Annotated in this window: 440 protein-coding genes, 34 pseudogenes and 1 riboswitch (2 of these 475 cut by a window edge); of the genes and pseudogenes, 268 read left to right on the top strand and 206 right to left on the bottom strand. The window is 72.2% G+C overall.

Annotation, left to right across the window (positions count from 1 at the left end; translation table 11 throughout):
* The 7 genes from AMETH_RS20690 to AMETH_RS20660 form a co-directional block, all read left to right on the top strand.
* Positions 1–884 carry the 3' portion of an RsmB/NOP family class I SAM-dependent RNA methyltransferase gene (locus AMETH_RS20690; protein WP_026153209.1) on the top strand. It extends 532 nt beyond the left edge of the window, so 884 of the gene's 1,416 nt are visible here — the last part of the coding sequence; its start codon lies beyond the left edge, outside the window; its stop codon occupies positions 882–884.
* A complete protein-coding gene (locus AMETH_RS20685) occupies positions 881–1,390 on the top strand; it encodes a flavoprotein (RefSeq protein ID WP_017983061.1) in 510 nt (169 codons plus the stop codon). The genes AMETH_RS20690 and AMETH_RS20685 overlap by 4 nt, the downstream gene beginning before the upstream one ends.
* 44 nt (positions 1,391–1,434) lie before the next feature.
* Positions 1,435–2,124, top strand: a complete 690-nt coding sequence (gene rpe / locus AMETH_RS20680; RefSeq protein WP_017983060.1) for a ribulose-phosphate 3-epimerase — start codon at positions 1,435–1,437, stop codon at positions 2,122–2,124.
* A gap of 23 nt (positions 2,125–2,147) precedes the next feature.
* Positions 2,148–2,783, top strand: coding sequence for a riboflavin synthase (locus AMETH_RS20675; RefSeq protein ID WP_017983059.1), 636 nt, complete (start codon positions 2,148–2,150; stop codon positions 2,781–2,783).
* Positions 2,784–2,812: 29 nt separating this feature from the next.
* On the top strand, positions 2,813–4,090 hold the full coding sequence (locus tag AMETH_RS20670) for a bifunctional 3,4-dihydroxy-2-butanone-4-phosphate synthase/GTP cyclohydrolase II (RefSeq protein ID WP_017983058.1): 1,278 nt from the start codon (positions 2,813–2,815) through the stop codon (positions 4,088–4,090).
* A gap of 100 nt (positions 4,091–4,190) precedes the next feature.
* On the top strand, positions 4,191–4,697 hold the full coding sequence (gene ribH, locus AMETH_RS20665) for a 6,7-dimethyl-8-ribityllumazine synthase (protein WP_017983057.1): 507 nt from the start codon (positions 4,191–4,193) through the stop codon (positions 4,695–4,697).
* A complete protein-coding gene (locus tag AMETH_RS20660; RefSeq protein WP_017983056.1) occupies positions 4,694–5,158 on the top strand; it encodes a PH domain-containing protein in 465 nt (154 codons plus the stop codon). The genes ribH and AMETH_RS20660 overlap by 4 nt, the downstream gene beginning before the upstream one ends.
* Positions 5,159–5,206: 48 nt before the next feature.
* On the opposite strand, the gene AMETH_RS20655 is transcribed toward AMETH_RS20660, so the two are convergent.
* The gene (locus AMETH_RS20655; RefSeq protein WP_017983055.1) at positions 5,207–5,983 is read right to left on the bottom strand and encodes an exodeoxyribonuclease III; all 777 of its coding nucleotides are present in this window, start codon (positions 5,981–5,983) and stop codon (positions 5,207–5,209) included.
* A 90-nt stretch (positions 5,984–6,073) separates the two neighbouring features.
* Between AMETH_RS20655 and uvrC the strand changes: the two genes are divergently transcribed.
* Genes uvrC through whiA form a run of 4 tightly spaced genes read left to right on the top strand, consistent with a single transcriptional unit; the run spans position 6,074 to position 10,883 of the window.
* The gene (gene uvrC / locus AMETH_RS20650) at positions 6,074–8,017 is read left to right on the top strand and encodes an excinuclease ABC subunit UvrC (protein WP_017983054.1); all 1,944 of its coding nucleotides are present in this window, start codon (positions 6,074–6,076) and stop codon (positions 8,015–8,017) included.
* 35 nt (positions 8,018–8,052) lie between these two features.
* Complete coding sequence (gene rapZ / locus AMETH_RS20645; protein WP_051079538.1) at positions 8,053–8,910, top strand: RNase adapter RapZ; 858 nt, start codon at positions 8,053–8,055, stop codon at positions 8,908–8,910.
* An 8-nt stretch (positions 8,911–8,918) separates the two neighbouring features.
* Positions 8,919–9,884, top strand: a complete 966-nt coding sequence (locus tag AMETH_RS20640) for a gluconeogenesis factor YvcK family protein (RefSeq protein WP_026153208.1) — start codon at positions 8,919–8,921, stop codon at positions 9,882–9,884.
* 9 nt (positions 9,885–9,893) lie between these two features.
* Positions 9,894–10,883: a DNA-binding protein WhiA gene (whiA, locus tag AMETH_RS20635; RefSeq protein ID WP_017983051.1), complete on the top strand. Its 990-nt coding sequence runs from the start codon at positions 9,894–9,896 to the stop codon at positions 10,881–10,883.
* Between the two features lie 494 nt (positions 10,884–11,377).
* Here whiA and AMETH_RS20630 read toward each other — a convergent pair whose 3' ends face one another.
* Positions 11,378–12,169, bottom strand: coding sequence for a serine hydrolase (locus AMETH_RS20630; RefSeq protein ID WP_017983050.1), 792 nt, complete (start codon positions 12,167–12,169; stop codon positions 11,378–11,380).
* 102 nt (positions 12,170–12,271) lie between these two features.
* On the opposite strand from AMETH_RS20630, the pseudogene AMETH_RS20625 reads away from it, so the two are divergent.
* The 4 genes and pseudogenes from AMETH_RS20625 to AMETH_RS20610 all read left to right on the top strand — a co-directional run bounded on the left by AMETH_RS20625 (position 12,272) and on the right by AMETH_RS20610 (position 15,991).
* A pseudogene (locus AMETH_RS20625) lies at positions 12,272–12,945 on the top strand (response regulator).
* Positions 12,942–14,281 (top strand): annotated as a pseudogene (locus AMETH_RS20620) (ATP-binding protein). The pseudogenes AMETH_RS20625 and AMETH_RS20620 overlap by 4 nt, the downstream one beginning before the upstream one ends.
* Positions 14,282–14,330: 49 nt before the next feature.
* On the top strand, positions 14,331–14,810 hold the full coding sequence (locus AMETH_RS20615; protein ID WP_017983048.1) for a GerMN domain-containing protein: 480 nt from the start codon (positions 14,331–14,333) through the stop codon (positions 14,808–14,810).
* Positions 14,811–14,962: 152 nt separating this feature from the next.
* Positions 14,963–15,991, top strand: coding sequence for a glucosyl-3-phosphoglycerate synthase (locus tag AMETH_RS20610; RefSeq protein ID WP_051079537.1), 1,029 nt, complete (start codon positions 14,963–14,965; stop codon positions 15,989–15,991).
* A gap of 82 nt (positions 15,992–16,073) precedes the next feature.
* Here the strand turns inward: AMETH_RS20610 and AMETH_RS20605 are convergent, their stop codons facing one another.
* Positions 16,074–16,775, bottom strand: coding sequence for a 2OG-Fe(II) oxygenase (locus AMETH_RS20605; protein ID WP_017983046.1), 702 nt, complete (start codon positions 16,773–16,775; stop codon positions 16,074–16,076).
* 43 nt (positions 16,776–16,818) lie between these two features.
* Positions 16,819–17,256: a PPOX class F420-dependent oxidoreductase gene (locus tag AMETH_RS20600; protein ID WP_017983045.1), complete on the bottom strand. Its 438-nt coding sequence runs from the start codon at positions 17,254–17,256 to the stop codon at positions 16,819–16,821.
* A 33-nt stretch (positions 17,257–17,289) separates the two neighbouring features.
* On the opposite strand from AMETH_RS20600, the gene AMETH_RS20595 reads away from it, so the two are divergent.
* From AMETH_RS20595 to AMETH_RS20580, 4 genes are all read left to right on the top strand, one after another.
* Positions 17,290–17,754, top strand: a complete 465-nt coding sequence (locus AMETH_RS20595) for a MarR family winged helix-turn-helix transcriptional regulator (protein WP_017983044.1) — start codon at positions 17,290–17,292, stop codon at positions 17,752–17,754.
* An 11-nt stretch (positions 17,755–17,765) separates the two neighbouring features.
* On the top strand, positions 17,766–19,241 hold the full coding sequence (locus AMETH_RS20590; protein ID WP_017983043.1) for a hypothetical protein: 1,476 nt from the start codon (positions 17,766–17,768) through the stop codon (positions 19,239–19,241).
* A gap of 82 nt (positions 19,242–19,323) precedes the next feature.
* Complete coding sequence (locus tag AMETH_RS20585; protein ID WP_017983042.1) at positions 19,324–20,124, top strand: hypothetical protein; 801 nt, start codon at positions 19,324–19,326, stop codon at positions 20,122–20,124.
* Between the two features lie 9 nt (positions 20,125–20,133).
* Positions 20,134–24,573 (top strand): coiled-coil domain-containing protein, encoded by a 4,440-nt coding sequence (locus tag AMETH_RS20580; RefSeq protein WP_017983041.1) that lies wholly within the window; start codon positions 20,134–20,136, stop codon positions 24,571–24,573.
* Here AMETH_RS20580 and AMETH_RS20575 read toward each other — a convergent pair.
* Entirely contained in the window at positions 24,542–25,111 is a 570-nt protein-coding gene (locus AMETH_RS20575; RefSeq protein WP_223842886.1) for a Cif family virulence factor, read from the bottom strand. The two genes, AMETH_RS20580 and AMETH_RS20575, sit on opposite strands and share 32 nt — an antisense overlap.
* Positions 25,112–25,153: 42 nt before the next feature.
* Here AMETH_RS20575 and AMETH_RS20570 point away from each other — a divergent pair, with 42 nt between their 5' ends.
* On the top strand, positions 25,154–25,501 hold the full coding sequence (locus AMETH_RS20570; protein ID WP_026153207.1) for an ArsR/SmtB family transcription factor: 348 nt from the start codon (positions 25,154–25,156) through the stop codon (positions 25,499–25,501).
* Here AMETH_RS20570 and AMETH_RS20565 read toward each other — a convergent pair.
* Complete coding sequence (locus AMETH_RS20565; protein ID WP_017983039.1) at positions 25,482–26,126, bottom strand: LysE family translocator; 645 nt, start codon at positions 26,124–26,126, stop codon at positions 25,482–25,484. The genes AMETH_RS20570 and AMETH_RS20565 overlap by 20 nt on opposite strands.
* A gap of 73 nt (positions 26,127–26,199) precedes the next feature.
* Between AMETH_RS20565 and AMETH_RS20560 the strand changes: the two genes are divergently transcribed.
* From AMETH_RS20560 to AMETH_RS20530, 7 genes are all read left to right on the top strand, one after another.
* Positions 26,200–26,703, top strand: coding sequence for a DUF6069 family protein (locus AMETH_RS20560; RefSeq protein WP_017983038.1), 504 nt, complete (start codon positions 26,200–26,202; stop codon positions 26,701–26,703).
* Positions 26,704–26,734: 31 nt separating this feature from the next.
* On the top strand, positions 26,735–27,901 hold the full coding sequence (locus tag AMETH_RS20555; RefSeq protein ID WP_017983037.1) for a winged helix DNA-binding domain-containing protein: 1,167 nt from the start codon (positions 26,735–26,737) through the stop codon (positions 27,899–27,901).
* 147 nt (positions 27,902–28,048) lie between these two features.
* The gene (gap, locus tag AMETH_RS20550; protein ID WP_026153206.1) at positions 28,049–29,053 is read left to right on the top strand and encodes a type I glyceraldehyde-3-phosphate dehydrogenase; all 1,005 of its coding nucleotides are present in this window, start codon (positions 28,049–28,051) and stop codon (positions 29,051–29,053) included.
* A 4-nt stretch (positions 29,054–29,057) separates the two neighbouring features.
* Positions 29,058–30,266: a phosphoglycerate kinase gene (locus tag AMETH_RS20545; protein WP_017983035.1), complete on the top strand. Its 1,209-nt coding sequence runs from the start codon at positions 29,058–29,060 to the stop codon at positions 30,264–30,266.
* On the top strand, positions 30,266–31,051 hold the full coding sequence (gene tpiA, locus AMETH_RS20540) for a triose-phosphate isomerase (protein ID WP_017983034.1): 786 nt from the start codon (positions 30,266–30,268) through the stop codon (positions 31,049–31,051). The genes AMETH_RS20545 and tpiA overlap by 1 nt, the downstream gene beginning before the upstream one ends.
* 75 nt (positions 31,052–31,126) lie before the next feature.
* Complete coding sequence (secG, locus tag AMETH_RS20535; protein WP_017983033.1) at positions 31,127–31,357, top strand: preprotein translocase subunit SecG; 231 nt, start codon at positions 31,127–31,129, stop codon at positions 31,355–31,357.
* Positions 31,358–31,420: 63 nt separating this feature from the next.
* Positions 31,421–31,762, top strand: a complete 342-nt coding sequence (locus tag AMETH_RS20530) for an RNA polymerase-binding protein RbpA (RefSeq protein ID WP_026153205.1) — start codon at positions 31,421–31,423, stop codon at positions 31,760–31,762.
* A gap of 169 nt (positions 31,763–31,931) precedes the next feature.
* On the opposite strand, the gene AMETH_RS20525 is transcribed toward AMETH_RS20530, so the two are convergent.
* From AMETH_RS20525 to tkt, 8 genes are all read right to left on the bottom strand, one after another.
* On the bottom strand, positions 31,932–33,125 hold the full coding sequence (locus tag AMETH_RS20525) for a sensor histidine kinase (RefSeq protein ID WP_017983031.1): 1,194 nt from the start codon (positions 33,123–33,125) through the stop codon (positions 31,932–31,934).
* A 132-nt stretch (positions 33,126–33,257) separates the two neighbouring features.
* On the bottom strand, positions 33,258–33,530 hold the full coding sequence (locus AMETH_RS20520; RefSeq protein WP_017983030.1) for a hypothetical protein: 273 nt from the start codon (positions 33,528–33,530) through the stop codon (positions 33,258–33,260).
* A gap of 82 nt (positions 33,531–33,612) precedes the next feature.
* The gene (gene pgl / locus AMETH_RS20515; protein WP_020421295.1) at positions 33,613–34,392 is read right to left on the bottom strand and encodes a 6-phosphogluconolactonase; all 780 of its coding nucleotides are present in this window, start codon (positions 34,390–34,392) and stop codon (positions 33,613–33,615) included.
* Positions 34,392–35,378: a glucose-6-phosphate dehydrogenase assembly protein OpcA gene (opcA, locus tag AMETH_RS20510; protein ID WP_017983028.1), complete on the bottom strand. Its 987-nt coding sequence runs from the start codon at positions 35,376–35,378 to the stop codon at positions 34,392–34,394. The genes pgl and opcA overlap by 1 nt, the downstream gene beginning before the upstream one ends.
* Positions 35,375–36,907, bottom strand: a complete 1,533-nt coding sequence (gene zwf, locus AMETH_RS20505) for a glucose-6-phosphate dehydrogenase (protein ID WP_026153204.1) — start codon at positions 36,905–36,907, stop codon at positions 35,375–35,377. Before zwf ends, opcA begins: the two co-directional genes overlap by 4 nt.
* Positions 36,904–38,574 (bottom strand): glucose-6-phosphate isomerase, encoded by a 1,671-nt coding sequence (locus AMETH_RS20500; protein WP_017983026.1) that lies wholly within the window; start codon positions 38,572–38,574, stop codon positions 36,904–36,906. Before AMETH_RS20500 ends, zwf begins: the two co-directional genes overlap by 4 nt.
* 4 nt (positions 38,575–38,578) lie before the next feature.
* Entirely contained in the window at positions 38,579–39,688 is a 1,110-nt protein-coding gene (gene tal / locus AMETH_RS20495; protein ID WP_017983025.1) for a transaldolase, read from the bottom strand.
* Positions 39,689–39,711: 23 nt separating this feature from the next.
* On the bottom strand, positions 39,712–41,817 hold the full coding sequence (gene tkt / locus AMETH_RS20490; RefSeq protein ID WP_017983024.1) for a transketolase: 2,106 nt from the start codon (positions 41,815–41,817) through the stop codon (positions 39,712–39,714).
* 295 nt (positions 41,818–42,112) lie between these two features.
* Here tkt and AMETH_RS20485 point away from each other — a divergent pair, with 295 nt between their 5' ends.
* The 6 genes from AMETH_RS20485 to AMETH_RS20460 all read left to right on the top strand — a co-directional run bounded on the left by AMETH_RS20485 (position 42,113) and on the right by AMETH_RS20460 (position 48,946).
* Positions 42,113–43,090, top strand: coding sequence for a heme o synthase (locus AMETH_RS20485; RefSeq protein ID WP_026153203.1), 978 nt, complete (start codon positions 42,113–42,115; stop codon positions 43,088–43,090).
* A gap of 87 nt (positions 43,091–43,177) precedes the next feature.
* Entirely contained in the window at positions 43,178–45,466 is a 2,289-nt protein-coding gene (locus AMETH_RS20480; protein WP_017983022.1) for an ATP-binding domain-containing protein, read from the top strand.
* A gap of 9 nt (positions 45,467–45,475) precedes the next feature.
* A complete protein-coding gene (locus tag AMETH_RS20475; RefSeq protein WP_017983021.1) occupies positions 45,476–46,063 on the top strand; it encodes an FKBP-type peptidyl-prolyl cis-trans isomerase in 588 nt (195 codons plus the stop codon).
* Positions 46,064–46,368: 305 nt separating this feature from the next.
* Positions 46,369–47,163, top strand: a complete 795-nt coding sequence (locus AMETH_RS20470; RefSeq protein WP_017983020.1) for an SDR family NAD(P)-dependent oxidoreductase — start codon at positions 46,369–46,371, stop codon at positions 47,161–47,163.
* An 8-nt stretch (positions 47,164–47,171) separates the two neighbouring features.
* Positions 47,172–48,149, top strand: a complete 978-nt coding sequence (locus AMETH_RS20465) for a DMT family transporter (RefSeq protein ID WP_017983019.1) — start codon at positions 47,172–47,174, stop codon at positions 48,147–48,149.
* 146 nt (positions 48,150–48,295) lie between these two features.
* The gene (locus AMETH_RS20460) at positions 48,296–48,946 is read left to right on the top strand and encodes a DUF3159 domain-containing protein (RefSeq protein ID WP_156131700.1); all 651 of its coding nucleotides are present in this window, start codon (positions 48,296–48,298) and stop codon (positions 48,944–48,946) included.
* A 279-nt stretch (positions 48,947–49,225) separates the two neighbouring features.
* Here the strand turns inward: AMETH_RS20460 and AMETH_RS20455 are convergent, their stop codons facing one another.
* Positions 49,226–49,678: a winged helix-turn-helix transcriptional regulator gene (locus AMETH_RS20455; protein ID WP_017983017.1), complete on the bottom strand. Its 453-nt coding sequence runs from the start codon at positions 49,676–49,678 to the stop codon at positions 49,226–49,228.
* Between the two features lie 89 nt (positions 49,679–49,767).
* On the opposite strand from AMETH_RS20455, the gene AMETH_RS20450 reads away from it, so the two are divergent.
* Complete coding sequence (locus AMETH_RS20450) at positions 49,768–50,361, top strand: dihydrofolate reductase family protein (protein WP_017983016.1); 594 nt, start codon at positions 49,768–49,770, stop codon at positions 50,359–50,361.
* A gap of 75 nt (positions 50,362–50,436) precedes the next feature.
* Positions 50,437–52,398, top strand: a complete 1,962-nt coding sequence (locus AMETH_RS35970) for a bifunctional phosphatase PAP2/O-acyltransferase family protein (protein WP_156131699.1) — start codon at positions 50,437–50,439, stop codon at positions 52,396–52,398.
* Position 52,399: 1 nt separating this feature from the next.
* Here the strand turns inward: AMETH_RS35970 and AMETH_RS20440 are convergent, their stop codons facing one another.
* On the bottom strand, positions 52,400–53,617 hold the full coding sequence (locus AMETH_RS20440) for a PucR family transcriptional regulator (protein ID WP_223842885.1): 1,218 nt from the start codon (positions 53,615–53,617) through the stop codon (positions 52,400–52,402).
* A gap of 136 nt (positions 53,618–53,753) precedes the next feature.
* On the opposite strand from AMETH_RS20440, the gene hpnC reads away from it, so the two are divergent.
* Genes hpnC through hpnH form a run of 7 tightly spaced genes read left to right on the top strand, consistent with a single transcriptional unit; the run spans position 53,754 to position 62,245 of the window.
* A complete protein-coding gene (gene hpnC, locus AMETH_RS37080) occupies positions 53,754–54,650 on the top strand; it encodes a squalene synthase HpnC (protein WP_081617563.1) in 897 nt (298 codons plus the stop codon).
* Positions 54,647–55,507: a presqualene diphosphate synthase HpnD gene (gene hpnD, locus AMETH_RS20430; protein WP_017983012.1), complete on the top strand. Its 861-nt coding sequence runs from the start codon at positions 54,647–54,649 to the stop codon at positions 55,505–55,507. Before hpnC ends, hpnD begins: the two co-directional genes overlap by 4 nt.
* The gene (hpnE, locus tag AMETH_RS20425) at positions 55,504–56,859 is read left to right on the top strand and encodes a hydroxysqualene dehydroxylase HpnE (RefSeq protein ID WP_017983011.1); all 1,356 of its coding nucleotides are present in this window, start codon (positions 55,504–55,506) and stop codon (positions 56,857–56,859) included. Before hpnD ends, hpnE begins: the two co-directional genes overlap by 4 nt.
* Positions 56,856–57,866 (top strand): polyprenyl synthetase family protein, encoded by a 1,011-nt coding sequence (locus AMETH_RS20420; protein ID WP_017983010.1) that lies wholly within the window; start codon positions 56,856–56,858, stop codon positions 57,864–57,866. The genes hpnE and AMETH_RS20420 overlap by 4 nt, the downstream gene beginning before the upstream one ends.
* A complete protein-coding gene (gene shc, locus AMETH_RS20415; protein ID WP_017983009.1) occupies positions 57,867–59,768 on the top strand; it encodes a squalene--hopene cyclase in 1,902 nt (633 codons plus the stop codon). It begins immediately after the preceding gene.
* Positions 59,765–61,237 (top strand): 4-hydroxy-3-methylbut-2-enyl diphosphate reductase, encoded by a 1,473-nt coding sequence (gene ispH / locus AMETH_RS20410; protein WP_017983008.1) that lies wholly within the window; start codon positions 59,765–59,767, stop codon positions 61,235–61,237. Before shc ends, ispH begins: the two co-directional genes overlap by 4 nt.
* 3 nt (positions 61,238–61,240) lie before the next feature.
* Positions 61,241–62,245, top strand: coding sequence for an adenosyl-hopene transferase HpnH (gene hpnH / locus AMETH_RS20405; protein WP_017983007.1), 1,005 nt, complete (start codon positions 61,241–61,243; stop codon positions 62,243–62,245).
* An 82-nt stretch (positions 62,246–62,327) separates the two neighbouring features.
* On the opposite strand, the gene AMETH_RS20400 is transcribed toward hpnH, so the two are convergent.
* Complete coding sequence (locus tag AMETH_RS20400; RefSeq protein ID WP_026153202.1) at positions 62,328–63,299, bottom strand: quinone oxidoreductase family protein; 972 nt, start codon at positions 63,297–63,299, stop codon at positions 62,328–62,330.
* Positions 63,300–63,377: 78 nt separating this feature from the next.
* On the opposite strand from AMETH_RS20400, the gene AMETH_RS20395 reads away from it, so the two are divergent.
* A complete protein-coding gene (locus AMETH_RS20395) occupies positions 63,378–63,683 on the top strand; it encodes a hypothetical protein (RefSeq protein ID WP_017983005.1) in 306 nt (101 codons plus the stop codon).
* Positions 63,684–63,686: 3 nt separating this feature from the next.
* On the opposite strand, the gene AMETH_RS20390 is transcribed toward AMETH_RS20395, so the two are convergent.
* From AMETH_RS20390 to mptB, 5 genes are all read right to left on the bottom strand, one after another.
* Positions 63,687–64,601: an acyl-CoA desaturase gene (locus AMETH_RS20390; protein ID WP_051079422.1), complete on the bottom strand. Its 915-nt coding sequence runs from the start codon at positions 64,599–64,601 to the stop codon at positions 63,687–63,689.
* Between the two features lie 112 nt (positions 64,602–64,713).
* On the bottom strand, positions 64,714–65,691 hold the full coding sequence (locus tag AMETH_RS20385; RefSeq protein ID WP_017983003.1) for a COX15/CtaA family protein: 978 nt from the start codon (positions 65,689–65,691) through the stop codon (positions 64,714–64,716).
* 15 nt (positions 65,692–65,706) lie between these two features.
* Entirely contained in the window at positions 65,707–66,432 is a 726-nt protein-coding gene (locus AMETH_RS20380; protein ID WP_081617708.1) for an ABC transporter permease, read from the bottom strand.
* Between the two features lie 65 nt (positions 66,433–66,497).
* On the bottom strand, positions 66,498–67,424 hold the full coding sequence (locus tag AMETH_RS20375; RefSeq protein WP_017983001.1) for an ABC transporter ATP-binding protein: 927 nt from the start codon (positions 67,422–67,424) through the stop codon (positions 66,498–66,500).
* A gap of 24 nt (positions 67,425–67,448) precedes the next feature.
* Positions 67,449–69,059, bottom strand: coding sequence for a polyprenol phosphomannose-dependent alpha 1,6 mannosyltransferase MptB (gene mptB, locus AMETH_RS20370; protein WP_017983000.1), 1,611 nt, complete (start codon positions 69,057–69,059; stop codon positions 67,449–67,451).
* 380 nt (positions 69,060–69,439) lie between these two features.
* Here mptB and AMETH_RS20365 point away from each other — a divergent pair, with 380 nt between their 5' ends.
* From AMETH_RS20365 to AMETH_RS20335, 7 genes are read left to right on the top strand one after another with little or no spacing between them, the layout of a single operon-like run.
* The gene (locus AMETH_RS20365) at positions 69,440–70,207 is read left to right on the top strand and encodes a helix-turn-helix transcriptional regulator (RefSeq protein ID WP_026153199.1); all 768 of its coding nucleotides are present in this window, start codon (positions 69,440–69,442) and stop codon (positions 70,205–70,207) included.
* Positions 70,204–71,652 carry a Fe-S cluster assembly protein SufB gene (gene sufB, locus AMETH_RS20360; RefSeq protein WP_017982998.1) on the top strand — a complete coding sequence of 483 codons (1,449 nt, stop codon included), beginning with the start codon at positions 70,204–70,206 and terminating at the stop codon, positions 71,650–71,652. The genes AMETH_RS20365 and sufB overlap by 4 nt, the downstream gene beginning before the upstream one ends.
* Position 71,653: 1 nt before the next feature.
* On the top strand, positions 71,654–72,820 hold the full coding sequence (gene sufD / locus AMETH_RS20355; protein WP_017982997.1) for a Fe-S cluster assembly protein SufD: 1,167 nt from the start codon (positions 71,654–71,656) through the stop codon (positions 72,818–72,820).
* Between the two features lie 41 nt (positions 72,821–72,861).
* The gene (gene sufC / locus AMETH_RS20350; RefSeq protein WP_017982996.1) at positions 72,862–73,632 is read left to right on the top strand and encodes a Fe-S cluster assembly ATPase SufC; all 771 of its coding nucleotides are present in this window, start codon (positions 72,862–72,864) and stop codon (positions 73,630–73,632) included.
* A 48-nt stretch (positions 73,633–73,680) separates the two neighbouring features.
* The gene (locus AMETH_RS20345; protein WP_017982995.1) at positions 73,681–74,967 is read left to right on the top strand and encodes a cysteine desulfurase; all 1,287 of its coding nucleotides are present in this window, start codon (positions 73,681–73,683) and stop codon (positions 74,965–74,967) included.
* Positions 74,968–75,411, top strand: a complete 444-nt coding sequence (gene sufU / locus AMETH_RS20340; RefSeq protein ID WP_017982994.1) for a Fe-S cluster assembly sulfur transfer protein SufU — start codon at positions 74,968–74,970, stop codon at positions 75,409–75,411. It abuts the gene before it with no gap.
* Entirely contained in the window at positions 75,408–75,800 is a 393-nt protein-coding gene (locus AMETH_RS20335; RefSeq protein ID WP_017982993.1) for a metal-sulfur cluster assembly factor, read from the top strand. Before sufU ends, AMETH_RS20335 begins: the two co-directional genes overlap by 4 nt.
* 102 nt (positions 75,801–75,902) lie before the next feature.
* On the opposite strand, the gene AMETH_RS20330 is transcribed toward AMETH_RS20335, so the two are convergent.
* On the bottom strand, positions 75,903–76,271 hold the full coding sequence (locus tag AMETH_RS20330; protein ID WP_223842884.1) for a hypothetical protein: 369 nt from the start codon (positions 76,269–76,271) through the stop codon (positions 75,903–75,905).
* Positions 76,272–76,414: 143 nt separating this feature from the next.
* A complete protein-coding gene (locus tag AMETH_RS20325; protein ID WP_017982991.1) occupies positions 76,415–78,118 on the bottom strand; it encodes a GGDEF domain-containing protein in 1,704 nt (567 codons plus the stop codon).
* 110 nt (positions 78,119–78,228) lie between these two features.
* On the opposite strand from AMETH_RS20325, the gene AMETH_RS20320 reads away from it, so the two are divergent.
* From AMETH_RS20320 to AMETH_RS20310, 3 genes are all read left to right on the top strand, one after another.
* Positions 78,229–79,791 (top strand): deoxyguanosinetriphosphate triphosphohydrolase family protein, encoded by a 1,563-nt coding sequence (locus tag AMETH_RS20320; protein ID WP_085929365.1) that lies wholly within the window; start codon positions 78,229–78,231, stop codon positions 79,789–79,791.
* A 263-nt stretch (positions 79,792–80,054) separates the two neighbouring features.
* The gene (locus AMETH_RS20315; protein ID WP_017982989.1) at positions 80,055–81,683 is read left to right on the top strand and encodes an ABC-F family ATP-binding cassette domain-containing protein; all 1,629 of its coding nucleotides are present in this window, start codon (positions 80,055–80,057) and stop codon (positions 81,681–81,683) included.
* Positions 81,684–81,860: 177 nt separating this feature from the next.
* On the top strand, positions 81,861–82,070 hold the full coding sequence (locus AMETH_RS20310) for a helix-turn-helix domain-containing protein (protein WP_017982988.1): 210 nt from the start codon (positions 81,861–81,863) through the stop codon (positions 82,068–82,070).
* Here the strand turns inward: AMETH_RS20310 and AMETH_RS20305 are convergent.
* Positions 82,057–83,364, bottom strand: a complete 1,308-nt coding sequence (locus AMETH_RS20305; RefSeq protein WP_017982987.1) for a glycosyltransferase 87 family protein — start codon at positions 83,362–83,364, stop codon at positions 82,057–82,059. The two genes, AMETH_RS20310 and AMETH_RS20305, sit on opposite strands and share 14 nt — an antisense overlap.
* A 160-nt stretch (positions 83,365–83,524) precedes the next feature.
* Between AMETH_RS20305 and AMETH_RS20300 the strand changes: the two genes are divergently transcribed.
* Positions 83,525–85,393 (top strand): ABC transporter ATP-binding protein, encoded by a 1,869-nt coding sequence (locus AMETH_RS20300; protein ID WP_026153197.1) that lies wholly within the window; start codon positions 83,525–83,527, stop codon positions 85,391–85,393.
* Here AMETH_RS20300 and AMETH_RS20295 read toward each other — a convergent pair.
* Positions 85,390–86,103: a sugar isomerase domain-containing protein gene (locus tag AMETH_RS20295; RefSeq protein WP_017982985.1), complete on the bottom strand. Its 714-nt coding sequence runs from the start codon at positions 86,101–86,103 to the stop codon at positions 85,390–85,392. The two genes, AMETH_RS20300 and AMETH_RS20295, sit on opposite strands and share 4 nt — an antisense overlap.
* Positions 86,104–86,183: 80 nt before the next feature.
* Between AMETH_RS20295 and AMETH_RS20290 the strand changes: the two genes are divergently transcribed.
* The 7 genes and pseudogenes from AMETH_RS20290 to AMETH_RS20265 all read left to right on the top strand — a co-directional run bounded on the left by AMETH_RS20290 (position 86,184) and on the right by AMETH_RS20265 (position 91,980).
* Complete coding sequence (locus AMETH_RS20290) at positions 86,184–86,858, top strand: alpha/beta hydrolase (RefSeq protein WP_017982984.1); 675 nt, start codon at positions 86,184–86,186, stop codon at positions 86,856–86,858.
* Between the two features lie 99 nt (positions 86,859–86,957).
* On the top strand, positions 86,958–88,118 hold the full coding sequence (locus tag AMETH_RS20285; RefSeq protein WP_017982983.1) for an LCP family protein: 1,161 nt from the start codon (positions 86,958–86,960) through the stop codon (positions 88,116–88,118).
* A gap of 121 nt (positions 88,119–88,239) precedes the next feature.
* Positions 88,240–88,440 (top strand): annotated as a pseudogene (locus AMETH_RS40550) (hypothetical protein); the annotation flags it as partial.
* Between the two features lie 154 nt (positions 88,441–88,594).
* Positions 88,595–88,759, top strand: a complete 165-nt coding sequence (locus AMETH_RS40545) for a hypothetical protein (RefSeq protein WP_223843293.1) — start codon at positions 88,595–88,597, stop codon at positions 88,757–88,759.
* A 56-nt stretch (positions 88,760–88,815) separates the two neighbouring features.
* Positions 88,816–89,406: a GNAT family N-acetyltransferase gene (locus tag AMETH_RS20275; protein ID WP_017982981.1), complete on the top strand. Its 591-nt coding sequence runs from the start codon at positions 88,816–88,818 to the stop codon at positions 89,404–89,406.
* Between the two features lie 295 nt (positions 89,407–89,701).
* Positions 89,702–91,528: pseudogene (locus tag AMETH_RS20270) on the top strand (EAL domain-containing protein).
* A complete protein-coding gene (locus tag AMETH_RS20265; protein WP_017982978.1) occupies positions 91,525–91,980 on the top strand; it encodes a peroxiredoxin in 456 nt (151 codons plus the stop codon). The pseudogene AMETH_RS20270 and the gene AMETH_RS20265 overlap by 4 nt, the downstream one beginning before the upstream one ends.
* 13 nt (positions 91,981–91,993) lie before the next feature.
* Here the strand turns inward: AMETH_RS20265 and AMETH_RS38110 are convergent.
* The 4 genes and pseudogenes from AMETH_RS38110 to AMETH_RS39285 all read right to left on the bottom strand — a co-directional run.
* Positions 91,994–92,092, bottom strand: a pseudogene (locus AMETH_RS38110) (integrase core domain-containing protein); the annotation flags it as partial.
* A gap of 90 nt (positions 92,093–92,182) precedes the next feature.
* Positions 92,183–93,628, bottom strand: a complete 1,446-nt coding sequence (locus AMETH_RS20260; RefSeq protein WP_017982977.1) for a cytochrome P450 — start codon at positions 93,626–93,628, stop codon at positions 92,183–92,185.
* An 85-nt stretch (positions 93,629–93,713) separates the two neighbouring features.
* Entirely contained in the window at positions 93,714–94,784 is a 1,071-nt protein-coding gene (locus AMETH_RS20255; protein ID WP_017982976.1) for a ribonucleotide-diphosphate reductase subunit beta, read from the bottom strand.
* Positions 94,781–97,564 carry a ribonucleoside-diphosphate reductase subunit alpha gene (locus AMETH_RS39285; RefSeq protein WP_026153195.1) on the bottom strand — a complete coding sequence of 928 codons (2,784 nt, stop codon included), beginning with the start codon at positions 97,562–97,564 and terminating at the stop codon, positions 94,781–94,783. The genes AMETH_RS20255 and AMETH_RS39285 overlap by 4 nt, the downstream gene beginning before the upstream one ends.
* Positions 97,565–97,841: 277 nt before the next feature.
* Between AMETH_RS39285 and AMETH_RS20245 the strand changes: the two genes are divergently transcribed.
* The 8 genes from AMETH_RS20245 to AMETH_RS20210 all read left to right on the top strand — a co-directional run bounded on the left by AMETH_RS20245 (position 97,842) and on the right by AMETH_RS20210 (position 107,139).
* On the top strand, positions 97,842–98,624 hold the full coding sequence (locus AMETH_RS20245; protein ID WP_026153194.1) for a TIGR03084 family metal-binding protein: 783 nt from the start codon (positions 97,842–97,844) through the stop codon (positions 98,622–98,624).
* Positions 98,621–100,315, top strand: coding sequence for an acyclic terpene utilization AtuA family protein (locus AMETH_RS20240; RefSeq protein ID WP_017982973.1), 1,695 nt, complete (start codon positions 98,621–98,623; stop codon positions 100,313–100,315). The genes AMETH_RS20245 and AMETH_RS20240 overlap by 4 nt, the downstream gene beginning before the upstream one ends.
* Entirely contained in the window at positions 100,312–101,460 is a 1,149-nt protein-coding gene (locus AMETH_RS20235) for an acyl-CoA dehydrogenase family protein (protein WP_017982972.1), read from the top strand. Before AMETH_RS20240 ends, AMETH_RS20235 begins: the two co-directional genes overlap by 4 nt.
* A complete protein-coding gene (locus tag AMETH_RS20230; RefSeq protein ID WP_026153193.1) occupies positions 101,457–103,055 on the top strand; it encodes an acyl-CoA carboxylase subunit beta in 1,599 nt (532 codons plus the stop codon). The genes AMETH_RS20235 and AMETH_RS20230 overlap by 4 nt, the downstream gene beginning before the upstream one ends.
* A gap of 5 nt (positions 103,056–103,060) precedes the next feature.
* Positions 103,061–105,007: an acetyl/propionyl/methylcrotonyl-CoA carboxylase subunit alpha gene (locus tag AMETH_RS20225; RefSeq protein ID WP_017982970.1), complete on the top strand. Its 1,947-nt coding sequence runs from the start codon at positions 103,061–103,063 to the stop codon at positions 105,005–105,007.
* A complete protein-coding gene (locus AMETH_RS20220; protein ID WP_017982969.1) occupies positions 105,004–106,161 on the top strand; it encodes an acyl-CoA dehydrogenase family protein in 1,158 nt (385 codons plus the stop codon). Before AMETH_RS20225 ends, AMETH_RS20220 begins: the two co-directional genes overlap by 4 nt.
* Before the next feature lie 11 nt (positions 106,162–106,172).
* Positions 106,173–106,787: a TetR/AcrR family transcriptional regulator gene (locus tag AMETH_RS20215; protein ID WP_017982968.1), complete on the top strand. Its 615-nt coding sequence runs from the start codon at positions 106,173–106,175 to the stop codon at positions 106,785–106,787.
* Between the two features lie 127 nt (positions 106,788–106,914).
* Complete coding sequence (locus AMETH_RS20210) at positions 106,915–107,139, top strand: hypothetical protein (protein ID WP_017982967.1); 225 nt, start codon at positions 106,915–106,917, stop codon at positions 107,137–107,139.
* 306 nt (positions 107,140–107,445) lie between these two features.
* Here the strand turns inward: AMETH_RS20210 and AMETH_RS20205 are convergent, their stop codons facing one another.
* Complete coding sequence (locus AMETH_RS20205; protein WP_017982966.1) at positions 107,446–107,895, bottom strand: MarR family winged helix-turn-helix transcriptional regulator; 450 nt, start codon at positions 107,893–107,895, stop codon at positions 107,446–107,448.
* Positions 107,896–108,002: 107 nt separating this feature from the next.
* Between AMETH_RS20205 and AMETH_RS40540 the strand changes: the two genes are divergently transcribed.
* Together AMETH_RS40540 and AMETH_RS40535 are read left to right on the top strand one after the other, a co-directional pair.
* Entirely contained in the window at positions 108,003–108,197 is a 195-nt protein-coding gene (locus AMETH_RS40540) for a nitroreductase family protein (RefSeq protein WP_223842883.1), read from the top strand.
* Positions 108,198–108,265: 68 nt separating this feature from the next.
* Positions 108,266–108,577: a nitroreductase family protein gene (locus AMETH_RS40535; RefSeq protein WP_223842882.1), complete on the top strand. Its 312-nt coding sequence runs from the start codon at positions 108,266–108,268 to the stop codon at positions 108,575–108,577.
* A 3-nt stretch (positions 108,578–108,580) separates the two neighbouring features.
* Here AMETH_RS40535 and AMETH_RS20195 read toward each other — a convergent pair whose 3' ends face one another.
* The 6 genes and pseudogenes from AMETH_RS20195 to AMETH_RS20175 form a co-directional block, all read right to left on the bottom strand.
* Positions 108,581–109,951 carry a purine-cytosine permease family protein gene (locus AMETH_RS20195; protein WP_017982965.1) on the bottom strand — a complete coding sequence of 457 codons (1,371 nt, stop codon included), beginning with the start codon at positions 109,949–109,951 and terminating at the stop codon, positions 108,581–108,583.
* A gap of 235 nt (positions 109,952–110,186) precedes the next feature.
* Positions 110,187–110,900, bottom strand: a complete 714-nt coding sequence (locus AMETH_RS20190) for an isopenicillin N synthase family dioxygenase (protein WP_017982964.1) — start codon at positions 110,898–110,900, stop codon at positions 110,187–110,189.
* A 76-nt stretch (positions 110,901–110,976) separates the two neighbouring features.
* A pseudogene (locus tag AMETH_RS40530) lies at positions 110,977–111,135 on the bottom strand (2-oxoglutarate and iron-dependent oxygenase domain-containing protein); the annotation flags it as partial.
* 9 nt (positions 111,136–111,144) lie between these two features.
* Positions 111,145–111,603, bottom strand: coding sequence for a nucleoside deaminase (locus AMETH_RS20185; protein ID WP_017982963.1), 459 nt, complete (start codon positions 111,601–111,603; stop codon positions 111,145–111,147).
* A 9-nt stretch (positions 111,604–111,612) separates the two neighbouring features.
* Positions 111,613–112,722 (bottom strand): epoxide hydrolase family protein, encoded by a 1,110-nt coding sequence (locus AMETH_RS20180; RefSeq protein ID WP_017982962.1) that lies wholly within the window; start codon positions 112,720–112,722, stop codon positions 111,613–111,615.
* 151 nt (positions 112,723–112,873) lie between these two features.
* On the bottom strand, positions 112,874–113,485 hold the full coding sequence (locus AMETH_RS20175) for a TetR/AcrR family transcriptional regulator (RefSeq protein ID WP_017982961.1): 612 nt from the start codon (positions 113,483–113,485) through the stop codon (positions 112,874–112,876).
* A 110-nt stretch (positions 113,486–113,595) separates the two neighbouring features.
* Between AMETH_RS20175 and AMETH_RS20170 the strand changes: the two genes are divergently transcribed.
* The 3 genes from AMETH_RS20170 to AMETH_RS20160 all read left to right on the top strand — a co-directional run bounded on the left by AMETH_RS20170 (position 113,596) and on the right by AMETH_RS20160 (position 115,786).
* Positions 113,596–114,351 carry an SDR family oxidoreductase gene (locus AMETH_RS20170; RefSeq protein WP_017982960.1) on the top strand — a complete coding sequence of 252 codons (756 nt, stop codon included), beginning with the start codon at positions 113,596–113,598 and terminating at the stop codon, positions 114,349–114,351.
* On the top strand, positions 114,348–115,133 hold the full coding sequence (locus AMETH_RS20165; protein WP_017982959.1) for an SDR family NAD(P)-dependent oxidoreductase: 786 nt from the start codon (positions 114,348–114,350) through the stop codon (positions 115,131–115,133). The genes AMETH_RS20170 and AMETH_RS20165 overlap by 4 nt, the downstream gene beginning before the upstream one ends.
* Before the next feature lie 77 nt (positions 115,134–115,210).
* The gene (locus AMETH_RS20160; protein ID WP_017982958.1) at positions 115,211–115,786 is read left to right on the top strand and encodes a TetR/AcrR family transcriptional regulator; all 576 of its coding nucleotides are present in this window, start codon (positions 115,211–115,213) and stop codon (positions 115,784–115,786) included.
* A 78-nt stretch (positions 115,787–115,864) separates the two neighbouring features.
* On the opposite strand, the gene AMETH_RS20155 is transcribed toward AMETH_RS20160, so the two are convergent.
* The 7 genes from AMETH_RS20155 to AMETH_RS20125 all read right to left on the bottom strand — a co-directional run bounded on the left by AMETH_RS20155 (position 115,865) and on the right by AMETH_RS20125 (position 122,437).
* Entirely contained in the window at positions 115,865–116,965 is a 1,101-nt protein-coding gene (locus AMETH_RS20155) for an acyl-CoA dehydrogenase family protein (protein ID WP_017982957.1), read from the bottom strand.
* Positions 116,962–118,149: an acyl-CoA dehydrogenase family protein gene (locus AMETH_RS20150; protein WP_017982956.1), complete on the bottom strand. Its 1,188-nt coding sequence runs from the start codon at positions 118,147–118,149 to the stop codon at positions 116,962–116,964. The genes AMETH_RS20155 and AMETH_RS20150 overlap by 4 nt, the downstream gene beginning before the upstream one ends.
* A complete protein-coding gene (locus AMETH_RS20145; protein ID WP_017982955.1) occupies positions 118,146–119,366 on the bottom strand; it encodes an acyl-CoA dehydrogenase family protein in 1,221 nt (406 codons plus the stop codon). The genes AMETH_RS20150 and AMETH_RS20145 overlap by 4 nt, the downstream gene beginning before the upstream one ends.
* Before the next feature lie 2 nt (positions 119,367–119,368).
* Positions 119,369–120,388 carry a phosphotransferase family protein gene (locus AMETH_RS20140; RefSeq protein WP_017982954.1) on the bottom strand — a complete coding sequence of 340 codons (1,020 nt, stop codon included), beginning with the start codon at positions 120,386–120,388 and terminating at the stop codon, positions 119,369–119,371.
* 83 nt (positions 120,389–120,471) lie between these two features.
* A complete protein-coding gene (locus AMETH_RS20135) occupies positions 120,472–120,924 on the bottom strand; it encodes a MaoC family dehydratase (protein ID WP_017982953.1) in 453 nt (150 codons plus the stop codon).
* Between the two features lie 2 nt (positions 120,925–120,926).
* Complete coding sequence (locus tag AMETH_RS20130) at positions 120,927–121,688, bottom strand: beta-ketoacyl-ACP reductase (protein WP_017982952.1); 762 nt, start codon at positions 121,686–121,688, stop codon at positions 120,927–120,929.
* A gap of 74 nt (positions 121,689–121,762) precedes the next feature.
* Positions 121,763–122,437 (bottom strand): DUF998 domain-containing protein, encoded by a 675-nt coding sequence (locus AMETH_RS20125; protein ID WP_017982951.1) that lies wholly within the window; start codon positions 122,435–122,437, stop codon positions 121,763–121,765.
* A 100-nt stretch (positions 122,438–122,537) separates the two neighbouring features.
* On the opposite strand from AMETH_RS20125, the gene AMETH_RS20120 reads away from it, so the two are divergent.
* Positions 122,538–123,515, top strand: a complete 978-nt coding sequence (locus AMETH_RS20120; RefSeq protein ID WP_017982950.1) for an aldo/keto reductase — start codon at positions 122,538–122,540, stop codon at positions 123,513–123,515.
* Positions 123,516–123,777: 262 nt separating this feature from the next.
* On the opposite strand, the gene AMETH_RS20115 is transcribed toward AMETH_RS20120, so the two are convergent.
* The 4 genes from AMETH_RS20115 to AMETH_RS20100 form a co-directional block, all read right to left on the bottom strand.
* Complete coding sequence (locus AMETH_RS20115; RefSeq protein WP_017982949.1) at positions 123,778–126,861, bottom strand: acetyl-CoA carboxylase family protein; 3,084 nt, start codon at positions 126,859–126,861, stop codon at positions 123,778–123,780.
* A gap of 4 nt (positions 126,862–126,865) precedes the next feature.
* Positions 126,866–128,137 carry a glycosyltransferase 87 family protein gene (locus AMETH_RS20110; protein ID WP_017982948.1) on the bottom strand — a complete coding sequence of 424 codons (1,272 nt, stop codon included), beginning with the start codon at positions 128,135–128,137 and terminating at the stop codon, positions 126,866–126,868.
* Between the two features lie 165 nt (positions 128,138–128,302).
* Complete coding sequence (locus AMETH_RS20105; protein ID WP_017982947.1) at positions 128,303–128,491, bottom strand: hypothetical protein; 189 nt, start codon at positions 128,489–128,491, stop codon at positions 128,303–128,305.
* 60 nt (positions 128,492–128,551) lie between these two features.
* Positions 128,552–129,343, bottom strand: a complete 792-nt coding sequence (locus tag AMETH_RS20100) for an acyl-CoA thioesterase domain-containing protein (protein ID WP_017982946.1) — start codon at positions 129,341–129,343, stop codon at positions 128,552–128,554.
* A 221-nt stretch (positions 129,344–129,564) separates the two neighbouring features.
* On the opposite strand from AMETH_RS20100, the gene AMETH_RS20095 reads away from it, so the two are divergent.
* Both AMETH_RS20095 and AMETH_RS20090 read left to right on the top strand, forming a co-directional pair.
* Positions 129,565–130,143, top strand: coding sequence for a hypothetical protein (locus tag AMETH_RS20095; protein ID WP_017982945.1), 579 nt, complete (start codon positions 129,565–129,567; stop codon positions 130,141–130,143).
* A gap of 90 nt (positions 130,144–130,233) precedes the next feature.
* Positions 130,234–130,680: a DoxX family protein gene (locus AMETH_RS20090; RefSeq protein ID WP_017982944.1), complete on the top strand. Its 447-nt coding sequence runs from the start codon at positions 130,234–130,236 to the stop codon at positions 130,678–130,680.
* Position 130,681: 1 nt separating this feature from the next.
* On the opposite strand, the gene AMETH_RS20085 is transcribed toward AMETH_RS20090, so the two are convergent.
* From AMETH_RS20085 to AMETH_RS20070, 4 genes are all read right to left on the bottom strand, one after another.
* A complete protein-coding gene (locus AMETH_RS20085; RefSeq protein ID WP_017982943.1) occupies positions 130,682–131,548 on the bottom strand; it encodes a DMT family transporter in 867 nt (288 codons plus the stop codon).
* Positions 131,549–132,290: 742 nt separating this feature from the next.
* Positions 132,291–133,277, bottom strand: coding sequence for a PHP domain-containing protein (locus tag AMETH_RS20080; RefSeq protein ID WP_017982942.1), 987 nt, complete (start codon positions 133,275–133,277; stop codon positions 132,291–132,293).
* Positions 133,278–133,314: 37 nt separating this feature from the next.
* Positions 133,315–133,824 carry a DinB family protein gene (locus tag AMETH_RS20075; protein WP_017982941.1) on the bottom strand — a complete coding sequence of 170 codons (510 nt, stop codon included), beginning with the start codon at positions 133,822–133,824 and terminating at the stop codon, positions 133,315–133,317.
* 15 nt (positions 133,825–133,839) lie between these two features.
* Complete coding sequence (locus AMETH_RS20070) at positions 133,840–135,252, bottom strand: AAA-type ATPase lid domain-containing protein (protein ID WP_017982940.1); 1,413 nt, start codon at positions 135,250–135,252, stop codon at positions 133,840–133,842.
* A gap of 175 nt (positions 135,253–135,427) precedes the next feature.
* Between AMETH_RS20070 and AMETH_RS20065 the strand changes: the two genes are divergently transcribed.
* Genes AMETH_RS20065 through AMETH_RS20050 form a run of 4 tightly spaced genes read left to right on the top strand, consistent with a single transcriptional unit; the run spans position 135,428 to position 138,648 of the window.
* Positions 135,428–136,441 (top strand): amidohydrolase family protein, encoded by a 1,014-nt coding sequence (locus AMETH_RS20065; RefSeq protein ID WP_017982939.1) that lies wholly within the window; start codon positions 135,428–135,430, stop codon positions 136,439–136,441.
* Complete coding sequence (locus AMETH_RS20060; protein ID WP_017982938.1) at positions 136,441–137,148, top strand: iron-sulfur cluster assembly protein; 708 nt, start codon at positions 136,441–136,443, stop codon at positions 137,146–137,148. Before AMETH_RS20065 ends, AMETH_RS20060 begins: the two co-directional genes overlap by 1 nt.
* A 38-nt stretch (positions 137,149–137,186) precedes the next feature.
* The gene (locus tag AMETH_RS20055; RefSeq protein ID WP_410468235.1) at positions 137,187–138,170 is read left to right on the top strand and encodes an NAD(P)-dependent alcohol dehydrogenase; all 984 of its coding nucleotides are present in this window, start codon (positions 137,187–137,189) and stop codon (positions 138,168–138,170) included.
* 58 nt (positions 138,171–138,228) lie between these two features.
* Positions 138,229–138,648, top strand: a complete 420-nt coding sequence (locus AMETH_RS20050; RefSeq protein WP_017982936.1) for a DUF5709 domain-containing protein — start codon at positions 138,229–138,231, stop codon at positions 138,646–138,648.
* Positions 138,649–138,755: 107 nt separating this feature from the next.
* Here the strand turns inward: AMETH_RS20050 and AMETH_RS20045 are convergent, their stop codons facing one another.
* Both AMETH_RS20045 and AMETH_RS20040 read right to left on the bottom strand, forming a co-directional pair.
* Positions 138,756–139,355 carry a TetR/AcrR family transcriptional regulator gene (locus AMETH_RS20045; RefSeq protein ID WP_026153187.1) on the bottom strand — a complete coding sequence of 200 codons (600 nt, stop codon included), beginning with the start codon at positions 139,353–139,355 and terminating at the stop codon, positions 138,756–138,758.
* Between the two features lie 409 nt (positions 139,356–139,764).
* Positions 139,765–140,400: a TetR family transcriptional regulator gene (locus AMETH_RS20040; RefSeq protein ID WP_017982934.1), complete on the bottom strand. Its 636-nt coding sequence runs from the start codon at positions 140,398–140,400 to the stop codon at positions 139,765–139,767.
* Positions 140,401–140,539: 139 nt separating this feature from the next.
* Between AMETH_RS20040 and AMETH_RS20035 the strand changes: the two genes are divergently transcribed.
* From AMETH_RS20035 to AMETH_RS20025, 3 genes are read left to right on the top strand one after another with little or no spacing between them, the layout of a single operon-like run.
* The gene (locus AMETH_RS20035) at positions 140,540–142,072 is read left to right on the top strand and encodes an acyl-CoA synthetase (RefSeq protein ID WP_017982933.1); all 1,533 of its coding nucleotides are present in this window, start codon (positions 140,540–140,542) and stop codon (positions 142,070–142,072) included.
* Between the two features lie 38 nt (positions 142,073–142,110).
* Complete coding sequence (locus AMETH_RS20030; RefSeq protein ID WP_017982932.1) at positions 142,111–143,103, top strand: LLM class flavin-dependent oxidoreductase; 993 nt, start codon at positions 142,111–142,113, stop codon at positions 143,101–143,103.
* Between the two features lie 52 nt (positions 143,104–143,155).
* Positions 143,156–143,911, top strand: a complete 756-nt coding sequence (locus AMETH_RS20025; protein ID WP_017982931.1) for an SDR family NAD(P)-dependent oxidoreductase — start codon at positions 143,156–143,158, stop codon at positions 143,909–143,911.
* A gap of 388 nt (positions 143,912–144,299) precedes the next feature.
* Here AMETH_RS20025 and AMETH_RS20020 read toward each other — a convergent pair whose 3' ends face one another.
* A complete protein-coding gene (locus AMETH_RS20020) occupies positions 144,300–145,106 on the bottom strand; it encodes an IclR family transcriptional regulator (RefSeq protein ID WP_017982930.1) in 807 nt (268 codons plus the stop codon).
* Positions 145,103–146,398 (bottom strand): MFS transporter, encoded by a 1,296-nt coding sequence (locus AMETH_RS20015; RefSeq protein ID WP_017982929.1) that lies wholly within the window; start codon positions 146,396–146,398, stop codon positions 145,103–145,105. Before AMETH_RS20015 ends, AMETH_RS20020 begins: the two co-directional genes overlap by 4 nt.
* 268 nt (positions 146,399–146,666) lie before the next feature.
* Here AMETH_RS20015 and AMETH_RS20010 point away from each other — a divergent pair, with 268 nt between their 5' ends.
* The 14 genes from AMETH_RS20010 to AMETH_RS19945 all read left to right on the top strand — a co-directional run bounded on the left by AMETH_RS20010 (position 146,667) and on the right by AMETH_RS19945 (position 160,508).
* Complete coding sequence (locus AMETH_RS20010) at positions 146,667–148,124, top strand: aldehyde dehydrogenase family protein (protein ID WP_017982928.1); 1,458 nt, start codon at positions 146,667–146,669, stop codon at positions 148,122–148,124.
* Complete coding sequence (locus AMETH_RS20005) at positions 148,111–149,058, top strand: LLM class F420-dependent oxidoreductase (RefSeq protein WP_017982927.1); 948 nt, start codon at positions 148,111–148,113, stop codon at positions 149,056–149,058. The genes AMETH_RS20010 and AMETH_RS20005 overlap by 14 nt, the downstream gene beginning before the upstream one ends.
* Before the next feature lie 17 nt (positions 149,059–149,075).
* Positions 149,076–150,365, top strand: coding sequence for a phenylacetate--CoA ligase family protein (locus AMETH_RS20000; RefSeq protein ID WP_017982926.1), 1,290 nt, complete (start codon positions 149,076–149,078; stop codon positions 150,363–150,365).
* An 18-nt stretch (positions 150,366–150,383) separates the two neighbouring features.
* Positions 150,384–151,484 carry a zinc-dependent alcohol dehydrogenase gene (locus AMETH_RS19995; RefSeq protein WP_017982925.1) on the top strand — a complete coding sequence of 367 codons (1,101 nt, stop codon included), beginning with the start codon at positions 150,384–150,386 and terminating at the stop codon, positions 151,482–151,484.
* 8 nt (positions 151,485–151,492) lie between these two features.
* On the top strand, positions 151,493–152,563 hold the full coding sequence (locus AMETH_RS19990; protein ID WP_017982924.1) for an amidohydrolase family protein: 1,071 nt from the start codon (positions 151,493–151,495) through the stop codon (positions 152,561–152,563).
* A 15-nt stretch (positions 152,564–152,578) separates the two neighbouring features.
* The gene (locus tag AMETH_RS19985; RefSeq protein ID WP_017982923.1) at positions 152,579–153,754 is read left to right on the top strand and encodes a GAF domain-containing sensor histidine kinase; all 1,176 of its coding nucleotides are present in this window, start codon (positions 152,579–152,581) and stop codon (positions 153,752–153,754) included.
* Positions 153,742–154,407, top strand: coding sequence for a response regulator (locus AMETH_RS19980; RefSeq protein ID WP_017982922.1), 666 nt, complete (start codon positions 153,742–153,744; stop codon positions 154,405–154,407). The genes AMETH_RS19985 and AMETH_RS19980 overlap by 13 nt, the downstream gene beginning before the upstream one ends.
* A gap of 103 nt (positions 154,408–154,510) precedes the next feature.
* Positions 154,511–155,107 (top strand): ClpP family protease, encoded by a 597-nt coding sequence (locus AMETH_RS19975; protein ID WP_051079420.1) that lies wholly within the window; start codon positions 154,511–154,513, stop codon positions 155,105–155,107.
* A gap of 263 nt (positions 155,108–155,370) precedes the next feature.
* Entirely contained in the window at positions 155,371–156,318 is a 948-nt protein-coding gene (locus tag AMETH_RS19970) for an Acg family FMN-binding oxidoreductase (protein WP_017982920.1), read from the top strand.
* Positions 156,315–157,229, top strand: coding sequence for an Acg family FMN-binding oxidoreductase (locus tag AMETH_RS19965; RefSeq protein ID WP_017982919.1), 915 nt, complete (start codon positions 156,315–156,317; stop codon positions 157,227–157,229). The genes AMETH_RS19970 and AMETH_RS19965 overlap by 4 nt, the downstream gene beginning before the upstream one ends.
* A 26-nt stretch (positions 157,230–157,255) precedes the next feature.
* The gene (locus AMETH_RS19960) at positions 157,256–157,882 is read left to right on the top strand and encodes a TIGR03085 family metal-binding protein (RefSeq protein ID WP_017982918.1); all 627 of its coding nucleotides are present in this window, start codon (positions 157,256–157,258) and stop codon (positions 157,880–157,882) included.
* Between the two features lie 89 nt (positions 157,883–157,971).
* Positions 157,972–158,997, top strand: a complete 1,026-nt coding sequence (locus tag AMETH_RS19955; RefSeq protein WP_209436794.1) for an ester cyclase — start codon at positions 157,972–157,974, stop codon at positions 158,995–158,997.
* Positions 158,998–159,088: 91 nt separating this feature from the next.
* Positions 159,089–159,511, top strand: coding sequence for an SRPBCC family protein (locus tag AMETH_RS19950; RefSeq protein WP_017982916.1), 423 nt, complete (start codon positions 159,089–159,091; stop codon positions 159,509–159,511).
* 31 nt (positions 159,512–159,542) lie between these two features.
* Positions 159,543–160,508, top strand: a complete 966-nt coding sequence (locus tag AMETH_RS19945) for a nucleoside hydrolase (RefSeq protein WP_017982915.1) — start codon at positions 159,543–159,545, stop codon at positions 160,506–160,508.
* Here AMETH_RS19945 and AMETH_RS38105 read toward each other — a convergent pair.
* Positions 160,486–160,635 carry a hypothetical protein gene (locus tag AMETH_RS38105; RefSeq protein ID WP_017982914.1) on the bottom strand — a complete coding sequence of 50 codons (150 nt, stop codon included), beginning with the start codon at positions 160,633–160,635 and terminating at the stop codon, positions 160,486–160,488. The genes AMETH_RS19945 and AMETH_RS38105 overlap by 23 nt on opposite strands.
* On the opposite strand from AMETH_RS38105, the gene AMETH_RS19940 reads away from it, so the two are divergent.
* The 7 genes from AMETH_RS19940 to AMETH_RS19920 all read left to right on the top strand — a co-directional run bounded on the left by AMETH_RS19940 (position 160,610) and on the right by AMETH_RS19920 (position 165,005).
* Positions 160,610–161,062: an ABC transporter permease gene (locus tag AMETH_RS19940; protein WP_017982913.1), complete on the top strand. Its 453-nt coding sequence runs from the start codon at positions 160,610–160,612 to the stop codon at positions 161,060–161,062. The two genes, AMETH_RS38105 and AMETH_RS19940, sit on opposite strands and share 26 nt — an antisense overlap.
* 93 nt (positions 161,063–161,155) lie before the next feature.
* On the top strand, positions 161,156–161,680 hold the full coding sequence (locus AMETH_RS40525; RefSeq protein WP_223842880.1) for an ATP-binding cassette domain-containing protein: 525 nt from the start codon (positions 161,156–161,158) through the stop codon (positions 161,678–161,680).
* Positions 161,677–162,441 (top strand): ABC transporter ATP-binding protein, encoded by a 765-nt coding sequence (locus tag AMETH_RS40520; RefSeq protein ID WP_017982911.1) that lies wholly within the window; start codon positions 161,677–161,679, stop codon positions 162,439–162,441. Before AMETH_RS40525 ends, AMETH_RS40520 begins: the two co-directional genes overlap by 4 nt.
* Positions 162,438–163,013 carry an LLM class flavin-dependent oxidoreductase gene (locus AMETH_RS40515; protein WP_223842879.1) on the top strand — a complete coding sequence of 192 codons (576 nt, stop codon included), beginning with the start codon at positions 162,438–162,440 and terminating at the stop codon, positions 163,011–163,013. The genes AMETH_RS40520 and AMETH_RS40515 overlap by 4 nt, the downstream gene beginning before the upstream one ends.
* A complete protein-coding gene (locus AMETH_RS40510; RefSeq protein ID WP_223842878.1) occupies positions 163,013–163,489 on the top strand; it encodes a hypothetical protein in 477 nt (158 codons plus the stop codon). Before AMETH_RS40515 ends, AMETH_RS40510 begins: the two co-directional genes overlap by 1 nt.
* A 160-nt stretch (positions 163,490–163,649) precedes the next feature.
* A complete protein-coding gene (locus AMETH_RS19925) occupies positions 163,650–164,519 on the top strand; it encodes an alpha/beta hydrolase (RefSeq protein ID WP_017982910.1) in 870 nt (289 codons plus the stop codon).
* Between the two features lie 45 nt (positions 164,520–164,564).
* A complete protein-coding gene (locus tag AMETH_RS19920) occupies positions 164,565–165,005 on the top strand; it encodes a DUF6314 family protein (protein ID WP_017982909.1) in 441 nt (146 codons plus the stop codon).
* Here AMETH_RS19920 and AMETH_RS19915 read toward each other — a convergent pair.
* Positions 164,987–165,628: a LysE/ArgO family amino acid transporter gene (locus AMETH_RS19915; RefSeq protein WP_051079535.1), complete on the bottom strand. Its 642-nt coding sequence runs from the start codon at positions 165,626–165,628 to the stop codon at positions 164,987–164,989. The two genes, AMETH_RS19920 and AMETH_RS19915, sit on opposite strands and share 19 nt — an antisense overlap.
* 69 nt (positions 165,629–165,697) lie before the next feature.
* On the opposite strand from AMETH_RS19915, the gene AMETH_RS19910 reads away from it, so the two are divergent.
* Positions 165,698–166,597, top strand: a complete 900-nt coding sequence (locus AMETH_RS19910; RefSeq protein ID WP_017982908.1) for a LysR family transcriptional regulator ArgP — start codon at positions 165,698–165,700, stop codon at positions 166,595–166,597.
* Between the two features lie 12 nt (positions 166,598–166,609).
* Here the strand turns inward: AMETH_RS19910 and AMETH_RS19905 are convergent, their stop codons facing one another.
* The 8 genes and pseudogenes from AMETH_RS19905 to AMETH_RS42680 all read right to left on the bottom strand — a co-directional run.
* The gene (locus tag AMETH_RS19905; protein WP_017982907.1) at positions 166,610–167,161 is read right to left on the bottom strand and encodes a maleylpyruvate isomerase family mycothiol-dependent enzyme; all 552 of its coding nucleotides are present in this window, start codon (positions 167,159–167,161) and stop codon (positions 166,610–166,612) included.
* Between the two features lie 2 nt (positions 167,162–167,163).
* Positions 167,164–167,652, bottom strand: a complete 489-nt coding sequence (locus tag AMETH_RS19900; RefSeq protein ID WP_017982906.1) for an SRPBCC family protein — start codon at positions 167,650–167,652, stop codon at positions 167,164–167,166.
* Positions 167,649–168,005, bottom strand: coding sequence for an ArsR/SmtB family transcription factor (locus AMETH_RS19895; protein WP_017982905.1), 357 nt, complete (start codon positions 168,003–168,005; stop codon positions 167,649–167,651). The genes AMETH_RS19900 and AMETH_RS19895 overlap by 4 nt, the downstream gene beginning before the upstream one ends.
* Before the next feature lie 79 nt (positions 168,006–168,084).
* Positions 168,085–171,165, bottom strand: a complete 3,081-nt coding sequence (locus AMETH_RS19890) for a DEAD/DEAH box helicase (RefSeq protein ID WP_038533262.1) — start codon at positions 171,163–171,165, stop codon at positions 168,085–168,087.
* Positions 171,166–171,437: 272 nt separating this feature from the next.
* Positions 171,438–172,457: pseudogene (locus AMETH_RS40505) on the bottom strand (enolase C-terminal domain-like protein).
* A 159-nt stretch (positions 172,458–172,616) separates the two neighbouring features.
* Entirely contained in the window at positions 172,617–172,934 is a 318-nt protein-coding gene (locus AMETH_RS38760; RefSeq protein WP_017982901.1) for an MFS transporter, read from the bottom strand.
* A 73-nt stretch (positions 172,935–173,007) separates the two neighbouring features.
* Positions 173,008–173,385: pseudogene (locus AMETH_RS42685) on the bottom strand (MFS transporter); the annotation flags it as partial.
* Between the two features lie 61 nt (positions 173,386–173,446).
* Positions 173,447–173,725 (bottom strand): annotated as a pseudogene (locus tag AMETH_RS42680) (MFS transporter); the annotation flags it as partial.
* 257 nt (positions 173,726–173,982) lie between these two features.
* On the opposite strand from AMETH_RS42680, the gene AMETH_RS35940 reads away from it, so the two are divergent.
* The 3 genes from AMETH_RS35940 to AMETH_RS19870 all read left to right on the top strand — a co-directional run bounded on the left by AMETH_RS35940 (position 173,983) and on the right by AMETH_RS19870 (position 176,088).
* Positions 173,983–174,390: a helix-turn-helix transcriptional regulator gene (locus tag AMETH_RS35940; protein WP_017982899.1), complete on the top strand. Its 408-nt coding sequence runs from the start codon at positions 173,983–173,985 to the stop codon at positions 174,388–174,390.
* A gap of 3 nt (positions 174,391–174,393) precedes the next feature.
* On the top strand, positions 174,394–174,939 hold the full coding sequence (locus AMETH_RS35935; RefSeq protein ID WP_017982898.1) for a substrate-binding domain-containing protein: 546 nt from the start codon (positions 174,394–174,396) through the stop codon (positions 174,937–174,939).
* Between the two features lie 537 nt (positions 174,940–175,476).
* Entirely contained in the window at positions 175,477–176,088 is a 612-nt protein-coding gene (locus tag AMETH_RS19870; RefSeq protein ID WP_156131698.1) for a transglycosylase SLT domain-containing protein, read from the top strand.
* A gap of 42 nt (positions 176,089–176,130) precedes the next feature.
* Here the strand turns inward: AMETH_RS19870 and AMETH_RS38100 are convergent, their stop codons facing one another.
* The 5 genes from AMETH_RS38100 to AMETH_RS19855 form a co-directional block, all read right to left on the bottom strand.
* Positions 176,131–176,430, bottom strand: coding sequence for an allophanate hydrolase-related protein (locus AMETH_RS38100; RefSeq protein WP_156131697.1), 300 nt, complete (start codon positions 176,428–176,430; stop codon positions 176,131–176,133).
* Complete coding sequence (locus AMETH_RS19865; protein WP_017982896.1) at positions 176,427–177,122, bottom strand: urea amidolyase associated protein UAAP1; 696 nt, start codon at positions 177,120–177,122, stop codon at positions 176,427–176,429. The genes AMETH_RS38100 and AMETH_RS19865 overlap by 4 nt, the downstream gene beginning before the upstream one ends.
* A complete protein-coding gene (locus AMETH_RS19860; RefSeq protein WP_267283441.1) occupies positions 177,119–178,294 on the bottom strand; it encodes an APC family permease in 1,176 nt (391 codons plus the stop codon). Before AMETH_RS19860 ends, AMETH_RS19865 begins: the two co-directional genes overlap by 4 nt.
* Entirely contained in the window at positions 178,294–178,539 is a 246-nt protein-coding gene (locus AMETH_RS40495) for a hypothetical protein (RefSeq protein WP_223843292.1), read from the bottom strand. Before AMETH_RS40495 ends, AMETH_RS19860 begins: the two co-directional genes overlap by 1 nt.
* A gap of 53 nt (positions 178,540–178,592) precedes the next feature.
* A riboswitch (guanidine-I (ykkC/yxkD leader) is annotated at positions 178,593–178,703 on the bottom strand.
* 196 nt (positions 178,704–178,899) lie between these two features.
* Complete coding sequence (locus AMETH_RS19855) at positions 178,900–179,277, bottom strand: VOC family protein (RefSeq protein ID WP_017982895.1); 378 nt, start codon at positions 179,275–179,277, stop codon at positions 178,900–178,902.
* A 63-nt stretch (positions 179,278–179,340) separates the two neighbouring features.
* On the opposite strand from AMETH_RS19855, the gene AMETH_RS19850 reads away from it, so the two are divergent.
* The gene (locus tag AMETH_RS19850; protein ID WP_017982894.1) at positions 179,341–179,934 is read left to right on the top strand and encodes a cysteine hydrolase family protein; all 594 of its coding nucleotides are present in this window, start codon (positions 179,341–179,343) and stop codon (positions 179,932–179,934) included.
* A gap of 111 nt (positions 179,935–180,045) precedes the next feature.
* Here the strand turns inward: AMETH_RS19850 and AMETH_RS37050 are convergent, their stop codons facing one another.
* From AMETH_RS37050 to AMETH_RS40485, 3 genes and pseudogenes are all read right to left on the bottom strand, one after another.
* On the bottom strand, positions 180,046–180,438 hold the full coding sequence (locus AMETH_RS37050; protein WP_026153953.1) for a hypothetical protein: 393 nt from the start codon (positions 180,436–180,438) through the stop codon (positions 180,046–180,048).
* A gap of 96 nt (positions 180,439–180,534) precedes the next feature.
* Positions 180,535–180,816 (bottom strand): annotated as a pseudogene (locus AMETH_RS40490) (DUF1206 domain-containing protein); the annotation flags it as partial.
* A 251-nt stretch (positions 180,817–181,067) separates the two neighbouring features.
* A pseudogene (locus tag AMETH_RS40485) lies at positions 181,068–181,199 on the bottom strand (DUF1206 domain-containing protein); the annotation flags it as partial.
* A 337-nt stretch (positions 181,200–181,536) separates the two neighbouring features.
* Here AMETH_RS40485 and AMETH_RS19835 point away from each other — a divergent pair.
* Positions 181,537–182,361 carry a class II glutamine amidotransferase gene (locus tag AMETH_RS19835; protein WP_017982892.1) on the top strand — a complete coding sequence of 275 codons (825 nt, stop codon included), beginning with the start codon at positions 181,537–181,539 and terminating at the stop codon, positions 182,359–182,361.
* A gap of 10 nt (positions 182,362–182,371) precedes the next feature.
* On the opposite strand, the gene AMETH_RS19830 is transcribed toward AMETH_RS19835, so the two are convergent.
* Positions 182,372–183,247 (bottom strand): LysR family transcriptional regulator, encoded by an 876-nt coding sequence (locus AMETH_RS19830; protein WP_017982891.1) that lies wholly within the window; start codon positions 183,245–183,247, stop codon positions 182,372–182,374.
* Positions 183,248–183,325: 78 nt separating this feature from the next.
* Between AMETH_RS19830 and AMETH_RS19825 the strand changes: the two genes are divergently transcribed.
* Positions 183,326–184,204, top strand: a complete 879-nt coding sequence (locus AMETH_RS19825; RefSeq protein ID WP_017982890.1) for an EamA family transporter — start codon at positions 183,326–183,328, stop codon at positions 184,202–184,204.
* Between the two features lie 16 nt (positions 184,205–184,220).
* Here AMETH_RS19825 and AMETH_RS19820 read toward each other — a convergent pair whose 3' ends face one another.
* Complete coding sequence (locus AMETH_RS19820; RefSeq protein ID WP_017982889.1) at positions 184,221–185,438, bottom strand: FAD-dependent oxidoreductase; 1,218 nt, start codon at positions 185,436–185,438, stop codon at positions 184,221–184,223.
* An 80-nt stretch (positions 185,439–185,518) separates the two neighbouring features.
* Complete coding sequence (locus AMETH_RS19815; protein WP_017982888.1) at positions 185,519–186,664, bottom strand: epoxide hydrolase family protein; 1,146 nt, start codon at positions 186,662–186,664, stop codon at positions 185,519–185,521.
* A gap of 79 nt (positions 186,665–186,743) precedes the next feature.
* On the opposite strand from AMETH_RS19815, the gene AMETH_RS19810 reads away from it, so the two are divergent.
* Positions 186,744–187,304 (top strand): CGNR zinc finger domain-containing protein, encoded by a 561-nt coding sequence (locus AMETH_RS19810; protein ID WP_026153181.1) that lies wholly within the window; start codon positions 186,744–186,746, stop codon positions 187,302–187,304.
* Between the two features lie 3 nt (positions 187,305–187,307).
* Here AMETH_RS19810 and AMETH_RS19805 read toward each other — a convergent pair whose 3' ends face one another.
* Complete coding sequence (locus AMETH_RS19805) at positions 187,308–187,940, bottom strand: LysE family translocator (RefSeq protein WP_017982886.1); 633 nt, start codon at positions 187,938–187,940, stop codon at positions 187,308–187,310.
* A gap of 155 nt (positions 187,941–188,095) precedes the next feature.
* A complete protein-coding gene (locus tag AMETH_RS19800) occupies positions 188,096–188,599 on the bottom strand; it encodes a MarR family winged helix-turn-helix transcriptional regulator (RefSeq protein ID WP_026153180.1) in 504 nt (167 codons plus the stop codon).
* A 142-nt stretch (positions 188,600–188,741) separates the two neighbouring features.
* Here AMETH_RS19800 and AMETH_RS19795 point away from each other — a divergent pair, with 142 nt between their 5' ends.
* From AMETH_RS19795 to AMETH_RS40475, 12 genes and pseudogenes are all read left to right on the top strand, one after another.
* Positions 188,742–189,788, top strand: a complete 1,047-nt coding sequence (locus AMETH_RS19795; RefSeq protein ID WP_017982884.1) for a 2,5-dihydroxypyridine 5,6-dioxygenase NicX family protein — start codon at positions 188,742–188,744, stop codon at positions 189,786–189,788.
* Positions 189,785–190,558 (top strand): maleate cis-trans isomerase family protein, encoded by a 774-nt coding sequence (locus tag AMETH_RS19790; protein ID WP_017982883.1) that lies wholly within the window; start codon positions 189,785–189,787, stop codon positions 190,556–190,558. Before AMETH_RS19795 ends, AMETH_RS19790 begins: the two co-directional genes overlap by 4 nt.
* Positions 190,555–191,826: an FAD-dependent oxidoreductase gene (locus tag AMETH_RS19785; RefSeq protein ID WP_017982882.1), complete on the top strand. Its 1,272-nt coding sequence runs from the start codon at positions 190,555–190,557 to the stop codon at positions 191,824–191,826. Before AMETH_RS19790 ends, AMETH_RS19785 begins: the two co-directional genes overlap by 4 nt.
* Before the next feature lie 39 nt (positions 191,827–191,865).
* Positions 191,866–193,260 carry an MFS transporter gene (locus AMETH_RS19780; RefSeq protein WP_017982881.1) on the top strand — a complete coding sequence of 465 codons (1,395 nt, stop codon included), beginning with the start codon at positions 191,866–191,868 and terminating at the stop codon, positions 193,258–193,260.
* 19 nt (positions 193,261–193,279) lie between these two features.
* Complete coding sequence (locus AMETH_RS19775; protein WP_017982880.1) at positions 193,280–194,143, top strand: FAD binding domain-containing protein; 864 nt, start codon at positions 193,280–193,282, stop codon at positions 194,141–194,143.
* Positions 194,140–196,542 (top strand): xanthine dehydrogenase family protein molybdopterin-binding subunit, encoded by a 2,403-nt coding sequence (locus AMETH_RS19770; protein WP_017982879.1) that lies wholly within the window; start codon positions 194,140–194,142, stop codon positions 196,540–196,542. The genes AMETH_RS19775 and AMETH_RS19770 overlap by 4 nt, the downstream gene beginning before the upstream one ends.
* Complete coding sequence (locus tag AMETH_RS19765; protein WP_017982878.1) at positions 196,539–197,036, top strand: (2Fe-2S)-binding protein; 498 nt, start codon at positions 196,539–196,541, stop codon at positions 197,034–197,036. Before AMETH_RS19770 ends, AMETH_RS19765 begins: the two co-directional genes overlap by 4 nt.
* Positions 197,033–197,692, top strand: a complete 660-nt coding sequence (locus AMETH_RS19760; protein WP_017982877.1) for an SRPBCC family protein — start codon at positions 197,033–197,035, stop codon at positions 197,690–197,692. The genes AMETH_RS19765 and AMETH_RS19760 overlap by 4 nt, the downstream gene beginning before the upstream one ends.
* Complete coding sequence (locus AMETH_RS19755) at positions 197,679–198,365, top strand: isochorismatase family protein (RefSeq protein ID WP_017982876.1); 687 nt, start codon at positions 197,679–197,681, stop codon at positions 198,363–198,365. The genes AMETH_RS19760 and AMETH_RS19755 overlap by 14 nt, the downstream gene beginning before the upstream one ends.
* 1 nt (position 198,366) lies before the next feature.
* On the top strand, positions 198,367–199,239 hold the full coding sequence (locus AMETH_RS19750; RefSeq protein ID WP_017982875.1) for an alpha/beta fold hydrolase: 873 nt from the start codon (positions 198,367–198,369) through the stop codon (positions 199,237–199,239).
* Between the two features lie 59 nt (positions 199,240–199,298).
* A pseudogene (locus AMETH_RS40480) lies at positions 199,299–199,502 on the top strand (SDR family NAD(P)-dependent oxidoreductase); the annotation flags it as partial.
* A 67-nt stretch (positions 199,503–199,569) separates the two neighbouring features.
* The gene (locus tag AMETH_RS40475) at positions 199,570–200,025 is read left to right on the top strand and encodes a Rossmann-fold NAD(P)-binding domain-containing protein (protein ID WP_017982874.1); all 456 of its coding nucleotides are present in this window, start codon (positions 199,570–199,572) and stop codon (positions 200,023–200,025) included.
* A 253-nt stretch (positions 200,026–200,278) separates the two neighbouring features.
* Here the strand turns inward: AMETH_RS40475 and AMETH_RS19740 are convergent, their stop codons facing one another.
* The 5 genes and pseudogenes from AMETH_RS19740 to AMETH_RS19725 all read right to left on the bottom strand — a co-directional run bounded on the left by AMETH_RS19740 (position 200,279) and on the right by AMETH_RS19725 (position 203,134).
* A complete protein-coding gene (locus tag AMETH_RS19740) occupies positions 200,279–200,911 on the bottom strand; it encodes a hypothetical protein (RefSeq protein ID WP_223842877.1) in 633 nt (210 codons plus the stop codon).
* A gap of 198 nt (positions 200,912–201,109) precedes the next feature.
* Positions 201,110–201,361, bottom strand: a complete 252-nt coding sequence (locus AMETH_RS42675) for a transketolase C-terminal domain-containing protein (protein WP_223843233.1) — start codon at positions 201,359–201,361, stop codon at positions 201,110–201,112.
* A gap of 85 nt (positions 201,362–201,446) precedes the next feature.
* Positions 201,447–201,737: pseudogene (locus tag AMETH_RS42670) on the bottom strand (transketolase); the annotation flags it as partial.
* Positions 201,738–201,751: 14 nt separating this feature from the next.
* On the bottom strand, positions 201,752–202,147 hold the full coding sequence (locus AMETH_RS40470) for a hypothetical protein (protein ID WP_017982871.1): 396 nt from the start codon (positions 202,145–202,147) through the stop codon (positions 201,752–201,754).
* Between the two features lie 63 nt (positions 202,148–202,210).
* The gene (locus AMETH_RS19725) at positions 202,211–203,134 is read right to left on the bottom strand and encodes a LysR family transcriptional regulator (RefSeq protein WP_017982870.1); all 924 of its coding nucleotides are present in this window, start codon (positions 203,132–203,134) and stop codon (positions 202,211–202,213) included.
* Positions 203,135–203,452: 318 nt separating this feature from the next.
* Here AMETH_RS19725 and AMETH_RS19720 point away from each other — a divergent pair, with 318 nt between their 5' ends.
* The 13 genes from AMETH_RS19720 to AMETH_RS19660 are packed head-to-tail and all read left to right on the top strand — an operon-like array spanning position 203,453 to position 218,113.
* Complete coding sequence (locus tag AMETH_RS19720; RefSeq protein ID WP_017982869.1) at positions 203,453–205,105, top strand: ABC transporter substrate-binding protein; 1,653 nt, start codon at positions 203,453–203,455, stop codon at positions 205,103–205,105.
* Between the two features lies 1 nt (position 205,106).
* On the top strand, positions 205,107–206,069 hold the full coding sequence (locus AMETH_RS19715) for an ABC transporter permease (protein WP_017982868.1): 963 nt from the start codon (positions 205,107–205,109) through the stop codon (positions 206,067–206,069).
* A complete protein-coding gene (locus tag AMETH_RS19710; RefSeq protein WP_017982867.1) occupies positions 206,066–206,917 on the top strand; it encodes an ABC transporter permease in 852 nt (283 codons plus the stop codon). The genes AMETH_RS19715 and AMETH_RS19710 overlap by 4 nt, the downstream gene beginning before the upstream one ends.
* Entirely contained in the window at positions 206,914–208,551 is a 1,638-nt protein-coding gene (locus AMETH_RS19705) for a dipeptide ABC transporter ATP-binding protein (protein WP_017982866.1), read from the top strand. The genes AMETH_RS19710 and AMETH_RS19705 overlap by 4 nt, the downstream gene beginning before the upstream one ends.
* 10 nt (positions 208,552–208,561) lie before the next feature.
* Positions 208,562–209,767, top strand: coding sequence for an LLM class flavin-dependent oxidoreductase (locus AMETH_RS19700; protein WP_017982865.1), 1,206 nt, complete (start codon positions 208,562–208,564; stop codon positions 209,765–209,767).
* On the top strand, positions 209,767–210,648 hold the full coding sequence (locus tag AMETH_RS19695) for an LLM class oxidoreductase (protein WP_017982864.1): 882 nt from the start codon (positions 209,767–209,769) through the stop codon (positions 210,646–210,648). Before AMETH_RS19700 ends, AMETH_RS19695 begins: the two co-directional genes overlap by 1 nt.
* Positions 210,645–211,838: an acyl-CoA dehydrogenase family protein gene (locus AMETH_RS19690; RefSeq protein ID WP_017982863.1), complete on the top strand. Its 1,194-nt coding sequence runs from the start codon at positions 210,645–210,647 to the stop codon at positions 211,836–211,838. The genes AMETH_RS19695 and AMETH_RS19690 overlap by 4 nt, the downstream gene beginning before the upstream one ends.
* A 10-nt stretch (positions 211,839–211,848) precedes the next feature.
* A complete protein-coding gene (locus AMETH_RS19685) occupies positions 211,849–212,868 on the top strand; it encodes an aldo/keto reductase (RefSeq protein WP_017982862.1) in 1,020 nt (339 codons plus the stop codon).
* Positions 212,865–213,878, top strand: a complete 1,014-nt coding sequence (locus AMETH_RS19680) for an aldo/keto reductase (protein WP_017982861.1) — start codon at positions 212,865–212,867, stop codon at positions 213,876–213,878. Before AMETH_RS19685 ends, AMETH_RS19680 begins: the two co-directional genes overlap by 4 nt.
* Positions 213,875–214,924 (top strand): LLM class flavin-dependent oxidoreductase, encoded by a 1,050-nt coding sequence (locus tag AMETH_RS19675; protein WP_017982860.1) that lies wholly within the window; start codon positions 213,875–213,877, stop codon positions 214,922–214,924. Before AMETH_RS19680 ends, AMETH_RS19675 begins: the two co-directional genes overlap by 4 nt.
* Positions 214,921–216,237: an NtaA/DmoA family FMN-dependent monooxygenase gene (locus tag AMETH_RS19670; RefSeq protein WP_223842876.1), complete on the top strand. Its 1,317-nt coding sequence runs from the start codon at positions 214,921–214,923 to the stop codon at positions 216,235–216,237. The genes AMETH_RS19675 and AMETH_RS19670 overlap by 4 nt, the downstream gene beginning before the upstream one ends.
* Positions 216,234–217,301: an LLM class flavin-dependent oxidoreductase gene (locus AMETH_RS19665; RefSeq protein ID WP_017982858.1), complete on the top strand. Its 1,068-nt coding sequence runs from the start codon at positions 216,234–216,236 to the stop codon at positions 217,299–217,301. The genes AMETH_RS19670 and AMETH_RS19665 overlap by 4 nt, the downstream gene beginning before the upstream one ends.
* Positions 217,298–218,113 carry a nitroreductase family protein gene (locus AMETH_RS19660; protein ID WP_017982857.1) on the top strand — a complete coding sequence of 272 codons (816 nt, stop codon included), beginning with the start codon at positions 217,298–217,300 and terminating at the stop codon, positions 218,111–218,113. The genes AMETH_RS19665 and AMETH_RS19660 overlap by 4 nt, the downstream gene beginning before the upstream one ends.
* A gap of 138 nt (positions 218,114–218,251) precedes the next feature.
* Here AMETH_RS19660 and AMETH_RS19655 read toward each other — a convergent pair whose 3' ends face one another.
* Positions 218,252–219,208, bottom strand: coding sequence for an RluA family pseudouridine synthase (locus AMETH_RS19655; RefSeq protein WP_017982855.1), 957 nt, complete (start codon positions 219,206–219,208; stop codon positions 218,252–218,254).
* 55 nt (positions 219,209–219,263) lie between these two features.
* Between AMETH_RS19655 and AMETH_RS19650 the strand changes: the two genes are divergently transcribed.
* The gene (locus AMETH_RS19650; protein ID WP_017982854.1) at positions 219,264–219,719 is read left to right on the top strand and encodes a hypothetical protein; all 456 of its coding nucleotides are present in this window, start codon (positions 219,264–219,266) and stop codon (positions 219,717–219,719) included.
* Between the two features lie 170 nt (positions 219,720–219,889).
* Entirely contained in the window at positions 219,890–220,522 is a 633-nt protein-coding gene (locus AMETH_RS19645; protein WP_017982853.1) for an SRPBCC family protein, read from the top strand.
* A 49-nt stretch (positions 220,523–220,571) separates the two neighbouring features.
* On the opposite strand, the gene AMETH_RS19640 is transcribed toward AMETH_RS19645, so the two are convergent.
* Positions 220,572–221,954, bottom strand: coding sequence for an MFS transporter (locus AMETH_RS19640; RefSeq protein WP_017982852.1), 1,383 nt, complete (start codon positions 221,952–221,954; stop codon positions 220,572–220,574).
* Between the two features lie 98 nt (positions 221,955–222,052).
* Positions 222,053–222,964, bottom strand: a complete 912-nt coding sequence (locus AMETH_RS19635; RefSeq protein ID WP_026153178.1) for a dihydrodipicolinate synthase family protein — start codon at positions 222,962–222,964, stop codon at positions 222,053–222,055.
* A gap of 129 nt (positions 222,965–223,093) precedes the next feature.
* On the opposite strand from AMETH_RS19635, the gene AMETH_RS19630 reads away from it, so the two are divergent.
* Positions 223,094–224,074 (top strand): LacI family DNA-binding transcriptional regulator, encoded by a 981-nt coding sequence (locus AMETH_RS19630; RefSeq protein ID WP_017982850.1) that lies wholly within the window; start codon positions 223,094–223,096, stop codon positions 224,072–224,074.
* A gap of 417 nt (positions 224,075–224,491) precedes the next feature.
* Entirely contained in the window at positions 224,492–224,779 is a 288-nt protein-coding gene (locus tag AMETH_RS38090) for a hypothetical protein (protein ID WP_017982848.1), read from the top strand.
* A gap of 284 nt (positions 224,780–225,063) precedes the next feature.
* Here the strand turns inward: AMETH_RS38090 and AMETH_RS19620 are convergent, their stop codons facing one another.
* Positions 225,064–226,875 carry a hypothetical protein gene (locus tag AMETH_RS19620; RefSeq protein WP_017982847.1) on the bottom strand — a complete coding sequence of 604 codons (1,812 nt, stop codon included), beginning with the start codon at positions 226,873–226,875 and terminating at the stop codon, positions 225,064–225,066.
* 363 nt (positions 226,876–227,238) lie between these two features.
* Here AMETH_RS19620 and AMETH_RS40465 point away from each other — a divergent pair, with 363 nt between their 5' ends.
* The 6 genes from AMETH_RS40465 to AMETH_RS19590 are packed head-to-tail and all read left to right on the top strand — an operon-like array spanning position 227,239 to position 234,988.
* Positions 227,239–228,492 (top strand): TerB N-terminal domain-containing protein, encoded by a 1,254-nt coding sequence (locus AMETH_RS40465; RefSeq protein WP_223842875.1) that lies wholly within the window; start codon positions 227,239–227,241, stop codon positions 228,490–228,492.
* Between the two features lie 53 nt (positions 228,493–228,545).
* Complete coding sequence (locus tag AMETH_RS40460; protein WP_223842874.1) at positions 228,546–229,505, top strand: tellurite resistance TerB family protein; 960 nt, start codon at positions 228,546–228,548, stop codon at positions 229,503–229,505.
* The gene (locus AMETH_RS19605; RefSeq protein WP_017982844.1) at positions 229,502–230,830 is read left to right on the top strand and encodes an ATP-binding protein; all 1,329 of its coding nucleotides are present in this window, start codon (positions 229,502–229,504) and stop codon (positions 230,828–230,830) included. The genes AMETH_RS40460 and AMETH_RS19605 overlap by 4 nt, the downstream gene beginning before the upstream one ends.
* Positions 230,805–233,027 carry a DEAD/DEAH box helicase gene (locus AMETH_RS19600; protein WP_038533244.1) on the top strand — a complete coding sequence of 741 codons (2,223 nt, stop codon included), beginning with the start codon at positions 230,805–230,807 and terminating at the stop codon, positions 233,025–233,027. Before AMETH_RS19605 ends, AMETH_RS19600 begins: the two co-directional genes overlap by 26 nt.
* Before the next feature lie 9 nt (positions 233,028–233,036).
* Entirely contained in the window at positions 233,037–233,741 is a 705-nt protein-coding gene (locus AMETH_RS19595) for a DUF6218 family protein (protein WP_156131695.1), read from the top strand.
* Positions 233,738–234,988 (top strand): exonuclease domain-containing protein, encoded by a 1,251-nt coding sequence (locus AMETH_RS19590; RefSeq protein ID WP_017982841.1) that lies wholly within the window; start codon positions 233,738–233,740, stop codon positions 234,986–234,988. The genes AMETH_RS19595 and AMETH_RS19590 overlap by 4 nt, the downstream gene beginning before the upstream one ends.
* A 57-nt stretch (positions 234,989–235,045) precedes the next feature.
* On the opposite strand, the gene AMETH_RS19585 is transcribed toward AMETH_RS19590, so the two are convergent.
* A complete protein-coding gene (locus AMETH_RS19585; RefSeq protein WP_156131694.1) occupies positions 235,046–236,116 on the bottom strand; it encodes a hypothetical protein in 1,071 nt (356 codons plus the stop codon).
* A 464-nt stretch (positions 236,117–236,580) separates the two neighbouring features.
* Between AMETH_RS19585 and AMETH_RS19580 the strand changes: the two genes are divergently transcribed.
* Together AMETH_RS19580 and AMETH_RS19575 are read left to right on the top strand one after the other, a co-directional pair.
* The gene (locus tag AMETH_RS19580; RefSeq protein ID WP_017982839.1) at positions 236,581–237,522 is read left to right on the top strand and encodes an acyl-ACP desaturase; all 942 of its coding nucleotides are present in this window, start codon (positions 236,581–236,583) and stop codon (positions 237,520–237,522) included.
* A gap of 162 nt (positions 237,523–237,684) precedes the next feature.
* Positions 237,685–238,542, top strand: a complete 858-nt coding sequence (locus tag AMETH_RS19575; protein ID WP_017982838.1) for a helix-turn-helix transcriptional regulator — start codon at positions 237,685–237,687, stop codon at positions 238,540–238,542.
* Positions 238,543–238,549: 7 nt separating this feature from the next.
* Here AMETH_RS19575 and AMETH_RS42940 read toward each other — a convergent pair whose 3' ends face one another.
* The gene (locus tag AMETH_RS42940; RefSeq protein WP_458645616.1) at positions 238,550–239,107 is read right to left on the bottom strand and encodes an IlvD/Edd family dehydratase; all 558 of its coding nucleotides are present in this window, start codon (positions 239,105–239,107) and stop codon (positions 238,550–238,552) included.
* Positions 239,108–239,362: 255 nt separating this feature from the next.
* Positions 239,363–240,342 (bottom strand): annotated as a pseudogene (locus AMETH_RS42935) (dihydroxy-acid dehydratase domain-containing protein); the annotation flags it as partial.
* 265 nt (positions 240,343–240,607) lie between these two features.
* Between AMETH_RS42935 and AMETH_RS19565 the strand changes: the two are divergent.
* From AMETH_RS19565 to AMETH_RS19515, 11 genes are all read left to right on the top strand, one after another.
* Positions 240,608–241,333: an SDR family NAD(P)-dependent oxidoreductase gene (locus tag AMETH_RS19565; protein WP_223842873.1), complete on the top strand. Its 726-nt coding sequence runs from the start codon at positions 240,608–240,610 to the stop codon at positions 241,331–241,333.
* A 101-nt stretch (positions 241,334–241,434) separates the two neighbouring features.
* On the top strand, positions 241,435–242,802 hold the full coding sequence (locus tag AMETH_RS19560) for a serine hydrolase domain-containing protein (protein WP_017982836.1): 1,368 nt from the start codon (positions 241,435–241,437) through the stop codon (positions 242,800–242,802).
* A 13-nt stretch (positions 242,803–242,815) separates the two neighbouring features.
* The gene (locus AMETH_RS19555; RefSeq protein ID WP_017982835.1) at positions 242,816–244,375 is read left to right on the top strand and encodes an ABC transporter substrate-binding protein; all 1,560 of its coding nucleotides are present in this window, start codon (positions 242,816–242,818) and stop codon (positions 244,373–244,375) included.
* A 10-nt stretch (positions 244,376–244,385) separates the two neighbouring features.
* Positions 244,386–245,366 carry an ABC transporter permease gene (locus tag AMETH_RS19550; RefSeq protein WP_026153175.1) on the top strand — a complete coding sequence of 327 codons (981 nt, stop codon included), beginning with the start codon at positions 244,386–244,388 and terminating at the stop codon, positions 245,364–245,366.
* A 4-nt stretch (positions 245,367–245,370) separates the two neighbouring features.
* Entirely contained in the window at positions 245,371–247,239 is a 1,869-nt protein-coding gene (locus AMETH_RS19545) for a dipeptide/oligopeptide/nickel ABC transporter permease/ATP-binding protein (RefSeq protein WP_017982833.1), read from the top strand.
* Positions 247,236–248,171, top strand: a complete 936-nt coding sequence (locus tag AMETH_RS19540; protein WP_017982832.1) for an ABC transporter ATP-binding protein — start codon at positions 247,236–247,238, stop codon at positions 248,169–248,171. Before AMETH_RS19545 ends, AMETH_RS19540 begins: the two co-directional genes overlap by 4 nt.
* Entirely contained in the window at positions 248,168–251,470 is a 3,303-nt protein-coding gene (locus AMETH_RS19535) for a serine hydrolase (RefSeq protein WP_017982831.1), read from the top strand. The genes AMETH_RS19540 and AMETH_RS19535 overlap by 4 nt, the downstream gene beginning before the upstream one ends.
* A gap of 26 nt (positions 251,471–251,496) precedes the next feature.
* Positions 251,497–252,585, top strand: coding sequence for a M20 family metallopeptidase (locus AMETH_RS19530; protein ID WP_223843232.1), 1,089 nt, complete (start codon positions 251,497–251,499; stop codon positions 252,583–252,585).
* Positions 252,582–253,421, top strand: a complete 840-nt coding sequence (locus tag AMETH_RS19525) for a GNAT family N-acetyltransferase (protein ID WP_017982829.1) — start codon at positions 252,582–252,584, stop codon at positions 253,419–253,421. The genes AMETH_RS19530 and AMETH_RS19525 overlap by 4 nt, the downstream gene beginning before the upstream one ends.
* A complete protein-coding gene (gene menC, locus AMETH_RS19520) occupies positions 253,418–254,524 on the top strand; it encodes an o-succinylbenzoate synthase (protein WP_017982828.1) in 1,107 nt (368 codons plus the stop codon). The genes AMETH_RS19525 and menC overlap by 4 nt, the downstream gene beginning before the upstream one ends.
* Before the next feature lie 25 nt (positions 254,525–254,549).
* A complete protein-coding gene (locus tag AMETH_RS19515) occupies positions 254,550–256,166 on the top strand; it encodes a PucR family transcriptional regulator (RefSeq protein ID WP_017982827.1) in 1,617 nt (538 codons plus the stop codon).
* Positions 256,167–256,208: 42 nt separating this feature from the next.
* On the opposite strand, the gene AMETH_RS19510 is transcribed toward AMETH_RS19515, so the two are convergent.
* From AMETH_RS19510 to AMETH_RS42925, 3 genes and pseudogenes are all read right to left on the bottom strand, one after another.
* A complete protein-coding gene (locus AMETH_RS19510) occupies positions 256,209–257,015 on the bottom strand; it encodes an MFS transporter (protein ID WP_267283488.1) in 807 nt (268 codons plus the stop codon).
* Between the two features lie 442 nt (positions 257,016–257,457).
* Positions 257,458–257,772: an MFS transporter gene (locus tag AMETH_RS42930; RefSeq protein ID WP_458645615.1), complete on the bottom strand. Its 315-nt coding sequence runs from the start codon at positions 257,770–257,772 to the stop codon at positions 257,458–257,460.
* Between the two features lie 9 nt (positions 257,773–257,781).
* Positions 257,782–258,473: pseudogene (locus tag AMETH_RS42925) on the bottom strand (aldehyde dehydrogenase family protein); the annotation flags it as partial.
* Between the two features lie 91 nt (positions 258,474–258,564).
* Between AMETH_RS42925 and AMETH_RS42665 the strand changes: the two are divergent.
* Positions 258,565–258,888, top strand: a pseudogene (locus tag AMETH_RS42665) (PucR family transcriptional regulator ligand-binding domain-containing protein); the annotation flags it as partial.
* A 143-nt stretch (positions 258,889–259,031) separates the two neighbouring features.
* Here AMETH_RS42665 and AMETH_RS40450 read toward each other — a convergent pair.
* Positions 259,032–259,460, bottom strand: a complete 429-nt coding sequence (locus tag AMETH_RS40450; protein ID WP_017982822.1) for a hypothetical protein — start codon at positions 259,458–259,460, stop codon at positions 259,032–259,034.
* A gap of 142 nt (positions 259,461–259,602) precedes the next feature.
* Between AMETH_RS40450 and AMETH_RS39265 the strand changes: the two genes are divergently transcribed.
* The 3 genes and pseudogenes from AMETH_RS39265 to AMETH_RS40445 form a co-directional block, all read left to right on the top strand.
* The gene (locus AMETH_RS39265; protein ID WP_017982821.1) at positions 259,603–259,764 is read left to right on the top strand and encodes a hypothetical protein; all 162 of its coding nucleotides are present in this window, start codon (positions 259,603–259,605) and stop codon (positions 259,762–259,764) included.
* A gap of 2 nt (positions 259,765–259,766) precedes the next feature.
* Complete coding sequence (locus tag AMETH_RS39260) at positions 259,767–260,042, top strand: helix-turn-helix domain-containing protein (RefSeq protein ID WP_017982820.1); 276 nt, start codon at positions 259,767–259,769, stop codon at positions 260,040–260,042.
* A gap of 49 nt (positions 260,043–260,091) precedes the next feature.
* Positions 260,092–260,234 (top strand): annotated as a pseudogene (locus AMETH_RS40445) (transposase); the annotation flags it as partial.
* Between the two features lie 121 nt (positions 260,235–260,355).
* On the opposite strand, the gene AMETH_RS38085 reads toward AMETH_RS40445, so the two are convergent.
* The 5 genes from AMETH_RS38085 to AMETH_RS37035 form a co-directional block, all read right to left on the bottom strand.
* Positions 260,356–260,700 (bottom strand): alkaline phosphatase PhoX, encoded by a 345-nt coding sequence (locus AMETH_RS38085; protein ID WP_156131845.1) that lies wholly within the window; start codon positions 260,698–260,700, stop codon positions 260,356–260,358.
* Between the two features lie 206 nt (positions 260,701–260,906).
* The gene (locus tag AMETH_RS19495) at positions 260,907–263,657 is read right to left on the bottom strand and encodes a bifunctional YncE/alkaline phosphatase family protein (RefSeq protein ID WP_017982819.1); all 2,751 of its coding nucleotides are present in this window, start codon (positions 263,655–263,657) and stop codon (positions 260,907–260,909) included.
* A 3-nt stretch (positions 263,658–263,660) separates the two neighbouring features.
* Positions 263,661–265,013 carry an ABC-2 family transporter permease gene (locus AMETH_RS19490; protein WP_017982818.1) on the bottom strand — a complete coding sequence of 451 codons (1,353 nt, stop codon included), beginning with the start codon at positions 265,011–265,013 and terminating at the stop codon, positions 263,661–263,663.
* Entirely contained in the window at positions 265,010–265,930 is a 921-nt protein-coding gene (locus tag AMETH_RS19485) for an ABC transporter ATP-binding protein (RefSeq protein WP_017982817.1), read from the bottom strand. The genes AMETH_RS19490 and AMETH_RS19485 overlap by 4 nt, the downstream gene beginning before the upstream one ends.
* Positions 265,931–266,217: 287 nt before the next feature.
* Positions 266,218–266,511, bottom strand: a complete 294-nt coding sequence (locus tag AMETH_RS37035; RefSeq protein WP_081617557.1) for a hypothetical protein — start codon at positions 266,509–266,511, stop codon at positions 266,218–266,220.
* Between the two features lie 27 nt (positions 266,512–266,538).
* Between AMETH_RS37035 and AMETH_RS19480 the strand changes: the two genes are divergently transcribed.
* On the top strand, positions 266,539–267,612 hold the full coding sequence (locus tag AMETH_RS19480; protein WP_017982815.1) for a tyrosine-type recombinase/integrase: 1,074 nt from the start codon (positions 266,539–266,541) through the stop codon (positions 267,610–267,612).
* 22 nt (positions 267,613–267,634) lie between these two features.
* On the top strand, positions 267,635–267,934 hold the full coding sequence (locus AMETH_RS19475; protein ID WP_017982814.1) for a helix-turn-helix domain-containing protein: 300 nt from the start codon (positions 267,635–267,637) through the stop codon (positions 267,932–267,934).
* Positions 267,935–268,163: 229 nt separating this feature from the next.
* Here AMETH_RS19475 and AMETH_RS37030 read toward each other — a convergent pair.
* Both AMETH_RS37030 and AMETH_RS41620 read right to left on the bottom strand, forming a co-directional pair.
* Positions 268,164–269,314: pseudogene (locus AMETH_RS37030) on the bottom strand (IS3 family transposase).
* Between the two features lie 8 nt (positions 269,315–269,322).
* A complete protein-coding gene (locus tag AMETH_RS41620; RefSeq protein ID WP_267283440.1) occupies positions 269,323–269,448 on the bottom strand; it encodes a hypothetical protein in 126 nt (41 codons plus the stop codon).
* A 28-nt stretch (positions 269,449–269,476) separates the two neighbouring features.
* Here AMETH_RS41620 and AMETH_RS38080 point away from each other — a divergent pair, with 28 nt between their 5' ends.
* Both AMETH_RS38080 and AMETH_RS19455 read left to right on the top strand, forming a co-directional pair.
* On the top strand, positions 269,477–269,617 hold the full coding sequence (locus AMETH_RS38080) for a hypothetical protein (RefSeq protein ID WP_156131693.1): 141 nt from the start codon (positions 269,477–269,479) through the stop codon (positions 269,615–269,617).
* A gap of 397 nt (positions 269,618–270,014) precedes the next feature.
* Positions 270,015–270,533 carry an AMP-binding enzyme gene (locus tag AMETH_RS19455; RefSeq protein ID WP_017982811.1) on the top strand — a complete coding sequence of 173 codons (519 nt, stop codon included), beginning with the start codon at positions 270,015–270,017 and terminating at the stop codon, positions 270,531–270,533.
* Here AMETH_RS19455 and AMETH_RS19450 read toward each other — a convergent pair.
* Both AMETH_RS19450 and AMETH_RS19445 read right to left on the bottom strand, forming a co-directional pair.
* Positions 270,500–270,859, bottom strand: a complete 360-nt coding sequence (locus tag AMETH_RS19450) for an MmcQ/YjbR family DNA-binding protein (RefSeq protein WP_017982810.1) — start codon at positions 270,857–270,859, stop codon at positions 270,500–270,502. The genes AMETH_RS19455 and AMETH_RS19450 overlap by 34 nt on opposite strands.
* A 67-nt stretch (positions 270,860–270,926) precedes the next feature.
* The gene (locus AMETH_RS19445; protein WP_017982809.1) at positions 270,927–272,006 is read right to left on the bottom strand and encodes an alcohol dehydrogenase; all 1,080 of its coding nucleotides are present in this window, start codon (positions 272,004–272,006) and stop codon (positions 270,927–270,929) included.
* 146 nt (positions 272,007–272,152) lie between these two features.
* On the opposite strand from AMETH_RS19445, the gene AMETH_RS19440 reads away from it, so the two are divergent.
* Entirely contained in the window at positions 272,153–273,535 is a 1,383-nt protein-coding gene (locus AMETH_RS19440; RefSeq protein WP_017982808.1) for an NAD-dependent succinate-semialdehyde dehydrogenase, read from the top strand.
* Between the two features lie 52 nt (positions 273,536–273,587).
* Here AMETH_RS19440 and AMETH_RS40440 read toward each other — a convergent pair whose 3' ends face one another.
* Both AMETH_RS40440 and AMETH_RS19435 read right to left on the bottom strand, forming a co-directional pair.
* Positions 273,588–273,920 carry a helix-turn-helix domain-containing protein gene (locus tag AMETH_RS40440; RefSeq protein WP_223842872.1) on the bottom strand — a complete coding sequence of 111 codons (333 nt, stop codon included), beginning with the start codon at positions 273,918–273,920 and terminating at the stop codon, positions 273,588–273,590.
* Positions 273,917–275,239, bottom strand: coding sequence for a sigma-54-dependent transcriptional regulator family protein (locus AMETH_RS19435; RefSeq protein WP_223842871.1), 1,323 nt, complete (start codon positions 275,237–275,239; stop codon positions 273,917–273,919). The genes AMETH_RS40440 and AMETH_RS19435 overlap by 4 nt, the downstream gene beginning before the upstream one ends.
* A gap of 192 nt (positions 275,240–275,431) precedes the next feature.
* Here AMETH_RS19435 and AMETH_RS19430 point away from each other — a divergent pair, with 192 nt between their 5' ends.
* From AMETH_RS19430 to AMETH_RS19420, 3 genes are all read left to right on the top strand, one after another.
* Positions 275,432–276,361 (top strand): alpha/beta hydrolase, encoded by a 930-nt coding sequence (locus AMETH_RS19430; protein ID WP_017982806.1) that lies wholly within the window; start codon positions 275,432–275,434, stop codon positions 276,359–276,361.
* 32 nt (positions 276,362–276,393) lie between these two features.
* On the top strand, positions 276,394–278,019 hold the full coding sequence (locus AMETH_RS19425) for a flavin-containing monooxygenase (RefSeq protein WP_017982805.1): 1,626 nt from the start codon (positions 276,394–276,396) through the stop codon (positions 278,017–278,019).
* Between the two features lie 138 nt (positions 278,020–278,157).
* Positions 278,158–279,633 (top strand): aldehyde dehydrogenase, encoded by a 1,476-nt coding sequence (locus tag AMETH_RS19420; RefSeq protein ID WP_017982804.1) that lies wholly within the window; start codon positions 278,158–278,160, stop codon positions 279,631–279,633.
* Positions 279,634–279,768: 135 nt separating this feature from the next.
* On the opposite strand, the gene AMETH_RS35920 is transcribed toward AMETH_RS19420, so the two are convergent.
* Positions 279,769–280,107, bottom strand: coding sequence for a hypothetical protein (locus AMETH_RS35920; RefSeq protein ID WP_017982803.1), 339 nt, complete (start codon positions 280,105–280,107; stop codon positions 279,769–279,771).
* A gap of 322 nt (positions 280,108–280,429) precedes the next feature.
* Between AMETH_RS35920 and AMETH_RS37025 the strand changes: the two genes are divergently transcribed.
* Positions 280,430–280,552 (top strand): hypothetical protein, encoded by a 123-nt coding sequence (locus AMETH_RS37025; protein ID WP_017982802.1) that lies wholly within the window; start codon positions 280,430–280,432, stop codon positions 280,550–280,552.
* Positions 280,553–280,868: 316 nt separating this feature from the next.
* Here the strand turns inward: AMETH_RS37025 and AMETH_RS19400 are convergent, their stop codons facing one another.
* Positions 280,869–281,393 carry a hypothetical protein gene (locus tag AMETH_RS19400; RefSeq protein WP_223842870.1) on the bottom strand — a complete coding sequence of 175 codons (525 nt, stop codon included), beginning with the start codon at positions 281,391–281,393 and terminating at the stop codon, positions 280,869–280,871.
* An 86-nt stretch (positions 281,394–281,479) separates the two neighbouring features.
* On the bottom strand, positions 281,480–282,592 hold the full coding sequence (locus tag AMETH_RS19395; protein WP_017982800.1) for a hypothetical protein: 1,113 nt from the start codon (positions 282,590–282,592) through the stop codon (positions 281,480–281,482).
* A gap of 528 nt (positions 282,593–283,120) precedes the next feature.
* On the opposite strand from AMETH_RS19395, the gene AMETH_RS19390 reads away from it, so the two are divergent.
* Positions 283,121–283,804 carry a hypothetical protein gene (locus AMETH_RS19390; RefSeq protein ID WP_017982799.1) on the top strand — a complete coding sequence of 228 codons (684 nt, stop codon included), beginning with the start codon at positions 283,121–283,123 and terminating at the stop codon, positions 283,802–283,804.
* Between the two features lie 1,139 nt (positions 283,805–284,943).
* Here the strand turns inward: AMETH_RS19390 and AMETH_RS19385 are convergent.
* Positions 284,944–285,375, bottom strand: a complete 432-nt coding sequence (locus AMETH_RS19385) for an Hsp20/alpha crystallin family protein (RefSeq protein WP_017982797.1) — start codon at positions 285,373–285,375, stop codon at positions 284,944–284,946.
* A gap of 155 nt (positions 285,376–285,530) precedes the next feature.
* Here AMETH_RS19385 and AMETH_RS37020 point away from each other — a divergent pair, with 155 nt between their 5' ends.
* From AMETH_RS37020 to AMETH_RS42660, 7 genes and pseudogenes are all read left to right on the top strand, one after another.
* Positions 285,531–286,043 carry a helix-turn-helix domain-containing protein gene (locus AMETH_RS37020; protein ID WP_323806955.1) on the top strand — a complete coding sequence of 171 codons (513 nt, stop codon included), beginning with the start codon at positions 285,531–285,533 and terminating at the stop codon, positions 286,041–286,043.
* Between the two features lie 40 nt (positions 286,044–286,083).
* A complete protein-coding gene (locus AMETH_RS19375) occupies positions 286,084–286,989 on the top strand; it encodes a coiled-coil domain-containing protein (RefSeq protein ID WP_017982795.1) in 906 nt (301 codons plus the stop codon).
* Positions 286,990–287,069: 80 nt separating this feature from the next.
* The gene (locus AMETH_RS38075; RefSeq protein WP_017982794.1) at positions 287,070–287,222 is read left to right on the top strand and encodes a hypothetical protein; all 153 of its coding nucleotides are present in this window, start codon (positions 287,070–287,072) and stop codon (positions 287,220–287,222) included.
* Positions 287,223–287,574: 352 nt separating this feature from the next.
* Positions 287,575–288,099 (top strand): annotated as a pseudogene (locus tag AMETH_RS40435) (MFS transporter); the annotation flags it as partial.
* A 49-nt stretch (positions 288,100–288,148) separates the two neighbouring features.
* Positions 288,149–288,751 carry an MFS transporter gene (locus tag AMETH_RS40430; RefSeq protein ID WP_223842868.1) on the top strand — a complete coding sequence of 201 codons (603 nt, stop codon included), beginning with the start codon at positions 288,149–288,151 and terminating at the stop codon, positions 288,749–288,751.
* A gap of 239 nt (positions 288,752–288,990) precedes the next feature.
* On the top strand, positions 288,991–289,218 hold the full coding sequence (locus AMETH_RS40425; RefSeq protein ID WP_267283487.1) for a hypothetical protein: 228 nt from the start codon (positions 288,991–288,993) through the stop codon (positions 289,216–289,218).
* Between the two features lie 339 nt (positions 289,219–289,557).
* Complete coding sequence (locus AMETH_RS42660) at positions 289,558–289,671, top strand: alpha/beta fold hydrolase (RefSeq protein WP_017982789.1); 114 nt, start codon at positions 289,558–289,560, stop codon at positions 289,669–289,671.
* 63 nt (positions 289,672–289,734) lie between these two features.
* Here the strand turns inward: AMETH_RS42660 and AMETH_RS19360 are convergent, their stop codons facing one another.
* From AMETH_RS19360 to AMETH_RS40420, 7 genes and pseudogenes are all read right to left on the bottom strand, one after another.
* Complete coding sequence (locus tag AMETH_RS19360; protein ID WP_017982788.1) at positions 289,735–290,889, bottom strand: aspartate aminotransferase family protein; 1,155 nt, start codon at positions 290,887–290,889, stop codon at positions 289,735–289,737.
* The gene (locus AMETH_RS19355) at positions 290,886–292,193 is read right to left on the bottom strand and encodes an MFS transporter (RefSeq protein ID WP_017982787.1); all 1,308 of its coding nucleotides are present in this window, start codon (positions 292,191–292,193) and stop codon (positions 290,886–290,888) included. The genes AMETH_RS19360 and AMETH_RS19355 overlap by 4 nt, the downstream gene beginning before the upstream one ends.
* Before the next feature lie 31 nt (positions 292,194–292,224).
* A complete protein-coding gene (locus AMETH_RS19350; protein WP_017982786.1) occupies positions 292,225–293,895 on the bottom strand; it encodes a hydantoinase B/oxoprolinase family protein in 1,671 nt (556 codons plus the stop codon).
* A complete protein-coding gene (locus tag AMETH_RS19345) occupies positions 293,892–295,922 on the bottom strand; it encodes a hydantoinase/oxoprolinase family protein (protein ID WP_017982785.1) in 2,031 nt (676 codons plus the stop codon). The genes AMETH_RS19350 and AMETH_RS19345 overlap by 4 nt, the downstream gene beginning before the upstream one ends.
* A 27-nt stretch (positions 295,923–295,949) precedes the next feature.
* The gene (locus AMETH_RS19340; RefSeq protein ID WP_017982784.1) at positions 295,950–296,678 is read right to left on the bottom strand and encodes an IclR family transcriptional regulator; all 729 of its coding nucleotides are present in this window, start codon (positions 296,676–296,678) and stop codon (positions 295,950–295,952) included.
* Between the two features lie 195 nt (positions 296,679–296,873).
* Positions 296,874–297,233 (bottom strand): annotated as a pseudogene (locus AMETH_RS39255) (RraA family protein); the annotation flags it as partial.
* A gap of 84 nt (positions 297,234–297,317) precedes the next feature.
* Positions 297,318–297,980 (bottom strand): MFS transporter, encoded by a 663-nt coding sequence (locus AMETH_RS40420; RefSeq protein WP_223842866.1) that lies wholly within the window; start codon positions 297,978–297,980, stop codon positions 297,318–297,320.
* Positions 297,981–297,998: 18 nt separating this feature from the next.
* Between AMETH_RS40420 and AMETH_RS40415 the strand changes: the two genes are divergently transcribed.
* Positions 297,999–298,358, top strand: coding sequence for a family 4 glycosyl hydrolase (locus AMETH_RS40415; protein ID WP_038532229.1), 360 nt, complete (start codon positions 297,999–298,001; stop codon positions 298,356–298,358).
* 9 nt (positions 298,359–298,367) lie between these two features.
* Here the strand turns inward: AMETH_RS40415 and AMETH_RS39245 are convergent, their stop codons facing one another.
* The 5 genes and pseudogenes from AMETH_RS39245 to AMETH_RS19305 form a co-directional block, all read right to left on the bottom strand.
* Positions 298,368–298,901: a carbohydrate kinase family protein gene (locus AMETH_RS39245; RefSeq protein ID WP_223843229.1), complete on the bottom strand. Its 534-nt coding sequence runs from the start codon at positions 298,899–298,901 to the stop codon at positions 298,368–298,370.
* 60 nt (positions 298,902–298,961) lie between these two features.
* Positions 298,962–299,229 (bottom strand): annotated as a pseudogene (locus AMETH_RS37015) (L-lactate permease); the annotation flags it as partial.
* Between the two features lie 106 nt (positions 299,230–299,335).
* Positions 299,336–300,661, bottom strand: coding sequence for a heterodisulfide reductase-related iron-sulfur binding cluster (locus AMETH_RS19315; protein ID WP_017982779.1), 1,326 nt, complete (start codon positions 300,659–300,661; stop codon positions 299,336–299,338).
* 1 nt (position 300,662) lies between these two features.
* Positions 300,663–301,919 carry an FAD-binding oxidoreductase gene (locus tag AMETH_RS19310; protein ID WP_017982778.1) on the bottom strand — a complete coding sequence of 419 codons (1,257 nt, stop codon included), beginning with the start codon at positions 301,917–301,919 and terminating at the stop codon, positions 300,663–300,665.
* Positions 301,919–303,406 carry an FAD-linked oxidase C-terminal domain-containing protein gene (locus AMETH_RS19305; protein ID WP_017982777.1) on the bottom strand — a complete coding sequence of 496 codons (1,488 nt, stop codon included), beginning with the start codon at positions 303,404–303,406 and terminating at the stop codon, positions 301,919–301,921. The genes AMETH_RS19310 and AMETH_RS19305 overlap by 1 nt, the downstream gene beginning before the upstream one ends.
* Between AMETH_RS19305 and AMETH_RS42655 the strand changes: the two are divergent.
* The 5 genes and pseudogenes from AMETH_RS42655 (at position 303,308) to AMETH_RS19280 (ending at position 308,516) form a co-directional block, all read left to right on the top strand.
* Positions 303,308–304,089, top strand: a pseudogene (locus AMETH_RS42655) (Chromate resistance protein ChrB). The gene AMETH_RS19305 and the pseudogene AMETH_RS42655 sit on opposite strands and share 99 nt — an antisense overlap.
* A 10-nt stretch (positions 304,090–304,099) precedes the next feature.
* Positions 304,100–304,693: a phosphatase PAP2 family protein gene (locus AMETH_RS19295; protein WP_017982775.1), complete on the top strand. Its 594-nt coding sequence runs from the start codon at positions 304,100–304,102 to the stop codon at positions 304,691–304,693.
* Positions 304,690–305,856, top strand: coding sequence for an MFS transporter (locus AMETH_RS19290; protein WP_017982774.1), 1,167 nt, complete (start codon positions 304,690–304,692; stop codon positions 305,854–305,856). Before AMETH_RS19295 ends, AMETH_RS19290 begins: the two co-directional genes overlap by 4 nt.
* A complete protein-coding gene (locus AMETH_RS19285) occupies positions 305,853–307,349 on the top strand; it encodes a N,N-dimethylformamidase beta subunit family domain-containing protein (RefSeq protein WP_017982773.1) in 1,497 nt (498 codons plus the stop codon). Before AMETH_RS19290 ends, AMETH_RS19285 begins: the two co-directional genes overlap by 4 nt.
* Before the next feature lie 99 nt (positions 307,350–307,448).
* Positions 307,449–308,516 carry an alpha/beta hydrolase gene (locus AMETH_RS19280; RefSeq protein WP_017982772.1) on the top strand — a complete coding sequence of 356 codons (1,068 nt, stop codon included), beginning with the start codon at positions 307,449–307,451 and terminating at the stop codon, positions 308,514–308,516.
* Between the two features lie 3 nt (positions 308,517–308,519).
* Here the strand turns inward: AMETH_RS19280 and AMETH_RS19275 are convergent, their stop codons facing one another.
* Genes AMETH_RS19275 through AMETH_RS19255 form a run of 5 tightly spaced genes read right to left on the bottom strand, consistent with a single transcriptional unit; the run spans position 308,520 to position 313,704 of the window.
* The gene (locus AMETH_RS19275) at positions 308,520–309,650 is read right to left on the bottom strand and encodes an alpha/beta hydrolase (protein WP_017982771.1); all 1,131 of its coding nucleotides are present in this window, start codon (positions 309,648–309,650) and stop codon (positions 308,520–308,522) included.
* Complete coding sequence (locus AMETH_RS19270; protein WP_017982770.1) at positions 309,647–310,306, bottom strand: response regulator transcription factor; 660 nt, start codon at positions 310,304–310,306, stop codon at positions 309,647–309,649. Before AMETH_RS19270 ends, AMETH_RS19275 begins: the two co-directional genes overlap by 4 nt.
* Positions 310,306–311,706 carry a sensor histidine kinase gene (locus tag AMETH_RS19265; RefSeq protein ID WP_017982769.1) on the bottom strand — a complete coding sequence of 467 codons (1,401 nt, stop codon included), beginning with the start codon at positions 311,704–311,706 and terminating at the stop codon, positions 310,306–310,308. The genes AMETH_RS19270 and AMETH_RS19265 overlap by 1 nt, the downstream gene beginning before the upstream one ends.
* 23 nt (positions 311,707–311,729) lie before the next feature.
* A complete protein-coding gene (locus AMETH_RS19260) occupies positions 311,730–312,440 on the bottom strand; it encodes a type 1 glutamine amidotransferase (RefSeq protein ID WP_017982768.1) in 711 nt (236 codons plus the stop codon).
* Positions 312,433–313,704: a MurT ligase domain-containing protein gene (locus AMETH_RS19255; RefSeq protein ID WP_017982767.1), complete on the bottom strand. Its 1,272-nt coding sequence runs from the start codon at positions 313,702–313,704 to the stop codon at positions 312,433–312,435. The genes AMETH_RS19260 and AMETH_RS19255 overlap by 8 nt, the downstream gene beginning before the upstream one ends.
* Before the next feature lie 200 nt (positions 313,705–313,904).
* Here AMETH_RS19255 and AMETH_RS19250 point away from each other — a divergent pair, with 200 nt between their 5' ends.
* Together AMETH_RS19250 and lysX are read left to right on the top strand one after the other, a co-directional pair.
* Positions 313,905–315,128, top strand: a complete 1,224-nt coding sequence (locus AMETH_RS19250; RefSeq protein ID WP_017982766.1) for an alpha/beta hydrolase-fold protein — start codon at positions 313,905–313,907, stop codon at positions 315,126–315,128.
* Positions 315,129–315,132: 4 nt separating this feature from the next.
* Positions 315,133–318,423, top strand: a complete 3,291-nt coding sequence (gene lysX, locus AMETH_RS19245; protein ID WP_017982765.1) for a bifunctional lysylphosphatidylglycerol synthetase/lysine--tRNA ligase LysX — start codon at positions 315,133–315,135, stop codon at positions 318,421–318,423.
* Positions 318,424–318,434: 11 nt separating this feature from the next.
* Here the strand turns inward: lysX and AMETH_RS19240 are convergent, their stop codons facing one another.
* Both AMETH_RS19240 and AMETH_RS19235 read right to left on the bottom strand, forming a co-directional pair.
* The gene (locus tag AMETH_RS19240; RefSeq protein ID WP_017982764.1) at positions 318,435–319,451 is read right to left on the bottom strand and encodes an S-adenosylmethionine:tRNA ribosyltransferase-isomerase; all 1,017 of its coding nucleotides are present in this window, start codon (positions 319,449–319,451) and stop codon (positions 318,435–318,437) included.
* Positions 319,448–320,128, bottom strand: coding sequence for an SDR family NAD(P)-dependent oxidoreductase (locus AMETH_RS19235; RefSeq protein ID WP_017982763.1), 681 nt, complete (start codon positions 320,126–320,128; stop codon positions 319,448–319,450). Before AMETH_RS19235 ends, AMETH_RS19240 begins: the two co-directional genes overlap by 4 nt.
* Before the next feature lie 364 nt (positions 320,129–320,492).
* On the opposite strand from AMETH_RS19235, the pseudogene AMETH_RS37010 reads away from it, so the two are divergent.
* A pseudogene (locus AMETH_RS37010) lies at positions 320,493–321,456 on the top strand (IS481 family transposase).
* Between the two features lie 5 nt (positions 321,457–321,461).
* Here the strand turns inward: AMETH_RS37010 and AMETH_RS19225 are convergent.
* Both AMETH_RS19225 and AMETH_RS19220 read right to left on the bottom strand, forming a co-directional pair.
* Positions 321,462–321,713 carry a roadblock/LC7 domain-containing protein gene (locus AMETH_RS19225; RefSeq protein WP_223842865.1) on the bottom strand — a complete coding sequence of 84 codons (252 nt, stop codon included), beginning with the start codon at positions 321,711–321,713 and terminating at the stop codon, positions 321,462–321,464.
* Positions 321,714–322,077: 364 nt separating this feature from the next.
* On the bottom strand, positions 322,078–323,007 hold the full coding sequence (locus AMETH_RS19220; RefSeq protein WP_026153165.1) for an AraC family transcriptional regulator: 930 nt from the start codon (positions 323,005–323,007) through the stop codon (positions 322,078–322,080).
* A 139-nt stretch (positions 323,008–323,146) separates the two neighbouring features.
* On the opposite strand from AMETH_RS19220, the gene AMETH_RS19215 reads away from it, so the two are divergent.
* Together AMETH_RS19215 and AMETH_RS19210 are read left to right on the top strand one after the other, a co-directional pair.
* Entirely contained in the window at positions 323,147–324,370 is a 1,224-nt protein-coding gene (locus tag AMETH_RS19215; RefSeq protein WP_017982758.1) for a cytochrome P450, read from the top strand.
* A 1-nt stretch (position 324,371) separates the two neighbouring features.
* Positions 324,372–325,376 carry a 2Fe-2S iron-sulfur cluster-binding protein gene (locus tag AMETH_RS19210; protein ID WP_017982757.1) on the top strand — a complete coding sequence of 335 codons (1,005 nt, stop codon included), beginning with the start codon at positions 324,372–324,374 and terminating at the stop codon, positions 325,374–325,376.
* On the opposite strand, the gene AMETH_RS19205 is transcribed toward AMETH_RS19210, so the two are convergent.
* The gene (locus AMETH_RS19205; RefSeq protein ID WP_017982756.1) at positions 325,360–325,668 is read right to left on the bottom strand and encodes a DUF1905 domain-containing protein; all 309 of its coding nucleotides are present in this window, start codon (positions 325,666–325,668) and stop codon (positions 325,360–325,362) included. The two genes, AMETH_RS19210 and AMETH_RS19205, sit on opposite strands and share 17 nt — an antisense overlap.
* 120 nt (positions 325,669–325,788) lie before the next feature.
* Here AMETH_RS19205 and AMETH_RS19200 point away from each other — a divergent pair, with 120 nt between their 5' ends.
* Entirely contained in the window at positions 325,789–326,448 is a 660-nt protein-coding gene (locus tag AMETH_RS19200; RefSeq protein WP_223842864.1) for an alpha/beta fold hydrolase, read from the top strand.
* A 1-nt stretch (position 326,449) separates the two neighbouring features.
* Here the strand turns inward: AMETH_RS19200 and AMETH_RS19195 are convergent, their stop codons facing one another.
* Complete coding sequence (locus AMETH_RS19195; protein ID WP_017982754.1) at positions 326,450–326,782, bottom strand: TfoX/Sxy family protein; 333 nt, start codon at positions 326,780–326,782, stop codon at positions 326,450–326,452.
* 9 nt (positions 326,783–326,791) lie between these two features.
* On the bottom strand, positions 326,792–327,499 hold the full coding sequence (locus AMETH_RS19190) for a LysR substrate-binding domain-containing protein (protein WP_017982753.1): 708 nt from the start codon (positions 327,497–327,499) through the stop codon (positions 326,792–326,794).
* Positions 327,500–327,913: 414 nt separating this feature from the next.
* Here AMETH_RS19190 and AMETH_RS19185 point away from each other — a divergent pair, with 414 nt between their 5' ends.
* The 4 genes and pseudogenes from AMETH_RS19185 to AMETH_RS42130 form a co-directional block, all read left to right on the top strand.
* The gene (locus AMETH_RS19185) at positions 327,914–328,345 is read left to right on the top strand and encodes an SRPBCC domain-containing protein (RefSeq protein ID WP_017982752.1); all 432 of its coding nucleotides are present in this window, start codon (positions 327,914–327,916) and stop codon (positions 328,343–328,345) included.
* Complete coding sequence (locus AMETH_RS19180) at positions 328,335–328,670, top strand: ArsR/SmtB family transcription factor (RefSeq protein WP_017982751.1); 336 nt, start codon at positions 328,335–328,337, stop codon at positions 328,668–328,670. The genes AMETH_RS19185 and AMETH_RS19180 overlap by 11 nt, the downstream gene beginning before the upstream one ends.
* 28 nt (positions 328,671–328,698) lie before the next feature.
* Positions 328,699–329,379: a DUF899 domain-containing protein gene (locus AMETH_RS19175; protein WP_026153164.1), complete on the top strand. Its 681-nt coding sequence runs from the start codon at positions 328,699–328,701 to the stop codon at positions 329,377–329,379.
* Positions 329,286–329,663: pseudogene (locus AMETH_RS42130) on the top strand (hypothetical protein); the annotation flags it as partial. The gene AMETH_RS19175 and the pseudogene AMETH_RS42130, both read left to right, overlap by 94 nt.
* 162 nt (positions 329,664–329,825) lie before the next feature.
* Here AMETH_RS42130 and AMETH_RS19165 read toward each other — a convergent pair.
* From AMETH_RS19165 to AMETH_RS19140, 6 genes are all read right to left on the bottom strand, one after another.
* Positions 329,826–330,425 (bottom strand): TMEM175 family protein, encoded by a 600-nt coding sequence (locus AMETH_RS19165; protein ID WP_017982748.1) that lies wholly within the window; start codon positions 330,423–330,425, stop codon positions 329,826–329,828.
* Positions 330,422–331,351 (bottom strand): LysR family transcriptional regulator, encoded by a 930-nt coding sequence (locus tag AMETH_RS19160; RefSeq protein WP_223842863.1) that lies wholly within the window; start codon positions 331,349–331,351, stop codon positions 330,422–330,424. Before AMETH_RS19160 ends, AMETH_RS19165 begins: the two co-directional genes overlap by 4 nt.
* Positions 331,352–331,418: 67 nt before the next feature.
* Positions 331,419–332,288, bottom strand: a complete 870-nt coding sequence (locus AMETH_RS19155) for an alpha/beta fold hydrolase (protein ID WP_017982746.1) — start codon at positions 332,286–332,288, stop codon at positions 331,419–331,421.
* A gap of 2 nt (positions 332,289–332,290) precedes the next feature.
* Positions 332,291–333,349, bottom strand: coding sequence for an amidohydrolase family protein (locus tag AMETH_RS19150; protein WP_017982745.1), 1,059 nt, complete (start codon positions 333,347–333,349; stop codon positions 332,291–332,293).
* Positions 333,346–334,446: an amidohydrolase family protein gene (locus tag AMETH_RS19145; protein WP_017982744.1), complete on the bottom strand. Its 1,101-nt coding sequence runs from the start codon at positions 334,444–334,446 to the stop codon at positions 333,346–333,348. Before AMETH_RS19145 ends, AMETH_RS19150 begins: the two co-directional genes overlap by 4 nt.
* Complete coding sequence (locus AMETH_RS19140; RefSeq protein ID WP_017982743.1) at positions 334,443–334,895, bottom strand: Rieske (2Fe-2S) protein; 453 nt, start codon at positions 334,893–334,895, stop codon at positions 334,443–334,445. The genes AMETH_RS19145 and AMETH_RS19140 overlap by 4 nt, the downstream gene beginning before the upstream one ends.
* A 278-nt stretch (positions 334,896–335,173) precedes the next feature.
* Between AMETH_RS19140 and AMETH_RS19135 the strand changes: the two genes are divergently transcribed.
* The 4 genes from AMETH_RS19135 to AMETH_RS19120 are packed head-to-tail and all read left to right on the top strand — an operon-like array spanning position 335,174 to position 338,813.
* A complete protein-coding gene (locus AMETH_RS19135; protein WP_026153163.1) occupies positions 335,174–336,244 on the top strand; it encodes an ABC transporter substrate-binding protein in 1,071 nt (356 codons plus the stop codon).
* Positions 336,245–336,258: 14 nt separating this feature from the next.
* Positions 336,259–337,089, top strand: a complete 831-nt coding sequence (locus tag AMETH_RS19130) for an ABC transporter ATP-binding protein (RefSeq protein ID WP_017982741.1) — start codon at positions 336,259–336,261, stop codon at positions 337,087–337,089.
* Positions 337,090–337,129: 40 nt separating this feature from the next.
* Positions 337,130–337,891: an ABC transporter permease gene (locus tag AMETH_RS19125; protein ID WP_017982740.1), complete on the top strand. Its 762-nt coding sequence runs from the start codon at positions 337,130–337,132 to the stop codon at positions 337,889–337,891.
* Positions 337,884–338,813 carry a PDR/VanB family oxidoreductase gene (locus AMETH_RS19120; RefSeq protein WP_017982739.1) on the top strand — a complete coding sequence of 310 codons (930 nt, stop codon included), beginning with the start codon at positions 337,884–337,886 and terminating at the stop codon, positions 338,811–338,813. The genes AMETH_RS19125 and AMETH_RS19120 overlap by 8 nt, the downstream gene beginning before the upstream one ends.
* On the opposite strand, the gene AMETH_RS19115 is transcribed toward AMETH_RS19120, so the two are convergent.
* The 3 genes from AMETH_RS19115 to AMETH_RS42650 are packed head-to-tail and all read right to left on the bottom strand — an operon-like array spanning position 338,775 to position 339,367.
* Positions 338,775–339,020, bottom strand: coding sequence for a helix-turn-helix domain-containing protein (locus tag AMETH_RS19115; RefSeq protein WP_017982738.1), 246 nt, complete (start codon positions 339,018–339,020; stop codon positions 338,775–338,777). The genes AMETH_RS19120 and AMETH_RS19115 overlap by 39 nt on opposite strands.
* The gene (locus AMETH_RS40405) at positions 339,021–339,293 is read right to left on the bottom strand and encodes a DUF2975 domain-containing protein (protein ID WP_020486707.1); all 273 of its coding nucleotides are present in this window, start codon (positions 339,291–339,293) and stop codon (positions 339,021–339,023) included.
* Entirely contained in the window at positions 339,227–339,367 is a 141-nt protein-coding gene (locus AMETH_RS42650) for a hypothetical protein (protein ID WP_410468234.1), read from the bottom strand. Before AMETH_RS42650 ends, AMETH_RS40405 begins: the two co-directional genes overlap by 67 nt.
* Positions 339,368–339,650: 283 nt before the next feature.
* Between AMETH_RS42650 and AMETH_RS19105 the strand changes: the two genes are divergently transcribed.
* The 4 genes and pseudogenes from AMETH_RS19105 (at position 339,651) to AMETH_RS42645 (ending at position 344,084) form a co-directional block, all read left to right on the top strand.
* Positions 339,651–341,012, top strand: a complete 1,362-nt coding sequence (locus tag AMETH_RS19105; protein ID WP_017982737.1) for a GntP family permease — start codon at positions 339,651–339,653, stop codon at positions 341,010–341,012.
* A gap of 16 nt (positions 341,013–341,028) precedes the next feature.
* The gene (locus AMETH_RS19100; RefSeq protein ID WP_017982736.1) at positions 341,029–342,234 is read left to right on the top strand and encodes a CaiB/BaiF CoA transferase family protein; all 1,206 of its coding nucleotides are present in this window, start codon (positions 341,029–341,031) and stop codon (positions 342,232–342,234) included.
* Positions 342,227–343,153 (top strand): hydroxymethylglutaryl-CoA lyase, encoded by a 927-nt coding sequence (locus tag AMETH_RS19095; RefSeq protein ID WP_017982735.1) that lies wholly within the window; start codon positions 342,227–342,229, stop codon positions 343,151–343,153. Before AMETH_RS19100 ends, AMETH_RS19095 begins: the two co-directional genes overlap by 8 nt.
* Before the next feature lie 35 nt (positions 343,154–343,188).
* Positions 343,189–344,084: pseudogene (locus AMETH_RS42645) on the top strand (2-hydroxyacid dehydrogenase).
* Between the two features lie 127 nt (positions 344,085–344,211).
* Here the strand turns inward: AMETH_RS42645 and AMETH_RS19085 are convergent.
* The 3 genes from AMETH_RS19085 to AMETH_RS40395 are packed head-to-tail and all read right to left on the bottom strand — an operon-like array spanning position 344,212 to position 345,929.
* Positions 344,212–345,006 carry an IclR family transcriptional regulator gene (locus tag AMETH_RS19085; RefSeq protein WP_017982734.1) on the bottom strand — a complete coding sequence of 265 codons (795 nt, stop codon included), beginning with the start codon at positions 345,004–345,006 and terminating at the stop codon, positions 344,212–344,214.
* 23 nt (positions 345,007–345,029) lie between these two features.
* Positions 345,030–345,347 (bottom strand): hypothetical protein, encoded by a 318-nt coding sequence (locus AMETH_RS40400; RefSeq protein ID WP_017982733.1) that lies wholly within the window; start codon positions 345,345–345,347, stop codon positions 345,030–345,032.
* Positions 345,348–345,359: 12 nt separating this feature from the next.
* A complete protein-coding gene (locus tag AMETH_RS40395) occupies positions 345,360–345,929 on the bottom strand; it encodes an extracellular catalytic domain type 1 short-chain-length polyhydroxyalkanoate depolymerase (RefSeq protein WP_051962083.1) in 570 nt (189 codons plus the stop codon).
* A gap of 13 nt (positions 345,930–345,942) precedes the next feature.
* Between AMETH_RS40395 and AMETH_RS40390 the strand changes: the two genes are divergently transcribed.
* From AMETH_RS40390 to AMETH_RS19065, 3 genes are all read left to right on the top strand, one after another.
* Positions 345,943–346,296 (top strand): hypothetical protein, encoded by a 354-nt coding sequence (locus AMETH_RS40390; RefSeq protein ID WP_223843291.1) that lies wholly within the window; start codon positions 345,943–345,945, stop codon positions 346,294–346,296.
* A gap of 122 nt (positions 346,297–346,418) precedes the next feature.
* On the top strand, positions 346,419–346,787 hold the full coding sequence (locus tag AMETH_RS19070; RefSeq protein ID WP_017982730.1) for an effector-associated constant component EACC1: 369 nt from the start codon (positions 346,419–346,421) through the stop codon (positions 346,785–346,787).
* On the top strand, positions 346,784–351,157 hold the full coding sequence (locus tag AMETH_RS19065; protein ID WP_017982729.1) for a caspase, EACC1-associated type: 4,374 nt from the start codon (positions 346,784–346,786) through the stop codon (positions 351,155–351,157). The genes AMETH_RS19070 and AMETH_RS19065 overlap by 4 nt, the downstream gene beginning before the upstream one ends.
* On the opposite strand, the gene AMETH_RS38750 is transcribed toward AMETH_RS19065, so the two are convergent.
* Positions 351,096–352,106, bottom strand: a complete 1,011-nt coding sequence (locus AMETH_RS38750; protein ID WP_017982728.1) for a helix-turn-helix transcriptional regulator — start codon at positions 352,104–352,106, stop codon at positions 351,096–351,098. The two genes, AMETH_RS19065 and AMETH_RS38750, sit on opposite strands and share 62 nt — an antisense overlap.
* 62 nt (positions 352,107–352,168) lie before the next feature.
* Here AMETH_RS38750 and AMETH_RS19055 point away from each other — a divergent pair.
* Positions 352,169–353,274: pseudogene (locus AMETH_RS19055) on the top strand (epoxide hydrolase family protein).
* Positions 353,275–353,327: 53 nt separating this feature from the next.
* Here AMETH_RS19055 and AMETH_RS19050 read toward each other — a convergent pair.
* The 5 genes from AMETH_RS19050 to AMETH_RS38055 are packed head-to-tail and all read right to left on the bottom strand — an operon-like array spanning position 353,328 to position 357,690.
* Positions 353,328–354,113, bottom strand: a complete 786-nt coding sequence (locus tag AMETH_RS19050; protein WP_017982727.1) for an HpcH/HpaI aldolase/citrate lyase family protein — start codon at positions 354,111–354,113, stop codon at positions 353,328–353,330.
* Positions 354,110–354,925, bottom strand: coding sequence for an HTD2 family dehydratase (locus tag AMETH_RS19045; protein ID WP_017982726.1), 816 nt, complete (start codon positions 354,923–354,925; stop codon positions 354,110–354,112). The genes AMETH_RS19050 and AMETH_RS19045 overlap by 4 nt, the downstream gene beginning before the upstream one ends.
* A 4-nt stretch (positions 354,926–354,929) precedes the next feature.
* Complete coding sequence (locus AMETH_RS19040; RefSeq protein WP_017982725.1) at positions 354,930–356,081, bottom strand: acyl-CoA dehydrogenase family protein; 1,152 nt, start codon at positions 356,079–356,081, stop codon at positions 354,930–354,932.
* Positions 356,082–356,119: 38 nt separating this feature from the next.
* Entirely contained in the window at positions 356,120–357,316 is a 1,197-nt protein-coding gene (locus tag AMETH_RS19035; RefSeq protein WP_017982724.1) for a CoA transferase, read from the bottom strand.
* A complete protein-coding gene (locus AMETH_RS38055) occupies positions 357,313–357,690 on the bottom strand; it encodes an MDR/zinc-dependent alcohol dehydrogenase-like family protein (protein ID WP_156131691.1) in 378 nt (125 codons plus the stop codon). The genes AMETH_RS19035 and AMETH_RS38055 overlap by 4 nt, the downstream gene beginning before the upstream one ends.
* 107 nt (positions 357,691–357,797) lie before the next feature.
* On the opposite strand from AMETH_RS38055, the gene AMETH_RS19025 reads away from it, so the two are divergent.
* A complete protein-coding gene (locus AMETH_RS19025) occupies positions 357,798–358,496 on the top strand; it encodes a GntR family transcriptional regulator (protein ID WP_051079415.1) in 699 nt (232 codons plus the stop codon).
* Here AMETH_RS19025 and AMETH_RS19020 read toward each other — a convergent pair.
* The 4 genes from AMETH_RS19020 to AMETH_RS19005 all read right to left on the bottom strand — a co-directional run bounded on the left by AMETH_RS19020 (position 358,489) and on the right by AMETH_RS19005 (position 362,334).
* Positions 358,489–358,731, bottom strand: coding sequence for a hypothetical protein (locus AMETH_RS19020; protein WP_017982721.1), 243 nt, complete (start codon positions 358,729–358,731; stop codon positions 358,489–358,491). The genes AMETH_RS19025 and AMETH_RS19020 overlap by 8 nt on opposite strands.
* 290 nt (positions 358,732–359,021) lie before the next feature.
* Positions 359,022–359,966, bottom strand: coding sequence for a GH12 family glycosyl hydrolase domain-containing protein (locus AMETH_RS19015; protein WP_223842860.1), 945 nt, complete (start codon positions 359,964–359,966; stop codon positions 359,022–359,024).
* Positions 359,967–360,142: 176 nt separating this feature from the next.
* A complete protein-coding gene (locus tag AMETH_RS19010; RefSeq protein ID WP_017982718.1) occupies positions 360,143–361,738 on the bottom strand; it encodes an MDR family MFS transporter in 1,596 nt (531 codons plus the stop codon).
* Complete coding sequence (locus AMETH_RS19005; protein WP_223842859.1) at positions 361,735–362,334, bottom strand: TetR/AcrR family transcriptional regulator; 600 nt, start codon at positions 362,332–362,334, stop codon at positions 361,735–361,737. The genes AMETH_RS19010 and AMETH_RS19005 overlap by 4 nt, the downstream gene beginning before the upstream one ends.
* A 198-nt stretch (positions 362,335–362,532) precedes the next feature.
* On the opposite strand from AMETH_RS19005, the gene AMETH_RS19000 reads away from it, so the two are divergent.
* Positions 362,533–362,718, top strand: a complete 186-nt coding sequence (locus AMETH_RS19000) for a hypothetical protein (protein ID WP_017982716.1) — start codon at positions 362,533–362,535, stop codon at positions 362,716–362,718.
* 57 nt (positions 362,719–362,775) lie between these two features.
* Here the strand turns inward: AMETH_RS19000 and argG are convergent, their stop codons facing one another.
* The 8 genes from argG to AMETH_RS18960 all read right to left on the bottom strand — a co-directional run bounded on the left by argG (position 362,776) and on the right by AMETH_RS18960 (position 374,645).
* Positions 362,776–364,233: an argininosuccinate synthase gene (gene argG / locus AMETH_RS18995; RefSeq protein ID WP_017982715.1), complete on the bottom strand. Its 1,458-nt coding sequence runs from the start codon at positions 364,231–364,233 to the stop codon at positions 362,776–362,778.
* Positions 364,234–364,262: 29 nt separating this feature from the next.
* Complete coding sequence (locus AMETH_RS18990; RefSeq protein ID WP_017982714.1) at positions 364,263–366,704, bottom strand: hypothetical protein; 2,442 nt, start codon at positions 366,702–366,704, stop codon at positions 364,263–364,265.
* A gap of 325 nt (positions 366,705–367,029) precedes the next feature.
* On the bottom strand, positions 367,030–367,374 hold the full coding sequence (locus AMETH_RS18985; RefSeq protein ID WP_156131690.1) for a hypothetical protein: 345 nt from the start codon (positions 367,372–367,374) through the stop codon (positions 367,030–367,032).
* A 186-nt stretch (positions 367,375–367,560) separates the two neighbouring features.
* Positions 367,561–368,712, bottom strand: a complete 1,152-nt coding sequence (locus AMETH_RS18980) for a VWA domain-containing protein (protein ID WP_017982712.1) — start codon at positions 368,710–368,712, stop codon at positions 367,561–367,563.
* Positions 368,709–370,895: a DUF5682 family protein gene (locus AMETH_RS18975; RefSeq protein WP_017982711.1), complete on the bottom strand. Its 2,187-nt coding sequence runs from the start codon at positions 370,893–370,895 to the stop codon at positions 368,709–368,711. The genes AMETH_RS18980 and AMETH_RS18975 overlap by 4 nt, the downstream gene beginning before the upstream one ends.
* The gene (locus tag AMETH_RS18970; RefSeq protein ID WP_017982710.1) at positions 370,892–371,971 is read right to left on the bottom strand and encodes an ATP-binding protein; all 1,080 of its coding nucleotides are present in this window, start codon (positions 371,969–371,971) and stop codon (positions 370,892–370,894) included. The genes AMETH_RS18975 and AMETH_RS18970 overlap by 4 nt, the downstream gene beginning before the upstream one ends.
* On the bottom strand, positions 371,968–373,377 hold the full coding sequence (locus tag AMETH_RS18965; RefSeq protein WP_017982709.1) for a DUF5691 domain-containing protein: 1,410 nt from the start codon (positions 373,375–373,377) through the stop codon (positions 371,968–371,970). Before AMETH_RS18965 ends, AMETH_RS18970 begins: the two co-directional genes overlap by 4 nt.
* Positions 373,374–374,645, bottom strand: coding sequence for an SWIM zinc finger family protein (locus AMETH_RS18960; RefSeq protein WP_223842858.1), 1,272 nt, complete (start codon positions 374,643–374,645; stop codon positions 373,374–373,376). The genes AMETH_RS18965 and AMETH_RS18960 overlap by 4 nt, the downstream gene beginning before the upstream one ends.
* A gap of 123 nt (positions 374,646–374,768) precedes the next feature.
* Here AMETH_RS18960 and AMETH_RS18955 point away from each other — a divergent pair.
* From AMETH_RS18955 to AMETH_RS18935, 5 genes and pseudogenes are all read left to right on the top strand, one after another.
* Positions 374,769–374,978 (top strand): annotated as a pseudogene (locus tag AMETH_RS18955) (aldehyde dehydrogenase family protein); the annotation flags it as partial.
* 7 nt (positions 374,979–374,985) lie between these two features.
* The gene (locus AMETH_RS41915) at positions 374,986–376,785 is read left to right on the top strand and encodes a Gfo/Idh/MocA family oxidoreductase (RefSeq protein WP_017982706.1); all 1,800 of its coding nucleotides are present in this window, start codon (positions 374,986–374,988) and stop codon (positions 376,783–376,785) included.
* A gap of 1 nt (position 376,786) precedes the next feature.
* Positions 376,787–377,647 (top strand): sugar phosphate isomerase/epimerase family protein, encoded by an 861-nt coding sequence (locus tag AMETH_RS18945; RefSeq protein ID WP_017982705.1) that lies wholly within the window; start codon positions 376,787–376,789, stop codon positions 377,645–377,647.
* Between the two features lie 14 nt (positions 377,648–377,661).
* On the top strand, positions 377,662–379,098 hold the full coding sequence (locus tag AMETH_RS18940; RefSeq protein ID WP_017982704.1) for a sugar porter family MFS transporter: 1,437 nt from the start codon (positions 377,662–377,664) through the stop codon (positions 379,096–379,098).
* Positions 379,098–379,454 (top strand): universal stress protein, encoded by a 357-nt coding sequence (locus tag AMETH_RS18935; RefSeq protein ID WP_017982703.1) that lies wholly within the window; start codon positions 379,098–379,100, stop codon positions 379,452–379,454. Before AMETH_RS18940 ends, AMETH_RS18935 begins: the two co-directional genes overlap by 1 nt.
* Positions 379,455–379,666: 212 nt before the next feature.
* Here the strand turns inward: AMETH_RS18935 and AMETH_RS18930 are convergent, their stop codons facing one another.
* Both AMETH_RS18930 and AMETH_RS35885 read right to left on the bottom strand, forming a co-directional pair.
* Complete coding sequence (locus AMETH_RS18930; RefSeq protein ID WP_026153158.1) at positions 379,667–380,284, bottom strand: antibiotic biosynthesis monooxygenase; 618 nt, start codon at positions 380,282–380,284, stop codon at positions 379,667–379,669.
* Positions 380,285–380,437: 153 nt separating this feature from the next.
* On the bottom strand, positions 380,438–382,120 hold the full coding sequence (locus AMETH_RS35885) for a Vps62-related protein (protein WP_051079414.1): 1,683 nt from the start codon (positions 382,118–382,120) through the stop codon (positions 380,438–380,440).
* Positions 382,121–382,233: 113 nt separating this feature from the next.
* On the opposite strand from AMETH_RS35885, the gene AMETH_RS18915 reads away from it, so the two are divergent.
* The 4 genes from AMETH_RS18915 to AMETH_RS18900 are packed head-to-tail and all read left to right on the top strand — an operon-like array spanning position 382,234 to position 384,221.
* Positions 382,234–382,623, top strand: coding sequence for a hypothetical protein (locus AMETH_RS18915; protein WP_017982701.1), 390 nt, complete (start codon positions 382,234–382,236; stop codon positions 382,621–382,623).
* A complete protein-coding gene (locus AMETH_RS18910) occupies positions 382,616–383,566 on the top strand; it encodes a hypothetical protein (protein ID WP_017982700.1) in 951 nt (316 codons plus the stop codon). The genes AMETH_RS18915 and AMETH_RS18910 overlap by 8 nt, the downstream gene beginning before the upstream one ends.
* Positions 383,563–383,829: a YbaB/EbfC family nucleoid-associated protein gene (locus tag AMETH_RS18905; RefSeq protein ID WP_017982699.1), complete on the top strand. Its 267-nt coding sequence runs from the start codon at positions 383,563–383,565 to the stop codon at positions 383,827–383,829. Before AMETH_RS18910 ends, AMETH_RS18905 begins: the two co-directional genes overlap by 4 nt.
* Complete coding sequence (locus AMETH_RS18900) at positions 383,826–384,221, top strand: hypothetical protein (protein ID WP_017982698.1); 396 nt, start codon at positions 383,826–383,828, stop codon at positions 384,219–384,221. The genes AMETH_RS18905 and AMETH_RS18900 overlap by 4 nt, the downstream gene beginning before the upstream one ends.
* On the opposite strand, the gene AMETH_RS18895 is transcribed toward AMETH_RS18900, so the two are convergent.
* Positions 384,212–384,658: an SRPBCC family protein gene (locus AMETH_RS18895; protein WP_017982697.1), complete on the bottom strand. Its 447-nt coding sequence runs from the start codon at positions 384,656–384,658 to the stop codon at positions 384,212–384,214. The genes AMETH_RS18900 and AMETH_RS18895 overlap by 10 nt on opposite strands.
* A gap of 195 nt (positions 384,659–384,853) precedes the next feature.
* Between AMETH_RS18895 and AMETH_RS18890 the strand changes: the two genes are divergently transcribed.
* Positions 384,854–385,240: a ferritin family protein gene (locus AMETH_RS18890; protein WP_017982696.1), complete on the top strand. Its 387-nt coding sequence runs from the start codon at positions 384,854–384,856 to the stop codon at positions 385,238–385,240.
* A gap of 17 nt (positions 385,241–385,257) precedes the next feature.
* On the opposite strand, the gene AMETH_RS18885 is transcribed toward AMETH_RS18890, so the two are convergent.
* The 3 genes from AMETH_RS18885 to AMETH_RS41910 all read right to left on the bottom strand — a co-directional run bounded on the left by AMETH_RS18885 (position 385,258) and on the right by AMETH_RS41910 (position 387,458).
* Complete coding sequence (locus AMETH_RS18885; protein ID WP_081617555.1) at positions 385,258–385,638, bottom strand: beta family protein; 381 nt, start codon at positions 385,636–385,638, stop codon at positions 385,258–385,260.
* 65 nt (positions 385,639–385,703) lie between these two features.
* Complete coding sequence (locus AMETH_RS38050) at positions 385,704–385,868, bottom strand: hypothetical protein (protein ID WP_017982694.1); 165 nt, start codon at positions 385,866–385,868, stop codon at positions 385,704–385,706.
* A 342-nt stretch (positions 385,869–386,210) separates the two neighbouring features.
* The gene (locus AMETH_RS41910) at positions 386,211–387,458 is read right to left on the bottom strand and encodes a helix-turn-helix transcriptional regulator (RefSeq protein ID WP_017982693.1); all 1,248 of its coding nucleotides are present in this window, start codon (positions 387,456–387,458) and stop codon (positions 386,211–386,213) included.
* A gap of 127 nt (positions 387,459–387,585) precedes the next feature.
* On the opposite strand from AMETH_RS41910, the gene AMETH_RS18875 reads away from it, so the two are divergent.
* Both AMETH_RS18875 and AMETH_RS18870 read left to right on the top strand, forming a co-directional pair.
* The gene (locus AMETH_RS18875; protein ID WP_017982692.1) at positions 387,586–388,671 is read left to right on the top strand and encodes an S-(hydroxymethyl)mycothiol dehydrogenase; all 1,086 of its coding nucleotides are present in this window, start codon (positions 387,586–387,588) and stop codon (positions 388,669–388,671) included.
* A complete protein-coding gene (locus AMETH_RS18870; protein ID WP_017982691.1) occupies positions 388,668–389,294 on the top strand; it encodes an MBL fold metallo-hydrolase in 627 nt (208 codons plus the stop codon). Before AMETH_RS18875 ends, AMETH_RS18870 begins: the two co-directional genes overlap by 4 nt.
* Before the next feature lie 108 nt (positions 389,295–389,402).
* Here AMETH_RS18870 and AMETH_RS18865 read toward each other — a convergent pair whose 3' ends face one another.
* The 3 genes from AMETH_RS18865 to AMETH_RS18855 all read right to left on the bottom strand — a co-directional run bounded on the left by AMETH_RS18865 (position 389,403) and on the right by AMETH_RS18855 (position 392,351).
* Positions 389,403–390,845 carry a DHA2 family efflux MFS transporter permease subunit gene (locus tag AMETH_RS18865; RefSeq protein ID WP_017982690.1) on the bottom strand — a complete coding sequence of 481 codons (1,443 nt, stop codon included), beginning with the start codon at positions 390,843–390,845 and terminating at the stop codon, positions 389,403–389,405.
* Between the two features lie 152 nt (positions 390,846–390,997).
* Positions 390,998–391,456, bottom strand: coding sequence for a MaoC family dehydratase (locus tag AMETH_RS18860; RefSeq protein ID WP_017982689.1), 459 nt, complete (start codon positions 391,454–391,456; stop codon positions 390,998–391,000).
* A 1-nt stretch (position 391,457) separates the two neighbouring features.
* Positions 391,458–392,351, bottom strand: a complete 894-nt coding sequence (locus AMETH_RS18855) for an SDR family NAD(P)-dependent oxidoreductase (RefSeq protein ID WP_017982688.1) — start codon at positions 392,349–392,351, stop codon at positions 391,458–391,460.
* A 177-nt stretch (positions 392,352–392,528) separates the two neighbouring features.
* On the opposite strand from AMETH_RS18855, the gene AMETH_RS18850 reads away from it, so the two are divergent.
* The 3 genes from AMETH_RS18850 to AMETH_RS18840 are packed head-to-tail and all read left to right on the top strand — an operon-like array spanning position 392,529 to position 395,872.
* The gene (locus AMETH_RS18850; RefSeq protein ID WP_017982687.1) at positions 392,529–394,151 is read left to right on the top strand and encodes an AMP-binding protein; all 1,623 of its coding nucleotides are present in this window, start codon (positions 392,529–392,531) and stop codon (positions 394,149–394,151) included.
* Between the two features lie 12 nt (positions 394,152–394,163).
* Positions 394,164–394,742, top strand: coding sequence for a TetR/AcrR family transcriptional regulator (locus AMETH_RS18845; RefSeq protein WP_017982686.1), 579 nt, complete (start codon positions 394,164–394,166; stop codon positions 394,740–394,742).
* Positions 394,739–395,872, top strand: coding sequence for a GDSL-type esterase/lipase family protein (locus AMETH_RS18840; RefSeq protein WP_017982685.1), 1,134 nt, complete (start codon positions 394,739–394,741; stop codon positions 395,870–395,872). Before AMETH_RS18845 ends, AMETH_RS18840 begins: the two co-directional genes overlap by 4 nt.
* On the opposite strand, the gene AMETH_RS41600 is transcribed toward AMETH_RS18840, so the two are convergent.
* From AMETH_RS41600 to AMETH_RS40365, 7 genes and pseudogenes are all read right to left on the bottom strand, one after another.
* Entirely contained in the window at positions 395,869–395,991 is a 123-nt protein-coding gene (locus tag AMETH_RS41600) for a hypothetical protein (protein ID WP_267283438.1), read from the bottom strand. The two genes, AMETH_RS18840 and AMETH_RS41600, sit on opposite strands and share 4 nt — an antisense overlap.
* Positions 395,992–396,039: 48 nt before the next feature.
* Positions 396,040–396,324, bottom strand: coding sequence for a hypothetical protein (locus AMETH_RS40385; protein ID WP_017982683.1), 285 nt, complete (start codon positions 396,322–396,324; stop codon positions 396,040–396,042).
* Positions 396,325–396,387: 63 nt separating this feature from the next.
* Positions 396,388–396,696, bottom strand: coding sequence for a serine hydrolase domain-containing protein (locus tag AMETH_RS41595; RefSeq protein ID WP_017982682.1), 309 nt, complete (start codon positions 396,694–396,696; stop codon positions 396,388–396,390).
* A 91-nt stretch (positions 396,697–396,787) separates the two neighbouring features.
* Positions 396,788–396,865: pseudogene (locus AMETH_RS41590) on the bottom strand (hypothetical protein); the annotation flags it as partial.
* 89 nt (positions 396,866–396,954) lie between these two features.
* Positions 396,955–397,302 (bottom strand): hypothetical protein, encoded by a 348-nt coding sequence (locus AMETH_RS40375; RefSeq protein WP_017982681.1) that lies wholly within the window; start codon positions 397,300–397,302, stop codon positions 396,955–396,957.
* Between the two features lie 65 nt (positions 397,303–397,367).
* Positions 397,368–397,640, bottom strand: a pseudogene (locus AMETH_RS40370) (NAD(P)/FAD-dependent oxidoreductase); the annotation flags it as partial.
* A 50-nt stretch (positions 397,641–397,690) separates the two neighbouring features.
* Entirely contained in the window at positions 397,691–397,993 is a 303-nt protein-coding gene (locus tag AMETH_RS40365) for an NAD(P)-binding protein (protein ID WP_223843227.1), read from the bottom strand.
* Positions 397,994–398,030: 37 nt separating this feature from the next.
* Here AMETH_RS40365 and AMETH_RS18825 point away from each other — a divergent pair, with 37 nt between their 5' ends.
* Together AMETH_RS18825 and AMETH_RS18820 are read left to right on the top strand one after the other, a co-directional pair.
* Positions 398,031–398,555 (top strand): TetR/AcrR family transcriptional regulator, encoded by a 525-nt coding sequence (locus AMETH_RS18825; RefSeq protein WP_017982678.1) that lies wholly within the window; start codon positions 398,031–398,033, stop codon positions 398,553–398,555.
* A 101-nt stretch (positions 398,556–398,656) separates the two neighbouring features.
* Positions 398,657–399,868 carry an acetyl-CoA C-acetyltransferase gene (locus tag AMETH_RS18820; RefSeq protein WP_017982677.1) on the top strand — a complete coding sequence of 404 codons (1,212 nt, stop codon included), beginning with the start codon at positions 398,657–398,659 and terminating at the stop codon, positions 399,866–399,868.
* Between the two features lie 92 nt (positions 399,869–399,960).
* Here AMETH_RS18820 and AMETH_RS40360 read toward each other — a convergent pair whose 3' ends face one another.
* The 8 genes and pseudogenes from AMETH_RS40360 to AMETH_RS18790 form a co-directional block, all read right to left on the bottom strand.
* A complete protein-coding gene (locus tag AMETH_RS40360; protein ID WP_017982676.1) occupies positions 399,961–400,110 on the bottom strand; it encodes a hypothetical protein in 150 nt (49 codons plus the stop codon).
* 77 nt (positions 400,111–400,187) lie between these two features.
* A pseudogene (locus AMETH_RS41585) lies at positions 400,188–400,601 on the bottom strand (oxidoreductase); the annotation flags it as partial.
* A gap of 194 nt (positions 400,602–400,795) precedes the next feature.
* Positions 400,796–400,993, bottom strand: a pseudogene (locus AMETH_RS41580) (oxidoreductase); the annotation flags it as partial.
* A gap of 65 nt (positions 400,994–401,058) precedes the next feature.
* Positions 401,059–402,030 carry an amidohydrolase family protein gene (locus AMETH_RS18810; protein WP_017982674.1) on the bottom strand — a complete coding sequence of 324 codons (972 nt, stop codon included), beginning with the start codon at positions 402,028–402,030 and terminating at the stop codon, positions 401,059–401,061.
* Positions 402,027–402,470 carry a cupin domain-containing protein gene (locus AMETH_RS18805; RefSeq protein ID WP_017982673.1) on the bottom strand — a complete coding sequence of 148 codons (444 nt, stop codon included), beginning with the start codon at positions 402,468–402,470 and terminating at the stop codon, positions 402,027–402,029. Before AMETH_RS18805 ends, AMETH_RS18810 begins: the two co-directional genes overlap by 4 nt.
* A gap of 15 nt (positions 402,471–402,485) precedes the next feature.
* Positions 402,486–403,670, bottom strand: coding sequence for an FAD binding domain-containing protein (locus AMETH_RS18800; RefSeq protein WP_017982672.1), 1,185 nt, complete (start codon positions 403,668–403,670; stop codon positions 402,486–402,488).
* On the bottom strand, positions 403,670–405,031 hold the full coding sequence (locus AMETH_RS18795) for an MFS transporter (protein ID WP_017982671.1): 1,362 nt from the start codon (positions 405,029–405,031) through the stop codon (positions 403,670–403,672). The genes AMETH_RS18800 and AMETH_RS18795 overlap by 1 nt, the downstream gene beginning before the upstream one ends.
* A 30-nt stretch (positions 405,032–405,061) precedes the next feature.
* A complete protein-coding gene (locus AMETH_RS18790; protein ID WP_017982670.1) occupies positions 405,062–406,540 on the bottom strand; it encodes an aldehyde dehydrogenase family protein in 1,479 nt (492 codons plus the stop codon).
* A gap of 118 nt (positions 406,541–406,658) precedes the next feature.
* Here AMETH_RS18790 and AMETH_RS18785 point away from each other — a divergent pair, with 118 nt between their 5' ends.
* From AMETH_RS18785 to AMETH_RS18775, 3 genes are all read left to right on the top strand, one after another.
* Positions 406,659–408,362 (top strand): helix-turn-helix domain-containing protein, encoded by a 1,704-nt coding sequence (locus AMETH_RS18785; RefSeq protein ID WP_017982669.1) that lies wholly within the window; start codon positions 406,659–406,661, stop codon positions 408,360–408,362.
* Positions 408,363–408,444: 82 nt separating this feature from the next.
* A complete protein-coding gene (locus AMETH_RS18780; RefSeq protein ID WP_017982668.1) occupies positions 408,445–409,008 on the top strand; it encodes a class F sortase in 564 nt (187 codons plus the stop codon).
* An 18-nt stretch (positions 409,009–409,026) separates the two neighbouring features.
* Complete coding sequence (locus AMETH_RS18775) at positions 409,027–409,521, top strand: hypothetical protein (RefSeq protein WP_017982667.1); 495 nt, start codon at positions 409,027–409,029, stop codon at positions 409,519–409,521.
* Positions 409,522–409,537: 16 nt separating this feature from the next.
* On the opposite strand, the gene AMETH_RS18770 is transcribed toward AMETH_RS18775, so the two are convergent.
* A complete protein-coding gene (locus tag AMETH_RS18770) occupies positions 409,538–410,752 on the bottom strand; it encodes a metal-dependent hydrolase family protein (RefSeq protein ID WP_017982666.1) in 1,215 nt (404 codons plus the stop codon).
* The gene (locus AMETH_RS18765; RefSeq protein WP_223842857.1) at positions 410,749–412,242 is read right to left on the bottom strand and encodes a peptide MFS transporter; all 1,494 of its coding nucleotides are present in this window, start codon (positions 412,240–412,242) and stop codon (positions 410,749–410,751) included. Before AMETH_RS18765 ends, AMETH_RS18770 begins: the two co-directional genes overlap by 4 nt.
* 176 nt (positions 412,243–412,418) lie before the next feature.
* Between AMETH_RS18765 and AMETH_RS18760 the strand changes: the two genes are divergently transcribed.
* The 3 genes from AMETH_RS18760 (at position 412,419) to AMETH_RS35880 (ending at position 415,954) form a co-directional block, all read left to right on the top strand.
* Complete coding sequence (locus AMETH_RS18760) at positions 412,419–413,345, top strand: Lrp/AsnC family transcriptional regulator (RefSeq protein WP_017982664.1); 927 nt, start codon at positions 412,419–412,421, stop codon at positions 413,343–413,345.
* Positions 413,346–413,634: 289 nt separating this feature from the next.
* Positions 413,635–414,333, top strand: a complete 699-nt coding sequence (locus AMETH_RS38045; RefSeq protein ID WP_156131688.1) for a hypothetical protein — start codon at positions 413,635–413,637, stop codon at positions 414,331–414,333.
* 64 nt (positions 414,334–414,397) lie between these two features.
* Complete coding sequence (locus tag AMETH_RS35880; protein ID WP_156131687.1) at positions 414,398–415,954, top strand: galactose oxidase early set domain-containing protein; 1,557 nt, start codon at positions 414,398–414,400, stop codon at positions 415,952–415,954.
* A gap of 4 nt (positions 415,955–415,958) precedes the next feature.
* Here the strand turns inward: AMETH_RS35880 and AMETH_RS35875 are convergent, their stop codons facing one another.
* Positions 415,959–416,534 (bottom strand): class I SAM-dependent methyltransferase, encoded by a 576-nt coding sequence (locus tag AMETH_RS35875; protein WP_017982663.1) that lies wholly within the window; start codon positions 416,532–416,534, stop codon positions 415,959–415,961.
* A gap of 82 nt (positions 416,535–416,616) precedes the next feature.
* On the opposite strand from AMETH_RS35875, the gene AMETH_RS18740 reads away from it, so the two are divergent.
* Positions 416,617–417,069, top strand: coding sequence for a MarR family winged helix-turn-helix transcriptional regulator (locus AMETH_RS18740; RefSeq protein WP_017982662.1), 453 nt, complete (start codon positions 416,617–416,619; stop codon positions 417,067–417,069).
* Between the two features lie 371 nt (positions 417,070–417,440).
* Here AMETH_RS18740 and glpD read toward each other — a convergent pair whose 3' ends face one another.
* The 3 genes from glpD to AMETH_RS18725 all read right to left on the bottom strand — a co-directional run bounded on the left by glpD (position 417,441) and on the right by AMETH_RS18725 (position 421,555).
* Positions 417,441–419,126, bottom strand: coding sequence for a glycerol-3-phosphate dehydrogenase (gene glpD / locus AMETH_RS18735; protein ID WP_017982661.1), 1,686 nt, complete (start codon positions 419,124–419,126; stop codon positions 417,441–417,443).
* An 83-nt stretch (positions 419,127–419,209) separates the two neighbouring features.
* The gene (glpK, locus tag AMETH_RS18730) at positions 419,210–420,721 is read right to left on the bottom strand and encodes a glycerol kinase GlpK (RefSeq protein ID WP_026153156.1); all 1,512 of its coding nucleotides are present in this window, start codon (positions 420,719–420,721) and stop codon (positions 419,210–419,212) included.
* An 18-nt stretch (positions 420,722–420,739) separates the two neighbouring features.
* A complete protein-coding gene (locus tag AMETH_RS18725) occupies positions 420,740–421,555 on the bottom strand; it encodes an MIP/aquaporin family protein (protein ID WP_017982659.1) in 816 nt (271 codons plus the stop codon).
* A 155-nt stretch (positions 421,556–421,710) separates the two neighbouring features.
* Between AMETH_RS18725 and AMETH_RS18720 the strand changes: the two genes are divergently transcribed.
* The gene (locus AMETH_RS18720) at positions 421,711–422,472 is read left to right on the top strand and encodes an IclR family transcriptional regulator (RefSeq protein ID WP_017982658.1); all 762 of its coding nucleotides are present in this window, start codon (positions 421,711–421,713) and stop codon (positions 422,470–422,472) included.
* A gap of 30 nt (positions 422,473–422,502) precedes the next feature.
* Positions 422,503–424,407: a glycerol kinase GlpK gene (gene glpK, locus AMETH_RS18715; protein ID WP_038533208.1), complete on the top strand. Its 1,905-nt coding sequence runs from the start codon at positions 422,503–422,505 to the stop codon at positions 424,405–424,407.
* 22 nt (positions 424,408–424,429) lie between these two features.
* Here the strand turns inward: glpK (AMETH_RS18715) and AMETH_RS39240 are convergent, their stop codons facing one another.
* Positions 424,430–425,899 (bottom strand): isochorismatase family protein, encoded by a 1,470-nt coding sequence (locus AMETH_RS39240; RefSeq protein WP_209436791.1) that lies wholly within the window; start codon positions 425,897–425,899, stop codon positions 424,430–424,432.
* A 175-nt stretch (positions 425,900–426,074) separates the two neighbouring features.
* Between AMETH_RS39240 and sigJ the strand changes: the two genes are divergently transcribed.
* Together sigJ and AMETH_RS18695 are read left to right on the top strand one after the other, a co-directional pair.
* The gene (gene sigJ / locus AMETH_RS18700; protein ID WP_017982656.1) at positions 426,075–426,956 is read left to right on the top strand and encodes an RNA polymerase sigma factor SigJ; all 882 of its coding nucleotides are present in this window, start codon (positions 426,075–426,077) and stop codon (positions 426,954–426,956) included.
* A gap of 48 nt (positions 426,957–427,004) precedes the next feature.
* Positions 427,005–427,349, top strand: a complete 345-nt coding sequence (locus AMETH_RS18695; RefSeq protein ID WP_017982655.1) for an MmcQ/YjbR family DNA-binding protein — start codon at positions 427,005–427,007, stop codon at positions 427,347–427,349.
* Positions 427,350–427,352: 3 nt separating this feature from the next.
* On the opposite strand, the gene AMETH_RS40355 is transcribed toward AMETH_RS18695, so the two are convergent.
* Entirely contained in the window at positions 427,353–427,490 is a 138-nt protein-coding gene (locus AMETH_RS40355; protein WP_017982654.1) for a hypothetical protein, read from the bottom strand.
* A gap of 169 nt (positions 427,491–427,659) precedes the next feature.
* A complete protein-coding gene (locus AMETH_RS40350; protein ID WP_017982653.1) occupies positions 427,660–428,178 on the bottom strand; it encodes an Lrp/AsnC family transcriptional regulator in 519 nt (172 codons plus the stop codon).
* Positions 428,179–428,291: 113 nt separating this feature from the next.
* Between AMETH_RS40350 and AMETH_RS18685 the strand changes: the two are divergent.
* The 8 genes and pseudogenes from AMETH_RS18685 (at position 428,292) to shbA (ending at position 433,690) form a co-directional block, all read left to right on the top strand.
* Positions 428,292–429,492 (top strand): annotated as a pseudogene (locus AMETH_RS18685) (M20 metallopeptidase family protein).
* Between the two features lie 116 nt (positions 429,493–429,608).
* On the top strand, positions 429,609–429,764 hold the full coding sequence (locus AMETH_RS40345) for a hypothetical protein (RefSeq protein ID WP_017982651.1): 156 nt from the start codon (positions 429,609–429,611) through the stop codon (positions 429,762–429,764).
* Positions 429,707–430,627, top strand: coding sequence for an MFS transporter (locus AMETH_RS18680; RefSeq protein WP_223843226.1), 921 nt, complete (start codon positions 429,707–429,709; stop codon positions 430,625–430,627). The genes AMETH_RS40345 and AMETH_RS18680 overlap by 58 nt, the downstream gene beginning before the upstream one ends.
* A 3-nt stretch (positions 430,628–430,630) precedes the next feature.
* Positions 430,631–431,074 carry a cyclase family protein gene (locus tag AMETH_RS40340; RefSeq protein ID WP_223842855.1) on the top strand — a complete coding sequence of 148 codons (444 nt, stop codon included), beginning with the start codon at positions 430,631–430,633 and terminating at the stop codon, positions 431,072–431,074.
* Between the two features lie 93 nt (positions 431,075–431,167).
* Positions 431,168–431,401: a hypothetical protein gene (locus tag AMETH_RS40335; RefSeq protein ID WP_223842854.1), complete on the top strand. Its 234-nt coding sequence runs from the start codon at positions 431,168–431,170 to the stop codon at positions 431,399–431,401.
* 24 nt (positions 431,402–431,425) lie between these two features.
* Positions 431,426–431,937 (top strand): annotated as a pseudogene (locus AMETH_RS18670) (sugar O-acetyltransferase).
* Between the two features lie 591 nt (positions 431,938–432,528).
* Positions 432,529–433,026, top strand: coding sequence for an RNA polymerase sigma factor (locus AMETH_RS18660; RefSeq protein WP_223842853.1), 498 nt, complete (start codon positions 432,529–432,531; stop codon positions 433,024–433,026).
* Positions 433,019–433,690 carry an RNA polymerase sigma factor ShbA gene (gene shbA, locus AMETH_RS18655; protein ID WP_017982647.1) on the top strand — a complete coding sequence of 224 codons (672 nt, stop codon included), beginning with the start codon at positions 433,019–433,021 and terminating at the stop codon, positions 433,688–433,690. Before AMETH_RS18660 ends, shbA begins: the two co-directional genes overlap by 8 nt.
* On the opposite strand, the gene AMETH_RS18650 is transcribed toward shbA, so the two are convergent.
* A complete protein-coding gene (locus tag AMETH_RS18650; protein WP_223842852.1) occupies positions 433,687–434,307 on the bottom strand; it encodes a hypothetical protein in 621 nt (206 codons plus the stop codon). The genes shbA and AMETH_RS18650 overlap by 4 nt on opposite strands.
* Positions 434,198–434,467 carry a helix-turn-helix domain-containing protein gene (locus tag AMETH_RS40330; RefSeq protein WP_223843225.1) on the bottom strand — a complete coding sequence of 90 codons (270 nt, stop codon included), beginning with the start codon at positions 434,465–434,467 and terminating at the stop codon, positions 434,198–434,200. The genes AMETH_RS18650 and AMETH_RS40330 overlap by 110 nt, the downstream gene beginning before the upstream one ends.
* A gap of 98 nt (positions 434,468–434,565) precedes the next feature.
* Between AMETH_RS40330 and AMETH_RS18645 the strand changes: the two genes are divergently transcribed.
* The 3 genes from AMETH_RS18645 (at position 434,566) to AMETH_RS18635 (ending at position 436,815) form a co-directional block, all read left to right on the top strand.
* Positions 434,566–435,357 (top strand): ArsR/SmtB family transcription factor, encoded by a 792-nt coding sequence (locus tag AMETH_RS18645; RefSeq protein WP_017982646.1) that lies wholly within the window; start codon positions 434,566–434,568, stop codon positions 435,355–435,357.
* A 103-nt stretch (positions 435,358–435,460) separates the two neighbouring features.
* Complete coding sequence (locus AMETH_RS18640) at positions 435,461–435,667, top strand: DUF6059 family protein (protein WP_223842851.1); 207 nt, start codon at positions 435,461–435,463, stop codon at positions 435,665–435,667.
* A gap of 26 nt (positions 435,668–435,693) precedes the next feature.
* A complete protein-coding gene (locus tag AMETH_RS18635; RefSeq protein ID WP_081617704.1) occupies positions 435,694–436,815 on the top strand; it encodes a sulfite oxidase in 1,122 nt (373 codons plus the stop codon).
* Between the two features lie 33 nt (positions 436,816–436,848).
* On the opposite strand, the gene AMETH_RS18630 is transcribed toward AMETH_RS18635, so the two are convergent.
* Positions 436,849–437,307 carry an XRE family transcriptional regulator gene (locus AMETH_RS18630; protein WP_017982643.1) on the bottom strand — a complete coding sequence of 153 codons (459 nt, stop codon included), beginning with the start codon at positions 437,305–437,307 and terminating at the stop codon, positions 436,849–436,851.
* A gap of 364 nt (positions 437,308–437,671) precedes the next feature.
* On the opposite strand from AMETH_RS18630, the gene AMETH_RS18625 reads away from it, so the two are divergent.
* The 13 genes from AMETH_RS18625 (at position 437,672) to AMETH_RS18565 (ending at position 444,366) form a co-directional block, all read left to right on the top strand.
* Positions 437,672–438,253, top strand: a complete 582-nt coding sequence (locus AMETH_RS18625) for a hypothetical protein (protein ID WP_017982642.1) — start codon at positions 437,672–437,674, stop codon at positions 438,251–438,253.
* Between the two features lie 5 nt (positions 438,254–438,258).
* Positions 438,259–439,263, top strand: coding sequence for an SRPBCC family protein (locus AMETH_RS18620; protein WP_017982641.1), 1,005 nt, complete (start codon positions 438,259–438,261; stop codon positions 439,261–439,263).
* On the top strand, positions 439,260–439,658 hold the full coding sequence (gvpJ, locus tag AMETH_RS18615; RefSeq protein WP_017982640.1) for a gas vesicle protein GvpJ: 399 nt from the start codon (positions 439,260–439,262) through the stop codon (positions 439,656–439,658). The genes AMETH_RS18620 and gvpJ overlap by 4 nt, the downstream gene beginning before the upstream one ends.
* On the top strand, positions 439,655–440,419 hold the full coding sequence (locus tag AMETH_RS18610) for a GvpL/GvpF family gas vesicle protein (protein WP_017982639.1): 765 nt from the start codon (positions 439,655–439,657) through the stop codon (positions 440,417–440,419). The genes gvpJ and AMETH_RS18610 overlap by 4 nt, the downstream gene beginning before the upstream one ends.
* A gap of 3 nt (positions 440,420–440,422) precedes the next feature.
* The gene (locus AMETH_RS18605; RefSeq protein ID WP_017982638.1) at positions 440,423–440,668 is read left to right on the top strand and encodes a gas vesicle protein GvpG; all 246 of its coding nucleotides are present in this window, start codon (positions 440,423–440,425) and stop codon (positions 440,666–440,668) included.
* A gap of 6 nt (positions 440,669–440,674) precedes the next feature.
* On the top strand, positions 440,675–440,977 hold the full coding sequence (locus AMETH_RS18600; protein ID WP_017982637.1) for a gas vesicle protein GvpO: 303 nt from the start codon (positions 440,675–440,677) through the stop codon (positions 440,975–440,977).
* Position 440,978: 1 nt separating this feature from the next.
* Positions 440,979–441,335 (top strand): gas vesicle protein, encoded by a 357-nt coding sequence (locus AMETH_RS18595; protein WP_017982636.1) that lies wholly within the window; start codon positions 440,979–440,981, stop codon positions 441,333–441,335.
* Positions 441,328–442,092 carry a GvpL/GvpF family gas vesicle protein gene (locus AMETH_RS18590; protein WP_017982635.1) on the top strand — a complete coding sequence of 255 codons (765 nt, stop codon included), beginning with the start codon at positions 441,328–441,330 and terminating at the stop codon, positions 442,090–442,092. The genes AMETH_RS18595 and AMETH_RS18590 overlap by 8 nt, the downstream gene beginning before the upstream one ends.
* Positions 442,089–442,280, top strand: coding sequence for a gas vesicle protein (locus AMETH_RS18585; RefSeq protein WP_017982634.1), 192 nt, complete (start codon positions 442,089–442,091; stop codon positions 442,278–442,280). The genes AMETH_RS18590 and AMETH_RS18585 overlap by 4 nt, the downstream gene beginning before the upstream one ends.
* The gene (locus AMETH_RS18580; RefSeq protein WP_017982633.1) at positions 442,273–442,563 is read left to right on the top strand and encodes a gas vesicle protein K; all 291 of its coding nucleotides are present in this window, start codon (positions 442,273–442,275) and stop codon (positions 442,561–442,563) included. Before AMETH_RS18585 ends, AMETH_RS18580 begins: the two co-directional genes overlap by 8 nt.
* Before the next feature lie 65 nt (positions 442,564–442,628).
* Complete coding sequence (locus AMETH_RS18575; RefSeq protein WP_026153151.1) at positions 442,629–442,910, top strand: GlsB/YeaQ/YmgE family stress response membrane protein; 282 nt, start codon at positions 442,629–442,631, stop codon at positions 442,908–442,910.
* 83 nt (positions 442,911–442,993) lie between these two features.
* The gene (locus AMETH_RS18570) at positions 442,994–443,824 is read left to right on the top strand and encodes a mechanosensitive ion channel family protein (RefSeq protein WP_017982631.1); all 831 of its coding nucleotides are present in this window, start codon (positions 442,994–442,996) and stop codon (positions 443,822–443,824) included.
* A gap of 170 nt (positions 443,825–443,994) precedes the next feature.
* Entirely contained in the window at positions 443,995–444,366 is a 372-nt protein-coding gene (locus AMETH_RS18565) for a sporulation protein (protein WP_017982630.1), read from the top strand.
* Positions 444,367–444,387: 21 nt separating this feature from the next.
* On the opposite strand, the gene AMETH_RS18560 is transcribed toward AMETH_RS18565, so the two are convergent.
* Complete coding sequence (locus AMETH_RS18560; RefSeq protein WP_017982629.1) at positions 444,388–445,062, bottom strand: response regulator; 675 nt, start codon at positions 445,060–445,062, stop codon at positions 444,388–444,390.
* A gap of 311 nt (positions 445,063–445,373) precedes the next feature.
* On the opposite strand from AMETH_RS18560, the gene AMETH_RS41575 reads away from it, so the two are divergent.
* Together AMETH_RS41575 and AMETH_RS18555 are read left to right on the top strand one after the other, a co-directional pair.
* Positions 445,374–445,604 (top strand): methyltransferase domain-containing protein, encoded by a 231-nt coding sequence (locus tag AMETH_RS41575; RefSeq protein ID WP_267283484.1) that lies wholly within the window; start codon positions 445,374–445,376, stop codon positions 445,602–445,604.
* Positions 445,529–446,068, top strand: a pseudogene (locus tag AMETH_RS18555) (class I SAM-dependent methyltransferase); the annotation flags it as partial. The gene AMETH_RS41575 and the pseudogene AMETH_RS18555, both read left to right, overlap by 76 nt.
* A 3-nt stretch (positions 446,069–446,071) precedes the next feature.
* Here the strand turns inward: AMETH_RS18555 and AMETH_RS18550 are convergent.
* On the bottom strand, positions 446,072–446,602 hold the full coding sequence (locus AMETH_RS18550; RefSeq protein ID WP_017982628.1) for a TetR/AcrR family transcriptional regulator: 531 nt from the start codon (positions 446,600–446,602) through the stop codon (positions 446,072–446,074).
* Between the two features lie 84 nt (positions 446,603–446,686).
* Between AMETH_RS18550 and AMETH_RS18545 the strand changes: the two genes are divergently transcribed.
* Positions 446,687–448,207, top strand: coding sequence for an MFS transporter (locus tag AMETH_RS18545; protein ID WP_017982627.1), 1,521 nt, complete (start codon positions 446,687–446,689; stop codon positions 448,205–448,207).
* On the opposite strand, the gene AMETH_RS18540 is transcribed toward AMETH_RS18545, so the two are convergent.
* Positions 448,146–449,219, bottom strand: coding sequence for a HEAT repeat domain-containing protein (locus tag AMETH_RS18540; protein WP_017982626.1), 1,074 nt, complete (start codon positions 449,217–449,219; stop codon positions 448,146–448,148). The genes AMETH_RS18545 and AMETH_RS18540 overlap by 62 nt on opposite strands.
* A 511-nt stretch (positions 449,220–449,730) precedes the next feature.
* On the opposite strand from AMETH_RS18540, the gene AMETH_RS18535 reads away from it, so the two are divergent.
* Positions 449,731–451,410 carry a DEAD/DEAH box helicase gene (locus tag AMETH_RS18535; protein ID WP_017982625.1) on the top strand — a complete coding sequence of 560 codons (1,680 nt, stop codon included), beginning with the start codon at positions 449,731–449,733 and terminating at the stop codon, positions 451,408–451,410.
* 182 nt (positions 451,411–451,592) lie between these two features.
* Here AMETH_RS18535 and AMETH_RS18530 read toward each other — a convergent pair whose 3' ends face one another.
* The 3 genes from AMETH_RS18530 to AMETH_RS18520 form a co-directional block, all read right to left on the bottom strand.
* Positions 451,593–452,111, bottom strand: coding sequence for a gamma carbonic anhydrase family protein (locus AMETH_RS18530; protein ID WP_017982624.1), 519 nt, complete (start codon positions 452,109–452,111; stop codon positions 451,593–451,595).
* A gap of 32 nt (positions 452,112–452,143) precedes the next feature.
* Positions 452,144–453,427: an SLC13 family permease gene (locus AMETH_RS18525; RefSeq protein ID WP_017982623.1), complete on the bottom strand. Its 1,284-nt coding sequence runs from the start codon at positions 453,425–453,427 to the stop codon at positions 452,144–452,146.
* Positions 453,428–453,506: 79 nt separating this feature from the next.
* Positions 453,507–454,162, bottom strand: partial view of a hydroxymethylglutaryl-CoA lyase gene (locus tag AMETH_RS18520; RefSeq protein WP_017982622.1) — the 3' portion only. It continues 202 nt past the right edge of the window; the window shows 656 of its 858 coding nt (coding positions 203–858); its start codon lies off the right edge, out of view; the stop codon is at positions 453,507–453,509.

Below are 454,162 nucleotides of genomic sequence, written 5' to 3'. Positions count from 1 at the left end.
CCGCCCACCCGCGGTGGGTGGCGCGCGCGTTCGCCGAGGCGCTCGGCGACAAGGGCGACGACCTGCAGGCGGCGCTGGAGGCCGACGACGCCCGTCCCGCTGTGCACCTGGCCGCCCGGCCCGGTGAGATCAGCGCCGACGAGCTGGCCGCCATCACCGGCGGCGACGTCGCCCCGTACTCGCCCTACGGCGTGCACCTGCCGGCGGGCGCGGGCGACCCGGGCGATTCGGAGCCGATCCGGGAGCGCCTCGCGGTGGTGCAGGACGAAGGCAGCCAGTTGTGCGCGGTCGCGCTCACCCGGGTGCCGCTGGAGGGCACCGACGAGCGCTGGCTCGACCTGTGCGCGGGCCCCGGCGGCAAGGCCGGGATGCTCGGCGCGCTCGCCGCGACCCAGGGCGCGCACGTGGACGCCGTCGAGCAGGCCCCGCACCGCGCGAAGCTCGTCGAGCAGGCGACCGAGGGCCTGCCGGTCACCGTGCACGTCGCCGACGGCCGCGACCCCGGCCTCGAACCCGGCTTCGACCGCGTCCTGGTCGACGCGCCGTGCAGCGGCCTGGGCGCCCTGCGCCGCCGCCCCGAGGCGCGCTGGCGGCGCAAGCCCTCCGACGTGCCGGACCTGACCAGGCTGCAGGGCGAGCTGCTCACCTCGGCGCTGGACCTCGCCCGGTCCGGCGGTGTGGTGGCCTACGTCGTCTGCTCGCCGCACTTGGCCGAGACCGAGGGCGTCGTCGGCGAGATCGCCCGCCGCAGCAAGGCCGAGGTGCTGGACGCGCGCGAGTTCTTCCCCGGCGTGCCCCAGCTCGGCGACGGGCCGTACGTGCAGCTGTGGCCGCACCGGCACGGCACGGACGCGATGTTCTGCGCCGTGCTGCGCAAGCCGTGACCGTCCTCGGCCTGATCGGCAGCTCGTGCGGGGGACTGGACACCCGGTTCCGCGCCGAGCTGGCCGCGCCTGCCGCCGCCCGCGGCCACCGGCTCGCGATCACGCTCACGCCGACCGCGCACCGCTGGCTGGAGGCGGCCGGAGAACTCGACCCGCTGGCCGCCCTGACCGACCTGCCGGTCCGCGCCACCTCACGGCTGCCCGGCGAACCGCGCCCGCACCCGGACCCGCCGGTGTTCCTGTTCGCGCCGGCGTCGGCCAACTCGGTCGCCAAGCTCGCGCTGGGCATCGCCGACAACCAGGCCCTCACCGTCCTGGGTGACGTGCTCGGCGACCCGTCCGTCACGATCATCGTCGGCTACCAGGTGCAGGACGCCCGGTTCCGGCACCCGGCCTGGCGGCGGCACCTGGACACCCTCGCCGAGGCCGGCGTGCGGGTGCGGCGGCTGGAGTACGGCAAGCCCTGGTCGGAGATCCTGGACCTGCTGCCGGCGTCCACAGGATGAGTGGGGCCACGGGCGCGCGGACGCACGATCTACACTCCGTAACCGTGGCCCACCGACCTCTCATCGCGCCCAGCATCCTGTCCGCCGACTTCGCCCGTCTGGGCGAGGAGATCCACGCCGTCGCCGGTGCCGGCGACACCCGGGCCGACTGGGTCCACGTGGACGTCATGGACAACCACTTCGTGCCCAACCTGACGCTGGGCCTGCCGGTCGTGCAGTCGCTGCTGAAGTCCACGGACATCCCGCTGGACTGCCACCTGATGATCGAGGACCCGGATCGCTGGGCCATCGGCTACGCCGAGGCCGGCGCCTACAACGTCACCGTGCACGTGGAGGCCGCCGCGGACCCGGTGATGCTGGCGAAGAACCTGCGCGCCGCGGGCGCCAAGGCCGGGCTGTCCATCAAGCCGGGCACGCCGCTCGAGGACCACGTCGAGACCCTCAAGCACTACGACACGCTGCTGGTGATGTCGGTCGAGCCGGGCTTCGGCGGCCAGTCGTTCATCCCGGACGTGCTGGAGAAGGTCCGCACCGCGCGCCGCCTCGTCGACACCGGCCACCTCAAGCTGGTCGTGGAGATCGACGGCGGCATCAACGCCGACACGATCGAGCAGGCCGCCGAGGCCGGCGTGGACTGCTTCGTCGCCGGCTCCGCCGTCTACGGCGCGGAAGACCCCGGCAAGGCCGTCGCGGCCCTGCGCGAACGTGCCGCCCGCGCCGGCGCGGCACACTGACACCGACAAGGAGGGGCGCGCCAGTGTTCACCGGGATCGTCGAGGAGCTGGGCGAGATCACGGCAGTCGAGCAGGTTCCCAACGCCGCGCGGCTCACCGTGCGCGGGCCGGTGGTGACCTCCGACGCCAAGCACGGCGACTCGATCGCCGTCAGCGGGGTGTGCCTGACCGTCGTGGACGTGTTCGGCGCCGAGTTCACCGTCGACGTGGTGCACGAAACGTTGCAGCGCTCCCGGCTGGCCCGGATCGCCGTCGGTGACCGGGTGAACCTGGAGCGCGCGACCGCGGTCGGGGACCGGCTCGGCGGGCACATCATGCAGGGCCACGTCGACGGCACCGGGGTGTTCCTGTCCCGCGATCCGGACGGGCTGACCCGGTTCGCGCTGCCGGCGGGGCTGTCCCGTTACGTGGTGGAGAAGGGCTCGATCGCGGTCGACGGCATCTCGCTCACCGTGGCGAGTGTGACGAACGACGAGTTCTCCGTGGCGCTGATTCCGACGACACTGGAACTGACCACCCTCGGCCGTGCCGAGCCGGGTGATCCGGTGAACCTCGAGGTCGACGTGCTCGCCAAGTACGTGGAGAAGCTCGCGACGCCCCATCTGCCCGGCCGCACGGAGCACACTGGAGCCGGGGCAGGCCCGAAGGAGGACGCGTGAGCAGCGCAGCAACACCGTGCGGGACGGGGGTGCCGGTCGACGTCGCCGGCATCGAGAAGGCGATCGCGGACATCGCCGCCGGGCGGCCGGTGGTCGTCGTCGACGACGAGGACCGCGAGAACGAGGGCGACCTCATCTTCGCCGCCGAGAAGGCGACGCCGGAGCTGCTCGCCTTCATGGTGCGCTACACCTCGGGGTACGTCTGCGTGGCGCTCACCGAGGAGGACTGCAACCGGCTGGACCTCCCGCCGATGTACCACACGAACCAGGACCAGCGCGGCACCGCGTACACGGTCACGGTGGACGCGGCCGAGGGCATCACCACCGGCATCTCCGCCTCCGACCGGGCACACACGATCCGGCTGCTCGCCGACCCGAAGTCGCAGGCCGGCGACTTCCGGCGGCCGGGGCACGTGGTCCCGCTGCGCGCCAAGGAGGGCGGCGTGCTGCGCCGCCCCGGGCACACCGAGGCCTCGGTCGACCTGGCCCGCATGGCCGGGCTGCACCCGTCGGGCGTGCTGTGCGAGATCGTCTCCCAGAAGGACGAGGGGGACATGGCGCGCCGGGACGAGCTGGAGGTGTTCGCCTCCGACCACGACCTGCAGATCATCACGATCGCCGACCTGATCGCCTACCGGCGCCGCCACGAGAAGCAGGTCGAGCGGGTCGCCGAGGCGCGCATCCCGCTCGAGGCCGGCGTGTTCCGCGCGGTCGGCTACGACAGCCTGCTGGACGGCATCGAGCACGTCGCGTTCGTGTACGGCGAGGTCGGCGACGGCGAGGACATCCTGGTGCGGGTGCACTCGGAGTGCCTCACCGGCGACGTGTTCGGCTCGCTGCGCTGCGACTGCGGCCCGCAGCTGGACACGGCGCTGCGGATCGTCGCCGACGAGGGCCGGGGTGTCGTGCTTTACATCCGCGGCCACGAGGGCCGTGGCATCGGCCTGCTGCACAAGCTGCAGGCCTATCAGCTGCAGGACCTGGGCGCGGACACGGTGGACGCGAACCTGGCGCTCGGGGTGCCCGCGGACGCCCGCGACTACGGCACGGGCGCGCAGATCCTGTGCGACCTGGGTGTGCGGTCGATGCGGCTGCTGACGAACAACCCGGCGAAGCGGATCGGCCTGGAGGGCTACGGCCTGAAGGTCACCGGCCGGGTGCCGCTGCCGATCTCGCCGAACCCGGAGAACCTGCGTTACCTGCGCACGAAGCGGGACCGGATGGGCCACGACCTGTCCAACCTGGAGGAGTTCGACCAGGTCGGCGCCGACCTGGAGGCACGGAACGGGAACGGTGCTGGGCAATGAGCGATGACGACCGCGGGGAGGAACCGCTCCAATCAGACACAGTGCGTTTTCCCACTCAGGGATTGGCGTGGACCGAGGGACGAGGGGAACGGCAAAAGCCATGAGTGGTGAAGGGCGGCCGGACGTCGAGCTCGACCTGAGCGAGTGCGAGAACTTGCGGCTGGGCATCGTGGTCACGCGGTGGCACGCGAAGATCACCGACGCCTTGCTGGAGAACGCGCTGAAGGCTGTGCGGGAGGCGAAGCTGTCGGAGGAGCCGACGGTGGTGCGTGTCGCCGGCGCGGTGGAGCTGCCGGTGGTGGCGCAGGCGCTGGCCCGCACGCACGACGCGGTGGTCGCGCTGGGCGTGGTCATTCGCGGCGGCACGCCGCACTTCGAGTACGTGTGCGACGCGGTGACGGCCGGCCTGACGCGGGTCGCGCTGGACGAGGGCACGCCCGTCGGCAACGGGGTGCTGACCTGCGACACCGAGCAGCAGGCGCTGGACCGCTCCGGCCTGCCCGGGTCGAAGGAGGACAAGGGCCGCGAGGCCACGCAGGCGGCACTGGACGCGGCGCACGTGCTGCGGTCGCTGCGGCAGCCGTGGACCGATCGGAAGTTCGTGTGAGCGCAGCCGTGGCGGAGAAGTCGGAGGCCGTGGTGTTCCGGCCGCACCGGGCGACGTGGATGTCGGCGGTGCTGGCGGTCGTGCTGCTGGCGGTGTTCGCGGTCGTGGCGATCCTGCTCCGCGGCTCGGACACCGGCGTGATCTTCCAGCGGTCCGACCAGATCGCCATGGTGTTCATCGGACTGCTGCTCGCCGGCGCGACGATGCTGTTCGCGACGCCCCGGGTGCGGGCGGACGCGTCGGGCGTGCAGGTGCGCAACGTGCTGGTGGGGCGCCGGTTCAGCTGGCTGGAGGTGCTGTCGGTGAGCTTCCCCGACGGCGCCTCGTTCGCCCGGCTGGAACTGCCGGAGGACGAGTACTACGCGATGCTCGCGATCCAGGCGGTCGACCGGGACCGCGCCGTCGAGGCGGTGCGCACGCTGCGCCGCCTGCACAAGGAAGCCTGGGCCGCGCAGGACTGACCGCCGGCAGGGCGCACATCGCCGAGACTGTGCGCCCCGCGCGGCGGGTCAGACCGTCAGGTCGACCACCACCGGGGCGTGGTCCGAGGTGCCCTTGCCCTTGCGCGCCTCCCGGTCCACGTACGCGTCGCTCACCGCGCCGGTGAACTTCGCCGATCCGAAGACCAGGTCGATCCGCATCCCGTTGTTCTTCGGGAACGCCAGCTGCCGGTAGTCCCAGTACGTGTAGGGCGTGTCGTACTTCAGGGCGCGCGGCAGGACCTCCTCCAGGCCTGCCTCGCGCAGGGCCGCCAGCGCCGCCCGCTCGGCCTCGGTCACGTGCGTCATGCCGTCGAACAGCGTGATGTCCCAGACGTCGGCGTCGGTCGGCGCGATGTTGAAGTCGCCCAGCACGGCGAACGGCCGGTCGTCCCCAGCCTCGGCCGCCACCGTCGAACGCAGCGCCGAAAGCCACCGCAGCTTGTACGCGTAGTGCGGGTGCGCCACCTCCCGCCCGTTGGGCACGTACACCGACCACACCCGCACCCCGCCGCACGTCGCGCCGATCGCGCGCGGCTCGGAGACGTCGTCGAACGTCGGCTCGCCGTCCAGGCCGCGCCGCACGTCCGCCAGCCCCACCCGGGACAGGATCGCCACGCCGTTCCACCGGCCGGTGCCGTACGCCGCGACCTCGTAGCCCGCCTCGGCCACCTCGGCGGGGAACGCCTCCGTGGTGCACTTCAGCTCCTGCAGGCACACCACGTCCGGCTGTGTGATCTCGAGCCAGGACAGCAGCTTCGGCAGCCGCGCGGTGACGGAGTTGACGTTCCAGGTGGCGATGCGCATGATCCCGAGAATCGCATACCCGCCCGGCCCCGGCGCACGCGGCGGGAGGGGTGCGTCGGACTGTCACACCCGAGCCATAGGCTGGAGGGCGTGGCTGACCCGTCCACCTACCGTCCCTCGCCGGGGAGCATCCCGGAAGAGCCCGGCGTCTACAAGTTCCGCGACGCGACCAAGCGGGTCATCTACGTCGGCAAGGCCAAGAGCCTGCGCAGCAGGCTGAACTCCTACTTCGCCGACCTGTCCGGGCTGCACCCGCGCACCCGGCAGATGGTGACCACCGCGGCCAGCGTGGAGTGGACCGTGGTCTCCACCGAGGTCGAGGCCCTCCAGCTCGAGTACAACTGGATCAAGGAGTTCGACCCACGGTTCAACGTCCGCTACCGCGACGACAAGTCGTACCCGGTGCTGGCGGTGACCCTGCACGAGGAGTTCCCGCGGCTGCACGTCTACCGCGGCCCGCGCAAGAAGGGCGTGCGGTACTTCGGCCCGTACGCGCACGCGTGGGCGATCCGCGAGACGCTCGACCTGCTGCTGCGCGTGTTCCCGGCGCGCACCTGCTCCAACGGCGTGTTCCGCCGTCACGGCCAGATCGGCCGCCCGTGCCTGCTCGGCTACATCGACAAGTGCTCCGCCCCGTGCGTCGGCCGCGTCACCCAGGAGACGCATCGCGGCATTGTTGATGACTTCTGCGACTTCCTCTCCGGGCGTACCGACGCGATGGTGCGCAAGCTGGAGCGGGACATGGCTGAGGCGGCCGAGAACCTGGAGTTCGAGAAGGCCGCCCGCCTGCGCGACGACATCGGCGCGCTGCGGCGGGCGATGGAGAAGCAGGCCGTGGTGCTCGGCGACGGCACGGACGCCGACCTGGTCGCCTTCGCCCACGACGAGCTGGAGGCCGCCGTCCAGGTCTTCCACGTGCGTGGCGGCCGGGTGCGCGGCCAGCGCGGCTGGGTGATCGACAAGGCCGACGAGATGGGCGTGCCCGAGCTGGTCGAGCAGTTCCTCACCCAGTTCTACGGCGAGCAGGTCGAGCTGGCCGAGCAGGGCACCGACCTCGGCACGCCGGTGCCGCGCGAGGTGCTGGTGCCGGAGCTGCCCGAGGACGCCGAGGCGATGACGGAGTGGCTGTCCGGGCTGCGCGGCTCCCGGGTGCAGCTGCGGGTGCCGCAGCGCGGCGACAAGCGCGCGCTCGCCGAGACGGTGGAGCGCAACGCGCAGGAGGCGTTCCAGCAGCACAAGCTGCGCCGCGCGGGCGACCTGACCGCGCGGTCGGCCGCGCTGGCCGAGCTGCAGGAGCACCTGGGCCTGGACAGCGCGCCGCTGCGCATCGAGTGCGTCGACATCAGCCACACGCAGGGCACCGACGTGGTGGCCTCGCTGGTGGTGTTCGAGGACGGCGTGGCGCGCAAGTCGGAGTACCGCCGGTTCGCGCTGCGGGAGGCCGCCACCGAGGGGGATGTCGCCGCCATCGCCGAGGTGGTGCGGCGGCGGTTCGCTCGATACCAGACCGAAACCCAGGAAGGCCTGGCGGGCGAGAAGCCGGGCATCGACCCGGAGACCGGGCGTCCGCGCAAGTTCGCCTACCCGCCGAACCTGCTCGTGGTCGACGGCGCGGGCCCGCAGGCGACGGCGGCGGCGGACGTGCTGGCGGAGATGGGCATCACCGACATCGCCGTGGTCGGCCTGGCGAAGCGGCTGGAGGAGGTGTGGCTGCCCGGCGACCCGGACCCGGTGATCCTGCCGCGCACCTCCGAGGCCCTGTACCTGCTGCAGCGGGTGCGGGACGAGGCGCACCGGTTCGCCATCACCTACCACCGGCAGAAGCGCGCCAAGCACGTTCAGGTGTCCGCTTTGGACGGTGTGCCGGGGCTGGGGCAGGCACGGCGGGCGGCGCTGATCAAGCACTTCGGCTCGGTGAAGCGGCTGAAGGAAGCAGGGGTGGACGAGATCGCGCAGGTGCCTGGCGTGGGGAAGCGCACGGCCGAGGCGATCTTCGCCGCGTTGGCCTCACTTGGGGAGTCGGAGAAGAAGTGACGGGAGAGACGATGGCCGAGGACCGGGGCACCGGCATGGAGGTCGCGGTGGTGACCGGCCTGTCCGGCGCCGGCCGCAGCACGGCCGCGAAGTGCCTGGAGGATCTGGGCTGGTTCGTGGTGGACAACCTGCCACCCGAGCTGATCGCGACCATGGTCGAGCTGGGGGCGCAGGCCCGTGGCGCGATCACGAAGGTGGCCGTCGTGATGGACGTGCGCTCGCGCGCGTTCACCGACGACCTGTCCTCGATCATCAAGGACCTCGACGCGCGTGGCTACAAGCCGCGGGTGCTGTTCCTGGAGGCCACCGACGCGGTGCTGGTGCGCCGGTTCGAGCAGGTGCGCCGCGGCCACCCGCTGCAGGGCGACGGCCGTCTGATCGACGGCATCACCGCCGAACGGCAGATGCTCGCGCCGCTGCGCGAGGAGGCCGACCTGGTGCTGGAGACCTCCGCGCTGTCGGTGCACGACCTGCGCGCGAAGATCGAGGACGCGTTCGGCACCGAGTCGGCGACGCAGACGCGGGTCACTGTGCTGTCCTTCGGCTACAAGTACGGCCTGCCGATGGACGCCGACCTGGTGATGGACGTGCGGTTCCTGCCGAACCCGTTCTGGATCCCGGAGCTGCGCGACCACACCGGGCTGGACGCGGAGGTGCGCAACTACGTGCTTTCGCAGGAGGGCGCGGAGGAGTTCCTCGACCGCTACCACCAGCTGCTGCGCCTGATCGGCGCCGGCTACCGGCGGGAGGGCAAGCGGTACCTGACGCTGGCCGTGGGCTGTACCGGCGGGAAGCACCGGAGTGTCGCGATCTCCGAGGAGCTGTCCCGGCTGCTGTCCAATGAGGACGGTATGGCGGTGAAGGTCATCCACCGGGACCTGGGACGCGAGTGACTCCGACGTTGCGCGCCGTCGCGCTGGGTGGTGGACACGGGCTGCACGCGACGCTGACCGCGTTGCGGCGGCTGACCCCGGACGTGACCGCGGTGGTCACGGTCGCCGACGACGGTGGTTCGTCGGGCAGGTTGCGGCGTGAGCTGGGTCTGTTGCCGCCGGGGGACCTGCGGCAGGCGCTGGCCGCGCTGGCGGTCGCCGAGAAGGGCGAGTCGCTGTGGGCGGAGGTGTTCCAGCACCGCTTCGGCGGCAGCGGCGCCCTCACCGGGCACGCGGTCGGTAACCTGGTGCTGGCCGGGTTGTTCGAGGTGCTGGGCGATCCGGTGGCCGCACTGGACGAGGCGCGGCGGCTGCTGGGGGTGTCCGGGCGGGTGCTGCCGATGTCGCCGGAGCCGCTGGAGATCGAGGCGGAGGTGTCCGGCCTCGACGACGACGGGACGCTGCGCCGGATCCGCGGCCAGGTCGCGGTGGCGAGCACGCCGGGCCGGGTGGAGCGGATCACGCTGCGCACGCCGCGGCGGCCGGGCGGGGTGCCCGCCGCGTGCGACGAGGCGGTGCAGGCCGTCCTGGACGCCGAGGCGGTGTTCCTGGGGCCGGGGTCGTGGTTTTCGAGCGTCATCCCGCACCTGATGGTGCCCGGGTTGCACGACGCGCTGCTGCGCACCGAGGCGACGAAGATCGTGGTCCTGAACCTCGTCCCTCAGCCGGGTGAGACGGCGGGGTTCTCACCCGAACGGCACTTGGACGTACTCTTCCAGCACGCGCCCGGGCTGCGGGTGGACGCGGTGATCGCCGACCGGGATTCGGTGCCGTCACCGGCCCGCCTGCGGGACGCGGCGGCGGGACTGGGGGCCAAGGCGCTTCTGGCGGACGTGGCGGACCCTGGTCGCGAGGGTGTGCACGATCCGGATGCGCTGGCGAGCTGTGTGCGGGAAGCTCTCGGTCTCAGCGAGACCGAGGGCCGGAAAGGGTAGGGAGGGGCCATGGCGATGACCGCCGCCGTGAAGGACGAGCTCAGCAGGCTGCAGATCACGAAGATCGGGCCGCGCCGGTCCGAAGTCGCGTCGATGCTGCGCTTCGCTGGTGGCTTGCACATCGTGGGGGGACGGGTGGTGGTGGAGGCCGAGCTCGACACGGGTTCGGTCGCTCGGCGCCTGCGCAAGGAGATCCACGAGCTGTACGGCCACCATTCGGACGTGCACGTGCTGTCCGCGGGCGGGCTGCGGAAGACGACGAGGTACATCGTCCGGGTGGTTCAGGACGGGGAGAGCCTGGCGCGGCAGACGGGCCTGATCGACCAGCGGGGCCGCCCGGTGCGGGGCCTGCCCGCCGCGGTGGTGTCCGGCGGGATCGCCGACGCCGAGGCCGCGTGGCGAGGCGCGTTCCTGGCGCACGGTTCGCTGACCGAGCCCGGCCGGTCGTCTTCGCTGGAGGTCACCTGCCCCGGCCCGGAGGCGGCGCTGGCGTTGGTGGGGGCCGCCCGGCGGATGGGCATCCAGGCCAAGTCGAGGGAGGTGCGGGGAGCCGACCGGGTGGTGGTCCGCGACGGCGACGCGATCGGCGCCCTGCTGACCAGGCTGGGCGCCCACGCGAGCGTTCTGCAGTGGGAAGAGCGCCGGATGCGCCGCGAGGTCCGGGCGACGGCCAACCGCCTGGCCAACTTCGACGACGCGAACCTGCGCCGCAGCGCGCGAGCAGCCGTCGCGGCGGCCGCCCGGGTGGAGCGAGCGCTGGACATCCTGGCCGACAGCGCACCCGAACACCTGCTCGCCGCCGGACGGTTGAGGCTGGACAACCGGCAGGCGTCGCTGGAGGAGCTGGGCCAGCTGGCCGACCCCCCGATGACGAAGGACGCGGTGGCCGGCCGGATCAGGCGCCTGCTCGCGATGGCCGACAAGCGGGCGAAGGAACTGAACATCCCCGACACCGAAAGCGCAGTAACCCCGGAGATGCTCGAAGAGGAAAGCGTTTAACGGCGCACCAGCGCCACGCTTTGACCCAACCCCAAGGTAGCTGGGTGGTCATCCCGTCGCGTGACACTGGACGATCACCTTGAGCCAGGGCCGCAACCCAGGCTCTTTCCGGCGGCCGGACATGCCAACCTCGCGGCCCTGGCTCAAGGTGATATGCACAAACCGGAAGGCGACGGGATGACCACCCAGCGACCACCTCGCCAAGGCGAGCCGAGGCACCTCTAGGTCATCCCGGAGCCTGCCCGTCCGGCGAGGACTCTTTTGATCTTTAAAGCCGCGCCTTCGCGCGGAAACAGCGCCTCACGGCGCTCGAACGGTCACCTTTCGACCACCCCCACCCCCGATGCCTGATTGTGTTTCAGTCGCCGACCAGGCTTGTCAAGGCGGGAATGCGTGCCTTGACACGCCTGGTTGGCGACTAAAGATCGGCTGTGGATCGGGGGCGGGGGAGGTCTGGTTGGGGTAGTCGGTTCTGTGTCGTTGCCGGCTTGCGGTCACCTCAACAGGTCTTCGATTGTCGTTGTTGTTTCGGTGACCTCTCGCATTGCGGTCTCCAGTGCTGTTCCGCCCGGCCGGTGGCTCAGCACGACCACGACGTATCGGTCCTCAGTTCCGACCACTCCGCTGGTGTGCGCGTCCACCCCGCCGCGGCCTGCTGCCCACCCCTGTTTGATCGCCCACGGCCTGCCCGGTAGCGCGTCCGGGATGCCGAAGTACTGGTCGACGCCGTCGGCTGCCACCTGGTGCGCGTTCCGCAGTGGGTCGAGTATCAGTTGCCGCTCGCGGGACGGCATCGCCAGCACCGCCCGGTAGATCTTGACCACGTCTTCGGCCGACAGGAGTGTGTCGCCCCAGCGGCCCGGGTCCGCGGGGGGCTCGGTGGCCGTCAGACCGAGCGAGGTCGCCGTGCGGCGGACGATGTCGGGGCCGCCGCCGGACTCCCACAGCTGGTTGGCGATCGTATCGTCGCTGTACGACAGCATTCTCGTCACTCGAGGGCTCGGCCGGTCGGGCGTCACGTGCCCGCGCTGCACCAGGTCGACGGCGATCAGCAGCTTCACCAGCGACGCCGACCGGTACCGCGTTTCGGCGCCCTCCTGGCGCACGGTGCGGTTCTGCTTGCGGTCGTAGACGAGGACGCTCCTCGCCGAGGAGTCGGCCGGCACCGGCTCGGAAGCGCCGCCGCGGAGGGCGAGCGCGGCGCCGAGGGCCAGCGCGATCACGACGACGGCGACGACGAGGACGACGATCGGGCCACGGCGGAGTGGCCCGGTCTGCACGGACATGGTGATCAGGTTCGGCCGCGGATGTCCCCGTCCCGTTGTCGTCGTGTCATGGTTTTGCTATAGAGTCGCGGGAGTTGGTGAAACGCCGCCATAATCGGCCGGGTGCCGACTCTGCTGTTGATCGAGGACGACCCGGCTGTCCGGGAAGGACTGTGCCTGGGCCTGCGCCGGCACGGCCACGACGTCGAACCGGCAGCCGACGGGAAGCCGGCCTGCGGCTGCTCAACGCCCGCCGCCCGGACTTCGTGCTGCTCGACCTGATGCTGCCCGGCATCGACGGGTTCGAGGTGTGCCGCCGCATCCGCGCCACCGGCCCGGTCCCGATCATCATGCTCACCGCCCGCGGCGACGACATCGACGTGGTCGGCGGGCTCGAAGCCGGCGCCGACGACTACATGGTCAAACCCGTGCAACCCCGCGTCCTCGACGCCCGCATCAAAGCGGTCCTCCGCCGCGGCGGCGCGGCAGGTCAGTCCCGCGAGCAACACGGCGCCCTCACCATCGACCGCGCCGCCTGCGAGGTCACCAAGAACGGCGAACCGGTCCGCCTCACCCCCACCGAACTGCGGCTGCTGCTCGAACGGTCCCGCGTGCCCGGCCGCGTTCTCAGCCGCCAGCAACTGCTGGAACTGGTGTGGGAACACGACTACCTCGGCGACTCGCGGCTCGTCGACGCGTGTGTGGAGCGGTTGCGGGCGAAACTGGAGGACCAGCCCGCGGCGCCGGTGTACGTCCGCACCGTCCGCGGCTTCGGCTACCGGTTCGGTCCACTGTGATCAGACGAATCCTGGCGCGGCTGCGAGGAATCCGGGCGCGGCTGGCGCTGATCATCAGCCTCGTCGCGGTGCTGGCGACCGTCGGCGCGACCGGCGTCAACTACGTCACCGCGCGGCGCACCGTGCTCGCCGCGACCCAGGACCAGGTGATGACCCGGCTACGCGACGCCGTGGACGCCGCCGCCCCTGCCATCACCATGCCGCCGGACCAGGACACCCTCACCGACCTCGCGCGGTCGCTGCCGGGGGTCGCGGTCGCCCGGTACGGCAAGTTGAGCGCCGGGCCCGCGGACTACGTCCCGGCCGAGCTGGCGGACCGGGTCCGCGCCGAGCAACGCCTGGTGTTCCAGCGGGTCGACTACTCCGGCATCCCGGCCCTCGTGGTCGGCATGCCCGTCCTGACCGCCGAAAAGCAGCAGATCAGCGAGTTCGCGCTCAACGGCTGGCGCACCGCGGCCGTCGCGGTGCCGCTGGCGGTCGTCCTGGCGTGGCTGGCCGCGGGCGCGGTCCTGCGACCGGTGCGGCGCCTGCGGGACGGCGCCCGCCAGCTCGCCCACGGCCGGCTGTCCACCCGCCTGCCCGAGCGCGGCGGGGACGAACTGGCCGAACTGGCGCGCACGTTCAACGAATCCGCCGCCAGCCTGGAGAAATCGGTGGGGGAGCTGCGCCGCATGGAGGCCGACGCGCGCCGGTTCGTCGCCGACGTGTGTCGCACGAGCTGCGCACCCCGCTCGCCGCGATGACCGCGGTGACCGAAGTGCTCGACGAGGAGGCGGCGCGGCTGCAGGGCGACGCGGCCACGGCCACCCGGCTGGTCAGCGAGGAAACCCGCAAACTGACCCGGCTGGTCGACGACCTCATCGAGATCTCCCGCTTCGACAACGGCCGCGCCCGCATGGACCGGCGCGAGGCCGACCTCGGCGAGCTGATCGCCGCGACCCTGCGCACCAGGCAGTGGACCGAGCGCGTCGAGGCGGATCTGCCGCCCGGGATCATCGCCGCGGTGGACGCGCGGCGCTTCGACGTGATCGTGGCGAACCTGATCGGCAATGCCCTGCGGCACGGCGCGCCGCTGGTGCGGGTGCGGCTGTCCGCGTCGGGCGCGGACGCCGTCGCCGAGGCCACCGACCACGGGCCGGGCCTGCCCGACGACGTGCTCCCGCACGTGTTCGCCCGGTTCTACAAGGCCGATACCGCGCGATCGCGGTCGGAGGGGGTGGACTCGGGTTTGTCCATCGCGGAGAAGAACGCCGGGCTCCACGGCGGCACGATCGAGGCCGGCAACACCCCGGCCGGCGGCGCCCGGTGCGTGCTGCGGCTGCCGGGGCGGTGGTGACCGTGCGCTGGACCTGGCTGCTACTCGTGCTGGTGCTCGCCGGCTGCGGGTGCGCCCGACCGATCCGGTGCCCGCGGGCGACCCGCCGGTCGGGGCCGCGCCCGGGCCGATCCTGTTCTTCCTCAAGGCGGGCAAGCTCGCGCCCGTCGTCCGGCAGACCGGTCACCTCGGCACGGTGCCCGACGCGGTCACCCTGCTCCTGGCCGGGCCGAACACGCAGGAGGCCGCCGCCGGCTACGCGACCATGCTCCCCACCGGCGCACTCGGCGTCTCGGTCGGGGCGCTGGAGCAGGGGGTCGTGACGGTGAACCTCACCGCGCCGCTGGAAACCCTGCCCGAACCGGCGAAGGAGCAGATCGTGTGCACGGTGACCGCGGTGCACGCCCAGACCGGCGCGCGGGCGGCCAACCTGCTCGTGCGGCTGATCGGGACGCCCGGCATCACTCAGGTCGACGGCTACCCCGTCGTCACCACACGGCCCGAGGCGGCAACCCCGGCACACGGCCGGTCCTGCCCGCTGCTGCGCTGAAGTTCAAACGCGACAGATGTGCAAGGTGTGTTACGACCGCCCGTTGCCGGGTAGGAACTCGTAACCTGCCGGTTTCATCCCGGAGCGGTCGGCGAAACCCGTCTGCCGAAGCATCGATCACGCCGATGTCCGGTTCGGGGAAGGGGATGCGCATGCGAGGCTTCAGGGCGAGGAAGGTGGCGGCGCCGCAGGTGTCCGCCGACGTCGGCTCCTGGCTGCCCCGGCGCAGCAGCCAGGCGGGCGACTGGCCGGTGGCGGATCTGGTCGCCGCCAAGGGGGACACGACGGTCAGCGTGGTGATCCCGGCCAGGGACGAGGAGGCGACGGTCGGCGACATCGTGCGCACGATCCGCCGCGACGTCGTCGAGCGCCACCAGCTGGTCGACGAGGTCATGGTCGTCGACTCGCGTTCGCAGGACGCGACCGCGCGGGTGGCCGCGGAAGCGGGCGCGACGGTGGTGGCGCAGGACTCGGTCCTGTCCGCCCTGCCCGGGCTGCAGGGCAAGGGGGAGGCGCTGTGGAAGGGGCTGGCGGCGTCCACCGGGGACATCGTCGTGTTCGTCGACGGCGATCTGTACGACTTCACCAGCGACTACGTCACCGGCCTGCTCGGCCCGCTGCTCACCGACGACTCCATCGCCTACGTCAAGGGCTTCTACCACCGGCCGCTGGTCGGCGCGGTGAGCACTGACGCCGATGGCGGGGGCCGCGTCACCGAGCTGGTGGCGCGCCCGCTGCTCAACCTCTACTGGCCCGAGCTGGCCGGGTTCGTGCAGCCGCTGGCCGGCGAGTACGCCGGGCGGCGCGAGGTGCTGGAGCGGGTGCCGTTCGTGGCGAACTACGGCGTCGAGGTCGGGCACCTGATCGACATCCTGGAGTCCTACGGGCTGGACGCGCTCGCGCAGGTCGACCTCGGCAAACGCACCCACCGGCACCAGAACACGCAGGCGCTGGGCCGGATGTCCGGCCAGATCATGCTGACCGTGTTCGACCGCCTGGAGCGCTACGGTCGCCTGGTGTCGGCCGAACCGCCCGCGACGATGCTCGCCCAGTTCCGCCGCGGCGAGTCCGGGCATGGTGTGGACCGCGAGCTGGTGGTCACCGACCTGGCGTGCGAGCAGCGCCCGCCGCTGGCGACGCTGCGCGCCGCGGACGGCACCGGACTGCGGGAGATCGCCTGACGCGAACGCCGAACTAGCGCCCGGGAACGTGGGACTCGCGCGGCGCTCGCGAGTCCCACGCTCAGGCTCGCGAGTTCTGCGGTCAGGTGGCGTCGTGAAAGACCAGGCCCAGGGTGTGGCGGATGCCGGTGCGGACGGTGCTCACGCCGTGCCGCACCGGTGCCGCCGACCAGCCGCGGGAGGAGCGCACCGGCCGGTCCCGCGTGGTGAAGATCAGCCCGCGGCCCTGCGGCAGCTGGGTCACCGTGCCGCGCGACTGCGCGCGCGGCCGCTGCTCGACCAGCAGGAACTCGCCGCCGGTGTGGTCGGCGCCCGGCACGTCGAGCCCGATCACCACCTGCAGCGGGAACACCAGCTCGCCGTAGAGGTCGCGGTGCAGTGCGTTCCAGTCACCGGCGCCGTAGCGCAGCAGAATCGGCGTCGGCCGGATCTGGCCCGCCCGGTGACACCGGTCCAGCCAGGTCTCCAGGTCGTCCGGCCACGGCGCGTCCCAGCCCAGCTTCGCCGCCCAGTCCCGCGCGACCGGCAGCAGGTGCGGGTAGAACGCCGCGCGCAGGCGGGCGACCGGATCCGGCAGTGGGTAGGCGAAGTAGCGGTACTGGCCGGAGCCGAACCGGAACCGCGCCATGTCGATTGTGGACCGGAAGCGGCCCACGTCGTCGTACAGCGCCGCCAGCTCCCGGCACTCCCGCTCGCTGAAGATGGGCGGGGTGAGGGCGCAGCCGGTGTCGTTCAGTTCTGCCGTGAGAGCGGGCCAGTCGAAGCCCGCGACGTCCGAGATCACCCCGCCCAGTCTGCGCGCCCGGCTCGCCGTGGGCTGGCGGAAATCAGTCGGCGAGACCGCCGTACGCGATCACCTTGGTGATGCGCGCCCGGACCAGCAGCTCGCCGGGCACGGCGTTGCGCTTGCCGAACTCGTCCGCCCGGTCCTCGCCCATGTAGCGCGCGCCGATGCGGGTCGACCAAAGCAGCATCACGTCCAGGTCCTCGTGCAGCGTCGCCTCGGCGGTGAACTGGACGAACGCGAACGGCGGCTCCTGGTCGTCCACGCACAGCGACAACCGCGGGTCCCGCCGCAGCGCCCGCCCCTTCACCGACTCCGCGCCGGTGTTGAAGATCAGCTCGTCGGCAGCGTCGCCCGGGTTGACGACGAACCAGATGGGCGTCACGTGCGGGCTGCCGTCGGCGCGCGTGACGCCCAGCTTCCCGGTGCGCGTGCCCGCGGAAGCGAACTCCAGCCACTCGTCCCTGCTCAGTGCGTGCATGGGGCGACCATAGCGACGTGGGATCATGAGGGCATGGCGAGCGACGCACCGACCGCCGACGAGGCCGTCCGCACCATGCTGCTGCTCGTGCCGCGCCTGGTCGGCCGCGCCAAGAAGCTGCCGGTGCCGGAGCGGCTGCGCGACTTCAACCTCGCCCCGCGGCACCTGTCGCTGCTGTCCTACCTGCTGTTCGACGGGCCGATGACGGTCAACGAGCTGGCCGCGCGGCTGGAGGTCGCGCCCACCACCGTCAGCCTGATGGTCGGCGACCTCAGCCGCCGCGGGATCCTCGACCGAACCGAGGACGAGAGCGACCGCCGCCGCACGATCGTCAGCATCGCCGGTACCTACCGCGCCGAGGTCGAGGGCTGGCTCGCCGCCGGCGCCCGCGCCTGGCGCACCGCCCTGGACCCGCTCACCCCCGAGCAGCGGCGCCTGGTCATCGACACGCTGCGCACCTACGAGCGTGAAGTCGAGCGAGACTGGACACCCAGGTAGTCTGGCGCGCTGTGCGTGACTCGGACCTGATCAGCGGGGGGCTGGTGGACGAGGGCCTGGCCCGGCGGCTCAAGGCGCTCGCCTGCACCGCGCCCCTGCACGACCTGGACGCGCGGAAGTCCAAGCTCGACTGGGCCGACGCGACTGTCTACCAGATGGCCGAGATCGCCCTGCACACGATCGACCTGGTCACCATCGCGATGGACTTCGACACCGGTGCCAACCACGACGACGTCGTCCGGCGCCTGCAGCCGTTCATCGCCGCACAGGCCCCGCGCCGCCCGGCCGAGGAGCACCTGCGCGTCGCCCGCTGGGTGCTGGACAATCTGATCAACGTCGGCACCACCGACCGCGGTTTCCGCCGTGTCTACGGCAGCCTCGACGCGAACGGCACCTACCGGCGCCGCGCGTTCGACTTCAAGCTGCTCGTCGAGCTGGCCGCGCCCGACGGCGAGGTGTACCTGCGCGCCAGCGACGAGGCGATCAACGTGCTGGTCGGCGCGCTGGACACCGACGTCGAGTCCGCGCAGATCGCGGCCGAGGTGAAGCTGGAGAACCTGATCAGCCGCGGCCGCCTCGCCGACGCCAAGCTCGCCGCCGAGCAGGCCCGCTACCGCACCGTCCAATACGGCGAGACGCTGCGCGCCAAGCTGGACGCCACCCGCCGCGACGTGCGCGCGGTGGACTGGGACCGCGAGATGCCCGAGCTGCTGGACTCGGCGCTGACACACATCGAGGCCCGCTTCCGCGCGGAGAACGCGATCCTGCGCAACATCACCGCCGCCCGGGACGAGGCCGAGGACGTCGACCACAAACGCCGCGCCGCCGAGCTGGTCGACATCGTCAGCGACTGCATCAGCCGCCACACCCAGCTGCAGGCCCGCCTGCAGGCCGCGGGCGCGGTGTTCCGCGCCGAGCAGGACCGCCAGCAGTTCTCCGGCCCGCCGCAGCGCGCCACGGTCGACCTGTTCGGCCAGATCCTGGTGCCCGCGCTGGAGCTGCCCATCGCCGACGCCGTCGCGCCGCTGGAGTCGTGGTTCCACGCCTCGGCGGGCCTGGTGGTGCCGACTGTGCCCGCGCTGCCGTCGCTGGTCTCGCTGCTGCTGCGGCCCGCGCCCGAGCGGGACAAGGTGGTCGGCGAGGTGCCGGAGCCGGAGCTCGTCCCGCCGGAGAGCCTCGACCACTACAGTGACGAGCAGTGGCGGCGGGCCGACGAGCTGCTGGACCTGCCGGAGGTGCCGCGGCGGCTGTCCGGCGTGCTGGCCGAGGCCCGCGAGCTCGACCCGGAGCTGCCGCGTCTGGTGGCACTGCGGGCGCTGCACTCCTACAGTCCCGAGGTGGGCGCCGCCGTCCGGCAGGGGGACGATCGGGCGCTGCTCGCCGTCGACGACGGCACGCTGCTGGAGGACCCCGAGTTCGGGGGAGCCGACCTGCTGCTCAGCACAGCGCGGCTCGAACGCGAGGAAGACGAAGAGGGGGCGGCATGAGGACTGCTTGCAGGTCCGAATCATTCAGCGCCATGCCTGCCAAGGCACTGCCTCGGCTTGCCGCGTCCGTTGAGGGGGCGGCATGACGCGTCCGGTCACGACCGGCGACGCCGAGAACGCGGCACGGCTGATCTCGTTCGGCATGCGGCCCAAGCACCTGCCCTCGCGCGACGTGGTCTACGCCGATCTCGTGCGCCGCTACAGCGAGGACAGCGCGTTCAAGCAGCTGACCAACTCGGTCGCCGCGGGGCTGGGCCTGATGGTGCTCGACGTGAGCCACCAGGCGGGCGCGGTGCTGGCCGCCACCGACGAGTCGGTGTTCGAGGTCAAGATGGACAGCTACGCGCGGCAGAGCAAGATCCGCGAGCGCCGCGACACCGAGAAGGTGCTGCACGGCCTCGTGCACCTCGCCACCGCCGCGCTGGGCTACCCGCGCCCGGACGACCTGGCCAACGACACCTACATCGGCCGCGTCAGCGTCGACCAGGTGGACGGCGTGGTGCGTGAAGCGTGCCGGATCCTCGACGAGCGGGCCGCGAAGGCCGAGGCCAACAACGACCCGTTGTCTGACTCGCCGGAGCTGGAACAGGCCTGGCGCGCCTACGCCCGTCGTCCCGAAGCGGCGGCGACCAAGGACGGCCGCCTGGCCTCGGACACCACCCGCGGCATGGTGTCCCGCGCGCTGCGGTTCCTGGCCGACCAGGGGTTCCTGGTGCAGGTCAGCGGCGAGCAGGGCGGCACCTACCGCACCACGCCGCGCTACCAGGTGCAGGTGCGGGAACTGGCCGCGGACAGCGCGTTCGAGGAGTTGCTGGCCCTCGGCGTGGTCGCGGTCTCCGACGGCGAGGGCACGCTGCGCCCGTCTATTTCGGACACTCTTTAGGGGAGATCGGTGTACGAGCTTTCGCGGGTGCGCCTGCACTCCGTCGGTCCGGCGGGCGCGCGCTACCAGAACGTGCTGCTGGACTTCAGCGGCGTCGGGCCGCTGGTCAAGGCGCCGGCGCAGGACGCGCTGTTCACCGCCGGCATCCACTCCGCCGACGGCAGCCTGCCGCGGCGGCCGTCCCCGGCGAGCGTGCTGTTCCTGGAGAACGGCGGCGGCAAGTCGGTGCTGATCAAGCTGATCTTCTCGGTCATGCTGCCCGGGCGGCGCCAGGTGGTGGGCACGACCAGCACGCGTGTGCTGGAGAAGTTCGTGATGGCCAAGGACGTCGCGCACGTCGTGCTGGAGTGGCAGCACACCGAGACCGGGCAGCGGGTCATCACCGGCAAGGTGTCGGAGTGGCGCGGGCACGTGGTGTCCAACGACCCGGCGAACCTGGTCGACTCGTGGTACTGCTTCCGGCCCACGGCCGCGCTCGGCCTGGAGTCGCTGCCGTTCACCGAGGACGGCCGCCTGCTGACCATGTCCGGGTTCGCCGAGCAGCTGGAGCGCGCGCACAAGGCCGAGCCGGAGCTGGAGCTGTTCACCACCCGCCGCCACCACGAGTGGACCGAGCGGCTGGACACCCTGGGCCTGGACACCGAGCTGTTCCGCTACCAGCGTGCGATGAACGCCGGCGAGGGCGAGGCGGCCGACGCGTTCGCCTTCACCTCCGACGAGGCGTTAGTCGAGTTCCTGCTGCGCGCGGTGATCCCCGAGGACGACCCGAAGGACCTGGCCGGGGTCGTGCAGACCTACGCGCACAACCTCGGGCAGCGCGGCGAGCTGATGTCCGAACGCGACTTTGTGGCCGGGGCGCTGGACCTGCTCACGCCACTCACCGAGGAGGAGTCGCTCGCCGCGGCGTCCCGCAAGCTCGCCGCGGTCGCGCGCGAGGAGGCCCGCGCGCTGGCCGGATCGGTGATCGCGCGGCACGAGCTGGAGGCCGAGCGCCTCGACGGACTGAAGTCCTTTGTGGACGAGACGCGGGACGCGGAGAAACTTGCCGAGGGCGACTGCCGGCGCCGCAACGCCGTCGTCACCGAGCTGCGCCGCGTGGTCGGGGAGATGCGGCTGGCCGACGCGACCGCGGAGAAGGCGCGGATCGACGAGGAGCTGGCGAAGGCCCGCGAGGCCGCGGCCGCGTGGCGCGAGACCGGCACCGTGCTCGCCCACGTGAACGCCGCGCGGAAGGCGACGGACATCCGCAAACTCGTGGGCGACCGCGAGCAGAGCGCGAAACCGGCCCTGGAAGCCAAGAACGCGGCCGCCACCGCGCTCGCCCGCGGCCTGCTCGCGCTGGCGCGGGAGGCGGAGGAGCAGGCGCAGGCCGCCGAGGCCCGCGCGGAGGCCGCCCGCACCGCCGCCGCGGCCGCGCAGGACCAGCGGGACGCGGCCACCGCCACCGCCGCCGGGCACCGCGCCGAACTGGGGCAGCTGACCCGCCGCATCGAGGAGGTGCGCGCGCGGGTGCAGCAGGCCGTCCGCGACGGGCTGCTCAGCGACGGCACCCAGGTCGCCGCCGCCGCGCAGGAGGCGCGCACCCGCGGCGAGAACGCGACCACCGAGCTGGCCGCGCGGGAGAGTGAACTCGAAGGGGTCGCCGAGGACCACGCCCAGGCTCAGGCCGCCCTGCACGCCGCGCAACAACGGGCCGCGACTGCCCGGTCCCGGGCCGCGCACGCAGGCGAGGAACTGGCGAAGGCGCACCGGCGCTCGGACCGCCTCGCCGCGCACCCGCGGCTGCTGGAGCTGCTCGGCGGCGACAACGTCCAGCTGGAGACTGACACGCCCGCGCTGCTCACCCGGCTGCGTGAGGCGCGCGCCGCCGCGGAACGTGAGCAGACCGCCCTGCGCATGGAGGAGTCGGTGGACGAGCGGGCGCTGGCGGCGCTCGGCTCCGGTGGGCTGTTGCCCGCGCCACCGGAGGTCCAGTCCGCGTTGGACGTTCTGGAGGCGGCCGGGATCACCGCGTGGTCGGGCTGGCGTTATCTGTCCACGATGGACGCCGCAGGCCGGGAGCGCGTGCTGCGGGACCTGCCGCACCTGCTCGGCGGGGTGCTCGTCAACGACGCCGCGCAGCTGGACCGCGCTCGGCAGGTGCTCGCCGACGCCAAGCTCCTGCCGAGCGTGGTGCTGCCGGTCGGCACCACGCAGGCGGTGCGGGCCGAGGGCGCGGCGCCGGGCGTGGACTTCCTGGTCCCGCCCAACCCCGCGATGTATGACGAGGAGGCGGCCGACACCGAGCGCCAGGCCATCGCCGCCCGGCACGCCCGCCGCCAGAAGCAGCTCGAAGCGCTCACCGAAGCGATCGGCGACGATGCCGCGCTGGAGTGGAAGCTCACCACGTGGCGCGAGGACTACCCGCCCGGCGCGCTGGCCACCCTCGCCGAGGAGGCCGAGGCCGCGGCCACCGAGCAGACCGAGGCCGAGGCCGCGGTGGTCGCCCAGGAGCGAGCCCTGGCCGATCTGGCCGCGCGCCGCACCCGGCTGCGGGAGGCGATCCCGGCCCTGCGTGCCGAGGCGCGCGGCAGCGAGGAACGCGCCCGCAAGCTGGCCGAGCTGGCCGAGCGGGTCGCGCTGATTCCACAGTGGACTGAGACGGTGGAGCGCGCGCAGGAGGTCGTCACGCGCGCCGAGGCCGAGGCGGAGCAGGCGGCGTCGCGCGCGGCCCGGTTGCGCGAGGAAGCCGCCGAAGAGCAGCGCACCGCCGACGGCCACCGCCGCACGGTCACCCACGCCCGCGCCGAGCTCGCCGAGGTGCCGGGCGGGGGATCGGTGTCCGAGGACGAGCCGGTGCCCGCCGACCCCGTCGACGCGCTGCGCCGGGCGTTCGCCGCGGCCAGCGACGCCTACGCCCGCGTCGAGGTCGGCAGCGACCTGCGGGCCGAGCTGGACCAGGCGGAAGGCGCCGAGTCCGCGGCGCGGGCGGCGCTGGAGGCGCTCGACCCGGCGGTGCGGGAGCAGGCGGCGCGCCTGCTGGAGACCCCGGACGGCTCGGACGCCGCGACCCGCGCGGCCGCCCTGGCGCGGGCCGGGCGCATGGTGTCCGCGCTGGAGGCCGAGCACAGCGAGGCGATCGGCCTGGTCGCGACCTGCAAGGCCGAACTGGACCAGCTGCCGAAGCAGAACGCGTCGCTGGAGACCCGGCCGCGCGACGTCGAGCACGGCCGCGGGCTGATCGACGAGGCCGTCGAGGAGGCGTCGGCCGCGGCCCGGGCGCTGGAGGAAGCGCAGGCGCGGCGCGCGGAAGCCGAGCGGACCCTGGAGGCGGCCACCGCGTCGGCGGCCGGGTTCAAGATGCTCGCCGAGTCGATGGCGCACCTCGCGCCCGACGGCGAGCCGGAGACCGTGTTCGACGGCGACGTGGAAGCCGCGCAGGCCCGCTACCGCAAGCTGAACACGACGCTGACCGACGCCGAGGCGGCCGTCGACGCCGCGGAGAAGCGGGTGCGGGCGGCTGCGGACGCGCTCGCCCAGTACGCCACCGACAAGCGGTTCGAGAAGCTGACCAGCCCGGTGCGGCAGCAGATCGTGTCGGTCCGCCGGGACAGCCTGCCCGCGCACGCGCGGGAGTGGTCGGCCGCGTTGAAGCCGCGGCTGCGCACCCTGACCGACGACCTGGCGCAGATCGACCGGCACCGGTCCGGGATCGTCGCGCGGCTGCAGGGCATGGTCGAGGGCGCGCTGCGGATGCTGCGGTCGGCGCAACGGCTGTCGCGGCTGCCGGAGGGGCTCGGCGGCTGGTCCGGGCAGGAGTTCCTGCGCATCCGGTTCGGCGACCCGGAGGAGCCGCAGCTGTCCGAGGCGCTCGGGCAGGTCGTCGACGAGGCGGCGGTCGGGAAGACCAGTGACGGCCGGGACGTCAAGCGCGACGGGATGTCGCTGGTGCTGCGTGGCGTGCGGGCCGCGGTGCCGAAGGGGTTCCGGGTGGACATCCTCAAGCCGGACTCGGTGCTGCGCACGGAACGCCAGCGGGTGTCCGAGATCCGTGACGTGTTCTCCGGCGGGCAGCAGCTCACCGCGGCGATCATCCTGTACTGCACGCTGGCCGCGCTACGGGCGAACAACCGTGGGCTCGTGCGCAACCGGCACTCCGGCGTGCTGTTCCTGGACAACCCGATCGGCCGCGCGTCCGCCGGGTACCTGCTGGAGCTGCAGCGGGTCGTCGCGGAGGCGCTCGGGGTGCAGCTGATCTACACGACGGGCCTGTTCGACGCCGGCGCGCTGTCCGAGTTCCCGCTGATCGTCAGGCTGCGCAACGACGCGGACCTCCGGGCGGGCCGCAAGTACCTCTCGGTCGACGCGACGATCCGCAACCACCTCGAGGACCTGGGCGAGCCGGACGGCACAGCACGCATCTCCGCGACGCGGCTGTTCACCAGGCCGGGGGAGCGGACCCCCACCTGACGCGAGTCCCACGCTCTCGCGCGTGAGTCCCATCGTCCCGTGCGTGAGTTCCGCGGTCTCGTGGGTGAGCCCCACGTTCTCGCGCGTGAGTTCCGCGCTCGGCGGGCGCCGTCGCCTGGCGATCCGTCAGCCCGGCTGGCCGCCTGGTAAGCAGCCAGCTCCTCCGCGTCGTCGATGCTGCCGTGGTGGTGGAACTGCGCCCAGCGGCCGTCCCGTAGCGGAAGTAGCGGCTGGTGCGGGTCCGCAGCGGCACCTCGCGGCCGTCGACGATGACCGTCACGCGCGCCGGACCGTGGAACAGCTTGTCGTGCAGCGCCGAGATGGCTTCGCCGCCGCGGAGGATGCCGCCGAGCGGGTTGTTCAGCTGGGCCAGCGCCTCCTGCGTCCAGACGCGGGCGAAGACGTCGGGGTCCCGCTGGTTGAACGCGAAGTAGAACGTTTCCAGCGCGGCGAGCGCGCCCTCGATTCCCGGTGTGGTGGCCGCTTCCAGCCGGTTGCGGGAGTCCGGGCCGAAGGTGGCCGGAAGTCGTCGCGTCATGTCCGCTCCTGGCGTCTAGAGTGTTCGATGGAGGTCGATCACATGAGTGTACGACAAGCATCGAACACAGCGCGAGCGCGCAGCTTGATCCACGTCCACCCGAAGGACGTGCCGCTGCAGGACGCGCTGACCGCCGTCGCCGATCCGGTGCGCCGCGCGATCCTGCGCGAGCTGGCGGAGCTGCCCGACTGGACCAAGGCGTGCGGCACGTTCGATCTGCCGGTCACGAAGGCCACCCGCAGCCACCACTTCGCCGTGCTGCGCGCGGCCGGCCTGATCGAACAACGCGACGAGGGCCCGCGACGGCTCAACCGCCTGCGCCGCCCCGAGTTCGACCAGGCGTTCCCGGGCCTGCTCGACCTGGTGCTGTCTAGTCCTTCCGACCGTTGAGCGCGAGCCCCGCGCCCAGCCCGATCATCACCAGCCCACCGGTGCCGCCGATCAGTTCGAGCCGCTTCGGGGAACGGGCGAACCACGCGCGGGCCGTGCCGGCGACCAGGGCCCACGCGCTGTCCGACACGACCGCGATCACCGGCAGCGCGATGCCGAGGACGATGATCTGCAGCGGCACCCGCCCGGCGGCGTGGTCGACGAACTGCGGCAGCACGGCGGCCAGGAACACGATCGACTTCGGGTTGGCGAACCCGACGACGAACCCGTCGCGCAGGACGGCCAGGGTGCGGCCACGCGGGGCGGGCGCCGCGCTCGCCAGTGCCTCGGACAGCTTCCGGCGGTGCCGCACCGCCTGTACGCCCAGGTAGACCAGGTATGCGGCCCCGGCCAGCTTGATGACGGTGAACACCGTGGCCGACGCCTGCACGATCGCGCCCAGCCCGAACGCGATCGCGACCACCTGCGTGTACACGCCGGCGGCGTTGCCGAGCACGGTGATCAGCGCGTCCCGCCGCCCCACGGTCAGCGCGCGGCTCACGGTGAACAGCACGCTCGGTCCGGGCACGACGACCATCAGGAACACCAGGGCGGCGAACGCCGCGAAATGGCTGGGCGAGACCATCGGCCGAGGGTATCGCCGCCGCCGCGCGGGTGACCAATGTTTATCCGCCCGCCGGCCCGCCAACCCCGGGACGGTGACCGGATACCCGCCCAGTGACTCGACCGAGCCCGACTACGGCCGGCTGTGGGCCGGCGGGGTGGCGACCGCGGTCGTCGCCGCGCTGGTGGCCGTCGTCGGCCTGCTGATCGCCCGCGGCCTGTTCGGCGTCGCCGTCCTGGCCCCGAAGGGCAACGGCATCTGGGGCAACGCCAACACCGTCACCTACGCGCTGTGCGCGGCGGCCGCGGCGCTGCTCGCGACCGGGCTGATGCATGTGCTCAGCCTCGGCACCTCGGCGCCTGGCCAGTTCTTCGGCTGGATCATGGTGCTGCTCACCGCGATCGCGATCGTGCTGCCGCTGACGCTGGCCGTGCAGGTGGACGCCAAGATCGCGACCGCCCTGATCAACCTCGCGATCGGCGCGGTGATCGCGCTGCTGGTGAGCACCGTGGCGGGCACGGCCCGCCGCCGTCGTCGCGAGCGTGACGCCCCCACGGCCACCCTCAAGTGGGACCAGGGCCCGCACTACTACTCCTGAAACTGTCGGTGCCCGGTGGTAGAACCGCCGGGTGAGCACGAAACTGGGGAACGACCAGCGCCGCGCCCGTCTGGTGACGCGGCACCGCCTCCACGCGCCCGCCGACGATCCCGTCGCGGTCGCGGAGAGCCTGGTCGCCCTGCACGCGACCGATCCGGCGACCGTCCACCTCTCGGTGCTGGCGCGGTCACGCGCGGGCACGGAGGACGTCGAGCGCGCCCTCTACGACGACCGCACGCTGGTTCGGATGCTCGGCATGCGCCGCACGATGTTCGTCGTGCCCGCCGCGCTTGTGCCGGTCGTCCAGGCCGCCTGCGCCGACGACATCGCCGTCAAGCAGCGCAAGCTGCTCCTCCAGCACCTGGCCACCGCGGAGCTCGACGGCGACCTGAGCGTGTGGCTCGCCGAGGTCGAGGACGGCGCGCACGCCGCGCTGAAGGCCCGCGAGCCCGCCTTCGCTCAGCAGATCGCCGACGGCGAGCCGCGCCTGCGTACCGAGATCGTCGTGGCCGCGGGCAAGCCGTACGAGTCGCGTGGCTACATCACCAACCGTGTCCTGTTCCTGCTCGCCGCGTCCGGCCGGATCGTCCGCGGCCGCCCCCGCGGCACCTGGCTGTCCACCCAGTACGCCTGGTCGACCACCGAGACCTGGCTGCCCGGGTTGGAACCGGTGGACGCCGACACCGCCCGCGTCGAGCTCGCCCGCCGCTGGCTGCGTGCCTTCGGCCCGGCCCCGGTCGCCGACCTGAAGTGGTGGACCGGCTGGACCGCGGGGCAGGTGAAGAGGGCGCTCACCGCGATCGGCCCGGCGGAGGTGGACCTCGACGGCGGCCCCGGCATCGCGCTGCCCGGCGACGACGAGCCGGTCCCGGAGCCGGAGCCGGTCGCCGCGCTGTTGCCCGCGCTGGACCCGACCCCGATGGGCTGGCAGGAGCGCGGCTGGTTCCTGGGGGAGCACCAGCCGCTGCTGTTCGACCGCACCGGCAACATCGGCCCGACCGTGTGGTGGGAGGGCCGGGTCGTCGGCGGGTGGGGGCAGCGCCCGGACGGGGAGATCGCGATCCGTCTGTTGGAGGACATCGGGGCCGACGGAACGGCGGCCGTGGAGGCCGCCGCCGAACGGTTGCACGGCCGTCTCGCCGGGATCGCCGTCATACCGAAATTCCGCACTCCCGTCGAGCGAGATCTGTCATCTTGATCGTCATCTTGATCGATTCCCCACGGTGGTGCACATCTCGTTAGGGTGTGCGAGTAGACGCAGGCCAGCCCAGCTAGGGTTGGCCTGAGCCCGAAGATGTGTGCCCGGTTCCGCGGAGCCGGGACGGACCCGAGGAGAGAAGCAGCAGTGACGGTTCGCGTAGGTGTGAACGGCTTCGGTCGGATCGGCCGCAACTTCTTCCGCGCCGTGCAGGCCGCGGGCCATGACATCGAGGTGGTCGCGTTCAACGACCTCGGCGATGTCGCGACCATGGCGCAGCTGCTCAAGTACGACAGCGTCCTGGGCCGCTACCCCGAAGAGGTCAAGGTCAGCGACGACGGCATCGTCGTCGGCGGCAAGACCATCAAGGCGCTCGCCGAGCGCGACCCGGCCAACCTGCCCTGGGGCGACCTGGGCGTGGACGTCGTCGTCGAGTCCACCGGCTTCTTCACCAACGCCGACGCCGCCAAGGCCCACATCGCCGGTGGCGCCAAGAAGGTCATCATCTCCGCGCCCGCCAAGGGCGAGGACCTGACCGTCGTGCTGGGCGTCAACGACAACCTCTACGACGGTTCGCAGACGATCATCTCGAACGCGTCCTGCACCACCAACTGCCTCGGCCCGCTCGCCAAGGTCCTCCACGAGGCCTTCGGCATCGAGAAGGGCCTGATGACCACCATCCACGCCTACACGCAGGACCAGAACCTGCAGGACGGCCCGCACAAGGACCCGCGCCGCGCCCGCGCCGCCGCCCTGAACGTCGTGCCGACCTCCACCGGCGCCGCCAAGGCCATCGGCCTCGTGCTGCCCGAGCTGAACGGCAAGCTGGACGGCTACTCGCTGCGCGTCCCGGTGCCCACCGGCTCGATCACCGACCTCACCGTCGACCTGGCCAAGAAGGCCAGCGTCGAGGAGATCAACGCCGCGTACAAGGCCGCCGCCGAGGGCCCGCTGGCCGGCATCCTGCGCTACAGCGAGGACCCGATCGTCTCCAGCGACATCGTCAACGACCCGGCCTCGTGCATCTTCGACGCCCCGCTGACCAAGGTCATCGACAACCAGGTGAAGGTCTTCGGCTGGTACGACAACGAGTGGGGCTACTCGAACCGCCTCGCGGACCTGGTCAAGCTCGTCGGCTCGAAGCTCTCCTGAGGCCATGACAGTCAAGACTCTCGAAGACCTGCTGTCCGAGGGTGTCTCCGGGCGGCGCGTTCTGGTCCGGTCGGACCTGAACGTGCCGCTCGACGGCTCGGTCATCACCGACGACGGCCGGGTCCGCGCCGCGCTGCCCACGATCCGGCGCCTGGCTGAGGCCGGCGCGAAGGTGATCGTGGCGGCCCACCTCGGCCGCCCGAAGGGCACCCCCGAGGCCAAGTACTCGCTGCGCCCGGTCGCCGACCGGCTCGGCGAACTGCTCGGCAAGGAGGTCCGCCTGGCTGGTGACGTGGTCGGCGAGCAGGCCCGCGCGGTCGTCGCCGGCCTGGCCGACGGCGACGTCGCCCTGCTGGAGAACGTGCGGTTCGACCCGCGCGAGACCAGCAAGGTGGAGGACGAGCGGGCCGAGCTGGCCCGCGACCTCGCGGCACTGACCGCTGAGGGCGGCGCCTTCGTCTCCGACGGTTTCGGCGTGGTGCACCGCAAGCAGGCCTCGGTCTACGACGTGGCCCGCGCGCTGCCCGCCTACGCCGGCGGCCTGGTGCTCGCCGAGCTGGAGGTGCTGAGCAAGCTGACCGGCGACCCCCAGCGGCCCTACGTGGTCGTGCTCGGCGGGTCGAAGGTGTCGGACAAGCTCGCCGTGATCGAGGCGCTGCTGCCGAAGGTCGACCGGCTGCTCATCGGCGGCGGCATGGCCTTCACGTTCCTGTCGGCCCAGGGCCACAGCGTCGGCTCCTCCCTGCTGGAGCAGGACTACGTGGAGACCGCGCGCAAGCTGCTGGCCGAGCACGCCGACAAGATCGTCGTGCCCTCCGACGTGGTGGTGGCGGACAAGTTCGCGGCCGACGCGGCCACCGACACCGTCGCGGCGGAGAAGATCCCGGACGGCTGGATGGGCCTGGACATCGGCCCGCGGACCACCGAGCACTTCGCGGCCGAGGTCGCGGCGGCGAAGACGGTGTTCTGGAACGGCCCGGCCGGCGTGTTCGAGATGGCCCCGTTCGCGGCGGGCACCAAGGGCGTCGCGCAGGCGATCGCGGACTCGGACGCGTTCAGCGTGGTCGGCGGCGGCGACTCGGCGGCCGCGGTGCGCGTGCTGGGCCTGCCGGAGGAGAAGTTCTCGCACATCTCGACCGGTGGTGGCGCTTCCCTGGAGTACCTCGAGGGCAAGGAGCTGCCGGGCGTCGCGGTGCTGGAAGGTGGTGCCTGATGGCGCGCAAGCCGTTCATCGCCGGCAACTGGAAGATGAACCTCAACCACCTCGAGGCCATCGCGCTGGTGCAGAAGATCGCCTTCTCGCTGCCGGAGAAGTACTACGCGAAGGTGGACGTCGCGGTGCTCCCGCCGTTCACCGACATCCGCAGCATCCAGACCCTGGTCGACGGGGACAAGCTGCTGCTGACCTACGGCGCGCAGGACCTCTCGCCGCACGACTCCGGCGCCTACACCGGTGACGTGTCCGGTCCCATGCTCGCCAAGCTCGGGTGCTCCTACGTGACGGTCGGGCACTCCGAGCGGCGCGAGTACCACCACGAGGACGACGAGCTGGTCGGCAAGAAGGTGCGGGCGGCGCTCAAGCACGGCATCAAGCCGATCCTGTGCGTGGGGGAGAAGCTGGAGGTGCGGGAGGCCGGCGGCCACGTCGACCACTGCCACCAGCAGCTGCTCGCCGCGCTCAAGGGGCTCAAGGCGGAGCAGGTCAAGGACGTCGTGGTGGCGTACGAGCCGGTGTGGGCCATCGGCACCGGCAAGGTCGCGACGGCGACCGACGCCGAGGAGGTCTGCCAGGCGCTGCGCGGCGCGCTGGCCGACAAGTACGGCGCCGAGGTGGCCGACGAGGTCCGCGTGCTGTACGGCGGGTCGGTCAAATCGGGCAACATCGCCGAGCTGATCGCGTGCGACAACATCGACGGCGCGCTGGTCGGCGGGGCGAGCCTGCAGGCCGACGAGTTCACCAAGCTCTGTGCGCTGGCTGCCGGTGGGCCGCTGCCGTAACCAGGGGGTCGGCGAGTAGTCTGGCAACCTCAGACCGTCACACGATCAGGCAACTGCCGAACACCAGAGGATGAGATGAAGCTGTTCCTGCAAATCCTGCTGATCGCGTCCAGCGTGCTGCTCGTGATCGCCGTGCTGCTGCACCGCGGGCGCGGTGGCGGGTTGTCCTCGCTGTTCGGGGGTGGCATGCAGTCGAGCCTCGCGGGGTCGAGTGTGGCCGAGAAGAACCTCGACCGCATCACCCTGCTGCTGGGTGCCATCTGGCTGATCAGCATCGTGGGCCTGGGCCTGCTGCTGAAGGTGTGACGGACACTGAACGCACGGGCGTGCCTATGGGGGGTGCGCCGCCTATCCACACTGTGAGGATTCATGGTTGGCGGTAACGCAATCAGAGGCACCAGGGTCGGTGCCGGTCCGTCCGGCGAGTCGGAGCGCGGCGAGGCCGCTCCCCGCCGCCGGGTGTCGTACTGGTGTGCCAACGGGCACGAGTCCAAGCCGTCGTTCGCCATGGACGCGGAGGTGCCGGACGAGTGGGACTGCCCGCGTTGCGGGCTGCCCGCCGGCCAGGACGAGAAGAACCCGCCGGCCGCACCGCGGACCGAGCCCTACAAGACCCACCTGGCGTACGTGAAGGAGCGACGCAGCGACGCCGACGGTGAGGCCATCCTCGCCGAGGCGCTCGAGCGCCTGCGTCAGCGCCGTCAAATCTGAGGAGCGCTGTTCTCCAGGCGGACCCTGCCTCTCGCCGGCCCAGCCCGGCGGGCAGGGTCCGTTCGCGTTTCAGCACCGCGGAGGTCGCGCCAAACAGGCAGCCGGCCACCAAAGCCGTCAACCCTCCCGAACCACCCCTCTCCCCAACCTTCTTTGGCGGTCGCGAAACTCAAACCCCAAGGGGATACCGAGCACGAACCCGAAACCCCCCATCCTCGGTGGAGCAGGTCTCCAAACTTCCGCCCAGCAACCGGGCCCGCTCGGCCAGCCCAGTCAACCCGTACCCGCCAGAAGGCAGCTCGGCCACAGCCTCACGCGGCGGCCGCTCGTTGCACACCTCCACGCTCAACGCCCCGTCCTCGCCACGCACGAGGACCGTCGCGGTGGCCCCAGGCGCGTGTTTGCGCACGTTGGTCAGCGCCTCCTGGACCGTCCGGTACGCCGCGGCCGACACCTTCGGCGGCACCTCCTCCGGCACCTCGTCCATGGTCAGCCGCGCCGCGACCGCGCTGTTGTGCACCAGGCGCCCGAGCTCGGCGATGCCCGGTTGCGGACCTTCATCGACCAGCCCGGACCGGAGCACCCCCACCAGCGACCGCAGTTCCTCCAGCGTGCGGGTGGACAACTGCCGGATCACCTCGGCGGTCTGCCGGGCCGACGGCGACTCCTGGGCGGTGAGCACCCCTGCCTGCATCGCGATCAGGGTGATGTCGTGGGAGACCACGTCGTGCATCTCGCGCGCGAGCCGGGCCCGTTCCTCCGCGCGCACGGCGTCCGCGGTGAGCTTGCGTTCCCGGTCCCGGCTGACGGCCAGCTCACCCAGCTTCTGCGACAGCTGCGCGCGGGCGCCGATCAGCAGCCCGATCGCGATCGGCATCCCGGCCACCAGGACGCCATAGATCCCGTCGAGCACGTGCTCGCGCCAGCTCAGCTGCGCGAAGTCGCTCAGCGGCCACTGCACGAACCGGCACATCCACACCAGCGCGGCGCCGACCCACACCTGCCAGTGGGTCTGCTTGCGGGTGGCGAGCATGCCCAGCGCGATCATCGCGGCCAGCTGCGACCACCCGGTGAGGAACCCGGGCACGGTCAGCAGCACCACGCCGAACGGCATCCAGCGGCGCCCGGCCAGCGCCAGGCAGGCGAGCCCGGACAGGTAGATCGAGTACGGCGGCGCCTTCTCGGGGATGACGAGCCAGACGTCGAGCACGGCGATGAGGATCGCGGTGGCGTCGATCGCCAGCGGCGCCCACACCACGCGGCGAGCCAGCCCCGCCCGGCGCGAGCCGCGGTGCGCCCGGTCGGCGGCCCCCGCGCCTGGGCCGCCGACCGAAATCCCGATGGAGAGTCCCTCGGTGCTCATGGTTTGGACCTCACTCGTCTTGTGGACTGCCTATGAGAGTCCGAGATCACCCGATCGGGACGCGAGTGGGCGCAACAATGTGCGGATGCTAACGGGGACGTGTGAGGTGGCTGTGATTCTTCCGCCCGACGCTCAGCAATAGGACGGGAACTGGTCGCCCGACCGCCAGCTGCTGACAGCGCGGTAGGCGGTCCACAGCGTGGCGTCGATGTCGCTGTAGGACAGGCCCGACGCGTCGTCCCGCTGGTTGAACAGCATTGCCCAGCTCGCCCCATGGTAGTTGCGCACCAGCAGGGTGTAGGTGCCGGGCAGCGAGCCGTCGTGCCAGGTGTCGCGCCCGGTGCCGCCGCTGACCAGGCGGACCAGCCAGCCCAGCAGGTGGGAAGACGCGGAAGGCGGCACCACCGAGTTGACGGTGGTGCCGCCTTGTCACTGCCGGGCAACTCCTGGAACCCAAGGGGCGCGAGGGGCCTTCCTGCCACCCGGCTCAGGCCGTGGGCGGCTGGTACACGTTCGACAGCTTGCTCGCCGCCGTGCGGTCCAGCAGCCACAGCGTCCGCCGCTGGCCGCGGGCGCCCGCCACGGGCACCTGCACCTCGCCCGCGCCGGACAGGGCCAGCGCGACGGCGTCGGCCTTCGCCTCACCCGTCGTCATCAGCCAGACGTCGTGCGAACGCCGGATCGCGGGCAGCGTCAGCGACACCCGGGTCGGCGGCGGCTTCGGGCAGTTGCGCACCGCCACCACCGACCGCTCCGTCTCGTACACCGCCGGCGACTCGGGGAACACCGACGCGGTGTGGCCCTCGCCGCCGAGACCCAGCAGGCAGATGTCGAACTGCGGCACGTCGCCGTGGTCCTCCGGCCGCGCGTTGTCCGCCAGCACCTGCGCGTACGCCGCCGCGGCCGCGTCCACGTCGTCGCCGAACTCGCCGTCCGACGCCGCCATCGCGTGCACCCGCTTCGGGTCGACGGGCACGTGGTCGAGCAGCGCCTCGCGGGCCTGCTTCTCGTTGCGCTCGTCGTCGTCCGCGGGCACGAACCGCTCGTCGCCCCAGTAGAGGTCCAGCCGTGACCAGTCCACCGCGTCCCGGGCGGGGGAGCGGCGCAGCTGCTCCAGCACCGCGATCCCGGTGCCGCCGCCGGTCAGCACGAGCGACGCCGAACCCTTCGCGGCCTGCAGGTCCACCAGCCGCGTCACCAGCCGGGCCGCCGCGGCAGCAGCCAGCAGCTCGCCGTTGGCGTAGACCACCACTTCGGAAGAAGCCATCACGCGCTCGCCTTCGCCGACTTCGCCGGCTTCTTCGCGGGCGCCTTCTTCTTGGCCGCACCCACCGAACCCGAGGCCAGCTTGTCCAGGCCCTGCAGCGACGCCTCGAACACCTCGTCCGGGTCGAGCCGCCGCAGCTCCTCGATCAGGCAGTCCTTGGTGTTGCGCCGGTGCAGCGCGATCCGCCGCGTCGGCTGGCCCGGCTGCATGAGCGTGCCGACCTTGCCGTCCGGCCGGTGCAGCGCGATCGCGCCCGAGCGGCGCTCCAGCTCCACCGACACGATGCCCTGCGCCGTGGTCGTCTTGACCCGGCGCACCGGCACCTTCAGGTACTCGGCGAGCCAGCCCGCGAGCAGCTCCGTCGACGGCGAGTCGGCCTCACCGGTCACCGTGGCGCCGGTGACCTTCTCGTACGGCGGCAGGTCCAGCGCCGCGACCAGCTGGGCGCGCCAGTTGGTCAGCCGCGTCCACGCCAGGTCCGTGTCGCCCGGCACGTACGCCTTCCGGCGCGCCGCCAGAGCCCTTATCGGGTTGCGCTCCGCCGCCGAGTCGGTGATCCGGCGCTGCGCCAGCTCCCCGATCGGGTCCTGCGCCGGCACCTTCGGGCCGGAGCTGGGCCACCACGCCACGATCGGCGCGTCGGGCAGCAGCAGCGGGATCACCGCGCTCTGGCCCTGCGACGCCAGCGGCCCGTACAGCCGCAGGATGATGACCTCGCTCGCGCCGGCGTCGCCGCCGACTCGGATCTGCGCGTCGATCCGGGCTGCGGCCGTGCGCGACCCGCGGGCCAGCACGATCACCCGGCACGGGTGCTCGCGGCTGGCCTCGTTGGCCGCGTCGATGTGTTCCTCCAGGTGCTCGCCGTCGTCGTCGACGATCACCAGCGTCAGCACCCGGCCCAGCGCGACGGCGCCACCGCGCTCGCGCAACTCGACCATCTTGCGGTTGACCTGCGAGGTCGTGGTCGAAGGCAGGTCGATGATCACGGGCGCCTCCAGTTCCGGCCACTGCGCTCCAGGACCTCGTCCGCCGACGGCGGACCCCAGGTGCCCGGGGGATAGGGCTCGGGCGTGCCGTTCTTCGCCCAGAACTCCAGGATCGGGTCGAGGATCTCCCAGGAGAGCTCGACCTCCTCGTTGACCGGGAACAGCGACGGCTCGCCGAGCAGCACGTCCAGGATCAGCCGCTCGTAGGCCTCCGGCGAGGACTCGGTGAACGCGTGCCCGTAGCCGAAGTCCATCGTGACGTCGCGGACCTCCATCGTGGTGCCCGGCACCTTCGAGCCGAACCGCAGCGTCACGCCCTCGTCCGGCTGCACCCGGATCACCAGGGCGTTCTGCCCCAGCTCCTCGGTCGAGGTGTAGTCGAACGGCAGGTGCGGCGCCCGCTTGAACACGACGGCGATCTCGGTGACACGGCGGCCCAGCCGCTTGCCGGTGCGCAGGTAGAACGGCACCCCCGCCCAGCGGCGGTTCTGCACCTCCAGCGACACCGCGGCATAGGTCTCGGTGGTCGAGTCCTTCGCGAACCCGGCCTCCTGCAGCAGGCCGGGCACCTTCTTGCCGCCCTGCCAGCCGCCGGTGTACTGGCCGCGCGCCGTGGTCTCGGCGAACGGCTGCATCGGCTTGGTGGCCCGCAGGACCTTGATCTTCTCCGCCCGCAGCGCGCGCGGCTCGAACGACAGCGGCTCCTCCATCGCGGTGAACGCGAGCAGCTGGAGGAGGTGGTTCTGGATCACGTCCCGCGCCGCGCCGATGCCGTCGTAGTACCCGGCGCGACCACCGAGGCCGATGTCCTCGGCCATGGTGATCTGCACGTGGTCGACGTAGTTGGCGTTCCAGATCGGCTCGAACAGCTGGTTCGCGAAGCGCAGCGCGAGGATGTTCTGGACGGTCTCCTTGCCGAGGTAGTGGTCGATGCGGAACACCGACTCCTCGGGGAAGACGTCGTTGACGATCGCGTTGAGCTCCTTGGCGCTGGCCAGGTCGTGGCCGAACGGCTTCTCGATCACCACGCGGCGCCACGACTCGTCGTCGGACTGCGCCAGGCCCGAACGGGCCAGCTGCTTGGTCACCACCGGGAACGCGCTGGGCGGGATCGACAGGTAGAACGCGGTGTTGCCACCGGTGCCGCGCTCGGCGTCCAGCTCGCGCACGGTCTGCGCGAGCCGGTCGAACGCGTCGTCATCGTCGAACGTGCCCTGCACGAACCGGATGCCCTCGGCGAGCCGGTTCCACACCGACTCGCGGAACGGGGTCCGGGCGTGCTCGGCGACCGCGTCGTGCACGAGCTGCCCGAAGTCCTCGTTCTCCCAGTCCCGCCGCGCGAAGCCGACCAGCGAGAACCCGGCGGGCAGCAGCCCGCGGTTGGCCAGGTCGTAGATCGCCGGCATCAGCTTCTTGCGGGAGAGGTCACCGGTGACGCCGAAGATCACCAGGCTGGAGGGCCCGGCGATCCTCGGCAGCCGCTTGTCGCGAGGATCCCTGAGTGGGTTGTTCCACGCCTTATTGCTCACTCGGCCTCCTGTACCGCGCGCATGAGCTCAGCCAGGCCCGCGGCCCGGTCGGTCAGGTGCAGACGCAGCACCGGACGGCCGCGCTCGGTCAGCACCTGGCCGTCGCCGAGCGCCTGCGCGTGCTGCAGCTGGCCCAGGGTGTAGGGCCGGTCCGGCACGTCGAGGTCGTCCTCGTTCGCGCCGGTGATCTGCAGGAAGATGCCGTTCTGGTGACCGCCCTTGTGGTACTGGCCGGTCGAGTGCAGGAACCGCGGCCCCCACCCGAAGGTGGTCTGCAGCCCGGTCCGCTTCGCCAGCTCGGGACGCAGCAGCGCCGCCGAGGCGTCGTCGAGGCGGTCCAGATAGGCCTGCACCGCGAGGTAGCCGCCCTCCGGCGCGGTCGCCAGGAACTCCCGCAGCACGTCGGACAGCGAGCCGTCGCCCGAGACGCCCTCCCGTCGCCCACCGCCACCCTCAACGGTGGCGCTGCGCGCCGCTGCCAGTTCCCGGGGGGCGAAGATCTCCACCGCATCGTCCACCGTGGTCGGCGTCTCGCCGCCGGTCAGCTTCGACGGGTCGTCCAGCAGCGAACGGGCGGCCTTCTTCGCGGCCTCCACGTCCGGCTGGTCGAACGGGTTGATCTTCAGCAGCCGCCCGGCGATCGCGGTGGCGAACTCCCACAGCAGGAACTGCGCGCCCAGCGAGCCGGTGGTGGCCACCTTGGCGGCGCCGGTCACCGGGCCGATCGCGACCGGGGTCGCGTCGGCGCCCGCGTCGGCGAAGCCGGGCGCGGCCGGGCCGTCCACGGCGACCGGCAGCAGGCCGGTGCCGAGCTTGCCGGTGGACTCGGCGATCAGCTGCTCCGCCCAGTCGGCGAAGCCGGTGATGCCGGAGCCGGTGTCGGCCAGCACGACCTTCTCCGCGCCCGCGTTGTGCGCGGCGGCCCACGCGGCGGCCAGCTTGACCGCCGGGTTGTCGGCGCTGTCGTTGCCGAGGACCTGCGCGGCGGCCGCGGCCTGGTCGAGCAGCCGGGCGATGTCCGCCCCGGCCAGCCCGGCGGGCACCAGCCCGAACGCGGTGAGCGCCGAGTAGCGCCCGCCCACGTGCGGGTCGGCGAGGAACACCTTGCGGTACCCCTCCTTCTCGGCCAGCTCCGACAGCGGCGAGCCGGGGTCGGTGACCACGACGATCCGCCGCGCGGCGTCGATCCCGTTGTCCGCGAACGCCTTCGCGAAGATCCGGCGGTGGCTGTCGGTCTCCACCGTGCCGCCGGACTTCGACGACACCACCAGCACCGTGCGCTGGAGGTCGCCGGCGAGCGCGTCGGCGACCTGGCCCGGGTCGGTGGTGTCCAGCACGGTCAGCGCGACGTTCTCGGTCGCCGCGATGACCTCCGGCGCGAGCGACGAGCCGCCCATGCCAGCCAGGACGATCCGGTCGACGCCCTCGCCGCGCAGCTCCTCACGCAGCGCCTCGATCTCGCCGATCAGCGGGCGCGACGACTTGTGCAGCGTGGTCCAGGACAGCCGGATCGAAGCCTCGGACTCGGCGTCGGGGCCCCACAGAGTGGGGTCCTGCGCCGCGACCTTCGACGCGACCTGGTCGGATACGAGCTCGTCGACCAGCGGAGCCGCCTGCGCGGCCAGCTCCTCGTCGCTGATCGTGACGGTCAGCTCTTCCCCCACCACGGCGTCAGCCCTTCGCCTTCTCGAGCTGCCCGGTGACGGTCTCCAGCAGCTCGGCCCAGGACTTGTCGAACTTCTCCACGCCCTCGTCCTCCAGCGTGCGGAAGACGTCCGGGATGTCGATGCCCACCGCGGCGAGCTTGTCGAACACCTCCTGCGCCTGCGCGCCGGTGCCGGTGACCTTGTCGCCCTCGACCTTGGCGTGGTCGGCGGCGGCCAGCAGCGTCTTCTCCGGCATGGTGTTGACCGTGCCCGCCACTACGAGCTGGTCCACGTAGCGGGTGTCCGAATAGGACGGGTCCTTCACGCCAGTGGAGGCCCACAGCGGGCGCTGCGGCCGCGCGCCCGCGGCGGCCAGCGCCTGCCAGCGGTCGGTGGCGAACAGCTCCTCGTACGCGGCGTAGGCCAGGCGGGCGTTGGCGATCGCGGCCTCGCCGCGCAGCGCCTTGGCCTCGTCGGTGCCGATCGCGTCCAGCCGCTTGTCGATCTCACTGTCCACACGGGACACGAAGAACGAGGCGACCGACTCGATCGTGGCGAGGTCGTGGCCGTTGGCCTTGGCCTGCTCCAGCCCGGCGAAGTAGGCCTCGATCACCGCGCGGTAGCGCTCGACCGAGAAGATCAGCGTGACGTTGACGCTGATGCCCTCGGCCAGGGTCTTGGTGATCGCGGGCAGGCCCTCCTCAGTGGCCGGGATCTTGACGAGGATGTTCGGCCGGTCGACGGTCTTCCACAGGTCCTGCGCCTCGGCGGCCGTCTTGTCGGCGTCGCGGGCCAGGCGCGGGTCGACCTCGATCGACACGCGGCCGTCCACCCCGTTCGTGCGGGTGTAGATGTCGCGGAACAGGTCCGCGGCGTTGCGCACGTCGGTGGTGGTCAGCTCGCGGACGGCGGCGTGCACGTCCGCGCCGCGAGCGGCCAGCTCGCGGACCTGGGCGTCGTAGGACTCGCCGTCGGCGAGCGCGTTGGCGAAGATCGTCGGGTTGGTGGTCACGCCGGTCACGTGACGGTCGCGGATGAGCTCGGCCAGGTTGCCGGAGTTCAGCCGTTCGCGCGACAGGTCGTCGAGCCAGATGGACACGCCGGCCTGAGACAGCTGAGCCAGGTTGTCGCTCATGACTTCATCCCCTTTGCGGTGATTCAGGAGTTCTTGGTCTTGGCGAGCGAGCGGCGCGCGGCGTCGACCACGGCGTCGGCGGTGAACCCGAACTCGCGGAACAGGGTCTGGTAGTCGGCCGAGGCCCCGAAGTGCTCGATCGAGACGATCTCACCGGCATCGCCGACCCAGCGGTACCACGGCTGCGCGATACCGGCCTCGACCGACACGCGGGCCTTCACCCCGCTGGGCAGGACCGACTCGCGGTACGCCTCGTCCTGCGCCTCGAACCACTCGACGCACGGCACCGACACGACCCGGGTGGGCACGCCGTCGGCCTCGAGCGTCTTGCGCGCCTCGACGGCCAGCTGGACCTCCGAACCGGTCGCCATCAGCACGACCTCCGGGGTGCCGGAGGAGGCCTCGGCGAGCACGTAGGCGCCCTTGGCGACCTTGTCCGCCGCGGTGCCCTCGAGCACCGGGACGTTCTGGCGGGTCAGCGCCAGGCCCGACGGGTGGCGCTTGTCCTCCAGCGCGGCCTTCCACGCGCCCGCGGTCTCGTTGGCGTCGGCGGGCCGGACCACGTTCAGGCCCGGGATGGCGCGCAGTGAGGCCAGATGCTCGATCGGCTGGTGCGTCGGGCCGTCCTCGCCGAGGCCGATCGAGTCGTGCGTCCACACGTAGATGACCGGCGCGTGCATCAGCGCGGCCAGCCGGACCGGCGGGCGCATGTAGTCGCTGAACACCAGGAAGGTGGCGCCGTAGGGCCGGGTGCCGCCGTGCAGCGCGATGCCGTTGAGGATCGAGCCCATGGCGTGCTCGCGGACACCGAAGTGCAACGTGCGGCCGTAGGGGTTGGCCTGCCACATGCCGGTGGAGGCCTTCTCCGGGCCGAACGAGTCGGCGCCCTTCATGGTGGTGTTGTTGCTCTCGGCCAGGTCGGCCGAACCGCCCCACAGCTCCGGCAGCACGTCGGCCAGCGCGTTGAGGACCTCGCCGGAGGCCTTGCGGGTCGCGATGCCCTTGGCGTCGGGCTCCCAGCTCGGCAGCTTCTCGGCCCAGCCCTCGGGCAGGTCGCGGGTGGCCAGCCGGTCGGCGAGCTTCTTGCGCTCCGGGTTGGCGGCGGCCCAGGCGTCGAAGCGCTCCTGCCACGCGGCGCGCTCCTGCTTGCCGCGGTCCAGTGCCTTGCGCGTGTGCTCGATCACCTCGTCGTCGACCTGGAAGCTGCGCTCCGGGTCGAAGCCGAGGATCTCCTTGACCGCGGCGACCTCCTCGGCGCCCAGCGCGGCGCCGTGCGCCTTGCCGGTGTTCATCTTGTTCGGCGCCGGGTAGCCGATCACGGTGCGCAGCAGGATGAACGACGGGCGGGTGGTCTCCGCCTTGGCGGCCGCGATGGCCTCCTCGAACGCGACGACGTCCTCGCCGCCCTCGACGACCTGGACGTGCCAGCCGTAGGCCTCGTACCGCTTCGCGGTGTCCTCGGACAGCGCGATGTTGGTGTCGTCCTCGATCGAGATCTTGTTGTCGTCGTAGATGACGACCAGGTTGCCCAGCTCCTGGCGGCCCGCGATGGACGAGGCCTCGGAGGTCACACCCTCCTCGATGTCGCCGTCGGAGGCGATCACGAAGATGTGGTGGTCGAAGATGCTCTCGCCGGGCGCGGCGTCCGGGTCGAGCAGGCCGCGCTCGCGGCGGGCGGCCATCGCCATGCCGACCGCGTTGGCCAGGCCCTGGCCGAGCGGGCCGGTGGTGGTCTCCACGCCCTTGGTGTGCTGGTACTCCGGGTGGCCCGGGGTCTTCGAGCCCCACTTGCGCAGCTGCTTGAGGTCCTCCAGCTCGAGGCCGTAGCCGGCGAGGTAAAGCTGGATGTAGAGCGTCAGGCTGGAGTGCCCGGCGGACAGGACGAACCGGTCACGCGCCGGCCACTCCGGGTCGCTCGGGTCGTGGCGCATGATCCGCTGGAAGAGCGAGTACGCCACCGGCGCCAGGCTCATCGCGGTGCCGGGGTGACCGCTGCCGCAGTTCTCGACCGCGTCGGCGGCCAGCACCCGGACGGTGTCGACCGCGCGGGTGTCGAGGTCGGTCCAGTCGGCGGGCAGGTTCCGCCGCAGCAGTGGGTTGTTCTCGCTGATGGAGGCGATATCGGACACTGAACTCGAACTCCCCGTCCTTCTCGGTGACTACTTCTGTGGTGGGGGTCTTCGCGCGCGCAGGCTCCACTCATCTCAATCGATCCCGAAGAGACGATATTTCTGCTAGCGGGCGTGCGCAGGACCACAAGCGCAAACCCCGGAGCCAGCCTAGTAGGTCGGGTACCCGGCGGCTCCGGGGCCGACACACGCGGCTCGTGCACCCCGGTGCGCGCGGGGTGCGAACCCGGCGATTACGATCGGTTGCGGTGCCGGGCTGCCCCGGTGCCACCCGAATCTGACTCAGGGAGCGGAATTGTCGTTGGTGAACGCTGCGCACGGGCGCAGTGACAGCACCAGCGCTGTCGACCCCGGAGGCGAGCGCCCGCGTGGTCTGCGGCGCGTGAGCCGGATCGTCGGCGCCTACGTCGCCCTGACCAAGCCTCAGGTCATCGAGCTGCTGCTGGTCACCACCATCCCGGCGATGTTCCTCGCCGCGCGCACGATCCCGTCGCCGTGGCTGATCCTGGCGACGCTGGTCGGCGGCACCATGGCCGCGGGCAGTGCGAACGCGCTGAACTGCGTCATCGACGCCGACATCGACAAGGTGATGAACCGGACCAAGCGGCGCCCGCTGGTCCGCGACTCGGTGCCGCGGCGCAACGCGCTGGTGTTCGCGCTGGCGCTGGGCGCCGGCTCGTTCGCGATGCTGTACTTCACGGTGAACCTGCTGGCCGCCGTGCTGGCGATCGCGACGATCCTGTTCTACATCTTCGTGTACACCCTGGTGCTCAAGCGGCGCACGGCGCAGAACGTGGTGTGGGGCGGCGCGGCGGGCTGCATGCCGGTGGTGATCGGCTGGGCCGCGGTCACCGGCACGGTGCAGTGGCCCGCGTTCGTGATGTTCGCCGTCATCTTCTTCTGGACGCCGCCGCACACCTGGGCGCTGGCCATGAAGTACCGCGACGACTACGAGCGCGCCGGCGTGCCGATGCTGCCGGTGGTCGCCACGCCGGAGCACGTGGCCCGCCAGATCCTCATCTACTCGTGGGTGATGGTCGGCTGGACGCTGCTCCTGCTGCCCGCGACGAGCTGGCTGTACGCGAGCTTCGCGGTGCTGGCCGGGTCCTGGTTCCTCTTCTACGCGCACCGCCTCTACTCGGGCGTCCGGCGCGGCGTGGAGACCAAGCCGATGGCCCTGTTCCACCGGTCGAACACGTACCTGATGATCCTGTTCTGCGCGCTCGCGGTCGACTCGGCGATCGGTCTGCCCACGCTCGGCCTGCCGTTCTGACGCTCGGCCGGGAATCTTCCGGCGCTCACCTTCGTTGGGTTTCAGGCCGACTTGTCACCCGATGCCGAAAGCAGGTTGCTCTTGTCCGTGGCTGAGGACCGGGAACCGGAGAACACGACCGACCTTCAGCACGAGCAGGACTACGTGTCCATGCTCTACCGCAGGCTCGACGCCGAGCGCACCACCGCCGAACGGCGCCTGGAGCGGGCGCTGCGCTCGCACGGGGAGACCCCGCAGGAGAGCGCCGAGCGGGACGCCGCCAGCAGCCTCCACCACGAGCGGCTCGCGCAGCTCGGCTCCGTCGAGCAGGGCCTGTGCTTCGGCAGGCTCGATTTCCACGGCGAGCAGGCGCCCGCCTACATCGGACGGCTCGGCCTGTTCGACGAGGACGGTGACTACGAGCCGCTGCTGCTGGACTGGCGCGCGCCCGCCGCGCGGCCGTTCTACCTGGCCACCGCCGCGTCCCCTGAGGGCGTGCGGCGCCGCAGGCACATCCGCACGCTGAGCCGCAAGGTCGTCGGCCTCGACGACGAGATCCTCGACCTGCGCGCCGTCGACGGGCAGCAGGCGGACCTGGGCCTGGCCGGCGAGGCCGCCCTGCTGGCCGCGCTGGAGCGCAAGCGCACGGGTGAGATGAGCGACATCGTCGCCACCATCCAGGCCGAGCAGGACGACATCATCCGCGACGACCTCAGCGGCGTCGTCGTGGTCCAGGGCGGGCCGGGCACCGGCAAGACCGCCGTGGCCCTGCACCGGGCCGCCTACCTCCTCTACACCTACCGCCAGCAGCTCGCCTCCCGCGGCGTGCTCGTGGTGGGGCCGAACAGCACGTTCCTGCACTACATCGGCCAGGTTCTGCCGTCGCTGGGCGAGACCGGGGTGCTGCTGTCCACGATCGGGCAGCTGTTCCCCGGTATCCGGGCGCGCGGCGCGGACAGCCGCGCGGCCGCCGAGGTCAAGGGCAGGCTGGTCATGGTCGACGTGCTCACCAGGGCCGTCGCCGACCGCCAGCGTGTGCCGGACGAGCGGTTCGAGGTCGCCTTCGACGACGACGTGCTGGTGCTTGACCGCGCCGTCGTCGAGCGGGCGCGCGACAAGGCCCGGCGCACCCGCCGCCCGCACAACCTGGCGCGGCGCGTGTTCGTCGACGCGATGCTGGACGCGCTGACCGAGCGGGCCGCGGTGCGCATGGAGGTCGACCTCTTCGAGGGGGTCCCCGACATCCCGCTCGCCGAGGACGAGACCGCCGACGCGCCCGTGCTGGACGCGGGGGACCGGGTCGAGATCCGCAAGGAACTCGCCGAGTCCGAGACCGTCGCCGCGGCGATCGACGAGCTGTGGCCGAAGATCACCCCGCAGCGGCTGCTGCGCGACCTGTTCGCCGAACCGGACCGGCTGCTGTCCGCGTCCGAGGGGCTGCTCTCCGACGACGACCGCGCGGCGCTGAAGCGCCCGGCCCGCTCGCCCTGGACGCCGGGCGACGTGCCGCTGCTCGACGAGCTGGCCGAGCTGCTCGGCGAGGACGATGAGGCCGAGCGCGCCGCCCGCGAACGGCGCGAGCGCGAGGAGCGCGCCTACGCCGAAGGTGTGCTCGACATCATGGACCAGGACGAGGAGCTCCTGGACGAGGACCAGATCAACATCGCCGACATCCTGGACGCCGAGCTGTTCGCCGAGCGGCAGGAACGCAGCAGCCACCTGACCGCCGCCCAGCGCGCGGCCCGCGACCGCACCTGGACGTTCGGGCACGTCATCGTCGACGAGGCGCAGGAGCTGTCCGCGATGGACTGGCGGCTGCTGATGCGCCGCTGCCCGAGCCGGTCGATGACCGTCGTCGGCGACGTCGCCCAGACCGGCGCGCCGGGCGGCGCGTCGTCGTGGCGGGACATGCTCGGCCACTACGTCGGGGACCGCTGGCGGCTGCGTGAGCTGACCGTCAACTACCGGACCCCGGTGGAGATCATGAACCGCGCCGCCGAGGCGCTGCGCGAGGTGGACCCGGACCTGCGGGTGCCGACGTCGGTGCGGGAAACCGGCGTCGAGCCGTGGCGCGCGCCGCTCGGCGAGCGCCCGCTGGCGTCCATCGTGGACGACGAGGTGGCTGCCGCGGACGGCGGCACCGTCGCGGTCCTGGTCCCGGCGGCCAGGCTTGGCTCGGTCCGGTCCGAACTGGACGGTCACGGCGACGCGGTGTCGGTGCTCACCGTCGCCGAGGCCAAGGGGCTCGAGTTCGACGGCGTCGTGGTGCTCGCGCCGGAGGAGATCGTGGCGGAGTCGCCGCGCGGCTGGAACGACCTCTACGTCGGCTACACCCGTGCCACGCAACGGCTCGGCATCTTGTACTCCGCCGGACGGCCGACGTCAACGCCCGGTTAAGGTGTCGCCATGCGTAACGCTGGCAAGATCGTGCTCGCGGCGGCAGCCGCCCTCGCTCTCGGGGCCTGCGCGCCCGACCAGGACCCGTCTTCCTTCCCGCCCGGTGGCGGCCCGACCTACCCGGCGCCCGAGCCGGCGGCGGCGTCCGCGAGCGCCTCGGCGGGGCACGACACGGGCAGCGCCGCGCACGAGTGCACCGCGGACGACATCACCGTGACCGGTGACTTCGGGGCCAAGCCGACGATCACGATCCCGGACACGTGCAGCGCGCCGACCAAGCTGCTGACGAAGGACCTGAAGCCGGGCACCGGCGCCACCGCCCACGCCGGCAGCACGCTGCAGATGGACTACGACCTGGTGACCTGGTCGGACAAGGTCGACCAGCAGAACTCGTTCGGCTCGGCGCCGTTCTCGTTCGCGCTGGGCGAGGGCACCGCGATCCCGGGCTGGGACCAGGGCCTGGAGGGCATCAAGCAGGGCGGCCGCCGCCTGCTGGTCATCCCGCCGGACCTCGGCTACGGCGCCCGCGGCAACGGCCCGATCAAGCCGAACGAGACGCTCGTCTTCGTCGTCGACGCCGTCCAGGTCGCCGGCTGACGCTCGATGGCAGCCGCGGAGGAGCCGGACCGGCGGTAGCCGGGCTCGTCCCTCGCGGCCCTGGGCCTCGGTGGGCGGTCGTGGGGCGGGTTCCGCCGCCGCGATGGTGGCAGGGTCCGCTGGCGGATGAGTGACCCTCGGGCTCTGCCTGCGGCAGTCGGGCTGATCCGGGTGATGGCCGGGCTGCCGGGCACGCTTTCGGGCCCCGGGCCGGGTGGCAGGCTTTGCCCCGCCCCGCGCGGTGGCCGCGTGCCCGGCTGAAGAGTGGGCGGCGCGCGGGCGCCGGCCGGATCGGAGTCTGACGGATGGACGTCCGCGGAGCGGTCGCGGTGGTCACCGGTGCCTCGTCGGGCATCGGGGCGGCCACCGCGCTCCGGCTGCACGAGGCCGGTGCTCGCCTCGTGCTGCACGGCCGGGACGGCGACCGGCTGGACGCGCTCGCGGAGCGCACCGGCGGGGTCGCCGTCCGCGCCGACTTCGCCGAGCCCGGCGCGGTGGAAGCCGCGGCGGAGGAGATCGCGGCGCGGGCCGGCCGGGTGGACGTGCTCGTCAACAACGCCGGGATGGGCTACGCCGGACCGGTGTCCGGGATGTCCGGTGCCGACGTGCGGCGGTTGCTCTCCGTGAACCTGGCCGCTCCGGTCGAACTGACCCGCGCCCTGCTGCCCGCGCTCCTCGACTGCCCCCGGTCGGTGGTGGTGTTCGTCACGTCCATCGCGGGCCGGGCCGGGGTCGCGGGGGAGTCGGTGTACTCGGCGACCAAGGCGGGGGTGGACGTTTTCGCCGAGAGCCTGCGGCTGGAACTGGCCGGTACCGGGGTGCGGGTCGGGGTGGTCGTGCCCGGGGTGGTGGACACCGAGTTCTTCGCCCGCCGCGGCCGTCCCTACCAGCGGCGTAGCCCCAGACCGGTGCCCGCGGACAAGGTCGCCGCGGCGGTGCTGGGAGCGATCACGGCGGAACGGGCCGAGCAGTACGTGCCGCGCTGGCTGAGGTTGCCAATTGCGGTGCGTGGGACCGTGCCCTCGGTGTACCGTGCACTATCTGCCCGGTTCGGGGGTTCGGCTGAGTTCCCGGAATCTTTCCGCCACTGGAAGCGCTGACAAGTGACGTGTTAGTCCCGGTATTCCTCGGATTCGCTGCGGCGTTCCTGTTCGCGGCGTCAGCCGCGCTTCAGCGACGCGCGGTCATCGAGGTTGCCGACAGCGACGTCGACGGGCGCGCCGCGCGGCATCGCGTCCCCGTACTGTGGCTGATTCGCAAGCTGTTGCGCAAGAGGGTGTGGCTCGCGGGATGGGCCACGAACCTGTTGGGCTTTTTCAGCCAAGCCGCCGCGCTGCACTTCGGGTCGATCGCGCTCGTGCAGCCGCTGCTGGTCACCGAGCTGCTCTTCGCGCTCCCGATGGCCTCCGCCGCGATCCGCCGCTGGCCGCCGCTGCGGGACTGGCTGGCCGGGCTCGCCATCACCGGCGGCGTGGTGGTGTTCCTCGCGGTCGAGGGCACCGCGCCGCTGGGTGGGTCGCCGGACCAGGGCCGCCTGCTGATCGCGGTGCTGATCGCCGCGGCCACCGTCGTCACCCTCGTGCAGGTGGCCCAGAAGCGGGGCCCGCTGATGCACAGTGCGCTCATCGCCACGGCGGCCGGCATCTGCTATGCGATCAGCGCGGCCATGATGAAGGTGACGACCGACCTGCTGTTGAACGAGGGTGTCGCTCACACGGCGCTCACCTGGCCGGGGTACGTGCTCGCGCTGTCGACCTTCTCCGGGCTGCTGCTCGGGCAGCAGGCTTACGGGTCGGGTTCGCTGTCCGCGGCCATCGCCGTGATGTCCATCGTGAACCCCGCGGCCAGCTATTTCCTGGGGCTACTGGCGTTCAACGCGACGCTGATGACCTCGCCGGGCCCGCTCGCGGCGACCGCAGGCGCGGCCCTCCTGCTGATCCTCGGTGTGTTCGGGCTCGCGCACTCGCCGACCGTGCATGCGGAGACGACCCGGTCGGCCCAACACGGGGTTTATCCGGGAAGTGGTAAATTCTCGGGAACCGTTCCATCTCGGTCCCGTTCTTCGGACTCCTTCGCTCAGGATTAATTCAGGTAGCCGGCGTAGGTTTCGGGACCGGCGGGCGGTGGAACCTACAGAGCCTGTCGAGAGTGCGCTGCCCCCGCGCACCCAGGGCAGACCCTTGGAGGCTGGAGCCCGTGCACCACCGAGCGTCGTCCGGTGACCGCCATCTGGTGATCGAAATACCGCACCTGCGGAAAACGATCAAGGATGCGGCGATTCTGTTGCTGGAAACGGTCGTCATCCCGTCGGTTCTGCTGGCGTTGTTGTTGCATTTCGTCGGCCTGGTTCCCGCGTTGTGCGCGGTTCTCGGCTGGGCGGCGTTCGTGATCGGCGCGCGGCGGCTGATGAAGCGCGACATGCCCCGCACGTTGCTGCTCTGCACGGCGATGCTGGTCGGACGGGCGGCGTTCGCGCTGGTCACGTCCAGTGCGGTGGTGTACGTGCTGCAACCGGCCGTCGGCTCGGTGCTGATGTTCCTGATCTTCGTCGGCAGTGCGATGATCGGGCGCCCCATCACGGCGCGCCTGGCCAAGGATTTCGTGCGGCTGCCCGCGGAGCTGTTCAAGCACCGCACGGTGAACCGCGTGTTCGTCGAGGTGGCGCTGCTGTGGGGCGGCTCGCGGCTGATCGACGCCGCGATGACCATCGGGTTCCTGCACTGGGGCGTCGAGGCGGGCCTGATGTCGCGCGGCATCCTCAGCGGGCTGCTCACCGCGCTGACCGTCGCGGCCTGCGTGGGCCACGGATGGCGCAAGCTCCGCCGCGACGGCGTGACGCTCCGGCTGGCCGGCCGCCACAGCCCCGCACCAGCCGCCGCCTGACCCCTCCTGCCCGCGCTCCGCCGACGAGCCACGCTCGGCGGATGAGCCGCACCCGGCGGACGAGCGGCACCCCTGCGCGAGAGCCGCACACTCCGGTCGCGAACCCCCCACTCCGGTGGGTGAGGTCCCCCCGCTCTGGTGGGTGAGTTCCACGCTGCCGCACGCAGACCCTAGGCCGCCGGACGAGGGGCCCCACGCCGTTGCGGCCGAGCGCACGCTCCCGCTCGCGAGGTCCGCGTTCCCGCCGCTGTTGCGGGCACTGTCCCCGGCGGCTCTCGGTCAGGCCGCGGCTCCCGGGCCGGGCAGGAGGTCGACATCCCCGGCGTGCATCGCCTCGCCGCAGTGGTCGCAGCGCAGTCCGGCGCCGCTGACCTCGCCGCACGCCCGGTGCCGGTACACCACCGGCGGCCCGGCCTCACCCGCCAGCCACCGGTCGCCCCAATGCGCCATCGCCATCAGCACCTCGACGAGCTCCGCGCCCCGCTCCGTCAGCACGTACTCGTAGCGCGGCCGCCGGTCGTAGGGCCGTCGCCCCAGCACACCGCGCTCCACCAGGTGGTTCAGCCGCTCGGTCAGCACCTTCCGCGAGATGCCCAGATCGGCCTGGATCTGGTCGAACCGGGTCATCCCCGCCCACACGTCCCGCAGCACCAGCGGTGACCACGGTTCCCCGATGACGTCGAGCGTGCGCGCGATCGAGCACGCCATCCCGCCGAAGTTCGTCCGCTGCACGGCCCCGAGTCTACCAATCGGGGTTCCCTGAAGGAACTCATACTGCTACCGTCGGAGTCTCTTGAAGGAACTCTGAGAGGAACACCGAGATGAGCAAGGTCATCGCCGCGCACGCGGTCTCCGTCGACGGCTTCATCACCGGCCGCGACCCGCGCCCCGGGCACGGCCTCGGCGACGGCGGGATGCTTTTCGACTGGTACTTCGACGGCGGCACCGCGAGCGGCGTGTTCGACGGCTTCCGGCTGAGCGAGCCCAGCGCCCGGGTGTTCGACGCCCTCGCCGGCCGGGTGGGCGCGATCGTCGCCGGGCGCAACACCTACGAGGACTCCGACCGCTTCGGCGGCGGCAGCCCGCACCCGAAAGCGCGGCTGGTCGTCCTCACCCACCGCGAGGCTCCGGAGATCACCGCGCAGCAGACCCTCGTCACCACCGGCGTCGAGGACGCGATCGCCAGAGCCCGCGACGCCGCAGGCGGCCGGGACGTCGGCCTCATGGGCGGCGGCGTGGTGACCTCGGCGCTCGCCGCCGGCCTCGTCGACGAGATCGTCCTCCACCAGGTCCCTGTCCTGCTCGGCGCGGGCAGGCCGTTCTTCGGCGAACTGCCCGCGCACGTGCGGCTCCGCCTGGTCGAGGCCGTCCCGGCGCCGGGCGTCACGCACCTGCACTACGCGGTCGAGCGGTGATTCGCGCGAGCGCCGCGGCCACGAAGCGTGGTATATGACGGTGTGCTCACCGTCGGTTCCACCTCACGGTCCCCGGTGGCCCTGGACGCCCGCGCGGCGGCCGTCCAGCGTCCGGGCTGGTGGGGTGAACTGCTGCTCGGGATCGGCCTGTTCGGGATCTACCTGCTGGTCGAGGCGTTCCCGCTGCCGGGCCGCGAACCGCAGGCGCACGCCAATGGCGAGGCGCTCCTGGCGTTCGAACGGTGGATGCACCTGGACTTCGAACTGCCGGTCAACCTGTGGCTCGCCGAGCAGGGCTGGATCCGCGTCTTCGCCAACTACGAGTACGCGATCACCTACATCGCGAGCGCGATCATCCTGCTGATCTGGGTGCACGCCCGCCACCCGGTGCACTACCGCTCGGTGCGCAACAGCTTCGTCTGGCTCAACCTGTTCGCGCTCGCCTGTTTCTGGCTCTACCCGGTCGCGCCGCCGCGGATGCTCGAGGGCGCCGGGTTCGTCGACACCGTGCGGCTCGGGCACACGTTCCTGTCCTGGGGCTCGCCGGCGTTGCAGGGCGCCAACCAGCTGGCCGCGATGCCGTCCCTGCACGTCGGGTGGGCGCTGTGGGTGTCGGTGGTCCTCGCGCGCATCCGCGGCGGCTGGGCCGTGCAGATCGTCAGCGCGGTGCACGTCGCCATCACGTTCGCGGTCATCATCGCCACCGGCAACCACTACTGGATCGACGCGGCCGCCGCCGTGGTGTTCATCGCCGCGGCCACCTGGATCGCGCAGGTCGCCCGGCCGGTCGACCGGGTGCCCGCCTCCGACACGTTCTTCCTGCACGTCGAGACCCCGGCCTACCCGCAGCACGTCGGCGGGCTCATCATGCTCGACACGACCGCCAACCCCGCCGGGCCGACCCGGGAGTGGGTGCAGCAGGCCATCCGCGACAAGCTGCCCGAGATGCCCCGCTACGCGCAGCGCCTGTCGGACTACTCGCCCTGGCGCCGCCAGCACTGGGTGCCGCACCCGGACATCGACTGGGACTGGCACGTCCCCGACTTCGACCTGACCCGCCCGGACGGCACGCCCGGCGGCATGGGGGAGCTGCACAAGCTCGTCGCGCGGTTCCAGAGCGAGCCGCTGCCGCGGGACCGGCCGCTGTGGCGGTTCGCAGTCGTGCGCGGCGTCGAGGAGAACACCGCCGCGGTGATCTCGCTGGTGCACCACGCCGTCGCGGACGGCATCGGCACGATCAGCCTGATGCTGGAGCTGTTCGACTCGCGGAGCCTGCTCGACGGCCTCAGCGAGACCCGGCGGCCGAACGCGCTGCAGAAGGCCGCCGCGGGCGCCGTCGGGCTGGCGCAGCTGGCCACCGACGGGCGGCCCAAGACGCGGCTGCCCGCGGGTGATCCGCCGGACCGCCGCTACGCCACCCTGCAGATCCCGCTCGACGACGTGCGCGAGCTGGCGCGCAAGCACGGCGTGCGGGTCACCGACCTGCTGCTGGGCGGGGTGGCCGGCGCGCTGCGGCGGGTCGCGGTGGCGCCGCTGCCGGAGTCGATGCTGACCTCGGTCACGTTGATGGCCGCCGAGCCGCGGCCCGGCGCGGAGGGCAACGTCACCGCCGCGGTCATGGTGGACATCCCGCTGGGCGACATGCCCGAAGCCGAGCGGCTGAAGCGGATCGCCAGGGCCACCAAGCGGTTGCGCACCGGCACACGGGTCGTCGCGTCCCGGTTCGTGCAGCACACGCTGGCCGGGCTGATGCCGGCGTTCTTCCACCGCTGGTTCGCCCGGACCGTCTACAACGAACGGTTCTTCAACGGCACCGTGTCCAACATGCCCGGTGCCGCGTGGCAGGTGGACTTCCGCGACTTCCCGCTGCGCACGGCGTTCGCCATCATCCCGCTCGCGCCGGGCACCCCGTTCACCATCGGCGTGCTCGGGTGGTACGGCTCGTTCTCGATGAGCGCCACCGTGGACGCGACCCTGGTGGACGGTGTGGACGGCTTCCTCGCCGAATTCCGCGCGGTGCTGGCGGAACTGGACTGAACTACACGTCGCCGGGGTCCGAGGTGCCCCAGGCGAGGGCGAGCGTGAGGCGGCGGCGGTTGTCCGGATCGTCCAGGCTCTCGCCGAACAGCTCACGCAGCTGGGTCATCCGGTAGCGCACCGTCTGCGGGTGGATGTGCAGTTCCTCCGCCATCGCGCGGCGGTCGCCGAGGTGCCGCAGCCAGCAGGCGAGCGTCTCGCACAACCGCTTGCGCGTCACCGGCCCGAGGTGCGCCAGCGGGGCGAGGCACTGGTGCCGCATCGCGTCGAACAGCTTCGCGTCGCGGTGCACGATGATCGAGTCCAGGTGCTCGTCCACGAATACCGGGTCGTCCTCCAGCACGTGCGTGCGGCGCAGCTGCGCGGCCAGCTCGGCGACGTGCATGCTGGCGGGCAGGCGTTCCAGCGGCACCGCGTGCCCGACGACCGCGCCCGCGCCCCGCAGCGCCGACGCCAGCCGCTCCCGCCGCTGTGGTCCGTCCGGATCGGGCACGATGGCGCAGACCAGCCGCTGCCGCCGGACGTGCAGCGACGAGTTCCCGAGCCGCCCCAGCAGTGCGCTGCCGACCGGGTTGTCCGGCTCCACCAGGACGACCGCCGCCTGCCGCGGCAGCGGCCAGTCCACCCGGGCCGCGGCGTCGCGGATCGCGGCGGAATCGGACCGGTCGGACAGCAGCATGTCCGCGAGCTCGTCGCGCAACCGCTCCCGCATCGCAGCGGATTCGGACTGCTCCAGCACGTAACCGCGCGCCGACGCCGAGGACAGCTGGTCCACGAAGATGAACACCGCCTCGGCCAGCGAGGCGAACATGTCGGAGGGGACACCGACCTCGAGCGCGACCTCGGCGACGTGGTGCCACGCCACCCGCGCGCCGATCTGGTACGCCGACAGCAGGCTCGTCAGGTCGCGGCCCTGCTGCCACTGCGCCCGCCCGATCTCCTCGAACAGCGGCTGCTCGCCGAAGCGATCCACGCCCTGGTCCGCGATGCCGGACAGTTCCGCGATGTCCCATTTGGCCATCCGCAACAGCCGCTGCAGGAACATGTTGGCGGAGACCAGGACCTCGTCCCGTTCGGTGACGATGAACTCGGCGTAGTCCGGCCAGTGCTCGTTCAGCAGCCGCGCCACGTCGTCCAGCATGCGCGGCAGCCGTTCCGAGGTCGCCTTCGCCAGATTCGCCAGCGTGCCGTCGCTGGTCTCCGTGCGTCTGCCCGTCATCTCGTGGACCCCCACTGGCCTGCCCGCGTGCCGTCCATTGTCCGGTTCAATACTGTCAGCTCGTGACAACCGTGGCTTCTCCATTTTTGTTTCCGGAGCGAAGAATTGACCGCGGCCGCGGAGTGATTATGAGGCGATGGCTCCCGCACCCCCAGGTCCCGGCACGGTCGGCGACCGTGTGCCGCGTGAAAAGGAACAGGCCGAGAACTTTCCGGTAGCACTGCGGATACTTCCCCGTGACCTGCGCGCGGATCTGGTGGCGGTGTACGACGTCGCGCGTGTCATCGACGATCTGGGTGACGAGTCAGCAGTCGAGGATCGCACGCCGGGGTTATTGCGATTCCAGCGCGATCTGGAACGCGCCTTTCAGGGGGATCAACCACACGAACGGGTATTGCGTGATCTTCTTCCCGCGATTCACCGGCGCGATCTGGAACTCGACCCGTTCAATCGCCTGGTGCGGGCGAACCTCCAGGACCAGCGGGTCGCGTCCTACGCCACGCGGGCCGAACTGGAGGACTACTGCGTGCTCTCCGCCGATCCGGTGGGCCGGATCGTGCTGCGCGTCTTCGGCGTGCGCGACCCCGTCGCCGAGCGCCTGTCCGACCGGGTGTGCACCGCGCTGCAGCTGATCGAGCACTGCCAGGACGTGGCCGAGGACCGCCGCAACGGGCGGGTCTACCTGCCGAAGGCCGGCCTGGCCGCGTTCGGTGCGACCGAGGCCGACCTGGACGCCACCACGACGAGCCGGCCGGTGCGGCTGGCCGTCGCCGCCCAGACCGCCCGCGCGCTCGACCTGCTCACCGAGGGCGCGGCGCTGCTGGACCGGCTGCACGGCTGGGCGCGGCTCGCGGTGGCCGGCTACATCGCCGGGGGACTGGCCACCCTCGACGCGCTGCGCCGCGCCCGCTGGGACGTCCTGGCCCGCACCCCGCGCCCGCGCAAGACCGGCGTCCTGGCGCACCTGATCGCCCTGCTGGTGCGCCCGTCCGCCCATGTCCGACGGATCCGGGAAGGTGGTCGGCTCACATGACGACACCCACGCTCCAACAGGCCTACGCCACCTGCGAGGACATCACCAGGACGGAGGCCCGCAACTTCTACTGGGGCATCCGGCTGCTCACGCGTCAGCGCCGCTCGGCGCTGTGCGCGGTGTACGCGCTGGCGCGGCGCGTCGACGACATCGGCGACGGCGACCTGCCGGTCGAGGAGAAGGCCGCGCAGCTGGAGATCGTGCGCAAGGAGCTGGCCGCGCTGGACCGCAGCACCGACCCGGTGATGGTCGCGGTCGCCGACGCCGCCCACCGCCACCCGGTGCCGCTGGAGGCGTTCGAGGAACTGCTCGACGGCGTCTGGATGGACATCGAGGGCCGCCGCTACGGCACCTTCGACGAGCTGACCGAGTACTGCCGGTGCGTTGCCGGGTCGATCGGACGGCTGTGCCTGGGCGTGTTCGGGCACAAACCGCACCCGCAGGCCACCCGCTACGCCGACGCGCTCGGGATCGCCCTGCAGCAGACGAACATCCTCCGCGACATCCGCGAAGACCTCCGGAACGGCCGGATCTACCTGCCGACCGAGGACCTCGACGCGTTCGGCGTCGAGCTGCGGATCACCGACGGCGCGCTGGCCGACCCGGACGGCGGCCTGGCGAACCTCATCCGGCACAGCGCGGCCCGCGCCCGCGAGTGGTACGCCGACGGCATGCGGCTGGGCCCGCTGCTGGACCGCCGCAGCGGCGCGTGCTGCCTGGCGATGGCCGGCATCTACCGGCAGCTGCTGGAACGGATCGCCGACGACCCCGCCGCGGTGTACGACAAGCGGCTTTCGTTGTCCGGGCGGGAAAAGCTGGGCGTGGCGGTCCGCGCGCTGGGCGGGCGGGCGGCATGAGGCAGCGGGTCGCGGTCGTCGGTGGCGGTCTCGCCGGGATCACCGCGGCCCTGCGCTGCGCCGACGCCGGGCACGAGGTGACACTGCTGGAGTCCCGCGGCCTGCTGGGCGGCCTGACGCACTCGTTCACCCGCGACGGCCTGCACGTCGACAACGGGCAGCACGTGTTCCTCCGCTGCTGCACCGCTTACCTGGACCTCCTGCGGCGGCTCGGGGTGATGGACCGCGTGCACCTCCAGCCGCGCCTGGAGATCCCGGTGCGCTCGCCGCGGCTGCGCCGCCCGGTGTGGCTGCGCCGCAACCCGCTGCCCGCGCCGCTGCACCTCGCGGACTCGGTGCTGCGCTACACCCCGCTCGGCCTCGGCGACCGGATGCGCTTCGCCGGCGCCGCGCTCGCGCTGAAGTCGGTCGACCCGGCCGCGCCCAGCTCGGACCGGCGCACGTTCGGCGAATGGCTGTCCGCGCACGGGCAGAGCCGGGACGCGATCACGAAACTCTGGGACCTGGTGGGCATCGCGACGCTGAACGCCCCCGCGGAGCAGGCGTCGCTCGGCCTGGCCGCGACCGTCTTCCAGGTGGGCCTGCTGACCGACGCCGACGCGGCCGACATCGGCTGGGCGACCGTCCCGCTGCGGCGGCTGCACGGCGAGCCCGCGCTGGCCCGGCTGACCGAGGCGGGCGCCACCGTCCGGCTCAACGCCAAGGTGACCGGGCTCTCCCGCGCGGACGGCTCCTGGCGGATCGGGACCGACGAGCCGGTCGAGGCCGGCCAGGTCGTGCTCGCCGTGCCGCCCCCGGTCGCGGCGAAACTGCTGCCCGAGGGCGCGGTCCGGCTGCCCCCGGACTTCGCCGATGAGCTCGGCAGCTCGCCGATCGTCAACGCGCACGTCGTCCTCGACCGCCCGGTCACGGACGAGCCGTTCTTCGCCGTCGTCGACTCGCCGCTGCAGTGGGTGTTCGACCGCACCGCCTCGGCAGGCCTCGACCGCGGCCAGTACCTGGCGATCTCGCTGTCCGCGGCCGAGGAGGAGATCAACCTGCCGGTGCGGGCGCTGCGGGAACGCCTGCTGCCCGCGCTGCGCGAGGTGCTGCCCGCCGCACGCGGCGCGGAGGTGCTCGACTTCTTCGTGACACGTGAACGGCACGCCACGTTCCGTCCCGCGCCGGGCAGCGCGGGACTGCGCCCACAGGCCCGCACCCGCGCCCCGGGGCTGTTCCTGGCGGGCGCGTGGACCGCCACCGGGTGGCCGGCGACCATGGAGGGCGCCGTGCGCAGCGGTGAGGCGGCCGCCAAAGCCGTGCTCGGGACCCCCGCGGGGGCGTCGGGCCGATCGGAAGGGATACCCGCATGACCGCTGTACTCGATTCCCTGCAGCAGGGCAGGCAGGCCGTCCTGCCCGCGATGCGGGCCGCCGTCGACCGGCTCGACCCGGCCAGCCGCGCCATCGCCTACTACCACCTCGGCTGGACCGACCTGGACGGCAACCCGACCTCCGGCGGCGGCAAGGCCGTGCGTCCCGCGCTGGCGCTGCTGTCCGCCGAGGCCGCGGGCGCGCCCCCGGCCACCGGGCTGCCCGGCGCGGTCGCGGTGGAGCTGGTGCACAACTTCTCGCTGCTGCACGACGACCTGATGGACGGCGACACCGAGCGGCGGCACCGGCCGACCGTGTGGGCGGTGCGCGGCGCGGCCAGCGCCATCCTCACCGGCGACGCGATGCTCGCCCTGGCCAACGAGGTCCTGCTGGACGCGGAGGGGCCGGGCGCGGTCGCCGCGGCCCGGCTGCTGTCCGAGGCGGTCGGCGAGCTGATCCGCGGCCAGGTCCTCGACGTCGCCTTCGAGCAGCGCGACGACGTCACCCTCGACGAGTGCCTGGACATGGCGGGCGGCAAGACCGGCGCGCTGCTGTCCGCCAGCTCCGCGATCGGCGCCGTGCTCGCCTGCGCGCCCGCCCGCACGGTCAGCGCGCTCGCCGAGTTCGGCGCTGACCTCGGCCTGGCGTTCCAGCTCGTCGACGACGTGCTCGGCATCTGGGGCGAGCCGTCGGTCACCGGCAAACCGGTGCACTCCGACCTGCGGGCCCGCAAGAAGAGCCTGCCGGTCACCTACGCCGTCACCCACGGCGGCGCGCCCGGCCGGGAGCTGGCCGCGTGGCTGACCGACGGCGACGTCGCCGACGACGCGGCCGTGCGCCGCGCCGCCGACCTGGTCGACCTGGCAGGCGGTCGCGCGTGGGCGCTGGAGGAGGCCCACCGCCGGATGGCGGCGGGACGGCAGAAGCTCGAGGACGCCGAGGTCCCGGGACGGGTGCGCGAGGAGCTGCTGGCCCTCGCGCGGTTCATCGTGACCAGGGAGGCCTGAATGACGCAGACCGCTGACCCGGCGGCGAGATCCACCGCCGGCGCCGCCGAGACGCTGGACCGCGCTGTCGCCCACCTCAAGGGGCTGCAACGCGACGGCGGCTGGTGGAAGGGCGAGATGCAGACCAACGTGACCATGGACGCCGAGGACCTGCTGATGCGGGAGTTCCTGGGCATCCGCACCGCGCGCGAGACCGAGGAGGCCGCGCGCTGGATCCGGTCGCAGCAGCGCGCGGACGGCACCTGGGCCACCTTCCACGGCGGCCCCGGCGACCTGTCGACCACGCTGGAGGCGTGGGTCGCGTTGCGGCTGGCCGGTGACTCGCCGGACGAGCCGCACATGCGGCGGGCCGCGGAGTTCGTCCGCGCCGGCGGCGGGGTCGAGGCCAGCCGCGTGTTCAGCCGGATCTGGCTGGCGCTGTTCGGGCTGTGGTCCTGGGACGACCTGCCGAACATGCCGCCCGAGCTGGTGCTGCTGCCGTCCTGGGTGCCGCTCAACGTCTACGACTGGGGCTGCTGGGCGCGTCAGACCGTGGTGCCGCTGACCGTGGTCGGCACCCTGCGGCCGGTCCGCCCGCTGCCGTTCGGCATCGACGAGCTGCGCACCGGCGTGAAGCGCGGCGGCGGGCTCGTCGCGCCGTGGACCTGGTCCGGCGCCTTCCACTACCTCGACAAGGCCCTGCACCTCTACGCCAAGGTCGCGGTCAAGCCGGTGCGGGAGTTCGCGATGCGGCAGGCCGCGGAGTGGATCCTGGCCCGGCAGGAGGCCGACGGCGGGTGGGGCGGCATCCAGCCGCCGTGGGTGTACTCCTTGCTCGCGCTGCACCTGCTCGGCTACTCGCTGGACCACCCGGCGATGCGCGCGGGCCTGCAGGGCCTGGAGGGGTTCCTGATCCGCGAGGAGACGCCCGAGGGCACCGTGCGGCGGCTGGAGGCCTGCCAGTCGCCGGTGTGGGACACCGCGCTGGCGATCACCGCGCTGCTGGACGCGGGCGCGCCCGCCGACGACCCGCACGTGCTCAAGGCCGTCGACTGGATGCTCGGCGAGGAGATCGCCGTGCGCGGCGACTGGGCCGTGCGGCGGCCCGGCCTCGACCCGGGCGGCTGGGCGTTCGAGTTCGCCAACGACCTCTACCCGGACACCGACGACACCGCGGAAGTCGTGCTCGGCCTGCGCCGCGTCGCGCACCCGGACCGGGAGCGCCTGTCCGGAGCGCTGGACCGCGCCGTGGCGTGGGTGACCGGCATGCAGTCCCGCGACGGCGGCTGGGGTGCGTTCGACGCCGACAACACCCAGGAGCTGACCACCAAGCTGCCGTTCTGCGACTTCGGCGCGGTGATCGACCCGCCGTCCGCGGACGTCACCGCGCACGTGGTCGAGATGCTGGCCAAGGAGGGCAAGGCCGGCAGCCGGGAATGCCGCCGCGGTGTGAAGTGGCTGCTGGACCACCAGGAGCCCGACGGGTCGTGGTTCGGCCGCTGGGGCGCCAACTACGTGTACGGCACCGGCGCCGTCGTGCCCGCGCTCGTCGAGGCCGGGGTCCCGGCGTCGGCCACTGCGATCCGGCGGGCGGTGCGGTGGCTGGCCGAGCACCAGAACCCCGACGGTGGCTGGGGTGAGGACCTGCGGTCCTACCGCGACCCGTCGTGGGCCGGGCGTGGCGAGTCGACCGCGTCGCAGACCGCGTGGGCGCTGCTGGCGCTGCTCGCCGCGGGGGAGCGGGACTCCGGGGTGACCGTGCGCGGCGTGCGGTGGCTGGCCGAGACCCAGCGCCCCGACGGCACGTGGGACGAGCCGCAGTTCACCGGGACCGGCTTCCCCGGCGACTTCTACATCAACTACCACCTGTACCGGCTGGTGTTCCCGGTGACCGCGCTCGGCCGGTACCTGGAGCGGTCATGACCGGCGTCGTGGTCGCGCCGATGCGCGTCGAGGCCTCCGCGCTGCGGACGCCGGGCCTGGTCGTGCTGCGCGGCGGGATGGGGCCGCGCCGCGCGGCGGAATCGGCGCAGCGGCTGGCCGCGGCCGGGCGGCCGGTCCTGGTCGCCGGCGTCGGCGGGGCGCTGGTGCCGGAGGTGCGGCCGGGTGACCTGGTGGTGGCGACCGAGATCGAGGGCCCGCACGGGCGGGTGCCGCTGCACTCGGCGCCGGTGCTCGCCGCGGCGTTGCGGCGGCTCGGGTTGACCGTCCACCTCGGACCGATCGCGTCCGCGCCCTCCGTCGTGGACGGTGCGGAACGGGCCAGGTATGCGCGAAACGGCGCGCTGGCTGTCGACATGGAGTCCGCGGAGTTCGCTTCGCTGCCCGGCCCGGTCGCGGTCGTGCGGGCCATTGTGGACACCCCGGACCAGCCGCTGTGGCGGCCGGGCACGATGCTGCGCGGCTTGACCGGACTGCGGTCGCTGCGGGCCGCGGTCCCGGCGTTGCGCGAGTGGTGCGAGGCGGCGGGGGAGGGCGAACTGCTGCTCGCCAGCCCGCGCTCGTTCTGCGCCGGCGTCGAGCGCGCCATCGAGATCGTCGAGCGGGCGCTGGAGCGGTACGGCGCGCCGGTTTACGTGCGCCGCCAGGTGGTGCACAACGCGCACGTGGTGCGGCGGCTGGAAGCGCTGGGCGCGGTGTTCGTGCAGGAGGTCGAGGAGGTGCCGCGCGGCGCGACGACGGTGCTGGCCGCGCACGGCGTCGCCCCGGCCGTGCGCGCCGCGGCGCAGGCACGGGACCTGCGGGTGATCGACGCGACCTGCCCGCTGGTGATGAAGGTGCACACCGAGGTCAAGCGCTACACCGGGCGTGGCGACACGGTGTTCCTCATCGGGCACGCCGACCACGAGGAGGTCGAGGGCACGGTCGGGGAGGCGCCGGAGCGGATCGTGGTGGTGGAGGACGCCGAGGCGGCCGCGCACGTGTGGGCGCCCGAGGGCGGCGTGGCCTACGCGATGCAGACCACGCTGGCCGTGGACGAGGCGGAGGAGATCGCCTCGGTGCTGCGCTCCCGGTTCCCCGGCATCGAGGGCCCGCGGCGCGACGACATCTGTTACGCCACCACCAACCGCCAGCGCGCGGTGACGGCGGTGGCCGAGGTGGCGGACCTCGTCCTCGTGGTCGGCTCGGCGAACTCGTCCAACTCGTTGCGCCTGGTGGAAGTGGCGCGGCGGCGGGGAACCCGGGCCAGGCTCGTCGACGACGTGTCCGAAGTGGACCTGCGCTGGCTGGCCGGGGCGAAGCGGATCGGGATCACCGCGGGCGCCTCGGCCCCACCGGACCTGGTGGCGGAGCTGGTGGGGTGCCTTCGCGGGCTGGGCCGGTCGACGGTGACCGAAAGCGCGGAGGCCGTTGAGGACGTGGTTTTCACACTACCCCGGGAGGTGAGCTAGACCATGGGCATGCCATTACGCCAGTCGATCCGGCTGGGTGCGTTCCTGGCCAAGCAGAAGCTGCTGCGCAAGGAGAAGTTTGCGATCCTGGTCGAGCTGGAACCGTTGTTCGCGTGCAACCTCAAGTGCGGTGGCTGCGGGAAGATCCAGCAGCCCGCGCACCTGCTGAAGCAGCGGATGCCGGTGCAGCAGGCCGTGGGCGCCGTGGAGGAGAGCGGCGCGCCGATGGTGTCCATCGCCGGTGGTGAGCCGCTGATGCACCCGCAGATCCACGAGATCACGCGGATCCTGCTGGAGCGCAACAAGATCGTGTTCCTGTGCACGAACGCGCTGCTGCTGCCCAAGCACATCCACAAGTTCAAGCCGCACCGCAACTTCACCTGGATGGTCCACATCGACGGGCTCGAGGAGAAGCACGACGCGTCGGTGCGCAAGGAGGGCGGTTTCCAGGCCGCGGTCGAGGCGATCCAGCTCGCGAAGTCCAAGGGCTTCAAGGTGATGACGAACACGACGTTCTTCAACACCGACACCCCGCAGGACGTCATCGACGTGCTGGACTACCTCAACGACGTGGTCAAGGTCGACAACATGCAGCTGTCGCCGGGGTACGCCTACGAGAAGGCGCCGGACCAGGAGCACTTCCTCGGGGTGCAGCAGACGCGGGAGCTGTTCTCCAAGGCCTTCGCCGACGGGCGCCGCAAGAAGTGGCGGCTCAACCACTCGCCCGTGTTCCTCGACTTCATCGAGGGCAAACGGGACCTGGAGTGCACGCCGTGGGGGATCCCGTCGTACTCGCTGCTGGGGTGGCAGCGGCCGTGCTACCTCCTCGACGACGGCTACGCCAAGACCTGGCGGGAGCTGATCGAGGAGACGGAGTGGGACAAGTTCGGCCGCGGCAAGGACCCGAGGTGCGCCAACTGCATGGCGCACTGCGGCTATGAACCGACGGCCGTGATCGCGACGACGAGCAGCCTGAAGGAGACGATCCGCGCCGCCGTGAGCGTGTGAGCTGGCCGGTCCCGCCTCCTGATCCGGAGGCGGGACCGGCTCTCGACGAACCGGCGGTCGCGATCCGCATGCCCGAGCTGTCCTACGGGATCAGCAGCACCTTGCCCGTCGTGCGGCGGCCCTGCAGGTCCTCGTGCGCCTTCGCGGCGTCCGACAGCGCGTACTTGGCGCCCACGCGGACCTTCAGCGCGCCCGAGGTGACCGCCTCGAAGAGCTCGTTCGTGCGCCACGCCAGCTCGTCGCGGGTGCGCACGTAGTGGGCCGACGTCGGGCGCGTCAGGTAGACCGAGCCCGCCGCGTTGAGCCGCTGCGGGTCGACCGGTGGGACCGGCCCGCTCGCCGCCCCGAACAGCACCAGGAAACCGCGCACCCGCAGGCTCGCCAGGCTTCCGTCGAAAGTGGACTTGCCGACCCCGTCGTACACCGCGGCCACCCCCTCGCCGCCGGTCAGCCTCCGGACCTCCTCGGCGAAATCGACCTGGTCGTACCGGATCACGTCGTCCACACCGGCCTCGCTGGCCAGCGCCGCCTTCTCCTCGGTCGACACCGTGCCGATCACCCGCGCGCCACGCGCCTTGGCCAGCTGCGTCAGCAGCAGCCCGACGCCGCCCGCGGCCGCGTGCAGCAGGATCGTGTCGCCCTCCCGCACCTCGTACGTCGACCGCACCAGGTAGTGCGCGGTGACGCCCTGCAGCATCGTCGCCGCGGCAGTCTCCAGCGACACGCCCTCGGGCACCGCGACCGCGGCGGTCGCCGGGATCCGGGCCTGCTGCGCGTACCCGCCGAGCACGCCCTGCCACGCCACCCGGTCACCGGCCGCGAAGCCCGTCACGCCCTCGCCGACCGCCGCCACCGTTCCGGCGCCCTCCATGCCCAGCGTCGCGGGCAGGTCGATCTTGTAGACCCCGCTGCGCTGGTAGGTGTCGATGTAGTTCACGCCCGCGGCGGCGACGTCGACCAGCAGCTCACCCGGCCCGGGATCGCCGACCTCGACGTCACCGGCCTCCAGCACCTCGGGTCCGCCGGTCTGCCGAATCTGCACTGCCGTGGGCATCGCCTGTGTCCTCCTGACGTGGTCGGGTTCACCTCGCACAACCGGGTGGGCGGCACGGATCTTCCCTAAGATGCCGACATGGCTGAAGAGACCGAGGCACCGGCGCCCACCGCCAAGCAGCTTACGACCGCCCGCCGCTTCGTCGCCGAGCACGGCAAGCCGGCGAAGGCTGTCGTGGAGAACATCGGCCGCGCCGGGGCGCGCGTGGTGCTCGTCGGCCACGACGGCGCGATGGGCGACGTCGTCGTCCCGTCCGTGGCGACCGGCCAGAAGCTCGTCGAGGCCGTGGAAGACCTGGAACCGGCCGAGTGGGACGCCGAGACCGTCAACTCCACGCAGATCGGGCCCGGCCACCGTCGCCGGATGGCCGGGCACGCCCTGTAGGAACTAGGAAGCGGGTTCGAGCCGCTTCGCGGCGAGGCGCTCGGCGCGCGGCCACCGCACGTCGCGCGCCCAGCCCAGCTTCTCGAAGATCCAAATCAGCCGCGCCGACACGTCCACCTGCCCGCGCAGCACGCCGTGCCGGGCGCACGTTGGGTCCGCGTGGTGGGAGTTGTGCCACGACTCGCCCATCGACAGGATCGCCAGCGGCCAGAAGTTCGACGCCTTGTCCCGGCTGGCGAACGGCCGGTCGCCGATCATGTGGCAGATCGAGTTCACCGACCACGTCACGTGGTGCAGGAACGCGATCCGCACCAGCCCGGCCCAGAAGAACGCGGTCACCGCGCCCCACCACGACCAGCTCAGCAGCCCGCCGAGCAGCGTCGGCAGGCCCAGGCTCAGCACGATCCACAGCCAGAACAGCCGGTTCACCACGCGCAGGTCGTCGTCGGCCAGCAGGTCCGGCGCGAACCGCTCGTAGTTGGTCACCTCGCGCTGGAACATCCACCCCATGTGCGCGTGCCAGAAACCGCGCAGCAGCGCCGCCGGGCTGGTGCCGAACAGCCAGGGGGAGTGCGGGTCGCCCTCGCGGTCGGCGAACGCGTGGTGGCGGCGGTGGCTGGCCACCCAGAAGATGACCGACCCCTGCACGGCCATGCTGCCGGCGATCGCCATCGCGACCCGCAGCGGACGGCCGGTCTTGAACGCGCCGTGCGTGAAGTACCGGTGGTAGCCCACCGTCACCCCGAGGGTCGCGACGACGTAGAAGAACACCGCCAGGCCCAGGTCGAGCCAGGTCAGGCCCCAGCCCCACGCCAGCGGAACGGCGGTGATCAGGGCGAGGAACGGGATCAGCAGGAACGCTTTGAGCACGATCATCTGACTGGAGGACCGGCGATGCGAGATCAGCGGTTTCGTCATGGGCGGCAGTAACCTCTCTCTCCGGCCCCACCGTACGGAGCCGTCTTGGCGAATACCCCCCTCGGGCGTTACTACCGCATGACGGGCTGCGGAACCCCCGCCCCACCCGCGGTCAGCTGCGGGCCGCGGTCAGCTCCGGTTCGCGCGGCGCCGGGCCCGCCGAGGTGACCGGCCCGCGATCGCGGCAGCCGCACCACAGCGCGGCCGTCGCCACGATCACCAGCGCCGAGCCGAGGACGTGCAGCGACACCAGCGCCTCCGGGATGCCGAGGGCGTACTGCACCGAACCCAGCACGCCCTGCGCCAGCGCGACCACCCACACGATCGCGTAGCGCCGCCACAGCGCGGCCGGGGTGCCGCCGCGCATCAGGACCAGGCCGAAGACCGCGAGCACCAGCAGGTAGCAGACCAGCAGCCCGCCGTGGACCTGCGCGAGGACCTCGATCGGCGCGTCCAGCCGGTGGGTCTCCGGGTCGCCGCCGTGCGGGCCGGCGCCGGTGACCGTGGTGCCGGCGATCAGGATCGCCCACAGCGCCACGACGAGCGTGACCAGCAGCTTCTTCGCCAGCGGCGGGATGAGCCAGCGGGCCGGCTCGTCGCCCTCGTTGAACGCGCGCAGCAGCAGGACCGCGAGCCACACCAGCGGGGTGGAGGCGAGGAAGTGGATCGCGACCGTCCACCACTCGAGCTTCGCGAGCACCGTGATGCCGCCGACCACGGCCTGCAGCACGACACCGCCGGGCATCGTCCAGGCGAGTTTCACCAGGCGCTTGCGCTCGGGGTGGGCGATCTGCACGCGCCACGCGGCGAGCACCGCCAGCGCGGAGACCAGCACCACCACGACGGTGAGCAGCCGGTTGCCGAACTCGATCCACTGGTTGAGCGTGTCGAACTCGGGGTGCGCGACCGGCACCATGCTGCCCGGGAAGCACTGCGGCCAGGTTGGGCAGCCCAGGCCCGAACCGGTGACCCGGACGACCGAGCCGGTGACCCCGATGCCGGCCTGGGCCACGATCGCGGCGACGGCGATCGCGCGCTGAACCGGGCGCGACGGGTAGGGCAGGCGGGCGATCAGGGAGCTCAGGGCCACGGGAACATCCTAATGTCAGGTCAGTTTTGTCGTTTTCGCGGCCAGCGCGGCGGCCAGTGCGCCCCACACGGCGAGCACGACGACCGGTCCGACGGCGAACTGCCCGTCGACGAGCGCGGCGCGCAGTCCCTCGGCCAGCGCCCCCGACGGCAGGAGTTCGATCACGGTCGCGGCGGCCGACGGCAGCGTGGACGGCGCGAGCAGGATGCCGCCCGCGAGCAGCAGCACGAACCACACGATGTTGGCCAGCGCCAGCACCGCCTCCGCGCGCAGCGAGCCGCCGAGCAGCACCCCCAGCGCGCCGAAGCTCAGCGTGCCGAGCACCAGCAGCACCACCGCCTCGGCGATGCCCGCCGGCGACGGGCTCCAGCCGAGGAACGCGGCGACCACACCGAGCACCACGACCTGCAGCAGCACCACGACGAGCGCCGCGACGATCCGGCCCGCGACGAGCAGCCAGCGCGGGATGGCGGTGGCCGACAGCCGCTTGAGCACGCCGTAGCGGCGGTCGAAGCCGAGCGCGATCGCCTGCCCGGTGAACGCCGACGACATGACCGCGAGCGCGAAGATCCGCGGCGTCACCCAGTCCGCTTTGGACACCCCGTCCAGGTCGCCCGCGGGCAGGATGTCCAGCAGTGTCAGGCCGATCAGCAGGGCCAGCGGGATGAGCAGGGTGAGCAGGATCTGCTCACCGTGCCGCAACGTGAGGCTGGTCTCCAGCTTGGCGTGGGTGAACAGCATGCGCGCGCGGCTGCCCGCGCCGGGAGCGGGCGTGAAGGTGCCGGCGGGGAACCTGGCCGGTGCGGTCACGAGCGCAGCTCCCGTCCGGTCAGCTCGAGGAAGACCTCTTCCAGGTCGCGCTTGCCGACGTGCAGCTCCTCGGCCAGCACGCCCTGCTGCGCGCACCACGCCGTCACCGTGGACACCACCTGCGGGTTCACCTTCCCGGAGACCTGGTAGCTGCCCGGCGCGGACTCCTTGACGTGGTAGCCCTCGGGCAGCGCGGCGGAGAGCAGGTCGGTGTCCAGGCCGCCGCGGGCCTTGAACCGCAACTGCGCGGTGTCGGCGTCGTCGGCGGTCAGCGCGCTCGGCGTGCCCTCGGCGATGACCCGGCCGTTGTCGACGATCACCACGTCGTCGGCCAGCGCCTCGGCTTCTTCCATGAGGTGCGTGGTGAGCAGCACGCTGACGCCGTCGGCCCGCAGCGCGCCCAGCAGCTCCCACACCAGGCGCCGCGCCTGCGGGTCCATGCCCGCGGTCGGCTCGTCGAGGAACACCAGCTCCGGCCGCCCGACCAGGGCGCACGCCAGCGACAGGCGCTGCTGCTGGCCGCCGGAGAGGCGCTTGAACGGGGTGCGGCGCGCGGGGGCGAGGCCGAGGACGTCGAGCAGCCACGCGGGGTCGAGCGGGTTGGCGGCGCAGGCGGCGACCAGGCCCAGCATCTCGCCGGCGCGGACGCCGGGGTAGGCGCCGCCGCCCTGCGGCATCACGCCGATGCGGGGGCGCAGCGCGGCGCCGTCGCGGACCGGGTCCAGGCCCAGCACCCGCACCGAGCCGGAGTCGGCTCGGCGGAAGCCCTCGCAGATCTCGACGGTGGTGGTCTTGCCCGCGCCGTTGGGACCGAGCAGCGCGAGCAGGCGCCCGCGGTCCATCTTGAGATCCAGGCCGTCGACCGCGGTCTTCGCGCCGTACCGCTTCACCAGCCCGGTGATCTCGACGGCAGGTGTGCTCACGACTGTCAAGCGTACGACCTCGGCTCAGGCCACCGGCTGCGGATCCCTCTTCAGCAGAAGAGGTGCCCTGCGCCACACGACGACCATCGCGACGGCGACGACGAGAGCCGCGGCCAGGTAGGCCTGCGGCACGACGAACGAGCGGCCGTCGAACGTGCTGCCCGGCGGCGCGGCGAGGAACGCCAGCGCGACGCTGGCGACGCTGGCGGCGACCCGGAACCGGGAGGTGCCCGCCGCGGCGGCGAGCGGGATGACCGCCCACAGCAGCCACCACGGCTGCATCGCGACGTGCAGCATCATGAACGCACCCAGCGAAACCCCGAGGCCGATGATGGGCCGGTAGCGCCAGCGGAAGCTGTCCCAGAGGAACTTGGCCGTGATGAGCCCGGCCAGCGCGGTGCCGGCCAGCTGCAGGATCGACACGAGCGCGTTGGTGTGGTTGCCCAGGCCGAGCGCGATGCCGAGGACGCCGCCGAGGTTGGCCAGCTCGGCGGTGGGGGAGATCCAGCTGCGCACCAGACCGGGCGTGCCGAGGGCGCCGACCCAGCCGAAGCCCAGCCCGGTGCCCAGGCACACGGCCACCATGACCGCCGCGAACACGCCGGTGACCAGCGCCGCGGCGCGCAGCAGGTCGGTGATGCGGCCGTGCCAGCGGCGGGCGATCATCACGCCGAAGAAGCCCAGCGCGATGATCGCGTTGATCTTCACCGCCGCGCCGAGCGTGATGACGGCCGCGCCGAGCACGATGAACAGGACCTCACCGCGGGCCAGCGGCGGCGCCGTGTCGCCGGCGACCCGCACCGGGAGGCGGCGGATGCCCAGCTCCAGGCCGGCGACCATGAGGCCGATGCCGAGGGCCTCGTTGTGCGCGCCGGCGACCAGGTGGAACAACACGAGCGGGTTGGCCGCGCCCAGCCACAGCGCGGTCGCCGGTTCGACGCCGAAGCGCTGCGCCAGCCGCGGCAGGGCCCAGATGATCAGGGCGACACCGGCCAGCGCGAGCGCGCGCTGCAGCAGCACCCCGGCGACGATGTTGTCGCCGACGACCGCGGAGATCCAGCTGCCCAGCTTCAGGAACAGCGGACCGTAGGGCGCCGGGGTCTCCCGCCACATGTTGGACACGCCGCTGGTGAGCGGGTCGGCGACGCCGAGGGCCTGCGCCGGGCCCAGCGAGTAGGGGTCCATGCCGCGGTGCACGATCTCGCTCTGCGCGAGGTAGCTGTAGACGTCGCGGGAGAACAGCGGCGGGATGAACATCAGCGGCGTCAGCCACATGACGAGGGTGCGGGTGAGCTGCGCGCGGGTGGCGAGCCGGGCGCGCCCCGGCCGCGCGAACCGGCCGAGCAGCAGCCAGCCCACGACGAGCATGCCCATGCCGGCGAAGCAGATGGCCAGCGAGACGGTCGGGATGCGGGCGAACAGGCGCAGGACAGGGATGTCCTGGACCGGGTTCAGCACCGGAGCCGCCCCCGCGCCCAGCGAGCCGAGCGCGAGCAGCAGGGCGCCGATCGTGCCGAGGCGGCGGACGATGTCCAGTGCGCGCAGTTCCCGCTGCTCCAGCGGCCCGGCCTCGGGGGGCCGCACCGGGGACAGCGGTACCGCCACCGCACCGCCACCGGTGCTCTGCTCGCCCAATGCCACACACAGAGGGTATCGACGCCGCGAAGGGCTGTGGTGAAGGGCAGTTCACGGGCCTGCTCCACCGCACCTGACGTGCGGCGAAGCAGCCCCCGCCGCTCCGGCCGCAGAACTCGCGCCCCTGAGTGTGGGACTCGCGGCCTCGAGTGCAGACTCGCGGCGGGCGCGAGTCCCACGTTGGCGAGGCCAAGTTCTGCGTTCGCGCGCGAGTTCTGCGTTCGGGTGGCTGGGCGACACGCCGCGCTCACTCACCCGAGTGAGGCGGGTGGGCCCCGACCGGGCCGCCGACCAGCGCGGACGGGGCCCCGGCAGTGACCCCGCTCACCGTGAGATGGCCACTCTTTGCCTCCCCGCCCGAAATACGACACACTTATGTTGTGAAAAACAGCGGGCCCACCCAGCACCAGGACGGCGCGAGCCGCCCCGCTGCCGTGGTGCCCGCACAGGCCACCCCGGAAGGGCGGACTCGCCACGAGGTCGCCCGCCTCCTGCTGGAGGACGGCCCCATGACGGCGGGTGTCGTCGCCGAGCGGCTGGGCATCAGCCCGACCGCCGTGCGCCGCCACCTGGACGCCCTGGTCGCCGACGGGGAGGCCGAGACGCGGGACGCGCCACGGCGCGGACCGCGTGGCCGGGGCCGCCCGGCCAAGCTCTTCCTGCTCACCGAGACGGGACGGGCGCGGTTCGGGCACGCCTACGACGACCTCGCGGTCGCCGCCATCCGGTTCCTCGCCGAGCACGCGGGCGAGGACGCGGTGCGGGCGTTCGCGGAGCGCCGGGTGGCCGCGCTGGTCGAGCCGCACCGGGCCGCGGTCAACGCGGTCGACGGCCCCGCGCACCGGGCGGAGGCCCTGGCCGCCGCCCTGACCAGGGAAGGCTACGCTGCGTCCACCCGCCAGGTGGGCGCATCGGCCACCGGTGCCGGCGCGCAACTGTGCCAGCACCACTGCCCGGTCGCCCACGTCGCCGCTGAGTTCCCGCAGCTGTGCGAGGCGGAGACCGAGGCGTTCGCCAAGCTGCTGGGCACCCACGTCCAGCGGCTGGCGACCATCGCACGCGGTGACGCCGCGTGCACGACACACGTCCCTGCGGAAAATCCGCCGGGTCTGCAAGCGAAAGCTCCGGACGGAGGGGAACGCGAATGACTGCCGCTGCCGAGCAGCGCAATCCCACCACGACGCCGCTGTCCCAGGAAGAGACCATCGAGTCCCTGGGCAACTACGCGTTCGGGTGGGCCGACCCGGACGCCGCGGGCGCCAGCGCCCGACGCGGGCTGAACGCCGACGTGGTGGCCGACATCTCCGCGAAGAAGAGCGAGCCGGAGTGGATGCTCGAGACGCGCCAGAAGGCGCTGAAGCTCTTCGAGCGCAAGCCCATGCCGAACTGGGGCGCGGACCTGTCGGGCATCGACTTCGACAACATCAAGTACTTCGTCCGCTCCACCGAGCAGCAGGCCGCCAGCTGGGACGAGCTGCCCGAGGACATCAAGAACACCTACGACAAGCTGGGCATCCCGGAGGCGGAGAAGCAGCGCCTGATCGCCGGTGTCGCGGCCCAGTACGAGTCGGAGGTCGTCTACCACAAGATCCGCGAGGACCTCGAGGCCCAGGGTGTCATCTTCCTGGACACCGACACCGGCCTCAAGGAGCACCCGGAGCTGTTCCAGGAGTACTTCGGCTCGGTCATCCCGGCCGGTGACAACAAGTTCTCCGCGCTGAACACCGCGGTGTGGTCCGGCGGGTCGTTCATCTACGTGCCGCCGGGCGTGCACGTGGACATCCCGCTGCAGGCCTACTTCCGGATCAACACCGAGAACATGGGCCAGTTCGAGCGGACCCTGATCATCGTCGACGAGGGCGCCTACGTGCACTATGTCGAGGGCTGCACCGCGCCGATCTACAAGTCGGACTCGCTGCACTCGGCCGTCGTCGAGATCATCGTGAAGAAGGGCGGCCGCTGCCGCTACACGACGATCCAGAACTGGTCGAACAACGTCTACAACCTGGTCACCAAGCGCGCCAAGTGCGAAGAGGGCGCGACCATGGAGTGGATCGACGGCAACATCGGCTCCAAGGTCACGATGAAGTACCCGTCGGTCTTCCTGATGGGTGAGCACGCCAAGGGCGAGGTCCTCTCGATCGCCTTCGCGGGCGAGGGCCAGCACCAGGACGCGGGCGCGAAGATGGAGCACCTGGCGCCGCACACCTCCTCGACCATCGTGTCGAAGTCGGTGGCGCGCGGCGGCGGCCGCACCTCCTATCGCGGCCTGGTCAAGGTCGCCAAGCGGGCGCACCACTCCGCCTCCACGGTGAAGTGCGACGCGCTGCTGGTCGACACCATTTCCCGCTCGGACACCTACCCCTACGTCGACATCCGCAACGACGAGGTGTCGATGGGCCACGAGGCGACGGTGTCGAAGGTCTCCGAGGACCAGCTGTTCTACCTGATGTCCCGCGGTCTCACCGAGGACGAGGCCATGGCGATGGTCGTGCGCGGGTTCGTCGAGCCCATCGCGCGCGAGCTGCCCATGGAGTACGCGCTCGAGCTGAACCGCCTGATCGAACTGCAGATGGAAGGAGCCGTCGGCTGACATGACGGTGTCTGCTGAGAACACCGCCGCTGCCGCGGAGGCCGTCGTTCCGGCGGCGTCCCGCGCGGAGCGCTTCACCGGGTACGACGTCCAGGCCTTCGAGGTCCCCGGCGGCCGCGAGGAGAACTGGCGTTTCACCCCGATGAAGCGGCTGCGCGGGCTGCACGACGGCACCGCCACGGCCTCCGGCGAGGTCAAGGTCGACGTCGACGCCGCCCCCGAGGTGCGCGTCGAGACCGTCGGCCGCGAGGACGAGCGCCTCGGCCAGGCCGGCGTCCCGAGCGACCGGATCGCCGCGCAGGCGTACAGCTCGTTCGCCGCGGCGACCCTGGTGACCCTGCCCAAGGAGACCAAGGCGTCGAAGCCGACCGTGCTGCGGCTGACCGGCCCCGGCGAGGGCAACACCGCCTACGGCCACGTGCAGGTGCGCGCCGAGGCCTACGCCGAGGGCGTGGTCGTGCTCGACCACCTCGGCTCGGGCACCTACGCCGACAACGTCGAGTTCGTCGTCGGCGAGGGAGCCAAGCTCACCGTGGTCAGCGTCCAGGACTGGGCCGACGACGCGGTGCACGTCTCCGAGCAGCACCTCCGGCTCGGCAAGGACGCCACGGTCAAGCACATCGTGGTCACCCTGGGCGGCGACCTGGTGCGCGTCTCGCCGACCGCGACGTTCGCCGACCGCGGCGGCGACGTGGAGATGCTGGGCCTGTACTTCGCCGACGCCGGGCAGCACCAGGAGCACCGCCTCTTCGTCGACCACGCGGTCCCGAACTGCAAGTCGAACGTGATGTACAAGGGCGCGCTGCAGGGCGACGACGCGCACGCGGTGTGGATCGGCGACGTGCTGATCCGGGCCGCGGCCGAGGGCACCGAGACCTACGAGCTCAACCGCAACCTCGTGCTCACCACGGGCGCGCGCGCCGACTCGGTGCCGAACCTGGAGATCGAGACCGGTGAGATCGCCGGCGCCGGGCACGCGAGCGCCACGGGAAGGTTCGACGACGAGCAGTTGTTCTACCTGCAGTCGCGCGGGATCGAGGAGGAGCAGGCGCGGCGTCTGGTCGTCCGCGGGTTCTTCCACGAGATCCTGATGAAGATCGACGTTCCCGCGGTTCGCGAGCGCCTGGCCGAGGCGATCGAGGCCGAACTCGAAGCCGTCGGCAGCTGAGCCACTCCTTCCACCACGAGAGACAGAGACGAAAAAGGGCCATGGCCACACTGGAAATCAAGGACCTGCACGCGAGCGTCAACACCGACGAGGGCGCCAAGGAGATCCTGAAGGGCGTCAACCTGACGATCCGCTCGGGTGAGACGCACGCGATCATGGGCCCGAACGGCTCGGGCAAGTCGACCCTGTCCTACGCCATCGCCGGCCACCCCAAGTACGAGGTGACCTCCGGCGAGGTGCTGCTGGACGGCGAGAACGTGCTCGACATGTCGGTCGACGAGCGGGCGCGCGCCGGGCTGTTCCTGGCGATGCAGTACCCGGTCGAGGTGCCGGGCGTGTCGATGTCGAACTTCCTCCGCACCGCGGCCACCGCCGTGCGCGGCGAGGCGCCGAAGCTGCGCCACTGGGTCAAGGAAGTCAAGGACGAAATGGCCAAGCTGGAGATCTCGCCCGAGTTCGCCGAGCGCAGCGTCAACGAGGGCTTCTCCGGCGGTGAGAAGAAGCGCCACGAGATCCTGCAGCTGGCGCTGCTCAAGCCGAAGATCGCGATCCTGGACGAGACCGACTCCGGCCTGGACGTCGACGCGCTGCGGATCGTCTCCGAGGGCGTCAACGAGTACAAGGCCAACAACGAGGTCGGCGTCATGCTGATCACGCACTACACGCGGATCCTGCGCCACATCACGCCCGACTTCGTGCACGTCTTCGCCGACGGCAAGGTCGTCGAGTCCGGCGGCAAGGAGCTGGCGGACGAGCTGGAGGAGAACGGCTACGTCAGGTACACCGGCAAGAAGGAAGCCGCGGCGGTCTGACGTTGTTGTACCTCCCGAACTGACACCGCGAGAGAGGAGTTGGCGCGCATGACCACCACAGCCGCGGCCAACACGCCTTTGGACGTCGCTGCGCTGCGCGCCGACTTCCCCATCCTGTCGCGCACCGTGCGCGACGGGAAACCCCTGGTGTACCTGGACTCCGGCGCCACCTCGCAGCGGCCGACGCAGGTGCTGGACGCCGAGCGCCGGTTCCTGGAGACCTCGAACGCGGCGGTGCACCGCGGTGCGCACCAGCTCGCCGAAGAGGCCACCGACGCCTACGAGTACGCCCGCGCCCGCACCGGCGAGTTCGTCGGCGCGGACCCGGGCGAGCTGGTGTTCACCAAGAACGCCACCGAGGGCATCAACCTCGTCGCGTACGCGATGAGCAACGCGGCGACCGCGGGCCCGGAGGCCGAGCGGTTCCGCATCGGCCCGGGCGACGAGATCGTCATCACGGCCATGGAACACCACGCGAACCTGGTGCCCTGGCAGCAGTTGTGCCAGCGCACCGGCGCGACGCTGCGGTGGTTCGACTTGACCGACACGTTCCGGCTGGACCTGTCCAACCTGGACGAGCTGGTCAACGAGCGCACCAAGATCGTCGCGTTCGCGCACCAGTCCAACGTGCTCGGCACGATCAACCCGGTCGAGCCGATCGTCCGCCGCTCCCGTGAGGTGGGCGCGCTGACGCTGCTGGACGCGTGCCAGTCGGTGCCGCACTTCCCGGTCGACTTCCACGCCCTCGGCGTGGACTTCGCGGTGTTCTCCGGGCACAAGATGCTCGCGCCGTCCGGCATCGGCGTGCTCTACGGGCGCCGCGAGCTGCTCGAAGCGATGCCGCCGTTCCTCACCGGCGGGTCGATGATCGAGCTGGTCACCATGGAGCGCACCACGTTCGCGCCGCCGCCGCAGAAGTTCGAGGCCGGCGTGCCGATGACTTCGCAGGCCGTCGGGCTCGGTGCGGCGGTGGACTACCTGACCGCGATCGGCATGGAGCGGGTGGCCGCGCACGAGCACGCGCTCGTCGAGGCCGCGCTGGCCGGGATCGCCGAGATCCCCGGTGTCCGGCTGATCGGTCCCGGGGACAGCGCCGACCGTGGCGCGACCGTCGCGTTCGTCGTCGACGGGGTGCACCCGCACGACGCCGGCCAGGTGCTGGACAGCCTGGGCATCGCGGTGCGCGTCGGTCACCACTGCGCGTGGCCGCTGCACCGGGTCTGCCAGGTGCCCGCCACCGTGCGGGCGACGTTCTACCTGTACAACGATCTGTCCGAAGTGGACGCGCTGCTCGGTGGTGTCCGCGAGGCGCAGAAGTTCTTCGGGGTGGCGTAGGTGAACCTGGAGAGCATGTACCAGGAGATCATCCTGGACCACTACAAGAACCCGCACGGCCACGGCCTGCGGGAGCCCTTCGACGCGGAGTCGTTCCAGGTGAACCCCACCTGCGGCGACGAGATCACCCTGCGGCTGAAGGTGGAGGGCGACAAGGTCGCCGACGTCTCCTACGAGGGGCAGGGCTGCTCGATCAGCCAGGCGTCCGCGTCGGTGCTGACCGATCTGGTGACCGGTCACACCGTGTCGGAGGCGTTGTCCACGATGGACACCTTCGTGGAGATGATGCAGAGCCGCGGCCAGATCGAGCCGGACGAGGATGTGCTGGAGGACGCGGTCGCCTTCGCCGGGGTGTCGAAGTACCCGGCGCGGGTGAAGTGCGCCCTGCTGGGCTGGATGGCGTTCAAGGATGCGCTGACCCGCACGAACGGAGCCGAGAAGTGACCGAGGAGCAGACGCGCGAGGGCCGCACCGCGGAGGACCTGCCCGAGCAGGCGCAGCCGCCTGCCGCGGACGTGGCCAAGATCGAGGACATCGAGGAGGCCATGCGGGACGTCGTCGACCCCGAGCTCGGTATCAACGTGGTCGACCTCGGGCTGGTCTACGACATCCGCGTGGAGCAGGACAACACCGCCACGATCGACATGACGCTGACGTCGGCGGCTTGCCCGCTGACCGACGTGATCGAGGATCAGACGGCCTCGGTGCTGGTCGGCCAGGCCGGCGTGGTGAAGGACTTCCGGATCAACTGGGTCTGGATGCCGCCGTGGGGTCCGGAAAAGATCACCGACGACGGCCGGGAGCAGCTCCGGGCGCTGGGTTTCACTGTCTAGAGCTAGATTTTCACCCGCGGAACACCGCCGCCGCACTCGGGACGCCCTCCGGGGATTTCGAGCCGCGCGGCGGTGTTCCGCGTTGTGGGGCTGTCGCACCCGCTAGACCGGCACCGTTGCCTGCGGTACGCCGCCTCCGCAGTCCGGGCCGTTCGGGTACACCAGCTGGGCGGCGGCGGTCTGTGTCGCGCGGTCCAGCTCGGCACCGGACGCGTCGGTCAGCACCACCGTGATCTCGACCGGCCCTTCGCGCAGGTCGGCCACGTCGACGAAGGTGTGCCAGCCGCCGGTCTCCACCAGCCGCGCCGAGCACGTGTCGTCCGGGGCGGTGCCGGTGCAGCCCTGCGGTTCGGCGGCGGTGGCGCGGTGCAGGTCGGGCCGCCAGGTGCGACAGTCAGCTCCCCAGCAGGCGGTCACCTCCGCACCCGCTACGTCCGGCCGGGGCGCCACGTCGAGGCTGATCCCCGGCATCGCACCGATCATCGTGCAAGCCCGCTCACCGCCCGCTGACCCCTCCGACGCCCCGCACGCCGTCAGCCCAGCCAGCCCCAGCGCCAACACCGGCAACATCCGCATGCTTCCCAGACGGACCACGCGGCCAGCCGGTTGCACACCTACCCGGCGCGGCTCAATCCCACCGGACCGGCGGGGCGTTGCTCCGGCAGCGCGTGCCGCGAACGGCCGCGCAGCACCTCGACCCGCTCGGAGCCCGGGCGTCCCAGCACCCAGCTCGACCCCGGCACCGACTTGGCCTGCTTCTTCAGCGGCGCCAGTAGCCGCGACGCCTCGCGGTAGGACTCGATCGTCGCCGTCGCGCAGACCAGCGTCGCCAGCGACACGGTCACCGGCATGCCCTCCGCGGTCCACGGCGTGTCCAGCAGCGCGCCCGCGATCGTGCCGATCTCATCCACGTCGCAGGCGATCAGGAAGTCGTCGCCGCCGACGTGGCTCACCACCATCCTCGGCAGGCGCGACGCCAGGTCCGTCAGGGTGCGCCCGATCGCGCGGATCAGGTCGTCCCCGGCGGCGAAACCGGCGTTGTCGTTGACCGCCTTGAACGAGTCGACGTCCAGCCACGCCGCGACGAACGCCTCCCGGCTGCCGATCCGCCGGTCCACGTCCCGCGCCACCGTGTCGCTGCCCGGCAGCCGCGTCAGCGGGTTGAGCGCCGCCGCCTCCTCGACCTTCGCCTCGGCCACCCCGCGCACCACCTCGGTCACCAGCACCACGCCGAGGCAGCGGCCCGCGTCGTCGACTACCACCACGTCGTCGCCGGTGCGGCCCCAGTCCGCGTCGGTCACCAGCTCGAGCAGCTCCAGCGCGCCGGCGTCGGCGTGGATCGTGTGCGGCGTGTCCGCGAGCCGCTCCGCGCCGCGCTTCGCGTGCAGGGCGTGCCCGTACGGGCCGGTGACCGACACCAGGAACCGGGTGCGGTCGATCGACCACCGCGGCCGACCGTCGTCGTCGATCCCGACGATGCCGCTGGGCGCGTCGCCGGCGGCCAGCGCGGTGCGCACGTCGTCGCAGGTCGCGTCGTGCGGCAGGGTGCTCGCCGGGCGCAGGAAGTCCCGCACGCGCGGCGTGGTGAGCGGCCCCGGCGTGAGGCGCTCCTCCGGATCGGGGATCGCCGGGGTCAGCAGGTGCCCCAGGTTCACCCCGGCCCGGGCGGGGGCGAACAGGTTGCCCTGCGCGATGCGCACCCCCAGGCGGCGCACCGCTCCCAGCTGCGCTTCGGTCTCGACGCCGGTCGCCACCAGTCGCGCGCTGGTGCGGGCCGTGAAGTGCAGCAGGGATTCGACGACCGCGACCGAGCCCGCGTCGCCGGGCAGTCCGCGCAGCACGCTGCGGTCGAGTTTGAGGACGTCCACCGGCGCGGCCGCGAGCATCGCGAACGGCAGGTCGCCGCGGCCGAGGCCGTCCAGCGCCAGCCGGAAACCCAGCTCGCCGAGCCGGTGCAGGCCGGCGAGCAGCTGTTCGGGCCACACCGAGCAGAATGGCGGCCCGACCTCCAGCACCACCTCGCGCGGCCGCTTGCCGACGCGGGCGAGCGTGTCGAGCAGGGGATCCACCGCGGGCGCGGCCGCGGTGGCGGCCGTGATGTTCAGGTGCAGCGGCAGCAGCGTCTGCTGGTCGGCTTCGGCGCGCACGGCGTCGCACGCCAGCGCGATGTCGGTCTCGACGAGCCGCCGCTCGCGGCGCGCGGTGTCGAGCAGTTCGTGCACGGACCCCTCGGCGGGGCGGGCCAGCGCTTCGAGCGCGACCATACCGCCGGTGTTCAGGCTGTAGAGCGGCTGGAAGGCGAACCGGACTGGGCGCACGGACCGATCTTCGCTGGTGGGGTGGCCGTTTTGAAAGAGATGTCGACTGATGTTCACCTGCGGGGCGGGCAGCGTACTCCCGCGGCGGTGCGGGCGGGACAGATACGGTGATGCGCATGGAACGCGATCCGCGGACGCTACGCCGGGAGAACGCCAGCGAACCGGCGTGGTCCGATCTGGCCGACAACCCCTTCCGGGCCGACCGGGACCGCATCGTGGTGTCGCCGTTCTTCGCCCGGCTCGGCGGCGTGACCCAGGTGGTCAGCGCGGCCGGGTCCGGGCTGCTGCACAACCGGCTCACACACAGCCTCAAGGTCGCCCAGGTCGCCCGCGCCATCTCGCAGCGGCTGCTGTCCTCGGTGGACTCCGCCGAGCTGATCGGCAAGCTCGGCGGGCTCGACCCGGACGTCGCCGAGGCCGCCGCGCTCGCCCACGACCTCGGGCACCCGCCGTTCGGGCACCTGGGGGAGCAGGTGCTGGACCGCATCGCCCGGCACCGGTTCTCGCTGCCGGACGGGTTCGAGGGCAACGCGCAGACGTTCCGGATCATCACCACGACCGATGTGCGCGGGCCTGCGGCGGTCGGGCTGGACCTCACCGCGGCCGTGCGGGCGGCGGTGCTGAAGTACCCGTGGGCGCGGCTGCACTGGCCCGACCCGCACCCGGCCGCGATGCGCATCCCGCCGCGGGGCGCGGCCGAGCCGGACGAGGCGCCGGGCACCGGTTCGAGCAAGTTCTCCGCGTACTGCACCGAGCTGGACGACGTGGTGGCCGCGCGCGGGCCGTTCGCCGGGCGGATCGAGCCGTGGCAGCAGACCGTCGAGGCGTCCGTGATGGACACCGCCGACGACCTCGCCTACGCCATCCACGACATCCAGGACTTCCACCGCATCGGTGTGCTGCAGCACGCGCCGGTGGCCGCCGAGCTGGGGGAGTGGCTCGATCACGCCGTGGAGTTGGCCGGCCTGGACAACGCGACGCTGGCCGCGCAGATCCGCCGCCCCGGCCGGTCACTGGAGCAGCTGCGGCGCCGCATGCACGCCAAGGACGCGTGGATCGTCGACGACGACGCTTTCGCCCATGCGGTGTCGCGGATACGCGCCGAGCTGGTCGACGGCCTGCTGGCGGAGCCGTTCGACGGGTCGATCGAGGCGGAGCAGGCCACGGCGGCGTTCTCCGCGCGGTGGACGCACCGGCTGGTGGACGGCGTGATCGTGCTGCCGTCGCCGTCCACCCGGGCCGGGCACGTCTCGCTGCGGACCGCGCAGTGGCACGAGGTGCAGGTGCTGAAGTTCGTGCACCGCCGGTTCGTGCTGCTGCGCCCGGAACTGGCCCTCCACCAGCGCGGACAGGCGTCACTGCTCACGACGCTCGTCGACGCGCTCGACGCATGGCTCGTCGACCGGGACGAGGTGTCGCGGTTGCCCAGGCGCCTGCACGACCTGGTGGAGCTGGCGCAGTCGGAGTTCGAGGACCTGGCCCATAGCGCGCCCGAACTGCTGGTCGGAGCGACGGGCGAGCCGGTCGCGGGCGCGGACGCCGTGCGGGGACTGGCGAGGGGGAGGGCGGTGATCGACTTCGTGTCGTCGCTGACGGACAAGCAGGCGGTCAGCCTGCTGGACGCGCTGTCCGGCCGATCCGGCCAACCGTGGTCGGACAGCTTCGTGCTCTGAGCAGCACACCACCAACCAACGCAAGCCGGCAACGAGAAGACCGACCGCGAACCAGACCTCCCCACCGCGCGAACGCGTGTCAGGCGACGGGATGACCACCCAGCGACGTGGGGTGGCGTGGTGAGACCCGCCACCGCGGGGAAAATGGCTGGACGGTGATCCGTACACTGGGTTGCGTGGATGTCCAGTTGGAGTAGCTCCGGGCCGCCTGTCCGGCAGGCCCGTCGATGCCACCCGTCCACCCCCGCTATCCGGGAGTTCTCTTGATCACGGCCACCGGCCTCGAACTGCGCGCCGGGTCGCGCATTCTGCTTTCCGACACCACCCTGCGCATCCAGCCGGGCGATCGCATCGGCCTGGTCGGGCGCAACGGCGCCGGCAAGACCACCACCCTGAAGGTCCTCGCGGGTGAGGGGGAGCCCTACGCGGGCGAGGTCCGCCGCGGCAGCGAACTCGGCTACCTGCCCCAGGACCCGCGCGAGGGCGACCTCTCCGTCACGGCCAAGGACCGCGTCCTGTCCGCCCGCGGTCTCGACACCCTGCTGCGCGACATGGAGAAGGCCCAGACCGCCATGTCCGAGCTGGTCGACGACGCTGAACGGGACAAGGCCATCCGCCGCTACGGCCGCCTCGAAGAGCGCTTCGCCTCGCTGGGCGGGTACGCCGCCGAGAGCGAAGCCGCCCGCATCTGCGCCAACCTCGGCCTGGCCGACCGCGTCCTCGCCCAGCCGCTGCGCACCCTCTCCGGCGGTCAGCGCCGCCGCGTCGAGCTGGCCCGCATCCTGTTCGCCGCCTCCGACGTGGGCGCCTCCGGCCGCTCGGACACGATCCTGCTGCTCGATGAGCCGACCAACCACCTCGACGCCGACTCGATCAACTGGCTGCGCGGCTTCCTCAAGGGCCACGAGGGCGGTCTCGTGGTGATCAGCCACGACGTCGAGCTGCTGGCCGAGGTCGTCAACAAGGTCTGGTTCCTCGACGCCACCCGCGGCGAGCTGGACAACTACAACATGACCTGGAACCGCTACCTGGAAGCGCGCGCCACCGACGAGAAGCGCCGCCGCCGGGAGCGGGCCAACGCCGAGAAGAAGGCCGCCGCGCTGCAGGCCCAGGCCGCGAAACTCGGCGCGAAGGCCACGAAGGCCGTCGCGGCGAAGAACATGGCCCGCCGCGCCGAGCAGATGCTCGCGAGCCTGGACGACCAGCGCCAGGCCGACAAGGTCGCGCACATCAAGTTCCCGGCCCCCGCCCCGTGCGGGCGCACCCCGCTCACCGCCGAGGGACTGTCCAAATCGTACGGCTCGCTGGAGATCTTCACCGGCGTCGACCTCGCGATCGACCGCGGCACCAAGGTCGTCGTGCTCGGCCTCAACGGCGCGGGCAAGACCACCCTGCTGCGCCTGCTCGGCGGCATGGAGAAACCCGACACCGGCAGCGTCGAAGCCGGCCACGGGCTGCGCCTCGGCTACTACGCGCAGGAACACGAGACACTGGACCACGACGCGAGCGTGTGGGAGAACATCCGCCACCTCGCCCCCGACACCGGCGCGCAGGAGCTGCGGAACCTGCTGGGCTCGTTCCTGTTCACCGGTGAGCAACTCGACCAGCCCGCCGGCACCCTCTCCGGCGGCGAGAAGACCCGGCTCGCGCTCGCGGGCCTGGTGTCCAGCGCCGCCAACGTCCTGCTGCTCGACGAGCCGACGAACAACCTCGACCCGGCCAGCCGCGAACAGGTGCTCAACGCCCTGCGCAGCTACACCGGCGCCGTCGTGCTGGTCACCCACGACCCGGGCGCGGTCGAGGCGCTGGAGCCCGAGCGCGTGATCCTGTTGCCCGACGGCACGGAGGATCACTGGTCGGATGATTACTTGGAACTCGTCCAGTTGGCGTGAGGTAAACAAAGGCCCGATTGCTTAGTTGGACTAGGCAACCACCTTGAATGGCGCAATTTTTCCGCCATTGGGCAGGTTTTTCGCCCGTCGTCTGGCAAATTCTCGGTTCGTGTTCGATCATTGCGTGACGAGGCCCACTGTGGCCTGCCAACGCGATCTGGTGGAAGGCGGAACGACGTGGCTGACCTGAAGAAGGGCGCGCGGATCACCGGCAGTACGCGTGACAAGCTGGCCGCTGACCTGAAGAAGAAATACGAGAAGGGCGCCAGCATTCGAGCCCTGGCCGAGTCGACCGGACGCTCGTACGGCTTTGTGCACCGCGTGCTTTCCGAATCCGGTGTGCAGTTGCGCGGACGCGGCGGGGCGACGCGCGCTAAGAAGAAGTAGGCCGGGCACCTCCGGCCTCGGCGCGGCGGAAGCACAACATCGCACCGAGGAGCACGCACGGGTACACCAGGTACCCGAAGCGCGTCGCGGGCGTCAGGAGCGTGAACGCTCCCAGCCCGACGGCGATGCGCCACAACGCGTCCGAGCCCGCGACGGGCGGACGCCGCAGCAACCACACGAGGATCGCGGCAGCGGCGCCCGCGAGCAGGACGAACGCGGCCACTTTCCCGGCCGGTCCGGTACTGGCGATGAGATAGCCCGGCAGCGGGCTCGCCGCCGGTGACGTCACCTGGCCCAGGCCGGCCGGGAACCGGATCACGTGCTCCACGAAGGCCCGCGGGTTCACCAGGAACACCGGGATGTTGAGCACCGCGCACGCGACCACCGTCGTGGTGAGGAAGCGCGCCAGGGCCCTGCCGCCCAGGCGGGCGAAGACGAGCACGGCCAGCACCACCGCGGCCGGTGCGACGATGAGCTTCGCGCTGATCACCAGCGCGAGGACGATCCCGCTCGCCACCGGACGGTCCCGGGCCGCGAGCGCGGCGGCGACGAGCATGAGACCGACGATCGCCAGGTCCGGCCCGGCGACCGCCCAGGTCAGCGCAGTGAGCGGGCACGCCATCGCGAACTGCGCCGCGCGCACCGGAACCCGCGGCGTCCGGGACAGCCGGATCGTCAGCCACGCGCACACGCACGCGGTCAGGGCGAACATCAGCCGGGCGTCGGTGAGTGCGTCGGCCACCGGGCTCCCGCCGAACAGGGCGCGGGGCAGCCCGAACACGGCCATGACCGGCCCGTAGGGCGTATAGTCGTTGACCTCCGGCGCCCGGGTGAGCGCCCCGACGTCCACATACGGCGTGCCGTTGTCCAGCAGCAGGCGTGCCGACCGCTCGATCACCCACACCTCTGGCTGCGCGCTCCAGGAGAACGGCGTGTTCAGCCAGTCGGTGCCGGTCAGCCGCCGGACCACCAGGATCGCCAGGGGCAGCAGCATCGACAGCACGCCGATGCCGGCGATCCCCACCCAGCGGGAACGCAGCAGCCCGCCCTGGCGGCGGGTGGCGATCAGCCAGCCGGTGTGTGCGGTGGCGAAGCCGTAGCCGAACGCGGCGCACGCACCCCAGATGCGAAAACCGTAGAACTGGTTGGTGAGGGCCAGCGCGATGGCGTAGACGGTGCACCCGAGGTAGAAGACCAGGTCGACGGTCAGCGGGTGCGCGGCGAGCAGGGCCCGCCACCGGTCGAGGGCGGCTGCGGGGACCGGCCGGCGCACCTCGGTGTGCTCAGTGGTCATCGCGGGCCGCCGGGTGGTCTCGTTCGTCCCTCCCCATGGGCAAAGGTTACCGAGGGCGGAATCGCGGGCAACGCCTGGGAAGCTTTTGGTGACCTGCCGCGTTGACCTCTGCGTCTTCGGGGTAGACATCAAGTAATGTCGAACTTTTAGGGTGGGCGGCGTGGACAACACCTGGTCGTTGATGAGTTCGGCGATGCGCGCGGCGAACACGCCGAAGGGCCTCGCGCCCGGAACCGTGCGGCGGGTCACGCGCTTCGCCCGCCCGTACTGGCGCAGCCTGCTGGTTTTCCTGGCGCTGACCGTGGTGTCGGCGGTGATCGCGGTGAGCACGCCGGTACTGGCGGGCAAGGTGGTCGACACCATCGTCGGCGGCAAGGACGCCGGCCTGGTCGTCCTGCTTGCCGTCGTCGTGGCCGGGCTGGCGATCGCCGACGCCGGGTTCGGGCTCGTCGAACGCTGGCTGTCCGCCCGCATCGGCGAGGGACTGATCTACGACCTGCGCCGCGCGGTGTTCGAGCACGTGCAGCGCATGCCGATCGCGTTCTTCACCCGCACCCGCACCGGCGCGCTGGTCAGCCGCCTGAACAACGACGTGATCGGCGCGCAGCGCACGTTCACGGCGACCCTGTCCGGCCTGGTCACGAACGTGATCCAGCTGGTGCTCTCGCTCGCGGTCATGGTCACCCTGTCCTGGCAGGTGACGCTGCTGGCGCTGGTGCTGCTGCCGGTGTTCGTGCTCCCCGCGCGCCGCATCGGCCGCCGGATGGCCGACCTGCAGCGCGAGTCGGCCCAGCTCAACGCCGGGATGACCACCCAGATGACCGAGCGGTTCTCCGCGCCGGGCGCGACGCTGGTCAAGCTGTTCGGGCGGCCGAAGCGGGAGGTCGAGGACTTCGGCGCCCGCGCCGGCCGCGTGCGGGACATCGGCGTGCGGACCGCGATGCTGACCCGCTGGTTCATGACCAGCCTGACCCTGGTCTCGGCCCTCGCGACGGCCCTGGTCTACGGGCTCGGCGGCTGGCTGGCGATCCGCGGGCAGCTCGCCCCGGGCACCGTCGTCGCCCTCGCGCTGCTGCTGACCAGGCTCTACAGCCCGCTGACCGCGCTGGCCAACGTCCGCGTGGACGTGATGACCGCGCTGGTGTCGTTCGAGCGGGTCTTCGAGGTGCTCGACCTGGATCCGATGATCACCGAGAAGCCGGACGCCCGCACCGTGCCGGAGGGTGGCGTGTCGGTCGAGTTCGACGACGTCCGCTTCGCCTACCCGGCCGCCGACAAGTACTCGCTCGCCTCGCTGGAGGAGGTGTCCACACTGGACACCCGCGGCGGCGAGGAGGTCCTGCACGGGATCAGCTTCCGTGCCGAACCGGGGCAGATGGTCGCGCTGGTCGGCTCGTCCGGTGCGGGCAAGTCGACGATCGCGTCGCTGCTGCCGCGCCTCTACGACGTCGACTCCGGCGCCATCCGGCTGTCCGATGTGGACGTCCGCGACCTGGCCTTCGCCGCGATCCGGGACACTGTCGGCGTGGTCACCCAGGACGGGCATCTGTTCCACGACACCATCCGCGCCAACCTGGAGTACGCGCGGCCGGGTGTCGCGGAGGAGGAGATCTGGGACGCGCTGGAGCGAGCGCGGCTCGCCGAGCTGGTCCGCAGCCTGCCCGACGGGCTGGACACGCTGGTGGGGGAGCGCGGCTACCGGCTCTCCGGCGGTGAACGGCAGCGGCTGACCATCGCGCGGCTGCTGCTGGCGCACCCGCGGGTGATCGTGCTGGACGAGGCGACCGCGCACCTGGACTCGGAGTCCGAGGCGGCGGTCAGCGAGGCCCTGTCGCACGCGCTGGAGGGCCGAACCGCGCTGGTCATCGCGCACCGGTTGTCCACCGTGCGGGCGGCCGACCAGATCCTGGTGGTCGAGGCCGGGCGCATCGTCGAACGCGGCACCCACGAGGAGCTGCTCGCCGTGAACGGCCGCTACGCCGACCTTTACCACACCCAGTTCGCCGAGGAGCCCGCCGCGGCGGCCTAACGGAGGGCGGGCACCCGCGGGCGGTAGTGGTCCAGCAGCGTGGCGTTGGCCGCGTCGCCGCCCTCGACGTTCGAGCTGCGCCACAGCGGCACCTCGACGCCGTCCTGGCGGGCCGTGTCGAAGACGTGCGCCAGCACCTCGTTCCACAGGAACACGTTGAGCAGCGAGGACAGCGCCACCGTGCGCGGGTCGTCCGCGGGGAAGGCGGCGTCGCCCGGGCGGACACCGGTGTCGAGCACGACGTCGGCCTGCTCCAGCAGGGTGCTGTGCGAGCGGCGCGGCGCCGCCTCGACCGACGCCCGCGAGGTCACCGCCACCACCGGCGCCCCCGCCGCGCGGGCGGCCTCGGCCAGCTCCACCGGGTAGGGGTTGACGCCGGAGTTGGAGAACACGAACACCACGTCGGCCCGCCCGGGCGCGCGCTCGGCCAGCACCTCCGCGGCCAGGCCGGACCGCCGCTCCGCCGCCGTGCTGGCCGCGGCGCCGTGCAGCGGCAGCAGGTCCGGGTGGTACAGCGGATACACGCAGGCCAGGCCGCCCGCGCGGTAGAAGGTCTCGGCGACCGACGCCAGCGAGTGCCCGGCGCCTGCGGTAAACACCAGCGCGTCCGCCCGCACCGCACCCAGCACCAGCGCGGCGGCCCGCTCGATCTCCCTGCCGTTGCGTTCGCCGGCCCGCTGCAGCGCGCCGGCGACCAGATCGTTGATCATGCGCCCGACCCTAGGCGGCGGACCACCCCGTGCGGGTGGTCGGCGGAAGAATCGCACCGGGCGCGGTGTTGGCTCCTGGTGTGAGCGATCCGGTGCTGACGACCTGGCGTGCCCGCGGACCGGTGCGGGCGGTCGTGCTCGTCCTGCACGGGGGCGCCGAGAACGGCCTCAACGTGGTGCGGCCGTGGGGACTGGCCTACCTGCGGATGGTGCCGCTGGCGCGGCAGATCCTGCGGGCCGGGGCGCCGCACGGGGTGGAGGTGCGGCTGCTGCGCAACCGCGTGCGCGGGTGGAACGACCCCGACCTGCACCCGGTGGCCGACGCGCGGTGGGCGCTGCGGCGGATCCGGGCCGAGCGGCCGGACGTCCCGGTGTTCCTCGCCGGGCATTCGATGGGCGGCCGCGTCGCGTTGCGGGTCGCCGACGAGCCGGAAGTGCGGTCGGTGCTGGCGCTGGCCCCATGGACCCCGATCGGCGAGCCGGTGGAACCGGTGACGGGCAAGACGGTCGTCATCGCCCACGGCACGCGTGACCGCATCACCCGGCCCGCGGAGTCCTTCGCCTACGCGGAGCGCGCCCAGGCGGTCGCACGGCGTGTGGTGCGGATCGAGGTCATGTCCGAGGGGCACGCCATGCTGTACCGGCCGGGGGTGTGGAACCGGCTGGCCCGCGAGTTCGCCCTCGACGCCGCCGGTGTGGCCTCCCTCACGGCCTGGTCGGTGCGTCCTGACCAGCGGCTTCGCCTGCCCGGGTAGCGCTGCGCAACCCTTTCGGGGTGCTGCACGTCCTGATCGGTGACGTTTGCGGTTCACTAGGGGCGTCCTAGGGCCGGTCGATCGGGGAACGGTGATGGCGTGACGAACCAGGGTGGCTACCCGCCGCGCGTGCCGCCGCGCGGCCCGCGACAGCACCAGCCCGCGCAGATGATGCCGTTGCCCGGCCGCGAGGGCGGCTACCGTCAGCCGCCGCCGCGCCGCCCCGGACCGCCGCCGACGCGGGCCATGCCCTCCCGCGGCGACGTCCCGCCGCCCCCGCCGCCCGCCGCGCGCCGTCCGCGCCGCCGGTTCGGCCCCGGCAAGGTGCTGCTCACGCTGCTGTCGGTGTTCGTGCTGTTCCTCGCCGGCGTGTGGGTGTACCTGGAGTTCTCGATCAACCGGGTCGCCGCGCTGGAGGACTACGAGGGCCGCCCCGCCGCGGGCGAGGGCACCAACTGGCTCATCGTCGGCTCGGACAGCCGTGAAGGCCTCACCGCCGAGGACGAGCAACGGCTGGTCACCGGCGACGTCGAGGCCGCCGGCGGCGGTCAGCGCACCGACACGATGATGATCGCCCACCTGCCGGACAACGACACCAAGCCGACGCTGGTCAGCCTGCCGCGCGACTCCGAGGTCGCCATCCCCGGCCACGGCACCAGCAAGATCAACGCGGCGTTCTCGATCGGCGGCGCGCCGCTGCTGGTCAAGACCGTCGAGCAGGCCACCGGGCTGCGCATCGACCACTACGCCGAGATCGGGTTCGGCGGGTTCGCCAACATCGTCGACGCGATCGGCGGCGTCGACATGTGCGTCGACAAGGAGATGCGCGACACCGTCACCGGCATCACGATCCCGGCCGGCTGCCAGGAACTCGACGGCGCGCAGGCGCTCGGCTTCGTCCGGATGCGGCACAGCGACGCGACCCCGCGGTCGGACCTGGACCGCGTCGAGAACCAGCGCAAGTTCATCGGCGCGCTGGTCAGCCAGATCTCCAGCCCCGGCACGCTGCTCAACCCGTTCGACGTGTTCCCGCTGCTGGGCGCCGCGCCGGACGCGCTGACCATGGACGAGGGCGACCACCTGCACAACCTGGTCGGGCTGGCGTGGGCGATGCGGGGCATCTCCTCGGACGGCGTGCTGTCCACGACGGTGCCGGTCACGTCCGGCTCGGCGGAGCACTGGGACAAGACGAAGTCCAAGCAGCTGTGGGACGCGCTGCGCAACGACACGGTGGTGCCCGACAGCGCGATCATGACCTGACGCACTGCCGTTCGGCGTGGGCTTACCGGACACGACCTAGGAGCCGCCGAGGTCGGCGAGCAAGTCGTCGAGGGCCCCGGTGAGCGCTGCGGCGTTGGCGGGGGTGAACCAGGTCGTGCGGATGCGCTCGTTGTTCCCCTTCGGCGTCTCGTGGGCGGCCGCGAGCTGTTCCAGGGTGCGGGTGCGGTCGCTCAGTGCGCGGCCGACCTCCTGGAAGCAGCGCATCACCGCCCTGGCCCTGCGGCTGAGGGAGGCGTTCGGCCGGCACCCGCAGCTCGCCACGATCTGGGGGCGGTACGCCTCGAGCGGCGCCGGTTCGCCGCTGGTCATGGAAGAGGTGCTGCAGGCACTGCGGGCGTCGGGCCTGCCCGACGAGGAGATCCCGGCCCGCTACCACCGGGTCGTGGTCCTGCTCGCCGCCTTGATCTCCGCCGACGCCGGGATCGGCACTCTCACGCCCGAGGAGTACGAACAGGGTGTGGAGCTGTTCCGCGTCGCGGTGCTGGGCGCCGACCCCCGAACGCTTCCCCGCCCTGGCGCACTTCGCCCGCGACGTCCGGCCCCTCGGCGCGGACCGCGGCGCGGCGTTCGAGGCCATCCTCTCCGCGCACCTCGCCCACATCGAGGCCGGGATCGGCTGAGGCGTCCCGGCGGAAAGTCCCGTGCGGGCCACGGCCGCGGCGAGGATGATCGGGGGATGCAGATCCCTGCGGAGACCCTCTCGGACGGGGTGATCCTGCTGCGCCGGTGGTGGGCCGGCGACGCCGAGCTCCTGCACCGCCTGGTCAACGAGTCCCTGGACCACCTCGCGCCGTGGATGCCGTGGGCGGTGGACGGCTACACCGAGCGCGACGCGCGGGAGTTCCTGACGCTGACCCGGGAAAGCTGGCTCGCGGCGGAGACCTTCGACTACGCGATCGTCGGGCCGGACGGGGCGGTCGCGGGCAGCTGCGGGCTGATGGCGCGCATCGGCCGTGGCGGGCTCGAAGTGGGCTACTGGCTGGCCAAGGCCTACACGGGCCGGGGATGGGCCACCCGCGCGGCGCGCCTGCTGGCCGACGAGGCGTTCCGGGTCGGCGCCAACCGCGTGGAGATCGTGCACGACGTGGCCAACCACCGCAGCGGTGCCGTCCCCGCCCGGCTCGGCTTCACCCGGCTCGACGAGCGCCCCACCCGCCTCCCCGGCGGGACGGCCGCCACCGGGCGGGTCGCGGTGTGGCGGAAGACCGCGCCCGGGGGATCGTCGCTGGGCGGTGCCCGGCGCGGCGCCGGTTGGATGCGGGGCTGACCGCCACGGGGAGTTGCCCGCCCGCGGCCGGGCGTCGCGGGCGGTGGAACAGAACCGGCGACCGCGCCGGGACGCGGTAGCCGAAAAACCACGAGCAGTGACGACATCTACACTGATCATCACTCGTTCGGCCGGTAGACAAGTCTGTCCGGGCGTGATGGCGTGGCATGACTTCGGGGCGGATCCGGCCCGGGGTGGGCTTGTCGGCGCCCGGACCGGGCCTGACCTGGCCCTTGTCGTTCTCCGGAAGAGGTGGAGCGTGTCGGAACCTGGTGCCGCACCAGGGTTGGCGGACGTGGCCCGGCGCTGGGCCGCGCGGTTGGCTGACACGGACGGAGTATCACTTCCCCCGGACGAGCTCGCGCAGCTCCTGCACGACTTCGCGCGCACCGCTGTCGCCGAGGCCGAAGCGGCCCGCGACGCCGCCATGCGCCGCTTCACCACGCTCTACAGCACCGCTCCCGTCGGCATCGCGATGGCCGACCCGGACGGCCGGATCGTCGAGGTCAACAAGGAGCTCGGCAAGCTCCTCGGGCACAAGCCGGACCGCCTGCGCGGCCGCCGCCTCACCGAACTGGGCTTCGACAACCGCGACCGCGAGAAGCTGGCGGCCGGTCTGGCCGAACTCGCCGAGACCGACCTGGACGAGTTCAGCGACCGGGCCCGCCTCGCCCACGCCGACGACGCGGGGGTGTGGGCCGACATCGTGCTCACCCGCCTGCCCGGCGACCGGCCCGGCACCCTCTTCCCGGTGCTGATGGCCTCCGACGCCAACGAGGTCCACATGCTGCAGGAAACGCTGCGGCACCAAAGCATCCACGACTCGCTCACCGGCCTGTCCAACGCGTCCCGCTTCCGCACGTTGCTGGAGTCCGCGCTCGGCCCGTCGGCACGCGGTCAGGTGGCGTTGATCTACCTGGACCTCGACGGGTTCAGGGTGGTCAACGACGGGCTCGGCGCCGGTGTTGGCGACGCGGTGCTGCGCGGCGTGGCCAACAAGCTCAAGGAAGCGTTCACCGGCCATGACGCGCTGGTGGCGCGCCTGTCCGGGGACGGGTTCGCCGTGCTGCTGCGCGGTGAGCTGACCACGTCGGGAGTGATCAGTCTCGTCGAGGACGCGCTGGAGGACCTCGCCGAGCCGATCTACATCGGCGAGCACGGCGTCGGGGTGAGTGCGAGCGCCGGGATCGTGGTGCGAGACGTGCGCGACGGCGGTGTCGAGGACATCGAGCGCGCGGCGGAGATCGCGCTGCACCGGGCCAAGGAGGCCGGCAAGGCGCAGTGGATGCTGTTCGACCCGGAGCTCGACGCGCGCGACCGCGCCCGCTACCGGCTCGGCGCGGAGATCGCCGGCGCGCTGGAGAACGGGCAGTTCGAGCTGATCTACCAGCCCACCGTGAAGCTGGCCAAGCCCGACGAGATCGCCGCGGTCAACGCCGGGCTGCGCTGGTACCACCCGCAGCTGGGTGAGCTGCCCGCCGAAGAGTTCTTCCCCCTGGCCGAGACGACCGGCATGACGATCCCGCTCGGCAAGTGGCTGCTGACCGAGTCGTTGCGGGCGACGGCGCGCTGGCGCGAACGCTACGGCGAGGCCGCGCCGGACGTGTGCATCCGCCTGCCGAACCGGCTCGCGATCGAGCCGGACCTGGTCGCGCTGGTCAAGGAGCAGCTGGACCGCAACGAGCTGCCGGCCAGGGCGCTGCGGTTGTGCACGGACAGCTCGTCGATCCTGGACCCGCGCGGCGAGGTGCTCGACTCGCTCACCGTCCTGGCCGACCTCGGCGCGAAGCTGGTGCTGACGGTGCAGGGCTCGGCCGATCTGGAGCTGATCCCGCGGCACTAGCTGTCGGTGCAGCACGTGATCCTGTCCGGGCCGGTCGTCGACGCGCTCGCCGACGGTGAGCCGGAGGTCGCGGCGCGGCACCTGGACCAGCTGGTGACGCGGGCGCGTGAGCTGAAGCTGCGGATCGGCGCGGAGGGTGTGCGCAGCCACGAGCAGGCCGAACGGCTGCGGCGGCACGGCGTGATCGCGGCCCGCGGACCGTTCGTGGCCGACACCGCGACCGGCGACGAGGTGGACCAGCTCATCGAGCAGCACACCGGTGCGGCGGTGACCGGGTGAAGCCAGGCGACGTCGTTCCGGACTTCACGCTGCCGGACGAGCGGGGCGAACCGCGGTCGCTGAGCGGGTTCCTGGCGGCCGGGCCGGTGGTGCTGTTTTTCTACCCGGCGGCGATGACGCCCGGCTGCACTGCGGAGAGCTGCCACTTCCGGGACCTGGCGAAGGAGTTCGCCGAGGTCGGGGCGCAGCGGGTGGGGATCAGCCCGGACCCGGTGGCGCGGCAGCAGGAGTTCAGCGCGCGGCACGGGTTCGACTACCCGCTCCTGTCGGACGCCGAGGGCGAGGTCGCGAGAAAGTTCGGCGTGCGGCGCTCGTTCGGCCCGCTGCTCACGAAACGGCACACGTTCGTCATCGACACCGGCCGGCGCCTGCTGGAAGTCATCAAGAGCGAACTGAGGATGTCCGTGCACGCCGACAAGGCGCTGGAAGTGCTGCGGGCGCGCACCCGCTAGATGTACCCGGCCACCAGGTTGGTAGTAGCCGGCTGAGGGGCGGCTTGCCTCCGAGTGCGCTGTGGCGGCGTTCAGTGTTGTAGTGCTTGATCCAGGGGGCAAGGGCAGTTGCCGCCGCGTCGGCGTGACCGTCGGCCGGCGGGCAGCCAACGCCGAAGGCCGACTGTGGGCGCGCAGCCGGTAGCGGCCACGGGCCCACCGATCACCGCAGGCGCTGCAACCGCACCGTCAGGCCGTCCACCGGCACCGGCAGCGACACGTAGTCCCACTTGATGCGGTATCCCTCGGGCACCGACCAGCGGTACGTGCGCAGCATTTCGTGCATCAGGAGCTTCACCTCGTTGATCCCGAAGTGCATCCCGATGCACTTGTGCGCCCCACCGCCGAAGGGCATCCACGCGAACCGGTGCGACTTGTCCTCCCGCCTGCCTTCCGCGAACCGCTCGGGGTCGAACGCCCGCGGGTTCGTCCAGTGGTCCGGCGAGTAGTGGTTGGTGTTCGGCGAGACGCTGCACATCGTGCCGGCCGGGATGTAGTGGCCCAGCACCTCCGTGTCCTTCACCGTCTTGCGCGGCAGCGACGGCACCGGCGCGGTCAGCCGCAGCGCCTCCTTGATCACCAGGTCCAGCGTGGTCAGCTTCGCCAGCGCCTCGAGGTCCGGCAGCTCGTCACCCAGCGCGAGCGACTCCTCCCGCGCCCGCTCCTGCCAGGAAGAGTGCTTCGCCAGGTGGTAGGCCACCGCCGAACTGGTGATCGTCGCCGTGTCGTGGGCCGCCATCATCAGGAAGATCATGTGGTTCACGACGTCGTCGTCGGTGAACTCGGCCCCGTCGTCGCCGCGCGCGTGGCACAGCGCCGAGAACAGGTCCGCGCCCTCGCTGCGCCGCTTCGACGGCAGCTTCTCCGCGAAGTACCGCTCCAGGACCCGCCGCCCGTGCAGGCCCGCCGCCCACCGGCCGCCCGGCACCGGCACCCGCACCAGCGCCGTCGCCGCCCGGACCGTGCCCACGAACGCCTGGTTGATCGCGTCGGCGTCCGCGCCCGGCGGCATGTCCATGAACACCCGCGACGCGACGTCCAGCGTCAGCCTCTTCAGCAGCCAGTACAACCGCGGCCGCTCGGCACCCGCCCAGGCTGCCACACCGGATCGCAGGACCGGCGCCGCCTGCCGCATGTAGCCGGCGAGCTTGTCCCGCGTGAACGCCTCCTGCATGATCCGCCGGTGCAGATGGTGCTCCTCGAAGTCCAGCAGCATCAGCCCGCGGTGGAAGAACCGCTCGATGAAGAACTGCCAGCCCTCCTGCGAGAACGCCTTGTCCTTGTTCACCAGCGCGGTCTGGGTGGCGTCCGGCCCGGCCAGCACGACGATCCGCTGCCCGAACGCCCCCATCCACGACACCGGCCCGTACTTTTCGAAGCGGTGCAGCGCGAAGTCCAGCCCGAACCGCATCGACTCGATGGCGTGCCCGACGATCGGCGCCCCCGCGTCACCCACGATCGGCGACAACCCGCTGCCCGGGGGTGGCGTGGCGAGCTCCCGCACCGGCCACCGCTGGTCCATCAGGCGGCGGTCGACGGCCCGGGGGAGGGGGATGGCGGTCAGGGGTGGAACACGTTCCCGGAACGCCCTGACGACGGCACTGGTCACGATCGCGCCTCCTTGCGAAAACGTGGCTGATCACCACAGTCCCGCACCACCCCCTCTCCCGGCAAGGGTGAAATTTAGCGAGCGCTCAGTCCCAGGCGAGTGACCCGCCCGTCTGGTACTCGGTCACCCGCGTCTCGAAGAAGTTCTTCTCCTTGCGCAGGTCCATCGCCTCCGACATCCACGGGAACGGGTTCTCGTTCTCGCCGAAGATCGGGGCCAGTCCGAGCTGCTGGGCGCGCCGGTCGGTGATGAAGCGCAGGTACTGCTCGCACAGCGCCGCCGACAGCCCGAGCATCCCGCGCGGCATCGTGTCCCGCGCGTAGGCGACCTCCAGCTCGCACGCCTCGGTCAACATCTGCCGCACCTCGGCCTGGAACTCCGGCGACCACAGGTGCGGGTTCTCGATCTTGATCTGGTTGATGCAGTCGATGCCGAAGTTCAGGTGGATCGACTCGTCGCGCAGGATGTACTGGAACTGCTCGGCGATCCCCACCATCTTGTTGCGCCGCCCCAGCGACAGGATCTGCGCGAACCCGGTGTAGAACCACATGCCCTCGAACACCACGTAGAACGCCACGAGGTCACGCAGGAAGTGCTGGTCGGCGGCCGCCGTGCCGGTCGCGAAGTCCGGGTTCTCCAGGTTCCGCGTGTACTTCAGCGCCCACGCGTCCTTGTCGGTGATCGACGGGACCTCGCGGTAGGCGTTGAACAGCTCGCCCTCGTCCAGGCCCAGGCTCTCGCAGATGTACTGGAAGGTGTGCGTGTGCACGGCCTCCTCGAACGCCTGGCGCAGCAGGTACTGACGGCACTCCGGGTTGGTGATCTGCCGGTACACCGCCAGCACCAGGTTGTTCGCCACCAGCGACTCGGCCGTGGCGAAGAACCCGAGGTTGCGCTTGACCATGCGCCGCTCGTCCTCGGTCAGCCCGTCCGGCGACTTCCACAGCGCGATGTCGGCCTGCATCGCCACCTCGGTGGGCATCCAGTGGTTCGTGCAGCCGGCCAGGTACTTCTCCCACGCCCAGTGGTACTTCAGCGGCAGCAGCTGGTTGACGTCGGCGCGGGCGTTGATCATCGCCTTGTCGTCGACGCTGACGCGGTCCGCGCCGCGGCTGATCGCACCCAGCCCGGTCGCGTCGGTTTCCACGGTGCTCACTGGCAGGCCTCGCAATCGGGGTCGTCGATCCGGCACGCGGCGAACTCGGGCTCCGGCACGGCGGTGGGCACGGCGGGCACCGCGTTGAGCTTGCCGTCCGTGCCGCGCAGGGTGCTCTTCTCCACGCTTGTCGCGGCCTTGGCACGCAGGTAGTAGGTCGTCTTCAGGCCCTTGCGCCAGGCGTACCGGTACAGCTCGTCGAGTTTGCGGCCGCTCGGCGCGGCGATGTAGAGGTTGAGCGACTGGGCCTGGTCGATCCACTTCTGCCGGCGCGACGCCGCGTCCACCAGCCAGCGGCTGTCGATCTCGAACGCGGTCGCGTAGAGCCGCTTCAGGTCGGCCGGCACCCGGTCGATCTGCGCCAGGCTGCCGTCGAAGTACTTCAGGTCGGCCACCATCGCCTCGTCCCACAGCCCGCGCTCCTTCAGCGCCGCGACCAGGTGCGGGTTGACCACGGTGAAGTCGCCGGACATGTTCGACTTGACGTAGAGGTTCTGGAACAGCGGCTCGATCGACTGCCCGACCCCGCAGATGTTGGAGATCGTCGCGGTCGGCGCGATCGCCATCACGTTGGAGTTGCGCATCCCGCCGCGCACCACCTCACGCAGCGCGTCCCAGTCCAGAGTGGACGACGAATCGACGTCCAGCGCGTCACCCTGGCGCGCCTCGGCCAGCAGCCGCAGCGAGTCCAGCGGCAGCACGCCCTGGCTCCACAGCGAGCCCTCGAACGTCTCGTAGGCGCCCCGCTCCTGGGCGAGCTGCGCGGACGCCGCGATCGCGTGGTAGCTCAGGTGCTCCATGCTGCGGTCGGCGAACTCCACCGCCTCCGGGCTGTCCACCGGCAGGTCGAGCGTGAACAGCGCGTCCTGGTAGCCCATCAGCCCCAGCCCGACCGGGCGGTGCCGCAGGTTGGACCGGCGCGCCTCCGGGATCGTGTAGAAGTTGATGTCCACGACGTTGTCCAGCATCCGCACCGCCGTGCGCACCGTGCGCTCCAGCTTCGCGGTGTCCAGGCCGTCGGCCGTGACGTGCCGGGCCAGGTTGACCGAGCCGAGGTTGCACACCGCGACCTCGTCGGCGCTGGTGTTCAGCGTGATCTCGGTGCACAGGTTGGACGAGTGCACCACGCCCGCGTGCTGCTGCGGCGAGCGCAGGTTGCACGGGTCCTTGAAGGTGATCCACGGGTGCCCGGTCTCGAACAGCATGGTCAGCATCCGCCGCCACAGCTCGACCGCCCGCACCCGGCGGAACACGCGGATCTCGCCGCGGTCCGCCGCGGCTTCGTACTCGCGGTAGCGCTGGGCGAACGCGTTGCCGTAGAGGTCGTGCAGGTCCGGGGTCTCGTCAGGGGAGAACAGCGTCCACTGCGCGTCGGCCTCGACGCGGCGCAGGAACTCGTCGGGCACCCAGTTGGCGGTGTTCATGTCGTGGGTGCGGCGCCGGTCGTCGCCGGTGTTCTTGCGCAGGTCGAGGAACTCCTCGACGTCGATGTGCCAGGTCTCCAGGTACGCGCACGCCGCGCCCTTGCGCTTGCCGCCCTGGTTGACCGCGACCGCCGTGTCGTTGGCGATCTTCAGGAACGGCACCACGCCCTGAGAGGTGCCGTTGGTGCCCTTGATGTGGGCGCCGAGGCCGCGCACCGGGGTCCAGTCGTTGCCCAGCCCGCCGGAGTACTTCGCCAGCAGCGCGTTGTTCTTGTAGGACTGGAAGATCGCGTCCAGGCTGTCCTCGACCGTGGTGAGGAAGCACGACGACAGCTGCGCCCGGGTGGTGCCGGAGTTGAACAGCGTCGGCGTGGAGGCCATGAAGTCGAAGCTGGACAGCAGGTCGTAGAACTCCACGGCACGGGCCTCGCGGTCGTCCTCCCGCAGGGCCAGGCCCATCGCCACCCGCAGGAAGAACGCCTGCGGCAGCTCGAACCGGGTGCCCTGCTCGTGCAGGAAGTACCGGTCGTAGAGGGTCTGCAGCCCGAGGAAGCCGAAGTCCAGGTCGCGCTCCGGGCGGATCGCGGCGGTGACCTTGTCCAGGTCGAAGCGGGCCAGTTCCGGGTCCACCAGCTCCAGCTCGATCGCGTGGCGCAGGTAGCCGCGGAAGTAGGCGGGGTAGTCCAGCTCGGCCTGCGACGCCTGGCGTGGCTCGCCCGCGAGGTGGCTCAGCGCCTCGCCACGCAGCTTGTCCAGCAGCAGGCGGGCGGTGACGGCCGAGTAGTTCGGCTCCCGCTCGACCAGCGTGCGGGCGGCCATGATCAGCGCCAGGGCCAGCTCGTCGGCGCTGATTCCGTCGTAAAGGTTGCGCTCGGCCTCGGCCAGCACGGGCTCGGCCGCGACGTCGGCGATCCCGGCGACCGCCTCGCCGACGACGCGGGCGATGCGCTCGCGGTCCAGCGGGCGCAGCTCGCCGTCCGGGTGCGTGACCCGGATCGCCGCTGGTGGCGGCGTGGTCTCGCGGGCCTTGGCGTGCTCCTCGCGGTAGAGCACGTATGCGCGGGCGACCTTGTGGTGGCCGCCGCGCATCAGCGCCAGCTCCACCAGGTCCTGGATCTGCTCCAGGTGCACGGCGTCACCGGTGGCGTGGCGGCGTAGTGAGGCCTCGACCTGCGCGGTCAGCTCGGCCACGACGTGGTGGATCCGCGACGACGCGGCGGCCCCGTCGCCCTCGGCCGCGAGGAAGGCCTTGGTCAGCGCGACGGAGATCCGGCTCGCGTCGAACGGCGACGCCTCGCCGTCCCGGCGGATCACCCGCAGCGTGGCTGCCGGCGCCGGGGAGGTTTCCACAGACATGCATCACTCCGTTTTCGGGCGCGTTTCATCGGCACACCGGCTTGGGCGCCGGCGTGCTGGGGGTGGGCACGACTCGTACCGGACGGGCCCGCGCTCGCTTCCCCAGCCGTCGGACCCTGCCGGTGATCGAAGACTACATCTTGGGGTCGCTATGTCCAGACACCCCAAGATGCGGGCGTGTCGGCGTGGCGTGCTAGCCAAAACAATCAAGCGTGCTTGATTTTTCCGCGGAGTGGTGCCAGGCTCGGCGCGAAGCGTGCGCGAGGAGGCGGATGGCGTGGCGGACCCCGGACCGATCCTGCGGGACCTGGCCGACGAGAGCCGGGAGCTCGACGACCTGGTGAGCGAGGCGAAGTGGTCGACCCCGACCCCGGCGAAGGGCTGGACGATCGCGCACCAGATCGCGCACCTCGCGTGGACCGACGCCAAGTCGCTGATCGCGGTGCGCACCCCGGACGAGTTCCCGGCCGAAGTGCAGCTGGCGCTGGCCGCGGGGGACGACTTCGTCGACCAGGGCGCGCGGCAACTGGCCACGAAACCACGTGACGAGCTGCTGGCGATGTGGCGGTCCGGGCGCGACGAGCTGGCTCGCGAACTGGCGCGCGTGCCCGACGGGCAGAAGCTGCCGTGGTATGGGCCGCCGATGAGCGCCGCGTCCATGGCGACCGCACGGCTGATGGAAACCTGGGCCCACGCGCAGGACGTGTACGACGCGCTCGGCCTGCGGAGGGAGCCGACGCGGCGGCTGTGGCAGATCGCGCGGTTCGGCGTGCGCACCCGCAACTTCGCGTTCTCGGTGCACGGACTCGCGGCGCCCGCAGAGGAGTTCCGTGTCGAGCTGTCCGGTGTGGATGGTGAGGAGTGGGCGTTCGGCCCGGCGGACGCGGCGCAGCGCGTCGCCGGGTCCGCGCTCGGGTTCTGCCTCGTCGTCACGCAGCGGCGGCACCCGGCCGACACCGACGTCGTCGCCATCGGGCCGGACGCCGAGAAGTGGCTGGAGATCGCGCAGGCCTTCGCCGGGCCGCCCGGCGCGGGCCGGAAGGCGGGGCAGTTCGCATGAGCGACGTGCTGCGCATCGGCAACGCCTCCGGGTTCTACGGCGACCGGTTCTCCGCCGTGCGCGAGATGCTCACCGGCGGCCCGCTGGACGTGCTGACCGGGGACTACCTCGCCGAGCTGACCATGCTGATCCTCGGCCGCGACCGGCTCAAGGACCCCAGCCGCGGCTACGCCAAGACCTTCCAGCGCCAGATGGCGGACAACCTCGCGCTGGCCAAGGAGAACGGCGTCCAGATCGTCACCAACGCGGGCGGCCTCAACCCGGCCGGACTGGCCGCTGCGATCCGCGAGCTGGCCGGGGAGCTGGGTCTGGACATCGCCGTGGCCCACGTCGAGGGCGACGACCTGCTGTCCAGAGTGGACGAGCTGGGGCTCGGGAAACCGCTGACCGCCAACGCCTACCTCGGCGCGTGGGGCATCGCCGCGTGCCTGGAGCGCGGCGCGGACGTGGTCGTCACCGGCCGCGTCACGGACGCCTCGCTGGTCGTCGGCCCGGCCGCCGCGCACTTCGGGTGGGCCCGCGACGACTACGACGCCCTTGCCGGGGCGGTCGCCGCCGGGCACGTCATCGAATGCGGCGCCCAGGCCACCGGCGGCAACTACGCGTTCTTCACCGAACACGACACCGGCACCCCCGGCTTCCCGATCGCGGAGATCGCCGCCGACGGCTCCAGTGTGATCACCAAGCACCCGGGCACCGGGGGAGCGGTGACCGCGGGCACCGTCACCGCCCAGCTGCTGTACGAGATCGCCGGCGCCCGCTACGCCGGGCCGGACGTCACCGCCCGGTTCGACACGCTGACGCTGACCGAGGACGGCCCAGACCGGGTGCGGATCTCCGGCACCCGCGGCGAGGCGCCACCACCGACGCTCAAGGTCTGCCTGAACACCCTCGGCGGCTTCCGCAACGAGACCACGTTCGTGCTGACCGGACTGGACATCGAGGCCAAGGCGGCGCTGGTGCGCGACCAGCTCGAAGACGCGCTCAAGGACCGGCCGCCCGCCGAGATCCGCTGGACGCTGGCCCGCACCGACCACGAGGACGCCGACACCGAGCAGCGCGCCAGCGCGTTGCTGCACTGCGCGGTCAAGGACGCCGACCCCAAGGTGGCCGGGCGCGCGTTCAGCGGCGCGGCGATCGAACTGGCGCTGGCCAGCTACCCCGGTTTCCACGTCACCGCGCCGCCCTCGGACGCCTCGCCCTACGGCGTCTACACCGCGGCCTACGTGGACGCCGCCGAGGTGCCGCACGTGGCCGTCCTTCCCGACGGGTCCCGGGTGGACATCGCGCCCGCGGCCGACACGCTTCCGCTGTCCGAAGTGGACGAGCCGGAACTACCGGAACCGCTGCCCGCCGGGCCGGCCCGGCGCGTGCCGCTGGGCACGATCCTCGGCGCCCGCAGCGGCGACAAGGGCGGCGACGCCAACCTCGGCGTGTGGGCACGCTCCGACGACGCGTGGCGCTGGCTCGCGCACCACCTGACCGTCGAGGAGTTCCAGCGGCTGCTGCCGGAAACCGCGGACCTCACCGTCCGCCGGTACGCGCTGACCAACCTGCGTGCGCTCAACTTCGTCGTCGAAGGCCTGCTCGGCCAGGGCGTCGCGGCGCAGGCCCGGTTCGACCCGCAGGCCAAGGCGCTCGGCGAGTGGCTGCGCTCGCGCCACGCCGACATCCCGGAGGTGCTGCTGTGACCGACCCGTTCGCCACGCCCGAGCGGACCGCGCTGCGCAAGACCGTGCGCCGGTTCGTCGAGGCGGAGGTGCTGCCGCACCTGGACGAGTGGGAGCGCGCCGGCGAGCTGCCGCGCGACCTGCACCGCAAGGCAGGCGAGATCGGCCTGCTCGGGGTGTCGTTCCCGGAGAGCGCCGGCGGCGGTGGCGGCGACTTCCTGGACGCCATGACCGTCACCGAGGAGATCCTGTACGCGGGCGGCTCGGGCGGGCTGATCGCGTCGCTGTTCACCAACGGCATCGCACTGCCGCACATCGTCACCGCGGGCGACCCCGAGCAGATCGAACGCTGGGCGCGGCCGACGATCGAGGGCCGCCTCATCGGGTCGCTGGCGATCACCGAGCCCGACGGCGGCTCCGACGTCGCCGGCATCCGCACGACCGCGCGCCGTGACGGCGACCACTACGTCGTCAACGGCGCCAAGACCTACATCACCTCCGGCACCCGCGCCGACTTCGTGACCACCGCGGTCCGCACCGGCGGCCCGGGCGCCCACGGGGTCTCGCTGCTGGTGATCGAGCGCGGCACGCCGGGGTTCACGGTCAGTCGCAAGCTGGCGAAGATGGGCTGGCACTGCTCGGACACCGCCGAGTTGTCGTTCGCGGACGCCCGGGTGCCCGTGACGAACCTGGTCGGCGAGGAGAACACCGGGTTCATCCAGATCGCGACCCACTTCGTCACCGAGCGGCTCTCGCTCGCGGTGCAGGGCTACGCGACCGCCCAGCGCGCGCTGGACCTGACGCTGGAGTGGTGCCGCGTGCGGGAGACGTTCGGCCGTCCGCTGATCTCCCGCCAGCTGGTGCAGCACAAGCTCGTGGAGATGGCCCGGCGGATCGACCTCGCCCGCGTCTACACCCGGCACGTCGCGCAGCGGTTCGTCGCCGGTGAGGAGGTCATCGCGGAGGCCTGCTTCGCGAAGAACACCGCGGTCGAGACGGCCGAGTGGGTGGTCAACGAGGCGGTCCAGCTGCACGGCGGCCTCGGCTACCTGCGGGAGTCCGAAGTGGAACGGCACTACCGCGATGTCCGCATCCTCGGCATTGGCGGCGGCACCAATGAGATCCTGGCGGGTCTCGCGGCGAAACGATTGGGGTACACGGCTTGAGCGTGATCCGGTCCGGAGTGGACACAGGGAGCGCGGAGTTCGCGGCCAACCGGGAGGCGATGGCGGCCAAGCTCGCCGAACTCGAGGCCGAGCACGCGAAGGCGATCGCGGGTGGCGGCGAGAAGTACGTGGCGCGCCACCGCAAGCGCGGCAAGCTGCTCGCGCGCGAGCGGATCGAGCTGCTGATCGACGAGGACTCCCCGTTCCTCGAACTCTCGCCGCTGGCCGCGTGGGGCACCGACTACACCGTCGGCGGCAGCGTGGTCAGCGGCATCGGCGTCGTGGAAGGCGTCGAGTGCATGATCGTCGCCAACGACCCGACGGTGAAGGGCGGCGCCAGCAACCCGGCCACGCTGAAGAAGAGCCTGCGGGCGGCGGAGATCGCGGCGGAGAACCGGCTGCCGACGATCAACCTGGTCGAGTCCGGCGGCGCGGACCTGCCCACCCAGAAGGAGATCTTCATCCCGGGCGGGCGCACCTTCCGCAACCTGACGAACTCCTCGGCCGAGCGCATCCCCACCATCGCGCTGGTGTTCGGCAACTCCACCGCGGGCGGCGCCTACCTGCCCGGCATGTCCGACTACGTCGTGATGGTCAAGGAACGCGCGAAGGTGTTCCTCGGCGGCCCGCCGCTGGTCAAGATGGCGACGGGGGAGGAGTCCGACGACGAGTCGCTGGGCGGCGCGGAGATGCACGCGCGCACCTCGGGCCTGGCCGACTACCTCGCGCACGACGAGCAGGACGCGATCCGCATCGGCCGCAGCATCGTCAAGCGGCTGAACTGGCACAAGCAGGGGCCGTCCCCGAAACCGGACTACGACGAGCCGCTGCTGGACGCCGAGGACCTGCTCGGCATCGTGCCCGCGGACCTGAAGGTCCCGTTCGACCCGCGCGAGGTGATCGCGCGCGTCGTCGACGGCTCCGACTTCGACGAGTTCAAGCCGCTCTACGGCACCAGCCTCGTCACCGGCTGGGCGAGCCTGCACGGCTACCCGGTCGGCATCCTCGCCAACGCGCAGGGCGTGCTGTTCAGCGAGGAGTCGCAGAAGGCGACGCAGTTCATCCAGCTGGCCAACCAGACCGACACGCCGCTGCTGTTCCTGCACAACACCACCGGCTACATGGTCGGTAAGGAGTACGAGCAGGGCGGCATCATCAAGCACGGCGCGATGATGATCAACGCGGTGTCCAACTCGAAGGTCCCGCACCTGTCCGTGCTGATGGGCGCGTCCTACGGCGCCGGGCACTACGGCATGTGCGGGCGGGCGTACGGGCCGCGGTTCCTGTTCGCCTGGCCCAGTGCGAAGTCGGCGGTGATGGGGCCGGCGCAGCTGGCCGGTGTGCTGTCGATCGTGGCCCGGCAGGCCGCGGCCGGACGCGGCCAGCCCTACGACGAGGACGCCGACGCCGCGATGCGCGCGATGGTCGAGCAGCAGATCGAGGCCGAGTCGCTGCCGATGTTCCTGTCCGGCATGCTCTACGACGACGGCATCATCGACCCGCGGGACACCCGGACCGTACTCGGGCTGTGCCTGTCCGCCATCCACAATGGACCGATCAGGGGCGCCGACGGCTTCGGCGTCTTCCGGATGTGAGTGACGTGATCGACAACGTTCTGGTCGCCAACCGCGGGGAGATCGCCCGCCGCGTGTTCCGCACCTGCTCGGCTTTGGGCATCGCCCGGACGGCCGTGTTCTCCGACGCCGACGCAGCCTCCCCGCACGTGGCGGAGGCGGACGCGGCGGTACGGCTGCCCGGCAGCACGCCTGCTGAGACCTACCTGCGCGCCGACCTGCTGGTCGAGGCGGCACGCTCGGCGGGCGCGGACGCCGTCCACCCCGGCTACGGGTTCCTGTCCGAGAACGCCGGGTTCGCGCGGGCGGTGATCGACGCCGGCCTCACCTGGATCGGCCCGCCGCCGTCCGCGATCGAGACCATGGGCTCCAAAGTGGAGTCCAAGCGCCTGATGGACGCCGCCGGGGTGCCGGTGCTGTCCGAACTGGACCCATCCGTGGTCACCGAGGACGATCTTCCGGTGCTGGTCAAGGCATCCGCCGGTGGCGGTGGACGCGGGATGCGCGTGGTGCGGACGCTCGGTGAACTCGCCGAGGCCGTGCAGAGCGCGAGCGCGGAGGCCGCGTCGGCGTTCGGTGACCCGACGGTGTTCTGCGAGCGGTACCTGGAGACCGGGCGGCACATCGAGGTGCAGGTGCTCGCCGACATCCACGGCACGGTGTGGGCGCTGGGGGAGCGGGAGTGCTCGATCCAGCGGCGGCACCAGAAGGTCGTCGAAGAGGCGCCGTCGCCCCTGGTCGACGACGCGATGCGGGCCGAGTTGTTCGACGCCGCGCGCAAGGCCGCGAAGGCGATCGACTACGTCGGCGCGGGCACTGTCGAGTTCCTCGCCACATCGGACGGGCGGTTCTACTTCCTGGAGATGAACACGCGCCTGCAGGTCGAGCACCCGGTCACCGAATGCGTCACCGGCCTGGACCTGGTGGCTCTGCAGATCCGGATCGCCGAGGGCGAGCGGCTGCCAGCCGAGCCGCCCGTGTCGCGGGGGCACGCGATCGAGGTGCGGCTGTACGCCGAGGACCCGGCCGCCGGGTGGCAGCCGCAGAGCGGCACGCTGCACCGGTTCGAGATCCCGGGTGTGGACACCGAATTCGCTCTCGGCGGCGCGGCCGGGCTGCGGCTGGACGCGGGTGTGGTGGACGGTTCCGTCGTGGGCGTGCACTACGACCCGATGCTCGCCAAGGTGATCGCCTGGGCCCCGACGCGCGCCGAAGCGGCCCGGCGGCTGGCGCGGGCACTGGCCGGCGCACGCATCCACGGGTTGCGCACCAACCGCGACCTGCTGGTCAACGTGCTCCGGCACGAGGAGTTCCTGGCGGGCAAGACCGACACGGCATTCCTGGACCGGCACGGGCTGGACGTCCTGTCCCGGCCCGCCGCGGACGCCGCCGGCGTGCGGTGGTCGGCGACCGCGGCGGCGCTGGCCGAGGCCGCCGCGAACCGGGTGTCGGCGCGGACCCTCGGCAGGCTGCCCGCCGGGTGGCGCAATGTGGCCTCCGCTCCGCTGCGCAAGCGCTACCTCGCCGGTGACACCGAGGTCGGGGTCACCTACCGTCCCGGGCTCCGCCTGGACGACGCGGAAGTCGTGGAGGTCACCCCGGACCGGGTGGTGCTCGACGTCGACGGCGTCCGGCGCGTGTTCCTCGTCGGCCGGTACCCCGGGCTGGTGTGCGTCGACTCCGCGCTTGGCGCCGTCGACCTCGTCCCGGTGCCTCGGTTCACCGACCCGGACGCCGCGCTCGCCGCGGGTTCGCTGGTCGCGCCGATGCCGGGCACCGTGCTGCGGATCGCCGTCGCGGCCGGGGACACCGTCACCGCGGGCGACCCCCTGCTGTGGCTGGAAGCCATGAAGATGGAACACCGGATCACCGCGCCCGCCGACGGCGAGGTCACCGACCTGCGCGTGACGGTGGGGCAGCAGGTCGAACCGGGCACCGTTCTCGCCGTCGTCACGCCGAAGGAGCAAGCATGAATTTCGTCGAGTCCGAAGAGCGGATCGCGCTGCGCAAGGCGGTCGGCGACCTGGCCCGCGCCTACGGGCACGAGTACTACGTGAAGGTCGCGCGCAGCGGCGGCCACACCAGCGACCTGTGGAACGAGGCCGGGCGGCTGGGCTACCTCGGCGTGTCGGTGCCCGAGGAGTACGGCGGCGGTGGCGCCGGGATCGGCGACCTCGCGGCGGTGTGCGAGGAGTTCTGCGCCGCGGGCACGCCGATGCTGCTGATGGTGGTGTCCCCGGCGATCTGCGCCACCGTGATCGCCCGGTACGGCACCGACGAGCAGAAGCGCTCGTGGCTGCCCCGGTTCGCCACCGGCGAGGTGCGGATGTCCTTCGCCATCACCGAACCCGACGCCGGGTCCAATTCGCACCGTCTCAAGACGACGGCTCGCAGGGACGGCGCCGACTGGATCCTCAACGGGCGCAAGGTGTTCATCTCCGGCGTCGACGAGGCCGACGCGGTGCTCGTGGTCGGGCGCACCGAGGACGCCAAGACCGGCAAGCTGAAGCCGGCGCTGTTCATCGTCCCCACCGGCACGCCCGGGTTCGAGTACAAGCAGATCGAGATGGACCTCGTCTCGGCCGACAAGCAGTTCGGCCTGTTCCTCGACGACGTCCGGCTGCCCGCCGAGGCGCTCGTCGGGTCCGAGGACGCGGCGCTGGCGCAACTGTTCGCCGGGCTCAACCCGGAGCGGATCATGGGCGCGTCGTTCTCCATCGGCATCGCCCGATACGCCCTGGACAAAGGCGTGGCGTACGCCAAGGAGCGCAGCGTGTGGGGCGCGCCGATCGGCACCCACCAGGGCATCGCGCACCCGCTGGCGCAGGTCAAGATCGAGCTCGAGCTGGCCAAGCTGATGACCCAGAAGGCCGCCGCGCTGTACGACTCCGGCGACGACTTCGGGGCGGGCGAGGCGGCGAACATGGCCAAGTACGCCGGCGCCGAGGTCGCGATCAAGGCGGTCGACCAGGCGATCCAGACCCACGGCGGCAACGGCATGGCGTCCGAATACGGGCTGGGTACGCTGCTCGGGGCCGTTCGCGTCGGCCGGATCGCCCCGGTCAGCCGCGAGATGGTGCTCAACTTCGTCGCCCAGCACTCCCTGGGTCTCCCGAAGTCGTACTAGGAGGAAGACCCGTGCCGGAGCCCCGCCAGGAGCGCAGCCGGACCACCCGCCGCAAGCTCATCGAGGCAGCCGTGGACTGCATCGGCGAGGTCGGGTGGGCCGGCACCACCGTCGCGCTCATCGCGCAGCGCGCCGGGGTCTCGCGCGGGGCCGCCCAGCACCACTTCCCGGCGCGGGAGGACCTCGTCACGGCCGCGGTCGAGTACGTCGGCGAGGTGCAGATCGCCGAGATGCGGCGCGGCGCCGAGGGGCTGCCGTCCGGGCGGTCCCGCATCGAACCGGTCGTCGACATGCTGCTCAACCTCTACACCGGCCCCATGTTCCGCGCCGCGCTGCACCTGTGGGTGGCGGCGTCCAGCGACGAGTCGCTGCGGGCGGTGCTGGTGCCGCTGCAGGCCAAGGTCGGCCGGGAGGCGCACCGGCTGGCGGTCGACCTGCTGGGGGTCGACGAGGCGCGGCCCGGGGTGCGGGAGCTGGTCCAGTCGACCCTCGACCTGGCCCGCGGGCTGGGCCTGGCGAACCTCCTCGCCGACGACACCTCCCGGCGGCGCCGGATCATCCGCCAGTGGGCGCGCGTCCTCGGCCCCGCCCTGCCCGAGCCGGAAGTCACCGCAGTGGGTGGTTGACGGCGTGTCGCGGGACCGGTCGTTAACACTAATGGACCAGTGTGCGATAACAGAGGCAACAGCAGGTGACGACGCAAGGGGGTAGATCCCGGTGTCCGGTACAGGTGAAGAGTTGTCCCATCGGGCGATGGCGATGCTGCGAGCGGTGGCCCAGGGCCGCGCCGTGATGTCGTCCAGCGTCGAACCGGACCTTTTCATCGACGGAGTCGCCTGCTGCGACCAGATGGCCGCGCACGCCCTCGCCCACGGCGGCTACATCCGCCCGGACGGCGACGGGGAGCGCCTGGTGCCCGCGGTGCTGACCGAGGCCGGCCGGGCCGTGCTGGCGCCCGCCGTCGGCCACGTCGCCTGATCCCAGCCGCGACGCCGGGGCGCCTGTCGGCTGATCGCCGCCGCGTGGTGCCGGGTTGCGCTGGTGCCTGGTGCTGACTGACGCTGGCCGGGCTGTGCTGGCGCGGGCTGTTGGCCACTTTGCCTGACTCGAGCCGCGACGCCGGGGCGCCTTTGCGGCGCTCTGGCCAGCTGATCATCGCCGCGTGGGAGCCGCGACACCGGGGCCGCCTTGGGGCGCCCCGGCCGGCTGATCACCGCCGCGCGGCGCCCCCAGGAAGTCCGGCGCCGAGTCAACGACGCCGGTCCTGTGTGATCGGCGCCGCGGTCAGTCCGCGGCCAGCAGCTTCCCGAGCAGCGCCGCCAGCTGATCGCGTTCCCCCGCGGACAGCGCCGCGAACGTCCGGTCCAGGAACCCGGGCGTCGCCGCCTCGGCTTTCGCCAGCGCCTGCCGCCCGGCGGCGGTGATCGTCACCGCGTACGCCCGCCGGTCCCGTGGATCCCGCTCCCGCCGGACCTGGCCGGCCTTCTCCAGGTCGTCGGCGATGCCGACCATCACGCTGCGGTCGATCCGCAGTTCCTCGCTCAGCACCTGCTGCGAACACGGCCCCACCGCCGCGAGCATCTTCAGCACCAGGTGCTGCCCGACCCCCAGTCCCTGCTCGCCCGCGGCCTTCTCCGCCGCCCGTGCCACCGACGCCGACGCGCGGCACAGCGCGATGTCGAGCCGTTCCGCCGCGAGCCGCGGGAAGTAGGACTCCTCTGATCTGGCCGCCATGACGCGGACACTACCACGAATCGTCTGCTCGCCAATTGTTTGACAGCAGATCAATCGCAACCGTATGGTTGCAAACAATCTGCTTACAGACGATCGGGGAGACGCCGATGACACTAGGTCTGACCGCCGACGACGTCCTGTCCACCACTCGCGCCGTGCGCAAGCGCCTCGACTTCACCCGGCCCGTGCCGCGCCACCTCATCGAGGAGTGCGTCGACCTCGCCACCCAGGCCCCGACCGGACGCAACCGCCAGCGCTGGCACTTCCTGGTCGTCACGGGGAAGGCCCAGCGCGCCGCATGACGGCCCATCCCGGATCGATGCGGCGCATTGGCGAGGGCGCCCAGTGCCGCTAAAACAACATCCACCGGGTGCCTGCGTTCGTGATCCCCTCCGTGGAGGGCCGCACCGACCACGCGCCGGTGCTGGACCAGGCGATGACGTGGGGCTCGATCCTGCCCGCCGTCTGGAGCTTCATGCTCGCCGCGCGCAACCGCGGCCTCGGAACGGTCTGGACCACTGCGCACGCGCCGCTGGAGAAGGAACTCGCCGCCGCCCTCGGCGTTCCGCACGACGAGGTCATGCTGGCCGCGCTCGTGCCGCTCGCCTTCACACTCGGCACCGAATTCCGGCCCGCGCCGCGCATCGACCGGCGCGAAGTCCTGCACTGGGACCGCTGGTGAGCCTCAGCCCCGCACCCAGCGGCGGCCCACCGCCGCGTACAACCCGGCCGCCAGCGCGAACCCGACGAAGCACGTCACGTCGCCCACCTCCGGCACCGCCCGCGGCACCGGGCCGGCGTACAGCGTCTGGTTCGCGAACAACGCGATCGACACCACCGCCGCGACCAGGAACGCCGCCAGCCCCTGCCAGCCCCACCGCGCGGTGTCCGGCAGCAGGCGCGCCAGCCCGGCCCGCCCGCGCCGCATCAGCTGATCGGCGAACACGACACCCAGCCACGGGCTCACCCAGTACGCGATCACCAGCAGGAAGTGCTCGTAGGCCGTCCCGGCGTCGGCGAGCCCCAGCCACGCCAGCACGAACCCGACGACGCCGAACGCGACCGCCACCATCGCCCGCCGCCACGCGAGCGGCAGCTCCACACCCAGCGTGAGGAACGCGAGCGCTCCGGAGTAGACGGTCAGCGCGTTCGCGGCCACCGCCCCGAGCGCGATCGCCAGCAGCGTCAGCGCGGACAGCCACCCCGGCATGTGCCCGGTGAATGCCTCCGTCGGGCTGCCGTCCCCGCCGCCCAGCGTGGCCGACGCCGCGCCCGTCGCCGTCAGCACCGTCGTCGCCACGAACAAGCCGCTGCCCGCGGCCCAGCCGACCGCCCGGCCGCTCACCGATTCCGGCAGGTACCGCGTGTAGTCCGCCGCGTAGGGGTTCCAGCCCGCGGTGTACCCGAACGCCGCGCCCACCGTCAGCAGGAACCCGCCCACCCCGCCGGTTCCGCCGACCGCGCCCGGCGACGCCTGCGCGAACGTGACCACCGCCCCGATCGCGAACACCACCGCCAGCACCCCGAAGATCCAGCGTTCGTAGGCCTGCACCAGGTTGTGCCCGAAGAACGCGATACCGATCTGCAGCACCACCACGATCACCAGACACAACAGCACCGGCATCCCGGTCAGCGTGTTCAGCGCGAACGCCCCGCTGACGCTGTTGACCGCGAACCAGCCGATTCCCGCCGTCACCGACATCAACGCGGCGGGCACCGCGTTGCCGCGGTACCCGAACGGCAGGCGGCTCAACACCATCTGTGGCACCCCGAACCGCGGCCCGCGCGCCGACAGCACGCCGTGCGACACCGCGCCCAGCCCGTTGCCGATCGCGACCGCGATGACCGCCTGTGCGAAACTCAGCCCGAACGCCGACACCGCCAGCACGCCGACGAAGATCGTGGCGAACTCCAGGTTGGGCGAGGCCCAGGTCCAGAACAGCTGCCGCGGCCTGCCGTGCCGGTCGGCTGCCGCCACCGGTTCGACGCCGCCCGGTTCGACCGCGACGACTTTTTCGCCGTATTCGCCCGTGTGCCGCCCTGTCGTGGTCGCCATGGCAGCACCGTAGGCAGTCGATGTTGCGTCCGTGTTGCACCATCGGGTGAACGGCGGAACTATCCCGGACCGCCCGGCGACCAGGACGGCGAACCACCTCCGACCGGAAGGGACACCACCATGGAGAAGCCGGGCAACTGCAACTGCGGCAACTGCTGTGACTGCGGCGGGGAGTACGGCCGCAACTGACGTCGTGGCGCCCCCCCCTGGCCCCGCCGGGGTCAGGGGGCTCGGGTCAGGGGGCCACGGTGATCGCGTCGAGCTTGCCGGGCAGGTACTCCGACGCCACGACCTCCGGGTACGCCGTGCGGCCCAGCGGCGGCGCGAGCGAGGCGATCCGCGCGTCGTGGTCGGTCTCGTAGAAGAAGATGAGCGACACCAGGTCCTCGTCCGGCGCGTCCGCCGACGGCGGCAGCACCCGGTGCCGCGTCGAGCGCCACCGGTCGCCCGTCCAGCGGGCCATCAGGCCCCCGATGTTCACCGTGAACGCCGCCGGGTCGAACGGCGCGTCCACCCACTCGCCGTCACTGGTGCGGACCTGCAGCCCGCCGACCCGGGCCTGCCGGTCCAGCACCGTCACCGTGCCGAAGTCGGTGTGCGGCCCGATCCGGAACTGCCCCGGCTCCGGCGCGCCGACCCGGTTCAGCGCCGGGTACCAGTTGATGTTGAACGTGTAGGTCGGGTGCCCGGTGTGCCGGGTGAAGTGGTCCGGCGCCAGGCCGAGCGCGGCCGCGAACACCGTCAGCAGCTCGTCCGACAGCTCCCGCATCCGCGTCATATACGCGCGTGACGCGGCCGCGAACTCCGGGACCTCCGACGGCCACACGTTGGGCTGGAACCAGAACTCGTCGACCTCCGGCACGCCGACCGCGGCGTCCGCGCCTGCCGAGTAGGACTCCTTGAGGTCCGGCGGGGTTTCGGCGCCCTCGGCGTACCCGTTGGCCTCCACCCCCCGGCGGCAGCCAGCCGTGCCCGCCGACCGTCACCGCGTACCGCCGCTTCACCTCGGCGGGCAGCGCGAAGAACTCCCGCGCCCGCGCGCGCACCTCGTCCGGCACACCGTGCCCGGTGATCAGCAGGAAGCCGGACTCCCGCAGCGCGCGGTCCACCTCGTCGGCCACCCGTTCGCGGCCGGTCCCGTCGAACCAGGACGTCAGATCGATCAGCGGAACGGACGGTGACATGGCAGCTCCTCAGGAAGTTTCGACCCCAATGTCCTCGAACCACAGATCCGGGCGCTCTTCGATGAACTCCGTCATCAGCGTGACGCACGCGGGGTCGTCGAGGATCGTGATGCCGACACCCAGCCCGGCCAGCCAGTCGTGGCCACCGGAGAAGGTGCGGGCCTCGCCGATCACCACGTGAGAGATGCTGAACTGCCGCACCAGGCCGCTGCAATACCAGCAGGGGGAGAGGGTGGTCACCATCACCGTGTCGCGGTAGTGCGGGCGCCTGCCCGCGTTGCGGAAGGCCGCGGTTTCGGCGTGCATCGACGGGTCGTCGTCCTGGACCCGCCGGTTGTGGCCCCGGCCGAGCAGCTCACCGTCCACAGTGAACAACGCCGCGCCGATCGGCACCCCACCCTCGGACTTGCCGAGCAGAGCCTCTTCGCGGGCGACGGCGAGCAGCCGGCCGGGATCGGGTTTCAGCATGCGCTCACTCTAGAGTGAAGCGAAGAACGCCAGGACGTCTTCGGCGAAGAGGTCGGGTTCCTCCATCGCCGCGAAGTGCCCGCCCCGGTCGAACTCCGTCCAGCGCACGATGTTGTTGTCGCGCTCGGCGAGGCGGCGTACGGGAAGCACGATGTCGTGCGGGAACACCGCGACGCCCATCGGCACGTCGAGCCCGGGTTGCCTGCCCCAGCTGCGGGCCGACTCGCGGTACAGCCGCGCCGACGACCCGGCCGTTCCGGTCAGCCAGTAGATCATCACGTTGGTCAGCATCAGGTCCCGGTCGACGGCGTCCTCCGGGGTGCCGTTCGAATCGGTCCACTCCTGGAACCGCTCGACGATCCAGGCGAGCTGGCCGACGGGGGAGTCGTGCAGCGCGTAGGCCAGGGTCTGCGGGCGCGTCGACTGGAGTTTCATGTAGCCGGACAGCTCGCGCTGATAGCGCTCGCGCCGTCCCAGCCGCTCCTTGTCGGCCAGCGACAGCTCGTCCAGCTCGGCGGGGTTGCCGGAGGGGGCGGTGCCGAGCATGTTGACGTGCACCCCGGCGACGTGGGCGGCGTCGTCGACCCCCAGCTGACGCGAGATCACCGAGCCCCAGTCGCCGCCCTGCGCGCCGTAGCGGTCGTAGCCGAGGCGGCGCATCAGCTCGGCGAACGCGCGGGCGATGCGCGGCACGTCCCAGCCGGTGTCGGTGGTCGGGCCGGAGAAGCCGTAGCCGGGGATGGCCGGGATGACCAGGTGGTGCCGCGCCGACAGCGCCTCGAGCACCGGCAGGAACTCCACGACCGAGCCGGGCCAGCCGTGCGTGAGGATCAGCGGCAGCGCGTCGTCGTCGGCCGCGCGGACGTGCAGGAAGTAGATGCGCTGGCCGTCGATCTCCGTGGTGAACTGGCCCAGCTCGTTGAGCAGCTTCTCGTGCGCGCGCCAGTCGTAGCTCGTGCGCCAGTACCGGGTCAGTTCCTGGACGTAGCCGAGCGGGATGCCGTAGCTCCAGCCCACGCCCGGCAGCTCGTCGGGCCAGCGGGTCAGGTCGATGCGCGCGTGCAGGTCGTCGAGCTGGGACTGCGGGACGTCGAGGTGGAACGGGCGGATTTCGCTCATGCCGTGACGGTAGCGAGGAAGCGCGCCCACCGTCAGGCTCGCGGCCGGCAAGTGCTGTGGTCGCGGAGGCCACCCGGGAGGAGGTGCGCTGCGCCGACGTTACCGACCGCTTAGTATGTGGGGTACGGTGGCCGTCGTGGCACCGTCGCTGTCAGGGTTGCGCGCCGAGCATGCGCAGGGTGAGGTCCGCGTACTCGCGGCCGAGCGCCTTGGGCGTCTTCCCGGTGCGCTCGCTGTACCAGCGCGCCACGTCGACGCCGAGCGACAGGACCGCTCGCGCGGCGGTCTTGACGTCGGCGACCACGAACTGCCCCTGCGCGACGCCGTCCTCGATCACGCCGCGCACGAGGTGCTCGATGCGGCGCCGCAGGTCGGCCACCACCTGGTACTCCTGCTCGGGCAGCGCCTGCAGCTCGTACTGCACGACGCGTGCCACGGTGTGCCGCCGCGCGTGCCAGGCCACGAAGTCGGCGACGATGCGGCGCATCCGCTCCCTCGGCTCGTCGGCGCGCTTGGCGACGTCCTCGACCAGGTCGAGCGTCTGCTGGTGCCCGCTCTTGCTGATCGCGAACAGCAGCGCGGCCTTCGACGGGAAGTGCACGTACAGCGCCGCCGGGCTCATGCCTGCCGCGCTCGCGATGTCTCGTGTCGTGGTCGCGTGGTAGCCGCGGCGGGCGAAGGACTCGACACCGGCCAGCATCAGCCGCCGTGCCGCGTCCGGCTGCACTTCCGGCCAGAGTTCGGCGGACAGCGAGATCGTCATGGCGGAATCCTCCCAGTAAGGAACCGCCTGGCGGGAGACTTGACACGGCGGTCCGGCCGTTCCCATTGTAAGCGAGCGCTTAGTCAAGGTGGACAGGAGACAGGAGCCCGATGGTGAACTCGTTCAAGGACCGCGTCGCGATCGTCACCGGGGCGAGCCGGGGCATCGGCCTCGGCATCGCCCGCGAGCTGGTGCAGCGCGGCGCGCGGGTGTGCATCACCGCCCGCAAGCCCGAGCCGCTCGCCGACGCGGTGAACGAGCTGGGCGGGCCGGGCGTGGCGATCGCGGTGCCCGGCAAGGCCGACGACGCGGCGCACCAGGAGGAGGCGGTCGCGAAGACGGTCGAGACCTTCGGGCGGCTGGACATGCTGGTCAACAACACCGGAATCAACCCGGTCTACGGCCCGGTGCTGGACATCGACCCCGCGGCCGCCGCGAAGATCCTCGCCGTCAACGTGCTCGCGCCGCTGGCCTGGATGCGCCACGCGCGCGACGCGTGGATGGGCGAGCACGGCGGCTCGGTCGTCAACGTCGCCTCCATCGCCGGGCTGCGTGCCTCGCCGGGGATCGGCATGTACGGCGTGAGCAAGGCGGCCGTAATCCGGCTGACCCAGGAGCTGGCGGTCGAGCTGGGGCCGAAGATCCGGGTCAACGCGGTCGCCCCGGCCGTGGTGAAGACGAAGTTCGCCACCGCGCTGTACGAAGGCCGCGAGGAGGAGGTGTCCGCGGCGTACCCGATGAAGCGGCTCGGTGTGCCGGAGGACATCGCGGGCGCGGTGGCGTTCCTGCTGTCCGACGAGGCCGGGTGGCTCACCGGGCAGACCGTGGTCCTCGACGGCGGCGTGACCCTGGGAGGCGGGCTGTGAGCTTCGAACTGGACGGCGCCGGGGTCGTCATCACCGGCGGTGGCGGCGGGATCGGGGCGGCGCTGGCGCGCCGGTTCGCCGCGGCGGGCGCGCGGATCGTGGTGGCCGACCTGGACGGCCCGGCCGCCGAGGCGGTGGCCGCGGAGGTCGGCGGGGTCGCGGTCGCCGGCGACGCGGCCGGGGTCGACGGGGTGGCGGCGCTGATCCAGCGGGCGTCGGCGGAGCTGGGCGCGATCGACCTGTTCTGCGCCAACGCCGGGATCGCCCCGCACGGCGGGCCGGAGGTGCCCGAGGAGGTGTGGGCGCGGGCGTGGGACGTCAACGTGATGGCCCACGTGCGGGCGGCTCACCTGTTGTTGCCCGGGTGGCTGGAGCGCGGGCGGGGCCGGTTCCTCGCGACGGTGTCCGCGGCCGGGCTGCTGACCAGCCTGGGGTCCGCGCCGTACTCGGTCACCAAGCACGGCGCGCTGGCGTTCGCCGAGTGGTTGTCGGCGACGTACCGGCACCAGGGCGTCACGGTCCAGGCGATCTGCCCGCAGGGGGTGCGGACGAACATGCTGGCCGCGACGGGCGTCGGCGGGCAGCTGATCATGGGTGCCTCGGCGATCGAGCCGGACCAGGTGGCCGACACGGTGATGGAGGCCTTCGCGGACGACCGGTTCCTGATCCTGCCGCACCCCGAGGTCGCCGAGTACTACGCCACCCGCGCGACACAGACGGACCGGTGGCTGGGCGGGATGAACAAGCTGCAGCGCAAGGTGGAGTCCGCGCTGGGCGAGTGACGGTCGGCTCCGGTCGCACTTTGGCATGTGCGACCGGAGCCGCGGATATGCTGTGCCGGTCGAGGAAGGACGTGCGGATGAGCGAGGAGCCGGTGCCGGCGAGGCTGCTCTCGGCGGCGACCCGGTTGTTCGCCGAGCGGGGGTTCGACCGCACCTCCGTGCAGGAGATCGTCGCCGCGGCCGGCGTCACCAAGGGCGCGATGTACCACTACTTCGGCTCGAAGGACGACCTGCTACACGAGATCTACGGCCGCGTCCTGCGGCTGCAGACCGAGCAGCTGGAGAAGGTCGTGGCCAGCGGCGAGCCGGTGAGCGCGCGCCTGCACGCGGCTGCTTCGGATGTGGTCGTGAGCAGCATCGACAACCTCGACGACACGACGATCTTTTTCCAGTCCATGCACCAGCTCAGCCCGTCGAAGCGCAAAGCGGTGCGCGCCGACCGGCGGCGCTACCACGTGCTGTTCCGTTCGCTGATCGAAGAGGGCCAGCGCGACGGCGTGTTCCGGACGGACAAACCGGCGGACATCGTGGTGGACTTCTTCTTCGGCTCGGTGCACCACCTGGCGGTCTGGTACCGCAGCGACGGGCGGCTGAGCGCGCAGGAGGTCGGCACGCACTACGCCGATCTGCTGGTCGATTCCCTGCGGCCTTGACCTTGCCACGCCCGGCTTCGGGCAAGAAGAGAGGCCGGCGCACCAAGGCGCCGGCCTCCCCGCAGCAAACCCCGCAACTCACGCGGGCGGCAGATTCACCAACCCCGCCAACGCAGCACGGTGCCGCCCCGGCGTGCCGAGCGCCAGCTCGCTGCTCTTGGCGCGCTTGAGGTACAGGTGCGCCGGGTGCTCCCAGGTCATCCCGATGCCACCGTGCAGCTGCACCGACTCCTCGGCGGTGTGCAGCGCGACCGCCGAGCACGTCGACTGCGCCACCGCCACCGCGACCGGCACATCGGAATCACCCGTAGCCAGCGTGTCCGCCGCATAGCGCGCCGTCGCGCGGGCCGACACGATTTCCAGGTACAGGTCCGCCAAGCGGTGCTTCAGTGCCTGGAACGAACCCACCGGCCGCCCGAACTGGTAGCGCTGCTTCAGGTACGCGACCGTCTCATCGAGACACCACTGCGCGACCCCGACCTGCTCCGACGCCAGCAACCCGGCGCCCACCAGCAACGCCTGCCGCAGCGCCGGCTCCGCGCCCGAAGGACCCGTCAGCAACCGCGACGACGCGTTGTCGAACGACACGTCCGCCAGCCGGCGCGTCAAATCCAGCGACACCACTTCGGTGACCGTCGCGCCGGCCTTTTCCACCGCGTACAGCCCCGGGCCGTCCGGGCCCACCGCGGGCACGATCAGCACGTCCGCCACCGACGCGTCCGCCACCGTCCGCACCGAACCGCTCAGCGCGCCTTCGGTGTTGGCCGACACGCCATCCGGGAAACCCGCGTCCGGCGCGGTCGTCAGCGGCACCGCCAGCGCCCCGATCAGCTCACCGCCCGCCAGCCGCGGCAACAGCTCGGTGTCACCGGCCGCCAGCAGCGCCGCCGTCGCCAGCACCGCGCTGCCCAGGAACGGTACCGGCGCCACCGACCGCCCGAGCTCCTCCAGCACGACCGCCACCTCGCGGTACGACGCGCCCTGCCCGCCCATCTCCTCCGGCACCGCCAGCCCGGCCAGCCCGAGGTCCGCGGCCAGCGTGCGCCACAGCTTCAGGTCGTACGGTTCGGCGCTTTCGGTGCGCGCCAGCACGGACGTGAACCCGGCCCGGTCGGTCAGCAGGTCACGGACACTCGCCCGGAGGTCCTCCTCGACCTCGGAGTACAGCAGATCGCTCACCGCGGCAGGTCCTTCCACGCGACGTCCTTGTCCACTCGCGGCTCGGACGGCAGCCCGAGGACGCGTTCGGAGATGATGTTGCGCAGCACCTCGGAGGTGCCGCCCTCGATCGAGTTCCCCTTCGCCCGCAGGTAGCGGTACCCGGGCCCGCGGCCGAGCATGTCGACCTTCTCCGGCCTGCGCAACGTCCAGTCGTCGTAGCGCAGACCGTCCTCACCGGACAGTTCGATCTCCAGCCCGGTCAGCGCCTGCTGCAGGTTCGCGAACGCCAGCTTCATCGCCGAGCCCTCCGGCCCCGGCGCGCCCACGGCCAGCTGCTGGCGCAACCGCGTGCCGGCCAGCCGCGCCGCCTCGGCCTGCACCCACAGCTTCAGCAACCGGTCGTGCAGCTCCGGCGTCCGCAGCTCCGGACGGTCCCGCCAGGTCTGCGACACCATCCCGATCAGGCCGCCCTCGCGCGGGATCGCGTTGCCACCGATCGCCACGCGCTCGTTCATCAGCGTCGTCTGCGCGACCTTCCAGCCCTCGCCGACCGCGCCGAGCCGGTTCGCGTCCGGGATCCGCACCCCGGACAGGAACACCTCGTTGAATTCGGCCTCACCGGTGAGCTGCCGCAGCGGCCGCACCTCGACACCGGGATCGGTCATGTCGCAGATGAAGTACGTCATGCCCTGGTGCTTGGGCACGTCCGGATTCGTTCGGGTGACCAGGATGGCGAAGCGGGCGATGTGCGCGACCGACGTCCACACCTTCTGCCCGTTGACCACCCACTCGTCCCCGTCGCGCACCGCGCGGGTGCCCAGCGCCGCGAGGTCCGATCCGGCGCCCGGCTCGCTGAACAGCTGGCACCACACCTCCTCGCCGGTCCACAGTGGACGCAGGTAGCGCTGCTTCTGCTCCTCGGTGCCGAACCGCAGGATGGTCGGCGCCGCCATGCCCAGCCCGATGCCGATGCGGCGCGGGTTGTTGTCCGGCGCGCCGGCCTTCGCCAGCTCGGCTTCGACGACGTTCTGCAGCTCACGCGGCGCGTCCAGGCCACCGAGGCCGGCCGGGTAGTGCACCCAGGCCAGCCCGGCGTCGAACCGCGCCCGCAGGAACTCCAGCCGGTCCGTGCTCGCCGGCGGGTGGGCGGCGAGCAACTCGCCCACCCGCGCGCGCAGGTCGTCGGCGGTCAGCGTGCTCATCGGGCCTCCGATCGGTACTTCTTCAGCTCGCGGTGGGCGAGCGAGCGCTTGTGGACCTCGTCCGGTCCGTCGGCGAAGCGGAGCGTGCGGATCCCCGCCCACATCTCGGCCAGCGGGTAGTCCTGCGACAGCCCGCCCGCGCCGTGCGCCTGGATCGCCTTGTCCAGGATCCACTCCACGGTCTTCGGGGTGGCGATCTTGATCGCCTGGATCTCGGTGTGCGCGCCGCGGTTGCCGACGGTGTCCATCAGCCACGCGGTCTTGAGCACCAGCAGCCGCAGCTGCTCGACCTTCACCCGGGACTCGGCGATCCAGTCCTGCACCACGCCCTGCTCGGCGATCGGCTTGCCGAACGTGGACCGGCCCAGCGTGCGGCGGCACATCATCTCGATGGCCCGCTCGGCGATGCCGATCGAGCGCATGCAGTGGTGGATCCGGCCGGGGCCGAGGCGGGCCTGCGCGATGGCGAACCCGTCGCCCTCCTCGCCGATCAGGTTGTCCGCGGGCACCCGCGCCTCGTCGAAGACCACCTCGGCGTGCCCGCCGTGCGAGCCGTCGGTGTAGCCGAACACGTTCATGCCGCGCTTGACGTGCACGCCCGGCGTGTCCCGCGGCACCAGGATCTGGCTCTGCTGCCGGTGCGGCTCGGCGTCCGGGTCGGTCTTGCCCATCACGATGAAGATCTTGCAGTTCGGGTTCATCGCGCCGGTGATGTAGAACTTGCGGCCGGTGATCACGTAGGAGTCGCCGTCGCGGCGGATGCTGGTGCCGATGTTGCGCGCGTCCGAGGACGCCACGTCCGGCTCGGTCATCGCGAACGCCGAGCGGATCTCACCGTCCAGCAACGGCTGCAGCCACTGCTTGCGCTGCTGCTCGGTGCCGAACATCGCGAGCACTTCCATGTTCCCGGTGTCCGGCGCCGAGCAGTTCAGCGCGACCGGCGCCAGGTGCGGGCTGCGGCCGGTGATCTCGGCCAGCGGCGCGTACTGCAGGTTCGTCAGCCCCGCGCCGTGCTCGCCCGGCAGGAAGAAGTTCCACAGGCCCCGCTTGCGTGCCTCGGCCTTGAGGTCCTCGACGACCGGCGGGAAGGTCCACTCGTTCTCGCGCTCGGCCAGCTGCTCCTCGTAGACCGGCTCGGCGGGGTAGATGTGGGAGTCCATGAACTCGAGAAGCCTCATCCGCAGCTCCTCGGTCTTGGCGTCGAACGTGAAATCCATGATCAGTCCTTGAGGGTGTCGAGGCCGAGGGTGACGAGCGGGACCACCGCGGCGCCGATCTGGTCGAATCCGGCGCCGACGGTCTTGCCCTGACTGAACCGGTAGTAGATGCCTTCCAGGATCACCGCTAGCTTGAAGAACGCGAACCCGACGTACCAGTCCAGCGCCGAGACGTCCCGCCCGGACCGGGCCGCGTAGCGGGCGATCATCTTGTCCGTGCCCGGATAGCCGGGCGCGGTGCTGACGTTGGACACGATCTCCAAATTGACCTTGCCGCGCTCGGCGTAGGCCACCAGCAGGGCCAGATCGGTCAGCGGGTCGCCGAGCGTGGACATCTCCCAGTCCAGCACCGCGGTGATGCGGTCGGTCTCGTCGACCAGCACGTTGTCCAGCCGGTAGTCGCCGTGCACCACGGCCGCGGGCCCGGACGCCGGGATGGCGCGGGCCAGCTGGTCGTGCAGGTCGTCGATCCCCGGCAGGTCCCGGCTGCGCGAGGCGTCCAGCTGCTTCTTCCAGCGGCCCACCTGCCGCTCCAGGAACCCCTCCGGGCGGCCGAAGTCGCCCAGCCCCACTGCGGACGGGTCGACCGCGTGCAGGTCCACCAGGGTGTCCATGAGCGATTCGGCGATCGCCTTCGTGCGCTCCGGCCCGAGCGCCTCCAGCTCGCTCGCGGCGCGGTAGGGCGTGCCCGGCACGAACTCCATCACGTAGAACGGCGCGCCGAGCACGTCGGCGTCCTGGCACAGCGTGACCGTGCGCGGCACCGGCACGGGCGTGTCCGCGAGCGCGCTGATCACGCGGTGCTCGCGGGCCATGTCGTGCGCGGTGGGCAGGACGTGCCCCAGCGGCGGCCTGCGGACCACCCAGCGGCTCGTGCCGTCGCCGACGATGTAGGTCAGGTTCGAGCGGCCGCCCTGCACCACCTCACCGGTCAGCGGGCCGCCGACCAGCCCGGGGGAGTGCTCGTCCAGGTAGTCCCGCAGCCGTGCGAGGTCGAGTCCGGGCAGGTCCTGCTGGGTCACTGGGCCTCCTTGTCCAGATGGTATACCGACCAGTCGGTATGTCCCCGCCGTAGCGGAAGCCCGCCCGGAGGCGGGCTCGCGCGTCAGGCGATCAGGCGCGTGACCCACTCGGCCACGCACGCCGGCTTGGCTTCGCCGTCGATCTCGATCGTCCACCGGGTCACCACCTGCTTGCCGCCGGGCACGTCGGTGACCTCGGCCAGCTCGGCGACCCCGCGGATCTTCGAGCCGACCTTGACCGGCTGCGGGAACCGGACCTTGTTCAGGCCGTAGTTGATCCCCATCTTCAGCCCGTCGACGCGGTAGGTGGCGGCCGAGAGCAGCGGCAGGACCGACAGCGTCAGGAAGCCGTGCGCGATCGGCGCGCCGAACGGGCCCTGCTTGGCCTTCTCGACGTCGACGTGGATCCACTGGTGGTCACCGGTGGCGTCGGCGAACGTGTTGACCTGCTCCTGGGTGACGGTGTGCCAGTCGCTGGCGCCGAGCTGCTCGCCGACCGCGGCGGTGAACTCGTCCAGTCCGTTGAAGACGCGCATGCTCAGTCCTTCGGTCCGCCGGCGACGTAGATGACCTGGCCGGAGACGAAGCCCGCGCCCTCGCTGACCAGGAACGACACGGTGTTGGCGATGTCCTCGGGCTTGCCGACGCGCTGCACCGGGATCTCCTTGGCGGCGAAGGCCTTGAAGTCCTCGAACGGCACGCCCAGCCGCTCGGCGGTCGCCGCGGTCATGTCGGTCTCGATGAAGCCCGGCGCGATCGCGTTGGCGGTGACGCCGAACTTGCCCAGCTCGATGGCCAGCGTCTTGGTGAAGCCCTGCATGCCGGCCTTGGCCGCGGAGTAGTTGACCTGGCCGCGGTTGCCCAGCGCCGAGGTGCTGGACAGGTTCACGATCCGGCCCCAGCGCTGCTCGGTCATGTGCTTCTGGACCGCGCGGGTCATCAGGAACGATCCCTTGAGGTGCACGTTCATGACCGAGTCCCAGTCCTCGTCGGTCATCTTGAAGATCAGGTTATCCCGGGTGATGCCGGCGTTGTTGACCAGCACGGTCGGCGCGCCCAGCTCCTCGGCGACGCGGGCGACGGCGGCCTCGACCTGCTCGGTGTTGCTGACGTCGAGCGCGACCCCGATGGCCTTGCCGCCGGCCGCGACGATGTCCTCTGCGCCCTGCTTCACGGACTCCTCGTTGAGGTCCAGCAGTGCGACGGCGAAACCGTCCACGGCCAGCTTGCGCGCGACTGCGGCGCCGATGCCTCGGCCGGCGCCGGTCACGATGGCGACCCGGGAGTGGGACTCGGTCACGGGAACTCCTCCTCGTCGTTGAGCGCGTCGGTAAGCGAGCGCTTAGAAAGCTACTCGCCTCCGGCCCGGAGCGCCTAAGTGACCTGGGTCACTTCGGCTCGGTTCGATCGTAGTAACGGGACGGCCAGTGTGGCGAGCGCGAGCAGTTCGGTGGCCGCGAGCAGGCGTTCCACCAGGCCCAGCGGGATCGTGCGCCACCACGGGCCCCCGCCGGCCAGCATGTAGCCCACCGCGCCGAGGATGAGCCCGAACCACGCCAATGAGACGATCGCCAGCGCCCGCGCCGCCCAGCGCCACCCCGGCGAGTCCGGGAAGATCCGGCGCGCGGCGAACAGCAGCCCGACCGGCAGGCACACGAACCCCACGACGCTGGCGTAGCGGTGCACGACGCCGCCCAGGCTCGGCCCGACGGACCAGTCGGTCTTGGGGAGCGCGACGACCACCAGCAGGCTCACCGTCCACAGTGCACCCAGCACGACCGCGGCCGAACGCACCGGCAGCGCGCGCATCAGCACGTGCGCGGCGAACAGCACCGCAGAGCCGACCGCGATCAGCAGGACCGCGACGTCGAAGATCCACTTGTTGGCGCTCAGCGCGTACTCGCTGATCGTGCGGTGCACCGGGCTGATCTGGTCGGTGGGCGGGAGGAACTGCAGCAGCAGCACGAGCGCGGCGCCCCCGGCGATCGCGGTGAGGCAGGCCAGGGCGAGGATCCGCGGGGCGCGGGTGAGGGCCGGGGTGGTGGTCACCCGGTCCAGCTTAAGTGCGCTCGTGTGGGGGTTTTGTGATCTCGCGGGCGGTTTGCGCGCGGCCGCGGAACTGTCGGTGGGGGCGCCTACTATCGGCGGCATGGAGCAACGGGTACTCGGCCGGACCGGCCGCGCGGTGTCGGTGGTCGGGCTCGGCACGTGGCAGCTGGGCGCGGACTGGGGTGAGGTCGGCGAGGAGCAGGCGCTCGCGGTGCTGTCGGCCGCGGCCGAGGCCGGTGTCACGTTCTTCGACACCGCGGACGTCTACGGCGACGGGCGCAGCGAGCAGATAATCGGGCGGTTCCTGCGGGAGCACCCGGACGTGTTCGTGGCGACCAAGATGGGCCGCCGTGCGCCGCTCGACCCGGCCGAGTACACGCTGGACAACTTCCGGGCCTGGACCGACCGGTCGCGGGCCAACCTCGGGGTGGACACGCTCGACCTGGCGCAGCTGCACTGCCCGCCGACGCCGGTGTACTCGCGGGACGCGGTGTACGACGCGCTGGACGCGCTGGTGGCGGAGAAGCGGATCGCCGCGTACGGGGTGAGCGTGGAGACCTGCGACGAGGCGCTGACCGCGATCGCCCGGCCGGGCACTGCGAGCGTGCAGATCATCCTCAACCCGTTCCGGCTCAAGCCGCTCGAACGCGTGCTGCCCGCCGCGGCCGAGGCGGGGGTCGGGATCATCGCGCGGGTGCCGCTCGCGTCCGGCCTGCTGTCCGGCCGGTACACGAAGGAGACGGTGTTCGCCGCGGACGACCACCGCACATTCAACCGGCACGGCGAGGCGTTCGACCAGGGCGAGACGTTCAGCGGCGTGGACTACGCGACGGGCGTCGAGGCGGCCGCGGAGTTCGCGTCGCTGGCCCCTGCTCGCGCGACGCCCGCGCAGACGGCGCTGCGGTGGATCATCCAGCAGCCGGGCGTGACGTCGGTCATCCCGGGCGCGCGGTCCCCGGAGCAGGCGCGGGCCAACTCGGCGGCCGCCGAGCTGGAGCCGCTGCCGCCGTCGACCCTGGAGGCGGTGCGGGAGCTGTACGACCGGCGGATCCGCGCGCAGGTGCACGACCGCTGGTGAGCCGCCGGCCCGGCTGGCCTACCGTTTCACGCGGGTACTCGCGCGGGAGGCGGCGCGGCCGCGCAACGTCGCGAAGAGCATGACGGCGAAGTGAGCGGTCGCGAGTGCCGAACTCACGCAGGCAAATGCAGAACTCACCCAGCCGAGCGCAGAACTCACGCAGCCGAGCGCAGAACTCGCGTGGCTGAGCGTGGGACTCGCGGCGGCGCGAGTTCTGCGTTCGTGGGGGCGAGTTCTGCGTGCGTGGGGGTGAGGTCTGTGCTCAGGCGGTGGCGGTGAGGGTGTGGACGATGCGGGCGCGCGTGTCCGCCGGGTCGATCACGTCGTCGATCTCGAACACCGTCGCCGTGCTCAGGGCCTTGCCGCGCTCGTAGTACTCGGCGACCAGCTCGGTGTAGCGGGCGTGGCGGGCCTCCGGATCGGCGATCGACTCCAGCTCCTTGCGGAAACCCAGCCGCACCGCGCCTTCCAGGCCCATGCCGCCGAACTCGCCGGTCGGCCACGCCACGGTCAGCGCGGGCGCGTGCAGCGAACCGCCCGTCATCGCCATCGCGCCCAGGCCGTAGGCCTTGCGCAGCACCACCGCGACCAGCGGCGCGGTCAGCCTCGCCCCGGCGACGAACAGGTCGCCGAACCGGCGCACCGTCGCGGTCTTCTCCGCCTCCGGGCCCACCATGAACCCGGGAGTGTCCACGAAGGACACCACCGGCAGCGAATGCGCGCGGCACAGGTTCACGAACCGGGTGGCCTTGTCGGCGGCGTGGCCGTCGATCGCGCCACCCAGGTGGCCCGGATTGTTCGCCAGGACGCCGACCGGGATCCCGCCGATCCTGGCCAGCGCGGTGATCACCCCGGCGCCGAACCCGGACCGCAGCTCCAGCAGGCTGCCCGGATCGGCCACTGTGGACAGAACCGGCCGCACGTCGTAGACGCGGACGCGGTTCTCCGGGACCAGGTGCCGCAACCGGCGCTGGTCGTGCGGCTCGCCCGCCTCCGCCGGACCGGCGAAGTAGGACAGGTAACGCCGGGCGACGTCCACCGCTTCGGCCTCGTCGGCGACCAGCACGTCGACGACCCCGTTGGCGTACTGCACCGGCATCGGCCCGACCTCCCCTGGCGCGACGGCACCGAGCCCGCCGCCCTCGATCATCGCCGGGCCGCCCATGCCCAGCGAGCTGCCCTCGGTCGCGATGACCACGTCACACACCCCGGCGAGCGCCGCGTTCCCGGCGAAGCAGTAGCCGGAGACGATCGCGACCGTCGGCACCTCACCGGCCAGCTGGGCGGCCATCCGGAACGTCGGCACGTCCAGCTGGGCGACCGCGGAGGTGTCGGTGTCGCCCGGCCGGCCTCCGCCGCCCTCGGCGAACAGCACCACCGGCAGCTTCCGGTCGCACGCGATCCGCAGCATCCGGTCGGTCTTGCGGTGGTTGTGCACACCCTGGGTGCCGGCCAGGACGGTGTAGTCGTAGGCCAGCACCACGACCGGACGGCCGCCGACCGTCCCGGTGCCGGTGACCATGCCGTCGGCCGGGGTGCGGCGGATCAGGTCACCGAGGTCCCGGCGGCGGCGCTGCGCGGCGATCGCGAGAGCGCCGTACTCGGTGAAGCTGCCGGGGTCGCACAGGTCCTCGACGTTTTCACGCGCGGTCCGATGTCCGGTGGAGTGGCGCTTGCGCACCGCGTCCGGGCGGGCGGCGTCCAGGCCGATCTCGTGCCGCGCCAGGGTTTCCGCGAGGTCCGGCCGCACGTGGTCGAGGTCGGCCTCGGTCACCTCACCGGCCGCGGTGGTGTCGCCGTTCTCCCGTAGCGTCACCAGGACCGCCCCGGCGCTCACCGCGTCGCCGGGTTTGACCGCGACACCGAGCACGACGCCACCTCGCTCGGCGGTGATCACGTGCTCCATCTTCATCGCTTCGAGCACGACGAGTTCCGCACCGGCCGTCACGGTCTCGCCCTCCGCCACGCACACCTGCACCACGACACCCTGTTGTGGCGCGGTGACCGTGCCGGCCGCGGCGGCCGGTCCGGCGATCTCGTCCACCAGGTCCGGCAGGCGGCGGTCCACGAAGGTCGTGTCGGCGGCGTCGAGCGGCTCGGCCAGGAGCGCCCGGAGCAGGGCGAGGTTCGTCGGCGGGCCGGCGATGGCGAACTCGCCGAGCGCGCGGCGGGCGAGGGCGGCGGCCGCGGCGAGGTCGGGGCCGGTGACGATCACCTTGGCCAGCAACGAGTCGTAGCGCGGGTTGCCCGCGTGGCCCTGGTAGCCGTGGGTGTCCACACGGACGCCGCGCCCGGTGGGCGGCTGGAACGTGGTGAGCGTGCCGCCGCAGGGCAGCACGGTGCCGTCCGGTCGCACCGTTTCGGTGTTGACGCGGGCCTGAATCGCCACCCCGCGCGGCTCGGGGACGGTGCGGTCCAGCGGTTCGCCGGCGGCGATGCGGAGCCCGATCTCGACCAGGTCGAGCCCGGTGACCTCCTCGGTCACGGTGTGCTCGACCTGGAGTCGCGGGTTCACCTCCAGGAACACGAACTCGCGGCCGTCGACCAGGAACTCCACAGTGGCCAGGCCGCGGTACACAGTGGACCCGATGAGCGCGGTGGCGGCCGCGTGCAAACGCTTTCGCAGGGGCTCGGGAAGTGCCGCGGGCGCGATTTCGACGAGCTTTTGGCGCCGGCGCTGGAGGCTGCAGTCGCGGTCGCCGAGCGCGAGCACCGTCTCGCGGTCGGCGGCGATCTGCACCTCGATGTGGCGGGCGCGGGGGAGGAGGCGTTCGAGGTAGACCGATCCGTCGCCGAACGCGGCCGCGGCCTCGGAGGCGCACCGGCGCAGTGCGGCGGGCAGGTCGGCGGCGTCGGTCACCGGCCGCATTCCGCGTCCGCCGCCACCGGCCAGTGCCTTGACCATCACGGCGCCGTGCTCGGCGAAGAACGCCTCGGCCGTGGCCGCGTCGGTGGGGCCGTCGGTGCCCGGGAGGACGGGGATGCCCAGCTCGCGGGCGCGTGCGCGGGCCCGGGTCTTGTCGCCGAACAGTTCGAGGGCTTCCGGGGACGGTCCGGCGAAGCGGATGCCGGCCGCGGCGCAGCGGCGGGAGAGTTCGGGGCTTTCGGACAGGAAACCGTAGCCGGGGTGCAGGAACTCGCAGCCGGTGCGCTGCGCGGCGGCCACGATCGCGGCCGCGTCGAGGTAGCTGCCGTCGAGGCGTTCCGCGTGGTCGGCGCGGGTGACGTGAGCGCAGTCGGTGTCGTCCGCCGGGTACACGGCGACGGTGCGGAAGCCCAGGCCCGCGGCGGTTCCCAGGATCCGGACGGCGATCTCGCCCCGGTTCGCGACGAGCAGGGACGGCACCGTCTCACCTCACCGTGTTGATCACGTCCTCGGACTCCCCGGACGCTACCGGGCGGGCGGTGCCGGTACCAGGGCCGCCGGTGTCGCCAGATCGGGACGGGCGAAACCGGCGGCCGTGTTGTTCAACGATCGAGGCGGATGTCGAATTCCCGACGTATAACGATCTATACAGCGCGGCCATGGTCGCCAGCACGTAGGACGACCCCAGCAGGTGCTGCCACCACCTCCAGTGCATCTCGAGGTCGTGGGTCTGCGGCAGCCACGAGTGCGGCCCGACGGCGAAGACCAGCAGCACCGGGGTCCACCGCGGGGCGCGGACCAGCACCGCCACGGCGGTGGGCAGGACCCAGACCCAGTGGTGCGACCAGCTCACCGGCGAGGCGATGAGCCCGCCCGCGGCGACGGCGAGCAGAGCGGTGACGTCGCCGCGGGCGCGGCGCGCGGCGGTCGCGGCCAGTGCCATCACCGCGGCCGCGAGCACGGCCCACAGCAGGGTGTTCGCGGGCAGCAGGCGGACCAGGACGGCCTGGATGTTCTGGTTGAAGGCGTACGCGAGACCGCCGATGCGTGCCGGGTCGAAGAGGGTGTGCAGCCAGTACTGCGCGGAGTCGCGCGGCGCGAGCAGCAGCGCGGCGAGGCCGCAGGCGGCGAAGGACGCGACCGCGGTGGCGGCGGCCCGGTAACGGCCGCGGAGGAGGAACAGCAGCACGAAGACGGCCGGGGTGAGCTTGACCGCCGCGGCCACGCCGACCAGGAGACCGCGGGGCCAGCGGGTGCGGGGGAGCAGGCAGTCGGCGGTGACCAGGGCCATCAGGATCAGGTTGATCTGGCCGAACCCGATGGTCTGCCGGGCCGGCTCGAAAAGCGCCCACAGGGCGGCCACCGACATGCCGAGGGCGTCCGCGGCGGCGCTGTCGGCGACCAGGCGCCGGGCGGTGATCGTGGTGGTGACCGCGAGGGCGGCCGCGGACGCGAGGCTGATCGCGAACTTGGCCACGTGCCACGGCAGGAGCTCGACGGGCGCGAACAGGATCGCGGCGAACGGCGGGTAGGTGAAGGGCAGCGGCATGCCCGGCACGAGAGCCGCGAAGCCCGGCTCGTACAGCGCGATGCCGGTCCGCCAGGCGAAACCGCCGGTGCGGTAGACGTGCAGGTCGAGGAAGCCCTGGAAGACGAGCACCCAGCCGACCGTGCTGAGGAGGACGACCGCGGCGGCGGCGCGGGCGATCCAGCGCAGGTGCGCGTGGGTGAGCCGTGCGTGGCCGAGCGCCGCCATCGTGTCCCCCAGTCACGACGCGGCCCCTGCCACGTCCCCCAAGATCGTCATCTTGGCACCGGCACGCCGCCGCGGAGCGGGAGGCCCCCGGTCCAGTGACCGGCGAAACTCTTCGCTCATGCCGCCGAGTCGGCGGCTCCGGCGGCGGGCTCGATCAGGCCGGGGTCAGGAGCCGTTGCCGGCCTGGTCCTCCTCCTCGGTGCTCAGCGGCCGGGTGCGGGACGTGCCGCCGAAACCGGGCGCGAGGTCGGCTGGGTTGGGCGTGTCGTTGTCGGCGTTCGGCCCGCCTTGCGGCGGATCGGACTCCGGGATGCCCGGCGCCGACTCCGGCTGGTTGTTCGCGTTGCCCTTCATGGGAGCCTCCCATCGGTGATCCGGTCGGATTCCCGCCGGTCGGCCGCCCAAACGGGCCCGTCAGCCCTTGCGGCCCGGGTTCGCGACCGCCGTGGTGAGGCAGAACCCGATCGGCCCGGCGGTGTCGTGCAGGGTGCAGTGCCCGACGGCGATCCCGTCCTCGCTGAGGTGACCCGACGACTCCAGTCCGATGGCGTCCGACAGCGGCAACCGGCTCAGCGACAACGTGTAGTCGGCGTTGATGAAGTCCAGGCTCTCGGCGCCGGCGTGGGCGAGCGGGCTCGCGGTGTCGGCGGCCAGCGCGGCCCGCACGAACGGCGACAGCGCCTCGCCCGCGACCAGTTCCCGCGACTCGCGCAGCCACGCCCGGCGCCGCGCCGTGCCGCGGCCGGTGCGCAGCGGCTGGTTGTGCTCGTCGAACCGCCAGATCGCCCAGCCCTGCTCCCGCGGCTCCCACAGCTCCTCGGGCGGCGGCGCGTCCCAGGCCGGGGTGGCCGGGACGGGCGCGGCGGGCTGCTCGCCGCTGCGCAGCAACACCGCCGTCGCGCGGGCGACGAGCCCGTTCGCGCCGTGCACCAGTGCGTCCGCGACCCGGATGCGGCGCCCGTCGCGCACGAGCGCGGTTTCGACGCGGACCGGGGCGAGCGGCGCGTTGCGGAAGAGGTCCACGGTCAGCCTGCTGAAGTGCAGGCCCGGCGCCGCTTGCTCGCGTTCCAGCGCCCGCGCGGCGAGCCCGCCCAGCAGGCGGCCGTGGATCATCGCCGGGTTCCACCAGCTGCGCGCCACCGGAGCCGGCGCCAGCTCGTCGCCGTCGGCGGTGAAGAACGCCTGCTGCTGCTCGGTCTGGGCCACCGGGTGATCTTAGGTGTTGTCCGGGCGGTGGCTGCTGAGGCGACTTCGCGATCGTGTTCGTGCGGATCCAGCCCGCCGTCGCGAGGTGGTGCGCGCCGCGGCCCGTACTCCTGGGCACCTCACTCGCACCGGTGATCCGGGTCGCGAATCGGTCACTTCCACGACGCGCGGGCGGCCCGTCTGTTTGGATCACGCCGGTCAAGTCCGATCGGAAGGTTCCCATGACGTACCCGCCCCAGCCGGGCCAGTACCCGGCCGCGCCCCCGCCCTACCCCGGCGACCAGTACTCCCTCCAGCAACCGCCCAGTGGTGGCACCGCGATCACTGCCGGGGTGTTGGCCATCCTCGGCGCCCTGTGGGGCGTCGTCATCGGGATCATGAACTTCGGCGTCGTCGACGACGTGGTCGAGGACCTCAAGTGGCTGGTGATCTTCCAGGGCACGGTGTACCTGCTCGAGTTCGTCACCCTGCTGCCCGGCGCGATCCTGCTGTTCCTGCGCAAGCCGGCGGGCCGCTGGCTGGTCGCCGCACCCTGCGCGCTGCACATCGCGCAGGGTCTGGTCGCGCTGGTCGTGCTGTCCTCGGACGACCGGTTCACCAGGGACCTCGACAGCGCCACCGCCATCGGCGGTGGATTCGGCGGCCTGCTGGTCGCGCTGTCGCCCGCGATCGCGACGCTCGTCCTGGCGCTGGTGCCGCTCACCGGCCGCTGGTGCGAGTGGGGCAAGCGCCCGCCGCAGCAGCCGGGCACGTACCAGGCGCCGCCGCCGGGTTACGGCCCGCCGCCGCAGCATTGGTGACCTCGCCGGAAAAATAACCGGGCGAGTTGTCGATCCGGCTCGGGTTCCTTCGACGTGTTGGTGACAGCAACCTCGGAGGAAGGATCGATCATGGCTCGCATTCCGGTTTCGCAGACCCACCTCACCCCCGTCGTCCTGGGCGTCGTCCGTATCGTGGCCGGACTGTTGTTCGCCTTCCACGGGCTGCAGGGGTTCGGCGCGTTCGGTGGTATCGACGGTCAGGGCGGCGCCGCGCCGCTCGGGGTATGGCCGGCCTGGTGGGCGAGCGTCATCGAGCTGGCAGGTGGGGTGCTGGTGCTGCTCGGCCTCGGCGCCCGGGGCGCGGCGCTGATCTGCTCCGGCGCGATGGCCTACGCTTACTTCACCGTGCACCAGCCGCTGGCCCTGCTGCCGCTGCAGAACATGGGCGAGACCGCGGCCCTGTACGCGTGGGTCTTCCTGCTGATCGCGGTCGCCGGGCCGGGCCGGTTCGCGTTGAGCGGCCTGCTGCGCCGCCGCGCGGCCGAGCGGGTGGAGCGCGTCCCGGCCGGGGTGTGAGTCAGGCGGGCTGCGGGGCCGGGTCCTCGTCGCGCAGCAGCGGCGACCCGGCCAGCAGCACGGTGCACCCGGCCAGACCGCCGGCGGCCACCAGTTCCAGCGCGATCCACGGCCCGCCGCGGACGTGCTCTCCGAACACCAGCAGACCCCAGCCCAGCGCGACGAGCGGGTTGGCCAGGACGAGCCCGGGCTGGGCGGCGACGAGCCGCCCGGCCCGCAGTGCTGTCTGCAGCAGGAAGAACCCGGCCGGGCCTGCGACGAGCATCGCGTAGGTCTGCCAGGCCTTGAACAACCCCGGCACGCCGCCCGCCGTGAGCGCCGCGGTCACCCCGGCCATGAGGACCGCGGTGAACCCGAACCACAGCCCAGCCGCGGCGCCGAGGAACGCCGCGCTGTGGGTGGTCTCGTCCCGCTTGCCCGCCACGAACAGCACGGCCACACAGGTGATCGTCACGGCGCAGCCGAGCAGCCACTCCAGCGCGGAGACACCCCGGGGGTCCCCACCGCCCGGGGCGAGCGCGAACAGCAGCAGCCCGACGGAGGCGGCCATCCCGACCGCGGCGACCCAGTCCCGGACCCCGAGGCGGGTGCGGAAGACCAGCCCCGCCAGGACGAGCGTGACCGCCAGCTCGGACACCATGATCGGCTGGATCAGGACGATCGGCCCGGTCGCGAGCGCCGCCGCCTGCAACACGAGCCCGGTGAGCATGACGACGACGCCCGCGACCCACACCGGGGTCCTGACGAGCCCCTTGAGCGCGCCGACGTCCAGGTCGCTGCCCTGCTGCTGCCGCGCCCCGGCCCGCTGCAGGACGGCACCCGCGGCATTCGCGACGGCGGCGAGCACCGCCAGCAGCACGGTCAGCACAACATCACGGTGACACGGGCGCGGGTGGCGCGCACGGCAGCGGGTGCGGGCGGGTGACCTGCGCAGAGGGGCCGGGAGAGCTGGTGGGAAGGGGTGATGGGGCGGGTTCCCGGCAGTGCCGCGGATGCCGCCGGGGGCTGCGGGCGAGGGTGCGGGTTGCGGCGGGAAGGCCGGCGAGGGCGAGAGTGGCGAGGGTGTGACGGCTGTGGCGGTGGCCCGAGGGTGCGGGTTGCGGTCGGAAGGCCCGCGAGGGCGAGAGCCGCGAGGGTGGTGAGGGTGCGAGGGCGCTGCGGCGGGCCGCGGGTTGCGGCGGGGCTGTGGCCGTGAGGGTGCGGGTTGCGGCGGGGAGGCCCGCGAGCGCGGTGAGGGTGCGCGGGCGGCGAAGGTGGCGAGGGTGCGCGGGCCGCGAGGGTGCGAGGGCTGTGGCGCGCCGCGAGGGCGAGCGCGCGAGGGCGGTGAGGGTAGGAGGGCTGTGGCGGTGCCGTGAGGGTCCGGGTCGCGGTAGGCAGGCCCGGAGGGCGAGGGCCGCGAGGGTGCGAGCGCTGCGGCGGTGCCGCGAGGGCGGGGCGCGGCAGGCTACGAGTTCCGGGGGCGCCAGAACGCATGACCGGAGGGGGCACGGCTGAGCGGACGGGCAAGGCGCCAAGTGCAGGGCTCCTGCGGATGCAGACCCCCGACCTCGCGGTGGCGGCTACAGCCCGCGGACGGGCGGGCCCGGCTGTGCTTGGAGGAACCAGCTTCGTCAGCCGCCCAGTTGCGTGGCGCTCAGCGTGTTCAGCACGCGCTCCGGCCCGATGCCCACGGCCTCCGCGCGCACCGTCCCGTTCCCGAGCCAGTCCAGCTGCCCCGGCGCGTGCGCGTCCGTGTCGATGGTGAACACGCAGCCGATCCCGGCGGCCATCGCGAGCAGGTCGTCGGGTGGGTCCATGCGTTCCGGGCGGCAGTTGATCTCCACCGCGGTCCCGCTCTCGCGGCAGGCCTCGAACACCCGCTCGGCGTCGAACCGCGACTGGGGGCGCCCGCGGCCCATCACCATCCGCCCCGTGCAGTGCCCCAGGACGTCGACCAGCGGGTTCCGCACCGCCGCCAGCATCCGCTCGGTCATCGGCTCCGACGGCATCCGCAGCTTCGAGTGCACGCTCGCCACCACCACGTCCAGCCGCTCCAGCAGGTCGTCCCGCTGGTCGAGCGAACCGTCCTCCAGGATGTCGACCTCGATGCCCGTCAGGATCCGGAACGGCGCGAGCTTCTCGTTCAGCTCCGCCACCACGTCAAGCTGCCGCAGCAGCCGCTCGGCCGACAACCCGTTCGCCACCGTCAGCCGCGGCGAGTGATCCGTCAGGGCGATCCACTCGTGCCCCAGCGCCCGCGCCGCCTCGGCCATCTCCTCGATCGGGCTGCCGCCGTCCGACCAGTCCGAATGAGTGTGGCAGTCGCCCTTCAACGCGCCCCGCAGCCCCGACCGGTCCGTCTCCGCGGCCTCCGCGAGCAGTTTCGCCAGGTAGTCCGGCTGCTCACCGGCGCACGCCTGCTCCACCACCTGCGCCGTCGCCGGTCCGATGCCCGGCAGCGCCTTCAAGGTGCCGAGCCGGACGCGCTCGGCCAGCTCGTCCGGCGGCAACCCCGCCACCACAGCCGCGGCGCGCCGGAACGCCCGCACCCGGTAGGTCGGCGCGCCCGCACGCTCCAGCTCGAACGCGATCTGCCGCAAAGCCTGTGCCGGGTCCACGACACCACACCTACCGCGCCGCGGCGCGGTTCGCACGTCAGGCGCCGGTGACCCCGTCGACGCCCTCGCGCAGGAAATCGGCGTGCCCGTTGTGCCGGGCGTACTCGTGGATCATGTGCAGCATCACCGCGCGCAGCGACACGTCGGCGCCCCAGCGCGCCGAGTGCACGACCAGGTCGAGGGAATCGGCCGCCGCCTCGATGCGCCGGGCGTGCTCGACCTCGGCCTGCCACGCCGCGAACGCCTCCGACCGCGTGGACTCCCAGGCGTCGTAGGCGACCTGGAAGTCGCCCTCGTCCGACCACACCAGCGGCAGCTCCGTCTCCCCGTTGATCGTCCGCCGGAACCACGCGCGCTCGACCTCGGCCATGTGCCGCACCAGCCCGAGCAGCGAGAGCGTCGACGGCGGCATGGACTGCTTGCGCAGGTCCGCATCGGACAGTCCGTCGCACTTCCAGGCCAGCGTGGCGCGGTGGTATTCGAGGTGGGCGCGCAGCAGTTCGCGCTCACCGCCGACGGTCGGGATCTCGGGACGTTCGGTGGGCATGACGCGGAAGCGTACCTACCGGCGCGGCACCTTGATCCCGTACTGCGCGATCTTGCGGTACACCGTGGCGCGGCTCATGCCCAGCATCGAGGCCACCTGCGCGGCCGTCGTGCCCGGTTTGGTCAGGCAGCGTACGATCTCGTCGCGCTCCACGGCCTCCATCCGCGTCAGGCGGCGGCCCGGGCTGGTGAACACCTCCGGCGGCAGGTGCCGGGTGTCGACGACGTCGGCCCGCGACACCGCCTCGCGCACCACCTGCCGCAGCTGGCGGACGTTGCCCGGCCACGGGTAGGCCGTCAGCGCCCGCGAGGCGGCCGGCGTGAAGGTGACCCGGCGGCCGCGGCTCTCCCGCGCGAAGTGCCCGGCCAGCGGGAGGACGTCGTCCGGCCGGTACCGCAGCGCCGGCACCTCGACGACCGTGTCGACCAGGGCCCGCAGCGCGTCCGGCACGCCCGCATGGTCGGCGGCCGTCATCACGAACCCGCCGCGCGCCGAGGCGAACAACGCGGCCAGCTCCTCCGCGGCGTACGCGGGCAGCGCGTCGGCGCCGGAGAGGATCACGCACGTGTCGGCCTTGCCCACCTCAGGCGTCCACAGCGCGAGCCACGACGCCGCGTCCTGCGGCGCGGGCGGACGGGCGTTGAGGACGCGTTCCCGCGGGCGCACCGACCGGCGGGCCATCGACGCCAGCGCGGCCTTCCCGCTGCCCGGCTCGCCGGTCACGCACACCACGCGCTCGTGCTCCATGGCCGCGCGGGCTTCGGCGAGCGCGTCGGACCAGGCGCCGGACAGGTTCGCCGCGACGGCGGGCAGCCGGTCGGAGTAGACGTGGAACACCTCGCCACGCGGACTGGGCGGCGCGAGGTGGCCGTGCGACCGGGCGAGCATCAACGCCGCCGTGTTGCCCGCCGCGGCCTGGGCCAGTGCGAGCAGCAGTTCCTTCGACGACTTCGACCAGGTGGTCAGGTTGACGCTGCCGATCAGCCGGTTCGTGCCCGGCTCCAGCACCGGCGCGGCGGCGCAGGTGTAGCCCCACAGACCCGTGCAGTAGTGCTCCTCGGCGGAGACCAGCGATGGGGCGCGGTCGGCCAGCGCGAGGCCGAGCCCGTTGGTGCCGGCGTCGCGCTCCGCGTAGGAGAAGCCCGGGGCCAGGTGGACGCGGTCCAGCGAGCGGAGGATGGTGCTGTCGTCGCACAGCCGGCTCAGCACCAGTCCGCCACTGTCGGTGAGCATCAGGCTGACCGGCTCGTTGGCCAGGGTCGTGTGCAGGCCGGAGAGCACCTCCTGGCCGCACTCGAAGAACAGCGAATCGTGGTCGACGGTGCCGGTGAACGCCGGCCGCACCGTCTCCGGTGACACCCCGTACTGCCTGCTGCGCTGCCAGGACGCGGCCAGCCGGGGCGGCAGGACCGCCCGCTGATCCACCATGACGACCTCCCGTCCGCATCGTCGCGTGGTTCCGGCGAGGCTACCGCGCCGCGCCGGAAAGGCAGGTCGCCCGACTGTCTCATATTGAGACGTCACGCGCGCCCGCCGCGGCGTCCGGCTACCTACCGTCACCGGTGCACGTGCCACGGTCGCCACGTCGGAAGGACCTGAACTGATGTACACCAAGGACGGCGAAAGCTACTTCATCGTCGACGCCCACATCGCGCTGTGGGACGCCCGCCCGGAGAACCAGCGCAACATCCACGGCAAGCAGTTCATCGACTGCTTCTACGACTACCACCGCAACCTCAGCCCGGAGTCCGAGGTGTGGCCGTACGAGGACTACCTCTACCAGGGCGGCGCGCGCCTGATGAAGGACCTGTTCGAAGACGGCTACGTCGACCACGCCATCTTCCAGCCCGCCCACCTCGGCGCCTTCTACGAGCGCGGCTTCGGCCAGACCGAGGAGGCCTTCGCCCTGGCCCAGGCCCACCCGGACAAGCTGACCTACAACCACTTCTGGGACCCGCGCTTCGAACAGGCCGGGCTGGACCAGCTGCGCCGCGACGCGGAACGCTTCGGCCTCAAGGGCGTCAAGCTCTACACCGCCGAATGGCACGGCGACTCCCGCGGGTACAAACTGGACGATTCGTGGTCCTACAAGTACCTGGAAGCAGCCCAGGAACTGGGCATCCGCAACATCCACGTCCACAAGGGACCGACGATCCGGCCGCTGGACCGGGACGCCTTCGACGTCGCCGACATCGACAAGGTCGCCACCGACTTCCCCGACCTGAACTTCGTCGTCGAGCACTGCGGACTGCCGCGGCTGGAGGACTTCTGCTGGATCGCCACACAGGAGCCCAACGTCCACGCCGGACTCGCCGTCGCGATCCCGTTCATCCACACCCGGCCGCGGTACTTCGCGCAGATCATCGGCGAACTGCTGTACTGGCTGGACGAGAACCGCATCCAGTTCTCCAGCGACTACGCGCTCTGGACGCCGCGGTGGCTGGTCGAGCGGTTCGTCGACTTCCAGATCCCGGAGGACATGACCGAGTACGCGCCGCTGACCACCGCGCAGAAGAAGAAGATCCTCGGGCTCAACGCGGCCGCGATGTACGACATCCCGGTGCCCGCCGAGCTGCAGCTCCCGCGCGAGGAGCCGCAGGCCGTGGCGGTGGCGTGATGGTCACCGAAGCGCAGGCCCGCCGCGCGCTGGACACCGTGATCGACCCGGAGCTGGACGAGCCCATCACCGACCTCGGGTTCGTGCGGTCCCTGGAGGTGTCCGGGGCCGCCGTGACCGTGCACCTGCGGCTGCCGACGTCGTTCTGCTCGCCGAACTTCGCCTACCTGATGGCCTCCGACGCCAAGGACGCGTTGTCCGTGCTGCCGGGCGTCGGTGAGGTCGCGGTGTTCCTCGACGACCACCACGACTCGGACCTGATCAACCGCGGGCTGGCTGCCGACGCCGGCTACCGCGGCACCTTCGGGCACGAGGCCGAGGAGAGCCTGGCGGAGCTGCGCGCCACGTTCCGCCGCAAGGCGCACACCGCGGCGATGGAACGCGTGCTCACCGCGATGTTGCGGGCCGGCCTGCCCGAGGACGGGCTGCACGACGTCGTCCTCGGCGACCTGCCGCCCGGCCCGGCGACGGCCGCGCTGTTGCGCCGCCGCGAGGTGCTCGGCCTGAGCATCGAGCGGTCGGCGTACGCGCTCGTCGACGACGACGGCAACCGCTACCCGCGCGAGGAAGTGCCGCTGCGGCTGCGGTTCGCGCGGTCCATCCGCATCTCGATCGACGGCAACGCCCATTTCTGCCGCGGCCTGCTCCGGACGCGCTACCCGGAGTCGGCGGCGGACCAGTCACCCGTGAAGGAGAAGGTGTCGTGAGGGCAGTACAGGTCGTGGGCTACCACGAAAACTTGCGGATGACCGAGGTGCCGGAACCGGAGGTCACCGGTCCCTGGGACGTCGTCGTGAAGATCGGCGGCGCCGGCGTGTGCCGCACCGACATCCACATCCTGGAAGGGCAGTGGGCCGAGAAGTCCGGCGTCACCCTGCCGTACACGATCGGCCACGAGAACGCCGGCTGGGTGCACGCGGTCGGCAGCGCGGTCACCAACGTCGCGGAAGGCGACAAGGTCATCGTGCACCCGCTGATCACGTGCGGGCTGTGCGCCGCGTGCCGGGCCGGGGACGACGTGCACTGCGTGTCGAGTGCGTTCCCGGGCATCGACACCCACGGCGGGTACGCGGAGTACCTGAAGACCTCGGCGCGCAGCGTGGTGCACATCGACGATTCGCTGGAACCGGCCGATGTCGCAGCGCTCGCCGACGCCGGGCTCACCGCCTACCACGCGGCGGCCAAGGCGGCGCGGCGGTTGCGGCCGGGGGACCGGTGCGTGGTGATCGGCGCGGGCGGGCTCGGGCACATCGGCATCCAGGTGCTGAAGGCCCTGACCGCGGCCGAGCTGATCGTCGTCGACCGCAACCCGGACGCGGTGAAGCTGGCCGTGTCGATCGGCGCCGACCACGGGGTCGTCGCCGAGGGGCGGCAGGTGGAGGAGGTGCTGGACCTGACCGGTGGCGCCGGGGCCGAGGTGGTGCTGGACTTCGTGGGCGAGGGCGGCGCGACGCGCGACGGGGTCGGGATGCTGCGCCGGGCCGGGGACTACCACGTGGTCGGGTACGGCGAGAACATCGACGTGCCGACGATCGACATCATCTCCACGGAGATCAACTTCATCGGCAACCTGGTGGGTTCCTACACCGACCTGTGCGAGCTGATGGTGCTCGCGGCGCAGGGGAAGGTGCGGCTGCACACCACGAAGTACCCGCTGGAGCGGTTCCAGGACGCGATCGACGACCTCGACGCCGGCCGCATCCGGGGCCGCGCGATCCTGACGCCCTGATGCGAGTGCTCCCGTTCGTGCGATGCTGTGCGCAGGCTCGCACGAACGGGAGCGCACCATGGACCGCGACGAGATCGACGACGACGTCTACGAGCAGCTGGACGCATCGGACACATTGGACACCAGGGGCCCCGCCGACCCGCTGGACGAGGGCTACTCGGCGGCGGAACGGCCGTGGGCCACGCAGGACTGGGGAACGACGGCGCGCGAGGAGGCGACGGGGGAGGAGTTGTCCGCGCGCCTGGCGCGCGAGGTGGCCGAGTCCGGCGCCGACGAGGGCGACGGCCTCGGTGACGCGTACGACACGGACGGCGAGCTGCTGGACGACGAGGTCGGCGACTCGCGGACCGGCAGGCTGATCGCCCTGGCCGGCGGCGAGGCCGAGGTGGACCTCTACGCACGCGACATCGGCATTGACGGAGCAGGCGCGTCGGCCGAAGAGGCCGCGATGCACACGATCCGGATCGACGAGCGCTGAGCGACGCCCGGCCTGGGAGTCTGACGGCGCGTCCGGGAAGTCCGGCTTCGCCGAAGCCGGCGACGGGCACGCGGGATCTCCGGCCGGCCGGTCCGGGCGGGCAGTTGTCAGGCTGACGCCCCCGCCGGGCGGCGGCGCTGGCGGGTCGTCACCGCAGCCTGGTCCACCACCGAGGCGTCGCGGTACTGCAGGATCCCTTCGACGCCGAGCAGGAAGGTCTCGCAGACCGCCGCCGGGTCGGCGAGGCAGCCCGCCGCCATCGCGCCGTCCCGCAGCATGACGAAGTGGCGGGCGTGCGGCTCGGGTTCGGTCTCGCCGGTGTCGGCCATCAGCTCGGTGATCGTGTCGAGGAACGACTGCCGGTGGGTCAGGACGGCGCGGTGCACCGGGTGGTCGGGCGCGGGGTACTCGGCGGCCGCGTTGAGGAAGGCGCACCCGCGGAACCCGTCGGAGCGGATGCCGTCGGCGATGGTGCCGGCGACCGCGCGCACCGTGTCGGCGGGGGAGTGCCCGGCCTGGCGCACGGTTTCGATCTGGGCGCGGATCAGTTCGTCCGCCGCGGTGAGGTAGGCGACGACCAAATCGTCCTTGCTCGGGAAGCGCCGGTACAGCGTCGCGGGAGTCACCTTCGCCTCGGCGACGATCCGGTCGATGCCGACCGAGTGCAGCCCCTCCGCGTAGAAGAGCCGGCCGGCTGTCCCCAGCAGCCGGGATCGTGCTTCCGACGCCCTCTCACCTGCTTTCCGCTCACCCCGAGTCTACGGGGAGAACGTTCGGTCTCGCATCCGCGGCCGATCGACCACGCCTGTGAAGGGATCATCGTGACCGTGACCGGCTGCGTGTCCGACGAAGATCGGGGCTGGTTCTCGGTGCTGCCGCTGGTCTCGTGGTCGGCGGCACGTGGGACATCGTGCTGCAGGGCCTGCTCGCCACCGCGGATGCTGTTGGGCGGATCGGCCAGGCGACCTCGGTCGATTCCACGATCGCACGGGCGCATCCGCACTCCACCAACATCACGCGCTCCACAAGGGCTGGGTCGAGTGACACGCGCGGTCGAGCCCGCACCCGGCTCCTGAACCCATCTGGCTCCGGCCGCCCCAGGGCAGCGCCGCGCGCTCAGGCGAACAGGCGCGGCAGCAGGTCGCGGGCGCCCGCGCGGAGGTCGTCCAGCGCGGTCTCCGAACCGGCCAGGTGACGCAGCAGCGCCTGCTGGAACAGCCCGTCGAACAGGGCGTAGGCCTGCGAGGGGGAGCAGGCCGGCTCCATGCCGCCCAGGTCGGCGTAGGCGCAGACGACCCGCCAGATCATGTTCTGCAGGCTGCCGTCGATCTCCGCGACGTCGTCCCGGAACGCCTCCTCGAACATCGACTGCGTGCGCAGGTCGTACCACAGCCGGTGCATCAGCGGCGCCTCGGCGAGCGTGGCGGCCAGCCCGTCCCCGCAGGCGGCGGCGAGGCCGTCGAGGGTGGACGCCTCGGCCAGGAGGTTCTCGTACCGCTGCACGCACGACGCCTTGTAGCGGCGCACGCAGTAGGTGATCAGCTCGATCTTGTCCGCGAAGTAGTAGTGCAGCAGCCCGTGCGAGAACTCGGTGTTGTCGGCGATCGTGCGCAGGCTCGTGCGGGCGTACCCGAAGTCGGCCAGTGTCGCCAGCGCCGCGTCCGCGAGTTCCCGCCTGCGGTCCTCGAACTTGTCGGCACGGGGTCGCCGCCGCGCGGCTGCTGAGCTGCTCACGCCCAAGACGATACCCATCGAGCGTTTCCTTAACCAAGCGTCCAAAAAAATCTTGACAACTGTCCAAAGATGGGAAACAGTCCTGTCAGGCCGCCGACGCGGGCGGCCGCACTTCCGATCCGGACCTTCCCGCGCCCGGCGACCGACGGAGACAACAGTGTCCCTGACCTTCTACCTGGACAAAGGCGCTTCCCTCGACCCGGACGCACCCTGCCTGACGCTCGACGGGAAGTCCCTGACCTACGGCGAGGTCGCCAGCCTCTCGCACGCCGTCGCCAGGGCGCTGCGGCGCTCGGGCGTCGCGCCGGGGGACAAGGTCGGCATCCTCTCGGCCAACGATCCGACCGCCTTCGCCTGCGTGTTCGGCATCGCACGGGCCGGCGCGGTGTGGTGCCCGATCAACCCGCGCAACGCGGCGGCGGAGAACGCGGAGCTGCTCGACCTGTTCGACTGCTCGGCGCTGATCTACCAGCCGGCGTTCGACGACCTGGTCGCCGCGATCACGCCGAACCTGCCGAAGCTGACCACGTTCGTCCGGCTGGGCGACGGCGACGACCTCGCCGCGGGCTTCGACGCCTGGCTCGACGCCGCCCGCGACGACCCGTCAGCCGAGGCGGCGCGGCCCGGCGACGTCGTGGCGCTGGTCGGCACCGGTGGCACCACGGGCCGCCCCAAGGGCGTCATGCTCACCGACCGCAACCTGGAGGCGATGTCGGCGATCACGCTGATGAGCTACCCGTTCGACGGCCGCCCGGTGTACCTGGCGCTGGCGCCGCTGACCCACGCGGCCGGCGTCCTGTGCTTCCCGGTGCTGGCCCTCGGCGGCGAAGTCGTGATCATGGCCAAGCCCGACGTCGGCCGGTTCCTCGAACTCATCGAGCGACACCGCGTCACCCACACCTTCCTGCCGCCCACGCTGATCTACATGGTCCTCGGCCATCCGGCGCTCGACGAGACGGATCTATCGTCGCTGCAGTGCTTCTGGTACGGCGCGGCGCCGATGTCCGCCGCCCGGCTCGCCGAAGCCCTCGACCGCATCGGGCCGATGGCGCAGCTCTTCGGCCAGTCCGAGGCCCCGATGATGATCTCGACGATGTCGCCTGCCGAGCACCGCAACGCCGACGGCACGATCAACACCGCCCGGCTGTCCTCCGCGGGCAGGCCGTCTCCGCTGGTCACCGTCGCCATCCTCGACCAGCACGGCAAGCCGGTGCCACGCGGCGAGCGGGGCGAGATCTGCCTGCGCGGCTCCCTGGTGATGGCCGGCTACTACCGCAACCGCGAAGCGACCGCGGAGGTCTCCGCCCACGGCTGGCACCACACCGGCGATATCGGCTACCTCGACGCGGACGGCTACCTGCACATCGTCGACCGCGCCAAGGACATGGTCATCACCGGCGGCTTCAACGTCTACTCCGCCGAGGTCGAGCAGGCGCTGATGGCCCACGACGCCGTGCGTGACTGCGCCGTGGTCGGCCTGCCCGACGAGAAGTGGGGCGAACGGGTCACCGCGGTGGTCCAGCTCCAGCCCGGCGCCGGGATCGACCTCGACGAGCTGACCGCGTTCGTCAAAGCGCGCATCGGCGGCGTCAAGGCGCCCAAGCAGATCGAGATCTGGCCCGATCTGCCCCGCTCAACCGTCGGCAAGGTCCTCAAGACCGAGATCCGTTCCCGGCTCAGCACCCGCTGAGGCGCCACCCGTTCACGTCGCTGCAAGGAGGCCGCACCGTGAAGCTCGCCCTGTACCTGCCCAACTTCCGTGAGAAGGTGACCGTCAAGGAACTCGAGGACCTCACCGCCCTTGCCGAGGACCTCGACTTCGACTCCGTCTGGACGCTGGACCGGATCGTCGTGCCCGAGTCGTCGGACCGCCAAGAGCTGCAGTACGCCTTCGGCATGATCGAAGGCTTCCCCAAGGGCCTGCCGGTGTCCTCGCGGGGCCAGTGGTTCCAGGGCATGCCACTGATCCCGTGGCTCGCCGCGAAGACGTCCAAGGTCCGCATCGGCATGAGCGTCATCGACACGCCCTACCGTGCGCCGGGTGTGCTCGCCGCGGAACTGGGCACCATCGACCACCTCTCGGGCGGCAGGCTCAACGTCGCGCTCGGCGCGGGCTGGATGCCCGAGGAGTTCGCCGCCTCCAGCGCCGCGCACATCTACCCCAAGCGAAACAAGCACGTGCGCGAAACGATCGAGGTGATCCAGGGCATCTGGAACAACGAGGTCTTCGAGTACCACGGCGAGTTCGCCGACTTCGAGCCGTGCGGGTTCGGGGCCAAGCCGCTGCAGCAGCCGCACCCGCCGATCTTCTTCAGCGGCCTGAAGGACCCCAAACGCGCGGCGAACCGGGTCGCCACGTACGGCCTCGCCGGCTGGATCGGGATCCAGGACTCGCCCGAGGACATCCGGCGGTGGCGCGGCGAGATCCAGCGGGAGCTGGGCGAACTCGACACCGCCCGCTCGATCGACGACCTCGAGATCAGCAGCATGATCTGGTTCGTCATCACCGACCAGGACATGGACCAGACCCCGATGGGCAAGGGCACCAACCTCCTGGCGGGCTCCGCCGCGCAGATCACCGACATGCTCAAGCGCTACCGGGAGGCCGGCCTGACGATGCCGATGCTGTGGCCGCCGTTCGCCGACGTGCCGGTCGCGAAGACGCTGGACGACCTCAAGCGCCTCAAGGAGGAGATCATGCCGAAGGTCGAGGCCATGTAGCGATCGTGAACGACCGAGATCCCCATGCCACAACGAAGTGAGAGGAACACAGATGTCCGAATTGGACGGTAAGCGGGTCTTCGTCACCGGATCCGGTGCCGGGATCGGCAAGGCGATCGCGAAACTGTTCACCGACCGCGGCGCGCGTGTCGTGGTCAGCGACATCGACGCCGACGCGGCCAAACGGGCCGCCGGCGAGATCGGCGCCGCGGGCGTCGCGAACTGCGACGTCACCGACGAAGCCCAGGTCCAGGCCGCGGTCCAGCAGGCGGTCGACCTGCTCGGCGGCCTCGACGTCCTGGTGAACAACGCTGGGATCGAGGTCTCCACGCCGCTGCTGCAGCAGTCGACGGAGAGCTTCGACCGGATCTACGCGGTCAACGTGCGCGGGCCGTTCGTCGCGATGAAGGCGGCGATCCCGCACCTGGTGGCGTCGAAGGGGAACGTCGTCAACATCGCCTCGATCGCCGGTATCGGGGGCAGCCCGCTGCTCGGCTCCTACTGTGCGACCAAGGCGGCGCTGATCCAGCTGACCCGGGTCGCGGCGGTGGAGATGCGGCCGGCGGGCGTGCGGGTCAACGCGGTCTGCCCGGGCTTCGCCGACACCGCGATGGTGGAGCGCCTGGTGCCGGACTTCGAGGCGGCGACGCAGATCCCGTTCGGCGACCTGGTGGCGATGAAGCAGGGCAGGCTCGGCACCCCCGAGGACATCGCGGAGGTGGCCGCGTTCCTCGCCTCCGACCGGGCCACGTGGATCACCGGAAGCCACTACGTCCTCGACGGCGGGCTCACGGCGTCGCTCGTCTGAGGCGCCCCGGCCGGCGGGCGCTCTGGGGCCCGCCGGCCCAGCCCGCTACTCCTGGACGTGGTAAGGCCAGGCTTGAGTTCACGGTTCGCGCCAAGCCCCTCTCGGTTCGCGATGGGCTCTCGGCCGAGGTTGCCACGCCCCGACCCCTCGTCCGAGAGCCCGGTCAGCCCGGTGAACGTCCCGGTTCCGGCGAGCTGAGGGCGACAGCAAGGTAAGCGCGGCGCTCGACAATGTTCCCAGGCCGCTCCCTGCCGGCCCTCAGTTCGGCCGGGTGACGTCAGTGCCTTTGGAACGCACCGTGATCGCGGCGGCAGCTCGTTCAGCGAGGTCGGCGAGCAGGGCGCCGAGGGGGAACCAGGCAACGGCCGAGCACTTGAGGCGACCGGGGTCAGCGGTCGGAAGCGCAGGCGGCCGGGGCGGCCCACCCGGCCTGCCGCGCCCCCGAGGATGCCATCACCCGCGCGGGGCCGCCGGCCAGCTGCTGCGACAAGGACCGCGACGTGGCCGTCAGCAGGCGCGCCAGCTCGCGCGGCCGGGCGCCGGCCACCTGCACCACGACGCTGATCGCCGCCGCGACCCGGCCTGATGGGTCCCGCACGGGGGCGGCCACCACCAGGTCGTCCGGCGTGATCGTGCCCCGCGCGACCGCGACCCCGGACTGCCGGATGAACGCCAGCTGCCGCCGCAGCTCGCCGGGCTCTGTGATCGTGTAGCGGGTGAACCGCTCCAGCGGTGAGCGCAGCACCTCGGCCTGGAACGCGGGCTCCGCGTGCGCCAGCAGCACCAGCCCGGTGCCCGTCGCGTGCATCGGCCAGCGGTCGCCCACCCGGCTGTTCGTCGCGGCCGCCCTGGCCCGCAGCGTCTCCACGTAGACGACCTCGCGGCCGTCCCGCACGGCCAGGTGCACGTTGCCGCGCGTCAGCGAGTGCAGATCGTCCAGGAACGGGAACGCCGCCTCCCGCAACTGCAACCCGCGCGGCGCCAGCGCGGCTAGCTCCAGCAACCGCAACCCCACCGAATAGCGGCCCGCCGGGTCCCGCTCCAGGCCGCCCCACGACACCAGCTCGCCCGCCAGCCGGTGCGCGGTCGGCAACGTCAGCCCGGCCCGGCGCGCGATGTCGCTCAAGGACAGCGACCGGTGGCGCGGTCCGAACGCCGACAGCACGGCCAGCACCCGGCCCGCCGCGGTCGTCATCGTACGCTCCCGACGGCCTCGGGCACCGCGGCCCGCGACGGCGCGGGCAGCACCAGCACCGCAACGAGGCTCACCGCACACAACAGTCCCAAGTAGACGGCGATCGGCGTCGACGAGTGGTAGGCGCTGTACAACCCGGTCGCGGCCAGCGGCGTCACCGCGCCACCCACCAGACCCCCCATCTGGTAGGCGATCGAGGCGCCGCTGAACCGCATCCGCGCCGGGAAGATCTCGGTGAACAACGCGCCCTGCGCGCCGGCCATGATCGCCTGCACGATCCCGGCGACCATGAACGCGAGCAGCGCCGCGCCCACGCTCCCGGTGTCGACGAGCAGGAACAGCGGCCACGCCCACACCACCGCGAAACCCGCGCCGATCGCGTACACCGGCTTGCTGCCCCAGCGGTCCGCGCACCGCGCCGCCACGTAGATCCCCGCGATCCACAGCACCGTCGAGGCCAGGATCAGCGTCAGCAGCGTGCTGCGCTCGAAGCCGGCGGCCTGCGTGCCGTAGCTGAGCATGTAGACCATCACCGTGTAACCCACCGCGGGTGGCGCGATCGCGGCCAGGCTCGCCAGCAGCAGCGTGCCCGGCCGTTCCCGCAGCAGCGTCGCCGCGGGCACCCGGCTGACCTGCCGCGTCGCGCGCACCCGCTGGAACTCCGGGCTCTCGGTCAGCGTGCGCCGCACCAGCATCCCGACCACCAGCAGCGCGACGCTGACCAGGAACGGGATCCGCCAGCCCCACGTGGCGAACCCGTCGCCGGTGGTCTCCACGACCAGCAGGAACACCAGGTTCGAGGTCAGCACCCCGATCGGCACACCGAACTGCGCGAAGCTGCCGTATACCGCGCGCTGCCGCGGCGTGGCGTGCTCGGTAGCGACCAGCACCGCGCCGCCCCACTCGCCGCCAACGCCGAACCCCTGCACCAGCCGCAGGAACACCAGCAGGATCGGCGCGGCCACCCCGATCGCCGCGTACGTCGGCAGCAGGCCGATCAGGAACGTGGCCAGCCCGGCGAGCATCAGCGTCAGCACGAGCATCGACTTGCGGCCGATGCGGTCGCCGAAGTGCCCGATCACCGCGCCGCCGAGCGGGCGCGCGATGAAGCCGACCGCGAACGTGCCGAACGCCGCGAGCGTGCCGGCCACCGGGGAGAACGACGGGAAGAACAACGATCCGAACACCAGCGCCGAGGCGCTGCCGAAGACGTAGTAGTCGTACCACTCGATCGACGTCCCGATGCAGCTGGCCAGCAGGATCGAGGCCCTGCTGGGTGTCGAACCGGCCATGCGGCAGCCACCCACCTTCGACTCTGGAGGAAACGGGTGCCTCCAGTAAAGGAGCACGGCAGGCGCACGTCGTCGGCCCCTTGCCGCGCGCGGCCCGCGACGGATGTCGTACGGACCGCACCGACACGACCTGCTCGCCGGCGTCCTCGCCGAGACCAGCAGCAAGTTCTGAGCACCCGGCGAACCCTTTCCGCGTCGCGAAAGACGCCTCGCTCCGCTCGCCGCGGGCCCGGCAGAGTCGGGTTCACCAACAGCGAGGAGAGCGGTTATGACGACTGTTCTGCCAGGCCCCGGGGCCCTGGTCACGGAGAACACCCACCTCGTCGGCGGCGACTGGCTCCCTGCGGCCGGCGGGGACAGCATCGACGTGCTCGACCCGGCCACCGGTGACGTCATCGCCCGGGTTCCCCGCGGCGGCGCCGCCGACATCGACGCCGCGGTCACCGCCGCGCAGGCCGCCTTCCCGGCCTGGCGCGACACCCCCGCCACCGAGCGCGGCAAGCTGATCCTGCGGTGGGTGCAACTGATCGAGCAGCACGAAACCGAGATCGACCAGCTCGAATCGCGCGAGGTCGGCCGCCCGCACTGGGGACCGCCGCCGCTGGCGCGGATCCTCACCTTCATCGCCGGGCAGGCCGACAAGGTGCAGGGCGTGTCGCTGCCCGCCGGCCCCGGCGTGCTCGGGCTGACCCTGCGTGAACCGTACGGCGTGGTCGGCAGCATCATCCCGTGGAACGCGCCCGGCCCGATGTTCGTCAACGACGTCGGCGCCGCCATCGCCGCGGGCAACACCATCGTCGTCAAACCCGCCGAGGACGCGCCGCTCACCCCGCTCGCGCTGGCCCGGCTCACGCTCGACGCGGGCATCCCGCCCGGCGTGGTCAACGTCGTCACCGGCTACGGCGGCGAAGCGGGCGCGGCACTGCCGGTGCACCCGGGCATCCGGCGCATGAGCTTCACCGGCTCCCCGGAAACCGGCTCGCTCGTGATGGCCGCCTGCGCGCGCAACCTCGTGCCGCTGCACCTGGAACTGGGCGGCAAGTCGCCCCAGGTGCTCTTCGCCGACGCCGACCTGGACGCCGCGATCCCCGCGATCGCCATGGGCATCACGCTCAACACCGGGCAGATCTGCGCCGCCGGGTCCCGCGTCGTCGTCGAGCGGTCCGTGCACGCCGAGGTCGTGCAGCGGCTGGCCGAGCACCTGGCGAAGGTGCGCGTCGGGCCGTGGCACGAGCCGGTCCAGATGGGCCCGCTCATCAACGCCAAGCAGCACGCCCGCGTCCTGGACTACGTGCGCCTCGGCCGCGAGGAGGGCGCGGAACTGGTCCTCGGCGGCGGCGTACCGGACGGGTTCGACCGCGGCTTCTTCGTCCAGCCGACGCTGTTCGACCGCGTCGCCCCGGACATGCGCATCGCCCAGGAGGAGATCTTCGGCCCGGTGCTGTCGGTCATCCCGGTCGAGTCCGAAGAGGACGCGCTGGAAGCGGCGAACGGCACCGAATACGGCCTCGTCGCATCAGTGTGGACGCGGGACCTCGGCCGCGCGGTGCGGATGTCGAAGGGGCTGCAGGCCGGGCAGGTCGCGGTCAACGCCGCGCTCGGCGCCGGGGTCACCGGCGCGCCGTTCGGCGGCTACAAGCGCAGCGGCTTCGGCCGCACCATGGGCGCCGACGCCGTGCTCGACTACACCCAGGTGAAGGCGGTGTCGCTGCGTGGCACACTCTGACCGGCGGCTGCGGGTGCTCATGGAGCCCCGCCACGGCGCCGGCTACGACGACATCCTCGCCTTGGCCCGAGCCACCGAGGACGCCGGCTTCGACGCGTTCTTCCGCTCCGACCACCTGCTCGGCGTCGACCCCACCGACACCACCTACCGGCCCACCGACTGCTGGACCACCCTCGGCGGCCTCGCGCGCGACACCAGCCGGGTGCGGCTCGGCGCGCTGGTCGGCGCCGCTACTTTCCGCCAGCCCGGCATCCTCGCCACCATCGTCGCCAGCCTCGACGAGATGAGTGGCGGCCGCGCCGAACTCGGACTGGGCACCGGCTGGTACGAACGCGAGCACGCCGCGTTCGGCATCCCGTTCCCCGGCACCGGTGAGCGGTTCGACCGGCTGGAGGAACAGCTGGCGATCATTACCGGCCTGTGGCGCGAGAGCCCGTTTTCCTTCGAGGGCAAGCACTACCGCATCGACGACAACCGGACCCCGCCCCGCCCGGTCCAGGACCCGCACCCGCCGGTCATCGTCGGCGGCAGCGGCCCGAAACGCACCCCGGCGATCGCGGCGCGCTATGCCAGTGAGTTCAACGGCGCCCTCGGCGGCGATCTGCGCGAACGCTACGCGACCTTCCACCGGGCCTGCGAGGCGATCGGCCGCGACCCCGCCGAGCCGCGGCTGTCCGCGGTGCTGCCCGTCGCCTGCGGTGCCACCCGCGCCGAAGCCGCCCGCCGCGGCGAGATCATCGGCTCCGACTTCATCCGCGAGAACGCCGCCGTCGGCACCCCGGCCCAGGTCGTCGACCGGATCGGCGACCTGGCCGACGCCGGCGCGGACACCGTGTACCTGCACATCTACGACATCCACGACCTCGAGCACATCGCCCTGCTCGGCGCCGAGGTCCTTCCCCACGTCGCGCGGCCCGCGCTCACGGCCGGCTGAGCCCGAAAGGTCCTCCTGTGGTCACACCCGATTTCGTCGCGCCCGCGGACCGCGAGGCCGTCACCGCAGCGCTGCGCGAACAGCTGCGGGCACTGCCCGCGCGGTCGCCGTTCTACGCCGACCTCTGGACCGGGCACGGCGTCCAGCCCGCCGCCGTCGACTCGCTCGTCGACCTGCCGAAACTGCCCTTCACCACCAAGGCCATGCTGCGCGAGTCGCAGGCCGCCGCGCCGCCGCTGGGCCGCCACGCCGGCACCGGCCTGGCCGAGGTGATCCGCGTGCACGCCTCCACCGGCACCACCGGCAAACCCAGCTGGGTCGGCGTCACCCGCCGCGACGCCCAGTCCTGGACCGAAATGGTGGCCCGCGCCTTCCGCACCATGGGCGCCCGCCCCGACGACGTCGTCCTGCACGGCGCCGGGCTCACCCTGTTCGTCGGCGGCCTGCCCATCCGCGACGCGCTCGAATCCATCGGCTCCACCGTCATCCCGATCGGCACCGGCGCGTCGGAGAAAGCGTTGCTGGCACTGGAAACCCTCGGCGTCACCGCGCTGCACTCGACCCCGTCCTACGCCCGCTACCTCGCCGAGTACCTGCGCTCGCACGGCCGCGACCCCCGCGAGTTCGGGGTGCGGAAGGTGTTCGTCGGCGGCGAACCCGGCGGGGGAGAACCCGCGTTCCGCGCGCACGTGGAAGCCGAATGGGGCGCGACCGTCACCGAAGGGCTCGGCAACGCCGACATGGCGCCGGTCCTGTTCGGCGAGGAACCGGGCACCGGCGGGATGCGGTTCACCGGCGGGCGGCACGTCGTCGTCGAGCTGATCGACCCGGACACCGGCCGGCCCGTCGTCCCCGAGCCCGGCGCCACCGGCGAGCTGGTCTACACCTCCCTCGACCGCGAATGCTGCCCGCTGGTCCGGTTCCGCACCCGCGACCGGGTCGTCGTCACCGGCCTCGCGGCCGACGGCGCCCCGCTGATCCGCTGTGTCGGGCGCACCGACGACATGCTGATCGTGCTCGGCGTCAACGTGTTCCCCTCCGCCGTGCGCGACCTGGTGCAGACCCTGCACCCGCGCACCACCGGCGCGGTGCAGATCGTGCTGCCCGGACCGGGCCCGCGCGTCCAACCGCCGCTGTGCGTCGAGGCCGAATGGGGCGAGCACCCCGGCGACCGCGACCAGCTGCGCGGCGAACTGGAGCACCTGATCCGCTCCCGCCTGTCGGTGCGGGCCGCGGTCACCCTCGTCCCGCCCGGATCGCTGGAGCGCTCCGAGATGAAGTCCCGCCTGACCCGGCTCGCCGGCTGAGCAGAAAGGCGCCTTGCCATGGGAGAAACCGTCCGCGCCGCCGTGCAGACCGGCCCGCGCGCCATCGAGATGCGGGAGTTCCCGCGCCCGGAGATCGGACCGGACACCGGGTTGTTGCGCGTGGAGGCCAACGGCATCTGCGGCAGCGACGTCGAGGCCTACAAGGGACACCTGCGCATGGGCTCCGGTGGCCCGGTGATCCCCGGCCACGAACCGCTCGGCATCGTCGAGGAGATCGGCGACGAAGCCGCGAAGCGGTGGGGCGTGCAGCCGGGGGACCGGGTCGCGCTGGAGGTCATCATCCCGTGCCGGTCCTGCCACCATTGCCTGACCGGCCGCTACCAGTTCTGCCCCAACCGCACGCGCGGCCACGGCGTCACCGGCATCGACGTCGCGCCGTCGCTGTGGGGCGGGCTCGCCGAGCACCTCTACCTCTCACCCGGCGCGGTGCTGCACAAAATCGACAAGTCGGTGCCGGTCGAGGTCGCGGCCATGTTCAACCCGCTCGGCGCCGGGGTGCGGTGGGCGTGCGGGCTCGGCCAGGTCGGGCTCGGCGACACCGTGCTGGTGCTCGGCGCCGGGCAGCGCGGCCTGTCCTGCGTGATCGCCGCCCGGCACGCCGGGGCGGGCTCGATCATCGTCACCGGGCTGGAGTCCGACCGGCACAAGCTCGACCTCGCCCTCGACCTGGGCGCCGACCACGCGATCGTCGTGGACGGCGACGACGCCGTGGACACCGTCGAGTTCGTCGGCGACGTCACCGGCGGCGCGATGGCCGACGTCGTCCTGGAACTCACCCCGATGGCCGCCGCCCCGGTCACCGACGCGTTCAAGGCCGCCCGGCAGGGCGGGCGGGTCGTGCTGGCCGGGCTCAAGGGCGGCCGCGAGATCCCGGTGCCCACCGACCTGATCATCAACCGCGCCCTCACCGTCGTCGGCGCGTTCGGGGTGGACGCGACCGCCAACAAGCAGGCCATCGCGATCATCGAATCCGGCCGCTACCCGCTGGCGAAGCTGCACACCCACACCTTCGGCCTCGAACAGGCGGCGCTGGCAATGGAGACCCTCGCCGGTGAGGTGCCCGGCGAGTCCGCCGTCCACGTCTCCGTCCACCCGTGAGGAGCCCGATGCTCGCCGACGCCCACGCCCACCTGCTGCCCCGCGACTACCCGGCCGACGCCCCGGAGTGCTTCCCGCGCATGACGCCGGTCGACGGCGACACGGCCCGTGAGCTGCTGTTCGGGTCGCTGCGCTTCCGTGCCCGGGACGCGTTCTTCGACGCCGAGCGCAGGGTCGAGGAGATGGCCGTGTCCGGGGTGGACTTCGAGGTCCTCACCCCGATGCCGCCGCTGCTGCGCTACGACCTGCCCCTCGCCGACGGGCTCGCGCTCGCCCGGCACGTCAACGAGTTCACCGCGCAGCTGTGCGCCACCGACCCCGCGCGGTTCGCCGGGTTCGGGATGGTGCCGATGCAGGACCCGGACACCGCGGCCGCCGAGCTGACCGCCATCGCCGAGGCCGGGCTGCGCGGCGTGGAGATCGCGTCCAACGTGCTCGGCGCCTCGATCGGCGACGAACGGTTCCTGCCGTTCTTCGCCGAGGCCGAGCGGCTGAACCTGCCGGTGTTCGTGCACGCCATGCCGGCCCCGATGGACCGCCTGCCGGCGTCGGCGATGGGCACGTACGTGGTCGGCATCGAGGGCGCGCTCGCGGCGGCGTCGCTGATCAGCGGCGGGACCGCGGCCAAGTGCCCCGGCCTGCGGATCTCCTTCAGCCACGCCGCGGGCGGCTTCCCCCTGATGGTGACCCGGGCCCAGTACTTCTGGAGCGGCACCTGGAACGAGGAACCCCCGGTGCGGGAGCGGGCGATCATGCCCGACGACGGCCCGTCGCCGCTGGACTGCGCCCGCCGGTTCTACTACGACTCGATGGTGTTCGACGCCCGCGCCCTGCGCTACCTGGTGGACCTGCTCGGCGCCGACCGGCTGCTGATCGGCTCGGACTTCCCGGCCATGCCGCGCGAGGAACCGGCCGGGCGCACCGCCCGCCTGCTCGGGCTCCCCGCCGAGCAGGAAGCGGACCTTTTGTGGCGCAACGCGTTCCGCTGGCTCGGCATCGACCCGGCCGTCCGGAGTAGGACATCTGTCGCGGATCACTTGCGTGCGGGCGCTTGCGCTGGTGAGACTGGGGGCCGCTGAACGAAGGGGTCCAGCTTGAGCGAACTGACGAGCGCCTGCCACCGCGGTGCGCGGACGGCCGGGGACGGGCAACGGCGGCTCGCCGCGATCGCGCGCGCCGCGTCCAGCGTGGCCGACGCGGCCTCGCTCAGCGTGACGCTCGACGTCGTGGCGCGGGAGGTGGTGCAGGCCACGCACATCGCGGCCGTGCAGATCCTGCGCGTCGAGGGCGGCACCATGCGGGTCGTCGGCAAGGCCGGGTTCACCGGCGCCGACGACTTCACCGAACGCCTGGAGGAGTGCCGCAAGCTGGGCGCCCGGCTGATGTTCGTCGAAGCGTTCCAGGCCCAGAAGCGGATCGTCGTGCCGCACCGCAAGGCCGCGGTGCTGGCCGATCCCACGTGGGGCCCGCTGCACGCGATCATGGGTGCCCCCGACTGGGACACCTTCGCCGCGGTCCCGCTCGTGGTGCGCGGCCGTGCGGTCGGCGTGCTCAACGCGTTCTACTCGCCGGGCGAGGACCCGGCGCGGGAGATGCTGGAGTTCCTGGAGGCCATGGCCGACCAGGCCGCGATGGCCGTCGACTCGGCCGATCTGCTGGCCCGCTCCCGGCAGGAGGCGCGGCTGGAGGAGCGGGCCCGGTTGGCGCGCGAGCTGCACGATTCGGTGGTGCAGCAGGTGTTTTCGATGCGGATGCAGGCCAAGGCGCTGCGCGCGCACGCCGGCGACGGCAAGGTGCGCGACATCGCCGACGAACTGCTCGACCTGGCCCAGCAGGCCCTGGCCGACCTGCGCGGCCTGGTGCTGCAGCTGCACCCGCTGGAACTGGCCGGGCGCGGGCTCGGCGAGGCCGTGCGGACGCTGGCCGAGTCGGTGCAGGCCTCCTCCGGCGTGAAGATCCGGTTCTGGTCGGGCGAGCAGCCGGAACTGCCCGCCGAGCAGGCCGAGGACGTGTTCCGCATCGTGCAGGAGGGCCTGCACAACGTCGTCAAGCACGCCCAGGCGACCACCGCGGTGGTCAGCGTGTCCAGGGCGGGCGGGGAACTGGTGGTCGAGATCTGCGACGACGGGATCGGGCTGACCGGGCCACCCGCGGGCGGGCTCGGCGTGGTGTCCATGCGGGAACGAGCCCAGCGCTGGAGGGGAACGATGGAGATCGGCAACACCGCGGCCGGGTGCCGGGTCAGGGTGCGGATGCCATGCCCGCGGTGACCGGCGTGATCGGAGTGCTGGTGGTCGACGACCACGCCGTGGTGCGGCGCGGTATCGCGGCATACCTGGAAAGCGCCGAGGGCATCGAGGTGGTCGCCGAGGCCGCCGACGGCGAGCGGGCGCTGGCGGAGCTGGCGCGGCTGGCCGCGCAGGGCGAGCTGCCGCAGGTGGTGCTGATGGACGTGCTGATGCCCAAGGTGGACGGCATCACCGCGCTCAAGGCGATCGCGGCGAAGTACCCGGGCGTCCGGGTGGTGGTGCTGACCAGCTTCGGCGAGACCGAGCGGGTGCACGTGGCGCTGCAGGCCGGGGCGGCCGGGTACCTGCTCAAGGACGCCGACCCGGACGAGGTCGCGGCCGCGATCCGGTCCGCGGCGCGCGGCGAGGTGCATCTGGACCCGGCCGTGGCGGCCCGGCTGACGCGGCAGCTGGTGTCGCCGCCGATGGGGCTGGCAGCGCTCACCGCGCGCGAGCGGACGATCCTGGCACTGGTCGCGCAGGGGTTGTCCAACCGGCAGATCGCCACGAAGCTGTCCATCAGCGAACGGACGGCGCGCACTCATGTGAGCCATGTGCTGACCAAGCTGCAGTTGCCGTCGCGGACGCAGGCGGCGTTGTTCGCGATTCGCGAGGGGCTGATCGACGCGGGTTGATCGCGCTGGGTTGATCGCTCTGTATTGATCGCTCTGGGCGAACCCGCCACGCTCAGGGCGAACACGCCTGTCCGGAAGTGGTTGCACCGCCTACGTTCGGGGCATGACCCTGCGAATTCTTCCGTCGGCCAACGCGTCCGCCTCTTTGGACGATTCGGTGTTCGAGCAGCTGTTGCGCGACCGCATCGTGTTCCTCGGCTCGGAGGTGACCGACGCGGTCGCCAACCGGATCACCGCGCAGCTGTTGCTGCTGGCGGCCGAGGATCCGCGCAAGGACATCACCTTCTACATCAACTCGCCGGGCGGATCGGTGACCGCGGGCATGGCGATCTACGACACGATGCGCTTGATTCAGCCCGACGTCTCCACGTGGGGCCTGGGTTTCGTGGCGTCCATGGGCCAGTTCCTGCTGTCCTCGGGCACGCCCGGAAAGCGCTATCTGCTGCCGAACACCCGGGTGGTGATGCACCAGCCGTCGGCGGGCATCGGCGGCGCGGCCACCGACATCGCGATCCAGGCGGAGGTATTCGGCCGCATGAAGCGCCGTCTCGCGGAGATCACGGCGCGCCAGACGGGCCAGCCGGTGGAGCGCATCGTGGCCGACGCCGACCGCGACCGCTGGTTCGACGCCGAGGAGGCGCTGGCCTACGGGTTCGTGGACCACATCGTGGGCGCGGACGAGCAGGCGGTCAGCGCGTAGGGACCGCGCGAGCCGCCGCGCGCACCGGCCGGGATCGCGCGGGCGGGGCCGGGGGGCGCGGGGGTGGTAGCCGGATTGTCCGGCTTCCGGCGGGAATCAGACCCGTCGTTCGGGCACGTCCCGGCGTGAAACCGGCCGACGCAGCGGGTGCACACCGAAGGGACCGAAGTCCCCGCCGTCAGGCCCCTTGTGCTCTGCCCCGCGCGGCTGCGCCCGGGAACAGTGGAGCGGGCAAGCACTCCAGCCCGTCCCGGGAGAACCACATGTCCGTGATCCGCTCCGCCCTCGAAGCGGCGGTGCGCGCGCCGTCGCCGCACAACTCCCAGCCCTGGCGGTTCGAGGTCGCCGGCGACCGGATCGACGTCCTCCTCGACGGCGACCGCGTTCTCCAGGCAGCCGACCCCGACGGCCGCGAGGCGCGGCTGTCCTGTGGGGCCGCGATCCTCAACCTGCGCGTCGCGATCCGGGCCGCGGGGCGCACGCCCGTCGTGGAGCTCCACACCGATCCCGTGCGGCTGGCCACGGTGCGTGCCGGCGGGCCTCGGGCACCCGGCCCCGACGACCAGGCGCTGGTCAGGGCGATCGCCCACCGCCGCAGCAACCGGCGCCCCTTCACCGAACGCACCGTGCCCCCGCACGTACGGGAGGCGCTGGTGCGGGCCGCGATCGCCGAAGGCGCCGAACTCACCCTGGTGCGGGAGCCGGGCCTGACCGGTGAGCTCGCCATGCTGCTGCGCCGCGCCGAGCGGGCCCAGCGCGCCGACCCGCGGTTCCAGGACGAACTGGCCCGCTGGACCGTCACCGAGGGCACCCGCGACGACGGCGTGCCGCTGGTGGCCGGCGGTCCGCGCGCCGAACCCGGCACCCAGCTCGCGCTGCGCCGCTTCGGCGGAGGCGGGGGCGAGCGGCCCTACGAGCGCACCCCGCTGCTCGCCGTGCTGTCCTCCCACACCGACGTGCCGTTGGCGCAGGTGCGCACCGGCCAGGCCCTGCAACGCGTGCTGCTCACCGCCACCACCGCCGGGGTGAGCGTGTCGTTCCTGTCCCAGGCGGTCGAGGTCCCGGCGACGCGGGCCGGCCTGCGCCGCCTGCTCGGGCGGCCCACCCACCCGCAGGCCGTGCTGCGCTTCGGCTATGGCTTCCGCGCGCCGGCCACCCGCCGCCGCTCGGTGGACCAGGTGACGCACCACCTCGCGGAAGCCCCGTCGTGACCTGGACGGCGGCCGAGCTGGGCGTGCTGGCCAGGGCCGTCGCACAGGCGCCGTCGGTGCACAACTCGCAGCCGTGGGCGCTCGTGCCCGGCGACGGCGTGATCGAACTGCGCGAACGGACCGAGGTCGCGCTGCCCCGGCACGACCCGGAAGGCCGCGACCGGCTGATGTCCTGCGGGGCCGCGCTGGTGAACCTGCGGCTCGCGCTCTCGGTGCTCGGCAGGCGCCCGCAGGTCACGCTCCTGCCCCGCCCCGACGTCGTCGCCGAGGTCCGCGTACCCGCCCCCGGCGAGCCCAGCCCGTCCGAACTCGGCCGGTACCCGGCGATCTACCGGCGCAGCAGCTACCGCGCCCCGTTCGCCCTGCACCCGGTCCCGGCGCCGGTGCTGCGGGAACTGGCGGACGCGGCGGTCGCGCCGGGCGCCGAGGCGCGGCTGGTCGAACCACGCACCGAGTCCGCCGCGCTGGCCGAACTGCTCGGCCGCGCGGGACTCGTGCTGCGGGACGACCGGGCCTACCAGCGCGAGCTGACGGCGTGGACCGCGCAGTTCCGCCAGGCGCCCGCCGCGGCGACCACGCTGCCCTGGTCCGGCCTGGTCCGCGCCGACACCCGCCTGCCCGATGCGGTCACGCTGGCCGAACGCATCGCCGCCGAGTCGATGATCGTCGTCCTCACCGACGGCGACACCCGCCGCGACCACGTGCTCGCCGGCACCGTGCTGCAGGAGACCTGGCTGACCGCGATCACCCACGGCCTCGCCGGTTCCGTGCTGACCCAGCCGCTGCACCTGCACGAGGTGCGCGCCGGGCTGATCGAGCGTCTCGCCCTGCCCGGCTGGCCGCAGGCGCTGCTGCGGTTTGGCTACCCGGTCACCGCGGCGCCGCCGGGTGCTCGTTCCGCACGCAGGTGAGGCCTACCGGCGGGTAGGGTGGCGTCATGGGTGTCGCCGCCGAGGAACGTCGTCAGTTGAGCCGCCTGCTGGACGAGACCGGGCCGGACGCGCCCACCCTGTGCGAGGGGTGGCTGACCCGCGACCTCGCCGCGCACCTCGTCGTGCGGGAGAGCCGTCCCGACGCCGCGCTGGGCATCCTCCTGCCGCCGCTGGCCTGGCACACCCGGCGCGTGCAGGACGGCATCGCCGCGCAGCCGTGGTCCCGGCTGGTCGAGCGGGTGCGGCGCGGCCCCGCCTGGTACTGGCCCACCTCCATCGGCAGGCTCGACGAGCTCACCAACACCGCCGAGTTCCTCGTCCACCACGAGGACGTGCGCCGCGGACGGCCGGGCTGGGAACCGCGCCCTGCCGACCCCGCCCGCGGGGCGGCCGCGTGGCGGGCCGCCCGCGGCGCGGCGAAGCTCAACCTGCGGCGCGTGCCCGTCGGCGTCACCCTGCGCACCACCGACGGCCGCGAAGCCACCGTGCGCGGCGGCGCCGAACAGGTCACCGTCACCGGCGACCCGGTGGAACTCCTGCTGTTCGTCTTCGGCCGGGACGCCGTGCGCGTCGGGTTCGAGGGCGACTCCACCGCCGTCGACAAGCTCGAGGAAGCCGGCCGCGGCATCTGAGCCCCGGTCTTTCGGCCCTAGCCGCCGCCACGGCCGAGGACGACCCTGGAGGGTTCCGGGCACCACCAGCACTTCCCAGGGAGGGTTCCGTGTACGCAAGGATGAACACGCTCATCGGCGACCCCGCCCGGATCGACGAGGTCACGCACTACCTGGAAACCACCGTGCGCCCCTTCGTGGAGGCGCAGGCCGGCAACCGCGGGCTGGCCGTCCTGACCGACAGCACGCTCGGCATCACCGTCGTCGGGTCCTACTGGGACTCCGCGGAATCGATGACGCTGTCCGAGCACGCCGTGGAGGCCTCCCGCAAGGAGGCCGCCGAACTGGCCGACGGCATGATCACCGTGGACCACTTCGAGGTCGCGGTGTTCGCGCGCCGCAGCAGGCCGGGTCCCGGCGCGGGGATCCGGGTGACCACCATCGACTGCCCGCCCGGCGAGGTCGGTGCCGCGGTCCAGGCGTTCCGCGAGACCGCGCTGCCGGGCCTGCTGAAGATGGAGGGGCTGTGCAGCGCGCAGATGCTGGTCGACCGCGAAGAGGGCCGCTGCCAGGTGATCGCGGCGTACGAGACGGCCGAGCACCTGGCCGCCAGCCGCGCCGGGGTGGCCCGGTTGCGTGCCGACACGCTCGCGCGGGTCCACGCGCAGGTGCGGTCGGTGGGCGAGTACCGGCTGCTGTTCACCACCGTCCGCGAGGGCGGCACCAACACCCTCACCCAGCGCTGGACCGACCTGTGGAACGCCGGCGACCGCGAGGGCTGGCAGGCGATGACCGACCAGTCGGCCTTCGAAACCCGCGGCCCCGGCGGTTTCCGGCTCGCCGGGCGGGAGGCGCTGGACGCGGAGTGGTCGACGTGGCACGACGCGTTCCCGGACAACCGGATCACCGTGGTGGCCATCTACGGCGACGACAACGGGGGCGTGCTCGAAGGCCGCTTCCAGGGCACCCACACCGGCCCGCTGGTCACCCCGGCCGGCGAGATCGCCGCGACGCAGCGGACGGTGGACATCCCGTTCTGCGAGGTGCACCGGGTGCGGGCGGGGAAGATGACCGACAGCCACCTGTACTTCGACCAGCTGGAAATGCTGACGCAACTCGGGAAGATCGACGCCTGATCACCGGCCGCCGGGCGCGGGTTTCCCTGCCACCGGGGGAAATCCGCGTCCGGCGGTACCCGGTCGCGGCCGGGTCCGCTACGGTCCGGCCATGCGGATCGAGGTCACCAGGCGGATCGACGCCGGGCTGGACACGGTCTGGGCCATCCTGACCGACGTGGCGACGCGGCCGTCCTGGACAGCGTCGATGTCCTCGGTCCGGCTGCGAACCCCCGGCCCGCTGCGGGTGGGCAGCGAGGCGGTGGTGAAACAGCCGGGGCTCGCGCCGCTCGTGTGGCGGGTCACCGAGCTGACCGACCGGCAGAGCTTCACCCGGCAGGCCCGGGCCCGCGGTGTCACGTCGATCGGCCGGCACCGGCTGACCGCCGACGGCGACGGCGCGGTGACGGCGGTCGTCGGCGTCGAGCAGCGCGGTCCGCTCGCCCCGCTCGCCGGGCTCCTGTTCGGCGCGCGGATTCGCCGGTTCGTGGCCATGGAGGCCGACGGCCTGCAGCGCGCCGCGGAATCAGGATGATCGCCACCTCGCGGTGTGGGACGCTGCCCGTGTGACACGCAAGGTGATCCTCGACGTCGACACCGGCACCGACGACGCGGTCGCGATCATGCTGGCCGCCCTGCACCCCGATCTCGACCTGACCGCGGTGACCACGGTCAACGGCAACGTGCCGCTGTCCGCCACCACCGCCAACACACTGCGTGTGCTGGACGCGATCGGGCGGCCGGACATCCCCGTGCACCCGGGTCTCGCGCACCCGATCGCGCGCCGCGGCTTCCCGGGGCAGACGCACTTCGAACGCGACTCGGACCGGGACATGCACGGCTCGGCGCTGCCGCTGCCCGCGCCGGTGACTGCCGCGCGGGACGAGTCCGCCGTGGAGTTCTTGCTGCACACCCTGCGTGACGCGACCGAGCGGGTGACGCTGGTGCCGGTCGGGCCGCTGAGCAACATCGCCACGGTGCTCGCCGCCGACCCGGGCGTCCGGGAGGCCGTCGACGAGATCGTGATCATGGGCGGCGCGCACGCCTACGGCAACGTGACCCCGTCGGCCGAGTTCAACATCTGGGCCGACCCGGAGGCCGCCGCGATGGTCCTCTCGGCCGGGTTCCCGCGCCTGACGCTCGTCCCGCTCGACGCCACACACCAGGCGCTCGTCACCCGCCCCGACTGCGCGAAACTCGCCGGGCTGGGCACCGCCGCCGGCCGCGCGGCCGCCGACCTGATCACCCGCCGCATCGACGCCTACTCCGCGGGCCACGGCGTGCACGCCCCCGATTCGGCGCCCGTGCATGATGCGGTATGCGTGGCTTACCTGGTGCGGCCCGAGGTGATCACGACCCGCCCGGTGCGCGTGGAGGTCGAGACGTCCGGCGCACTGACCGTCGGCCGCACCGTGATGGACGTCCGTCCTAACGCGACCGGCGAGCCGAACGCGAGCGTGGCGTTCGGGGCGCGGGCGGAGGTGCTGACCGAGTTGCTGCTGGAGACGTTCAGCGGGCCAGCCGCGCGTTGATCTCGCCGATCAGCGCCTGCTGTTCTTGCACGATTTCCCCGGCCAGCGCGCGGGTTTGCGCGTGCTGCCCGGTGGACAGCGCGGTCGACGTGCTGCTGGCGATGCCCCAGTTCCTGCTCGCCGTCATCGTCGTCAGCGCGCTCGGCTTCCAGACCGTCAATGCCGCGGTCGCCACCGGGGTGTCCGCGGTGGCCGTGTTCGCCAGGGTGATGCGGTCCGAGGTCATCAAGACCCGCCGCGCGGTGTTCGTCGAGGTCGCCTACCTGCAGGGCGGGTCGCGGTGGCACATCCCGCTGCGCCACGTGCTGCCCAACGCCTCCCGCTCGGTGCTGACCCTCGCGGTGCTCCAGTTCGGACTGTCCATCCTGGTCATCGCCGGGCTGGCGTTCCTCGGCTACGGCGACCCGCCGCCCGCCTCGGACTGGGGCCTGCTCATCTCGGTGGGCAAGGACTACCCGCTGGCCCCCTGGCTGGTCTGCGCGCCCGCGCTCGTCACGATCGCCACCGTCCTCTCCGTGAACAGGATCAGCCGATGGCTCCGCAAGACGAACTGACCCTCGACCGCCCCGCGGCGGCCACGAGCACCGGCACGTTGCTGCGCGTGCGCGACCTCACCGTCGCCTACGGCCACCACCAGATCGTCACCGGTGTCAGCTTCGAGCTCCCGCGCGGGCAGCCTCGCGCTCATCGGCGACTCCGGCTCGGGCAAGTCGACCATCGCCCGCTCGCTGCTGCGGCTGCTGCCCGAGGGCGGCCGGGCGCGCGGCGTGGCCGAGTTCGACGGGCAGGACGTCCTGTCGCTGCCCGAACGCCGGTTCCGCCGCCTGCGTGGCCGCCGCATCGGGCATGTGCCGCAGGATCCGGGCAGTTCCCTCAACCCGGTCCGCACCATCGGCGCGCAGGCCAGGGAGGCCGCCGCGCTGCTGGACGAGCCCAGCGCGGCCCGGCGGCACGAGCGGATCCTGGAGACGTTCGCGCAGGTCGGTCTCGACGACCCACGGCGCGTCGATCGCCGCGGAGCGCGCCGACTCCCTGGTCGTGCTCAAGGACGGCGTGGTGCAGGACGCGGGGCCCACCACGGAGGTGTTCTCCTCGCCGGAGTCGGACTACACACGGCGCCTGCACGCCGACGTCCCGGCGCTCAACCCGGACCGCTACCGCCGGCTACGTGACGTCGGCGCGCAGCCGGCTCACCGGTTCTACGCCCAAGATCGACGTCCGCGGCGTGACGAAGACCTTCACCGTCGGCGCGGGCACCACCCACGCGCTCGTCGGCGAATCCGGCTCCGGGAAGACGACCGCCATCCGCCTGCTGCTCGGCCTCGAACGCGCCGACTCGGGCCGCATCGAGGTGGCCGGCGAGGAGGTGACCGGCGGCTCGCACGCCGCGCTGCGGTCCGTGCGGCGGCACCTGCAACTGGTCTACCAGAACCCGTACACCTCGCTCGATCCGACGTGGAAGGTGGAGCGCCTGGTGCGGGAGCCGCTGGACCGGTTCCGCGTCGGGACCCGGCGCGAACGCGCCGACCGGGTCCGCGAGGCGCTGGACGACGTCGGGCTGGCGGACGAGCTCCGCGGCCGCAAACCCGCCGCGCTGTCCGGCGGTCAGCGGCAGCGGGTCGCGATCGCGCGGGCGCTGGTGCCGCGGCCGGACGTGATCGTGCTCGACGAACCGACCTCCGCGCTCGACATCACCGTGCAGGCCGGCATCGTCGAGGTGCTCCTGTCGCTGCAGGCCGAGCTGGGACTGACGTACGTGTTCGTGTCGCACGACCTCGCGCTCGTGCGCCAGCTCGCGCACACCGTGTCGGTGATGCGGCAGGGGCGGATCGTCGAGAGCGGGCCGGTCGAGTCCATTTTCGACAGTCTGCGGGATCCCTACACGCGCGCCCTCATCGACTCCATCCCCGCCGGCGCGCAGGAGCTGACGTGACAGGGCGCAGGCTCGGTTTCAACACCCGGGTGTCGTTCAGCGACGACCCGGGCGCGGGGCTGCGGGAGGGCATCGAGCTGTTCCGGGCGGCCGAGGCGCTCGGCTACCAGTCCGGCTGGGCCTACCAGCGGCACTTCGACCACTACCTGTCCTCGCCGCTGCCGTTCTTCGCCGCGGCCGGGCAGCACCCGCACCGCATCACGCTCGGCAGCGCGGTGATCCCGATGCGCTACCAGGACCCGGTGCTGCTGGCCGAGGCCGCGGGCACGACGGACCTGCTCATCGGCGGCCGCCTCCAGCTCGCCGTGTCCACCAGCGGCAACGCCGGCTGGGACGCGGTGTTCGGCGCCGTCGGCACGGACGCGCGGACCGAGGCCGAGCGGAGGCAGGAGCGGTTCCTCGACGCGATCGCCGGGGCGGCGCTGCACATCGTGGACGGGCCGGGGCAGGGCGCGCCGGTGGGCACGCAGCTGCGGGTCACGCCGCACAGCCCGGGCCTGCGGTCCCGATCCGGCAGGGCGCGGGCAGTCTCGGGTCGGCGGCGCGGGCGGCCGGACTCGGCATCGGGCTGATGACCGGGACGGTGCTGCACGACGTCCCGGAGGGCGCGAGTTTCGGTGACCACCAGGCGCGGCTGATCGACGTCTACCGCACCACCTGGCGCGACAAGCACGGCAGCGAGCCGCCGCCGGTCGCCGTCGCCGCCTCGATCCTGGCCGGCACCATCGCCGGGCTGCGAGAAACCTACGCCGCCTACGACCGGCAGCGGCGCACCGAGGGCATGGGCGCGTCCCGCCCGAAGGGGGTGCTGACCCCGGTGATCGGCGCGGACCTGCCGGCCGGGATGCGGATCAGCCCGGTCTTCCACGGCACACCCGACGAGGTCACCGAGGCCGTGCTCGCCAACCCCGGCCAGGCGGCCGCCGAGGAGATCGTCCTGTTCCTCCCACCGGCGTTCGGGCTTGCGGAGAACGTGCAGCTGCTGACCGACGCCGCGCGGACGGTCGCCCCGCACCTCGGCTGGGACGGCAGCCCACAGGGGCGCTGATTTCCGCGCGGGAGCTGCGTCACATCGGTGCACATCCCGACCTGGCCGGCTTCGACCGCGAGCCGTGACTTCATCCCTTCGAGGCGAGGCGATCGCTGTCCGAGGATTCCGACAATCGCGTGTTCCGACGGTTGCTGAACTCGACAACGGAAGGAACACCATGAACGAGGCGACGCCAAGGGTCCCGATCGTGCTGATCCATGGGCTTTGGATGACCGCCCGGAGCTGGGATCGCTGGGCGGAGTACTACCGCGCAAAGGGCCATGAGGTCATCGTTCCGACGTATCCGGGATTCGAGATCGAAGTGGAGGCGTTGCGCCAAAACCCTCAGATCATCGCCGATGTGACGGTCCCCGCGACACTCGAGCACCTTGTCGACGTAGTCGAAAGCGTTGATACCCCACCCATCATCATGGGCCACTCCTTCGGCGGGACCTTCACCCAACTCCTCGTCAACCGTGGCTTGGGTGCTGCCGCCGCGGTGATCGACTCGGCCCCACCCGAGGGTGTGCGGATCAACCCGCCGTCGCAGATCAAATCGCTGTTCCCGGTCCTCGCCAACCCGGCCAACCGGCACCGCGCAGTGGGCTTCACCAAAGAGCAGTTCCACTATGCGTTCGCCAACACCTGCAGCCGGGAGGAGTCCGACGCGGCGTACGACCGCCTCCACATCCCGGCGCCTGGCAGCTGGGTATGGGCCTACGGCCTGATAGCCAACTGGAAGCCAGGCCACCAGGAGACCTGGGTCGACTACGACCTGGATGACCGTGCCCCGCTGCTGTTCATCATCGGCGGCAAAGACCACCTGATGCCGCCCTCAGTGATCCGCTCGAACGCGAAGAAGTACCGCAACTCCGCGGCGACGACCGAAATCTGCGAGTTTCCCGACCGCTCACACTTCACCGGCGTCGAGCCTGGCTGGGAACGCGTGGCCGACTACGCACTCGAGTGGGCGACAAGTCACATGCGAGCCGCACAAACCCCCGGCGCATCCGCGAACTCGGGAGACCGCCGTGTCCGTCCGGACTGATGTCGTTCCCGAACGGCCGTCCCGGACCTCGGGCATCCTGGTCGTATGCACAACCCGCCCAGTGACGACGAGGCGCGGCTCTTCGCGGCCCTGCCGGGGGAGTGGACCATCACCAGGACCCTGCCCGGCCTGGGCCGGATGACCGGATCGGCCCGGTTCCGTCCCGGCGGGCCGGATCTGCTGCACTACCGCGAGGACGGGAAGCTCACCCTCGACGGCGGGCAGGTCCTCGACGTCTACCGCGAGTACCACTACCGGCTGGAGCCGGGGCTGATCCGCATCTGCTTCGCCGAACCGGGGCCGCCGCGGACGTTGCACGTGCTCCGGCTCAACCAGGCCGCGGCGTCCGACGTGCACCTCTGCGGGCGGGACACCTACGCCGGCCACTACGAGTTCCCGGACGACGACCGCTTCACCGTCCGCATGCGGGTCACCGGGCCGGCGAAGGACTACTCGATCGAGACCACCTACGAGCGCGCCCGCTGAGGCGTCACAGCGCGCGGGCCAGCAGCATCGTGCCCATCACGGAGCATGGTCACCGCGACGAGGACGTCCAGCGCCCGCCACGCGCCCGGCCGGGACAGCACCGGGCTGAGCAGCCGCGCGCCGTAGCCGAGGCAGGCGAACCAAGCCAGGCTGGCGGCCATCGCGCCAAGACCGAAGATCCACCGCAGGTCGCCGCGGTCCGCGGCGACCGAACCGACCAGCAGCACCGTGTCCAGGTAGACGTGCGGGTTCAGCCAGGTCATCGCCAGGCAGGTCAGCACGGCCGACCCGAGCGAACCGGCCGCGGCGCCCCTCGTCGTCAACCCGATGGCCGCCGGGCGCAGCGCCCGCCGCCCAGCGAGGACGCCATAGCAGATCAGAAAACCACCTCCGGCGAGGCCGACCAGGGTGAGGGCGGCAGGCCAGGCGGTCACCACGGCGCCCAGCCCGGCCACGCCGAGCGAGATCAGCACGGCGTCGGAGGCGGCGCAGAGCGCGACGACGGCGGCCACCGCGTGCCGTCGCACGCCCTGGCGCAGGACGAACGCGTTCTGCGCGCCGATGGCCACGATGAGGGACAGGCCCGTGCCGAACCCGGCGAGACCTGCGGAAAGGACGTTCACGAAACCCACGCTAAGCAGCGGGCCATGCGTAGTCCAGCTAAAGATTTTTACGTATCATTAGCAGACGTGATGACCGAGTTGCCCATCGACCAGGTGCGGACGCTGCTCGCGGTCGTCGACGAGGGCACGTTCGACGCCGCCGCCGCGGCCCTGCACGTCACCCCGTCGGCGGTCAGCCAGCGGATCAAGACCCTCGAGCAGCGCGTCGGCCGGGTGCTGCTGATGCGCACCAAACCGGTCCGGCCGACCGAGTCCGGGCAGGTCGTCGTGCGGTTCGCGCGCCAGCTCGCCGCGCTGAACGAGGACGCGCGGCGGGAGCTGGGGATCGCCGGCGAGCCCGGCCCCGCGCGCCTGTCCATCGCGGTGAACGCCGATTCGCTCGCCACCTGGTTCCTGCCCGCCGTCCTCCGGGTGCCGCGTGATCCGCCGGTGTGCTTCGAGCTGTACCGCGAGGACGAGACGCGGACCGCTGAGCTGCTGCGGGAGGGGCGGGTGATGGCGGCGGTGACCTCGTCGCCCGACCCGGTCGCCGGCTGCCTCGTGCGCCCGCTGGGGCTCGCGCGTTACCTGCCCGCGGCGAACCCGGAGTTCCTGGCCCGCCACCGGTCCGGCCGGCTCCGGCGGTGGCTACCCGGCGCGCCGGTGATCGTCTTCGACCAGGCCGACGAACTCCAGGACCTCTTCGTGCGCGCACTGTCCGGTGTGGACGCCGCGGAGCACCGGCACCACGTGCCCACGTCGGAGGGCTTCCGCGACGCCGTGGCGGCCGGCCTGGGCTGGGGCCTGGTCCCGGAGCCGCAGGCCCGGCCGCTCCTGGAGTCCGGCGCCCTCGTCGAACTCGAACCGGGCCTGCACTGGGACGTGCCGTTGTACTGGCAGCAGTGGAAACTGGACGTGCGCGCGCTCGCGCTCGTCGCGGACACGATCACCGCGGCGGCCGCGGAGTCGCTGCACGCACTGCCGTCCTGAGTGGACGGCTCGTCAGGGGCGCCAGGCCGGGTCGCGGCCGATGAAGGCCATCAGCTGGTCCTGCGGCGGGGCGTCGTCTGCGACGGGCACCGCGGGACCGTACTGCCCGCTGTTCCGCAGGAGCTGCTCGATCGGCCGCATACCGGCGAGCGTGGCAGCGCACCGGTCCTGGCCCAGGTCGGGTTCGCGGCCGAGCGCCTTGGCCAGGTCCCAGGTGTGCATCCAGACGTCGGTTGTGTAGAACTGGTCGATCGCCTCGTCCACGGGTTTGTCGCCGGTGTGCGGGTTGCTCAGCACGCGCCCGGCGGGGTCGTCGAGGATCGCCTGGATGTCGGCGGCGTGCTGCTTCCAGGCGCCGGCCGGGTCGGCCTCGACGTCCAGGGCGGCGAGTTCGATCCCGGCGCCGCGCAGGAAGCCGCGGGACCACTCGACGAGGTGCTTCACGACGTCGAGCGCGGTCCACCCGGGGACCGGGCTGGGCCGGGTCCAGTCGCCGGGGCCCGCGGACTCGACCAGCTCGGTGAAGCGGGCCGCGTCGTGCGCGTGCTGCTGGGCAGGTGTCATCTTCAGGCTCCCTTGGCGAGCAGTGCGTCGAGCTTCTCGTAGCCCTCGTTGACCCCGACGTCCATGCCGCTGGACAGGATGCCGTCGCGGGTCTCGAAGTCCTTGACCACGCTGAGGGTGGTCAGCCGCGTCCGGCCGCCGTCGATCGCCTCGAAGGTGATCGTCTCCAGCGCGACGCCGTCGGGATCGCCCTCGTAGGCGAACGTCCACACGATCCGCTCGTCCGGCCGCACCTCGTGGAAGCTGCCGAAGAACGATGCGATTTCCTCGCCGTCCCGGTCGTTGGCGAAGGCCCACTCGCCGCCGGTGCGGGCGTCCCACTTGGTGATTCGCGTGGTGAGCGAGTGTGGCCCGACCCACTGCGCGAGGAGGTCGGGGTCGACGTGGGCGCGGAACACGTGCGCGGGTGGCGCGTCGAACTCGCGGATGATCTCGATCGTCGGGACCTTGTCGGCCGCCACGATCCGGGCTTCCTGACGGGTGCTGGTCATGATGCGTCCTCCTGGGGCTGGTCGGTGCCGGACATGCGGGACAGCACGGCGTCCAGGCGCCGGTACCGTTCCTCGGCCGTGCGGCGGTAGCGTTCGATCCACTTCGTCATCAGGTCGAACACCTCCGCGTCGAGGTGGACAGGCCGCCGTTGGGCGACCTTGCTGCGCGTCACCAGGCCGGCTTCCTCCAGCACCTTCACGTGCTTGGAGATCGCCTGGAGGCTCATGTCGTACGGCTCAGCCAGCTCGCCGACGGTCGCGTCCGCGGCGGCCAGGCGGGCGACCAGGTCGCGCCGGGTCGGATCCGCGAGGGCCGCGAACACGCGGTTGAGCTGCTCGGTCGTCTCGTCCACCGTGGTTCCTCAACTACTTGGTTGAGGACGACGGTAGGGGGTTCGGGGTAGCGTTGTCAATCGGGAGGTTGAGAACGACTCACCCGGCGACGCTCGCCACCGAAAACGCGTCCGCGGGCATCGGACGGTGCAGCCGCCAGGTGATCGCGATCGGCCGCTCGCCGCGGTGCTCCACGTACGACGCGGGACCGAGGCAGACGAACGGCGCCGCCCCGAGGTCGTCGGTCTTCGTCTCGCGCACGAAGAGCACCACGTGACTGCCCTGCGCGCGGTGCTGGAGGTAGCGCCGGCCGGTGGGGGAGTCCAGCGAGGTCGCGTTCTGCGACTCCCAGTGGAACAACTCGGGGCTGATCGCGTAGTCGCGGTACATCGTGGTCGGGGAGAAGTCCTTCTCGCTCTTGCGCAGGTTGATCAGCAGCGCGTCGGTCCTGGTGTCCTCGCACCAGGCGACGCCGGACACGTGATTGCCCGGCACCCGCTGCAGGGTCGCGTGGCCCAGCGCGGCGAGGATCTCTTCCCGCCGGTAGCGGCTGTGACTGGTTAGGGGAACGTGCTGCAGCCCCTCGCCGAGCGAGGCCGGGACGTGCCGGGCGCGGTCCAGCCCGAGGGTGAGCAGCTCGTCGATCTCCGCGCACACGGCCGGATGCCGGCGCAGGTGCTCAAGACCTGCGCGGTAGGACGGGAAATCGCGCCGCTTCGGCCACAGCGTGAACAGCAGCATCCGGGCCAGCCGCTGGTGCCGTTCGGTGAGCTCCTCGTAGGCCGGCCCGTCCACGGCGACCAGACGCCGGTACACCTCGGCCCGCTCCGGATCGTCGACGTGCGTGAACGCGGCCATCCGCCGCAGCAGCCCGCCTTCGTCCGGACCGGCGGGCGGAACCGGCAGCCCAGCGTCCCGCCGCAACCCGGTCCACGAACCGCCGCCGCGGTAGACGTCGACCAGCTCGCGGTCGGCGGCCTCCAGGTACCCGGTCAGCGCAAGATCGCCGTGCGACCGCACGTCGGCCGCCAGTTGGGCGCGGGTGAAGCGCAGCTGCGTGCGGACGTTGTCGAGCACGATCTGCTGCGCGACCCGGTCCAGTACCACCTGGGAGCCGGCGGGCAGGAACGGAAAGCCCTGCTCGATCTGCCGCTGCAGCCCACGCCGGCTCGCCCCGGTCAGCGCCCGGTACCGCGTGTCGAACCGGAACTCCTTGCGGTGCTGGCCGATGAAATCCAGCACCGTGAGCACGGCCTTACCCGGTGCGCGTCGCAAACCGCGGCCCAGCTGCTGCAGGAACACCGTCGCGCTGTCGGTGGGCCGCAGGAACAACACAGTGTCGACCTCGGGGATGTCCAGGCCCTCGTTGAACAGGTCGACCGCGAACAACGCGTTGACCTCCCGTGCCCGGAGCGCGGTGATGGCGCGCTCGCGGTCGCCCGGCGAGCTGTTCCCGGACACCGCCAACGCGTTGATCCCGGCCTGCCGGAACACCCGCGCCATGTACTCGGCGTGCGCGATGCTCACGCAGAACCCCAGGGCACGCATGGTTCCCACATCGGTCACCTTGTCCCGCAGTTCCTTCAGCACCTTCGCCGCGCGGGCGTCGTTGCCGGTGTAGAGGTGCTCCAAACCCGTGACGTCGTACCGGCCGCGCTTCCACTCCACGCCGGCCAGGTCGGTCCCATCCGCGACGCCGAAGTAGTGGAACGGGATCAGCAGGTCCGCGGACAGGGCCTCCCACAGCGGCAGCTCGAACGCCGTCCGGCCGCCGAACATCTCCCGCACGTCGCCACCGGTGCCGCGCTCCGGAGTGGCGGTGAGCCCCAGGAGTTCCTTGGGGCGCAGGTGGTTGAGCAGCCGTTGGTAGGTCGCCGCTTCGGCGTGGTGGAACTCGTCGACCACCACGACGTCGAAGTGTTCCGGGGGCAGCTTCTCGATGCCGTGCGCGTGCAGACCCTGGATGCTGGCGAACACGTGCCGCCACCGCTCCGGCCGTGCGCCGCCGACGTAAGCCTCGCCGAACGTTTCGTCGATCAGCGTTTCGCGGTAGACGCGGAGCGCCTGCTGCAGGATTTCCTTGCGGTGCGCGACGAAGAGCAGGGTGAGGTCGCCGTCGGCGCGCAGGTGCCGGTAGTCGAGGGCGGCGATCACCGTCTTGCCGGTGCCGGTCGCGGCCACCACGAGGTTGCGGTGCCGGTCGTGGACCTGGCGCTCGGACTCGAGCGCTTCGAGGATCTCCTGCTGGTGTGGCAGCGGGCGGACCTCCAGCCCGGCCAGGCTGATCGTGGCCGGCGCGCTGGTGCGGCGTCCGGCCTGCCGGAGGGCGTCGTCGAAGCGGTCCGCGTCGGTCTCCGGGTCGTACGGAACGAAGGCGCTGGACGCCCAGTAGGTGTCGAAGGTGGCCTCGAACTTCCGCAGCAGTTCGGGGGTGGCGACGCCGGAGAGCCGGACGTTCCACTCGAGGCCCTCCACCAGCGCGGAGCGGGAGAGGTTCGAGCTGCCGACGAACGCGGTGTCGTAGCCGGAGTTCCGGCGGAACAACCACGCCTTGGCGTGCAGCCGGGTCGACTGGGTCTCGTAGCTGACCCGGACATCGGCGCCGAACCGCCGCACCAGACGGTCGATCGCGGGCCGCTCGGTCGCACCCACGTACGTCGTGGTCAGCACGCGGAAGGGCACGCCGCGGTCGCGCAGATCGAGTAGGACGTCCTCCAGCAGCCGCAGCCCCGGCCAGCGGATGAACGCGCAGAGCAGGTCGACCCGGTCTGCGCTCGCCAGTTCGGCGCGCAGCTCGGCGGACAGGCTGGGCTCCTCCCTGGCGTTGGTGAGCAACGCGGCCTGGGAGAGCGGCGTGACCGGCCGGATGTGCTTGCGCGCGCCGGTGCCGGTCACTTCGCTCAACGCGATGAGCTGCTGCAACGCGTCGGTCAACCGCTCGTCCTCGGCGGCCAGCTGGCTCAGCACCCGGTTGGCCAGCTCCACCCGCCTGCCGCCGTCGGGCTCGTCGGCGATCACCCGGCGCACGGCCTCGGCCACGTGACGCGCGATCACGTCCGGCGCATCCGCGTCGTCCACGGCGTTGAACTCCGGGGTGAAGCGCCCCCGCGCGGCTTCGAGCGCCCGGTCAAGCCGGTGCGTCCGGACAGCTTCGTACACCCCGTCGGCCAGCGGCTCCATGAAGATCACTCTGCCACGAGCTGCCGGCCCCATCCGGGACCTTGGCGCTACGTCTGTGCGACGCCGATCGAAACTGGCCGCGAAATCACTCGTTCGTCGCAGCGCCGGCGCGAGAAGCGGCTGGACGGGCTAGCGAGTTGGGTGTGTTCGGCCGATCCAGATCCGGGGCGATATCACCGATAGGAGCGGCCACGAGGTGCTGCGGCGGCAGCGGGGTCTGATGTGACAGGGGAGCCGCTCGTCTCCAAGCGGCTCCCCTGTCACGAAAACCTTCACTCCGCGAAGATCACCGTGTCGCTCAGCGCCCGCGCGGTGTCCAGCTCCATGCCGAGCCCTACCTCGGCCGGCGCCGCCAGCCGACCTCCCACCGGGTTGACCGGCAGGCGCAGGAACAGCCGGTGCACCTGGTGCCACTTCACCAGGTCCTCCTGGTACGGCGTGTGCGCCGGCGACTGGGTCAGCGAGACGTGCAGCGTCGCGGGCGCCGAATGGCCGTGGGGGATCACCGTCAGGTCGTGCGCGGTCGCCAAGGCGGCGATCTTCAGCGTCTCCGAGAGGCCGCCGCACCAGTAGATGTCCGGCTGCGGAACGTCCAGCGCCCGCGCGTCGAGGAAGCGGCGGAAACCCCAGCGCGTCTACTCGTGCTCCGCGCCCGCCAGTGGCACGCTCAACCGCGATCGCAGCAGCGCGTAGCTGTCGATGCGGTCCGGCATCACGCATTCTTCGAGCCACCGCGGCCGGTACTCCGCGATCCGCGACGCCAGCTCGGTCACGTAGGTGACGTCCATCGCCTGCCAGCAGTCGAACATGATGTCGTAGTCCTCGCCGACCGCCTCGCGCACCGTGCGCACCAGTTCGACGTTGCGGCGCAACCCTTCGTACCCGCTGGACGGGCCGAACCGGAAGAACCACTTCTGCGCCCGGTGCCCGAGCTCTTTCAACTCCTTCGCCCGCGCCGACACCAGCGCCGGGTCTGTCACCGAGAACCCCAGCATCGACGCGTACGCCGGCACCGACTCCCGCGTCGGGCCGCCCAGCAGCCGGTACACCGGCTGCCCCAGCCACTTGCCGCGCAGGTCACACAGCGCGCAGTCCACCGCGCTGATCGCCAGCATCGTGTTGCCCGCCCGGCCGCGTACCTGGCTGCGGTGAATCCGGTCCCACAGCTTCTCGCCCGCCACCGGGTCGGCGTCGAGCAGCAGCCGCCGTCGATCACGGGCGATCACGTACGCCACTTGCTCCGGCACCGGTCCGCCGCGGCCCACCAGGCCGTCGTCCGTCTCGATCTCCACGAAGTGGCTGACCAGGTGGAACCCGTCGGAGCGCTGCACACCGCCCTCGTGGTCGTCCACGTCCCGGTGCTCGGGGTAGACGTCCAGCGGCCGCACCAGCCGCTCCTCCCACAGGTCGCCCTCGGTGGGCAGCACGCCCCCAGCCGGCGCAACCGGACCTCAGCGATGCGCATCCACATTCCCCTCCACAGTCGCCACGGTGACCCGGCGCTCCGCCGAACCCCACAGCCGCACGATCACGGTCAGCACGACGATCGCCAGCGCGCCCATCAGCGCCAGCCACAGCAGACCGCCGTTGAATTCGCCGGTGCGTTCCTTGATCACCCCGATGACCGCGGGATTGACCACACTGGACAGGTTGCCCAGCGCGTTGATCAACGCGATGCTCCCGGCCGCCGCGGTCCCCGCCGGCAGCGCGGTCGGCAGGCCCCAGAACCCGGGCAGCACCCCGAACACCCCGAAACTGGCCAGGCACAACGCGATCAGCTGTCAGCCCAGCCACCGACACCACGAGCGCCAGGTACAACGCGGCGCTGCGACGGCCCGGCCGGTCCGCCCACCGTCCGATCAGGAGCATCCCGGCCAGCCCGAACACGTACGGCACCGCCGCGACGAACGTCGTCGACGTGTCGCTCATCCCGAACGGCTTGAGGATCTGCGGCAGGAACGTGCTCACCGCGCCGTTGAGGTTGGTCAGGCAGTAGTAGCACAGCGCGAACACCAGGACCTTGGGGCTCAGCAACGACTTCCACAGGCTGTGCTTGCCCGGCGCGACCGCCTCCCGCGCCAGCCGCTCCCGCTCCATCGTCTCCGACAGCCACGTCTTCTCCGCCGCGGTCAGGAACTTCGCGTCCGTGATGCGCCGCGGCAGCAGGAACGGCACCGCGATGCCGAGCGCGACCGCGGGCAGTGCCTCGATGATGTACATCCACTGCCAGCCGTGCAGGCCCGGCCACCCGTCCAGGTTCAGCAGCAGGCCCGGACAGCGGCGTGCCGATCACCAGCGCGATCGGGATGCCCGCGGTGAACCCGCCGAGGATCTTGCCGCGGTGCCCGGCCGGGAAGCACTGCGTGAGGAAGAAGATCACGCCGGGGAAGAACCCGGCTTCCGCGGCGCCGAGCAGCGCGCGGGCCACGTAGAGCGATTCGGCGTTCCACAGCAGGGCGTGCAGCCCGGAGATGACGCCCCAGGTGATCATGATTCGCGCGATCCACAGCGGCGCGCCGAACCGCTGCAGCGCCAGGTTCCGCGGCACCTCCAGCAGCACGTAGGCACGAAGAAGACGCTCGCCGCCACCCCGAACGCCGCCGCGCTCAGGCCGAGATCGGCGTTCATGGTCAGCGCGGCCACGCCCAGGTTCGCGCGGTCGAGGATCGCGATCAGGTACCCGGCGACCAGCACGGGCAGCAGGCGGACGCTCAGCTCCGCATCACCGCGTTCTGCATCACGGCAGTCTCGGTCAAGGTGTCCTCCGTTGGACCGGCCGGTGTCCGTAAACGTTTCCGGACACGCTGGGCGGGGACGGTGCCGGAAACGTTTACGGCCCTCGGCTACACCGCCAACCAGTCCGGGCGCAGCCTGCGCAGCGGCCGGACCAGCACGGTCGCCCTGGTCATGCCGATCCAGACCGCGCGCACCCAATCCGGCGAGACGTTCTTCCTCAACGTCTGCAACGGCCTGCAGGAGACGCTGCTCGGGCACGGTCTGGACCTGGTGATCCTGCCGTTCGGCTCGGCCGTCGGGCAGGAGCAGTTCCTGCGCGACGTGGTGGACCGGCGGGTCGCCGACGCCAACGTGCTCGCCGACACTCAGCGCGCCGACCCGCGCGTGGATTACCTCCTCGCGCAGCGGGTGCCGTTCGTGAGCCTGGGTCGCACCCAGGGCGAGGGCTACCCTTGGCTCGACCTGGACTTCGCCGGGGTCGCGGCGTAGTCGGTGCGGCGGCTCGCCGAGCGCGGGCACCGGCGGATCGCCGTCGCCACCGCGGACCGCGACGTCAACAGCGACGCTGAGTTCCTGCGCGGCTACCAGGAAGCCGTGGCCGGAGTCGGGGCCGAGCCGTTGGTGATCCGGTTGCCGGACAGCCGCGACAACGGCGATCAGCTGGGGGAGCGGCTGCTGGCCATGCCGGAGCGGCCGACCGCGGTGGTGCTGGCGCAGGAAACGCTGGCGCTCGGGCTCTACCGGCGGCTGCGGGCGCACGGTGTCGAACCGGGCCGGGACCTCGCGGTGATCGGCTTCCGCGAGAACCCGGTGTGCGAGCACCTCACGCCGGCGCTGACCTGTTTCCGCGTCTCGCTCGAGGACTACGGCCGCAGGCTGGGCGAGATCGTCCTGGAACGGCTGTCGGCGTCCCCGCCGTCACCGACGCACGAGGTGTGGCCGATGACGCTGGTGTCCAAGGAAAGCGATCCGGCACCGTCCCGAGAATGGCGCGCCGGGTCGCGAAAACAATGGAATCCGGAAATCGTGGAATGGTGAATTGCATTCGCGATGGGGTGACGTGCGTCTCGCTGCGGGAGTACCGATCAGGGCGCGCGGCGGGCCGATCATGAACGCCATTCACCTCGTCGCGTAACCTCCCGTGCGCCTCGGATCGGGCCCGATCAGGCCGAGTAGCAGTGGGGCTACCGAGTGGTAGAAACGCGCCCCGAGCTGCGGGAACACGGGTGTGCCAAGATCGGCCCCCACCCCCTCAAACTGTGGGCTCAGTCACCGTTTAGTGATATTTCCGTTGCGCGTTCGTAATCTGTCTGAGGCCTCGCGGGAACGTGGAAATCCCCCGTTCCGCATCCCGCACGGCCCCCGCCGGCCTGGCCCCCGACAGGGTCGGCGTGGTTGAACGTCAAGCAAGGAGACCTCCCGTTCATGGGAAGCCATAGTTCCAATAACCGTGCTCCCCGAAAGGCGCTCCTGTTTTCCCCGGACAGGTACCGCCCGCGGCACGCAGCCAAACCGAAGAACCTCGGCCGGATCAGCGCGCGCACGTCCGTTTCGGCGGGCCTGCTCATGATGTCCATGGCCAGCTCCGCCAGCCCGCTCGCCATGGCGAGCACCGGTGGCGAAGCCGTTCCCCCGGCGCCGGCCGCCGGGGCTGCTCCGGTCGCCGACGCAACCCCGGTCCTCGGGCCGCCCTCGACGTGGATCGTCACCACGCCGGCGCCGGTCCTGGACATCCCCGCCGCCCCCGAGGCCGCCACCACGGAGACCGTCGCCGCGGAAACCCCCGCCGCGGCGCCGGCTCCGGCCCCGGAGGTCTTCGACACCACCGGCGACGAGCTCGCCGGCTGGATCAACGAGGCCATCCGGGTCATGCGGGCGCAGGGTGTGCCGGTCGACGGCGGTGACGTGCGGGCGATCCGCACGATCATCGACAAGGAGTCGAGCGGCGACCCGCACGCCGTCAACCGCTGGGACAGCAACTGGCGCGCAGGTCACCCCTCCAAGGGGCTGATGCAGTGCATCGACTCGACCTTCAACGCGCACAAGCTGCCCGGCTACGACGACATCTTCAACCCGGTCCACAACATCATCGCCGGGGTGCGCTACACCATCAGCCGCTACGGCGGTTTCGACGGTCACCCCGGGCTGAAGTCGATGCTCAAGGGCAGCGGCTACCGCGGATACTGACGACGACGGGCGCCCGTCCACTTCGGACGGGCGCCCGTGGTGTCAGCTCGACAGGTACGCCCGCCGGCCGCCGTACGCGTGATGTCCCTGGCGGGGTCCGCGCACGAGGTGCCGGCCACGAAACCGAGCACGGTGGACCCGTCGTCGAGCGTCAACGGGCCCAGGTGCCGGGGGCGGCGCGATCGTCGGCAGCAGCGCGCCGATCGCCGCCTCCGGCAGGTCCCACACCTCCAGCTCAATCCCGTCCACCGGGCCGTCTCCCGTGTGGAGCAGTCCCGGCCGCGGAAACGGGCCGTCCACTGTGTACATGCGGTGGCCGGCATCGGTGATCGTGCCGGTCATGCCAGCACCTCCCGGGCGGCTCGCAGGGCGCGGGCGCTCTCGGCGCGCAACGTCCACGACGGATCGTCCTCGCCGGCTTCGGGCGCGGGCCGGACCTCGGCCAGCGCGCCGCCGGGGTTCCACTGTGGATCGAGCGGGTGCGGCGCCGTGGACAGGACGACCAGCACGTCCATCTCCGCCCGCAGGGTCACCCAGTCGCCGGCCGAGGCGTGGCCAGGGGCGAAGGTCAGCACACCGTCGCCGGAGATCGCGACCTTGCTGAAGAAGTTGACGCACGCGTGCAGGTCCGCCGGTCCGCGGCCGTGCTTGCGCAGCTCGCTCAGGAAGCCGTCGCGGGCGGACCGGCGCCACGCGTTGCGATCGGCCGAATAGGACGACGGGTCGTATTTCGCCACGTCGACGGAGTGGTCGCTGGGCGCGTCGTGCCAGTCCAGCGACGACCTGGTGACCGAGCACAACGCGGTGCCGCGGTCGGACATCAGCACCATCGGCGCGTGGATCCGGGCGCTCATCTGGGCCTTCAACGTGTCCGGGACGTTGAGCCGGTCGACCAGGTGGTGGGCGGCGAACAGCAGCGTCGAGCAGTTCGCGCCGTCACCGGTGGCGGTCAGTTTCAGCTCCCGGCCGCCGCGGACCAGGACCGACCACGCGGCGCCGCCGGGGATTTCGTGGGACAGCAGGACCTCGCTCACGCGGCACCCTCCAGAACCGGCGCCAGCGCGGGGCGGCGCGCCTGCGCTGCGTACACGAGGGCGCCGACGAGCAGCGCGCCGGCCAGGAACAGGGGAGCGAACCACCGCAGGTACGGGTGCCCGCCTTCGGGGTCGAACACCTCCGCCCGCGGCCAGCCCAGGTTGACCGCCATCGCCGCGCCCCACACCACCGCGAGCACGTTGACGACCACGCCCCAGCGGCCGAGCCCGAAGTGGCCAGGCGCGGCAGGCAGCTCACCGCGCAGGCGGCGGACCAGCAGCGGCAACGTCACCATCAGGTAGGCCAAGTACAGCAGCATGATGCAGACGCCCGCGACGGTGGTGAACAGCGCCGGGTTACCGATGTTGATCAGCAGCACCGCGGCTGCGACCACCGCGACCACGACGGAGGCGCGGACGGGGCTGCCGGTGCGGGGGTTGACCTTCGCCAGGCCGTCGGCGAAGGGCAGGACGCGGTCGCGGGCCATCGAGAACACCATCCGGGTGGCGGCGCTCTGGATCGCCAGCGTGCACACCGTCACCGCGATCGCGACGTCCACCAGGAAGACGCGGCCGAGCGTGTCGCCGAGGCGGCTCATCAGCACGCCGGGCAGGCCCAGGGCCGGGGCGCCGAGGCTGCCGTCGGTGACGCTGCCCGCGGCCATCAGGGTGGCCAGCAGCATGAGCGCGCCGCCGAGGCCGGAGATCAGCACCGCGCGCAGGATGGTGCGCGGCGTGGTGCGGCGCGGGTTGTGCGTCTCCTCGGACAGCTCGCCCGCGCTGTCGAAACCGACGAGCACGTAGGCGGCCATCAACCCGGACACCGCGAAGGCCCACAGGTAGCTGTGGCCCTCGATGCCCTGCGTCTGCAGCACCACGCCGGGGCCGCGCTCGGCGCGGGAGAACAACGCGACGCAAAACAGCGCGACGCCCACCAGTTCGCAGGTGACGCCCACGCTGTTGATCACCGACATCAGGCGTACGCCGATGGCGTTGATAGCCGTGGTAACGGCCAGCAGCAGCGCGCCCAGCAGGACCGCGTTGGCCGCGCCGGTGGGGGAGGTCAGGGCGGAGTCGCCCGGGATCAGCTGGAAGCCGGACCAGACCGGCGGGAGCACGACCTGCGGGGCGATCGCGGCGCCGGCGAGGGTGACCGTCTGCGCGACGATCATCAGCCAGCCCGCGGTCCAGCCCCACAGCCGCCCACCGAGGCGGCTTGACCACAGAACGCCGGGCCGGCGAAGGAGAAGCCGAAGAAGAACAGCTGGAAGACGGTCGTGAGGAAGGAGACGAAGGAGAACCCCGCGGCGAACGACCCGTAGGACCCGATCTTGCGTTTGAGCTGCTGGCCGTAGCCGAAGCCGGACAGGTCGCCGGCGTCGGCGTCTGGCGTGGTCTGGGGATGCGTGACGGACATACCCGCCTCCGGATCTGCTCCCCGAACCACGCACGCAGCCCGGGGCCGTGATGGCCTCCCGGGCTTTTCTCCCGCCGTGGAACGGTTCCGCATCCGGCGCGGACCGCCTGCGTCTCTCGGACCAGACCCACCCCGGCGGTGGCGGAACCCTAGACGCGCCCCGCAACTGGTGCGGGTCGTGGAACAGTGCACCGGGCAGCGGTGTCACCGCCGCTTCGCCGGCGTTAACGCGGTGTACCGGTGATCGTCCCGGGCGGACGGATCAGGTCATGCGGGGTTAACTCTGGTTGGCACTCAGCGGGTTCGTCGCGGCAACCACGCAACCGCAGGTAGACCAACGTCGCAGACCGTCCGTGGCCGTCAGCCCCCGTAGGGCTTGGTGATGATCTCCAGCCGGTGCCCGTTCGGGTCGTTCCAATACACGCCCCGGCCGCCGTCGTGGTGGTTGATGCGGCCCGGTTCTTGGCCGAACGGGTCCGCCCAGTACTCCAGCCCGCGCGCCGTGATCCGCTCGAAGATGCTGTCGAACTCCGCGTCGCTCACCAGGAAGGCGTAGTGCTGGGGGTGCACCGGCCCGTCGGCGCCGACCACGTCCAGCGACACCTCGTTCGAGGTCTGCACCACCAGGAACGGGCCGTACGGCACCGGGTCGGGCAGCCCGAGGATCTCCGTCAGGAACTTCGCCGTCGCCTCCCGGTCCCGGGCCTCGACGATCGTGTGGTTGAGCTGGACGGCCATGGCCTGCTCCTTTCCCCGCAGAAACTGCTGCCTCCCACTGTAGGTCGCCGATAGGCTCGGGGGGTGACCGTCGAACACAGCGCCGTGCTCGCCCTGCACTGGCAGGTCAACGTCATCAAACCGGAGGGCTTCTTCGGCGGCATGCTCGCCGCGCCCGTCGAGCACAGCGGGGTCGTCGCCCGCGCGGTCCGGTTCCACGAGTGGGCCGCCGGTGCCGGCATCCCGGTCTACTTCACCCGCTTCACGATCCCCGAGGACGAGGGCAGGCTCGTGCGCAACACCGCGTTCATGACCGCCGTCGGCCAAGCACAGGAGCAGGTCCGGCCCGACGCGGGCGGCACCCAGCTCATTCCCGAGATGACCCACCTCGCCAAGCCCGACCACGTCGCCGACAACCAGAAACTCTCCGGGCTCGCCGGCAACGACCTCGCCGCCCGCCTCGGCGACGGCGGCATCACCACGCTGTACGTCACCGGCGTGGCCACCAACCTGACCGTCGAGCAGACCGCACGCCACGCCACCGACCTCGGGTTCGTCGTCCATCCCGTGAGCGACTGCGTGGCCGCCGCCGACGAGGCCGTGCACCTCGCGTCGCTGGCCAACCTCGACCTCGCCACCGCCGGCTGCCGCACCGCCGCCGAGATCACCGCCGGCTAGCGCGGTCACCTTCGCCGCCGCCGTCCGCGGCCTTCACCCAGAGCGGCTGCACCGGGCTGGGAAGTTCCCGCCCGGAGCGCACCACCCGTGCGGGGGCTGGTGGAGTGCGGGTCAGAACTCGTCGCCGCTGGACAGTTCCTTCTCGAACGCGTCCGCCTGCGCGACGACCGACAGCAGCGGCCGCTCGAACTCCTCTCGCAGGTGCAGCGATGTCAGCGGCACGGTGTGCTTGATCAGCGCCACCCCGTCCACGATCGCGGCGCCGCCGACCGACGAGCCGCCCGCCAGCTCGAGCAGGCGGCGCAGGTCGATCTTGTCGGCCCAGCCGACGGCCGAGGAGATCTCGGCCCACTCGGCGCCGTCGACGTCGGGCAGGTGGTGCACGGTGACCTGCTGGGTGCGGCCGCCGTCGGTGTCCAGGCGGAAGCGCAGCCAGTGCTCGCTCTCCTCCAGCACCTCGTACCGGATGCGTACGTAGTTGATGACGTCCGTCCAGATGGTCACGGGCGTCAGCTTAGCCAGAAGGCTCAGCTCTTGTGCGCGCGCCGCGGCGAGGCAGTAGACGCCGAACGCCGCCAGCCCGATCGCCACCACCGCCAGCAGGACGACGCCGTAGGGCTGGGCCGCGAGCGTGCGGAGGGCTTTGTCGACCCCGCCAGCCTGGCCGGCGTCCGAGCGCAGCGCGGCGTACCCGAGCAGACCGCCGATGATCGCGTACACCACGCCCTTGGCGATGTACCCGGCCGAGCCGAGCCACTCGACCGACTTGCGGGTGCCGGCCGGCAGGTCCGGCAGGTCCAGGTCCTCGAGGAAGCTGCGCTTGAACCCCTTGACCGCCGCGGCGACTCCGACCGCGACCACCGCCGCCCCGGCGATCGCCACGAGCGCCTGCCCGGCGGGCAGCTGGAGCAGCCGCGCGGTGAACGCCTGCTGCGGCCGCCGGCCGAGCCACTACCCGTCGCGAGCCGGATCGCGGTGTAGGCCAGTGCCAGCACCACCACACCCCGCGCCGCGGACCCGACGCGCTTGCGCATCCGCGTGCCCCGCTTCGGCACCCAGGTGTAGCCGCGGGCGGTCATCAAGAACAGCCACCCCCCGAACGCGATCAGCCCGATCGCGAGCACCCACAGCACCACCTGGCCGGCCGCGGTGGACCCGGCCTCCTGCAGCGCGCCCTTCTGGTCGGCCTCCTTGCCGCCGTCCCCCGAGGCGACGCGGAGCGCCAGGTAGGCGACTACCAGGTGGACCAGACCCCAGCAGACCATGCCCGCGCGACCGGCGGCCTGTGCCGCGGAACGGCCCCGCACCCCCGCCGGCCGGCCCGTGGTTCTGTTCGTCGCCGCACTGCTCGTCATCGATGCGCCTCATCATCCACCCCGACCATCACTCGATCGGGGGTACCCCGGAGATGGTGTCGCCATGCCCGGGCAATGACCCTCACGGCGGTTCACGTCACCGGCACGATCCCTGACACCGCGTGGGTGACTCGAAGCTCACCCGTCGCGGACGAGGACCGCGGATCGCGTGGCGGCGACAGTAGGGAGTGCGTGCCGATGTGGGAGGCCCGATATGTGTCGCTGGCTGGCGTATTCCGGTTCGCCTGTGCGCCTCGACGAGCTCCTCTACAGGCCCGCGAACTCGCTCGTCCTGCAGAGCAAGCACGCGCGCCTTGGTGCGGAAACCACGAACGGGGACGGGTTCGGTGTCGGGTGGTACGGCAACGTGCCGACTCCGGGGTTGTTCCTGAGCACCGAACCCGCCTGGAACGACCGCAATCTTCGCGAGATCGCGGCGCAGCTCGAATCCGGGCACGTGTTCGCGCACATCCGCGCATCGACGGGATCGGCGGTGCAGAAGACGAACTGCCATCCGTTCCGCCACGGCCGCTGGCTGTGGATGCACAACGGGCTCATCGCCGGGTTCCCCGCCGTGCGACGCGAGCTCACCCTGGCCGTCGACCCGCTGCTCTTCCCGGAGATCCAGGGGTCCACCGACTCGGAGATCCTGTTCTACCTCGCCGTGACCTTCGGCCTGGAGGCCGATCCGGTCGCCGCGGTGGCCCGGACGGTCGGACTGGTCGAAGAGGTGGGCCGGCGCCACTCGGTGGTGAACCCGATCCAGATGACAGTCGCCACGACCGACGGGGAGACCACGTGGGCGTTCCGGTATTCCAGCGAGGCCCGGTCGAGGTCGCTGTTCCACAGCGTCGACCTGTCCACGCTCCGGCACCAGTACCCGGACAACCCGGCGCTGCACGTGCTGTCCGACGACGCGCGGCTCGTAGTGTCCGAGCCGCTGGGCGACCTGCGTGGGGCGTGGCGGGAGGTGCCCGAATCCACCTGCATCGTCGTCCACGGCGGCCGGGAAGAGCTGCGCCCGTTCACTCCGGTGGCCCCTGCGACAGCGGCCGCGGACGGCGTTCGTTGAGCATCGTGCGTCATCCGACCGCAACCCCGAGCACCTCGAGGAACGCGGCGGCCGCGGGGGGCAGCCCGGCCGCGCTCCACACCAGGTGCTCGATCCGCGCGGGGGCGTCGGTGACGGGCACGGTGGCCACGCCCGCCAGGCCGGGCGCGTAGGTCGACGGCAGCATCGCCACACCCAGGCCTTCCCGCACGAGGCCGGCCATCAGGTCCGCCGTCGTCACCTCGAAGGCCACGTTCCGGGTCAGTCCCGCGGCGGCGAAGGCCTGGTCGGACTGGGTGCGGCCGGGGGAGCCTTCCGGGAAGTCGACGAACTCCTCGCCGGCCAGGGTCCGCAGGTCGGTCTCCGCGCGGGCGGCCAGCGGGTGCTCCGGCGCGACGATGGCGACGTGCCGGTCCCGCGCCAGTTCGTGCGCCCGCACGCCCTCGGGCCGCGCCGTGAGCGGCAGACCGAGGAACGCCAGGTCCAGCGCGCCCTGCCGGACCTGCTCGACCAGTTCGTGGCTCGCCGCCATCCGCAGGCGGACCCGCACCTGCGGGTAACGCCGCCGGAACTCGTGCAGCGCGGCAGGCAGGTCGACCGCCGCGACCGTCGGGATCACCCCGACACTCAGCCGCCCGCGCACCTCGCCGACCGCGGCCGCCACCTCCGCCGCCGCCCGCTCGGCGAAGTCCAGGCACTGCCGCGCCGCGGGCAGGAAAGCCGCTCCCGCCGCGGTCAGCCGCACCCGGCGGCTGGTGCGGTCGAACAGGCGCGCACCCAGCTCCCGTTCCAGGCGGGCGATCTGATGGCTGAGCGCCGACTGCACCACGAGGCACCGCTGCGCCGCGCGGGTGAAGCTGCCCGTTTCGGCCACCGCGACGACGTACCGCATCTGCTGGAGTTCCACCCATCCATCGTGCATCACGATGGATCAGATGACGGACATGTGTTGGACTCATCGATCACGGGCGCCAAGACTGGAACCGTGAAACTCCGCGACACCGCACTGGCCGCCTTCGCGCCCGTGGTCTGGGGATCGACCTACGTCGTCACCACCGAACTGCTGCCGCCCGCGCACCCGATGTTCGCGGGCCTGCTCCGGGCGCTGCCCGCGGGCCTGATCGCCCTCGCCGTCACCCGGACGCTGCCGCGCGGCGCCTGGTGGTGGAAGGCCGCCGCGCTCGGAGTGCTCAACATCGGCCTGTTCTTCCCGCTGCTGTTCGTCGCCGCCGAACGGCTCCCCGGCGGGGTCGCGGCGACCCTGGGCGCCACGCAGCCGCTGGTCGTGGCCGTGCTCGCCGTCGCGGTCCTGCGGGAAAGCCCGTCGGCGTGGCGGTTCGCGTGGGGCGTGACCGGCGTCGTCGGGGTGGGCCTGGTCGTGCTCGGCCCGGCCGCCGGCTTCGACGTGGCCGGAATCCTGGCCGGCCTGGGCGGCGCGGCGACCATGGCGCTGGGCGTCACGCTCACCAAGAAGTGGGGCCGCCCCGCCGGTGTCGGCCCGACCGCGTTCGCCGCTTGGCAGCTTAGCGCGGGCGGGCTGTTCCTGGTGCCGGTGACATTCCTGGTCGAGGGCGCGCCGCCCGCGGTCGACCTGCCCGCCGTGCTCGGCTACCTGTGGCTCGGGCTCGTCGGCGGGCTGCTGGCGTACGTGCTGTGGTTCCGCGGGATCACCCGGCTACCGGTCACCTCGGTCGCGGTGCTCGGCCTGCTGTCGCCGATGGTCGCCGCGCTGCTCGGGGTCGTCGTCCTGGGGCAGACGCTCGGGCCGGTCCAGCTGACCGGTTTCGCGCTCGCCCTGGCCGCGATCGTCGCCGGGCAACGGCCGGCCGCGCCGCTGCGACCGGTGAAGACGGGTGTCCGATGAGGACCGCGGCCGGCGGTCACGGGCGGGAGTGCAGGTCCGCCAGCACGGCCGCGGCCGCGCGGCGGCCGGACACCAGCGCGCCCTGGATGGAGCTGGTGTCCCGGTGGTCGCCGCACACGTAGCGGCCCGGCGCGAGCCGCACCGGCTGCCGTAGCGGGTGGCCGGCCGGCATGACCGGCAGCGCCCGCGCGATCGCGTAGGTCTCCACCAGCTCCCAGTCCGTCGTCGACGTGTCGTAGACCTGCGCGAGCGTGGTCCGCACGTGCGGCTCCAGCTCGTTGCCGGTGTCGCAGCGTTCCGGCACCGACGCGGCGACCAGCGTCTGCCCCGGCGGCGCGTACCCCGGGGCGACGGCGCTGATCACCGCGGTGTTGACCAGCAGCTCGCCGCTGTCGGTGAGCAGCGTCGGCTGACGCAGCGGAGGGCGGCCGCTCGTCCGGTAGTAGTAGGTTGTCACCGCGTGCCAGTCCGGCTCGGGCACGCCCAGCAGGACCTCGGGCGCGGCCACCACGACCGCCTTTGCCCGCACCTCGCCGCGGTCGGTCGTGACGCCGTCGCCGGAGATCCCGGTCACCCGCACTCCACATCGGACGGTCCCGGGCATCAGGTCGCGGGCGAGCAGGTGCGGCAGCGTGCCCATCCCGGACGCGGGCAACGCGCCACCGCCACGCAGGAAGCTCCGCCACACCAGGTGGAAGGCCCGGGCGGAGGTCCGCAGTGGACGGTCCAGGAAGACCCCGGCGAGGAACGGCCGCATCACCTCGTCGACCGTCCGCGCGCTTACCCCGCGGCGGGCCAGGTCCTCGGCGATCGTCGAATCCCCGCCCGCCTTGAGCCGGCGGGCTGGCGCGAGCACGTCCCGCGCCGACATCGCCAGCAGAGCCGCGACATCCCGCGGCCGTCCGGCGCCGAAGGCGAGCAGGTCCCGCAGCGCGCTCCGGTGCCGCCACGGCGGCGCGAGCGCCTGCCCGTCCGCGACCACCCCCCGCGTGAAGTGCTGCAGCCGCAACTCCGCGACGTCGACCATCTCGCGCACCGCCGGGTAGGCCGGCAGCAGCACCTGGAACCCGCGGTCGAGGCGGAAACCGTCGACCACGTCGGTGCGCACCCGGCCACCGATGTCGTCCCCGGCCTCGCACACCAGCACGTGCAGCCCGGCGCCCTGCAGGGTCCGGGCCGCGGCCAGCCCGGCCAGCCCCGCGCCGACCACGACCACCTCGGCCCGCTCCACCATGTCCGCCCTCCCTCGGACCTGGGACTACCACGGACCGCAGGGGCGCAACCCTCGCCTGCGAAGGCGGCACTGGACTGGGCTCAGCGAGCGGCCATGACCGCCGCGAGGCCGTCGCGCAGGTCCTGGACGAAGTACCCGGGAACCTCCAGCGACGGGAAATGTCCCCCGCGTTCGGGCGACCGCCACCGGACGATCTGCCGGTACCGCTCCTGCGCCCACGGGCGCGGGCACTTCTCGATGTCGCGCGGGTACATCGTGATCGCCGACGGGACGTCGACCCGGAGTTCCGGATCCAGCGAGTTGTGGCTCTCGTAGTAGATGCGCGCCGCTGACGCGCCCGTCCGCGTCAGCCAGTACAGGGTCACGTCGTCCAGGACCCGGTCCCGGGAGATCGTCTCGAACGGGCTGTCCTCGGTGTCCGACCACTCGGCGAACTTGTCGAGGATCCAGGCGAGCAGCCCGATCGGCGAGTCGACGAGCGAGTAGCCGATGGTCTGCGGCCGGGTCGCTTGCTGCTTCGCGTACGCCGCGCGGTGGCGCCAGAAGTGCCGGGTGTCCTCGGCCCACTTGCGCTCGACCGCCGTCAGCCCGTCCGCGCTCAACCCGGGCGGCCCCTCCGCGAAGGTGCTGTGGATGCCGAGCACGTGCTCCGGGAACCGGCCGCCGAGGACCGTGGTGATGTTGCCGCCCCAGTCCCCGCCGTGCGCGAGGAACTCGCGGTAGCCGAGCCGGCCCATCAGCTCCACCCAGGCGGCCGCGATCCTTTCGGTGCCCCACCCGGTGGTGGACGGCTTGTCGCTGTAGCCGAAGCCGGGCAGCGACGGGACCACGACGTGGAACGCCGGCGCGGCCGCGTCTTCCGGATCGGCCAGCTCGTCCACCACGTCGACGAACTCGGCGACGCTGCCTGGCCAGCCGTGGGTAAGGATCAGCGGAGTGGCCTCCGCGCGCGCGGACCGGCGGTGCAGGAAGTGGATGCCCAGGCCGTCGATGGTCGTGCGGAACTGGCTGATCTCGTCGAGGCGCCTCTCGAACCACCGCCAGTCGTAGCCGGTGCGCCAGTAGTGCACGAGCTCGACCAGGTCGGCGAGCGGAACGCCCTGCTCCCATCGGCGTCGGGCCGTTTCGGGCTCGGGTAGCCGCGCCGCGGCCAATCGCGCGCGCAGGTCGTCGAGCTCGGCGTCGGTCGTGTGGGTCTCGAATGCGTGCACGTCGCTGCTGGGCATGAGCCCTCCTCCATCGGCGAACCGGCTAAGACGGTTCTAACACTCGTCCCGGGGACGCGCAACCGGCTACGGTGGTTCCATGCGTACTGGGCTTCCCGAATTCCGCCTCGGTAGCGTGCTGGCGACCAGCTTCACGGGGACGTTGTCGGAGCGTCACGGCGAGCCGGTGGAGCGCATCCCCACGCCGCAGCGGCTCGTCGACTGGCTGGCGGTGTACGGCCTCGCCGTGGACTCCTGCACCCCCGCCCAGCTGGAACTCGCCAAAGAACTGCGGGAAGCGATCCACGCCGCCGCGACGGCAGCCGCGATCCGCGAAGCCCTCCCCGCCGCCGCGGTTGCGGTCATCAACGACCGCAGCGTTCGGGGCCGGGCGGCGGCTGTGCTGACGCCCGAGGGGGAGCGGCGGTGGCGGCTCAGCTCGCCGTCGGCCGTGGAAGACGCGCTCGGCGTGATCGCCGACGACGCGATCAGCATCATCGCCGGCGAGCGAGACGGAAAGCTGGCCCTGTGCGCGTCGCCGACCTGCAAGGCGGCGTTCTTCGACACCAGCCAGAGCCGCACGCGCAAGTGGTGCGACATGAACACGTGCGGGAACCGTCAGAAGAAGGCGCGCTTCAACGCCAAGCGCACCGCGAGCTGACCGTCACCGGCTTTCCGCCGCCATCCGCACCCCGAGGGCGATCAGGACGGCGCCGCTGAGCGTGTCGAGCCTGCGGCGGACCGCGGGCCGGCGGAACCACCCGCCTGCCCGGCCGACCGCGGCCGCCAGCGCTAGGTACAGCACGGTCTCCAGGGCCACCTGGAACACGGCGAGCAGCGCGGTCGTGCCGAACAAGGGCCGCCCGTCGGGCACGAACTGCGGGTAGAACGCGATCATGAACGCGGCCAGTTTCGGGTTCGCCAGCATGACGATGACGCCCTCGGCGAAGGCCTTGGCCCAGCCCTTGGCCGACGCCGCGGGCGGTTCGTCAGCGGGCTCGGCTGGGCGCCAGGCCGACCGCCACGCCTTGACCCCCAGGTAGATCAGGAACCCGGCGCCAACGACACGCAGCACGAGGAACGCGACCTCCGACGCGGCGACCAAAGCCGCCAGTCCCGCCGCGGCGAACAACGCCCACACGTACAGCCCGGCCTCGAGACCGAGCACGGTCGGCACCGCCCCGCGGAACCCCCGCACCGCCGCCCGGCGCAGGATCAGGGCCATCGCCGGCCCCGGCGAGGCTGAAATCAGGACCACGGCCAGGGCGAAGGCGGGCAGCACCGCGAGGAGATCCATGCCCGGCATCCTGCCCGCGGCGCGACCGCGGTTTCAAACGAAATCGGCGCGACGGTGACCGCCGCCCGGCGGCTCCGCCAGGCCGCCGCCGATCCGGGACCGGGAATGCCGCCGTGCCGCGCAACCTCCCGGTGCGCACATCGAGCGAGCCGTCGTCAGTTCAGCTCGTCGAGCGCCGCCACGGCTTCCCAGCGCGCGCCGAGCGTGTTCAGCAGCCCCGCGACGTCGACGTCGCTCGAATCCGAGCCGAGCAGCGCCTTGTCCAGGCGGCGCGCCCGTCGGTTCACCTGAGTGAGCACCGCCGAGCCCTCCTCGGTGAGCGACAGGAGCTTGCGGCGCGCGTCGCGCGGCGACTCGACCCGCCGGATGAGGCCGCGCTGTTCGAGCCTGCGGCACAGGTCCGCCATCGTGGACGTGTCCAGGGCGACCGCGCCGGCCAGGGAACTCTGGTCATTGCCGGGGTAGGCGCGCACGGCGGAGAGGACCGCGAACTGCGGACCGGTCAGCACCGGGTCCACGTGGCGGTTCCACGCGGCGAGGTAGGCCTGGTACATGCGGCGGGCGCCGTAGCCGGGGGCGGCCAGGAGATCCGGGGGCGGCGCCGGTGTGACGGCCGGGGCTCCCCGGCCGCGTCGGCCTGCCCGCACTGGCTCACCCATCAAGACCCTCCCAGCATGACTCCAGGCTCGCGACTTCCCGTGATCCTACGTGTCCGGACGATCGCGTCGCCGTGACTGCCCCGCCCAAACTCTTGCGTATCCGGATAATACGTGTTCGGATTATAGGCGGAGGTGGTCAACGATGGACCAGAACCTGTTCAACGACATCTGCTTGCGCCAGCTGACGTTCTCGGGCGTGCACGAGGGCGAGACCGTGGTCGTGCTGACCCGCGGCGGCGAGCGAGCGGAGTACGCCGACGCCTTCCTGTGGGCCGCCCAGCAGCTGGGCGCCGCGACCTACCACATGCGACTGCCCTCGCCGGCCAGCGCGTCCGGCGCCTGGGCCGTGGGTGACTCTGGGCTCGGGAACATCCCCCGCGCGGTCGAGGCGCTCAAGGACGTGGACATGGTCGTCGACTGCACGTTCCTGCTGTTCAGCAAGGAACAGTTCGCGATCCAGGAAGCAGGCACCCGCATCCTCACCGCCGTCGAGCCGCCCGAGCTGCTCGCCCGGCTCATGCCCACCAAGGAACTCCGCGAACGGGTGGAGATCGGCGCCGAGCTGCTCGCCAAGGCGAGCACCATGCGGATCACCAGCCCGGCAGGCACCGACGTCACCTACCGGCTCGGCATGTACCCGACCGTGTCCGAGTACGGCTACACCGACACCCCCGGCCGATGGGACCACTGGCCCGCCGCGTTCGTGTTCACCGGCGGCGCCGACGACGGCGTCGACGGCAAGATCGTGCTCTCGCCCGGCGACGTGCTGCTGCCGTTCAACACCTACGTGCAGACCCCGGTGGAGATCACCATCGAGGAGGGCTTCATCCGGGACATCCGCGGCGGCGCCGGATCGTCCGGTTTGGACGCCGACCTGCTGCGCTCCTACATCGAAAGCTTCCACGACCCCCGCGGGTACGGGATGAGCCACGTGGGCTGGGGCCTGGACGAACGCGCGCACTGGCACGGCCTGACCCAGTTCCCCGGCGGCATGGGCATGGAGCTGCGCAGCTTCTACGGCAACGTGATGTTCTCCATCGGCCCCAACAACGAGCTCGGCGGCCCCAACGACACGCCGTGCCACTTCGACATCCCGATGCGCGGCAACTCGCTCTACCTCGACGACGAGCTGATCGTCGATGCCGGCGAGCTGACCGTCAAGGAAATGCGCCCGGTGGAGAAGCGATGACCGACCACCACATCGGGATGATCGTCCCCAGCTCGAACCTCACCATGGAGACCGAGCTGCCGCGGATGCTGCGCGCCCGCGAGGAGGCCGAGCCGGGGGAGGCGTTCGTCTTCCACTCCGCGCGCGCCCGGATGCAGCACGTCGACCCCGAACAGCTGCGCGCGATGAACGCCCAGGCCGGGCGCGCGGCGGCCGAACTCGCCGACGCCCGCCCGGACGTGGTCGCCACCGCCTGCCTGGTGGCGATCATGGCCCAGGGACCCGGCTACCACTGCACCGCCGAGGACGACATCACCCGCGTCCTGCGCGCCGAGGGCTGCGCCGCGCCGGTGGTGTCCAGCGCGGGTGCGCTGCTGTCCGGCATCGCCGCGCTCGGCGCGCGCAAGATCTCGATCATCACGCCCTACCTGAAGCCGCTCACGAAGGCGGTGGCCGACTACCTCGAGGACGCCGGGGTCGAGGTGGTGGACGCGCTGTCGCTGGAGGTGCCGGACAATCTCGCCGTCGCGCGGCTGGACCCGGCCGACCTGCGCGAGCACTACCGCAAGCTCGATCTGTCCGGAGTGGACGCGCTGGTGCTGTCGGCGTGCGTGCAGATGCCGTCGCTGCCGTCGATCCAGCCCGTCGAGGACGAGATCGGGATCCCGGTCCTGTCGGCGGCCACCGCGACCACGTACCAGATCCTGACCGAACTCGGGCTGGAGCCGCGCGTGCCCGGCGCCGGGCGGCTGCTCGCGGGCACGAGCGACGAGACGAGGAGGCCGGCATGAGCGCGAGCCAGTCGTTCGAAGTCGTGGTCGTCGGCGGTGGCCTGGGTGGCCTGTGCGCGGCGTTGTCGCTGCGGCAACGCGGACTGCGGGTCACCGTGGTCGAAGCGGCGCCGCAACTCGGCGAGATCGGCGCGGGAATCCAGACCGCGCCCAACGCCAGCCGCATCCTCATCGGCCTGGGGTTGCGTCCCCAGCTGGAGCGGGTGCGCACCGAGCCGCAGGACCAGGTCCGCCGCCGGTGGGCCGACGGCAGCATCATCGCCCAGCTGCCGCTGGGACAGCGGGTCATCGACACCTACGGCGCCCCGTACTGGCACTACCACCGGGCCGACCTGCACGGCGTGCTGCTGGACGCGTGCGTCGACCCGGACGGCCACGGCCCGGTGGTGCAGGTCGCGACCGGCGCGCGGGTCGTCGAGCTCGACCGCGCCCAGCCGGAACGCCCGGTCGTGATCACCGCCGACGGCCGCCGCTTCACCGGCGACGTGGTGATCGGCGCCGACGGCATCCGCTCCGCCGTCCGCGACCTCGCCGGGTTCGACGACACCCTGGTGTTCTCCGGCGAGATGGCCTACCGCGCCCTGATCCCCGGCGACCTGGTGGCCCAGGACCCGGCCACCCGGTTCCTCGTCGACCGCTACCACTCGACCATCTGGTACGGCCCGGACAAGCACCTCGTGCACTACATGATCCGCGGCGGCCAGTACCTCAACGTGGTCGCGATCGTGCCGTGCAGTGAGACGATCGAACGGAAGTGGAGCGGTCCGGCGACCGCCGCCGAGCTCGCGGCGGAGTACCAGGACTGGGACGACCGGGTGCCGACCGTGTTGTCGAAGGCCAAGGACGAGGACGTGTCGGTGTGGGCCATGTACCGGCGCCGGCGCGACCCGGTGTGGGTGGACGGGCGGGTCGCCCTGCTCGGCGACGCCTGCCACGCCATGCTGCCCTACCAGGCACAGGGCGCCTCCCAGGCGATGGAGGACGCCGCGGTGCTCGCCGAAGAGCTGGGCCGCGTCACCCGCGACGGGATCGACGGCGCCCTGATCCGCTACGTCGACCGGCGCGCCAAGCACGCGGGGATGGTCCAGGACGCCTCCCTGCAGAACATGAGCTTCTACCACCTCCCCGACGGACCCGAGCAGCGCGAACGCGACGAGAAGCTGCGCCGGTTCGACGGCGAGTCCGACGTGTCCTACGACTGGCTGTGGAACGGCAGCCCGCTCACCGATCCCGACACCGAGTCCATCAACTACCAGTTCGCGCGCTGAGGCGCGCGGAACTGGCCGACAATCGCAACGGAGCGATTCATGCGTACCGGAGATCAGATCGTCCAGGACCTGCCCTGGCGCTGGAGCGTGCAGGGCAAGATCTTCCTCATCGGTGGGCTGGGCTACATGTTCGACGCGTGGGACGTCGCGTTGAACGGGTTCCTCACCCCACTGGTCGGGGCCGAGTTCGGGTTGTCGCCGGGGCAGAAGGGGCTGGTGGCGACCGCCAACCTGATCGGCATGGCGGTGGGCGCCGTCGTGTGGGGGACCGTGGCCGACCGCATCGGCCGCAAACGCGCGTTCAGCGTCACGCTGCTGGTGTTCGCCCTGTTTTCCGTGCTCGGGGCGCTCTCGCCGAACGTGGAGGTCTTCCTGGCCCTGCGCTTCCTGGCGGGGGTGGGTCTCGGCGGGTGCGTCCCGGTGGACTACGCGATCGTCAGCGAGTTCTCCCCGCGGCGGCACCGTGGCCGGGTGCTCTCGGCCATGGACGGCTGGTGGCCAGTGGGCACCACCCTCGCCGCCGTCACGGCCACGTTGCTGGTCCCGGTGTCCGGGAACTGGCGCTGGATGCTGGTGCTGATGATCCTGCCCGCGCTGCTGTTGTTCTGGATCCGGCGCGGAGTCCCGGAATCGCCGTTGTACCTGGTACGCAAGGGCCGGGAAGCGGAAGCCCGCGCGGTCATCGACGAGCTCGTCCGCCGCACGGGCGCGCCCGCTGAGCCGTACTCGATCCCGCCCGCCGTGGTGGAGGACACCCGTGGGGGAGCGGTCACCGCCGCCTTCGACCAGCTGCGCCGGGTGTGGGCGTTCAACCCCCGGATCACCGCGGTCGCCTGGTCGTTGTTCATCAGCGTCATGCTGGTCTACTACGCCGCCCTGAGCTGGATGCCCTCGATCCTGCGCGCCCAGGGGTTCGGCGAGATCGCGGCCTTCGCCTCCACCGCGCTGATGAACGCGCTGGGCATCGTCGGCGTCGCGGTGGCCGTGCTGCTCGTGGAGAAGGTCGGCCGCAAACGGATCGTCGCCGTCGCCGGGCCACTCGCCGCGCTCTCGCTCGTGGTGTTCTCGCTGCTGCTGGGCTCACCCACCGGCGCGGTGATCGCGATCGGCGCGTTCGGCATGCTGGCGCTGGTGGTCATCCCGGTGATGTACGCCTACGTGTCCGAGCTGTACCCGACCGAGCTGCGTGCCTCCGGGTTCGGCTGGGCGTCGTCGTCGAGCCGGGCCGTCACCGGCTTCGCGCCGCTGGTGTTCGGCAGCCTCCTGTGGCCGGTGCTCGGCCTGCCGCTGACGTTCGCCGTGCTGGGCGGGCTCGTGGTGGCCGCGGTCGTGTTCATGATGCTGGGGGCGCCGGAAACCCGTGGTCGCGAGCTCGACCGGATCGCGGAGCCGGTGAAACCCATGGCGCCCGCGACAACCACGCAGGTGCCGTGAGCGAGGAGAGGTTGAGACTGTGAAGCCCGCCGTGTTCGCCTACCACCGGGCCCACGACGTCCCCGACGCCATCGGCCTGCTTCGCGAGCTCGCCGCGGCCGGGGAGGAGCCGAAGCTGATCGCCGGCGGGCAGAGCCTGGTGCCGATGATGAACTTCCGGCTCGCCCGGCCGACGGCCCTGGTCGACCTGGGGCCGTTGCGCCGGGACCCGGCGCTGACCGGGCTGCGGCGCGAAGGCGCGCAGCTGGAGATCGGCGCGCTGGTCACGCACCGGGCGGTCGAGGTGGCGAAGCTGGGGCCGGGCTTCGACGTGCTGTCCCGCGCCATGCGGTGGGTCGGGCACCTGCCGATCCGCTCCCGCGGCACGGTGGCGGGCAGCATCGTGCACGGCGACGCCACTGCCGAATGGTGCCTGCTCGCCCTCCTGCTCGACGCCGTGATCATCGCGGAGGGACTGGGCGGGCGGCGGGAAATCCCGGCCGCGGAGATGTTCCACGGGTTCTACACCACCGCCGTCGAACCGGACGAAGTCGTGACGGCGGTGCGCTTCACGCGGCCGGCGCCGCGGGCGGCGCTGACCGAATTCGCCCGCCGCCACGGCGACTTCGCCATCGTCGACGTCGCGGTCAGCCTGGACGGCGACGGCAGCCGGGTGGTGATCGGCGGGGTGGCGCCCGCGCCCATCCGGGTCCCGGAGGCCGAGGCCGTCCTCGCCGCGGGCGACCCCGGACCGGATCTGTTCGCCGCGTGCGCCGACGCCGCGGCCGGCGCCGTCGACCCGCCCAATGACGCCGCCGGCAGCAGCGCCTACCGCCGCCGGCTCACCCGGACCCTCGTCGCCGGCGCCCTGCACCAGGCCTGGCAGGAAGGAGTGACGCGATGAGCGACGCAGCTCCCGAGTTCGACGGGCGAGGCGGACGCTGGGTCGGCGCCTCGGTGCCCCGGCGGGAAGACCCGCGTCTGCTCACCGGCCGGGGACGCTTCGTCGACGACATCCAGCTGCCCGGCACGCTGCACGCGTGCTTCGTCCGCTCGACGATCGCGCACGGCCGGATCACCGGGATCGACCTGTCGGCCACCCTGGCGGTCGACGGGGTCTTCGCCGCCTACACGGCGGCCGACCTCGACCTCGGCGACATCGTCGCGCTGCTGGACCGCCCGCCCGAGGAGTTCGCGACGACCGCGATGCCGATTCTCGCCAAGGAGAAGGTGCGGTTCGTCGGCGAACCGGTCGCGCTGGTCGTCGCCCGCGACCCCTACGTCGCCGAGGACGGCGCCGAACTGGCCGTGGTGGACTACGAGCCGCTCGGCGCGATCGTCTCCGAGGACACGGCGCTCGCTCAGGACGCGCCCCTGGTCCACGAGGAAGCGCCCGGCAACGTGCTGCTGAACGTGTCCATGTTCGACACCCCGGGAGTGGACGAGGCGTTCGCCGACGCCGGGTGCGTGGTCGAGGTCGTCACCCGCAGCGGACGGCAGAACGCCCTCCCGCTCGAAACGCGCGGGGTGATCGCGTCCTGGGACGACCACGACGACCAGCTGCTCGTGCAGATGTGCACCCAGGTCCCGCACCAGGTGCGCACCGCGCTCGCCCGCTCGCTGCGCGTGCCCGAGCGGACCGTGCGCGTCACCGTCCCGGACATGGGCGGCGGGTTCGGCCAGAAGTGCGTGGTCGGCCGGGAGGAGATCGCGGTCGCGGCCGCGGCCCGGCGCCTGAACCGGCCGGTCAAGTGGATCGAAGACCGGCGCGAGGCGCTGACGGCCGGGTTCCTGGCCAGGGAACAGCGCTACCGCACCCGCGCCGCGTTCGACGCCGACGGGCGCATCACCGCACTGGACGTCGACATCGTGTGCGACATGGGCGCCTACTCCTGCTACCCGTTCACCGCCGGGATCGAACCGCTGATGGCTTCGGCGGAGATGCCCGGCGTGTACCAGGTGCCCGCCTACCGGGTCCGGGCCCGCGCCATCACCAGCAACAAGGCGCCCACCGCACCCTACCGCGGCGTCAGCAGGCCGCAGTACGTGATGGCGATGGAACGGGTCATGGAGCGCGCCGCCCGCGAACTCGGCATCGATCCGCTGGAGATCCGGCGCCGCAACCTGATCACCCAGTTCCCCTACACCGGGGTCAACGCCGTCACCTACGACCCCGGCACCTACCGGGAATCCCTGGACCTGGCCGAAGCCACCCTGCGCGACGAGGGCTGGTACGAGTTCCGGGACAAGGCGGCCGCCGAGGGCAGGCACATCGGCATCGGGTTCTGCTGTTTCTCCGAGCGGACCGGGTACGGGTCGGGCGCCTTCGCCAAACGCAAGATGGCCGTGGTGCCCGGGTTCGACATCTCGGAGATCCGGATGGACACCACCGGCTCGGTCGTCGTCACCAGTGGCACCATGAACCACGGGCAGTCCCACGAGACGACGCTCGCGCAGATCGTCGCCGACCGGCTGGGGCTGCACATCGACCAGGTGAAGCTGCGCCAGGGCGACACCGAGCGCATCGCCTACGGGTGGGGGACCTTCGCGTCGCGGTCGGTGACCATCGGCGGTTCGGCCGTGGCGCTGGCGGCCACGCGGCTGGGTGAGCTGCTGTGCCGGATCGCGGCGCACCTGCTCGACACCCAGCCGGACAACGTCCGTCTCGACGGCGAGGGCGGAGTCGTGCAGATCGACGATCCGGGCCGGCGCGCGTCGTTCGAGGAGATCGCCGACGTCGCCTACCTGCGCAGCAACCTGCTGCCCAAGGACGTCGAGCCGACGCTCACGGCCACCGCGAGCTTCGACGTGCCCGGCGACGGCACCTTCTCCAACGCCACCCACGCCGTGGTCGTGGAAGCCGACCCGGGCACCGGCGGCATCACGATCCTGCGCTACGCGTGCGTGGAGGACTGCGGCGTGGTGATCCACCCGCAGGTCGTCGACGGGCAATGCCGCGGCGGGATCGCCCAGGGCATCGCGGGCGCGCTGTTCGAGGAGGTCACCTACGCCGACAACGGCGAACCGTCGGCCGCCAGCTTCATCGACTACCTGGTGCCGACCGCCACCGAGATCCCCGACATCACCGTGTCCCACCTGGAAACGCCGTGTGCCTTTACCGAGAACGGGGCCAAGGGCGCCGGGGAGGGCGGCACGATCGGCGCGCCGGCCGCGGTGCTCAACGCGATCAACGACGCGCTGCGCCACACCGGGGTCGAACTCGACACCACGCCGGTGCACCCGCAGACCGTGCTCGCCGCGCTCGACGCGGCAGCCGACCCGGAACGGAGCAGGCCCGCATGACCGACCGCCACCTGATCGTCCTGACCGTCAACGGCAGCGAGCACGAAGCCGTCGTCGAGCCGCGCAAGACCCTGCTCGACGTGCTGCGCCACGACCTCGGCCTCACCGGAGCGCACGCGGGCTGCGAGCACGGTGTCTGCGGAGCCTGCACCGTCCTCGTGGACGGCGAACCCGTGCGCGCGTGCCTCGTGTTCGCCGTGCAGGCCGAAGACGCCGACATCCGCACCGTCGAATCGCTCGGCCGGGACGGCGAGCTCGCCGACCTGCAGCAGGCCTTCCGCGAGCACCACGGTCTGCAATGCGGCTTCTGCACACCGGGATTCCTGATGCTCGCCGAGGGATTCCTCGCCCAGCAGCCCGACGCGGACCGCGACGAGATCCGCGAAGCGGTCTCGGCGAACCTGTGCCGTTGCACCGGTTACCAGACCATTGTGGACGCCATCGCGGCGACCGCGGCCCGCCGCCGTGACACCGAGAAGGAAGCGACGAAGTGATCCTGGAAAACCAGCTGTCCGTCCCGGCCGAGCCCGACGCGGTGTTCGCCCTGATCAACGACGTCGAGCGGGTGGCGAGCTGCCTCCCGGGCGCGACCCTCGACGGTCAGGAGGACGGCGCCTACCTGGGCCGGGTCAAGGTCAAGGTAGGCCCCATCACCGCCGCCTACTCCGGCCGGGTGCGGTTCACCGAAGTCGACACCGCGGCCCGGCGGTTGCGGCTGTCGGCGCGCGGAGCGGATACACACGGCAACGGGGACGCCGAGGCCGACGTGACGCTCACCGTCCGCGAGGCCCCCGGCGGCGCCACCATCGACCTGCGCACCGACCTGTCCATCCGCGGCAAGCTCGCCCAGTTCGGCAAGAGCGCCATCAGCGCCGTGTCGGCCCGGTTGCTCGACCAGTTCGCCCGCAACCTCGCCGGCCAGCTGAGCGCGCCGGGGGAGGAGCCCCGCCCGGCCGCCGCCCCGCGCACGCCGGCCCCGGCCGACAGCGGCGAATCCCTCGACGGGCTGGCGATGCTGCTTCCCCCGGGCGTCAAGCGGTACGCCCCGATCGCGGCCGCCGCTGCGCTGGGACTGTTCCAGGGCTGGCTGCTGGGCCGGATCCGCACCCAGGACAAACTGATCAAGGAGTTGCAGCGTGCCCGTCGATGACCACCACCCCGGACTACACGGCGCGGAGACCGACGCCGTCTACGACCGGGCCGGGTTCGGTGCCACCGTCCCTCGTGGACAGTGCCCGGTCCTGGTCGTGGTCGACCTGACCCGCGGCTTCACCGAACCCGGGTTCCCGTCCGGGGCCGACCTCACCGCCGAAGTGACCGCGGCCGCCGCACTCGTGACCGCGGCCCGGCGCGGTGACGTCCCGGTGGTCTACACCGCGATCAGCTACACCGCCGCCGAGGCCGACGGCGACGGCGTGGCCTGGCTCCGGAAAGCGCCGGGCATGCGCAGCCTCCGCGAAGGGAGCGACGCCGTCGCGCTCGACCCCCGGCTGGACTGCCGCGACAGCGACCACCTCGTGCTGAAGAAGGGCGCCTCGGCGTTCCACGGAACCGGGCTGGCCGCCCTGCTCACCGGCCTCGGCGCGGACACCGTGCTCGTGTGCGGCGCGACCACCTCCGGGTGCGTGCGGGCGACCGCCGTGGACGCCGTGCAGTCCGGCTTCAACACCCTCGTGGTGCGCGAAGCCTGCGGCGACCGGGCCCGCGGGCCGCACGACGCCGCGTTGTTCGACCTGCACGCGAAATACGCCGACGTGATCGGCCTGGACGACGCCGTGGCCTACCTCGGCGCGCCCGATCGAGCCGGCAGAAAGGTTTCCTGACATGGTGATCCCGTCCGAGTCCCCGGCCGCCCGCACACTGAGCCAGCCCGCGCTGGCCGACCTCGCCGACATCCCCGCGACGAGCCGCTGGGTCCGGTCCGGCGCGGTGCGGCTGCACGTGCTCGACTACGGACCCGACAACGGCGTCCCGCTCCTCGTGCTGCCCGGCATCACCAGCCCGGCGATCACGATGGACTTCGTGGCCCGCGAGCTCACCGATCTCGTGCGCCCGCTGGTGCTCGACGTCCGCGGCCGCGGACTGTCCGACAGCGCGGACACCGGGCCGGCGGGCTACGACCTGGGTAGCTACGCCGCGGACGTCGACGCGGTTGTCTCCGGCCTCGGCCTGCGACGGCCCATCCTGCTCGGACACTCGATGGGCGCGCGGATCGCGGCACGGGCCGCTGCCGGCGGCAGCCGCGAGCTGCGCGGTGTCGTCCTGGTCGACCCGCCGATGAGCGGCCCGGGGCGGGGCGCCTACCCCACCACCCTGGAGGCCTTCCTCGGGCAGCTGGACCAGGCCCGCCGCGGCACCGATGCCGACGAGGTGGCGCAGTCCTGGCCCCGGTGGCCGCGCCGCGAGCAGGAGCTGCGCGCGCGGTGGCTGTCGTCGTGCTCCCGCACCGCCATCGCGACCACCCACGCCGGCTTCGAGGCCGAGGACTTCTTCGACGACTGGCCGCACGTGCCCGCCCCGGCGGTGCTCCTGTACGGCGGCGACAGCCCGGTCGTCACCGCCGACGGCGCCGCCGAAGCCGCCCGCGCCAACCCGGCCGCCGAACTGGTGCCGGTGCCCGGCGCCGGGCACATGGTGTTCTGGGACGAGCCCGAAACAGCACTGCCCACCCTGCGCGACGCGCTGCGGAAACTCTGAGCCCGCCCGCAGCGTGGCACTTCCCGCGGACGGCGGTCACGTAGCACGCTGGCGGCACCATGGCACGCATCTTCATCACCGGTTCCGCCGACGGCCTCGGCCGCCTGGCCGCCCAGACCCTGCTCGACGACGGGCACCAGGTCGTCCTCCATGCCCGCAGCCGCGCACGGCTCACCGCGGTGTCCGCACTCCTCGACCAGGGCGCCGAGGCTGTCACCGGGGACCTGTCCGATCCACGGCAGACCCGCGGGGTCGCCGAGCAGGTGAACGCCCTCGACCCGGTGGACGTGGTGATCCACAACGCCGGCGTCTACACCGGCGCGCGCATCGGTGAACGTCGTCGCCCCCTACCTGCTGACGGCGCTGGTCCGGCGTCCGGCGCGGCTGATCTACCTCAGCAGCGGCATGCACCACGGCGGGCGGCCGGACGTGCGCGGCCGGGACTGGGCGGGCCGGCGCGCGACGGCGTCCTATTGGGACAGCAAGTTGTTCGTGACGGCGCTGACGTTCGCGGTCGCCCGGCTGTGGCCGGGCGTGTCCGTGAACGCGGTCGGCCCGGGCTGGGTGCCGACGAAGATGGGCGGCCCCGGCGCCCCCGACGACCTCCGCGAGGGCCACCGCACCCAGGACTGGCTCGCCACCAGCGACGACCCGCGCGCCCGCACCGCCGGCGGCTACTGGTACCACGAGCAGTCGCGCGAGCCGCGCGCCGCCGCCAGGGACGAGCGGTTCCAGGACGAGCTCCTGTCCGAGCTCGCGTCCTTCACCGGCACCCGCCTGGCGTAGGGCTACCCCACGTGCTCCGCGCGGTCCCGGAACACCGTGCCGAGCGGCCACGCCAGCTGCGACGTGTCTACTGGAGGTTGCGGCAACGCCGCGCCACGGACGCCTGGCTGGACGCCCTTCCGTCGTCCCGGCGAACAGTCGCGTACGAGCAGAACGGAGGCTTTGCCAGGCGCAACAGCGACACGTGAAAGCGATGGCCGGATGCCTGGCGATCATCTCCGGCGCATGAGCACCGAGGGGCGCACCCGGCGTGCTAGACGTTCGTCGGGCAGGCTCCGGTTGCCGGGATCACCGGGGCCGGCTCGAAGGCCTGCACCGGTGCCGTGCAGCCGGTGGGTACCAGGTGGTCGTCCTGCTGCACGTAGGTCACCCAGTACAGCGGGGCGAGCGCGAAGCTGGGCTCGTAGGTGCTCTGCCGCACCGCGGCGTCCGGCAGGGCGTCGGCGTTGAGGTCGCGCACGTCGGCCGCGACGCCCTCCACCGCGGTGTCCACCGTGATCTTCGTGTCGAGCCGCAGCGCCGCGACGGCGGCCGAGTGCGCGCCGAACTCGAACGCGACGGAACAGCGCCCCGCGCCGCAGAGGCCGGCCGTCACCCGCTCGTAGGGCTGCCCGTCGCTGCCGCGGACCTGCGTCGTGCCGACGAGACTTGCGCCGTCCCAGTACGCCAGCACGTTGCCGCCGACTCCGTGCAGCCCGTCCAGCCGGTGCCCGCCCTCCAGCGGGACGGAGAACACGGTTTCGCAACCCTGTTCGCAGCCCGGCACGACCGGCGGCGGCCCGGCAACCTGCGGTGCCGCAGGCCTCGTCATCTCAGTGGCCGACGGGATCGCCAACGTCAAGACGCCCAGCAAGGCCAGCATGCAGCGGCGAAGCCCCCTCTTCATGTGCTCCATTGTGACCCGTTCCGGACGGGGCCTGCAGGGCGGTGCGGCAGCGGAACCTGAGGCGGAGCCTGGTCCTGTGATCGCCGCGGGGCCTCGCGGCCATCGTCGGCCGGCGGGCGGACCGGGCGCGTCCGTGAGGAGCGGCCTGCCGGTGCCGGAGCCCGTGCGGCCCCCCCCGCGCGCCCCGGCACCGGCCGGTCACCTCACCGCCGCCCGGGCGGCCCGGGCGATTCCCTCCGCGTCGAGCCGGTAGTGCCGGTACAGGTGGGTCGGCGGTCCGATGAGGGCGTACTCGTCGCGCAGGCCGTGCCGGACCACCCGTGCCCGCAGGCCCTGCTCGGCGACGACCTCGGCGACCGCACCGCCGAGCCCGCCGAGAACGCTGTGCTCTTCGACGGTGAAGGCCCGGTCGTCGCCGTCGTAGACATCCGGGTCCTGTCCGCGGCCGATGCGGAAGTAGATCGGCCCGGGGCCAGTCCGCCGCGGCGCGCAGGGCCGAGCGCAGCTGAGCCGCGTCGGCCGGAGCGATCACCGTCAGCCCGGCGATGCTGCGCGTGATGGCGAGGTCCTCGGTCGCATGGTGGGAGGTCCCGCAGTAGCCGAGGGTGATGCCGGCGTGGTGGCCGATCAGCCGGACCGGGAGCTTGGTGTAGGCCACGTCGGTGCGGATCTGCTCGCAGGCCAGCAGCGCGAGGAACGAGGCGACGGTGGCCACGTAGGGCTGCCAGCCGGTGGTGGCCAGCCCCGAGGCGGTGGAGACCATGTGCTGCTCGGAGATGCCGAACTGGACGTAGCGGTCCGGGTGGCGCTCCTGGAAGCGGACCAGGCCGTTGGAGTACTTCAGATCGGCGGTCCCCGCGACGATGGGATGCCCTCGTCGACCAATTCCGACAGGGTGTCGGCGATGATCACCACCGGGCTGGTGCGCGTGGCGCCGGCGACGACCTGACGCAGCAGCCCGAGCAGCGCGGCGACGTCGTGACCGTCGACCCGGTGCGCCTGCCAGCCGAAGGCGGTGCCCAGCCGCGGGTACTCGTCCGGCTCCGCCGGTTCGAAGAACCCCCAGTCGGCCCGGAGGGGGGTAGAGCGTGGCCGCGGCGGCTCGAGTCGCTCAGGACGCGTCAGTACCCGCACGCCGTGCCCGACCGGGCTCTTCGGGCGATCCAACGCGACCGCCGGCTCACTCGCGGTCGCCGCTCGCTCGGTGTGCGCCCGGTTCTCGTTTGGTGTCACCATCGCCGGGGCCTCCCGCGCACGAGGTGCCCTCGGAGTGAGGGAGCGGATGCTCGCCGACGAGGTTCAGGTCGTGCGGCTCCCCGTCGTGCCCGGCCAGGTGGCGCGGTCGCTGATCGCCGCTTTCAGTGCCTGCGCGACGGTGGCCACGGCGGGGTGGCCGGCCGTGCCCCGGCGGCGGCTGACCGAGATCTGCCGCGTTCCGTGGGCCACCGAAGCGGCCACCAGGTGGGACAGTTCGGGCGGCACGGCCAGCCGTGGCACGATGGTGGCCCCCGCGCCGGCCTCGACCAGGCGCGCCATGTCGCCGAAGTTGTCGATCCGGTGGGCGATCTGGGGCGTGAAGCCGGCGGCCCGGCAGTTGTGCAGCAGCGAGTCGATCGACGGGGCGCCCTCCGAGGCCGCTATCCAGTCGGCTTCGGCCAGCGCGCGCAGGCCGTCCCGCTCCACCCCGGCGTGCGCGGGCGGTGGCGCCAGCAGCACCAGCGGGTCGGCCACCAGGAACTCCGACTCCAGACCGTCGGGCAGGGTTTGGCTGCGGAACGAGTAGTGGTAGGTGATCGCCAGATCCGCCTCGCCCGCCCGCAGCGCGTTCAGCGCCGGCTCCTTGATCGCGGTGACCAGCCGCAGCTTCACCTCCGAGTGCCGCAAGCGGTCCAGCACGGGGCGGGCGAGCGCCATCAGCGCGGTGCGGAACCCCACCAGGGTCACCGTCCCGGACGTGCCCTCCCGCGCGGCCGCGACCGCGCTTTCGGCCTCGTCCAGCGCCTGCAGCACCTTCGCGGCGTGCCGGACCAGCACCTGCCCGGCGTGGGTCAGCCGCAGCACCCGTCCGTCACGGCGCAGCAGCGTGCTGCCTGCCTCCTGCTCCAGCGCCCGCAGCTGCTGGGACACCGCGGAGGTGGTGATGCCGTGCAGCTCCGACACCGCGCCGAGCGTGCCGTGCTCGGCGAGGTCGCGGATCAGCAGCAGCCGCCGGACGTCGTACATTCCCACAGCCTGGAACAGGCTTGGGCGCTTGTCGACGCTTCCCACATAATGACCAGGCGCCTTCCGTTAAGCGAAACTGCACGAAACCCGTAGTGGGATCGAGTTGTTCCGCGACAGCGTCCACATAGGACGCAACATGTCGTCTTGATCCGTGGGATCCGTTGGAAGAGCCCGTGATGCGCCGTATCGTCGCTTCTGGCACCGGCGCTCTCATCCACCATCCACAAAGGATGCTCCAGTCCCCACGGGAGAAGTGCAATGTCCGATCTTCGCAGTACCCTCGCCAACGCCGGGGCCCCACGCCGCAGATGGCGCTGGGTGGCCGCGGCGATCGCGGTCGTCGTGATCGCCGGGATCGTCGTCGCGGTCGTCCGCGGCGGCGGCTCCGGCGAGGCCACGGCCGCCGGTCAGCCCGTGCGCGGCGGCACCCTGCAGTTCGCGCTGATCGACTACCAGCGCAGCCCCGACCCGCAGTGGGGCACCAACTACGCCGAATCGCTCATCGGCAACAACATCACCGACAAGCTCACCTGGCAGGACCCGGCCACCGGTGAGATCACGCCGTGGCTGGCGCAGTCCTGGGAGTACAACAGCGACCTCACCGAGTTCACCTTCCACCTGCGCCGGGACGTGACCTTCAGCGACGGCTCGCCATTCGACGCCGAGGTGGTCAAGGCCAACTTCGACCAGTACGTCCACGGCGACCCCGCGCTGGGCATCCTGCCCAACGGCGCCTCGCTGCTGCGCGGCTACCGCGAAACCCAGGTTCTGGACCCCTACACCGTCAAGATCAGCTTCGCGCAGCCGCTGGCCAGCTTCCTGCAGGCCTCCTCGTTCACCGCGAACGCCCAGCCCGGGTTCCTGTCCCTGTCGACGCTCAAGCTCAGCGCCGACCAGCGCACCGACCCGACGAAGGTGATCGGCACCGGCCCGTTCGTCTACGAGTCGTGGGAACCGCAGGTCAAGACCGTCCTGGCGCGTCGTGCCGGCTACCACTGGTCGCCGCCCGCGCTGCACCACGAGGGCGAGGCCTACCTGGACAAGGTCGTGTTCAACACGATCCCGGAGGCCAGCGTGCGCACCGGCTCGCTCGTCTCGGGCACCGTCGACGCCACCCTGGACGTCGGCACCACCGACGAGAAACCGCTGGCCGACCAGGGGTTCCAGATCATCCACCGCGGCGTCTCGGGCACCGCGATCTACTTCGCCTTCAACAGTTCGCTGTTCCCCACCAACGACATCGCCGTGCGCAAGGCCATCCAGCTCGGCTGGGACCGGCAGGCGATCGAGAAGACCATCCTCACCCCGTCCTACTCGATCGCGAAGTCCATCCTCGAACCGTCGGTGCCCGGATTCGCCGACTACAGCGGCTCGGTCCTGAGGTACGACCCGGATCAGGCCAGGCGGCTGCTGGACCAGGCGGGCTGGGTGCCCGGGGCGGACGGTACCCGCGTGAAGGACGGCCGCAAGCTCACCGTGAAACTGCTGGGCATCAGCAACCTGGTGGTGAACAAACCCGCCTACGAGTCGGTGCAGCAGGACCTGCGGGAGATCGGCATCGACCTGCAGCTCACCGTCGTCCCCATCCCGGACTACACCGCGCAGCAGGCCAAGGCGAAGACCGACTGGAACATCACCGCCGCCAACCGCTCGCGCAACGACCCGGCCGCGCTCACGTTGCAGTTCGGTCCTTCGGCGGGCAACAGCACCTACCTCTCCGCGGACTCCACGGACGTGGACGTGAACGAGGTCGCGCAGGTGCTGGGCAAGCTGGAAACCACCCTGGACCCGGCGACCCGCAACGCCTACGCGAAGCAGGCGCAGGACATCCTGCTGGAGAAGTACGCGCTGGTGAACCCGGTCTACAACCCCTCGCAGGTCATCGCGCACGCCCCGTACGTGCACGGGATCGTCTTCGACGCGCAGTCCCGCAACCACTTCGTGGACGCCTGGAAGAACCCCGGGAACTGACATGCTGCGATACCTCGCCGGCAAGGCCGGCCGGGCGGTGTTCGTGGTCTGGGCCGCCTTCACGCTGACCTTCATCCTGCTCTACGTCCTGCCTGCGAACCCGGTCGACCTGCTCTTCGACCCGGCCGAGGTCAACTCGGTGCCGCCGGAGGTGAAGGCGGCGGTGGCCGAGAGCTACGGCTTCACCGAGCCGGTGCTGGTGCAGTACCTGGACCGGCTCGGGCACGCGGTCCACGGTGATTTCGGCACCTCCGCCCAGACGGGCGCGTCGGTGGCCTCCTCGATCGCGGGTGTCCTGCCGGCCACGCTCGGCCTGGCCGTGGGAGCGCTGGCCCTCGCGCTGGTCATCGCGTTCGTCATCGCGCTGGTGGCGACCGCGACCCGGCAGCGGTGGCTGCGCAACCTGGTGGAGTCGCTGCCGACGGCGTCGGTGTCGATTCCGGTGTTCCTGTCCGGGATCCTGCTGCTGCAGATCTTCGCGTTCCGGCTGGGCTGGTTCCCGGCGTTCGGCGAGCGGGGCTGGCAGAGCCTGGTGCTGCCGCTGGTCACGCTGGCGATCCCGGTGTCCGGGCCCATCGCGCAGCTGCTGGTGCGGTCGTTCGCCACCGAGTTCCGCTCGGGGTACGTCACGACCAGCTGGGCCAAGGGCGCCACCCGCGCGCGGATCATCGTCGGCGACGTGTTCCGCAACGCGAGCCTGCCCGCGCTGACGATCGCCGCGGTGACGTTCGGCAGCCTCATGGTCAACGCGGTCATCGTGGAGACCGTGTTCGCCCGCAAGGGCCTCGGCCGGATGACCCAGACCGCGATCAACACCCTCGACCTGCCGCTGGTGCAGGGGATCGTGGTGTTCGTCGCCGCCGCGTTCGCGCTGATCAACCTTGTCGTGGACCTGGTGTACCCGCTGCTGGACCCGCGTCTGCGCGCCACGCTCGCGGTCGCCGGGGGAAGGGGGACCCGATGACGGCGACCGTGCTGGCGCCCAGCCGGTCCGGCGCGCTGCGGCGACTCGGGGAGGCGGCGCGCCGGCGCGGGCTGGTGCTGGCGTGGGTGATCGTGCTGGTGGCGCTCGGGTGGGCGCTGTTCCCGTCGCTGTTCACCTCCTACAGCCCCTACGCCGGCGACCCGGACGCCAGCTTCGCCCCGCCCGGCGCCGAGCACTGGTTCGGCACCGACCGGCTGGGGCGGGACCTGTTCGCCCGCACCGTGCACGGGGCCGGCACCACGCTGACCGCGACCCTGTTCGCGGTGCTGATCGGGTTCGGCGCCGGCTCGCTGCTGGGGCTGGTCGCCGGGTTCGCCCGCGGCTGGGCCGACACCGCGATCATGCGGGTGGTCGACGTGTTCCTGGCGATCCCGAACCTGTTGCTGGCCATGGTGATCGTGTCGGTGCTGGGTTACGCCACCGACAACATCGCCCTCGCCGTGGGGATCTCCTCGATCGCGTCGTTCGCCCGGGTGATGCGGGCCGAGGTGCTCTCCGTCGCCTCACGGGACTACGTACGCGCGGCCTACGGGCTGGGGGTGCGCAGACTCGGCGTCGTGGTGCGGCACATCGTGCCGAACTCACTGAGCTCGGTGCTCGCACTGGCGGCGCTGGAGATCGGCTCGGCGATCCTGTCGGTCGCCGGGCTCGGGTTCCTCGGTTACGGCGCCCCGCCGCCGGAGCCGGAGTGGGGGCTGCTGGTGGCCGAGGGCCGCGACTTCGTGGCCGTGCACCCGTGGATTTCGCTGCTGCCGGGCGTGGCGCTGGCCGCGGTCGTGCTCGCCACCCACCGGATCAGCACGTCGTTGAGAAAGGACCACGGATGAGCGAGGACCCGCTGCTGCGGATCACCGGCCTGGCGGTCGACTACCGCACCGGCCGTCGTGCCTGGACCACCGCGGTCCACGACGTCAGCCTGCACGTCGAACCCGGCGAGTTCGTGTCGCTGGTCGGCGAGTCCGGATCGGGCAAGACCACCGTGATCCAGGGTGCGCTGGGCCTGCTGCCGGACTCGGCGCGGATCCGGTCGGGCACCATCGAGTTCTCCGGTGTGGACGTGACCGGGTGGAACGACCAGCGGATGGCGCTGGTGCGCGGCAACCACGTGGGGTTCGTGCCGCAGGACCCGAACACCTCACTCAACCCGGTCAAGCGGATCGGGCAGCAGGTGGTCGAGGCGGTCCGCTTCAACGAACCGGGCAAGCGGACCGCGGCCGAGCACCGGGCGGCCGCGCTGGAGAGCCTGCGCACCGCGGGCCTGGCCGACGCGGAGCGCGTGTTCGGGCAGTACCCGCACGAGTTGTCCGGTGGCATGAAACAACGCGCGCTCATCGCGATCGCACTGGCGGGCAAGCCGAAGATCATCGTCGCCGACGAGCCCACCAGCGCGCTGGACGTGACGTTCCAGAAGGTCATCCTGGACCACCTGGAGCGGCTGCGCGAGGAGCTGGGCATCGGCATCCTGCTGGTCACCCACGATCTCGGGGTGGCGCTGGACCGGTCGGACCGCATCCTGGTCATGCGGGGCGGGCGGATCGTCGAATCCGGTCCGGTGCGGGAGGTGCTGGACGCCACCGCCGACGACTACACGCGACAGTTGCTCGACGCCAATCCGGCGCGTCACACCGGGCGGCTGGAACCGGCGTCCGGCATCCCGGTGGTTCCGGGCGAGGTGGTGTTGCGGGCGAACGGCCTGAGCAAGACCTACCAGCTGCGGGGCCGCGGTGAGCTGCGTGCCCTGGATGCCGCGGATCTGGTGGTGCGCAAGGGAACCACGCACGCGATCGTGGGCGAGTCCGGGGCGGGGAAGTCCACGCTGGCGAGCATCCTGGCCGGCTTCACGACCGCCGAGGCCGGCACGGTCCACCTGGGCGAGCGTTCGCTCACCGGGCTGCGCGGAGCCGAGTTGCGCGCCGTGCGCCGGGACCTGCAGTTCGTGTTCCAGAACCCGTTCACCTCGCTCGACCCGCGGTGGACGGTCGCCAAGCTGGTGGCCGAGCCGTTGCGCGCGTTCGGGCTGGGCGGCACCCGGCGTGAGCGGACCGGCCGGGTGGTCGAGCTGCTGACGGCGGTGGCGCTGGACGAAAGCCACCTGCACCGCCTGCCCGGTCAGCTGTCCGGTGGTCAGCGGCAGCGGGTCGCGATCGCCCGCGCGCTGGCGCTCACCCCGCAGGTGCTGGTGCTCGACGAGGCGGTCAGCGCGCTCGACGTCGTGGCGCAGGCGCAGATCCTGCAGTTGCTCGTCGACCTGCAGGCCGAGTTCGGGCTGAGCTACGTGTTCGTCACCCACGACCTGGGCGTGGTCCGGCTGATCGCGCACGACGTGTCCGTGATGAAGGACGGCGCGGTGGTCGAGACCGGCCCGGTGGAGCGGATCTTCGGCGCCCCGGAGCACCCCTACACCCGAGAACTGCTGGACGCGATCCCCGGCACGCGCCTGGCCGCGGCCGGCGCGCGGTAAGGAGCGAACAGTGCTGCACCTCAACGTCAACATCCTCAACGCGGGCGTGTTCGGCGGGTCCTGGCGGTACCCGGGCACCGACGGCACCGCGAGCTACACGATCGAGCACTACACCTCGATCGCGAAGAAAGCCGAGGAGGCCAAGCTCGACGCCGTGTTCCTGGCCGACGGCCCGGCGCTGGACCCCGGCACCAAGCACCGCACCGGCAACAACTTCGAGCCCACCACGGTGCTCGCGCGGATCGCGGCCCGGACGGAGCGGATCGGGCTGATCGGCACCCTGTCCTCCTCCTACAACGACCCGGTCGAACTGGCCCGCCGCCTCGGCGACCTCGACCACGTCAGCGGCGGCCGGTTCGGCTGGAACGTGGTCACCACCGCGGGACCGGTGGCGGCCCGCAACTTCGGCCGGGACGGCGAGATCGACCACGCGGTGCGGTACCAGCGCGCCGCGTGGTTCACCCAGCAGGTGGTGGCGGCGTGGGCGTCGCGCACCCGGTTCGCCTCGCCGCAGGGCCGTCCGGTGGTGGTGCAGGCCGGCGGGTCCAGCGACGGGCGCCGGCTCGCATCCCGGGTCGCCGAGGTGGTGTTCTCGGCCGACCAGGACCTGGAGCACGCGCGCGCGTTCCGGGCGGAGATCCGCGCCGGTGCCGTCAAGTTCGGACGCGACCCGGCGGAGATCGTGGTGCTGCCGGGGCTGTCCACCGTCGTCGGCAGCACCGAGGCGGAGGCGAAGCGGCGCCGCGAGTTGCTGGACGAGCTGCTCCCGGACGCCTACGGCCGCGGCCGGCTCGCGGCCCAGCTGGGGATCTCGCTGGACGGCCTGCGCGACGACGAACCGATCCCGGCCGGCTTGCTCGTCGAACCCGACGAGGCGGGCGGATCGCAGACGTTCTACCGGGTCGTCAAGGAGATCATCGACCGGGAGAACCCGACACTGGGCACGTTGCTCAAGCGGTTGTCCGGCGGCGGCGGGCACCGCATCGTCACCGGCACCCCGGAGCAGATCGCCGACGACATCGAGACCTGGTACCGCGCCGGCGCGGCGGACGGGTTCAACGTCATGCCCGACGTGCTGCCCTCCGGTTTCGACGACTTCGCCGACCACGTCGTCCCCGAACTGCGCACGCGCGGGCTGTTCCGCACCGACTACGACGGCACCACGCTGCGCGCCCACCTCGGCCTCGGCCTGCCTGCTCTGGAAGGAGCCGCCTGATGAGCACGATCGTGCAGCTGGCCCTCGCGGTCGGTGACCGCGTCTCGCTGAGCGAGGCGAGCGCGCTGACCGCACTGGCCCGGGATTCCGGGGTGGCGGCGATCCGCCTGGCCGACACCCCGCACACCCTCGACCCGACGGTGACCGCGTCCCACCTCGCCGGAGTCCACACAGGAATCGGGTTCGTCGCCGAGGTGCCGACCACGCACCACGCGCCCTACAACACCGCGCGCCGGGTGTCGTCGCTGGACCGCGCCACCGGGGGCCGGGCGGGCATCGCCCTGCTCGCCGGGGACGGGGACGAGGTCAGCGACGCGACCGCCCCGGATCCCGCCGCGGCGGACCCGGCGCGGCGGTGGAGCGAGTACGCCGGTGTCCTGACCCGGCTGTGGGAGTCGTTCCCGCGGCAGGCGCTGATCGGCGACCAGGAGGCGGCTCTGGTCGTGCGGGAGGAGCTGATCCGGCCGGTCGGTCACGACGGCGCGTGCTACCGGGTGGCGGGTCCGCTGGACGGGCCGTCGTCGGCGCAGGGCCGCCCCGTTGTGGTCGCCGACCTCGGTGTCCTCGACCCGGCCGCGGTGGCGGAGTCCGCGGATGTGGTCGTGGTCGAGCACGCGGCCGGGGCCGCCGACGCGCTGACCGAAGCGCTGCGCGCGGTGGGCCGCGACCGCCGGGAGGTGACGTTGCTGGGCCGGGTCCCGGTGGGTTCGCCCGCGGATGTTCTGGCGTGGGTGCACGAGCACCGGCTGGACGGAGTCGAGCTGGTGCCCGCGGGCGGCGCCGGCGAGGTGGCGGCGGTGCTGCGGGCGTGGGCGACCGAGGCCGCCCCGCCACCGACCCTGCGGGCCGCGCTCGGCCTGTGTGCGGAGGTGGCGGCATGACCGCGGTGGCTCCCGCCCCGACCGTCGAGGGCATCCGCGCCGCGGTCGCCCCGATCCTCGCGCGTTTGCGGGCGACCGCCGCCGTCCGGGAACGCGCTCGGGACTACGCCTTCGCCGACGTCCGGGCGCTCGCCGAGCAGCGGATCACGCTGACCGGGATCGCCGTGCGGGACGGCGGGGCGGGCGGCTCGGTGCGCGACGTGGCCGACCTGGTGGTGGCGATCGCCCGAGCCGACTCGAACGTCGCCCAGGCGTTGCGCAGCAGCTTCCTCACCGCGAACCGGGTCGCGACGCGGCCCGATCTGCCGCACCGGGAGGTCACGCTCCGGCGGTTGCGGGCCGGGGACCTGTTCGCCGGAACCAGCAACGAGCGCACCGGCGGCGCCAGCGGTTCGGTGAGCACGACGTTGCGCCGCGACGGCGACGGCTACCTGCTCAACGGCGAGAAGTACTACTCGACCGGCGGGCTCTACGCGTCGTGGTTCTCCGGCTCGGCCCTGGACGACAACGGCGATGTTGTGTTCTTCACAGTGCCGGTGGACCGCGCGGGGGTGCACCGGCTCGACGACTTCGACGCCGTCGGCCAGCGACTCACCGCCAGCGGCACCACGCGGCTGGTGAACGTCCGCGTCATGGCCGAGGAGATCGCGCCGCGGGACAACCACCTGCTGGACAACCCGTGGCTGGGATCGTTCGCCCAGCTGTACCTGGCGGCGATCGAGGCGGGCATCGCCGCGGCCGCCCTCGACGACGCCGCCGCGTTCGGCCGCGAGAAGGCCCGGCCGATCAAGCACAGCTCGGCGTCGAGGTCGGTCGAGGACCCGTACGTGCGGGAGACCGTGGGGGAGATCGCGGCACGGGTGCACGCCGCACGGTCGGCGGTGCTGCTGGCCGCCGAGGTGCTGGAGCGCGTGCGCGGCCTGACCGGCGCGCAGGCGCGCACGGCGGGGGCGGAGGCCGCGGTCACGGTGGCGCAGGCCGGTGTGGTGGCGATCGAGTCCGCGCTGCGCGCCGCCGAACTGCTCTTCGACGTCGCGGGCGGCTCCATCACCGACCGCGACCTCGGCTTCGACCGGCACTGGCGCAACGCCCGCGTGGTCGCCAACCACAACCCACGGCGCTGGAAGGCCGCGGTCGCCGGCGCCTATCACCTCACCGGCGAGGAACCGCCGACGACCGGGCTCTTCTAGGAGGACCACGTTGACCCTCGAACCCACCCGCGTGCTGGGACGCACCGGCGTCCTGCTCACCCCGCTCACCCTCGGCGCCATGAACTTCGGCCGCCGGCAGGACGAGGCCGCCGGCGTCGGCATCATCCACGCCGCGCTGGACGCCGGGATCACCGCGATCGACACCGCCGACGTCTACGGCCAGGGCCGCTCCGAGGAGATCGTCGGCAAGGCCATCCGGGGCAGGCGCGACGACATCTTCCTCGCCACCAAGTTCTCCGGCCGCGTCGGCGACGAGCCGCGGCACGCGGGCACGTCCCGCCGCTGGATCGTGCGCGCCGTGGAGGACAGCCTGCGGCGGCTGGGCACCGACCACCTCGACCTCTACCAGGCGCACCGGCCCGATCCGCGCACGAGCCTGCTGGAAACCCTGCAGACGCTCAGTGACCTGGTGCGCCAGGGCAAGATCCGCTACTACGGCACGTCGGTGTTCCCGGCGCACCAGCTCGTCGAGGCGCACTGGCTGGCCGAAAAACACGGCCTCATCGCCCCGCACACCGAGCAGCTGCCCTATTCGCTGCTCGTGCGCGGCGCCGAACGCGAGGTCTTCCCCGTGACCCGCAAGTACGGCGTCGGCGTGCTCGGCTACGGGCCGCTCGCCGCGGGCTGGCTGTCCGGGAAGTACCGGATCGGTGGCGGGCAACCGGAGTCGGCGCGCGCCGATCTCGTGCCCGGCCGGTTCGACGTGTCGCTGGACCGCAACCAGCGCAAGCTCGCCGCCGCCGACGCGCTCGCCCGGCTCGCCGAGGACACCGGGCGGTCCCTGGTCGACCTCGCCGTCGGGTTCGCGCTCACCCACCCGGCGGTGAGCAGCGTGATCATCGGCCCGCGCACCAGCGAGCACCTGGCCGCCTACCTCAAGGCCGCCACCGTCGAGCTGGACGAGGACACCCTCGACCGCATCGACGAGATCGTCAGCCCCGGAACGCAGTTCCTCGAACGCGACACCGGCCGGGATTTCCCCGTCCGCGACAACAGGAAGGCCTCATGAGCACCTACACGCCCGCCGACGACCGCTACGACGCCGCCGAGTTCCGCCGCGCCGGCCACTCCGGTCTCGACCTGCCCGCGTTCTCCTTCGGGCTGTGGCAGAAGTTCGGCCCCGGCTACTCCTACGACACCCGGCGCGAGATCGTGCTGCGCGCCTTCGACTTGGGCATCGCCCACTTCGACAACGCCGACCGCTACGGGCCGCCGCACCGCGCCGCCCAGGAGTTCTTCGGCCAGGTGCTCGCGCGCGACCTCAAGCCGTACCGGGACGAGCTGATCCTGTCCACCAAGGCAGGCAACCCGATCGGCAAGAGCCCCTACCTCAAGGGCGCCTCGCGCAAGTCGCTGCTGGCCTCGCTCGACCACAGCCTGCGCGACCTGGGCACCGACTACGTCGACATCTTCTACAGCCACAGCCCGGACGAGAGCACCCCGCTGGAGGAGACGGTGGGCGCCCTGGTCAGCGCGGTGCAGCAGGGCAAGGCGCTCTACGTCGGCATCTCCAACTACCAGCCGGACCGGGCGCGTGAGATCGCCGGGCTGCTGCGGCGGGCGGGTGTCCCGCTGCTGGTCCACCAGCCGCGGTATTCGATCTTCGACCGGCGGCCGGAGCGCAACGGCCTGCTGGAGCTGGCCGCCGCCGAGGGGTTCGGCCTGATCGTGTATTCGCCGCTGGCGCAGGGCCTGCTGACCGACAAGTACCTGGCGGACATCCCCGACGGCGCGCGGGCGCGGGACAGCGCTTTCCTGTCGCCGGAGGTCATCGACGACACCTACCGGCAGCGGGCCGCGGCGTTGAACAAGATCGCGGCCGACCGTGGCCAGTCGCTGGCGCAGCTGGCGCTGCAGTGGGTGCTGCGCCGCCCGGAGGTCACCTCGGCGTTGATCGGCGCCAGTTCGGTCGCGCAGCTGGACCACAACGTGCGGGCGCTGGATTTCCCGCCGCTGACCGAGGCGGAGCTGGCGGCGATCGACGAGCACGGCGTGCACGGCACCGGGCTGGCGCTGTGAACGCCCCGATCGGTGCGGGTGTGGAGGACGGGCGGCCGTTCCGGCTGAACTTCCTTCTGCACCTCGACGACGACCTGCCGCCGGCGCGGGCCTACCGGCAGGGGATCGAGCTGTTCCGCATCGCCGAGGACCTGGGCTACGACTCGGGCTGGGTGATCCAGCGGCACTTCCGGCAGGGCAAGGAGCACGTGTCCGCGCCGCTGGTCGTGCTCGCCGCGATCGCCGAGCACACCAGCCGCATCGGCCTGGGCACCGGTGTGCTGGTGCTGCCACTGGAGGACCCGCTCAAGGTGGCCGAGGACGCGGCGACCCTGGACGAGCTGTCCGGCGGGCGCCTGGAACTCGGGGTCGGATCGGGGCCGTTCCCCGGCGCGTGGGAGGCGTTCGGGCGGGACCTGGACCGGCGGCACGACGAGTTCGACGCCGCGGTGGCGCGGCTGCACGAGGTGCTCGACGGCAAGGCGCTCAACAGCCTCGGCGAGGTGCTGCACCCACCCGGCGCCGGGGTGCGGCAGCGGCTGTGGCAGGCCACGACCAGCGCTCCCGGCCGGGCCGTGGCGTCCGCGGCGGCGGCCGGCCGCGCCGGGGACGGGCTGCAACTGTCCCGCGCCACCGCGTGGAGCGGCGGTTCGGTGCGCGAGGCGCAGCAGGCGCAGGCGGAGTGGATCCAGGCCTACCGGGCGGCGTGGACCGAGCCTGGTCGCGCGCCGCGGGTGCAGGTGTCGCGGGCGGTCTACCCGCACCCGGACCGGGCGGCGGCGGTGCGGCTGGTGACGCCGGGGGTGCGGCGGTGGCAGAGCTGGCAGTCGCACCGGCGGGACGCCGCCGGGCTCGGCGTGGCGGAGTACCTGGCGGCCGACCACGCGCTGCTCGGCCCGGCCGCGGAGCTGGCGGGAGAGCTCGCCGCCGACCCGGCCCTGCGACAGGTGACCGACCTGCTGGTCAGTTTCGTGCCCGGGGTGCCCGGCTTCGACGAGCACGTGCGGCTGCTGACGGACACGGCGACGGAACTCGCGCCGCTGCTGGGATGGAGTCCGGCGTCGTGAGTTTCCACCTGAACCTGTCGTTGATGACGCCCGGGCACTTCCGCACCGCGTGGCGGCTCCCGCGCGCCGACCCACTGGCCTATGTGGACATCGACCACTACCGGCGGCTCGCGCGGATCGCCGAGGAGGCGAAGATCGACGCGGTGTTCCTCGGCGACAGCCCGGCGCTGCGCGGCGAGATCGAGGACGCGCCGGGCACCGGTCTCGACCCGCTCGTGCTGCTGGGGCACCTGGCGGCGATCACCACGCACCTCGGGGTGATCGCCACCAGCTCGACCACCTACAACTCGCCCTACAACCTCGCCCGGCGTTTCCAATCGCTGGACCACGTGACGCGAGGCCGGGCCGCGGTCAACGTCGTCACCACCGGCAGTCCCGCGGCGGCCGCGAACTTCGGTCTCGCCGAGCACCCGCCGAAGGGGGAGCGGTACCGGCGGGCGCACGAATTCCTGGAGGTCGTCACGCGGCTGTGGGACAGCTGGGACCAGGGTGCGATCGTCGCCGACAAGCGGGGCGGCCGCTACGCCGACCCCGACCTCATCCACCGCATCGACCACGTGGGCGAGTTCTTCTCGGTCGCCGGCCCGCTGCCGGTCACCGCGGGACCGCAGGGACGGCCGGTGATCGTGCAGGCAGGCGGGTCCGCGGAGGGGCTCGCGGTGGCGGGGCGGTTCGCCGACGTGGTGTTCACGGTGGCGCAGACCCAGGCCAAGGCCGTGGCCTTCCGCGACGACATCCGCGTGCGGGCGGCCGGAGCCGGGCGCCACCCGGACGACGTGAAGGTCTCGCTCGGCGTGGTCGTGCTCGTCGCGGAGACCGAAGGGCAGGCCCGGCGCCGGGAACAGGAGCTGTACGCGACACTGCCGATCGAGCGGTTGTCCGCCGCGCTCGTGGCGAACCTCGGGCTGCCGCCGGACAGGTTCGGCCCGGATGATCCGATCACGGTCGCCGACCTGCCGGACCGGGTGCCGGAGAGCGCCTTCTCCGCCGGGTTCAGCGCCTCCACCCGCGCCCTGATCGCCGACGGGCCGCGCACGCCGCGGGAGCTCGTCCAGCGGGGCGCCGGGGGATCGGGGCACCGGCTGCTGGTCGGTTCGGCCGAGCAGGTCGCCGACGACCTGCAGGCGTGGTACGAGGCCGGCGCCGCCGACGGGTTCACGGTGATGCCGGCCGACACCGCCGTCGACTTCGAGAACTTCGCCCGGCTGGTCGTGCCGATCCTGCAGGAGCGCGGCCTGTTCCAGACCGGGTACCGCCACCCGACCCTGCGCGCCCGTCTCCTGGCGCGCCTGACCGAGGGAGCATTGTCGTGAGTGCCGAATTCCTGTGGTACATCCCGAACCAGGCCGAGCCCGGCCACCGCGGCGACGCCGTCACCGCCGACCACAACAGCCTGGACACCCTCACCGCACAGGCGAAAGCCCTGGAGGAGCACGGCTGGGGCGGCGCGCTGATCGGCACCGGCTGGGGACGGCCGGACACCTTCACGGTCGCCACCGCACTGGCCGCGCGCACGACGACGTTCCAGCCGTTGATCGCGGTGCGGCCCGGCTACTGGCGGCCGGCGAACTTCGCCTCCGCCGCCGCGACACTGGACCACCTCACGCAGGGGCGGGTGCTGGTCAACATCGTGTCCGGAAAGGACAACCTCGCCGCCTACGGCGACAGCGAAGGCGACCAGGCCCAGCGGTACGCGCGCACCAAGGAGTTCCTGCGGATCGTGCGCAGGCTGTGGACCGAGGAGAACGTCACCTTCCACGGCGAGCACTTCAGCGTCACCGACGCGACGGTGGCGCCGCGCCCGGTGGTGCGGGGTGAGCGCCGCCATCCGCGCCTGTACTTCGGCGGCGCGTCCGCGGCGGCCGAGGAGGTCGCCGCCACCGAGGCCGACGTGCAGTTGTTCTGGGGCGAGCCGCTGGACGGGGTCGCCGAGCGGATCGACCGGCTGGAGCGGCTGAGCGAGAAACTCGGCCGGGAGCATGCGCCGCTGGAGTACGGGCTGCGCGTGACGACGCTGGTGCGGGACACGACGGAGCAGGCGTGGGCCGACGCGGAGGCGAAGGTCGAGGCGATGGCGAAGGGCGCGATCAGCCGCGACCCCAACCGGTTCGTCGCCACCGGCCAGCAACGGCTCCTGGAGCTGGCCACCCGAGGCGACGTGCTCGACGACAACCTCTACACCGCGCCCGGCCGCTACGGCGGTGGCGGCGCGGGGACCACCTGGCTCGTCGGCTCGGCCGAGGACGTGGCGAAGTCGCTGCGCCGGTACCAGTCGCTGGGCATCACGCACTTCGTCCTGTCCGACACCCCGTACCTGCCGGAGATCAAACGCCAGGGCGACCAGCTGCTGCCGTTGCTGAGGGAGGACAGCCGATGACCGTCGAGGACCCCTACCGCGCCCGGTACGGTCCCGGCGCGCCGACGGACCTCCCCGATCGGTGGAGCGACCTGGTGGCCGCGCAGCTGGCCCACCGCTCGGTGCGCGCCTACCTGCCGGATCCGGTCTCCGACGCGACGCTGACCACGCTGATCGCGGCGGCCCAGTCCGCGCCGTCGTCGAGCAACCTGCAGTTGTGGAGCGTGGTCGCCGTCCGTGATCCGCGGCGGCGCGCCCGGCTGGCCGAGGTCGCCGGCGGTCAGTGGCACATCACGGAGGCGCCACTGCTGCTGGTGTGGCTCGCCGACCTCGCCCGCGCCCGGCGGATCGCGGCGGAGGCGGGCGCCTCCGGCGAGGGGGCGGACTACCTGGAAAGCGCTCTGGTGGCCGTCATCGATGCCGCGCTGGCGGCCCAGAACGCCGCGCTGGCCGCGGAATCCCTGGGGCTGGGCACGGTGTTCGCCGGCGCGTTGCGCAACGACCCGCTCGCGGTGTCGCGCGAGCTGGGGCTGCCTGCACACGTGTTCCCGGTGTTCGGGCTCGTGGTCGGGCATGCGGACCCGGCGCGGCCCACCGGGGTCAAGCCGCGGCTGGCGCAGCGCGTGGTACTGCACCACGAGCGCTACGACGACTCCACGCAGGCCGACGGGATCGGCGACTACGAGAAACTCCTGGCCGACTTCTACACCGAGGCGGGCCTGGAGCCCAGTTGGGTGCGGCGGGTCGCGGAACGCTTCGGCAGCGTCGCGGGACTGCGCGGCCGCGACCGGCTGCGCGAAGCGTTCCGGCGGCAGGGTTTCCAGCTGCGCTGACCGCGGGCCCGCGGGAAGCCGCTCAGTGCGCCCGTTCCAGGGCGCCCAGCTCGGCGAGCAGCTCGGTCCGCAAGGCGGCCACCAGCTCGTGCATCTCCACCCCGGGGGTGATGCGCTTCGGCCGGGCAGCGAACCCCATCACCCGGGACGCGATGCGGTGCCCGCCTCGCCGCCGCTCCAGTCCGCATAGGACTCCCACGCGCCCAGCGTCAGCTTGCTTTCGAAGTGCCGCCGCTCGCCCGTCACGGGGTCGGTGAACTTCAGCGTCTTGGCCAGCAGCTGCAGCGGGCGGCGGAAGTCGTCGAGCGGGGCGTCGACGACGGTGGGGTAGAAGCGGTCGCCCAGGATCGGGATCCCGAGGTGGTTCATGTGCACGCGCAGCTGGTGGGTGCGCCCGGTCGCGGGCACCAGCCGGTAGCGGCCGCGGCCGTCCGCGTGCTCGAGCAGTTCGACGCGGGTCTCGGCGTTGACCGGCCCGGCGACTTCGCGCGCGGTGAGGCTCCCGCGGTCCTTGACGATCCGGCTCCGCACCGTGACGGGGAAGTCCAGGTGCGGGTCGTGCCGCGCGACCGCCTCGTACTCCTTGGTGACGCGGCGGTCCCGGAACAGGGTCTGGTACCGGCCGCGGTACTCGCGCCGCGTGACGAACAGGAGCAGCCCCGCCGTGGCGCGGTCCAGCCGGTGCGCCGGGCTCAGCTCCGGCAGTCCGAGGTCGCGCCGCAGCCGGACGAGCGCGGTCTCCAGCACGTGCTGTCCCCGCGGAATCGTGGCCAGGAAGTGGGGCTTGTCGGCCACGACGAGGTGCTCGTCGCGGTGCACGACGCCGATCGGGAACGGCACCGGCACCTCGTCGGGCAGGTCGCGGTGGAACCACACGAACGCGCCCGGCTGGAACGGGGTGTCGGCGGTGACCGGGCCGTTCTCGCCGGCGATCCGTCCCTCGGCGAGCATCTCGTCGAGCCGTCCCGCGGGCAGGCGGCTGAGGCGCTCGGCGAGGTGGTCGCGAATCGTGGTCCACGGCCCCTCGTCGGGCAGCTTCAGCCGCGCCGGGTCGAGCCCGTGGCGCTGCGGCAGCGGGGCCGGCCTGCGTGACACGGGTGGACCCTACCGGCGCTCCCCCGCGAGGTTCGCGCCCCGGTCGTGCACCGAGGTGGCCCTCGAGCTCGACCAGACCCCGCAGCGGGTCTACTACCAGGTCAAGCGCCTGCTGGACGCCGGCCTCGCGCGTCAGGTAGCCCAGCGCCGGGTCCGCGGGATCCACGAGGGGATCTACCGGGCGGCAGGCCGGTCCTACTGGTTGTCCCCGGCCCTGGTGGGCCGCATCGGGATGCGGCAGACCCGCGACCGGCTCAGCCTGGGCTACCTGGTCGACCTGATGGAGGACGTGCAGGCGGACATCGCCGCGCTCGGCCTCACCCGCCCGGACCTGCCGTCGATCGGCGTGTCCGGCGACATCCGGGTGCGCCCGGAGCAACGCAAGGCGTTCCTCGACGAGCTGCGGCAGACACTGCAGGACCTGTTCACCCGCTACGGCGGGGCCGACGGCGACGCGTTCCGGCTGGCCGTCGCCTGCTACCCCAGAGGAGAACCCGATGAGCGAACCTGACCTGATCCTGACCACGATCGTGCCGACCCGGCTGGAGGAGACCTACCAGGCGCTGACCGATCCGGCCGCGCTGCGTGTCTGGCTCGCTGAGCACGCCGAGGTCGACCTGCCCGGCAGATACGAGTTCTGGGGCCGGTTCACACCGGGACGGCGCCGAACCGCACCAGCGCGTGCTGCACGTGGACGAGGACGGCACCCTGGTCACGCTCAGCCACAGCGACCTGCCCGGCTTCGAGGAGGTGATCGCGGACCAGGCCGGTGCCCGTGGCGCGCTCCACACGTTCTGGTCGCTCGCGATCGCCAACCTGGCCGACTACCTGGCCGGCCGCGAGCTGACCCCGATGGTCGACTTCACCTCCAGCGAACTGCGCGCGTCGGTCGTCATCGACGCGGCCCCGGAGGAGGTGTTCGACTCGATGATCCAGCCGGAGGTGTTCAGCAAGTGGTTCGGCGCCAACGTGGACATCGAGCCCCGTCTGGGCGGCCGCTTCGCGATGGGCGGGTTCGAACTGGACCCCGGCGGGGCCAAGTTCGTCGAGTTCGAACCCGGCCGCAAGGCCGCCCTGCTGTTCGCCGACGGCGAGACCACCAGCTGGGAGCTGGACGGCTCCGGCGGCAAGACCCGGCTCACGATGATGCACAGCGGCTTCGACCCGGACAACCCGCCCTACCCCGGCTGGGCCGGCTGGCTCGGTGGCATCGCCGGGCTCCGGCGTTACCACGAACTCCCGGGCCGGCACTCGATCGGGCGCCAGGTCGAGATCGCCGGTGTCCCGGCGGGCATGCTGACGGTCGACCAGTGAGACGAGTGCCCCGGAACCCGTTCCGGGGCACTCACCGCCGGCGGCGGTCTCAAGGGGACAGTTCTTCGAGCACCTGGCCTTTGGTTTCGACGGCGTGCCGGATGGTGACCACGCCGCCGATCAGTGCGACCACGGCGAAGGCGGCGAAGACGTAGCGGATGCCCAGGCCGGCGACGACGAAGCCGACGAGCAGCGGGCCTGCGGAGGAAGCGGCGCGCAGCCACGCGCTGCCGAACCCGGTGCCCACGGCGCGCAAGCGGGTGGGGTAGAGCTCGGCGGAGTAGAGGTAGAGGGAAAAGGCGATGGTCTGCAGGATCGCGTAGGCGATCGGGGCGAGGATGACCACCTGCGTGGCGGTCGTGGCGCCGAGGGCCGTGAGCACCACCAGTGGCACGGTGGCGGCCAGGAAGGCGATGGCGTACCAGCGTTTGCGGCCGACCTTGTCGATGTAGAGCGCGCAGAGCACGGAGGCGACGACACCGACGGCGGAGGTGATCCAGCCGTAGAGCAGGCTGGTCTGCAGGGGCAGGTCGAACACCTGCCGGTAGAGCGTGGGCAGCCAGGTGACCAAGCCGTTGTTGATGACGTAGACCGTGATCCACAGCGCCCACAGCATCAGGGTGCGCTTGAGGTAGATGCCGCGGAACAGGTCGCGCCAGCCCGCGCCGGTCGCGGGTGCGGTGACCGGGCGGGCGGCGGGCTCGGGCAGCGGTTTGCCTTCCTTGACGGCCTCCCGTTCGAGCATGGTGACGACCTTGTCGGCGCGGTCGAACTTGCCCTTGGCGGCGAGCCAGCGCGGGGATTCGGGCATGAACACCCGCAGCGGGATCATCAGCACGGCCGGGACGAGCCCGACGACGAACAGGGCGCGCCAGCCGAACTCCGGCACCAGGAAGTAGCCGGCGAGCCCGGCGAAGAGCAGGCCGACCGGGAAGATGACCTCGTAGAGCAGGAAGAACCGGCCGCGTTTGCGGGCGCCGACGAACTCGTTGATGTAGGCGCTGGCCACCGGCACCTCGCCACCGGTGCCGATGCCCTGCAGGAAGCGGAGCACCAGCATCGAGGCGCCGCTCCAGGCGAACAGGCACGCGATGTCCATCGATACGAACAGCACGATGGTGATGAGCAGGGTGCGCAGACGGCCGATGCGTTCGGCGAGCCAGCCGAACAGGATCGCGCCGGCGAACTGGCCGACGTAACCCGCGGAGAGGATCAGGCCCACCCATGCGGGGGTGAGGTGCCATTCGGTGACCAGCTTGGGCATCGCGAAGGCGATGACCAGCACGGTGTAGGCGTCGAAGAAGGTGGCGGTGCCGATGATGACGCGGATCATCAGGAGCCGTCGGGTGACCGGGAGCCGCTCGAGCCGCGCCACCAGCGCGGCGTTGGCCTTAGCAGCCGCGCCGGGGCTGCCGGCAGCGAAAGTCGTCATGGGTTTCGTTTCCTCGCCCTCCGCCGCGGTGCGGAGTCGTGGGGACAACATTGTCGCCGGTCCCGGCGGCCGGGCCGCCGCCGGGACGCGAGTGGAGCTCAGACGAGTTCGGCGCTCTTGAGTGCCTGCACGATCTCCTCTTCGGCCTCGGGGGAGAGGTCGATCAGCGGGGAGCGGACGCCGGCGTGCTCGAGGATGCCGCGCGCTTTGAGGCCGAGCTTGAGCGCGACGGTGCCTTCCATGTGCGAGCCGCGGTGGTAGACGGCCTTGGTGACTGGCAGCAGCCGGTCGTGCACGGCCCGGGCGGCGGGGTAGTCGCGGGCCTTGCCTGCGGCGATGAGCTCCAGCAGGGGTTCGGGGGCGAGGCCGCCGTAGCCGACGAGCAGGCCGTCGACGTCGAACATGGTGTGCAGGAGGTACTCGTCGTGGCAGGACAGGATCTGCAGGTCGGGGTGCTCGCGGCGGAGCACCGGGACATCGGTGTCCCAGCGGCGCATGTTGCGCACGCCGTTCTTGGTGGCGAACACGCCGTCTTGCGCGGCGATCTCGAGCAGGGTGTCCAGGTCGTAGGTGGCCTTGGTGTTGTCCGGGTACTGGAACAGGATGCAGGGCAGCCCGGACTCCTCGTAGATCGCCCGGTAGCGGTCCTGCGGCGCGCCTGCCTGGTAGCCGAAGCGCAGCCAGCCGTGTGAGGGGTAGATCAGCCCGGCCTTGGCGCCGGCGGCGACGGCGCGCTTGGCCTCGGCGACCGCGACCGCGGTGCCCTCGCCGGTGATGCCGGCGATGACCGGGATGTCCACGGCTTCGGCCAGGTTGGCGATGGTGGCGACCTGCTCCTCCTGGGTGAGGAAGGTGCCCTCGCCCGCGTGGCCGAGGATCACCAGGCTCTTCACGCCGTCGTGCCCGGCCAGCCAGGTGCCGAGCTTCGCCATCGCGGCGTGGTCCACCTCGCCGTCCGGCGTGAACGGGGTGACCGGCGCCGGGTTGAGGCCACGGAGATCCAGTGTCATCTCGAAGTTCTCCTTCTCGTCGGCGTGTTCTGGGAACGGTTGCGGGAACGTTCCCATAGAATGCGCCACATGCCTCCCGCCGTCAACAGCGAGTCCGGAAAGTCCTCGCCGACCAGTAGCCTGACCCCCGTGGTGACCATTCTCGACGTTGCCCGGGCCGCCGGGGTCAGCAAGTCCACCGTGTCCCGTGTCCTGGACGAGCGGCTGCCGCACTCCAACAGCCCCACCGCCGAACGGGTGCGGCGGGTCGCGGCCGAGCTCGGCTATGTGCGCGACCCGCTCGCCTCGGGGCTGCGCCGGGCGGGCACCAACACGGTGGGCGTGATCGTGCCCCGGCTCACCGACACCGTGATGGCGATGCTCTACGAGGAGATCGCCGCCGCCGCGGGCGCCCGGGGGATGTTCGCCATCGTCGCCACCACCGAGGACAAGCCCGACACCGAACGGCTGGCGGTGCAGACCCTGGTGCGCCGTCGCGTCGACGGGCTGATCCTCACCACGGCGCGGCTGGGCACGCCCACCGCGCGGGACGTGCCGCACGCGCTGGCCCTGCGCACTGACGGCATCGGCCCGGCCGCCGTCGGCGACGACCGCCTCGGGGCGCACTTGGCCGTCCGGCACCTGCTCGACCTCGGCCACCGGCGCATCGGCCTGGTCGGCGGCCCCGGCTACGCCTCCAGCGCCCGGGAACGGCGCGCCGGCTACCGCGAAGCCCTCGACCAGGCCGGGATCGGCTTCGACGACCGGCTGGTCGCCGGGGACGCGTTTTCCATCGAATCCGGCGAGGTCGCCGGCCGGGACCTGCTGGACCGGGCGGACCGGCCCACCGCGATCTTCGCCGTCAACGACAACACCGCCATCGGCGTGATGGCCGCCGCCCACGCGCTCGGGCTGCGCGTGCCCGAGGACCTGTCGATCGTCGGCTATAACGACATCCCCATCGTCAGCCGCCTGCCCGTGCCGCTGACCACCGTGCGCGTCCCGTTCGGACAGATCGCGGCCGGCGCGCTGGAACTGCTCAGCGAAGCCTCCCGCGGCGAGCAGCCCCGCACGCTCGTCGCCACACCCACCCTCATCCCGCGGCGCTCCACCGGACCGGCGCACACGTGACGGCGTCGCGGGAACGGCTTGGTCTGTAACTCGGGGAGGGTGGCAGCCGACTCCGGGTAGAGACACGGCGAACACCGGTCAACCGCGGAGGCACCGTTCACCAAGACCGTGTCAGCAGCCCCCGGCGGTTCCGCGAATACCGGAGAAAGAACCTCTGCCATGAGCCAGCCGATTCCGCCTGCGCCCGAAAACCCAGCCAGCACTCGTGCCGGGAGGCACTGGCCGTGGATCGTCGGCGTGGTTGCCGCGTTCCTCGCCGGTGTAGGCGCGGCAAGCGCGACCGTCCAGCGCCCGGCCGTCGATCAGACGGCCGCGGCAGCGCCGACCACCATCACCCGCACGGTGACCGTGCCCGCTTCGGCGACCACGGCCGCGCCGGTCACGATCATCAGCACCGTCACCGCCCCACAGGAGACCGTGACGCGGACCGTGATCTCGTCCGCCGCCCCGGCGGCTCCTCGATCCGGTGGCAATGGCACCCTGAGCGACGGTGTGCACCGCATCGGCACCGACGCGAAGGCCGGCCGGTGGAAGACCGCGGGTCCTCGGGACTCCTTCGGTTGTTACTGGTCCCGCAACAGCAACGACTCCGGCGACTTCAGCGCCATCATCGCCAACGGCCTCGTGCAAGGGCCGACCAGCGTGACCGTCAAGAGCGGCGAGTTCCTCGAACTCTCCGGCGGCTGCACCTGGACCCACGAGTAGCACGCTGTCCGCGCTGTGCCGCGGCCGCAGCACCGTATGACAGATGTCGCCCGAACGAGCCGCGGCGAAGCCCCGCCGGGAACGCGGCGCGCCGAACCTGGCTACTCCAACGAGCCGGAATAGGTCAGCGCGCTGGCTTCGCGCTGCATCCAGGCCCGTGGCTGCATCGGGACGCTGATCAGGTCAACTGCTGGCAATGCCAGAACGGTTGCGACGACGGCCGCCGTGGGCGCAGCGCCGCAACTCGGACTTCTCCGCGACCCTGCGTCTGCAGGACGGCGGCATCAGCCGCTGCCGATCACCGTCAGATCGGTGACGTACCGGACTGCGGCCAGTCGCGCGGTCTTCAACAGCATCTCGAGCAATTGCAGGCGCAGGGTGTCCCGGGAGACAATGCCGGCCTCGATGTCCGCAGTCAGCTGTCGGTACCGCCCTCTGCTGAGATTGGGTTGCACGATCACCACCTCGGTCCGCCCCTGTGCTCCGGCGGCTTCGAGCTTCTCCAGAAAGCCGGCTCCTTTGTCGTGAACCCGATCGCCGTCGATCCAGCTTGCCGGATCGGCGAGTGAGGGACGGCTGAGGCGGCCGATCAGCTTGCGCCGATCCATGTACGTCAGGTTCTTCAGCGCCTGGCTCACCACGACCTCGTAGTCGGTCACCTTCACGCCCCGGCGAGGGGAGCTGTTCGACGATGCCTTGACGTGAAAGATCCGGAGCAGGTTGTCCGCGTCGAGATGGAAGAAGTCGGCCGCTTCCCCTGAACTGTCGTCACAGAGCAGCCATCCTTCGGAACAGTAGTCGACGATCCAGGCGAACAGGGAGTCGTCACCGTTCTCGTGGATGGCGTCGTGGATGGCTTGGGCCCCTTCGGCGCCGGCGGGCTTCTCCCTGGTGATCCGGTAGCCGTCGAAGTCCTCCCACAACCAGCCGGAAAACGGGATCGGACTGAAGTTCTGCTTCCAGACCTTGCCCGCCGAGTACTTGTGTCCGGAGCCGAAGTGGACTTCGAGCATGTCACCGCTGTTCAGCGCGCCGAGAATCTGCTCCGCGGCTGGTAGTGGCTGGGGCGCAGTGCGGTCGAACCCGATGCTGAGCACGAAGCGGTCATCGACGCGGTTGAGGCTCGCGGCAAGCCGGCCGCTCGAGGCGCCCTCGAGTCCGACATCCATGGTGAACCTCGTTCCGGTAGCACCTTCCCGGACCTCGAGCACCGCGTCCTGAAGGAGTTCGGCTGCCGCCACGACTTCGTCGCCTCCGCTGGTCGCTTCTGGTGTCTCGTCCGGTTGAATCGGGATCACTTCGTACGCACCGGAAATCTCGGCAGGATCGCTGACTTCCTGGGCAAGGCCGGGGAATGCCGAGAAGATGCCAGGATCGGTGAGGATTTCGGAGGACACTCGCAGGATTTCGCCCACCGTGAGGAGGTATTGGTGGAAGTCGGTGGAGTCCTTGAACCAGATCTGTGATTTGCCTGCGGTGACACCCACCTTGCCTTTGAGGTAGAGGATACCTGGGTCTTCGAGCATCTCGCTGCGAGCTGCTCCCCACGCGAACGAGCTGTCCTCCACGGGATCCAGTGCGACGCCGAGATCGGTTCCGCCCAGTGCTTTGCTGTAGGGGCGGCGCGAGCTGGGTCGCTGGACCGACCGAAGCCAGATGTTTTTCGCGGCGCCCTGGAGGAAGGCTGCTTCCAGGACGTTGGTGGGAAGACGACGAAGCGGTGGTCGCGGCGGTTTGTCCAGCTGTCTCTGGAGGCGCTCTGCCACGCCTTTCTCGGCGCGCACGGCGATCAGTTCACCACGTCGGAGGACCAGTGTGAGCTCGTGCGTCAAGTCGGTGAAGCCGGATCCCGGCAGGGCCCAGCCGGGTGGACTCGCTTGAACGTTCACCTGGCCGAACAACTGGTCGATCTCGAGGCCGGTCAACGTGTCGAAGCCGGCGATGACATCGCCTGAGGCGGCGTCCAGTTCGGTCTCGGCGATGGTGTGCAGGGCGGCCCCTGGCCGATGTCGTCGCGGTTTCTTGAGGAGCCGGACGACGGTTCCGAAGCCGAACGCGGGGTCGTCCCCGATGCAGCGCAGAACGGTGACCGACATGTAGGGCTTCAGGCAGGGCCAAGGAATTTCCTCGAATCGATGCGCGGAGTCAGAATCAGCTGTCAATTCTGCTTCACCCTTTTCGCGGCTTGCAAAGGCTGGCGTAAGCACCGTTCGTCATTGTCAGTGCCGCCGTTACCCGTGCCCCGGACCCGTGACGATTTCGTCATCGAAGTAGGTGCAAGTGAGTGAAACGGATTCGCTCGGCGGTGGTGCAGAGTGCGGACTTGTCATCAATTCCCACATTCCGATGGGATTCGGGAAGCGCCTGTCAAGATCGAGATCGGTGACGATCATGTAACGCCGGTAACTCCGGCCCGCATCTCGGCGATGGTCAGGTGAATCGATCGCGGGGAGGTCCAGTTGGCGCTGGCTGTCGTCATCTTGCTGGTGCTTGCGCTGGTGATCTGGCTGATTCGGAGAAAGCGGGCATCCGCGCGATCCGCGCCGGTTGTCGGCGGTGATCGGGCAGTTCAGCCAGTCCATCCGCCGCCGCAGGTGAGTGCGCCGGTTGCGGCGATGCCGCCCATCCAGCGGTACCCGGCACTTCCGGCCGCGACACTGTCTTACGCGGAATGGGTGCCGGCCGGACGGGACGTCAAGGTCGCAGGCCTCGTTATCCGTGGCGGCATGTTGTACCTCGGACGCAGCATGGCCGATGCGGCCGGAAATGGTGTCGAGCCGGCGTTGATCGATCCCACGCTGCCTGTGGACGGCGCGCGTCCCGACTGGACCGGCGAGACGATGGACTACTGGCCGTCCTATTCGGACATTTCACCCCGCGGTCGCGCCGCGTATCTGGCATGGCTCGCCGGTGGTCGCAGCAATCCGCGCGCCTACATCGGCTACGTCTTCGTCTACTTCTACGGCCTGGAACGCCGTTTGCTCACCGAACTCCCAGGCACACCGGACCCCGCAGCGGAGTTCCGCCTGCTGACCGGCGAGGTGCGTCGGTTGCTGGGGATCTACCGGGGGAACCGCTCGTTCGAGCAGTACGCAAGTAGCCTTCTGGACTGTGTCGCGATCCTCGACCCCACCGCGCGCTGGAACGGCCCGCCGCCGGCGTTTCCGGAGTGGACCTACGAACTGCCGGCCGAACTCCGGCTCGGGTTGGGGCAACTGGTGGCCGCCGGCCGGCCGCTGCCTGCGGATTGGGCACTGGCCTGGTACACCCACCACCCCGAGACACGGTTGCGAACCCCCGCGCAGCGGTGCCCGGACGAGTTCCACGAGCTGTTCACGGCCCGCTACCAGGAGCGGTTCGGCGACGGCCTGGTCGTCAAGCCCAACAAGACGCGGTTGAGCAGCCGCTACTTCCCGGCCAGCGGCGGCTTCGGCGGTGAAGTCAAGCTGGAGAACCCGAACCTGCCCGATGTCGGCAAGCTGACCGGGCCGGTCACGAAACTCCGGGATCTGATCGAAGCGGTCACCGACGATCTGGACGCCTACAGCAGGCACCTCGGCCGTCACCCGGGCGACACCGGCTCCCCGGCCGCGGTCGCCCTGCTGCCCAAGGGCGTCAGCTATCGGGCAGATGAACGGACCGAGCGATTTGGTCCTGGGCGGCGCGCGGCATCGACGACAATGGCCGCTCGGTCGTCCCAGCGCAGGAGCTGATCGAGCGCTGGCCGACCATCACCGGCAAGCTCGCCAGGGCCGACGCGGTGGCCGTGGCGCAGCTGTTGGAGAAGCGGGGGCTCGGGATTGAGCCGGACGTCCGGTTTGGCGGTGGCGTGCCGACGCCGACCTCCTCGGTGGTGGTGTTCCGCCGCGGAGAAGAGCCGGTCAGCGCCCCGGGACCGCGGTACGGCACCGCCCTGGCAATCATCAACCTTGGCACGCTGGTGGCCGCCGCGGACGGCACCGTCACCGAACCCGAGCGTGCAGCACTGCGCGACCTGGCCTTCAGCGGCCTCGACCTGAGCACCGACGAGCGGATCCGGCTGGACGCCCACGCCGCGCTCGTGCTGACCAAGCCACCCACCGCGGCTGCGCTGCGCCGCCGTCTCAGCGTGCTCCCCGACGAGCACCGCGCCGACGTGGGCCGGCTTCTCACCACGATCGCCGCGGCAGACGGAAGGGTGACTCCCGACGAGGTCAGGACCCTGGAGAAGTTGTTCCGCGAGCTGGGACTGGACCCGAACGACGTCTACTCCACGCTGCACGCCACCGTCGTGGCCGGGGAACCGGACGAGCTCACCTCCGTCCGGCTCCCCGGAGCGACCCCCGCCGGGCGCGCAATCCCCGCGCAACCCGAGCGAACGGCTACGTTGACCCTGGATCCCGCTCGCCTCGCCCGGACGCGCGCGGAATCCGCGGCCGTGGCGGCCGAGCTCGCGGAGATCTTCGCGGAGGAACCGGAGCCGGTCCCCGCGCCACCACCGGTCGCGGCCCAGGCGACGGCAGCGGAACTCGACGCCGCCCACACCACCCTTCTCCGGCAGCTCGTCGAGAAGGACACCGTCACTCGAGGAGAGTTCGACGACCTGGCCGTTGCGCTCGCCCTGCTGCCGGGCGGTGCGCTCGAGGTGCTCAACGAAGCCGCGCTGGATGCCACCGACGAGCTTCTCATCGAGGGCGAGGATCCCCTCGAAATCAACCACGATATCGCGAAGGACATACTGCAATGACCGCTTCCGGCGCTCGTCTGCGCCCCCGTGACCGGGACGCCATCGTCTCCGCCCTGCGTGCCGGGGTGGTGCCGCGCACCGGCTTCCAGCACATCCAGGTCGGCCGGGCCTCCGAGGTCGTCGCGATGCGGCGGGAGATCGACCGGATCGCCGACGGCGGTTCGGCCGTGCGCTTCGTCATCGGGGAGTACGGGGCGGGCAAGACGTTCTTCCTCAACCTCGTCCGGTCGATCGCGGCCGAGCGCAAGCTGGTCACGACCTCGGCCGACCTCACCCCGGACCGGCGCCTGCACGCCAGCGGCGGGCAGGCTCGCGCGCTCTACGCCGAGCTGATGCGCAACCTCGCCACGCGCTCCACTCCGGACGGCAACGCCTTGCCGGGCATCGTCGAACGGTTCATCACGTCGGCGATCCAGGAGGCGTCCGCGTCGGACCGCTCACCGCGGGCGGTCATCGCCGACAAGCTGGCTCAGCTGTCGGAAAGCGTCGGCGGGTACGATTTCGCCCAGGTCATCGGGGCGTACTGGACGGGCCACGACACCGGCAACGAGCAGCTCAAGACCGATGCGGTGCGCTGGCTGCGCGGCGAGTTCGCCACCCGCACCGAAGCCCGCGCCGCGCTCGGCGTCCGGACCATCGTCGACGACGCGAACGTCTACGACCACCTCAAGCTCGTCGCCCGGTTCGTGCGGCTGGCGGGGTTCACCGGGCTTCTGGTGTGCCTCGACGAGATGGTGAACCTCTACAAGCTGGCGCACACCGGTGCTCGCCGCTCCAACTACGAGCAGGTCCTGCGCATCGTCAACGACTGTCTGCAGGGCAACGTCGAAGGGCTCGGGTTCTGTTTCGGCGGCACGCCGGAGTTGCTGATGGACACCCGTCGCGGGCTGTACAGCTACGAGGCCCTGCGCAGCCGCCTGGCGGAGAACAACTTCGCGGTCGGCGGCCTGGTCGACCTCTCCGGACCCGTGCTGCGGCTGGCGAGCCTCACCCCCGAGGACATGCATGTCCTGCTTGAACGCCTCCGCCACGTCTATGCCGGCGGAGACCCGTCGTCCTACCTGCTTCCGGACGACGCCCTCGGCGCGTTCATGGAGCACTGCGCGGGCCGGATCGGTGACGCCTACTTCCGGACGCCGCGCAACACGATCAAGGAGTTCGTGAACCTGCTCGCCGTGCTCGAGCAGAATCCTGGAACCGACTGGCGGGAGCTGCTCGGGCAGGTGAGGGTCAGCGTCGAGACCAACCCTGATCTGGCTCCGCTGCCCGGCGAGTCCGGTCCCGACACCGATGGTGCCGATGAGCTCGCCAGCCTCCGCATCTGAGGCGGCGCACTTCGATCTTCTCCACCCACGGGTGCAGCGGTGGGTCTGGCAGCAGGGATGGTCCGAGCTCCGTGATGTGCAGGACGCGGCGATCCCTGCCGTGCTGAACGGGCACGACGTGCTGATCGGCGCGGCGACGGCGGCCGGGAAGACCGAGGCGGCGTTCTTGCCCGTGTGCTCGGCGCTGGTGGAGCAGGGAACCTCGAACGGTTCGGGGGCCCAGGCACTCTACGTCGGCCCGCTCAAGGCGTTGATCAACGACCAGTTCCGGCGAACCGAGGAACTCTGCGGAAGTCTGGACATCCCGACACACCGCTGGCACGGCGACGTCGCCGCGTCGCGTAAACAGGCGGTGCTGAAGAACCCGTCCGGCATTTTGCTGATCACCCCCGAGTCGCTGGAAGCGCTGTTCGTGTTGCGCGGGCCGGCGATCCGCAGGCTGTTCGCGGCCCTGGGCCACGTCGTGGTCGACGAACTGCACTCGTTCATCGGAACGGAACGCGGCGCGCAGCTGTTCTCGCAGCTGCATCGGCTGGAGACCGCGCTCGGCCGGCATGTGCCACGCATCGGGCTGTCGGCGACCCTCGGCGACATGCGCCTGGCGGCAGAGCAGCTGCGCCCCGGCGGCGGTGATCGGGTCACGGTCCTGGTGTCCACCGGTGGCGGGCAGGAGATCCGGCTGCAGCTCCGAAGCTACGTCACCCGCCGGCCCGATCCGGGTGGCGAGACACCTGATACAGCGGTCCGCGGCATCGCCGATCATCTTTTCACCGCTCTGCGCGGGCGCACGAATCTGGTCTTCGCGAATTCGCGTAGGAGTGTGGAGCAGTTCGCGGCCGAACTCGCCGACCGATCCGCGGCCGCACGGGTGCCCAACGAGTTCCACCCGCACCACGGCAACCTGGCCAAGGAGCTGCGGCAGGACGTCGAAGCATCACTGCGCGATCCGAGCCGGCCCGCCACGGCGATCTGTACCAGCACGCTGGAGATGGGAATCGACATTGGCGCCGTCGCCCAGGTCGCGCAGATTGGGCCACTGCCTTCGGTGGCCGCGCTGCGCCAGCGCCTCGGCCGCTCCGGGCGGCGCGGTGAGGCGGCCGTGCTGCGTGCCTATGTCTCCGCCGTCGCCACGGACGCCCGCTCCACCACGCTCGACCGCCTCCAGCTCCCCCTGGTGCAGTTCATCGCAGCCATCGAACTCCTGCTGGAGCGTTGGTGCGAGCCACCCGAGCAGGCCCGGCTGCACCTGTCGACACTCGTCCAGCAGCTCCTGTCGCTGATCGCCCAGCACGGCGGGGCCACACCTGCCGAGGCGTTCCGGGTGCTGTGCGGCCGGGGCAGCCCCTTCGCCGCGGTCAGCAGCGCTCAGTTCGCCACCTTGCTCCGCGACCTCGGCTGTCAGGAGGTGCTCGTCCAGAGCGCCGACGGCACCCTGCTGCTAGGACCGCGTGGCGAATCTGTTGTCAACCACTACACCTTCTACGCGGCGTTCCGGAGTCCGGAGGAATACCGGCTCGTGTCCGCCGGACAGCAACTGGGCACGATGCCCATCAGCTTGCCGCTGTACGACGGGCTGCTGCTGGTCTTCTCCGGCCGCCGCTGGCGAGTCGTGGCCGTCCACGAATCCGACAAGGTGGTCGAACTGGCGCCGGCAGCGGGAGGCAGGCCGACCTTCCTCGGGGAAGCCTCCGGCTCGGTGCACGGAAAGATCCGTACTCGGATGCGGGAACTGCTGGAAGACGTGGTTGTCCCGGCCTACCTCGACTCCCGTTCCGTGGAGTTGCTCGGCCAGGCTCGGCGCGCGTACGCCTCATCGCACCTCGACAGTTACCCCTTCCTCGCCGAGGGCGCAGACACGATCGTCTTCCCGTGGACCGGCGACCGGACTCTGAACACCTTGGTGCACGTCCTCAACACACGGGGAGTCGACGCCTCCGCGGAAGGCGCTGCGCTTCGCCTGGGCGGGACCACACCACAGGCCGCCGCGGCAGCGTTGGCCGACTTCGCGGAAGGAACCGAGCCGGATCCGCGCGCCGTCGCCGCGACCGTCGTCAACAAGGCGCAGGAGAAGTTCGACGAATGGATCGGCGAGTCGCTGCTGGAGGAGCAGTTCGCTGCGGCGGACCTCGATTGCGCCGGGGCCGTGAAGGTGGCGCGGGTTCTCACGGCCACAAGACATCAGGATCGGATGGAATGAGGACGGGCTGTGACACAGACCGATGAATTGGGGCACGGGCTGCCGGTGGCGGTTGCCGAATTGTGGGCACCTGGCAGCGTCGTGGTCGCACGTGGTCACGACGACGAAGGCCACGAGACGATCGCGATCTGGCATGTCAGCCCCCAGGGTGCGCCGACCGGCGCTTGGATCGAGACACGACAGTCGTACCGGTCCTCGGCCGAGACCGCACGCCGTCTGACCACGCTGCTCGAGCGCCGTGCGATCACCGCGCCGGGCGAGGACGAGATCGACGCTGTGGTCGGCGAACTCACCACCGCGGCCGGGCTGGCCGAGACCGGGTGGTGGCGACGCCAGGTGTTCGCCCCTTCCGGGGTGTTCGAAGAGATCGCGCGCCGACGACAGTCCATCGAGGACGTGGTGGAGAATGCGCGTGCCGAGCGGAAGAACGTTGCCGCACTGGACTGGCCACGCGAGCTGCCGGACGTGATGCCCCGGGATGTCGAAGGCGTGCGCACTCTCGCCGGCATCGGCAAGGGGCCGGGCGCCTCGGCCGGCGCCCAGGCAATAACGGTGGCGCGCGTGCTGCGGTGGCTGGTGCAGCTGTGGACCGAGACCGAGCAGGTCAAGAACCGGCGGAGCTATGTCCGGGACGCGCTGGGTGAACCCGAGGCACTCCCGCCGTCCTGGCTGGCGGCGGTGCGGACCGCGAGTGCGAAGGTGCTGCCGCTGTGAACGGATTGCGAGGCTTCGCCGTCGTCGACACCGAAACCACCGGGCTGCTGCCCGGATTCCACCACCGTGTCGCCGAGATCGCGGTGGTCCACCTCGACCCCGATGGCACGGTCACCGGCGAATGGACCACGCTGATCAACCCCGACCGCGACCTCGGCCCGCAGGCCATCCACGGCATCCGTGCGGCCGAAGTCCGGCGGGCACCGAGGTTCGAGCACATCGCCGGCGACCTGATCGAGCTTCTCCGCGGCCGCGTCGTCGCCTCGCACAACTGGCCGTTCGACGCGATGCACCTGCACGCCGAGTTCGAACGACTGGGTGTGACCAGCCCCCTCGACGCGGACGCCGGGGTGTGCACGATGCGGACCGCGGCTCGCGCGATGCCGCTGCGCGGACGGTCACTCATCGACTGCTGTACGGCTGCCGGCCTGCCGCCGATGAACTGGCACACCGCGCGCGACGACGCGATGGGAGCGGCAATGCTCCTCGCGCACCTGCTCCAGCGCTTTCCGGAGGCGGTGCGCACCACCGAGCAGCAGCTGCGAGTCAGCCGGTGGGCATGGCCGAGCCTGCCCTGTGGTGCCGCCGCGCCGGCCCACCGGACACCGCTCGGGCAGGTCGAGCCGCATTTTCTGGCCCGGCTGGTGGAACGCCTGCCCCACGACGACGAACCGCAGGTCGACGCCTACTTCGCGATGCTCGACGCGGCCCTGCTGGACCGCCGGATCTCGGCCTCGGAGGCCGACGCTCTGATCGAGTTGGCGCACCAGTTGGGGCTGCACCGCGCGGACGCGCTCGCCGCGCACTACAGCTACCTGCGTGACCTCGCCCGGGCTGCCTGGTCGGACGACGTGATCACCGACGAGGAACGGCACGACCTGGTCACCGTCGCCATTCTGCTGGGACTCGATCCGGCCCTCGTCGAGGCCGTACTGGAGGAGGAGCAGCCCGACCGGGCTCGAACCGCCTCGCCGGGTGTCGCCACGCCCGGCGGTCTCACGATGCGGCCGGGTGACCGCGTCGTACTGACCGGCGAGATGCAGCTGGCCCGCGCTGAGATCACGCAGCGGGCGGCGGCGGCCGGGCTGCGCATCACTGGGTCGGTGAGCGGCAGAACTGATCTCCTTGTCGCCGCCGACCCCGACTCTCTGTCCGGCAAGGCCAATCGAGCACGGGAACTCGGAATCCCCATCGTCGACGAACACGCGTTCCTCCGGGTTCTCCAATCCTTGCCGATGGCTGCCTAAGTCGGTTGCCCGCATCTGGCGGCGTCGTGCGGGTGCGTTCCCGTCTGCCCCTGGTGGTTATGCCTCGCCGGAGCTGTCGCCGAACGTCTCACGCCAGGCGTCCCAGGCCGGGCGAGCGCCGGCCTTGAATCCGGCGAGAGCCGTGTGCGAACTGGAGTCCTCGCTGGGGAGGTCGGTGAACCGGAACCGAAGATGTTGTGTGGCGCAAGGATCGCCATGCGAACAGCCGAGATGGGTATTGGGAAACGTCAGGTCGGGCGCAGTCCCGATCGTGGCGCCGCGGATCCCGAACACCGGGTCTGCGGGCGCGAGACCGACCTGGGGTCGGCGTGGGGTGTCACCAGGCCACTCGACGTTGAAGTGGGTGCATCCGGTCGGCCAGGTTTGGATCCACAAGGTCTGGCACAGCACGCCTATCCGGCGTAGGAGCCCGCTCGCGAGACCCACCGGGCCGAAGGCGCGGCCGGAGGATTCCAGCGAGAGCGTTTCCTCTCGGCTGAGCCTGTCCGGCGTCACGTCGGCCAGAGACACACCGCTGTCCGTGTCGCGGTTGCGCACCGCCTGGTAGGCCTCCGCGGCGCAGCGTGCCGCCCTGCCCACTCCGACCAGTTCCACTCGAGCGTCCGGAGCGTCGACCAGGAACAGTTCCGTCGACCGCCGGTGCGAACGGATGCGTAGTCCCTCGATGCCTGACACCGTTTCCTGAAAGGCGAAGGGGAGCGTTTCGTACAACAACGGTGCCACCGCCACCGGATGGACGTGAAGCTGCAGACGATCTGGCAGGGGAGTAACTGATCGGATCACCTCGGCTGGCCGGGTCAAGCTGGCCTCGGGGTGAGTGTGCAGATGATGGACCGCCCGGGTGATGGCCTCCATGAGGCCGGCTTCGAGGTCGATCTGGGGTCGCGCGATGGCGTCCGGCAGCACTGCCGTCCGCACTGTGAGAGAAACCTCGGGATCGAGGTTGAACGGGGACGGGACCTGCTGTTTCGTTACGAGCGCGCGATGGCGGGCAAGCTGGGCAGTGGGTAGAGCAGACACGCTCGAGCGAAGCGCAGCTGTCGCCGTCTCATGCGACTCTCCGGTCAGCGCACAACGGCGGTTGACGAGCACTTTCTGCCAGGACACGACGCGCCTCGTTCTGCCTGCCCGGCGAGGCTCAACAAGGTCGATCGGTAGTCCAGGACAGACGACTCGATGAATGGGTCTCGGTGAGCAACTTCGACTGTCCAGCCGTTCCGTGGGACGCCGTCAAAAAGCCGGGCGATGACGGTTCCGACGTGGCGTTGTGCTCGACGCCGACGGCGCCATAGCACGGCCTCGTGGTCTCGACACCAAGCGTCTGTCGGAAGCTTCGGCTCCCTGCTGGGTTCGAAGCCCGGGCTCGGGCACCAGCCGAGCGTGCACTCGGGGGAGGGCCGGCATCCGTGCTGAGGGTGTGTTGTCGGCTCGACCGGCGCAGGAGCGGGGTGTGACGGGGCACCAGGGGAGGCTCCTCGGGAACCCATCGGGGCGCTCGTGCGTTGCCAGTACCTACGGTACCGTAGGTTACGGATTCGTAGGTTCCTGCCCGGCTCCCGAAGGACGTGCGCATGACGCTTTCCGACACCACCCGCCTGATGTACGACCTCGAGGGGACGGTCGAAGAGAACCTCAACCGCCATCTCGCCGCGGCCCAGGACTGGATGCCGCACGAGTTCGTGCCCTGGAGCGAGGGCCGGAACTTCGCGGATCTGGGTGGCGAGGCGTGGGATCCCGAGCAGTCGCGCGTCTCGCCGGTGGCGCGGACGGCCCTGGAGGTCAACCTGCTGACCGAGGACAACCTGCCCAGCTACCACCGGGAGATCGAGCGCGCGTTCGGCCGGGACGGGGCGTGGGGGACCTGGGTGCACCGCTGGACCGCGGAGGAGGGCAGGCACGGCATCTGCATCCGCGACTACCTGCTGGTGACCCGCGCCGTCGACCCGGTGGAGCTGGAGCGGATGCGCATGGAAACCATGCAGGCCGGCTACGACAGCGGGGACAAGCCGTTGCTGCGGGTCTGCGCCTACGTGTCGTTCCAGGAACTCGCGACGCGGCTGTCGCACCGCAACACCGGCCGCTACACCCAGGACCCGCTGGCGGAGAAACTGCTGGCCAGGGTCTCCACGGACGAGAACCTGCACATGGTGTTCTACCGCAACCTGGTGAAGGCGGCGCTGGAGATCACGCCGGACGCGATGATGCGGGCGATCACCGACGAGGTGCTCGACTTCGCGATGCCGGGCGCGGTGATCCCGAGCTTCGCGCGCAAGGCCGCGCTGATCGCCAAGGCGGGGATCTACGACCTGCGCATCCACCACGACGACGTCGTGATGCCGCTGCTGCGGTACTGGAAGGTCTTCGAGCTGGAGGGTCTGGGCCAGGTCGGCGAGGCCGCCCGCGACGAGCTCGCCGCATTCCTCAAGGGACTCGACGCGCAGGCCTCCCGCTTCGAGGACCGCCGCGCGGCCGCGCTCGCCCGCGACGCCGCGCGGGACCGCCCGCTCGCCTGACTCCCGGCTCGACGCCCGCCGGCGGGGATCGGCCGTGACCGCGAAGTCCGGCACCTTGAGGCACCGGAGGGGTGGCCAACGGCGGTGACAGGGGGACAAGGTGGGCCACCTTCACCACCCGCCGGGCGGGCAGCACCGGGCAGAATCGCGGGCATGAGCGGCATGAAGAGCAGCGAGCTGGCGGAGTTCCTGCGGACCTGCCGGTCCCGGGTCAGCCCCGAGGAGCTGGGGCTGGACGGCTCGGCCCGGCGGCGGGTGCCCGGGTTGCGGCGCGAGGAGCTGGCGCAGCTGGCCGGGGTGAGCGTGGACTACTACACGCGCCTGGAGCAGGGCCGCAGCCGCAGTGCTTCGGCCGAGGTGCCGGACGCCCTGGCGGCCGCGTTGCGGCTGAACGACGCCGAGCGCCAGCACCTGATGGACCTGGGCCGCCCGGAACCTGCGGTGCGCAAGCGGCGCGCCCGGCCGCAGCGGGTGGACCCGGCCACGCTGCGGCTGGTGGAAATGCTGGACGAGGTGCACTCGCCGGCGTTCGTGCTCGGGCGGCGGCTCGACGTACTGGCCCACAACCGGCTCGCGGGGGCACTGATCACCGAGTTCCGGGCCTTGCCCGCGGCCGACCGCAACCAGGCGCGGTTCGTGTTCTTCGACCCGCACGCCCGCGAGCTGTACCAGGACTGGGAGGCCGTTGCCGCGGACACGGTCGCCATGCTGCGTCTGGACGCCGGCCGCTACCCGGACGACCCCCAGCTGTCAGCGTTGGTCGGTGAGTTGTCCATCCACTCCGAACACTTCCGGAAGTGGTGGTCCGACCACAAGGTGCACCGGCGCACCACCGGCTCCAAGGGCTACCACCACCCGCTCGTCGGCGACCTCACCGTGCAGTACCAGGCGCTGCCCCCCGCCGGCGACCCCGATCAGATCCTGTTCGTCTACACCACTGAACCCGGCTCCGCGTCGGAAACCTCGATGCGCCTGCTGGCCAACTGGCACACCACCGAGCGCGAGCTGCCGGTGCGCTGATTGCTGTTCACGTGGCCGGCACCTCGCGCACCGCGCCCTTGTCCGCTGACAGGGCCATCGCGGCGTAGGCGCGCAGTGCTGTGGACACCGTGCGCTCACGGTTCCGCGGCCGGAACGTCGCGCGGGCCCGGCGTTCGGCGAGCACCTCCTCAGGCACGTCCAGATGCAACGTCCGGCCTGGGATGTCGAGGACGATCCGGTCGCCGTCCTCGACCAGGGCGATCGTGCCGCCCGCGGCGGCCTCCGGCGAGCCGTGCCCGATCGACAGGCCCGAGGTGCCGCCCGAGAAGCGCCCGTCGGTGACCATCGCGCACACCTTGCCGAGGCCGCGCCCCTTCAGGTACGCCGTCGGGTACAGCATCTCCTGCATCCCCGGACCGCCGCGCGGGCCCTCGTACCGCACCACCACGACGTCGCCAGGCTGCACACGCCCGGCGAGGATCGCCTCGGCGGCCTCCTCCTGCGACTCGGTCACCACCGCCCGCCCGGCGAAGGTCAGGATCGAGGAGTCCACGCCCGCGGTCTTGACCACGCAGCCGTCCTCGGCGAGGTTCCCGCGCAGCACCGCCGGCCCGCCGTCGGCCGAATAGGCGTGGGCGACGTCGCGGATGCAGCCGCCCGCGACGTCCAGATCCAGGTCGTGCCGGCGCTCCGACTGCGAGAACGCCTCGGCCGAGCGACGGCAGCCGGGCGCGGCGTGGAACAGCTCGACCGCCTCCGGCGAAGGTGAGCCGCCGCGGACGTCCCAGGTCTTGAGCCACTCGGCGAGCGAGTCGGCGTGCACGCTGCGGACGTCCTCGTGCAGGTGCCCGGCGCGGTGCAGCTCCCCGAGGATCGCCGGGATCCCACCGTCCCGGTGCACGTCCTCCATCAGGGAGCTGCCGTTGGGCGCCACCTTGCACAGGCAGGGCACCTCGCGGGACCGGCGCTCGATGTCGTGCAGCGTGTAGTCCAGCCCGGCATCGTGCGCGGCGGCCAGCAGGTGCAGGACGGTGTTGGTCGATCTTCCCATCGCCAGGTCCAGCGCCATCGCGTTGTCGAAGGCCGCGTGCGAGGCGATCGCACGCGGCAGCACGCTCTCGTCGCCGGAGTCGTAGTAGCGGCGGGCCAGGTCCACCACCGTACGCCCGGCCCGCTCGTAGAGGGCGCGGCGCGCGGTGTGCGTCGCGAGCACCGAGCCGTTGCCCGGCAAGGCCAGCCCAGGGCCTCGGTGAGGCAGTTCATCGAGTTCGCGGTGAACATCCCCGAGCAGGATCCGCAGGTCGGGCAGGCCGCCTCTTCGATGCGGGCGATGTCGGCGTCCGACACCAATCGGCGACCGCGTCGGACATCGCGGAGACCAGGTGCAGGCGGGTGCGCACCGTGCCGTCGACGAGCACCGCCGTGCCGCCCTCCATCGGGGCCGCCGGACACGAACACCGTCGGGATGTTCAGGCGCAGCGCGGCCATCAGCATGCCGGGGGTGATCTTGTCGCAGTTGGAGATGCACACCAGCGCGTCGGCGCGGTGGGCCTGCACCATGTACTCGACCGAGTCGGCGATCAGGTCGCGCGAAGGCAGCGAGTACAGCATCCCCTCGTGGCCCATGGCGATGCCGTCGTCGACGGCGATGGTGTTGAACTCGCGCGGGATGCCGCCGGCCTCGCGGATCGCCTTAAGTTGTCCTTGCGGCGCGCGGCGACCGCGACCTTCGCCCCCAGCGTGGCGAGCCGTTCCGCGGTGGCGGCCCCGATCCTGCTGCTGGCCGGCGACGACGGCGACGCGTCCGGTGAGCGGGGTTCCGGCGATGACCTGCGACATGACGGCTTTTCCTTCCCGGTTGCGGGTTTTCGTCCCGATGCCGTCACCCAACCAGCCCGGAAGCCGGAAATGGAGCCGCAACCGCGCCCAGGTGATCGGGGGACAGGATGTCCCCCTCGGCAGCCGTGCCAAGGTTGTTGGGTGGCCCACTCCGTCCAAGGATGAGCGAGGCCCTGTCCGGCGCACTTTTCGCTGCTCTGCGCTGGTTGAGTGCGGGGCACCGGCACAAACGCCGAAAGCGAAGGAGAGACGAGGAAATGGCTACTTGGCTGATCACCGGCACGTCCGCGGCCTCGGTGCGGAGATCGCGCGTGCGGCACTGGCCGGCGGGGACACGGTGGCGGTCGCGGTGGAGTCCGTGGTGGACCGGTTCGGCGGGATCGACGTGCTGGTCAACAACGCCGGCCGCGGTCTGCTGGGCGCGCTGGAGGAGATCAGCGACGCCGAGGCGCGCTCGCTGTTCGACCTCAACGTGTTCGGCCTGATCAACGTCACCCGCGCGGTCCTGCCCTGCATGCGTGAGGCGGGCGGCGGGAAGCTGGTCCACATCGGATCCCGCTCGGGTTTCGAGGGCGAGCCCGGGGTGAGCATGTACAGCGCGTCGAAGTTCGCCGTGGCCGGCATCAGCGAGGCGCTGTCGGTCGAACTCGCGCCGTTCGGGATCCAGAGCATGGTCGTCGAGCCGGGCGTGTTCCGCACCGACTTCCTCGACGCCAGCTCGCTGTCCCTGCCGGAGAACCGGATCGCGGCCTACGACGGCACCCCGGCGCGCACGACGCTGGACTGGGTCGGCGAGGCCAACCACACCCAGCTGGGCGACCCGGTCCAGGGCGCGGCGCTGATCTACGAGGTCGCCGGCCAGGAGACGCTGCCCACCCACCTGCTGCTCGGCCGCGACGCGATCGACCGCTGGCAGGTCAAGGTCGACCGCATCGCCGACGACACCGAGCCCTGGCGCGCGAAGTCCATCGCGACCGCCCACCAGGACTGACGTGGACCGCCCCATGGATTCGTCCGGCACGACCAATCCGCGGGGCCGCGTTCGTGCGCGCGAACGAACTTTTCCGCCACCGGCGCCGCTACCTTGGCCCGATGGCGGACCTGGACGAGATCACCGGCTGGCTCGGACACGACTTCCCCGGCCTGGTCGAGACGCGTGAGGTGCCCGGCGCGGCCATCGCGGTCGGCGTGGGCGGCGAGGTCGCCGACGCGGCCGCCGGGGTGCTGAACCGGGCGACCGGGGTCGAGGCCACCCCGGACTCGGTGTTCCAGATCGGGTCCATCACCAAGGTCTGGACCACCACGCTCGCGGTGCAACTGGCCGACGAGGGCGCGCTCGACCTGGACGCGCCGGTGCGCCGGTACCTGCCGGAGTTCCGGCTGGCGGACGAGAGCGCCGCCGCCGCGATCACCGCCCGCCAGCTGATGTGCCACACGGCCGGCTTCGAAGGCGACCTGTTCACCGACACCGGCCGCGGCGACGACTGCGTCGGGAAGTACGTCGCGACCCTGAGTGGCACCGACCAGCTGTTCCCGCCGGGGGAGATGTTCTCCTACAACAACGCGGCCTTCGTCGTGCTCGGCCGTATCGTCGAGGTGCTGCGCGGCAAGCCCTACGACCAGTGCCTGCACGACCACCTCGCCACCCCGCTCGGCCTGACGCATTTCGCGACGAACGCCGAGGAGGCGGTCCTGCACCGCGCCGCGGTCGGCCACCTGCCGGGCGGGCAGCCGGCCCCGGTGTGGTCGCTGGTCCGCTCCAACGCGCCGGCCGGGTCGGCGCTGGCGATGCGGCCACGGGACCTGCTGGCCTTCGCCCGCCTGCACCTCTCCGGCGGCGGAGCCCCGGACGGCACGCCGCTGCTCGGCCCCGGCAGCGTGAAGGCCATGCAGGAGCGGCAGGTCGGCCTGCCGCCGCTCGGGCTGATGGGCACCGCCTGGGGGCTCGGCTGGGAACTGTACGAGTGGCCCGGCGGCCCGATCCTCGGGCACGACGGCGGGACGATCGGGCAGTCGGCGTTCCTGCGCGTGGTGCCTAGCCGGGACGTCGCGATCGCGCTGCTCACCAACGGCGGGGACGCGATCGGCCTTTACACCGACGTCTTCGGCCACCTGATGCCCGAGCTGGCCGGGATCACCTTGCCGCCGCTGCCGGTGCCGCCCGCGGAACCGCAGCCGGTCGACGCGCGCCGCTACCTCGGCACCTACTCCAGCGAGGTCGCCGACCTCACCGTGACCCAGGACGACGACGGCCGCCTCTGGCTCGACCAGCGGCCCAAGGGTCTCCTCGCGGAGCTGGGCGAGGCCGAGCGGACCGAGCTGGTCCGGCTGGACGACGACGTCCTCATCCCGCGCACCCCCACCCACGGTGTCCACCTGCCGCACGTGTTCGTCGGTGACGACGGCACCGGCCGGGCGGCCTACGTCCACTCGGGGCGGGCGACCCGCCGCTCCGCCTGACCCAGGAGACACGATGAAGACCGCTTCGATCACGGCCGCGGCCACCGTGCTGGCGCTGGCGCTGACCGCCTGCGGCGGCGGCGCCGGGTCGACCACTGTGGACGGTGGCGCGTTCACCCTGGTCTCGGCAGGCGACCCCGGCAGCCTCGACCCGCACTTCACCGCGCTGTCGGTGACCATCCAGGCCGACCGGTTCCTCTACGACACGCTCGTGAACATCGACCCGGGCGGCAACATGGTCGCCGGGCTCGCGGAGAAGTGGGAAGGCGACACCACCACCGCGAAGTACACGCTGCGCAAGGGCATCACGTGCTCGGACGGGACCCCGCTGACCGCGTCGCAGGTCGCCGACAACATCAACTTCGTCAGCGACCCGGCCAACGGTTCCGCCTCGCTGGGCCTCTACGTGATGCCCGGGGCGACGGCCACCGGGGACGACGCGGCGGGCACCGTCACGGTCACCAGCCCGACCCCGGACTCGTTCCTCGTCCGCGACATCGGCGGGCTCTTCATCGTCTGCGGCAAGGGAATGGCCGACCGCGGACTCCTCAAGCAGGGCGCCGACGGCACCGGGATGTTCACCCTCACCGAGGCCGTCGCCGGCGACCACTACACGCTCACGCGGCGCAAGGACTACGCCTGGGGACCCGGCGACTGGAAGACCGATACCCGCGGACTGCCCGACACCGTCGTGATCCGGGTCGTCGGCAACGAGATCACCGCCGCGAACCTGCTGGCGTCCAGGCAGGTCAACGCGGCCACCGTGCTCGGCCCCGACCAGCAGCGGCTGCGCGGCATGGGCCTGACAGCGCACGACATCGAATCCCCGTTCGGCGAGCTGTGGTTCAACCAGCGCGCCGGGAAGCCCGGGGCGGACGTCGCGGTGCGGCGAGCCCTGACCCAGGCGCTCGACCTCGGCCAGCTCGGCCAGGTCCTCACCAGCGGGACCGGCCGCGCGCCGAAGAGCCTCCTCGCGCCCGGGCTCGGCCCGTGCGGCGGTGACACCATCAGCGGGCTGCTGCCCGCCTCCGACCTGGTCGCCGTGAAGTCCGCTTTGGACTCCGCGGGCTGGGTCGCGGGCCCGGACGGCGTACGCGCCAAGGACGGCAAGCCGCTGGCGCTCACCTTCTACTACCCGTCGACGCTCGGCTCGACCATGCAGGCGGCCGCCGAACTGGTCCAGCAGCGCTGGTCCGCGGTCGGCGCGCAGGTCACCGTCAAGGGCATGACCGACACCGAGTCCATGCAGGTCCTCACGCAGGGCGGCTGGGACGCGGCGTTCGTGCCGCTCGGGGTCTTCCTGCCCTCCCAGCTCGTCCCGTTCTTCTCCGGCAGCGGCGGCAACAACTTCGCCGCGGTGCAGAACCCCGCCTACGACGCGGCGGTCCAGCAGGCGGGCGCGCTCGCCGGCGCCGACGGCTGCGGCAAGTGGGCCGAAGCCGAGCAGGCGCTGGTGCGGGAGCTCAACGTGGTGCCGTTCGTCAATTCGGTGCGGCCCACGTTCGTGCAGGGCGCCACGCTCGAGACGAGCCAGGGCAGCATCACCCCCAGCTCGATCCGGATGCTCGGCTGAGGCGCGCGTGGTGACCACCGCGATCCGCCCGGCCGGACTGGGCGACAACGTCTGGTTCCGGTTCGCCGTGCGGCGGCTGGCCAGGGTGCTGGTGTCGGTCTGGGTCCTGCTCACCGCCGCGTTCGGGATGATCCACCTCATCCCGGGCGACCCGGTGCGGGCCGCGCTCGGGCCGACCGCCGCGCCGGAACTCGTCGAGGCCCGCCGCGCCGCGCTCGGCCTGGACGACCCGTTGTGGCAACAGTACCTGCACTACCTCGGGAACCTGTTCACCGGCGACCTCGGCACCTCGCTCGGCTCCGGACTGCCGGTCGCGCAGGTGATCGGCGACCGGCTGCCCGCCACGCTGGAGATCGCGGGGTACGCGTTCCTCCTCGCGGTCGCGGTGTCGGTCCCGGCAGGCACGGTGATGGCGGTGCTCACCCGTGGCGGGAAGCGGCGGACGACCGAGCTCGCGTTCACCTCCGCCACCGCCGTCCTGGCGGCGATTCCGGAGTTCCTCATCGCAGTGGGCCTGGTGTTCGTGTTCGGGGTCAGCCTCGGGTGGCTGCCGGTGGCCGGGCGGTCCGGGCCGGAGTCCTACCTGCTGCCGGTGCTGGCGCTGGCCGCGGGACCGGCCGCGGTGCTGGCCCGGATCACCCGGGTGGAGATGCTCGCCGTGCTGCGCGCCGACCACATCCGCACCGCTCGGTCCAAGCGGCTGCCGGCCAGCTGGATCTACCTGCGGCACGCGTTGCCGAACGCCTTGACGGCGACGCTGACGCTGGGCGGGCTGCTGCTCAGCGCGATGGTCGCGGGGACGCTGCTGGTGGAGAACGTGTTCGCCTGGCCGGGCCTGGGCAGCACCATCGTGCAGTCCATCCTCGCCAAGGACTCCCCGCTGGTGCAGGGCGTGGTGCTCGTCTACGGCCTCGGGGTGCTGCTGGTGAACCTCCTCGTCGACGTGGCGCTCGCGCTGCTCGACCCGCGGTCGGCGATCAGGGAGAGCTGAGAACGTGCCGAAGTCGAACTGGAGCGCGGCACTGCGCCGCCCGCTGAGCGCGAGCGCCGCCGTGGTCGTGGTCACCGTGCTCGCGCTGGCGGTGTTCGCGCCGCTGCTGTGGTCGGACCGGGCCGCGGCGCTCGACACGAACCAGATCCTGCGCGGCCCCTCCGCCGAGCACTGGATGGGCACCGACGGACTCGGCCGCGACATCTTCTTCCGCGTGCTGGTCGCCACCCGGCTGTCGGTCGAACTGGCGCTCGCCGCCACCGCGATCGGGGTGGTCACCGGCCTGCTGCTGGGCACCGCCGCCGTGCTGCTCGGCAGGCGGGCGGGACGGCTGGTGTCCGCGGCGGTCGACATCGCGGTCGCCTTCCCCGGGGTGCTGCTGGCGCTGTTCTTCGCGGTCATCTTCGGCGTCGGCGCCCGCGGCAGCGTGCTCGCGATCGGCCTGGCCATCGCGCCCGCGTTCGCCCGGCTCACCCGCACGATGGTGGCCCGCGTCGCCGCGCTGGACTACGTTTCCGCGGCGCGGATCGCCGGGGTGGGGCGGTTCCGCCTGGTGGGGTGGCACATCCTGCCGAACGTCGCCGAACCCCTGGTCGTCAACGCGACCATCACGACCGGCAGCACGCTGCTGGCCTTCGCCGGCCTGTCGTTCCTGGGCCTGGGGGTGCAGTCGCCGGACTACGACTGGGGCCGGCTGCTCCGCGACGGTCTCGACGTGCTCTACCTCCACCCGGCCGCCGCGCTCGCGCCCACGGTGGCGGTGGTGGTCGCCGGGCTCGCGTTCAGCCTCTTCGGCGAGGCGGTGGCCACCGCGATCGGCGCCGACACCGCCCGGCACCGGCAGCGGGAGGCGCCGGCACCGCGCCCCACGGACGCCCCCGCACCTCAGCCGGCGGAACCCGTGCTGGTGGTGGAGAACCTGCACGTCACCTTTCCTGGGCCGGTGACCCCGGTGCGCGGCGTGAGCTTCGCGCTAGCGCGTGGGGAATCCGTTGGTGTGGTGGGGGAGTCGGGGTCGGGCAAGAGCCTCACCGCGCTCGCGGTCGCGCAACTGATCGAGGAACCCGGCCAGGTGCACGCCGACCGGCTGGAGTTCCTGGGGCAGTCGCTGCCCGGCGCGGACACCCGCGCGCGGCGGCAGTTGCTGGGCACCTCCTTCGCGATGGTCTTCCAGGACCCGATGACCTCGTTCAACCCCACCCAGCGGGTCGGCAACCAGCTCGCCGAGGTGGCCCGGTACCACCAGGGGATGACCCGGCGGGTGGCGTTCGCGCGGGCCGTCGACCGGCTGCGCGCGGTGCGCCTGCCCGGCGCCGGGCGGCGGTCCCGGCAGTACCCGCACGAGTTCTCCGGCGGCATGCGGCAGCGCGCGATGATCGGCATGGGACTCATGTGCTCGCCCGCGCTGATCGTCGCCGACGAGCCGACCACGGCGCTCGACGTCACCGTGCAGCGCCGTGTGCTGCGGCTGCTCGATGACGTGCGTGCCGCCGACGACGTCGCGATCCTGCTGATCAGCCACGACATCGGGGTGGTCCGCCGGATGTGCGACCGGGTGCTGGTGATGTACGCGGGCCGGATCGTGGAGGACCTGCCCGCCGCGGACCTGGCTTCGGCGGCGCACCCGTACACGCGGGCCCTGCTCGCCGCCGTGCCGGACATGACGACGGACCGCGACCGGCCGATGGCCGTCATCCCCGGCCGTCCCGCCGACCCCGCCGACCGGCCGCCGGGCTGTGCGTTCGCGCCGCGCTGCCCGCTGGCGATCGAACGCTGCACGACCGAGGAGCCGCCGCTGGTGCACGGAGTCGCGTGCTGGCACCCCGTGGCGGACGTGCCGCGCGAGCAGATCCGGGTGGGGGAGGCGCGATGAGCGAACTGCGTTTCGAGGGCGTCTCCGTCCGCTACGGCTCGCGGCGGCGCGGCACGACCGCCGTGGACGGGGTAGACCTCACCGTGCCGGACGGCGCGATCGTGGGACTGGTCGGCGAGTCCGGCTCCGGCAAGTCGACCCTTGCCCGCGCCGCGGTCGGCCTGGCGCCGGTCGCCGCCGGGCGGATCCTGGTCGACGGAGCACCGGTCCGGCGGCCCGGCCCGGTGCAGATGGTGTTCCAGGACCCGTACTCCGCGCTGGACCCCCGGATGACGATCGGCGCCTCGATCGCTGAGGCCATGCCGCGCGGCCGGACCGACCGGCACGCCGAAGTCGCCCGCCTGCTCACGCAGGTCGGCCTCGCCGCGGACCGCGCCGGGATGCGGCCTGCCCAGCTCTCCGGCGGGCAACGCCAGCGCGTGGCCCTGGCGCGGGCGCTCGCCGCGCGCCCGGAGGTGATCATCGCCGACGAGATCACCTCCGCGCTCGACGTCTCGGTGCAGGGCACCGTGCTCAACCTCGTGCGCGACCTGCGGCAGCGGACCGGGTTGTCGATGCTGTTCATCTCCCACGACCTGGCGGTGGTGCGCTACGTCAGCGACTTCATCGCCGTGATGTACCTGGGCCGCATCGTCGAATCGGGGCCCGCGGAGGACGTCCTCGCCGATCCGCAGCACCCCTACACCCGGGAACTGCTCGCCGCGGCCGCCGCCGCGGAGGTGTCCGAACCGGACGCCGTCGCCGACGCCGAACCCGCCGACCCCCACCACCCGCCGGCAGGCTGCCGGTTCCACCCGCGATGCCCGGTCGGCCCCCTGGTGGTGCCCGGCCGCGACGTCTGCCGCGACACCGAACCCACCCCGGCCGGGCACCGCCACGCGGCGGCCTGCCACTTCGCCGCGACCACCACCCTCGTAAGGAGCGACTCGTGACCCGACGCCAGCGCATCACGGACCTGACCGACCTGACCGTGCCCGAGCAGCCCGCGCTGTCCCCTTCGGGCGACGCGGTCGTCTACGTCCTGCGCGGCAGCGACCTCGCGGCCGACGAGAACGTGCACAGCCTGTGGCGCGCCGACGTCCCCTCCGGGCAGGCGCGGCGGTTGACGCACGGACGCGCCGACACCGCACCCGCGTGGTCACCCGACGGCAGCCGCATCGCGTTCCTGCGCGCGGTGGACGGGCCGCCGCAGGTCTGGCTGCTGCCCGCGGGCGGCGGCGAGGCCGAGCGCCTCACCTCGTCGCCGCTGGGCGCGGGACGGCCGGTGTGGAGCCCGGACGGCACGAAGATCGCGTTCACCGCGGCCGTCGACCTCACCCCGGACGAGGACGACCACGCGCCCATCGTGGCCGACCGGCTCGACTACCACGCCGACGGCGCCGGTGTGCTACGCGGCAAGCGCGCGCACCTGCACGTCGTCGACGTCGCCACCGGCGACTGCCGCCAGGTCACCCGCGGCGACTGGCACGCCGGAGACCCGGCGTGGTCGCCCGACGGCGGCAAGCTGGCCTTCGCCGCCGCCACCGGCGCGGAGCGCGACCTCGCCATCCGGGTCCCGGTGCACGTCCTCGACGTGACCGATCCCGCCGCCGCCCCGCGCGCGGTGGGCCTCGCCGACGGGCTCGCCGCGGCGCTGACGTGGACGGCGGACGGCGACGCGCTGCTCGTCGTCGGCAACCAGCGCGGGCCCGAGGGCCACGCCGGGCTCATCCGCATCCCGCTCGACGGGGGCGATCCGGTGAACCTCGCCGCCGCACGGGACCGCAACGTGATGCCCGGCGGCCCGGCCTACCCCGGAGCCTGGCCGCAGCTCGCCGACGACGGCCGCAGCGTCCTGTTCTGCGTCCGCGACCGCGGCTGCACCCACCTGTACTCGGTGCCCGTCGAGGGCGGCACGCCGCGCCCGGTGCTCACCGGCGCCGGACGCACCGTGGCCGGGCTCAGCGTCGCGGGCACCACCGCGGCCGTCGTGCTCACCACGCCCGGCTCCTACGGCGAAATCGTCAGCCTGGACCTGTCCACCGGCGCCGAGACCGTCCTCATCGGACACACACCGGACGGCATCGAGCTGTTCACTCCGCAGGAGCGGGAGTTCCGCATCTCCGACGGCACCGTCGTGCACGGCTGGCTGCTGAGCGACCCGGCGACGACCGGCCCCGCGCCGCTGCTGCTCGACATCCACGGCGGACCGCACAACGCGTGGCAGGGCGGCGCCGACGAAATCCACTTCTACCACCAGGAACTCGTCGCCCGCGGCTGGACCGTGCTGCTGCTCAACCCGCGCGGCAGCGACGGCTACGGCGAAGAGTTCTTCACCGCCGTCCGCGGCGGCTGGGGCGCCGCCGACGCCAAGGACTTCCTGGAGCCGCTGGACGACCTCGTCGCCGAAGGCGTGGCCGACCCGGACCGGCTCGCCGTCACCGGGTACAGCTACGGCGGCTTCATGACCTGCTACCTCACCAGCCGCGACGACCGGTTCGCCGCGGCGGTCGCCGGGGGCGTGGTCACCGACCTCACCAGCATGGCGGGCACCTCGGACGAGGGCCACCTGCTGGCGGCGCACGAACTCGGCGCGCTGCCGTGGGACGACCCCGATGCCTACGCCGAGATGTCGCCGCTGGCGAAGGTCGACCAGGTCCGGACGCCGACGCTCGTGCTGCACGGCGGCGCCGACCTGCTCTGCCCGGTGGGCCAGGCCCAGCAGTGGCACACCGCCCTGCGCGAGCGCGGCGTGCCCACCCGGCTGGTGCTGTACCCGGGCGGCGCGCACGCGTTCATCCTCAACGGACGGCCCTCGCACCGCCTCGACTACAACCGGCGCGTCGTGGACTGGGTCGAGCGGCACACGCCCGGCCGCCGCACGCCGCTGGACGCCGCGCACTGGCAGCGGCGCCTGACCGAACTCGCCGAACGCCACCACGTGCCCGGCGCGGCGCTCGGCATCTTGCGTGTGGGCGCCGAGGACGAGGTGGTGCAGGCGGCCCACGGGGTGCTCAACGTGAACACCGGTGTCGCGGCTACGACGGACTCGGTGTTCCAGATCGGCTCGATCTCCAAGGTGTGGACGGCGACCGTCGCCATGCGGCTCGCCGACGAGGGCCTGCTCGACCTCGACGCCCCTGTGGTGGACGTGCTGCCGGAGCTGCGGCTGGCGGACCCGGACACCACGAAGGGGGTGACGATGCGCCACCTGCTCACCCACACCAGCGGCATCGACGGCGACGTGTTCACCGACACCGGTCGCGGCGACGACTGCCTGGAGAAGTACGTGGCGCGGCTGGACGAGGTCGCGCAGAACCACCCGCTCGGCGCCACCTGGTCCTACTGCAACTCCGGGTTCTCGCTGGCCGGCCGGGTCATCGAGAAGCTCACCGGCGGCACGTGGGACGCCGCGCTGCGGGAGCGCCTGTTCACTCCGCTCGGCCTGACGCGCACGGTGACGCTGCCCGAGGAGGCGCTGATGTTCCGCGCCGCGGTGGGGCACGTCGGCTCGCCGGAACCGGTGACGGCGCCGGTGTGGACGCTGCCGCGGTCCGCGGGCCCGGCCGGCCTCATCGACTCCACTGCGGCGGACGTGCTGGCGTTCGCGCGGATGCACCTGACCGGTGGCCTGGCCGCCGACGGCACCCGCGTGCTCAGCGCGGAGGCGGCCGCGGCGATGGCGGACAAGCAGGTCGACCTGCCGGACAAGCACTCGCTGGCCGACTCGTGGGGCATCGGCTGGTTCCGGCTGCACTGGGACGGGCAGCTGGTGCTCGGGCACGACGGCAACACCATCGGGCAGGCGGCGTTCCTGCGCCTGCTGCCCGCCGCGGGGCTCGCGGTCACCCTGCTCACCAACGGTGGCAACACCCGCGGCCTATACGAGGACCTGTACCGGGAGATCTTCGCCGAACTGGCCGGCGTCGCCGTGCCGCACCCGCTGGCGCCGACGGACGAGCCAGTGGCAATCGACATCACCCCGCACCTGGGCACCTACGAGCGCGCGAGCACCCGGATGGAGGTGTTCCGCGACGGGGACACGCCGAAGCTGCGCACCACCGTGACCGGCGAGCTGGCCGAGCTCGTGCCCGACCCGGTCGAGGAGTACGAGCTGGTCGCGGTCGACGACGACCTGTTCGTGGTGTGGATCCCGCAGATGGAGTCCTGGATGCCGGTCACGTTCTACACGCTGCCCACCGGGGAGCGGTACGTGCACCACGGCGTGCGGGCCACACCGAAGGTGGTGTGAGCATGCCGTTCCCGGACCTGCCCGCGATGCTCGACGACATCGAGCGGCTGGTCACCCGCGAATCGCCGTCCGCGGACCACGCGGCCGTGGCCGCGAGCGCGGACACGCTCGCGCGCATCGGCGAGCGGCTCCTCGGGGCGCCGCCGGACCGGATCGTCCGCGACGGGTGGACCCACCTGTGCTGGCGGTTCGGCCGCGGCCCGGCGCGGGTCCTGCTGCTCGGCCACCACGACACCGTGTGGCCGCTCGGATCCCTGACCACGCATCCGTACACAGTGGAGGGTGACGTGCTGCGCGGGCCCGGCTGCTTCGACATGAAGGCCGGGGCGGTGATGGCCCTGCACGCCGTGGCCGCGCTCGGCGACCGGGCCGGGGTGACCATCCTGATCACCGGTGACGAGGAGCTCGGCTCGCCCAGCTCGCGTGCCCTGATCGAGGACGAGGCCGCGGGCTGCGCCGCCGCGCTGGTGCTGGAGGCGTCCGCCGACGGCGGGGCGCTCAAGACCGAGCGCAAGGGCGTGTCGCTGTACCAGGTCCGGGTGAAGGGCCGGGCCGCGCACGCCGGACTGGAACCGGAACGCGGCGTCAACGCCACCGTCGAGCTGGCACACCAGATCCTGGCGGTGGCGGGTCTCGCCGACGCCGAGCGCGGCACGAGCGTGACGCCGACCGTGCTGTCCGCAGGCACCACGGCGAACACCGTGCCCGCCGACGGGCGGTTCGCGGTCGACGTGCGCGTCCGCAGCGCGGCCGAGCAGTCCAGGGTGGACGAGCGGATGCGGGCGCTGGAGTCCGCTGTGGAGGGTTCGGTGGTGGAGGTGCTGGGCGGCCCCAACCGGCCCCCGATGGAAGCGGAGTCGTCGGCCGCGCTGTTCGCCCGCGCGCAGAAGGTGGCGGCCACGCTCGGCCTGGCGCCGCTGACCGCCGCCGCGGTCGGGGGAGCCTCGGACGGCAACTTCACCGCGGGCGCCGGGGTGCCCACCCTCGACGGGCTGGGTGCCGTCGGCGGCGGAGCGCACGCCGACACCGAGCACGTGCGGATCGGCGAGCTGCCCGGCCGCACCGCGCTGGTGTCGGCACTGGTCGCCGACCTGCTGACGGACGCGCGCCGGTGAGGACCAGTCCCGAGGAGGCCGCGGCCAAGGCGGCGGTCGCGGCGGGCGTCCGCGTCCGCGAGGTCGCCGAACTGCGAGAGCTGGAGGCGGTGTACCGGCTATTCGACCTGATCTGGCGCCCCGATCCGGCCAACCCGCCGGTGACCACCGAACTCATGCGCGCGCTGACCAAGGCGGGCAACTACGTCTCCGGCGCCTTCGTCGGGGACGAGCTGGTGGGCGCCTGCGTCGGGTTCTTCGGCACGCCCGGCGTGATGCACAGCCACATCGCGGGCGTGGCCCCGGTGATGGCCGGGCGCAGCGTCGGGCTGGCGCTCAAGCTGCACCAGCGCGCCTGGGCGCTGCCGCGGGGGATCTCGGTGATCGAGTGGACCTTCGACCCGCTGGTGAGCCGCAACGCCTACTTCAACCTCGGCAAGCTCGCCGCCGAGGCCGTGGAGTACCTGCCGAACTTCTACGGCGGGATGCACGACCACATCAACGGCGACGACGACACCGACCGGCTGCTGGTGCACTGGCGCATCGGCGCCCCCGAGGTCGAAGCAGCCTGCGACGGCACACCCCGCCGCGTCAGCGCGCCGCCCGGCGCGGTCGTGGCGCTCGGCGTGGAGAACGACACACCCCGCGCCGGCAGTCTCGACGGGCCGGCCCTGCTGGTCGCCGCCCCGCGGGACATCGAGACGCTGCGCCGCGCGGACCCGCGTCTGGCGTGGCAGTGGCGGATCGCGGTGCGCGACACGCTCGGCACGTTGCTGGCCGAGGGCGCGCGCGTCGCGGGATTCGACAGGACCGGGTGGTACGTCGTCACCCGCGTGGCGAAGGAGGACAGCGCGTGAAACTGACCGGAGTGGAACTGCGCCGCATCGAGATGCCGCTGGTGGCTCCGTTCCGGACCTCGTTCGGCACGCAGACCGCCCGCGACATCCTGCTGGTGCGGGTCGAGACGGACGAGGCCGTGGGCTGGGGCGAATGCGGCGCACTGGCCGACCCGCTCTACTCGCCGGAGTACGTGGACGGCGCGGCCGACGTGCTGCGGCGCTTCTTCGTGCCCGCGCTCGCGGCCGCCGACCACCTCGACGCCACCGCGGTGGGCAGGGTGCTGGCACCGTTCAAGGGACACCGCATGGCCAAGGCCGCGCTGGAGATGGCGGTGCTCGACGCCGAGCTGCGCGCCCAAGGCCGCCCGCTGGCGCGGGAACTGGGCGCGGTGCGCGACCGCGTGCCGTGCGGGGTGTCGGTCGGGATCATGGGTTCGGTCGGCGAACTCCTCGACACCGTCGGCGGCTACCTCGACGCCGGGTACGTCCGGATCAAGCTGAAGATCCAGCCCGGGTGGGACGTCGAGCCGGTACGGGCGGTCCGGGAACGCTTCGGCGACGACGTGCTGCTGCAGGTCGACGCCAACACCGCGTACACCCTCGCCGACGCGCGGCACCTGGCCCGGCTCGACCCGTTCGGGCTGCTGCTGATCGAGCAGCCACTGGACGAGGAGGACGTGCTCGGGCACGCGGAGCTCGCCAAGCGGCTGGCCACGCCGGTGTGCCTGGACGAGTCGATCGTGTCGGCGAAGTCGGCCGCGGACGCGATCGCGCTCGGCGCGTGCCAGGTCGTCAACATCAAGCCCGGCCGGGTCGGCGGCTACCTGGAAGCCCGCCGGGTGCACGACGTGTGCGCCGCCAACGGCGTGCCGGTGTGGTGCGGCGGCATGCTCGAATCCGGGCTGGGCCGCGCCGCCAACGTCGCGCTCGCGGCGCTGCCCGGCTTCACGCTGCCCGGCGATACCTCCGCCTCCGACCGCTACTATCGCACCGACATCATCGAGCCGTTCGTGCTCTCCGGCGGGCACCTGGACGTGCCCGCGGGGCCGGGCATCGGGGTGGATCCGGTGCCGGAGCTGCTGGCCGAGGTGACGACGGCGACCGAGCGGGTGGCCTGCTGAGCCGGCGAGGAGGTGGGGCGTCGCGGTGAGCGCCGGTGTGGTCCGTGTCCTCGACGACCTCGGTGGCACGCTGCTCGACCTCGTCCACGGTGACCCGGGCGGCGCCGGGGACATCGGTGGCGTCGCGATCCACGACCCGTTCGAGGAACCCGTGCTGCCCCGCCACGCGCTCGTGCTGGGCGTGGGCGTCCGCGAGCCGGCGGACGTTGTCCGCCTGCTGCGCGGGCTCGGCAAGCAGGAGGCGGCGGGGCTGGTGGTGCGCGCGCCGGTCGCCGTGCCGGCGGAGGTCACCGCCGCCGTCGACGAGACCGGCGTGGTGTTGCTGGGCCTGACGCGCGGGGCGTCCTGGGCGCAGCTGGCCGCGATGCTGCGGGCGCTGCTCGCCGAGGGCGACGTCGGCCAGGCCGAGCCGGAGATGCTGGGCGGCGTCCCCTCCGGCGACCTGTTCGCGGTGGCCAACGCGATCGCGGAGCTGATCGACGCGCCGGTGACGATCGAGGACCCGCGCTCGCGGGTGCTGGCGTTCTCCGGCCGCCAGGACGAAGCCGACCCGTCCCGGGTGGAGACGATCCTGGGACGGCAGGTGCCGGAACGCTTCGCCCGGATGCTCACCGACCGGGGCGTGTTCCGCGAGCTGTACCGCAGCGACCGGCTGGTCTACGTCGACGCGCTGGTCAACCTCGACGGCCTCACGATGCCCCGGGTCGCCGTCGCCGTGCGGGCGGGCGACGAGGTGCTCGGCTCGATCTGGGCGGCGGTCCGGGAGCCGCTCAGCGCCGAACGCGAGCAGGCGCTGCGGGAGGCGGCGCGGCTCGTCGCGTTGCACATGCTGCGGGTCCGCGCGGGCACCGACGTGTCCCGCCGCCTACGCGCCGAACTGCTCAGCACCGCGCTCGAAGGCGGCGCCGGAGCACGCGAGGCCATGGCCCGGCTGGGGCTGGCGGGCCGTCCGGTGGTGGTGCTGGCGCTCGCGCTCGCCGACCGCGGCCCCGGCGAGCGCGACGACGCCGGGGTGGCGACCGAACTGCAACGGGTGAGCGACGGCCTCGCGATGCACCTGACCGCGGTGCACCCGCGTGCCGCGAGCGCCCTCGTCGGGGACGTGGCCTACGGGCTGGTCCCGGTGGAGGGCGAGGGCGACGGCGAGCAGTGGGCGGTGTCCATCGCGACCGAATTCGTGGACCGCGTGGGGGAGCGGGTGCCTGCGGTCGTCGCGATCGGACCGGTCGCCGAGGACGTCGCGGCACTGGCCGGCGCCCGGGCCAGCGCGGACCGGGCGCTGCGGGTGCTGCGGGCGGAACCGCGCACCGGCCGCCGGGTCGCCCGCCTGGCCGACGTCCAGGTGGAGGCGCTGCTGCTGGAGCCGCGCGACCTGGTCGCCGCACGGGGCGACCGCCCGACCGGCCCGGTCGCCCGGTTGTTCGACTACGACCGGCAGCACAACACCAACCTGGTCGAGACGCTGCGCGCGTGGCTGGACTCCTTCGGCGACGTGAACGCGGCCGCCAACGCGGTCTACGTGCACCCCAACACCTTCCGCTACCGGCTGCGGCGCCTGGCCGAGGTCGCGCAGCTGGACCTGTCCGACCCGGAGGCCCGCTTCGCCGCGATGCTGCAGCTGCGGGTGATCGCGCCCCGCTGACGCCGGAGACCCCCGCAGCCGGCTGCGGGGGTCTCCGGTCGTTCAGCTCGCGGTGGACGTCCGGTCGCGCCGCAGCGTCTCCGGCGTGCAGATCGCCGCGATCAGGCTGATCAGCGCGCCGCACGCCAGGTACCCCGCGGGCGCGTAGGTGCTTTGCGTGGCCTGCACGATGGCGGTGGCGACCAGCGGGCCCGCGCCGCCGAGGAGCACCACGCCGATGTTGTAGCCGATGCCGACCCCGCTGTACCGGCGGGCGGTGGGGAACAGCCCGGCGAAGATCGCCGGCTGCGGCGCCAGCATCAGCGCCTCGCCGATCACCACGAGCGGCAGCCCGGGCACCAGGAACCCGAACGACAGCCGGTGCAGCAGCAGGAACCCCAGCGGCGCGGTGACCAGCACCCAGATCGCCCCGGCGATGAGGAACGGCTTGCGCCCGGCGCGGTCGCACAGGCGCGCGAACACCACGGTCAGCACCATCATCACGACCATCGCGGCGAACCCGGCCAGCTTCGCCTGCGCGGCGGGCACCTTCAGCTCGGTGGTCAGGAACGTGGGCCCGTACACCAGCAGCACGTAGGTGCACATCGTCGGCGAGCACACCAGCGCGGCGATCCGCAGGATCGACCGCCAGTCGTGCCGCAGGGTGGCGCGCAGCGGGGCGCGTTCGTGCTCGCCGGAGGCGGCCACCTGCGCGAACTCCGGTGTCTCGTCCAGCCGCAGTCGCATGTAGAGCCCGATCAGGCCCAGCGGCAGCGCGATCAGGAACGGGACCCGCCAGCCCCACGACTCCAGCGCGGCGGCGGAGCGCACCTCGGTGAACAGCAGCGCGGACAGGCTGGCCACCATCATGCCGAGCACGATCGTGATCGTCTGCCAGCTCCCGTAGTAGGCGCGCCGCCCGGGCGTCCGGTTCTCGATCGGAGAAGTTCTGCAGCCCGCGCAACACGACGAGCAGCACCGGCGCGGCGATGCCGAGCGTGGCGTACCCGGGCAGCAGCCTGATCGCGAACGTCGCCCCGCACATCAGCAGCAGCACCGTGACCAGCACCGGACGACGGCCGATGCGGTCGGCCAGCGGGCCGAAGAACAGGGCGCCCAAGCGGGCGGAACCCGGAGGTGAAGCCGAACACGCCGAAGGTGGCCAGCAGCCGGGCCATCGGGTCGGCGCCGGCGAAGAACGTCGCTCCGATGTGGACGGCGACGAAACCGTACACGGAGAACTCGTACCACTCGACGAGGTGGCCGAAGACCGTCGCGAGGTAGATCCGCCTCCGCGGGACGGGGGCCTGCGTCACGACGCGCTCCCTTCGAGCGTGCTAGGCGTGGCGGTCCGGGCGGTCCGGGCGGTCTCGTCGGCGAAGACCTGCTCCAGCGTCTTGCCGGTGACGCGGGGCCCGAACAGCCGGATGACGAGCGCGCCCACGGCCAGCAGCGCGGCCATCACCGCGAACACGCCGACGAACCCGATCGAGCCGAACGCCAGGCCGATGACGACCGGTGCGGTGAGCCCGCCCGCGTTACCCGCCGTCGAGGCGAGCCCGGCGCCGGTGGCGCGAATCGCGGTCGGGTACACCTCCGAGCAGTACGGGAACACGATGCCGGAGATGCAGGTGAGCGCGATCGGCGTCGACCCGACGAAGCTCACCGCCTTGACGTCAGGGTTGGTCAGCAGTTCGTCCACCGCGTCCTTGCCGCCCTGCAGTACATTGAACACGCCGTCGGGCAACCCGGCTTCGGCCCACAGCTTCGCCAGCCACAGCGACGCCGAAGGGTCCTTCTCACTTGGCTTGAGCACCACGGTGTTACCGGCGGCGATGGCGATGGGGAAGAACCACATCGGGACCATCGCGGGGAAGTTGAACGGCGAGATGATCGCCACGGGCCCGAGCCGCTGGCGCAGCGAGCTGACGTCGACCGAGGTCGAGGCGTTCTCGCTCAGGCCGCCTTTGAGCAGGTGCGCGATACCGCAGGCGAACTCGATGACTTCCTGACCGCGGCTGATCTCGCCGAGCGCGTCCGAGCGGACCTTGCCGTGCTCCGTGGTGATAATGGCCGCGAGTTCTTCCTTGCGCTCGTTGAGCAACTCACCGAACCGGAACAGGATCGCCGTGCGCTTGGTGAGCGAGGTTTCGCGCCACCTCGGGAACGCCGCGGTCGCGGCACCGATCACGTGCCGGGCGTCCGGGACGCCGGCCAGCGCGACGTGGCCCGTGATCGCGCCGGTCGCGGGGTTCGTCACCGGCGTGGTGTTCCCGCTCGTGCCCGGGTACGGCTTGTGTCGGTCCAGTGGGCGATGGTGTGTGGCATGTCGTCCTCACTCGCGAGATCGGTCCGTCAAGGACAGCGTGCCGAGGTACCGCCCGTCGTGTCGTAAACAGGTCGCCAGATTCTTTACACTGTGACAGTGCTACCGACAGTTCGCGACGTGCTCGCCCTGCCCGTCCTCCGGAGGGGCGTGCCCGAGGTCGTCGGTGGGGGAGCTCATCTCGACCGTGCCGTGCGATGGGTGCACGTCAGCGAGTGGAGCGACCCCACCGGCCTGCTCGAAGGGGGCGAGCTGCTGCTGACCACGGGCCTTCCGCTGGTCGGCGAGCCGGCCAAGGTCAGGACCGACCTGGACATCCTCGCCCAGCACGACGTGTCCGGGCTCGTCGTCGAACTCGGTACCCAGCTGGCGGAGGTGCCGCGCTACCTGGCCGAGTTCGCCGACGACGCGGGCCTTCCGGTCGTGACCTTGTCGAAGGCGATCCGCTTCGTCGAGGTCACCCAAGAGGTCCACAACGGATCGTCGCCGACCGCTATGCGGAGGTCGAGTTCGCGCGGACCACGCACGAGGTGTTCACCTCGTGCAACATCGCGTGCGCCTCATCCACGGACATCGTCCCCCAGGCGTCCCAGCTCGTCGGTCAGCCGCTGGTTCTGGAAGACCTCAACAGGCGTGTCCTCACCTTCTGCGCGGCAGGCAGGCCGACCGCGCCCCTGCTCGCCCAGTGGGCGGAGCGATCGCGACGGCAGGAGGCGGATCCGGCGGCCGAGGAGTGGGCCTCCGTCGAGGTGGGGCTCGGCCCGGAACGGTGGGCGCGGCTCCTGCTGCCCGAACCCGTGCGGGACCGGGCACGTGTCACGATGGTCCTCGAACGTGCGGCCCAGTCCCTGCACCTGCATCGCATAATCCAGCAGGAACGTGATGCCCTCGTAGGGCAGGCACCACGGCGGGTTGCTGGACGACCTGCGTGCCGGGCGCACCACCGACGACAGCGAAGCCCTGGCCCGCGCCGAGGCACTCGGGCTCACGCGCGACGCGCCGCGCCATCACCACAGCCGGCCACACCGCGATCGTCTCCCTGCCGCGGGAAGGCACGGTGACCGCGGTGTTTTCCTGCGCCAAAGCGGAATCCGCGCTCGCCGCGGTGTGTGACAGGGAATCGGGCCGGGCGTGACGGAGGAGTGGGTCGCCGGGACGGCACGGCCGTCCGGCGCGCTCGTGCACGCCGCGCAGGGTCTGGACGAAGCCGGCCACGTCGCCGAAGCCGGGCTCGGCCTCGTGAGTCGCGACGGCTGCTGCGGTCGCCGGACGTCCGGCTTCGCGGACTGCTGACCTTGTTGCGCGACGACCATCGGGCGCAGGCGTTCGCCGAACGGGAGCTCGGCGCCTTGCTCGACCACGACGCGCGCTCACACGGCGCTCTGCTGACTTTGCTGCGCACCTACCTGGTCTCCGGCGGGTCCAAAGCCCGTACCGCCGAGCTCACCGGGCTGAGCCGTCCCACGCTCTACAGCAGACTGGAGACGATCGAACGGATACTCGGGGTATCCCTCGACACGCCGGAATCGAGAACCTCCTTGGACGACGCCCTCATGATCATGGACGGCTGACCACCCGGGGGCACGCGACCGAGTCTCTGATGCGAGGCGGTCACCCGCGTATCTCGCCGTGGTGGTGGATCACGACACCGGCAGGGTGGTCTGGGCGGCGCCGGGCAACGACAAAGGCTCTGGTCGCGTTCTTCGAGTTGCTCGGGACCCCACCGCTGCGCGCGGACCACCCATGTGTCAGCGGATGCAGCCGCGCCCGGCCTTGAACCGGGTGATCTCCGCGACCTGCTGATCGTCGGTCAGGAGGAACTCATGGTGCCCCACAGCTGGCGCCCTACAGGAGCAGACCAATCGCCTGCTCCTGGTCAAGCCATCACGGAGACACGGACATCCGCGAGCGCGAATCACCGATGCTCGCTCGCCGGTCTCTCGCAGATCTCGAACGTGAAGGTGGGGTGGAAGCCGCAGCGCCGGTAGACGGCGGCTGATCTGCTTTCGCTCGTCCTGTCGACCAGCAGCACCGCTCTGGCGACGCCCGCTGCCGCGAACCGTGTAGCGCGCTGCGGACCAGGTATTCCGCTTCCCAGCAGTAGCCGGTGTCGACCTCTTCGCAGGAGATCCGGGTGTTCCACGGGGTGGCACCGCCGGCGCAGTGGCGGTTGGTGCCCCACAGGATCCGGTAGGCGCCGGTGACGCGCGCGTTCGCGTCGAACCTGATCGCACTCGCGCCGCCGCGTTACAGGGGAGGGGAAGCCGGCCGGCGAAAAGTGCGGTAAATGGAGGAATCTGGCGTGTGAACACGGTTCGCCATGAACTGTGCGCCGGTGCATGACCGGAATGCGGTCTTGTCCGCGGGTTTCGCACCACGTGGAAAGGCCCCCGCCCGGATGCGCTCCGGACGGGGGCCTCTCGGGCAACAATCTGTCAGCCCTCGGACTCCGAGGACGGGATGTAGGCGCCCGGAACCTGCTCCGGGGCGTAGATCCGGTCCTCACCGGGGTAGGGCTGGGCCCACCCGTGCGTCTGGTACCAGGTGAAGTGGTCCATCTGCGCGGGGTTGGCGTAGTCCGGCACGGCGTCCGGCCCGGTCAGGCGCTGGTGCGACTGCCACTCCGTCCACTGTGCCGCCACCTGCTGTTTGTCCGCGGGCACCGCGTCCGGCGCGACGGCCGCGGCGGTGGCGTTCTGCGGAGCGGGCACGTCCGCGCCGCACGGGGGCAGCGTCTTCAGGCCCGCGGTGAGGGAGGTCCGGTTGGGCAGCGCGGTGAACGGCGTGAAGTCCGGCGTCTGGGTGAATGCCGCGCCCATCGGCGTCGCCGCGCTGTCCTTCTGGTTCATCGGGTGGATCCCGAGGATCTGCTCGACGGTCCGGATCATCGTGATCTGCGAATAGTAGTGGCTGTCGACCACCCCGTGCCGCGCCCACGGGCTGATGATCTGGATCGGCGCGCGGTGACCGTCGATGTGGTCGAGGCCGGCCTGCGAGTCGTCCTCCACGACGAAGATCGCCGAGTCCTTCCAGTACGGGCTGTGCGAGATCGTGTCGACGATCTCGCCGACCGCGGCGTCGTTGTCCGCGACCTGGGCGGCGCCGTTGGGCGGGCCACCGGTGTGGTCGCTGGACAGCCAGAACATGTTCAGGTTCGCCGGCCCGTTCTGGGCGAAGTCACGCTTCCAGATCTCGGCACGGTAGATGTCCGGCACACTGGTGTCAAACTTCGGGAACCCGTGCACCGACACGTCGTTGAGCGACGGGATCGGCGAGGACGACACCATCGGGTAGGTCGTGTTCTGGCCTGTTGCCTGCATGTTCCTGGTGTCGCAGTACAGGTTCTGCCAGGTGGCGCCCGCGGGCTTGGTCAGGAACTGCTGGAACTCGCCGAAGTTGCGCACCGACTTCCCGGCCGCCTGGGCGCCGGACCAGATGAAGCCCGTCCGCTGGTGCCCGAGCGCGTCGTCCTCGGTGTCGTAGCTGCGGGTGTACTCACCAGCCGAGGACTCGGTGTACTCCGGGTTGTCGGCCTGCATCAGCCAGTTGTGGCCTTCGGCGGAGTTCGTTCCGATGTCGTAGGTGTTGTCGTAGAGCCCGAACTGGCGGGCGAGCGCGTGCTGGTTCGGCGTCACATTCTCGCCGAACTGCGCCAGCGCCGGGTCGCCGTTGCCCTCCGGCATGTCACCGAAGACCTGGTCGTAGGTCCGGTTCTCCTTGACGATCAGGAACACGTGGTTGATCGTCGACGGCTCGCCGAGCTTCTGCGGCACCGGCACCGGGGTCTTGCTGCTGTTGTCCTTGGCGAGCTGGACGGAGTTGCCGATCCACCCGTTCTGCTGGAAGACCTTCGCCGTGTAGCCGTGGATCGCGGCGTCGCTGGGCAGCTGGAACTTCTGCAGGCTGGCGGTGGTGTCGTGGGTGGCGTGCCCGGCCGCGGTGGTGGGGCGGCGGGCGTCGATGCCGCGGGTGTTGGACACCAGCACGTCGTTGCCGACGGTCGTGATCTCGGCGGGGAAGTAGTCGGTCGGGAGCAGGCCGACGTAGCTGACCGGCTCGAGCGGGCTGGTGTAGCGGTAGACGGCGACCGCGTTGGCGCGGCCAAGCGTCACCAGCAGGTGCCCGTCGTCGGTGAGGGTCACCGCGTCGGGCTCGTAGCCCACTGATGCCTCCGGCCACGGCTGGGTCGCGATGGTCTGGACGACCTTGTCGCTGGCCGTGTCGATGACCGAGACGTCGTTGGTGGCGGTGTTGGTGACGAACAGCGCGCCGTTCTTGGCGTACAGGGCGGTCGGGTGCAGGCCGACGTCGACGCTGCGGGGCGCGGCCGCCGGGTTCGCGAGGTCGATGACGCTGACCGTGCCGGTGGTGGTGGCACCGGTCGACGGGTCGGCGGGAACCTGGGTGTTGTAGGACTTCAGCGTCGGCTCGCCCGGCTGGGCCGGGCGGCCGCCCTCGTTGCTGACGTAGAGCTTGGTGCCGACCTGCGCCAGGTCCCGCGGCGCGTTGCCCACGGCCCAGCTCTGCTGGATCGCGCCGGTCGCCGCGTTGATCGCGACCACCCGGTTCTGGCCGTTGACCGCGGAGTACACAGTGGACCCGTCGGGGGAGAACACAGCCTGCCCGACGAGCGCGTGCCGGGGGCCGTCCGCCGGGATGGGGACGAAGACCGGGTTGGCGACGCTGCCGTCCGGGTTCACGGTGAGCCTGCGGTAGCCGTCGCTCTGGCCGAGCCACAGCTGCTTGCCGTCGGGTGAGTAGGTGGGGCCTTCCTGGCCCACGTCGTTGCCCGGGATGCGCAGGTTCGCCGACGCGGAGTTGCCGACGAGCTGCTGCACCTTCCAGCCCCTGAGGTCCACGATGGACAGTGCCAGGCCGCCGTCGGTGATGGCGGCGGCGAGGTGCGTGCCGTCCGGGCTCACCGCGGACGACATGATCTTGCCGTCGTTCAGGACCAGGCGGTCGCCGATCGGGTCGATGTACTGGTCGGCGGAGACGACCTGGCCCCGGTCGGTGACCTGGCCGACCTGGTCCTCACCGAACTGCTGGGTCTGCGCGGCACCGATCCCGGTGCCGGTGGCGGCGAGCGCCAGGGCGGTGGCGCCGGCTGTCGCGAGCCGGGCGCGGCGGCCGGGCGCGCCGGACCGGCCCTGCTCGGCACGCCGTCTGCGGCGTGTTACCTGCATTGACTATCCCTTCGTGGTGGTGGGGAGGAGTTCGACGTTGCCGTCGAACTGCCAGAGGGGGTTCGGGGTGTCCCCGGTGGGGGTGTGCACCTGGAAGTAGCCGTTGACTTCCTTCGGGCCGTCGCCGTCGGCGACGAACCGGCCGTCCGGGGTGACATCGAGCTGGTAGATGGCGGTGCCGGTGGCCTCGATGCCGGGGAGGTGCCAGGAGACGACGCAACGCCATTCGTTGCCGGGGCCTTCGGGGGCGACCAGGCCGTCGCCCTTGGTGCAGGCCGCCGTGGCGCCCAGCTGGTCCTCGGTCACGTCGGGCCGGTTGAGTTGCGTGGTCTGCAGGCGGTAGAGGTGGGCGAAGGCCGTGGCCACCGACCGCTGGAGCTTGTCCTGCCCAATGCCGGAACCCGCGGCGGGCACCGAGACCGCGACGGCCCCGACTGTCACGGCGAGGAGCCCGGCCAGCGGCAGCGCGCCGAGGGTGAGCGCGCGGCGGGCGGAACCGTCGTCGGTGAGGTTGGTGAAGTCCCGGCGCCGGAACACCAGGTACGCCAGCGCGGTGGCCGCCACCGCCCACACGAGACCGATCGCGACGCTGATCAGCAGCGGCCCGAGCTGGGCGGGAGCGGTGAACAGGCCGTTCCAGGCGATGAAGGCGTAGGTGGGCAGGGCCAGGCGCACGGCGACCGGCAGCGGCAGCATCTGGGCCAGCCCCATCACCAGTGCGACGACCGCGGGCAGCAGCAGACCCATCGGCGACCGTCCCAACGCGACAGAACCGAGGAGGCCGATCGCGGCCAGCGCCAGGGTCGGGGCGAGCACGCAGACCCAGGCGAGGGCCACCTTTCCGGCGGCGTCCGCGGGAGCGAGCAGGTGGCCGTCGAGTCCGACCAGGCGGCCGCCGCTGACCGCCAGGATCCCGCCGACGGCGCTGGACAACGCCATCCCGGCGACGAGTACCAGGATGACGGTGAGTGCGGTCAGCGCCTTGGCGGTGAAGATCCGCTGCGGCGACCGGACCGCCACCAGCAGGTGCCGCCAGGTGCCGAGGCGGTCCTCTGCGGCGAACACGTCGCCGGCGACCACCGAGGTCAGCAGGGGGAGCGCGTAGCTGCCCGCGAAGCCGAGCATCACCAGCGAACCCGCCCAGCCGGTGGCGTTCATCCATCGGCCGAAGAGGGTGTCCACGGGCAGCGAGCTCTGCAGGCTCACCGCCGCGACGAACACCGCGGGGGCGATCCAGCAGGCCAGGACCAGCAGGCGGATCCGCCACTGCGAGGTGAGCTTGACCAGTTCGAAGTGGTAGCCGCGCAAGACCGGGACCGGCTGCGCGGCGGGCGCGTCGGACACGGTCGCGGTCATCGGTGGGACTCCTGGTGGTCGGTGAGGGCGAGGAATGCGGCTTCGAGCGGCGAGACGACGGGGGCGAGTTCGCGCACCGCGATGCCCGCACCGGCGAGGCGGACCACGAGTTCGTCGAGGGCGGGCACCGGGGCGCGCACCACGAGCGCGTCGCCGGTGTCCCGTGCGGCGTTGTCGGCGAGCCGGACGCCCGGGGTGGCGGCGGCGACGTCGCGGGCCGCGCCCGGGTCGGAGGTGCGCAGCCGGTAGTCGAGTTCCTGGCTCTCGGCCGCGAGCTTGCCCAGGGGGCCGGAGAAGACGACGCGGCCGGTGGCGAGGATGGTGACCTCGGAGCACAGCGCCTCGAGGTCGTCCATGCGGTGGCTGGAGAGCACCGCGGTGGTGCCCTCGCCGGCCAGGCGGTGCAGGACGGCGTGGACGTGGTTCTTGCCTGCCGGGTCGAGGCCGTTGGACGGCTCGTCGAGCACCAGGAGCCGGGGTGCGGTGAGCAGGGCCGCGGCCAGCCCGAGCCGCTGGCGCATGCCGAGGGAGAACCCGCGGACCCGGTCGTCGGCGACATCGGTGAGCCCGACCTGGCCGAGCACGTCGTCGATCCCGGCTGTTCGTGTGTCGAGACCGCGGAGGCGGGCCAGCGCGGTAAGGTTCTGGCGCGCGGTCAGCGACGGGTACAGGCCGGGGCCGTCGACGAATCCGGCGACCCCGTGCGGCGCAGCCGGGGCAGGCGTGCCGAGGATTTCGAGGTCGCCCTCGTCGGCGACGGCGAGGCCCAGCAACAAGCCGAGCAACGTCGTCTTCCCGGCGCCGTTCGGGCCCACCAGGCCGTGGATCTGTCCCGGAGCGACATCCAGGTCGACACCGTCGAGCGCGACGATGTCCCCGAAGTATTTGCTGATCCCGCGAGCCCGGACAGTCTGCATGGGTTTCTCAGCTCCTTCACAACTCGGCCCCCGGAACTTAGGCACAGCAAGTGACTCGGCCCGGCCCGCTGGATGAACGGCGGCGAAACGCGCGCTGACCGGCACGTCGCTAACGTCGATCGTGGACATTTCGGACTGGCTCGCGTGGCTCGTCCGAGGTGCCGGCGATTTTCGATCTCGCAGGACCCGTGGCGGTTCAGATCACGGGCAGGGGCAATCGAGCTGCCGCCAAGCTGTTCAGAGGGCGGGTTTTCTCGCGCGCGGCCTGTAAACCGAGCCGACCGGCGTCACGCCGTCGGCGTGTAGCGCAGCGTCCCCGCGATGTCTCCACCGCCCGGCACGTCGTCGCGCCGGACTGCCAGCAGCCGGGCGCCGGAGAGCCAGGCGCGGCGCATGATCTCGTCCACGACGCTGCCGGGGCCCTCGGCCGCGAAGGTGACTGTCAGAACACTTACGAGTTCCTCCGGGCTGGAGAAGCCCTGGTCACGCCTTCTTGCAGGTAGCCGTGGGTTCGCGCGATCGCGAGGATAGGTTGACGTTTGGTCGGGATTGCTGAAAGATCGTCGGACATCGCGACGCATGGTCGCTCCTGGTGAATCGGGGTGTGGATGGCGCTCGCGGTGGTCCGGTCGCTGAGCAGCGGGCGACGGTTGTGTACTCCGCAGGACCTGGAGGACTTCGAGCAGGAACTGATTGACCAGTATCTGCTGGCCGCGGTGGGCGATGAAACGATCCGGCAGGACCGGATGGTGATCTTCGAGTTTGCGCGCTTCCTTGGACGTCCGTTGTGGACGGCGCACGCCGAGGATGCCGACAGGTTCTTGCGTGACCAGCGCAAGGCTCGGGGACTGGCACGATCCACTGTCTACAAGAAGTCGCTCGCGCTGGCGCAGTTGTTCGACTTCCTGATCGCCCGCTACCAGGGCGACGTCCACGCGTTGACGGGCCATGTGCTGGTACAGCCCATCGATGAGTTCAACCGGCCGGTCAATCGGGATTACGGCCAGGCCCGGGTTCCGCCGTCCGATGACGATGTCGACCTGCTGTTCACTGGTTGGCGCACGGTGGTGCCCAGACCGCGGAAGTACCTGCCGGCGGCTCGGGATTACCTGGCAGCGTCGTTGTGGCGTCGGGTCGGGCTGCGTATCACCGAAACCACCATGCTCGACGTGCGGGACTGGCGGCCGGATCTGGGGGAACTCGGCAAACTGCACGTCCGCTACGGCAAAGGAAGCCGTGGCCGCGGCCACAAGACGCGACTGGTTCCCGCGAGCAACGGCGCCGACGCGCTGCTCACGTGGTGGTTGACCGATGTGCGCCACCAGTTCGGTGATGACTGGGCGGATCCGGACGCGCCACTGCTGCCCAGCGAACGCCGCGACCGGGACACCGGACGCTGTCGGCGCGCGGGCGTCAACTCGTTGCGATCGGGATTCACCGGGGCAGTCGCGAAGCACCTCCCGGCGTGGAGCGGGCGTCTGTCGCCACACGGCATGCGGCACTATTGCGCCTCGTCGCTGTATGCCCGAGGCGTCGACCTCAAAGCCGTGCAAGAACTCCTGGGCCACGAGTGGTTGTCCACGACGACCCGCTACGTGCACGTCCACGACGACCACATCGAACATGCCTGGGCGGTCGCCAACGACCGGATCGCGGCGCGGCTGATTGATCGGGAAGGGTGATCCGATGCGCTGGAATCTGAGGATGAAGGCCGCCGAGGCAGGGATCTGGAAGTCCTCCGAGTTGCGGCGTCGCCTGGCTGAGGCCGGGCTGGAGATCAGCGCCGGGAAGATGTCGGGCTGGTGGACCACAACGCCGACCACCATCCGGCTCGATGACCTGGACGTGCTGTGCTCGGTGCTGGGTTGCCAGCCCACCGACCTCCTGGTCTGCGAACCGGACAAAGTCGCCGAGCGGGCACCCAAGGCGCGCACGGAAGCCACCACCGGCGGGCCGGCGATCACACCACGGCTGGGCCGCAACAGGTCAGAGCCCCCCGCGTGAAAAGTGGTCCCCCGAGGCTGTGCCCCGGTTGCAACGTCAAGCCAGTCGCCTGGTCGGGTCAGCGCAACGCCCGCTGTTACGACTGCATGCCCGGCGGGCCGCACACCGCGCCACCTTGCCGCCGATGCTCGTCCACCGTGGACTTTTTCTCGGCAGGCTTGTGCGCCTTGTGTCATCCCAAAGCGCCGCAGCACCCTGAACCGTCACGGGTTGGGGACCGGCTTCGGTGTCAGACCATCGCCGGTTGGCGTGGCTGGTGTTGAGCGTAGTAGGCGTGTTCATACTCGACGGGGGTGAGGTAGCCCAGCCGGGAGTGGAGGCGGGCGTTGTTGTACCAGTCGACCCATTCCATGACCGCGTATTCGACCATGGCGAGGGTTTTGAATGGTCCGTGCCGGTTGACGACCTCGGTTTTGAACAGTCCGATGATGGACTCGGCGAGCGCGTTGTCGTAGGCATCACCCACCGAGCCGATAGACGCGGAGAGTCCTTGCACTGCAGAGGATTCGGTGAACGCGACTGTGTGTATTGCGAACCGGCATCGCTGTGGTGGATCAGGCCCGGCTCAACCGGATGCCCGTAGTGATCACGTCGCCAGATCGCCATGTTCAGCGCTTGGGAGACCAGCGCGGTGGTTTTCGGGTTCGCCGCGGTCCAGCCGACGATGGTGCGCGAGTACACGTCGAACACGAACGCCACGTAGGCCCATCCGGTCCAGGTCGAGACGTAGGTGAAGTCGGCGACCCAGGCCTGGTTCGGGGCCTGGGCGGTGAAGTCCCTGTTGAGCTGGTTACCGGCTCGCACGCCGTCCGCGGCGCGGATCGTGGTCCGCGGTGCCCGGCCTCTGGTCACTCCGTTGAGGCCGAGTTGGCGCATGATCCGGTCGAGGGGTGCACAACGCCACGTCATGTCCCTGGCGGCGCAGCCAGCGGGTCATCTTCCGCCGCCGTACATCGCCTCAGGCTTGCCTGCCACGCCACGCAGGGCGTTCTCCACACGCGCATCAGCGATGTCCCGGCTTGATGGCGACCGTCGACGGGCTTTGCGGTAGGTCCGGGGCGCGATCTGGATTGCGAAAAAAGCCGAGGCCAGCTTCAGGATCTCATTGGACTGCTTGAGCTCACGGTTCTCCCTGCGCAACCTGTCCAACTCGGCACGCTCAGCCGCCGCCAGCTCACCAGCGGCCCGCGCGCCCGGCCCGCCCCGCAGGGGCTGCTGCTTGAGCGCCTTCACGATCCACACCCGCAACGTCTCCGGATGCACATCCGCCCGCGGCCCGATCGCATGCGCAGCGGCATAGGCGGACCCCTACTCCTCCAGGTGATCAAGAGCCAGACGCAGGGCCTTCTCCCGAACCTCGGGCGGGTAACGCTTCGACATAGTGACCATCAATCCTCACGCAAGGAAGCGGCCCCCAACCCGTGACAGTTCAAGGTCATCCCGCAGGCGTCAATGATCTTCACGCGCAGGGTGTGGTTGGAGGTGACGTGCAACGGCAGGGCGGTCGAAGTCATTGGGCTACTCCTCAGGAGATCGTGGGGCGTGGAGGCCGCGCATGAGTTCGCGGAGGTCAACGTCGAGGACGGCGGCGAGGCGCACCAGGTCCGGTTCGGTGAGTCCGTGCTCGATCAACACCAGATCAAGCCAAGATCAACGCAGCCTGCTGGCAACATCGCGCGTTGACCACCGCGGCGCTCGCCGGAGCTGACGCAGAAGCCGGCCGAACGCCCGGCGGACGGCGAGCCACCGGGCTGCCTCTCGTCGGCTCAGCCAGCGCACTACCACCGGGCTCCCCGATGCCTCGTCAAGCCCCGCCTCGTCATCGCTGCTCTTTTCGAATGCGCTCGCCGGGAGCGCGAGCCGAAGCCAGGTAGCAGCGAACTCGACGTGGCCGGTTATCGCGGCGACGGACCGGGGGTTGGCTGCTCGTTGCTTTTCGCGACGCTGGCGCAGTTGCACGAGGGCCAGTAGCACGAGGAGCTCACGGGGAGACCGACTGCCAGCGTGAGCAGGGCAGCCGGTTGGGTCACGGCGGCGGGAGATCGTCACCAGCGTCGGCGGCAGGGGTTCCGAGGCCGGCGTGGCGCTGCACCAGTTCGCCCAGCTCGATAATCAAGGCTCCCAGCGCCCGCACAACCCGGCGGCGACAGCGGCCACCCTCGACGCTGACGGCTGGTTGCACACCGGCGACATCGCGACCGTGACCGCGGACGGCGTGTTCACCATCGTCGACCGGGTGAGGGAGCTGATCAAGTACAGGGGCTACCAGGTGCCGCCCGCCGAACTGGAGGCGCTGCTGCTGGCCCACGAGGGAATCGACGACGCCGCGGTGGTCGGCGTGCCGGACCAGGAGGGGGAGGAGATCCCGAAGGCGTTCGTGGTCCGCCGCCCCGGCGCCCGGCTGGACGCCGCGGAGGTGATGAGCTACGTCGCGGCGCGGGTGTCACCGCACAAGAAGGTGCGGCGCGTGCAATTCCTCGACGCCATCCCGAAATCCGTGTCCGGCAAGATCCTGCGAGCGGTCCTGCGCCGACGGCCGGCTGTGCAAGAGGTGCCTTCGGGGACTCAGCCCGGGCCGCCGGGATGGGCGAGGTCGTAGGCGCGGGAGACCTTCTGCGGCACCACCATGCGCCACGCGTCGACGACGAGCTCGCGGGCCTCGGCCGGGTCCAGCGCGGCGAGCACGGCGTGGACCCAGTTGAACCGCATGTCCGACTGCGCGGGCAGCCGGAACTTCTCCGGCTCACCGCCGACGAGCGCGGCGCGTTCCTCCTTCGGGAACGCGAACTCCATCACCGTCTCGTCGGCGGAGAACGCGACGTAGACGATCTGCCCGACCCGGAACTTCAGCTGGCCGCGCACGTAGACCGGATAGGAGCGCTCGAGTTCCGTGCCGAGCGCGCGAACGTCGTCGAGCACCGCCATGACACACCTCCCCGGCCGGAAACCGACCATCGTAGCCGACCACCGGTGTCCTCGGGTGGAGCGCGTTTCAGGATCCGCGCGGCGAACCCGCCGCGCGGAGCACGATCCGGCCGCCCACGCCGCCGTTCGCCAGCCTGTCCAAGGCCTCGCGCACGGAGTCGGCCGTGAGGGGAGCGTCGATGACGGGGATGTGCGGCAGCGCGCCGCGCCGGGCCAGGTCCACGAGTGCGGACAGCTCGGCCGGGGTGCCGACGAAACTGCCGCGAATCGTGATCATCTTCAGGGCCATCAGCGCGGTGGGCACGGTCAGCTCGCCGCCGAACAGTCCTACCTGGACGAGCTGCCCGTTCTTGCGGAGGGCGTCGAAGGCCGCGGTGGCGGTGGCCCCGTTGTTGACGAAGTCGATCGCCGCCGCCACGGGGCCACCGCACGCCCTGACGATGTCCTTGCTCGCGGCGCCGTGGGTGGCCACCACGGTGGTGGTGGCGCCCAGTTCCGCCGCGACCGCCAGGTTCTCCGCCGACAGGTCGACGGCGCAGATGGCCGCGTGGCCCAGGGCTTTCAGGGTCGCGATGGCGGTGAGCCCGACGCCGCCCGCGCCGATCACGACCACCGGCTCGTCCGGGGGCAGCGGGAGTACTTTGTGGACGGCGCTGAAGGCCGTCAGGCCGGAACACGCCAGCGTGGCAGCCCAGCCCGGTTCGAGCCCCTGGATCCCGACCAGGTACTTCTCGTCGGGCACCAGGATGTACTCGGCGTAGCCGCCATGCCGGGCGACACCGAGGTTCCGGCCTGCCGCGCAGTGGTTGTCCCGCCCGTGCCCGCATTCGGTGCACTCGCCGCACCCGATCCACGGGTACACCAGGCGCACGTCGCCCGGGCGGTGCCCGGTCACCTGGTCGCCGATGCGCACCACCGTGCCGACCACCTCGTGCCCCATCACCAGCGGATACGTCATGCCGCGGTCAGCCAGCCGGAGGCTGCCACGACCGCCGAGGTCGTAGAAGCCCTGACGCAGGTGCGTGTCGGTGTGGCAGACACCGGACCGTTCGACCCTGAGGAGAACCTCGTGGCCGCCTGGCTCCGGAGTCGGCACCTCCACGTCGGTGACGTCGGCGCCTTCTCCGGTGACCGCGAACGCGTGCATGTTCTCCCACCTCACATCGGGAACTGGCCGGTGGATCTTTGGTACCAGCGCGGCCACGGCCGGGAGGTGTCCCGATTCGGAACACCTCGGTGGTGTCGGTCCTGCCGCATGCTCGCCATGACCCGCCGCACCGAAACGAGGAGACCATGAGCGGTTACCGCACCATCAATCCGGCGACCGGCGAGCTCGTCAAAGAGTTCCCGGCGGCCTCCGACCAGGAGGTGGAGCACGCCCTGGCCCGGGCGCACGCCGCCTACCGGTCGTGGCGCGAGGTGCCAACCGGGCAGCGCGCGGCCCTGCTGCGCCGCATCGCGCAGCTGCACCGGGAGCGGGCGGACGAACTCGCCGCGATCCTGACCCTGGAGGTGGGAAAGCCGATCACCCAGGCGAAGGGCGAGGTCGCGCTGGTCGCGTCCATCTACGAGTACTACGCCGAGCACGGCGCGCGGTTCCTGGCGGATCGGCAGCTGGACGTCGCGGGCGGCGGCGAAGCGGTCGTGCGCACCGAGCCGATCGGTGTGCTGGTGGGGATCATGCCGTGGAACTTCCCCTACTACCAGGTGGCGCGGTTCGCCGCGCCGAACCTGGTGCTCGGCAACACGATCCTGCTCAAGCACGCGCGGAACTGCCCGCAGGCGGCCCTGGCGGTCGAGGCCCTCATCGCCGAGGCCGGCGCGCCGGACGGGGCCTACGTCAACCTGTTCGCCGACAGCGGGCAGATCGCGCACCTCATCGGCGACCCACGAGTGCAGGGCGTGTCCCTGACCGGCTCCGAACGTGCCGGTTCCGCGGTCGCTGAGATCACCGGCCGCCACCTGAAGAAGTACGTGCTCGAACTCGGCGGTTCCGACCCGTTCATCGTGCTCGACGGCGAAAACCTGGACAGCACCGTCGACGACGCGGTCGGCGGCCGCCTGTTCAACGGCGGCCAGGCGTGCACCGCGTCCAAACGGTTCATCGTGCTGGCGGACGTCTACGCCGCATTCCTCGACAAGTTCGTCGCCAGGATGCGGCAGTGGCGGCCGGGGGAGCCCGCCGACCCGGCCACCCGGCTGGGGCCTCTGTCCTCGCACCAGGTGGTGGACGACCTCGAAGAGCAGGTGGCGGACGCGCTGGCGAAGGGGGCGACGTTGCACACCGGCGGCCGCCGCGGTGACGGTCCCGGCGCCTGGTACGAGCCCACGGTGCTCACGGACGTGACGCCCGGGATGCGGGCCTACTCCGAGGAGCTGTTCGGTCCGGTCGCCGTGGTGCACCAGGCCGGATCGGTGGAGGAAGCGGTCGCGCTGGCGAACGAGTCGCCGTACGGGCTGGCGGCCTCGATCTACACCGCCGACGTCCAGCGGGCCCGCGCGCTGGCCCGGGACCTGGAGTGCGGCATGGTGTGGATCAACGGCACGAGCAAGAGCGCACCGGATCTGCCGTTCGGCGGCGTGAAGCGGTCGGGCGTCGGGCGGGAGCTGTCCGAGCTGGGCATCAGCGAGTTCGCCAACAAGAAGCTGGTCCGGATCCCGCGCGTCCGGTCGTGAGTCCGGTCTCCGGCCGGCAGCTCGTCGACGGGCCGCCGGCCGGGTGGTCCGCTCAGGTGATCCCGAACTCCCGCATCTTGCGGTAGAGGGTATTGCGGCCGATGCCGAGCGCCTGGGCCGCGCGGCTGCGGTTGCCGCCCGCGGCGTGCAGCGCCCCGACCACCGCCGTGCGCTCGGCGGACTCCAGCAGGCTGAGCGAGCGCCGGGGCGTGCGCAGCTTGTCGGGCAGGTCGTCGACGGTGCCCCCGCAGGCGCGGCGGGCGAGCAAGGCCACGGTGTTGCGGAGTTCGGCGAGGTTGCCCCGCCAGTGCCAGGACATCAGCCGGTCCCACGCCGGCGCGGCGAACGTGGTCGCCGACTCCGGTTCCGGAAGTTCGGCGCTCACGGTCCGGACCAGCGCGGGCAGGTGTTCGAGGCTGTGCGCGAGGGCCGGCAGCCGCACGGTGGTGGCGACCTGCCGCACCAGGCCGACCGCCGCGTCACCGGCGGCGTCGAGGTCCACGGTGAACGCGAGCGCGACCCCCGTGCGGCGAGGGCCCGCACCTGCGCCACCGACGGGACGGGGTCGTGGTGGATCCTGCGGATCACCAGGCCGCGTCCGTCCGCGACAGCCGCCGCGGCGTCCCCGAACCAGCCGGGCTCCAGGTGGGGTTCGACGACCAGCGGATCAGGGGTGCCTTGCCGGCCCAGCACGCGCACTGCGGTGCGGAGCTTCCCGGTGCCGCTCGGCCCCGTCAGGGCGATCAGTTCGCGGTGCCGGACGACGGTCTCGAGTTGCCGGTTCACCTGGTCGTCGAAGTGCAGCAGGTCACCGACCACGGGTGGGGTGACCGCGCCGGTGGCGCCGCCGCCTGCCAGCGAGCTCGGGTGCCGGGACAACAGTTTCACGCTGTAAGCGGCTTTGCCGGCGTCCCGGATCGGTTCGACCAGGGCGCCGTGCGAGCCGTCGGCGAGCGGCACCCGCATGCGCCGGGTCCGGTCCGGGCCGTGTTCGCTCAGGTACCGCCACAGCAACGGATGCAAGTCCGGTCCGGTGTGGCTGAGCCCGAGGCGGTTGGCGAGCACGGTGTCCTCGTCGACGACGAGTGTGGCGGTGTTCGCCGGGTCCAGGGACAGGTAGCCGTGCACGAGCCAGTGAGAACGAGCCGATGACGCGGCCGGCGCCGGGTTCGATGATCGGGGTGCCGGCGCAGGTGAGGTCCTCGAGCAGGGCGTTGTAGTGCTCGGGGCCGCGAACCAGCACGGGGCGGCGTTCCACGTGCCGATGCCGTTCGTGCCGATCGAGCGTTCCGAGTAATCGAACCCTTCGGCGGCCCGTGCCCGGTCCATCACCTCGCGCTGACGGCGCACCGCGGCGTGGCGCACCACGATCCGGCCGGTGACGTCGGACAGCACCATGGCCACCGGCACGTCGGCAAGGCTGTCCTTCAGCCGTTCCAGCACCGGCTCGGCGGCGCGGCTGAGCGTCGTCCGGTTGTCCTCCGGTTCGCGGTAGTCGACGTGGTCGGGCGTGACCGGCACCGCCTCGCCCACACACCGCCGCCGGCTCTGCTCGATGTGCCGCGGCACGCCGCTGCGACCCGGCGGCGCGGCCAGCAGCCCGCCGCGGACGAGCGCCTCCCGGGTGCGGCGGATCCGTTCCCGCTGGTCCCGCGACAGGTCCCGCGACAGGTCCGGCGAGTGGGGGATGTCGTCTCGACGCATCGTTGCCTCGTAGTCCGTCCCGAGCTGTCCGGACACACCGGAGCCGCCACCGCGGCCGCGTGCGGTGTTCCGTTCTGGAACACCCGCGGTCGTTCCGAAACGGAACAACCGGCGGCGCCGCCCGCTCGCCACAGTGAGTCCCACCCCACAGCGGCCGCCGTGCGGCCCCTGACGAGTTCGAGGAGGAACCAGATGACAACGGCGCCATCGACCCGCCCGCCGGGCACGTCGGCGGGAGCGGACGCCCTGCGCGCGCTCTACGCGGACTGGGCGGGCATCATCGCCACCACGCCGGGCCTGACCACGCGCCTGTTCCGCAGCATCTTCGACGAGTGGCACCAGCCCACGCGGGAGCCCGAGGACGTCACCTACCGCGAGGACACCGTCGGCGGCGTGCCCGGCATCTGGGCGCTGCCGGCCGGCGCGGACAGCTCGCAGGTGATGCTGTACACCCACGGTGGCGGCTTCGCCGTGGGCTCGGCGTCCAGCCACCGCAAGCTGGCCGCGCACGTGGCCAAGGCCGCCGGCGTCACCGCCTTCGTCCTCGACTACCGGCGGGCGCCCGAGCACCCCCACCCCGCCCAGGTCGAGGACGGTGTCGCGGCGTTCACGGCACTGACCGAGCGGGGCGTCCGCCCGCACGACATCACCACGGTCGGCGACTCGGCGGGCGGGAACCTCGCCATCGCCATCCCGCTGGCGCTGCGGGAGCGGGGCCTGCCCCTGCCGGGGCGGGTGATCGCGTTCTCACCGTGGCTGGACATGGAGAACTCCGGCGACACGCTGGTGACCAACGACGCGACCGACGCCCTGATCAGCGTGCCGCTGCTCGACGGCATGATCGCCGGCGTGCTCGCGGACGGCAAGATCGATCCGCGCACGCCGCTGGCGAACCCGCTGTACGCCGACTTCACCGGCTTCCCCCGGCTCTACGTCAACGCCGGCTCGGCCGAATCCCTGCTCGACAACGCCACCCGCGTCGCGGCGAAGGCCGAGGCGGCGGGGGTCGACGTCACCCTGTCGATCGGCGAGGGCATGCAGCACGTCTTCCCGTTCCTGGCCGGCAACGCGCCCGAGGCCGACGCGGAGATCGCCGCCATCGCGAAGTGGTACCGCGGCTGAGCCGCGCCCGTCCCCGACTCCAAGGAGCGACCATGAGCACCACCCATACCCCGGACGTCGACGCGATCGTCATCGGCGCCGGATTCGGCGGCATCTACATGCTGCACAAGCTGCGCAACGAACTCGGCCTGTCCGTCACGGCCTTCGAGAAGGGCGGCGGCGTCGGCGGCACCTGGTACTTCAACCGGTACCCGGGTGCCAAGTCCGACACCGAGGGCTTCGTCTACCGCTACTCCTTCGACAAGGATCTGCTGCGGGAGTGGAACTGGACGACCCGCTACCTGGAGCAGGCGGACGTGCTCGCCTACCTCGAGCACGTCGTCGAGCGTTTCGACCTCGGCCGCGACATCCGGCTGAACACCGAGGTGACCGGCGCGGTCTTCGACGAGGAGAGCGACCTGTGGACGGTCACCACCGCCACTGGGGAGACCACCACGGCGCGCTACCTGGTCAACGCGCTCGGCCTGCTGGCCAAGAGCAACATCCCCGACATCCCGGGCCGGGACGGCTTCGCCGGCCGCCTGGTGCACACCAACGCCTGGCCGGACGACCTGGACATCACGGGCAAGCGGGTCGGGGTGATCGGCACCGGGTCGACCGGCACCCAGTTCATCATCGCGGCCGCGAAGACGGCGAGCCACCTCACCGTCTTCCAGCGTTCGCCGCAGTATTGCGTGCCGTCCGGCAACGGCCCGGTGGACCAGACCGAAGTGGACGGCACCAAGGAGAACTTCGACGCCATCTGGGACCAGGTCCGCAACTCCGTCGTCGCGTTCGGGTTCGAGGAGAGCGGCGTCGAGGCGATGAGCGTGTCCGAAGAGGAACGTCGCAAGGTGTTCCAGGAAGCCTGGGACAAGGGCAACGGCTTCCGGTTCATGTTCGGCACGTTCTGCGACATCGCCACGAACCCGGAAGCGAACGCGGCCGCCGCGGCGTTCATCCGTGCCAAGATCGCCGAGATCGTCGACGACCCGGAGACCGCGCGCAAGCTCACCCCGACCGACCTCTACGCCAAGCGCCCGCTGTGCAACGAGGGCTACTACGAGACCTACAACCGGGACAACGTCGAGCTGGTTTCGATCAAGGAGAACCCGATCCGCGAGATCACCCCGGCCGGCGTGCGCACCGCCGACGGGACCGAGCACCCACTCGACGTCCTGGTGTTCGCGACCGGGTTCGACGCGGTCGACGGCAACTACCGGGCGATGGACCTGCGCGGCCGCGGTGGGCGGCACATCAGCGAGCACTGGACCGGCGGGCCGACCAGCTACCTCGGCGTGTCCACAGCCGGTTTCCCGAACATGTTCATGATCCTCGGCCCGAACGGCCCCTTCACCAACCTGCCGCCGAGCATCGAAACCCAGGTCGACTGGATCGGCGAGCTGATCCGCCACGCCGAGCGAACCGGGGTGCGCACGGTCGAGCCGACCGCGGCCGCGGAGGAGGCGTGGACGGCCACGTGCGCGGAGATCGCGGACATGACCTTGTTCCCGAAGGCCGATTCGTGGATCTTCGGGGCGAACATCCCGGGGAAGCGCAACGCAGTGATGTTCTACCTCGCGGGGCTCGGCGCCTACCGGGCGAAGCTGCGTGAGGTCGCCGACGCTGGATACACCGGCTTCGAGCTGACCCGGGAGAACGCGACGGCGGCCGTCTGAGCAGCCCTCACCCGGCGGGGGTGCCGGCCGGGACCGGCACCCCCACGGTCCCGCCGGGTTGGTTCAGGGTGGCCCGCGGGCTGTGCCGCGCCTACCGTGGAACGACAACGTCACGCACTCGTCGACGAGGACGGACCGATGGCGGAGTTCGAGCGCTTCAAGCTGGTGATCGGTGGCAAGCCGGTGGACGCGACGTCCGGGGCGACGTTCCGGTCGGTGAACCCCTACACCGGCCAGGCGTGGGCCGAGCTGGCCGACGCCGCGCCGGTGGACGTGGACGCGGCGGTCGCGGCCGCCCGGTCGGCGTTGACGGGGGAGTGGGGTGGCACGACCGGGTTCGCCAGGGCCCGGCTGATGCGCCGGGCCGCGGAGGTGATCGCCGGCAACGCCGAACGCCTGGCCCGGCTGGAGGTCAGCGACTCCGGCAAGCTGTACCGGGAGATGATCGGCCAGATGGCCGGGCTGAGTTCCTGGTTCCACTACTACGCGGGCCTGGCCGACAAGGTCGAGGGACGGCAGATCCCTTCGCCCAACCCGGACTACCTCGTCTACACCCGCAAGGAGCCCATCGGGGTGGTCGCCGCGATCACGCCGTGGAACTCGCCCCTGCTGCTGCTCACCTGGAAACTCGCGCCCGCGCTCGCCGCCGGCTGCACGGTGGTCGTCAAACCGTCCGAACACGCCCCCGCCTCCTCGGTCGCGTTCGCGGAGCTGTTCGACCAGGCCGGGTTCCCGCCCGGCGTGGTCAACGTCGTCACCAGCCAGGACCCGCAGGTGGGTGCCGCGCTGGCCGGGCACCCTGGCGTGGACAAGGTCGCGTTCACCGGCTCCACCGCCACCGGGCGCCGCGTCGCGCACGCCGCGGCGGACAACCTCAACCCGGTGACGCTGGAACTGGGCGGGAAGTCGCCGCAGATCGTCTTCGCCGACGCCGACCTGGCGGCTGCGGCCAACGGTGTCGTCGCCGGGGTCTTCGCCGCGACGGGGCAGACCTGCATGGCCGGCTCGCGTCTGGTCGTGCACGAGTCGGTGCACGACGAACTGGTGCGGCTGGTGGCCGACCGCGCCGCGACGATCGCACTCGGCGATCCGATGGACCCCGGCACCGAGATGGGCCCGGTTGCCAACGCACCCCAATACGCCAAGGTCATGGACTACCTGAAGACCGCGCAGGAGGAAGGCGCGACCCTCGCCTACGGCGGCGCCGCCGACGCGGGGCTGGGCGGGTTGTTCGTCAAACCGACCGTGCTGACCGGGGTCGGTCCGGAGTCCACGGTCGTGCGCGAGGAGGTCTTCGGCCCGGTGCTGTCCACGCTCACCTTCCACGACGAGGACGAGGCGGTGGAACTGGCCAACGACACGGCGTTCGGTCTCGCCGGCGCCGTGTGGACCAAGGACGTGCACCGGGCGCACCGCGTCGCGGCCAGGGTCCGGGCCGGCACGGTGTGGATCAACGCCTACCGGGTCGTGGCGCCCAGTGTCCCCTTCGGCGGTTACGGCCAGTCCGGCATCGGCCGGGAGAACGGTGTGGACGCGATCGAGGCCTACACCCAGACGAAGTCGGTGTGGGTCGAGCTGACCGGCGGCACGCGCGACCCGTTCACGCTCGGCTGAGCCCGTCTGCCCGCTGCCTGGTCAGTCCTCCGCGCGTAGTCCCGCGAAGGCGGCGTCGATCGCGGCGGTGGCGGTCGCCGGGCCGGTTCCCGTGCGCGCCAGGAGCGAGGTGCCCTGGGCGAGGACGAGCAGGCGCTACGCCTGCGCTTCGGGCGGGGAGGCGGTGCTGACTTCCCCGCGTTCCCGGGCTTGCCGGAGCGGCTCGATCATCACGTCGGCGAACCGGGCGAACGCGTCGGTGACGAGCGTGCTGGCTTCGGCGTCGTGGGGGACGAGTTCCGCGACGGTGTTGCCCATCACGCAGCCGTGCGGGGCCTGCGGGTCGGAGGCCACGGTTCCGAGTTGCGCGGGCATCACCAGGACCTCCCGCAACGCGGGGAGCAGCGGGACCTGGGTGAGCGCTGACCGGAGCGTCTTCTCGTACTCGGCCCAGTACAGCTTCACCGTCTCGAAGTACCTGCACTCGCTCAACATCTTCGCCAGCGATGACAGTGCGCGGGTTGTGGATTGCGCCTGGTCTCGGTGGGGCAACCCGGCCGTTGACACAGCGTTCCTCATACCTCGGCTCATCGCCGCCGGCCATGAGCCGAAGGCTGCGGAACGCTGGGCCGAGTCCGTACTGTGCTGGCGGGCCACTCCAGCCGCCACACGAACCGCGTTCGCCATCGCTATCTGGGGCATCTGGAACTGCTGGAACGGGACCACCCCCCGCCGCACCGCCCGGCACTCACCGCTGCTGCGCGGGCGTGAGCGCTCCACCGTGTTGACCCTCGTGAGGAAAGGTGTGGGTAGGCCGATGGCCAAGTTGGTGGCGGTTGAGGAGCCGCCGGACAGGGAGTTGGGTTTCGTGCCCTGCCGCGTGCCGGACTCGTTCGACGATCCGCTTCCCGAGGACGAACTCGCGGCGTGGGAGGCGTGACATCGCGACATCGTCCCACTCGCCGGCCCGTCAGCATTTCGGAAATCAGGGACACAGAGAGAGCGCACCGACCCGTCGCTCGTCTGGCGGCGCTGTGTTGATACCTGGAACAGCTGGACCAGCGGTCCGTGTGCCAGGCCGAAGGATTACGTGCGGTCGAACTCGGCAATGATGCCTCGTTCGACGGCCGAGGGGGCTGGCGCTGTGGTCGTCGATCACTCCTTCCTGCGGCGAGCGTTCCGACAACCCCCAGCCGCACCACGGAGGAACCCCTTACGCCTGCCCAGCGTCGATGTACACCTCGGCCTCGACATCCTCAGGGCGGCGTGGGCAGGGAGGGTTCGAGGCGTTCGGCGAGGCTTTTGGCGTTGTGGCAGGTTTGGTCCTGCGGCGAGTTGATCATTGAGGCGATGACGAGGACCCGGGATTGTTCGGTGATCTCGATGGCCAGGGCGCAGAGCTGGAAGCCGGTGTCGTAGATGTAGAGGCCTGGGCGGTCGTTGATGCGGATCTGGGCGGCGCCGGGGTTGTTCTCGCGGAAGGCGGCCAGGCCTTGCACCGGGTCGAGGGCGAGGGAGTAGGCGCCGTATCGGGATTTGTTGGCGGTGCATTCGTTGCGGGCGCTCTTGTTCTCGCCGGGGTTGAACCCTTGCCCGGTGAGGAGTTGGTCCAGCACGCGGCAGGCGTTCATTCCCGCGAAGACGTCGGTGCCGGGGCTGAGGCCTGATGCTGGGCCGGGGGTGCCGGCGGTGGCCGTGGTGCAACCGGTTGTGGCGAGTGCGCCGCAGAGGGCGGTGGCGATCATCGGCAGGATGCGGCGACGGTTCAACGTTGTCCTCACGCTGTGCGGGTGGGCGGCAGGTCCGCGACTCCGGCGGGGGCCGGGCCTCCTCGGGCTCCGCGGTCTCGGTGACCGTGACGGTGCGGCTACGGGAAGGTCGAGTCCAGAAGTTGCTGACGGACGACGTAGGCGAGGGCGACGCGGGCTGCCTGGCAGGCGGAGTTGTCCGGCTTGTTTCGGTCCGGCCCGGTGGTCAGCTGGAACACCTTGCCGCCGGTGAACTCGAGGCTGGCGGTGCACCGGGCGAGTTCCTGCTCCAGGCGCAGCGTGTAGGAGGTGCCGAAACGGCTGGTGGTGACCTTCGCGCCGGCGACCGGGGGGACTCCGGCGAGGCCGGGTGTGCCGGTGGTCAGCAGGAAGGTCGCGGTGTTCTCCTGCCCGGCCGACATGCAGGTGGTGCCCAGTGCGGTGCTGCCGCGCTGCCGCGCTTCTTCGCGGTAGGAGACGTTGAGGTGGTAGAGGGCCGTTCCGGCGAGGTCGCACGCCGATGTCGCATCCAGCGCGCCGGGGGGCAGGTCCTGGATGGCGTCGCGGGCAGGTGTTCCGCCGGGCAGCGGCACGTAACGCCGGGCGAGCAGCTCCATCCCTTGCCGGGCGAGCGCGCACATGGCCTGCTGGTCGCCGTTGTTGTCGAGGGCGAATGCGTCGACGGCAGGTACCGCGATGGATCGGCCGGCCAGCTGCGCGGTACAGGTGACGTCGGGGTCGTCGGCGGGGATGAAGGAGTACATCCGGCCGGGGATGCCGGCGAAGGTCGCGGCCTCGAGCACGCTGGTGTACTGGTTGATCGCGTAGAAGGGGCCGTTGCGGACCTGGATGACGTTGCCGTCGGCGAGTCTGAACGAGCAGCCGGGGCCGCCCTCGACGCTGCCATCACTGGTGCGGACCACGCCGCCGCCGAGGCTGCCGGAGGCTTCCGCCATCTCGGGCATCCAGGAACACAGGTTCGCCCCGACCGGCAGCGGGATGGGCTGGTCCCAGACAGCGGTGTCGTAGCCGGACCCGTTCGCGGGAGCTTGGTACTCGGTGATCGCGGCTGCCGGTGGCGCGCTGGGGCGCAGGGTGATCACGAGCGTCGCGGCGATCGCGGCGACGGCGACCAGCGCGATGCAGGTGGCGATGAGCGTGCCGCGCCGGCGCCGGGGCGGCCGAGCAGGCGGCTGGGGATAGGCCAGCGGCGGGTAGGGCTGCGGGTACACCGGCGGCGGATACGGACCGGGGTGCGGTGGATTCCCGTGCGGGCGCGGCTGTCCAGGCCATTGTGGATGGTTCGTGTTCTCCCCCTCGTGCGATCGACATTGTAGCCAGCGCAGCGGTCTGAGCAGCACAGATAGCCGCTTTCGGTGCATCCGGCGCGCGGCTGCCCGCGGTCTGCCGGCCCGGATCGCCGGTGGTCGTGCGAGATCACCCGCGCAGGGAGGGGTGGTGGCGCTATCGTGACGCTGGGGAGTTGATCGACGTTCTCGTGTGGGGGTGGCGTGGTGAGCGCGCTGGGCGATTCTGGGGTGGGCCGGTCATGACCAGCAGCAACGGCGGCCTGCCGCAGGCCCGATGCCCGAACTGTGGCCGCCCGGTCTGGCCGTCGCGGACGCATCCGGGTGCCTGGGTTGACGAGCGGGGCGCCACGTACTGCCGCCCGGGAACCGCCCACGTCGCTCCCGCCGCCGTCCTGGCAGCACCAGCCTGCCGCAGCGAGTGGCTCGCGGAACCCGAATCGGACAGCCTGGTTGATCGTCGCGGTGGTCACCGTGGTGGCGGTGCTCGGCGTGGTGGTCGTGGCGATCTCGGCGAGCAGGGACGACTCGCCCAGGCCCACCCCGGCAGGGCCAGCATCCAGTCTTGCGCCTGCATCCACCTCGGCGGTGCCCCGTTCCAAGGTCGTACCGGGAGGTCCGGCGCCGTGCGATCCGGCCAGGCCGGACCTGTTCTACTGCTTCGACCCGGCACTGACGTCGGACGCGCTGCGGTCTCCCATCCTGCAGCGGCTGCCCTGGTGGAAGCGTTATGGGCGCCGGGACCCCACGGCACCGCCGGATCTTGATGTCAAGGGGTACCTCGGCATTTGCCAGGGAGTGGCCCGCGCGGATAGTTACTTGTGGACGCAGGAGATCAAGTCGAGACACCCCGGGTACCGCCTAGAGGCCCCGTTGGAGGAGGTCACTGCCTCCGCGAGCGTGCTCGTGTTCCCCGGGCTGGGTGAGCACGTCGAAGACGCCGAGATGAATCAGACGTCGGACGGGGCGTTGCAGCTCGCTCTGACTTCGCTCTGGCCTAACGATCACGCTATGGGACAGGCGATCTACGACGTCTACAAGCCACTGAAAGCCGAATGCGACCGCGGCTTCGACCACCCGTACCCGGCAATCGCAGCGGCGAAGAGGTCATCATCCGGTTGGCGTCTGCCCAGCTGAGCTGCCCTATGACCGAAGAAGAGGCCCTGGAAAGCCGCCAGCTGAGCAACTCACCGCCGGCACCGACGCGGTAAGGGCTTGCATGGCGTTGCAGCGTCGCTGGCGACAGCAAGAACCCGCGCAGTGGTCGGCGGCGTGGCCATCCGTCGGATGAGCACCTCGATCAGCGGAAGTCTCGGGATGCGTGCTAGGTGATCGCCTCGCCGAGATCGTGCGCAACCTGCACGACCGCATCACCGAGGCGAAGATGAACAACTGGCTGGGCGAAGTCGACGGCTCACAGTCAGCGCGAACACCGCCGCCCGCAAGGCGGCCGACCTCGACCGCCAACGCCAACGAGCAGCAAGAGTCGATCCCGTGCTGCTGGGAATGCCCTTCATCCACGACCGTTGATCAGGGGACTGCCGCGGCGCGAGGCGCACCTGCTCACCGGCGCGTACGTGGGTTTCTACGCGACGTTGGGGTCGCTGTGCATTGTTGTCGAATTGAGCGTTGCCGATGCCGAGAAGCGCCGGTGATGCCAAGCGGCACTCGGTCTTAACTCCGTGTCCCCGTCCGCCGCGTGCATGTGGGCATCCTTCCCAGGATGGCTGGTTCCGGCGGGGGCAGCGGCGCTGCCGGTCCGGCGACCGCCGCAGACTGTGGGGTCCCAGCGTCCTTCCGGGGGCGGCGTTTGGGTTGGTGAAGAAGATCTGCAGGTCGTCGCGGGCTGGTGCGGCAGCTTGTGGCCGGTGATCAGGCACCCGTGCATCGCGCGCGGGTCGGCCAGCAGCTCCTCCAGGTGCGGCCCGCTGGTGTGGTCGAGGGCGGTAGGTGCCCGTCGCACCACGGTCTGGCCCAGGGTCCAGCGCGGCGCTGATCTGCATGGCGCCGTCGACGCCTGTACAGAGCGGCTGGAGTCGGCGCGGACGCGGTGAGGACTTGCTCGGCCGCGGCCAGCTGGTCGCGCGCCTGCTGCAGGCTGTCACGCAGATCGATCTCGCTCACCGTTCGCCTCCCTTGCCCCGGTGAGGACGGCGGTCACGCTTTCGGCGTGTACTCGCCGCGCGCTTATTCTGCGGTGCGCGAGGCCCCGCTGGGCGGGGTTGTTGTCGCCCAGGGGGCCCGCATCGCCAGCTCACCGGGCACCGGTGCGAGTGTCAGGCGTTGATCTGCTTCGCCTCGCGGCCGCCGGTGATAGCGATCCGGCGCGGCTTGGCCTGCTCGGCCACCGGGATCCGCAGCGTCAGCACCCCGGCGTCGTAGTGGGCCTTGATGTTGTCGGCATCGAGTGCCTCGCCGAGGAACAGCTGCCGCGAGAACACCCCGCGCGGCCGCTCGGACACCTGCACATCGGCACCGTCGGCGTAGTCCGGGTGGCGTTCGGCCTTGACGGTGAGCATGTTGCGCTCCACGTTCAGGTCGATCGACTCCGGCGCGACACCGGGCAGGTCGAACTGCACCACGTACTCGTGACCGGACCGGTAGGCGTCCATGGGCATCGCCGCCGGCCGCGTCACGGTGCCGGTGCTGCCGAAGAACTGCTGGGTCAGCCGGTCCAGCTCCCGGAACGGGTCAGTCCGCATCAACATCGACCATGCACCTCCGTTCTCCTGTGTGTCGGTTCGGTCGACCCTTACAACGCCGCACTCACCAAATCTGTTCCCGACACTGCAGATTTAGTTCATCATAGGCTATCGTTTAGATTAAGGACTTGGTGTAGCTAACCTGGAGCAGGCAGGCGAGGATGTTGCCCGGCATGAGAGGTGCGGTGGCCGATCTCGACAAGCTCGACGACCCGCACTACCCGGCGTTCCCCACCGCGCAGGCCGCTAAGGTGCTGGGCGTGCAGGAGGCGTTCCTGCGCAACCTCGACACGGCCGGCCTGGTGCGCCCGGAACGTTCCGAAGGCGGTCACCGCCGCTACTCCCGCCGCCAGCTCACCCAGGTGGCGCGGCTGCGGGAGCAGCTCGACCAGGGCCACACCCTCGCCGCCGCCGGCCCGCATCATCGGTCTGCAGGACCAGCTGGCCGACACCGAGCAGCGCCTCGCGGCCGCCGAAACCCAGCTCGAGGACCTGCGTGCGCAGCTCCACCGGCAGGACGGGCACGACCGCGACCGGCGCACCGCGCGAAACGCGGTGGCGGGGGATTCCCCCGCCACCGGGCTGACGTGCGCTACCACCGGGCACCCGCGCCGGGTGCCCCAGCTGTTCGGCTGCTTGTACCACGTTCCGTGACCGTCGCCCCTGCCCACTAGTCGGGAAGACGGCAGGGGTGCGACCGAGGGAGAAAGCGAAGTGGGATCTGACAGCACCACCCCCGCGCGCCGGGACGACACCGAGCTCGTCCCCCTGCGCACCGGCTTCGACATCAGATGGCGCGGCTACGACCGGCCCCAGGTTCAGCACTGGGTCCAGCAGGCCGAAACCGAGCTCGCCATGCTGGCCGCCGACCGGGACGCGGCGATCAGCGAGCGCGACGACCTCGCCGCCGAACTCGAATCGACCCGCGCGGCGCTGCGGCGGCTGCAGGACCGGTTCGACCAGGTGTGCCGCACCCCCATCAGCGACGAGGGCCTCTCGTACCGAATGCGGCGCATGGTCGAGCTGGCGCAGGACGAGGCCGCCGAGATCACCGCCCGCGCCCGCGCCGCCGCCGACACCAGCTGGGCCGCCGCCCAGGAAGCCGCCCAACAACTGCGCAGGCGCCACATCGACCTCATCGGCGAGCTGGACCGGCGGCGCCAGGCCCTGGAACGCGAACACCAGGACCTGCTCGACCGCACCCGCGCCGACGTGGAAGCCATGACGACCCGGGCGCACGCCGAGCGAGCGGCGCTGGACGAGCAAGCCGCCCGGCGGCGCGCCGAGATCGAACGGGACTTCCAGCGCGACCTGCAGGCCCGCCGGGCAGCCGCCAAGCAGGAGGTCGACGCCCTGCGCTCGGCCGCACGCGCCGAGGCCGAAACCATGGTGCGCGAGGCCGAGGAGGTCGTGCGCAAGCTGCACCGGGCCCGCGACGAGGCTCTCGCCCAGCTGCGCACCGCCCGCGAACTCCTGGCCAAGGCCCTCCCCCTGCTCCACGACGACCCGCCGGAGCCCGACCCGGTGGCGGTCGAGGTGCCCGCCCAGCTGGCCCCGCTTCCGGCGCGGGCACCAGCGCCCGCCCGGGACGACCTGGAGGGCGCTCCCGCCGCCGCGTGATACCAGGTCACCCCATGGCCCGGTGCCCCGGCCCGGCCGGGGTGCCAGTCGATGTTGGTTGTGTGCGAAGGGTTCTTCTCATGGCAAACACGACGATCACCAGCGATCGCGAACGGTCCGCTCTCCGCCCCGCCGACGCGGAAGGGGACGGCACGGCGCAGCCGGACGCCGACCGGGGCACACCCGATCCGCTGCCCGACCGGGCGTTCACCCCGGCGCTGTTCGGGATCTGACGGGCGAGACCGGCATGCTCAGCCTGATCGGGCTGATCGGTGACGAGGTCCGGTGCCCGGGCTGCGTCGGCGCGGAGACAGCCCGGGCGGACCTGCCAGAACCGGCTGCCGCCTGATCACCACCGGCGCCTTTCCGAGAGGCACGGCCATGCCGCCTCCAGGAACGGGACCGCGTGCTCCGGGCCGCATCGCGACCGGCGGCCGGGGTGGGCGCCGGATCGTCGCTCGCCGAGACCGGCCCGACCGTTGTCGGCACGGTCATCGCCGCGTCGACGATCGTGGCGGTGGTGGCGCTGATCCGCGCGCAGCCGCGCTCGAGATCAGGCCCAGGTGGTAGCCGCCGTCCCGCATCATGGTGCCGTCGTTTTCCCGCCAGCGTTGTCGCCGCGCCACTCCTACCGTCGTCGCCGTGGACACTGATCTTTCGACGGCCCGGCCGGTGCTTCGTCCACGGGTGGTTGGGTTCCTGACGCTCGCTGCCGCTCTGGGCACCGCGACTCTGTATCCGCTTCAACCTTCGATCGCGGAGGTCGCTGGGTCGCTGGACGTGCCGGCCGCCGTCGTCGGCACGGTGCTCGCCTGCGGCCCGGTCGGGTATCTCGCCGGGCTCGCGGTGCTGGTCCCGCTGGTGGACCGGTTCCCGCCGAGAACGGTGGTTGCCGCGCAGTTCGCCGCGCTCGCCGTCGCCCTGGCGCTGGCCACCGCCGTGGGTTCCGCGGCGCTGCTCGGGCTCGTGCTCGCCGTGATCGACGCCGGCTCCGCGGTGGGGGCGCAGCGTAGTTCGGTGGCGGGACGGTTCGCCGAGCCGCGGCGCCGGGCGACGGTGCTCGGCGTGGTGACCGCCGGGATCTCCGCCGGCATCCTCGCCGGGCGGATCGGTGGCGGCTGGCTGACCGGGCTGATCGGCATGGCGTCCCATGCTGCTGGTGTTCGCTGGCGTGCGCGGTCATCGCGGTCGCCGCCCGTCTGGTGTTGCCCGCGACGCCCGGCCGCGCCGAGCCGGTTACCTGGCCACGCTGCGCGGGCTTCCGGGCCGGTACCTGAGGTTCCCGGTGCTGCGGCTGGCCGCCGGGCGCGGGGCCCTCTGGTTCTTCGCGTTCTGCGCGGTGTGGGCGGGCATCGCGGTCGCGCTGTCCCAGCCGCCGTTTTCGTATTCGCCGGAACGGATCGGCCTGTACGGGGCGGCCGGGCTGCTCGGCATCGTCGCCAGGCGGATCGCCGGGGTGTGGATCGACCGCATCGGCGCGCGCCGGGTGATCCTCATCGGACTCGCGCTCGCCGCCGCGGCGGCGCTGACCCTCGGCCTCTGCCTGCCGAACACGCCACTCGCGCTGGTCTGCCTCGGCCTGTTCGACGCCGGGCTGGTCGCCGCGCAGGTGGCCAACCAGAGCACCGTGCTCGCGCTCGACCCGGCGGCCGGCGCGGCCGCGGTCGACTGGTTCGGCTGGACCGCGACCGCGGTGGTCTGCGCCGCGGCGATCGTGGCCGCCGCCGGGATCACCGCGGGCAGCCGCGTCGGATCACGCTGACGCGCGCAACGTCTGGGACAGCGCGTCGACGGTCACGCCCACGATGGCCCGCAGGTGTGCCGTGCTTGCTCCGGCTCTGCTCATGACGGCGCCCCTGCAACACCTGACCGGATTCACCCACCGCTGGGTGGACGCGGACGGTGTGCGCCTGCACGTCCGTCCAAGGTGGACGGCCGGAGGGGCCGGCCGTCGTCGTGCTCGCCGGATTCCCGCAAACCTGGTGGGCCTGGCGCAAAGTGATGCTTCGCCTCTCCGGCCGGTTCCACGTCATCGCGATCGACCTGCCGGGTCAGGGGCACTCCGAGCGTGACCGCTCTCGGAGTGTCGAGTTATTCGCTGGTCGCCCACGACATCGGCGTGTGGGTCGCGTTCTCCCTCGCCCTCGGCTTCGAGGACCACCTGTACCGGGTCGCGCTGCTCGACGCGGGAATTCCCGGTGTGACGCTCCCGGAGACGATTCCCACTGATCCGGATCGGGCGTGGAAGACGTGGCACTTCGCGTTCCACACCGTGCCCGATCTGCCCGAGGTGCTGCTCGCCGGCCGCGAACGGGACTACGTCGGCTGGTTCCTGACCGCGACGGCCTTGTCTCCCGAAACGTTCGACGACGCCGAGCTCGACCACTACGCGGCGGCCGTCGCCGCCGACGGAGGGCTGCGTGCTTTCCTCGCCTACTACCGGGACGCCGCGGAGTCGGCGCGCAAGAACCGCGAGGCGCTCGAGCAGCGGCGGCGCCTGACCGTGCCGATCCTCGGGGTCTCCAGCAGCCACGGGTCCATTCCGGACATGGCTGCCTCCATCAGCCCGTGGGCCGAAACACCACCGGGATCGTCGTGCCGGACGCCGGACACTTCATCCCCGACGAACAGCCCGACGCTGTCGCCGACGCGCTGGCCGAGTTCCTCACCGACGCCCGCTGACGCCACCCCGACATTGAAACTGGGGACCGCAACGCCGCGACGTCGCGGCCCCCGGCGGGACCGTTACCGGTGTTCAGCGGAGCCGGATCGGAGGGTGGCGATGACGGCGTCGGCGATGTGGTCCAGGTGCGCCGGGGTCATCGCCGTGGACAGAGCGAGCAGCCCGTTCGTGCCGGCGAGCACGCCGCGCTCGTAGAGGCTCCACCACAGTTTCGTCGTGTCCGCGGCCATCAGCCGCAGCAGGGAGCCGGAGCCGCGCACCGCCACTCCGGCGTCGCGGAGCCGGCTGCGCAACTCGTCGCCTCGGCGGTTCAGCTCGGCGATCTCGGCGGGGCCGAAGAGGCGCAGCGCCGTGAGCCCGGCCGACATCGTGACGGGGTTGGCGCTGAAGGTCCCGCCCCAGGACACGCCGTCCGGCGTCTGCGGGTCGAACGGCGACAGGACCTCGGCGCGGCCCCCGACCGCCCCGACCGGGAACCCGCCGCCGATGACCTTGCCCACGGACACCAGGTCGGGCCGGATGCCGTACCGCTGGTGCAGTCCGCCTTCGTGCAGGCGGAACGTGATGACCTCGTCGACCGCGAGCAGCGCGCCGTGCTGCCGCGTGAGCGCGTCGAGTTCGGCCACGTAGGCGGGGTCGGCCGGGGTGAGGCCGGCGCGGTTGGGCATGAGGTCGATCAGCACGGCCGCGACCCGGTCGCCGTGGTCCCGCATCGCCGCACGCAACGCCGGAAGGTCGTTCTGCGGCAACACCAGCACCGAGCCGGGCACCACCCCGGGCGCGCCGGGCGAGACGACGGCGTCGCCGGTGCCGTGGTAGCTGCCCTCGAACCGCACGATCAGCTCCCGCCCGGTGTAGGCCCGGGCCGCGCGCAGGAGCATGAGCACTGCCTCGGTGCCCGAGTTGCAGAAGCGCCACTGCTCGATCCCGGTGCGGTCGCGCACGTGCTCGGCGAGCGCCACCTCCGAGGCCGTGGGGAGGCCGAACGCGGTTCCGCTGCGCGCGGCTTCGAACGCCGCTTCGAGCACTTCGGGACGGGCGTGCCCGTGGATGAGCGACGTGTAGTTGTTGTTGCAGTCGATGACCCGGTGTCCAGTGTGGTCGGTGACGATCGCGCCCTCGCCGCGCACCGCGTAGGGCGGGTGCGGCGGGACGAACAGAGTCGTCCGGGTGTTGCCGCCCGGCAGTACGCGGCGGGCGCGCTCCACGACGCTCACGAAGCGCTCCGCACCTTCGTCGCGGAACCGGCGCCGGTCAGTTCGCCGCCGCGGGTTTCCCGGGTCAGCAACGCGGTCCCGGCCACGAGAGCGAGCGCGGCGCACACGTACACCACCACGAGAGTGGTCGAGTCCGAAGCCCGCAGCAGCGCCACGGCGATGGTCGGGGCGAGGCTGCCGCCGACGATCCCGGACAGCTGGTATCCCAGCGAGGCACCGCTGTAGCGGTGCCGGGTGTCGAACAGCTCGCAGATCCAGGACGCCTGCACCCCGTACATCGCGGAGTGGAAGAACAGGCCGCCGACCACGGCGAGCAAGATCAGGCCGGTATTCTTCGAATCGACCAGCGGGAAGAACGCGAACATCCACGCGAACGCCCCGACCGCGCCGAAGACGGTGACCTTGCGGCGGCCGTACCGGTCGCTCAGCGCCGCGAACGCGGGGTAGGTGAACAGCTGCATCCCCGCGCCGACCAGCGCGGCCAGCAGCCCCACTCCGCGGGGAAGGCCGAGCCTCGTCGTGACGTAGGTGAGCAGGAAGGTCACCAGCAGGTAGTAGAGGATGTCCGCCCCGGCGCGGATGCCGACCACCCGCAGCACGTCCACCGGCTGCGTCTTGAGCAACGTCAGGATCGGGGCGCGCTCGGGGGCGGCCTTCTCGAACGCGGGTGATTCACCGACCTGGCGGCGGATGTAGACGCCGATGAGGACGACCACGACGGACAGCAGGAACGGCACCCGCCAGCCCCACTGCAGGAAGGCGTCGCGCGAAAGTATGCCCGACATCAGGTACAGCACGGCGGTGCTGACGAGCGTGCCGATCGGGACACCGACCTGCACGAAGCTGGTGAGGAAGCCGCGGCGCGCGGACGGGGCGCGTTCGGCGATCATCAGCGCGCCGCCTGCCCACTCACCGCCGAGTGCGAACCCCTGCGCCAGCCGCACGACGATCAGCAGGATCGGCGCGGTGACGCCGATCGTCGCGTAGCTCGGGATCAGTCCGATGAGGACCGTGGAGGCGCCCATGAGGGACACGGTGAACAGCAGGACCTTCTTGCGGCCGAACCGGTCGCCGTAGTGGCCCGCGACGATCCCGCCGATGGGGCGCGCGACGAACCCGATGGCGAAGGTGAGGAAGGACAGCAGGGTTCCGGTGAGCGGGTCGAACGTGGGGAAGAAGACCTCGTTGAAGACGAGTGCCGCGGCAGAGCCGTAGAGGAAGAAGTCGTACCACTCCAGTGATGTTCCGACGAGGCTGCCGAGGATCGCTTTGCGGATGGGAGTGTCCGCGGTGGTTTCGGACATGGCTTTCTCCAGCTGGGGGAGTAGGGGCGGGCTAGGCGGTGTGCGCGTAGATCCTTCGTGCCGTTTCGTCGTCGAGGTAGCCGTGTTCGAGGTCGGTGGCGACGGCTTCGGGGTCGCGTTCGGCGGTCGGCCCGTATCCGCCGCCGCCGGGGGTACGCAGGCACACGATGTCGCCGGCGCGCAGCAAGACGTTCTCGCCCTTGCTGATCATCGGGAGGGCGACCTGCTCGCCGCCGATGCGGAACCACGGCGACGACGGTTGTCCCGGTGTGCCGCCGGCGCGCCCGACCGGGGCGGTCTTGGCCTGGTCGCCGAGCAGGCTCGCCTGCCCTTCGGCGGCGGTGAACTCGAACTCGAAGTGCACGCCGAACCCGCCGCGGTGCCTGCCGTGCCCGGCCGATCCGTCCCGCAGGCCGTACTTGCGGAACCGCAGCGGGTAGCGCTGTTCGAGGGTCTCGATCGACTGGACGCGCCCGATGCTCATCAGCGAGCAGCCATTGGACAGCCCGTCCCCGGCCGGGTGACCGCCGTAGCCACCGCCGAGGAACACGTACAGCACGAACGGGGTGCCGTCCTCGCGCACACCACCGATGGAGAGGTTGTTGACCGTCGCGGACGACCCGGCAGGCACCCGGTCGGGTGCGGCTTCGGCGAGCGCGCCCATGACGGCGGTGATGATGCGCTGGCTGGTCTCCGCCGCGCACCCGGCCACCGGCCGCGGCGGTTTGGCGTTGAGGAACACGGTGTCCGGGATGACGAACGTGATCGGTTCGAAGATGCCGGAGTTGATCGGGATGTCGGGAAACAGGTGCTTGATCGCGACGATGCTGCTGGAGACGGTCGCGGCGTACACGGAGTTCATGGGGCCCTGGCAGGGCGGCGAGGAGTGGCTGAAGTCGATGGTGAGCTCCTCGCCGGCGACGGTGATCCGCGCGTCGATGCGCAGCACCTCGTCGGTGATGCCGTCGTTGTCCATCTCCTCGACGAAGGAGTAGGTGCCGTCCGGGATCTCCGCGATGTAGGAGCGCATCTGCCGCGCCGACCGTTCTCGCAGCGCGTCGATGACCGCGCGCACCTGGTCGGGCCCGTACTCGTCGAGGAGCTCGGTGAGACGCGTTTCGCCGGCGCGCAACGCGGTCGCCTGGGCGTCGATGTCGCCGAGGACGTCGTCGGGCAGCCGGGAATTGGTTTGCAGGATCGCGACGATGTCGGCGTTGAGCTCGTCTCCGCTGAACAGCTTCACCGGCGGCAGGCGCAGCCCTTCCTGGTAGCAGTCGGTGGCCGCGGCACCGAACCCGCCCGGCACCCGGCCGCCGAGGTCCGGCCAGTGCCCGGTGTTGGCGAGATAGGCGAACAGTTCGCCGCGGTAGAAGAACGGCCGCACCATCTTGGTGTCCATGATGTGCGTGCCACCGGCGAACGGGTCGTTGACGATGAACGTGTCGCCCTGCCGCACCTCGCTCGCGCCGGCGATCACGCTCGCGACCGTGTACTGCATGGTGCCCACGAAGATCGGCAGCCCCCGGTTGCCCTGGACGATCATGCTGCCGTCGACAGGGGAGTAGATGCCGTCGGCGCGGTCCCAGGCGTCGGAGATGACCGGGGAGAACGCCATGCGTTCGAAGACGGTGTCCATCTCGTCCGCGATCTGTTCGAGCCTGCCGCGGATGACGGCGATGGACAACGGGTCGAGCTCGGTCATGATGCCACCTTCACGATGAGACTGCCGTTGGAGTGCACGGTCGTGGTCGTCGCCGGGGGGAGCACGATCGTGGTGTCGCTCTGTTCCACGATCGCCGGCCCGGCCAGGACCTCGCCCGGGCGGAGGTGTTCCCGCCCTAGCACGGGAACCGTGTGGCTGCCGTCGGCGAACACCACGGTCCGCTCCCGGGGTGCCGGGTGTTCGCCCGGTGTGGTCACCACCTGCTCGACGGGCTTGCGCTTGCCGGCCACCACGGTGCGCAGGCTGATCAACCGGATCGAGCCGGAGGGGTTGCGGCCCTGGTAGATCGCGAGGTACTCGCGGTGGAACTCCTCGGTGAGCTTCGCCGGGGTCCAGGCTTCGCGGTCGCCGCCGAGCGGGACGCGGATCGAGTAGAGCTGCTTGGCGAAGCTCATTTCCGCGACGTGCTCCACGGCGATGTCCTCGTCGCCGAACCCGTCGGCCTCCAGGGTCTTGCGGCCCAGCTCGGCCTGGTCGGCCAGGATCCGCTCGATCCCGCCCGCGGTGCAGTCGTCCACTTCGGATCCCACGGCCGTGACGTAGTCGTACTTCACGTCGGCGATCAGGCAGCCGTAGGCGGACAGCGCGCCGGGGTGCGGGGGGACCAGGACGGTGGTGGCGCCGACAGCCCTGGCCAGCTCGGCGACGTGCATGGGGCCGGCGCCGCCGAAGCCCACCAGGGCGAACTCACGGGGGTCGTGTCCCTTGTCCACGCTGACCATGCGGATCGCGTTGGCCATCTTCTCGTTGGCGAAGCGGATGATCGCGAGCGCCGCGGCGGTGACGTCGAGTCCGAGGGGTTCCGCGACGTGCGCCCGGACCGCTTCGACGGCGGCGTCGCGGTCGAGCGTGAACCCGTCCTGCGTGCCCAGGCGCTGCTCGGCGGAGATGCGGCCGAGCACGATGTTGGCGTCGGTGACGGTCGGGCGGGTGCCGCCGCGGCCGTAACACGCCGGACCCGGATCGGAGCCCGCGCTTTCCGGCCCGACCTGCAGGATCCCGGCCCGGTCGACCGAGGCGATGGACCCGCCGCCCGCGCCGATGGTGGTGATGTCGATCATCGGGACCTTGATCGGGATGCCGTAGTCGATCGCGCTCTCGGCGGTCACCGCGGGCCGCCCGCCGGGGATGAGGGCGACGTCGAAACTGGTGCCGCCCATGTCGCAGGAGATGACGTCGGGCAGGCCGGCGGCCTCACCGAATGCCGCGGCGGCGACGGTGCCCGCGGCGGGACCGGACAGCAGCGTGCGGACCGCGAGTTCGCCGGCGCGGCGGGCGGGGATCAGCCCGCCGTTGGACTGCATCACCTGCACGTCCCGGGCGAACCCCTCGTGCTTCAGGCGTTCCTGCACGGCGCCGAGGTAGCGCGACATCGGCGCGCGGACGAACGCGTTGACCACCGTGGTCGTGGCCCGTTCGAACTCGCCGGGCTCCGGGCACACCTCGTAGGAGGCCGTGACCTCGACGTCCGGCAGCAGCCGGCGCAGTTCGTGGGCGAGTGTGCGCTCGTGGTCGGCGTTGGCGTAGCTGTTGAGCAGGCAGACCGCGACACTTTCCACCTCGGCCGCCCGCAGCGCGTCCGCCACGGCCCGGACCGAGCCGGCCGAGAGGGGCTCGACGACCCGGCCGTCCGCGTCGACGCGTTCGTCCACTTCGAACGACCGGCTCCGTGGTACCAGCGGGCGGTAGGCGCCGGTCAGGCCGTAGGTCGTGGGCCGGTCGCGCCTGCGCAGTTCCAGCACGTCCCGGAAGCCGCGCGTGGTCACCAGCGCGGTGCGCGATCCCTTGCGCTCCAGGACCGCGTTGGTCGCCACGGTCGTTCCGTGCACGACGGCGTCGAGTTCGCCGAGCGGAACATCGAACTGCCGCAGCCCGGTGAGCAGCCCGTCAGCCTGGCGCCCGGGGGTGGAGAACACCTTGGCGAGGCGGAGTTCCCCCGTCCCGGGGTGGTGGAGCAGCACGTCGGTGAACGTGCCGCCGACATCGATTCCAGCGACGATCTCCATGTGGGGGTGAACCTCTTCCTCAGCCGGTCAGCGCCGGCTGGACAGTAGTTCGGTCATCTTGTGCGCGGCCTCCGCCAGCGGTTCGATCCACTGGTCCGCGCGGAACCGGCTGGTCGGCCCGGCGACGCTGAGCGCGGCGATGTACTGCCCGCTGCCGTCCGCGACACCGGTGGCGATGCCGGAGATCCCCTCGGCGTACTCCTCGTCGTTGAGGGCGTACCCCTGGCGGCGGATCTCCGGGAAGGTGGCCTTGAGCTGCGACTTGGTGCGAATGCTGTGCACGGTCACGTGCGGCAGCACCTCCTCCGGGTACAGGCTGTCGACCTGCTCCTCGGGCATGTGGGCGAGGAGGAACTTCCCGGACGCGCAACTGATCAACGGCATCCGGGTGCCGACGCCGATCTCCGCGCGCAGCACGTGCTTCGTTTCGAAGCGCTGGATCATGATCGCGTCGCGGTTGCGCAGGACCGCCAGTGAAACGGCTTCACCGCACAGGTCGGCGAGTGCGCGCATCGGGGTGATCAGGTCCCCGCCGAAGCGGGCCGCGTCCGGCACGGCCGAGCCGACCTCGAACGCGGTCAGGCCCAGCCGGTACCGGCTGTCCGCGGTGCGCTCGACGAAGTCCTGTTCGAGCAGGGTCGCCAGCAGGAGGTGGGCCTTGCTCTTGGCGATGTCCAGCGCTCGCGCGACCTCGGTGATGCCCATGCCGCCGGGGTTGTCGGCGAGCAGGCGCAGCACGCGCAGAGCGGTGGCCACGGTGCTGGAGGTTCGCGATGTGTTTGACATATACGAACGCCTTTCGTAAGATGCAAACACACGCTAGGTAGCGCACGAAGAGCCGTCAAGGCCTCGTGTGTTTCGTTCGTGTATCCGGTGGCCGGATCGGCCTGTCCTGCGCGGCCCGTGACCCCGGCGTCGCGGCGGACGGGTGGGCACGTGCATCGAGCGCTCTCAACGCATCAACGCCGAGGACTCCACCGCCTGCCCGGCGGTGGAGTCCTCGGCGATATCGGCGGCTTCCGCCTCTTCGCGCTTGCGGGCCTGCTCGATCGCGTACGCCAGATCCTCGCGGCGCACCACGACCAGGCCGTCGGCGTCACCGCGGATCACGTCGCCGGGGCGGACCAGTTCGCCGCCGATCTGGATCGGCTCCGCCAGAGGGCCGACGGTCTCCTTGACCGTGCCCTTGATGGACACGCTGTAGGAGAACACCGGGAAGCCCAGCTTGCGCAGCTCGGCCGTGTCCCGCACGCCGGTGTCGGTCACCAGCCCGGCGAGCCCATTCGCCTGGCAGGCATTGGCCAGCACGTCCCCGAAGGACCGGCCTCGGCGTACTCGCCGGCCGACACCACGACGACGTCACCGGCATTGTCCAGTGCTCCTTGGGGGGTCGGGTCAGGCGTCGTGCAGGGGCTCGTGGGCCCGGTTGCGCACCCTGGGCACCGCGATGAGCGTGCCCAGCGCGGTGAGGACGGCGTAGTAGGCGGGGGTGCGGACGTCGCGGGTCTGTCCAATGAGGAACGTCATCAGCAGTGGCGCGGTGCCGCCGAAGACGGCGGAGGTGATGTGGTAGCCCAGCCCGTAGGCGGAGTAGCGCACGCGGATGGGGAAGAGTTCGACCAGCAGGATGTGGATGACGCCCGTGTGCCCGGCGAAGATGACCGCCATGACGCTGGCGCCCACCATCGCGAGTGCGACGTTGCCGGTGCCGATGAGCAGGTAGCAGGGGACACCCGCGAGGGCCATCGCGATGGCGGCGCCGGCGATGACCTTCTTGCGGCCGATTTGTCCGAGAGGGCTCCCATGAACGGGATCGCCACGGAGATCGCCACGAGGCTCACCGCGGTCACCAGGAGGCCTTCGACCTTGCCGAAGTGCAGCTCCTTGCTCATGAAGGTTGCGTGCCAGGCCGCCTTCTTCCTGGAGCCGCGTGAAGTCGGGGGTGTCGGAGATGCGGCGGCGGATGTAGAGGCCGGTGATGCCGAGCGGGATCGCGAGCAGGAACGGGATCCGCCAGCCGAAGGACTGCATCCGCTCGGCGCCGAGGCCGCTGGTCATCGCGGCGGCTACGAGGCGATGGCCGTCGCGGTGATGCGGTCCCTGGCCGGCGACGGCGCGGCGACCCCGGTGCTGAACGCGCGCAACCGCGGTGCCGTGCCCGGTCTGCCCACGGACGCGATCGTCGAGGTCCCGTGCCTGGTGGACACCAACGGCGCGCACCCCATCGCCGGCGACCCGCTGCCGGAGGCGCAGCTCGCCCTGGCCCGCGCCGTGAAGACCGCCGGGCGGACGACGATCACCGCGGCGCTGACCGGTTCGCGGGCGCTGGCCGAGGACGCCTTCGCGGCGCACCCGCTGGTGGGCGACCGGTCGGTGGCGCGGCGTCTGGTGGCCGGGTACCACGCGGCGCACCCGGAGTTGCGGGCGCTGCGCTGAGGGCGCTGGTCACCCCCGCTCGCTGACCGCCGCCAGCGTCGCGCTCGCCCGGCGGACCGGGACCAGGCGGTGGCTCGGCAGCAGCCCCACGACGAACGCGTAATCCTGCCGCAGCTCCTCGTCCGCCTCTCGCCACCAGGTGGCGATGTCGTGCCAGCCCGGCGCCGCCAGCGAGCCCCCGAACTGGCGCACCGACAGCGAAGCGCGCAGCGTCGCGAACCGGACCCGTTCGGCCGGTGTCCATCCGGACAAGGTGCCCAGCACGAACGCCGCCGCGAACACGTCGCCCGCGCCCGTCGTGTCGATCGCCTCGACCGGTAGCGCCGGGACCGACACCACCTCGCCGCTCGCCCGGTCCGCGGCCACCACACCGTCCGCGCCGCACGTGATCGCCACCAGCGGCACGTGCCGGAGCAGCTCGCGCAGCGCCGCCTCGACCGTTCGCTGCCCGGTCAGCGCCAGCGCCTCGTCCCGGTTCGGCTGGAAGACGTCGCAGTGTCGCAGCTGGTCCAGCGCCTGCTCGCGGCACACGGCGGACAGCATCAGCATGACGCTGGTGATCGCCACCGGCGTGCCGAACCCGGCCAGCGCCTCCAGGAGAGCACCGAAGGAGAACGCGATGATGACGCCCTGGAGCCGCTGGTCGTCGCGGACGCGCGCGAACGAGCGGCGCAGCACGTCGAAGTGCCCGGTCGCCACCATCATGTTGTAGATCCAGCGCGTTGATCACGATCCACAGGATCGGGAAGAACCCGAACGCCGCACCCTCGGACGCGGCGAGGAACGCGGGCCCGGCGGGCATCGGGTAGACCACGACCGCGACCACCAGGGCGACCGCCAGCGAGATCAGCGCGGCCAGCCACGCGGTCATGCGCAGGATTCCGAGCAGCACGAACAGGGGTGAGCAGCGGGATCGCCGCGACGAGTGACGACCACGCGAGCGCCCGGGTCGAGAACCTGGCGGTACATCGATCACCTCACGGATGTGGAGCGTGCCGACCCGAACGCGCCCACCCGACCCCGTCGGCCGGGAGTCCCCGGATCGAGGCGTCCAGCACCTCGATCGTGTGGGCGAGCCGCACGGGCTCGCCGGGAGCGTCGAGCGCGGCGGCCACCTGCATCAGGCACCCGGGGTTGGCGGTGACCAGCAGCGGCGCACCGGTGGCCAGCACGTTGCGCGCCTTGCGCTCGCCGAGGTCACCCCCGGCTCCCGGGTTGAGGATGTTGTAGATCCCCGCGGAACCGCAGCAGATCTCGGGTTCGGGGATCTCGCGCAGTGTCAGGCCGGGGATGTCGCGCAGCAGGCGGCGCGGCTGCGACCGGATGCCCTGGGCGTGGGCGAGGTGGCAGGCGTCGTGGTAGGCGATGGTGACCGGGAGGGGGTGCCGCCGCGCCACCGTCCCCTGCTCGGCGAGCAGTTCGGACACGTCCCGCACCCGGGCGCTGAACTCGCGCGCTCGCTGCGCGTAGGCGGGGTCGTCGGCGAGGAGGCCGCCGTACTCCTTCATGGCCGATCCGCACCCGGCGGCGTTGACCGCGATCCAGTCGGCGGCGGACCCGTTGAAGACGTCGATCAGCTTGCGCGCGAAGGACTGCGCCTCGTCCTCGCGGCCGTTGTGGACGCTGAGCGCACCGCAGCAGCCCTGGACGGCGGGCGCGACGACGTCGAATCCCTCGGCGGCGAGCACGCGTGCGGTGGCCGCGTTGACGCGGGGGAAGAACTCGCGCTGCACGCACCCGAGCAACATGCCCACGGTGCCGCGGCGCGTGCCGCGCGCGCGGATCCGTTCCGGGACGCGCTGGAACCGTCCCAGTGGAGGCGCGAGCGATTCCAGCGCGGCCAGGCGGGGGAAGGCGCGGCCCAGCACGCGGCGCACCGGCCCGCCGAGTCCGCTGGCCTGGTAGGCGCGCAACGGCCCGCGCAGGGCATGCAGCCGCCGCGGGTAGGGGAAGACGCTGAAGATCGCACGGCGCAGCAGGCGGTCGCGCGGCGAGCGCGGGTGACGGCGCTCGACCTGGGCGCGGGTCGCTTCGATCAGCTTGTCGTACTGGACGCCGGAGGGGCAGGCGGTCACGCACGCCATGCAGCCGAGGCAGGCGTCGAAGTGCTGCACCATCTCCGGTGTCATCGGCTCGCCCTCGACGCCCAGGCCCATCAGGTAGATCCGGCCGCGCGGCGAGTCCATCTCCTCGCCCCACAGCTGGTAGGTCGGGCAGGTCGGCAGGCAGAACCCGCAGTGCACGCAGTCGTCCAGGAGATCGGCCGAAGGCGGGTGGTGGTCGTCGAACGCGGGCCCGGTCATCTCAGATCCCTCCTGCGAACCGTCCGGGGGCCATCAGCCGAGCCGGGTCGAACTGGTCCTTGACGCGCCGCATCAGGGTGAGCCCGCGGACCGGTCCCCACACGTCCAGCGCGGTCTTGACCCGCGGCGGCGCGTCCAGCACGACGACGTCCCCGCTCCACGACGGCGACAGCTCGCGCAACCGCGCGACGAACGCGGGAACCGCGCCGGGGTCCGCGGGGATCCCGGCGTGCAGGACGCCGACACCGGCCGAGCCGCGCACCGCCGCGCGCAGGCCGCACCGCCGCGCGGTGTCGTCGACGGCGTCGAGCAGCCGGGGCAGCCCGGCGATCTCGTGGGTGAGGCGCAGGGCCACCTCGCCGGCCGCCCACGGTGCGTGGCACCACCACGCCGGGGGTTCGTCGGCGGCCGTCGCGTCACCACCGAGCAGGTCGACCAGGGTGCGCACGCGACCGTCGACCCCCTCGGGGATGCCTTCGACGAGGACCGCCAGCGCGGCGGGGTCGCCGGCGGGGCGGTCGAGTTCCAGCGCGCTCGCGACGACCTGGGAGTGCACCACGCGCTGGACCTTGTCGTGCGTGTCGGCCGCGGACGCGACGCCGACGACGACCCACCGCGCCGCCCGCGGCAGCGGGTGCAGCCGGAACACGGCCTCGGTGACCAGCCCGAGCGTTCCCCACGAGCCGGTGAGCAGCTTGCCGAGGTCGTACCCGGCCACGTTCTTGACGACCTTCCCGCCGGCCTTGGCGACCGTCCCGTCGGCGCGCACGAGGGTGATGCCGATGAGCAGGTCGCGGACCGCGCCGTGGGACAGCCGCAGCGGGCCGGTGGCGGCGGTCGCGATCACCCCGCCCGCGGTGCCCGGCCCGGCGCCCGGTGTCAGCACCGGCGAGATGCCCAGCCGCTGCCCGGCCGGCGCGAGGTGTTCCTGCGCCGCGCCGAGCCGCGCCCCGGCCTGGACGTGCACGACGAGGTCGCCCGCGCGGTGCTCGACGATCCGGTCCATCCGCCTGGTGTCGAGGACGAGGTCGGCGCGTTCGGGCGGGCGGCCCCAGGTCAGCTTCGTGCCGGTGCCTCGCGGCACGACCGCGAGCCCGTGCTGCGCGGCGATCCGCATCACGGCTGCGGCCTCGTCCGTGGTGGACGGTGCGGCGACCAGGCGGGCGGGCACCCCGTCGACGTGGTCGGCCTCCCCGGCGGGCCACGCGGCGGCGGTCGCCGACAGTTCGCCGAGCACCAGGTCCCCGGGCGCGCGCATCAGAACACCTCGGCGATTCCCGCGTCCTGCAACGGGTGCGCACCCTTGTGCCGTCCCGGCACCTCGCCGCACAGCCGGGGGGTGGGGAAGACCTTGCCGGGGTTGGCCAGCCCGTCCGGGTCGAACGCGCACCGCAGCAGCTGCATCGTGTCGAGGTCGGCCTCGGTGAACATGCGGGGCATGAACTTCGCCTTGTCCGAGCCGACGCCGTGCTCGCCGGTGATCGAGCCGCCGTGCTCGACGCACAGGTCCAGGATCGCGCCGGAGACCTCCTCGGCGCGCTCGGCCTCGCCGGGCACCGAGTCGTCGAACAGCACCAGCGGGTGCAGGTTCCCGTCGCCGGCGTGGAAGACGTTGGCGACCCGGATCCCGGTGTCCCGGGACAGCTCCGCGATGCGGTGCAGGACCTCGGCCAGCACGGTCCGCGGGATGACGCCGTCCTGGACGATGTAGTCCGGGCTGATCCGCCCGACCGCCGCGAACGCCGACTTGCGGCCCCGCCAGAAGCTCGCGCGCTCCGCGTCGTCGGCGGCGATGCGGATCTCGAACGCACCGTGCGCCCGGCAGTGGCGCTCGACCTCGGCGAACTGCGCGTCCACCTCCGCCGCGGGCCCGTCCAGCTCCACGATCAGGACCGCGCCTGCCCCGGCCGGGTACCCGCAGCGCACCGCGGCCTCGGCGGCCTCGATCGCGAGCGCGTCCATCATCTCCATCGCGGCGGGCACCACGCCGGCGCCGATGACGGCCGAGGTCGCGGCGCCGGCAGCGTCGGTGCCCGGGAAGCCGGCCAGCAGCGTCCGCACGGCCTCGGGGAGCCGGACCAGCCGCACGGTCACCTCGGTGACCACCCCGAGCGTTCCTTCCGAGCCGACGATCGCGCCGAGCAGGTCGTACCCCGTCGCGTCGGGGGCCTTGCCGCCGAGCCGCACGACCTCCCCGTCCGGGGCGACGAACTCCGCGCCGGTGACGTGGTTGGTGGTGAACCCGTACTTCAGGCAGTGCGCGCCGCCGGAGTTCTCGGCGAGGTTGCCGCCGATGGAACAGATCTGCTGGCTGGAGGGATCGGGTGCGTAGTAGTAGCCGTCGGCCCCGGCCGCCCTGGTGATGTCGAGGTTGATCACCCCGGGTTCGACGACGGCGCGCTGGTTCGCCGGATCGATCTCGACGATGCGGCGCAACCGGGAGGTGACGATCAGGACGCCGTCGGCGTGCGGGAGGGCGCCGCCGGACAGCCCGGTGCCGGAACCGCGTGCGACGAACGGGACGCCGGCCTCGGCGCACGCCCGCACGGTCGTCACGACCCCGGTCGCGTCGGCGGGCAGGACCACGAGGGCGGGGGTGACCTTGTAGTGGGCGAGCCCGTCGCATTCGTAGGTGCGCAGCCGCTGGTGATCGTCGATCACCGCGTCCGGGCCGAGGGCCGTGCGCAACCGCCTGGCCAGCCCGGTGATCGCGGACCGGCGGGCCGGTGCCTCGTCGATTGTCATGCGCGCCCTCCGTGCTGGCTTGCAACGGGTGTGGACGGGCCGATCGACTCGCGGGGACGTCGATGTCCTGGTGAAACCGTAGGATCCGGCTCCGGCGCCGTCAAACCGTGTGTAACAGGTGCTACATTGCTGTCTGTGACAGATTTGGAGCCGGTTCGCTGGCTGGTGCTGGTGGTGCGGGTCCCCGCCTCGCCGTCGCGGCACCGGGTGGCCGTGTGGCGGGAGTTGCGGCGGGTCGGCGCGTTGTCGCTGGGCCAGGGCACGTGGGCGGTCCCCGACGTGCCGGGGTTCGCCGACGGCGTGTCGCGCGTGCTCGAACTCGCCCGGCGCGGCGGCGGCGAGGTGGTCGTCCTCGACGCCGCCGGGCGCGCCGAGGAGGACGGAGCGCGCCTGGAGGCGCTGTTCACGGCCGACCGCGAGGAGGAGTGGGGGAGTTCGTGGCCGACTGCGGCAAGTTCGAGGCCGAGATCGACAAGGAGATCGCCCACCGCAAGTTCACGATGGCCGAGCTCGAGGAGGAGGAGCAGAGCCTGGAGCGGCTGCGCCGGTGGCACCGGGACCTCAAGGCGCGCGATGTGTTCGGGGCCCCGCGTGCCGCGGAAGCCGCCGAGCGGCTGGAGCGGTGCACGGCGCAGCTGGCGGACTACACGGAGCAGGTCTTCGAGGCGTTGCACCAGATGTGAGGAGGTGGCGGTGAACACCCAGCTCTTCCTCTGGGTCAATGATTTCGCCCGTGGCACGCCCTGGCTGCACGCTGTCGTGGCGGGGTATGCGGCCTACGGGCTGGTCGTGTTCGCGGCGCTGATGGTGGCGGGCTGGTGGTCGGCCCGCGGGCAGGCGGCCGTGCCGCCGATGGCCGCCGCGATCTGGACCCCGCTGGGCATGCTCGCCGCGCTCGGCGTGAACCAGCCGGTCGCCGACCTGGTCGGAGAGGCCCGGCCCTACGCGGCGATGCCGGGTGTTCTCGTGCTGGCGCACCGCAGCACCGACCCGTCCTTCCCGAGCGACCACGCTGTGATGGCGGGCGCGGTGACCGCGGGACTGTTCCTGGTGCGGCGGAGCCTCGGTGTGATCGCCGCGGTGGCCGCGATCCTGATGGCCTTCTCGCGGGTGTACATCGCCGCGCACTACCCCGGGGACGTGCTCGCCGGGCTCGTCCTGGGCGCCGTGGTGAGCCTGGCCGGCTACCTGGTGGTGCGGCGGCCGCTGGAGTGGCTGCTCCGCCTGGCCGAGCGCTCACCGCTGCGGCCGCTGCTGACGACCGCCCCGCAGAAGGGCTCGGCATGACCGGGACCGGCACCACCACCCACCGGCGCGCGTTGCGACCCCTGTACGCGGCCGGGTTCGTCACCGCCTTCGGCGCGCACAGCATCGCCGCCGGGCTGGGCGCGTACACGCACGGTCAGCACGCCTCCCTGCTCACGCTCGGGTTGCTGCTCGCCGTCTACGACGGGGCGGAGGTCGTGCTGAAACCCGTCTTCGGGTCGCTGGCCGACCGCATCGGGCCGCGCCCGGTGCTGCTGGGCGGGTTGCTGGCGTTCGCGGTCGCGTCCGCCGCGTTCGTGGTGGCGGGCAACCCGGCGCTGGTCGGGCTGACGCGCCTGGGACAGGGCGCCGCCGCCGCGGCGTTCTCGCCCGCGGCAGGGGCCTTGGTCGCCCGGCTCTCCCTGGTGAAGCGGCAGGGCCGGGCGTTCGGGGGTTACGGCGCGTGGAAGGGTCTCGGCTACACGCTCGGACCGGTGCTGGGCGGCGCGCTGATCACCGTCGGCGGGTTCACACTGCTATTCGCCGTTCTCGCGGGGCTCGCGGTGCTGGCCGCGCTGTGGGCGGCGCTGGCCGTCCCGGCGGTGCCACCGTTGCCCCGTGCCCGCCAGACGGTGTTCGACCTGGCCCGCCGGCTGGGACAGGCGAACTTCCTCCGTCCTACGGCGACCCTCGCCGCGGCGACCGGGGCGTTGGCCGTCGGCGTCGGGTTCCTCCCCGTGACCGGCGCGGCCGCCGGGCTCGGGCCGCTGGCGACCGGGGCGGCGGTCTCGGTGCTGGCGGTGTGCTCCTCGCTGGTCCAGCCCTGGGCCGGACGCGCCCGCGACGCGGGCCGGCTGCGGGAGGGCGCGGGCATGGCCCTCGGGCTCGCCGCGGCCGCGGCGGGGCTCACGATCGCGGCGCTGGTGCCCGGGATCGGCGGGGTCCTCGGCGCGGCGGTGGCCGTCGGCGCCGGGGTCGGTCTCGCCACCCCGCTCGGGTTCGCCCACCTGGCCGCGACGACGCCCCCGGAACGCCTCGGCCAGACCATGGGGGCCGCCGAGGTCGGCCGCGAACTCGGCGACGCCGGGGCGCCGCTGCTGGTGGGCGCGGTGGCCGTGACGTCGTCGCTGGACGCCGGGCTGGTCACGCTGGCCGCGGTGATGGCGGTCGCCGCCGTGGCGACCGGTCTGGAGCGGCGGTCGTGAAGCCCGGCCGGCTCGCCTGCGCCCTCGCCGCGCTGGCGCTGCTCGTGCCGGCCTGCACCGCGCCCACGCCTGCGCCGCCAGTCGCGCCCACACCCGCGCCGCCCGCTCCGGCGCCGGGAGCCGAGCGGGGCACGCCGGGCTGGGAGATCACCCATCCCGGTCCGGAGCACGGGATCGAGGGCTACGCCGACCGCACGAGCGCGCTGCCCGGGGACACCGTGCGGTTGTTCGTGAGCACCACGGCCGCGCGGTTCACCGTGACCGCGTTCCGCATGGGCGCCTACGCCGGCTCGGACGCGCTCCGCGTGTGGCAGTCCGCCCCGGTGCCGGGCCGTGTGCAGGCTCCGGCTGTGGTGCAGGCGCCGACGAGCACGGTGGTGGCGCCGTGGCAGCCGTCGCTGGAGGTGCCGACGGGGGGCTGGGCGCCGGGGGACTACCTGCTGCGCCTGGACGGCGACAACCAGGCCCAGCAGTACGTGCCGCTCACCGTGCGCACCCCGTTCAACGCCTGCCGGATCGTCCTCGTCAACGCGCTCACGACCTGGCAGGCCTACAACCGCTGGGGCGGCTACAGCCTCTACGACTCGCCGAGCGGCCGGAAGCCGCAACGGTCCCGCGCCGTCTCGTTCGACCGGCCCTACCAGGCGCGCGACATGCGGGCCGCGGGCGATTTCCTGTTCTTCGAGCTGCCGATGGCGCGGTTCGCCGAGAGCCTGGGGCTGCCGCTGGGCTACACGACCGACGTGGACCTGCACGCCGATCCGCACCTGCTCGACGGCGCCCGCGCCATGATCACCCTCGGCCACGACGAGTACTGGTCGAGCGCGATGCGCGCGAACGTCAGCGCGGCCCGCGACCGCGGCGTGAACCTGGCGTTCCTGGGCGGCAACGAGATCTACCGGCACATCCGGTTCGCGCCGTCGGCTACCGGCCCGGACCGGGTCGAGATCGACTACAAGTCGTTCGGCGAGGATCCGGCCCGGCTGACCGATCCGCTGGAGGCCACCCCGGAGTGGCGCTCGCCGCCGTACCCGAGGCCGGAAAGCGTGCTGCTCGGCAACTTCTACCAGTGCAACCCGGTGCACGCCGACCTGGTGGCCGCCGCCGAGCAGAACTGGCTGCTGGCCGGCATCGTCCACACCGGACAGCACCTGCGCGGTCTGGTGGGCGATGAGTACGAGCGGGTGGACCTCGCGGTGCCGACGCCACGCCCGATCGACGTCCTGTTCCATTCGCCGGTCACGTGCGGCGGGAAACCGGACTTCGCGGACACGACGTACTACACGACCTCATCCGGCGCGGCTGTGTTCTCCGCCGGCACCCAGTACTGGATCTGCGGCCTCGACCCGGGCTGCCCACAGTCCGGCGGCGATGCGGCCGCGGGCGCGGCCATCCGCGCGATCACCGAACGGCTGTTGCGAGCCTACGCCGCCGGCCCCACAGGAGCCGCGCACCCGGCGGCCGACAACCTGGCCGCCCTCGGCATCCACTAGGCCGACGCCGGTCCGGTGGCGGGCCGCTGAGAGGACGCTGAGCGCGGGGGCATCGTGATCCCGTGCGCCCCGGCGGTGCGGCCTCTAGATTGGCGCCTCGTGACCGTCCTCGCGGAGACGCCGCTGACCGGCTGGTGGCCGGTCCGCGTCCTGCTGCTGGTCGCGCTCGTGGGCGCCGGGCTGCTCGCCTGGTTGCTGCGGCGGCGCTGGGCGCGCGTCACCCTGGCCGCCGTCGCGTTCGTGCTGGCCGTCGCGAACGTGCTCGCCGCGGTCAACGCCTCCTACGGCTACTACCTCACGGTCGGGCAGGTGATCGGGCTGCCCGGGCGGGACGCCGCATCAATGCGGCAGCTCGGGCAGTCCGGCGTGCCCGGTTCGGGGAGGCTCGTCACGATCACGATCCCCGGACCGGCGTCGCACTTCGACACGCGCCCGGCCCAGGTGTACCTCCCGCCCGCGTGGTTCGCCCGTCCCCGCCCGAAGCTGCCCGTCGTGGTGCTGCTCCACGGCACGCCGGGGGCGCCGGGGGACTGGACCGGCGGCGGCGACGCGACGACCACTCTGGACAGCTGGGCCGCCGGCCACGGGGGCAGGGCGCCGATCGTGGTGATGCCCGACATCAACGGGGAGTTCGACGCCGACAGCGAGTGCGTCGACGGCCCGGCCGGGCGGGCCGAGACCTACCTGGCCCGGGACGTGCCCGGGTTCGTCACCAGCCGGTTCTTCGCCCAGCCGCCGGGCGCGCACTGGGCGGTCGCCGGACTGTCCGAAGGCGGCTCGTGCGCGATCACGCTCGCCTTGCGGCATCCGGAGACCTTCGCCGCCTTCGCCGACTTCAGCGGCCTGGCCGGGCCCCGCTCCGGGGACGGCAACGACCTCGGCGACACGGTCCCCGCACTGTTCGGCGGCTCCACAGTGGACTTCGAGGCGCACGAACCGGCGTGGCTGATGGCCCACCGGCGCTACCCCGGGCTCGGCGGGTGGTTCGAGGTCGGTGACGCCGACGACGACCCGCTGGCCGCCGCCCGCACCCTGGAGCCGGCGGCCGCCCGGGCGGGGATCACGACGCGGCTGGTGGTGGTGCCCGGCGGCGGGCACGACTTCGTCCTGTGGCGCCAGGCCTTCGCCGACGCGCTGCCGTGGCTGGTGTCCAGGGTGAGCGGCTGATCCTCAGCCGGCGCGGAAGTTGTCGCCGGCGAACACCAGCAGGTACGGCAGGGTCGCCCGCGCCGTCCGCCAGGTGTGGCTCAGGCCGGGTTCGACGTGCACGACGGCCCGCTGCCCGTCGGCGGCGAGCTGGCCGGCGAGGTGCCGGGCCCGGTCCAGGTCGCCGCCGTCGTGCGACCCGGCCGCGAGGAACACCGCGACCGGGTCGGGGAAGACCATGCCGGGCAGGTAGTCCCGTGGCGTGTTCCGCTCGATCGCCGCGCGGTCGCCGTGGAACTCGGCCCGGATGTCGCCGGGTGTGTCGTAGGGCAGGGTCAGCAGCAGCACCCCGAACTCGCCGGTGTGGTGCAGGCCGGTGTTCAGCGCGGCGAACGCGCCGCCGGACATGCCACCCAATGCGCGATCCGCGCGGTCCCGGATCGTGCGGTAGCGGCTGTCGACCGCGGGCACCACGACACCGGCCAGGTAGGTCTCCAGCCGCGGACCCCCCGGGACGTCCAGCCCTTCCCAGTCGCGCTCGGGCTGCCCGGCGGTCAGGTCGACGCTCACGACGATCATCGGCGGGATTGCGGCATCCCGGTACAGCCGGTCCAGCGCGCCGGGTGCGTCGCCCGCGGTCAGCCAGTCCTGCGCGGACCCGAACGGATACCCGTGCACGAGGTAGACCACCGGGTACGACCGCTCCGAGCTCGCGTATCCCGGCGGCAGCAGCACGTACGTCCGGCCACTGGGGATGCCGTCGGCCGGGTCGGCAAGGTCGAACGAGTCGAGCAGGGGAGCGCTCTGGCCGGCGGGGACGGCCCGGCCGGCGGCCGCCGAGCTGCTGCCGCCGCCGTCGTCGAACAGCCGGCCAAGGGCGCGGCCGGGCGCGCCGCCGCGATCGAGGAGCACCGCCAGGTCGTGCCCGGTGCGGATGTACCCGACGTAGGTGTTGAGCCCGGTCAGGCCCGCCAGCAGCGCGCAGCACACCGCCGCGATCACGGCCCGGCGGCGCGCCCGGCGCGACCGGACGGCGAGGCCGGCCAGGACGAGTGCCGCCGCCGCGAAGCCGAGCCAGATCAGCGGCGACTCCAGCGGCCCCGCGGCGCGGCAGTAGCGGGCCACGTCGGCCGGGACGACCACATCAGTGGTCATGGCGCCGACATCCGGTAGCCGACACCCCGCAGGGTGTGGATGAGGTCCGGTCCGAGTTTGCGGCGCAGATAGCCGATGTAGACCTCGACGATGTTCTCGTCGCCGTCGTAGTGCGCGTCCCACACGTGGGTGAGGATCTCCCGTTTGCTCAGCGCCTCCCCGCGCCGCCGCAGCAGGAACTCCAGCAGCCCGAACTCGCGCGCGGTCAGCTCGACCTCCCGGTCGCCGCGGTGCACGGTCCGGGCCGCCGGGTCCAGCCGCAGGTCGCCCAGGGTGAGCACGGCAGGCCGTTCCGGCGCGCCGCGCCGCAGCAGGGCCCGCAATCGGGCGAGCAGGACGACGTAGGAGAAGGGCTTGGTGAGGTAGTCGTCGGCGCCGAGGTCGAACGCGTCGGCCTCGTCGTACTCGCCGTCCTTCGCGGTCAGCACCAGCACCGGCGTCCAGATCTCGTTCTGCCGCAGGCGCTTGAGGAGCTCGTACCCGGACATCCCGGGCAGCATGAGGTCCAGGACGATGACGTCGAAGCGCTGCTCCCGCGCCAGCCACAGCCCGTCCGGCCCGCTGTGCGCGACCTCGGCCGAGAACCCCTCCGCGGTCAGTCCTTTGCGGAGGGTCTCGGCGAACGCCCGCTCGTCCTCGACGACCAGCACGCGCATCAGGGTTGCCTCCTTCGCGGCAGCCGGATGCGGAACTCGGCGCCAGGATAGGCCGGGTCGGTGCTGTCCACGCACTCCGCGCAGCCGCCGTGCCGGCCGGCGATCCCCGCCACGATGGCCAGCCCGAGCCCGGCCGATCCGCCGCTGCCGGGAGCGCCGTGGTGCCGGGCGTCGTCGCGCCGCACGAACCGCTCGAAGATCCGCTCCCGATCCCGCTCGGGCACGCCGGGCCCGTCGTCGCTGACCACGACCACGGCGGTGTCGCCGTCGGTGGCGGTGCGCACCTTGATCCGGCCGGCCGCGTGCTCGCACGCGTTGTCGACGAGGTTGCGCACCGCGCGGCGCAACTGGGCGGCGTTGCCGGTGACCTTCACCGGCTCGGTGCGGATCTCCACGCGCACACCGGCGGTGGCGCGGGCCCGTTCGGCCTCGGCGCGGGCGAGGTCGTCCAGGTCGACCTCGCCGGAGGGCGGGTTGTCCGTCGCGTCGTCGGTGCGCGCCAGCAGCAACAGGTCGTCCACCAGTTCGCGCAGCCGGCTGGTCTCCCGCGACACCACGGTGACCAGCTCGTCCTTGCTCATCGCGGCGGGGTGGTGCTCGGCGACCTCGAGCGCGGTGGCCATGGTGTTGACCGGGGACCGTAGCTCGTGGCTGGCGTCGGCGACGAACCTGCGCTGTGCTCCCTGGGCGGAGGCCAGCCGGTCCAGCATCGAGTTCAGTGTCACCGCGAGCCGGTGCACCTCGTCGCGGCCGGGCGGCAGCTCCACCCGGCGTTCCAGGTCCCGGGTGGTGATTTCGGAGACGGTGCGGCGCATCCGCTCCACCGGGCGCAACGCCGAGCCCACCGCGCGGTGCACGGTGAACGCCGAGATCGCCAGCAACGGCAGCGCCGCCGCGGCGAAGAGCAACGACAGGCGCGTCAGCGCCTCGGTCACCGGCGCCAGCGAGCGCGCCGACACCACGGTGTAGGGACCGCCGGGACCGGCCACCCCGGTCGACACGAGGCGGTAGTCCTCGCCGGTCCCGTTCACCGTCACGCTCACGGTCTCCACGATCTCGTGGCCCGGCGCCGGCCGCACCGGCGTCAAGGGCGGCAGCCCGGCCAGGGCCGGGTCCGCCGTGACCACCCGCCCCTGCGCGTCGAGGACCTGCAGCACCGAGGCCGAATCCCCGCTACCCGCGACGTCGGCGCCGGTCAGGTCACGGGTCCCTTCCCGCGCGATCTCGTGCACGACCTGGCGTCCCGCGCTGCGGGCATCCTCGGTCGTGGACTTCTCCAGGGACCAGCCCAGCAGCAGCACGACTCCGGCCCCCGCCACCACGATCGCCGCGGCGACGACGGCCACCGCCACCACCGTGGTCCGGGTGCGGACACCGAGACGGGACAGGAGGTGCGCCATGCCAGCAGGGTAGGGAAAGCCGGTCACCACCGCGCCCCGCCACGGGCGGCGCGCAGCCGTTCCCGCCGCAGCTCGTCCACCTCGGGCAGCGGCAGGTCCGCCGGCGGCGAACCGGTCACCCAGCCGATGAGCAGATCGGCCAGCGCGGGATTGCGCGCCAGGGCCGGGCCGTGCAGGTAGGTCGCGAGGACGTGACCGGTGACCGCGCCGTCGGTGCCGTCCCCGTTCCCGGTCCCCGTGCGCACCCGGCCCAGTGGCCGGCTGCCGGGGCCCACCGTCGTGACCCCGAGGTGGTTCTCGAATCCGGTGAGCGGTCCCGCGGGGGTTTCCACGACGATCTCCCCGACCGCGCGCCGCTTCCCCGGGCCGGTCACCACGTCGAGCAGGCCGAGCCCGTCGTGGCGGCGGCCGTCGCCGGTGCGGAACGACGTGCCCAGCACTTGCAGCCCGGCGCAGACTCCGAACACCACCGCACCCCGCGCGGCCGCTCGCCGCAGGCCCGCGTGCTCGCGCAGATAGTCGGCCGCCAGCTCCTGCCCCTCGTCCTCCCCGCCGCCGAGCAGGTACACGTCCAGGCTGTCCGGCACCGGGTCGCCGTAGTGGACCTCCACGACGTCGGCCGGCATGCCGCGCCACCGCATGCGCTGGCGCAGGACCACCGCGTTGCCCGAATCGCCGTAGGTGCCCAGCACGTCCGGCAGGACGAGCCCGATCCGCACCGCCGAGTCAGCCATCGGCGCTCCGCGGTGCCAGCTGCCGGAAGGCGGTGTAGTTCGCGACCAGCTCGACCGGGCCGGGATCGAGCGCGGCCACGGCGCGAACCGGGTCGGGACACCGGAGGTGCGCCACACCGGCGTAGGTCAGGCGCACCGCCAGGTCCGCCGAGCGTTCCCCGGCCGCCACCACCGGGCGGCCGCGCAACCGCTCGAACGGCACGTCCCACAGCCACGACAGGTCGCGCCCGTCCGCCTCGCGCCCGTTGACGGCGATGACGACCGGCGCCCGGTCGTCCAGCAGCGGCAGGGTTTCGCGCCACCCGGCGGGGTTCTTCGCGAGCAGCAGCCGCACCGGGTGCCCGCCGAGGACGGTGCGCCGGTACCGCCCCGCGACCTCGGTGATCGTGGCCAGGCGGGCACCGGCCGCGCCGGGATCCACGCCGAGCAGCGCGGCCGCCGCGACGGCCATGACCGCGTTCGACGCGTTGGCCCGGCCCGGCAACCGGAGCTCCAGCGGAACCGTCCGGCCCCCGGCGTCCACGGCCCGGTCGCCGGCGAGCACCCAGTCCGGGCGCGGCCGCGCGAGCCCGCACCGGCAGCGCCAGGCGGGACCGTCGTGGTGGATCGGCCGTCCGCACCGTCCGCACGCGAGCGCGTCCGCGGTCCAGCAGCCGCCCGTGCTCACCCAGACCGGCCGGGCCGAGGCCGTCGCGGCGGAGGTGGCCAGCGGGTCGTCGCAGTTGGCGACCACGGCGGTGCCCGGCAGCGCGCCGATCGCCTCCCGCAGGGCGCGCTCGACCGTCCGCACCTCGCCGACGCGGTCGAGCTGGTCGCGGCTGAGGTTGAGCAGCACCAGGCACGCCGGCCGCAGCCGCTGGGCCACCTCGGCCACGTAGTTCTCGTCGACCTCCAGGACCGCGAGCGGCGCGTCCGGACGGTCCACCAGGGCCGTGATCACCCCGTCCGGCATGTTCGCGCCGTCGCGGTTCGCCGCGACCGCGCCCAGCGGCTCCAGGATCCGGGTCAGCATCGACGCGGTGGTGGTCTTGCCGTTCGTGCCGGTCACCAGGACGACGGTGCGGTGACGGCCGAGGTGGTGCAGCACGTCCGGGTCCAGCGCGGCGGCGATCCGGCCGCCGACGACTCCGCCCGCTCCCAGCCCGAGGCGGCGGGATCCGCCGGCTGCCGTCCGTCCGAGCGCGACCGCCACCCGGGCGCGCCGGGGCAGCCGGGGCGCGGTCCGGGCTCGCCGTTCGTCCAGGACCGGGGAACCCAGGGGCACGGGCGATCTCCTTCGAGGCGGGGTCGGCTCGGCCCCACTGTGCGCCGTGGATGCTGTGCGGACCCTGAGAACGGGTCCGCGCGCGCCGCGGCCAGACCGCTTCCGGGTCACTCTAGGCCCGGTTTCCTGAGTGGACGCTGAACGCTGTCTTGCCTGGTAGGGGCGTCGGAACCCAGGTGGAACGCGGTTAGATTGAGTGCGTGCACGCCTCCACGATCCGCATCGACACGCTCCCGTTCGTCCTCGTCGTGGCCGTCGTGGCGCTCGGCTGCGCCGCCGCGGTGCCGTGGGCCTGGGACCGCTGGCGCCGTCGCGTCGCCGGCCGGGTCGCCACCACCGTGGTGGCGGTGGTGGCCGTGGTGCTCGCGTGCGGATCGGCCGTGAACGCGGCGGGCAGCTTCTACCCGACGCTCGGGTCGTTGCTGGGCACCTCGCCGGACCCGGCCGAGGGCACGGTCGCCGAGGCCGGGCCGGACGGGCGTGACCTCGGCCGCGCACTGGGCACGGCGAGCGCTCGCGCGGGCAACGCGCTCGGGTCGCTGGTGCACCTCACCGTGACCGGCAAGCGCACCGGCCTGACCCGGGACATCGACGTCTACCTGCCCGCGGTGTACACCGCGCCGGACTGGGCGGGCTTCCGGTTCCCCGTTGTCGAGTGGATCCCGCATTTCCCGGGCGAGCCCCGCCAGGTCGCCACCCTCTACGGCCTGCCCGGGCAGCTCGACGACGCGATCGCCGCCCACCGGCTGCCGCCGGTCGTGGTGATCGTGCCCGACCCCAACGGAGAACCGCGGCTGACCCACGACTCGGAGTGCGTGGACGCGGCGGGCGGGCCGGCCGACGACACCTACCTCTCGGCCGACCTGCGGTCGTGGGCGGTCGACCACCTGCGGGTCCGCGGCGACCGCGAGGGCTGGGCCACGGCCGGGTGGTCCTCGGGCGGCTACTGCGCGCTGGACCTCGCGGCCCGGCACCCGCAGTGGTACGCGAGCGCGGTCAGCATGAACGGCTACGACGCCACCCCGCACGACGCCGAGACCGGCGACCTGTTCCACGGGCGCGAGGACCTGCGCCGCGCCAACGACGTCTCCGCGGTGCTGCGCGACCACCCGGCCCCGCTGCGGCTCCTCGTCACCGCGGACGCCGCCGCGGGCGACGAGTGCGCCGCCCTGCGGCGCCTGCAGGCTGCCGCGACGCCACCGGCGGAACTGACCGCCTGGGTGCTGCCGATCGCCGGCCACAACCTCGCCGCCGTTCGCGCCGAGCTGCCCGCCGTGCTGGACTGGCTCGACACCCAGCTGGGCAACCCCGTCGCAGCGTCCGGCCCGGGTGACGTCCAGCAGTACGCGGGCGGCATCCCGGCATGGCCCCTGCCCGACACCGGAACTCCCGGAGCGCTCCATGGCACCGACACCAGTCTCTGACCCCGTGATCCGACGGCCCGTGCCGCGGTGGCGGTCCAAGGCGGGCGGTGTGGTCGCCACCGTCGTCCAGCTCGGCGCGGTGGCGTCGGTGGCGCTGCTGGTGTCCGGCGGGAACCACGACTTCTACCGCTGGACCGTCGGGCTGTTCTCCCTGATCAACATCCCGGCCGACGCGAACATCTTCATCGCGCTCGTCCTCGCCGTGCTGGGGGCGGCACTGCGGCGACGCAAGCGCGCCGCGCTGAACACGCTCATCCTGTTCCAGGTCGCCGGGCTGCTCATGGACGTGGCGTTCCAGATGGTTCTGCTGTGGGCGCCGCACGTGCTGGTGCTGCCGCGCCGCGCGCCCGAGCACCTGCCGGCCACCCTGTGGGCGCTGACCGGCGCCGAGATCGCCGCGGTCGCCCTGATCGCCCTGCTGCTGGCGTTGCGCCCGGCCTTCCCGGCGCGGCTGGCGCCGGGCGCGTGGAAGCACGCGCTGGGAGTCGCGCTGGCCGGGTTCGGCGCGACGATCCTGTTCGGCTGGGGCCTGCTCGCCGTCTTCCCCGGCACCCTGACCGGTCTCGGCGACGCCTTCGCCTGGGCGGTCAACCACGCGACCGGCGAGCTCCTCCAGCTCAGGCGGCTCGGCGTGCGGGAGGGACCGGCCTGGATCGACGCCCTCCTCGACGTCGGCGCCACGCTGTCCGCGGTCGCGACCCTGTGGGTGTTCTTCCGCGGCGTCCGCGGGCAGCAGCGCCGCACCGACGACGACGAGCTGCGCCTGCGTGCCCTGCTGGCTGAGCACGGCGAGGACGACTCGCTCGGCTACTTCGCCACCCGCCGGGACAAGTCGGTCGTCTTCGATCCGAGCGGCCGGGCGGCGGTGACCTACCGGGTGCTGGGCGGGACCAGCATCGCCAGCGCCGACCCGGTCGGCGATCCGGACGCCTGGCCGCAGGCCATCGGGGCCTGGCTCGCCGAGTCGCGGACTTACGGCTGGGCCACCGGTGTGCTGGGCGCGAGCGAACGCGGCGCCCGGGCCTACGTGCGCGCGGGCCTGAAGGCGCTGGAGCTCGGCGACGAGGCGGTCCTCGACGTCCGCGACTTCAGCCTCGCCGGCCCGCAGCGCCGGTCGGTGCGTCAGGCCGCGCGCCGCATCGAGCGCGCCGGGTACACCGCGCGGATCCGCCGCCACGCCGACATCCCGCGGTCCGAAATGGACGACCTCCTCGCGCACGCCCAGCGGTGGCGGGACGCGCGGACCGAACGCGGCTTCTCGATGGCGCTGTCCCGGCTCGGCGACCCCGCGGACGGCCGGTGCGTGATGGTGGAGGCGTTCGACGCGCACGGGAACCTGCGCGGCCTGCTGTCGTTCGTGCCGTGGGGACGGCGCGGGCTGTCGCTGGATCTGATGCGCCGCGACCGCGAGGCCGAGAACGGGCTCAACGAGTACCTGATCGTGCAACTCGTCCGGGCCGCCGGGGAGCTGGGTGTGCAGCGCATCTCGCTGAACTTCGCCATGTTCCGCGCCGTGTTCGCCGCCGGTGAGCGGATCGGCGCCGGGCCGGTGCTGCGCGCCTGGCGCGCGCTGCTGGGCCTGGCGTCCCGGTTCTTCCAGCTCGAATCGCTGTACCGGTCCAACGCGAAATACGGACCGGACTGGGAACCGCGCTTCCTCTGCTACAGCTCGGCGCGGCGGCTCGGCCGCATCGGCCTGGTCGCCGGCGCGCTGGAGGGTTTCCTGCCCACGGGTGTGGGAGCGGGGCGCCGCGCCATCTCCTCCGACGGCGTCGACGAGGCTTTCCTGGCGCGTCTGCGCGAGATCGAGGCGGTCCGCCCGCAGCCGCGCCCGGTGCGCCGCCCCGAGCAGGTGCGCGTCCGGATCGCCAAGCTCGACCGCCTGCGCGAGTCGGGGATCGACCCCTACCCGGCCTGCTTCGACCGCGACACCTCCCTCGCCGCGGTGCGCGGCGAGTTCGGCGGCTTGCCGCCGGACACCCACACCGGCCGCAAGGTGCGCGTCGCGGGACGGGTGACGGCGATCCGGGACCTCGGCGGCGTCTGCTTCGCGCGAATCCAGGACGGCGATTCCCACCTCCAGCTGGTCCTCGGCGACGATCCATTGTGGCGGGACGGGGTCGATCTCGGCGACCACGTCGGCGCGACGGGCGAGGTGATGACCTCGCGGCGGGGCGAGTTGTCGGTGATGGTGTCGGACTGGACGGTGACGGCGAAGTGCCTGCACCCGTTGCCGGACAAGCGGAAGGGCCTCACCGACCCGGAGACGCGGGTGCGGCAGCGGTACCTGGACCTGATCGTCAACCCGGCCGCGGCGGACATGTTGCGGTTGCGCAGCGCGGTGGTGCGCTCGGTGCGTGACGGGTTGCAGGCAGGCGGTTTCCTCGAGGTCGAGACCCCGATGCTGCAGGCGGTGCACGGCGGGGCGAACGCGCGGCCGTTCGTCACCCACATCAACGCCTACGACCAGCGCATGTACCTGCGGATCGCGCCGGAGCTCTACCTCAAACGGCTGTGCGTGGCCGGTGTGGCGAAGGTGTTCGAGCTCAACCGCAACTTCCGCAACGAGGGGGTGGACGCCACCCACAACCCCGAGTTCACGATGCTGGAGGCCTACCAGGCCTACGCCGACTACGAGACGATGCGGGGGCTCGCGCGGTCGCTGATCCAGGACGCGGCCGTCGCCGCCTACGGCGCGCCGGTGGCGCGCCGCCCGGACCTGGGCGAGGTCGATCTCTCCGGCGACTGGCCGGTCGTCGGCGTGTACGAGGCGGTGTCCCGTGCGCTCGGCGAGACCGTCACTCCCGGCACCTCGGCGGACGATCTGCGCCGCTGGTGCCGGGCGGCCGGGGTGCCCGCCGACGACGGGGCGGGGCACGGCGACCTCGTCGGGAAGGCGTTCGAGCACCTGGTCGAGCCGGCCACGGTCGAGCCGACGTTCTACACCGACTACCCGGCCGAGACCTCGCCGCTGACGCGCGCCCACCGCCGCGATCCCCGCCTCGCCGAACGGTGGGACCTGATCGCTTTCGGCGCGGAGATCGGCACCGCCTATACCGAGCTGACCGATCCGCTGGAGCAGCGCCGGCGCCTGGAGGCGCAGTCGCTGCGGGCTGCCAGCGGCGACATCGAGGCGATGGAACTCGACGAGGACTTCCTGCTGGCGCTCGAGCACGGGATGCCGCCCACCGGCGGGCTCGGCATCGGGATCGACCGCCTGGTCATGATGCTGACGGGGGCCTCGATCCGGCAGAGCCTGGCGTTCCCGTTCGCCCGGCCGGGTCCGCGTCCGTGAGGTGGCCGGGGTCAGGGCAGGAACAGTGTGGAGTCGCCGAATTCGTGCCACAGGTAGTGGTGTTCGAGCGCCGCGTCGTAGGCCGCTGTGACCAGGGGGCGCCCGGCGACCGCGGCGAGCAGTCCGAGGTGGCTGGCCTCAGGCGCGTGCAGGCCGGTGACCAGCCCGGTCACCACCCGCGGTGGCCGGGCGGGCCCGAGCACCAGCTCGGTCCACCCGGTCGCTGCGTGCATTGTGCCGCCGGGTTCGGTGGCGCTCTCCAGCGCCCGGACGACGGTGGTGCCGACCGCGATCACCCGCCGGCCGGCGGCGCGCGTCAGCTCGACCAGCCGCGCGGTCGCCTTGGGCACGGTGAACCGTTCGGCGGCCGGTGGTTCGTACAGTTCTGGGCTGGAGACCCCCGCGTGCAGGACGATCGGGGCGACGACGACGCCGCGGGCGATCAGGCGCACCAGCAGCGGCGCGGTGAACGGGCGCCCGGCGCTGGCCATCTCGGCGCTGCCCGGCTCGGACGCGTACACGTTCTGGTAGTCCCGCAGCGGGAACCGCCCGGCGAGGTAGCCGTAGCCGATCGGGCGGCCGTGCCGGGCCAGGTAGTCCCGCACGGGCACCTCGGGCGTGACCGCCGCGCGCCAGAGCCGTGCGCTGGTGAACGGCTCGACGAGCGTCAGGGTGACCCCGTCGGGCAGGCGCATCCGCTCGCCCGGGTGCACCGAGAGGTCCGGGCCACTGCCGTCCGCGAGCCGCACCTCGACCACCCAGCCGCCGTCATCCAGGGTCGTCGAGAGGTGCACGGGCGCCGGATTTCCGTTGCCGCGCACCGCATCCAGGGCGGCCGGCACCGTGGCGGAGGTGTTGACCACGACGAGGTCACCCGGCTCGACGAGGTCCGGCAGGTCGCGGAACCGGTGGTGCTCGATCCGGCCTGGCCGGGCGACGAGCAGCCGCACCGCGTCGCGCGGCACGCCCCGGTGTTCGGGCGGCGCCGTCGCCTCGCTGTCCGGCGGCAGCGTGAAGGGGATGGTCACGGCAGGATGTCCCGTGCCACGTAGCGCCCGCTCGGCAGGTCGCCCTCGGCGAGCCGCAGCAGCGCGGGCACGACCGTCTGCGGCGCCGGCCGGCCGGAGACGTCCTCGCCGGGGAACGCCTGCTGCTGCAGGTCGGTGTTCATGTCGCCCGGGTCGCACGCGTAGACCCGGACGTCCGGCTCCTCGGCGGCGAGGACGGCGGTGAGCTGGTCCAGGGCGGCTTTGGCCGAGCCGTAGCCGCCCCAGCCCGCGTACGGTTCGACGGCGGCGTCCGAGCTGATGTCGATGATGCGGCCGCGGCGGCGGCGCAGGCCCGGCAGCAGCAGCTGGATCAGCGCCAGAGGAGCGATCGTGTCGATCGCGTAGACGCGTTCCAGCGCGGCGAGCGGGTAGTCGGCCAGCGGCGGCTGCGGGCTGGGGCCGAGCGCGCTCGCGTTGTTGACCAGCAGGTCCACCCCGTCCGGAGCGGCCTCGGCGAGGGTCGTCCGGTGCCCGGGGTCGGCGACGTCGCCCGCGACCGCGGTGACGCCGGAAACGCCGGCGAGCGCGCGCTCGAGCCGGTCCCCGTCGCGCGCGTCCGCGATCACCCGCCAGCCGCGCCGCGCGAGCGCTCCGGTCAGGGCGAGTCCGAGCCCGCGGGAGGCCCCGGTGACGACCGCGGTTCTGTCGTGTGCCATGTCGTCAGCATGAAACCTCCAGTTACCTGGAGGTCAAGGGAAATCTCCGCGCGTATCGCGGGGCGCTGACCAGGTCTTCGCGCGCGTCGTGAGAACACGTTGGGGGTGGCGCCATGGCGTGGTCTGTTCCAACGGTACAGCCCGTGGAAGACCGCGCATGCACGGTCGCGGTCGTGGGACCGTGGATGGCACCCCCTGCTGGGGCCTCGGAAAATGGGGCGCACGCCCGCGGCCGACAGCTACCAGGTCGAACTCACAACGGTGGCCATCGTCCTCTGGCTCCGATGACCTACCGGACAGTCCCTAGGTCTAAAACTGACAGAGGTTGTTGACAGTCTGGGCTCCTGATCTAGGAAGGGAGCTCATGGCTGAGCGAGTGTGGAGTGAGAAGGACCTGGCCAGGCGCGCGAACCGGCGTCTGGCTGTGCTTGGTCGTGCTGAGGAGGTCAGCGGCAATGTGGCCGCGACGTGCCGCTACTACGGCATCAGCCGCAACATCTTCTATCGGTGGAAACGCCGTTACGAAGAACACGGGCTGGAGGGGCTCAAGGACCGCTCGAGCGCGCCGATGCGCAGCCCGAACGTGACCCATCCCGAGGTGGTGGGCAAGATCATTCACCTGCGGCAGCACTATCACTTCGGCCCGCTGAAGATCGCGATGTACTCGCGCCGCTACCACGACGTGGCCATCAGCCAGTCCGGTGTGTGGCGGATCCTCAAACGGCTGGGCATGAACCGGCTGCCGGCCTCGCAGCGCTACGAGCGGCACCAGCAGCGCTGGAAGTGCTACGAGAAGCAACGGCCCGGCCACCACGTTCAGATCGATGTCAAGTTCATCGAACCCATCACCACGGGAACCGCCAAGCGCAAGCGGTACTACCAGTACACCGCCATGGACGACTGCACGTGACTGCGGGTGCTGCGCATCTGCCCTCGGTCGGACCAGAAGACCGCGATCCAGTTCCTGGACTACGTGCCCTCCCGGCTGCCCTTTCAAGTCGAGAAAATCCAGAGCGACAACGGCGCTGAGTTCCAGCCCGCGTTCCACTGGCACGTGCTCGACAAAGGCATCGGCCACCTACATCCGCCCGGCCACACCCCGGCTCAACGGCAAGGTCGAGCGCTCCCACCGCATCGACACCGAAGAGTTCTACCGTCTCCTCGACGGCGTGGTCATCGACGACGCGGGGGTGTTCAACGACAAGCTCAAGGAACGGGAGGACTACGACAACTACCACCGACCCCACGGCGGCCTCGGCGGCCAAACCCCCTATGAGAGGCTGCTACAGAAGTCCCAAGCCCAGCCTGTCACCGGCCACCGTCAGTAGCACACCTAGACGGCCAGGTAGCTGTCGCTGCTGAACGCCACGGTCTGGTTGAGCGAGCCCTGGCCGGCCAGCTCGGAGGCCTGGCGCGCGATGCCCAGGTCGGCGGCGGCGAGCGCGGAGATCTTGGCGGGGTCGATGGATTCGTCCGCGTCGGCGAAGATGCAGTTCCCGTCGACCGCCGCGACCACCGTGTCCGGCACCCCGGCGACACTGTCGCGGAGGCCGCGCAGTTCGGCGGCCAGTGCGTCGAAGTCCACCACTTGTCCGTCTTTCTCCGTCAGCGGGCACGAGGTCTCGGTGAACGCGCCTTCGCGTCCACGAAGTGTCAGAACATGGCGTGAAAATCGGGCGTACATCATCACTACTCGCGGTCGGTGCAGGCGGGTTGATCAAACCGCGTACAAGGCCTTCGGGTGAGATTGCTCTTGCCCTGTAATGTAAAACGTGACGACACCGTGCAGGACTCACGGTCCACGCGGCGCCGTGGTGTCTGATCTTCCGAAGTGGACATGACAGGCCACAACGCCGAAATCAGTCCGGAAAGGACAGTCGATCAGCGAGGGCAGCGCGGTCCGGTGATAGCGTTTTCGCTCTCAACACCACGGGATGCGGAAAGCGCATTCAGCGGTGCGCCTGTGCGGGCGGCACGCCGTACCGGCGCCGGTAGGCGGCCGCGAACCGGCTCGCGCTGGAGAAGCCCCAGCGCGCGGCCACCTCGCTGACCGTGCTCCCGGAGGCGGCCAGGTCCGCGTCGGCCCGCTGCAGGCGGATCCCCAGCAGGTACTCGGTCGGGCTGCAGCCCACCCACTGCCGGAACCCCTCCTGCAGGCGGCGGACGCTGGTGCCCGCGACCTCGGCCATGTCGCCCGCCGTCCAGGGGCGGCCCGGGTCGTCGTGCAGCTGGTCCAGCACCCGGTTGATCGCCCGCGGGCGCGGCGCCGGGCCCGCGCCGGCCTCCGGGCACCCGGCCAGCAGGAAACTCGCCGCGAGCGCGCCGGCCAGCTGGTCGCGCACGACGTCGCCAAGCAGGCCGGGCTCGTGCAGGTTCGCCGCCAGGCTGCCGACCAGCTGACGCCACGCGCGCCCCTGCCCGGCGGCCAGGTCGAGCTGATCCGGCAGCTCGCCGCGCAGCGTGACGCGGTCGCCGCCGAGCACCCGCTCGGCCTCGCGGTCCAGCCACCCGCTGTCGAACTTCACGCCCAGCACCGTGCAGGTGGCGTCCCAGTGGCTGATCAGCGAAGGCGTGTCGGCCCGGAACACCGTCGCCTGCCCGGACACCGACACCACCGGCCCGTGCCTGCCACGGCTCTCCAGGTGCCCGGTCAGCGGCATGTTGATCTCGTAGGCGCCGGGGTAGTCGCACGCGACCCGCACGTCGGCGCCCCACCCGACGTGCCCCACCAGCACCGGCCCGAGGTCGAGGGTACGCAGCGTCAGGCGCGGATCGCGGCCGCCGCCGAGCGGCTGCAGCTCGTGCGGGAAATACGCCTCCGCCACCTTCCGGGACGCCTGGTGCCAGTCCCGGGGCGGCGCACTACGCCGTGCGGGCATGCGCAGGAGGGTATCAGAGACAGACGTCCCGAACTCGCCGCGCGATCCGTGCCGGGACCGCGCGAAGCGTGTCGCGCCGCGGGTCAGGGCTGCCTAGCCTCCCGTCTCATCCCGGACAACGACGTGGGAGGACACCGCGATGACGACGACCGAACGGCCCGATCTCGCCTGGCTCGACGAGGTCACCATGACGCAGCTCGAGCGCAACCCGTACGAGGTGTACGAGCGGCTGCGCGCGGAGGCGCCGCTGGCTTTCGTGCCGGTTCTGGGGTCCTACGTCGCCTCGACCGCCGAGGTCTGCCGCGAGGTCGCGACCAGCCCGGACTTCGAGGCCGTCATCACCCCGGCCGGCGGCCGCACCTTCGGGCACCCGGCGATCATCGGCGTCAACGGCGACATCCACGCCGACCTGCGCTCCATGGTCGAGCCCGCCCTGCAGCCCGCCGAGGTGGACCGCTGGATCGACGACCTGGTGCGGCCCATCGCGCGCCGCTACCTGGAGCGGTTCGAAAACGACGGGCACGCCGAACTGGTGGCCCAGTACTGCGAGCCGGTCAGCGTCCGCTCGCTCGGCGACCTGCTCGGCCTGCAGGAGGTCGACTCGGACAAGCTGCGCGAGTGGTTCGCCAAGCTGAACCGCTCCTTCACCAACGCCGCCGTCGACGAGAACGGCGAGTTCGCCAACCCCGAGGGCTTCGCCGAGGGCGACCAGGCCAAGGCCGAGATCCGCGCCGTGGTCGACCCGCTGATCGACAAGTGGATCGAGCAGCCCGACGACAGCGCCATCTCGCACTGGTTGCACGACGGCATGCCGCCTGGCCAGACCCGCGACCGCGAGTACATCTACCCGACGATCTACGTGTACCTGCTCGGCGCGATGCAGGAGCCCGGCCACGGCATGGCGTCCACCCTGGTCGGCCTGTTCAGCAGGCCCGAGCAGCTGGAGGAGGTCGTCGACGACCCCACGCTGATCCCGCGGGCGATCGCCGAGGGCCTGCGGTGGACCTCGCCGATCTGGTCGGCCACCGCGCGCATCTCCACCAAACCGGTGACCATCGCCGGTGTCGACCTGCCCGCCGGCACCCCGGTGATGCTGTCCTACGGCTCGGCCAACCACGACACCGGCAAGTACGAGGCGCCCTCGCAGTACGACCTGCACCGCCCGCCGCTGCCGCACCTCGCCTTCGGCGCGGGCAACCACGCGTGCGCGGGCATCTACTTCGCCAACCACGTCATGCGGATCGCGCTGGAGGAGCTGTTCGAGGCCATCCCGAACCTGGAGCGCGACACCCGCGAGGGCGTCGAGTTCTGGGGCTGGGGCTTCCGTGGCCCCACTTCGCTGCACGTCACCTGGGAGGTGTGAGGTGACGTTCGCGGTCAGCGTCGGGGGCAGGCGGGTCGACTGCGAGCCCGGCCAGACCCTGCTGGAGGCGTTCCTGCGCGGCGGGGTGTGGATGCCCAACTCATGCAACCAGGGGACCTGCGGCACCTGCAAGCTCCAGGTGCTCTCCGGCGAGGTCGACCACGGCGCTGCGCCGGAGGACACCCTCAGCGCCGACGAACGCGCGGCCGGACTGGCGCTCGCCTGCCAGGCCCGGCCGCTCGCCGACACGGAGGTGCGCAGCACCTCAGAGGCCGGACGCGTCACGCACCCGCTGCGCGACCTGACGGCCACCGTGCTGGAGGTGGCCGACATCGCGCGCGACACCCGCCGGGTGCTGCTGGGCCTGGCCGAGCCGCTGGCGTTCGAGGCCGGGCAGTACGTCGAGCTGGTCGTGCCCGGCTCCGGCGCGCGGCGCCAGTACTCGCTGGCCAACACGGCCGACGAGGACAAGGTGCTGGAGCTGCACGTCCGGCGGGTGCCCGGCGGGATCGCCACCGACCGCTGGCTCTTCGACGGGCTCACCGCAGGCGACCGGGTCGAGGCGACCGGGCCGCTGGGCGACTTCCACCTGCCGCCGCCGGACGAGGACGACGGCGGCCCGATGGTGCTCATCGGCGGTGGCACCGGGCTGGCGCCGCTGGTCGGCATCGCCCGCACCGCGCTGGCCCGGCATCCGTCGCGGGAGGTGCTGCTGTACCACGGGGTGCGCGGCGCGGCGGACCTGTACGACCTCGGCCGGTTCGCCGAGATCGCGGAGCAGCACCCGGGCTTCCGGTTCGTGCCGGTGCTGTCGGACGAGCCGGATCCGGCGTACCGCAGCGGTTTCCCGACCGACGCGTTCGTGGAGGACGTCCCCAGTGGACGCGGCTGGTCCGGGTGGCTGTGCGGCCCGCCGGCGATGGTGGAGGCCGGGGTCAAGGCGTTCAAACGGCGCCGCATGTCGCCGCGGCGGATCCACCGGGAGAAGTTCACGCCGGCCTCGTGAGGACTTCGAGGGTGACGGCCGTGGTGTCGCCCGGGTGCAGGCCCTCGGCTTCCCGGACGGCGCGTTTGACCGGCAGCACGTAGCAGCCGCGCGCCTTGTCCGGGAAGACCGAGGTCGTCCACGTGGTCGCGCCGACCCGGACGCGCACCCGCACCGAGCCGAAGCCCGGGCGGCTGCCCTCGGTGAGGTCGCTGATCTCGTCCGAGGCGTCGGCGGGCAGGCTCACGAACGTCCAGGTGTCGGCGCGCCGCGCGTCCCACACCCAGAGCTCTGCGTCGAAGACGATGTCCACCCGCGGAGCGTCTCACGGGGCACCGACAGTTTCGGGGCGTGCGTGCGGTGCCGGTTCACCGGGGCGACCCGGATTCATGCCGAGGCGACCGGACCGGCGGGTGCGCCGGAGGTGGTGTGCGTGCACAGGTTGGGCTGCTCGCACCGGTACTTCCGGCCGCTGGCGCGCATGCTGGGGGAGCGGCTGCGGGTGAGCGCGGCGGACCCGCCGGGTTTCGGCCGCACTCCGGGGCCGCGCCGGGCGCTGGATGTGCGCGGGTTGTCGATGGCGCTGGCGGAGTGGTTGCGTGAAACCGGGCGGGGCGGCTCGGTGCTGGTGCCGAACTCGGCGGGGTGCCAGATCGTGGTGGACCTGGCGGTGCACGCGCCGGAGCTGCTCGGCCCGGTGGTGCTGATCGGCCCGAGCACCGGCCGGACGGCGCCGTCGCTGGTGCGCCAGCTCGGCCGGCTCGTCGCCGACGCGCCGCGGGAACGGCCGTCGCTGCTGGTGGTGCTCGCCTGGGACTACCTGGTGTGCTGGCCGCGGCGGCTGGTCGCCACCGCCCGGCACCTGCGTGACGACCCAGTCGAGACGAAGCTGCGGCACCTGACCACTCCGGCGGTGGTCGTGCGCGGCAGCCGGGACCCGATCGCGTCCCGGGTGTGGGCGCGGGACATGGCGGCGCGGCTGCCCGCCGGCCGGTACGTGGAGGTCCCCGGCTTCGCGCACGCGCTGAACCATTCGGCGCCAGTGGAGGTGGCGCGGTTGGCTGAGTCTCTGGTGGGAAGTGTGCCGGGGTGATTCAGTCCTTGGCGGGCAGCGCGCCGGCGTAGGACACGCCCCGCGTCACCCACTCGTGCAGCCGCGGCCCGGTCCGGACGACCGCGGCGTCCACCCGGAGCCACCCGCGCATCTCGCGGCCGCGCATCACCATCGGCTGGACGCCCTCGCCGAGGAGGCGCTCACCCTCGTCCGGCTCGACGCGCACCAGCAGGCCGCCTTCCGAACTGGCCGCGACGGCCATGTTGCCGTGGACGAGGAACGCCAGCCCGCCGAACATCCGCTTCTCGCGCACACCGTCCACACCGGACAGCAGGTCCCGGATGCGGTCGGCGAGTTCGTGGTCGTAGGCCATGTGCCAGTATCACCGCCGTTTGGGTTTGCCGCGCCTGGTCGGGCGGCGCGGCTGGTTCCGGCGCGGCGCCGACTTGCGCTCCTCCGCCGGGCGCTTCGCCTTGGACTGCTTCGGCGCGGGCGGCCGCCCGCGGGTGCTGTTGACCGTGCGGCCGCGGACGATGCCGATGAACAGCTCCATCTCCTCGGTCGTCTCATCCTCCGGCCAGGACAGCGCGACGCGTGACTGGGGGACGCCGGTGACCGGCCGGTAGGTCAGGTCCCGCCGGTGGTGCAACCGCGCGAGGGACTGGGGCACCACCAGCACCCCGACGCCGGCCGCGACCAGTTCGATCGCGTCGCCGGTGGTGGCGGGGCGCTCGAGGGCCGGCTTGCCGGGCGGGTGCGCCCAGTCCAGGGTGTCGTCGAGCGGGTGCAGCACCAGCTCGTCGGCGAGGTCGTCGGCGGTGATCTCGTCCGCGGCGGCCACCAGGTGGTCCTTCGGCACGACCACGACCGTCGTCTCGGTGTAGAGGGGGATGGCGTGCAGGCCTTCGCGGTCGGCGGGCAGGCGCAGCAGCACCGCGTCGAGCTCGCGGTCGCGGACTCGTCCGGCCGCCTCCGCGGCGGTGACCTGCACCAGCTCCAGCGGGACGCCGGGGCTGCGCTCCGCCCAGATCCGCACCCACTTGCCGGGTGTCACCCCGGGCACGTACCCGAGCGTGAAGGACTCTGCCACCTGGCCAGGCTACCGGGCGTGACCGGCGTCGTTACGCGGGACGGCGAACCGGGTGATCAGGAACGCCTGCCGGACGACGGCGCGACGGCACGGTTCGCTCGCCGGACCCGGGGGCGCCAGGACGGGAACACCGCCTCGTAGCACGAGTAGCCACCGCCGTGCTGGCCAGTGCGCTGACTTCGTCGGGCGGGAGGAAGGCGGCTTCGACGGTGCCCGGGGCGACGCGGACCCGCGGCCGGCCGTCGACCGGACTGCTGCACGCGACCAGGCCGGGCAACGCACCGGACGATGGCCCCCAGCTTGGCGTCCATGCCGGGAAGTTTGGCGGGGGCGAGGAAATCCGGATGACACGGTTGACGCAACTGCTTGGTTGCCATAACTTGGCAACCAAGCAGTTGCGACACAGGAGGCGTCATGGCGTTCCCGGACCGCATCGAGCGCGTCGTCGAGCTCGGCCACCCGCCCGCGAAGGTGTGGGCCGCGCTCACCACCGCCGAGGGGCTCGGCACCTGGTTCGGCCAGGAGGCGTCGATCGACCTGCGCCCTGGTGGCGCGGGGGAGCTGAAGTGGGACAACGGTTTCCGCCAGTACCTGCGCGTCGAGCGGGTCGAGGAGCCGCGTGTCTTCGGCTTCACCTGGCGGATCTATGGCCTGCCCGACGACGACCCGCGCCGGACCTACGTGGAGTTCACCCTCGAACCGGCAGGCGCGGGCACGCGGCTCACCGTCGTGGAGACCGGGTTCGCCCAGCTGCCGGACGACACGCACCGCGAGGCCTTCGGCGGCAACACCGGGGGCTGGGCGCGGGAACTGGACGAACTGGCCGGCTACCTCGATGCAGCGTGATGCCGAGGCCGTCGCCGAGCAGGTCTTCGCCGCGCTGGCCGATCCGACGCGGCGGGCGATCCTGGCCGAGCTGGCCGCGCAGGGCCCGGCCACGGCCACCGACCTCGCCGGCCGCCTGCCGATCACCCGGCAGGGCGTTGCCAAGCACCTCGCCCTGCTCGCCGAGGCCGGGCTCGTCACGGCCGAGCCGGGCGAGCGGCGGCGGGTCCGCTACCACCTCCGGACGGCCCCGATGCAGGTGACGCAACAGTTCCTGGCCGCGCTCGCCCGGGACTGGGACAACCCGCTCGCGAAACTGCGCGACCACCTGGACGGCACAGCGTGATCATCCGAAGTGGAAGGTGGAGAACCCGATGAGGACACCCCCGATCGTCTCGCGACAGGAGTGGCAGGCCGCGTGGGAGGAGCTCCTGGTCAAGGAGAAGGAGCTGACCCACGCGAAGGACGCGATGGCCGCCGCGCGCCGTCGCATGCCGTGGACCGAGGTGGACCGGGACTACCGGTTCGACGGCCCGGACGGGCCGGTGGACCTGCTCGGCCTGTTCGACGGGCGCCGCCAGCTGATCGTCTACCGGGCGTTCCTCGAACCCGGCGTGCACGGCTGGCCCGCACACGCGTGCGTCGGCTGCTCGATGGTGGCCGACCAGGTCGCGCACCTCGCCCACCTCAACGCCCGGGACACCACGCTGGTGTTCGCCTCACGCGCGCCGCAGCCCGACATCGCGCGGGTCACGGCGCGGATGGACTGGACGATGCCCTGGTACACCATCCTGGACGACTTCGACACCGACTTCGGGGTGGCCGAATACCACGGCACCAACGCCTTCATCCGCGACGGCGACCGCGTGTTCCGCACCTACTTCGTCAACAACCGCGGCGACGAGGCGATCGGCGGCACCTGGAGCTACCTCGACATCACGGCGCTGGGCAGGCAGGAGACGTGGGAGGACTCGCCGGAGGGATATCCGCAGACGCCGCCCTACGAGTGGTGGCACTGGCACGACGACTACCCGGCGCGTCAGCCGTCGGTCTGAGGCATTTGTCGCGCCGGACCGGGATCGCGCGCCGCACGCGGCCGGGTGCGGGAAACGGGTCGCCGTGCCTCGCGCACCTACGTGCGGATGAGGGCGAACCGCTGCGCGAAACCCGGCATGCGGTCCCGGCGCGTCGAACTGCCCGCCGACATCCCCGCCGCGCGATCCGGAAGCCGCCCAGAGGATCCCGGCGTGGACGGGAGCCTGCTGCGGCCGAGGTCGCGCGGGCCGACGTGGTGGTCGCCGCCGCGGGACGGCCCGGTCTGGTGCTGGTCGAGCGGATCAAGCCCGGCGCGGTCGTGGTGGACGCCGGCTACGCCGACAACCGCGGCGACGTCAAGTTCGCTGCGGGCCTCGCACATCACCCTGGTGCCGGGCGGCGTCGGCCCGATGACCATCGCGACCCTGCCGGCGCAGACGCTCGTCGCGGCGCGCCGGCACGTGGCTCAGCGGTAGCGGAACCGGGCCAGCTGCGGCGGGACGAACAACAGCAGCAGCGAGTAGTAGCCGGCGGCGGGCACCAGCGCGGACAGCGCGAACGCCAGGACCAGGGCGGCGGAGGCGCCCACCGAGCCGAACACCCAGCGCCCGTCGATCATCGAGGCGTCGTGGGCCAGGCCGCGGGTGCGCCGGACGTACAGCGTCATCGCCGTGAGGCACAGCGTGTTGGCCAGCACCGTGCCGATGTAGAACAACACCGCGAACCGGTCCGCGCCGTAGGCGCCGGTCACTTCGGTCGGGAACGGCAGCACCGCGACGGTCAGCAGCCACGCGATGTTCAGCCACACCAGAACCACGTCGACGTACCGGATCTGCTCGAACAGGTGGTGGTGGCTCAGCCACTGGTGGGCGATCACCACGAAGGTGAGCAGGAAGCTGGCGATCTCCCAGCCGTTCTCGCTGATCGCCGCGGCCGCGGGCCGTCCGTCGCCCAGCAATCCAGGCACCGAGTCGACGAGGGGGAGCACCAGGAGCGTCATCGCGATCGCGACCACGGCGTCGGAGAAGAAGACGAGCCGCTCGGCTGGTCGCGGCCGGCCGCTCACGGACCCTCCGACCGCCGCGCCGCCTGCCGGGCCACCTGCCGCAGCCAGCGGTGCGCCTCGTCGTGTTCCTTGCGCTCGTCCCACCACATGATCTCCACGATGGGCGGCGGGTCGCCCGGACACTCCAGGATCCGCAGGTCCGACCGGCCGGCCAGGTAGCGAGTCAGCCGCCGCTGCATGACCGCGATCCGGTCGGTCCCGGCGATGAAGTACGGCGTCGCCTGGTAGCTGTCCACCCGCACCGCCACCCGCGGGCGCGTGGACAGCCTCGCCATCAGCGGCCCCAGCGGCGAAGTGGCCGGGTAACCGCCGTCCGGGTGGTGTGGCACCACCCACGGCAGCCGCTCCAGGTCGGACAGCTCCAGCCGGTCGCCGACCGGGTTGTCGGCGGACACCACGCACACCCAGCGGTCCCGGAACAGCTCCAGCGAGTTGATCCCCGGCGCGTGCAGCTCGGGCTTGGCGGCGCAGATCATCGCGTCGATGACACGCAGCGCCTCCGGGATGTCGGCCGGCAGCCGCTCCCGCACCACCCGCACGTGCATCCGGATGTTCGGCGCCGCGGCGTACATCGCCGCCGACAGCTGCTCCCCGTAGGCGGCGAGCACGTAGTCCGGCATCAGCAGGGTGAACTCGCGCTCCGAGGACTCCGGGTCGAACCCCGGCGTGGTGGCGAACAACCGCTCCAGGCTGGCGCACAACGGCTCCACCTGCCCGGCCAGCTGCGCCGCCAGCGGGGACAGCACGTACGAGCCGCGGGACCGGATCAGCAGCTGGTCGTCGAAGTGGCGGCGCAGCCGGGACAGCGCCGCGCTGGCCGTCGGCTGGCTCACCCCGACCCGCTCGGCCGCCCGGGTCACGTTGCGCTCACGCAGCAGCTCACGCAGGAACACCAGGAGGTTCAGGTCCAGACTCGCCAACGACAACGGGCGTCGTGTCACCTTGCGGACGGCCGAACCCATGGATCCATTAGCAGCCGGGCGAGATCGGGTGTCAAGGATCTTGTCGTGTGGCGGAAAGGAACTCCCGCAACGCCCTGGCGGTCTCGGCGGGACGCTCCTCGGCGAGGTAGTGGCCGCAGTCCAGCGCCAGACCGGTGACCCGCGGGGCCCACGGCCGCCACACGGCGAGCACGTCATCGGTCCTCCCGAGTGGTCCGGCCGCACCCCACAGCACCAGCGTGGGGCAGGCGATCCGCCGACGGCCCCGGTCGGCTTCGTCGTCGACCCGGTCCACGGTGGCGCCCGCACGGTAGTCCTGGCACATCGCGTGCACGACCGACGGCCGCCGGTAGGCCGCCCGGTAGGCGCGCAGCGCGGGCTCGGCGAAGATCCCGTCCGCGCCGCGCAGGAAGAACGCGTCCGGGTCCGCGGCGATCAACCGTTCCGGCAGGTCACCCGGCTGGGCGAGGAAGAACCAGTGCCACGCTGACCTGGCGAACTCGGCGTCCACCGTGGCCAGCACGTCGGCCGTGGGCAGGATGTCCAGCACGGCCAGCGCGGTCACCGCGTCCGGGTGGTCGAGCGCGAGCCGGTAGGCACAGCGCCCGCCCCGGTCGTGCCCGGCGACGGCGAAGCGGCGGAACCCGAGCCGGCCCATCACCGAGACCAGCTCGCGCGCCATCGCCCGCTTGCCGAACGCCGCCAGGTCCGCGCCCGGCGCCACGCTGTCCCCGTAACCGGGCAGGTCCGCGGCGATCACCGTGTGGTCCCGGGCCAGCTCGGGCGCGACCAGGTGCCACATGGCCGAGGTCTGCGGGTAGCCGTGCAGCAACAGCACCGGCGGGCCGCTGCCGCCGACGCGCACCCGGACGCGCCCGCCCGCGGGCGTCGCCACGTCCTGGCAGGTGAACCCGTCGAACACGGTCAGATCCCGTACCAGGCCGCCGCGTTGCCCGCGAGCACCGCCTCCGCCTCGGCCGGGGTCAGCGCGTCGAGCAGCCGCTGCCCGCTGCCGCCGTGGTCGTGCGGGTGGTCGCTGGCGTGCATCAGCATCGAGCCGGCGCCGACCATGTCCAGCGCCTCCCGCACCTGCGCGGGGTCCCGCGGCAGCTGCGCGGGCGCGGTGGTCAGCCGGATGTGCCGCGCCACCACCTCCGACGGTTTCGCGCCCAGCCACGGCACCTCGCGCCACACGCCCTTCCAGTCCTTGTCGAACCGCCACAGCAGCGCGGGCAGCCAGGAGAACCCGCACTCCAGCAGGGCGACCCGCAGGTCCGGCAGTTCCGCGAAGACCCCCTCGGCGACCAGGCTGGTGAGCTGGGCCTGCACGAGCATCTGCGAGTTGCCCACGTAGTCCTCGAGGTAGGTGTGGGTCAGGCCGGTGCTGGTGGGCGCGTTCCCGATCCGGCCCCACGCGTGCAGGCCGACCACCAGGCCGCGTTCGGCGGCGGCCCGCAGGATCGGCCGGTGCCGCTTGTTGCCCCACGGCGCGTCCGTGCGCACCGGCAGCAGCACCTGCACGATCCCCGGGTGGTCGCCGATCCGTTCGATCTCGGCGGCGGCGGCCTCGGCGTCCAGCGTCGGCACCACCATGCTGGCGCGCAGCCGGTCGTCGGTGCTCAGCCACTCCGCGACCAGCCAGTCGTTGATCGCGCGGGTGAGCGCCGCTTCGTAGTAGGGGTTGCGGTTGCAGTGGAACGACGTCGTGCACACCAGGATCGCCGCCCGCAGCCCGTCGAGCAGGCCGGCCCGCACCGCCGCCGCGTCGTGGGCGGGGGTCAGGCCCGCGGCCCGCGCGGCCGGGGTGGCGCTGGTGGGCGCCGCCGGGGGATAGGCGCCGCCCTGGTGCGGGGACAGCATCAGGCCGCCCTCCAGCACGTAGCCGCGCCAGTAGGGTTCCAGGTAGGGCACCAGGTCGTTCAGCGACGACGGTCCACAGTGGATTTCGGCGTCGATGCGGGTGGTGCCGACCGCGGCGGTCATGAGGCCTCCGGCAGACCGTAAAGCCGGCACGCGTTGACGCCCATGACGCCTTCGCGCAGCGCGGCGGGGAACAGGCGCGGCGCGTGCCGCGGGGAGTCGAAGTCCCAGTGCGGGTAGTCGGAGGCGAACATGATCCGCTCGTCCATCCCGAGGTGGGCCAGCGCCTTGTCGAGGTCGCGCGGGTCGTCGGGCTCCTCGATCGGCTGCGTGGTGAACCAGAACCGCTCGCGGATGTACTCCGACGGCGGCTTGACCAGGTGCGGCACGTCGCCGCGCAGCTGCTCCCACGCGTCGTCCAGCGCCCACATCAACGGCCCGGCCCAGGCGATGCCGCCCTCCACGCAGATCACCTTCAGGTCCGGCAGCCGGTCCAGGACGCCCTCGCAGAGGATCCCGGTGACGAACGCGGCCATCAGGTTGCCGTTCCACACGTGCTCTTCGAGGTAGAACGACGGCCACCCGGCGCCGCGGTGCATCTCCAGCCCGCCGGTGTGCGCCGCGACCGGCAGCCCGGCCTCGGCCGCGGCCTCGTAGATCGGCCAGTACCGGCGGCGCCCGAACCCGAGCTCCCCGCCGGTGGACAGCAGCACCTGCACGAACCGCGGGTCGCCGGCGTGCCGCCGGATCTCCTCGGCCGCGAGGTCGGGCGCCTCGATCGGGATGGCGATCGACCCGCGCAGCCGGGGTTCCGGCTCGAGCAGCGTCTCGATCTGCCACTCGTTGAGCGCCCGGCACAGCGCGGCGGCGTACTCCGGTTCCTCGGCGCCCCAGCTGTGGCTCTGCAGCGGGATCAAGATGCCGTGGGTGACGCCGAACTCGTCGAGCAGCTGGTCCCGGATCATCCCCAGGTCGCTGCCCGGCGGCCCGCCCTCGGGCCAGGAGTCCAGCCGGAAGCCCGCATTGCGGACCCGCGGGTAGATCTCCGGCGGACCCGGCACCCGGCTGCCGAACAGGTCCCACCGCGCGCGGTGCTTCTCCGGCAGCCGCTCCCGGATGGCGGCGGCCGGGGCCGCCGGATGGATGTCGGTGTCGACGATGGTGTAGCCCGTGCGGCCGGGCGTGCTGCCGGGCCGCCCGGCGATGGCAGTGCTGGTCACCGGTCACCTCCCTTGTCGCCAGGGCGTGCTCCGCCGCTGGTGTCCACGACCACGTAGGCGTCCTCCACGTGCACCGGGTACGTCTCGGCGACGTACGGGCCGGGGATGCGCCCGTTCTTGCCGCGCTCGACCGACACGTCGTAGGTGCGGGCAGGCGGTTCGTCCGGCCCGAGGAACGACTGCCCGGTCTCGAGGTCGTACTCCCAGCCGTGCCAGGGGCAGGCGACGAGCGAGTCGCCGTCGTCCTGCCGGACCTCACCGGGCGCGGCGGAGGTCAGCCACGGCTGGGTGGCCCCGAGGCAGAGCGGGCCGCCCTGGTGCGGGCAGTGGTTGTTCAATGCGTAGAAACGGTCTCCGACCCGGAAAACCCCGATCGACCGCCGGCCGGCCTGCACGATCCGGCGCTCTCCCGGCGGGAAGTCGTCGAGCCGGGACACCACGATCCTCATGGTGTGCCACGGTAGAGATCGCCACGGGTCGCGCGGAAAGTGAAAGTTTCGATGAAGAGCATCGGCGAGCCCGATAGTGGCGCATGTGGACCCGTCTCACCGTGCCGTGATTTCCCTTGTCCAGCAGGGGAAACTCCGCTCCGGCGGGGAACCGCCGCTGGACCCTCGCCTGCGGCGGCGGGAAACCGGGGACCTTGACGGGGGCGATCGGCTCGGGTCAACCTCTTCCCCAGCCGGTCACAGGGTGGTGGCCGGCAGGAGGAACGAGGAGAACCATCGTGTCCACTCCATCGCCGAGTCCATCGTTGCCCCGGCGGGCATTCCTGAGGCGTTCCGCGCTGACCGCGGCGGCCGTGGCCGCCGGGCCGGCCGTGTTGTCCGCGTGCGGCGCCGGCCCGGCGGCGGGCGGGGGCGGCAGCGGAACGGCGACCTTCCTGAGCATCCTGCCGCTGGAAACCCTGTCCATGTCCCCGGAGCTGCTCGCCGTCGCGGGCGGCCACTTCGCGCGGCATGGGCTGGACGTCACGCTGCAGGAGGTCAAGGGATCGCCGCAGGCCACGCAGACCCTGATCGCCGGTGTCGGCGTGGTCGCGCGGCTCGGGCAGATCGACCTGATGACCGCGGTCGCCGAATCGAACCAGCCGCTGGTGAACATCGGCACGCTGTGCCGCGGTTCCGCGGTGCGCGTCGTCTACAGCAAGCAGGCCCCGCTGGAGAAGCCGCAGGACTTCGTCGGCAAGACCATTGGGGTCAGCTCCGAGGGCGGCACCAGCAGCAAGATCGTGTCGCTGGTGCTGGCCAACTCCGGGCTGGACCCCAAGAGCACGCCACGCCAGGTCACCGGGCTCACCCCGGGCACGTTCAACCTGGTGCAGCAGGGCCGGATCGCCGGGTACGTGGTCAGCATCGACACCGCGAACATCGTGCAGTCGCAGCACGCGGACGCGGGCGTGTTCGACCCGGGCACCGTGGTGAAGTCCGATTCGCAGATCTACGTCACCACGGCCGACGTGATCGCCAAGCACCCCGACACGTTGCGGGCGTTCATGGCCGGGATCCGCGATGCGGTCGCGGAGTACGTGGCCGACCAGGACTTCGGCAAGACGATCGGGACGCTGCGCGGCAAGTACTCCTTCGCCACGCTCGACGACGACGCGATCGCGCGCAAGAGCCTCGGCATGATGCGTGACCTGTGGACGGGCAAGGACCCGTCGCGGCCCCTGCTGGTCACCGACCCGGCCGCGTGGACCGCCGGCTACGACGAGCTGACCAGGGCGGGCCAGGCCAAGCCTGGCGGCGACGCCGCCAGGTGGTTCGACAACAGCTTCCTGCCTGCCACCACCACCTGATCGCGAGGAGACGCATGTCCGCGCACCACGCCGAGACGCTCACCGCGGCCCCGCGGCAGGCCGCACCGCCGAAGCTGGAGCTCGCCGGTGTCGGCAAGGAGTTCCGGTCCAAACGCGCCACTACCCGCGCCCTGCATGACATCACGCTGACGATCAGCGATGGCGAGTTCGTGTCCGTGATCGGCCGCTCCGGCTGCGGCAAGACGACCCTGCTGCGCACCCTCGCGGGGCTGCAGAGCCCGTCCGAGGGGCAGATCCTCGTCGAGGGCCGGTCGCTGTGGAACGGGTCCAGAGTGGACTCCTCCGTGGTGTCCGAACTCGGCGTGGTCTTCCAGGACGCCAACCTGTTCCCGTGGTACTCGGTCGCCGACAACATCGCGCTGCCCCTGAAGCTGCGGGGCGCGGGCAAGCGTGAACGCCGGGAACGGGCCCACGAGCTGGCGAAGCTGGTGGGGCTGGCCGGGTTCGAGAAGTCCTACCCGCGCGAGCTGTCCGGCGGGATGCGGCAGCGCGTGGCTATCGCGCGGGCGCTGTCCACGCGGCCGAAACTGCTGCTGATGGACGAGCCGTTCGGCGCGCTGGACGCGCTGACCCGGGAGCGGATGAACGCCGAGCTGCAACGGATCGCGCTCGCCACCAAGGCGACCGTCGTGTTCGTCACCCACGACATCACCGAGGCGGTGTTCCTCGGCGACCGGGTGGTGCAGCTGAGCCCGCGGCCGGGCCGCATCAGCGAGATCCGCATGGTGGACTTCCCCAAGCCGCGTGATTTCGACGTCCAGACCGAGCCGGAGTTCGGCAGGATCGTGCGCGAGCTGCGGCACGCCCTCGACAGGCAGGAGTGACCCGGTGAACAGGGAACGTTTCGGTAGGTGGCTGCCGTGGGTGAGCACCCCGCTCATCCTGGTCGTGTTCTTCCTGCTGTGGGACGTGTTCGTGCGCGTCAACGGCATGTCGGAGCTGGTGCTGCCGCGGCCGGGCACCGTGTTCGCGAGCCTCGGCGAGCTGGTCACCACCGGCGACACCTGGTACCACGCGCGGGTCACCGCGATCGAGACGATCAGCGGGTTCGCGATCGCCCTGGTCGCCGGGGTCGCGGCTGGCGTCGTGCTGGGCAAGGTGCGGTGGATGGAGCGCAGCCTGCGGCCGCTGATCGTGGCTTCCCAGGTGGTGCCGAAGGTGGCGCTGATCCCGCTGTTCGTGATCTGGTTCGGCTTCGGCATCACCTCGAAGGTGATCATGGCCGCGATGCTGGCGTTCTTCCCGATCATGCTCAACGTGCAGCTGGGCGTCCGCTCGGTCGAGGCGGGGCAGCGGGACGTGATGCGCAGCCTCAACGCGAACCGGTGGCAGACGTTCAACCACCTGGAGTTCAAGAGCACGCTGCCGTACGTGTTCGCCGGCATGGAGGTCGGGATCGTGCTGGCCATCATCGGCACCATCGTGGGGGAGTACCTCGGCGGCAGCGAGGGGCTGGGCTACCTGGTGGTGCGCACGCTCAACGCGCTCGACGCGCCCGCGTTGTTCGCGGTGATCATCCTGTTGTCGGTGCTGGGGCTGCTGCTGTACTTCGTGGTCAACGGCCTGAAGCGGTTCTTCATCCCGTGGCACGAGTCCGTCTACAGCATGCGGGAGACCAATGCCTGAGCCGGTGTTCGAGGCGGACGTGGCGGTCGTGTCCCGGCGGGTGGAGTCCGACGGCGTCGTGTCGCTGGAGCTGGGCGGCGCGGATCTGCCCGCGTGGGATCCGGGCGCGCACATCGACGTCGTGCTGCCGAACGGACTGGTGCGGCAGTACTCGCTGTGCGGTGAGGACGGCCGCTGGCGCATCGCGGTCCTGCGTGAACCGGACAGCCGCGGCGGGTCGGCGTGGATCCACGACCACGCGCACCCGGGCACGACCCTGCGGATCCGCGGGCCGCGCAACAACTTCCCGCTGCTGCCCGCGCCGCGATACCTGTTCGTCGCCGGCGGGGTCGGCATCACGCCGATCCTGCCGATGGTGGCCGCGGCGGAGGCCGCCGGCGCGGACTGGACCCTGCACTACGGGGGCCGCAGCCGGACCTCGATGGCGTTCGTCAAGGACCTGGAGTCCTACGGCGAGCGGGTCGTGGTGACGCCCGAGGACGAGGCGGGGATGCTCGACCTGGACGCGATCCTCGCCCCGCCACGGGAATCCACTGTGGTCTACTGCTGCGGTCCGGCCGGGCTGATCGACGCGGTCGAGACCCGGTGCCAGGCCTGGCCGCCCGGTTCGCTGCACGTCGAACGGTTCACCGTGGTCGAGCACGGCGGCGAGGCGCACGAGTTCGAGGTCGAACTGCGGGCCAGCGGGATGACGGTCACCGTGCCCGCGGAGCTGTCGATCCTGGAAGCGGCCGAGAACGCCGGGGTGCGCGTGATCTCCTCGTGCACTGAGGGGATCTGCGGCTCCTGCGAGACGACCGTGCTGGACGGCGAGATCGACCACCGCGACTCGGTCCTCGACGACGACGAGCGCGACGCCGGCGACGTGATGATGATCTGCGTGTCACGTTCGAAGGGCGCCCGCCTGGTCCTCGACCTCTGAGTCGTCGGGGACCCACTCCAGCAGGTCGCCGGGCTGGCAGTCGAGCACCCGGCACATCGCCTCCAGCGTGGAGAAGCGCACCGCCTTCGCGCGGCCGTTCTTGAGCACCGCGACGTTGGCCGGGGTGATCCCGACGCGTTTGGCGAACTCGCCGACGCTCATCTTGCGCTTGGCGAGCTGGACGTCGATGCGCACGACGATCGGCACTCAGATCACCGCTTCCATGTCGGTGCGCAGCGTGGTGGCCTGCCGCAGCAGCGCGCGCATCACGACCATCAGCAGCCCCACGGCGACCCCGACCACCAGCAGGAACAGCACCACCGGGAGGCCGGGGTCGTCGGCGTTGAAGCCGACGTAGAGGAAGACCGCGACGAGCACGGCCCACCCGGCGGCGATCGCGCCGACGATCACGTTCACCCAGCGCATCGAGGCTTCGCTGAAGATGCGGTCCTTGCGGACCATCGTGAGCAGCCGCCACATCGCGAGATCACCACCTGGACGCACAGCACCCAGAACACGGTGACGGCGGTGGCCGGCCACCTGAGGTAGGCCATCTCGGGGTCCTCCCGTGCCATGTGGGCGAACTGCCCCGGCAGTGACATCACCTGGAACAGCACCAGGATCCCGAACAACGCGACGAGGAAGATCCGGAGGAGGGGGACGACCCAGCGTTCGGCGAGCATGCGCCGAGTATCGTGCGGTATCTATCGAAAATCAATGTATTCCTGTCGTTTTACGGCGGCCTCCGAGCATTGATGATCAGTATTGACTCACATTGTGGGTCTGTGCTCATAATGTGGCGACAGTGCAACGAGGCACGAGCGACGGGACAACCGCATGTCAGACACCGCAATACTGATCAACACCGGGGTCACGGTCGCGGCCATCGTGGTGTTGATCGTCCGCTTCCGGCTCAACCCGGTCATCGCACTGGTGCTCGGCTCCTGCTACCTGGGGCTGTCCACCGGGCTCGGCGTGAGCAAGACGGTGGAGGAGATCACCGCCGGCTTCGGCGACGTGATGGCCGAGATCGGCCTGCTCATCGCGTTCGGCGTGCTCATCGGCGCGATCCTGCGTGATCTGCGGGCGATCGAACGCCTGGTGGACAAGCTGCTCAAGGTGTTCGGCGAACGCCGGATCCCCTACGCGATGGCGCTCACCATCGCCACCCTGCTGCAGTCGATCTTCCTCGACGTGCTGCTGGTGATCTCCGGGCCCCTGGCCAGGGGGATCGGCAAACGACTCGGGCCACGCGGCGTCGCGCGCATGGCGACGGCGCTGGCGATCGCGCTGGAATGCGGCATCGTGTTCACCGTGCCCGGCGTCGGCGCGCTGGCACTGGCCGGGCTGCTGCACGTGCCGCTGGGCAAGTACCTGCTGTTCGGGCTCGTCGTGGTCATCCCGACGGTGACCATCGCGATCGCGATCATGTCGGTGCTCTTCGCCCGCGGCTGGTGGGACCCGGCCAAGGACGAGATGGCCGACGAGATCGTTGCCCCGGAAGCGCGGCCGCAGGGCGGCCCGGGCACCGTGGCCGCGGTCGACCTGCGCAAGCCGCCCGCGCTGCCGGTGGTGTTCAGCCCGCTGCTGGGCGCACTAGTGCTGATCGCGACGGGCGCGGTGGCCGAGATGCTGGAGTGGTCCAACCCGGTGGTGGCGTTCCTGTCCAGCCCGGTGGTCGCGCTGCTGCTCGGCCTCGTCGGCACCTGCCTGATCGGACGGCGGTTCATGGGACAGCCCGCGGTGGAGTCGGCGCTCGGCTCTGGCCTGCGGGACAGCGGGCAGATCCTGCTGCTCAACGGCGTGGGCGGCTGTCTCGCGGCGGTGCTGGCCGCGGCCGGGCTCGGCGACATCCTCGGCAAGTACTTCTCCGCCAACACCTGGGCGCCGCTGCTGCTGGTGTGGCTGATGGCCGCGGTGCTGCACATCGCGGTCGGGTCGGTGACGATCTCCGCGATCACCTCCGCGGGCCTGCTCGCCCCGATCGCGCCGTCGCTGGGCCTGGACCCGGTGCTGATCGCGCTGTCCGCGGGCGCCGGATCGCTGTTCATGGTCCACCTGACCAGCAACACCTTCTGGCTGCTGCAGTCGCTGCTCGGCCAGACCACGCGCGGCGCGCTGAAGACCGTCTCGGTGGGCGTCTCGGTCGCCTCCGTGGTGGCGCTCGGTCCGATCCTCGCGCTCAACCTCGTCCTCTGAGAACGGGAAGGAACAGATGGACACCGAACACGCACACCTGCCGCTGCGCGGCGTCCGCGTGCTGGAACTCGGCAACTACATCGCCGGGCCCACCGCCGCGCGGCTGCTCGCCGACCTGGGCGCCGAGGTGATCAAGGTCGAGCGCCCCGGCCGCGGGGACGAGCTGCGCAACTGGCGGCTCTACGCGGGCACGGTGTCCATGCTGTTCCACACCGTCAACCGCAACAAGAAGTCGATCGCGGTCGACCTGCGCACCGGCGAGGGCCGGGACATCGTGCTCGACCTCGTCCGGCGCTGCGACGTGGTGATCGAGAACTTCCGGCCAGGCACGCTGGAGAAGTGGGGCCTGGGGCCGGCGGAGCTGGAACGCGCCAACCCGGACGTGGTGCTCGCGCGGATCTCGGCGTTCGGGCAGACCGGGCCGCTGGCAGACCGGCCCGGGTTCGCCGCCGTGGCCGAGGCGATGGGCGGAATGCGCAACCTGGTGGGCGAGGCCGACCGGCCGCCGTCCCGGGTCGGGGTGTCCATCGGCGACTCGATCGCCGGGCTGTACGCCGCGTTCGGCGTCATGGTCGAGCTGTACGAGCGGGCCGTGGTGCCCAGCAGGCGGCCGCTGCGGGAACGGGTGGTCGACGTGGCGCTGCACGAGGCCGTGTTCTCCACGATGGAGTCGCTCGTGCCGGACCACCTCGCCTACGGCGTCGAGCGGCGGCGCGTCGGCGGGCGGATGGAGGGCATCGCGCCCAGCAACGCCTACGAGTGCGGCGACGGCGCGAGCGTGGTGATCGCGGGCAACGGCGACTCGATCTTCCGCCGCTACATGCTCGCGATCGGCCGCCCCGACCTGGCCGACGACCCCGGGCTGGCGGACAACGCGGGCCGCTGGGCGCGACGCGACGAACTGGACGAGGCGATCGCGGAGTGGACCCGCGGCCGCGACCGCGACGAGGTGCTCAAGGTGCTCGACGAGGCCGGCGTGCCCGCCGGCCCGATCTACACGGCGGCCGACATCTGCGCCGACGAACAGTACCGGGCGCGGGCGATGATCCAGCCGCTGCCAGTCGACCCGGGCACCGGCGAGGAGGTGCCGATCGGGTTCCCCGGGGTGGTTCCGGTGATCGGCACCGAGTCACTGCCGTTGCGGACACCCGGGCCCAAGCTCGGCGAGCACACCGACGAGATCCTGCACCTGCTCGGCCGGAAGGACACCGGAAATGACTGACCTGCGGGACGTGACGTTGCGGGACGGCCTGCAGCTCACGGGGAAACCGCTGCCGACCGCGCGCAAGGTCGCGGTGGTCCGGGAACTCCTCGACGCCGGGGTGCCGAGCGTCGAGATCGGCTCGATGGCGCGGCCCGACCTGGTGCCGCCGCTGGCCGACACCCTCGACCTGATCCGCGCGCTGGACCCGGACGAGCTGGCGCGCTGCTGGGTGTGGGTGGCCACGCCCCGGCACGTCGAGCGCGCGGCGGAGGCAGGGGCGGTCAACTTCCAGTACTGCCTGTCCGCCTCCGATGCGCACAACCGGGCCAACATCGGTCGCTCCACAGAGGACAGCCTGGCGGCGATGCCCCGGGCGGTGGCGGCCGCTTCGGCTGCGGGTGGCCGGATCCAGCTGTGCATCGCCACCTCGTTCACCTGCCCGTTCGAGGGAGCGGTGCCCGAGGAACGGGTGCTGGCGATCGCGCGGGACCCGCGCGCCGAGGGCGCCAGGGACATCGTGCTGTGCGACACGCTCGGGCAGGCCGTGCCCACGCAGGTGACCAGCCTGGTCGCGCGGGTGGCCGCCGAGATGCCGCCCCGCCGGATCGTCTACCACGGGCACGACACGTGGGGCCTGGGGGTGGCGAACACGCTCGCCGCGCTCGCCGCCGGAGCGTCCGAAGTGGATGGTGCGCTCGGCGGGCTCGGCGGGTGCCCGTTCGCGCCCGGCGCCAGCGGCAACGCGTCCACCGAGGACCTGTTGTTCGCGCTGCGGCCGTCGTGGCTCACGCCGTCGTCGTTCGCGCGGATCGTGCGGTTGTCCGGTGCGCTGCTGGACGAGCTGGGCGAACCCAACCGGTCGCGGGCGGCGCAGGGGGCGCGCACCAGCGCGACGGCCTTCCCGTGGGCGCTCGGCGCGGAGGTGAGCTGCCGGTGAGGTTCTCCGTCACCACGCCGCTGCCGGAACCCGGGATGACGCTGCTGCGCGAGGCCGGCACGGTGGTGGTGCCGGAGCGGCCGCCGGATCTGGCCGCGGTGTGCGCGTCGGGGGAGTACGACGTGGTCGTGGCGCAGCTGACCGACGTGTTCGACGCCGACGTGCTGGCGGGGGCGCGGCTGCGCGGCATCTCCAACTACGCGGTCGGGTACGACAACATCGACGTGGCCGCCGCGACCCGGCGCGGGATCCGGGTGTGCAACACGCCGAGCGTGCTCACCGACGCGACCGCCGACGTGGCGATGCTGCTGATCCTGGCGAACGCGCGGCGGTGTGTGGAGGCGGACGCGTTCGTGCGCGCCGGGCGGTTCACCGGGTGGGAGCCGTCGCTGCTGCTGGGCGGGGATGTCAGCGGGGCGTCGCTGGGTCTGGCCGGGTTCGCCCGCATCGCGCGGGCCGTGGCGCGGCGGGCGCTCGCGTTCGGGATGACGGTGCGCTGCACCAGCCGGCGGCCCTCGACGAGCCGGGTGTCGAGCGGGTGGACTGGGACGAACTGGTCGAGCGGTCGGATTTCCTGTCGCTGCACGTGCCGCTGACCGCGGAGACCCGGCACCTGGCCGACGCTTCCGTGCTGCGGCGGATGAAGCGCTCGGCGATCCTGATCAACACCGCGCGCGGCCCGGTGGTGGACGAGCGTGCCCTGGTGGAGGCGTTGCGGAGCGGGGAGATCGCGGGCGCCGGGCTGGACGTCTACGAGGACGAGCCCCGGCTGGCTCCCGGCCTGGCGGACCTGCCCAACACGACGTTGCTGCCGCACGTGGGCAGCGCGACGCGGTCGGTGCGGGCGAAGGTGGCGGAGTCGTGCGCCCGCAACGCGATCGCGCTCACCGCGGGTGAGGCGGTGCGGATGGTGAACCCGGAGGCCGCGTGAGGCTGGTGGCCGCGCCAGCGCGCGGGTGCCCGGGCGATCGCCGCGCGGGCGGGGCGGCTATCAGCGACGGCGCGCCGGTGCGCGGGAGGTCAGCGCCGCGGGGACGATTCACCCGGCGCCGAGCTGCTCAGGCCGGGTAGCGGCCGCCCAGTGCGCGCGTGATCCGTTCGGCGTGCTCGACCAGCACGTCGACCCACTCGAGGCACTTCTCGTACGGCATGCGCATCGTCGGGCCGCTCACCATCAGCGCGCCCACCAGGTCCGCCGCCGAGTCGAACACCGGCGCCGCCAGGCCCGAGGCGCCGTCGACGCGCTCGCCGACCGTGATCGCGTACCCGTCGGCCGCGGTCTGCTTGATCAGGCGCCGCAGCTCGTCCCGGTCGGTCACCGTGCTCTCGGTCAGCTGCGGCAGGTCCTCCCGCAGCACCTCGTCGGCCAGGCCGGGGGACCAGGCGAGCAGCACGCGCCCGGACGAGCCGACCGTGATCGGCGCGATCTTGCCGACCGACATCTCCCGCCGCAGCGCGTGCCGCGTCTCCGCGACCGCGATGCACACCCGGTGACGCCCCTCGGCGCGGAAGAAACACGCCGTCTCGCCCGTGGCGTCCCGCAGGTCCTTCAGCACCGGGTTCACCACCGACAGCACGTCGAGGTCCTTGCCCGCCGCCGCGCCCCAGTACGCCATCCGCACCCCGAGCCGGAACCCGTCCCCGGCGCGGTCGAGGAAACCGTGCGCCACCAGGTTCGTCACCAGCCGCTGGACCGTCGACTGCGGCAGCCCCGTCTTGTGCTGCAGCTCCCGCAGCGTCAGCGAGGGCTGGTGCAGCGTGAACGCGTCCAGGATGTCGACGATCTTGCCCAGTACGAGCAGCGGACGCCGACCGCCCTCACCGTCCGCCCTGCGCTCGTCCGCGGTGCTCATACCGAAAAGGTACGGCAACGGCCTCAGCTCGGCGCGCCGTCGGGCTTGTCGGTCCAGTTCGCGCGGCACAGGTAGAGCGTGATGGGCGCGGTGTAGCCGTAGCGGGCGCCGAGCGCGTTGTACTCGGTGACGTCCACCCGCCCGGCTACGTAGTGGTCGGTGGCCGTGCCGACGGCGGTGTCGCTGTAGGTCGGCGTGCCGGGGCCGGAGCCGTCGTCGGCGATGCCCCAGAAGCGGCCCATGTAGTAGGCCGCGCAGATCTTCACGTCGAGCAGGTACGCGCCGGCCGTGCCGCACTGCGTGATCGTGGTGCCCGGGTCGACGGGCTGGCCGTGCCCCATCCCGCTGATCTCCTAGTACTCGACCTTGCCGCCGTAGACCCGGTGCCGCTGTCCGGCGACGGTGTCGGTCACGTCCGGCGTCTGGTCGGTGCCCGCGACATCGGTCCACTGCTCGACGAGTCCGGTGGCGTTGCGCGGGGCGACGGTGGTGTCCGCGGTGCCGTGCCAGATCGACACCAGCGGGTGGGCGCCGGAGTGGTCGGCGGCGGCGCCCACCTTGTCGCCCCACTGGGCGGGGGGGGGGGGGGGCAGGTCGGTGCCCGGGTTCATCCAGCTGAAGGCGGTGGAGGTCGCGCAGCCGTAGGGCAGCCCGGCGACGATCCCGCCGCCCGCGAACACGTCCGGATAGGCGGCGAGCAGGACCGCGGTCATCGCCCCACCGGCGGACAACCCGGTGACGTACGCCGACGACGAGCCCAGGTCGGCCTTGGTGCGGTCGGCCATCTGCTTGACCGACAACGCCTCACCCGAGCCGCGGCGAGTGTCGGCCGGCTCGAACCAGTTGAAGCAGCTGTTGGCGTTGTTGGCGGAGCTCTGCCGCGGGAACACCACCGCGACGCGCCACTGGTCGGCCAGCTTCATCCAGCCGGTCCCGGTGGCGTTCTGGGTGCAGCCGTGCAGCGCCCACCCCGCCCTCGGCGCGACGATGACGGTGTGGGGAGCCAACAATCCCGCCGGCCGCTCCACGGCCGACGTCCTGGCTACAACGGCGGGCGACATCCGCGCCGAGGGCGGGCAGGTGACGGTCCAGTGCGTCGAAGGCGAGCTGTACACGATCTCCGGCTACCGCGGCGACGGCCGCATCTTCTACGAGCGCGGTTTCGTCGGCTTCGGCTCGACGGCCACCCTGCGGTGGGTCTACCCGCGGGGCAACAAGGACGCGCTCGACGGGCCGGTGAGCCGCACGGTGAAGACGTTCCGGGCAGGCGACCTCAGCCGGCCGCACTGATCGCCCCTGGGGCCGCGGCGCCTGGTGGACCCCCGCCCGGATTCCGGTGATCTCCTGGACAACCGGTCACGGAATCAGCACCATGGGTGCTTGATCGACGACTGGGGGTTGCCGTGGAAGTGATGCTCACCGTGACGGCGGAACGCGCCGGGGACGAGGCGCGGTCCCTGCGGGAGTGGCTGCTGGGCCAGGACGAGCTGCGCGGGCGTGTCCGGCTCGTGGAGTCGCCGCCGGAACCGGGGCGGCTCGGTTCCGTCGTGGAGACCCTCGCGGTCGCGCTCGGGCCGGGTGGCGTCGCGACCGCCGCGGCGACCGTGGTGATCGCCTGGCTCCGCCGCCGCACGTCGGACGTGACGATCACCGTCAACAAGCCGGACAGCGACTTCGAGCTGTCCGCCACCAACGTGAAGGGCGTCGACGCCGGCGAACTCGCCGAACTCACCCGGCGGGTGTCGGCCGAGCTGGACGGCGGGGACGAGACCGCCGCATGAACCTGGGCTCGGCCGGAACCCGGGTCCTGCTCGTCGGCACGGGCACGCACGCCGAGGGTTCCCGGCTCCCGCCGGTCCCCGCGGTCGGGGCCACGCTCACCGCGCTGGAAACCGCTTTCCGGGAGCGCTGCGGAGTGCGGCCGGAGAGCCTGCCGGACCCGATCCTCGACCCGGATCCCATCGAGTTCGGCAACGCCCTCACCAAGGCGGCGGCCGAGGCCGAGGACGTGTTCGTCCTCTACTACGTCGGCCACGGCCTGGTCAGCCCGGGCAACAAACTGCACCTGGCCACCCGCGAAACCGACGACCTGAGCACCGGCCTGGCGTTCAAGGCCCTGCCGTATTCGGCGGTCGAGGACGCCCTCACCCTGTGCCGGGCCCGCACGATCGTCGTCGTCCTCGATTGCTGCTTCGCGGGCCGCGCGCACGGCTCGTTCGGCACGTCGGCGAGCGACGCGTTCGAACTGGCCTCGCTGGGCGGCGCCTACGTGCTCGCGTCCGCGGCGTCCGACGAGCAGGCGCTGGCGCCGGAGGGCGAGCCGCACACCGCGTTCAGCGGCGCGCTGCTGACCCTGCTGGCGGAGGGCGATCCCGCCGGGCTGCCCGACCTGACCGTGGAAGCCGCCTACCGGCACCTCCGGCGCGTCCTGCCGTCGCGGAACGTGCCGGCGCCGGTCCGCCACCTCAGCGGGCAGGCCGGCGACCTCGTCCTGGCCCCGAACCCGGCCGCCGCGCCGCCACGGCTCCCGGTTCCGCGCACCGACGGGCAGCCGCAGGCCGACCAGCCCTGCCCGTATCGCGGACTGGACCCGTTCACCGCCGACGACACCCGGTTCTTCTTCGGGCGCGAACAGCTCACCCGGGAACTGCTCGACGACCTGGCCGCGTGGTCCGCCGAACCCGGCCCGGTCGCCGTGGTCGGCCTGTCCGGCGCGGGGAAGTCCTCGCTGCTGCGCGCGGGTCTGCTGCCCGCCGTCGAGCGCGGCGAACTGCGCGTGCCCGGCTCGCGCACCTGGCCGCACATGCTGCTCTCCCCGGGCGAGGACCCGCTCGGCAACCTCGCCGCCCGGCTGGCCGCGCCGGCCGGCCTGACCCCCGAGGCGATCCGCGCCGACCTCACCGCCGATCCGGCCCGGCTGGCCGACGTCCTGCGCCGCGCGCTGCGGCACCAGGCCGGCGGACGCGACGTGCCCGGCGGGCGGCTGCTGCTCGTGGTCGACCAGTTCGAGGAACTGTTCACGACGTGCGCCGACGAGGACCGGCGGCGGGCCTTCGTCCGCGCGCTCACCGCGGCCGCCGAGGAGACCGCACTGGTGGTGCTCGGCCTGCGCGCGGACTTCTACGCCCACTGCCTCGCCTACCCCGAACTGGCCGGGGTGCTCAAGGACCGCCAGCTGCCGGTCCCGGCGATGACCTCCGCCCAGCTGCGCGACGCCATCGAAAAACCCGCGACAGCCGCGGGCCTCCAGCTCGAACCTGGCCTGACCGACCTGCTGCTGCGCGACGTGCGGGCCGGCGGCGACTTCGGCGCCGGCACCCTGCCGCTGCTGTCCTACGCCCTGCTCCTCACCTGGCGGGCGCGGCAGGGCCGGACGCTCACGCTCGCCGGCTACCAGGCCACCGGCGGCGTGTGGGACGCCATCACCCGCCAGGCCGAGACCATCTACAACGGACTCGACGCGGACGGTCAGCGGGCCGCGCGGCTGATGCTGCTGCGGATGGTGAGCGTCGGCGACGGCACCGAGGACACCCGGCGGCGGGTCCGGCTGTCCGAACTGGACGCCGGGGCCGCGGCCGTGCGCGACCGGTTCGCGGCCGCGCGGCTGGTCACCGTCGACGGCGACACCGCCCAGATCTCCCACGAGGCCCTGCTGCGCGCCTGGCGGCGCCTGCGGGAGTGGATCGACACCGACCGGGCCGGTCTCGTCATCCACCAGCGGCTCGCCGAATCCGCCCGGCTGTGGGACCGGGACGGGCGTGACGCGAGCGCGCTCCACCGGGGCAACCAGCTGCAGCTGGCGCGCGACTGGGCCGCCGACCACCCGGAACAGCTGGACGAGCTGAGCACGCGGTTCCTCGACGTGAGCGTGCGCGCCGACCGGCGACGACGGCAGGTCCGCGCCGTGGTGAGCGGCGCGCTGGTGGTCCTCCTCGTCGCCGCGCTGGTCGCGGCCGTGCTCGCGGTGCAGGGCCGCAACGAAGCCAGGGCCCAGCAGCGGACGGCGACCGCGCGCGCCCTGATCGACCGGGCCGAGAGCGCCCGCGACACCGCGCCGCAGCTCGCGCTCATGCTCGGCATCGCCGCCGACCGGCTCGACAGCACCGCCGACAGCACCGCAAGCCTGGTCACGAGTCTGCTGGACCCCTACGCGGGAACCCTGGAGGCGCACACCGCCCCGGTGTCGGCCGTGGTGTTCAGCGGCGACGGGCGGCGGCTCGCGACCAGCGGCATGGACAACCGGATCTTCCTGTGGGACACCGCCGATCCGGCCCGCCCGCTGGGCGAGATCACCGACACCACACCCTCGAACGGGTTCCTGTTCGGCCCGGACGGCCGCACGTTGTTCGTCGGTGAGTTCACCGGCCGCGTCAGCGTGTGGGACGTCGCCGCCGCGCCGGTGCGGGTGGGGGAAGTGGCGACGGGCGGCGGTTACATCACCGCGGCCGCGCTCGACCCCGGCGGCACGGTGTTCGCCACCGGCAGCGCCGACGGCGCGGTGCGGCTGTGGGACGTCGCGGACCGCACCCGGCCGCGCCTGCTGACCACGCTTACCGGCTACCCGGACCAGATCGGCGCGATGGCGTTCAGCCCGGACGGCGGCGTGCTGGCGGCGGGCGGCTACAACCCGGAGCAGCCGAAGGCCGCGGGCGTGGTCCTGTGGGACGTGCGGAACCCGGCGGCACCCCGGGAGGCGGGCCGCCTCGCCGACCAGGACGGCGGGACCGGGGCGCTGGCGTTCAGCCCGGACGGCCGCGTGCTGGCCGTCGGCGCCGCCGCGACGATCGGTCTGTGGGACGTCGCCGATCCCGCCCGGCCCGGCCGGCTCGGCGACCTGACCGGCCAGGTCAGCCCGGTGCGGACCATCCGGTTCGAGGGGCCGCGGCGGGTCGCGGCGGCAGGCTACGACCACTCCTGGACCGCCTGGGACATCACCGATCCCGCCAAGCCCGGCCCGTCGCGGAGCAGGCTCGGCGGCGGGCAGTCCAACTGGACCAACGCGGTCACCCTCAGCCCGGACGGCGAGATCCTCGCGGCGGCGAGCGCGGAGAACACCGTGCTGCTGTGGCGCCGGGACGCCGACGCCGGGATCGGCGCGCTCGACCACTACCTCAGCGTCCAGCAGGGCGCGGTCCGCGCGGTGCGGTTCAGCCCGGACGGCAGGCTCGCCGCGGTCGGCAGCGGGGACGGGACCGTGGGCCTGTGGGACGTCACCGACCGCGACCGGCCACGCGGGATCCGCCGGGTGTCGGGCCACACGAACTGGGTCGACGCGGTCGCCTTCGCCCCGGACAGCCGCACGCTCGCCAGCGCAGGCGAGGACGGCGTGGTGATCCTGTGGGACGTCGGCGATCCGGCGAACCCCCGGGAACGGGCCCGCGTCACCGAAGCGATGGCGCCGGCGTCCACAGTGGACTTCGATCCGAGCGGGCGGCTGCTCGCGGTGGGGACGGGGAACGGTTCGGTGAGCTTGTACGACGTCGCCGACCCCGGCTACCCGGCTAGGGTCGCGGTCGTCCCGGCGCACCGGGCGCTCGTGTCGGCCGTGGTGTTCGGCGACCAGGGACGCGTCCTGGCCACCGGCAGCTACGACGGAACGGGCTCGCTCTGGGACCTGTCGGCCCCGGCCGCGCCCCGCGAGCTGTCGAAGTTCACCGCGCACACCGGCCGCTGGTACGCGCTGGCGCTCGACCCGGCGGGCCGGACCCTCGCCACCGCGAGCGAGGACACCACCGTCATCCTGTGGGACGTCCGCGATCCGGCCGCGCCACGGGTGCTGGGATCCCCGCTGGCGCGGCACACCGGCCGGGTCCGGTCCGTCGCGTTCAGCCCGGACGGCCGGATGCTCGCCACCGGCAGCGAGGACCAGACCACCCGGGTCTGGGACGTCACCGACCCGACGTGGCCGGTGTCGATGGTCCGGCTCAGCAGCCAGCAGGCGATGATCATCACGGTGGCGTTCAGCCCGGACGGTCGGACCCTCGCCACCGGCGACGGCGAAAACCGGGCGTACCTGTGGGACACCGGGGAGGTCGTCGACATCCGCGAGCACGCGGTGGAGCAGGCGTGCCGGCGCGCCGGGCGGGGCCTCAACCCGGACGAGTGGCGGCAGCAGGTGCCGGACCTGCCGTACCAGCAGACGTGCCCGTGACCGCCCTCAGGCAGCGTTCGCCCTGCCGCCGCAGGGCTTCGGCGAGTTCCGGTGGGCCGTCGGCGAGTGTGAAGGCCGCGTCGACCGAGGTGATCATCCACACCAGCGCGTGCAGGGTGTCGGCGCCGACGTGCAGCAGGCAGCTCGTGTCGTCGACCGGTTCGAGCGTGCCGGTTCCCGGCCAGCCCCGGCCGGCCACGGCGGTCGCGGATTCGTGCAGCACGACCGTCGCCCGGCAGGGCCACATCCGCGACGACAACTGCCGCTCCAGGTACACCGCCACGTCCCCGCACGGCGGCTCCCGCGGCGTGAACCGGGCTCCGCCGGGGGACTTCGGCGTCACGCGGTCCACGCGGAAGGTCCGCCAGCCGTCGCGGGCGACGTCCCAGGCGACCAGGTACCACCGCCGTCCCCAGCTGACCAGCGAGTGCGGCTCGACCTCGCGGCGGGACGCGGCGCCGGTGTGGTCGGCGTAGTCGAACCGGAGCCGCTCGTGACGCCGGCACGCCTCGGCGATCGCCACCAGCGTCCCGGCCGGCACCTGCGGCCCGGGGGCGAGCCCGGCCCGCACCGTCGCCTGCTGGAGGGTGCGCACCCGGTGCCGCAGCCGCGACGGCAGCACCTGCTCCAGCTTCGCGAGCGCCCGCACCGCGGTCTCCCCGATGCCCGCGACCGAACCACCGGCCGCCGTGCCCAGGCTGACCGCCACCGCCACGGCTTCCTCGTCGTCGAGGAGCAGCGGCGGCAGCGCGGCGCCCGCGCCGAGCCGGTACCCGGCGGCGCCGCGCGTCGCGTGCACCGGATAACCCAGGTCGCGCAAGCGGTCCACGTCCCGGCGCACCGTGCGCGTGCTGACGCCGAGGCGCGCGGCGAGTTCCGCGCCCGCCCAGTCGCGCCGGGTCTGCAGCAGGGACAGCAATTCGAGCAGCCGCGCCGAGGTCTTCGACACCCGGCCAGTGTGCCGGACAGTTAGGACCGGATCCGGCCTAATCGGTCCCTACCGTCGCCGCCATGACCGAGATCCACCCCTTCCGCGTCGACATCCCGCAGGCCCAGCTGGACGACCTGCACGCCAGGCTCGCCGCCACCCGGTGGCCGGACGAGCTGCCCGGTGTCGGCTGGAGCCGCGGCGTGCCGGTCGGCTACCTGCGCGAACTGGCCGGCTACTGGCGCACCTCCTTCGACTGGCGCAAGCAGGAGGCGGAGATCAACAGCCACCCCCAGTTCACCACCACGATCGACGGGCAGAACCTGCACTTCCTGCACGTCCGCGCGGCCGACCCGGACGCGCTCCCGCTGGTGCTGCTGCACGGCTGGCCGGGCGGCGTGACCGACTTCCTCGACGTGATCGAACCGCTGTCGCGGGAGTTCCAGCTCGTCGTGCCGTCGCTGCCCGGGTACGGCTTCTCCATTCCGCTGAACGGGCCCGGTATGCGGCCGTCGAAGATGGCCGGCCTGGTCGTGGAACTGATGACCCGCCTGGGGTACGACCGGTTCGGCGTGCAGGGTTACGACCTCGGGGCGTGGGTGGCGCCGTCGATCGGCAGGCAGGCGCCGGACCGGATCGCCGGGATCCACGTCAACGCGCTGCTGACCTTCCCAGCGGGCGAGGAGGGCGAGTTCGACGGCCTGACCGACGCCGAGCGGGCCCGGTGGGCGGCGATGCAGGACTTCAATGACGGCTACCTGCGGTGCAACTCGAAGCGCCCGCAGACGGTGACCTACGGCCTGCACGACTCGCCCGCCGGGCAGCTCGCGTGGATCATGGAGAAGTTCAAGGAGCTGACCGACCCGCCCGAGGGCCTGCCGGAGGACAGCATCGACCGGGACCGCATCCTCACCGACGTGTCGCTGTACTGGTTCACCGGCACGGCGGGCCCGGCCGCGCAGGTCTACTACGAGGAGATCACCGCGGGGGAGTGGGAGCCGGTGGCGCGGGGCACGGTGCCGACCGCGGTGCTGGTGTCCCGGCACGACAAGACGATCCGCCCGTGGGCCGAGCGGGACCACAACGTGGTGCGGTGGACCGAAACCGGGCGGGGCGGCATTTTCTCGCGATGGAGGAGCCGGAGCTGCTGGTGGCGGATGTGCGGGAGTTCTTCATGAAGCTGGCTTGAGTGGTTCGGGGCAGGATCGCGGCCGGTGCGTGGAAGCGCTTCCCGGAATTGACCTATCCCGCGCCGGTGCGGGCGAGGATCGCTTGCGCGCGCAGGATGACCGGCCGGTCCACCATCTGCCCGTTGTGGACACCCACCGACCCGTCGCCCACCGAGGCCAGCACCCCCTCCGCCCACTCGACCTCCGCGGCGGTGGGGGTGCAGGCCTCGTGCACGGGGCCGATCTGGCGGGGGTGGATGCAGAGTTTGCCGGTGAAGCCGAGCTCGATCGCGTGCGCGAGGTCGGCCTGGAGGATGTCGGTGTTGTGGAGGGTGGTGGTGACGCCGTCGATCGGGGCGGCGCGTCCGGTGGCCGCGGCGGCGAGTACCAGGGTGGAGCGGGCGTGGTGCAGGGCGGTGTGGGAGTGGTGGTCGACGCCGAGTTGGGTGGCGAGGTCGATGCTGCCGAACGCGGGCCGCACCACGCCCTCGGCGGCGCACACGTCCACGGCGCGGGTGATGCCGAGGGCGGTTTCGATCAGCGGGATGACCGGTGCGCCGATCGATTCCAGCGCCGTGGGGTCCTCGGCCTTGGGCACCATGATCGCGGTGGCCTGCCGGCTGATGGCGGCGAGGTCGTCGTCGTACCACGGCGTGCCCGGGCCGTTGATCCGCACCACCGCCTCATGACCGTCGGCCAGCCACGCCCGGACGTGTTCCCGCGCCGTAGCCTTGTGGTCGGGAGCGACGGCGTCTTCCAAATCGAGCACGATCACGTCGGCGCCGGAGGCGGCGGCTTTGGGGAACCGGTCGGGGCGGTGGCCGGGCACGAACAGGAAACTCCGCGCACCGGCGATCATGCGGCACTCCGCAGGACGCCGGTGGCGGTCTGCCGCCCGTGCCTGTCCCGCACACTCGTGGCTACGCTGTCGGGTTCCTTGGTGGCGTGGGTGATCAGGCCCTGGTGGTCGAACAGTGGCGCCACCAGCCGGTAGGTGAACTCCACCTCACCGCCGACACCGGTGGCGCGGGCGGCTTCGGCCATCGCGAGCGCCTGCAGCGGCCCGTGGGTCAGCAACCCCGGATAGCCCTCCACGTCCCGGGCGTAGTCGCGGTCGTAATGAATCCGGTGCGCGTTGTAGGTCAGCGCGGAGAACCGGAACAACAACGTCGGTGTCACCTCGATCGCCCACTCACCCGGCCCGGCCGGCACCACCTCGGAACCCTCGGCCGCGGTCAGCCCACCGGCGGTGGCGGGCCGGTAGACGATGTCCTGCCGCTCCTCGACCACCACCCGCCCGCCCTGGGAGATCAGGTGTTCCACCGCCACGAAGGTCAACGGCCCGGTGCGGCCCTGCTTGTCGGCCACCGAGGCCACCCGGGTGCGCCGGGTCGCCGGCTCCCCGCACCGCAACACCCCGCGGGTGCGGACCTGGCCCCCGGCCCACATCCGCCGCCGCCCCGGCCCCGGCGGCGCCGGCACACAGTTACGCACCGGATGCCCATCCGGCCCCAGATCCGTCTGCGCCGGCCGCTCAAGCAGATACAGCCAGTGCCACAACAACGGCAGCCCCTCGCGCGACAGATCGGGCACCGGCACGTCCAGCAACGCGCCCAGCGCCCGCGCCGGCTCCGGCGACACCACTTCGGTGCGTTCCACGATCCCCACCATGGCGTCAGATCCGGTTCCGGCTGATCAACTGCCGCGCGATCACACCACGCTGGATCTCGTTGGTGCCCTCACCCACGATCATCAACGGCGCGTCCCGGAAATACCGCTCCACATCGAACTCCGTCGAATACCCATACCCACCGTGAATCCGCACCGCGTTCAACGCCACCTCCATCGCCGTCTCCGACGCGAACAACTTCGCCATCCCCGCCTCCATGTCACACCGCTGCCCCGAGTCGTAGCGACGGGCGGCCATCAACACCAGCTGCCGCGCCGCCTCCAACTTCGTCGCCATATCCGCCAGATAGTTCCCGATCGACTGGTGCTGCCAAATCGGCTTCCCGAACGACTCCCGCTCCTGGGCATACCGCAGCGAGTCCTCCAGCGCGGCCCGGGCCACGCCAAGGGCGCGGGAGGCGACCTGTATCCGCCCGATCTCCAGCCCGCGCATCATCTGCGCGAACCCCTGCCCCTCGACGCCGCCCAGCACGGCACCGGCCGGGACGCGGAGGTCGTCGAAGGACAGCTCGCAGCTCTCCACACCCTTGTAGCCCAGCTTCGGCAGGTCTCGGGAGACGTGGAAACCGGCGCCCTTTTCCACCAGCAGCACGCTGATCCCCCGGTGCGGCGGGTCGGCCGCGGGGTCGGTCTTGCACAGCAGCGCGACCAGGTCCGAGCGGCGGGCGTTGGTGATCCAGGTCTTGGACCCGTTGACCACGTACTCCGGGCCGTCGCGGCGCGCGGTCGTGCGCAGGGCCTGCAGGTCCGAGCCGCCGCCGGGCTCGGTCAGCGCCATCGTGGCCCGCAGCTCGCCGGTCGCCATCCGCGGCAGGTAGCGGTCCTGCTGCTCCCGCGTGCCGTAGTCGACCAGCAGCTTGGCGACCACCGTGTGCCCGCCCATCGCGCCGGCCAGGCTCATCCAGCCGCGCGCCAGTTCCTCGGTGACCGCGGCGTAGCACTGCGCCGACACCGACGCCTCGCCCCACGGTGCCGGGATCGCCAGCCCGAAGATGCCCATCTGCTTCATCGCCTCGATGAGCTTCTCCGGATAGCTGTTCGCGTGTTCCAGCTCCCGCGCCACCGGCCGCACCTCGCGGTCGACCCACTCGGCGACCGCCGCGACGATCGCCGTCTCGTCCTCGGTCAGGCCGTCCATCCGGTGTCCTTCCTGCGTTGCGTGGTTCTCACTATCGCTCACCCGCCGATCACCCCGCGAGCGCGCAGCTCCTCGACTCGCGCCGACGGCAGCAGTTCGGCGAGCACCTCGCCGGTGTGCGCGCCGAGCTCCGGCGCGGGCGACGGCCCTGCCTGCCGGCCGTCGAGCACCAGCGGCGGGCCGGGCGCGAGGTAGCCGCCGACACCGGGCTGCGTGAGCGGCCCGAACAGCGGGTGCCGCGACAGCGTGGAGCCCCGTGCCAGCTCGGCGAACGTGCGGTAGCGCGACCACAACACCGACGTCGGCCGCAATACGGACTGCACCTCGTCGCACTTGCGCGCCTCGATCCAGGCCCCGAACAGCCCGGCGAGCACGTCCCGGTGCCGGTAGCGGTCCGCGGCGCGGGTGAAGTCCGCGCCGAGCGCGTCCTCCAGCGCCGCGACGACGGCCCCGGTGCCGGTCGCGGCGAGCAGGTCCCGCCAGTGCCGGGGTGTGAGCACCAGGACCATGATCCGGACGCCGTCGGCGGTGCGGAAGTCGCGGCCGAAGTCGCCGTAGACCTGGTTGCCGATGCGGCCGCGGGGATCGTCGCGCAGCTGCGCCTCGGCGAGGTAGCCGAGGTTGCCCGCGGTGGCGAGTGCGACGTCCTCCAGCGCGACGGTCAGGCAGGCGCCCTCGCCCGTGCGCCGACGTTGCCGTTCCGCGGCCAGCAGCCCGACCGCGAGGTACAGGCCGGTGGCCACGTCCCACGCGGGCAGCACGTGGTTGACCGGGCCGGTCCGGTCCTCGGGGCCGGTCAGGTCCGCGAACCCGCACGCGGCGTTGACGGTGTAGTCGACGGCGGTGCCGCCGTCGCGGGTGCCGTGCAGCTGGACGTGGATCAGGTCCGGACGGCGGCGCCGGAGGTCGGCGGGGGACAGGCCGGGCCGGGGCCGCGCGTTGGTCAGCACGATGCCGCCGTCCGGCCCGCTCGCCGCCACCAGATCGGCGACCAGCGCCGCGCCCTCGGCCGAGCGCAGGTCCACCGCCACCGACCGCTTGCCCTGGTTGAGCCCCGCCCAGTAAAGGCTTTCCCCGTTCGGCGCGAGCGGCCAGCGCTGCCGGTCGGCCCCGCCGCCGAGCGGGTCGACGCGGATGACGTCGGCGCCCAGCTGCGCGAGCGTCACGCCGCCCAGCGGTGAGGCGACGTAGCTGGACAGCTCGATCACCCGCAGCCCCGCCAGCGGCACGGTCACCGGGCGTCCAGGTCGATCCGCGACTGCGCGCCCTGGCCGGCCGCCATGCGCTCGAACGTCTTCAGCCCGGTTCGGTGCGTCACCAGCGGGGCCAGGTCGAGACGGCCCCCGGTGACCTGGCGCCTGCGGCCGCCGCCGACCGTGCACGAGCCGTCGCGTGGGGCCGCCGCCCATGCCAGCCGGATCAGGGCCGCCGCGCCGACGCCTTCGAAGGCGTCGGCGCCGCGGCCGCCGGTCAGCGCCCGCACGTCCTTCGCCGGCTCGGGATGGCTGAGGACGAACCGGGGCGCCCCGGCCGCGCGGGAAGTGTTGCGGTCGATCGCGGCGACTCCCCTCGGGCGGTCTCGGCTCGCCCGCTCCGGCAAGCAGTGCACAGACTCTATTCTATATAATCGGCGAGAGGACAGCCGTCGGTTACCCACATCACACACTTTTCTATGGGATATAGGATGGCCTCGGATGTCTGGCACGGAGGTGCGTCATGAGTGCAAGGCACGGCCGCGGGAGCAGCTTGCGGCGCACGTCGTTCGAGAACAAGCAGCAGCTCAGCGAAAAGGTCGCCGCCTACATCCGCGAGGGCATCATGGTCGGCCAGTTCCGCGCCGGCGAGTACATCCGCACCGAGCGGCTCGCCGAGGAGCTCGGCGTCAGCCCCACCCCGGTGCGCGAGGCGCTGATGCTGCTGGGTAGTGAGGGGTCGGTGCGCTGGGAGCCGCGGCGCGGCTACCGGGTCGTGCCGCTGACCACCCGGGATGTCGGCGACCTCTTCCGGGTGCAAGCCTTCATCGCGGGCGAGCTCGCCGCGCGTGCCGCCACCGAGCTGCGGGACGAGGAGCTGGACCTGCTGGAGGAGACCCAGGCCAAGCTGGAACAGGCCGAGCGGGACGGCGACTTCGACCGCGTCGAGACGCTGAACTACCAGATCCACCGCACGATCAACAAGGCGTCGGACTCGGCGCGGCTGGCCGTTCTGCTCGGCGTCACGGTGAACTACGTGCCGCTGGGGTACTACGCCTCGATCGAGGGGTGGTCGTCGGCCTCGGCCCACGACCACAGCTCGATCTTCCAGGCTCTGCGGGCCCGTGACCCGGAGGGGGCCCGCAAGGCGATGGCGGCGCACATCGAGCACGTGGGCGGGCAGCTCGTCGAACACCTGCGCCGGCGCGAAGTGCTCAGCTGACGGTCTTGCTCGCGACCGCGACCCGCGCCGGCGAAGTCGCCGACGTTCGCGCCCGCCGGCACCGTGGGCACAGCGCCCGGCCGGGGGCGACGAGCGCGCACCCGAGCATCGCGAGCGCGACGGCTTCCACGCCGGTGCCCGCGATGGCCCGCGCGAGGTGCAGGGCCTCCCGCGCGAGCCGCTCGCCGGTCACCGCGTCGAAGTGCGCCGGCAACGCCATGTCCGCCTCGAGCACGACCAGGAAACCCAGTTCGGGGCAGGCGTCCCGAACCAGCGCGCCGCGGCGAGCGCGTCGTCCCCGCGGAAGTCGAGGTGGTCCGCGGCCGGCCACATCGCCATCCGCGCCGCCGCGCGGTCGTCGCCGCGGGCCCGGTGGCCGGGTAGGCGCGTTCGCGGGCGGTGATCGTGCCCGCCTCGTCGCCCAGCCACCAGGCCGCGCGGCTCAGACCGTCCCGGGTCGGCGCGTGCGTGGTTGCCGCACTCATCCGGTGCTCCCCGCGTTGGTGGGACCACCGTCGAGCGGAATCAGTTCATCGTCACCGAGAAGTCGGAGACGGTGAACCGGGCGGGCACGCCGCCGGTGGAGCAGAACTCGATGCCGTAGCCGAGCTGGTTGACGGTCGGGTTCGGCGGGATGTAGCCGCGGCCGACCGACCAGTCGATCATCGCCTTGATGTCGATGGCGCCGGAGTACTGGGTGGACTGCGCGACGAAGGCGAGGTAGCCGCTGCCGTTGGCCCACACGTCGTAGGTCACGCCGCCCGCGGTGTAGGTGGCGACCTTCTCCCCGGAGGGCACCTGGTTGTGGTTCTCCGTCCACACCATCAGTTCGGTGACCCCGGGCTGCTGACCGACGCCGTTGAGCCAGATGTCGTAGGCGACGTCGTAGATCCCGGTGGCGGGACCGCGGCCGGCGAAGGTGGAGGTGATGGTGGAGTAGTTCGACAACGGGGCACCGTCGAGGTTGTTGATGTCCTTGTGGACGTTCGGGTAGGTCTTCACCGACGTGGAGTCGGGCTGGGTGGAGTCGACGTACCAGTTGTCGTGGGCGCAGGCGTGCAGGGTTTCCGGGCCCGCCTCGTCCTGGTTCCACATGTTGTTGTGCACGTAGTAGCCGCCGTCGGACCAGCCGCCGTCGGGGTCGCTGGTGGTGAACACCGGATCGGTGCAGGTCTTGTCCGGCACGGGGGTGCTCGCGGCGGAGGTGCTGGTGCCGGACGTGCTCGTGGCGGGCGTGCTTCGGGGCGTCATGCTGCTGGACGTGCTGGATGTGCTGGACGTGATGGGCGGGGTCCTGGTCGTGCTGCTCGCCGCGGCGCTGGTCGTGCCCGGCGCGGAGCTCACGCTGGACGACGGGGCAGGTCCGCCGCGGGAGGCCTGCGTGGCCCAGGAACTCCCGGGGTCGCAGGCCGTGGCGCTCAGCAGGACCAGGGGAGCGGCGAGCAGCACCGCCGGCAACTTGCGTTTCATGTGCGATCTTTCCTGTTTCGGTTGGTCCCCCAGCCGAACGGTTCGGAAAGCTAGCACAGATAACGGGAAGATCACATCCGCATCACGGCAAAGTGTCTGCTGCGCCACGTTCGGGTTCTGGCCGCCTGCGCGCCGGCCCAGCCGGAACCGCCCGTGCCGGACCGCGACGTGACGTGTCAGGCCCGGCGCTGCTCGGCCTCCAGGCGTTCGGCCTCCTCGCCGCCGATGGCTTCGCCGCGGGCGACGAGGCCGGCCACGTCGGAGAGCGGGATCTGCTTCAGCACCAGCGACAACGCGAACGCGATGCCGATGAACGGCAGCAGGTACCAGAACACCGGGGCGAGCGCGTCGGCGTAGGCGGCGACCACGCCGTCGCGCACCGGTTCCGGTAGCTGGTTCAACGCGGCCGGGTCGAGGGTCGCGGTGGCGGCCGAGGCGTCCGTCGCCGACGCGCCGGCGGCGGTGAAGACGCCGTTGAGGTTCTCGGTCAGCCGCGTGGTGAAGATGGTGCCGAACACCGCCGTGCCGAGCGCCGCGCCGACCTCGCGGAAGTAGTTGTTCGTGCTCGTCGCGGTGCCGATCATCGCCGCGGGCACGGCGTTCTGCACCACCAGCACGACGACCTGCATGATCAGCCCGAGCCCGGCGCCGAACACGAACAGGTACACGCAGATCAGCCAGATCGGCGTGTCCGCGGCGAGTGTGGTCATCAGGACCATCGCCACGGCCGTGATCACCGTGCCGAGGATCGGGTAGATCCGGTACCGCCCGGTCTTCGTGATCGCCGACCCGGACACGATCGAGGTGCCGATGAGGCCGACCATCATCGGCAGGAGCAGCAGGCCGGAGGCGGCCGCCGAGGTGCCCGAGGACATCTGCAGGAACGTCGGCACGAACCCGATCGCGGCGAACATGCCGAGGCCGAGCGCGAGCCCGATCGCGGTGGCGTTGACGAAGATCCCGTTGCGGAACAGGCTCAGCGGGATGATCGGGTCCGCGGCACGCTTCTCGGCCACGACGAAGGCCACCGCCGACACGAGCAGGCCGAGGCCCCACGCCCAGGTCTCCATCGCGGCCCAGCCGTGGTCCTTGTCTCCCCCGAAGTCGGTGAAGAAGATCAGGCAGGTGGTGGCCAGTGACAGCGACACCACACCGGCCAGGTCGATCGGCTGGGTCGCCTTCTTGCTCGGCAGCGTCAGCGCGACCAGCGCGATGACGAACGCCGCGACGCCGACCGGGATGTTGATGTAGAACGCCCACTGCCAGGTGAGGTGGTCGACGAAGAACCCGCCGAGCAGCGGGCCGCCGACGGCCGACAGCCCGAAGATGCCGCCGAGCGGGCCGAGGTACTTGCCGCGCTCGTTGGCGGGCACGATGTCGGCGATGATGGCCTGGGACAGGATCATCAGCCCGCCGCCGCCGAAGCCCTGCAGCGCGCGGAACACCACGAACACCCAGAAGTCGGTGGCGAAGGCGCACCCCACGGACGCGAGGGTGAACAACGCGATCGCGACGAGGAACAGCCGCCTGCGGCCGAGGACGTCGCCGAACTTGCCGTAGATCGGCATGACGATCGTGGTCGCGAGCAGGTAGGCGGTGGTGATCCACACCTGGTGCTCGACGCCGCCGAGGTCGCCGACGATGGTCGGCATCGCGGTCGCCACGATCGTCTGGTCGAGGCTGGACAGCAGCATGCCCGCGATGAGGGCGCTGAAGATGATCCAGATCCGCCGCTGGGTCAGCAGCAGCGGAGCGGGCGCGGTGGTCGTCATGGCGTCCGTTCGGTGTCGGGGGACAGCAGGGCGCGCGCGGCGGCGAGCCGGCGCGTGAGGAGGTCGCCGAAGCTGGTCGTGTTGCCCTCGCGGAGGAACTCGCGCACCGAGGCCCCGGCGAGGGCGCCGACGATCTGCACCGCGGCGGCGGCGCGCAGGTCGCCCGCGGGCAGTCCCTCGCGGCGCTCGACCAGCTCCACATCGGACTGTTCGTCGCGCAGCAGCTGCTCGAAGAACCTTGCGAGCAGGCGGGGTTCCCGCTCGACGGCGGCCTGCACCTCGCGGCACTTCTCGACCGTGATGTCGGCGCGGACCCACCGGCCCGCGGTGAGCCGCACGAGGTCGTCGACCAGGTCGCCGCCCGCGGCGAGGAACCCCTCGACCAGGTCGTGGTCGTCCCGGTGCGCGGACCGGCCGAGGACGGCGTCGTCCTTGGTGGCGAAGTAGTTGAAGAAGGTGCGGCGCGAGATGCCGGCCCGCTCGCACACCTCCTCGACGGTGAAGCCGGTCAGCCCCCGCTCGGCGGTGAGCTGCCGCGCCACCGTGGTGATTCGGGCGGCGGTGGCGGCCATCCGCCGGGTGGTTGCACTATTCATCTCAAAGTGCATTCTTCCACGCCTGCCCCGTCGTTCGCCAGCGCGTTCTGCTACCGAGTCGGCCGGCTGGAACGGGGTCATCGCCCGGCTGCGGGAGCAGGGGCGCTGGGTCGTGGCGGTGGCGAACCCGTTGCGCCGCCTCGCGGGCGACGCCGAGGACCTGCGGCGGGTGCAGTCCGGGATCGAGAGCCGCAGACGATGCCGGCGGCCGAAGCCACGCTCATGGCGGCGACGCAGCGCCCGGTGCGCGATGTGGCCCTGTCGGAGGAGGCGACGCACGCGGCGTGGCACGACATCCCGTCGTGGTTCCTGATCCCGCTGGCGGACAAGAACATCCCGGCGGCGGTGGCGGACCTGATCGTCGACGCGGCGAAGTCCGCCTGACGGAAAACGGAAGACGGGGCCCGCGCGGAGTGCGCGAGCCCCGTCGTTCCAGGAGCGTCAGTCGTTGCCGGCTTCCAGCGCGGCGTGGTCGAGCAGCTCGACATCCTCCGCGGCGCCGCCGCGGGAGGCGATCACCTCGGCGCCGCCCTCGGTCATGGCGCCGATCAAGCCCGTCGAGGCCGCCTGGGCGGCCCCCACGAGCTTCGGCTGCTGGGTGCCGCCGGTGCCGACCAGTCCGAGGCCCGCGTACTGCTCCAGCCGCGAGCGCGAGTCGGCGATGTCCAGGTTGCGCATGGTCAGCTGGCCGATGCGGTCGACCGGGCCGAACGCCGCGTCCTCGGTGCGCTCCATCGACAGCTTGTCCGGGTGGTAGCTGAACGACGGGCCGGTGGTGTCGAGGATCGAGTAGTCCTCGCCGCGCCGCAGCCGCAGCGTGACCTCGCCGGTGACCGCCGTGCCGACCCACCGCTGCAGCGACTCGCGCAGCATGAGCGACTGCGGGTCGAGCCAGCGGCCCTCGTACATGAGCCGGCCGAGGCGGCGGCCCTCGTTGTGGTAGCTGGCGATCGTGTCCTCGTTGTGGATCGCGTTGAGCAGGCGCTCATAGGCGGCGTGCAGCAGCGCCATGCCCGGGGCCTCGTAGATGCCGCGGCTCTTGGCCTCGATGATCCGGTTCTCGATCTGGTCGGACATGCCGAGTCCGTGCCGCCCGCCGATCGCGTTGGCCTCGAGCACCAGGTCGACGGAGGTGGCGAACTCCTTGCCGTTGATGCGCACCGGGCGGCCCTGTTCGAAGGCGATCGTGACGTCCTCGGCGGGGATCTCGACCTCGGGGTCCCAGAACCGGACACCCATGATCGGCTCGACCAGCTCGATTCCGGCGTCCAGGTGCTCCAGTGCCTTCGCCTCGTGGGTCGCGCCCCAGATGTTCGCGTCGGTCGAGTAGGCCTTCTCGGTGCTGGCGCGGTAGGGCAGGTTCCGGGCCGTCAGCCACTCCGACATCTCCGTGCGGCCGCCCAGCTCGGTGACGAAGTCGGCGTCCAGCCACGGCTTGTAGATGCGCAGGGCCGGGTTGGCGAGCAGACCGTACCGGTAGAAGCGCTCGATGTCGTTGCCCTTGAAGGTGGAGCCGTCGCCCCAGATCTGGACGTCGTCCTCCAGCATCGCGCGCACCAGCAGCGTGCCGGTGACCGCGCGGCCCAGCGGGGTGGTGTTGAAGTAGACGCGGCCGCCGGAGCGGATGTGGAAGGCGCCGCAGGCCAGGGCGGCCAGCCCTTCCTCGACGAGCGCCTCGCGGCAGTCGACGAGCCGCGCGATCTCCGCGCCGTAGGTCTTGGCGCGGCCCGGCACGGAGGCGATGTCGGGCTCGTCGTACTGCCCGATGTCAGCGGTGTAGGCGCAGGGGACCGCACCCTTCTCGCGCATCCACGCGACCGCTACCGAAGTGTCGAGGCCACCGGAGAAGGCGATCCCGACACGTTCACCGACAGGCAGAGAGGTGAGCACCTTGGACACGGGAACAGTATATGCATGGCGATGCATGATCATGCAAAGGGGTGCGTGGTGTTCCCGGCCACGTGGGTCAGGCGCCGGAGGAGGTCCCTGGCCTCCGCGCGGCACAGCCGGCTCACGCGGGCGAGCAGGCGGGCGGCCTTGACCCGGACGTGACGCGGCGCCGCCTCGTCGTGCGCCACTTCGCGGGCCACCAGCGCGGCCTGTTCCCGGTGATCGGCTCGGAGGTTCGCCATCGCCGCGGCCCCGCGGAGCCGCACCCGCGGGCCCAGCGATCGATCCGCCGCGAGGGTGCGCAGCCCGCGCGCGCCGTCGAGACTGTCGAAGTGCCCGATCGCCTCGCACACCTGGACGCGGGCCAGTGGCTTGCCGGTGTGGCGGAGCCGCTGCAGGAACCCCAGCATCTCCGCGCGCAGGTCGGGCCGGTGGCCGGCGAGCGTGCGGGCGGCGTCGGCGCGGACGAGCTGCGGCAACGCCTCGTCGGTCACCATCTCGTGCAGCGCGGGCGCTCCCAGCTCACGACCGCGGCCGCCGAACGACATCAGGTCGCGTCCGGCGCGCCACCGCAACGTGGGGCGGCACGCGCGATCCGTGGCGAGGGCGTGCAGGGTCCGCACCCCGGCCGCGCGGTCGGCGACCGTGAACCCGGCCAGCCGGTTCGCCGCGGTCCACCGGGTCGCCGCCGGCGCCCGGTCGTCGTCGCGGATCCGGCGCAGCGCGCCGAGGCCGTCCAGGTCGCGCAGGAGGAGGCGGATCTCGACCCGGTCGAGGTCGCCCACCACCGGGTCATCCAGGACGCCGCGCAGGTAGCCGGCCACCGCCTCGGGGGAGACCAGGTCCACCAGCACTTCGGAGGCCTCGGCATGGTCACGCCATGGCCGGGACTCGTCGGCGAGCACGGCGTGCGCCTCGGCGATCCGGCGGCGCCGCCAGTCCGGGTCCAGTTCCGCGAGCTTGTCCCACGCGAGGCGTCCGAACCGCTCCTGGGAGAACCCCGCGAGCTCGCCCACGGCTCGTGGCAGGTGCCCGGGTGAGAGGCCGGCGAGCGTGACCGCGGCCTCGGCGCTGTCCGCGGGCAGAGCCTCCGGCGCGATGAGGAGGTCCTCCAGCGCCGACTCCGCCGCCGCGACGAGGTCCGGGTCGTCCCAGGTGGTGAGGCCGGCGAACCGGTCCCCGGGTGCGACCGCCGGGTCGTCGAGAAGCGCGAGCCGGGTCTCCCGTGCCTCCCGGCCGCGGTAGCGCTGCGCGAGCCGTGCCTGGAACCACACGGTGGCCGCGGGGTCCCGGGCCCGCAGGAGGTTGGCCTGCCGCAGTCCGTCCGTGCGGTCCTGGCTGAGCCCGTCCCACCAGTACGCCGCGAGCTCGTGTTCGTGCGCGGCGCGTTCCTGGTCGCCGGCCAGCCGCCGCAGGACGGTGAGCGAGCGCCCGGCCAGTGAGTCGTCGAGCTGAGCCAGGTTCTTCGCGGCCTCGCACCGGTCGGTGATGGACTGCCGCTCGTCTTCGAGGACCCGGCGGACGAAGCCGATCGCCGCCTCCCGCCTGCCCGGATCCAGCTCGGCGAGCAGCGCGGCGGCGATCTCGCGCCGGAGGCGTTTCGTCGCGCTCGCGGCCGTCACGTCCCGCAACCCCGGCACCAGGTCGGTGCCGAGCGCGGCGAGGGCACGAAGCCGGGTCTCCCAGCGGTAGTCCGATCCACGCCGGCTCGACAGGACCACGGCGGCGGCCGCGCCGGTCCGGTCCGGCGCCGCCCTGGCCAGTGCGACCGCCGCTTCGCCGCGGGAGTCCCCGTCCGCCGTCTCGTCGACGGCGATGCGCTCCAGCGCCGCGACCACCTCGGGATCGCCGCGGTGACCGAGGTGGTCCAGAGCCCCGGCCACGCCGCACACGATTCCCGCGGTGACGGCCCGCCCGCGCAGCAACTCGCGGAACGCCTCGGCGGCCTCGCCGCGCGGCGCGTGCCCCAAGCCCGTCAGGCTCCGCGCCAGCCACGGGAGTTCCGCGTCCGGCACGGTGCGCGACCGCAGGAGGGCGATCACCCCGTCGAGTGCGTCGCGGTGGTACGGGCGGCCCAGTGTCACCAGGGTGGTGGCGGCGGACCGCCTGGCGTCGCCGCGCCGTGCCGGGTCCCGGAGCACCCGGATCACCGCGCGGGCCAGCGCCTCGTTGTCCTCGGTGTCGGTGACCTGGGGCATCGGGAAGTCCCGCCACGCCACCCACGTCGCGGCCTCGTCCGGACCCAGCAGGTGGAGCAACTCCGCGGCAGCGCGCTCGCCGGCCGGACCGTCGAGACGCCGCAACAGCCGCCACGCGTCGTACCGCAGGTCCGGGTCCCTGCGGCGGTGCGCGATCTCGCCCAGCTGCTCGACGATCTCCGGGTGGAATTCCGGCCCGAGGCGGGCCAGCTGGGTGGCCGCCTCGAGGCGCAGGCGCGGATCGGCCGCCGTGTCTGCGAGGACGTCGCGCAGGTCGTCCACCGCGGCGGCCCGGTGTGGTTCCCCGGCCGCGGCCAGCCACGCGAGCGCCGCGGTCCGCTCGTACCCGGTGCCAGCGGGTGCGCGGCCAGGCGCTGGAGCAGCGCGGCGGCTTCCTCGCCGTACTCCGGAGCGGCGTCCCCGAGGCTGCGCGCGGCCCACAACTTGTGGTTGACGGTGGCCGTGCGGTCGGCGAGAACCGCACGCAGGCGCTCCACCACCTCGCGCAGCCGGTGGCACGCGGCGTCGCCCTCCGCGCCGCGCACCCTGGTCGCCAGCGCGGTCGCGGCCGCCACCCGCGACGGCTACGGGAAGGCCTCGTCGTCCATCAGACCGGACAACCAGCCGCCGGTACCGGGGACTTCCCCTGGCCGGGCCCGCCGGTCACGACCACGTGGTCGTCGCTGGCCAGCACGTCGTGCACCGAGCGCGACGGCGGCCGGACCACCAGCCGGGTCACCGGGGCCGTCGCCGGCTGCACGAGCCGGCCCCGGTCGTCCACGATGGGGGCCGGGCGCTCCGGCTCGGGCTGGTCGTCGTCCTGCCCGCTGCCGAGCTCCTGGCGCACGTACAGGGTGGCCAGCGCCGGGCGCCGCGCCCCGGGCAGCCGGTACGGCAACTCCTGCGCAGCTTGCGCCTGGGCCCTGAGCAGGGCTTGGACGTCGGCGGGCAAGGCCGAGGCCTGGCCCCAGCCGGCCGGGGCGGCCGGGTGAGGTGCGGGTGATGGATCCGGCTTGGACAGCCGCGCCGTGGACGGTGCCGCTCAGGTCATTGCTGATGCGCTGCTCGTCCGCGCCTCCTCCTTCGCCGCGGCGAAGGCACCCTTTCACGAAGATCGCGTGCGAGAGGCGGAAACGGGCTACTCCCCGGCCGCCGCGGCCGGGATGTCGTTCGCCGCCGCCCAGGCGCCCACGTCCTGCCGCTGGACCGCCGCGGCCATCAGGTCCGGGAACTTGTCCGGCGTGCACGCGAACGCCGGAATCCCCAGCGCCGCCAGCGCGGCCGCGTTGTCGTGGTCGTAGGCGGGCGCCCCGTCGTCGCTCAGGGCGAGCAGGCACACCACCTGCACGCCGTCGGCCTTCAGGGCCTGCGCGCGCTGCAGCATCTCCGCCTCGTCACCGCCCTCGAAGAGGTCGCTGATCAGCACCAGCACCGTGTCGCGTGGCGCGTCGATCCGGCTCTGGCAGTACGCCAGCGCCGCGTTGATGTCGGTGCCGCCGCCCAGCTGGACCCCGAACAGCAACTCCACCGGGTCGGACACCGACTCGGTCAGGTCCGCCACCGCGGTGTCGAACGCGATCACCTGGGTCCGCAGCGACCGGATCGACGCGAGCACCGCCCCGAACACGCTCGCGTACACCACCGACGCGGCCATCGATCCGCTCTGGTCGAGGCACAGCACGATCTGCCTGGACACGCTCGGCAGCCGCCTGCCGAAACCCACCAGCCGCTCCGGCACCACGGTCCGCTGCTCGGGCTGGTAGTGCTTCAGGTTGGCCAGGATCGTGCGGTTCCAGTCGATGTCGCCGTGCCGGGGCCGGTTCGTGCGGTTGGCCCGGTGCAGCGCCCCGCCCACCGCCTGCCGCGTCGGCTGCGCCAGGCGCTTCTCCAGGTCCTCGACCACCTTCCGCACCACCGCGCGCGCCGTTTCGCGCGAGCGCTCGGGGATGGCCCGGTTGAGCGAGAGCAGTGTGCCCACCAGGTGCACGTCCGGCTGCACCGACTCCAGCATCTCCGGCTCCAGCAGCAACTGGCGCAGCCCGAGCCGTTCCATCGCGTCGCGCTGCATGACCTGCACCACCGAGCTGGGGAAGTAGCCGCGGATGTCGCCCAGCCACCGCGCGACCCGCGGGGACGACCCGCCGAGCCCGCCGCGGCGGTCCTTTTCCTTGTCGTACAACGCTTCCAGCGTGGCGTCCCGCCGGGTGTCCGCACCGGACAGCGACACGCCGGTGCCGTCGGCGTCCTGTCCGCCGAGCATCATCCGCCACCGCCGCAGCCGTTCGCTCATCCCAGCAGCTCCAGGATCCGCGGCACCACCAGCGCCGCCCTCTCGTGGTTCAGGTCCTCGTCCGCCGCGCGCGCCCCGGACGCACCCTCGCCGCGGTCGATCCGCCGCACCCGCAGCCCGATCTCCCGCCGCTCCGGCGCGCTGAATTCGGCGAACGTGCGGCGCAGCAACGGCAGCAGGTGGTCGAACACCTCCTCGCCGACCCCGGTGGCCCACCGGTCGACGATCTCCAGCAGCTCCGGCTCGTGCACCAGCAGCGCCGCCTCGCCGGACAGGAACCCCTCCAGCCACCCCGCGGCCTGCGTCGCGTCGGCGGCGACGGACAGTTGCCGGGAGAGCCTGCCCCCGGCGTCGGCCACGTCCAGCAGCCCGGCGTCCAGCAGCAGCCGCACCGCGCGGCCGGCGATCAGGCCCGGCACGCCGAGCCGGTCGGCGACCGTCCGCAGCGCGCCGTACCAGACCTCCCGCAGCTCCTGCTGGTCGAGCAGCCCGATGCCGCGCTGCACGCCGTCCACGAGCTGCCGCACTTCGCGGCCGGCGTCCTCGTCGAGTCCCGCGCACGCGGCGGGCAGGCCAACCGCGATGCGTGTGACCACGCCGGTCAGCACCCGCTGCACCAGTTCGGTGTCCGCGCGCCGCACGTTGCCGTAGCGGCGCACGCGCGCCATCGGCTCCACCGCCGCCATCAGCCGGGTGGTGTCGTGCTGGCGAGCGGCCCGCTCGTCGAGCGCCGCGAGCACCCCCGCCAGCGCTTCCGGGAGGTCCGCGGTCAGCGTGTCCTCGACCAGGGCGCTCAGCTTGGCGATGTCGGCCCCGGCCGCGCGCTGCGCCACCACCGCCGTCGCCGCGGACTCGATCGTCGTGCCGAGGCCGCTCGCCTCGATCAACGCGACCGCCAGCTCCGGCCGCCACTCCAGCACCCACGATTCGCGGAACGTGCCCCGCGTCCGCGCCGTTTCCGCGGGCTCGCCCCACCGCACGCCGAGCAGCAGCAGCCGGTGCAGCAGCTTGCTGCGCTCCAGGTGCGTCGGCGTGCGCAGGTCCAGGTCGAGCTGCTGCTCGGCCGCGCTCTGCTTGAGCCGCAACCGTTTCCGGGTCGCCTCCAGGTCCTTGGCCAGCGGCACCATCGGCGTCTCGGCGGGCACCCGGCCCAGGATGTCGCCGACCAGCAGCTTGCGGGCGACCAGCCGCATCGGGACGTCCGACCCTCCACACAGGACCGCCTGGCAGGCCTCCAGCACCTCGGGCAGCCCGGGGTGCGGGCGGTTGCGCAGCACGGCCAGCGCGTCGGCGAGCCGGACGCCTTCGATCACCGCGGCCGGGGACACGTCGTGCTGCTCGCGGCGCAGCAGGTGCGCCACCCGCACCAGCCAGCGGCCGACCGCCTCGTCCCGGGCGGTGGTGAACAGGTGGTGGTACCAGCCGGGGGAGGAGATGCCCGCCCCGTAGCCGCTGGCCCTGGCCAGCCGCGACGACGTCCACGGCACCCAGGTCGCGGCGACCTTCGTCGTGCGCAACCCCTTGAGCAGCCCGTTGTCCGCGGCCTGCGCGGGGAACTCCGAGGGCACCAGCACCGGCGCGTGCCAGGCGCCGCACACCACCGCGATCGTGCCGGCCCCGCCGCGGATGACCGCCCGCAGCACCTTCCGCATCGCGGCTTCGCGCCGCTGCGTGCGCAGGTCGGGCACGTGCCCTTCGCGCAGCGCGCGCATGGCGTCGAGCAGCGCGTCGAACACCTCGAGCCCGTGGTAACGCAGCTCGACCGCGTCCTCCCACCAGCGCTCGGGGTCGTCGTAGCCGGCGGCTTCGGCCAGTGTCGCGATCGGGTCGATCGGCGGTTCCGCGGACGGGTCTTCGGCGTCCTCCAGCACGAGCGCGGCGTTCGCGGGCAGGTCGAGGAACCGCACCTGCCTGCCGTGCTCCAGCGCCCACCGCAGCGCCACCCACTCCGGGGAGAACACCGCCATCGGGTAGAACGCGGCCGTCGCCGGCCGGTCGGTCGCGTACACCAGCCCGGCCACCGGCGGGCGCATGCCCGCGGCCGCGGCGAGCGGGGCGACGGAGTCCAGCTCCGGCGGCCCCTCGATCAGCACGACCTCGGGGTCGAGCCGTTCCAGGGCGTCGGCGACCGCGCGGGCCGAGCCGGGCCCGTGGTGCCGGATGCCGAGGATGTGAACGCTCACACCAGTTCCCGGCACGCGCGGTAGAGGTCGGACCACGGCTTGCGTTCGCGCACCACGGTCTCCAGGTACTCCTGCCACACGATCCGGTCCTGCACCGGGTCCTTGACCACCGCGCCGTGCAGGCCGGCCGCCACGTCGTCGGCCCGCACCACGCCGTCGCCGAAGTGCGTCGCGAGTGCGATCCCGTTGGTCATCACCGAGATCGCCTCGGCAGTGGACAGCGTGCCCGACGGCGACTTGATCTTCGTGCGCCCGTCGGCGGTGACCCCGTCGCGCAGTTCGCGGAACACGGTCACCACGCGGCGGATCTCGTCCACGTTCTCCGCGCCGGCAGGCAGCTGCAGCGACCGGCCCAGCTGCTCGACGCGCAGCCGGACGATCTCCACTTCGGACTCCGCGTCGTCGGGCAGCGGCAGCACGACGACGTTGAAGCGGCGTTTGAGCGCGGCGGACAGGTCGTTCACGCCGCGGTCGCGGTCGTTGGCCGTGGCGATCACGTTGAACCCGGCGAGCGCCTGCACCTCGCTGTCCAGCTCCGGGATCGGCAGGGTCTTCTCGCTGAGGATCGTGATCAGCGCGTCCTGCACGTCGGACGGGATGCGGGTCAGCTCCTCGATCCGCGCGATGCCGCCGGTCTCCATCGCGCGCAGCACCGGGCTGGCGACCAGCGCCTTGGGCGAGGGCCCCTCGGCGAGCAGGCGCGCGTAGTTCCAGCCGTAGCGGATCGCCTCCTCGGCGGTGCCGGACGTGCCCTGCACCAGCTGGGTGGAGTCGCCGGAGATCGCCGCGGCCAGGTGCTCGGACAGCCACGTCTTCGCGGTGCCGGGCACGCCCAGCAGGAGCAGCGCGCGATCGGTGGCGAGCGTGGCGATCGCGACCTCGACGAGACGGCGCGAGCCGAGGTACTTCGGCGTGATCGGCGTGCCGTCCGGGGCCTCGCCGCCCAGCACGTAGGTGGCCACCGCCCACGGCGACAGCTTCCAGTTGGGCGGTTTGGGCCGGTCGTCGGCGGCTGCGAGGGCAGCCAGCTCGTCGGCGTGCTGCTGCTCGGCGTGTGCTCTCAGCACGTCGGTCATGTGAACTCCTGCCGGATGGTCGCTCGGATGGTCAGCGCGTGGGCGATGCCGCGCAGGGTGCGCGCGGTGGGTTTGTGCTCGGTGCCGAGGGCGAGCAGCCAGTTCTCGACGGCGGCCAGCGCCGCGGGGTGCAGGTGCTCGGCCATCGCGCGGGCGGCGAGCCGCAGCACGGCCTCGGCCTTGGCGGTGCGCAGCCGCCCGACGATCCCGGTGGAGAACTCCGCGGGCCACGGTCCGGGCGCGGCGGCGAGCAGCGCGCCGAACCGGGCATCGAGTTTCCGGCTGCCGCCGAGGATTTCCGCGGCGGCAGCCGGGGTGAGCGCGGCGATCAGCTCGGGGGTGGGCTGGTGGCGGGCCAGCGCGGCGAGCCACTCCTGGTCGCGCTGGCGCAGCGCGGCCTTCGTCCAGCCGAGGAGGACGTCGTGGCCGGCCTCGGGGATCCAGTCCGGGTCCCAGGCGGACAGCGGGGCGGCGGCGAGGATCTGGATCAGCCGGGACGCGCCGCGGCCGAGACCGGGTTCGCGGTGGTCGGTGACACCGTCGCGGCGGGCCGCGTCGTCGGGTTCGCCGGGCAGGTCGAAGGCGCCGCGGCCCTGGTGGAGCCGCTGGGCGCGCTCGGCCATACGGCGGGCGCGGGCCGAGCCGGGCAGGTGGTCGAGCAGCGCGGTGGCGGCGGCGCGGACGGTCGCGGCGCGGTCGTCGAGGGCGCGTTCGAGCAGCGGTTCGTCGTCGCCGGACAGGCCGGTGCGCAGGGTGTCGAGGAAGGCGGCGCGGGTGGCGGCCGGCTCGTCGGCCCAGGTTTCCTCGATCAGTTCGCGCGCGCGGCCGGGTGCGGTGGCGCGCAGGTCGGTCAGCAGCGCCACCCGCTCGGCGCGGGTGCCGGTGGCGAACCGCTCCGCCACGTCGGCCGGCGGGACGGTGGCGGCCCAGCTCCACGCCGGGTTGTGCCCGGCCAGCCAGGCGCCGCGCGGGCCGAGGACGTCGCGGACCAGCGGGCGGGCGGTGGCGGTGGTCGTGCCGAACCGGAGCAGCTCGGGCAGCAGCGGGTACGGCGGGCGCCGTCCGGTGTCGCGGGCGGCGGCGAGCCAGTCGCCGGTGAGCAGCTCGGTGCCGACCTCGAGGCGGATGGCCTTGGTGAGCAGCAGTTCCAGCAGCTGGGCTGCGGCCGGGGTGCATTCGGGACGGTCGTCGGGGGCGGCCGGTCGCCGTGGGGTGCCGCGCCACACCGGTGGCATCCAGCCCGCGCGCCGGTGCCCGGCGGCGATGGCGGCCGCGGCCAGGACCGCGGCCTCGGGCGACTCCGCGGTGACGCTGCCGGCGCCCGGGATGCCGGAGGCGGTGAGGTCGAAGGGGCGGCGGCCGGTGCCGACCAGCGCCGTGCCCAGCAGGTCGTCCCACGGGGTCACAGCGCCACCAGCCGGTCATCGACCTGCACGCTCAGGGGGTGCAGGCGCTCGTCGATCCACTCGCCGAACACCGGCACCGGGTGCCCGCCGGACAGGGCGAGCAGCTGCCACACGTCGGTGCCCGGCGCCAGGGTGAGCGCGGCGCCGGTGGGGTCGACGAGCAGCGGCGGGTCGCCGGGGACGACGGTCATCCCCGCCAGGGCCAGCGGAATGCGACGCAGCCACGGGTTCCGGGCGAGCCACCGGGCGGCCTGCCCGAGCGCGGTGCGGACGTCGGTGGCGTGCGGCAGGCCCGAGCCCGGCGTGACCTTGTGCTCGTCGCCGGCGAGCAGGGCGCGGCGGGGCGGGCCGCCGGGGTAGCGGGCCACCTCACCGTCCACAACGGACCCGAGCACTTGCGCGACCTTCAGGGCCTGCCCGGTGGCGGCGAAATCCAGCAGCACCACGGTTTCGCCGGTGCGCTCGCCGTGCAGCCAGGTGCGCTGGGACAGCAGGCGCTCGTCCTCCTCCTGGCTCAGGCCGACGACCCACCACCGGTCGGCGACCCGGTCGCCGATCTCGTCGCGGCGGCGGGCCCAGCCCAGCACCGTGCGCAGGTCGCCCATCGCGGCGTCGTCCAGCTCGGCGCGGCGCCGCCACGCGCGGACCGCGAGGTACCAGCGGCCGAGCTCGCCGAGCAGGTGCGGCGCCCAGTCGGCGCGGGCGTGGATGTCGGCGCCGGCGGCGCGGACCCGGTCGGCGAGCCCGGGCAGCTGGGCGTCGACGAGCCGGGCCGCGGCGGTCTCCCAGAACCCGGGCGGCTGGCGGCGGGCGGTCGCCAGGCCCTGCCGGACGAGGTCGTGCAGCCACAGCTCGAAGTCGTCGAGGCCGGCCGACATGAGCGACTCCCGCTCGGCCAGGCGCTTGGCCTGCGCCTCGGGGTCGGGTTTGGCGGCTTCCCGGCGGGGTGCGGCGGGGGTGACCCAGTCGGCGGGCCCGGCGTCCTCGGTGACGGAGCCGTCGCCCGCGGCCCACATGAGCAGCAGCGCCAGGCCGTGCTTGCAGGGGAACTTGCGGCTCGGGCAGGTGCAGCGGAAGGACGGTTCGGTGAGGTCGACGGTCACCTGGTAGGGGGCGCGGGCGCTGCCCTGGCACTTGCCCCAGACGAGTGAGCTGGTGCTGCCGAGGTCGGACCAGGTGCGCGGGTTCGCGAGCCCACGGGCGGCCCGCGCGGACCCGGCGTCCGGGGCCAGCGCGAGCACCCGAGCCACCGTCCACCGCGATCCCACGCGGCCAGCCTAACGGCCGTGATGGAGCCGCGGGCTGCTGGTTCGCCGGGTGGGGCGCGTCCCGCGTGCCGGTGGCGCCCACCCCGGCGCGCCCCGCCGCGTGCCGGGGCGGGCGCCTCCCCACAGCGCGAGGTCAAGGTCGGCATGATCGGCATCAACGTGCCCATCCCGGTCCCGATGTCCTACTACAGCTTCGGCGGCTGGAAGGACTCCCTCATCGGCGACAGCCCCATCCACGGCCCCGAAGGCGTCCGCTTCTACACCCGCGCCAAGGTCGTCACCACCCGCTGGCCCCACACCGAAGCCGGATTCAACTTCCCCACCTCCAGCTAGGAGCACCATGACCACCGCGACGACGCGCACCGTGATCGGCAACCTCTGCCTCGGCTCCGCCCCCGACTCGTGGGGCGTCTGGTTCCCCCAGGACGAGCAGCAGGTCCCGCACACCCGGTTCCTCGACGAGCTCGTCCAGGCCGGGTACGAATGGCTGGAGCTGGGCCCGTTCGGCTACCTGCCCACCGACCCGCGGCAGCTGGCCGAGGAGCTGGGGGAGCGCGGCCTGAAGGTGTCCGGCGGCACCACGTTCGGCGCGCTGCACCGGCCCGACCAGTGGGACGACATGCTCGCGACCACCCGCAAGGTCGCCGAGCTGACCGCCGCCGCCGGCGCCCACCACCTCGTCTACATCCCGCCGATGTACCGCGACGAGAAGACCGGCGCGTACACCGAGTCGCCTGAGCTGACCGCCGAGCAGTGGGCCTCCTTCGGCCGGCGTGCCGACGAGCTGGGCCGGATCCTGCTGGAAACCTACGACGTGCGGCTCGTGCTGCACCCGCACGCGGACAGCCACATCCAGACCCAGCCCGAGATCGAGCGCTACCTCAACGAAAGCGACGCCCGCTACGCCAACCTGTGCCTGGACACCGGGCACGTCGCCTACGGCGGCGGCGACGCGGTCGACCTGATCCGCCGCTTCGGCGAGCGCATCGGTTACGTCCACATCAAGCAGATGGACGCGGCTGTCCTCGACCGGGTGCGCCCCCGAGGTGCCCCTGCCCATCGCGGTGCGGACTCGCGAGTACCTGAACTCGCGCGGCCTGTCCGGCACCCGCCGCCCCGGAGGAGAGCTCGCATGACCGTCCACATCGGAGTGATCGGCACCGGCATGATCGGTCAGGACCACATCCGCCGCCTGACCGACGTGGTCACCGGCGCCGAAGTGGTCGCGGTGACCAACGTCGACGGCGCCCGCGCGGCCGAGGTCGCCTCCGGCATCGGCGCCCGCGCCCTGCCCACCGGGCAGGACGTGATCGCCGACCCGCTGGTCGACGCGGTCGTGGTCACCAGCTGGGGCCCGACGCACGCCGAGTACGTGCTGGCCGCGATCGAGGCGGGCAAGTACGTGTTCTGCGAAAAGCCGCTGGCCACCACCGCCGAGGACTGCCTGCGCATCATCGAGGCCGAGCAGACGTTCGGACGGCGGCTGGTGCAGGTCGGTTTCATGCGCCGCTACGACGCCGGCTACCGCGCCATGAAGCAGCTCCTTGACGGCGGGCAGCTGGGCCACCCGCTGATGATGCACTGCGCCCACCGCAACCCCACCGTGCCCGAGGCCTACCACTCGGCGATGGCGGTGCAGGACACCGCGGTGCACGAGATCGACACGATCCGCTGGCTGCTGGAGGAGGAGATCGTCTCCGCCCAGGTGATCCAGCCGCGCCGCACAGCCAACCGGTTCGAGCACCTGGCCGACCCGCAGTTCATGCTGTTCGAAACCGCGAGCGGCGTCCGGGTCGACCTGGAGGTGTTCGTGAACTGCCAGTTCGGCTACGACATCCAGTGCGAGACGGTGTGCGAGGCCGGCACCGTGCGGCTGCCCGACCCGGCGGACGTGATCGTCAAGACCGGCGCCGTGCAGCGCACCGGCGTGCTGCAGGCCTGGAAGGACCGCTTCGGCGCCGCGTTCGACCGGGAGTTCGTCGAGTGGGTCGCCTCCATCGACGACGGCAGGCTCGCCGGCCCCAGCGCCTGGGACGGCTACGCCGCGGCGGTGATCACCGACGCGGGCACCGAGGCGCTGCACACGCAGCGCGTGGTGTCCGTGCGGCTCAAGGACCGCCCTGACCTCTACGGGAGCTGACGTGAAGATCGCACTCGACCCCTACATGCTGCGTCACCTGCCGATGCGCGAGATGGTCCGCACGGTCGCCGACATCGGCTACGACCACATCGAACTGTCCCCGCGCGCGGACTTCATGCCGTTCTTCCTGCACCCGCGCGCCGACGACGACAAGGTCGCCGAGCTGAAGGGCGTGCTGGCCGAGACCGGTGTCCGGCTGGCCAGCGTGCTGCCGCTGTACAAGTGGTCCAGCCCGGACGAGGCCGAGCGCCAGGCCGCGGTCCGCTACTGGACGCGGATGATCGAGGTGACCGCCGAGCTGGGCTGCCCGCTGATGAACTCCGAGTTCAACGGCCGCCCGGAGAAGGCCGCGGAGAGCGAGGCCGCGTTCTGGCGGTCCATGGAGGAGCTGCTGCCGGTCTTCGAACGCGAAGGCATCGCCCTCAACCTCGAAGCGCACCCGGACGACTTCTGCGAGCTGAACGACCCCGCGGTGGACCTGGTGCGCGCCATCAACAAGCCGTGGGTGAACTACCTGTACTGCGCCCCGCACACGTTCCACCTCTCCGACGGCGCGGGCGACATCGCCGGGATGCTGCGCTACGCGGGCGACAAGCTGCAGCACGTGCACATCGCGGACACCTTCAACCACAAGGGGTCCTCCGGTCTGCGCTACATCCTCAACCCGCCGGGGACCCCGGCGCGGATCCACCAGCACCTGGACATCGGCCAGGGCGAGGTCGACTGGGACGCGTTCTTCGGCACGCTCCGCGAGCTCGGCTTCGACGGGGTCGCGACCGTGTGCGTGTTCGCCTGGGAGGAACGCGCCGTCGCCTCTTCCACTTTCATGCTCGAACGGGTTACCAAGGAACTGGCCGCCTAGAGGAAGAAACCCTCATGTCACACATCAAAGACGACGCACCATCCGGGCAGACCCTCCCCGAGGACCGGAAGGGGCCGCACACGCGGCGGCTCCGCCTGGTCACCGTGATCGCCACCTTCGGGGGGCTGCTGTTCGGCTACGACACGGGCGTGATCAACGGCGCCCTGCCCTACATGCAGGCCGACCTCGGGCTCACCGCCCTGACCGAGGGGCTGGTGACGAGTTCACTGCTGCTGGGCGCGGCGCTCGGCGCGGTGCTCGGCGGGCGGTTGTCCGACCGCCGCGGACGCCGCCGCACCATCCTGGCCCTGGCGGTGATCTTCCTCGCCGGCACCCTGGGCTGCACGCTCGCGCCGGACACCACGGTCATGGTGATCTCGCGGTTCGTGCTCGGCCTTGCCGTCGGCGGGGCTTCGGTGACCGTACCGACCTACCTCGCCGAGGTCTCGCCCGCCGAACGGCGCGGGCGCCTGGTGACCCAGAACGAACTGATGATCGTCACCGGTCAGCTGCTCGCGTTCACCTTCAACGCGATCATCGGCAACGCCTTCGGCGAGAGCGGCGGCGTGTGGCGGTGGATGCTGGTGCTGGCCACGCTGCCCGCGGTGGTGCTGTGGTTCGGGATGCTGGTCATGCCGGAGAGCCCCCGGTGGCTGGCTGCCCGGGAGCGGTTCGGCGACGCGCTGTCCGTGCTCAAGGAGGTCCGCTCGGCTCGGCGCGCGGAGGCCGAGCTTGCCGAGGTGCGGCAGCTCGCGCTTGAGGACCGGCAGGCCAAGACCGGCGGCTGGTCGGACCTGGCGACCCCGTGGATCCGGCGGCTCGTGCTGACCGGGGCCGGCATCGCGATCGTCCAGCAGATCACCGGCGTCAACTCGATCATGTATTACGGCACGCAGATTCTCACCGACGCCGGGTTCTCCGCGAACGGCGCACTGACCGCGAACATCGCCAACGGCGTGATCTCGGTGCTGGCCACGTTCGTCGGGATCTGGCTGCTGGGACGGGTCAACCGCAGGTCGATGCTGATCGCCGGGCAGATCGGCACCACCTCGGCGCTGCTGCTGATCGGGCTGTTCTCGCTCCTGCTGCCGGAAGGGACCGGGCGCGCGTTCGTCGTGCTGACCCTGACGGTGACGTTCCTGGCTTTCCAGCAGGGGTCGATCTCGCCGGTGACGTGGCTGATGCTGTCCGAGATCTTCCCGCTCAAGTTGCGCGGGTTCGGGTTCGGGCTGTCCGCGCTGGTGCTGTGGCTGACCAACTTCGCGGTCGGGCTGCTGTTCCCGCTGCTGGTGGAGGCCATCCACATCTCGGGCACGTTCTTCCTGTTCGCCGCGCTCGGCGTCGGGGCGATCACGTTCGTGGCGAGGTTCGTGCCGGAGACCCGCGGCCGGTCGCTCGAGACGCTGGAGAAGGAACTGCGCACCCGCTACACCGGTCAGGTGACGGCCTGATGGCGGTGCTGGTCGCGGTGACCGATTCGGACGAGGGCACGCCGGCGCTGGACACCGCGGTCGCCGAGGCGCGCCGCCGCCGGACCGGGCTGCTGGCCGCCAACCTGCGCCTGGCGCCGCTGGACACCTCGCACGTGCCTGACGACGTCGAGACGACCGTGCTCGAACGGGAGCCGGACGTCGAAGTGGGGCAACACGTGCTCGGCCTGCTGGACCGCCACCGCGACGAGGTGGACCTGCTGGTGATCGGCATGAAGCGGCGCAGCCCGGTGGGCAAGCTCGTGCTGGGCAGCCTCGCCCAGTTCCTGCTGCTCAATGCCGACGTGCCGGTGCTGGCCGTGAAGACGCCCGGGTGAGAGGGAGCCAGCGGGCCGGGGCTGACCGCCCCGGCTCGGTGGCCTTGGCCGGGCTCGGTGGTTGGCCTCGGCCCGTTGGTCTTGGTCGGGCTTGGTGGCCCGCCTCGGGCCGTTGGCCTGGTCTGGCTCGGTGGCCCGTTGTGGTCGGGTGGCCTGGTCCGGCCCGGTGGCGCGTCTCGGTCCGGTGGCCCGTCCCGGCTCGGGTGGCCCGGTCAGGCCATCTCGGGGACCCGCAGGTGCGCCAGCGCGAGGTCGAACTCGGCCACCTCCAGGATCTCCACGCCGGCCTCCTCCGCGCCGCGCGAACGGAGGGCGTCGGCGCGGTTGCGGGTGCTCGCCATGTTCGCGTGGTTGTCGTAGGTCACCGAGGACACGGCGAGACCGGCGTCGCGGTCGATCATCAGGCTGGCGCTGCAGAACCCGTCGAGGCGTTCCAGCTCGGGTAGCAAGCCCATGCGGTAGGTGTCGACCGCGCGCTCGAGCTGGTCGAAACGGGTCCAGGTGACGCGGCAGCAGGCGCCTTCGGGAGCGGGCCGCGTGCGGTGCAGCACCGCGATCTCCCACTCGTCGACCTGGGCGCGGTTGCCGCCCATCACCTCCGCCGCGTGGTCGCGCAGCGGGCGTACCCGGTCCGCGCTGTCCCGCATCGCCTCCCTCGACTCCCACGAGCTGGTGGCGATGCAGCGCCCGGATTCGCGGTCGACGAGCATCGACAGTCCGACACAGCCGGGCATCTCCATCAGCTCCGGCATGACCTCGTCGCGGATGTGGGCGATCCCGGCGTCGATGGTGTCCTGGTGAGCTTGCACCGTGGTGGAACGCGCGAACACGCCTTCCACCCCCTCTCCGGTCGAGGCGGCGTCCCGGCGGCGCCGCCGGTAGCCCTCCACCTTGCGCCGCGGGGCGAGCAGGCGCAACCGTGGTCGGAATCGACGGCCGCAGCTTCTTCCGCTTCCACGGGGACACCCGCCGCGGTCCACCACTCAGTCGACGACGTACCACTGGCCGCCGCGGTATTCGAGGACCGCGTCGCCGAGGTCGCTGTCCGCGAACGGGGTGTCCGCCCGCACCGCGCCGGCCGGGATCTCGATCCGCCCCGCGGTTTCGGTGACCCGGGCCCGGTCGACCGTCGCGGTACGCAGGGCCCGCTTCTGCGCCGGCGAGAACATCTGGAACGTGATCGGGAAGGTCTGCTCGCACGGCCCGAAACCCTGGTCCTCCGCCTGCTTCGCGGCCGGGCCGGCGATCTCGCAGACCACCGCGAGGTCCTCACGGCCCACCGCGTGCAGGAACTCCTCGTAACGCCGGATGCCGTCGGACGCCGACGGCGCCGACGACGTCGGCGGTGCCGAGGACCCGGACGGGGGCTGGCCCTCCTGCTTGCGGTACAGCGTGGCCTCTCCCGTCACGCCGCCGCCGGAGTAGGTCATCTTCAGCGACTCGCCGTCCCGGTGGAGCGTCACCGTGCCCTCGGTGACGCAGTTGCCCGCGTCCTTGTCCAGGATCGTCTCGCGCAGCTGCAGCCACTGGGTGGTCGCGTCGACCAGCCGGAGGATGCCGCGGCAGGCCAGGTCCGGATCGGGACCGGTCCAGGTCGTGCGGTACTCGACCGGGTTGCTGTCGCCGCCGAGGACCACCCGCATGTGGTAGGGCCGGGTCGCCGGGGACTGCTCGACCGGGTCGCGGGTCTCCCAGGTCCCGGCGAACCCGTCCGGCAGCCGGGCGGGCATGGCGCAGCGGCGGTCGGTGGACAAGTCGGCGAGTTGCCGTCCCGGGTAGGGGCCGGCTGGGCCGGAGAAGCCGGGCACGAGCGACTGCGCGCCCCACGCGCCGCGGTAGCCGTACCACGGCTCGCCGTCGAGCGCGCGGGGTTGCGCGTGCCACAGGTTTCCCTGCGAGGTCCAGTCGAAGGTGGCGCCGGAGACGTGCCAGCCCTTCGACGGGTACGACGCGTGCGACCCCTTGGCCGAGTACACGACCGGGTGACCGTCGTCGTGGTCCAGGTCCGTCCACGGCACCGAACATGGCTCGGCGCCGTGGCCGAAGAAGGTCACCGCGACCGGCTCGCCGTTCCGCAGCTGGACGGCGACCCGCTCCCAGTCGCCCTCGTGCGTGTTGCCCACGGGGGTGCCGGCAGGGCGAAGTTCGTTGCGGCCGTAGAAGAACCAGTACACGTACGCGGAGCGCTCGTCGTCGGCGCGGTGGTGCTCCCAGTACATCGGCGGGGGAGCGTCGTCGGGCTGGACGTCGTCGTGCGCGTCCAGGTAGAACCCGCCGTCCGAGTCCGGCGTGACCTCCTCGCCCGAGTGGCGGGCGCAGGGGAACAGCGGCTTGCCCGGGGACGGCACAGCTGGGTCGGCGTCCTTCTGGTGCTTGTAGACAGTGCCGCGGAGCGAGCCGGGTTCGACCGGGTCGGCCACCGGTTCGCCGTCGGCGCAGTCGTCGTGCTCGTACCGCAGCACCGACTGCCGGATGTACGCGGTCGTGTCCATCGGGGTGAACCGTTCGTCGCCGGCCAGCCACACCCGCGGCGCGAACTGCAGCGCGGTGGGTTCGTCCGCGCGCGCCGGAGTGGGCGCGGTCTGCTCCTTCGGCCCAGGATCGTGGTCCTGGCAGGCCGTCAGCAACGTCATGGCCAGCAGAGCCACCCCCAGCAACGCGCGCATCTGCAGGACTGTACGCAACGGACGCCGCCCGCGTGGCCGTTTCCCGGATCCGCCGCCGGTGATCGTTTTTCCGGTTCCGCCGGAACCGGGCGGAGAGCTGTCGCATCCAACCGGTGCACTTCGACGAGGAGGTCATCGTGGCTGAACTACCCGATCGGAAACCGCAGGCGGGAACCGGTTTCGACGTGGTGCCCGGCTCGCTGGCGCTGGCGGCGACCGGGTTCGGCGTGGCGTCCGACGCCTGGCGGGACGCATGCGAACTGTTGCTGGGCTGCGACCTTCGCCTGGACGACCTCGGCGCGCTCGCCCGGCGCAGCCCGTCCATCGTGGACGGTGTGCGGTCCTATCAGGACGCCGTGGCCGAGGTGCGGCTCGCCCTGGCGCACGGTGCGACGGTGCTGGCCGAGTCCGAGCTGACGCTCAAGCAGATCGCCGGCGTCTACGCCCGCGTCGACGAGGATTACGCCGAGGCGTTCGGCTACCGGAAGGGATCACATGGCTGACCGGAACCTGCCGCTGGCGTTCGACGTGGTGATCCTGTGCGCGGAGAGCACGGGTTACGACGACCTGGCCGACCTGTTGCGGACCGCGCCCGACTGGGAGCCGCGGACCGCCGCGCTCGACGCGCTGGCGCACCTGTGGGGGAACGAGCTCGGCAGGCGGTTCGCCGGCTGCAAGAGCCGGCTGGAGACCGTGAAGAGCGAGGTCAAGCACGTGTGGGCCGGCGACGCCGCGGACGCGTTCGTCCGGCACGTCGACGACACCCTGGCCCGGCACGCGGAGTACCAGGCCGCGGCCGGGCAGGTCGCCGTCGCGCTCGGCGAGGTGAACAAGGCGATGGCCACCTGCGCCGCGGACTGCCACGGCGCCGTCAACGACGCCGCGGCCGCGATCATGAGCGCCGGCCTGCTCGGTGTCGCCGGGTTCGCTTCGGGCACCGCACCGGTGTCGGTGACCGGCGCGGTCTTCACGATCATGGCCACCCTGTCCGGCAAGGTGGCGCAGATCCAGGCGATCGTCGAGCGCGACGCCGGCGTCGCACTGGCCAGACTCCGGGAGGCGTGCAACGCCCTGGCGCAGCTCACCCTGCCCGCGGCGATGGCCGAATCGCTGAAGGACCCCGCGCACTGGTTGCCGAAGCCCTACGGCAGCACCGTCCTCGCCACGGTGCCGCCCGGGTTCGCGGAGCACCTCGCGCAGGTCAGCGCGGACCACTTCGGCAAGGACGTGAGCGCCGCGGCGCTGCACCGGTTCGAGCAGACCTTCGACCACGGCTTCGACGGTCTCGACGAGGACGAGTACCTCGCGGCCGCCGAGGCGATCAACGGGTACACCGACGACGTCGACCTCGGCGCGGCTGACCCGGAACCGGAGGGGAAGGTGACGGTGGTGGGGCCGCCGCCGTTGGACATGCCCCCTGCCGAGCCGAAGGCAGGCGCGCAGTGACGCCGGAGATCCCGCCGCCGCTGGCCGAACTCGGCCGCCGGCTCGACCACCACCGCGCCACCGCCGCGCACGGGAACGTGGCGGCCGAAGTGGACGGACACGGCAACCTGACCGGCCTGCGGCTGGCCGCGGGCACCCTGCGGCGGGTGCACCCGGACGTCCTGGGCCGCGAGATCGTGTTCGCGGTCGCGGCCGCCCGTGCCGCTGCCGCCGAGCACCGGCGGCAGGCGATGTCCGCCGTGCTGCCGGGGATGGCGACGTGACCGGGTTCGACGAGCTGGCGCGGGAATCCGACGAGCGCCTGCGGGCGATCGCACGTGCCGCGGGGGAACGCGCCAGGGCCACGGTCAGCGAAGTGATCGACGGTGGGTTCGGCGACGTGCTGGTCAGCGGAACCGGTGTCCTCGTCGACGTGCGGCTGGACGCGGCGCGGCTGCGGACGGTGCCGGAAGCACGGTTGGCGGAGGCGGTGGTGAGAACGATCCGCCGGGCGGGCCAGGGGGCGCCGTCGGGGGTGCGCCGGCCCCGTCCGCCTGCGGGTGACGAGCCGGAGGAGTTGTTCACCGGTCTGGCCGACGAGCACCGGCGCCGGGCGGCACGGGAGCGGGTGACGTGCTGCCCGCACTGCGGCGGAGCGTTGCCCGCTCAGCCGTGAGGCTGCGCTTCGAGGTGCTGCTTCAGCAGGCCGAGCGTGGCGGGCACTTCCTTGCGCGCGTTGCGCCGCGCCAGGGGAGCGATGAACCTGCCCACGCCGTGCCCCTCGAAGGCGATGCCGTACTCGACGTGGGTGCCCTGGCCCTGCGGGGTGAACGTGACGTCCACGTTCGCCCGGACCGGCCCGTCCACGCCGCGGACCCCGTACCGCCGGCCCGGCTCGTAGGCCGTCACCTCCCACGTGATGGTCCGGTCGGCGCCCATCACGTGGCGGACCTCGTGCCCGCGGGTCCCGACGGTGACCGGACCCGGGCCGTCGAAGGCGGCGGTGCGGACGTCGGGCTGCCAGTCGGGCAGGTGGGTGGCGTCGGCGAGGAAGCCGAACACCTCCTGCGGGCTGCGCGCGATGTCCACCGCGGCGGTGGTCTTCCCGGACATGACCCGACTCCTCTCGTGGTGCGTCGAGGGTAGGCCGGGCGGGCGGCGCCCGGAAGGAGTTCGGTCCGGCAACCTCGTCCGCGCTCGACCGTTCTGTCAAGGAGCGTCGCCGAGGAGCAGAACCACGCGCGGCTGCTCGCCCGCCTGCTCCAGGCCGCTGGGGCGCCGACGATCACGCGTCACTGGACCGACACGGTGTTCGTCGCACTCCGGCGCGGGCTGCGGCTGGAGCTGGCGGTCCCGCTGATCGCCCAGACCGTGGCGCTCAGCTACTACCGCATCCTGCGCGACGGTTCCGGGGACCTCCTGACCCGCGACGTGGCGGCCCGCATCCTGGGTGACGAGCAGCGGCACGTGTCCTTCCACCGGGACCGCCTGCGCGGGTCGATGCCGCGCCCGGCATGGTGCCTGGTGCGGACCGCGTGGCCACTGCTGCACACCCCCACCGCGATGGTGGTCGCGTGGGACCACGGGGCCGCGTCGCGTGTGCTCGGTGTCGGTCGGCGACAGTTCGTGGCCGAACAGGTCCGCCAGTTCAGCCGGTTCCTGACCACGCTGCGAGCGGAGCACGCCGGGGTATGAGGCCGCGTGGTGCGGGGTCAGCGATAGCGTGCCGCCAGGTAGGCGAGGTGGTGCGAGGTCGCGATGGTGACCGGTTTGCTCCTGCGGCCCAGCCCGTTCCCGCGGCCGTCTGCGGCCGCGGCCACTTCCCGGTCGCCCCAGGAGAACCGCGGTCCCGCGAAGTGCTGGCTCGTCACCAGACGGCGGCAGGTCCGGCGCAGGGTGTGCGCCGGGCTGCTGTCCGCACCGGAGTGTTCGTCCTCGGTCAGGCGGTCCCGGCTGTAGACCCACCCCGCCGGACAGGAGTACTTCACGGCCACGTGCTTGCTCCTGAACCCAGGGCCGGCGATGGGGTGCACGGCGCCGTAATCTCCGAACCGGAGATCGCCCGCCCCCGTGGCCACGACCTCGTTCCACAGTTGTTCCTCCTAGCGCGGGTGCTGCCACAGGTCCGTCCGATTCAGCGTGCGCGGGATGGGGCCGCTCAGCAGGACGGTCGACACCGGACCGGCCCGACCACCCGAACGAGGTCCAGAACCGCCTGCACCTGCTCGACACGCTGGGGCGCCACCTGATCGACGTACCGGAGGTCGACGATGACGTCGACCAGGCCGACGTCGATCCGCAGCCGATCGACGAGCCGCGCCACCCGAGGACCGGTCGCGCAGGGGCACGCGAACCCGCACGGCCGCGCCGATGCCGATTTCGTCCGCCAGCCTGCCCAGGTTGGTCACCGCGTCGTCGGGAGTGTCGTCGCGGACGACCGGGATAAAGGGGACGGGGTAGTCGCCGTCGAGCAGATCGACGGGATCGGACAGGCGGTTGGCGAGCTCGCCGAGTCGGCCTGCTAGTCCGAACCTGCTCGGTTCGCGGATCTCGGCGGCATCGACCATGAGGTGACCCGAACCGGTGGAGAGCCGCGCGACCGCTTCGATCCGGGACAGCTGGGTCGCCGGGGGGAAACGGCCGTGGATCCGCCGAACGCGCGACTTCAGGCGTGCGCCACGCCGAGGCCCGCGCCCAGTGCCAGCGCCGCCGCCTCGCCGCGGGAGCTCACTTCCAGCTTCTGCAGCACCCTGGTGACGTGGAACTTCACGGTGCTCTCGGTGACGCCCAGCTCCGCCGCGATCGCCTTGTTGCGCTTGCCCTGCGCGAGCAGCGCCAGCACCTCCCGCTCGCGGCGGTTGAGGTTCGTCAGCCGCGTTTCGCCGGACGGCTGCGGCGCGTCCAGCGGCAGCGAGATCGTCACCCGGCTGCCCCAGCCCGGCGCGGCGTCGATGTCCAGCGCGGCGCCCAGGGTGCGCGCCCGGCCCTGCAGGCCACGGCGCAGCCCGTCCACATCCAGTTCGCCGGACCCCTGGTCCCGCACGTCGACCACCAGGCTCGCGCCGTCGCTCGACCACGCGATCCGCAGGCGCGCCAGGCCCGGCTGGGCGGTGAACGCCAGCACGGCCGTCCGCGTCATCGCCCGTGCGGCGTGCGCGATCTCGCCCGGCACGGAACCGCCCGACGGGGCGACGAACTCGATCGGCGCTTCGTGGTGGCGCAGCATCTGCCGGATATCCTCGCGCAGCCGGGCGAACGCCTCCGGCGCCGCCTCCTCGGACAGCGCCTGGTCCGACTTCCGCGCCGACCGCAGCGCGAGCAGCGCCGCCGACGCCGAGTCCGCTGCCGAAAGCCGGGCCCGGCGGTCGTCCAGGCCGGCGGACCGTAGCGTGGTCAGGATCGCCACCAGCGCCGCCTCGTGCGCGGCCGCCAGCTCGGCGATCGTCCGCTCCCGTTCGCTCGACGCGGCACGCGACTCGGCGAGGTAGTCGGGGCTGGCCTGGGCGACCTGCTGGCTGATCGAGGTCACCACCAGGCCGAAGATCGCGGCCAGCAGCTCCGGCTCGGGCAGCCGCCGCCGCGCCGCGCGGGGGACCAGCACCAGCAGGGTGCCGGCCGGGTCGCGCACCACCCACACGGTCCGCGGCGCGCCCGCGATCGACGCGGTCGTGCTCACCGGACGGCCGGGCTCGACCGCGGCCTTCAACTCCTCCAGCTCGCCGATCGTGACCTTGTTGATCATCTCCGTGGCCCCGGCGACCTTGCGCGGCCGCCCGGTGCACTCGCGGGTGAACACCACGAGCGCGGTGTGCGGCCACCGCTCGGCCAGGAACCGCGAAAGGCGGCGGGCGATCTCGTGCAGCGGCCCGTCCACGACCTCTCGCAGAGCCACCAGGTCGGTCACCGGATCCATGCGGCCACTCTAACCGGAGGTCGAGGTTTTACTGGTCCGACGACCAGGTCGCGGAAACGCCACTCAGGGCTACCGTCGCCAACGGTATGCGTCACCGCGCATGCTTCTCCACCGAAAGGAACAGCCGATGCCACAGACGGTCCGCGGCGTGATCGCCCGCTCGAAGGGAGCTCCGGTCGAGCTCACCGACATCGTGATCCCCGACCCCGGTCCCGGTGAGGTCGTGGTCGCGATCGCCGCGTGCGGGGTGTGCCACACCGACCTGACCTACCGCGAGGGCGGCATCAACGACGAGTTCCCGTTCCTGCTCGGGCACGAGGCCGCCGGCACCGTCGAAAGTGTCGGCGAAGGCGTCGATTCGGTCCAGCCGGGCGACTACGTCGTCCTCAACTGGCGTGCCGTGTGCGGCCAGTGCCGAGCCTGCAAGCGCGGCCGCCCGCAGTACTGTTTCAGCACGTTCAACGCCACCCAGAAGATGACCCTGACCGACGGCACCGAGCTGACCCCGGCGCTGGGCATCGGCGCGTTCGCGGACAAGACGCTCGTGCACGCCGGGCAGTGCACCAAGGTCGACCCGGCCGCCGACCCTGCCGTCGCCGGCCTGCTCGGCTGCGGCGTGATGGCCGGGCTGGGTGCCGCGGTCAACACCGGCGCGGTGAGCCGCGGCGATTCCGTCGCGGTGATCGGCTGCGGTGGTGTGGGCGACGCGGCCATCGCCGGAGCGCGTCTGGCCGGGGCGAACAAGATCATCGCCGTGGACCGCGACGCGAAGAAGCTCGAGTGGGCGACCGAACTGGGCGCCACGCACACGGTGAACGCCACCGAGACCGACGTCGTCGAGGCCGTCCAGGCGCTGACCGGCGGGTTCGGCGCGGACGTGGTGATCGACGCGGTGGGCAGGCCGGAGACCTGGAAGCAGGCCTTCTACGCGCGCGACCTCGCCGGCACGGTGGTGCTGGTCGGCGTCCCGACCCCGGACATGCGCCTGGAGATGCCGCTGCTCGACTTCTTCTCCCGCGGCGGCGCGCTGAAATCGTCCTGGTACGGCGACTGCCTGCCGGAACGGGACTTCCCGGTGCTGATCGACCTGCACCTGCAGGGCAGGCTGCCGCTGGACAAGTTCGTCACCGAGCGCATCTCGCTCGACGACGTCGAGAAGGCCTTCCACACCATGCACGCCGGCGAGGTGCTGCGTTCGGTGGTGGTCTGGTGAGCTTCCGGATCGACCGGGTCGTCACCTCCGGTGTCTTCGAACTCGACGGCGGCAGCTGGGAGGTCGACAACAACGTCTGGCTCATCGGCGACGACCACGAGGTGGTGGTGGTCGACGCCGCGCACGATGACAAGCCGATCGTCGAGGCCGTCGCCGGGCGCAAGGTCGTCGCGGTGATCTGCACGCACGGCCACAACGACCACGTCACCCACGCGCCGCAGCTCGGCGAGCAGCTGTATGCGCCGGTGCTGCTGCACCCGGGCGACCAGGAGCTGTGGGACATGACCCACGCCGGGCAGGCGTTCTGGAAGGCCGACGACGGTCAGCGCATCGCCGTCGCGGGCACCGAGATCGAGGTGCTGCACACGCCGGGCCACTCGCCCGGATCGGTGTGCCTGCACCTGCCCGAGGCGAAGGCGCTGTTCACCGGTGACACGTTGTTCGCCGGCGGGCCGGGCGCGACGGGCCGGTCGTTCTCGGACTTCCCGACGATCATCGACTCGATCCGGGACCGGCTGTTCCAGCTCCCCGAGGACACCCGGGTGCACACCGGCCACGGCGACGGCACCACCATCGGAACCGAGGCGCCGCACCTGGCGGAGTGGATCGCGCGCGGCTACTGAGCTGGCGTGGTTGCTCACGCCGTGGCCCTCGTAACGCGTCTGGCTACCGCGCGGGCTGCCCAGCCGCGATGGCGGCGAGGTGGTGCGTCGGCGGGGCAGCGCCCGCGCTCAGTGCGCGGCAGGCGCCGGCGTCGCCGAGGCGGGCTTGCGCACGAACAGCGCGGTCACCAGCACGAGCACCCCGACGACGCCGGCCACCACGAAAGCCGTGCGCAGGCCGACGGCGTCCGGGGTGCCGGCCGGGTCGTTGCTGCCCAGCGTGGCCACGCTGACGAACACCGCGGTGCCGAACGCGCCCGCGACCTGCTGCAGCGTCGCCAGGATCGCGCTGCCGTGCGAGTACAGGTGGTCCGGCAGCACGCCGAGCGACTCCGTCATCAACGGGGTCATCATGAACCCGAGCCCGGCCATCAGCAGCACGTGGATCGCGATCACCGCGGCCAGCGGCGAACCCGGCCCGAGCAGCGCGAACAGCCACATCGACACCGCCAGCGCCACCGCGCCGGGGATCACCAGCGGCCGCGCGCCGAACCGGTCGAACAGCGCGCCGACCGGGCGGCCCAGCAACCCGAGCGTCAGGCCACCGGGCAGCACCGCCAGCCCGCTGACGAACGTGCTGGTGTGCAGCACGGTCTGCAGGTACAGCGGCAGCATGATCGAGGCGACCCCGAGCAGGCACACGAACAGCAGCGCGGCCAGCACCAGCGCGACGACGAAACTGCGGTGCGTGAACGGCCGCAGGTCCAGCAGCGCCCTGGCCGCGCGCTGCAGCCGGGTCTGCCGCCAGGTGAACGCGGCCAGCATGGCCAGCCCGCCGATGATGGTGGCCCACGGCGGCACCGGCGAGTGCCCGTCGCCTTCGCCGATGCCGGCCAGGCCGTAGAGCACGCCGCCGAACCCGAGCGCGGACAGCAGCACCGACGGCACGTCCAGCGGCACCTTGCGGGTCGAGCTGTCCAGCCGGAACCAGGCCGCGCCGACCGCCAGCGCGGCCAGCGCGAGCGGGAGCACGATCCAGAACATCCACCGCCAGCCCAGCGACGCCAGCACCGCGCCGCCGATCGTCGGCCCCACCGCTGGGGCCACGGCGATCACGATGGTGATGGTGCCCATCGTCGCGCCGCGCTTGTTCGGCGGCACCAGGCGCATCACCGACGTCATCAGCAGCGGCAGCATCACGGCGGTGCCGCACGCCTGGACCACGCGCCCGACGAGCAGCACGCCGAAGCCGGGCGCGAGCCCGCTGATCGCGGTGCCCAGGCTGAACAGGGTCAGCGACGCGAGGAACACCTGACGCGGGGTGAACCGCTCGAGCAGGAACCCGGTGGTCGGGATGACCACCGCCATCGTCAGCAGGAACCCGCTGGTCAGCCACTGCACCGTGGTGGTGGAGACGGCCAGGTCGGCGGTGAGGTCGCGCAGTGCGACGCTCAGGATCGTCTCGTTCAGGATCATCACGAACGCGGAGACGACCAGTACGCCGATGAGCAGCCCGGACCGTGGCCGCGCCTCGTGCGTGGCGTCGGGCGGAGTGGTCGCGGGGGCGGCCATGGAAGCACCTCACAGGGAATTCAGTGGTCGGGATCGCGGCCTCGGCGCCGCCGGAACGGCCGCACCCCATCCCCCAGCAGGGCAGGCGAAAACAGCCGAACCACTTATACGGTGCGAACGCACCGCCCGTCCATCGAATTCCCGTTCCGGCGCTAGGTCATCTGGCGGATGAGGATCGTCGCCACGCAGGCCGGTTTCGGCACGTCCTCGACGGCGATCGTCATCGTGATCGCCAGCTGCAGCCCGCCCCGCACCTCGGTCACCTCCTCCAGCGTCGCGGTCGCGCGCACCTTGCTGCCCACCGGCACGGGAGAGGGGAAGCGGACCTTCTCGCAGCCGTAGTTGACGGTCAGCCCGAACCCGGTGAACTCCACGATCTCCGGCAGCAGCCGCGGCACCAGCGAGAGCGTCAGGTAACCGTGTGCGATGGGACCGCCGAACGGCCCGCTCTTCGCCCGCTCGACGTCGACGTGGATCCACTGGTGGTCGCCGGTCGCCTCGGCGAACCGGTTCACCGCCTCCTGCGTGACCTCGACCAGCCCGCTGCTGCCGAGCGGTTCCCCGACCGGCAGGGCGCGCACCCCTTCGACGCCGTGGACCACGATCGCCACGTCAGACCTCCTCGAGCGCCAGCGGCGCGGGTTCGAACTCCTGCAGCGGCGCCTCGGCGAACAGCCGCGCGACCTCCGGCACGGTCCAGCCACCGGGCCGCAGCTCCTCGGCCACCTCGCCCGGGTGCGTCCACAGCGCGATGCGGTCGCCGCCCGCGGCGATGGCCTGGCCGGTGACGTGCGCCGACTCCGCGGACGCGAGGTAGACCACCAGCGGCGCCACGTCCTCCGGGGTGCCGAGACCCTGGCGCCGCAGCGGCTGCGGCACCGGCTCGCCGGCGTCCACCCTGGACACCAGCTCGCCCAGTCCCGGGATGGTGGCGACCATCCGGGTGAGCGCGGTGGGCACGATCGCGTTGACCGTCACGCCGATCTTCGCGTGCTCGACGGCCCAGGTGCGCATCATCGCGACGACGGCGCCCTTCGACGCGGAGTACGCGGTCTGGCCGAAGCTGGCGCGCTGCCCGGCGGGGGAGCCGACGAGGATCAGCCGCCCGCCCTCGCCCTGCTCCCGGAACCGCCGCACGGCCGCCCGCCCGCAGGTGAAGGTGCCACGCAAGTGGCTGGTGACCACGAGGTCGAAGTCGTCGTCGCTGGTGTTGCGCAGCGTCTGGTCGCGCAGCGCGCCTGCGTTGGTGACCATCACGTCCAGGCGGCCGAACTCGCCGACCGCCCGCCGCACCAGTGCGTCGGCCAGGTAGCTGCCGCCGACGGAACCGACCACGGCGACCGCCCGGCCGCCCGCGGCGGTGATCTCCGCGACCGTCTCCTTGGCGACGTCGGCGTCGAGGTCGTTGACGACCACGGCGGCACCCGCGGCGGCCAGCGCCCGTGCGTAGGACCGGCCGAGGCCGCGGCCGGCCCCGGTGACCACGGCGACTCTGCCGTCGAGCATGTGCCCTCCTTCGATCACGGATCTCCTCGACGGTATGGGCCGCGGCGGCCCGGCACGCTGGCCTTGCGTCGCCAGCGTGGCGCGACGTTTGTCCCGCCAGGCCTGCGGTTCCCGGCCGTGTCGCCGGGACCCCGCGCCTTCCTACGCTGGACGCCGAGCCGAGGAGGTGCAGACCCGATGGACGTCTCCTTCGGCACCGTGTGGGAGGCCGTGGCCCGTGGCCTGCCGGACGCGGTCGCGATCTCCGAACCGGGGCGCGACCTCACCTACGCGGAGTTCGACGACCGCGCCGCCCGGCTGGCCACCGCGTTCGAAGAGGCCGGGGTGCGGGCGGGCGACAAGGTGGCCTGCTACCTCCACAACGGCGCGGCCTACCTGGAAACCGTGTTCGCCGCGTTCAAGATCGGCGCCGTGCCGGTCAACGCGAACTACCGGTACACCGCCGACGAGCTGACGGCGCTGCTGACCGATGCCGACGCGGCGGCGGTGGTGTTCAGCGGCGCGCTCGCGCCGAACCTGCGCCACGCCGCGGCGCACGTGCCGGCCCTGCGGCTGCTGGTCCGCGCCGGACCCGCCGCGGAGCCCGGGCCCGCAGCGCCGGAACTGGAGGAACTCCTCGCGGACATGCGGCCGCGGCCGCCGGAGCACCGGTTCGGCTCGGACGAGATCTTCATGTACACCGGCGGCACCACCGGCAAGCCGAAGGGGGTCATCTGGCGGCAGTCCGATCTGCTGCACTCGCTGTTCGTGCCGGTCTTCCGCCCGCTGGGCGCGCGGGAGCTGCCCACCACCCTCACCGAGGCCGTCGGTCTCGCGATCGACGCGCACGCCGAGGACCGCTCGCACGCGACGATCCCGGTCGTGCCGCTGATGCACGGCACGGGCCTGTTCAACTCGATGGGCGCGCTGCTCACCGGCGGCCGGGTGATCACCACCAATCCCGGCGCGCTCGATCCGCGCCACGTCTGGATGACGGTCGCCGCGCGGCGGGCGCGCACGATCATCGTCGCGGGCAACGCCGTGTGCCGTCCGCTGGTCGACGAGCTGGTCGCGGCGGAGCGGCGGGGGAGACCGCACGACCTCGGCTCGCTGCGGTCGGTGATCAGCTCCGGCACAGCGCTGTCCGACCGGCTCAAGCACGCGTTGCACGAGCGGGCGGGCGTCACGATCTTCGACGCGATCGCCTCCAGCGAGGGCGGGCCGTTCGCGTTCGCGGTGACCTCCACTGTGGACGATCTGCCGTCGCGGTTCTTCCCGGTGCCCGCGACGAAGGTGTTCGGCCCCGGCGACGTCGAGGTGACGCCCGGCAGCGGCGAGCCCGGCGTGCTCGCCTACCGCGGCCCGATCCCGCTCGGCTATTACAAGGACTCGGCGAAGACGGCCACGACGTTCCGCACGATCGGCGGCGTCCGCTACGCCATCCCCGGCGACCTGGCCGCCGTCGAGGCCGACGGGGCGATCCGGTTCCTCGGCCGCGGAGCCGGGGTGATCAACACCGGCGGCGAGAAGGTGTACCCGCAGGAGGTCGAGGACGCGTTGCTGACCCACCCCGAGGTCACCGACGCGGTCGTGGTCGGCCTGCCGGACGAGACCTGGGGCGAGCGCGTCGCGGCGGTGGTCGCGACCGCGTCGGCGACCTTGTCCGCCGGGGAACTGCGGGAATGGGTGCGCCGTGGCCTGGCCGGGTACAAGGTGCCGCGCACGATCGCGCTGCTGCCCGAGCTGCGCCGCACGCCCACCGGGAAGCTCGAGCTGGCCTGGGCCCGCGACCTCCTCCTAAAACATTTAGGAAATTCCTGATACGCTTTAGGCATGGTGCGAGCGGGACTGACCACGGAACGCGTGGTCCAGGCGGGGGCGGAGCTGGCCGACGAGGCCGGGTTCGACGAGGTGACCCCGTCGGCGGTGGCCCGCCGGTTCGGCGTCCAGGTCGCGAGCCTGTACTCGCACGTGCGGGGCGCCCACGACCTCAAGGTCCGCGTCGCGCTGCTCGCGGTGGGCGAGCTCGCCGACCGGGCCGCCGACGCGCTGGCGGGGCGAGCCGGCCGGGACGCGCTGGCCGCCTTCGCCGGTGTCTACCGCGACTACGCCCACGAGCACCCGGGCCGCTGGGCGGCGGCGCAGTTCCGGCTCGACCCGGAGCACGCGGCCGCGAGCGCCGGGCCCCGGCACACCCGGATGATGCAGGCGATCCTGCGTGGTTACGACGTGCCGGAGGCCGACCACCCGCACGCCGTCCGGCTGCTGGGCAGCGTCGTGCACGGTTTTGTCGAGCTCGAATCGGGCGGCGCGTTCGGCCACAGCGCGCCCGAGCCCGGCGAGTCCTGGTCGCGGATCCTCGAGGTCCTCGACGTCATCCTGCGGAGCTGGCCCGGGAGGACCGGATCGTGATCACCACACCCCTGACCGCGGACCTGCTACGCGGCGCCCTGGACGTCGAGTCCGGTGCGCACGGCCTGGTGCCGCACCGGCTGCCCGCCTGGGCGCGCGCCCGGGCCGACGCGCAGCTCCGCATGGCGGAGTCGCAACCCTCCGGCGTGCGGCTGGCCTTCCGCACCCGCGCGACCGTGATCGAGCTGGACGCGCTGCGCACCACCCGGTCCTACGTGGGCGCCCCGCCGCGGCCGGACGGCGTGTACGACCTGCTCGTCGACGGACGGCTGACCGCGCAGGGCGGAGTCGGCGGCGGTAACACCGTCCACATCGACCTGGCCGGTGGCGCGGCCCGGATGGAGCCCGGACCGCCCGGCACGGTCCGGTTCGACAGCCTGCCCGGCCACGACAAGGACGTGGAGATCTGGTTGCCGCACAACGAGATCACCGAGCTGATCGCGCTGCGCACCGACGCGCCGGTCTCGCCGTCGCCCACGCGCGGGCGGGTGTGGCTGCACCACGGCAGCTCGATCAGCCACGGCTCGGACGCGGCCAGCCCGGTCACCACCTGGCCCGCGGTCGCCGCCGGCCTGGGCGGGGCCGAGCTGGTGAACCTGGGCTTCAGCGGCAGTGCGATGCTGGACCCGTTCACCGCACGCGTCATGCGCGACACGCCGGCCGACCTGATCAGCGTCAAGATCGGGATCAATCTGGTGAACGGCGACGTGATGCGGCTGCGTGCGTTCACGCCGGCGGTGCACGGTTTCCTCGACACGATCCGCGACCGGCACCCGGGCGCGCCGCTGCTGGTCGTGTCCCCGATCTGGTGCCCGATCCACGAGGACACGCCGGGACCCGGCGCGTTCGACGTTGAGGCGCTGAAGTCGGGCGTGGTGCGGTTCCGGGCCACCGGTGACCCGGCCGAGCGCGCCGCGGGGAAGCTGACGTTGCGCGTGATCCGGGACGAGCTGGCGCGGATCGTCGCGGAGCGCGCCGACGAGAACCTGCACTACCTCGACGGCCGCGACCTCCACGGCGAGAACGACCGCCCGCTGCCCGACAACCTCCACCCCGACGCGGCGACCCACCGGCTCATGGGGGAGCGGTTCGCCAAGCTCGCGTTCGGCGGCCCGTTCGCGGCTCGCTAGTCCAGGCAGGAGCGCAGCGCGGCGAGGTAGGCAGTGGTGTTCGGCGCGTTCACCAGGCCCGGTGTCATCCGGTTCATGACGTAGGCGAAGGTCAGCCGCCGGTCGAGGTCGTTCAGCACCACCGCACCGCCGAACCCGCTCCACCAGCAGGTGTGGCCGTCGACCGCCTAGCCGGGTCCGAACCGGACGGGCGTGCCGAGCACCCGGTCCACCCCGTCGGCCTGCACCTGGAAGATCCGCTCCACAGTGGACTCCGCCACGAACCGCCTGCCGTCGATCGCGCCGCCGTGGGAGACGACCGACTGCAGCCGCGCCACCGAGCGCGCGTTGCCCTGGCCGTTCAGCCCGCCCAGCTCGGCCGCCAGGAACGGCCGCGTGGTCGTCACCGAGGGTGGGATCAGCGGGTTCGTCAGCGTGCGCACCGCGATCGGGTCGAGGGCGGCGTAGTCCACACCGGACGATTCAGGTGCAACGAGTGTGGCGACCCGGGCGTCCACGTCCTCCGGTGCGCCCAGTCAGTAGTCCGCTCCCGGTGGGTCCGCGAACTCCGACCGCAGCACCGTGCCCAGCGACCGGCCGGTCACGCGCCGCACGATCTCGCCGACCAGGTGGCCGTGGCTGACCGCCTGGTACCCGGAGGCCCCGCCCGGCGGGAACCACGGCTCCTGCGCCGCCAGCAGCGCCGCCGCCCGTTCCACGTCGCAGATGTCTTCCAAGGTGACCGGCGAGTCCCACCCGCACACCCCCGAGGTGTGGCCCAGGACGTGCCGCACCAGCACGCCGTCCTTGCCCGCGGCGCCGAACTCCGGCCAGTACCGCGCCACCGGCGCGTCCGGGTCCAGCTGCCCCCCGGTCCACCAGTGCGAGCGCCACCAGCGCCACCATCGTCTTGGTCAGCGAGTACGTGGTGACCAGCGTGTCCCGCGTCCACGGCACCCCGGGCGCGGCCGAGCCGCCCCACAGGTCCACCGCGACCACGCCATCGGCGATCACGCAGACCGACGCGCCCGCCTCCGCGCCGTCGCGCAGCCGCTCCGCCAGCAGGTCGCCGAGTGCGGCGAACCGCGGGTCGCAGTGGCCGTTCACCGGACGGCCGCCGCCCGTTTCCGGCCCGCCTCGATCTCACGGTGCAGTTCCCGCACGTAGCGGGCGAAGTCGAGCTGGATGGTGTGCCGCGGCGCGGAGTAGTACTGCCCGAGGTGCTTGGCCTCGTCGCGCGCGATGGTGGCCGCCATCTCCGCGACGTCCGGCAGCTCGTACTCCCCGGTCAGGTGCCGCGCGATGAGCTTGCTCTGCTGCTCGGCGAGGTTGACGATCGTCGGCGACGCCTGCGCCAGGCCGGCGAAGCAGGGGTTGCCGATTCCGGGCGTGACGATCCGCTTGAACAGCGGCAGCCGGTGCCCGGTAGGCCGATCTTCTTCGGCATCCACGGCGGCATCATCATCTTGTCGGCCGGTTTGCCGCCGCGGTACTTCGACAGCACCCACACGCCGCGCCGTGCGGACACCCGCACGGGCCGCGCGATCATGCCCACCACGACGATCCGCTTGTCCCGCATGTCGACCGGGTCGAACGGGCTGCGGCAGGCGTGGCTGTGCAGGACCGGCCCGTCGAACGTGCGGGGGTAGTCGGGCAGGTACGGGTTCCAGTGGTGGCCGTTGGCGACCACGAGCGCGTCGTAGTCCCGGGTCTCGCCCGTGGACAGGGTGATCCGCCACCTGCCGTCGGGTTGCCGGGCCGCGTGCTCGACCGCGGTGTTGAAGGTGATCGTCTCGCGCAGTCCGAAGTGGTCGACCTAGTCGCGGAAGTACTGGTGGATCAGCGAATGGTGCGGGAAGTGCGGCCAGTCCGCGCCCGCCGGGAAGTCCTCGAACTGCAGGCGCGTGGTCGAGGTGTCGATGCGTAGCGATCGCAGCAGGCCGAGCGCCCGTTGGGATTGCCGAAGTACCAGTTGCCGCCGACGTCGTCGGACATCTCGAAGCAGTCGTAAGGGATGCCGTGGTCGCGCAATCGCTTCGCCGTGGCGAAGCCGGAGCAGCCGGCGCCGATGATGCAGACGGTGGGGAGTGACCTCACGGATGCCTCTTCCGCTGGCCACGATGCCGCTGAACACTCTGACATGTTCGCGACCTGCTGGAGCACGCCAAGGCGCTGTTTCGTGGAGCGCGGCTACGCGGCGGTGGCGATCGACGACATCGTCTCCACGGTCGGGTGCAGCCGCGCGACGTTCTACCCGCACTTCACCGGCAAGCTGGAGGTGCTGCAGAAGATCGGCGCGGAGACGATGGCGCAGCGTGCGGTCGCGGTGTCCGCGGAGCTGGACGAGGTGCTCGCCACCGGCTCGCGCGCCGCGTTCACCCGCTGGATGCGGGGCGCGGTCGCGTGGTTCGAGGAGAACCAGGCGATCCTGCCCGCGTGGGACGAGGCGGTCGCGCTCGAACCGGAGCTCCGGGCCATCGCCAAGCGCGCGGTCGGCGAGCTGCCCGCCGCGATGCCGCGGTACCTGGAACGGTGGGGCTCGCAGCGGCGGGCCGAGGCGCACCTGCGGATCGAGCTGCTGGTCAGCCAGCTGGAGCGGTTCTTCACCCGGTGGGCGGTGCAGGGCACGATCACCTCGACGGCCGACGAGACCGCGCAGGTGCTCAGCGACATCGGGTTCCCGGCGCTGCGGCCGCCGCACTGAGACGCTCGTCGTCTCAGTGCGGCTTGAATCGGATATTGGACTTCATGGTCCGGGGGTGCGATCGTCGGACGTAGCCCTGCCCAGCCGTGAAAGGACAACGGATGTCCGTCGATGTCGTGATCTGCGAGCCGCTGCGGACGCCGATCGGGCGGTTCGGGGGAGCGCTGGCCGGCCAGACGCCCGCCGCGCTCGCCGCGCACGTGCTGTCCGCCGTCGTGGAGCGCACCGGCGTGGACCCGGAGCGCGTCGACGAGGTGATCCTGGGGCACGCCTACCCGACGTCGGAGGCGCCCGCGATCGGGCGGGTCGCCGCGCTCGACGCCGGCCTGCCGGACACGGTGACCGGCATCCAGATCGACCGCCGCTGCGGCTCCGGCCTGCAGGCCGTGCTCGACGCCGCCATGCAGATCCGCGCCGGGTTCAGCGACGTCGTGCTCGCCGGTGGCGCCGAGGTGATGAGCGCCGCGCCGTACTACACGCACGAGGGCCGCTGGGGCATCAAGGGCGCCGGCCTGCAGCTGCACGATTCGCTGGCGCGTGGCCGGGCCACCGCGGGCGGGGTGCACCACCCGATCCCGGGCGGGATGATCGAGACCGCCGAGAACCTGCGCCGCGAGCACGGCATCTCCCGCGAGGACCAGGACGCGCTCGCCCTGCGGTCCCAGCAGCGGGCGGCGCGGGCGATCGAGGGCGGGCTGTTCAAGGACGAGATCGTCCCGGTCACGGTGAAGTCGCGGAAGGGCGAGACGGTGGTCGACGCCGACGAGCACCCGCGCCCGGACACCACCGCGGAGGGCCTGGCGAAGCTGAAGCCGGTGATGATCCGCACCGACCCGGAGGCCACGGTCACCGCGGGCAACGCGAGCGGCCAGAACGACGCCGCCGCGGCCTGCCTGGTCACCAGCCGGGAAACCGCGGAGAAGCTCGGCCTGCGCCCGCTGGTGCGGCTGGTGTCGTTCGCGCGCGCCGGGGTGCCTGCCGAGACGATGGGCATCGGCCCCGTGCCCGCCACCCGCGCGGCGCTGGCCAAGGCCGGGCTGTCGCTGAACGACCTGGACCTGATCGAGCTGAACGAGGCCTTTGCCGCGCAGGTGCTGGCCTGCACCCGCACACTCGGGTTGAGCGACACCGACGAGCGGTTCAACGTCAACGGTTCCGGTGTGTCGCTGGGCCACCCGGTGGGGGCGACGGGCGCCCGGATCCTGGCGACGCTCGCCCGGGAGATGACCCGCCGGGAGGTGCGGTACGGCCTGGAGACGATGTGCATCGGCGGCGGGCAGGGCCTGGCGGCGGTGTTCGAGCGGGTGAGCTGACCACCCGCTCGGTCGGCTGACCCGAGGCGGCAGGCAGCCGCCTCGGGGCTCGCCGAGCAGCGCGCGCAAGGTGCGCGCGGGGCTGGGGCAGGTCAGTCCCGCCGGGCCGGCGCCCCCTCGGCGGGTGCGGCGCGCAGGTACTGCCACGGGTACTTCTCCCGCGCCGAGCCGGGGTCCAGGGTTTCCGCGGCGTGCAGGGGCCACGCCGGGTTGCGCAGGGCCTCCCGCGCCAGCAGCACCACGTCCGCGGACTTCGCGGCGCCAGGATCGCCTCCGCCTGGTCCGGCTCGGTGATCAGGCCGACCGCGCCGACCGGCAGCGCCGTCCGGGCGCGGACCTGCTCGGCGAACGGGACCTGGTACCCCGGCCCGACGGGGATCCGCTGGTCCGGGTCGAGCCCGCCGGTGCCCACGTCGATCAGGTCCACCCCGCGGTCGTGCAGCAGCGGCGCCAGATCGGCGGTCTCCGCGGCGGTCCACCCGCCCTCGACCCCGTCCGTCGCCGACAACCGCACCAGCAACGGGCGTTCCGCTGGCCACCCAGCGCGCACCGCGCCGATCACCTCCAGCAGCAACCGCACCCGGTTGCCGAACCCGCCGCCGTAGCGGTCGGTGCGCCGGTTCGCCCGCGGCGACAGGAACTGGTGCAGCAGGTACCCGTGGCCGGCGTGGATCTCGATCGCGTCGAACCCCGCGTCCACCGCCCGCCGGGCCGCCGCGGCGAAGTCCGCCACGACCCGGGCCAGGTCGGATTCCGTCGCTTCCGCCGGGGTCGCGAAGCCGCGGCAGGCGACGGGGACGGCGCGAGCGGTGTCCAGCCGCCCTCGCCCGCCGGCACCGTGCCGCGCCCCTCTCCCGGCGCGAACGCCGACGCCTTCCGCCCGGCATGACCCAGCTGCACCGCGATCGGCATGCCCTGCGCGTGCGCGAACCCGGTGATCCGCCGCCAGCCCGCGACCTGCGCGTCCGACCACAGACCGGTGTCCCGCGCGCTGATCCGCGCCTCCGGGGACACCGCGGTGGACTCGGTGATCAGCATCCCGAACCCGCCGGCGGCGCGGGCGCCGAGGTGGACCAGGTGCCAGTCGCCCGGCACCCCGTCCGCCCCGGCGCTGCACTGGCACATCGGGGACAGCCACACCCGGTTCGGCACCGTCAGCTCCCGCAGCGTCAGCGAGGTGAACAGCCTGCTCACGAGCCGGCCCCGAGGAACGCCCGCGCGTTGGCGGCCAGGGTCGCGACGTCCAGGCCGGCCGCGGTGGCGAACCCGACCGGGTCCGGCTGCGCCATGTCGAACGGGTGGTCGCTGCCGCACACGACCGCGTGCTCGCCCACCCGCGTGGTCAACAGGTGCAGCAGCTCCGGGTCGTGGGTGACCGTGTCGAACCACAGGGCCCGGACCGCTTCACCCGGCGGGCGCGACGAGTCGCGGCGCACGTCGGCCCGGGTGTGCCAGCCGTGGTCCCACCGGCCCAGCACCCCGGGCGTGCAGCCGCCGCCGTGCACGAAGCAGATCCGCAGGTCCGGCAGCTGGTCGAGCACCCCGCCGAGCAGCAGCGCGCCGACCGCCGTGGCGGTTTCGACCGGGTTGCCGAGCAGGTTGGCCAGGTAGTGGTCTCGCCACTCCGGGCGCGGCAGCTGCATCGGGTGCACCAGCACCGAGAGGCCGAGCCGCGCGGACTCGCCGAGCACGTGCCGCAGCCCGCCGCGGTCCAGCGACTCGCCCCCGAGCAGCGGCGGGATCGCCACCCCCGCGATCCCCGGCTGCGCCGCGAGCCGCTTCAGCTGCGCGGTCGCCACCGCGTCGTCGTCGAGGGAGACCAGGCCGAGCCCGGCGAGCGCAGCATCAGCGGACGCCACGACCTCGGCGAGCGCGGTGTTGAACGCGTCCACGTACTCGGCCGCCGGGCCCGCGACGGGGAAGGCGAACGGCGGGGCCGACAGCACCCGCACGCCGAGCCCGGCCGCGGCGGTGTCGGCGAGGATCGCGGGCACGTCGCTCATGGCCCGCGTCGGGATGGACAGGGGCACCTCGCCCAGGTAGAGCTCGCCGCCGGAGTCGCGCAGCGGCCCGAACGGCGCGCCCGGAGGGAGGCCGAACAGCTCGGCGGGCAGCCAGTGCGCGTGGACGTCGACCGGCCCGTCCGCGATCGGCCCGATCACTGCCGCTCTCCCAGCGGCAGCGGGGCGTTGGCGCTGTCCAGGTGCTCGACCGTGGTGAACACCAGGTCGCCGTCACCGATGTTCTCGATGTCGTGCAACAGGTATTCGCCCGGGCCGAACGTGAAGTGCCGCGTCTCACCGGCCACATAGGACACCTCGCGGGTCGTGCCGTCGCTGGTGTGCTGGCGGCTGCGCCCGGCGTTGACCGCGGTCCAGAAGTAGTCCAGCACGTGCCGGTGGGCATGCCAGCGCTCTCCGGGCGCCAGGCGGATCTCCCAGACCCGGACGCGGCCGTTCTCGCTCAGCAGGCGCGAGCCGACCTCGCCGTCGTGGGCGTGGGCCTCGAACTCGGCGCGCAGCTGCGGGCTCCAGCCCTCGAAACCGCTCGCGACGAGGGTGCCCGCCAGGGGCAGGTCGGACAGGAAACTGGTGTCGGACATGGTCTTCTCCTCGTATCAGTGGCCGGGCCCGTAGAGGCCGAACCGCAGGTCCGGGTCCCCGGGCGTCCAGGTGTTGTGGAATTGCGAGCGCTCGCCCATCGCCTTGACACGGTCGAGCAGCCGGGCGCTCAGCTCCAGCTGCGCGGGCTCCCACTTGCGCAGGGCTGCGGGAACGTCGCCGTCGGCGTCGGTCAGCGCGCCGGCCAGCGCCCAGGCGTCCGCGGCGGCCTTCGCGGTGCCCGCGGCGGCGTGCGGGCGCGCCGCGGCCGCGGCGTCGCCGATCAACGCGATCCGGCCCTGCGCCATCCGGGAAGCGCGGACGTCCGACACGACCTGAATGTAGGGCTGCGCGGTGCGCGTGACCACCTCGGCGGCGGCGGGCGCGAGCAGTTCCGCGGCCGTGTCCCGCATCTCGTCAACGTAGCGGTCCTGGACCTGTCCGGGGTGGATGGACACGGTGCCGGTGAAGCCGCGCTTGTCGATGAGCATCTCCGCCAGTTCGCCCCCGGCCGGCACGTTGCGGTACCAGACGTAGTTCATCAGCCGCTCCGACGGGCCGGTCTCGCCGGGGATCGGGTACACCGTGATGTGCGAGTGCGGGACCACGCTGTAGGAGATCGCGTTGCCGAGCAGCTCCCGCGTCGCGGGCGTGAGTTCGTGCTCGGGCACCGTGCCGCGCCAGCCGACGTAGCCGGAGTACTCCAGCTGCGCCCCGGGGTCGAGCAGGGACCGGCCGATCGAGGTGATGCCGTCGGCGAACACGACCAGATCGGCCTCGGCGCGGTGCCCGGACACGAACCGGACGGTCACGCGGTCCTCGTCCTGCGCGACACCGCACGCGAACTGGCCGAGGTGGTAGTGCTCGCCGCCGAAGTCGGCGAGCAGCGCGCGGTAGAAGGTGCCCCAGGACGTGTAGGTCCAGCGGCGGCGGTCGCGGTGCACGACGCCGTTGCCGCGGTCGAGGTACTGCACGTACTCGGTCGGGGTGGACAGCGCTTCCGGGTTTTGCGTGCTGCGCTCGGCGAACCAGCGCACGGTGTCCGGCTGCAGCACGATCCCGCCGCCCCGGCCGTCCAGCGGCGTCGGGGTGCGCTCGTACACATCGACCTCGAACCCGAGGTCGCGCAGCAGCAGCGCGGTGGTGAGGCCGCCGATCGACCCGCCGATCACGGCGGCGCGGGCGCCTGCGTAGGCACTCATCAGTGGATCTCCTCCGAAGCGGGAACCGGGCCGGGCTGGACCGGATCGGCGGGCAGGGGCGCGCCCCGGGTCTCCGGCGCGAAGAACAGCCCGACGGCACCGAGCAGCCCGACGGCGACGACGCACGTGGTGGCCAGCCCGAGGTCACCGCCGAACCAGGACGCGGCCACCACACCGGCCACCAGCGGCCCGGCCGCCGTGAGGTAACGCCCGATGCCGTTGTAGAGCGCCATCCCGGTGGCGCGGACGCTCGGCGGGAACAGCTCCGGGCCGTAGACGAGGATCCCGGACAGCGCGCCGTAGAGGCCGAATCCCGCGACCGGGATGACGGCGAGGAACACGCCCCAGCCGGGCGAGAACGGGAACAGGAGCCCCACACTCACCGCGGAGATCGCGAAACTGGCCGCGAACGCTTTCCGCCGGCCGATCGCGTCGGCCAGGAAACCCCAGGTGGCGTAGCCGAGCACGCCGCCGGCGTTGAACAGCATCGAGGCCAGCGCGACGCGTTCGTTGACCACCGCGGGCGTCAGCTGGGCCGCCGTCGCCGCCTGGCGGATCACCTGCGGGTACCAGGTGGACACGCTCCAGAAGGCGACCAGCGACCCGGTGGCCAGCGCGGTGCCGACCAGGGTGTGCTTGAGCAGCGGCCGGGTCAGCAGCCGGCGCAGCACGAAGCGGTCCTGCGCGGTGCGGTGGCCGTGGGCGCGGCGTTCCCGGCGGGCGGCGATGGAGCCCTTGATCTCCGGCGGTTCGGGCACGTGGCGGCGGATGAAGTACACCAGCAGCGCGGGCAGCACGGCGATGCCCATCATCAGCCGCCAGCCGTGGCCGCCGAGCATCGCGTAGGCCAGCGAGGCGATGAAGAAGCCGAACGCGTACCCGGACATCATCACGCCGCAGGCCCGCGCCCGGTAGCGGTTGCGCCAGACCTCGGCCACGAGCGCGGCGCCGACCGGCGCCTCCACCCCGGACCCCAGCCCCGCGACGAACCGCAGGACACCCAGCTGCCACCAGGTGTCGGCGAAGGCGGCCAGCGCGGTGAACACCGCGTACGTCACGATGCCCGCGGACAGCACGCGGACGCGGCCGAAGTAGTCGGCGAGGATCCCGAACAGGATCCCGCCGGTGCCCCAGCCGAACAGGAACAACGCGACGGTGATGCCGCCGTAGAGCCCGATGCTGCCGGTGGCGGGCGCGATCCCGCTGTGCGGCAGCAGTTCGGTCATCGCCGGGCCGAGGATCAGGGAGTACAGGCTGCCCGCGAATCCGTCGAGGGCCCAGCCCATCGTGGTGCCCAGCAGGACCAGCCACTGGGTGCGGGTGATCTCGGTGCGCCACGGTGGCGCGGAGGGGTTGGCCATGGAACGGCTCCTTTGCCGTGGGGACAGGGGTCAGTTGAGGCGGCCGGGGGTGTCGGCGCCATACCAGTCGACGTCGTCGGTGGCGGTGCGGGCGACGACGGTCTTGATCCAGGTGAAGTCGTCGAAGGATTCGGAACCGGCGTCCCGGCCGGTGCCGGATTCCTTGATGCCGCCCCAGGGCAGCGACGGTTCGAGGCGGTGGTGGTCGTTGATCCAGACCATGCCCGCCGCGATCCGGTCGGCGACGCGGTGGCCGCGCGCCAGGTCGCGGGTCCAGATCCCGGCGCCGAGGCCGAAGCGGTTGTCGTTGGCCTTGGCGATGGCGTCGGCCTCGTCGTCGAACGGGACGACGACGGCGACCGGGCCGAAGATCTCCTCCCGCGCGACCCGCATGTCGCTCGTGGCGTCGGCGAGCACGGTGGGCCGCAGGAAGAACCCACCGTCCAACGGGGTGGGCAGGTCGGGCGCGCCGCCGCCCGCGGCGAGCCGGGCGCCCTCGGCGATCCCGGCGCCGATCAGGTTCAGCACCTTGTCCCGTTGCGCGGCGCTGACCAGGGGACCGAGCTGGGTGCGGGGGTCGGACGGGTCGCCGATCCGGATCGCGTCCGTGCGGCGGGCCAGCGCGGTGACGAAGCGCTCGTAGCTCGCGCGCTGCACCAGGAAGCGCGAACCGGCCACACAGGACTGTCCGGCCGCGACGAAGGCGGCGAACGCCGCGCCCTCCGCGGCCACCTCGGGGTCGATGTCGTCGAACACGACGATCGGGGTCTTGCCGCCCAGTTCGGCGGTGACGCGGGCGAACCGCGCGGCGGTCGCGACCGCCGCGGCCCGGCCGGCCTCGGTGCCACCGGTGAGGGTGATCTTGGCGATGTCCGGGTGGCCGGTGAGGCGCTCGCCGACCTCCCGGCCGCCGGTCACCACGTTCACCACACCGTCCGGGACACCCGCTTCGCGAACCAGCCCGGCCAGGGCCAAAGTGGACAGTGGTGTGATCTCGGAGGGCTTGACCACGACCGTGTTCCCGGTCGCCAGCGCGGCGGACAGGCTGCGGGCCAGGATGAGCAGCGGGTGGTTGAAGGGCGTGATGATCCCGCACACGCCGAGCGGCGCGCGCCGCTGGTAGGTCAGGTACGGGCCGTCGGAGGGCAGCACGGCGTCGCGCTGCGCGGCCAGCAGTCCCGCGTTGTAGCGGAACCACTCCGGCACCCGGGACAGCTGCGCGCGGGTCTCGGTCACCGGGCGGCCGTTGTTGCGGGTCTCCAGCCGGTACAGCGACTCGGCGGCGCCTTCGACGACGTCCGCGACGCGCAGCAGCAGCCGTCCGCGTTCGGTGCGGGTCAGCGCAGGCCACGGCCCGCCGAGGAACGCCGCGCGGGCGCGGGCGACGGCGGCGTCGACCTCGTCGAGGGTGCTGTCCGGCACCGTGTCGAGCACCCGGCCGGTGGCCGGATCGAGGATCGGCCGCGCGTGTCCGGTCCCGGCGGTGGTGGGGGAGGTGGTCGTCGACATCCCGGGCCCTTTCGGTCGTGGGGGAGCGCTTCCCGAGTCTGATCGACGGCGCCGCGCCGGGCGATGTCTGCGGCGACACAGAGTTGACTTGCGCGGTGTTCCCACTGACACTCCCGGGATGGATGAGGCTTCCGAGTTGCGCGAGTGGCTGGGCGCGATCGGCGCCCTGACCGCGGCGGTGAACGCCGGGCAGGGGCTGCGGGAGGTGCTCGACCTGGTCGCGGCGACCGCGCGGGAGCTGCTCGGGCTCGACTTCTGCGGTGTCCTGGTGCCGGACGCCGCGCGGGCGAACCTGGTGATCGCCGGGTGGAGCGGGCTGACCGAGGCCTACGTCGCCCGCGTCAACTCCGACCGGCCGGTGCGCATCGAGGCCACCGCCGACGTCGGGGCCCCGTCCAGCCAGGCGTTCCTGTCCGGCCGTCCGTGCGCGGTCTCGGACATCTCCCGGGAGCCGGACTTCGTCTGGGGCGGTGTCGCCCGCGAGCAGGGCTACCTGTCGATGCTGTCGGTCCCGCTCGTCACGGCCTCCGGCGTGATCGGCACGCTCAACAGCTACCGCTCCACGGTGCACGAGTTCGGTGCCGAAGAGGTCGGCCGCCTCCAGCTGCTCGCCGAGCACGCCGCGATCGCGATCACCTCGGCGCGGGTGCTGGACGACCTGCGCCGCCAGCACGACCTGGTGACCCGGTCGGAGCGGATCCACGAACGGCTGCTGCGCGTCGCGGTGCAGGAGGGTGGGGTCGCCGGGATCGCGGCCGCGCTGCACGACCTGCTGGGCAGGCCGGTGCTCGTTCGCGACGCGCGGGGCGAGGAACTCGCCGCCGCGGGCGGCCCGGTGGCGGCCGGCGACGCCGGTCCGTGGTCGCCGCGTGCGGAGCTGGTGCGGGAGACCGGCGCGCACGTCGTCGCCGACGTCGTGCTCACCGGCGAGGTCGCCGCCCGGGTGTGGCTGCCCGGCGGGCCGCTCGCGCCATTGGACCGCCTGGCCCTGGAGCACGCGTCGGTGGTGCTGTCGCTGGAACTGCTGCGGCAGCGGACCGCGCTGGAAGTGGAGCAGAACCTGCGTGGCGAACTGCTCGCCGACCTGCTTGCCGGGGCGGACCCGTCGGCCGCGTCGGTGCGGGACCGCGCGGGCCTGCTGGGACACGACCTGACCCGGCCGCACCGCGCGCTCGTCGCCCAGGTGGTCGCCGCCGGGAAACCGGCGCCGACGGGCGCGACCCAGCGGGCCGTGGCCGAGGCGACCCGGCTCGCCGCCGGTGTCCGGCCGCGCCCGCTGGTCGCGCTGTATCGCGGCGAGGTGGTCGCCCTGTGGCCCGACGGCGAGCCAGTCGACGGCTTCCGCCCGGCACTGGTCACCGCGCGCGGGGTCGACGACGCCACCGTCGCGGTGTCCGCACCCGCCGTCAACCACGCCGAGGCCTACCGGGTCGCCCGCGGAGCGCTGGCCGTCGCGGCCCACGCCGGGCAGTCGGGCGCCACGATCACGCTGGACCGGCTCGGCGTGGCCGGGTTGCTGCTCCAGCTCGGCGATCCCGCGCCGCTGCGCGAGTACGCCGACCGCACCCTGGGCGGGCTGGTCGCCTACGACCGCGACCACGGCACCGCCCTGCTGGAGACGCTGCGGGTCCACCTCGCCGCCGGGCTGGACCGGCAGGCCACGGCCGCGGCGCTCACCGTGCACCCGAACACCGTCAGCCAGCGGCTGCGCCGCATCGAGGCGCTCAGCGGTCTGGACCTGCGCTCCGCCCGCGACGTCGTCGACGCGCAGTCCGCGCTGGTGGTGCTCGACGTGGCGAACTGGACGCACGCCGAGGGGTGATCGTCCGAGGTGGACGGAGGCCCGCGACGTCACGGTTCGGTTTCGGCGGCAACCGGATCGGGCGGGGGAGCGAGTTAGCGGCATGGTCGCCGTGCGGTTCCTGCTCGCCTTGGCCCTGCTCGTGCTGGGCGGGTGCGCCACGCAGCCTGCGCCTGTGCCTGCGCCGGTGCAGTCCGCACCGGAGTCGGAGGTCGTGGCGCCGGCGGAACCGGAAGCGCTCGACATTCCGCGGATCGGCGCGCGCTCGACGCTCGTCCCGCTGGGCCTCAACGCGGACGAGACCATCGAGGTGCCGCCGGTGACCCAGCCGATGCGGGCCGGGTGGTACCGGCTCGGTCCGGCGCCGGGGGAGCCGGGGCCCGCGGTGGTCCTCGGGCACGTCGACGGCGGCGGACGGCCGGGGATCTTCCACCGCCTCAAGGAACTCGTGCCGGGGGACGAGGTGCTGGTGTCGCGAAAGGACGGTTCGACCGTCACGTTCGCGGTGACCCGCGTGGAGCAGATCGACAAGGACGAGTTCCCCACCGAGGCGGTCTACGGCGACACCGCCGGGCCCGAGCTGCGGCTGATCACCTGCGGCGGGGGCTTCGACCGGGCCGCGCACAGCTACCGCGACAACATCATTGTCTACGCCGCACCGCGGTGACCATTCTGGGAGGAAACCATGCAGCACAAGAAAATTCTCGCCAGCGCCGGGCTGCTCGCCTTCGCGGCCGGGGCGCTCGCCGCGCCGGCCGCCGGCGCGACCGCGCCGCCGCCGAAGCTCGGCGTGTCCCCGTCCTCGGTGTCGCCGGGGCAGACGCTCGAGTTCAGCGCGTACTGCTCGGGCAACGCCGGCACGGTGACCTCGCCCGGGCTCGCCGCCCCGGTCACGCTCATCCGTGTTCTGGACGGCTACACCGGCACCGGGAAGGCCGGGGCGAAACCCGGCAGCTACCAGGCCACCTTCACGTGCTCCGGCAGCGGCGGGCCGGCCGGAAACGGCACGGCGACCGCGACCTTCACGATCACCGGCCCGGCGGCGACGACCACGACGAGGCCGCGGCCGGGCACGTCCACGCGGCCGCCCGCGCCGTCGAAGACCACCACGAAGGCCCCGCAGGTCAAGGTGCTGCCCAAGGGCGCCCCGGAGACCGGCGACGGCACGTACGCGGGTTGAGGGTGTCCTGCCCCGGTCAGTCCGGCACATTCCGGTCCGCGACGTGCACGGCCCGGCCGTCCTGGTACACGGCGAGGATCCGTTTGCCCAGGTCCCGCACGTCGAGCAGGTCGCCGTCGACGATCACCAGGTCCGCGCGCTTGCCCGGGGTGATCGAACCGAGCGTGGACTCCAGCCCCATCAGCTCGGCGGCGGACAGCGTCGCGGCGTGCAGGGCCTCGGCCGGGGACAGGCCGTGCTCGACGAGCAGTTCCAGCTCCAGCAGGTTCTCGCCGTGCGGGTAGAGCGGCGCGTCGGTGCCCATCGCGATCCGCACGCCCGCCTCGACGGCGCGCCGCACGCTGTCGCCGGAGCGCTGCCGGATCTTCTCGGCGATGTGGTCCGGGTAGGGCACACCCGCTTCCACGGCCTGCCGCAGCCCGACGCCCGCGCTGAGCGTCGGCACCAGCCAGGTGCCCCGCGCGACCATCATCTCCAGCGTTTCGTCGTCCAGGAAGTGCCCGTGCTCGATCGAACGGACTCCGTTGCGCACGGCCGCTTTCGCGCCCTCGCCGTGCGCGTGCGCCATGACGTGCAGGCCGGCCGCCGACGCCTCGGTCACCATCATGGCGATCTCGTCGTCGCGGAAGTGCGGGATCCGCGGCCCGGCGCCGCTGGACACCACCCCGCCGCTGGTCGCGACCTTGATGACGTCCGCGCCGGCACGCACCAGTTCGCGGATCTTGCGCCGGATCTCCTCCGGCCCGTCCACGATGACCGGCGGGCGGCCCGGGTGCGGCGGCAGCAGGTCCACCACGCACGTGGAGGGCCACCACGGGTCGCCGTGGCCGCCGGTCTGGCTCAGCATGTTCAGCGAGATCTGCATGCGCGGCCCGGGAATCAGGCCGCGTTCCCGCGCCACGGGCATCCCGAGGTCGGCGCCGGCCGCGTCGCGGACGGTGGTCACCCCCGCCGCAAGCGTCCTGGCCATGTTCCGCGCGCCCTCGTAGAACTGCAGCGAGAACGGCTCCTGCGCGGCGGCGAACAGGTCCGCGCCGGTCATGGTGAGGTGGACGTGGCAGTCGATCAGTCCGGGCAGCACGCCGCGGCCGGCGCAGTCGACCTCCTCGTCGCCGTCGAGGCCGGTGCCGACGTCGGTGATCCAGCCGTTCTCGACCGCCACGTCGGCGGGACCGGCGGTGCGGGAGGCGGCGTCGAACACCGTGCCGCCGCGGAGGATGGTGCGTGTCATCGCTGCCCCTCGCGTACCGGTTCCACTGTGGACAATCCGCGTTCGGACTGCCGCCGGATGAGCGGCGCGAGCGCAAAGAGCACCAGGGCGAGCACCACCGCGCCCATCCCGAGCAGGCCGAAGTAGGCGGCCGCCGACCCGGCGTCGTAGAACTTCACCAGCTGCGCCCCGATGCCCTGCCCGGCGGCGTTCGACGACAGCCACAGGCCCATCGTCTGGGTGGCGAACGCGGCGGGCGCCAGCCGGGTCGTCGCGGACAACCCGATGGGGGACAGGCACATCTCGCCGATCGTGACCACGGCGAGGCTGCCGATGAGCCACAGCGGGCTGGTCTGGCCCGGACTCGCCGCGGGCAGCACGAGCATCAGGTAAGACAGCCCCGCGATCGCCAGGCCCGCCGCGAACTTGTGCGCCGTGCCCGGGGGCCGGGCGGACCGGTCGAGCCGCAGCCACATCACCGCGAACAACGGTGTCAGGACGATCAGCACGAGCGACCCGACCGACTGGAACCACGACGCCGGGATGGTGAACCCGAACGCGCCCAGGTCGGTGCTCTCGTCGGCGTACTGCGCGATCACCGTGGCGCCCTGTTCCTGGATGCACCAGAACGCGACCGCGGCGACGAACATCGGGATGTAGCCGCGCACCCGTGCCCGTTCCGCCGCGGTGGTGCGCCTGCTGCGCAGCATGACCGTGAAGTAGCCGACCGGCAGCGCGATCGCGAGCACGCTGATCAGGTCGACGACCCCGCCCGGGCCGAGCGCGCCGGTGCCGGTCGTCGCGGCGAGCACGGCGACGAGCACCGCGATCCCCGCCGCCACCGCGACCAAGCGCGACCGGGGCACCTCGCCCAGTCGCAACGGGTTCTTCGGCGCGCTGCTGAGCGGGCTCAGGTGGCGCTGGCTGCGCACGTAGCCGACGAGGCCGAGCGCCATGCCTATTGCCGCCAGGCCGAACCCGAGGTGGTAGTCGTACCGTTCGCCGACGGTGCCCACGACCAGCGGCGCGGCGACCGCCCCGACGCTGATCCCCATGTAGTAGATGCTGAACCCGGAGTCGCGCCGCGGATCGTCGCGGGCGTACAGGTCGCCCACCGACGAGGAGATCGTCGGCTTCAGCAGCCCGGTCCCGCTCGCGATGAAGATCATCGACGCGAACAGGGCGCCCGCCCCGGCGGGGATCGCGAGGCAGATGTGGCCGCACATGATCAGGACTCCGCCGGTGAGCGTCGCCCGCCGGTCCCCGAGCAGCCGGTCGCTGATCCAGCCGCCCAGGATCGCCGCCATGTAGGTGGCCGAGCCGTACACCGCGATCAGCGACTTCGCGCTGCCCGGGTCGATGCCGAGACCGCCGTCCAGAATCCGGTCGGTCATGTAGTACAGCAGCAGCGCACGCATGCCGTAGTAGGAGAACCGTTCCCACGCCTCGGCGAAGAACAGCCCGACCAGCCCGCGCGGCTGGCCGAAGAACACCCGATCCGTACTCCCCACGCCCACCGCACCTCCGAGCCGACCGTGTCAGATGGGCGCAGACGTTACATCCGCACGGCCCGGTGATCAATGCATGATTCGACTGTATTCACGGCTTGATGCCGCCGTTGCGACTTTCGATGGGCGATTTGTGTGAATAGATCGTCGGAGCGCTCGGCATGCGTTAGGTTGTCCCCGTGCACGGGAACCTGGACGCCATCGACGAGCGGCTCGTCCGCGCCCTGCACGAGGACGGCCGGGCCTCCTACGAGACGTTGGCCCGTCTGGTCGGGCTGGCCCGCTCCACCACCAAGGCCCGCGTGCAGCGCCTGCTCGGCGAGGGCGGGCTCCGCCTGGTCGGGGCGATCCACCCCGCGGTGTTCGGGCTGCACCAGCTCGGCCACGTGACCATCGAGACCGACGGCCCCGCGGGCCCGGTCGCGCGGCAGGTCGCCGAACTCGACGAGGTTTCCTTCGTCACCACCACCGCCGGGCGGTTCGCCGTCACCGCCGAGCTGCGCACCGCCGACCTGGAGTCCTTCGCCCGCGGCCTCGCGCGCGTGCAGGCCGTGCCGGGGGTGCGCGCGCTGCAGACGATGACCTACCTGCGCATCTGGAAGGACCCCTATTTCCCGCCGGGGCCGCTGGAAAGCCCCGGCCCGCTCGCGCACATCGAGCTCGACGCGCACGACCACGCGCTGCTGGCGCACCTGCGTGCCGACGGCCGGGCCTCCTTCGCGGAGCTGGCGAGCGTCAGCGGCCTCTCCGCCGGGGCGGCTCGCGCCCGGGTGCTGCGGCTGCTGGAGTCCGGGGTGGTCCACGTCGGCGCGCTGGTGCGCATGACGCCGCTGAGCCGGGGCCACACGATGGGGTTCGCGCTGGACGTCAACGGCGACACCGAACCCGTGGCACGGAAGATCGCCGCGCTCGACGAGATCGACTGCCTGGCCACCGGGATCGGCTGGTGCAGCGGAATCGGCACCATCCGCGCCGGTTCGCTGGACGACGTGCTCGTCACGCTGGAGCGCGTGCGTGGCCTGCCGGGCGTGCGGACGGTTGAGGCGTGGACGCACCTGCGCGCCATCAAGGAGGAGAACGACCGGGCGCTGCCACTGGCCGAATAGCGCCAGGCCGGGAATTCCGTCGTGGCGCGGGCTTCCCGGCCGTAGGGTGGGGGGCCGATGTGCTACGACCGTCGCCGACGGCGAGGTCTCGGTGTGGGTGCGCGGCAGCTTCACGACGTCGGACCACCACGGCAACGAGCCGCCTGCCGCTGCCGGAGAACGCCGAGGGGTACCGGCACGATCTGTCCCAGCCGGCTCCGGCGAAGTCCACATGAGACCGCGCCACGTACCCGGGGTAAGAGGCGTTCGGCCCTAGCCGGGCGGTCGCGGACCGGGTGTGATCGGGCCGGTGCAGACCGATTTCACCGCCGTGCCGGACTGGTTCCCGTGGGAGAACAGCGGCGCGTCGATCGCCACCGCGGGCGGGGACGTCGTGCTCCTGATGGTCGACAACCCGCCCGGCCGCAACGCCGCCTTCTACCGCGTCGGGCGCGGGCTGGACCAGACCGGCGCCCTGACCGGCGGGTGGGCCGGCTGGCAGCAGGTGCCGGACTGGTTCTCCTGGGAGAACGACGCGGCCGGGGTGGCCGTGGCCGACGTGAACGGCGACGGCGTCCCCGACCTGATCGTCTACCTGATCGACGCGCCGGACGGCCCCAACCAGGCGTTCTACCGCGTCGGCTGGTCGCTCGACCGGGACACCGGCGCGGTCACCGGCGGCTGGACGCCGTGGCAGCCGGTGCCGGACTGGTTCGCCTGGCTCAACGCCGGCGGGGACATCACCGTCGCCGGCACCGCCGCCGGGCTGCAGCTGGTCGTGTTCATGGTCGACGCGCCGGCGGGCGCGAACGCCGGCTTCTACCGCAGCGGCACGCTGAACCCGGACGGCGTGGTGACGGACTGGCGGCCGTGGCGCGCCGTGCCCGACTGGGGTTTCTGGGAGAACCAGGGCGCGGCCGTCGCGGTCGCCGATCTGGACGGGGACGGCAACGACGAGCTGATCGTCCTGACCGTCGACAACCCGGCCGGCCAGAACCGCGCGCTGTAGCACGATCGGCTGGCGGCTCGACGACGAGGTGCGGCCCGCGGACGGCTGGGGACCGTGGATCCCGGTGCCGGACTGGGGTTTCTGGGAGAACCAGGGCTGCGGCCTCGCCGTCGCCGGATTCGGCGGACAACCGCACTTCGTCGTGCTGGCCGTGGACAACCCGGCCGGGCAGAACGCCGCGCTGCACCGGTTGCTGCACCCGCTCACCGACCTGCACATGGCGCCCGAGATGGGGGTGTGGCGCCTGCTCGAGCGCGACTCCGGCACCCTCGCCGTGCACGCCGCGCTGCTGCGCACCGGGGACGTGCTGTTCTTCGCCGGGTCGAGCAACGATCCGGACCGGCACAACGCGCACCGCTACGGCACCACGGTCTGGCACTACCCGGGTGAGGAGGTCGAGCAGCCGGACACGCCGGTCGACCTGTTCTGCGTCGGGCACGCGTTCCTGCCCGACGGCAGGCTGCTCGCCGCTGGGGGCACCGGGCAGTACGACCCGTTCTTCGGGCTGCGGCAGTCGATCGCGTTCGACCCGGACACCCTGAGCTGGACGGCGCAACCGGACATGGCGGGTGGCCGGTGGTACCCGTCGCTGCTCGCGCTGGGTGACGGGCTGGTCCTCGCCGTCGCCGGGCTCGACGAGACCGGCATGCTCAACACCGTCCCCGAGGTCTACACCGGCGGCGCGGGCTGGACCACGCGGCCCGCGTCGGCGCACTGGCCGATGTACGGGCACCTGTTCCTGCTCGCCGACGGCCGCGTGTTCTACAGTGGCGGCCAGTACGGCAGCAACAACGGGGTGCGGCCGGGCGTGTGGGACCTGGCTTCCAACGAGGTGACCGACGTGCCGGGCCTGCCCGGCGCCGGGCTGCGCAACCAGTCGGCGAGCGTGCTGCTGCCGCCGGCGCAGGACCAGCGGGTGATGATCGTCGGCGGCGGGCCGTGGGACATGCACGACCACTCCGGCGCGACCGCGTCGGCCGCCATCGCGGACCTGTCCGCCGCCACGCCCCGCTACACGCCCGCGGCTGACCTGCACATGGCGCGGATGCACCTGTGCGCGACGCTGCTGCCGGACCGGACGGTGCTGGTCAACGGTGGCTCGATGATGGAGGAGCACGCGGACGCGGCGGCGCTGGGGGCGGAGATCTTCGACCCGGTGAGCGGGGCGTGGACGATGGCCGCGGAGAGCCGGGTGCCGCGGCTGTACCACTCGGTGGCGCTGCTGATGCCGGACGGCAAGGTCGTGACCGCGGGCTCCAACCCGGCGCGCAAGACCGAGGAGATGCGCATCGAGGTGTTCTGGCCGCCCTACCTGTTCGCCGGCCCGCGCCCGCTGGTCGTCGTGACCACGCCCGAGGTGCACTACGGCGACACGCTGGAGGCCGGCGTCCCGGACGCGGCGGACATCGCGAGCGCGTCGCTGATCCGCCCCGGCGCGACGACGCACTCCAGCGAGCTGGAGCAGCGGCTGGTGGACCTGCCGGTCACGGTGACGGGGGAGGACACGGTCGAGGTGCGGCTGCCCGCGTCAGCGAACCTGGCGCCGCCCGGCTGGTACCTGCTGACGGTGGTGAACCACGCGGGAGTCCCGTCACCCGCGGTGTGGGTGCGGTTGAGCTGACCGGTCAGGCCGCCAGGCGCTGGAACAACGCGACCGGGAACGCGCCCGTGCGCACGAGCGTCCGGGCCGTGCGGCGGCCAGCGGCGGCGGAGGCCGCGCGGACCGCGCGGGAGGGCGCCCAGCGGATGTCGTATATCCACAGTGGACCGCCGGGTCGCAGGACCCGGTGCAGGGCGGTCACGATCGCGGGGACGTCGGTCCAGTGGTGCATGCTCGCCGTGGACACCGCGAGGTCGGTGGTGGTGGCCGGCAGCGGGAGGTCCGCGAGGTCGGCGACCGTGAACGCGACCCGGTCCGCGAGGCCCGCCCGCTCGGCGCGCTCGACCGCGACGTCCACCATGGCCTGCTGCAGGTCCACGCCGTGCACCCGCAGATCCGGCCGCCGGTGCGCGATCTCCGCGGCGAGCAGGCCCGTGCCGCAACCGGCGTCCAGCACCAGCCCGTCGCTCGGGGCCGCCGCGGCGACGTCGTCGGCGACCCGCCGGTGGAGCGTGCGGAACGCGCGGCCCGCGTGCCGGTCGTACGACCGCCCGTCGGCGAAGAGGTGCCGCTGGCCGAGCCCGTGCAGTGTCCGGTGCATGACCGCTCCCTATGATGGTTGACAGTGGCAACTGTGACCGACGCTAGCGTCAACGGTTGCCGCTATCAACCATGGAGGTGCGGTGGCGGAGATCGACTCGCTGGAGGCCCTGCTCGCCCGGGTCATGCGACTGGTCGCGACGCAGGGCGACGAGCCGGCCGGCGACGGGGCGGCGGCGATGACGCTGACCGAGGGCGTCGTGCTCGTCGAGCTGTTCGGGGCGGGGGAGGCGACGCAGGCGCAGCTCAGTGCCCGGCTGCGGGTGGACAAGAGCCGGATGAGCCGGGTCTGCTCGTCGCTGGAGCGCAAGGGGCTGGTTGCCCGGGAACGGGACGAGCGCAACCGGCGCAACCTCGTCGTGCGGATCACCGGCGCGGGGACCACTGCGGCGAAGGGGCTCCGCGAAACCTGGCGGGAACGGCACGAACGCATGCTCGGCGCGATGACCGCCGAGGAGCGGCAGGGGCTGATGCTGGGGCTGCGGGCGCTGGCCCGCGAACTCGACGGCTTCCACCCCCCGCGGGAGGCGATCTGACCCGGGTGATGCCACCCCGCAGGGAGATCACCCGGGGCCGGACCCGGCGGGTGGCCGGGACGCCTGCCGTGGCTGGCTTCCCGCCCGCCCGCCTGACCGCCCTGCCCGCTTGAGGGCCGCGGTCGCCGGCCGGCTGATCGCCACGCGAACCGGCGCTCGCCCGGCCCGGATGGGGCCATGCGCCGGGGTAAGACACCGCCTGGACGGGGTCACCGTCCAGGCGGCGCTCGCCGCCCGTGCACGGTCCAGACGGGGGTCACCGTCGGGATGGGCGCCGGCACCCCTCATCCCAGCGCGGTCACCACCCAGGCGGCGGTCACGGCCCGGGCACCGTCCGAACGGGAGTCTCCGTCCGGACGGATGCGGGCACCTCACCCCAGCGCCGGCACCGCCAGGCGGCGTTCGTTCGCCGTCGCGTCGTCGGGGGCTTCCTGGGCGGTGCGTTCCGCCTCGACGCGGGCCCGGTAGTGCGCCACCTCGCGGTCGCGGCGCTCGGCGGTCCAGCCCAGCTCCGGGGCGATCAGGTCGGCCACCGCGGGCGCCGCCGCCAGTCCGCGGTCCCGCTGCTCGATCGAGATCCGCGTCCGCCGCGTCAGCACGTCCTCCAGGTGCAGCGCGCCTTCGTGCGTCACGGCGTACACGGCCTCGGCCTTCAGGTAGTCCGGCGCCCCGGGGATCTCCTCGCCCAGCTCCGGCCGCTCACCGACCAGCGCCAGGACCTCCTCGACCGCCGTGCCGTACCGGCCCAGCAGGTGCTCGATCCGCGCCACCGGCAGTCCCGCGCGCCGCGCGAGCGCGTACCGGCCCTCCCAGACCTCCGCGTACCCGCGCGCGCCCACGATCGGCAGCTTGTCTGTCCACGACGGCGGCGCCGGACGGTCCACATCGGACATCGCCGCGTCCACCGCGTCCGCCGCCATCACCCGGTACGTCGTGTACTTCCCGCCGGCCACGACCACCAGCCCCGGCACCGGGTGCGCCACCGCGTGCTCCCGCGACAGCTTCGTCGTCGCGGTAGCCTTCGCCGCCAGCAACGGCCGCAACCCGGCGTACACGCCCTCGATGTCGTCGTGCGTCAACGGCTTGCGCAGCACCCCGTTCACGTGGTCGAGCACGTAGTCCACGTCCGCGCGGCTGGCAGCCGGGTGCTCGCGGTCCAGGTCCCACTCGGTGTCCGTGGTGCCGACGATCCAGTGCGGGCCCCACGGGATCACGAACAGCACGCTCTTCTCGGTGCGCAGGATCAGCCCGGTGTCCAGGTCGATCTTCTCCCGCGGCACCACCAGGTGGATGCCCTTCGACGCGCGCACCGTGAACGGCTTCTCGATGCCGGCGGCCTCGGCGATGTCGTCGCTCCACACCCCGGTCGCGGCGATCACCACCCGCGCCCGCACCGTGATCTCCGCGCCGCTCTCCCGGTCGGTGACCCGCGCGCCCACGACCCGCTCGCCGTCGCGGACCAGCGAGGTCACCCGCGTCCTGGTGACCACCGCCGCGCCCTGATCGGCCGCCGTGCGCGCGATCATCATCGTGTGCCGCGCGTCGTCGACCTGCGCGTCGTAGTACTGGATCGCGCCGATCAGCGCGTCGTCGGCGAGGCCGGGCGCCACCTCGAACGCGCGCCGCCGGCTCAGGTGCCGGTGCCGCGGCAGCGCCCGCGCCCCGCCGAGCGTGTCGTACAACGTGACCCCGGCCCCGATGTAGCCGCGCTCCCAGACCCGGTGCTGGAGCGGCACCAGGAACTTCACCGGCCGCACCAGGTGCGGCGCGAGGGTGCGCAGCAGCAGCCCGCGTTCACGCAGCGCTTCCCGCACCAGCTTGAAGTCCAGCTGCTCCAGGTAACGCAGGCCGCCGTGGATCAGCTTGCTCGACCGGCTGGACGTGCCCGCGGCCAGGTCGCGGGCCTCGACCAGGGCGACCGACAGCCCGCGCGAGGCCGCGTCCAGCGCGGCGCCCGCGCCGGTCACGCCGCCACCGACGACGAGCACGTCGAACTCTTCGTTCGCCAGCCGCCGCAGCGCGTCGCCGCGGTATGCGGGGGACAGGGGTTGGGACACGGCTCTCTCCTCTTTTCCAGGCCTGGTGCCGGAGCGGCGAGCCGCCTCCGGGCGTCGCCACGCAGGCCGCTCCGGCACGGGGTTCACTCGACGTCGACCCAGTCGAGGGTGCGGCCGACAGCCTTCTGCCAGCCGGCGTACCCCTCGGCGCGCTGGGCGTCGTTCCACGACGGCTCCCACCGCCGGTCCTCGTTCCAGTTCTGTTCCAGCTCGTCGGTGGACCGCCAGAACCCGGCGGCCAGCCCGGCCGCGTAGGCGGCCCCGAGCGCGGTGGTCTCGGCGACGACCGGCCGGGACACCGGCACGCCGAGGATGTCCGCCTGCAGCTGCATGCACAGCTCGTTCGCGGTGACGCCGCCGTCGACGCGCAGCACGTCGAGCGTGACGCCGGAGTCGTTCTGCATGGCCTCCACGACGTCGCGGGTCTGGTAGCAGATCGATTCCAGGGTGGCGCGCGCCAGGTGGGCGTTGGTGGTGGCGCGGGTCAGGCCGACGATCGCGCCGCGCGCGTCGGAACGCCAGTACGGCGCGAACAGCCCGGAGAACGCCGGGACGAAGTAGATCCCGCCGTTGTCCTCGACCTGCCGGGCCAGCGTCTCGCTCTGCGAGGCGCCGCTGATGATCCCGAGCTGGTCTCGCAGCCACTGCACCGCCGACCCGGTGACCGCGATGGAGCCTTCCAGCGCGTACACCGGCTTGTCGTCGCCGAACTGGTAGCACAGCGTGGTGAGCAGCCCGTGCTTCGACCGCACCAGCTCGTGGCCGGTGTTGAGGAGCAGGAAGTTGCCGGTGCCGTAGGTGTTCTTGGCCTCGCCGGGCCGGAAGCACACCTGGCCGACGGTGGCCGCCTGCTGGTCGCCCAGCACGCCGGTGATCGCGATCTCGCCGCCGAGCGGCCCGTCGGCGCGGGTGGTGCCGAAGTGGCCGGACGACGGCTTGATCTCCGGCAGCATCCGGCGCGGGATGCCGAAGAACGCCAGCAGCTCGTCGTCCCAGTCCAGCTTCTCCAGGTCCATCAGCATGGTGCGGGAGGCGTTGGTGACGTCGGTGACGTGCACGCCGCCGTCCACCCCGCCGGTGAGGTTCCAGATCAGCCAGCTGTCGGTGGTGCCGAACAGCGCGTCGCCGTTCTCCGCGTCGGCCCGGACCCCGTCGACGTTCTCCAGGATCCACTGCAGCTTGCCGCCGGAGAAGTACGTGGCGGGCGGCAGGCCGGCCTTGCGGCGGATCACCTCGCCCTGGCCGCCCCGCTCCAGCGCGGAGGCGATCCGGTCGGTGCGGGTGTCCTGCCAGACGATGGCGTTGGTGTAGGGGCGGCCGGTGCGCCGGTTCCACACCACGGTGGTCTCGCGCTGGTTGGTGATGCCGAGCGCGGCCAGGTCGGCGACCGTCAGGTTCGCCTTGGTCAGCGCGCTCGCGATCACCGCGCGGGTGCGCTCCCAGATCTCGGTGGGGTTGTGCTCGACCCAGCCCGGCCGGGGCAGGATCTGCTCGTGCTCCAGCTGGTGGCGGGCGATCTCGTTGCCCCCGTGGTCGAAGATCATGAACCGGGTGCTGGTGGTGCCCTGGTCGACGGCACCGACGAAATCGGGCATGGTCACTCCTTCGTGAACTCAGGCGGTGGGCTCGAGGGCCTTGGCGGGCCCGATGTCCTCGGTGCGGGGCAGGTGGCGGCTGATGAAGTACTTGTAGATCGCGCCGCCGATCACCGCGCCGACGATCGGCGCGAGGATCGGGACCCACCAGTACGGGTTGCCGTACTGGTCGCTCCACGCGGTGTCGTAGCCGGTCAGCCAGGACGCCAGGCGCGGCCCGAAGTCGCGGGCCGGGTTGATGGCGTAGCCGGCGTTGGTGCCCCAGGCCATGCCGATTGCGACGACCAGGAAGCCGACGACCACCGGGCCGAGGTTGGCCGCCGGCGCGGTGTTGCGCAGGTCGGTGATGGCGAAGATGACCAGCGCCAGGATCGCGGTGCCGATCACCTGGTCGCGGAAGGCGCCCCAGTCGCCCACCGGCAGCGTGCCGTTGCCCGGCAGGGTCGAGAACACGCCCTGGGTCTTGATGGTCAGTCCCGGGTCGACGGCGTTCAGGACCTCGGTGTAGTTCCAGCGCACCAGCAGCGCGGCGACGAACGCGCCCGCCGTCTGGGCCAGCGCGTAGGGCGCCACCTTGCGCCAGGAGAAGCCCTGGAACACCGCGAGCGCGACGGTGATCGCCGGGTTGAGGTGGGCGCCGCTGATCCGCGACGCGACGTAGACACCCAGCGTGACGCCGATGCCCCAGGCCCAGGCGATGCTGTCGTGGTCCCCGATGCCGGCGGCCGACACCTGGGCCACCACCCCGCACCCGAACAGGATGAGGATCATCGTCCCCACGAACTCGGCGGCGAGTTCGCCGGCGAGTCCGTGGGCCTTGAGGCTTCGCGTCATTGCTTCCTCCACAAAGGACCGGTTCCCCCATTGGTGACGCCGAAGCTATGACCGGCGGTGAGACCGCGGCAACGCGCGGTGGTCGGCATTGTCGAACACTCGGAAGTGCGGTTCGACATTGTCGAACCCGCGGCGGTCGGGTTAGGGTCCCCGCTGTGCCGGGTCCCATCCAGTCCATCGAGCGCGCCGCCGCGATCCTCCGGTTGCTGGCGCGCGGTTCCGGGCGCCTCGGCGTCGTGGAGATCGCCGAGTCGCTGGAGCTGGCCAAGGGCACCGCGCACGGCATCCTGCGCACGCTCGCCGGCGTCGGGTTCGTCGAGCAGGACCGCGACACCGGCAAGTACCAGCTCGGCGCCGCCCTGCTGCACCTGGGCAGCAGCTACCTCGACGTGAACGAGCTGCGCTCCCGCGCGATCAACTGGGCCGACGCGCTGGCCGCCCGCAGCGGCGAGGCGGTGCGCATCGGCGCGCCGCTGGAGGGCCGGGTGCTGGTGGTGCACCACGTGTTCCGCCCGGACGACAGCCCGCAGACCCTGGACGTCGGCGCGATGCTGCCGCTGCACGCCACCGCGCTGGGCAAGGTGCTGCTCGCCTACGACGCCGCGCTGCTGGCGTCCTGGCGCGCGGCCGGGCCGGAGGCCTACACCCGCCGGACCCTGCCGCCCGCCGCGGTCACCCGCGCGCTGGCCGAGGTCCGCCGGGCCGGCTGGGCGGCCGAGCGCGGCGAGATGGTGCCCGGCGAGGCCGGGATCGCCGCGCCCATCCGCGGGCACGGTGGCATCGTGGTCGGCGCGATCGGCGTCTCCGGCGCCGAGGACCGGATCTGCGAGCCCAGCGGGCACCCGAAATCGCGGCTGCTGGAGCAGGTCCGCGACGCGGCCAGGGCGGTCTCCCGCGACGTCGTCGCGTCCCGGTGAGGAGGAGGTGATCCGGTGCAGCACTACGTGATGGCGGTCGACCAGGGCACCACGTCGACCCGGTGCATCCTGTTCGACGCCCGCGGACGGCTGGTGTCCGTGGCGCAGCGCGAGCACCAGCAGCACTTCCCGCGCCCGGGCTGGGTCGAGCACGACGCGACCGAGATCTGGCGCAACCTCGGCCGGATCGTGCCGCAGGCGCTGGCCGACGCGGGCATCGGCGCGGAGCAGGTCGCCGCGCTCGGCATCGCCAACCAGCGCGAGACGACCGTGCTGTGGGACCGGCACACCGGCGTGCCCGTCGGGCGGGCGATCGTGTGGCAGGACACCCGCACCGACGCCATGGTCGAGGCGCTGGCGCGCGAGCCGGGCGCGGACCGCGTCCGGCGGCTGTGCGGGCTGCCGCTGGCGACGTACTTCTCGGCGCCGCGCATCCGCTGGCAGCTGGAGCACATGCCGGGGCTGCGTGAGCGGGCCGAGCGCGGCGACGTGCTGTTCGGCACGATCGAGAGCTGGCTGATCTGGAACCTCACCGGCGGCCCGGACGGCGGGGTGCACGTCACCGACGTCACCAACGCCTCGCGCACGATGCTGATGAACCTGCGCACGCTGTCCTGGGACGACGAGCTGCTGGAGTTCTTCGACGTGCCGCGCGCGATGCTGCCGGAGATCCGCTCGTCCACCGAGGTGTACGGCACGACGTCGCGGGTGGTGCCGGGGATCCGGATCGCCGCGGCGCTCGGCGACCAGCAGGCCGCGTTGTTCGGGCAGACCTGCTTCGCGCCGGGCGAGGCGAAGTGCACCTACGGCACCGGCAGTTTCCTCCTCCTCAACACCGGGACGACACCGGTGCTGTCCACGCACGGCATGCTCACCACGGTCGGGTTCCGCATCGGCGAGGAGCCCGCGGTGTACGCGCTGGAAGGCTCGATCGCCGTCACCGGGTCGCTGGTCCAGTGGTTCCGCGACGGGCTCGGCCTGATCGGCAGCGCGCCGGAGATCGAGACGCTGGCCCGCACGGTCGAGGACAACGGCGGCTGCTACATCGTGCCGGCGTTCTCCGGGTTGTTCGCGCCGCACTGGCACAGCGAGGCGCGTGGCGTGATCGCCGGGCTCACCTCCTACATCACCAAGGGGCACCTGGCGCGGGCGGTGCTGGAGGCTACCGGCTGGCAGACGCGCGAGGTGGTCGAGGCGATGAACGCCGACTCCGGGATCGCGTTGTCCACGCTGCGTGTCGACGGCGGGATGACCGCGGACAACCTGCTGATGCAGTTCGTCGCGGACGTCCTGGACGTGCCGGTGGTGCGTCCGATGGTGGCCGAGACGGTGTCGCTGGGCGCGGCCTACGCGGCGGGGCTGTCGGTCGGGTATTGGCCGGACCTGGAGGGGCTGCGGCGCAACTGGCACCGCGCCGGCCAGTGGCTGCCGGAGATGGACCCGGCCCGCCGCGAGCGGGAGTACGCGCACTGGCGCCAGGCGGTGGAGCTGACGTTCGGATGGACCCGCCCGTCCCCGGCGGCGACCGCGGGCACCGACGTGACCGAGCTGGTGCAGGCCGACCACCGGCGGATGGAGGAGCTGTTCCGCGAGCTGCGCAACGACGAGGCCGACCGGGCCGCGCTGGCGGGTGAGCTGGTGTCGCTGCTGACTGCCCACGCCACGGCGACTTCGCGGGTCCTGCGCCCGGCCGCGCCCGGGACGGACATCGCCGCCGACGTGCTCGCGCTGGCGGAGTGCGCTTCGGAGAAGGCGTTGCTGCGCCTGGAAACCGTGGTGGAGGACCACATCCGCGCGGAGGAGCGCGGTCTGCTGAACGAGCTGCGCCGCACGGTGTCGCCCGCGGAGCGGCTGAGCCTGGGGCGGGCATTCGCGGCGGAACGCGCGCGCCGGCTGGACGCCACACCGGACCCGCGGCGCGGGCTGCGGTTGTGAAGCGCAGCCCTCGCCGGAGTGTTCAGCTGATCAGGTCCTCCACCGTAGGGGCGATCGTGCCGAACAGGTCGCCGATTGTGGTCAGGGCCGCGGTCCGCAGCGTGGCCGCCGCCACCGCAGTGCCGTCCGGGGCGGGCAGGTTCCGCGTGGCGGTGGGCTCGGCGACGACCGTCGGGCGGTAGCCGCGGTTGAACACGCCCCGGGCGGTGGACGTGACGCACATGTGGGTCATGAAACCGGCCAGCACCAGGTCCGTGCCGGAACCCAGCTCGCGCAGCACCTTCTCCAGCCCGGTCTCGTGGAAGGCGTCCGGGAACCGCTTGACCACCACGGGCTCACCCTCGGCCGGGGACACCTCGGGGCTGATCGCGCCGATGTCGGCCCGGATGTCGTACGGGCTGCCCGGCCCGCCGTCGTTGACCACGTGCACCACCGGTGCGCCGGCCGCGCGAGCCGCGGCGAGCAGGCGGGCTCCCGCGGAGAGGGCGGGCTCGGCGCCCTCGAGGGCCAGCACCCCGCTGCGGTAGGTGTTCTGGAAGTCGATCAGCACGATGGTGGCGTCGGCGAGCCGGGGCAGCTCGGCGCCGAGGCCGAAACCTCCCGCAGGGTCGGGGAAACGGGCATGACGGAACTCCTTCTGGGCAGGGGAACGGCAGGCGCGGCGGGATTGCCACGCCCGGAACGAAAGGGTCAGACAGTGGTGCGGAACCGGCGGCGGTAGGCCGCGGGCGTGGTGCCGACCTGCTTGCGCATCGCCCGGTGCAGGGTCTCCGCGGAGCCGAGCCCGCACGCCGGCGATCCGGTCCAGCGGCTCGTCGGTGCCCTCCAGCAGACGGCGCGCGGCCTCCACCCGCGCGGCCTCGACGTAGGCGGCAGGCGGATGGCCGGTCTCCTGCTGGAAGACCCGGGCGAAGTGCCGCTCGCTCAGGCACATCCGGGCGGCGAGCGCCGCTGTGGACAGGTCGCCGTCGAGGTGGTCGGCGATGAACATCCGCAGCTCGTCGATGTCGCGGCGGGTGGCCGGTGGCGAGCTCAGCGGGACCGAGAACTGGCTCTGCCCGCCCTGGCGCTTGAGGTACATGACCAGCTGGCGCGCCACGTCCAGGGCGACCTCCTCGCCCAGGTCCTCGGCCACCAGCGCCAGCGCGAGGTCCATGCAGGCGCTGATCCCGGCGCCGGTCCACACGTTCCCGCTGCGCACGAAGATCGGGTCGGGGTCCACCCGCACCGCCGGGTGATCGGCGGCCAGCTGCGCGGCGGTCGACCAGTGGGTGGTGGCGGTCTTGCCGTCCAGCAGCCCGGCCGCGGCCACCACGTGCGCTCCCACACACACCGAGGCGACCCGGCGGGCCTGCGGCGCGGTCGCCTTCACCCAGGCCACCACCTCCTGGTCGATCCGCGCGACCGGCCCGCCCGGGTGCAGGTCGACCGCGCCGGGCACCAGGAGCATGTCCAGCGAGCCGTCCACGTCGGCGAACGCCAGATCCGTCACCAGCCGCACCCCCGCCGACGTGGCCACGACGCCGCCGTCCGGCCGGTGACGTCGAGGAGGTCGTGACCGGCGGCCGGCCATGGCGGCAATGACGGTGTTCTGTCACATCCGGACACGCCTCACAATCGAGGGCGCTGTCTCGTCGAACAGGGGGCACATCACCGAGGGAGCCGCCATGACCACCGATCCGGGCCTGAGCGCCGTCTTCAGCGAGCGGCGCCAGCTGATCAACCTCGCCTACCGGCTGCTCGGCACCCTGGCCGACGCCGAGGACGTCGTGCAGGAGACCTACGCCCGGTGGTACTCGCTGTCCCGCGCACAGCAGGAGGCGATCGCCTCCCCGGGCGCGTGGCTGACGACGGTGGCCAGCCGGATCTGCCTCGACCTGCTCGGCTCGGCCCGCGCCCGCCGCGAGCGGTACGTCGGCGAGTGGATCCCGGAGCCGCTGCCCGACCGCGGGTCCGCCGCCGACCCGGCCGAGCGCGTCACGCTCGACGAATCGGTGAGCATGGCCTTCCTCGTGGTGCTCGACGCGATGACCCCGGCCGAGCGGGTAGCGTTCGTGCTGCACGACGTGTTCGGCTACCCGTTCGCCGAGGTCGCCGAGATCGTCGGCCGCACACCCGCGGCGTGCCGTCAGCCGGCCACGTCGGCGCGGCGCCGCGTCCGCGACGCGCGGGTGCCCGCCACCTCCGCCGAGCAGCGCGCGGAGGTCGTCCGGAACTTCAAGCGGGCGTGGGAAAACCGGGACATCCGGGCCCTGGTCGGGCTGCTCGACCCCGGTGCGACGGTGGTCGCCGACGGCGGCGGTCTCGTCAGCGCCGCGCCGCACCCGATCGAAGGCGCGGCGGAGATCGCGCGCTACCTGGCCGCGCTCGTCGAGCGGGCCCCCGCCCTCGGCCTGCTGGAACACCCGGTCAACGGCCAGCCCGGCCTGGTGGTCCGGCACGCCGACCGCACCGAGGCGGTGCTGGCGTTCGAGGTCGACGGCGACCGTGTGAGCCGCATCTGGGCGGTGCGCAACCCGGAGAAACTGCGGCCCTGGACCGATTCCTGACCCCTGCCCGGTTTGTCTAGGCTGGTGTCCGGACGACGGGGGTATGCGATGAGCGTGCGCAGTGCGGAGTTCCACGACATGGTGGACGCGCTGGCGGAGGTCGAGCGCGGCAAGGGCAGCGAGTACACGTCCTTCAGCGTGCGCGGCAAGCGGTTCGGCTACTACTGGCCGCGCACGGAGACCGTGGGGCTGAAGCAGACGCTGATCGAGCAGCAGGCGCTGGTCGCGGAGCGGCCGGAGGTGTTCGAGGAGCAGTTCACCGCGGGCGGGTTCGGCTGGGTGGTGGTGCACCTGGCCGGCATCGACGCCGACGAGCTGGCCGAACTGGTCTACGAGGCGTGGCGGCTGTCCGCGCCGGAGGAGCTGATCGCCGCGCAGCCGTTGCCGCGCTAGCGATCACCACGTCACCGGCGGCACGACCTCGCCGGTCGCGCGCCCGTCCGGGGTGAGCAGCCAGCCCATCCGCACGGTGCGCTGCTGGTCGGCCGGGGCGACGCTGGCCAGCCAGGTGCTGCTGATCGGCCAGCGCGACACCGACTGGGCGACCTCGCACGGAACGACAGCAGCCCCGAGGCGAGCAGCCGGGCCAGCTGCCGCCGCACGGTCGCCGGGTTGCGGCCGGTCAGCGAAGCCAGCTCGGGGGCCGTGCGCCGCCCGTCGTGTGCCAGCGCGGAGATCAACGGGCCCGCGTTCGGCGGCGGGGTCACGCCCGGCGCCGGCGGGTCGCCCGGGCGGCGGCCTCGAACGCCAGCTCCTGCGACCAGTTCAGCGCGCCCAGCAGCCACGAGCTGCCGTCGCGGTGGGTGGCGCTGACGACGTGTGTGCGCTGCCGCTGCAGGCCGGGCATCCGCGGCTGGTCGTCGAGCACGAACGTGGTGAGCCCGGCCAGATCGGGCGTGATCACGGTGAGCAGCAGGTCCCGGCCGCGCGTCGACTCCTCGACGGTGACCGCCCGGGGATCCGTGCACACCACCCGCACCACCTCGTCCCGCGCGCCGGGCAGGCAGTCGACCTCGACCAGCGCCAGGACGACCCGCCGGTAGTCGCCGCCGGGGTGGGCCGTCACCCACGCCACCCCCGCCTCCCGCAGGCGGGCCCAGTGCGCCGCCACCGTCGCCGGGGTCGTGCCCAGGATCCTGGCCGCGTCCGCCCAGGTCACCCGCGGGGCGATCTGCAGCCCGTGGAGCAGCTCGAGGTCCCGTTCGTCCAGATCCGGATGCACGAAAACCTCCCTGATCCCGGAAACGGTGCGCGAATCGTTCGATTTCGGCGGCCAAAGGGTAGCCGCTGCGCAAACTCCTGGGCACAACGTGACGACGAGGAGGGCGAGAACGGATGTCGGTCGTGGCGGACGCCAGGGCGATGGCGGAGGACCTCATCCGGCTGCGGCGGGACCTGCACCGCGAGCCGGAGGTCGGTCTGCACCTGCCCCGCACGCAGGAGCGCGGTGCTCGCGGCGCTGGACGGCCTGCCGCTGGAGATCACCACCGGCCGCAGCTCCACCGCGGTGACCGCCGTGCTCCGGGGCACCGGCTCCGGCTGGGCGGTGCTGCTGCGCGCCGACATGGACGGGCTGCCCGTGCAGGAGGCGACCGGGCTGGACTACGCCTCGCGCACCGAGGGGACCATGCGCGCCTGCGGGCACGACCTGCACACCGCGATGCTCGCCGGCGCGGCCCGGCTGCTGTCCGACCGCCGCGACCGGCTGGGCGGGGACGTGGTGTTCATGTTCCAGCCGGGGGAGGAGGGCTGGGAGGGCGCGCGGGCCATGATCGACGAAGGCGTGCTCGACGCCGCAGGCCCGCGTGTCGAGGCCGCCTACGGGCTGCACGTGTTCTCCACGTTCGAGCCCGGTTTCACCAGCAGGCCAGGGCCGATGATGGCCGCCTCCGCGTCGTTCGCGGTCACCGTGCACGACCGCGGCGGGCACGGCTCCGCCGCGCACCTGGCGCGCGACCCGGTGCCGGTCGCCGCCGAGATGATCACCGCGCTGCAGACGATGGTCACCCGCCGCTTCGACGTCGTCGACCCCGTGGTGCTCACCGTCGGGGTGGTGCGGGCGGGATCGCGCAGCAACATCATCCCGGAGACCGCCCGGGTCGAGGCCACCGTCCGGACCTTCTCCGGCGACTCCGGGCAACGCGTGCGGGACGCCGCGGTCCGGCTGGTGCGGGGCATCGCACAGGCACATGACGTCGAGGCCGACGCCGAGTACCTGGAAGCGCGTCCCGCGACGGTCAACGACGACGGCGAGACCGCGTTCGCCCGCGACGTGGTGCGCGAGACGCTCGGCGACGACGGCTACGCCACCATGCCCAACCCCATCGCCGGCGCCGAGGACTTCTCCCGCGTCCTCGCCGAGGTGCCCGGCTGCTTCCTCGCCCTCGGCGCGCTGCCCGCAGGCGCCGACCCGAGCCGGGCGGCGTTCAACCACAACCCGCACGCCGTGTTCGACGACTCAGTGCTCGCCGACGGCGCGACCCTGTTCACCGAGCTGGCACGGCGCCGGCTCGCGTCCGAAGGAGACCGACCATGACCGAGACCGCGTAGCGCGGCACCCGGGCCCCGGCCACGCGCCGCACCACCACACTCGTCGGCACCGGCCTCGCGCACGCGCTCGAGTGGTACGACTGGGGCATCTACGCGATCTTCGTGCCGTTCTTCGCCACCCGGTTCTCCGACCGCGGCAACCAGTTCTCCGCGGTGCTGTCCAGCCTGGCCGTGTTCGCCGTCGGTTCGTCGCGCGGCCGCTGGGCGGGCTGCTGTTCGGCTGGTTCGCCGACCGCGCCGGGCGGCGGACCGCGATGACGGTGACCGTCGCGACCATCGTGGGCGCCAGCTTCGGCATCGGCATCGCCCCCACCTACGCCGCCGTCGGAGCGTGGGCGTCGCTGATCCTGCTGCTCGCCCGTGTCGTGCAGGGCCTGGCCTGCGGCGGGGAACTGCCGTCGGCGCAGACCTTCGGCTGGCGCATCCCGTTCTTGCTCGGCGGCGTGTTCGGGCTGGTGGCCGTCTACAAGCGACGGAACCTGACCGAGAGCGAGACCTTCACCTCGTCGCGGCGGCGCGAGAAGGCCAGGCTGTGGGCGGCGATCGTGGAGCACCGCAGGCAGGCACTGCAGGTGATCGGGCTGTCCGTCGGGTTGACCGTCGTCTACTACTCGTGGGTGATCGCCGCCCCGGCGTACGCGATCAGCTCCCTGCACATCGGCTCGACCGCCGCGCTGTGGGCCGGGGTCGGGTCGGCGGTGATCCTCATGGTCACCATGCCGTTCTGGGGCATGCTGTCGGACCGGATCGGGCGCAAGCCGGTGCTGCTGATCTCCACCCTCGGGTGCGCGGCGCTGCTGTTCCCGGTGCAGTTCCTCGTGCGCACCAGCGCGTGGCAGCTGTTCCTGGGCATGAGCCTGGCGGCGGTGTTCATCTCCGCGGGCGTGTCGATCCTGCCCGCGGCGTACGCGGAGATGTCCCCCGCGATCCGCGCGCTGGGGCTCGCGGTGCCCTACTCGATCGCCGTCGCCGCCTTCGGCGGGACCGCGCCGTATCTTCAGGCGTGGGTGGGCGCCGAGTTCGGCCGGTCCGCCTTCACCGGATACCTCGTCCTGCTGATGCTGGTGTCCACCGCCGCCATCGCCACCCTGTCCCAGACCCTAGCCAAGGAACTGAGCTGAACCATGTCCCTGCTGGACGCGCCGACCGACGGCCACCGCATCGCCGACCTCTCGCAGCCGCTGGAGAACGGCATGCCGTCCTCGCCGATGCACCCGCCGTTCCGGTTCGCGCTCGCCCAGCGGCACGGTGACGTCGTCCGCGAGGACGGCCTCACCGGGTCGCACGAGCTGATCGTGATGGGCGGGCACGTCGGCACCCACATGGACGCCGTCAGCCACCTCGCGGCCGACGGCGTCCTGCCCGGCGGGGTGCCGGTGGCGCAGGCGCTGGAGCGGGGACGCTACCGGGTCGGCGGCATCGAGGCGGTGCCGCCGATCCTGTGCCGCGGCGTGCTGTTCGGCGTCCCGCAGCTGCGGGGCGTGGGCGAGGCCGTCACGGCGGAGGATCTCGCCGCGACCGGTCTGGAGGTGCGCGCCGTGGACGTCGCCCTCGTCCGCACCGGGTAGCGCAGCTGTGGGACCGGCCTGCGGACTACCTCGGCGGCGCGGGCGGCGTGCCGGGACTGGACGCGGACGGCGCGGTGGCTGGCCGAACGCGGGGTGCGCGCGGTCGGCGGCGACACGATCGTTCTGGAGCAGATCAGCCCGGAGGCGGGGCTGGGGCAGCTGCCGGTGCACCGGATCCTGTTGCAGGAGAACGGGATCAACATCATCGAGGTGATGAACCTTGAGGAGCTGGCGGCGGCCGGACCGTCGGAGTTCCTGTTCATGTGCGCGTCGCTGCCGGTCGTCGGGGCCACTGGCGCACCCGTGCGGTCGCTGGCAGTGTGGTGACGCGTGACCGGTCAGAAGGAACGCATGCTCGCGGGGGAGCTGTACCGCGCGGACGACCCGGAGCTGCAGGCCGGGCTGCGCCGCGCGGCGGAGCTTCAGCGGCGGTTCAACGACGGCGGGGACCCGGCGGTGCTGCGTGAGCTGCTGGGCTCGGTGGGGGAGGACGCCGAGGTGCGGCCGCCGCTGTACGTCGACTACGGCTCGCACGTCACCATCGGGCCGCGCGCGTTCCTCAACTACGGCGCGGTGCTGCTGGACGTCGCCCCGATCACGATCGGCGCGGACGCGCAGATCGGCCCCGGCGTCCAGCTGCTGACCCCCACCCACCCGCTCGACGCGCGGCTGCGGGACAAGTGGGAGGCCGCGGAGCCGATCACCCTGCACGACAACGTGTGGCTCGGCGGCGGGTGATCGTGTGCCCCGGCGTGACGATCGGGGAGAACACGGTGGTGGGCGCGGGACCGGTCGTGACGCGGGACCTGCCGCTGGACGTGGTGGCGGTTGGCAACCCCGCGGGCGTGGTGAAGACACTCTGATTTTCCTCCCCGTCCCGTCGATCCGGCGCGTGGTGGTTCGACGTACCGGTAGGGACGAAGAGGAAGGACGAGGGCGATGACCACCACGACGCTGCTGACCCGGATCGCACTGGACGACGCGCTCGTCGCCGAGGACCACGCCGAGGAGTGCGGTTTCCTGGACCCGCTGGACCGGATCACGTGCCCGTGCACCGGCGGTGGATCCACCAGTGCTGGCACAGCGACCTGCATGTCAGCCAGGTCAGCGGGCACCGGTGGTGCCGCCCGTGCAAACGGGCGCTGGAGGTGGCGGTCGATGAGGTGCTCGGCACGGTCGCCGTGAGGTGCCGCAAGTGCGCCCGGGGAGCCACACTCGCGCCGACGCACAACTGATCACCGCCTGCGAAGCGAGCCTCGTCGCGGCGTCCCGCGCCGCGCGGCGCGCCGCCTGAAAAATTCTTGGTCACCTCTGCCCGCCGTGCGTCACTTACTGGTGGAGCCGAGGGAGGACGACATGAGCAGACGGACCGGCAGTACGCGCGGACGGGCAGGCAGGCGATCCCGGCCGGCCCCGACGTGACGGGCGGGCCGGACGATGTCGCCGAGCGCGCCATGACGCTCCGCAAGCTCTACTACGCCGAGCTGGCCGCGCACGCGGTCAAGCTCGGGTGCCCGGTCTCCGAGGCGCGGACGATCGCCGAGGACGCGGTGACCGAGCTGGTTCTCGGCGAGCACCGGGGGACCCTGGGGCCGATCCAGAAGGAGCGGGCCTGGCTGTTCGCGACGGTGCGCAACATGGTGCTCGCCGCGCGGCGTAAAGCCCGCTGGAACGCCGAGGCGGACGCCCACCTGATCGCCGACCGGACGCGGCAGCGCACCTGGGCCTCGCCGGAGGCGCACCTGGAAACCGTGGAGACCCTGCGCGCGCTCCACTCCCTGCCCGGCAGCCATCGCGACGCGGTGGTGCTCGCCGCGGACGGGTTCTCCCTCCGCGAGATCGCCGATGCCCTCGGGATTTCGGTGCCCGCGGCCAAGAAGCGCGTCTCGCGGGGGCGGCGGGCGCTGCGGGACCTTCTCGATCCACCCGGCGGGAGGCACAGGGATGATTGACGACGACGTCCTGACCGGGCGGCTGGCCGCTGCGGATGCGCACCTCGACCGCCTCTTCACGGCCGATCTCGACGATCCGGCGCGGGTCCGGGCGTTCCGGGCCCGGGTGGCGCGCGAGGTCGCGGCCGACGGGCTCGCCGCCGCCGTGGCCGGGGATCCCGTCGCGGTCGAACGGCTTCTCGCGGAGATCCGGCCGCTGGTCGTCCGGTACTGCCGGGCGCGCGTCGGCAGGCGCGGGTCTTTCGCCACCGCCGACGACGTGGCCCAGGAGGTGTGCCTGGCGGTGCTCACCGCGCTGCCCACCTACCGGGACCGGGGCCGCCCGTTCCTCGCGTTCGTCTACGGAATCGCCCAGCACAAGGTCGCCGACGCCCACCGCGCGGCGGGCCGGAACCGGGCCGAACCGGTCGCGGAGATGCCGGACGAGAGCGACGGCGACGCCGGGCCCGAGGCGCGCCTGCTGCACCGCGAACTGAACGACCGGATGTCGGCCCTGCTGCGGTTGCTGCCAGAGGCGCAGCGGGAGATCGTCGTGCTGCGGGTGGTCGCCGGGTTGTCCGCGGAGGAGACGGCCGAGGTCGTCGGGTCGACGCCGGGCGCCGTGCGCGTCGCGCAGCACCGGGCGCTCGCGAGCCTGCGCAGGGCCCTCGCCATGCAGGCTTAGCGCGCCCACTCCGGCACCCACACGTCCCCGCCCGCGGTGGTCCGGTAGCGGCTGTGCGGGTAGTCGAGGAAGTGCGCCAGCACCGGGTGCGGGTTGTCGGCCCGCCAGATCACCGAGTGCGGGTACACGGGCGTGGGGCCGACGACCGGGATCCGGCGCAGGTCGTAGCTCTCCGGCCACAGGTACCGCGAGCCCTCGCCGACGAAGGTGGCCAGCCGGGCCGAGTCGGCGATCTCCGCGAGCAGCGCTTCGACCCCGAAGCTCGGCCCGGTCGTGTCGATAGTGAGCCCGAACGCGGCCGCGAGGTCCGCGTAGTAGCCCTTCGCCTCGGTGTCGGCGAGGCGAAGGGCATCCAGATCGGGTGCCCGGCGAGCTCGGCGAGCGTCACCGCCGCCGCGCCGGCCAGCGCCGACGCCGCGTCCACGGTCAGGGTCACCACGTCCAGTTCGATGCCGGGCTGCTGCCGGTAGAAGTCGTGCAGGATGACGGCGGCCGCGACCCGCCGGTTCAGCACGTCGATCCGCAGCGCCCCGCCGCCCGGGAGTGACCGCCGTCAGCGCGCGCTCGGCCGCGCGGAGCAGTTCCCGGGCGTGCGGCAGGAACGCCTGCCCGTCCACGGTCAGCCGCACACCCCCCGGCCGTGCGCACGAACAGCCGCACGCCGAGCTGCCGCTCCAGGCCGGCCACCCGCTTCGACGCCGCCTGCTGCGTGACGCCCAGCTCGTCTGCGGCCGCCTGGAACCGGCCCGCCGCGGCGACCGCGGCGAAGGTGCGCACCGCCTCGAGATCCACGACGCCGAACCTACTGCCACAACCAGCGGTTGTGCAGCCGCGCCGAAGTCGTTGTTGACAAAAGGCAGGTAATTACCTGCATAATGGTCGGCGTGAGCGCGGAAGCGATGGACGTGGTGTTCAAGGCGCTGGCCGACCCGACCCGGCGGCTGCTGCTCGACCGCCTGCGGGAGCAGAACGGGCAGACCCTGAGCCAGGTGTGCGAGCCGCTGGGCATGGCCCGCCAGTCGGCGACCCAGCACCTCGACGTCCTGGTGCGGGCCAACCTCGTGACCGTGGTGCGTCGCGGCCGCGAGCGCCTGCACTACCTCAACCCCGGGCCCATCCACGAAATCGAGCAGCGCTGGATCGCCGAGTTCGACAAACCCCGGCTGCGTGCGCTCGCGGCCATCAAAACCCAGGCAGAGGAGTCCGCCATGACCGTCCCGGACTACGTCTACGTCACCTACATCCGCGCGAGCGCCGAGCAGGTGTGGCAGGCGCTCACCGACGCGGACCTGACCGCCCGCTACTGGGGGCACGCCAACATCTCCGACTGGCAGCCCGGTTCGGCGTGGGAGCACCGCCGCGTCGACGGGTCGGGCGCCGTGGACGTCGTGGGGAAGGTGCTCGAGTCCGAGCCCCCGACCCGGCTGGTCATCACGTTCGAGGATTCGCCGGGCGAGTCGCGGGATCCGTCGGTGGTCACCTTCGCCGTCGAACCGCACGAGCAGATCGTGCGGCTCACCGTGACCCACGAGAAGCTGCCCAACGAGGAGATGCGCGACGGCATCTCCAGCGGCTGGCCCGCGGTGCTGGCCAACCTGAAGTCGTTGCTGGAGACCGGTGACGTGCTGCCCCAGGCGCCGTGGGAGATGTCGCAGGCGCACGCCTGACCCGGCCGCGCTGAGCCGTTGCCCGCTTTGTGGGACGGCTACCGCGAAACCGCCGGAATCCCCCATGATCCGAGGGACTTCCACGGCTCAGGGGGTGGTGACGGTGGCCCGGATCCTCCGCGCGTTCGGGCGCGCGCTCGGCAGCATCGGTCACGCGATGGTCCCGGTCGGCGCGCCCTACGACGTCGGCTTCGCGCTGTCACGCCCGGACTGTCCGCCGCTGGGGCATCCGGCGGACCGTCTCACGGTGCCGCTCTCCGCACGGGAACGGGAAGCCTTCCACGTTCTCGCCGCGGACCTCGCGCTGTGAACCTGCGTCGGCGGACCCTGCTCGGCATGGCGGGAGCCGTCGCCGCCGGTCCGTTGTGGACAACGGCGGCCGCGGCGGCCGACACTCCCATCGTGAAACCCGTGCCGCCGGAGGACTTCACCGTGCTCGGCACGAACGCCGAGCTGCGGTGGGACTCGCCGCACCCGGTCGGCGACATCGTGCCGGCGTCGCGGTTCTTCGTGCGCAACCACACCGCCACCCCGCTGCTCGACGCGCGGACCTGGCGCCTGGAGATCACCGGCGACGGGTTGCGCGGCGGCCCGGTCACCGTCACCTACGACGACCTGCTGCGCCTGCCGTCGGAGACGATCACCGCGGCCATCGAGTGCGCGGGCAACGGGCGCAGTTTCTTCACCTCCCAGCAGGGGCAGACCGTCGCCGGCACCGCGTGGCGGCTCGGTGCGATCGGGGTGGCGCGCTGGCGCGGCGTGCCGCTGGCCACGCTGCTGCACCGAGCCGGCCTCGCCCGCGACGCCGTCGACGTGCTGCCCGAAGGCCTCGACGCGGACTACGTCGCCGGCGGGGTGAACCTGGGCCGGGTGCGGCGCCCGCTGCCGGTGGCCAAGGCGCTCGACGACGTGCTGGTCGCCTACGAGATGAACGGCGAACCGCTGCCACCGGACCACGGCTTCCCGGCGCGGCTGGTGGTGCCGGGCTGGATCGGCATCGCGTCCATCAAGTGGCTCGGCCGCATCCAGGTGTCCCGCACCCCGCTCGACTCGCCGTGGGACACGCAGTACTACCGGCTGACCGGCCCGGACTACTCGCCAGACGGTGTGCTGGTGACGCGGCAGAACACCAAGAGCGTGTTCGAACTGCCGTGGCGGGCGACCCTCGCCGCGGACCGGGAGCACGTGCTGCGGGGCCGGTCCTGGTCCGGGTCCGGCGGCATCGGCCGGGTCGAGGTGAGCACCGACGACGGCCGCACCTGGCGGCGTGCCGAGTTCGTCGGCAGCGGCGGCGGGTGGCAGCGGTGGACATTGCGTTGGCGCCCGCGACCGGGTGAGCACACGATGCGGGCGCGCGCGGTCGACCGCCACGGCGTGGCCCAGCCGGACACCGAGCCGTACAACGCGCAGGGCTACCTGTTCGGTGCCGTCGTCCGCCACCCGGTGGTGGCGGTCTAGCGGGTGCCGGTCGGCTCCACCGCTCGTGACCGACTAACCGCTGCGCGTGTAGAAGAAGTCGTCTGCACCGCCCGGGTCGCCGGTCGTGACGGCGACCGGGCAGCCGAGCAGCCCGGACAGTTCGCCGGCCAGCCCGGCGACCGCGCCAGCCGCCGTGCCAGGGCGTAGCTCCACCGCCAGGTCGAGGCCGGAGTCAGGGCGGTCCTCGCCGCGGGCGGCGGGGCCGGTCAGCCACGCGCGTGTGACCGGGGACCGCGCGAGGACCTCGGTGACGTTCCGGCGCTGCCGCTCCAGGAGTTCGCTCGGGCGCAGCGCGTTCACGAGTTCGGTGGCCAGGTGGAACCCCGCGGCGCGCAGGAGGCGTTCCAGCATCGCGACCGACGGCTGACGGCGCCCGGCCTCGATCGTCGCCACCGTCGACTGCGGCACGCCGGCCAGGCGCGCCAGTTCCCGTTGCGACAGTCGCCGCCGCGCGCGGGCAGCCGAAAGCAACTTCGCCGCGGTTCCGGTGACAGCGGATCCACTCTCGGTTCCCTCGCTATCGGTACTCGTTTCGTCACCCATTTTCCCGGTGAATTGTCGCGGCGATTGTCCGGAGTATAAGTCCGCCTCGCACGCCGCCGCGGACGACGAGCTGCTGAACCGCGTCTTGACGCGCCAGTAGGGAACGCGGTGAGTAGATCTTGAAGAGAGATCGTTTCGTGGAAATTGTTTTTCGCGCGCCGCTCGCAGTTTTTCCGGTGGGGCCGCAGGGTAGTTCTCGCCCGGTACATCCTGCTCGCCCCGATGAGTTCGGGGGGTGGCGCGTGGGTTGTCGGCAGGACTCGCCAATCGCCGGAGTCAGGAGGACTTACGAATGAAGGCAGGATCGCGTGTCGCCCTCGGTGTCGGGCTCGGCTACCTACTGGGCCGCACGAAGAAGATGCGCCTGGCGCTGATGATCGCGGCCGCGGGGGCGACCGGCAAGACCGGCGTCACCCCGGGGAAGCTGCTCCAGAACGGCCTGAGCCAGCTCGGCTCGTCCGCGGAGCTGACGAAACTGACCGACGTCGCCCGCGACCAGTTGCTGAGCGCGGCGAAGGCGGCCGCGGTGACGGCGGCCTCGCAGCGCATCGAGTCGCTCAGCGAACGTCTCCAGGACGGTGCGAAGCGCGCGTCCGGGGACGAGGGCGCCGAAGAGGAGCCCGAGGAGACCGACGAGGAGACCGAGGACCGGTCCGAAGAAGCGCCAGAAGAGGACGAAGAGGCCCAGGAGGAGCCAGAAGAGGAGCCCGCGCCACCAGCGCGCGCCCGCCGCACCGCCACTCGGCGCCGCCGGGCCGAACGGGAACCCGAGCTCGAGGACGAGGACGAAGGCGAAGAGCCCGCTCCGACCCGGGCGCGCCGCACCGGCCGGGCGGCCGCCGCCCGCACCCCGGTCCGCCGGGCGCGGAGGTGAGCGCCATGGCGACCGGCCAGATCAAGAAGACCCTCGACAAGGCCACCGGCGCGGCCACCGACACCGTCTCCGGCGTGGCCGACGCCGTCCCGAAGCCGTCCACCGAGCTGACCGAAGCCCTGCGCAAACTGGCCGGCGCGGTCACCACCCGCGCCTCGACCTCGCTGGCCAACCGGATCACCTCGACCTCCGGCCGCCTCCAGGACTACGCCTCGGGTGGCGGCGGTGGCGGCCTGATCGAAGCCGTCACCGGCGGCAAGCCCAGCGTCAAGGGCAAGGCCATGATGGGCGCGGTCAAGGGCGGGCTGTCCGGGCTCGCGGACAAGGTGAAGGACTCCGTCGGCGGCGGCGGGGGCGGCAAGCTCAAGGTCACCAACATCGTCGAGCAGGCCGACATCGGCGCCCCGATCGACCTGGTCTACGACCTGTGGACCCGCTTCACCGAGTTCCCGCGCTTCATGAAGAAGGTCGAGTACGTCGACCAGACAAGCGACGAGACGCTGACGTGGAAGGCGCAGATCTTCTGGTCGCGCCGCACGTGGGAGTCCACGATCCTCGAACAGGTCCCCAACGAGCGCATCGTGTGGCGGTCCAAGGGCGAGAAGGGGCACGTCGACGGCGCGGTGACCTTCCACGAGCTGACCCCGGACCTGACCCGCGTCGTGCTGGTGCTGGAGTACCACCCGCAGGGGCTGTTCGAGCGCACCGGCAACATCTGGCGGGCCCAGGGACGGCGCGCGCGGCTGGAGCTCAAGCACTTCCAGCGGTACGTGATGACCGAGGCGATCCTGCACCCGGACGACGTCGAGGGCTGGCGCGGCGAGATCCACGACGGCGAGGTCCAGGACAGCGACGAGGAACCCGGGAACGAGGAAGAACCCGAGGAACCCGAGGCCGACGAGGCCGAGGCGCCCGACGAGGAAGAACCCGAAGAAGAGGCCGAGGAACCGCCGGCGCGACGTACACGCGCCCGGGCGTCGGCGGGCAGAGGACGGGGGAGCAGGCGATGACGACAGCGGTGCAGCCATCGGGCGGCGGCGGGGGCCTGGACCGGCCCACCTCCAGCAGCCTCGCGGACGTGATCGACACGATCCTGGACAAGGGACTCGTCCTGGACGCCTACGTGCGCGTGTCGCTGGTCGGGATCGAACTGCTGACCATCGACGCACGGGTCGTGATCGCGAGCGTGGACACCTACCTGCGGTTCGCGGAGGCGGTGAACCGGCTCGACATCTCCGACACCGAACAGAAGGGCCTGCCGGACCTGCTGGAGGACGTGACCTCCGGCGGCGCCAAGGCGAAGACCCGGGGAGCACTCGAAGCCGCCGGTGACAAGCTGCAGGACCTCCTCGGCGGCAACGAGGAGACGGACCGCGCCGGGCGCCGGAAGGGCGGCGGGCGATGACCGAGGAGCGCGAGACCGTGGTCTACGTGTACGGCATCGTGCCGTCCGACGTGGAGACCGACCCGGAGGCCCGCGGCGTCGGCGACCCGCCCGCCGAGGTCCGCGCGGTCAAGCACGACCGGATCGCGGCGCTGGTGAGCGAGGTGCCGAGGGACAAGCCGCTCGGGCGGCCCGAGGACCTCACCGCGCACGCGGCGCTGCTCGACGCGGCCGCCGCCGAGGTGCCGGTGCTGCCGTTGCGGTTCGGCGCCGTGGTCACCGACGAGGACGCCGTGCGCACCGAACTGCTCGAAGCCAACCAGGACGACTTCGTCGCGGCACTGGATGAGCTGGAGGGCAAGGCGCAGTACGTCGTCAAGGCGCGCTACGTGGAGGAGACCATCCTCCGCGAGATCCTCGAGTCCGACGAGCAGCTCGCCCAGCTGCGCGAGGCGATCCGCGGGAAGCCCGCGGACGCCACGCGCAACGAGCGGATCGCGCTGGGCGAGAGGATCGGCAATGCGATCGCCGCCCGGCGCGAGGCCGACACCAAGCGGGTCGCCGACGCGATCGCCGGGACCGGCGCCCAGATCGCCCCGCGCGAGCCGACGCACGAAGAGGACGCGGTGCACCTCGCGTGCCTCGTCGAGACGGCCAAGCAGTCCGATCTGGAGGAAGCCGTCGACCGCGTCGCGCGGGACTGGTCGGGCCGCGCCGAGGTGCGCCTGCTGGGTCCGCTCGCGGCCTACGATTTCGTTGTGACACAACGGCCGGAGGCGTAGCCGATGGGCCTGCTGTCCGGGATCCTGGGCTTCCCGCTGCTGCCGGTCTGCGGCGTGATTCAGCTCGGTGAGCTGATCCAGCGCCGGGTCAACGAGGAGATCGCCGCGCCCGCGTCGATCCGCCGCGAACTCGAAGCGGCGGAGGAGAAACGCGCGGCCGGGGAGATCTCGCCCGAGGAGGAGGCCGAGGTCCAGCAGCAGGTCCTGCGGCGGCTCGACATGACGGAGACCGACGAGAAGGAGAGGTGATCGCCAGTGGCTCCACGCGATGAGGCCGGAGGGGACGGCGCGCTGTCCGCCCCGGAAGCGGCGTCGCGGGCGCTTGCCCACGCCGGCGAGCTGATCAGCCGGAACCCGGTGTCGGTCACCTCGGTCGAACCCACCGACGACGGCTGGCTCGTCGAGCTCGAAGTGCTGGAGGACCGGCGCATCCCGTCCTCGGCCGACATGCTCGCCCTCTACGAGCTGGAACTCGGCGTGGACGGTGAGCTGCTCGCCTACCGGCGCACCAAGCGATATGTCCGCGGCCGGGCCGACAGCGGAAGCGGGGTGTCCTGACATGGCGACTGGGCAGCCGGCCACCACGCCGGGCGGAGGCGGGTCCCCTGCGCTCGGCAACCACCAGCCCGCCAACCTGGGGGACATCCTCGAGAGAGTGCTCGACAAGGGGCTGGTGATCGCCGGGGACATCAGGGTCAACCTGCTCGACATCGAACTGCTGACCATCAAGCTGCGGCTGGTGATCGCCTCGCTGGAGACCGCGCGCGAGGTCGGGATCAACTGGTGGGAAAGCGATCCGTGGCTCTCCGGCGACACCACCCGGCTGCAGCGGGAGAACCGCGAGCTGCGTGCCCGCGTCGAGGAGCTGGAGGGCGCGGAAGACCGCGCCGTGATCGAGGACCGGCACCGTGACTGAGGACAGCGGGATCTGGCTCTACGCCGTGACCCGGCGGGAGGGCGCCGGCGCGGCAGGCGAACTGCCCGGCGTCGCCGGGGAAGTGCTGCGCACGGTGGAGGCCGGCAGGCTGGCGGCGGTCGTCGGCGACGTTCCACTGGAGACGTTCGGCGAGGAGGCCCTGCACCGCAACCTGGAGGACCTGGACTGGCTCGGCGCCGTGGCCCGCGCGCACGATGCCGTGGTCGGTGCCCTCGCCGGCGCCGGTCCGGTCGTGCCGGTGCGGCTGGCCACCGTGTACCGCGACGAGCACGGCGTGCGCCGCGTCCTCGAACACCGCGGGCACGAGCTGGCGCGTACCCTGGACCGCGTCGCCGGGCGGACCGAGTGGGGCGTCAAGGTCTTCGCCGGAGAGCCGCCGCCCGGGCGCGAGGAGACACCGTCCCGCCGGGGGGCCGGGACGGCGTACCTCGCCCGGCGCCGGGCGGAACGCGACGCGCGCGCGGAATCCGAACGGCTCGCACGCGAGCAGGCCGCGAAGGTCCACTCCAGACTCGCGGCGCTGGCCGCCGGCGCGCGCCTGCACCCGTTGCAGAGCAAGGCGTTGTCCGGTGACGACCGGCAGATGGTGCTCAACGCCGCCTACCTTGTCGGCGACGACGACGCGCGCGCCTTCGCCGAGGCGGTGGCGGCCTGCGACGACGAGAGCCCGGCGATCCGGGTGCAGCTCACCGGGCCGTGGCCGCCGTACTCGTTCTCGTCCTTGGAGGAAACATGACCGAACCGGTTCCCGCGCCCGTCGCCGACCAGCCGGTGGCGCTGGTCGACCTCCTCGACCGGGTTCTCGCCGGCGGAGTCGTCGTGACCGGCGAGATCACCCTGTCCATCGCCGACGTCGACCTCGTGCACATCTCGTTGCGGACGCTGCTGTCCTCCGTGAGCGCATTGCAGCCCGCCGATGACTGACCCCGCGAAGCGCCGCATCGACACCGATCCGGACAGCGTCGAGCGCGGTCTGGCCGGCCTCGTGCTGACCGTGGTGGAACTGCTGCGGCAACTGATGGAGAAACAGGCACTGCGCCGGGTGGACCGCGGCGACCTCACCGACGAGCAGGTCGAAGCGATCGGGCTGACGCTGATGCGGCTGGACGAGCGCATGACGGAACTGTGCGAGCATTTCGGCGTCTCCCCGGAGGAATTGAACATCGATCTCGGCCCGCTCGGCCCGTTGCTGTCGGATCGGCGCTGATGTGAAATAGGTTTCATCGGGAATTGTCCGGGAATCCGGAACCATCGCCGAACAATGGAGTTGCGATGGCTATATCCGGAATCATCAGTGCCTTGCTCGTGGGGCTGGTCATCGGTGTCCTCGGCCGCCTGCTCGCGCCGGGGAAGCAGAACATCCCGATCTGGCTGACCATCGTCGTCGGTATCGTCGCGGCCTTCGCAGGCACCGCGATCGCCCGGGGTGTCGGGTACGCCGACACCGACGGTATCGACTGGCTCGAAGTGCTGACCCAGCTGGTGCTCGCCGTCCTCGGGGTCTCGCTGGCCACGGCTCTGCGGGGCGGCCGCCGGCGCAAGCTCATGCACTGACCCCCTTCCCGGCCCGGTCCGGTCCGGACACCGTTTCCGGCCCGGGCCGGGCGCCCGGTCCCCTCAGTTCACGGATGTGATAGATGAACGTCACCGAATTCTGGAACGACGCGGTCGGAGCCGTGATCACGTTCCTGCCGAAGTTCGCCGTATTCCTCGTTGTGCTGGTCGTCGGCTGGCTCGTCGCGAAAGCGTTGCGCAAGGTCGTCAAAGTCGTACTCGAACGGGTCGGTTTCGACCGGGCCGTGGAGCGCGGCGGGATCAAGCGAGCGCTGGAACAGTCCCGGTACGACGCGAGCGGGCTGCTGGCCGCGCTCGTCTACTACGCGGTCCTGCTGATCGCCCTGCAGCTGGCGTTCGGCGTGTTCGGGCCGAACCCGGTCAGCGCCATCCTGGCGGCCATCGTCGCCTGGCTGCCGCGCGCCATCGTGGCCATCGTCATCGTGATCGTCGCGGCCGCCGTCGGCAGCGCGCTGCACGACCTGATCCGCGGCGCGATGGGCGGGCTCAGCTACGGCCCGCTGGTCGCGAAGATGGTGCAGGTCGTGGTGATCGCCTTCGGTGTGATCGCGGCGCTGAACCAGATCGGCGTGGCCACCACGGTCACCGGGCCAGTGCTGATCGCGCTGCTCGCGACCGTCGGCGGTGTGCTGGTCGTCGGCGCGGGCGGTGGCCTGATGCGGCCGATGCAGCAGCGCTGGGACCGCTGGCTCAACCGGGCCGAGGAGGAGATCCCGTCGGCCCGCACCAGGGCCGAGGCCTACCGCCGCGGCCGCGAGGACGCGGAACGGGAAGCCGGCGCGGGTGCTCCGCGGCACGCGGCCGAAACCGCCATGCCGCAGGAACGGACCGCGGCGATGCCGCCGTCGTCGCCCGGCAGCGCGACGATGCCGCAGGACCGGCCGAAGGCCTGACCTCGTGCAGCGAACGGGGCGCCGCTGCCCGTGGCGCCCCGTTCGCTTGCCGTGAGCGGACTTCGCCTGCGTCGGACGTTTGTCGTGAATCCCGGGGACCATCGGCACTTCCGCGCGGGGCCGCGGGCGCACCACGATGCCTTCATCCACAGGTCTCCAGGAGGGTCGCGATGAAGATCGACGAGCTGATCGAGAAGGCGAAGAGCTCGGCCGGTGCGAAGCTCGTGTACACCGAGCCCTACGAGAAGGACGGCATCACGGTGATCGCGGCGGCGAGCGTCGCCAGCGGGGCCGGCGGCGGCGACGGCGTCGACAAGGAGGGACAGCACGGCGAGGGCGGTGGGTTCGGCCTGACCGCCAAGCCGACCGGGGCCTACGTCATCAAGGACGGCACGCTGCGGTGGGAGCCTGCCGTCGACGTCAACCGGCTGGCCGGGGTCGTGGGCGCGGTCGTGGTGGCCGTGTTGCTCGTCAGCTCCCGCATCGCGAAGGTCCACGCGCGCCGGGCCATCGCGCGGGCCGCGGTGGTGCCCGCGCCCTGACCGCTGCCCGGCGTGGCGCCGTCAGCGCACCACGGGCGCGCCGGGCCGGGGCGCGTCGGCGTGCTCGCCGGTCTGGAGTTTGGCGGCGAGGACGGCGGCCTGGGTGCGGCGTTCCAGTCCGAGCTTGGCCAGCAGCCGGGAGACGTAGTTCTTGATGGTCTTCTCGGCGAGGAACATGCGCTGGGCGATCTGCGCGTTGGTGAGTCCTTCGCCGATGAGGTCCAGCAGGGTGCGCTCGCGGTCGGTGAGGCCGGCCAGCGGTCCGTGGTCGGCGGCGTTCGTCCGCAGTTTGGCCATCAGGGTCGACGCGGCACGCGTGTCGAGCAGGGACCGGCCGGAGCCGACCTCGCGGACGGCCGACACCAGGTGTAGCCCGGCGATGTCCTTGATGGCGTAGCCGCCCGCGCCGGCGAGGATGGCGTTGAGCATGGCCTCCTCGTCGGTGTAGGAGGTCAGGATGAGGACGTTGAGCTCGGGGATCCGCGACCGCAGCTCACGGCAGAGTTCGATGCCGTTGCCGTCGGGCAGGCGCACGTCGAGCACCGCGACGTCGGGGTTGAGCGCCGGGATCCGGGCCATGGCCTGCGCGGCGGTGGCGGCTTCGCCGACGACCTCGAGTTCGGCGTCGGTGCCGAGCAGCTCGGCGACCCCACGGCGCACGACCTCGTGGTCGTCGACCAGGAACACGGTGATCACGGCAGTCCCCTTTCGCAGGTGACGTCTCCAACCTAGAGCCGACCGGGCCGCGCGCGACCCGGCGGAAGTCACCTCCGGCGGGGACCAAGGTCACTTTCGCGTCTCACCACCTGGCCCGGTGCGTTCCCGGCGGTTGTTCACGGGCCGTTTTCCCGGTCCGCCCGCAGCGCGGGCAGACTGGGCGGGTGAGCACCGGAACCGGCTACGTGCTCGGGCACCACGATCCCGAGGTCGAGCGGCTCCTGCTGCAGGGGCGCCTCTACCGCGGCCACACCGAGCACGCCTTGCGCCAGGCCGGGCTCGAACCCGGCATGCGCGTCCTTGACGTCGCCTGCGGCCCGGGCGACGTGTCGATCGCCGCGGCGCACCTGGTCGGGCCCGCGGGGTCGGTGACCGGTGTCGACGCGCAGGCCTCGATCCTCGACCTCGCCGCGCAGCGGGCCGCCGGGGCCGGGCTGTCGAACGTCACATTCCGCCACGCCACGCCGCGATCGAGGAGCTGGACGGGGCCCGACCGTTCGACGCGGTCATCGGCCGCCTGATCCTCATGCACCTGCCGGACCCGGTCGCCGCGCTGCGGCGGCTGGCCGGGCTGGTCCGGCCGGGCGGCCTGGTGTCCTTCCAGGACTTCGAGGTCAGCGGCGCCCGCAGTGCCCCGGAGATCCCGCTGTTCGACCGGGTGCGGGACGTCATCGTGCAGGCGTTCCGGGGGGGGGCGGGCGCGACCACCGAGACGGGCACCGCGCTGCCGGGGCTCTTCCGCACGGCCGGCCTGCCCATGCCCGCCTTGACGATGGGCGCGTGCCTCGGCCCACTGTCCCCGGACATCCTGGGCTTCGTGATGGGCGTGTGGCGCGCCCTGTTGCCGGTGGCCGTCCAACTCGGACTGGACGTCGGCGACCTCGACCGCCTGCCCGCCCGGCTGGTCGCCGAGGCGACGGAAGCCGGCGCGATCGCGATCCTGCCGCCGCTGGTCAGCGCCTGGGCGCGGGTGCCTACCGCCTGAGCTTCAGGACAGGCCCAGCCGGCGCAGGGCTTCCGGCAACCGGTCGAGCAACGGCTGGGGCGCCTGCCCGCCGAGCGTGGCGCGCAGGTACAGCCCGTCGCCCAGCAGGCCCACGATCTCGGCGGTGAGCGGATCGCTCACGTGCCCGGCCAGCAGTTCCGACCACAGCCGGCCGGCCTCGTTCATCGCCTCGGTGACCTTCGGCTCGCTGCCCAGCAGCCGCAGTGCGGCGATCGACGCGCGGTGCGCCGGCTTGGTCATGTCCGCGTCGGTCACCGAGGAGAGCAGGTAGTAGCGCACCACGCCCTCGGGGGCGGTGCGCGCGTACTCGACGTCCGCGGCCGTCAGCCGCAGCAGCCGGTCGAGGAGGCCGTCGAGCAGGGCGTCCTTTGACCCGAAGTGGTACAGCAGCCCGCCCTTGGACACCTTCGCGCGGGCGGCGACGGCGTCGAGCGTGACCGCGGCCGAACCGCTCTCGATGAGGATGTCCTGGTAGGCGTCGAGGATCTGTTCCCGCGCGGAGGGGCGTCCCATGGCGCTTGACTATACCGTCCGGACGGTTTAGTTTCGATCTGAGGGGCAAACTGTACCGTCCGGACTGTTCAGAAAGGGGTCGTGATGGCCGGGGGACGCCGGGACTGGGCCGCGCTGGGTGTGCTGGTCCTGCCGGTGCTGCTGATCAGCGTCGACATGACGGTGCTCGGGTTCGCGCTGCCGTACCTGAGTGAGGACCTCGGCCCGACCGGCGCCGAGCAGCTGTGGATCGTCGACATCTACTCGTTCGTGCTCGGCGGGCTGCTGGTGCTGATGGGCACGCTGGGGGACCGGATCGGGCGGCGCAAACTGCTGCTGTCCGGCGCCGTCGCGTTCGGCGTCGCGTCCGTGGCCGCGGCGTTCGCGACCAGCCCGGGCATGCTCATCGCGGCGCGGGTGCTGCTCGGCGTGGGCGGGGCGACCCTGATGCCGTCGACGCTGGCGCTGATCCGCTCGATCTTCACCGACCCGGCGCGGCGGCGGACCGCGATCGCGGTGTGGGGCGCCGGGTTCTCCGGCGGGATGGCGCTCGGCCCGGTGCTGGGCGGCTGGCTGCTGGAGCACTTCCGGTGGGGCTCGGTGTTCCTGATCAACGTGCCGGTGATGGTGGTGCTGCTCGTCGCGGGGCCGTTCCTGCTGCCGGAGGCGCGCGATCCGCGGCCCGGCCGCTTCGACCCGCTGTCCGCCGTGCTGTCGCTGGCCGCGGTGCTGCCCGTGGTGTACGGCGTCAAGCGGTTCGCCGAGCACGGCGCCGATTCGCTCGCGGCCGGGAGCGTGCTGGCCGGCGCGGCGCTCGCGGTGGTGTTCGTACGACGTCAGCGGGCGCTGCCGGATCCGATGCTGGACCTGGCATTGTTCCGGGACCGCCGGTTCAGCGCGTCGGTGCTGACCAACATGCTCGGCGTGTTCGCGCTCGTCGGCCTGCTGTTCCTGGTGCCGCAGTACCTCCAATTGGTACTGGGGCTGCGGCCGCTGACGGCGGCGCTGTGGCTGCTGCCGACGATGGTCGCCGGGATCGCGGGCTCGTTCACCGCCGCCCGGCTCGCCCGGCGCGTTCCGGTCCCGCGGCTGATCGGCGGCGGGCTGCTGGCCGCGGCGGCGGGTTTCGCGGCGCTGGTGACGGTCGGCGTCCACAGTGGACTCGCGGTCCTGGTGGCCGGGATGGCGCTGGTCGGCTTCGGCGTGTCGTTGTCGGAGACGCTCACCAACGACCTCATCATCACCGCGGCGCCGCCCTCGCGCGCCGGTGCGGCGTCGGCGATCTCGGAGACGGGGTTCGAGCTGGGCGGCGCGCTCGGGACCGCGGTGCTGGGCAGCATCGCGGCGGCGGTCTACCGGGCCGGCGTGCCGGGCGAGGCGGGGGATACGGCGCGGGAAACCCTCGGCGGCGCGGTCGCCGCGGCCGCCGGGCTGCCTCCCGCGCAGGCCGAGGCGCTGCTGGCCGCGGCCAGGGCGGCGTTCGTGCACGGCCTGCAGGTGAGCGCCGTGGCCGGGGCCGCGCTGCTCGCCTACACCGGGGTGCAGGCGCTGGTCCTGCTGCGGTCTAGAGGAACAGGCGCAGCACCCGGGCATGAGTCGCGCCGAGCAGCGGTTCCGCGCGGCTGAGCAGGTCGCGCAGTTCGGCGGCCCGCTCGCCACCCGGGGCGGTGTAGGTGGTCGCGGACCCGTGGGCGAACCAGTTCCGCAAGTCGCTGTGAGCGGTTTCCCGGAGCGGCTCGTTCGGGCCGAGCAGCAGGCGCAGGTCGAGGGCGAGGCGGGTCCAGGTGTCGCGGGCGGACAGCAGCTGGAACGCGTTGCGCCTGCGGTGCCCGGGCTGGCCGGGATCGAGCATGCGGCGGAGCGCCGCCTCGTCGATCTCGGTGGCGCACCCGCGCAGCGCGAGCACCACCTGCCGGGCGACGCGCGGGGACGGGTCGCCCAGCAACGGCGCCAGGCGGTCCACAGGGAGCACCCGCAGGTGCCGCAAGGCGCGGACGGTTTCGGCGCGCACCTTGGGCCGGGGATCGGCGAGCAGCGGCAGGAGCACCGCCCCGTCGGCCTCGGTTCCGGTCTCGCCGAGGCCCGCGACCGCGCCCGGGCTCGCCGCCGTGGTCACCAGCTCGCGGTACTGCGGCGCCGGGTCCTCGCCCGCGCGGCGCAGGATGAACTGGGCGTACGCGCGGACCAGCGAGGCGGGGTCGGCCAGCGCCGGCAGCGCGTCGGCGGGGCCGCGGATCGCCCTGGTGCGCAGGGCAGCCGTTCCGCTGGTGCGGAGGAGGCGCAGCACCTCGGGGTCGGTGCTGCCGGCCAGGGCGTCCGCGCAGGTCAGCCGGATCTTCAGGTCCGTGTCCAGTAGCCCGGCCGTCAGCTCGCCGACGTCGGCGTGCCCGGAGCCGTAGACGGCCCGGCGGGTGAGCGGGCCGGGGGAGGCGAGCGCGGCCGAGCGGATTTCGGGCGTCCGCAGCATGCCTTCGAGCGTCTCGGCCAGCCACTCGCCCTGCGCGCGTGGCCGCAGCAGGCACGCGAACGGGAACAGGTCCACCGCGGTCATCGGGTCGCGGAAGAGGTGGCGCAGGCACTCCCGCCGGGCGCGCTCGCGCACCTGCGGCACCCAGTCCGCCGCGCGGATCGCCAGCACCGGCAGGGCGATCCGCTCGTCGAGGCGCGTCAGCGCGGCTTTCGAGGTAGGTCTCGCGCCCCTTCAAGTAGCGGCCGGTCCAGGTGATGCCGCCGCCGGTGGTGGTGCGGACCTCAAAGTTCGCGAACTCCAGCAGGTAGGCGGAGTGCTCGACGGCGTCCGCGGTCTGTCTGTCCCGTCGTAGGCGTGGTGGTAGAACAGCAGCTGCGGCACGCGGCCGTCTTCGTCGGCCTGGGCGGCGGGCGCGGCCACGGCCGCCCCGGCGACAGCGAGGGTGAGTGCGGTGATCGTCCGCCGGAGACGCAGTTGTCGGATCATGGCGGGATTGAATCCCGTCCGGTCAAGCGGCACCGTGGTCTACACTGGTGATCGCGGCCCGCACAGTTCTGCCTCGGGCCGCGTTTCGTTGTCGGCCACCACGTGCCGCGACCGTGCCGGTCCGCGCCGGGCAGGACGACCCCCGACGTTCGGAGCCTTCCCCGTGACCTCTGCCCCTGTGTCCGCTTCCGCTGTGCCTTCCTTCGCCGCGCTCGGCGTGCCCCCGGTGCTGGTCGCCGCGCTCGCCGAGCGGGGCATCGAGGCGCCGTTCCCGATCCAGGCGGCGACCCTGCCGCACTCGCTGGCCGGCCGGGACGTGCTCGGCCGGGGCCGCACCGGCTCCGGCAAGACCTACGCGTTCGCGCTCCCGGTGCTGACCCGGCTCGCCGCGAGCCGCACGCCGCGCCGGCCAGGGCGGCCCCGCGCGCTGATCCTCGCGCCGACCCGCGAGCTCGCCACCCAGATCGACGCGGCGCTGGCGCCGCTGGCCGAGGCGTTGTCGCTGCGCACCATGACCGTGTTCGGCGGGGTCGGCGCCGCGCCGCAGATCGCCGGGCTGCGCGCCGGGGTCGACGTGCTGGTCGCGTGCCCCGGCCGGCTCGCCGACCACCTCGCGAGCGGGCACGCGCACCTCGACGCCGTCGAGATCACCGTCCTCGACGAGGCCGACCACATGGCCGACCTCGGGTTCCTGCCGCAGGTGAAGCGGCTACTGGACCGCACGCCGCGCGATGGCCAGCGGCTGCTGTTCTCAGCCACCCTGGACGCCGGGGTCGACGTGCTCGTGAAGCGATTCCTCACCGACCCGGTCACGCACAGCGTCGACTCCGCGCGCTCGCCGGTGGCGACGATGGAGCACCACGTGCTGCACGTCGAGCCGGACACACGGCTTGATGTCCTGGTGGACCTCGCGGCCGCGCCCGGCCGGACGGTCGTGTTCACCCGCACCAAGCACCGGGCGAAGGCGCTGACGCGCAAGCTGGTCGCGGCGGGCGTGCCCGCGGTGGAGCTGCACGGAAACCTCGGCCAGACCGCGCGGACCCGCAACCTGGCCGCGTTCGCCGACGGCAGCGCGACCACGCTGGTGGCCACCGACATCGCCGCCCGCGGCATCCACGTGGACGACGTGGCGCGGGTCATCCACGCCGACCCGCCGGTCGAGCACAAGGCCTACCTGCACCGGTCCGGCCGCACCGCCCGAGCCGGCGCGGCGGGCGTGGTGATCACCCTGATGACCGACGACCAGATTTCGGACGTCCGCGACCTGACCAGGAAGGCCGGGATCAGCCCGGTCACGACCCGGCTGGCGCCCGGGCACTCGCTGCTGGCCGAGCTCGCCCCGGGCGACCGGGTCTTCCGAAAGCCCCCAGCGCGCAGCGGCGCGGGTGCGGCCGCGGGCCGGGGTGGTGCGGGTGCGTCGCGCCGGTCGGGCGCGGAGCCGCGGGAGAAGCGGGCGGGTGCGGCCGCGCGAGGTACCGGTGGCGCGCGGCGCAAGCCGGGTGGGGACGTGCGGGAGCAGCCGGGCCGTGGTGAGGCGCGGCAGAGTTTGCGTGGTGACCGTCGGCAAGAGTCGGGCCGTGGTGAGGCGCGGCAGAACTCGGGTGGTGAGAGCCGGCAGGAGTCGGGCCGGGGCGCGCGCCGGTCTGGCGGTGCCGGCCGGCGCGAGCCGGACGCGCGGCAGCAGTCTGGCCGTGCCGCGGGCGAGCGCCGGTCCGGCGGTAGCGCCCGGCAGGAGCCGGGAGCGCGGCAGCAACCGGGCGGCGAGCGGCAATCAGGCCGTGCGGGAGCCACCTCCACACGGCGGTCGGGCGGGGCCGCGGCCTTCTCCGCGGGTGCCCGCACCGGCCGCCGCCGGGGTGGCTCCTCTCGCTGAGCTGCGCCGGGCCCCACCGCGCACCGCAGGTGGCTCCGCGCTGGACGCCGCTCCGCGCTGCGCCCAGCGCGGGTTTCACGCCGCCCGAGCACGGTGCGGACAAGCGCCGGGCGCAGGCCGCGCCGAGTCCGAATTCGGATCCGCGCCAGGCGCGTCATGCCCGGGCGGAGCCGCGCCGGGCGTCAGGTGCGCTGCGCCTGCGCGTGGACCCGCGCCAGTGCCCGGTAGTTCTCGGCATTCGCGCGCGTCCCCGCCTGTTCCTCGGCCGTGAGGGGGCGCCGGACCTTCGCCGGGAGTCCGGCGACCAGTGAGCCGGGCGGGATGTCCGTGCCATCGAGCACCACCGCGCCCGCCGCGACGAGGCTGCCCGCTCCGATCCTCGCGCCGTTGAGCACCACCGCGCCCATCCCGATCAGGCAGTCGTCCTCGATGGTGCAGCCGTGCAGGACCGCGCGGTGCCCGACGCTTACCCCGGAGCCGATCGTGACGGGGAACCCGGGATCGGCGTGCACGATCGTGCCGTCCTGGATGTTGCTGCCCGCCCCGACGGTGATCGTGTCCAGGTCCGCCCGCAGCACGGCCGTGTACCAGACCCCGGCGCCCGCGGCGACGGTGACCGCGCCGGCGACCACCGCGCCCGGCGCGATCCACGCGCCCGCGTCCACGGACGGCTCCTTGCCGTCCACGGTGAGGTGTTCCATGGGTGTCCTTTCCAAACCTGTCTACTGTGGATTCAGAGTGCGGACGGCAGGATCGCCGCCGTCCAGGCGAGCAGCGGCGCGCCCGCCACGACGAGCGCGCTGTAGGCGAGCATGCGGCGCTGGAAGACGCGCTTGTCGGGGACCACGGCCTGCGCGAGCACGATGATCCCGTTGGTGGAAAACGGGCTCACGTCCACGACGGTGGAGCAGAAGCCGAGCGCGACGACGAACCCGGCGGCCCCGAGCTGCCCGAGGTCGAGCAACGGCACGGCCAGCGGAAGCGCGATCCCGAGGGTGCCGATGGACGAGCCGAACGCGGACACGATCGCCACGGCGAAGCACAGCAGCAGTGCGGCGAGCACCGGCGACCCGAGTGCCGCGGCCGCCTCGCCGAGCATCGCCAGGGTGCCGTTCTCCTTCAGCACCGCCATGTAGGACAGCATCCCGCACACCAGCAGCACGGCGGGCGAGGCGACCTCGTCGGCCGACGGCTTGTGCCGGTCCGGGGCGAGCAGCAGCAGGACGGCGGCGATGACGAACGCCGCCAGTCCGACGTCGATCCCGAGCGCCCCGGTGACCAGCAGCGCGAGCATGCCGGTCAGGGTGATCACCCGCAGCGGGGTGACTCGTGCTCCGGTGACGACGGTGGTCCGGGTCCGCGCGAGCGTGCCGGTGGACCCGCCACCGCCGGCCGGCTGAGCCGGTCCCGCCACGTCCTCGTCGCGGCCGAACAGGTCGCGCCCGAGGACCGCGAACAGCACCGCGGCGATGAGCACGTTGAGCCCGAACGGCACGGCGAACAGCAACGGCGGGCTGACGTCCAGGCCAGCGTCGTGCACCATGCCGGTGGTGAACGCGCCGTAGACGGTGGTGGGGGAGAACGCGGCCGACAACGCGCCGTGGCTGAGCATCATGCCCATCAGCAGCGGGTTGATCCGGTAGCGCGCCGCGATGGGCATCGCGATGGGTGCGAGCATGCCGACCGCGAGCACCGACCCCAGCGACATGAGCACGGCGGCGAGCGCGAACATCAGCCACACCACCGCCCACCGCCGCCCGCGCACCAGCTTGAGCGATGCGGCGACGACGAGGTCGATCGTGCCGTTGACCTTCGCCACCCCGAACAGCAGCGTGATGCCGACGACGAGGACGAACGTGTCGCCGGGGAAGTATCCGGTGACGTCGTCCACGGAGATGCCGGAGATCGCGCCGACGACGAACGCGGCGACGAACGCGAGGATCCCCATGTTGACGGGCAGGACCGTGGCGAGGGTGAACACCGCCACGAGGACGAGGAGTGAAACGAACTGGACCATTGCGACCTGTTCCGGTCACGCACGCCCGCGGGCGGGCCACGTCACCATTGACGAGGGACCAGGGGAACGACGCGGCCGGTCAGGCCGGTGCGGGGGCGCGGCGCAGCGCGTCCCGCACGGTGGCGACCGCGGTGGACAGCACGTCTTCGTCGATCCCGGTGGGGATGCCGCGGGCGTGCAGGTGGGCCACGAGATCCTCGGTGGCGATGTTGCCGTGGGCGCCGGGCGCGAACGGGCAGCCGCCGTAGCCGCCCGCGGCGCTGTCGAAGAGGGTGACGCCCGCCTCGATCGCGGCGTCCACTGTGCTCAGTGCCTGACCGTGCGCGTTGTGCAGGTGCAGGGAGAGTTCGACGTCGGGCAGGGCGTCGCGGACGTGCGCGAGCGAGGTCATGACCTGGTCCGGCGGGGCGGTGCCCAGGGTATCGGCGAGCCCGATGCGGCGGATGCCCATCGCGGCGAACCGCCGGGCGACCGCGACCAGCCGGTCCGGGGCGACCGCGCCGTCGAACGGGCACACGAACGCGGTCGAAATGCCGGCCCGGAAAGCGGTTCCGGGGTGCTCGGCCGCCGCGCGGGCCAGGTCGTCCAGCGCGGCGTCGCTGTCCCGGCCGGCGTTGGCGCGGCTGTGCCCGCTGCTGGCCGAGGCGACGACCAGCACGTCGCGGGCGCCCGCGGCGACGGCGCGGCGCACGCCGCGGGCGTTGAGCGCGAGAAAGGTGTAGCGCACGGAGTCCT

Source organism: Amycolatopsis methanolica 239 (genome assembly GCF_000739085.1).
GTDB classification, from domain to species: domain Bacteria; phylum Actinomycetota; class Actinomycetes; order Mycobacteriales; family Pseudonocardiaceae; genus Amycolatopsis_E; species Amycolatopsis_E methanolica.
Note: the sequence above shows the minus strand (reverse complement) of the source record. Positions and strands in the feature narration are given on the sequence as shown.

Coding starts and splice junctions, on each gene's coding strand:
- ribH (WP_017983057.1), top strand. CDS start 4,191: ATGAGTGGTGAAGGGCGGCCGGACGTCGAGCTCGACCTGAGCGAGTGC.
- AMETH_RS20655 (WP_017983055.1), bottom strand. CDS start 5,983: ATGCGCATCGCCACCTGGAACGTCAACTCCGTCACCGCGCGGCTGCCG.
- rapZ (WP_051079538.1), top strand. CDS start 8,053: ATGGAGGTCGCGGTGGTGACCGGCCTGTCCGGCGCCGGCCGCAGCACG.
- whiA (WP_017983051.1), top strand. CDS start 9,894: ATGGCGATGACCGCCGCCGTGAAGGACGAGCTCAGCAGGCTGCAGATC.
- AMETH_RS20630 (WP_017983050.1), bottom strand. CDS start 12,169: ATGTCCGTGCAGACCGGGCCACTCCGCCGTGGCCCGATCGTCGTCCTC.
- AMETH_RS20610 (WP_051079537.1), top strand. CDS start 14,963: ATGCGAGGCTTCAGGGCGAGGAAGGTGGCGGCGCCGCAGGTGTCCGCC.
- AMETH_RS20600 (WP_017983045.1), bottom strand. CDS start 17,256: ATGCACGCACTGAGCAGGGACGAGTGGCTGGAGTTCGCTTCCGCGGGC.
- AMETH_RS20595 (WP_017983044.1), top strand. CDS start 17,290: ATGGCGAGCGACGCACCGACCGCCGACGAGGCCGTCCGCACCATGCTG.
- AMETH_RS20585 (WP_017983042.1), top strand. CDS start 19,324: ATGACGCGTCCGGTCACGACCGGCGACGCCGAGAACGCGGCACGGCTG.
- AMETH_RS20575 (WP_223842886.1), bottom strand. CDS start 25,111: ATGACGCGACGACTTCCGGCCACCTTCGGCCCGGACTCCCGCAACCGG.
- AMETH_RS20570 (WP_026153207.1), top strand. CDS start 25,154: ATGAGTGTACGACAAGCATCGAACACAGCGCGAGCGCGCAGCTTGATC.
- AMETH_RS20565 (WP_017983039.1), bottom strand. CDS start 26,126: ATGGTCTCGCCCAGCCATTTCGCGGCGTTCGCCGCCCTGGTGTTCCTG.
- AMETH_RS20545 (WP_017983035.1), top strand. CDS start 29,058: ATGACAGTCAAGACTCTCGAAGACCTGCTGTCCGAGGGTGTCTCCGGG.
- tpiA (WP_017983034.1), top strand. CDS start 30,266: ATGGCGCGCAAGCCGTTCATCGCCGGCAACTGGAAGATGAACCTCAAC.
- secG (WP_017983033.1), top strand. CDS start 31,127: ATGAAGCTGTTCCTGCAAATCCTGCTGATCGCGTCCAGCGTGCTGCTC.
- AMETH_RS20530 (WP_026153205.1), top strand. CDS start 31,421: ATGGTTGGCGGTAACGCAATCAGAGGCACCAGGGTCGGTGCCGGTCCG.
- AMETH_RS20525 (WP_017983031.1), bottom strand. CDS start 33,125: ATGAGCACCGAGGGACTCTCCATCGGGATTTCGGTCGGCGGCCCAGGC.
- pgl (WP_020421295.1), bottom strand. CDS start 34,392: ATGGCTTCTTCCGAAGTGGTGGTCTACGCCAACGGCGAGCTGCTGGCT.
- tal (WP_017983025.1), bottom strand. CDS start 39,688: ATGAGCGACAACCTGGCTCAGCTGTCTCAGGCCGGCGTGTCCATCTGG.
- AMETH_RS20475 (WP_017983021.1), top strand. CDS start 45,476: ATGCGTAACGCTGGCAAGATCGTGCTCGCGGCGGCAGCCGCCCTCGCT.
- AMETH_RS20470 (WP_017983020.1), top strand. CDS start 46,369: ATGGACGTCCGCGGAGCGGTCGCGGTGGTCACCGGTGCCTCGTCGGGC.
- AMETH_RS20450 (WP_017983016.1), top strand. CDS start 49,768: ATGAGCAAGGTCATCGCCGCGCACGCGGTCTCCGTCGACGGCTTCATC.
- AMETH_RS20440 (WP_223842885.1), bottom strand. CDS start 53,617: ATGACGGGCAGACGCACGGAGACCAGCGACGGCACGCTGGCGAATCTG.
- hpnC (WP_081617563.1), top strand. CDS start 53,754: ATGGCTCCCGCACCCCCAGGTCCCGGCACGGTCGGCGACCGTGTGCCG.
- hpnD (WP_017983012.1), top strand. CDS start 54,647: ATGACGACACCCACGCTCCAACAGGCCTACGCCACCTGCGAGGACATC.
- hpnE (WP_017983011.1), top strand. CDS start 55,504: ATGAGGCAGCGGGTCGCGGTCGTCGGTGGCGGTCTCGCCGGGATCACC.
- AMETH_RS20420 (WP_017983010.1), top strand. CDS start 56,856: ATGACCGCTGTACTCGATTCCCTGCAGCAGGGCAGGCAGGCCGTCCTG.
- shc (WP_017983009.1), top strand. CDS start 57,867: ATGACGCAGACCGCTGACCCGGCGGCGAGATCCACCGCCGGCGCCGCC.
- ispH (WP_017983008.1), top strand. CDS start 59,765: ATGACCGGCGTCGTGGTCGCGCCGATGCGCGTCGAGGCCTCCGCGCTG.
- hpnH (WP_017983007.1), top strand. CDS start 61,241: ATGGGCATGCCATTACGCCAGTCGATCCGGCTGGGTGCGTTCCTGGCC.
- AMETH_RS20400 (WP_026153202.1), bottom strand. CDS start 63,299: ATGCCCACGGCAGTGCAGATTCGGCAGACCGGCGGACCCGAGGTGCTG.
- AMETH_RS20395 (WP_017983005.1), top strand. CDS start 63,378: ATGGCTGAAGAGACCGAGGCACCGGCGCCCACCGCCAAGCAGCTTACG.
- AMETH_RS20390 (WP_051079422.1), bottom strand. CDS start 64,601: ATGACGAAACCGCTGATCTCGCATCGCCGGTCCTCCAGTCAGATGATC.
- AMETH_RS20380 (WP_081617708.1), bottom strand. CDS start 66,432: ATGCTGTTCACCCACGCCAAGCTGGAGACCAGCCTCACGTTGCGGCAC.
- sufB (WP_017982998.1), top strand. CDS start 70,204: ATGACTGCCGCTGCCGAGCAGCGCAATCCCACCACGACGCCGCTGTCC.
- sufD (WP_017982997.1), top strand. CDS start 71,654: ATGACGGTGTCTGCTGAGAACACCGCCGCTGCCGCGGAGGCCGTCGTT.
- sufC (WP_017982996.1), top strand. CDS start 72,862: ATGGCCACACTGGAAATCAAGGACCTGCACGCGAGCGTCAACACCGAC.
- AMETH_RS20345 (WP_017982995.1), top strand. CDS start 73,681: ATGACCACCACAGCCGCGGCCAACACGCCTTTGGACGTCGCTGCGCTG.
- AMETH_RS20330 (WP_223842884.1), bottom strand. CDS start 76,271: ATGCCGGGGATCAGCCTCGACGTGGCGCCCCGGCCGGACGTAGCGGGT.
- AMETH_RS20320 (WP_085929365.1), top strand. CDS start 78,229: ATGCGCATGGAACGCGATCCGCGGACGCTACGCCGGGAGAACGCCAGC.
- AMETH_RS20305 (WP_017982987.1), bottom strand. CDS start 83,364: ATGACCACTGAGCACACCGAGGTGCGCCGGCCGGTCCCCGCAGCCGCC.
- AMETH_RS20295 (WP_017982985.1), bottom strand. CDS start 86,103: ATGATCAACGATCTGGTCGCCGGCGCGCTGCAGCGGGCCGGCGAACGC.
- AMETH_RS20275 (WP_017982981.1), top strand. CDS start 88,816: ATGCAGATCCCTGCGGAGACCCTCTCGGACGGGGTGATCCTGCTGCGC.
- AMETH_RS39285 (WP_026153195.1), bottom strand. CDS start 97,564: ATGTCTGTGGAAACCTCCCCGGCGCCGGCAGCCACGCTGCGGGTGATC.
- AMETH_RS20240 (WP_017982973.1), top strand. CDS start 98,621: ATGAGCGACGTGCTGCGCATCGGCAACGCCTCCGGGTTCTACGGCGAC.
- AMETH_RS20220 (WP_017982969.1), top strand. CDS start 105,004: ATGAATTTCGTCGAGTCCGAAGAGCGGATCGCGCTGCGCAAGGCGGTC.
- AMETH_RS20210 (WP_017982967.1), top strand. CDS start 106,915: ATGGCGATGCTGCGAGCGGTGGCCCAGGGCCGCGCCGTGATGTCGTCC.
- AMETH_RS20205 (WP_017982966.1), bottom strand. CDS start 107,895: ATGGCGGCCAGATCAGAGGAGTCCTACTTCCCGCGGCTCGCGGCGGAA.
- AMETH_RS40540 (WP_223842883.1), top strand. CDS start 108,003: ATGACACTAGGTCTGACCGCCGACGACGTCCTGTCCACCACTCGCGCC.
- AMETH_RS20195 (WP_017982965.1), bottom strand. CDS start 109,951: ATGGCGACCACGACAGGGCGGCACACGGGCGAATACGGCGAAAAAGTC.
- AMETH_RS20185 (WP_017982963.1), bottom strand. CDS start 111,603: ATGCTGAAACCCGATCCCGGCCGGCTGCTCGCCGTCGCCCGCGAAGAG.
- AMETH_RS20180 (WP_017982962.1), bottom strand. CDS start 112,722: ATGAGCGAAATCCGCCCGTTCCACCTCGACGTCCCGCAGTCCCAGCTC.
- AMETH_RS20175 (WP_017982961.1), bottom strand. CDS start 113,485: ATGACGATCTCGCTGTCCGCCGAACTCTGGCCGGAAGTGCAGCCGGAC.
- AMETH_RS20170 (WP_017982960.1), top strand. CDS start 113,596: ATGGTGAACTCGTTCAAGGACCGCGTCGCGATCGTCACCGGGGCGAGC.
- AMETH_RS20160 (WP_017982958.1), top strand. CDS start 115,211: ATGAGCGAGGAGCCGGTGCCGGCGAGGCTGCTCTCGGCGGCGACCCGG.
- AMETH_RS20150 (WP_017982956.1), bottom strand. CDS start 118,149: ATGAGCACGCTGACCGCCGACGACCTGCGCGCGCGGGTGGGCGAGTTG.
- AMETH_RS20145 (WP_017982955.1), bottom strand. CDS start 119,366: ATGGATTTCACGTTCGACGCCAAGACCGAGGAGCTGCGGATGAGGCTT.
- AMETH_RS20135 (WP_017982953.1), bottom strand. CDS start 120,924: ATGCGCGTCTTCAACGGACTGGACGAGTTCACCGCCGCGGTCGGCGAG.
- AMETH_RS20120 (WP_017982950.1), top strand. CDS start 122,538: ATGGAGCAACGGGTACTCGGCCGGACCGGCCGCGCGGTGTCGGTGGTC.
- AMETH_RS20110 (WP_017982948.1), bottom strand. CDS start 128,137: ATGGCGGCGCTCGGCCACGCACGGCTCACCCACGCGCACCTGCGCTGG.
- AMETH_RS20105 (WP_017982947.1), bottom strand. CDS start 128,491: ATGAAGGGCAACGCGAACAACCAGCCGGAGTCGGCGCCGGGCATCCCG.
- AMETH_RS20095 (WP_017982945.1), top strand. CDS start 129,565: ATGACGTACCCGCCCCAGCCGGGCCAGTACCCGGCCGCGCCCCCGCCC.
- AMETH_RS20090 (WP_017982944.1), top strand. CDS start 130,234: ATGGCTCGCATTCCGGTTTCGCAGACCCACCTCACCCCCGTCGTCCTG.
- AMETH_RS20075 (WP_017982941.1), bottom strand. CDS start 133,824: ATGCCCACCGAACGTCCCGAGATCCCGACCGTCGGCGGTGAGCGCGAA.
- AMETH_RS20070 (WP_017982940.1), bottom strand. CDS start 135,252: ATGGTGGATCAGCGGGCGGTCCTGCCGCCCCGGCTGGCCGCGTCCTGG.
- AMETH_RS20065 (WP_017982939.1), top strand. CDS start 135,428: ATGTACACCAAGGACGGCGAAAGCTACTTCATCGTCGACGCCCACATC.
- AMETH_RS20060 (WP_017982938.1), top strand. CDS start 136,441: ATGGTCACCGAAGCGCAGGCCCGCCGCGCGCTGGACACCGTGATCGAC.
- AMETH_RS20055 (WP_410468235.1), top strand. CDS start 137,187: ATGACCGAGGTGCCGGAACCGGAGGTCACCGGTCCCTGGGACGTCGTC.
- AMETH_RS20050 (WP_017982936.1), top strand. CDS start 138,229: ATGGACCGCGACGAGATCGACGACGACGTCTACGAGCAGCTGGACGCA.
- AMETH_RS20040 (WP_017982934.1), bottom strand. CDS start 140,400: ATGGGTATCGTCTTGGGCGTGAGCAGCTCAGCAGCCGCGCGGCGGCGA.
- AMETH_RS20025 (WP_017982931.1), top strand. CDS start 143,156: ATGTCCGAATTGGACGGTAAGCGGGTCTTCGTCACCGGATCCGGTGCC.
- AMETH_RS20020 (WP_017982930.1), bottom strand. CDS start 145,106: ATGACGACCGCGGCGGGCCGGGTGCTGGCCGTGCTGTCGGCGTTCGGA.
- AMETH_RS20015 (WP_017982929.1), bottom strand. CDS start 146,398: ATGGCCGGTTCGACACCCAGCAGGGCCTCGATCCTGCTGGCCAGCTGC.
- AMETH_RS20010 (WP_017982928.1), top strand. CDS start 146,667: ATGACGACTGTTCTGCCAGGCCCCGGGGCCCTGGTCACGGAGAACACC.
- AMETH_RS19995 (WP_017982925.1), top strand. CDS start 150,384: ATGGGAGAAACCGTCCGCGCCGCCGTGCAGACCGGCCCGCGCGCCATC.
- AMETH_RS19990 (WP_017982924.1), top strand. CDS start 151,493: ATGCTCGCCGACGCCCACGCCCACCTGCTGCCCCGCGACTACCCGGCC.
- AMETH_RS19980 (WP_017982922.1), top strand. CDS start 153,742: ATGCCCGCGGTGACCGGCGTGATCGGAGTGCTGGTGGTCGACGACCAC.
- AMETH_RS19975 (WP_051079420.1), top strand. CDS start 154,511: ATGACCCTGCGAATTCTTCCGTCGGCCAACGCGTCCGCCTCTTTGGAC.
- AMETH_RS19970 (WP_017982920.1), top strand. CDS start 155,371: ATGTCCGTGATCCGCTCCGCCCTCGAAGCGGCGGTGCGCGCGCCGTCG.
- AMETH_RS19960 (WP_017982918.1), top strand. CDS start 157,256: ATGGGTGTCGCCGCCGAGGAACGTCGTCAGTTGAGCCGCCTGCTGGAC.
- AMETH_RS19950 (WP_017982916.1), top strand. CDS start 159,089: ATGCGGATCGAGGTCACCAGGCGGATCGACGCCGGGCTGGACACGGTC.
- AMETH_RS19940 (WP_017982913.1), top strand. CDS start 160,610: ATGCCCCAGTTCCTGCTCGCCGTCATCGTCGTCAGCGCGCTCGGCTTC.
- AMETH_RS38105 (WP_017982914.1), bottom strand. CDS start 160,635: ATGACGGCGAGCAGGAACTGGGGCATCGCCAGCAGCACGTCGACCGCG.
- AMETH_RS40510 (WP_223842878.1), top strand. CDS start 163,013: ATGACCGGGACGGTGCTGCACGACGTCCCGGAGGGCGCGAGTTTCGGT.
- AMETH_RS19925 (WP_017982910.1), top strand. CDS start 163,650: ATGAACGAGGCGACGCCAAGGGTCCCGATCGTGCTGATCCATGGGCTT.
- AMETH_RS19920 (WP_017982909.1), top strand. CDS start 164,565: ATGCACAACCCGCCCAGTGACGACGAGGCGCGGCTCTTCGCGGCCCTG.
- AMETH_RS19910 (WP_017982908.1), top strand. CDS start 165,698: ATGACCGAGTTGCCCATCGACCAGGTGCGGACGCTGCTCGCGGTCGTC.
- AMETH_RS19905 (WP_017982907.1), bottom strand. CDS start 167,161: ATGACACCTGCCCAGCAGCACGCGCACGACGCGGCCCGCTTCACCGAG.
- AMETH_RS19900 (WP_017982906.1), bottom strand. CDS start 167,652: ATGACCAGCACCCGTCAGGAAGCCCGGATCGTGGCGGCCGACAAGGTC.
- AMETH_RS19890 (WP_038533262.1), bottom strand. CDS start 171,165: ATGGAGCCGCTGGCCGACGGGGTGTACGAAGCTGTCCGGACGCACCGG.
- AMETH_RS19870 (WP_156131698.1), top strand. CDS start 175,477: ATGGCCAGCTCCGCCAGCCCGCTCGCCATGGCGAGCACCGGTGGCGAA.
- AMETH_RS38100 (WP_156131697.1), bottom strand. CDS start 176,430: ATGACCGGCACGATCACCGATGCCGGCCACCGCATGTACACAGTGGAC.
- AMETH_RS19860 (WP_267283441.1), bottom strand. CDS start 178,294: ATGATCGTCGCGCAGACGGTCACCCTCGCCGGCGCCGCGATCGCCCCG.
- AMETH_RS40495 (WP_223843292.1), bottom strand. CDS start 178,539: ATGTCCGTCACGCATCCCCAGACCACGCCAGACGCCGACGCCGGCGAC.
- AMETH_RS19855 (WP_017982895.1), bottom strand. CDS start 179,277: ATGGCCGTCCAGCTCAACCACACGATCGTCGAGGCCCGGGACCGGGAG.
- AMETH_RS19820 (WP_017982889.1), bottom strand. CDS start 185,438: ATGGTGGAGCGGGCCGAGGTGGTCGTGGTCGGCGCGGGGCTGGCCGGG.
- AMETH_RS19815 (WP_017982888.1), bottom strand. CDS start 186,664: ATGCCCAGCAGCGACGTGCACGCATTCGAGACCCACACGACCGACGCC.
- AMETH_RS19810 (WP_026153181.1), top strand. CDS start 186,744: ATGCGTACTGGGCTTCCCGAATTCCGCCTCGGTAGCGTGCTGGCGACC.
- AMETH_RS19805 (WP_017982886.1), bottom strand. CDS start 187,940: ATGGATCTCCTCGCGGTGCTGCCCGCCTTCGCCCTGGCCGTGGTCCTG.
- AMETH_RS19800 (WP_026153180.1), bottom strand. CDS start 188,599: ATGGGTGAGCCAGTGCGGGCAGGCCGACGCGGCCGGGGAGCCCCGGCC.
- AMETH_RS19795 (WP_017982884.1), top strand. CDS start 188,742: ATGGACCAGAACCTGTTCAACGACATCTGCTTGCGCCAGCTGACGTTC.
- AMETH_RS19790 (WP_017982883.1), top strand. CDS start 189,785: ATGACCGACCACCACATCGGGATGATCGTCCCCAGCTCGAACCTCACC.
- AMETH_RS19785 (WP_017982882.1), top strand. CDS start 190,555: ATGAGCGCGAGCCAGTCGTTCGAAGTCGTGGTCGTCGGCGGTGGCCTG.
- AMETH_RS19780 (WP_017982881.1), top strand. CDS start 191,866: ATGCGTACCGGAGATCAGATCGTCCAGGACCTGCCCTGGCGCTGGAGC.
- AMETH_RS19770 (WP_017982879.1), top strand. CDS start 194,140: ATGAGCGACGCAGCTCCCGAGTTCGACGGGCGAGGCGGACGCTGGGTC.
- AMETH_RS19765 (WP_017982878.1), top strand. CDS start 196,539: ATGACCGACCGCCACCTGATCGTCCTGACCGTCAACGGCAGCGAGCAC.
- AMETH_RS19750 (WP_017982875.1), top strand. CDS start 198,367: ATGGTGATCCCGTCCGAGTCCCCGGCCGCCCGCACACTGAGCCAGCCC.
- AMETH_RS19740 (WP_223842877.1), bottom strand. CDS start 200,911: ATGAAGAGGGGGCTTCGCCGCTGCATGCTGGCCTTGCTGGGCGTCTTG.
- AMETH_RS40470 (WP_017982871.1), bottom strand. CDS start 202,147: ATGGTGACACCAAACGAGAACCGGGCGCACACCGAGCGAGCGGCGACC.
- AMETH_RS19725 (WP_017982870.1), bottom strand. CDS start 203,134: ATGTACGACGTCCGGCGGCTGCTGCTGATCCGCGACCTCGCCGAGCAC.
- AMETH_RS19715 (WP_017982868.1), top strand. CDS start 205,107: ATGCTGCGATACCTCGCCGGCAAGGCCGGCCGGGCGGTGTTCGTGGTC.
- AMETH_RS19710 (WP_017982867.1), top strand. CDS start 206,066: ATGACGGCGACCGTGCTGGCGCCCAGCCGGTCCGGCGCGCTGCGGCGA.
- AMETH_RS19705 (WP_017982866.1), top strand. CDS start 206,914: ATGAGCGAGGACCCGCTGCTGCGGATCACCGGCCTGGCGGTCGACTAC.
- AMETH_RS19695 (WP_017982864.1), top strand. CDS start 209,767: ATGAGCACGATCGTGCAGCTGGCCCTCGCGGTCGGTGACCGCGTCTCG.
- AMETH_RS19690 (WP_017982863.1), top strand. CDS start 210,645: ATGACCGCGGTGGCTCCCGCCCCGACCGTCGAGGGCATCCGCGCCGCG.
- AMETH_RS19680 (WP_017982861.1), top strand. CDS start 212,865: ATGAGCACCTACACGCCCGCCGACGACCGCTACGACGCCGCCGAGTTC.
- AMETH_RS19660 (WP_017982857.1), top strand. CDS start 217,298: ATGACCGTCGAGGACCCCTACCGCGCCCGGTACGGTCCCGGCGCGCCG.
- AMETH_RS19640 (WP_017982852.1), bottom strand. CDS start 221,954: ATGACGACTTTCGCTGCCGGCAGCCCCGGCGCGGCTGCTAAGGCCAAC.
- AMETH_RS19635 (WP_026153178.1), bottom strand. CDS start 222,964: ATGACACTGGATCTCCGTGGCCTCAACCCGGCGCCGGTCACCCCGTTC.
- AMETH_RS19620 (WP_017982847.1), bottom strand. CDS start 226,875: ATGTCGGTCACCGTTCTGCGCTGCATCGGGGACGACCCCGCGTTCGGC.
- AMETH_RS19605 (WP_017982844.1), top strand. CDS start 229,502: ATGACCGCTTCCGGCGCTCGTCTGCGCCCCCGTGACCGGGACGCCATC.
- AMETH_RS19600 (WP_038533244.1), top strand. CDS start 230,805: ATGAGCTCGCCAGCCTCCGCATCTGAGGCGGCGCACTTCGATCTTCTC.
- AMETH_RS19580 (WP_017982839.1), top strand. CDS start 236,581: ATGACGCTTTCCGACACCACCCGCCTGATGTACGACCTCGAGGGGACG.
- AMETH_RS19575 (WP_017982838.1), top strand. CDS start 237,685: ATGAAGAGCAGCGAGCTGGCGGAGTTCCTGCGGACCTGCCGGTCCCGG.
- AMETH_RS19560 (WP_017982836.1), top strand. CDS start 241,435: ATGGCGGACCTGGACGAGATCACCGGCTGGCTCGGACACGACTTCCCC.
- AMETH_RS19555 (WP_017982835.1), top strand. CDS start 242,816: ATGAAGACCGCTTCGATCACGGCCGCGGCCACCGTGCTGGCGCTGGCG.
- AMETH_RS19540 (WP_017982832.1), top strand. CDS start 247,236: ATGAGCGAACTGCGTTTCGAGGGCGTCTCCGTCCGCTACGGCTCGCGG.
- AMETH_RS19530 (WP_223843232.1), top strand. CDS start 251,497: ATGCTCGACGACATCGAGCGGCTGGTCACCCGCGAATCGCCGTCCGCG.
- AMETH_RS19510 (WP_267283488.1), bottom strand. CDS start 257,015: ATGATGGTGGCCAGCCTGTCCGCGCTGCTGTTCACCGAGGTGCGCTCC.
- AMETH_RS19495 (WP_017982819.1), bottom strand. CDS start 263,657: ATGCAGGTAACACGCCGCAGACGGCGTGCCGAGCAGGGCCGGTCCGGC.
- AMETH_RS19490 (WP_017982818.1), bottom strand. CDS start 265,013: ATGACCGCGACCGTGTCCGACGCGCCCGCCGCGCAGCCGGTCCCGGTC.
- AMETH_RS19485 (WP_017982817.1), bottom strand. CDS start 265,930: ATGCAGACTGTCCGGGCTCGCGGGATCAGCAAATACTTCGGGGACATC.
- AMETH_RS37035 (WP_081617557.1), bottom strand. CDS start 266,511: ATGCGTCGCGATGTCCGACGATCTTTCAGCAATCCCGACCAAACGTCA.
- AMETH_RS19480 (WP_017982815.1), top strand. CDS start 266,539: ATGGCGCTCGCGGTGGTCCGGTCGCTGAGCAGCGGGCGACGGTTGTGT.
- AMETH_RS19475 (WP_017982814.1), top strand. CDS start 267,635: ATGAAGGCCGCCGAGGCAGGGATCTGGAAGTCCTCCGAGTTGCGGCGT.
- AMETH_RS41620 (WP_267283440.1), bottom strand. CDS start 269,448: ATGACTTCGACCGCCCTGCCGTTGCACGTCACCTCCAACCACACCCTG.
- AMETH_RS19450 (WP_017982810.1), bottom strand. CDS start 270,859: ATGGCGGTGCTCGACGACGTTCGCGCGCTCGGCACGGAACTCGAGCGC.
- AMETH_RS19445 (WP_017982809.1), bottom strand. CDS start 272,006: ATGCACGCGTTCGCGGTCACCGGAGAAGGCGCCGACGTCACCGACGTG.
- AMETH_RS19440 (WP_017982808.1), top strand. CDS start 272,153: ATGAGCGGTTACCGCACCATCAATCCGGCGACCGGCGAGCTCGTCAAA.
- AMETH_RS19435 (WP_223842871.1), bottom strand. CDS start 275,239: ATGCGTCGAGACGACATCCCCCACTCGCCGGACCTGTCGCGGGACCTG.
- AMETH_RS19430 (WP_017982806.1), top strand. CDS start 275,432: ATGACAACGGCGCCATCGACCCGCCCGCCGGGCACGTCGGCGGGAGCG.
- AMETH_RS19425 (WP_017982805.1), top strand. CDS start 276,394: ATGAGCACCACCCATACCCCGGACGTCGACGCGATCGTCATCGGCGCC.
- AMETH_RS19420 (WP_017982804.1), top strand. CDS start 278,158: ATGGCGGAGTTCGAGCGCTTCAAGCTGGTGATCGGTGGCAAGCCGGTG.
- AMETH_RS35920 (WP_017982803.1), bottom strand. CDS start 280,107: ATGTTGAGCGAGTGCAGGTACTTCGAGACGGTGAAGCTGTACTGGGCC.
- AMETH_RS37025 (WP_017982802.1), top strand. CDS start 280,430: ATGGCCAAGTTGGTGGCGGTTGAGGAGCCGCCGGACAGGGAGTTGGGT.
- AMETH_RS19385 (WP_017982797.1), bottom strand. CDS start 285,375: ATGTTGATGCGGACTGACCCGTTCCGGGAGCTGGACCGGCTGACCCAG.
- AMETH_RS37020 (WP_323806955.1), top strand. CDS start 285,531: ATGTTGCCCGGCATGAGAGGTGCGGTGGCCGATCTCGACAAGCTCGAC.
- AMETH_RS38075 (WP_017982794.1), top strand. CDS start 287,070: ATGGCAAACACGACGATCACCAGCGATCGCGAACGGTCCGCTCTCCGC.
- AMETH_RS40425 (WP_267283487.1), top strand. CDS start 288,991: ATGCTTCGCCTCTCCGGCCGGTTCCACGTCATCGCGATCGACCTGCCG.
- AMETH_RS19355 (WP_017982787.1), bottom strand. CDS start 292,193: ATGTCCGAAACCACCGCGGACACTCCCATCCGCAAAGCGATCCTCGGC.
- AMETH_RS19350 (WP_017982786.1), bottom strand. CDS start 293,895: ATGACCGAGCTCGACCCGTTGTCCATCGCCGTCATCCGCGGCAGGCTC.
- AMETH_RS19345 (WP_017982785.1), bottom strand. CDS start 295,922: ATGGAGATCGTCGCTGGAATCGATGTCGGCGGCACGTTCACCGACGTG.
- AMETH_RS40420 (WP_223842866.1), bottom strand. CDS start 297,980: ATGACCAGCGGCCTCGGCGCCGAGCGGATGCAGTCCTTCGGCTGGCGG.
- AMETH_RS40415 (WP_038532229.1), top strand. CDS start 297,999: ATGGCCGTCGCGGTGATGCGGTCCCTGGCCGGCGACGGCGCGGCGACC.
- AMETH_RS39245 (WP_223843229.1), bottom strand. CDS start 298,901: ATGCTGTCCGCCGTGTGCCGCGAGCAGGCGCTGGACCAGCTGCGACAC.
- AMETH_RS19315 (WP_017982779.1), bottom strand. CDS start 300,661: ATGACCGGGCCCGCGTTCGACGACCACCACCCGCCTTCGGCCGATCTC.
- AMETH_RS19310 (WP_017982778.1), bottom strand. CDS start 301,919: ATGCGCGCGCCCGGGGACCTGGTGCTCGGCGAACTGTCGGCGACCGCC.
- AMETH_RS19305 (WP_017982777.1), bottom strand. CDS start 303,406: ATGACAATCGACGAGGCACCGGCCCGCCGGTCCGCGATCACCGGGCTG.
- AMETH_RS19290 (WP_017982774.1), top strand. CDS start 304,690: ATGACCGGGACCGGCACCACCACCCACCGGCGCGCGTTGCGACCCCTG.
- AMETH_RS19275 (WP_017982771.1), bottom strand. CDS start 309,650: ATGACCACTGATGTGGTCGTCCCGGCCGACGTGGCCCGCTACTGCCGC.
- AMETH_RS19270 (WP_017982770.1), bottom strand. CDS start 310,306: ATGCGCGTGCTGGTCGTCGAGGACGAGCGGGCGTTCGCCGAGACCCTC.
- AMETH_RS19265 (WP_017982769.1), bottom strand. CDS start 311,706: ATGGCGCACCTCCTGTCCCGTCTCGGTGTCCGCACCCGGACCACGGTG.
- AMETH_RS19260 (WP_017982768.1), bottom strand. CDS start 312,440: ATGGCTGACTCGGCGGTGCGGATCGGGCTCGTCCTGCCGGACGTGCTG.
- AMETH_RS19235 (WP_017982763.1), bottom strand. CDS start 320,128: ATGGCACACGACAGAACCGCGGTCGTCACCGGGGCCTCCCGCGGGCTC.
- AMETH_RS19220 (WP_026153165.1), bottom strand. CDS start 323,007: ATGCCCGCACGGCGTAGTGCGCCGCCCCGGGACTGGCACCAGGCGTCC.
- AMETH_RS19215 (WP_017982758.1), top strand. CDS start 323,147: ATGACGACGACCGAACGGCCCGATCTCGCCTGGCTCGACGAGGTCACC.
- AMETH_RS19195 (WP_017982754.1), bottom strand. CDS start 326,782: ATGGCCTACGACCACGAACTCGCCGACCGCATCCGGGACCTGCTGTCC.
- AMETH_RS19185 (WP_017982752.1), top strand. CDS start 327,914: ATGGCGTTCCCGGACCGCATCGAGCGCGTCGTCGAGCTCGGCCACCCG.
- AMETH_RS19180 (WP_017982751.1), top strand. CDS start 328,335: ATGCAGCGTGATGCCGAGGCCGTCGCCGAGCAGGTCTTCGCCGCGCTG.
- AMETH_RS19175 (WP_026153164.1), top strand. CDS start 328,699: ATGAGGACACCCCCGATCGTCTCGCGACAGGAGTGGCAGGCCGCGTGG.
- AMETH_RS19150 (WP_017982745.1), bottom strand. CDS start 333,349: ATGACCGCCGCGGTCGGCACCACCCGCATCGACGCCGAAATCCACTGT.
- AMETH_RS19140 (WP_017982743.1), bottom strand. CDS start 334,895: ATGAGGATCGTGGTGTCCCGGCTCGACGACTTCCCGCCGGGAGAGCGC.
- AMETH_RS19130 (WP_017982741.1), top strand. CDS start 336,259: ATGTCCGCGCACCACGCCGAGACGCTCACCGCGGCCCCGCGGCAGGCC.
- AMETH_RS19120 (WP_017982739.1), top strand. CDS start 337,884: ATGCCTGAGCCGGTGTTCGAGGCGGACGTGGCGGTCGTGTCCCGGCGG.
- AMETH_RS40405 (WP_020486707.1), bottom strand. CDS start 339,293: ATGTGGCGGCTGCTCACGATGGTCCGCAAGGACCGCATCTTCAGCGAA.
- AMETH_RS42650 (WP_410468234.1), bottom strand. CDS start 339,367: ATGGCCTACCTCAGGTGGCCGGCCACCGCCGTCACCGTGTTCTGGGTG.
- AMETH_RS19105 (WP_017982737.1), top strand. CDS start 339,651: ATGTCAGACACCGCAATACTGATCAACACCGGGGTCACGGTCGCGGCC.
- AMETH_RS19100 (WP_017982736.1), top strand. CDS start 341,029: ATGGACACCGAACACGCACACCTGCCGCTGCGCGGCGTCCGCGTGCTG.
- AMETH_RS19095 (WP_017982735.1), top strand. CDS start 342,227: ATGACTGACCTGCGGGACGTGACGTTGCGGGACGGCCTGCAGCTCACG.
- AMETH_RS19085 (WP_017982734.1), bottom strand. CDS start 345,006: ATGAGCACCGCGGACGAGCGCAGGGCGGACGGTGAGGGCGGTCGGCGT.
- AMETH_RS40400 (WP_017982733.1), bottom strand. CDS start 345,347: ATGGGGCACGGCCAGCCCGTCGACCCGGGCACCACGATCACGCAGTGC.
- AMETH_RS40395 (WP_051962083.1), bottom strand. CDS start 345,929: ATGAAGCTGGCCGACCAGTGGCGCGTCGCGGTGGTGTTCCCGCGGCAG.
- AMETH_RS19070 (WP_017982730.1), top strand. CDS start 346,419: ATGCTCACCGTGACGGCGGAACGCGCCGGGGACGAGGCGCGGTCCCTG.
- AMETH_RS19065 (WP_017982729.1), top strand. CDS start 346,784: ATGAACCTGGGCTCGGCCGGAACCCGGGTCCTGCTCGTCGGCACGGGC.
- AMETH_RS19050 (WP_017982727.1), bottom strand. CDS start 354,113: ATGATCGCCGGTGCGCGGAGTTTCCTGTTCGTGCCCGGCCACCGCCCC.
- AMETH_RS19045 (WP_017982726.1), bottom strand. CDS start 354,925: ATGGTGGGGATCGTGGAACGCACCGAAGTGGTGTCGCCGGAGCCGGCG.
- AMETH_RS19040 (WP_017982725.1), bottom strand. CDS start 356,081: ATGGACGGCCTGACCGAGGACGAGACGGCGATCGTCGCGGCGGTCGCC.
- AMETH_RS19025 (WP_051079415.1), top strand. CDS start 357,798: ATGAGTGCAAGGCACGGCCGCGGGAGCAGCTTGCGGCGCACGTCGTTC.
- AMETH_RS19015 (WP_223842860.1), bottom strand. CDS start 359,966: ATGAAACGCAAGTTGCCGGCGGTGCTGCTCGCCGCTCCCCTGGTCCTG.
- AMETH_RS19010 (WP_017982718.1), bottom strand. CDS start 361,738: ATGACGACCACCGCGCCCGCTCCGCTGCTGCTGACCCAGCGGCGGATC.
- AMETH_RS19005 (WP_223842859.1), bottom strand. CDS start 362,334: ATGAATAGTGCAACCACCCGGCGGATGGCCGCCACCGCCGCCCGAATC.
- AMETH_RS19000 (WP_017982716.1), top strand. CDS start 362,533: ATGCCGGCGGCCGAAGCCACGCTCATGGCGGCGACGCAGCGCCCGGTG.
- AMETH_RS18980 (WP_017982712.1), bottom strand. CDS start 368,712: ATGAGCGAACGGCTGCGGCGGTGGCGGATGATGCTCGGCGGACAGGAC.
- AMETH_RS18970 (WP_017982710.1), bottom strand. CDS start 371,971: ATGACCGACGTGCTGAGAGCACACGCCGAGCAGCAGCACGCCGACGAG.
- AMETH_RS41915 (WP_017982706.1), top strand. CDS start 374,986: ATGACCACCGCGACGACGCGCACCGTGATCGGCAACCTCTGCCTCGGC.
- AMETH_RS18940 (WP_017982704.1), top strand. CDS start 377,662: ATGTCACACATCAAAGACGACGCACCATCCGGGCAGACCCTCCCCGAG.
- AMETH_RS18935 (WP_017982703.1), top strand. CDS start 379,098: ATGGCGGTGCTGGTCGCGGTGACCGATTCGGACGAGGGCACGCCGGCG.
- AMETH_RS35885 (WP_051079414.1), bottom strand. CDS start 382,120: ATGCGCGCGTTGCTGGGGGTGGCTCTGCTGGCCATGACGTTGCTGACG.
- AMETH_RS18910 (WP_017982700.1), top strand. CDS start 382,616: ATGGCTGACCGGAACCTGCCGCTGGCGTTCGACGTGGTGATCCTGTGC.
- AMETH_RS18895 (WP_017982697.1), bottom strand. CDS start 384,658: ATGTCCGGGAAGACCACCGCCGCGGTGGACATCGCGCGCAGCCCGCAG.
- AMETH_RS41910 (WP_017982693.1), bottom strand. CDS start 387,458: ATGGATCCGGTGACCGACCTGGTGGCTCTGCGAGAGGTCGTGGACGGG.
- AMETH_RS18875 (WP_017982692.1), top strand. CDS start 387,586: ATGCCACAGACGGTCCGCGGCGTGATCGCCCGCTCGAAGGGAGCTCCG.
- AMETH_RS18865 (WP_017982690.1), bottom strand. CDS start 390,845: ATGGCCGCCCCCGCGACCACTCCGCCCGACGCCACGCACGAGGCGCGG.
- AMETH_RS18855 (WP_017982688.1), bottom strand. CDS start 392,351: ATGCTCGACGGCAGAGTCGCCGTGGTCACCGGGGCCGGCCGCGGCCTC.
- AMETH_RS18850 (WP_017982687.1), top strand. CDS start 392,529: ATGGACGTCTCCTTCGGCACCGTGTGGGAGGCCGTGGCCCGTGGCCTG.
- AMETH_RS18845 (WP_017982686.1), top strand. CDS start 394,164: ATGGTGCGAGCGGGACTGACCACGGAACGCGTGGTCCAGGCGGGGGCG.
- AMETH_RS40365 (WP_223843227.1), bottom strand. CDS start 397,993: ATGTCAGAGTGTTCAGCGGCATCGTGGCCAGCGGAAGAGGCATCCGTG.
- AMETH_RS18820 (WP_017982677.1), top strand. CDS start 398,657: ATGTCCGTCGATGTCGTGATCTGCGAGCCGCTGCGGACGCCGATCGGG.
- AMETH_RS18805 (WP_017982673.1), bottom strand. CDS start 402,470: ATGTCCGACACCAGTTTCCTGTCCGACCTGCCCCTGGCGGGCACCCTC.
- AMETH_RS18800 (WP_017982672.1), bottom strand. CDS start 403,670: ATGAGTGCCTACGCAGGCGCCCGCGCCGCCGTGATCGGCGGGTCGATC.
- AMETH_RS18795 (WP_017982671.1), bottom strand. CDS start 405,031: ATGGCCAACCCCTCCGCGCCACCGTGGCGCACCGAGATCACCCGCACC.
- AMETH_RS18790 (WP_017982670.1), bottom strand. CDS start 406,540: ATGTCGACGACCACCTCCCCCACCACCGCCGGGACCGGACACGCGCGG.
- AMETH_RS18785 (WP_017982669.1), top strand. CDS start 406,659: ATGGATGAGGCTTCCGAGTTGCGCGAGTGGCTGGGCGCGATCGGCGCC.
- AMETH_RS18780 (WP_017982668.1), top strand. CDS start 408,445: ATGGTCGCCGTGCGGTTCCTGCTCGCCTTGGCCCTGCTCGTGCTGGGC.
- AMETH_RS18775 (WP_017982667.1), top strand. CDS start 409,027: ATGCAGCACAAGAAAATTCTCGCCAGCGCCGGGCTGCTCGCCTTCGCG.
- AMETH_RS18770 (WP_017982666.1), bottom strand. CDS start 410,752: ATGACACGCACCATCCTCCGCGGCGGCACGGTGTTCGACGCCGCCTCC.
- AMETH_RS35875 (WP_017982663.1), bottom strand. CDS start 416,534: ATGCACCGGACACTGCACGGGCTCGGCCAGCGGCACCTCTTCGCCGAC.
- glpK (WP_026153156.1), bottom strand. CDS start 420,721: ATGCCCGATTTCGTCGGTGCCGTCGACCAGGGCACCACCAGCACCCGG.
- AMETH_RS18725 (WP_017982659.1), bottom strand. CDS start 421,555: ATGACGCGAAGCCTCAAGGCCCACGGACTCGCCGGCGAACTCGCCGCC.
- glpK (WP_038533208.1), top strand. CDS start 422,503: ATGGCGGTCGACCAGGGCACCACGTCGACCCGGTGCATCCTGTTCGAC.
- sigJ (WP_017982656.1), top strand. CDS start 426,075: ATGACCACCGATCCGGGCCTGAGCGCCGTCTTCAGCGAGCGGCGCCAG.
- AMETH_RS18695 (WP_017982655.1), top strand. CDS start 427,005: ATGAGCGTGCGCAGTGCGGAGTTCCACGACATGGTGGACGCGCTGGCG.
- AMETH_RS40340 (WP_223842855.1), top strand. CDS start 430,631: ATGTCCCTGCTGGACGCGCCGACCGACGGCCACCGCATCGCCGACCTC.
- AMETH_RS18660 (WP_223842853.1), top strand. CDS start 432,529: ATGACGCTCCGCAAGCTCTACTACGCCGAGCTGGCCGCGCACGCGGTC.
- shbA (WP_017982647.1), top strand. CDS start 433,019: ATGATTGACGACGACGTCCTGACCGGGCGGCTGGCCGCTGCGGATGCG.
- AMETH_RS18645 (WP_017982646.1), top strand. CDS start 434,566: ATGGTCGGCGTGAGCGCGGAAGCGATGGACGTGGTGTTCAAGGCGCTG.
- AMETH_RS18635 (WP_081617704.1), top strand. CDS start 435,694: ATGGCGGGAGCCGTCGCCGCCGGTCCGTTGTGGACAACGGCGGCCGCG.
- AMETH_RS18625 (WP_017982642.1), top strand. CDS start 437,672: ATGAAGGCAGGATCGCGTGTCGCCCTCGGTGTCGGGCTCGGCTACCTA.
- AMETH_RS18620 (WP_017982641.1), top strand. CDS start 438,259: ATGGCGACCGGCCAGATCAAGAAGACCCTCGACAAGGCCACCGGCGCG.
- gvpJ (WP_017982640.1), top strand. CDS start 439,260: ATGACGACAGCGGTGCAGCCATCGGGCGGCGGCGGGGGCCTGGACCGG.
- AMETH_RS18610 (WP_017982639.1), top strand. CDS start 439,655: ATGACCGAGGAGCGCGAGACCGTGGTCTACGTGTACGGCATCGTGCCG.
- AMETH_RS18605 (WP_017982638.1), top strand. CDS start 440,423: ATGGGCCTGCTGTCCGGGATCCTGGGCTTCCCGCTGCTGCCGGTCTGC.
- AMETH_RS18595 (WP_017982636.1), top strand. CDS start 440,979: ATGGCGACTGGGCAGCCGGCCACCACGCCGGGCGGAGGCGGGTCCCCT.
- AMETH_RS18585 (WP_017982634.1), top strand. CDS start 442,089: ATGACCGAACCGGTTCCCGCGCCCGTCGCCGACCAGCCGGTGGCGCTG.
- AMETH_RS18580 (WP_017982633.1), top strand. CDS start 442,273: ATGACTGACCCCGCGAAGCGCCGCATCGACACCGATCCGGACAGCGTC.
- AMETH_RS18575 (WP_026153151.1), top strand. CDS start 442,629: ATGGCTATATCCGGAATCATCAGTGCCTTGCTCGTGGGGCTGGTCATC.
- AMETH_RS18570 (WP_017982631.1), top strand. CDS start 442,994: ATGAACGTCACCGAATTCTGGAACGACGCGGTCGGAGCCGTGATCACG.
- AMETH_RS18565 (WP_017982630.1), top strand. CDS start 443,995: ATGAAGATCGACGAGCTGATCGAGAAGGCGAAGAGCTCGGCCGGTGCG.
- AMETH_RS41575 (WP_267283484.1), top strand. CDS start 445,374: ATGCGCGTCCTTGACGTCGCCTGCGGCCCGGGCGACGTGTCGATCGCC.
- AMETH_RS18550 (WP_017982628.1), bottom strand. CDS start 446,602: ATGGGACGCCCCTCCGCGCGGGAACAGATCCTCGACGCCTACCAGGAC.
- AMETH_RS18545 (WP_017982627.1), top strand. CDS start 446,687: ATGGCCGGGGGACGCCGGGACTGGGCCGCGCTGGGTGTGCTGGTCCTG.
- AMETH_RS18530 (WP_017982624.1), bottom strand. CDS start 452,111: ATGGAACACCTCACCGTGGACGGCAAGGAGCCGTCCGTGGACGCGGGC.
- AMETH_RS18525 (WP_017982623.1), bottom strand. CDS start 453,427: ATGGTCCAGTTCGTTTCACTCCTCGTCCTCGTGGCGGTGTTCACCCTC.